Origin of the sequence: Herbaspirillum sp. SJZ099, assembly GCF_007828355.1 — a bacterium.
Taxonomy (GTDB): domain Bacteria; phylum Pseudomonadota; class Gammaproteobacteria; order Burkholderiales; family Burkholderiaceae_D; genus Herbaspirillum.
In genome coordinates this window covers 228,941-687,623 of the sequence record NZ_VIUO01000001.1, presented here as the reverse complement: position 1 = coordinate 687,623, position 458,683 = coordinate 228,941, and the positions used below count along the sequence as shown (strand labels likewise).

General features: G+C 63.6%; 403 protein-coding genes, 4 tRNA genes, 3 pseudogenes and 1 riboswitch (2 of these 411 cut by a window edge). Of the genes and pseudogenes, 165 read left to right on the top strand and 245 right to left on the bottom strand.

What is annotated here, in order from left to right; genetic code table 11:
- Positions 1-723 carry the 5' portion of an alpha/beta hydrolase gene (locus tag FB597_RS03005; protein WP_144767982.1) on the bottom strand. The gene continues 1,101 nt to the left of window position 1, outside the view, so only the first 723 of its 1,824 coding nucleotides appear in the window; its start codon is at positions 721-723; its stop codon lies off the left edge, out of view.
- A 56-nt stretch (positions 724-779) separates the two neighbouring features.
- On the opposite strand from FB597_RS03005, the gene FB597_RS03000 reads away from it, so the two are divergent.
- Entirely contained in the window at positions 780-1,049 is a 270-nt protein-coding gene (locus tag FB597_RS03000; protein ID WP_144767980.1) for a hypothetical protein, read from the top strand.
- A 104-nt stretch (positions 1,050-1,153) separates the two neighbouring features.
- Here FB597_RS03000 and FB597_RS02995 read toward each other — a convergent pair whose 3' ends face one another.
- Positions 1,154-1,411: a hypothetical protein gene (locus tag FB597_RS02995; protein WP_255517061.1), complete on the bottom strand. Its 258-nt coding sequence runs from the start codon at positions 1,409-1,411 to the stop codon at positions 1,154-1,156.
- Between the two features lie 21 nt (positions 1,412-1,432).
- Complete coding sequence (locus tag FB597_RS02990) at positions 1,433-2,200, bottom strand: sulfite exporter TauE/SafE family protein (protein WP_144767976.1); 768 nt, start codon at positions 2,198-2,200, stop codon at positions 1,433-1,435.
- A 135-nt stretch (positions 2,201-2,335) separates the two neighbouring features.
- Here FB597_RS02990 and FB597_RS02985 point away from each other — a divergent pair, with 135 nt between their 5' ends.
- Entirely contained in the window at positions 2,336-3,286 is a 951-nt protein-coding gene (locus FB597_RS02985) for a LysR substrate-binding domain-containing protein (protein WP_144767974.1), read from the top strand.
- A gap of 295 nt (positions 3,287-3,581) precedes the next feature.
- Here FB597_RS02985 and pgeF read toward each other — a convergent pair whose 3' ends face one another.
- Together pgeF and FB597_RS02975 are read right to left on the bottom strand one after the other, a co-directional pair.
- Complete coding sequence (pgeF, locus tag FB597_RS02980; protein ID WP_141916200.1) at positions 3,582-4,328, bottom strand: peptidoglycan editing factor PgeF; 747 nt, start codon at positions 4,326-4,328, stop codon at positions 3,582-3,584.
- A 10-nt stretch (positions 4,329-4,338) separates the two neighbouring features.
- Positions 4,339-5,460 carry an RluA family pseudouridine synthase gene (locus FB597_RS02975; protein WP_144767972.1) on the bottom strand — a complete coding sequence of 374 codons (1,122 nt, stop codon included), beginning with the start codon at positions 5,458-5,460 and terminating at the stop codon, positions 4,339-4,341.
- Between the two features lie 117 nt (positions 5,461-5,577).
- Here FB597_RS02975 and FB597_RS02970 point away from each other — a divergent pair, with 117 nt between their 5' ends.
- Positions 5,578-6,378, top strand: coding sequence for an outer membrane protein assembly factor BamD (locus FB597_RS02970; protein ID WP_141916196.1), 801 nt, complete (start codon positions 5,578-5,580; stop codon positions 6,376-6,378).
- Between the two features lie 112 nt (positions 6,379-6,490).
- Here the strand turns inward: FB597_RS02970 and yaaA are convergent, their stop codons facing one another.
- Positions 6,491-7,267: a peroxide stress protein YaaA gene (gene yaaA, locus FB597_RS02965; protein WP_144767970.1), complete on the bottom strand. Its 777-nt coding sequence runs from the start codon at positions 7,265-7,267 to the stop codon at positions 6,491-6,493.
- 259 nt (positions 7,268-7,526) lie between these two features.
- Between yaaA and FB597_RS02960 the strand changes: the two genes are divergently transcribed.
- The 5 genes from FB597_RS02960 (at position 7,527) to FB597_RS02940 (ending at position 12,614) form a co-directional block, all read left to right on the top strand.
- Positions 7,527-9,311: a methyl-accepting chemotaxis protein gene (locus tag FB597_RS02960; protein ID WP_144767968.1), complete on the top strand. Its 1,785-nt coding sequence runs from the start codon at positions 7,527-7,529 to the stop codon at positions 9,309-9,311.
- A gap of 297 nt (positions 9,312-9,608) precedes the next feature.
- Entirely contained in the window at positions 9,609-9,896 is a 288-nt protein-coding gene (locus tag FB597_RS02955; protein ID WP_144767966.1) for a hypothetical protein, read from the top strand.
- A gap of 12 nt (positions 9,897-9,908) precedes the next feature.
- Positions 9,909-10,469 carry a putative toxin-antitoxin system toxin component, PIN family gene (locus tag FB597_RS02950; protein WP_144767964.1) on the top strand — a complete coding sequence of 187 codons (561 nt, stop codon included), beginning with the start codon at positions 9,909-9,911 and terminating at the stop codon, positions 10,467-10,469.
- A 104-nt stretch (positions 10,470-10,573) separates the two neighbouring features.
- Positions 10,574-11,734 (top strand): pyridoxal phosphate-dependent aminotransferase, encoded by a 1,161-nt coding sequence (locus FB597_RS02945; protein ID WP_144767962.1) that lies wholly within the window; start codon positions 10,574-10,576, stop codon positions 11,732-11,734.
- 187 nt (positions 11,735-11,921) lie between these two features.
- Positions 11,922-12,614, top strand: a complete 693-nt coding sequence (locus FB597_RS02940) for a glutathione binding-like protein (RefSeq protein WP_144767960.1) — start codon at positions 11,922-11,924, stop codon at positions 12,612-12,614.
- 13 nt (positions 12,615-12,627) lie between these two features.
- Here the strand turns inward: FB597_RS02940 and FB597_RS02935 are convergent, their stop codons facing one another.
- The 4 genes from FB597_RS02935 to mfd all read right to left on the bottom strand — a co-directional run bounded on the left by FB597_RS02935 (position 12,628) and on the right by mfd (position 17,982).
- A complete protein-coding gene (locus FB597_RS02935; protein ID WP_141916180.1) occupies positions 12,628-13,083 on the bottom strand; it encodes a MaoC family dehydratase in 456 nt (151 codons plus the stop codon).
- A 67-nt stretch (positions 13,084-13,150) separates the two neighbouring features.
- Positions 13,151-13,513, bottom strand: a complete 363-nt coding sequence (locus tag FB597_RS02930; RefSeq protein ID WP_141916177.1) for a hypothetical protein — start codon at positions 13,511-13,513, stop codon at positions 13,151-13,153.
- A gap of 61 nt (positions 13,514-13,574) precedes the next feature.
- A complete protein-coding gene (gene serB / locus FB597_RS02925; protein ID WP_141916175.1) occupies positions 13,575-14,432 on the bottom strand; it encodes a phosphoserine phosphatase SerB in 858 nt (285 codons plus the stop codon).
- 106 nt (positions 14,433-14,538) lie between these two features.
- Complete coding sequence (gene mfd, locus FB597_RS02920) at positions 14,539-17,982, bottom strand: transcription-repair coupling factor (RefSeq protein WP_144767958.1); 3,444 nt, start codon at positions 17,980-17,982, stop codon at positions 14,539-14,541.
- A gap of 159 nt (positions 17,983-18,141) precedes the next feature.
- On the opposite strand from mfd, the gene ispD reads away from it, so the two are divergent.
- From ispD to FB597_RS02905, 3 genes are all read left to right on the top strand, one after another.
- Positions 18,142-18,876, top strand: a complete 735-nt coding sequence (ispD, locus tag FB597_RS02915; protein WP_144767956.1) for a 2-C-methyl-D-erythritol 4-phosphate cytidylyltransferase — start codon at positions 18,142-18,144, stop codon at positions 18,874-18,876.
- A gap of 5 nt (positions 18,877-18,881) precedes the next feature.
- Entirely contained in the window at positions 18,882-19,388 is a 507-nt protein-coding gene (gene ispF / locus FB597_RS02910) for a 2-C-methyl-D-erythritol 2,4-cyclodiphosphate synthase (RefSeq protein ID WP_144767954.1), read from the top strand.
- Positions 19,389-19,694: 306 nt separating this feature from the next.
- Positions 19,695-19,901 carry a cold-shock protein gene (locus tag FB597_RS02905; protein WP_050468323.1) on the top strand — a complete coding sequence of 69 codons (207 nt, stop codon included), beginning with the start codon at positions 19,695-19,697 and terminating at the stop codon, positions 19,899-19,901.
- Positions 19,902-20,018: 117 nt separating this feature from the next.
- On the opposite strand, the gene FB597_RS02900 is transcribed toward FB597_RS02905, so the two are convergent.
- The 7 genes from FB597_RS02900 to FB597_RS02870 all read right to left on the bottom strand — a co-directional run bounded on the left by FB597_RS02900 (position 20,019) and on the right by FB597_RS02870 (position 25,687).
- Entirely contained in the window at positions 20,019-20,612 is a 594-nt protein-coding gene (locus FB597_RS02900; protein ID WP_186442728.1) for a TMEM175 family protein, read from the bottom strand.
- A 14-nt stretch (positions 20,613-20,626) separates the two neighbouring features.
- A complete protein-coding gene (locus tag FB597_RS02895; RefSeq protein WP_141916162.1) occupies positions 20,627-21,340 on the bottom strand; it encodes a YoaK family protein in 714 nt (237 codons plus the stop codon).
- Positions 21,337-21,774, bottom strand: a complete 438-nt coding sequence (locus FB597_RS02890; protein WP_144768381.1) for a DoxX family protein — start codon at positions 21,772-21,774, stop codon at positions 21,337-21,339. The genes FB597_RS02895 and FB597_RS02890 overlap by 4 nt, the downstream gene beginning before the upstream one ends.
- A 27-nt stretch (positions 21,775-21,801) precedes the next feature.
- Positions 21,802-23,697 (bottom strand): amidohydrolase, encoded by a 1,896-nt coding sequence (locus FB597_RS02885; protein ID WP_144767950.1) that lies wholly within the window; start codon positions 23,695-23,697, stop codon positions 21,802-21,804.
- 105 nt (positions 23,698-23,802) lie between these two features.
- On the bottom strand, positions 23,803-24,075 hold the full coding sequence (locus tag FB597_RS02880) for a XapX domain-containing protein (RefSeq protein WP_141916158.1): 273 nt from the start codon (positions 24,073-24,075) through the stop codon (positions 23,803-23,805).
- A gap of 70 nt (positions 24,076-24,145) precedes the next feature.
- Positions 24,146-24,838: a hydrolase gene (locus FB597_RS02875; protein WP_144767948.1), complete on the bottom strand. Its 693-nt coding sequence runs from the start codon at positions 24,836-24,838 to the stop codon at positions 24,146-24,148.
- A gap of 138 nt (positions 24,839-24,976) precedes the next feature.
- The gene (locus FB597_RS02870; protein WP_141916152.1) at positions 24,977-25,687 is read right to left on the bottom strand and encodes a pirin family protein; all 711 of its coding nucleotides are present in this window, start codon (positions 25,685-25,687) and stop codon (positions 24,977-24,979) included.
- A 164-nt stretch (positions 25,688-25,851) separates the two neighbouring features.
- Between FB597_RS02870 and FB597_RS02865 the strand changes: the two genes are divergently transcribed.
- Positions 25,852-26,787 carry a LysR family transcriptional regulator gene (locus FB597_RS02865; protein WP_144767946.1) on the top strand — a complete coding sequence of 312 codons (936 nt, stop codon included), beginning with the start codon at positions 25,852-25,854 and terminating at the stop codon, positions 26,785-26,787.
- Positions 26,788-26,977: 190 nt separating this feature from the next.
- Here the strand turns inward: FB597_RS02865 and aceB are convergent, their stop codons facing one another.
- Positions 26,978-28,564: a malate synthase A gene (aceB, locus tag FB597_RS02860; RefSeq protein ID WP_141916146.1), complete on the bottom strand. Its 1,587-nt coding sequence runs from the start codon at positions 28,562-28,564 to the stop codon at positions 26,978-26,980.
- A 207-nt stretch (positions 28,565-28,771) separates the two neighbouring features.
- Here aceB and FB597_RS02855 point away from each other — a divergent pair, with 207 nt between their 5' ends.
- From FB597_RS02855 to FB597_RS02835, 5 genes are all read left to right on the top strand, one after another.
- Complete coding sequence (locus FB597_RS02855) at positions 28,772-29,680, top strand: LysR family transcriptional regulator (protein WP_144767944.1); 909 nt, start codon at positions 28,772-28,774, stop codon at positions 29,678-29,680.
- Between the two features lie 110 nt (positions 29,681-29,790).
- The gene (locus tag FB597_RS02850) at positions 29,791-30,594 is read left to right on the top strand and encodes a MipA/OmpV family protein (RefSeq protein WP_255517059.1); all 804 of its coding nucleotides are present in this window, start codon (positions 29,791-29,793) and stop codon (positions 30,592-30,594) included.
- A 4-nt stretch (positions 30,595-30,598) separates the two neighbouring features.
- Positions 30,599-31,285, top strand: coding sequence for a response regulator transcription factor (locus FB597_RS02845; RefSeq protein ID WP_141917019.1), 687 nt, complete (start codon positions 30,599-30,601; stop codon positions 31,283-31,285).
- A complete protein-coding gene (locus FB597_RS02840; protein WP_144767942.1) occupies positions 31,272-32,765 on the top strand; it encodes an ATP-binding protein in 1,494 nt (497 codons plus the stop codon). The genes FB597_RS02845 and FB597_RS02840 overlap by 14 nt, the downstream gene beginning before the upstream one ends.
- A 385-nt stretch (positions 32,766-33,150) precedes the next feature.
- Positions 33,151-34,428, top strand: a complete 1,278-nt coding sequence (locus FB597_RS02835) for a serine hydrolase (protein WP_255517058.1) — start codon at positions 33,151-33,153, stop codon at positions 34,426-34,428.
- Positions 34,429-34,491: 63 nt separating this feature from the next.
- On the opposite strand, the gene FB597_RS02830 is transcribed toward FB597_RS02835, so the two are convergent.
- Together FB597_RS02830 and FB597_RS02825 are read right to left on the bottom strand one after the other, a co-directional pair.
- Positions 34,492-36,108 carry a methyl-accepting chemotaxis protein gene (locus FB597_RS02830; RefSeq protein ID WP_144767940.1) on the bottom strand — a complete coding sequence of 539 codons (1,617 nt, stop codon included), beginning with the start codon at positions 36,106-36,108 and terminating at the stop codon, positions 34,492-34,494.
- Positions 36,109-36,320: 212 nt separating this feature from the next.
- On the bottom strand, positions 36,321-37,763 hold the full coding sequence (locus FB597_RS02825) for a PLP-dependent aminotransferase family protein (protein ID WP_144767938.1): 1,443 nt from the start codon (positions 37,761-37,763) through the stop codon (positions 36,321-36,323).
- A 177-nt stretch (positions 37,764-37,940) separates the two neighbouring features.
- Here FB597_RS02825 and FB597_RS02820 point away from each other — a divergent pair, with 177 nt between their 5' ends.
- The 3 genes from FB597_RS02820 (at position 37,941) to FB597_RS02810 (ending at position 42,218) form a co-directional block, all read left to right on the top strand.
- The gene (locus FB597_RS02820) at positions 37,941-39,233 is read left to right on the top strand and encodes a hydroxymethylglutaryl-CoA reductase, degradative (RefSeq protein WP_144767936.1); all 1,293 of its coding nucleotides are present in this window, start codon (positions 37,941-37,943) and stop codon (positions 39,231-39,233) included.
- A 96-nt stretch (positions 39,234-39,329) separates the two neighbouring features.
- On the top strand, positions 39,330-40,553 hold the full coding sequence (locus FB597_RS02815; RefSeq protein ID WP_144767934.1) for an ABC transporter substrate-binding protein: 1,224 nt from the start codon (positions 39,330-39,332) through the stop codon (positions 40,551-40,553).
- A 399-nt stretch (positions 40,554-40,952) separates the two neighbouring features.
- Entirely contained in the window at positions 40,953-42,218 is a 1,266-nt protein-coding gene (locus FB597_RS02810) for an MFS transporter (protein WP_144767932.1), read from the top strand.
- Between the two features lie 60 nt (positions 42,219-42,278).
- On the opposite strand, the gene FB597_RS02805 is transcribed toward FB597_RS02810, so the two are convergent.
- The 6 genes from FB597_RS02805 to FB597_RS02780 all read right to left on the bottom strand — a co-directional run bounded on the left by FB597_RS02805 (position 42,279) and on the right by FB597_RS02780 (position 48,960).
- Positions 42,279-43,136 carry an alpha/beta fold hydrolase gene (locus FB597_RS02805; RefSeq protein ID WP_144767930.1) on the bottom strand — a complete coding sequence of 286 codons (858 nt, stop codon included), beginning with the start codon at positions 43,134-43,136 and terminating at the stop codon, positions 42,279-42,281.
- A gap of 269 nt (positions 43,137-43,405) precedes the next feature.
- The gene (locus FB597_RS02800; protein WP_144767928.1) at positions 43,406-44,134 is read right to left on the bottom strand and encodes an ABC transporter ATP-binding protein; all 729 of its coding nucleotides are present in this window, start codon (positions 44,132-44,134) and stop codon (positions 43,406-43,408) included.
- 2 nt (positions 44,135-44,136) lie between these two features.
- Complete coding sequence (locus FB597_RS02795) at positions 44,137-46,113, bottom strand: ATP-binding cassette domain-containing protein (RefSeq protein ID WP_141916121.1); 1,977 nt, start codon at positions 46,111-46,113, stop codon at positions 44,137-44,139.
- A gap of 4 nt (positions 46,114-46,117) precedes the next feature.
- Positions 46,118-47,008 carry a branched-chain amino acid ABC transporter permease gene (locus FB597_RS02790; protein WP_141916118.1) on the bottom strand — a complete coding sequence of 297 codons (891 nt, stop codon included), beginning with the start codon at positions 47,006-47,008 and terminating at the stop codon, positions 46,118-46,120.
- 215 nt (positions 47,009-47,223) lie between these two features.
- Entirely contained in the window at positions 47,224-48,375 is a 1,152-nt protein-coding gene (locus tag FB597_RS02785) for an ABC transporter substrate-binding protein (protein WP_141916116.1), read from the bottom strand.
- Between the two features lie 141 nt (positions 48,376-48,516).
- Complete coding sequence (locus tag FB597_RS02780) at positions 48,517-48,960, bottom strand: thioesterase family protein (protein ID WP_141916113.1); 444 nt, start codon at positions 48,958-48,960, stop codon at positions 48,517-48,519.
- A 403-nt stretch (positions 48,961-49,363) separates the two neighbouring features.
- Here FB597_RS02780 and FB597_RS02775 point away from each other — a divergent pair, with 403 nt between their 5' ends.
- Complete coding sequence (locus FB597_RS02775) at positions 49,364-51,040, top strand: electron transfer flavoprotein-ubiquinone oxidoreductase (RefSeq protein ID WP_144767926.1); 1,677 nt, start codon at positions 49,364-49,366, stop codon at positions 51,038-51,040.
- 49 nt (positions 51,041-51,089) lie between these two features.
- Here the strand turns inward: FB597_RS02775 and FB597_RS02770 are convergent, their stop codons facing one another.
- The 25 genes from FB597_RS02770 to FB597_RS02650 all read right to left on the bottom strand — a co-directional run bounded on the left by FB597_RS02770 (position 51,090) and on the right by FB597_RS02650 (position 75,075).
- A complete protein-coding gene (locus FB597_RS02770; RefSeq protein ID WP_144767924.1) occupies positions 51,090-52,895 on the bottom strand; it encodes a reverse transcriptase domain-containing protein in 1,806 nt (601 codons plus the stop codon).
- Between the two features lie 212 nt (positions 52,896-53,107).
- A complete protein-coding gene (locus tag FB597_RS02765; RefSeq protein ID WP_141913298.1) occupies positions 53,108-53,479 on the bottom strand; it encodes a hypothetical protein in 372 nt (123 codons plus the stop codon).
- 319 nt (positions 53,480-53,798) lie between these two features.
- Complete coding sequence (locus FB597_RS02760) at positions 53,799-54,218, bottom strand: YjcQ family protein (protein WP_141913297.1); 420 nt, start codon at positions 54,216-54,218, stop codon at positions 53,799-53,801.
- Between the two features lie 79 nt (positions 54,219-54,297).
- The gene (locus FB597_RS02755; protein ID WP_141913296.1) at positions 54,298-55,365 is read right to left on the bottom strand and encodes a hypothetical protein; all 1,068 of its coding nucleotides are present in this window, start codon (positions 55,363-55,365) and stop codon (positions 54,298-54,300) included.
- Between the two features lie 329 nt (positions 55,366-55,694).
- Positions 55,695-56,273, bottom strand: coding sequence for an NUDIX domain-containing protein (locus FB597_RS02750; protein WP_141913295.1), 579 nt, complete (start codon positions 56,271-56,273; stop codon positions 55,695-55,697).
- A gap of 142 nt (positions 56,274-56,415) precedes the next feature.
- A complete protein-coding gene (locus FB597_RS02745; RefSeq protein WP_141913294.1) occupies positions 56,416-56,730 on the bottom strand; it encodes a DUF2818 family protein in 315 nt (104 codons plus the stop codon).
- A 12-nt stretch (positions 56,731-56,742) separates the two neighbouring features.
- Positions 56,743-58,251, bottom strand: coding sequence for an NADH-quinone oxidoreductase subunit NuoN (nuoN, locus tag FB597_RS02740; protein ID WP_141913293.1), 1,509 nt, complete (start codon positions 58,249-58,251; stop codon positions 56,743-56,745).
- Between the two features lie 221 nt (positions 58,252-58,472).
- A complete protein-coding gene (locus tag FB597_RS02735) occupies positions 58,473-59,963 on the bottom strand; it encodes an NADH-quinone oxidoreductase subunit M (RefSeq protein WP_141913292.1) in 1,491 nt (496 codons plus the stop codon).
- 20 nt (positions 59,964-59,983) lie between these two features.
- The gene (gene nuoL, locus FB597_RS02730; protein WP_141913291.1) at positions 59,984-62,086 is read right to left on the bottom strand and encodes an NADH-quinone oxidoreductase subunit L; all 2,103 of its coding nucleotides are present in this window, start codon (positions 62,084-62,086) and stop codon (positions 59,984-59,986) included.
- A gap of 105 nt (positions 62,087-62,191) precedes the next feature.
- Positions 62,192-62,500 carry an NADH-quinone oxidoreductase subunit NuoK gene (gene nuoK, locus FB597_RS02725; protein WP_141913290.1) on the bottom strand — a complete coding sequence of 103 codons (309 nt, stop codon included), beginning with the start codon at positions 62,498-62,500 and terminating at the stop codon, positions 62,192-62,194.
- An 18-nt stretch (positions 62,501-62,518) separates the two neighbouring features.
- Positions 62,519-63,175, bottom strand: a complete 657-nt coding sequence (locus tag FB597_RS02720; protein ID WP_141913289.1) for an NADH-quinone oxidoreductase subunit J — start codon at positions 63,173-63,175, stop codon at positions 62,519-62,521.
- A 170-nt stretch (positions 63,176-63,345) separates the two neighbouring features.
- A complete protein-coding gene (gene nuoI / locus FB597_RS02715) occupies positions 63,346-63,834 on the bottom strand; it encodes an NADH-quinone oxidoreductase subunit NuoI (RefSeq protein ID WP_050468350.1) in 489 nt (162 codons plus the stop codon).
- A gap of 21 nt (positions 63,835-63,855) precedes the next feature.
- Complete coding sequence (nuoH, locus tag FB597_RS02710; protein WP_141913288.1) at positions 63,856-64,926, bottom strand: NADH-quinone oxidoreductase subunit NuoH; 1,071 nt, start codon at positions 64,924-64,926, stop codon at positions 63,856-63,858.
- Positions 64,926-67,253, bottom strand: a complete 2,328-nt coding sequence (gene nuoG / locus FB597_RS02705) for an NADH-quinone oxidoreductase subunit NuoG (RefSeq protein ID WP_141913287.1) — start codon at positions 67,251-67,253, stop codon at positions 64,926-64,928. The genes nuoH and nuoG overlap by 1 nt, the downstream gene beginning before the upstream one ends.
- A 76-nt stretch (positions 67,254-67,329) precedes the next feature.
- Positions 67,330-68,625: an NADH-quinone oxidoreductase subunit NuoF gene (nuoF, locus tag FB597_RS02700; protein WP_141913286.1), complete on the bottom strand. Its 1,296-nt coding sequence runs from the start codon at positions 68,623-68,625 to the stop codon at positions 67,330-67,332.
- The gene (nuoE, locus tag FB597_RS02695) at positions 68,622-69,113 is read right to left on the bottom strand and encodes an NADH-quinone oxidoreductase subunit NuoE (RefSeq protein WP_141913285.1); all 492 of its coding nucleotides are present in this window, start codon (positions 69,111-69,113) and stop codon (positions 68,622-68,624) included. The genes nuoF and nuoE overlap by 4 nt, the downstream gene beginning before the upstream one ends.
- Before the next feature lie 82 nt (positions 69,114-69,195).
- Positions 69,196-70,449, bottom strand: a complete 1,254-nt coding sequence (locus tag FB597_RS02690) for an NADH-quinone oxidoreductase subunit D (RefSeq protein WP_141913284.1) — start codon at positions 70,447-70,449, stop codon at positions 69,196-69,198.
- Positions 70,449-71,045, bottom strand: coding sequence for an NADH-quinone oxidoreductase subunit C (locus tag FB597_RS02685; RefSeq protein ID WP_141913283.1), 597 nt, complete (start codon positions 71,043-71,045; stop codon positions 70,449-70,451). Before FB597_RS02685 ends, FB597_RS02690 begins: the two co-directional genes overlap by 1 nt.
- A gap of 9 nt (positions 71,046-71,054) precedes the next feature.
- Entirely contained in the window at positions 71,055-71,531 is a 477-nt protein-coding gene (locus FB597_RS02680; protein WP_006712940.1) for an NADH-quinone oxidoreductase subunit B family protein, read from the bottom strand.
- A 3-nt stretch (positions 71,532-71,534) separates the two neighbouring features.
- Positions 71,535-71,894, bottom strand: coding sequence for an NADH-quinone oxidoreductase subunit A (locus FB597_RS02675; protein ID WP_141913282.1), 360 nt, complete (start codon positions 71,892-71,894; stop codon positions 71,535-71,537).
- Positions 71,895-72,013: 119 nt separating this feature from the next.
- Positions 72,014-72,098: transfer RNA gene (locus FB597_RS02670), tRNA-Leu, on the bottom strand.
- Between the two features lie 109 nt (positions 72,099-72,207).
- Complete coding sequence (gene secG / locus FB597_RS02665) at positions 72,208-72,585, bottom strand: preprotein translocase subunit SecG (protein WP_141913281.1); 378 nt, start codon at positions 72,583-72,585, stop codon at positions 72,208-72,210.
- An 80-nt stretch (positions 72,586-72,665) separates the two neighbouring features.
- Complete coding sequence (gene tpiA, locus FB597_RS02660) at positions 72,666-73,415, bottom strand: triose-phosphate isomerase (RefSeq protein ID WP_141913280.1); 750 nt, start codon at positions 73,413-73,415, stop codon at positions 72,666-72,668.
- 91 nt (positions 73,416-73,506) lie between these two features.
- On the bottom strand, positions 73,507-74,484 hold the full coding sequence (locus tag FB597_RS02655) for an NAD(P)H-quinone oxidoreductase (protein ID WP_141913279.1): 978 nt from the start codon (positions 74,482-74,484) through the stop codon (positions 73,507-73,509).
- A gap of 27 nt (positions 74,485-74,511) precedes the next feature.
- Entirely contained in the window at positions 74,512-75,075 is a 564-nt protein-coding gene (locus tag FB597_RS02650; protein ID WP_255463978.1) for a winged helix DNA-binding protein, read from the bottom strand.
- Between the two features lie 169 nt (positions 75,076-75,244).
- On the opposite strand from FB597_RS02650, the gene pxpB reads away from it, so the two are divergent.
- The 7 genes from pxpB to FB597_RS02615 all read left to right on the top strand — a co-directional run bounded on the left by pxpB (position 75,245) and on the right by FB597_RS02615 (position 81,926).
- On the top strand, positions 75,245-75,898 hold the full coding sequence (gene pxpB, locus FB597_RS02645; RefSeq protein ID WP_141913278.1) for a 5-oxoprolinase subunit PxpB: 654 nt from the start codon (positions 75,245-75,247) through the stop codon (positions 75,896-75,898).
- Entirely contained in the window at positions 75,895-76,929 is a 1,035-nt protein-coding gene (locus FB597_RS02640; protein ID WP_141913277.1) for a biotin-dependent carboxyltransferase family protein, read from the top strand. Before pxpB ends, FB597_RS02640 begins: the two co-directional genes overlap by 4 nt.
- Before the next feature lie 9 nt (positions 76,930-76,938).
- Positions 76,939-77,679, top strand: a complete 741-nt coding sequence (pxpA, locus tag FB597_RS02635; protein ID WP_141913276.1) for a 5-oxoprolinase subunit PxpA — start codon at positions 76,939-76,941, stop codon at positions 77,677-77,679.
- A 216-nt stretch (positions 77,680-77,895) separates the two neighbouring features.
- Positions 77,896-78,624 carry a DUF969 domain-containing protein gene (locus tag FB597_RS02630; RefSeq protein ID WP_141913275.1) on the top strand — a complete coding sequence of 243 codons (729 nt, stop codon included), beginning with the start codon at positions 77,896-77,898 and terminating at the stop codon, positions 78,622-78,624.
- Positions 78,621-79,607, top strand: a complete 987-nt coding sequence (locus FB597_RS02625; RefSeq protein ID WP_141913274.1) for a DUF979 domain-containing protein — start codon at positions 78,621-78,623, stop codon at positions 79,605-79,607. The genes FB597_RS02630 and FB597_RS02625 overlap by 4 nt, the downstream gene beginning before the upstream one ends.
- Before the next feature lie 73 nt (positions 79,608-79,680).
- Positions 79,681-80,685 carry a DUF2891 domain-containing protein gene (locus tag FB597_RS02620; RefSeq protein ID WP_141913273.1) on the top strand — a complete coding sequence of 335 codons (1,005 nt, stop codon included), beginning with the start codon at positions 79,681-79,683 and terminating at the stop codon, positions 80,683-80,685.
- Between the two features lie 293 nt (positions 80,686-80,978).
- Entirely contained in the window at positions 80,979-81,926 is a 948-nt protein-coding gene (locus FB597_RS02615) for an EAL domain-containing protein (RefSeq protein ID WP_144767922.1), read from the top strand.
- A gap of 137 nt (positions 81,927-82,063) precedes the next feature.
- Here the strand turns inward: FB597_RS02615 and FB597_RS02610 are convergent, their stop codons facing one another.
- The 3 genes from FB597_RS02610 to rpsO all read right to left on the bottom strand — a co-directional run bounded on the left by FB597_RS02610 (position 82,064) and on the right by rpsO (position 86,657).
- Entirely contained in the window at positions 82,064-83,353 is a 1,290-nt protein-coding gene (locus FB597_RS02610) for an NAD(P)/FAD-dependent oxidoreductase (RefSeq protein WP_144767920.1), read from the bottom strand.
- A 557-nt stretch (positions 83,354-83,910) separates the two neighbouring features.
- Positions 83,911-86,049 (bottom strand): polyribonucleotide nucleotidyltransferase, encoded by a 2,139-nt coding sequence (gene pnp, locus FB597_RS02605; protein WP_141913270.1) that lies wholly within the window; start codon positions 86,047-86,049, stop codon positions 83,911-83,913.
- Between the two features lie 338 nt (positions 86,050-86,387).
- Positions 86,388-86,657 carry a 30S ribosomal protein S15 gene (rpsO, locus tag FB597_RS02600; RefSeq protein ID WP_141913269.1) on the bottom strand — a complete coding sequence of 90 codons (270 nt, stop codon included), beginning with the start codon at positions 86,655-86,657 and terminating at the stop codon, positions 86,388-86,390.
- A 269-nt stretch (positions 86,658-86,926) separates the two neighbouring features.
- Here rpsO and FB597_RS02595 point away from each other — a divergent pair, with 269 nt between their 5' ends.
- Positions 86,927-87,451, top strand: a complete 525-nt coding sequence (locus FB597_RS02595) for a hypothetical protein (RefSeq protein WP_141913268.1) — start codon at positions 86,927-86,929, stop codon at positions 87,449-87,451.
- 114 nt (positions 87,452-87,565) lie between these two features.
- Here FB597_RS02595 and FB597_RS02590 read toward each other — a convergent pair whose 3' ends face one another.
- From FB597_RS02590 to FB597_RS02575, 4 genes are all read right to left on the bottom strand, one after another.
- Positions 87,566-88,918, bottom strand: a complete 1,353-nt coding sequence (locus FB597_RS02590; protein ID WP_141913267.1) for a GntP family permease — start codon at positions 88,916-88,918, stop codon at positions 87,566-87,568.
- 134 nt (positions 88,919-89,052) lie between these two features.
- Entirely contained in the window at positions 89,053-89,436 is a 384-nt protein-coding gene (locus FB597_RS02585; protein WP_050468372.1) for a RidA family protein, read from the bottom strand.
- A 95-nt stretch (positions 89,437-89,531) separates the two neighbouring features.
- Positions 89,532-91,067, bottom strand: a complete 1,536-nt coding sequence (locus FB597_RS02580) for an amidohydrolase family protein (protein WP_141913266.1) — start codon at positions 91,065-91,067, stop codon at positions 89,532-89,534.
- A gap of 1 nt (position 91,068) precedes the next feature.
- Positions 91,069-91,953, bottom strand: coding sequence for a MurR/RpiR family transcriptional regulator (locus FB597_RS02575; RefSeq protein ID WP_141913265.1), 885 nt, complete (start codon positions 91,951-91,953; stop codon positions 91,069-91,071).
- Positions 91,954-92,137: 184 nt separating this feature from the next.
- On the opposite strand from FB597_RS02575, the gene FB597_RS02570 reads away from it, so the two are divergent.
- Both FB597_RS02570 and FB597_RS02565 read left to right on the top strand, forming a co-directional pair.
- Complete coding sequence (locus FB597_RS02570; protein ID WP_141913264.1) at positions 92,138-93,430, top strand: amino acid deaminase; 1,293 nt, start codon at positions 92,138-92,140, stop codon at positions 93,428-93,430.
- A gap of 28 nt (positions 93,431-93,458) precedes the next feature.
- Complete coding sequence (locus FB597_RS02565) at positions 93,459-94,379, top strand: sugar kinase (RefSeq protein ID WP_144767918.1); 921 nt, start codon at positions 93,459-93,461, stop codon at positions 94,377-94,379.
- A gap of 53 nt (positions 94,380-94,432) precedes the next feature.
- Here FB597_RS02565 and FB597_RS02560 read toward each other — a convergent pair whose 3' ends face one another.
- Positions 94,433-95,770 carry a tetratricopeptide repeat protein gene (locus FB597_RS02560; RefSeq protein ID WP_141913262.1) on the bottom strand — a complete coding sequence of 446 codons (1,338 nt, stop codon included), beginning with the start codon at positions 95,768-95,770 and terminating at the stop codon, positions 94,433-94,435.
- A gap of 171 nt (positions 95,771-95,941) precedes the next feature.
- Positions 95,942-97,468 (bottom strand): PLP-dependent aminotransferase family protein, encoded by a 1,527-nt coding sequence (locus FB597_RS02555; RefSeq protein ID WP_370454626.1) that lies wholly within the window; start codon positions 97,466-97,468, stop codon positions 95,942-95,944.
- Between the two features lie 225 nt (positions 97,469-97,693).
- Between FB597_RS02555 and FB597_RS02550 the strand changes: the two genes are divergently transcribed.
- The 3 genes from FB597_RS02550 to FB597_RS02540 all read left to right on the top strand — a co-directional run bounded on the left by FB597_RS02550 (position 97,694) and on the right by FB597_RS02540 (position 100,508).
- Positions 97,694-98,062, top strand: a complete 369-nt coding sequence (locus FB597_RS02550; RefSeq protein ID WP_141913261.1) for a hypothetical protein — start codon at positions 97,694-97,696, stop codon at positions 98,060-98,062.
- 211 nt (positions 98,063-98,273) lie between these two features.
- Complete coding sequence (locus FB597_RS02545; protein ID WP_141913260.1) at positions 98,274-99,779, top strand: sensor domain-containing diguanylate cyclase; 1,506 nt, start codon at positions 98,274-98,276, stop codon at positions 99,777-99,779.
- A gap of 3 nt (positions 99,780-99,782) precedes the next feature.
- On the top strand, positions 99,783-100,508 hold the full coding sequence (locus FB597_RS02540) for an alpha/beta fold hydrolase (RefSeq protein ID WP_141913259.1): 726 nt from the start codon (positions 99,783-99,785) through the stop codon (positions 100,506-100,508).
- A gap of 85 nt (positions 100,509-100,593) precedes the next feature.
- On the opposite strand, the gene pssA is transcribed toward FB597_RS02540, so the two are convergent.
- The 7 genes from pssA to FB597_RS02505 form a co-directional block, all read right to left on the bottom strand.
- A complete protein-coding gene (gene pssA / locus FB597_RS02535) occupies positions 100,594-101,460 on the bottom strand; it encodes a CDP-diacylglycerol--serine O-phosphatidyltransferase (RefSeq protein ID WP_141913258.1) in 867 nt (288 codons plus the stop codon).
- A 74-nt stretch (positions 101,461-101,534) separates the two neighbouring features.
- Positions 101,535-102,179 carry a phosphatidylserine decarboxylase gene (locus tag FB597_RS02530; RefSeq protein ID WP_141913257.1) on the bottom strand — a complete coding sequence of 215 codons (645 nt, stop codon included), beginning with the start codon at positions 102,177-102,179 and terminating at the stop codon, positions 101,535-101,537.
- A 215-nt stretch (positions 102,180-102,394) separates the two neighbouring features.
- The gene (locus FB597_RS02525; protein ID WP_141913256.1) at positions 102,395-102,922 is read right to left on the bottom strand and encodes a vesicle formation protein; all 528 of its coding nucleotides are present in this window, start codon (positions 102,920-102,922) and stop codon (positions 102,395-102,397) included.
- A 115-nt stretch (positions 102,923-103,037) separates the two neighbouring features.
- Positions 103,038-103,811 carry an SIMPL domain-containing protein gene (locus FB597_RS02520; protein ID WP_141913255.1) on the bottom strand — a complete coding sequence of 258 codons (774 nt, stop codon included), beginning with the start codon at positions 103,809-103,811 and terminating at the stop codon, positions 103,038-103,040.
- 801 nt (positions 103,812-104,612) lie between these two features.
- Positions 104,613-105,629 carry a ketol-acid reductoisomerase gene (gene ilvC, locus FB597_RS02515; protein WP_141911472.1) on the bottom strand — a complete coding sequence of 339 codons (1,017 nt, stop codon included), beginning with the start codon at positions 105,627-105,629 and terminating at the stop codon, positions 104,613-104,615.
- A 77-nt stretch (positions 105,630-105,706) separates the two neighbouring features.
- Positions 105,707-106,198, bottom strand: a complete 492-nt coding sequence (gene ilvN, locus FB597_RS02510) for an acetolactate synthase small subunit (RefSeq protein WP_079214366.1) — start codon at positions 106,196-106,198, stop codon at positions 105,707-105,709.
- A 2-nt stretch (positions 106,199-106,200) separates the two neighbouring features.
- The gene (locus FB597_RS02505; protein ID WP_141913254.1) at positions 106,201-107,919 is read right to left on the bottom strand and encodes an acetolactate synthase 3 catalytic subunit; all 1,719 of its coding nucleotides are present in this window, start codon (positions 107,917-107,919) and stop codon (positions 106,201-106,203) included.
- 550 nt (positions 107,920-108,469) lie between these two features.
- Between FB597_RS02505 and FB597_RS02500 the strand changes: the two genes are divergently transcribed.
- The 5 genes from FB597_RS02500 (at position 108,470) to FB597_RS02480 (ending at position 112,081) form a co-directional block, all read left to right on the top strand.
- Positions 108,470-109,039: an RNA polymerase sigma factor gene (locus tag FB597_RS02500; RefSeq protein WP_141913253.1), complete on the top strand. Its 570-nt coding sequence runs from the start codon at positions 108,470-108,472 to the stop codon at positions 109,037-109,039.
- Positions 109,036-109,446: a DUF3619 family protein gene (locus tag FB597_RS02495; RefSeq protein ID WP_141913252.1), complete on the top strand. Its 411-nt coding sequence runs from the start codon at positions 109,036-109,038 to the stop codon at positions 109,444-109,446. The genes FB597_RS02500 and FB597_RS02495 overlap by 4 nt, the downstream gene beginning before the upstream one ends.
- Entirely contained in the window at positions 109,443-110,276 is an 834-nt protein-coding gene (locus tag FB597_RS02490; RefSeq protein ID WP_370454624.1) for a DUF3106 domain-containing protein, read from the top strand. The genes FB597_RS02495 and FB597_RS02490 overlap by 4 nt, the downstream gene beginning before the upstream one ends.
- Before the next feature lie 218 nt (positions 110,277-110,494).
- Positions 110,495-111,028 carry an RDD family protein gene (locus tag FB597_RS02485; RefSeq protein ID WP_141913251.1) on the top strand — a complete coding sequence of 178 codons (534 nt, stop codon included), beginning with the start codon at positions 110,495-110,497 and terminating at the stop codon, positions 111,026-111,028.
- Positions 111,029-111,151: 123 nt separating this feature from the next.
- Complete coding sequence (locus FB597_RS02480; RefSeq protein WP_144767916.1) at positions 111,152-112,081, top strand: alpha/beta fold hydrolase; 930 nt, start codon at positions 111,152-111,154, stop codon at positions 112,079-112,081.
- An 84-nt stretch (positions 112,082-112,165) separates the two neighbouring features.
- Here FB597_RS02480 and FB597_RS02475 read toward each other — a convergent pair whose 3' ends face one another.
- Positions 112,166-112,513, bottom strand: a complete 348-nt coding sequence (locus FB597_RS02475) for a hypothetical protein (RefSeq protein ID WP_141913249.1) — start codon at positions 112,511-112,513, stop codon at positions 112,166-112,168.
- A 149-nt stretch (positions 112,514-112,662) separates the two neighbouring features.
- Positions 112,663-113,508, bottom strand: coding sequence for a ferritin-like domain-containing protein (locus FB597_RS02470; RefSeq protein WP_141913248.1), 846 nt, complete (start codon positions 113,506-113,508; stop codon positions 112,663-112,665).
- A gap of 135 nt (positions 113,509-113,643) precedes the next feature.
- Between FB597_RS02470 and FB597_RS02465 the strand changes: the two genes are divergently transcribed.
- Positions 113,644-114,168: a gamma carbonic anhydrase family protein gene (locus FB597_RS02465; protein WP_141913247.1), complete on the top strand. Its 525-nt coding sequence runs from the start codon at positions 113,644-113,646 to the stop codon at positions 114,166-114,168.
- A 61-nt stretch (positions 114,169-114,229) separates the two neighbouring features.
- On the top strand, positions 114,230-115,159 hold the full coding sequence (gene hslO / locus FB597_RS02460) for an Hsp33 family molecular chaperone HslO (protein ID WP_141913246.1): 930 nt from the start codon (positions 114,230-114,232) through the stop codon (positions 115,157-115,159).
- 114 nt (positions 115,160-115,273) lie between these two features.
- Here hslO and FB597_RS02455 read toward each other — a convergent pair whose 3' ends face one another.
- Together FB597_RS02455 and FB597_RS02450 are read right to left on the bottom strand one after the other, a co-directional pair.
- Entirely contained in the window at positions 115,274-115,990 is a 717-nt protein-coding gene (locus FB597_RS02455) for a pseudouridine synthase (RefSeq protein ID WP_141913245.1), read from the bottom strand.
- The gene (locus FB597_RS02450) at positions 115,983-116,819 is read right to left on the bottom strand and encodes an RNA methyltransferase (protein ID WP_141913244.1); all 837 of its coding nucleotides are present in this window, start codon (positions 116,817-116,819) and stop codon (positions 115,983-115,985) included. Before FB597_RS02450 ends, FB597_RS02455 begins: the two co-directional genes overlap by 8 nt.
- A gap of 277 nt (positions 116,820-117,096) precedes the next feature.
- On the opposite strand from FB597_RS02450, the gene FB597_RS02445 reads away from it, so the two are divergent.
- The 5 genes from FB597_RS02445 to FB597_RS02425 all read left to right on the top strand — a co-directional run bounded on the left by FB597_RS02445 (position 117,097) and on the right by FB597_RS02425 (position 121,536).
- Entirely contained in the window at positions 117,097-117,894 is a 798-nt protein-coding gene (locus FB597_RS02445; protein ID WP_141913243.1) for an inositol monophosphatase family protein, read from the top strand.
- 74 nt (positions 117,895-117,968) lie between these two features.
- Positions 117,969-118,514: a VOC family protein gene (locus tag FB597_RS02440; RefSeq protein ID WP_141913242.1), complete on the top strand. Its 546-nt coding sequence runs from the start codon at positions 117,969-117,971 to the stop codon at positions 118,512-118,514.
- 9 nt (positions 118,515-118,523) lie between these two features.
- The gene (locus tag FB597_RS02435; protein ID WP_141913241.1) at positions 118,524-119,279 is read left to right on the top strand and encodes an alpha/beta fold hydrolase; all 756 of its coding nucleotides are present in this window, start codon (positions 118,524-118,526) and stop codon (positions 119,277-119,279) included.
- Positions 119,280-119,502: 223 nt separating this feature from the next.
- The gene (locus tag FB597_RS02430) at positions 119,503-121,023 is read left to right on the top strand and encodes a DEAD/DEAH box helicase (RefSeq protein WP_141913240.1); all 1,521 of its coding nucleotides are present in this window, start codon (positions 119,503-119,505) and stop codon (positions 121,021-121,023) included.
- 27 nt (positions 121,024-121,050) lie between these two features.
- Positions 121,051-121,536: a GNAT family N-acetyltransferase gene (locus tag FB597_RS02425; RefSeq protein ID WP_141913239.1), complete on the top strand. Its 486-nt coding sequence runs from the start codon at positions 121,051-121,053 to the stop codon at positions 121,534-121,536.
- Here the strand turns inward: FB597_RS02425 and FB597_RS02420 are convergent.
- The 8 genes from FB597_RS02420 to FB597_RS02385 all read right to left on the bottom strand — a co-directional run bounded on the left by FB597_RS02420 (position 121,533) and on the right by FB597_RS02385 (position 129,850).
- Complete coding sequence (locus FB597_RS02420; RefSeq protein ID WP_222428634.1) at positions 121,533-122,486, bottom strand: fimbrial protein; 954 nt, start codon at positions 122,484-122,486, stop codon at positions 121,533-121,535. The two genes, FB597_RS02425 and FB597_RS02420, sit on opposite strands and share 4 nt — an antisense overlap.
- A 245-nt stretch (positions 122,487-122,731) precedes the next feature.
- Positions 122,732-123,865, bottom strand: coding sequence for an ABC transporter ATP-binding protein (locus tag FB597_RS02415; protein WP_141913237.1), 1,134 nt, complete (start codon positions 123,863-123,865; stop codon positions 122,732-122,734).
- Positions 123,862-124,512, bottom strand: a complete 651-nt coding sequence (locus FB597_RS02410; RefSeq protein WP_141913236.1) for an ABC transporter permease — start codon at positions 124,510-124,512, stop codon at positions 123,862-123,864. Before FB597_RS02410 ends, FB597_RS02415 begins: the two co-directional genes overlap by 4 nt.
- 12 nt (positions 124,513-124,524) lie before the next feature.
- Complete coding sequence (locus FB597_RS02405) at positions 124,525-125,430, bottom strand: glycine betaine ABC transporter substrate-binding protein (protein ID WP_141913235.1); 906 nt, start codon at positions 125,428-125,430, stop codon at positions 124,525-124,527.
- A 15-nt stretch (positions 125,431-125,445) separates the two neighbouring features.
- The gene (locus tag FB597_RS02400; protein WP_141913234.1) at positions 125,446-126,159 is read right to left on the bottom strand and encodes an ABC transporter permease; all 714 of its coding nucleotides are present in this window, start codon (positions 126,157-126,159) and stop codon (positions 125,446-125,448) included.
- A 573-nt stretch (positions 126,160-126,732) separates the two neighbouring features.
- A complete protein-coding gene (locus tag FB597_RS02395) occupies positions 126,733-127,431 on the bottom strand; it encodes a DUF4197 domain-containing protein (protein WP_141913233.1) in 699 nt (232 codons plus the stop codon).
- Between the two features lie 103 nt (positions 127,432-127,534).
- Entirely contained in the window at positions 127,535-128,869 is a 1,335-nt protein-coding gene (locus tag FB597_RS02390) for an MFS transporter (RefSeq protein WP_141913232.1), read from the bottom strand.
- A 192-nt stretch (positions 128,870-129,061) separates the two neighbouring features.
- Positions 129,062-129,850: a helix-turn-helix transcriptional regulator gene (locus tag FB597_RS02385; protein ID WP_141913231.1), complete on the bottom strand. Its 789-nt coding sequence runs from the start codon at positions 129,848-129,850 to the stop codon at positions 129,062-129,064.
- Between the two features lie 148 nt (positions 129,851-129,998).
- Here FB597_RS02385 and FB597_RS02380 point away from each other — a divergent pair, with 148 nt between their 5' ends.
- Both FB597_RS02380 and FB597_RS02375 read left to right on the top strand, forming a co-directional pair.
- Positions 129,999-130,913, top strand: coding sequence for a DMT family transporter (locus FB597_RS02380; RefSeq protein ID WP_141913230.1), 915 nt, complete (start codon positions 129,999-130,001; stop codon positions 130,911-130,913).
- Positions 130,914-131,079: 166 nt separating this feature from the next.
- Entirely contained in the window at positions 131,080-131,484 is a 405-nt protein-coding gene (locus FB597_RS02375; protein ID WP_141913229.1) for a TM2 domain-containing protein, read from the top strand.
- A gap of 246 nt (positions 131,485-131,730) precedes the next feature.
- On the opposite strand, the gene FB597_RS02370 is transcribed toward FB597_RS02375, so the two are convergent.
- The 9 genes from FB597_RS02370 to FB597_RS02330 all read right to left on the bottom strand — a co-directional run bounded on the left by FB597_RS02370 (position 131,731) and on the right by FB597_RS02330 (position 142,440).
- Positions 131,731-132,600 (bottom strand): DNA ligase, encoded by an 870-nt coding sequence (locus tag FB597_RS02370; RefSeq protein WP_141913362.1) that lies wholly within the window; start codon positions 132,598-132,600, stop codon positions 131,731-131,733.
- Between the two features lie 179 nt (positions 132,601-132,779).
- Entirely contained in the window at positions 132,780-134,117 is a 1,338-nt protein-coding gene (locus tag FB597_RS02365) for a hemolysin family protein (RefSeq protein ID WP_141913228.1), read from the bottom strand.
- Between the two features lie 157 nt (positions 134,118-134,274).
- The gene (locus FB597_RS02360) at positions 134,275-135,810 is read right to left on the bottom strand and encodes a sulfite reductase flavoprotein subunit alpha (protein ID WP_144768375.1); all 1,536 of its coding nucleotides are present in this window, start codon (positions 135,808-135,810) and stop codon (positions 134,275-134,277) included.
- 97 nt (positions 135,811-135,907) lie between these two features.
- Entirely contained in the window at positions 135,908-136,921 is a 1,014-nt protein-coding gene (locus tag FB597_RS02355; RefSeq protein WP_141913227.1) for an FAD:protein FMN transferase, read from the bottom strand.
- A 114-nt stretch (positions 136,922-137,035) separates the two neighbouring features.
- Entirely contained in the window at positions 137,036-137,866 is an 831-nt protein-coding gene (locus FB597_RS02350) for a DUF4198 domain-containing protein (protein WP_141913226.1), read from the bottom strand.
- Between the two features lie 78 nt (positions 137,867-137,944).
- Positions 137,945-138,505 (bottom strand): DUF2271 domain-containing protein, encoded by a 561-nt coding sequence (locus tag FB597_RS02345; protein ID WP_141913225.1) that lies wholly within the window; start codon positions 138,503-138,505, stop codon positions 137,945-137,947.
- 78 nt (positions 138,506-138,583) lie between these two features.
- Positions 138,584-139,258: a PepSY-associated TM helix domain-containing protein gene (locus tag FB597_RS02340; RefSeq protein ID WP_141913224.1), complete on the bottom strand. Its 675-nt coding sequence runs from the start codon at positions 139,256-139,258 to the stop codon at positions 138,584-138,586.
- 123 nt (positions 139,259-139,381) lie between these two features.
- Complete coding sequence (locus tag FB597_RS02335) at positions 139,382-140,362, bottom strand: alpha/beta hydrolase (RefSeq protein WP_141913223.1); 981 nt, start codon at positions 140,360-140,362, stop codon at positions 139,382-139,384.
- The gene (locus FB597_RS02330; protein ID WP_186442727.1) at positions 140,362-142,440 is read right to left on the bottom strand and encodes a TonB-dependent receptor domain-containing protein; all 2,079 of its coding nucleotides are present in this window, start codon (positions 142,438-142,440) and stop codon (positions 140,362-140,364) included. Before FB597_RS02330 ends, FB597_RS02335 begins: the two co-directional genes overlap by 1 nt.
- Before the next feature lie 238 nt (positions 142,441-142,678).
- On the opposite strand from FB597_RS02330, the gene FB597_RS02325 reads away from it, so the two are divergent.
- From FB597_RS02325 to FB597_RS02315, 3 genes are all read left to right on the top strand, one after another.
- On the top strand, positions 142,679-143,431 hold the full coding sequence (locus tag FB597_RS02325; RefSeq protein WP_141913222.1) for a response regulator: 753 nt from the start codon (positions 142,679-142,681) through the stop codon (positions 143,429-143,431).
- Complete coding sequence (locus tag FB597_RS02320) at positions 143,428-144,762, top strand: ATP-binding protein (RefSeq protein ID WP_255463977.1); 1,335 nt, start codon at positions 143,428-143,430, stop codon at positions 144,760-144,762. Before FB597_RS02325 ends, FB597_RS02320 begins: the two co-directional genes overlap by 4 nt.
- A gap of 120 nt (positions 144,763-144,882) precedes the next feature.
- Positions 144,883-146,325: a PLP-dependent aminotransferase family protein gene (locus tag FB597_RS02315; protein ID WP_144767914.1), complete on the top strand. Its 1,443-nt coding sequence runs from the start codon at positions 144,883-144,885 to the stop codon at positions 146,323-146,325.
- Between the two features lie 140 nt (positions 146,326-146,465).
- On the opposite strand, the gene FB597_RS02310 is transcribed toward FB597_RS02315, so the two are convergent.
- The 3 genes from FB597_RS02310 to FB597_RS02300 form a co-directional block, all read right to left on the bottom strand.
- Complete coding sequence (locus tag FB597_RS02310; RefSeq protein ID WP_141913220.1) at positions 146,466-146,702, bottom strand: helix-turn-helix domain-containing protein; 237 nt, start codon at positions 146,700-146,702, stop codon at positions 146,466-146,468.
- Between the two features lie 5 nt (positions 146,703-146,707).
- Complete coding sequence (locus FB597_RS02305) at positions 146,708-149,032, bottom strand: FdhF/YdeP family oxidoreductase (RefSeq protein WP_183405816.1); 2,325 nt, start codon at positions 149,030-149,032, stop codon at positions 146,708-146,710.
- A gap of 185 nt (positions 149,033-149,217) precedes the next feature.
- Positions 149,218-149,706 (bottom strand): Lrp/AsnC ligand binding domain-containing protein, encoded by a 489-nt coding sequence (locus tag FB597_RS02300; RefSeq protein WP_141913218.1) that lies wholly within the window; start codon positions 149,704-149,706, stop codon positions 149,218-149,220.
- Positions 149,707-149,814: 108 nt separating this feature from the next.
- On the opposite strand from FB597_RS02300, the gene FB597_RS02295 reads away from it, so the two are divergent.
- On the top strand, positions 149,815-151,170 hold the full coding sequence (locus FB597_RS02295) for a D-amino acid dehydrogenase (RefSeq protein ID WP_370454639.1): 1,356 nt from the start codon (positions 149,815-149,817) through the stop codon (positions 151,168-151,170).
- A 170-nt stretch (positions 151,171-151,340) separates the two neighbouring features.
- Here FB597_RS02295 and FB597_RS02290 read toward each other — a convergent pair whose 3' ends face one another.
- From FB597_RS02290 to FB597_RS02275, 4 genes are all read right to left on the bottom strand, one after another.
- A complete protein-coding gene (locus tag FB597_RS02290) occupies positions 151,341-152,600 on the bottom strand; it encodes an MFS transporter (protein ID WP_370454638.1) in 1,260 nt (419 codons plus the stop codon).
- A gap of 137 nt (positions 152,601-152,737) precedes the next feature.
- Positions 152,738-153,388, bottom strand: coding sequence for a DNA oxidative demethylase AlkB (gene alkB / locus FB597_RS02285; protein ID WP_144767912.1), 651 nt, complete (start codon positions 153,386-153,388; stop codon positions 152,738-152,740).
- A 234-nt stretch (positions 153,389-153,622) separates the two neighbouring features.
- Positions 153,623-154,747 (bottom strand): bifunctional DNA-binding transcriptional regulator/O6-methylguanine-DNA methyltransferase Ada, encoded by a 1,125-nt coding sequence (ada, locus tag FB597_RS02280; RefSeq protein ID WP_141913215.1) that lies wholly within the window; start codon positions 154,745-154,747, stop codon positions 153,623-153,625.
- Positions 154,748-154,857: 110 nt separating this feature from the next.
- The gene (locus tag FB597_RS02275) at positions 154,858-155,376 is read right to left on the bottom strand and encodes an Lrp/AsnC family transcriptional regulator (RefSeq protein ID WP_141913214.1); all 519 of its coding nucleotides are present in this window, start codon (positions 155,374-155,376) and stop codon (positions 154,858-154,860) included.
- 246 nt (positions 155,377-155,622) lie between these two features.
- On the opposite strand from FB597_RS02275, the gene hppD reads away from it, so the two are divergent.
- From hppD to FB597_RS02225, 10 genes are all read left to right on the top strand, one after another.
- Positions 155,623-156,729, top strand: coding sequence for a 4-hydroxyphenylpyruvate dioxygenase (gene hppD / locus FB597_RS02270; protein WP_141913213.1), 1,107 nt, complete (start codon positions 155,623-155,625; stop codon positions 156,727-156,729).
- A 304-nt stretch (positions 156,730-157,033) separates the two neighbouring features.
- On the top strand, positions 157,034-158,026 hold the full coding sequence (locus FB597_RS02265) for a sugar-binding transcriptional regulator (RefSeq protein WP_141913212.1): 993 nt from the start codon (positions 157,034-157,036) through the stop codon (positions 158,024-158,026).
- Complete coding sequence (gene glpD / locus FB597_RS02260) at positions 158,023-159,600, top strand: glycerol-3-phosphate dehydrogenase (RefSeq protein WP_141913211.1); 1,578 nt, start codon at positions 158,023-158,025, stop codon at positions 159,598-159,600. Before FB597_RS02265 ends, glpD begins: the two co-directional genes overlap by 4 nt.
- Positions 159,601-159,749: 149 nt before the next feature.
- Positions 159,750-160,802, top strand: coding sequence for an ABC transporter ATP-binding protein (locus FB597_RS02255; RefSeq protein WP_141913210.1), 1,053 nt, complete (start codon positions 159,750-159,752; stop codon positions 160,800-160,802).
- A gap of 116 nt (positions 160,803-160,918) precedes the next feature.
- Positions 160,919-162,214, top strand: a complete 1,296-nt coding sequence (locus tag FB597_RS02250; protein ID WP_141913209.1) for an ABC transporter substrate-binding protein — start codon at positions 160,919-160,921, stop codon at positions 162,212-162,214.
- Between the two features lie 148 nt (positions 162,215-162,362).
- Positions 162,363-163,238 carry a carbohydrate ABC transporter permease gene (locus FB597_RS02245; RefSeq protein WP_144767910.1) on the top strand — a complete coding sequence of 292 codons (876 nt, stop codon included), beginning with the start codon at positions 162,363-162,365 and terminating at the stop codon, positions 163,236-163,238.
- Complete coding sequence (locus tag FB597_RS02240) at positions 163,235-164,068, top strand: carbohydrate ABC transporter permease (RefSeq protein ID WP_141913207.1); 834 nt, start codon at positions 163,235-163,237, stop codon at positions 164,066-164,068. The genes FB597_RS02245 and FB597_RS02240 overlap by 4 nt, the downstream gene beginning before the upstream one ends.
- Positions 164,069-164,203: 135 nt before the next feature.
- Positions 164,204-165,079: an endonuclease/exonuclease/phosphatase family protein gene (locus FB597_RS02235; protein ID WP_186442726.1), complete on the top strand. Its 876-nt coding sequence runs from the start codon at positions 164,204-164,206 to the stop codon at positions 165,077-165,079.
- Positions 165,076-165,867 carry an HAD-IIB family hydrolase gene (locus tag FB597_RS02230; protein WP_144767906.1) on the top strand — a complete coding sequence of 264 codons (792 nt, stop codon included), beginning with the start codon at positions 165,076-165,078 and terminating at the stop codon, positions 165,865-165,867. Before FB597_RS02235 ends, FB597_RS02230 begins: the two co-directional genes overlap by 4 nt.
- On the top strand, positions 165,864-167,567 hold the full coding sequence (locus tag FB597_RS02225) for a Na/Pi cotransporter family protein (RefSeq protein WP_144767904.1): 1,704 nt from the start codon (positions 165,864-165,866) through the stop codon (positions 167,565-167,567). Before FB597_RS02230 ends, FB597_RS02225 begins: the two co-directional genes overlap by 4 nt.
- A 157-nt stretch (positions 167,568-167,724) precedes the next feature.
- Here the strand turns inward: FB597_RS02225 and bamE are convergent, their stop codons facing one another.
- Positions 167,725-168,252, bottom strand: coding sequence for an outer membrane protein assembly factor BamE (bamE, locus tag FB597_RS02220; protein WP_144767901.1), 528 nt, complete (start codon positions 168,250-168,252; stop codon positions 167,725-167,727).
- An 80-nt stretch (positions 168,253-168,332) separates the two neighbouring features.
- Here bamE and FB597_RS02215 point away from each other — a divergent pair, with 80 nt between their 5' ends.
- From FB597_RS02215 to FB597_RS02200, 4 genes are all read left to right on the top strand, one after another.
- Positions 168,333-168,536, top strand: a complete 204-nt coding sequence (locus tag FB597_RS02215) for a DUF3460 family protein (RefSeq protein WP_141913202.1) — start codon at positions 168,333-168,335, stop codon at positions 168,534-168,536.
- 10 nt (positions 168,537-168,546) lie between these two features.
- Complete coding sequence (locus FB597_RS02210; protein WP_141913201.1) at positions 168,547-169,446, top strand: ScpA family protein; 900 nt, start codon at positions 168,547-168,549, stop codon at positions 169,444-169,446.
- 68 nt (positions 169,447-169,514) lie between these two features.
- Positions 169,515-170,354 carry a pantoate--beta-alanine ligase gene (panC, locus tag FB597_RS02205; RefSeq protein ID WP_141913200.1) on the top strand — a complete coding sequence of 280 codons (840 nt, stop codon included), beginning with the start codon at positions 169,515-169,517 and terminating at the stop codon, positions 170,352-170,354.
- Between the two features lie 2 nt (positions 170,355-170,356).
- Positions 170,357-171,238 (top strand): cobalamin-binding protein, encoded by an 882-nt coding sequence (locus FB597_RS02200; RefSeq protein WP_144767899.1) that lies wholly within the window; start codon positions 170,357-170,359, stop codon positions 171,236-171,238.
- Between the two features lie 144 nt (positions 171,239-171,382).
- On the opposite strand, the gene FB597_RS02195 is transcribed toward FB597_RS02200, so the two are convergent.
- From FB597_RS02195 to FB597_RS02185, 3 genes are read right to left on the bottom strand one after another with little or no spacing between them, the layout of a single operon-like run.
- A complete protein-coding gene (locus tag FB597_RS02195; protein WP_144767898.1) occupies positions 171,383-172,156 on the bottom strand; it encodes an ABC transporter ATP-binding protein in 774 nt (257 codons plus the stop codon).
- Entirely contained in the window at positions 172,153-173,136 is a 984-nt protein-coding gene (locus FB597_RS02190) for an iron ABC transporter permease (protein ID WP_141913196.1), read from the bottom strand. Before FB597_RS02190 ends, FB597_RS02195 begins: the two co-directional genes overlap by 4 nt.
- Positions 173,137-173,162: 26 nt before the next feature.
- Positions 173,163-175,157 carry a TonB-dependent receptor gene (locus FB597_RS02185; RefSeq protein WP_255517056.1) on the bottom strand — a complete coding sequence of 665 codons (1,995 nt, stop codon included), beginning with the start codon at positions 175,155-175,157 and terminating at the stop codon, positions 173,163-173,165.
- A 67-nt stretch (positions 175,158-175,224) separates the two neighbouring features.
- Positions 175,225-175,507, bottom strand: a riboswitch (cobalamin riboswitch).
- Positions 175,508-175,981: 474 nt separating this feature from the next.
- On the opposite strand from FB597_RS02185, the gene FB597_RS02180 reads away from it, so the two are divergent.
- Both FB597_RS02180 and FB597_RS02175 read left to right on the top strand, forming a co-directional pair.
- A complete protein-coding gene (locus tag FB597_RS02180) occupies positions 175,982-176,713 on the top strand; it encodes a protein phosphatase CheZ (RefSeq protein WP_141913195.1) in 732 nt (243 codons plus the stop codon).
- On the top strand, positions 176,713-178,548 hold the full coding sequence (locus tag FB597_RS02175) for a chemotaxis protein CheA (protein ID WP_144767896.1): 1,836 nt from the start codon (positions 176,713-176,715) through the stop codon (positions 178,546-178,548). The genes FB597_RS02180 and FB597_RS02175 overlap by 1 nt, the downstream gene beginning before the upstream one ends.
- Positions 178,549-178,648: 100 nt before the next feature.
- Here the strand turns inward: FB597_RS02175 and FB597_RS02170 are convergent, their stop codons facing one another.
- Positions 178,649-180,397 (bottom strand): chloride channel protein, encoded by a 1,749-nt coding sequence (locus FB597_RS02170; RefSeq protein ID WP_144767893.1) that lies wholly within the window; start codon positions 180,395-180,397, stop codon positions 178,649-178,651.
- A gap of 91 nt (positions 180,398-180,488) precedes the next feature.
- Positions 180,489-181,430, bottom strand: a complete 942-nt coding sequence (locus FB597_RS02165; RefSeq protein WP_141913192.1) for a CysB family HTH-type transcriptional regulator — start codon at positions 181,428-181,430, stop codon at positions 180,489-180,491.
- Between the two features lie 176 nt (positions 181,431-181,606).
- On the opposite strand from FB597_RS02165, the gene FB597_RS02160 reads away from it, so the two are divergent.
- From FB597_RS02160 to FB597_RS02125, 8 genes are all read left to right on the top strand, one after another.
- Positions 181,607-182,380, top strand: coding sequence for a sulfite exporter TauE/SafE family protein (locus FB597_RS02160; RefSeq protein WP_141913191.1), 774 nt, complete (start codon positions 181,607-181,609; stop codon positions 182,378-182,380).
- A 76-nt stretch (positions 182,381-182,456) separates the two neighbouring features.
- On the top strand, positions 182,457-184,157 hold the full coding sequence (locus FB597_RS02155; protein WP_144767891.1) for a nitrite/sulfite reductase: 1,701 nt from the start codon (positions 182,457-182,459) through the stop codon (positions 184,155-184,157).
- Positions 184,150-184,677, top strand: a complete 528-nt coding sequence (locus FB597_RS02150; RefSeq protein WP_141913189.1) for a DUF934 domain-containing protein — start codon at positions 184,150-184,152, stop codon at positions 184,675-184,677. The genes FB597_RS02155 and FB597_RS02150 overlap by 8 nt, the downstream gene beginning before the upstream one ends.
- Before the next feature lie 51 nt (positions 184,678-184,728).
- On the top strand, positions 184,729-185,460 hold the full coding sequence (locus FB597_RS02145) for a phosphoadenylyl-sulfate reductase (RefSeq protein ID WP_144767889.1): 732 nt from the start codon (positions 184,729-184,731) through the stop codon (positions 185,458-185,460).
- Between the two features lie 69 nt (positions 185,461-185,529).
- Positions 185,530-186,465, top strand: coding sequence for a sulfate adenylyltransferase subunit CysD (gene cysD, locus FB597_RS02140; protein WP_141913187.1), 936 nt, complete (start codon positions 185,530-185,532; stop codon positions 186,463-186,465).
- On the top strand, positions 186,465-187,799 hold the full coding sequence (locus FB597_RS02135) for a sulfate adenylyltransferase subunit 1 (protein WP_144767887.1): 1,335 nt from the start codon (positions 186,465-186,467) through the stop codon (positions 187,797-187,799). The genes cysD and FB597_RS02135 overlap by 1 nt, the downstream gene beginning before the upstream one ends.
- Positions 187,800-187,848: 49 nt before the next feature.
- Positions 187,849-188,610, top strand: coding sequence for a uroporphyrinogen-III C-methyltransferase (gene cobA, locus FB597_RS02130; RefSeq protein WP_144767885.1), 762 nt, complete (start codon positions 187,849-187,851; stop codon positions 188,608-188,610).
- 108 nt (positions 188,611-188,718) lie between these two features.
- Positions 188,719-189,090, top strand: coding sequence for a tRNA-binding protein (locus FB597_RS02125; protein ID WP_141913184.1), 372 nt, complete (start codon positions 188,719-188,721; stop codon positions 189,088-189,090).
- A 736-nt stretch (positions 189,091-189,826) separates the two neighbouring features.
- Here the strand turns inward: FB597_RS02125 and FB597_RS02120 are convergent.
- The 3 genes from FB597_RS02120 to lptF are packed head-to-tail and all read right to left on the bottom strand — an operon-like array spanning position 189,827 to position 192,483.
- On the bottom strand, positions 189,827-190,213 hold the full coding sequence (locus FB597_RS02120; RefSeq protein ID WP_144767883.1) for a sirohydrochlorin chelatase: 387 nt from the start codon (positions 190,211-190,213) through the stop codon (positions 189,827-189,829).
- Positions 190,214-190,217: 4 nt separating this feature from the next.
- Complete coding sequence (gene lptG / locus FB597_RS02115; RefSeq protein ID WP_141913182.1) at positions 190,218-191,351, bottom strand: LPS export ABC transporter permease LptG; 1,134 nt, start codon at positions 191,349-191,351, stop codon at positions 190,218-190,220.
- 1 nt (position 191,352) lies between these two features.
- The gene (gene lptF / locus FB597_RS02110) at positions 191,353-192,483 is read right to left on the bottom strand and encodes an LPS export ABC transporter permease LptF (protein WP_141913181.1); all 1,131 of its coding nucleotides are present in this window, start codon (positions 192,481-192,483) and stop codon (positions 191,353-191,355) included.
- A gap of 129 nt (positions 192,484-192,612) precedes the next feature.
- Between lptF and FB597_RS02105 the strand changes: the two genes are divergently transcribed.
- From FB597_RS02105 to xth, 3 genes are all read left to right on the top strand, one after another.
- Complete coding sequence (locus FB597_RS02105; protein WP_141913180.1) at positions 192,613-194,133, top strand: leucyl aminopeptidase; 1,521 nt, start codon at positions 192,613-192,615, stop codon at positions 194,131-194,133.
- 496 nt (positions 194,134-194,629) lie between these two features.
- Positions 194,630-195,391: a MipA/OmpV family protein gene (locus FB597_RS02100; protein WP_144767881.1), complete on the top strand. Its 762-nt coding sequence runs from the start codon at positions 194,630-194,632 to the stop codon at positions 195,389-195,391.
- A 77-nt stretch (positions 195,392-195,468) separates the two neighbouring features.
- The gene (xth, locus tag FB597_RS02095) at positions 195,469-196,236 is read left to right on the top strand and encodes an exodeoxyribonuclease III (protein ID WP_144767879.1); all 768 of its coding nucleotides are present in this window, start codon (positions 195,469-195,471) and stop codon (positions 196,234-196,236) included.
- A 48-nt stretch (positions 196,237-196,284) separates the two neighbouring features.
- On the opposite strand, the gene FB597_RS02090 is transcribed toward xth, so the two are convergent.
- The 7 genes from FB597_RS02090 to prpB all read right to left on the bottom strand — a co-directional run bounded on the left by FB597_RS02090 (position 196,285) and on the right by prpB (position 203,301).
- The gene (locus tag FB597_RS02090; protein ID WP_144767877.1) at positions 196,285-196,554 is read right to left on the bottom strand and encodes a hypothetical protein; all 270 of its coding nucleotides are present in this window, start codon (positions 196,552-196,554) and stop codon (positions 196,285-196,287) included.
- Positions 196,551-197,057: an arsinothricin resistance N-acetyltransferase ArsN1 family B gene (locus tag FB597_RS02085; RefSeq protein ID WP_144767875.1), complete on the bottom strand. Its 507-nt coding sequence runs from the start codon at positions 197,055-197,057 to the stop codon at positions 196,551-196,553. The genes FB597_RS02090 and FB597_RS02085 overlap by 4 nt, the downstream gene beginning before the upstream one ends.
- A gap of 85 nt (positions 197,058-197,142) precedes the next feature.
- Positions 197,143-198,168, bottom strand: coding sequence for a porin (locus tag FB597_RS02080; protein ID WP_255517075.1), 1,026 nt, complete (start codon positions 198,166-198,168; stop codon positions 197,143-197,145).
- A gap of 206 nt (positions 198,169-198,374) precedes the next feature.
- Positions 198,375-200,261 carry a propionate--CoA ligase gene (locus tag FB597_RS02075; RefSeq protein ID WP_144767871.1) on the bottom strand — a complete coding sequence of 629 codons (1,887 nt, stop codon included), beginning with the start codon at positions 200,259-200,261 and terminating at the stop codon, positions 198,375-198,377.
- A gap of 290 nt (positions 200,262-200,551) precedes the next feature.
- Positions 200,552-200,980 (bottom strand): hypothetical protein, encoded by a 429-nt coding sequence (locus FB597_RS02070; RefSeq protein WP_141913173.1) that lies wholly within the window; start codon positions 200,978-200,980, stop codon positions 200,552-200,554.
- A gap of 177 nt (positions 200,981-201,157) precedes the next feature.
- Positions 201,158-202,324 (bottom strand): 2-methylcitrate synthase, encoded by a 1,167-nt coding sequence (gene prpC, locus FB597_RS02065; RefSeq protein ID WP_144767869.1) that lies wholly within the window; start codon positions 202,322-202,324, stop codon positions 201,158-201,160.
- 86 nt (positions 202,325-202,410) lie between these two features.
- Entirely contained in the window at positions 202,411-203,301 is an 891-nt protein-coding gene (gene prpB, locus FB597_RS02060) for a methylisocitrate lyase (RefSeq protein WP_141913171.1), read from the bottom strand.
- Positions 203,302-203,614: 313 nt separating this feature from the next.
- Between prpB and prpR the strand changes: the two genes are divergently transcribed.
- Positions 203,615-205,273 carry a propionate catabolism operon regulatory protein PrpR gene (gene prpR / locus FB597_RS02055; protein ID WP_144767867.1) on the top strand — a complete coding sequence of 553 codons (1,659 nt, stop codon included), beginning with the start codon at positions 203,615-203,617 and terminating at the stop codon, positions 205,271-205,273.
- A gap of 290 nt (positions 205,274-205,563) precedes the next feature.
- Entirely contained in the window at positions 205,564-206,847 is a 1,284-nt protein-coding gene (locus FB597_RS02050) for an MFS transporter (protein WP_144767865.1), read from the top strand.
- A gap of 174 nt (positions 206,848-207,021) precedes the next feature.
- Here FB597_RS02050 and ntrC read toward each other — a convergent pair whose 3' ends face one another.
- The 4 genes from ntrC to glnA form a co-directional block, all read right to left on the bottom strand.
- Positions 207,022-208,512: a nitrogen regulation protein NR(I) gene (gene ntrC, locus FB597_RS02045; protein WP_144767863.1), complete on the bottom strand. Its 1,491-nt coding sequence runs from the start codon at positions 208,510-208,512 to the stop codon at positions 207,022-207,024.
- 132 nt (positions 208,513-208,644) lie between these two features.
- A complete protein-coding gene (glnL, locus tag FB597_RS02040) occupies positions 208,645-209,718 on the bottom strand; it encodes a nitrogen regulation protein NR(II) (RefSeq protein ID WP_144767861.1) in 1,074 nt (357 codons plus the stop codon).
- A gap of 164 nt (positions 209,719-209,882) precedes the next feature.
- Positions 209,883-210,317: a DUF4124 domain-containing protein gene (locus FB597_RS02035; RefSeq protein WP_144767859.1), complete on the bottom strand. Its 435-nt coding sequence runs from the start codon at positions 210,315-210,317 to the stop codon at positions 209,883-209,885.
- 112 nt (positions 210,318-210,429) lie between these two features.
- Entirely contained in the window at positions 210,430-211,845 is a 1,416-nt protein-coding gene (glnA, locus tag FB597_RS02030; protein WP_141913165.1) for a type I glutamate--ammonia ligase, read from the bottom strand.
- 416 nt (positions 211,846-212,261) lie between these two features.
- Between glnA and FB597_RS02020 the strand changes: the two genes are divergently transcribed.
- The gene (locus tag FB597_RS02020; RefSeq protein ID WP_144767855.1) at positions 212,262-212,723 is read left to right on the top strand and encodes a rhodanese-like domain-containing protein; all 462 of its coding nucleotides are present in this window, start codon (positions 212,262-212,264) and stop codon (positions 212,721-212,723) included.
- Between the two features lie 95 nt (positions 212,724-212,818).
- On the opposite strand, the gene FB597_RS02015 is transcribed toward FB597_RS02020, so the two are convergent.
- The 3 genes from FB597_RS02015 to FB597_RS02005 all read right to left on the bottom strand — a co-directional run bounded on the left by FB597_RS02015 (position 212,819) and on the right by FB597_RS02005 (position 215,667).
- Positions 212,819-213,502, bottom strand: coding sequence for a response regulator (locus FB597_RS02015; RefSeq protein WP_144767853.1), 684 nt, complete (start codon positions 213,500-213,502; stop codon positions 212,819-212,821).
- 33 nt (positions 213,503-213,535) lie between these two features.
- Positions 213,536-214,228: a response regulator transcription factor gene (locus tag FB597_RS02010; protein WP_144767850.1), complete on the bottom strand. Its 693-nt coding sequence runs from the start codon at positions 214,226-214,228 to the stop codon at positions 213,536-213,538.
- A 179-nt stretch (positions 214,229-214,407) separates the two neighbouring features.
- Positions 214,408-215,667 carry an EAL domain-containing protein gene (locus FB597_RS02005; protein ID WP_144767848.1) on the bottom strand — a complete coding sequence of 420 codons (1,260 nt, stop codon included), beginning with the start codon at positions 215,665-215,667 and terminating at the stop codon, positions 214,408-214,410.
- Positions 215,668-215,896: 229 nt separating this feature from the next.
- On the opposite strand from FB597_RS02005, the gene FB597_RS02000 reads away from it, so the two are divergent.
- From FB597_RS02000 to FB597_RS01970, 7 genes are all read left to right on the top strand, one after another.
- Entirely contained in the window at positions 215,897-216,556 is a 660-nt protein-coding gene (locus FB597_RS02000; RefSeq protein WP_141913159.1) for a DUF1120 domain-containing protein, read from the top strand.
- Positions 216,557-216,600: 44 nt separating this feature from the next.
- Positions 216,601-217,284, top strand: coding sequence for a DUF1120 domain-containing protein (locus FB597_RS01995; RefSeq protein ID WP_141913158.1), 684 nt, complete (start codon positions 216,601-216,603; stop codon positions 217,282-217,284).
- Between the two features lie 150 nt (positions 217,285-217,434).
- Positions 217,435-218,166: a fimbria/pilus chaperone family protein gene (locus FB597_RS01990; RefSeq protein WP_221292363.1), complete on the top strand. Its 732-nt coding sequence runs from the start codon at positions 217,435-217,437 to the stop codon at positions 218,164-218,166.
- A 10-nt stretch (positions 218,167-218,176) separates the two neighbouring features.
- The gene (locus tag FB597_RS01985; protein ID WP_255517055.1) at positions 218,177-220,750 is read left to right on the top strand and encodes a fimbria/pilus outer membrane usher protein; all 2,574 of its coding nucleotides are present in this window, start codon (positions 218,177-218,179) and stop codon (positions 220,748-220,750) included.
- A complete protein-coding gene (locus FB597_RS01980; RefSeq protein ID WP_144767846.1) occupies positions 220,737-221,309 on the top strand; it encodes a hypothetical protein in 573 nt (190 codons plus the stop codon). The genes FB597_RS01985 and FB597_RS01980 overlap by 14 nt, the downstream gene beginning before the upstream one ends.
- A 274-nt stretch (positions 221,310-221,583) precedes the next feature.
- The gene (locus FB597_RS01975; RefSeq protein WP_186442724.1) at positions 221,584-223,086 is read left to right on the top strand and encodes a DUF1800 domain-containing protein; all 1,503 of its coding nucleotides are present in this window, start codon (positions 221,584-221,586) and stop codon (positions 223,084-223,086) included.
- A 7-nt stretch (positions 223,087-223,093) separates the two neighbouring features.
- Positions 223,094-224,407, top strand: coding sequence for a DUF1501 domain-containing protein (locus FB597_RS01970; protein WP_144767842.1), 1,314 nt, complete (start codon positions 223,094-223,096; stop codon positions 224,405-224,407).
- An 86-nt stretch (positions 224,408-224,493) separates the two neighbouring features.
- Here the strand turns inward: FB597_RS01970 and iscX are convergent, their stop codons facing one another.
- From iscX to iscR, 9 genes are all read right to left on the bottom strand, one after another.
- Complete coding sequence (gene iscX / locus FB597_RS01965; RefSeq protein WP_141913153.1) at positions 224,494-224,688, bottom strand: Fe-S cluster assembly protein IscX; 195 nt, start codon at positions 224,686-224,688, stop codon at positions 224,494-224,496.
- Positions 224,689-224,704: 16 nt separating this feature from the next.
- Positions 224,705-225,043, bottom strand: coding sequence for an ISC system 2Fe-2S type ferredoxin (gene fdx / locus FB597_RS01960; protein ID WP_141913152.1), 339 nt, complete (start codon positions 225,041-225,043; stop codon positions 224,705-224,707).
- Between the two features lie 34 nt (positions 225,044-225,077).
- Entirely contained in the window at positions 225,078-226,943 is a 1,866-nt protein-coding gene (gene hscA, locus FB597_RS01955; RefSeq protein ID WP_141913151.1) for a Fe-S protein assembly chaperone HscA, read from the bottom strand.
- An 18-nt stretch (positions 226,944-226,961) separates the two neighbouring features.
- Positions 226,962-227,585, bottom strand: a complete 624-nt coding sequence (locus FB597_RS01950; protein ID WP_144767840.1) for a LysE family translocator — start codon at positions 227,583-227,585, stop codon at positions 226,962-226,964.
- Positions 227,586-227,605: 20 nt separating this feature from the next.
- Positions 227,606-228,121, bottom strand: a complete 516-nt coding sequence (gene hscB, locus FB597_RS01945) for a Fe-S protein assembly co-chaperone HscB (protein ID WP_144767838.1) — start codon at positions 228,119-228,121, stop codon at positions 227,606-227,608.
- Between the two features lie 86 nt (positions 228,122-228,207).
- A complete protein-coding gene (gene iscA, locus FB597_RS01940) occupies positions 228,208-228,531 on the bottom strand; it encodes an iron-sulfur cluster assembly protein IscA (protein WP_141913148.1) in 324 nt (107 codons plus the stop codon).
- A 67-nt stretch (positions 228,532-228,598) separates the two neighbouring features.
- Entirely contained in the window at positions 228,599-229,000 is a 402-nt protein-coding gene (gene iscU / locus FB597_RS01935) for a Fe-S cluster assembly scaffold IscU (protein WP_141913147.1), read from the bottom strand.
- Between the two features lie 82 nt (positions 229,001-229,082).
- The gene (locus FB597_RS01930; RefSeq protein WP_144767836.1) at positions 229,083-230,336 is read right to left on the bottom strand and encodes an IscS subfamily cysteine desulfurase; all 1,254 of its coding nucleotides are present in this window, start codon (positions 230,334-230,336) and stop codon (positions 229,083-229,085) included.
- A 16-nt stretch (positions 230,337-230,352) separates the two neighbouring features.
- Positions 230,353-230,847, bottom strand: coding sequence for a Fe-S cluster assembly transcriptional regulator IscR (gene iscR / locus FB597_RS01925; protein ID WP_141913145.1), 495 nt, complete (start codon positions 230,845-230,847; stop codon positions 230,353-230,355).
- A 316-nt stretch (positions 230,848-231,163) separates the two neighbouring features.
- On the opposite strand from iscR, the gene FB597_RS01920 reads away from it, so the two are divergent.
- From FB597_RS01920 to FB597_RS01905, 4 genes are all read left to right on the top strand, one after another.
- The gene (locus FB597_RS01920; protein WP_141913144.1) at positions 231,164-231,937 is read left to right on the top strand and encodes a FadR/GntR family transcriptional regulator; all 774 of its coding nucleotides are present in this window, start codon (positions 231,164-231,166) and stop codon (positions 231,935-231,937) included.
- A 179-nt stretch (positions 231,938-232,116) separates the two neighbouring features.
- Positions 232,117-233,031, top strand: coding sequence for a 5-dehydro-4-deoxyglucarate dehydratase (kdgD, locus tag FB597_RS01915; protein WP_141913143.1), 915 nt, complete (start codon positions 232,117-232,119; stop codon positions 233,029-233,031).
- A 76-nt stretch (positions 233,032-233,107) separates the two neighbouring features.
- Positions 233,108-234,211, top strand: coding sequence for a mandelate racemase/muconate lactonizing enzyme family protein (locus tag FB597_RS01910; RefSeq protein WP_144767834.1), 1,104 nt, complete (start codon positions 233,108-233,110; stop codon positions 234,209-234,211).
- 80 nt (positions 234,212-234,291) lie between these two features.
- Positions 234,292-235,569, top strand: coding sequence for an MFS transporter (locus FB597_RS01905; protein WP_144767832.1), 1,278 nt, complete (start codon positions 234,292-234,294; stop codon positions 235,567-235,569).
- A 105-nt stretch (positions 235,570-235,674) separates the two neighbouring features.
- Here FB597_RS01905 and FB597_RS01900 read toward each other — a convergent pair whose 3' ends face one another.
- The 7 genes and pseudogenes from FB597_RS01900 to FB597_RS01870 form a co-directional block, all read right to left on the bottom strand.
- Entirely contained in the window at positions 235,675-237,444 is a 1,770-nt protein-coding gene (locus FB597_RS01900) for a methyl-accepting chemotaxis protein (protein ID WP_144767830.1), read from the bottom strand.
- Positions 237,445-237,695: 251 nt separating this feature from the next.
- A pseudogene (locus tag FB597_RS01895) lies at positions 237,696-238,807 on the bottom strand (lactonase family protein).
- Positions 238,808-238,946: 139 nt separating this feature from the next.
- Positions 238,947-240,512 (bottom strand): galactarate dehydratase, encoded by a 1,566-nt coding sequence (garD, locus tag FB597_RS01890; protein ID WP_141913138.1) that lies wholly within the window; start codon positions 240,510-240,512, stop codon positions 238,947-238,949.
- A gap of 61 nt (positions 240,513-240,573) precedes the next feature.
- Complete coding sequence (locus tag FB597_RS01885; RefSeq protein WP_144767828.1) at positions 240,574-241,917, bottom strand: MFS transporter; 1,344 nt, start codon at positions 241,915-241,917, stop codon at positions 240,574-240,576.
- Positions 241,918-242,478: 561 nt separating this feature from the next.
- Positions 242,479-243,786 (bottom strand): MFS transporter, encoded by a 1,308-nt coding sequence (locus FB597_RS01880; protein WP_255517054.1) that lies wholly within the window; start codon positions 243,784-243,786, stop codon positions 242,479-242,481.
- A 91-nt stretch (positions 243,787-243,877) separates the two neighbouring features.
- Complete coding sequence (locus FB597_RS01875) at positions 243,878-244,906, bottom strand: 4-hydroxythreonine-4-phosphate dehydrogenase PdxA (RefSeq protein WP_144767826.1); 1,029 nt, start codon at positions 244,904-244,906, stop codon at positions 243,878-243,880.
- Positions 244,907-245,026: 120 nt separating this feature from the next.
- Positions 245,027-246,037 carry a LysR family transcriptional regulator gene (locus FB597_RS01870; RefSeq protein ID WP_144767824.1) on the bottom strand — a complete coding sequence of 337 codons (1,011 nt, stop codon included), beginning with the start codon at positions 246,035-246,037 and terminating at the stop codon, positions 245,027-245,029.
- Between the two features lie 118 nt (positions 246,038-246,155).
- On the opposite strand from FB597_RS01870, the gene FB597_RS01865 reads away from it, so the two are divergent.
- Complete coding sequence (locus FB597_RS01865; RefSeq protein WP_144767822.1) at positions 246,156-247,217, top strand: permease; 1,062 nt, start codon at positions 246,156-246,158, stop codon at positions 247,215-247,217.
- A 15-nt stretch (positions 247,218-247,232) separates the two neighbouring features.
- On the opposite strand, the gene mnmH is transcribed toward FB597_RS01865, so the two are convergent.
- The 5 genes from mnmH to FB597_RS01840 all read right to left on the bottom strand — a co-directional run bounded on the left by mnmH (position 247,233) and on the right by FB597_RS01840 (position 251,262).
- On the bottom strand, positions 247,233-248,324 hold the full coding sequence (mnmH, locus tag FB597_RS01860) for a tRNA 2-selenouridine(34) synthase MnmH (protein ID WP_141913135.1): 1,092 nt from the start codon (positions 248,322-248,324) through the stop codon (positions 247,233-247,235).
- Positions 248,324-249,358 carry a selenide, water dikinase SelD gene (gene selD, locus FB597_RS01855; RefSeq protein ID WP_144767820.1) on the bottom strand — a complete coding sequence of 345 codons (1,035 nt, stop codon included), beginning with the start codon at positions 249,356-249,358 and terminating at the stop codon, positions 248,324-248,326. Before selD ends, mnmH begins: the two co-directional genes overlap by 1 nt.
- A gap of 186 nt (positions 249,359-249,544) precedes the next feature.
- A tRNA-Asn gene (locus tag FB597_RS01850) sits at positions 249,545-249,620 on the bottom strand.
- 212 nt (positions 249,621-249,832) lie between these two features.
- Positions 249,833-249,908 (bottom strand) — tRNA-Asn (locus FB597_RS01845).
- A gap of 136 nt (positions 249,909-250,044) precedes the next feature.
- Entirely contained in the window at positions 250,045-251,262 is a 1,218-nt protein-coding gene (locus tag FB597_RS01840) for an amino acid aminotransferase (RefSeq protein ID WP_141913133.1), read from the bottom strand.
- A gap of 332 nt (positions 251,263-251,594) precedes the next feature.
- On the opposite strand from FB597_RS01840, the gene uvrB reads away from it, so the two are divergent.
- Both uvrB and FB597_RS01830 read left to right on the top strand, forming a co-directional pair.
- Complete coding sequence (gene uvrB, locus FB597_RS01835) at positions 251,595-253,676, top strand: excinuclease ABC subunit UvrB (protein ID WP_144767817.1); 2,082 nt, start codon at positions 251,595-251,597, stop codon at positions 253,674-253,676.
- Between the two features lie 195 nt (positions 253,677-253,871).
- Positions 253,872-254,672 (top strand): uracil-DNA glycosylase, encoded by an 801-nt coding sequence (locus tag FB597_RS01830; protein ID WP_144767815.1) that lies wholly within the window; start codon positions 253,872-253,874, stop codon positions 254,670-254,672.
- A 26-nt stretch (positions 254,673-254,698) separates the two neighbouring features.
- On the opposite strand, the gene FB597_RS01825 is transcribed toward FB597_RS01830, so the two are convergent.
- The 3 genes from FB597_RS01825 to FB597_RS01815 form a co-directional block, all read right to left on the bottom strand.
- Positions 254,699-256,567 carry a methyl-accepting chemotaxis protein gene (locus FB597_RS01825; protein ID WP_144767812.1) on the bottom strand — a complete coding sequence of 623 codons (1,869 nt, stop codon included), beginning with the start codon at positions 256,565-256,567 and terminating at the stop codon, positions 254,699-254,701.
- 176 nt (positions 256,568-256,743) lie between these two features.
- Positions 256,744-258,738: a methyl-accepting chemotaxis protein gene (locus FB597_RS01820; RefSeq protein ID WP_144767810.1), complete on the bottom strand. Its 1,995-nt coding sequence runs from the start codon at positions 258,736-258,738 to the stop codon at positions 256,744-256,746.
- 550 nt (positions 258,739-259,288) lie between these two features.
- Positions 259,289-259,543, bottom strand: coding sequence for a hypothetical protein (locus FB597_RS01815; RefSeq protein WP_144767808.1), 255 nt, complete (start codon positions 259,541-259,543; stop codon positions 259,289-259,291).
- Positions 259,544-259,646: 103 nt separating this feature from the next.
- Here FB597_RS01815 and FB597_RS01810 point away from each other — a divergent pair, with 103 nt between their 5' ends.
- The gene (locus FB597_RS01810) at positions 259,647-260,585 is read left to right on the top strand and encodes a LysR substrate-binding domain-containing protein (protein WP_141913127.1); all 939 of its coding nucleotides are present in this window, start codon (positions 259,647-259,649) and stop codon (positions 260,583-260,585) included.
- A 54-nt stretch (positions 260,586-260,639) separates the two neighbouring features.
- On the opposite strand, the gene FB597_RS01805 is transcribed toward FB597_RS01810, so the two are convergent.
- The 4 genes from FB597_RS01805 to FB597_RS01790 all read right to left on the bottom strand — a co-directional run bounded on the left by FB597_RS01805 (position 260,640) and on the right by FB597_RS01790 (position 263,785).
- A complete protein-coding gene (locus tag FB597_RS01805) occupies positions 260,640-260,957 on the bottom strand; it encodes a putative quinol monooxygenase (RefSeq protein ID WP_144767806.1) in 318 nt (105 codons plus the stop codon).
- 120 nt (positions 260,958-261,077) lie between these two features.
- Positions 261,078-262,019 (bottom strand): metal ABC transporter substrate-binding protein, encoded by a 942-nt coding sequence (locus FB597_RS01800; RefSeq protein ID WP_144767804.1) that lies wholly within the window; start codon positions 262,017-262,019, stop codon positions 261,078-261,080.
- Positions 262,020-262,049: 30 nt separating this feature from the next.
- Positions 262,050-262,940 carry a metal ABC transporter permease gene (locus FB597_RS01795; protein WP_141913124.1) on the bottom strand — a complete coding sequence of 297 codons (891 nt, stop codon included), beginning with the start codon at positions 262,938-262,940 and terminating at the stop codon, positions 262,050-262,052.
- Positions 262,937-263,785 carry a metal ABC transporter ATP-binding protein gene (locus FB597_RS01790; protein ID WP_144767802.1) on the bottom strand — a complete coding sequence of 283 codons (849 nt, stop codon included), beginning with the start codon at positions 263,783-263,785 and terminating at the stop codon, positions 262,937-262,939. Before FB597_RS01790 ends, FB597_RS01795 begins: the two co-directional genes overlap by 4 nt.
- A gap of 355 nt (positions 263,786-264,140) precedes the next feature.
- On the opposite strand from FB597_RS01790, the gene FB597_RS01785 reads away from it, so the two are divergent.
- The 4 genes from FB597_RS01785 to FB597_RS01770 all read left to right on the top strand — a co-directional run bounded on the left by FB597_RS01785 (position 264,141) and on the right by FB597_RS01770 (position 267,651).
- Positions 264,141-264,761: a DUF2796 domain-containing protein gene (locus tag FB597_RS01785; RefSeq protein WP_144767800.1), complete on the top strand. Its 621-nt coding sequence runs from the start codon at positions 264,141-264,143 to the stop codon at positions 264,759-264,761.
- A gap of 112 nt (positions 264,762-264,873) precedes the next feature.
- Complete coding sequence (locus FB597_RS01780; RefSeq protein ID WP_144767798.1) at positions 264,874-265,602, top strand: ABC transporter ATP-binding protein; 729 nt, start codon at positions 264,874-264,876, stop codon at positions 265,600-265,602.
- Positions 265,599-266,867 carry an FtsX-like permease family protein gene (locus FB597_RS01775; protein ID WP_144767796.1) on the top strand — a complete coding sequence of 423 codons (1,269 nt, stop codon included), beginning with the start codon at positions 265,599-265,601 and terminating at the stop codon, positions 266,865-266,867. The genes FB597_RS01780 and FB597_RS01775 overlap by 4 nt, the downstream gene beginning before the upstream one ends.
- 13 nt (positions 266,868-266,880) lie before the next feature.
- Complete coding sequence (locus FB597_RS01770) at positions 266,881-267,651, top strand: DUF3299 domain-containing protein (protein WP_144767794.1); 771 nt, start codon at positions 266,881-266,883, stop codon at positions 267,649-267,651.
- 315 nt (positions 267,652-267,966) lie between these two features.
- Here FB597_RS01770 and FB597_RS20370 read toward each other — a convergent pair whose 3' ends face one another.
- From FB597_RS20370 to FB597_RS01725, 9 genes are all read right to left on the bottom strand, one after another.
- Complete coding sequence (locus FB597_RS20370) at positions 267,967-268,176, bottom strand: hypothetical protein (protein ID WP_144767792.1); 210 nt, start codon at positions 268,174-268,176, stop codon at positions 267,967-267,969.
- Positions 268,177-269,130: 954 nt separating this feature from the next.
- Positions 269,131-269,799, bottom strand: a complete 669-nt coding sequence (locus FB597_RS01760) for a DUF2026 family protein (protein WP_144767790.1) — start codon at positions 269,797-269,799, stop codon at positions 269,131-269,133.
- A gap of 266 nt (positions 269,800-270,065) precedes the next feature.
- A complete protein-coding gene (locus FB597_RS01755; RefSeq protein ID WP_186442723.1) occupies positions 270,066-271,277 on the bottom strand; it encodes a M20 aminoacylase family protein in 1,212 nt (403 codons plus the stop codon).
- Positions 271,278-271,307: 30 nt separating this feature from the next.
- Positions 271,308-272,717 (bottom strand): M20 family metallopeptidase, encoded by a 1,410-nt coding sequence (locus FB597_RS01750; protein ID WP_141913116.1) that lies wholly within the window; start codon positions 272,715-272,717, stop codon positions 271,308-271,310.
- A gap of 126 nt (positions 272,718-272,843) precedes the next feature.
- Positions 272,844-273,710 (bottom strand): ATP-binding cassette domain-containing protein, encoded by an 867-nt coding sequence (locus FB597_RS01745; RefSeq protein ID WP_144767788.1) that lies wholly within the window; start codon positions 273,708-273,710, stop codon positions 272,844-272,846.
- Positions 273,707-274,717: an ABC transporter ATP-binding protein gene (locus tag FB597_RS01740; protein WP_144767786.1), complete on the bottom strand. Its 1,011-nt coding sequence runs from the start codon at positions 274,715-274,717 to the stop codon at positions 273,707-273,709. The genes FB597_RS01745 and FB597_RS01740 overlap by 4 nt, the downstream gene beginning before the upstream one ends.
- A 30-nt stretch (positions 274,718-274,747) precedes the next feature.
- Positions 274,748-275,665 carry an ABC transporter permease gene (locus tag FB597_RS01735; RefSeq protein ID WP_141913113.1) on the bottom strand — a complete coding sequence of 306 codons (918 nt, stop codon included), beginning with the start codon at positions 275,663-275,665 and terminating at the stop codon, positions 274,748-274,750.
- 28 nt (positions 275,666-275,693) lie between these two features.
- Entirely contained in the window at positions 275,694-276,611 is a 918-nt protein-coding gene (locus FB597_RS01730) for an ABC transporter permease (protein ID WP_141913112.1), read from the bottom strand.
- A 107-nt stretch (positions 276,612-276,718) separates the two neighbouring features.
- A complete protein-coding gene (locus FB597_RS01725; RefSeq protein ID WP_141913111.1) occupies positions 276,719-278,257 on the bottom strand; it encodes an ABC transporter substrate-binding protein in 1,539 nt (512 codons plus the stop codon).
- Positions 278,258-278,583: 326 nt separating this feature from the next.
- On the opposite strand from FB597_RS01725, the gene FB597_RS01720 reads away from it, so the two are divergent.
- Positions 278,584-279,495 carry a LysR family transcriptional regulator gene (locus FB597_RS01720; RefSeq protein ID WP_144767784.1) on the top strand — a complete coding sequence of 304 codons (912 nt, stop codon included), beginning with the start codon at positions 278,584-278,586 and terminating at the stop codon, positions 279,493-279,495.
- A gap of 797 nt (positions 279,496-280,292) precedes the next feature.
- Here the strand turns inward: FB597_RS01720 and pip are convergent.
- Positions 280,293-281,279, bottom strand: a complete 987-nt coding sequence (pip, locus tag FB597_RS01710) for a prolyl aminopeptidase (RefSeq protein ID WP_144767780.1) — start codon at positions 281,277-281,279, stop codon at positions 280,293-280,295.
- Positions 281,280-281,338: 59 nt separating this feature from the next.
- Positions 281,339-281,800, bottom strand: a complete 462-nt coding sequence (locus FB597_RS01705) for an Lrp/AsnC family transcriptional regulator (protein WP_141913108.1) — start codon at positions 281,798-281,800, stop codon at positions 281,339-281,341.
- Between the two features lie 189 nt (positions 281,801-281,989).
- Here FB597_RS01705 and FB597_RS01700 point away from each other — a divergent pair, with 189 nt between their 5' ends.
- The 4 genes from FB597_RS01700 to fnr all read left to right on the top strand — a co-directional run bounded on the left by FB597_RS01700 (position 281,990) and on the right by fnr (position 286,171).
- Positions 281,990-283,057: a 1-aminocyclopropane-1-carboxylate deaminase gene (locus FB597_RS01700; RefSeq protein WP_141913107.1), complete on the top strand. Its 1,068-nt coding sequence runs from the start codon at positions 281,990-281,992 to the stop codon at positions 283,055-283,057.
- Positions 283,058-283,276: 219 nt separating this feature from the next.
- A complete protein-coding gene (locus FB597_RS01695; RefSeq protein WP_144767778.1) occupies positions 283,277-283,906 on the top strand; it encodes an OmpW family protein in 630 nt (209 codons plus the stop codon).
- 90 nt (positions 283,907-283,996) lie between these two features.
- Entirely contained in the window at positions 283,997-285,076 is a 1,080-nt protein-coding gene (locus FB597_RS01690) for a fatty acid desaturase (RefSeq protein ID WP_144768362.1), read from the top strand.
- A gap of 309 nt (positions 285,077-285,385) precedes the next feature.
- Positions 285,386-286,171 (top strand): fumarate/nitrate reduction transcriptional regulator Fnr, encoded by a 786-nt coding sequence (fnr, locus tag FB597_RS01685; RefSeq protein WP_141913105.1) that lies wholly within the window; start codon positions 285,386-285,388, stop codon positions 286,169-286,171.
- Positions 286,172-286,218: 47 nt separating this feature from the next.
- Here the strand turns inward: fnr and hemN are convergent, their stop codons facing one another.
- A complete protein-coding gene (hemN, locus tag FB597_RS01680) occupies positions 286,219-287,652 on the bottom strand; it encodes an oxygen-independent coproporphyrinogen III oxidase (protein ID WP_144767776.1) in 1,434 nt (477 codons plus the stop codon).
- A gap of 254 nt (positions 287,653-287,906) precedes the next feature.
- On the opposite strand from hemN, the gene FB597_RS01675 reads away from it, so the two are divergent.
- The 3 genes from FB597_RS01675 to FB597_RS01665 all read left to right on the top strand — a co-directional run bounded on the left by FB597_RS01675 (position 287,907) and on the right by FB597_RS01665 (position 290,926).
- Positions 287,907-288,863, top strand: a complete 957-nt coding sequence (locus FB597_RS01675; RefSeq protein WP_144767774.1) for an SMP-30/gluconolactonase/LRE family protein — start codon at positions 287,907-287,909, stop codon at positions 288,861-288,863.
- A gap of 119 nt (positions 288,864-288,982) precedes the next feature.
- Positions 288,983-289,639 carry a 7-cyano-7-deazaguanine/7-aminomethyl-7-deazaguanine transporter gene (locus FB597_RS01670; RefSeq protein WP_144767772.1) on the top strand — a complete coding sequence of 219 codons (657 nt, stop codon included), beginning with the start codon at positions 288,983-288,985 and terminating at the stop codon, positions 289,637-289,639.
- A gap of 123 nt (positions 289,640-289,762) precedes the next feature.
- Positions 289,763-290,926: an MFS transporter gene (locus FB597_RS01665; protein ID WP_144767770.1), complete on the top strand. Its 1,164-nt coding sequence runs from the start codon at positions 289,763-289,765 to the stop codon at positions 290,924-290,926.
- Positions 290,927-291,001: 75 nt separating this feature from the next.
- Here the strand turns inward: FB597_RS01665 and argE are convergent, their stop codons facing one another.
- Complete coding sequence (gene argE / locus FB597_RS01660) at positions 291,002-292,210, bottom strand: acetylornithine deacetylase (protein ID WP_144767767.1); 1,209 nt, start codon at positions 292,208-292,210, stop codon at positions 291,002-291,004.
- Positions 292,211-292,647: 437 nt separating this feature from the next.
- Between argE and FB597_RS01655 the strand changes: the two genes are divergently transcribed.
- Positions 292,648-293,583, top strand: coding sequence for an acyltransferase family protein (locus FB597_RS01655; protein ID WP_186442722.1), 936 nt, complete (start codon positions 292,648-292,650; stop codon positions 293,581-293,583).
- 109 nt (positions 293,584-293,692) lie between these two features.
- Here the strand turns inward: FB597_RS01655 and FB597_RS01650 are convergent, their stop codons facing one another.
- The 3 genes from FB597_RS01650 to FB597_RS01640 form a co-directional block, all read right to left on the bottom strand.
- Positions 293,693-293,932 (bottom strand): hypothetical protein, encoded by a 240-nt coding sequence (locus FB597_RS01650; protein WP_141913098.1) that lies wholly within the window; start codon positions 293,930-293,932, stop codon positions 293,693-293,695.
- Between the two features lie 79 nt (positions 293,933-294,011).
- Entirely contained in the window at positions 294,012-295,058 is a 1,047-nt protein-coding gene (locus FB597_RS01645; protein ID WP_144767763.1) for a glycosyltransferase family 8 protein, read from the bottom strand.
- A 377-nt stretch (positions 295,059-295,435) separates the two neighbouring features.
- Positions 295,436-295,512: transfer RNA gene (locus FB597_RS01640), tRNA-Met, on the bottom strand.
- A gap of 193 nt (positions 295,513-295,705) precedes the next feature.
- Between FB597_RS01640 and FB597_RS01635 the strand changes: the two genes are divergently transcribed.
- The 4 genes from FB597_RS01635 (at position 295,706) to FB597_RS01620 (ending at position 299,055) form a co-directional block, all read left to right on the top strand.
- Positions 295,706-296,272: an NUDIX hydrolase gene (locus tag FB597_RS01635; protein ID WP_141913097.1), complete on the top strand. Its 567-nt coding sequence runs from the start codon at positions 295,706-295,708 to the stop codon at positions 296,270-296,272.
- A gap of 18 nt (positions 296,273-296,290) precedes the next feature.
- Positions 296,291-297,034 (top strand): leucyl/phenylalanyl-tRNA--protein transferase, encoded by a 744-nt coding sequence (gene aat, locus FB597_RS01630; protein ID WP_144767761.1) that lies wholly within the window; start codon positions 296,291-296,293, stop codon positions 297,032-297,034.
- A gap of 129 nt (positions 297,035-297,163) precedes the next feature.
- Positions 297,164-297,892: an arginyltransferase gene (locus tag FB597_RS01625; protein ID WP_141913095.1), complete on the top strand. Its 729-nt coding sequence runs from the start codon at positions 297,164-297,166 to the stop codon at positions 297,890-297,892.
- A gap of 98 nt (positions 297,893-297,990) precedes the next feature.
- Positions 297,991-299,055: a quinone-dependent dihydroorotate dehydrogenase gene (locus FB597_RS01620; protein WP_144767759.1), complete on the top strand. Its 1,065-nt coding sequence runs from the start codon at positions 297,991-297,993 to the stop codon at positions 299,053-299,055.
- Between the two features lie 78 nt (positions 299,056-299,133).
- On the opposite strand, the gene FB597_RS20095 is transcribed toward FB597_RS01620, so the two are convergent.
- Both FB597_RS20095 and FB597_RS01615 read right to left on the bottom strand, forming a co-directional pair.
- Entirely contained in the window at positions 299,134-299,277 is a 144-nt protein-coding gene (locus FB597_RS20095; protein WP_183405810.1) for a hypothetical protein, read from the bottom strand.
- Between the two features lie 175 nt (positions 299,278-299,452).
- A complete protein-coding gene (locus tag FB597_RS01615) occupies positions 299,453-301,081 on the bottom strand; it encodes a methyl-accepting chemotaxis protein (protein ID WP_144767757.1) in 1,629 nt (542 codons plus the stop codon).
- Positions 301,082-301,475: 394 nt separating this feature from the next.
- Between FB597_RS01615 and FB597_RS01610 the strand changes: the two genes are divergently transcribed.
- The 3 genes from FB597_RS01610 (at position 301,476) to FB597_RS20410 (ending at position 303,397) form a co-directional block, all read left to right on the top strand.
- Complete coding sequence (locus FB597_RS01610) at positions 301,476-302,084, top strand: gamma-glutamylcyclotransferase (RefSeq protein WP_144767755.1); 609 nt, start codon at positions 301,476-301,478, stop codon at positions 302,082-302,084.
- Between the two features lie 57 nt (positions 302,085-302,141).
- Entirely contained in the window at positions 302,142-302,561 is a 420-nt protein-coding gene (locus tag FB597_RS01605) for an NAD-GH domain containing protein (RefSeq protein WP_186442721.1), read from the top strand.
- Positions 302,562-303,265: 704 nt separating this feature from the next.
- Complete coding sequence (locus FB597_RS20410) at positions 303,266-303,397, top strand: hypothetical protein (protein WP_255517051.1); 132 nt, start codon at positions 303,266-303,268, stop codon at positions 303,395-303,397.
- A gap of 86 nt (positions 303,398-303,483) precedes the next feature.
- Here FB597_RS20410 and FB597_RS01600 read toward each other — a convergent pair whose 3' ends face one another.
- A complete protein-coding gene (locus tag FB597_RS01600; protein ID WP_144768360.1) occupies positions 303,484-304,338 on the bottom strand; it encodes an alpha/beta hydrolase in 855 nt (284 codons plus the stop codon).
- A gap of 57 nt (positions 304,339-304,395) precedes the next feature.
- Positions 304,396-305,877, bottom strand: coding sequence for an HdeD family acid-resistance protein (locus FB597_RS01595; protein WP_222428633.1), 1,482 nt, complete (start codon positions 305,875-305,877; stop codon positions 304,396-304,398).
- A 164-nt stretch (positions 305,878-306,041) separates the two neighbouring features.
- On the opposite strand from FB597_RS01595, the gene FB597_RS01590 reads away from it, so the two are divergent.
- From FB597_RS01590 to FB597_RS01575, 4 genes are all read left to right on the top strand, one after another.
- Positions 306,042-306,797 carry a YdcF family protein gene (locus FB597_RS01590; RefSeq protein WP_144767749.1) on the top strand — a complete coding sequence of 252 codons (756 nt, stop codon included), beginning with the start codon at positions 306,042-306,044 and terminating at the stop codon, positions 306,795-306,797.
- A gap of 221 nt (positions 306,798-307,018) precedes the next feature.
- Complete coding sequence (locus tag FB597_RS01585; protein WP_144767747.1) at positions 307,019-308,809, top strand: methyl-accepting chemotaxis protein; 1,791 nt, start codon at positions 307,019-307,021, stop codon at positions 308,807-308,809.
- A gap of 205 nt (positions 308,810-309,014) precedes the next feature.
- Positions 309,015-309,668, top strand: coding sequence for a DUF1120 domain-containing protein (locus tag FB597_RS01580; RefSeq protein ID WP_144767745.1), 654 nt, complete (start codon positions 309,015-309,017; stop codon positions 309,666-309,668).
- 288 nt (positions 309,669-309,956) lie between these two features.
- Complete coding sequence (locus FB597_RS01575) at positions 309,957-310,145, top strand: hypothetical protein (RefSeq protein ID WP_141913086.1); 189 nt, start codon at positions 309,957-309,959, stop codon at positions 310,143-310,145.
- A 53-nt stretch (positions 310,146-310,198) separates the two neighbouring features.
- On the opposite strand, the gene FB597_RS01570 is transcribed toward FB597_RS01575, so the two are convergent.
- Positions 310,199-311,104, bottom strand: coding sequence for a LysR family transcriptional regulator (locus tag FB597_RS01570; RefSeq protein ID WP_141913085.1), 906 nt, complete (start codon positions 311,102-311,104; stop codon positions 310,199-310,201).
- Positions 311,105-311,279: 175 nt separating this feature from the next.
- Between FB597_RS01570 and FB597_RS01565 the strand changes: the two genes are divergently transcribed.
- Complete coding sequence (locus FB597_RS01565; protein WP_183405807.1) at positions 311,280-312,662, top strand: NAD(P)H-dependent oxidoreductase; 1,383 nt, start codon at positions 311,280-311,282, stop codon at positions 312,660-312,662.
- Positions 312,663-312,692: 30 nt separating this feature from the next.
- On the opposite strand, the gene FB597_RS01560 is transcribed toward FB597_RS01565, so the two are convergent.
- The 6 genes from FB597_RS01560 to FB597_RS01535 all read right to left on the bottom strand — a co-directional run bounded on the left by FB597_RS01560 (position 312,693) and on the right by FB597_RS01535 (position 317,823).
- Positions 312,693-313,043 carry a DUF3325 domain-containing protein gene (locus FB597_RS01560; RefSeq protein ID WP_141913084.1) on the bottom strand — a complete coding sequence of 117 codons (351 nt, stop codon included), beginning with the start codon at positions 313,041-313,043 and terminating at the stop codon, positions 312,693-312,695.
- Positions 313,040-314,680, bottom strand: a complete 1,641-nt coding sequence (locus FB597_RS01555) for a PepSY domain-containing protein (protein WP_141913083.1) — start codon at positions 314,678-314,680, stop codon at positions 313,040-313,042. Before FB597_RS01555 ends, FB597_RS01560 begins: the two co-directional genes overlap by 4 nt.
- The gene (locus tag FB597_RS01550; RefSeq protein WP_141913082.1) at positions 314,677-314,979 is read right to left on the bottom strand and encodes a DUF3649 domain-containing protein; all 303 of its coding nucleotides are present in this window, start codon (positions 314,977-314,979) and stop codon (positions 314,677-314,679) included. Before FB597_RS01550 ends, FB597_RS01555 begins: the two co-directional genes overlap by 4 nt.
- A 46-nt stretch (positions 314,980-315,025) precedes the next feature.
- Positions 315,026-315,748: a DUF4198 domain-containing protein gene (locus FB597_RS01545; protein WP_141913081.1), complete on the bottom strand. Its 723-nt coding sequence runs from the start codon at positions 315,746-315,748 to the stop codon at positions 315,026-315,028.
- A gap of 585 nt (positions 315,749-316,333) precedes the next feature.
- Positions 316,334-317,032, bottom strand: a complete 699-nt coding sequence (locus FB597_RS01540; protein ID WP_221292361.1) for a Crp/Fnr family transcriptional regulator — start codon at positions 317,030-317,032, stop codon at positions 316,334-316,336.
- 65 nt (positions 317,033-317,097) lie between these two features.
- Entirely contained in the window at positions 317,098-317,823 is a 726-nt protein-coding gene (locus tag FB597_RS01535; protein WP_183405806.1) for a Crp/Fnr family transcriptional regulator, read from the bottom strand.
- A 223-nt stretch (positions 317,824-318,046) separates the two neighbouring features.
- Between FB597_RS01535 and FB597_RS01530 the strand changes: the two genes are divergently transcribed.
- Complete coding sequence (locus FB597_RS01530) at positions 318,047-318,697, top strand: BON domain-containing protein (RefSeq protein ID WP_141913080.1); 651 nt, start codon at positions 318,047-318,049, stop codon at positions 318,695-318,697.
- A gap of 170 nt (positions 318,698-318,867) precedes the next feature.
- On the top strand, positions 318,868-319,098 hold the full coding sequence (locus FB597_RS01525) for a hypothetical protein (RefSeq protein WP_141913079.1): 231 nt from the start codon (positions 318,868-318,870) through the stop codon (positions 319,096-319,098).
- A gap of 51 nt (positions 319,099-319,149) precedes the next feature.
- On the opposite strand, the gene FB597_RS01520 is transcribed toward FB597_RS01525, so the two are convergent.
- The 3 genes from FB597_RS01520 to FB597_RS01510 all read right to left on the bottom strand — a co-directional run bounded on the left by FB597_RS01520 (position 319,150) and on the right by FB597_RS01510 (position 328,787).
- Positions 319,150-327,954: a GH36-type glycosyl hydrolase domain-containing protein gene (locus tag FB597_RS01520; protein WP_255517050.1), complete on the bottom strand. Its 8,805-nt coding sequence runs from the start codon at positions 327,952-327,954 to the stop codon at positions 319,150-319,152.
- 255 nt (positions 327,955-328,209) lie between these two features.
- A complete protein-coding gene (locus tag FB597_RS01515) occupies positions 328,210-328,452 on the bottom strand; it encodes a hypothetical protein (RefSeq protein ID WP_141913078.1) in 243 nt (80 codons plus the stop codon).
- Between the two features lie 107 nt (positions 328,453-328,559).
- Positions 328,560-328,787 (bottom strand): hypothetical protein, encoded by a 228-nt coding sequence (locus tag FB597_RS01510; protein WP_255463966.1) that lies wholly within the window; start codon positions 328,785-328,787, stop codon positions 328,560-328,562.
- A gap of 395 nt (positions 328,788-329,182) precedes the next feature.
- Between FB597_RS01510 and FB597_RS01505 the strand changes: the two genes are divergently transcribed.
- Positions 329,183-329,743 carry a carbonate dehydratase gene (locus FB597_RS01505; RefSeq protein ID WP_141913077.1) on the top strand — a complete coding sequence of 187 codons (561 nt, stop codon included), beginning with the start codon at positions 329,183-329,185 and terminating at the stop codon, positions 329,741-329,743.
- Between the two features lie 74 nt (positions 329,744-329,817).
- Here FB597_RS01505 and uraH read toward each other — a convergent pair whose 3' ends face one another.
- Positions 329,818-330,171 (bottom strand): hydroxyisourate hydrolase, encoded by a 354-nt coding sequence (uraH, locus tag FB597_RS01500; protein ID WP_141913076.1) that lies wholly within the window; start codon positions 330,169-330,171, stop codon positions 329,818-329,820.
- Between the two features lie 224 nt (positions 330,172-330,395).
- Here uraH and puuE point away from each other — a divergent pair, with 224 nt between their 5' ends.
- Positions 330,396-331,355: an allantoinase PuuE gene (gene puuE, locus FB597_RS01495; protein ID WP_144767743.1), complete on the top strand. Its 960-nt coding sequence runs from the start codon at positions 330,396-330,398 to the stop codon at positions 331,353-331,355.
- Between the two features lie 189 nt (positions 331,356-331,544).
- A complete protein-coding gene (locus FB597_RS01490; protein WP_144767741.1) occupies positions 331,545-332,363 on the top strand; it encodes an outer envelope protein in 819 nt (272 codons plus the stop codon).
- Positions 332,364-332,712: 349 nt separating this feature from the next.
- Here FB597_RS01490 and hutH read toward each other — a convergent pair whose 3' ends face one another.
- Positions 332,713-334,341 (bottom strand): histidine ammonia-lyase, encoded by a 1,629-nt coding sequence (gene hutH / locus FB597_RS01485; protein ID WP_144767739.1) that lies wholly within the window; start codon positions 334,339-334,341, stop codon positions 332,713-332,715.
- A gap of 22 nt (positions 334,342-334,363) precedes the next feature.
- Entirely contained in the window at positions 334,364-335,632 is a 1,269-nt protein-coding gene (locus FB597_RS01480; RefSeq protein ID WP_144767737.1) for a urate hydroxylase PuuD, read from the bottom strand.
- A 752-nt stretch (positions 335,633-336,384) separates the two neighbouring features.
- On the opposite strand from FB597_RS01480, the gene FB597_RS01475 reads away from it, so the two are divergent.
- The 5 genes from FB597_RS01475 (at position 336,385) to FB597_RS01455 (ending at position 345,144) form a co-directional block, all read left to right on the top strand.
- Positions 336,385-337,332, top strand: a complete 948-nt coding sequence (locus tag FB597_RS01475) for a LysR substrate-binding domain-containing protein (protein WP_141913067.1) — start codon at positions 336,385-336,387, stop codon at positions 337,330-337,332.
- 288 nt (positions 337,333-337,620) lie between these two features.
- The gene (locus FB597_RS01470; RefSeq protein WP_141913064.1) at positions 337,621-339,015 is read left to right on the top strand and encodes a nucleobase:cation symporter-2 family protein; all 1,395 of its coding nucleotides are present in this window, start codon (positions 337,621-337,623) and stop codon (positions 339,013-339,015) included.
- 322 nt (positions 339,016-339,337) lie between these two features.
- On the top strand, positions 339,338-341,101 hold the full coding sequence (locus FB597_RS01465) for an allantoate amidohydrolase (protein WP_144767735.1): 1,764 nt from the start codon (positions 339,338-339,340) through the stop codon (positions 341,099-341,101).
- A gap of 582 nt (positions 341,102-341,683) precedes the next feature.
- Positions 341,684-343,057 (top strand): 8-oxoguanine deaminase, encoded by a 1,374-nt coding sequence (locus FB597_RS01460; protein ID WP_141913059.1) that lies wholly within the window; start codon positions 341,684-341,686, stop codon positions 343,055-343,057.
- Positions 343,058-343,428: 371 nt separating this feature from the next.
- Positions 343,429-345,144 carry a methyl-accepting chemotaxis protein gene (locus FB597_RS01455; RefSeq protein ID WP_144767733.1) on the top strand — a complete coding sequence of 572 codons (1,716 nt, stop codon included), beginning with the start codon at positions 343,429-343,431 and terminating at the stop codon, positions 345,142-345,144.
- Positions 345,145-345,446: 302 nt separating this feature from the next.
- Here the strand turns inward: FB597_RS01455 and pyk are convergent, their stop codons facing one another.
- The 4 genes from pyk to gcl form a co-directional block, all read right to left on the bottom strand.
- Complete coding sequence (pyk, locus tag FB597_RS01450) at positions 345,447-346,865, bottom strand: pyruvate kinase (protein WP_144767730.1); 1,419 nt, start codon at positions 346,863-346,865, stop codon at positions 345,447-345,449.
- 259 nt (positions 346,866-347,124) lie between these two features.
- The gene (gene glxR / locus FB597_RS01445; RefSeq protein WP_144767728.1) at positions 347,125-348,012 is read right to left on the bottom strand and encodes a 2-hydroxy-3-oxopropionate reductase; all 888 of its coding nucleotides are present in this window, start codon (positions 348,010-348,012) and stop codon (positions 347,125-347,127) included.
- A 39-nt stretch (positions 348,013-348,051) separates the two neighbouring features.
- Positions 348,052-348,831, bottom strand: coding sequence for a hydroxypyruvate isomerase (gene hyi / locus FB597_RS01440; protein ID WP_144767725.1), 780 nt, complete (start codon positions 348,829-348,831; stop codon positions 348,052-348,054).
- A gap of 216 nt (positions 348,832-349,047) precedes the next feature.
- The gene (gene gcl / locus FB597_RS01435; RefSeq protein WP_144767722.1) at positions 349,048-350,823 is read right to left on the bottom strand and encodes a glyoxylate carboligase; all 1,776 of its coding nucleotides are present in this window, start codon (positions 350,821-350,823) and stop codon (positions 349,048-349,050) included.
- A 183-nt stretch (positions 350,824-351,006) separates the two neighbouring features.
- On the opposite strand from gcl, the gene FB597_RS01430 reads away from it, so the two are divergent.
- From FB597_RS01430 to guaD, 6 genes are all read left to right on the top strand, one after another.
- Complete coding sequence (locus FB597_RS01430; protein ID WP_141913044.1) at positions 351,007-351,927, top strand: LysR family transcriptional regulator; 921 nt, start codon at positions 351,007-351,009, stop codon at positions 351,925-351,927.
- Between the two features lie 269 nt (positions 351,928-352,196).
- A complete protein-coding gene (locus tag FB597_RS01425) occupies positions 352,197-353,495 on the top strand; it encodes an NCS2 family permease (protein ID WP_141913042.1) in 1,299 nt (432 codons plus the stop codon).
- Positions 353,496-353,823: 328 nt separating this feature from the next.
- Positions 353,824-355,332, top strand: a complete 1,509-nt coding sequence (gene xdhA, locus FB597_RS01420) for a xanthine dehydrogenase small subunit (RefSeq protein ID WP_144767720.1) — start codon at positions 353,824-353,826, stop codon at positions 355,330-355,332.
- Between the two features lie 31 nt (positions 355,333-355,363).
- On the top strand, positions 355,364-357,733 hold the full coding sequence (gene xdhB, locus FB597_RS01415; protein WP_144767717.1) for a xanthine dehydrogenase molybdopterin binding subunit: 2,370 nt from the start codon (positions 355,364-355,366) through the stop codon (positions 357,731-357,733).
- A gap of 10 nt (positions 357,734-357,743) precedes the next feature.
- Positions 357,744-358,823 carry a xanthine dehydrogenase accessory protein XdhC gene (xdhC, locus tag FB597_RS01410; protein WP_144767714.1) on the top strand — a complete coding sequence of 360 codons (1,080 nt, stop codon included), beginning with the start codon at positions 357,744-357,746 and terminating at the stop codon, positions 358,821-358,823.
- Positions 358,824-359,028: 205 nt separating this feature from the next.
- Entirely contained in the window at positions 359,029-360,327 is a 1,299-nt protein-coding gene (gene guaD / locus FB597_RS01405) for a guanine deaminase (RefSeq protein ID WP_144767711.1), read from the top strand.
- A gap of 77 nt (positions 360,328-360,404) precedes the next feature.
- Here guaD and FB597_RS01400 read toward each other — a convergent pair whose 3' ends face one another.
- Positions 360,405-361,007 (bottom strand): TetR/AcrR family transcriptional regulator, encoded by a 603-nt coding sequence (locus FB597_RS01400; protein ID WP_141913031.1) that lies wholly within the window; start codon positions 361,005-361,007, stop codon positions 360,405-360,407.
- Between the two features lie 253 nt (positions 361,008-361,260).
- Here FB597_RS01400 and FB597_RS01395 point away from each other — a divergent pair, with 253 nt between their 5' ends.
- Genes FB597_RS01395 through FB597_RS01385 form a run of 3 tightly spaced genes read left to right on the top strand, consistent with a single transcriptional unit; the run spans position 361,261 to position 365,662 of the window.
- On the top strand, positions 361,261-362,799 hold the full coding sequence (locus FB597_RS01395; protein WP_144767708.1) for an efflux transporter outer membrane subunit: 1,539 nt from the start codon (positions 361,261-361,263) through the stop codon (positions 362,797-362,799).
- Positions 362,800-362,804: 5 nt separating this feature from the next.
- The gene (locus FB597_RS01390; protein ID WP_144767704.1) at positions 362,805-364,046 is read left to right on the top strand and encodes an HlyD family secretion protein; all 1,242 of its coding nucleotides are present in this window, start codon (positions 362,805-362,807) and stop codon (positions 364,044-364,046) included.
- Between the two features lie 32 nt (positions 364,047-364,078).
- A complete protein-coding gene (locus FB597_RS01385; protein ID WP_186442720.1) occupies positions 364,079-365,662 on the top strand; it encodes a DHA2 family efflux MFS transporter permease subunit in 1,584 nt (527 codons plus the stop codon).
- A 119-nt stretch (positions 365,663-365,781) separates the two neighbouring features.
- Here the strand turns inward: FB597_RS01385 and FB597_RS01380 are convergent, their stop codons facing one another.
- On the bottom strand, positions 365,782-366,102 hold the full coding sequence (locus FB597_RS01380) for a helix-turn-helix domain-containing protein (RefSeq protein ID WP_144768354.1): 321 nt from the start codon (positions 366,100-366,102) through the stop codon (positions 365,782-365,784).
- Positions 366,102-366,464 carry a type II toxin-antitoxin system RelE/ParE family toxin gene (locus FB597_RS01375; RefSeq protein ID WP_144768352.1) on the bottom strand — a complete coding sequence of 121 codons (363 nt, stop codon included), beginning with the start codon at positions 366,462-366,464 and terminating at the stop codon, positions 366,102-366,104. The genes FB597_RS01380 and FB597_RS01375 overlap by 1 nt, the downstream gene beginning before the upstream one ends.
- Before the next feature lie 491 nt (positions 366,465-366,955).
- Between FB597_RS01375 and mutS the strand changes: the two genes are divergently transcribed.
- Together mutS and FB597_RS01365 are read left to right on the top strand one after the other, a co-directional pair.
- Positions 366,956-369,661 carry a DNA mismatch repair protein MutS gene (gene mutS, locus FB597_RS01370; protein WP_144767702.1) on the top strand — a complete coding sequence of 902 codons (2,706 nt, stop codon included), beginning with the start codon at positions 366,956-366,958 and terminating at the stop codon, positions 369,659-369,661.
- A gap of 29 nt (positions 369,662-369,690) precedes the next feature.
- Positions 369,691-370,641 carry a hypothetical protein gene (locus FB597_RS01365; protein WP_370454621.1) on the top strand — a complete coding sequence of 317 codons (951 nt, stop codon included), beginning with the start codon at positions 369,691-369,693 and terminating at the stop codon, positions 370,639-370,641.
- Between the two features lie 101 nt (positions 370,642-370,742).
- On the opposite strand, the gene FB597_RS01360 is transcribed toward FB597_RS01365, so the two are convergent.
- Entirely contained in the window at positions 370,743-371,282 is a 540-nt protein-coding gene (locus FB597_RS01360; RefSeq protein WP_141913021.1) for a peptidylprolyl isomerase, read from the bottom strand.
- Between the two features lie 233 nt (positions 371,283-371,515).
- Between FB597_RS01360 and FB597_RS01355 the strand changes: the two genes are divergently transcribed.
- The gene (locus tag FB597_RS01355; RefSeq protein WP_141913019.1) at positions 371,516-372,637 is read left to right on the top strand and encodes a cupin domain-containing protein; all 1,122 of its coding nucleotides are present in this window, start codon (positions 371,516-371,518) and stop codon (positions 372,635-372,637) included.
- 327 nt (positions 372,638-372,964) lie between these two features.
- The gene (locus FB597_RS20405; protein WP_141913017.1) at positions 372,965-373,216 is read left to right on the top strand and encodes a hypothetical protein; all 252 of its coding nucleotides are present in this window, start codon (positions 372,965-372,967) and stop codon (positions 373,214-373,216) included.
- A 457-nt stretch (positions 373,217-373,673) separates the two neighbouring features.
- Here the strand turns inward: FB597_RS20405 and FB597_RS01345 are convergent, their stop codons facing one another.
- The 10 genes from FB597_RS01345 to FB597_RS01300 form a co-directional block, all read right to left on the bottom strand.
- Positions 373,674-374,459: an MBL fold metallo-hydrolase gene (locus tag FB597_RS01345; RefSeq protein WP_141913015.1), complete on the bottom strand. Its 786-nt coding sequence runs from the start codon at positions 374,457-374,459 to the stop codon at positions 373,674-373,676.
- 35 nt (positions 374,460-374,494) lie between these two features.
- A complete protein-coding gene (bamC, locus tag FB597_RS01340) occupies positions 374,495-375,679 on the bottom strand; it encodes an outer membrane protein assembly factor BamC (RefSeq protein WP_141913012.1) in 1,185 nt (394 codons plus the stop codon).
- 68 nt (positions 375,680-375,747) lie between these two features.
- A complete protein-coding gene (gene dapA, locus FB597_RS01335) occupies positions 375,748-376,626 on the bottom strand; it encodes a 4-hydroxy-tetrahydrodipicolinate synthase (RefSeq protein ID WP_141913009.1) in 879 nt (292 codons plus the stop codon).
- A gap of 172 nt (positions 376,627-376,798) precedes the next feature.
- Entirely contained in the window at positions 376,799-377,998 is a 1,200-nt protein-coding gene (locus FB597_RS01330) for a tryptophan--tRNA ligase (protein WP_141913006.1), read from the bottom strand.
- Positions 377,999-378,028: 30 nt separating this feature from the next.
- Entirely contained in the window at positions 378,029-378,691 is a 663-nt protein-coding gene (locus FB597_RS01325; RefSeq protein WP_141913003.1) for a site-2 protease family protein, read from the bottom strand.
- 90 nt (positions 378,692-378,781) lie between these two features.
- Positions 378,782-379,417, bottom strand: coding sequence for an L-threonylcarbamoyladenylate synthase (locus FB597_RS01320; RefSeq protein WP_141913000.1), 636 nt, complete (start codon positions 379,415-379,417; stop codon positions 378,782-378,784).
- Positions 379,418-379,518: 101 nt separating this feature from the next.
- Positions 379,519-380,394, bottom strand: coding sequence for a protease HtpX (gene htpX, locus FB597_RS01315; RefSeq protein WP_141912998.1), 876 nt, complete (start codon positions 380,392-380,394; stop codon positions 379,519-379,521).
- A gap of 63 nt (positions 380,395-380,457) precedes the next feature.
- Positions 380,458-381,300, bottom strand: a complete 843-nt coding sequence (locus FB597_RS01310) for a 3',5'-nucleoside bisphosphate phosphatase (protein ID WP_141912996.1) — start codon at positions 381,298-381,300, stop codon at positions 380,458-380,460.
- A gap of 125 nt (positions 381,301-381,425) precedes the next feature.
- Entirely contained in the window at positions 381,426-382,340 is a 915-nt protein-coding gene (locus tag FB597_RS01305; protein WP_141912994.1) for an alpha/beta fold hydrolase, read from the bottom strand.
- 92 nt (positions 382,341-382,432) lie between these two features.
- Positions 382,433-383,449 (bottom strand): patatin-like phospholipase family protein, encoded by a 1,017-nt coding sequence (locus tag FB597_RS01300; protein ID WP_141912991.1) that lies wholly within the window; start codon positions 383,447-383,449, stop codon positions 382,433-382,435.
- 196 nt (positions 383,450-383,645) lie between these two features.
- Here FB597_RS01300 and FB597_RS01295 point away from each other — a divergent pair, with 196 nt between their 5' ends.
- A complete protein-coding gene (locus tag FB597_RS01295) occupies positions 383,646-384,242 on the top strand; it encodes a TIGR00730 family Rossman fold protein (protein WP_141912989.1) in 597 nt (198 codons plus the stop codon).
- A gap of 128 nt (positions 384,243-384,370) precedes the next feature.
- On the opposite strand, the gene FB597_RS01290 is transcribed toward FB597_RS01295, so the two are convergent.
- From FB597_RS01290 to FB597_RS01195, 20 genes are all read right to left on the bottom strand, one after another.
- On the bottom strand, positions 384,371-385,612 hold the full coding sequence (locus FB597_RS01290; RefSeq protein ID WP_144767700.1) for a cystathionine gamma-synthase family protein: 1,242 nt from the start codon (positions 385,610-385,612) through the stop codon (positions 384,371-384,373).
- Positions 385,613-385,782: 170 nt separating this feature from the next.
- On the bottom strand, positions 385,783-387,300 hold the full coding sequence (purF, locus tag FB597_RS01285) for an amidophosphoribosyltransferase (RefSeq protein WP_141912983.1): 1,518 nt from the start codon (positions 387,298-387,300) through the stop codon (positions 385,783-385,785).
- Positions 387,301-387,369: 69 nt separating this feature from the next.
- On the bottom strand, positions 387,370-387,870 hold the full coding sequence (locus FB597_RS01280) for a CvpA family protein (RefSeq protein WP_141912981.1): 501 nt from the start codon (positions 387,868-387,870) through the stop codon (positions 387,370-387,372).
- A 31-nt stretch (positions 387,871-387,901) separates the two neighbouring features.
- On the bottom strand, positions 387,902-388,837 hold the full coding sequence (locus FB597_RS01275; protein WP_141912979.1) for an SPOR domain-containing protein: 936 nt from the start codon (positions 388,835-388,837) through the stop codon (positions 387,902-387,904).
- A gap of 154 nt (positions 388,838-388,991) precedes the next feature.
- Positions 388,992-390,314, bottom strand: a complete 1,323-nt coding sequence (gene folC / locus FB597_RS01270) for a bifunctional tetrahydrofolate synthase/dihydrofolate synthase (RefSeq protein WP_141912977.1) — start codon at positions 390,312-390,314, stop codon at positions 388,992-388,994.
- An 87-nt stretch (positions 390,315-390,401) separates the two neighbouring features.
- Positions 390,402-391,271 (bottom strand): acetyl-CoA carboxylase, carboxyltransferase subunit beta, encoded by an 870-nt coding sequence (accD, locus tag FB597_RS01265; RefSeq protein WP_141912975.1) that lies wholly within the window; start codon positions 391,269-391,271, stop codon positions 390,402-390,404.
- 183 nt (positions 391,272-391,454) lie between these two features.
- Positions 391,455-392,252, bottom strand: coding sequence for a tryptophan synthase subunit alpha (trpA, locus tag FB597_RS01260; RefSeq protein WP_141912972.1), 798 nt, complete (start codon positions 392,250-392,252; stop codon positions 391,455-391,457).
- Positions 392,253-392,335: 83 nt separating this feature from the next.
- Positions 392,336-393,595, bottom strand: a complete 1,260-nt coding sequence (gene trpB, locus FB597_RS01255; protein ID WP_141912970.1) for a tryptophan synthase subunit beta — start codon at positions 393,593-393,595, stop codon at positions 392,336-392,338.
- Positions 393,596-393,620: 25 nt separating this feature from the next.
- Positions 393,621-394,289, bottom strand: a complete 669-nt coding sequence (locus FB597_RS01250) for a phosphoribosylanthranilate isomerase (RefSeq protein ID WP_141912968.1) — start codon at positions 394,287-394,289, stop codon at positions 393,621-393,623.
- Positions 394,290-394,341: 52 nt separating this feature from the next.
- A complete protein-coding gene (locus tag FB597_RS01245) occupies positions 394,342-395,259 on the bottom strand; it encodes a tRNA pseudouridine(38-40) synthase TruA (protein WP_141912965.1) in 918 nt (305 codons plus the stop codon).
- Positions 395,260-395,398: 139 nt separating this feature from the next.
- Positions 395,399-397,972, bottom strand: a complete 2,574-nt coding sequence (locus tag FB597_RS01240) for a FimV/HubP family polar landmark protein (protein ID WP_144767697.1) — start codon at positions 397,970-397,972, stop codon at positions 395,399-395,401.
- 518 nt (positions 397,973-398,490) lie between these two features.
- The gene (asd, locus tag FB597_RS01235) at positions 398,491-399,603 is read right to left on the bottom strand and encodes an aspartate-semialdehyde dehydrogenase (RefSeq protein ID WP_141913342.1); all 1,113 of its coding nucleotides are present in this window, start codon (positions 399,601-399,603) and stop codon (positions 398,491-398,493) included.
- A 107-nt stretch (positions 399,604-399,710) separates the two neighbouring features.
- Positions 399,711-400,781: a 3-isopropylmalate dehydrogenase gene (gene leuB, locus FB597_RS01230; RefSeq protein ID WP_141912960.1), complete on the bottom strand. Its 1,071-nt coding sequence runs from the start codon at positions 400,779-400,781 to the stop codon at positions 399,711-399,713.
- An 89-nt stretch (positions 400,782-400,870) separates the two neighbouring features.
- The gene (leuD, locus tag FB597_RS01225) at positions 400,871-401,518 is read right to left on the bottom strand and encodes a 3-isopropylmalate dehydratase small subunit (RefSeq protein ID WP_141912958.1); all 648 of its coding nucleotides are present in this window, start codon (positions 401,516-401,518) and stop codon (positions 400,871-400,873) included.
- 102 nt (positions 401,519-401,620) lie between these two features.
- Entirely contained in the window at positions 401,621-401,752 is a 132-nt protein-coding gene (locus FB597_RS01220) for an entericidin A/B family lipoprotein (protein ID WP_141912956.1), read from the bottom strand.
- A gap of 20 nt (positions 401,753-401,772) precedes the next feature.
- Positions 401,773-403,173: a 3-isopropylmalate dehydratase large subunit gene (gene leuC / locus FB597_RS01215; RefSeq protein ID WP_141912954.1), complete on the bottom strand. Its 1,401-nt coding sequence runs from the start codon at positions 403,171-403,173 to the stop codon at positions 401,773-401,775.
- A gap of 217 nt (positions 403,174-403,390) precedes the next feature.
- Entirely contained in the window at positions 403,391-404,185 is a 795-nt protein-coding gene (locus FB597_RS01210; RefSeq protein ID WP_183405820.1) for a M48 family metallopeptidase, read from the bottom strand.
- A gap of 229 nt (positions 404,186-404,414) precedes the next feature.
- Positions 404,415-405,503, bottom strand: coding sequence for a chorismate synthase (aroC, locus tag FB597_RS01205; protein WP_141912949.1), 1,089 nt, complete (start codon positions 405,501-405,503; stop codon positions 404,415-404,417).
- 114 nt (positions 405,504-405,617) lie between these two features.
- Entirely contained in the window at positions 405,618-407,507 is a 1,890-nt protein-coding gene (locus tag FB597_RS01200; protein WP_141912946.1) for an MFS transporter, read from the bottom strand.
- Between the two features lie 238 nt (positions 407,508-407,745).
- Complete coding sequence (locus tag FB597_RS01195; protein WP_141912943.1) at positions 407,746-408,201, bottom strand: CBS domain-containing protein; 456 nt, start codon at positions 408,199-408,201, stop codon at positions 407,746-407,748.
- 231 nt (positions 408,202-408,432) lie between these two features.
- On the opposite strand from FB597_RS01195, the gene FB597_RS01190 reads away from it, so the two are divergent.
- Positions 408,433-408,753, top strand: coding sequence for a DUF962 domain-containing protein (locus FB597_RS01190; RefSeq protein ID WP_141912940.1), 321 nt, complete (start codon positions 408,433-408,435; stop codon positions 408,751-408,753).
- Between the two features lie 35 nt (positions 408,754-408,788).
- Here the strand turns inward: FB597_RS01190 and FB597_RS01185 are convergent, their stop codons facing one another.
- The gene (locus tag FB597_RS01185; RefSeq protein WP_255463965.1) at positions 408,789-410,147 is read right to left on the bottom strand and encodes a YihY family inner membrane protein; all 1,359 of its coding nucleotides are present in this window, start codon (positions 410,145-410,147) and stop codon (positions 408,789-408,791) included.
- Between the two features lie 382 nt (positions 410,148-410,529).
- On the opposite strand from FB597_RS01185, the gene wrbA reads away from it, so the two are divergent.
- From wrbA to FB597_RS01170, 3 genes are all read left to right on the top strand, one after another.
- The gene (gene wrbA / locus FB597_RS01180; RefSeq protein ID WP_141912935.1) at positions 410,530-411,168 is read left to right on the top strand and encodes an NAD(P)H:quinone oxidoreductase; all 639 of its coding nucleotides are present in this window, start codon (positions 410,530-410,532) and stop codon (positions 411,166-411,168) included.
- A complete protein-coding gene (locus tag FB597_RS01175) occupies positions 411,165-411,569 on the top strand; it encodes a DUF2069 domain-containing protein (RefSeq protein ID WP_141912932.1) in 405 nt (134 codons plus the stop codon). The genes wrbA and FB597_RS01175 overlap by 4 nt, the downstream gene beginning before the upstream one ends.
- A 95-nt stretch (positions 411,570-411,664) precedes the next feature.
- Positions 411,665-413,071, top strand: coding sequence for an FAD-binding oxidoreductase (locus FB597_RS01170; RefSeq protein WP_141912930.1), 1,407 nt, complete (start codon positions 411,665-411,667; stop codon positions 413,069-413,071).
- Between the two features lie 93 nt (positions 413,072-413,164).
- On the opposite strand, the gene FB597_RS01165 is transcribed toward FB597_RS01170, so the two are convergent.
- A complete protein-coding gene (locus FB597_RS01165) occupies positions 413,165-415,258 on the bottom strand; it encodes a bifunctional diguanylate cyclase/phosphodiesterase (RefSeq protein WP_141912927.1) in 2,094 nt (697 codons plus the stop codon).
- A 539-nt stretch (positions 415,259-415,797) separates the two neighbouring features.
- Between FB597_RS01165 and FB597_RS01160 the strand changes: the two genes are divergently transcribed.
- On the top strand, positions 415,798-416,961 hold the full coding sequence (locus FB597_RS01160) for a phospholipase A (protein ID WP_370454620.1): 1,164 nt from the start codon (positions 415,798-415,800) through the stop codon (positions 416,959-416,961).
- A 99-nt stretch (positions 416,962-417,060) separates the two neighbouring features.
- On the opposite strand, the gene gorA is transcribed toward FB597_RS01160, so the two are convergent.
- Positions 417,061-418,437 (bottom strand): glutathione-disulfide reductase, encoded by a 1,377-nt coding sequence (gorA, locus tag FB597_RS01155; RefSeq protein ID WP_141912923.1) that lies wholly within the window; start codon positions 418,435-418,437, stop codon positions 417,061-417,063.
- A gap of 101 nt (positions 418,438-418,538) precedes the next feature.
- Complete coding sequence (locus FB597_RS01150; protein ID WP_141912920.1) at positions 418,539-420,185, bottom strand: iron ABC transporter permease; 1,647 nt, start codon at positions 420,183-420,185, stop codon at positions 418,539-418,541.
- A gap of 144 nt (positions 420,186-420,329) precedes the next feature.
- Here FB597_RS01150 and FB597_RS01145 point away from each other — a divergent pair, with 144 nt between their 5' ends.
- The gene (locus tag FB597_RS01145; RefSeq protein WP_141912917.1) at positions 420,330-421,487 is read left to right on the top strand and encodes an ABC transporter ATP-binding protein; all 1,158 of its coding nucleotides are present in this window, start codon (positions 420,330-420,332) and stop codon (positions 421,485-421,487) included.
- A gap of 110 nt (positions 421,488-421,597) precedes the next feature.
- Here the strand turns inward: FB597_RS01145 and FB597_RS01140 are convergent, their stop codons facing one another.
- From FB597_RS01140 to FB597_RS01090, 11 genes and pseudogenes are all read right to left on the bottom strand, one after another.
- A complete protein-coding gene (locus FB597_RS01140; RefSeq protein ID WP_141912915.1) occupies positions 421,598-421,828 on the bottom strand; it encodes a hypothetical protein in 231 nt (76 codons plus the stop codon).
- A gap of 155 nt (positions 421,829-421,983) precedes the next feature.
- Complete coding sequence (locus tag FB597_RS01135) at positions 421,984-423,375, bottom strand: TAXI family TRAP transporter solute-binding subunit (protein ID WP_141912913.1); 1,392 nt, start codon at positions 423,373-423,375, stop codon at positions 421,984-421,986.
- A gap of 70 nt (positions 423,376-423,445) precedes the next feature.
- Positions 423,446-423,889, bottom strand: coding sequence for a cyanase (cynS, locus tag FB597_RS01130; RefSeq protein WP_141912911.1), 444 nt, complete (start codon positions 423,887-423,889; stop codon positions 423,446-423,448).
- A 75-nt stretch (positions 423,890-423,964) separates the two neighbouring features.
- Positions 423,965-424,849, bottom strand: coding sequence for an ABC transporter ATP-binding protein (locus tag FB597_RS01125; RefSeq protein WP_141912909.1), 885 nt, complete (start codon positions 424,847-424,849; stop codon positions 423,965-423,967).
- Positions 424,850-424,862: 13 nt separating this feature from the next.
- Positions 424,863-425,711, bottom strand: a complete 849-nt coding sequence (gene ntrB, locus FB597_RS01120) for a nitrate ABC transporter permease (RefSeq protein WP_141912906.1) — start codon at positions 425,709-425,711, stop codon at positions 424,863-424,865.
- Complete coding sequence (locus FB597_RS01115) at positions 425,711-427,108, bottom strand: CmpA/NrtA family ABC transporter substrate-binding protein (RefSeq protein ID WP_141912903.1); 1,398 nt, start codon at positions 427,106-427,108, stop codon at positions 425,711-425,713. The genes ntrB and FB597_RS01115 overlap by 1 nt, the downstream gene beginning before the upstream one ends.
- A gap of 173 nt (positions 427,109-427,281) precedes the next feature.
- Positions 427,282-427,935, bottom strand: coding sequence for a response regulator (locus FB597_RS01110; RefSeq protein WP_370454637.1), 654 nt, complete (start codon positions 427,933-427,935; stop codon positions 427,282-427,284).
- A gap of 36 nt (positions 427,936-427,971) precedes the next feature.
- Positions 427,972-429,150 carry a PAS domain S-box protein gene (locus FB597_RS01105; protein WP_144767691.1) on the bottom strand — a complete coding sequence of 393 codons (1,179 nt, stop codon included), beginning with the start codon at positions 429,148-429,150 and terminating at the stop codon, positions 427,972-427,974.
- Positions 429,151-429,487: 337 nt separating this feature from the next.
- A complete protein-coding gene (locus FB597_RS01100; RefSeq protein WP_141912895.1) occupies positions 429,488-430,249 on the bottom strand; it encodes an SDR family NAD(P)-dependent oxidoreductase in 762 nt (253 codons plus the stop codon).
- A 187-nt stretch (positions 430,250-430,436) separates the two neighbouring features.
- On the bottom strand, positions 430,437-431,156 hold the full coding sequence (locus tag FB597_RS01095; protein ID WP_141912893.1) for a FadR/GntR family transcriptional regulator: 720 nt from the start codon (positions 431,154-431,156) through the stop codon (positions 430,437-430,439).
- Between the two features lie 313 nt (positions 431,157-431,469).
- Positions 431,470-431,838 (bottom strand): annotated as a pseudogene (locus tag FB597_RS01090) (MFS transporter); the annotation flags it as partial.
- Between FB597_RS01090 and FB597_RS20365 the strand changes: the two are divergent.
- Positions 431,828-431,986: pseudogene (locus tag FB597_RS20365) on the top strand (LysR family transcriptional regulator); the annotation flags it as partial. The pseudogenes FB597_RS01090 and FB597_RS20365 sit on opposite strands and share 11 nt — an antisense overlap.
- Before the next feature lie 43 nt (positions 431,987-432,029).
- Here FB597_RS20365 and FB597_RS01080 read toward each other — a convergent pair.
- A complete protein-coding gene (locus tag FB597_RS01080) occupies positions 432,030-432,983 on the bottom strand; it encodes an aldo/keto reductase (RefSeq protein ID WP_144767688.1) in 954 nt (317 codons plus the stop codon).
- 209 nt (positions 432,984-433,192) lie between these two features.
- On the opposite strand from FB597_RS01080, the gene FB597_RS01075 reads away from it, so the two are divergent.
- The gene (locus FB597_RS01075) at positions 433,193-434,866 is read left to right on the top strand and encodes a Na+/H+ antiporter (RefSeq protein WP_144767685.1); all 1,674 of its coding nucleotides are present in this window, start codon (positions 433,193-433,195) and stop codon (positions 434,864-434,866) included.
- A 93-nt stretch (positions 434,867-434,959) separates the two neighbouring features.
- Here FB597_RS01075 and FB597_RS01070 read toward each other — a convergent pair whose 3' ends face one another.
- Positions 434,960-435,220, bottom strand: a complete 261-nt coding sequence (locus FB597_RS01070; protein ID WP_141912875.1) for a hypothetical protein — start codon at positions 435,218-435,220, stop codon at positions 434,960-434,962.
- 83 nt (positions 435,221-435,303) lie between these two features.
- On the opposite strand from FB597_RS01070, the gene FB597_RS20085 reads away from it, so the two are divergent.
- Complete coding sequence (locus FB597_RS20085; RefSeq protein ID WP_186442719.1) at positions 435,304-435,453, top strand: hypothetical protein; 150 nt, start codon at positions 435,304-435,306, stop codon at positions 435,451-435,453.
- Between the two features lie 2 nt (positions 435,454-435,455).
- On the opposite strand, the gene FB597_RS01065 is transcribed toward FB597_RS20085, so the two are convergent.
- The 5 genes from FB597_RS01065 to FB597_RS01045 form a co-directional block, all read right to left on the bottom strand.
- A complete protein-coding gene (locus FB597_RS01065; RefSeq protein ID WP_144767682.1) occupies positions 435,456-436,223 on the bottom strand; it encodes a transporter substrate-binding domain-containing protein in 768 nt (255 codons plus the stop codon).
- Between the two features lie 10 nt (positions 436,224-436,233).
- Positions 436,234-437,007, bottom strand: a complete 774-nt coding sequence (locus tag FB597_RS01060) for an ABC transporter permease (protein WP_141912870.1) — start codon at positions 437,005-437,007, stop codon at positions 436,234-436,236.
- A gap of 225 nt (positions 437,008-437,232) precedes the next feature.
- Complete coding sequence (locus FB597_RS01055; protein WP_144767680.1) at positions 437,233-438,237, bottom strand: ABC transporter substrate-binding protein; 1,005 nt, start codon at positions 438,235-438,237, stop codon at positions 437,233-437,235.
- Positions 438,234-439,007 (bottom strand): ABC transporter ATP-binding protein, encoded by a 774-nt coding sequence (locus tag FB597_RS01050; protein WP_144767677.1) that lies wholly within the window; start codon positions 439,005-439,007, stop codon positions 438,234-438,236. Before FB597_RS01050 ends, FB597_RS01055 begins: the two co-directional genes overlap by 4 nt.
- Before the next feature lie 271 nt (positions 439,008-439,278).
- Positions 439,279-440,160 (bottom strand): NAD-dependent epimerase/dehydratase family protein, encoded by an 882-nt coding sequence (locus FB597_RS01045; protein WP_144767675.1) that lies wholly within the window; start codon positions 440,158-440,160, stop codon positions 439,279-439,281.
- 42 nt (positions 440,161-440,202) lie between these two features.
- Here FB597_RS01045 and FB597_RS01040 point away from each other — a divergent pair, with 42 nt between their 5' ends.
- The 3 genes from FB597_RS01040 (at position 440,203) to FB597_RS01030 (ending at position 443,453) form a co-directional block, all read left to right on the top strand.
- Complete coding sequence (locus FB597_RS01040) at positions 440,203-441,246, top strand: CDP-6-deoxy-delta-3,4-glucoseen reductase (protein ID WP_144767672.1); 1,044 nt, start codon at positions 440,203-440,205, stop codon at positions 441,244-441,246.
- A 419-nt stretch (positions 441,247-441,665) separates the two neighbouring features.
- Positions 441,666-442,868, top strand: a complete 1,203-nt coding sequence (locus FB597_RS01035; protein ID WP_141912857.1) for an acetylornithine transaminase — start codon at positions 441,666-441,668, stop codon at positions 442,866-442,868.
- Between the two features lie 99 nt (positions 442,869-442,967).
- Entirely contained in the window at positions 442,968-443,453 is a 486-nt protein-coding gene (locus FB597_RS01030) for a C40 family peptidase (protein ID WP_183405801.1), read from the top strand.
- Positions 443,454-443,474: 21 nt separating this feature from the next.
- On the opposite strand, the gene FB597_RS01025 is transcribed toward FB597_RS01030, so the two are convergent.
- The 5 genes from FB597_RS01025 to FB597_RS01005 all read right to left on the bottom strand — a co-directional run bounded on the left by FB597_RS01025 (position 443,475) and on the right by FB597_RS01005 (position 448,897).
- Positions 443,475-444,299 (bottom strand): FadR/GntR family transcriptional regulator, encoded by an 825-nt coding sequence (locus FB597_RS01025; protein ID WP_144767669.1) that lies wholly within the window; start codon positions 444,297-444,299, stop codon positions 443,475-443,477.
- Between the two features lie 148 nt (positions 444,300-444,447).
- Positions 444,448-445,509: an Ldh family oxidoreductase gene (locus FB597_RS01020; RefSeq protein WP_186442718.1), complete on the bottom strand. Its 1,062-nt coding sequence runs from the start codon at positions 445,507-445,509 to the stop codon at positions 444,448-444,450.
- A 221-nt stretch (positions 445,510-445,730) separates the two neighbouring features.
- Positions 445,731-447,227, bottom strand: a complete 1,497-nt coding sequence (locus tag FB597_RS01015; protein WP_144767663.1) for a tripartite tricarboxylate transporter permease — start codon at positions 447,225-447,227, stop codon at positions 445,731-445,733.
- A gap of 10 nt (positions 447,228-447,237) precedes the next feature.
- A complete protein-coding gene (locus tag FB597_RS01010) occupies positions 447,238-447,762 on the bottom strand; it encodes a tripartite tricarboxylate transporter TctB family protein (RefSeq protein WP_141912844.1) in 525 nt (174 codons plus the stop codon).
- A gap of 139 nt (positions 447,763-447,901) precedes the next feature.
- On the bottom strand, positions 447,902-448,897 hold the full coding sequence (locus FB597_RS01005) for a tripartite tricarboxylate transporter substrate binding protein (protein WP_141912841.1): 996 nt from the start codon (positions 448,895-448,897) through the stop codon (positions 447,902-447,904).
- Between the two features lie 619 nt (positions 448,898-449,516).
- Here FB597_RS01005 and FB597_RS01000 point away from each other — a divergent pair.
- From FB597_RS01000 to FB597_RS00970, 7 genes are all read left to right on the top strand, one after another.
- Positions 449,517-449,702: a hypothetical protein gene (locus FB597_RS01000; protein ID WP_144767661.1), complete on the top strand. Its 186-nt coding sequence runs from the start codon at positions 449,517-449,519 to the stop codon at positions 449,700-449,702.
- Positions 449,703-449,841: 139 nt separating this feature from the next.
- Complete coding sequence (locus FB597_RS00995) at positions 449,842-451,572, top strand: IlvD/Edd family dehydratase (RefSeq protein WP_141912838.1); 1,731 nt, start codon at positions 449,842-449,844, stop codon at positions 451,570-451,572.
- A 249-nt stretch (positions 451,573-451,821) separates the two neighbouring features.
- Complete coding sequence (locus tag FB597_RS00990) at positions 451,822-452,790, top strand: C-terminal binding protein (RefSeq protein WP_144767659.1); 969 nt, start codon at positions 451,822-451,824, stop codon at positions 452,788-452,790.
- Between the two features lie 261 nt (positions 452,791-453,051).
- Complete coding sequence (locus FB597_RS00985) at positions 453,052-454,137, top strand: ABC transporter ATP-binding protein (RefSeq protein ID WP_141912834.1); 1,086 nt, start codon at positions 453,052-453,054, stop codon at positions 454,135-454,137.
- A 174-nt stretch (positions 454,138-454,311) separates the two neighbouring features.
- Complete coding sequence (locus tag FB597_RS00980; RefSeq protein WP_144767657.1) at positions 454,312-455,643, top strand: ABC transporter substrate-binding protein; 1,332 nt, start codon at positions 454,312-454,314, stop codon at positions 455,641-455,643.
- Between the two features lie 189 nt (positions 455,644-455,832).
- The gene (locus FB597_RS00975) at positions 455,833-456,732 is read left to right on the top strand and encodes a carbohydrate ABC transporter permease (RefSeq protein ID WP_141912830.1); all 900 of its coding nucleotides are present in this window, start codon (positions 455,833-455,835) and stop codon (positions 456,730-456,732) included.
- Positions 456,732-457,613, top strand: a complete 882-nt coding sequence (locus tag FB597_RS00970) for a carbohydrate ABC transporter permease (RefSeq protein ID WP_050468896.1) — start codon at positions 456,732-456,734, stop codon at positions 457,611-457,613. Before FB597_RS00975 ends, FB597_RS00970 begins: the two co-directional genes overlap by 1 nt.
- Positions 457,614-457,906: 293 nt before the next feature.
- Here FB597_RS00970 and FB597_RS00965 read toward each other — a convergent pair whose 3' ends face one another.
- Positions 457,907-458,683: the 3' portion of a cytochrome c gene (locus FB597_RS00965; protein WP_183405799.1), read on the bottom strand. Its footprint extends 534 nt past the window's final position; only the last 777 of its 1,311 coding nucleotides appear in the window; the start codon falls outside the window, past its right edge; it ends in the stop codon at positions 457,907-457,909.

The following is a 458,683-nucleotide window of genomic DNA, read 5'->3' as shown; positions in this document are numbered from 1 at the left end:
GATCAGCTGGAACAGCTCATTCTCGTAAATGACCGAACCTTCGCTGGCGCCGACATCCTTGCCGACTTCGAAGGCCGTCTCATCGGTCTGCGAGATATGGCCCTTCTGCAAGTCCGCCAGCAACTGCGCAATGCCCTTGGTCAGGCTTTCGCCACGGGTCTCGATAATCTTTTGCTGGGCAACCGGATTGGTCGCCAGGAAATTGGCCGGCGACATCGCATCGATCATTTGCCGCACCGCAAAACGCAGTTTGTGGCGCACCTTGTCGGGGCCCTTGACCGCATCGGCCAAGGCCAGCAGAAAGCGCGAATTAAGCTCGTAGGCGGCGGCCTGAAATGCGAAGTACGGGCTCTCTTGCCAGGCTGGCGCGCTAAGGCGGCGGTCGGTGATGGCAGGCGTTTTGGCTGACGCCGCCGATTGCCAGAGTTCGGCAAACTGCTGCGCATAATCCTGCTGCAGGCGGAGCATGTCGGCCGCATCCAGCGAGGCGCCCAGTTCGCCCAGCTGCTTCATCAGCGAAGACGGGTCGAACTGCCCTGCCCCCGCCGCTCCGAAGGGGAAACCCGTATTGGGAAAAGGCGGCAATGGAGGCTGGAGTTGCTGTAAATGCTGAAATTGCGATTGGAATTGAGATGGCAGGGAAGCCCAGAATTTCGGGTCGGACATCTGCGCCAGCCATGCGGATACATCAGGAGAGGGTTGCTGCGGATTCTGCTTGTTCATGCTCGGATCTGCAATTTTCGCGTATCTTTACGGTTTATCCTGAAGCTCCAGTCACCATGTATATCGTTGCTATCGCATGGCTCTATGTCGTCTTCATGATGTCGATCACCGAACTGAGTGCGGTCGCCGGAGTGACCACCTTCCTGCTGTACGGCGTATTTCCCTTGTCCGTTGTTTTATACCTGATGGGTACACCGCAACGCAAGCGGAATCGACAAAAGAGGGAGAAAATGAAAGCTGCGCGCAAGGAAGAGTCGGCAAATGACGAGCATGCCGAATGCGAGCCGAAAAGAACGGAAGACAACGCCAACCATCCGGCCGGATGAATAACGGCTTTGGCTCCTTTTGCCCGTGCCGGGACATCAAGAAAGATCCGAGGATGCGACACGATCCCGGCGCCACCCGCACGAGGCGCCGCTTGCGCATCGCGTCATTTCCCCATCGCACCATGGCGCCGCGGGCGCGACACGGCCACCCGCCGGTAATGCCTCCTCAGCGCGGCCAGCATATCGCGCAGCACCGCACTCCCGCGCCAGGGCGGCGACACGTAGGCCATGCGCAACTGCACGCCGCCTCCATATAACCGGCAATCGAGCATGCCGATCATCCGGCCGCCAAGATAAGCATAGACATGCACCTCGTCTTGCGGGCGCATGCGCGGCCCTTCGATCTTCCAGTTGCAAGACATGCCGTTAGCCGCCATCGTCGTTCACTGCGCCACATGCGAGGCCAGATGCAGGCCCAGCAGCAACAGGCCGGCGAAAAAACAGCGCCGGAACGTCTGCGCCTTCACCTTGCCGCGCACCCAGGTGCCGATGCCCATGCCCAGCAGCGCCGGCAGCAATACCACCGCCGATGCGCCGGCCACGCTGCCGCCAAAGGCTCCGCCCTGCCCCAGATTGATCGCCAGCGCGACCGTGGAGACGGTAAACGACAAACCCAGCGCCTGGATCAATTGGTCGCGCTCCAGGTCGAGCGCCTGCAAGTACGGCACAGCCGGGATCACGAATACGCCGGTCGCCGCAGTGATCAGGCCGGTCGCCAGGCCGATGATCGGCGACCACCATTTCTCCGCGCCCGCCGACACCGAAAACCTGAACGATGCCAGGCCCGCTATCGCATACAGCGCCAGCGCCACGCCCAGCGCGACAATGGTGCGGCGACCGCCGTCGGCGTCCATGAAACCGCTGCCGGCCAAGGTGCCGAGCACGATCCCGGCCAGCATGGCCCACAGCCGCCGGGCCAGCGCCATGAAGGCGCCGCCGGCCAGCAGTTGCCAGACATTGGTCACCATCGAAGGCACAATCAGCAGCGCCGCGGCCTGCACCGGCGGCATCGCAAGACTCAGCAGCCCGACCGCGACGGTCGGCAACCCCAGGCCGATCACGCCCTTGATGAAGCCGGCCAACAGGAACACGCCCAGGCAAGCCGCCAGCACAGTGGAATTCATACCCATGAAGGAAAGCAGCGATTGCATGATGCGGACCAGGAAGATGATGGAAAAAGAAGTCAGGCAAGGCGCAGTCTGCCAGCCCTCGCGCCATCTGGAAATGTGGAATACACTTAGCCAGCCTTCGCCATGGACGAAGGCAGACCAACACCCCTCCTGCCGATGAGCAACCGATTCGACCTCTCCGACCTGCGCCTTTTCCTGCACATCGTGGAAAGCGGTAGCATCACCGCCGGCGCGGCCCGTGCGCACATGGCGCTGGCCTCGGCCAGCGCGCGCATCCGCAACATGGAGGATGCGCTCGGCGCCGCGCTGCTGGAACGCGGGCGACGCGGTGTCCGGACGACCGATGCCGGCCGCGCGCTGGCGCACCATGCGCGCATGATAGGCCGGCAAATGGAACAGCTGCGCGACGAACTGGGCCAGTACGCGCAAGGCTTGAAAGGCCACATCCGGCTGCTGTGCAATACCTCTGCCATGACCGAGTTCCTGCCGGAAGTCCTGGCCACTTTCCTGGCGCGCCATCCGCACACCGATATCGAACTGGAAGAAAAGCTGAGTTATGAAGTGGTGCAGGCCGTGGTAGACGGCGTGGCCGACGTGGGCATCATCGCCGACTCGACCGACAGCGGCCCCTTGCAAACCTTCCCCTTCCGCCAGGATCACCTGGTCGCCGTGCTGGCCAGGAAACATCCGCTGGCCAGGCGAAAATCGGTGGCCTTCGGCGAACTGCTGGGCGAGGATTTCGTCGGCTTGTCCGGCGACAGCGCCTTGCAACAGCATCTGGCCGGCCATGCCGCGCGCGCCGGCAAACGCCTGCAATACCGGGTGCGGCTGCGCAGTTTCGACGGCATCTGCCGCATGGTCGAGCAACAGGTCGGGGTGGCGGTCATCCCTGAAACCGCAGCCCACGCCTGCGCCGACCATATGGATATCCGCGTGCTGCCCCTGGCCGATGCCTGGGCCAGGCGACAATTGCTGATCTGCGTGCGCGGCCTCGACGGCCTGCCCGGCCATACGCGCGAATTGATCCAGGCCCTGCAGGCGCATTCGCATCGGCCGCCCAAGGGGCCGCCTCAGCCTTCTTCCAGCAACAACGGCAAACGCCAATAAAAAATAAAAATGGCAGCCCTCGCGGACTAATGCCGTTCAGTTAAGCACTGAACGGCATTTGTGTTTGCGGAGGTTTATGGAGACCAGACTCCGTTCGCCCTGAGTAGCTGCGCAGCAGCGTATCGAAGGGCAGGCAAGAGCGCTAACGCTGATACGCTGGCTTCGATACGGCCCTGGCGGGCCTACTCAGCCCGAACGGGCCAGGTGATGAATGCTTCAGAATTAGCCTTGACTGAACGGTATTAGCCCTCGCGGGCTGTCATTTCCAGGCGGTGATCCGATCGGCTATTGCAGGCTATTTAAGCCAGATCAGCGAAGCCATGCGGCCAGTGGTTTTATCGCGCCGGTAAGAATAAAAACGGGTATCGCTGACCGTGCACAGCCCGCCGCCGGCAATATCGGCCACCCCGGCCGCCTGCAAGCGCAAGCGCGCCAGCTGGTAGATGTCGGCCAGATATTTGCCCGGCTTGCCTGCACAACTGCGAAAGGCGGCATCGGCCGCGGCGTCATGCTGCATGAAGGCCTGGCGCACTTCGGCGCCGACTTCGAACTGCGCCGGACCGATCGCCGGCCCCAGCCAGGCCATCAGGTCTTGTCCGCCGCGCGCACGCATCGCCGCCACGGTATTTTCCAATACGCCGGCCGCCAGCCCACGCCAGCCGGCATGGGCTGCGCCCACCACCGTCCCGGCGCGGTCGCACAACAGGACCGGCAGGCAATCGGCCGTCATCATCACGCACACGGCACCGGCCACGGCGCTGACGCAGCCATCGGCCTGGACGGCGGGCGACGCGCTGGCGGCATCCACCACCGTGGTGCCGTGCACCTGCGACAGCCAGGCCGGCTCCTGCGGCAGCAGGCGGCGCAACAAGGCGCGATTTTTCGCCACCAGCGCGGAATCGTCTTCGACATGGGCGCCCAGGTTCAATCCCAAGCCGCCCTTGCCGTCGCCATACGGATGCGCGCTATAGCCGCCGGCGCGCAAAGTGGCCAGTGCGCCGATATTGGCGGGGGCATCCCATTCCGGGATCAGCAACTCCATGCAGGCTTCCTCAATAATCGTCGTCGTCCGGATCGCCCATCACCGGGTCCGGTTCGCTCGACATTTCCGGGATCGTCGCCAGCGCCGGATCGATGCCGGCCCGCACCAGCAGCTCGACCATGTCCTGCGGCAGCGGCGCCGCCCATTGCCTGAACTTGCCGGAAGTCGGATGCGTCAGGCCCAGGCGGGCTGCCTGCAGCGCCTGGCGCGGGAACACCGAAGCCAGGTGCTGCTTGCCGTACAGCGTATCGCCCACCAGCGGGAACCCCAGCGACTGCAGGTGCACCCGGATCTGGTGCGTGCGCCCGGTCTCCAGCCGGCAGTGCACCAGGCTGACCGGCTTGCTGTCGATCAGGCCGGTGGCCAGGCGACGATAGTGCGTCACCGCCGGCTTGGCCGTCATGCTTTGCGACACCGCCATCTTGATGCGGTCGCGCGGATGACGCGCCATCGGCGCATCGACGGTGCCGGACAGTTGCGGCAATCCCCATACCAGCGCCAGATACTGGCGCTTCATGCTGCGCGCCTGCAACTGGCGTACCAGGTCGGTCTGCGCCGACAGCGTCTTGGCCACCACCATCAGGCCGCTGGTTTCCTTGTCCAGGCGGTGCACGATCCCCGCGCGCGGCACGTTGGCCAGCCCCGGGCAATGGTGCAGCAGGCCGTTGAGCAAGGTACCGCTCCAGTTGCCGGCGGCAGGGTGCACCACCAGCCCGGCCGGCTTGTCGAGCACGATGATGGACTTGTCCTCGTGCAGGATATCCAGCGCCATCGGCTCCGGGCCGTAGGCATGGTCCTGCGGCGACGATTGCGGCGCCACTTCCACCTGCTCGTCGCCCAGCATGGTCATCTTGCCCTTGGCCGGGACGCCGTCGACGGTCACGTAACCGTCTTCGATCCACTGCTGGATACGGCTGCGCGAGAATTCCGGGATCAGGCCGGAGAGCACCTTATCCAGGCGCTGGCCGATGGCATCGTCGGTCAGGCGCAGGGAAATGGGCGCAAGTTCGGATAACTGCGCGGACGACGATGCATCGGAGGCATCGTCGCCTTCGTCGAATTCATCGTCGGGAAGGTCGATCTTTACAGGCTGTTCGCCATTTGTAATCTGAGGGGGTTTCTTACGTGACATCAGCTATAATCGCCGGATCGGGTGGATTGTATTTGGGTTAACCATGCAGCCGACTCGGCAAGGCGTTCGCGCCTGACATGCAAAAACGGTAAGCATTCAGACAAGCACACAAGAGTCATGCACAAAATCTTATTGAAGTTAATCACCGTCGGCTTTGCCCTGTCTCTCACGGCTTGCGGTCTGTTGCCTGAGCAAAAGGACGAAACTACCGGCTGGTCTGCCTCGAAATTATACTCGGAAGCCAAGGACGAACTGAACGCCGGCGGTTACGACAAGGCAATCAAGTATTTCGAGAAGCTGGAATCGCGCTATCCGTTCGGCACTTATGCCCAGCAGGCACAGATGGATATCGCCTACGCCTATTACCGCCAGAATGACCAGGCGCAAGGCCTGGCGGCTGTGGATCGCTTCATCAAGCTGCATCCGAACCATCCCAACGTCGACTACATGTACTACCTGCGCGGCCTGATCAACTTCAACGACCGCACCAGCATCTTCGACACCTTCACCGACCAGGACAACACCGAGCGCGACCCCAAGGCGATGCGCGACGCGTTCGACTCGTTCAAGCTGCTGGCCGAACGTTTTCCCGACAGCAAGTACACGCCGGATGCCGTCGCCCGCATGAAGTACCTGGTCAACGCCATGTCGCAATACGACGTGCACGTAGCCAACTACTACTACCGCCGCGGCGCCTATATTTCAGCCGCCAACCGCGCCCAGGCCGCGATCAAGCAATACCCCGACGCGCCGGCCAACGAAGAGGCGCTGTTCATCCTGATGCGCTCCTACGATGCGCTGGGCCAGACCAAGCTGCGCGACGATACCGAACGCGTCATCAAGGCCAACTATCCGAACAGCCCCTACTACACCGGCGGCCCGAAGAAGGCGACCAAGCCCTGGTGGAAGATCTGGTAACGATATATCCGGCCCCGGCCTGAGCCGCCCAACAAAAAGCCTCGCAATGCAGTTCGCATTGCGAGGCTTTTTCATGTCCAGCAGGCACGGCGCGCATCGCCGCCGTTGCGCCTCACGCCTCCAGCTTGCGGCGGAACACCCAGCTGCTGTCGGTCGATGCCTCTTCGGCAAACGCATATCCCTCCAGGTCGAAACCCTTGAGCTTTTCCGGCTGGCTGATGTTCTTGAGCGCCGCATAGCGCGCCATCAGGCCGCGTGCGCGCTTGGCATAGAACGAGATGATCTTGTACTTGCCGCCCTTCCAGTCCTCGAACACCGGCGCAATCACCTTGGCCTTGAGCAGCTTGGGCTTGACCGCCTTGAAATACTCTTCCGACGCCAGGTTCACCAGCACCGGCGCCTTCTGCGTCGCCAGTTCGCCGTTGAGGGCCTCGGTGATCTCGCTGCCCCAGAATGCGTACAAGTCCTTGCCATGCGGATTGGCCAGCTTGGTGCCCATTTCCAGGCGGTAAGGCTGCATCAGGTCCAGCGGGCGCAGCATGCCGTACAAGCCGGACAAGATGCGCACATGGTTCTGCACATAATCGAGTTGCCGGGCATTGAGCGAATTCGCATCCAGGCCTTCATACACATCGCCGTTGAAGGCCAGCACCGCTTGCTTGGAATTCTTGGCGGTGAACTTGCGCGACCACGAGGCATACCGGTTCGCGTTGAGCACCGCCAATTGGTCGGAGATGCCCATGAGGCTGCCGACCTGGGCCGGAGAAAGCTGCTTGAGCACCTCGATCAGTACGGCCGAGCGTGCGATGAAAGCAGGCGTGGTATGGACGTCGGTAACAGGGGGCGTATCGTAATCAAGCGACTTGGCGGGCGACAAAACAATCAGCATGGGATTTCATCCAATCAACAGGTTGGCGCAATGATACCCAAAGCGCGTCCGTTGCGCGCGTCGCCATCATCCGCCATGCGCCCCAGCGGACAAGAGTCCGCCGCGATACGCGAATTTGCCGCGCAAATACAGCGCTTTTAAGGCTTTTGCACGGTAATCTGCTCTTTACACTGCACAGTAGGACTATCCATGCAAAACAGGGGGCGCGCCTGCCCACTTCGCGTTTTGCGACAAAATATCCAACAGGGGGGAAACGACCATGACCTGGTTCTATGATCTGCGCATCGCGCGCAAGCTGCTCATCACTTTTTCTGTGATCCTGGTGTTGACCGCCATCCAGGGCGTGTTTTCCATCGTGCAACTCTCCAAAGTCAACCAGGCCTCGACCGATATCGCCCTCAACTCGCTGCCCAGCGTGCGCCATCCGCTGGAAGCCAAGGTCGCATTGGCACGCATACGCACGATCCAGCTCCAGCATTTGCCGCCCGGCAATGAAAACAACGTCGAGAACAACGAGAAACTGATCACTGGCCTGTTCAGCGCGTTGAACACGGCACTGGAAAAATACGCGGCAGTGGTCGACTCCGAGGCGGAGGAACGCAGCTTCGCCGCCATCAAGACCGATATGGCAACCTTTGCCGGCATCCACCAGACCCTCGCCGGGGACGTCAGGGAACACAAGCTAGACGAAGCGCGCGATGTCCTGCTCAACCAGCTCACGCCGGTTTACCTGCGCCTGTTCGACACGCTGGACAAGTTGGTGAACCTGAATGTCGAGACCGCCGCCGCCACCGACAACGAGGCCTTGCTCCGCTACAACAGCGCGCGCACGATGATCGCCATCCTGCTGGCCTGCTGCATCGGCCTGGGCCTGCTGCTGGCAACCTGGGTGGCGCGCATCGTGTCGCGCCCGCTGCAAGACGCCATGCATGTCGCCGAGCGCGTCGCCGAAGGCGACCTGACCGTCGACATACAACCCGCCAGCCGCGACGAAACCGGCCGCCTGATGCAATCGCTCAAGGCCATGAACGACAGCCTGCTGCGCATCGTCGGCCAGGTACGCCAGGGCACCGATACCATCAGCACCGCCTCGCGCGAAATCGCCAGCGGCAACCTCGACCTGTCCTCGCGCACCGAACAGCAGGCCGGTTCGCTGGAAGAGACCGCCTCGGCCATGGAAGAACTGACCTCCACCGTCAAGCAAAACGCCGACAACGCGCGCCAGGCCAACCAGTTGGCCAATTCGGCCTCCGACGTAGCGGTCCAGGGCGGCAGCGTGGTCGGCCAGGTGGTGCAGACCATGGAAGGCATCACCGAGAGTTCGCGCAAGATCGCCGACATCATCAGCGTGATCGACGGCATCGCCTTCCAGACCAACATCCTGGCATTGAATGCGGCGGTGGAAGCGGCGCGCGCCGGCGAGCAGGGCCGCGGCTTCGCGGTGGTGGCGTCCGAAGTGCGCTCGCTGGCGCAACGTTCGGCATCGGCGGCCAAGGAGATCAAGACCCTCATCGACGACTCGGTGGCCAAGGTCGATACCGGCAGCAAGCTGGTCGAACAAGCCGGCACCACCATGACCGAGGTAGTGGCCAGCGTCAGGCGCGTGACCGACATCGTCGGCGAGATCAGCGCGGCCAGCCAGGAACAGAGCGATGGCATCCAACAGGTCAACCTCGCCATCACCCAGATGGACGAAGTCACCCAGCAAAACGCCGCACTGGTCGAGCAAGCCGCTGCGGCCGCCGGCTCCCTGCAGGATCAGGCCGGAAAACTCGCGGAACTGGTCAGCGTATTCAAGCTGGATCGTTTGCACACCATCGCAGACACCGCACCGGCGGCAGAATCGACTGCCAAACCGATGCCCCAAACAACCGCTGCCAGACCTGCCCTCAAACCGACCATCAAACCGACCATCAAACCGGCTATCAAGCCGGCGGCGGCGCCCGCCCTCCAATCTCCTGCGGACAAGCCGGCGCTGCCCGCCAAGAAAGCCGAACCCAAATTCACCCCTCCCGCCGATGACGGAGCATGGGAACAGTTTTGAAGACAGGCCGCGCCCGGCATTGCCGGGGCGGCCCATAACCGTCAACCTCGCAGGCAACGCCGCCTGGCGAAGTTGTTTTCGCCGGCACGGCACTCAAATCCGCCACGCACATTGCCGTTAACCAATGCATCGGATCCGATGCAAACCGCCGGCAAGCCCGACAGGCACTTGCGCCCGCTTTTGCGGTCAATATACGGAACGGCTACATTGAAGTGATTACATTGCATTGAAGTGCGCGCCGGCAAAAGCACAATCATCCCGATTGCGGCAGCCATGCCAAGCGGCAAGGAGCAAACCATGAAACGCGACAAGGCCCTGATGGGCGACATCCTCAAGACCCTGGCTTCCTTCGGCACCACCTACGGCGACGTGGAAAAGATCCAGGGGGAACTGTCGGTCAAGCACCTGGCGCCGGAACTGATCCTGCACCATCTGCGCCTGCTGCACGACCGCGGCTTGGTGGCGGTGGACATGCACAATTTCTGGCGCGTCACCGACCAGGGGTATGATGTGCTCGAAGCCGGCGGCAACCTGCTCCAAGCGCATGGCATGCCGCCGGAAGCCAACCACGGCATCGACAACTAGATTGATGATTGAATGAGCACTCCGGCAATCCCCCTCGCTACCGCCCCCACCGTACCTATCGCCCCCACCGCATCCGCCACGCCTGCCGCTTCCCCCGTCATCGGATCCGCGCCGGCCGTCGGCGAACGCCAGCGGCTGGTGCTCGACACCAACGTCTGCCTGGACTTGTTCGTCTTTCGCGATCCGCGCTGGCATGCCCTGCTGCAAGCCTTGCAGGACGGCAGCGTACAAGCCTATACCCGCGAAGACTGCCGCAACGAATGGCTGGCCGTGCTGGACTACCCGCACCTGCCGCTCACGCCCGCCGACAAGCCGGCCATCTGCGCCGAATTCGACCGCCTGCTGCACTGCCTGCCGCTGGCTGAGGTCAACACCTTCGGCCTGCCGCTATGCACCGACAAGGATGACCAGAAATTCCTGGAACTGGCCCTGCAATGCCGGGCGCATGTCCTGGTCAGCAAAGACAAGGCCGTGTTGAAGCTGGCCAGGAAGACCTTGCGCAAAGGCATGTTTTCCATCGTCCCGCCGCAGCACTGGCGGCTCGACGCCTTTCCTCCGCCCGCCCAGGATTGACTCCTGATGCAGCGCAATCCTGATGCAGCGCAAAAATGCCGGGCAAGAATTCCGGCTAAAATAGCCGGCTTGTAAAAAACACTTCAGGATCAGGCCCCGCAGCAATGAGCACGCCAGCCAATATCGTCACCAAACTGCCCAACGTCGGCACCACCATTTTCACCGTCATGTCCGCGCTCGCCAGCGAAAAGGGCGCGGTCAACCTGGGCCAGGGCTTCCCCGATTTCAATTGCGACCCGGCGCTGGTGCAGGCTGTCGCCAGCGCCATGCAGGACGGCCTGAACCAATACCCGCCGATGGCCGGCGTGCAGCTCCTGCGCGAAGCCATCGCCGACAAGGTCGAGCAGCTCCATGGCCGCCGCTACGATCCGGTCGGCGAAATCACCGTCACCGCCGGCGCCACCCAGGGCATCCTGACCTCGGTGCTGTGCGCGGTGCATGCCGGCGACGAAGTGATCGTCATCGAGCCGGCGTACGACTGCTACGTGCCCGCCATCGAACTGGCCGGCGGCATCCCGGTCTTCGTGCAAATGAACGTGGACGAGCGCGGCTACAGCATCCCCTGGGACAAAGTAGCGGCCGCCGTCACGCCCAAGACCCGCATGATCATGGTCAACACGCCGCACAACCCGACCGGCAGCATCATGAAGGCGGCCGACGTGCAGGCGCTGGCCGACATCGTGCGCGGCACCGATATCCTGATCCTCTCCGACGAAGTGTACGAACACATGGTCTACGACTGCAGCCAGCACGAATCGCTGGCGCGCCATCCGGAACTGTCGCAGCGCACCTTCATCAATTCCAGCTTCGGCAAGACTTATCACGTCACCGGCTGGAAGGTCGGCTTCGTGGCCGCGCCGGCCGCCATGACCGCGGAATTCCGCAAGGTGCACCAGTTCAACGTATTCACCGTCAATACCCCGGTACAGTACGGCCTGGCTGCCTACATGAAGGATCCGGCGCCCTACCTCGAGCTGCCGGCCTTCTACCAGAAGAAACGCGACCTGTTCCGCGATGGCCTCAAGAACACCCGCTTCGAACTGCTGCCCTCCGAAGGCACCTACTTCCAATGCGTGAAGTACGGCGCCATCTCCGATCTCTCCGAAGCCGAATTCTGCAAATGGCTGACCACCGAAATCGGCGTGGCGGCCATTCCCGTCTCGGCCTTCTATAACACGCCGAAGGAATCGGGCATCGTGCGTTTTTGCTTCGCCAAGAAGGATGAAACGCTGCGCCTGGCGCTGGACCGGCTGGCCAAGTTATAACTCCATCGCTGCAGCACGGCCCCGCCCGCCATCCCCCGGTCGGGGTTCCTCCTCCGCCTTCCTTCCCGCACCGCTCCCGGCTCCTGCAGCCGCATCCGCCTTCCGCTACACTAATGCACCGCGCCCCTGACGACAGTCATCGCCGGTGCGCCACCATCGGATCAACCGGATAACGACAAGGACACCCATGATCGACGTCTATAGCTGGGCTACGCCCAACGGCCACAAGGTTCACATCATGCTGGAAGAATGCGGCCTGCCCTACACCGCGCACGCCATCGATATCGGCGCCGGCGACCAGTTCGCGCCGGACTTCCTGAAGATTTCCCCGAACAACAAGATCCCCGCCATCACCGATCCGGACGGCCCGGACGGCAAGCCCATCTCGCTGTTCGAATCAGGCGCGATCCTGATTTACCTGGCGGGCAAGACCGGCCGCTTCCTCGGCAAGACCGACCGCGAGAAATATGAAGTGCTGCAATGGGTGATGTTCCAGATGGGCGGCCTGGGGCCGATGCTGGGCCAGGCGCACCACTTCCGCCTGTATGCCCCGGAGCAGATCGAATACGCGATCAACCGCTACAGCAACGAAGCCAAGCGCCTGTACCAGGTGATGGACAAGCAGCTCGCCAAGCACGCCTACCTGGCCGGCGACGAGTACACCATTGCCGATATCGCCAGTTTCCCCTGGACCCGTTCGCACAAGAACCAGGGCATCGACCTGGCCGACTATCCCAACGTCAAGCGCTGGTTCGACGCCATCAGCGCGCGCCCGGCCGTGCAGCGCGGCGTGGCCGTGCTGGCCGACCAGCGCAAGCCCTTGACCGATGACAAGGCCAGGGATCTGCTGTTCGGCAAAGGCCAGTACCAGAAACGCTGAACCGCGGCCGGCATCAATAGCGGCGCACCAGGAATTGCGCCACGCAGACCGGCTTGTCCGAACCCTCGCATTCGACGGTGATCTCCCAGGTCAGCTGGGCGCCGCCGGGGACGTCCTCGACCGACTCCAGCACGATGATGCCGCGCACCCTCCGTCCCACCGGCAAGGGAGCCGGAAAACGCACGCGGTTCAGGCCGTAGTTGAGCAGCATCCTGACGTCCGGTCCCAGGCTGATCGCATTGCCGAGCATCTGCGGCAACAACGCCAGGGTAAGGAAACCGTGCGCCACGGTGCCGCCGAACGGCAGTTCGCGCGCCGCGCGCTCGACATCGACGTGTATCCATTGGTGGTCGCCGGTGGCATCGGCGAACCGGTTCACCTGTTCCTGCGTCACGTCGATCCAGTCGCTGGTCGCCACTTCCTGGCCGGCCAGCGATTTCAATTCTTCCAGTGTGGCGATTTCACGCATCTTGCTGTCGCATCCTTTTTTTCGTCTTGGGGCATGTCGCTTTTGCGGCGCCACATTGGCGGCGCGATCAAACAGGCATGGGCTTGTTGTCGTTGAGGTCGAGGAATCCCTTGATCAGCCGGTAGGCTTTCCAGATCCACGCCAGCGTCCAGATCAGGATCGCCAGGGGAATGCCCACCACCGTGATCCATACCAGGCCGCCCGCGAACATCCAGAACAGATACCACCAGAATGAGCGGATCTGCCAGCGGTGGTGGCTGTAGACGAAAGTATCGAGCGTATCCTCGCGCTTGACGTAGTTGGCGATCAGCGGCAGCCACGACAGCATGCCCAGCGAAAACGCCAGGCACAGGCCGTGGAAGATATACAGCCACCAGGCCAGGCTCTTGGCCGATTGGGTCTTGTTGTCGAACACCAGTTCCTGCGTCATCGGGTCTCCCATTTGCGATGGTTGCGGCAAAAAGCCGATTATCCGCGCCGGCGCGCAGCGCTCAGCCAAGCAGGTTCAAGATGCCATCCAGGCCGACAAAATTCAAGCCCACATCCGCCTGCGCGCGCACCACCGGCTTGGCGCGGAACGCCACCGACAGGCCGGCGATGCCCATCATCTTCAAATCGTTGGCGCCATCGCCCATGACGATGGCCTGCGACGGGTCGGCGCCGATCTCGCGGCACACGCGCTCCACCGTCAGCCGCTTCTCGTCGGCATTGACGATGCCGCCGACCACCTTGCCGGTCAGCTTGCCGTCCGCCACTTCCAGCGTGTTCGAATGGGTGTAGTCCAGGCCCAGGCGGGTCTTCATGCGGTCGGTAAAGAAGGTGAAGCCGCCGGAGACCAGCAGCGTCTTCAGACCTGCCGCCTGGATCGCCTTCAACATATTGTCCGCGCCCGGCGACAGTTGCAGGCGCTCGTCGTAGACGCGCTGCAGGGCGGCGGCATCCAGCCCCTTGAGCAACGCCACGCGGCGCGTCAGGCTTTCATTGAACTCGATCTCGCCGCGCATGGCGGCTTCGGTGATTTCCGCCACTTGCGGTTTCAGGCCCTGCATGTCGGCGATCTCATCGATGCATTCGATGGTGATCAGGGTCGAATCCATATCCATCGCCACCAGCCGGAAGTCGGCCAGCCTGAGCGCCGGGTCGACGAAGGCATAGTCCACTTGCGCCGCCAGGCAGGCGGCATCGACCGCGGCCCTGGTCTGATCGGCACGGTCCACCTCGACGCAGCGCCAGGCCTGCACCCCGGGCACGCGCCCGTCGACAGGCTCGACGCGCTGCGCCCTGGCCAGCGCCGCGATGACGTTGATATCGGTGGCATTGCTCTTGAATGCTTGCAGGATCAGGTTCATGTCTGGTTATTGGTCTGGTTATTGGTCTGGTTATTGGTCTGGTTATTGGTTCAGTAGGTCAAATAAAGGATTCATTGGATTGCGGGGCAGGTTCCGCCCTGCCCGCTCACCCGGCCAGCGCCTTCATGGTCGCCTTGACCTGCTGCACGCGCGCATTGAGGTCCGGCATGGCGGCGGCAATGCGCAGCTTGTCCTGGCCGTTGAGCTTGACCTGGCGGTTCTTCTGCACCAGTTCGATGATGCGCATGGCGTCGATCGGCGGATTGGGCATGAACTGCAGCAGCGCGGCCTCGGAATGGGCGTCGATCTTGACGATGCCCAGCGGCTTGGCGGCGATGCGCAGGCGGTGCGTTTCCACCAGCGCGCGCGCCGGCTCGGGCAGCTTGCCGAAGCGGTCGATCAGTTCTTCCTGCAGGTCGTCGATGGCGTCCTGCTTCACGCAATTGGCGAAACGCTTGTACAGCGACAGGCGCTCGTGCACGTCGCCGCAATAATCGTTGGGCAGCAAGGCCGGCACATGCAGGTTGATTTCGGTGGTGGATGACAGCGGCGCGGCCAGGTCGGGTTCCTTGCCGTTCTTCAGCGAGCGCACCGCTTCGTTGAGCATGTCGGAATACATCTGGAAACCGATCTCGTGGATCTCGCCCGACTGGTTGTCGCCCAGCACCTCGCCGGCGCCGCGGATTTCGAGGTCATGCATGGCCAGGTAGAAGCCGCTGCCCAGTTCCTCCATCTGCTGGATCGCCTCCAGCCGGCGCTGCGCCTGCTTGGTCAGGCCATGCACATCCTGCACCAGCAGGTAGGCATAGGCCTGGTGGTGCGAGCGGCCGACGCGGCCGCGCAACTGGTGCAGCTGAGCCAGGCCGAACTTGTCGGCGCGGTGCATGATGATGGTGTTGGCGGTCGGCACGTCGATGCCGGTTTCGATGATGGTGGTACACAGCAGGATGTTGAAGCGCTGGGCCACGAAATCGCGCATCACCTTTTCCAGGTCGCGCTCGTGCATCTGGCCATGGGCCACGCCGATGCGCGCTTCCGGCAGCAGGGCTTCGAGCATGGCGCGGCGGTTGCCGATGGTTTCCACCTCGTTGTGCAGGAAGTACACCTGGCCGCCGCGCTTTAGTTCGCGCAGGCAGGCTTCGCGGATGGTCGATTCGCCCTCCCCGCGCACGAAGGTCTTGATGGCCAGCCGCTTTTGCGGCGCGGTGGCGATCACCGAAAAGTCGCGCAGCCCTTCCAGCGCCATGCCCAGCGTGCGCGGGATCGGCGTGGCCGTCAGCGTGAGCACGTCGACCTCGGCGCGCAGCGACTTGAGCGCCTCCTTCTGACGCACGCCGAAGCGGTGCTCCTCGTCGATGATGACCAGGCCCAGGCGCGAGAACTTCACCTCCTCCGACAGCAGCTTGTGGGTGCCGATGACGATGTCGATGGTGCCGTCGGCCAGTCCCTTGATCGCCTGCGTGACTTCCTTGCCGGTACGGAAACGCGACAGCTCGGCGATGCGCACCGGCCAGTTGGCGAAACGGTCGGCGAAGGTTTGCGCATGCTGCTCGGCCAACAGCGTGGTGGGCGCAAGAATGGCCACCTGCTTGCCGCCCATCACGGCGACGAACGCCGCGCGCAGGGCCACCTCGGTCTTGCCGAAACCGACATCGCCGCAGATCAGGCGGTCCATTGGCTTGCCGCCGGTCATGTCCTTGATCACGGCGTCGATGGCGGCGGCCTGGTCGGCGGTCTCTTCAAACCCGAAGCTGTCGGCGAAGGCTTCGTAATCGTGCGCGGAATATTCGAAGGCATGGCCCTGGCGCAGCGCGCGGCGCGCGTACAGGTTGAGCAGCTCAGCGGCGGTGTCGCGCACCTGTTGCGCTGCACGGCGCTTGGCCTTTTCCCACTGGCCGGAACCCAGCGCGTGCAATGGCGCGTCTTCCGGCGAGGCGCCGGAATAGCGCGAAATCACGTGCAGTTGCGATACCGGCACGTAGAGCTTGGTTTCCTTGGCGTATTCAAGATGCAGGAACTCGGTCTCGCCCTCGCCCAGGTCCATGCTGATCAGACCCATGTAGCGGCCGATGCCGTGATTAGAGTGCACTACCGGATCGCCGACCTTGAGCTCCGACAGGTCGCGCACCATGTGCTCGACTTCGGTGGCGGCCTGCTGCTTGCGGCGGCCGGCGCGGCGACCGCTGCCGGCGTACAGTTCGGCTTCGGTGACAAAGGCCAGCGCCTCATCCTGCAAGGCGAAGCCGGCATACAGCGGCGCCACGCCCAGCATCAGCCTTTCGTCGCTGCCAAGGAAACCCTGCCAGTCGTCGCACAGCGCGGGATGCAAATCGTATTCGGCGAAATATTGCTGCAGCGTCTCGCGGCGGCCGTTGCTGTCGGCGCAGATCAGCACGCGCTTGTCGCTCTGCAGCAGGAAAGAACGCAGATTGGTCAGCGGATCGTCGACGCGACGATTGACGGCAATGTTGGGCAGCGGCGCCGACAGCTCGGAAGGCGCGTCATCGGTCTTGACGATCCAGCGCGCATGGGGTTTCAACAGCGTGAAGAAATCCTCGTCATCGAGGTAGATCGCTTTCGGCTCCAGCACCGGACGTTCGCGGTCGGCGTGCAGGAACTGCCAGCGCGAGCGGGTATCGCTCCAGAAGCGCTTGATGGCCTGTTCGATGTCGCCCACCGTGGCGAACATGGCATCGGCCGGCAGGTATTGGAACAGTGTTGCGGTCTGCTCGAAAAACAGCGGCAGGTAGTACTCGATGCCGGCCGAGGCGATGCCGTTGCCGATGTCCTTGTAGATGGCCGAACGCGACGGGTCGCCCTCGAACACCTCGCGCCAGCGGTTGCGGAAGGCCAGGCGCGCGGCTTCATCCATCGGGAATTCGCGGCCGGGCAACAGGCGCACTTCCGGCACCGGGTACAGCGAGCGCTGGGTATCGGCATCGAAGGTGCGGATGGTGTCCACCGTGTCGCCGAACAGGTCGAGGCGGTACGGCAGCACCGAACCCATCGGGAAGATGTCGATCAGGCCGCCGCGCACCGAATATTCGCCCGGCGACATCACCTGGCCGACATGGCTGTAGCCGGCCAGCGTCAGTTGCGACTTGAGCCTGGCCTCATCCAGCTTCTCGCCCTGCTTGAAGAAGAAGGTATAGGCCGCCAGGAACTCGGGCGGCGCCATGCGCAGCAAGGCGGTGGTCGCCGGCACGATCAGCAGGTCGCACTGGCCCGACTGCACTTCATACAGCGTCGCCAGGCGCTCGGACACCAGGTCCTGGTGCGGCGAGAAGGCATCGTAGGGCAGGGTTTCCCAGTCCGGCAGCAGGTGGCAGCGCAGCTTGTCGGCCGCGCCGGCCGGCTGGAACCAGGGGATCTCGGCCAGGAGGCGCTGGGCGTCGGTGGCGCCGGCCACCACCACGGCCAGCATGCGGCCCTCGGCCTTCAGCGCCAGCGCCGCTTGCGCCAGCAGGTAGGCGTCGGCGGAACCATGCGCTGCGGGCGGGACAAAACGTACGCCGGGCTTGGGAAGGTTTTTTTTCAGGTCGAAAGGCATCGGCGGGTTCGGGAGCAGCAGATTCGGCGGATTCAACGGTTTGAGGCGATCAAAATGCCGGCCGCTTGCGAAGGATTAGCATTAAAATTCAGCCTCCGATTATAAACGATGGTCCTTGCCGCAGGCTGCCGCGCGGCCCGTCCAGGCACCCCGCATCACATGAACCGACCGGCCTCCCCCACCGCCTCCTTGGCGCAACCGCAACATTTCGCGCTGATCCCTGCCGCCGGCGTCGGCGCCCGCATGGGCGCGGATATCCCCAAGCAATACATGGCGCTGGCCGGCAAGCCGATGCTGCGCCATGCGCTGGATACCTTCGCCGCGCATGCGCGCATCGCCCATACCTTCGTAGTGGTCAGCGCCGCCGATGGCTGGATTGACGATCTGCTCCCTCCCGAACTGGCGCCGCGCGCCACGGTGCTGCGCGTGGGCGGCGCCACCCGGCAGGAAAGCGTGTTCAATGGCTTGAACGAAATGCGCAACGTGGCCGGCGAGGCCGACTGGGTGCTGGTGCACGACGCCGCGCGCCCGGGTCTGGACGCCGGGCTGATCGACCGCCTGCTCGACGCGCTGTCCAACGATGAGGTGGGCGGCCTGCTGGCGCTGCCGGTGGTCGACACCCTCAAGCGCGAGGACGCCGGCGGCCGTTCGCAGCAAACCGTCCCGCGCGCCGGCCTGTGGGCCGCGCAAACCCCGCAGATGTTCCGCTACGCGCTGCTGCGGCGGGCCTTGCGGCAAGCCGCCGAACAGGGCCGTATCGGTGCCATCACCGACGACGCCAGCGCCATCGAGATGCTGGGCCTGCGCCCACGCCTGGTGGAGGGCAGTCCCCGCAACCTCAAGGTCACGCTGGCGCAGGACGCCGCGCTGGCCGAATTCTTTTTGAAAGGCTGACCGCCATGAGCGCCACCGCATTGCCATTCCCGTTTCGTATCGGCCAGGGCTACGATTGCCATGCCCTGGTCGAAGGCCGCCCGCTAATCCTGGGCGGCGTCAATATCCCCCACCAGAAAGGCCTGCTCGGCCACTCCGACGCCGACGCCCTGCTGCATGCCATCACCGATGCCCTGTTCGGCGCCGCCGCGCTGGGCGACATCGGCCGCCATTTCCCCGACACCAATGCCCGATTCAAGGGCGCCGACTCGCGCGCCCTGCTGCGCGAAGCCGCCAAACGCCTGGACGAGGCCGGTTATACGATCGGCAACCTGGACGCCACCATCATCGCCCAGGCGCCGAAGATGGCGCCGCATATCCCCGCCATGGTGAAAAACCTTGCCGACGACCTGGGAATTTCTGTCCAGCAAATCAATATCAAGGCAAAAACCAACGAAAAATTGGGTTATTTAGGCCGTGAAGAAGGAATCGCAGCCGAAGCTGTTGTGCTGATCCATCAGAAAAATGATTGAATTGTGCGAATCCGGAAATTCGCGTAGGACAATGACGGACACGCCAAAAGCCGCACCAGGAAAGGGATTCCGGGCGATTTCCCGCACCGTTTTTCGGCATGAATAGAAAACTAAAGTACAAGCAAAAATAATTAAATATTTAAATTGAACTTTGCTACCGAAAATAGCTTGCATTCCCTATTTAATGAGTATAATCAGCGCGTCGTTAGGATTCGAGCTGGTAGTGCGGTCTTCGCTGTCATTCCTCCCGAGTAACGATAAAGAGCCGGGCATAGCAGCCCCAATCAATTAATTTAGGAGTCCGTAATGGCAACTGGTACCGTCAAGTGGTTCAATGATGCAAAAGGTTTTGGTTTTATCACCCCCGATGAAGGCGGTGAAGATTTGTTCGCGCACTTCTCGGCTATTCAGTCGAATGGTTTCAAGTCGCTGAAGGAAAACCAACGCGTTTCCTTCGAAGTGACCACTGGCCCGAAGGGCAAGCAAGCTTCGAACATCCAGCCTGTTGCTTAAGCTTCAGCTGAGATAAAAAATCCCCGACTTGTCGGGGATTTTTTTCGTCTGTACTACTCGTCTGCACCACTTGCAACGCAGCAAACCGCTCTCGGCAGTTCATTGCCTTCATTGCCCTCATTTCCTTTGATCGGCCTGCTCCCGTAAATATCGTTCGATCCGCGCATCAGGAACGAACCACAGCGCCGCCATCGCCGTCAGGATGACAAACGCCGCGATGCTGCTGCAGAAGCTGACGCCGACGGCCAGCGCGTAGACCGGGAGGGACAACTTTCCTTTCAAATCCCGGCCGAGGGTATGGGCCAGCGCGGAACCGTTCCCCTCCTGCGCAATGATGGTGCGCCCCAACGCCCAATAAGAAGCCGCGCACATGAACAGCACCAACGCATACAAGGCAGTCGGCAAGGCCAGCAGGTCCGACTTCCCGGCCCATGTGGTGGCGATCGGGATCATCGTCAGCCAGAACAGCAGGTTCAGGTTGGCCCACATGATCTTGCCGTTGATGCCGCCGACCACCTGGAACAGGTGGTGGTGATTGTTCCAGTAGATGCCGACGTAGATGAAGCTGAGCACATAGCCCAGGAAATGAGGGGCCTCCATCCGCAACCCGTGCCAGGTGAATTCGGCCGGGAGCTGGATCTGGTAGAGCATCAGCGTCAGGCTCACTGAAATGACGCCATCGCTAAAGGATTCGAGCCTGCCCTTGTTCATTGCAATCGACCCCGTCAGATGAACAGCTTGCGAAAGGAAAGACTCGCCAGGTACAAGACGGCCAGCAAGAAAGGCAGCACGCTCCAGAACCCCATGTGCACGTAAAGCACCGCGCCCAGCAATGCCCCCAGGATGAAACCTGCCACGATGCTGCCGCTTTTCAGCAAGGCCAGCCCGTTCTCGCGGCTGGGCATCCGGACATAGTGGGAAAGGTCGATGCCGAACTGGGTGGTATTGCCGGTCATCATGGTGCTGGGACTGATGTGCTTGATCAGCGTCTTGCTTGCCGTATTGCGGATGGCCAGGGCGATCAGGCCCAAGCCGCCGGTCACCGCCAGCGCTATGCCATCGGGATCGGAAAACGGTTCAAAGTACAGGCCCGCCAGCATGAACCCCGCCAGGAAGAGCGCCTCCCCCACCAGCAGCCAGCCCAAGGTGGCGCCGGATTGGCTGCAACGGTCGATCCATATCTTGGTCAACATGACCGCGACGATGAACAGCGGGATGGCCCCGAGCTTGATCCATACGCCCGCCCCACCCTTGGCGAATACCGCGCCGGCCACCACCAGGTTGCCGGTCACGTGGGCTGTGAAAAAACCCAGCAAGGCAACGAAGCCGATGGTATCGATGGCGCCGGCGACGATCGTCAGGATCATGGGCGCCCGGCATTGCTCCCAAAAACCTTGCGGGCGCGCCACTGCCGGTTGCGCGTTGTCGATGGCGCTCATGCGGCCTCCTTCGCCTGGAGATCGAACCAGGCCAGCAGCAGGAAACCGCCGGCCAAACCCAGGTGCTCGAAAAAGGAATTGGCCGCCATGAAGCGCTCCTGGCCCGCCGGCAGCATCCAGAAACGCAGCGCAATGAACGTGGCCAGCAAGGTGAAGCCGCCCAGCGCCAGCGCCCCCAGCCAGCGCAGCCGCCCGACCAGGATCAGCGCCGATGCGCCCAGCTCCAGCACAATCACCAGCACCGCGAACACGGGTGGAGGCGCAAGGCCGAAATGATGCATCTCGCCGATGGCCCCGGAAAAGTCGGTCAGCTTGGCCAGCCCGCCCTGCAAATAGGCCGCGCACAAGCCGAGACAGGCCAGCCATTGCAGCGCGCGGCTGCCGAAAACCGGCCGTGCCAGCGCCGCGAGGTGGCCTTCGATACCGGCATGCATAGTGTTGTTCATCTCGGTTCCCCTGTCTCAAGCCATCCAGCACGAACAGCCCAATGCACCGAAAAATCCCTGCAGATCGGAAGCGGGAACGCTCGACGCCCAGGCCTTGGCGTGGCCGTGCCCATGCAGGCCGCAACTGGTGCCGCAGCCGCAAGCGCTGATGTTGCGATGATGCGCAGGTTGCAGCGAGTTCCGGCCCACGCCATCGGGTTCGCCCCAGGCCGCATACCCCTTGAAAGTGCGGGCAGGCGACCAGTCCGGCATGGCCGGCGGCAGCGGGTTGTCGTCCAACGGGCCGAACTCGCCCGCCCCGTACACCACGCGCCCGCCCACCACCGTAAGATCGGAAGTGAGGAAAGCGATCTCATCCTCGGGAACGCTGAAGTAGTCCTGGCTGGGCACGATGAAATCCGCCAACTGGCCGGCTTCGATGCGCCCGCGGCTGCCTTCTTCGTTGGAAAACCAGGCCACGTTTTCGGTCCACATGCGCAGCGCGGTTTCGCGGTCGAGCAGATTGCGCTGCGGGTACAGGCTCATGCCGCCCACGGTTTTTCCGGTGACCATCCACGACAGCGAGACCCACGGGTTGTACGAGGCAACGCGCGTGGCATCGGTGCCGGCCGAGACCTTGACCCCGCGCTCCAGCATGCGCTTGATGGGCGGCGTGGCTTCGGCCGCCCGCACCCCGTAGCGTTCGACGAAGTATTCGCCCTGGTAAGCCATCCGGTGCTGCACGGCGATGCCGCCGCCCAGCGCGGCGATGCGGTCGATGGATTGATCGGAAATGGTCTCGGCATGGTCGAAGAACCAGTTCAGGCCCGTCAGCGGCGTGTCGCGGTGGACCTTCTCGAACACGTCGAGTGCGCGCGAAATGGTTTCATCGTAGGTGGCATGCAAACGCCACGGCCACCGGTTCTGCGCCAGGATGCGTACCACCTCTTCCAGCTCGCCTTCCATCTCGGGCGGCATCTCCGGACGCGGCTGGCGGAAGTCCTCGAAGTCGGCCGCCGAGAACACCAGCATCTCGCCGGCGCCGTTATGGCGGAAATAATCGTTGCCCTGCTTGTATTTCACGCTTGAGGTCCAGTTGAGGAAATCCTGCTTTTCCTCCTTCGGTTTTTGCGTGAACAGGTTGTAGGCCAGGCGCACGGTCATCTGGCCCGCATCGGCCAGTTGCTGGATCACCTGATAGTCTTGCGGATAATTCTGGAAGCCGCCGCCCGCGTCGATCACGCCGGTCACGCCCAGGCGGTTGAGTTCGCGCATGAAGTGGCGCGTGGAATTGACCTGGTACTCCAGCGGCAGCTTGGGGCCCTTGGCCAGCGTCGCGTAGAGGATCGATGCATTGGGCTTGGCCAGCAGCAGGCCGGTGGGGTTGCCCGACGCATCCCGCATGATCTCGCCGCCGGGCGGCGCGGCCGTGTCCTTGGTGTAGCCCACGGCGCGCAGCGCGGCGCCGTTGAGCAATGCGCGGTCATACAGGTGCAGCAGGAACACCGGCGTATCGGGCGCGATGGCATTGATCTCTTCCAGCGTGGGCAGGCGCTTTTCGACGAACTGGTGCTCGGTGAAGCCGCCCACCACGCGCACCCATTGCGGCGCCGGGGTGACGGCCACTTGCCGGCGCAGCATCTCCATCGCGTCGGCCAAAGAGCGCACGCCGTCCCAGCGCAGCTCCATGTTGTAGTTCAGGCCGCCGCGCACCACGTGGGTATGGTTGTCGAACAGACCCGGCAGCACGTGCCGCCGCTTCAGGTTGACGACCCGGGTACCGGCGCCGGCCAGCGTCAGCACTTCCTCGTCGGAGCCCACGGCCGTGAAGCGGCCGGCCTGGATGGCCAGCGCCGTGGCGACGGGCCGGCTGCGGTCCAGCGTGGTAATCCGGGCATTGTGAAAAATGATATCGGGTTGGGATTGGGACATGGCGAATCCTTCTGCGCAATACCCGCCATGCCCTGCATGGACTGGGGGTATCACGGCGGTTGGTGATTGATCTGGGGCTGGCTCAACGTCTGAAACCATTTCCGCTCACGCGGATTCTTTCCCGTCGCCGGGCGGCTGCTCCTTGCGCCCGGGCAGCTGGCCCAGCACATGCTCGGTGGCCTTGGTCTGTGCGCAGGCGGTATCGAAGGCCGTGCCGCGCAGCAGTTGCTTGCCGACCGGGATGACCTGCTCGCCCAGCAAGATCCCCAACAGGCCGACCAGCGCCACCAGCGGCGGCGCCGGAGAACGCACGTTGAGCAGGCTGTAGACGATGCCGACCAACAGGCCGGCGCCGAGTGACATCGCGTAGAGTTTCATGGCGGCTCTTTCTGTTCCGAGGTGATGGCGCCCGTGGCCGGCCATATGCACGGCAAGCCACGGGCCAACATTATTTGGCCGGGTTGGGGCCGATGCGCTGGCCGTGCTGCACGCGTTCCTCCGCCTTGTGCACCATGGTGTAAGCATAGTCCACGCCCATGCCATAGGCGCCGGAATGTTCGCGCACGATGTTCATCACCGCGTCGTAGGTGCCGCGGCGTGCCCAGTCGCGCTGCCACTCCAGCAGCACCTGCTGCCAGGTCACGGGCACGGTGCCAGCCTGCACCATGCGATCCATCGCATAGTTGTGCGCATCCAGCGAGGTGCCGCCCGAGGCATCGGCCACCATATAGATCTCGTAGTCGGTGTCATGCATTGCCGACAGCGCAAACGTGGTGTTGCATACCTCCGTCCACAGGCCCGAGACGATGATCTTCTTGCGACCCTGGGCGGCATTCGCGGCCAGCGAATCGCGCACGTTCTGGTCGTCCCAGGAATTCATCGAGGTACGTTCGAGGATCTTGTGTTCCGGGAACACGGCCAGCAGTTCCGGATAGGTGTGTCCCGAGAAGCTCTCGGTCTCGACCGTGGTGATCGTGGTCGGGATATTGAATGCCTTGGCCGCCTTGGCCAGGCCCACTACATTGTTTTTCAGCACCTGGCGGTCGATGGACTGCACGCCAAAGGCCATCTGCGGCTGCTGGTCGATGAAGATGATCTGGCTGTTCTGCGGTGTCAGAACTTCGAGGTATTTGCTGGACATGGTCTCTTCCTTTACTGGATGAAGGGGATAAAACGGGATAAAAGCGGCGGGCATGCGTTGGGCAAGGGGCTGCCGCATAAAGCCCCCGCCTTCGATCGGGTGAAGCGTTGAAAATCGGTTAAATCCGTTGCCGGCCGGTCATGCCAGTCCGGCGGCATCGACCAGCACCAGCTCGGCATCCTCGCTGGCGGTGACGGCAATCTCCGGCTCGCCGTGGATGGCCGCGCCATCCTGGGCTTCCAGCGGCACGCCGTTGATGTCGGCGCGCCCCTTGGCCAGCACCAGATAACCGTAGCGGCCGGTATCGGCAAAGCGGTATGACACGGTTTCGCCGGCCTTGACCACGGTGCCCAGCACCCGGGCATCGGCGCGGATCGGCAAGGCATCCTCGTCGTCATTGGCGCCGCTGGCCAGCGGCACGAAGCGGCACACGCGCTCATCCTTGGGAAACGGCTTGGTTCCCCACGACGGCAACGCGCCTTGCTGGCTGGGCAGAATCCAGATCTGGAAGATGCGCGCGGCCCCAGGCTCCAGGTTGTATTCGGAATGGCTGATGCCCCTGCCCGCGCTCATCACCTGCACATCGCCGGCCGCCGTGCGGCCCATGTTGCCCAGGCTGTCCTTGTGGGTGATGGCGCCTTCGTGCACATAGGTGATGATTTCCATGTCGGCCTGCGACTGGGGGAGGAAACCGGAACCGGACGCAATCGTGTCGTCGTTCCAGGCCCGCAGCACGCCCCAGTGCATGCGCCGGGGATCGTGGTGCCGGGCGAAGGAAAAGTGCCGCTTCGACTCAAGCCAGTCATGGCGGGCGGTACCCAGGCTGCCGAAGGGGCGACGTTCGATCATGGTTTGCTCCGCTGCTTGGTGAGTAACGATGGACGCAGTGTAGGAGCCGGCGACCACGCTGAGAAGATAAGAAATGGAATTCCATTCTTTCCTTTTTTGACGTACATTCGCGGCTGGCTACCTGCCCCGACGTCCCCTGCAATGGTGTTTTCCCAAAGGCCGATATGAACAAACTGCCAGACCTTGAAGCATGGGCAATCTTTGCCAAGGTCGCTGAAACCGGCTCGTTTGCGCGCACTGCGGATGAATTTTCGCTGTCCCAGGCCACCGTGTCCAAAGCCATTTCACGGCTGGAAGCGCGCATGAAGACCACGCTGTTCCACCGCACTTCGCGCCGCATCTCGTTGACTGCGAACGGCTATGCCGCGCTGGAGCACGCCACGCGCATCCTCGAAGAAGGCCTGGCCGTGGAAGCCGAGGTGGCCGAGCAATCCACCAGCCTGCGCGGAGTAATACGGCTATCCGCCCCGATGTCGTTCGGCATCGCCAGGCTGGCGCCGGCACTGCCCGGCTTTTTGCAAGCCCACCCCGACGTGGAGCTGGACGTGCAGTTCAACGACAAACAGGTGGATCTGGTGGGGGACCGTTTCGATCTGGCCTTGCGGATCGCCAACCTGGTCGACTCCAGCCTGTTGGCCCGCCAGCTGTGCAAGGTGCGCATTCTGCTCGTCGGTTCGCCGGCCTACTTCGAACGCCACGGCCGGCCCCATCATCCGCGCGACCTTGCCCAACACAAGGCGCTGCAATACAGCTATGCGCGCAACGGCACGCATTGGCGTTTCAAGCATCCGCGACATGGCGAATTCACCCAGTCAATGGCCGTGCAGATGCAAGCCAACAATGCCGAAGCCTTGACGCCCGCGTTGCTGGCCGGCCTGGGCGTGGCGCTGCAGCCGGCCTTCCTGGTCTGGCAGGAGCTGCAGTCGAAACAATTGGAAGTGGTAATGGAAGATTGGCAGGTGGAACCGATCGCGCTGCATATCGTGACGCCGCCGGGACGCAACCGCCCCGCGCGCGTGCAGGCGCTGATTGAACACTTGATGGAATCGTTTTCCAACGAGCCCTGGGCTGGCGTGGCGGAACTGATCGACCGTCCCTGATCGAGCGCCCCTGACCGGCTACGCAGGAGATGGCTTTCAGCTTGCCATGCGCCAAACGAAAAGGGCTGGACCCTGTGCAATACAGGATCCAGCCCAACCGGCATCACATAACGTGTTCTCCGGGAGTTTTCCTTCAAATGCGGCAACCGGCCGCAGCCGGCACCGCATCACAACGCTCAGATTTCCGCGCTTAGATTTCCTCGTACAGCGGCAGCGTCAGGAATTCGGCGAAGGTCGCCGAGGTCGACATCTCTTCGAAGATCTTGGCGGCGCGATCGTAGGTCGGGCCGTTGCCGGCGACTTCCTTCACCTTGGCCAGTTCTTCCGGGATCATCGCGCGCACCATGTCGGCGGTGACCTTGCGGCCGTCTTCCAGGTTGCCCTTGGCGCTGCGAATCCACTGCCACACCTGCGCGCGGCTGATTTCTGCGGTGGCCGCGTCTTCCATCAGGTTGTGGATCGGCACGCAGCCGTTTCCGGCCAGCCAGGCGCCCAGGTAGTGGATGCCGACGTTGATGTTGTAGCGCAGGCCGGCTTCGGTGATCGGGGTCTCCGGCTGGAAGTTCAGCAGGTCGGCCGCCTTGACGTCGACGTCCGGACGCTGCTTCTCGAACTGGTTGGGCTTGTCGCCCAGCACCGCCACGAACTCCTTCATCGAGGCTTCGACCAGGCCCGGGTGCGCCACCCAGCCGCCGTCGTAGCCGTCGGTGGCGTCGCGGCGCTTGTCGTTGATGATGCCCTGCATGGCGATGGCGTTCTTTTCCGGATCGTTCTTGATCGGGATCAGCGCGCTCATGCCGCCGATGGCCGGAGCGCCGCGCTTGTGGCAGGTCTTCAGCAGCAGCAGCGCATAGGCGCGCATGAACGGCGAGGTCATGGTGACCTTGGCGCGATCGGCCAGGCAAAAGTCCTTGTCGTTCTTGAACTTCTTGATGCAGGAGAAGATATAGTCCCAGCGGCCGGCGTTGAGGCCCGCGCTGTGCTCGCGCAGTTCGTACAGGATCTCGTCCATCTCGAAGGCGGCGGTGATGGTCTCGATCAGCACGGTGGCCTTGATGGTGCCTTGCGGCAGGCCGATCTCGTTTTGCGCCATCACGAAGATGTCGTTCCACAGGCGCGCTTCCAGGTGCGACTCCATCTTCGGCAGGTAGAAGTACGGGCCGGCGCCGCGCGCCAGCTGTTCCTTGGCGTTGTGGAACAGGAACAGCGCGAAGTCGAAGATGCCGCCGGAGATGCGCTTGCCGTCGATGGTGACGTGCTTCTCGTCCAGGTGCCAGCCGCGCGGACGCACCACCAGCGTGGCGATCTTGTCGTTGAGTTTGTAGCTCTTGCCGTTGGACTCCAGCGAGATGGTGCGGCGGATGGCGTCGAACAGGTTGATCTGGCCGCTGATCTGGTTGTCCCACACCGGCGAGTTGGAATCCTCGAAGTCGGTCATGTAGCTGTCGGCGCCCGAGTTGAAGGCGTTGATGACCATCTTGCGCTCGACCGGGCCGGTGATTTCCACGCGGCGGCACTTCAGCGCTTCGGGAATCGGGGCGATCTTCCAGTCGCCGTTGCGGACGGATTCGGTTTCCTTCAGGAAGTCCGGACGCTCGCCGGCGTCCAGGCGCTTGACGCGCTCCACGCGCGCGGCCAGCAGCTCCTGGCGGCGGCCTTCGAAGGCGCGCGACAGCTTGGCGACCAGCGACAGGGCTTCGAAGGTCAGGATGTTCTCGTAACCCGGCTTGATTGCACCGGAAATTTCCATGCCGGCGGGCAGCTTCAATTGCGTCATGCTGGACTCCTCAAAAAGAAAAGAAAAACGTTCAAATCGTGTTTGATTGTGCCTGATGGGCAGCCCTTTAGCTGCATTGCATCAGGAATATTATGTACGCAGTATATTTAAACCAAATCGATATGAGTGGAACGTTTTATCAATTTATCTTTGCGTTTTAGTCACAAGTGAACCGATAATCGCGGTACCCCGTTTTGAGGCCCCGCCATGGACCAGTTCAAGCAGATCTCCACCTTCGTCGACGTCATCGCCAAGGGCAGCCTGTCGGCGGCGGCCCGCGCCGAAGGCATCGCCCCCGCCATGATCGGCCGCCGGCTCGACGCGCTGGAAGAACGGCTGGGCGTCAAGCTGCTGCAACGCACGACGCGCAAGATCGTGCTGACCAACGAAGGCGCCGCCTTCCTGGAAGATTGCCAGCGCATCCTGGCCGACCTGGAAGACGCCGAATCGGCGGTCTCCGAACGCAGCGCGCGCGCCAGCGGCGACCTGCTGATCTCGGCCCCGGCCGGCTTCGGCCGCCAGCACGTGGCGCCGCTGGTGCCGTCCTTCCTGGCCGAGCACCGCGATGTCACGCTCACCTTGAACCTCAACGACCGCATTGCCGACGTCATCGGCGAAGGCATCGACGTGGCCATCCGCATCGCCACCCTGACCGACTCCAACCTGGTCAGCGTCAAGCTGGCCGACAACCATCGCGTGATCGTCGCCGCCCCTTCCTACCTGCGCCGCCACGGCACGCCGCAAACGCCGGACGAGCTGGCGCGCCACAATTGCCTGGCCATCAGCAGCGAAGGCAGCCAGCGCGGCTGGACGCTCAAGCAATCCGGCAAGGTCAGCGTGTTCAAGGTAGGCGGCAACATGGTCTGCAACGACGGCGAGGTCCTGCACAACTGGGCGCTCAACGGCAAAGGCCTGGCCTGGCGCTCGATGTGGGAAGTCGGCGCCGCCATCGAGGCCGGCGAACTGGTCACGGTGCTCGACAAGTTTGCCGCCCCCGCCCCGTCCATCTACGCCGTGTTCGCCCAGCGCCGCCACCTGCCGCTGCGCATCCGCGCCTTTGTCGACTTTTTGCGGCATGCCTATGCGCAGCCGGACTACTGGAAACGGGCCGGCTGACAAGGCCGGGCGGCCATGCCGCCAATGCTGCAATGCAAGTAAGTATCCGGTAAGACTCCCTGGAACATGATCCGCTGTCATTTCCCCCATTCCGAAACGGAGTCTTCACCATGCCAGCCCTGCCTTTCCGCCTTTCCCTGCTGAGCGGCGTCGTCGCCGCCCTGATGCTGCAAGCCGCCCATGCCCAGGAAAGCGCCCCTTCGCCCGCCCCGTCACCCGCTTCATCGCAGCAAGATCCGCAAGCCACCCAGTGGGCGCTGGGCGCGGCCGTCGGCACCGAGCAAAGCCCTTATCGCGGCTACGGCAACAAGACGCGGGCGCTGCCCCTGGTTATGTACAATAGCCGCTATTTCCAGTTCATCGGCACCACCGCCGACTTCAAGCTGGGTGCGCTCGGGCCGGTCGGTTTCGCCTTGCGCGCCAAGTACGCCGACGATGGCTATGACGGCAGCGACGCGCCCATCCTCAACGGCATGGAAAAGCGCAAGGGCAGCTTCTGGCTCGGCGCCCATGCGGCCTGGCGCAACCCGTACGCCGATCTCTCGCTGGAATGGCTGGCCGACGCCTCCGGCAACAGCGGCGGCCAAACCCTCAAACTGCGTGCCGAACACCAATTCAAGGCCGGCAGCTTCACGCTGGCACCCTATCTCGGGATCAACTGGATGAGCAGCGACTACGTGGACTATTACTTCGGCGTGCGGCAAAACGAGGCCACCGCCCAGCGCGCGGCCTACCAGGGCAGCTCGACCGCCAACCTGGTGGGCGGCCTGCGCACCGGCTACAGCCTGACGCCGTCGCAGTCGCTGTTCCTCGACGTGCATGTGACCCGCTACGGCAGCGGCATCACCGACAGCCCGCTGGTCGATCGCTCCAGCGCGGCCGGCGTGCGCGCCGGCTACCTGTACCGTTTCTGACATGATGAACCGCATCGCCTTGCTGGAAGACCACGAGCGCATGGCTGCGCTGGTGGTCAAGGCGCTTGCGGCGGCAGGCATCGAGACCGACGTCTACGCGTCGATCTCGCAAGCCTCGCTGGGGCTCTCGCACATCAGCTACCCGGCGCTGGTGGTGGACCGCAACCTGCCCGACGGCGACGGCCTGGAACTGGTGCGTCGCCTGCGCGCGCGCCAGGTCGACACACCCTGCCTGATGCTGACCGCGCGCGATGCCCTGCACGACCGTATCGCCGGACTGGAGGCCGGCGCCGACGACTACCTGCCCAAACCCTTTTCGATGGAAGAACTGGTAGCGCGCGTGCGCGCCCTGATGCGCCGCCCGCCGCGCCAGCAAGCCCTGGCGCCCGCACATGGCGATATACGCCTCGATCCGGTGGAAAGCCGCATGGCCTGCGGCGAAGAATCGATCTCGCTATCGGGGGCCGAACTGCAACTGATGCTCATGCTGGTGCGCGCGGCCGGCGCCACGGTAAGGCGCACGGCGCTGGAAGCGGCCGCCTGGGGCATCGCCGAACCGGTCACGCCCAATGCGCTCGATGTGGCGCTGCACCGCCTGCGGCGCAAGCTCAACGGCATCGACTCGCAGTTGCAGATCGCCAACCAGCGCGGGTTGGGCTACGCCTTGAAGCACACCCATGGCAGCGCCTGAAGCCCGTTGCGCCTGCCTGCCGCGCGCGCGCAGCCTGTCGCTGCGCCTGCTGGGCGTGACCGCCATCGTGCTGGCGCTGGCCGGCGCCGCCGTGGTCGGCACCATTGCCGCCGTGCTGCGCTGGGGCCCTGAACTGGTGATGAACCGCGCCCTGGAAACCAACGTCAAGCGCGTCATCGACGGCCTGCGTTTCGATGCCGACGGCCGGCCCTACAAGGTCATCCTCGGCAACCGAATGGAAACCGCCTACGAAGTGCTGCGGAAGGATTGCGTCTATCGCGTGCTGGACGAGCACGGCGCGGTGCTGCTGGCGTCCGACGGCGCCCCATCGGCCTATACGCTGCCGGGCGGCGTCTTCGAGCCCGGGCGCCAGCGCCTGAACCTGGCGCAGGACGGCGAGAAGCTGCAGGTCATGCCCCAGGCCTTCGAACACCAGGGCCGCCCGATGTATGTGCAGGTCATGCGCAGCGAGCGGCTGCAGCGCATCGCGCTGGACAACAACACCCAGCGCGTGCGCTCGCTCACCGTCATTGCCGCCATCGTCGGCATGGTGCTGTTCTCGCTGGTCGTGGTGATCACCCTGCACTACCTACTCAAGCCGCTGCGCCAAGCCGCCGCGGCTGCCGCCGACATCCATCCCGACAACCTCTCGACCCGGCTGTCGCTGGAAGGCGTGCCGCGCGAACTGGCGCCGCTGTTCGGCGCCTTCAACCTGGCGCTGGACCGGGTCGAAGAAGGCTACTGCCGCCAGCGCGAATTCCTCGCCACCGCCGCCCACGAACTGAAGACGCCGCTGGCGCTGATGCGCGGCCAGATCGAGCTGGGCGACCTGGGCGACCGCCGCATGCTGCTGCAGGACATCGACCAGATGGCGCGCCATGTGCATCAGCTGCTGCACCTGGCCGAAGCCTGCGAACCGCACAACTATGCGATGGTCGACACCCATCCCGCCGACGTGCTGGCGCAAGCCTGCGCGCAACTGGCAAGGCTGGCGCAGCAACGGCAGGTACGCATCGTCTCCGCCGCGGCCGGCTCCGGCGAGCCCATCCGCGCCGATGCCGGCGCCTTGTCGGTGCTGGTGAAGAACCTGCTGGAAAACGCGATCTGCCACTCCGCGCCCGGCGGCATCGTCAGCGTCCATGCCGACCGTTCCAGCCTCTCGGTGCGCGACGAAGGCCCCGGGATTGCGCCCGAAGCCATGCCGCACCTGTTCGAACGTTTCTGGCGCGGGCCGCACCGACGCGACGAAGGCGCCGGCCTGGGCCTGTCGATCTGCGCCGAAATCGCCAAGACGCATGGCTGGCGCCTGGAAGCCGGCAATGCCCATCCGGGCGCAATATTCGAATTGCGCTTCCAGCCGGAGGCGACAATGACGGCGACAATAACGGCCACAATGCCATCCGCAGCGCCATCCATGAGCGATGCCGGCGCCGCGCCGCATCCGGCCCTTGGCCGCACAGGGGGTCCCCTGCCGCCCTGAAGCAAGCCGAGTCGATGACATCGCCTGGCATTTTCAGGCAAGAAAAAATGGCGCCCGCAGCGGGTAATGCCGTTCAGTTAAGCGCTGAACGGCATTTTTGTTTGTGCAGCCCTGACCCCGTTCGCCCTGAGTAGCTGCGCAGCAGCGTATCGAAGGGCAGGCAAGACCGCTGACGCTGGCACGCTGATACGCTGGCTTCGATACGGCCCTGGCGGGCCTACTCAGCCCGAACGGGCCAGGTGATGAGTGCTTCAGAATTAGCCTTAACTGAACCGCATCAGCCCGCAGCGGGCGCCATTTTTACATCCGACGCCAATGTCAGACGTTTGTCAGCCGGCCTTGCCATTATCTGCAATCAGCCAATCATAAAAAGAAGGGGGCATTGTTGAACGGGAAGAAAAGCAAACAGACCCGGCGCAGGATTGTGCTGCTGGGATACGTCCTGCCTGCGCTATTGGCAGCGGCTGCCGCCAGCGCCGCGCCGGATGAAGAGGCGCTGGGCCGCGATGCCGGCTATCCGGTCGGCGCCAACCTGGCGCAGGCTTATCAGCAACGTTACATGGTCGGCTCCTTCAGCGGGATGGACAGTATCGGCCCCTCATGCGAGCAGGCGCCGTCGGATAACCCGCTGCCATTGGAAACGGCCGCGAACCAGACCAAGTTCTATTACCGTTTCCGCGGCGGCTTTTACACGCTGGACGATTACATGCAGCACCAGCGCGCCACGGCTGTGGTCGTGATCAAGGATGGACGCATCGTCGCCGAACGCTACAACTACGGACGCACCGCGCAAATGCGCATGCTCTCCAATTCCATGGCCAAGACCATCGTTGCGCTGGGCATCATGAAAGCGCTGGAAGAGGGGCGCATCCGTTCGCTCGACGACCGTGCGCAGGATTACGTGCCGGCGTTGGCCGGCACGCTGTATGGCGGCACACGCATCGTCAACCTGATGCGGATGGCTTCCGGCGCGCGCTTCGTGGAGGACTATTCCGGTCATGACGACCAGGCGCGCTTCGGCGCGGTGATGCGCAAGCAGGGCACGCTGCAGGCGGCGCAAGGCATCACCGAGCGCGCCTATCCCGAGGGTGAGCATTTCAACTACGAAGGGGCGCAGACCGCGGTGCTGGGCCTGGTGCTGGAGGCCGCGACCGGGCAAACGCTGTGCGCCTGGATCGGCGACAAGATATGGAAACCGATCGGCGCGCAGGCGGCATCGTCCTGGTTGCTCAATCCCGTCGATTCGGTCGCGCGCGCCGCCGGCGGCTTCAATGCGACGGTCCATGACTACGCCCGCCTGGGCATGATGCTGGCCGCCGACGGCATGGTGCGCGGACAGGCGGTGCTCAGCCGCGAGCACCTGCTGGACATGACCGACGCGTCGCGCCAGCCGCAGGCTTTCCGCCCCGGCTACATGGCCGACAGCCATGGCAGCACCTACTTCGGCTACGGCCTGCAAACCTGGATCATGCCGGGCAGCCATCGCCGTTTCGCCTTGCTGGGCATTTACGGCCAGGCCATCTTCGTCGATCCCGACCTGAAGCTGGTGGTGGTGCATACCGGCGTCGGCAAGGATGCCTCCGGCGATGCCAGCGGCAATCACTTCGGTTTGGAGCGCGATGCCTTGCTGCGTGGAATCGTGGGGACTTATGGCAATTGGTGACGCCGGGGCCTGCGCACCATAACGCCCGCCCTTATTACGCCAGGCCAGCCTGGCTGGCCTGGCTCAATGCCGGGCCTCCAGTTGCGTCGCCGTCGGCGTGATATCGATCTCGCGCCGCGCCGGCTGTTCGCCCGGATGCAGCGTAAACACGCTGACCAGCCGCGCCAGCGTATCGGCCTGGTTCTGCATCGAAGCCGCCGCCGCCGCGGCCTGTTCCACCAGCGCCGCGTTCTGTTGCGTGACCTGGTCCATCTGCGTGATGGCGTGGTTGACCTGCTCGATGCCGTTGGTCTGCTCGGCGCTGGCGGCGCTGATCTCGGACACGATATCGGTCACCCGCCGCACGCTGTTGACGACCTCGTGCATGGTGGCGCCGGCCTGCTCGACCAGGCGGCTGCCGTTGCCGACCTTTTCTACCGAGTCGTTGATCAGTTCCTTGATTTCCTTGGCCGCGGCGGCCGAACGTTGCGCCAGCGAACGCACTTCCGACGCCACCACTGCGAAGCCACGCCCCTGCTCGCCAGCGCGCGCCGCCTCCACCGCCGCATTCAACGCCAGGATGTTGGTCTGGAAGGCGATGCCATCGATCACGCCGATGATGTCGACGATCTTCTTCGAGGATTCGTTGATCGCGCCCATGGTATCGACCACCTGGCTCACCACGCCGCCGCCCTGCTCCGCCACGGCCGAGGCGGACACTGCCAACTGGCTGGCCTGGCGCGCATTGTCGGCATTCTGGCGCACGGTGGAGATCAGTTCCTCCATGGCCGAGGCGGTTTCTTCCAGCGAGCTGGCCTGCTCTTCGGTGCGCGAGGACAGGTCGAGATTGCCCGCCGCTATTTCGGCCGACGCGGTGGTGATCGTATCGGTGCCGCTGCGCACGTTGCTGACGATACCGCGCAGGCTGTGGTTCATGTCCTTGAGCGACTGCAGCAGCTGGCCGGTTTCGTCCCTGGACTGCACCGAGACGTCGCCGGAGAGGTCGCCTTCGGCCACGCGGCGCGAGATGTTGACGGCCGTATTCAGCGGACGGGTGATGCCCAGCGTCAGGAAACGGGCGCAGATGATGCCCAGCAGCAGGATCAGGCCTTCCAGCGCCATGATCAGGATACGGCTCTTGTCGGCAATGGCATCGATCTCCTTGGCGCTATCGTCGATTGCCTGGCGCTGCAATTCCACCAACTGGCGCATGGTGTCCTGGTAGGCCGTCGAGGCCGGCACGAACACCTTGTCGAGGATGCGCGTCGCCTCATCCACGTCGCCGGCGGCCTTGGCCTTGTTGATCTCGTCGCGCGATGACAGGTACTCCTTGCGGTATTGGCCGATCTTCCGGAACAGTTCCTGTTCCTGGGGCGAACTGAGCAGCGCCTCGACCTTCTTCTGGTACTCGCCCGAACTCTTGGACGATGCCGCCGCCTCCTCGGCGAAATACGGCCCCAGGGCGGGATCGTTGCTCTTGGCGATGGCGATGGTGCGGCGGATGCCGCTGGCGAGGTTGGCATACCAGTCGGCGATCATCCGCTCCTTCATCAGCGGCACGTTCATCATCTCGCGCGTGGCGGCCGATACGTTCTGGAGACGCCAGATGCCGATGCCGGCGATGACGATGGAGAAAACGAGGATAAGGGAAAAACCTGCCATGAGGCGCTTCCCGATTTTCATGTTACCGAGGATATTCATGTCTTCCGTCCCACATGCCGGCGCTGATGCCTGCGTTATTTTCAGTTATCTGGATGCTGTTGTTTTTTCTATTGTTTGCCGCAGGCAAAGATCCTTGCGGCAACGTTGCACTATGGCATGCCGCCTGCGCAGGAACAAGAAGGCTAAGCGAAGAACAAGCGCGGATTGCACCGCCACTTCGCAAACAGGTCGCCCCGGCGGCAACAATATGTTCATGCGGCGGGATTGATTGAAATTTTGCCAAGTTCCCGGCCTTCGTATTGGCCCAGCAATTCAGGCATCGCGCGCAGGAAGCGCTCATCCCCGAGCAAGCCCACATTAAAGCGCGACCAGGCCACCGTTTCCTCGGTATCGAGACGGAAGATACTGCCCGGCGCCAGCACGATATTGCGCGCCATGAGTCCTTGCGCCAACTGCTTGGCATCGTCGAACTGCGCAAAGCGCGCCCACAGGTACATCGATTGCTGCGGCGTGCAGAACAGTTCCGCGCCGAACTGTTGCAGCAGATGGATGGCATGCTCGGTGGCCTGCGTGAGACGGTCGCGCAGGCGCGCGGTGTGGCGGCTGAAGTGGCCGTCGGAGAGGATCACATCCAGCGTGCGCTCGCAGTATTCGGAACTGGAAACATGCACCAGCATCTTGATGTCGGCCAGGTCGCTGGCGAGATCGCGGTGGCAGGCGATGAAGCCCACCCGCAACGCCGCCGATACCGATTTGGAGAAGCTGCCGATATAGATCGTGCGGCGCAACTGGTCCAGCGTCGAGATGCGTGCGGCAGTGGCCGGCTTGAAGTCGGCGAAGGCATCGTTTTCGACGATGATGGCGTTGTAGCGGTCGGCCAGTTGCAGGATCGTGTGCGCCTTGTGCGGCGAGGTGTCGGAGGCGGTCGGATTGTGCGCCAGCGATTGCGTGAAGAACAGCGGCGGCTTGCCCGGCTGCTTCAGTTCGCGCGCCAGCGCCTCCACATCCGGCCCATCGGCCAGGCGCGGAATGCCGACGATACGCGCGCCGGACAATTTCAGTTTGCCGTACAACATGTAGTAACCCGGCTCATCGACCAGCACGCGGTCGCCGGGACGGATGAAATTTCGGATCACGATATCCAGCGCCTGGTTGGCGCCGTGGGTCAGCACGATCTGCCCGGCGGCAGCCTCGATGCCATGCTGCGCCAGCTTGTGCGACAGGTGCTGGCGCAGCGGCAGGTAGCCGAAGCGGCTGCCGTAGCCGAACAGCGCGCCGATGCCGGTGCGCACCACTTTCTGGTGGAACTTGTCCAGGCGCACATCGTTCAGCCAATCCACCGGCGGGAACCCGTCGCCCAGGCGCAGGTGGCCTGGATCGCTCTTCAGCTGCTCGCGCATGAGCCACACCACATCCATCGCCCGGCTCAGCGAACCCTCGTCATCCTCCTTGACCGGCGGCGGCGCCGCGCAAACAAAGAAGCCGGAACCGCGGCGCGGTTCGGCCACGCCCAGCGCGGTAAGTTCGTCGAAGACATTGACGATGGTGTTCTTGGCGCAGTCGTGCCGTGCCGCCATCTCGCGGATCGACGGCAGGCGGCTGCCGGGCGGATAGATGCCCTCCACGATCTGCTGGCGGATCAGGTGCACCAGCTTGCCGGTCAAGGTGCGGGCGCTGCGGTTTTCTGTGACCATGGTCTGTTCCGGTGGTTTTTCTTGTTGCGTCGCAAAGCGATTGTCCTGGGTACAGTTGCAACACTGTTGGCCCTGACTGTACCCATAAAAATTGGTACACACTGGTATTCTGCTCCAAATCCGGCCGCCCCGCGACCTTCCCGCTCCACCGAAAAACATCAAGAGAGACGCACATCCATGAGTACCGCCACCGATTCCCGCCTGCCCGGCTTCCGTTCCCTTGCGCCTGAACAGCGGCTGGCCGAAGTAGCCCGCCTGGCCGGCCTCGACGCCGCCGACCAGGCGCTGCTGTCCGACGCCGGCGCGCTGCCGCTGGCCACCGCCGACGGCATGATCGAGAACGTGGTCGGCACCTTCCAGCTGCCGCTGGGCGTGGCCGGTTATTTCCAGTTGAACGGGCGCGACGTGCTGGTGCCGATGGCGGTGGAAGAGCCTTCGGTGGTGGCTGCCGCCTCCTTCATGGCCAAGCTGATCCGCGAATGCGGCGGCTTCCAGACCTCCAGCAGCGCGCCGCTGATGCGCGCCCAGATCCAGCTGATCGGCATCAGCGATCCGCACGGCGCGCGCCTGGCCATCCTCAAGGAACGCCAGGCCATCATCGACATCGCCAACAGCCGCGACCAGTTGCTGAACAAGCTCGGCGGCGGCTGCCGCGACATCGAGGTGCATGTCTTCCCGAACACCCGGCGCGGCGCCATGGTGGTCACCCACCTGATCGTCGACGTGCGCGACGCGATGGGCGCCAATACCGTCAACACCATGGCCGAGGCGGTGGCCCCGCATATCGAGAAGGTCACCGGCGGCAAGGTGCGCCTGCGCATCCTCTCCAACCTGGCCGACCTGCGCCTGGCGCGGGCGCGCGTGAAAGTCTCGGCCAAGGTGCTGGGCACGGAACGGTACAGCGGCGAGGAAGTGATCAACGGCATCGTCGACGCCTATGAGTTCGCCGCCGTCGATCCCTACCGCGCGGCCACGCACAACAAGGGCATCATGAACGGCATCGATCCGGTGATCGTCGCCACCGGCAACGACTGGCGCGCGGTGGAAGCCGGCGCCCATGCCTACGCCAGCCGCAACGGCCACTACACGTCGCTGACGCACTGGGAAATCGCCGCCGACGGCGACCTGGTCGGCACGCTGGAAATCCCGATGCCGGTGGGCCTGGTGGGCGGCGCCACCAAGACCCATCCGGCCGCGCGCGCGGCGCTGAAGATCCTCAAGGTGCAAAGCGCGCAAGAGCTGGCCGAGGTGGCCGTGGCCGTGGGCCTGGCGCAGAACATGGCGGCGCTGCGCGCGCTGGCCACCGAAGGCATCCAGCGCGGCCACATGGCGCTGCATGCGCGCAATATCGCGCTGGCGGCCGGCGCCAGGCCGGAAGAGATGGATTGGCTGGCACAGCAGATGGTGGCCAGGCACGATGTGCGCGTCGACTATGCGGCGCAACTGCTGGCGCAAAAGCGCGGGCAATAAGCCTGCCAATGAAGCCAGCCAACCAGGCAAGCCAACACGAGGCATCACCCACGAGCCGCCCCAAGGCGGCCGATAAAAACCCAAGGAGACAGCACCATGAACCAGTCCATCCCACGCGCCAAATCGCTGCGCCTGCTGGCTTGCACGCTCGCCGTGGCCGCGGCCTGTAGCGCCGCTCAGGCGCAGGTATCCAACGATGCGGTGCGCATCGGCTTCATCACAGACATGTCCGGCCCCTATGCCGACACCGACGGCGCCGGCGGCCTGGAAGCGATCCGCATGGCGGTCGCCGACTACGGCGGCAAGGTGCTGGGCAAGCCGATCGAAATCATGTCGGCCGACCACCAGAACAAGGCCGATATCGCCGCCACCCGCGCGCGCGAATGGGCCGACGAGCGCGGCCTGGACATGCTGGTCGGCGGCGTCAACTCGGCCACCGCGCTGTCGATGAACAAGGTGATGGCGGAGAAAAAGCGCGTCTACATCAACATCGGCGCCGGCACCGCGCGCCTGACCAACGAAGAATGCACGCCCTACACCGTGCACTACGAATACGACACCGTGGCGCTGGCCAAGGGCACCGGCCAGGCCGTGATCAAGCAAGGCGGCAAGAGCTGGTTCTTCCTGGTGGCCGACTACGCCTTCGGCCACTCGCTGGCCAACGACACCAGCGCCGTGGTCAAGGCCAACGGCGGCACGGTGGTGGGTTCGGTCAAGCATCCGCCGTTCTCCTCCGACCTGTCGTCCTTCATGTTGCAGGCCCAGGCTTCCAAGGCGCAGATCCTGGGACTGGCCAACGCCGGCGAAGACACCGTCAACTCGATCAAGGCCGCCAAGGAATTCGGCGTCACCAAGAACATGAAACTGGTCGGCCTGCTGATGGTGATCAACGACATCCACGCGCTGGGCCTGGCCAATGCCGAAGGCCTGATGATGACCGACAGCTGGTACTGGGACAAGGACGAGCCCTCGCGCAAGTTCGCCGAGCGCTTCTACCAGAAGATGAAGAAGATGCCGAGCACGCACCAGGCCGCGGCCTATTCTGCGACCACCACCTACCTGAAGGCCGTGGCCGCCACCGGCACCGACGACTCGACCAAGGTCATGGCCGAGCTCAAGAAAATGAAGATCGACGATTTCTACAACAAGGGCTACATCCGCGCCGACGGCCGCAACATCCACGATATGTACCTGTACCAGGTGAAGTCGCCGTCCGAATCGAAAAAGCCGTGGGATTACCTGAAGCTGCTGGAAACCATCCCCGGCGAACAGGCATTCACCAGCGCGGCGGAGTCGAAGTGCAGTTTGCTCAAGCAGTAAGCCGAACCTGAACCGGCGTTCTTCGGCGCACGAGGAACGCCTCCGCGTCCCGGCCTGCGCCGGGACGGCCGCATCTTGCGAACGCCCCCTCCCCCGGCGCGTACACAGGTCTCCACACGTCAGCCTGTCGTCAGCTTCGCTTCATCTTCTCTTCAGCATCTGGAGCTTGCGCAACGCGCCACTTAGGCATAATCTTGCTGTCCGCCGCACCGCTGCCGCTCGTCCGCCGTCCCTCCAACGACCCCGGCACAATATTCCCGGCCCTGCTTCGTCTTCATTGCTGCCGCCTCCGGCATGCAAACGCGCACGCAATATCCTTGCCGCCCACGCCATCCGCATGGGCGCGCACGCGCGGCCATCGCCAATAGCCAATAGCCAATAAAAAGCCAAGGAACTGATTTGCATAACAAAGACAACCCCAGCGCCGTCGCATCCACGCCCGGCAAATTCACGCCTTACCAGAAAATCGTAGTCGGCCTGCTGGCCTTCCTGCAGTTCGCCGTGATCCTCGACTTCATGCTGATGTCGCCGCTGGGCGCGATGATCATGCCCGACATGAAGATCAGCGCCCAGCAGTTCGGCCTGGTGGTATCGGCCTATGCCTTTTCGGCCGGCATCTCCGGCTTGCTGACGGCCGGTTTCGCCGACCGCTTCGACCGCAAGCGCCTGCTGCTGTTCTTCTACGCCGGCTTCGTGCTCGGCACGCTGTGGTGCGGGCTGGCGCAAAGCTTCGAAAGCCTGTTGGCCGCGCGCATCGTCACCGGCCTGTTCGGCGGCGTGATCGGCTCCATCGTGCTGGCCATCGCCACCGACCTGTTCCCGCTACAGCTGCGCGGCCGCGTGATGGGCCTGATCCAGACCGCCTTCGCCGCCAGCCAGGTGCTGGGCATCCCGATCGGCCTGTATCTGTCCAACAGCTGGAACTGGCATGTGCCCTTCATCGCCATGGCGGCGCTGGGCCTGCTCGGCGGCATCGCCGTGATGTGGAAGATGCAGCCGGTGGCCGAGCACCTGAAGCTCAAGCAGGAACACAGCGCCTCGATGCACCTGTTCCACACCGTGACAGAACCGCGCTACCTGGTCGCCTTCGCCACCACTGCGCTGCTGATGACCGGCGGCTTCATGCTGATGCCATTCTCCAGCGCCTACCTGGTCGGCAACCTTGGCATCGACCTGCACCACCTGCCGACGGTGTACATGGTCACTGGCATCTGCACCATCGGCTTCGGCCCGCTGATCGGCCGCGCCGCCGACCGCGTCGGCAAGTTCCGCGTGTTCCTGTTCGGCTCCAGCCTGTCGATCGTCATGGTGCTGGTCTATACCCACCTCGGCCCGGTCACAGTGCCGGTGATCATCGTGGTCAACGCGGTGCTGTTCCTGGGGATCTTCTCGCGCATGATCCCCTTCCAGGCGCTGGTGTCGACGGTACCCACGCCCAACCAGCGCGGCTCGTTCAACGCCATCAGCGCGTCGATCCAGCAACTGTCGGGCGGCATCGCCTCGATCGTGGCCGGCCACATCGTCACGCTCGGCCCCGACGGCCGCCTGGCCAACTTCGATGTGGTGGGTTATGTGATCGTCGGCACCACGCTGGCGGCGTCGGCGCTGGTGTGGCGGCTGAACCGGGAGGTGCAGGCGCGCGCTGCTGCTGCGAGCAAGGCCTGAGCCTCTCCATCGCCAACGAAAAAGGCGGGCATGATGCCCGCCTTTTTCGTTGCGCCTGTTTCATTTTTCTGGAAAATGCCGACTCAGGAAATCCATGACGGTTTGAAGCACCAGTTCCGGCTTCTCCCGATGCGGCACATGTCCGCAGCCTTCGAACATCACGTATTCGCCCTGCCCCGCGAACGCCGACGGCAGGCCTGCGATCATCTTCGGGTGCCGCTCGGAACCGAACTCGTCCAGGTCGCCGTGCATGGCCAGCACCGGGCACTGCAGCTGGCGCAAATCCTCTTCCAATGACCAGCCGGCGAACGCCGGCGCCAGCCAGGTTTCGATCCAGGCATCGAGCACCCACTGGGCTTTCTTCAAATCGTTGCCGTGGTACTTTGCCAGCCGCGCCAGTTGCGCCGGATCGGCAAAGCTCTTCTTGGCGGCGCGGATGCCATCCAGCGTGCGCTCTTCGACGAAGGCCTGGGCCGATTCGGTGATCACCGCGGCGATGCACTCGGGGAATTGCGCGGCGGCGGCGATGGCCATCCCGCCACCGACACTGTGGCCGAAGAGGATGGCTTTCTCTGCGCCCAGATGCGCCATCAACGGCAGCAGCGCCGCACCGGCTTCATCGCGAATGAAGCCGTGGCCGAGCGTGCCCGGGTTCGGAGCGGAGCGGCCGAATCCAAGCCGGTCGTAAGCCATGGCGGAATGCCCCGCATGCGCGGCCAGCTGTGCCGGGAAATCGCGCCACAGATCGATTGCGCCAAGAGAGTCGTGGAAAAAGACGATGGGGATGCCGCCCTTGCCGGCCGCGTCGCCCCAGGTCGAGACTGCGATCCGATGACCGCCGATAACGACATGCCGATCGTGCCTCGACGGGATGGTTGCGCCCGACCGGTTTGCCTCCGCCCTGCCTTGAATTGCCATTTGCGGCTCCTGCGCATGATGTGAATCCGGATTGTGCCCTTGAACGCGCTTCGTCGCTGTCATTGCAACGACAACGCCATCCGGTCATCGGGCCGGGAGTCGAATCGAGGCGGGCGCGCAAAGAAAAGGCGCACCCGAAGGTGCGCCTTAATCAGCATTCAAGAGGTATGTCTCCCCCTTAATATACCCGACACGCTATCCGCTTAAGCGACGTGCGAGCCGGCGTATCCTGAAAAGCGCATCGGCCGATGCTCAATGGCATTGAGCCGTCAGTGATGCGCGCCGCCGCCCAGGTAGGCGGCTTGCACCGCCGGGTCGTTCTGCAGCTTGTCGGCGGGCCCGTGTACGGAGATCTTGCCATTCTCCAATACATAGCCGTAATCCGCAACATTGAGCGCCGCAGCGGCGAATTGCTCGACCAGCAACATGGTCACGCCCTCTTCCTTCAGGCGCGAGATGATGCGGAAGACTTCTTCCACCAGGATCGGCGCCAGGCCCATCGACGGTTCATCGAGCAAAATCACTTCGGGGTTGAGCATCACCGCGCGCGCCATGGCCAGCATCTGCTGCTCGCCGCCGGAGAGCGTGCCGGCCAGTTGCGTCTGGCGTTCCTTGAGACGCGGGAACAGTTCCAGCGCGCGCTCCAGGTCGCGGGCGATGTCGCCCTTGGGACGCGCGCGGGTGAAGCGCGGGAAGGCGCCCAACAGCAGGTTGTCGGTCACGCTCATGGTGGCGAACACGCGCCGGCCTTCGGGCGAGTGCGCCAGGCCGAAGCGGGCGATCTTGTGCGAGTCCAGGCCGGTGATGTTCTTGCCGCCGAGCGTGACTTCGCCGTCCTTCGGTTTGATCATGCCGGAAATGGCGCGCATGGTGGTGGTCTTGCCGGCGCCGTTGGAACCGATCAGGGTCACCACCTTGCCCTTGGGAACGTCGAGCGAAATGCCGTGCAGCACTTCGACCTTGCCGTAGGCGGCGTGCAGGTTGGAAATGGTCAGCATGTTCAGGCTCCTGCGGGTGTCGGTTTGTGGTCGGGACCGTCGGACGCATCGCCCGCGCCGCCGCCGAGATAGGCTTCGATCACCTTCGGGTCGGCCTGCACTTGCGCCGGCTTGCCTTCGGCGATCTTCTGGCCGAAGTCGAGCACGGTGACGATGTCGCAAATCGACATGACCACATCCATATGGTGTTCGATCAGGATGATGGTGATGCCGGCTTCGCGGATCTTGCGGATGATGGCGATCAGGTCCTTGATGTCGGGCGCGGTCAGGCCGGCGGCCGGTTCGTCCAGCAGCAAGAGACTGGGGTTGAGCCCCAGCGCGCGACCGATTTCCAGCAGGCGCTGCTTGCCGTAAGGCAGGTTGCGCGCTTCCTCGTTGGCGAGGTCGGCCAGGCCGACGAACTCCAGGATGGCGGCGGCGCGTTCGCGCGCCTGGCGTTCCTCGCGCGCATAGCGCGGGGTGTTGACCATGACGTCGACCACGTTGCTGTTGAAGGTGTGGTGCAGGCCCACCAGCACGTTTTCGGTGGCGGTCATTTCACCGAACAGCTGCACGTTCTGGAAGGTGCGCGCCACGCCGCCCAGGGCGATGGTCGAGGGCGTGTTGCCGGAGATCTGGCGGCCGTCGTATTCGACGCCGCCATCGGTGGGGCGATAGATGCCGGTGAGCACGTTCATCATGGTGCTCTTGCCGGAACCGTTGGGGCCGATCAGGCCGTGCACGGTGCCCTTCTTCACATCCAGGTCGACCCGGTTGAGAGCCTTCAGGCCGCCGAACTGCATCAGGATCTGGTTGACCTTCAACAGCGTGGCGCCGTCGTCCTTGACCGAGTCGGTGGTGATGACGGCATGTTCCTTGTCGCCGCTGATCTGCTGCGCCAGCGGCACGCTCTTGGTCAGCATGCGGCCGAACAGGCTGCGGCAGAAGCCGACGATGCCGTCTTGCAGGTAGTAGACGACGAACAGCGTCATCAGGCCGAAGATGGTCAGGCGCCAGTCGGTGATGTTCTCCAGCTTGTAGGAAAAGGCGGCCATGATCACCGTGGCGATGACCGGCACGGACACCGCGCGCAGCGACTTGACCTTCTTCGCGACCGACGCGGCCGAGCCGACCGCCACCACCACGGCCAGTACCGTGGCGATCTTGCGGAACAGCTCGATGTCCGACAGCAGGCTGGGCAGCATGACCACGATCAGCGCGCCGATGAGCGAACCGATGCGCGACTTGCGCCCGCCCATGATGACCGCCAGCAGGAACAGGATGGTCAGCTCGAAGTTGTAGGTATTGGGCGAGATGTACTCTTCCGAATACGCGTACAGCGCCCCCGACAGGCCGGCCAGCGCGGCGCTGATGATGAAGGCATAGACCTTGTAGCGGTACACCGACACGCCCATGCAGTCCGATGCGATGGGACTGTCGCGCAGCGCCTGGAAGGCGCGCCCGAGGTTGGACTTGAGGATGCGGTGCACCACGCCCATGGCGATGACGGTGAGGATGGCGACCAGGTAGAAGAATTGCACTTCGCTCATCTTCTCGCCGCCGATGAAGGGCTTGGCGACCTTGATACCGAGCGGGCCTTCGGTGAGGAAGGTCATCTCATTGATCAGGATCTGGATGATGGTGCCGAACGCCAGCGTGACCATCGCCAGGTACGGCCCCGTCACGCGCAGCGCGGGCAGCGCGAGGATGGCGCCGAACACGGCGGTGACCGCGATGGCGGCCGGAACCGTCAGCACGATCGGCAGGCCGAGCTTGAAGAACAGCACGCCGGCGGTGTACGAGCCGATGCCGAACAGGCCGGCGTGGCCCAGCGAGACCTGGCCGGTGTAGCCGACCACGATGTCCAGCCCGAACAGCAGGATGGCGTAGATAAGGATGGTTTCGATCAGGTGCAGGTAATACGGGTTGTGCACCACCAGGGGAATGCCGGCGAGGGCGACGATACCGAGTATCGAGAGCAGCAGGATTTTCTTGTTCATCGCTTCAGACCTTCTTGATCGCAGTTTTGCCGAACAGGCCTGCAGGTTTGACGGCCAGCACCAGGAGCAGCAGCAGCAGCCCCGGCACTTCCTTGTAGCCGGTGGAGATGTAGAAACCGGTGACGGTCTCGGCGATGCCCAGGATCAGGCCGCCGACGATGGCGCCCATGCCTGAGGTCAGGCCGCCGATGATGGCCACCGCAAAGGCCTTCAGCCCCAGCGCCGCGCCCATGGTGGCGCCGGTGAGCGTGAGCGGCGCCACCAGCACGCCGGCAAATGCCGCCGTGGCCGACGACAGCGCGTACGAGAAGGTGATCACCATGCGGGTGTTGATGCCCATGAGGCCGGCGGCGTCGCGGTCGTTGGAGGTGGCGACCACGGCCTTGCCGTAGATGGACTTGCGGTTGAACAGTTCGACCGCGGCCATGATCAGCAGCGCGCCGATCACCACCAGCACTTGCATCGGCTGCACATTGGCGCCGAACACCTGGAACGGCGTGCCGGAAATCGGCGACGGGAACGGCAGGTCGTCCTTGCCCCAGATGTTTTCGGCAACGTTCTTGAAGATGATGGCCAGCGCGATGGTGGACATGATCCAGCCGAATTCGGACTTGATCTTGATGGCCGGGCGCACCCCTATCCATTCGACGAACATGCCTTGCAGGGCGCCGAAGATGAGGACGATGGGGATCATCATCCAGTAGTTGAGGTAAGGCCCGCCGTGGATGTTGCCGACCACGGAGAGGCCGACCAGCGCGCCCAGCATCAGGGCTTCGCCCTGGCCGAAGTTAAGCGTGCCGGAGGTGGCGAAGGTCAGTTGGTAACCGAATGCGATCACCGCGTAGATCATGCCTAATGCGATGCCGGAAAAAACCAGCTGTAGCAGGATATCCATTGTGTTTCCCAAGAAGCGGCTGCCGCCGGATGGCGGCGTTGAACTGCGTGGATCGTGCGGGTAGCGCTGACGGTGCGGCCGGCACGGCTGGAATGGCGCGTGCGCCGCCGCACTATTGCCAATCCACTGGCAGATCGTGTGAAAAAGGCCAGTCCCCGGATCGCAAGGACTGGCCCTCAAACTTAAAACGCTGCAGGCAAAACGTCAGTCGCGTCTTATTTGCCGAGGACGACGCGGCCGTTCTTGACCTCGCCCATCACGACGGTAGCCGGCTTGATGGCTTCGTGGTCGTCATGGGTGAACGGCTTGTCATAGGTGGTGACCACGCCTTCAACCTTGGTGTTGAGGTTTTCCAGCGCGGCGCGAACCTTCTCGCCGTCGGTGCTGTTGGCTTGCTTGATGGCGGCGGCCAGCAGCAGGATGGAGTCGTAACCCTGGGCAGCCGACACGGCCGAAGGCATGCGGTCAACCTTGTAGGCCTTTTGGTAAGCCTCGATGAACGCCTTGCGCTTGGGCGTGTTGCCGTCCTGGATGAAGGTCTGCGGCATGCGCGCGCCGTTGCCGTTCTTGCCGGAGTTGTCGATGAAGTTGCCCATCGACAGCGGCCAGCTGCCGATGATAGGCACGTGCCAGTTCAGCTTTTCCATGCCGTTGGCGATCTGCGCCAGTTCCGGACCGATGCCGTAGGTCAGCACGACTTGCGCGCCGCCCTGCTTCGACTTCAGCAGCTGGGCGGTCATGTCGACGTCCTTGATGTTGTACTTCTCGACGGCCACCGGGGTGATCTTCTTGGCAGCCAGCACCTTTTCCAGGTCTTCGCGGCCGAGCTGGCCGTAGTTGGTGGAGTCGGCCAGGATCGCGACCTTGGTGTACTTCTGCTTGTCGACCGCTTCATCGGCGATCATCTTGGCCTGGATCTGGTCGGAGGCCGAGGTGCGGAAGACGTAGTTGTCCTTGTCCTTCTCGAACTGCTTGGTGATCACGCTGCCGGTGGCGACGTTGTTGATGACGGGGATCTTGGCTTCCTGGTAGAAGCGCTGCGACGCCAGCGCCACGCCGGTGTTGATGAAGCCGACGGTGGCGACCACCTTTTCCTTGTTGATCAGTTCCTGCGCGATCTGCACGCCGCGTTCGTTCTTGGCTTCATCGTCGCGCTCGACCAGTTGCACCTGGCGTCCCAACAGGCCGCCCTGAGCGTTGATTTCGGCCACGGCCAGCTTGACGCCGTCGCGCATGGAAGCGCCCATGGGGGCGGAACCGCCGGTGTACGGACCGGATACGCCGATCTTGATGGGATCGGCGGCCTGCGACGACATTGCCAATGTCATCAATGCGGCAGCTACCAAGGCTTGAGTCTTGTATGTCATGTCTTCCTCCAGGTATTTAATTGTCGGCTAGCACATCTTTTGGCGGGCTAAGCGCTTTGGAACCTCACCACTCCCCCGCTCTTCTGGCGGCTCGCTCGGGAGTGTCCGGGCCGATTCTGTCGCAGTTTCCTTTCTCGAAGCTTACAACCCTGTCAGGAGCTGTCGCAGCGCGTCGGGAAGCGCAGTTGATTTTTCTTTTCCGAAATCGACCCAAACTATTTTTGCAGCGCCATCAGCATAAATGATCTCGGGCTTGCCGGCGTCGCGGATGACATACGTAGTTTCCACACTCGTGCGCCCCATCTGCCCTGCATGCATCTCCACCGCGATGCTGGCCGGGTATTTCATCTGGCGCCGGAAGTTGCAGTGCGCATTGACGATCACCGGCCCCTGGCCGGCGACCGTCATGGCGCCGCAGACCGCATCCAGCCACTCGATGCGGCACTGCTCCATGAAGCGGAAATAGACGGTGTTGTTGACGTGGCCAAGGGCATCCATGTCGCCCCAGCGGATGTCCTGTTTCGAGGTATACAACAGCTTTCCGGATTCCTGTCCGGCCGAAGCGGGGGTGGCGTGACTGCTCATGCATGGTCCTTTCTGTTATTCGATTCATCGATCAGTGAAATTCTTTTCATCCTGCGCATGCCATCCTGCGCATGCCGGACAGGGCGCGACATTGCATTGCGGCATCATTGCGAACCATCTTGCGGATCACTCATGCCGCCGCTGTTTCGCGCACGGACGGCATTGCATAACATTCTGTTATCAACTCACGCCATATCTGTATGAGTGACGGATACAAAATCCAATAAAATACGCGGCATTGCCGAAAAACACATCCGGCGCAGCTTCCGAAGCCGCTGCCGACGCCAGGAATTTCATTCGCGGAACGCATAAAACCCCAGTTACCACTAGCGTTCCGGCGAAAAATACTTAACAATAGCACGATCGTTCGAAAATAAGCGGTTCATAAAACTACGGGACACTCATGACTTCATCTCAAGACTTGCTTGAACAATACGGCCCACGCGAAGCGATGGAATACGACGTGGTGATCGTCGGCGGCGGTCCGGCCGGGCTGTCGGCGGCGATCCGCCTGAAACAGCTGGCCACGCAACAGGGCCGCGAGGTGTCGGTGTGCGTGCTGGAAAAAGGCAGCGAGGTCGGCGCCCATATCCTGTCCGGCGCGGTGATGGATCCGCGCGCATTGACCGAGCTGATCCCCGACTGGAAAGAGCAAGGCGCGCCGCTCAATACCCCGGTCACCGAAGACCGTTTCCTTTTCCTCTCCGCCAGCAAAGCCTACAAGACACCGTCCTGGCTGCTGCCAGCCTGTTTCCAGAACCACGGCAACTACGTCGTCTCGCTGTCCAACGTCACCCGCTGGCTGGGCCAGCAGGCCGAAGCCCTGGGGGTGGAAGTGTTCGCCGGCTTCCCGGCAGCCGAAGTGCTCTACCACGAGGACGGCTCGGTCAAGGGCGTGGCCACCGGCAACCTGGGCATCAACAAGGAAGGCGAACCGACCGCCGAATTCCAGCTGGGCATGGAACTGCATGCGAAGTACACCTTCTTCGCCGAAGGCGCGCGCGGCCACCTGGGCAAGCAGCTGATTGCCAAGTACCGGCTCGATGCCGGCCGCGATCCGCAAACCTATGCCATCGGCATCAAGGAACTGTGGGAGATCAAGCCCGAGCTGCACCAGCCGGGCTTGGTGGTGCACACCGCCGGCTGGCCGCTGGCCAACGATACCTATGGCGGCTCCTTCCTGTACCACCTGGAAAACAACCAGGTGGCGGTGGGCTATGTGGTGGGCCTGGCGTACCAGAACCCGTACCTGTCGCCGTTCGAGGAATTCCAGCGCTATAAAACCCATCCGGAAATCCGCAAGTTCTTCGAAGGCGGCAAGCGCATCTCGTATGGCGCGCGCGCCATCACGGCCGGCGGCCTCCAGTCGCTGCCCAAGCTGGTGTTCCCGGGCGGCGCCCTGATCGGCTGCGAGGCCGGTTTCCTCAACGCCTCGCGCATCAAGGGCAGCCATGCCGCGATCAAGAGCGGCATGCTGGCGGCCGAGGCCGCGTTCAATGCCCTCAACGAAAATCGCCAGGGCGACGAGCTGGCCGCCTATCCGGCCGCCTTCGAGCAATCGTGGCTGAAGGAGGAATTGCACAAAGCGCGCAACTTCAAGCCGTCAATGAGCAAGGGATTGGTGACCGGAACGCTGCTGGTGGGCATCGACCAGGTGCTGTTCGGCGGCAAGGCGCCATGGACCATGCATCATGCGCATGCCGACCACGAATGCCTGAAACCGGCCGCCAACTACGCCCCGATCGCCTATCCGAAACCGGACGGCAAGCTGACCTTCGACCGCCTGTCGTCGGTGTTCATTTCCAACACCAACCACGGCGAAGACCAGCCGGCGCATTTGACCTTGAAGGACAAGAACGTGCCGGTGCAGATCAACCTGGCGCAGTATGCCGGCCCCGAGTCGCGCTATTGCCCGGCCGGGGTGTACGAGTTCGTGAAGAATGAGGACAACAGCGACCGCCTGCAGATCAATGCGCAGAACTGCGTGCACTGCAAGACCTGCGATATCAAGGACCCGACCCAGAACATCGTGTGGGTGACGCCGGAGGGCGGCGGCGGGCCGAATTATTCGGGAATGTAATCGGTCGCTTCCACACGGACAAAAACCGTACCTCCGATGTTAATGCCGTTCAGTTAAGCGTGGTGGAAGCCTTCCATTTCTGTAGATGCTTATCGATGATTTCAAAGCATAAACATGCGTCATGCCCCCGGCCCTCATACGAGCCACGTTGTGCCATGCCAGCGACTCGATATTCGAGGTCCGTAAAGGGGCCACCACTATTTCCTGGTCTGATAGAGCCAGCACCGGTAATGGTGAAGCTGCTCATACCGGCCGCTGGTAGGAATCGGTTAAGAACCGATTGTCGATTGAAATCCGGAAGATTCCATTGTTTATATGCTGGGTAGCCCATCAAAATACCATTTGTATTCCGCGTGATAGGAGCGGACATTGGATTGAAGTATTTGTGTGGAGGTGGCTCACCCTCGAAGCACAGTATGGCGATATCGTCGTAAGCATTCCGATAGAGAATCCTCACAGGCCACGTTTTTTTGGGGATGTCAGGAAGAATAGCGAAGAGCGCTAAATTCTTTATCTCCGGAGCATTAATGTCTGCGGGGTAGGATTTATCTTTGATAGTGGCAGTTGCTTCAAATAGATGATCGCAAGTTATCAAAAGATTGGATTCGCGGTAAGCGAATGCGGTACCCTGACCTGAAACTACATCTGCAGCGGTCGCGCTAAGCTCGAAATCGCCAAACCACTCCACAACAAATACTGCTTTGCGTGCACCACGCTCATCCCGAACAACGGGGTCAACTGGAAGCCTGGGGGCGACGAATGTGCCTAGGCTTTTCTCTATTTCTACAACTGCGTTGTACCGCTCCGCCAGATGGTTGTATAACGGGTCAGTCCCACCGCGAACCATCTTTAGATATAGTAATTTCCCCCAAATGGAGTTCCGAAGTTGCGGCGTGCTGCCTGTTCTTGTTTGTCGCTTCCAGATTTTATTTTCATGAGGAGCGAGTATGGATTTCGCAACTTTGGCTTGCCATACACTCTGCGCGGCGTTGTACCCATGCGTCTCCCACGCGCGCAATGCGCCGCGAATTCTGTCAATGAATATGCGTCGAACGTTTGGATTTTCATTAATGGTCAAGCCTGTCACTTCCATTCGGCGAGCACGATTGGATAGCCGAGTTTTATCGGCGTTAATCGCGAAGCTGTGCTTAACGGTAATGAGGTCGTTTAATTCTGCGCCAATGACTACGCGACCGTCGGGCGCTTCCATGCAGATGTTCTTAGGAAGACTTAAGGAATTACGAGTAGTGAACGAAAATGTAATGTCATCTGCGTAACGGGTGTACGCGGCCTTATGTCGTCTTGCCAAATCTTGTAGGTCGCGGTCCATCGACCGGCAAACTAGATTTGAAAAGAACGGTGATGTCGGGGCTCCTTGGGAAAGTGAGCCGTCAAAGGTGCAAATATGTGCGACAACTGATGCAACTGCATGAGAGAAATTAAAGGGGCGCTTTTGCAGAACCCCTCTAATTCGGTAAAACGAAATGCTCGGAAAGAAATCCTGCAGGTCGATATTTAATACATGTTGCGTCCGCGGAGAGCAGTGCGCGTTCGCATTAGTCAAAATACTTCTATGAGGAACGAAGCCGTGAACGGACGGCTTAAATGGGCTACTTTTCTTCGTTAAATACTCTAGTATCAGAAGCTGAAATGCTTTGATATTGGCGAAGGGCTCCGCAATGCTTCTGAGTTTCCCATTGCGCTTTGTAAGCGTGAATACTCGGTAATTGGGCTGCGGATAAATCAGCTTTTGCAGCTGAGAATAGGGCAAACCGAGAATGCGCCGCGAAAATTGCGCAACATCATTTCGTATCAAGCTATCCGTTAGAGCTGGGAAAAGAAATGGATTGGGCATGTTGCCAACAGTAGGTGCCGCCCCGGTTGTCTTTCTCCTATATCAGTTGCGACCACATACACTGTTCGCAACCAGAAGACAACGGGGATACTATGCGAATAGCCTGCGTTAACGCGGGCCTGGTTAAGCTCCAACCGAAGCGGCTTTGCGATTCTAAATCAGGGCACAGCCGGTCGACAATAATATTTGTGACCAGCGTGAACTCGAATGTCTCACTGTGTCCGCTCTGCGCGGCTGTGATGGATGTACAAATAAAGCAGGCCGATTGGAGCGATGACTGGAGAGAGGAACCAGCATAGGCCCATCATGAATAGCTTCACTACCAACATCAGAATTGCGTTCACGTAGAAGACATTGTCCCCCATGATGAATGACACGATGCTTTCGTAGACGAAGCGCGCGTACGGATATAGCAATGTGCAGACAATGAATAGCGGAATGAGCTTCAACTGGAATGCATGGTTGCCGCTTGTCGACGCGAAGTACATCATTACGGGGAAAATTAGGCCAAATACAAATTGCCTGAAGTAGTAACGACTATTCAGCCCCCCGAATGTCTTGCTAAGCACCGGACGTAATTGCACGAACTTCCCCTTTCGATTTTTAATTAATTATTACCCCATGGGAATGGTATCACTAAAATTCGGTTTGGAATTTTGACCTCTCCAACTTTGAATGACTTGCGCGCTACGAAAAAAGAAGGCAATCGCTACTATTTCCTCCATTCGCCAGTCTTTGCTGACCAGCCTCAGCGTGTATTGAGTGAGCGCTCTAAACGACCTCTGCAAATTCCCGAGAAAACGATGGTTATCGTCGAAGGCTGCATCTCAACGAAGAAGGACGCTTATTCCAGCAAATAGGTCGACCAGCTTCTCTGATTGAGAAAATCGAGCGGGCCTAAATCTAGGAGCCAACCACCTGCTTAAGCGCCAAGCCTGTAAGTTGCTTGATGACCTCGAACGTGAGGTCGATGCCTTTCTTTTTTGCGATGTCTTTGACCGCGGTCCACACTGAGTTGGAGCGCATGGTGTCGAGCAGGTCGTGGCCCGTCATGGTCAGCCTCGGCGTGGTAATCGCCCAGTGGCATTCCCCAGTCGAATCGCGAATTATCTTAATACCTTCGATATAGCCGGCCTCCGCCAAGAGTTCTACATGCCCGCATATCCGATTCGAAGTAGCAAAGTATTCGCGAATCTTTTCCTGGTACTGTGCCTCGGTTTCTCCATCCAACCATCGAGGAGATTTCGGAATATCGACGAAGACGTCGCGGTCTTCTTCAATATCCGTCAGTTGCTGGCGGATTAAATCCCAGTCTCGCTTCATGAATTTCTCCTGGCCACGTTTTGGGGGAGGCGCTGCCGGCTGGCAGCTCCTTTGCATTTCTCGAATAGTACGTGGAATATCAACTCACGGTGCTTTGCTCATCCCGCCATTGCTGGAACAAGCGCTGGAAGGCTTTTGCCATTGAGTCATCCCATGGGTAGTATAGTTTTGGTGAGAACTCTTTGAAGTAGGACTCACGCAGCTCTTCCCAGGTCTGAACGTGCAGCGGCAAGTGGGGGCAATCTATCGCATCCTTGATGACAAGCCTCTTGTCGCCGCGAGCTGACTTGAGGAGTCGCGTTTTGTTATCGAGCAGCCATTTCTTAAAGGATGTATTCCACATCCGCAGCGTTTCATGATGAGGCGTTGTGCGCTGGAATAGCTGCAAATTTGTTTTCCCAACCGCATACCAACCGGATTCGTCGTGCTCGGAATACTTCCAGCCGACTTCGCGCGCGTACTCCTGGCCGCTCGGCCCTGGTTCGTTATGACGGAAAGAATCTCTGTAAGGCATTGAGACAAGCGCGAAGCTGTACTCGATGAACTTACCATTTGCGAGCGGCAGTCGTTGATAAAAACGGTAGCGATGGTCAGTCTTGGGAAATTCGAGTTGCGGGTGCCGGGTGTTGACCAAGTCACCCCATCCTTCAGCTGCCGCTGCGTGATCGATACCATGCATGAATCGCATCGATATCTCGGTGGGTAAATCTGTCGTGTACGCAGACCCTGGATAGCCTAAACCGTGCATTTTGGCGAACAGGGCAACAGCCCGGCGCCGCAGTAGGTTAATTTGGTCGTAGTTTTTGACATCGTCAATCTCCAACACCCTAATTCGCTCAAGCACATTGAGGAATTCCGCCTTGTTGTCTTCGCGGACGATGATATCCACAAGGTGGAAAAGGGGAATATCCTGATAGCCCAACGCCTCGAGCCGCGCGAAGAATGGCTGGTCTTGTAGCAAATCTAGCGATGGCGCCACGTCATCCGTGATTGCCTTGTTCAGCGCGATATTGCTCTGGAAGCCAAGTGCCGAGGCAATTGCTTCGCTGAGGTGCGACGATGAAACTTTGGTGAGGCGGTCTTTGAGGGATTGCTTCAGCTTACGAGCGGCATCAGCAGAAAATGCGGGCGCGCAAGTAGCGGCCATGGAGACACTCCAATCATTTAATTGGTCAGCATCTCCCGATTACGTACCGACCCAATGAATGGAATGCGGAAGTAGTGTTGCATTTCATGTCTGCTTTAACCCGGGAGCAGGTCCGGCCCAGACGCCTTGAGCCTAATCCTATCATCGGATTTGTTGAGTTTGCAACCGCAAATTGCCAGATTCGACGGCCGGCAGGCGGATAGAAAGGAGAATTGCGTTTCAGCATTACACTGATGAGCGCTGCAGAATTATCCTTGACGAAACGGCATTCGCATCTCCGATGCGGCTTTTTCATTGGCGCTCACGAACGAGGCTGTCTCAACGTTCCATCACGCGGCAGGAGACGAAGACGCCGATGGCGTCCATTGGCCGTTGACGATCTTTTCCAGCCAGAAGGTGCCGATCACGGTTTTGACGTCGGTAATCTGGCCGCTGCGCACCTGTTCCAGCAGCTCGGACAAGGGCGCCTTGTAGATATCGAGGAACTCGCCCTCATCCAGCTTGCGCTCCCCTTCCTGCAAGCCGCGCGCGACATACAGTTCGAGCCGCTCGTCGGCATAGGCGATGGCATTGTGGATGGTGCAGATGTGCTGCCAGTCGGTGGCGGTATAGCCGGTCTCTTCCAGCAATTCGCGCTTGGCGCAAGCCAGCTCATCCTCGCCCGGATCGATCTTCCCGGCCGGGAATTCGATGAAGACGCGGTTCAACGGATAGCGGAACTGTTTTTCCATCAGCACGGTGCCGTCGTCGAACAGCGGCAGGATGGTCACCGCGCCGGGGTGCTTGATGTATTCGCGCACGGCTTCCTTGCCGTCGGGCAAAGTCACCGTATCGCACTGCACCTTCAGGAAGTGGCCGTCATAGACCTGTTGGCTGTCTTTTTTCGTTTCTCTCAGGTGTGCATCCATCGTAGGCTCGCGAGATCGAAGGTGAGTGGAAAACGGCGCGGCTCTCTCCGGCCCGTGGCGGCCGGAAGAACCGGGTGGCGGGATAGCGCGGCGGCCCGTCGCAACGGATGGCCGCGCATGCCTGAGTCAGCCGGGCTCGAAGTCAGCCGTGCTTCTTGCGCAGGTAGCGCAGCACGTAGCCGGGATAGGCAAGCACCAGGAACAGACAGCCGGTGACCGCATAAAATTCCCAGCCCTGGGAAAAGACGTTGCCGATGCCGGCTTCGAGGAAGTGGGCGACGATGCCCACGGCAAAGTAAAGCGCCAGCAGTTCGAGCAGGCGCACCCAGATCGGCTTGATCCAGCCGTCGTCCTTGCGTAGCGGCACCAGGGCGAACAGTTGCTGGTTGAAGAAAGGCAAATTGGCCGCGAAAGCGGCCAACAGGATCACCAACCAACTGAAGAGGGAAACGTTCACGTCTCCCGCCCCTTACGCGACGACCTTGCTGAGGAAGGTCGCCAGCGTGGTGACGATGGCATTGGTGCAGGCATCCATCAAGTGGCCCGGCCACAGGCCGATGGCCAGTGCGGCGATGCCGTTGAGGCTCAGCACCAGGCGCATGTCGGGAGTGGCGACGATCTTGGCGTTGTCGACCGGATCGTCGAAGTACATGACCTTGACCACGCGGATGTAGTAGAACGCGCCGACCAGCGAGAACAGCACGGCCAGCACGGCCAGCCAGATCTGGCCGGTGCCCAGCACGGCCTGCAGCACCGACAGCTTGGCATAGAAGCCGACCAGCGGCGGAATGCCCGCCAGCGAGAACATCAGGATCATCATGACTGCGGCGAACCACGGGCTGCGCTGGTTCAGGCCCTTGAAGTCTTCGATCGTGTCGGCTTCGAAGCCGGCGCGCGAGAGCAGGATGATGACGCCGAAGGTACCCAGCGTGGTAAGCACATAGGTGACCGCGTAGAACATCGAGGAGCTGTAGGCGTTGACGGCCGAGAACAGGTTGCCGTCCACCACGCCCGACATCATGCCCAGCAGCATGAAGCCCATGTGCGAGATGGTCGAATAGGCCAGCATGCGCTTGATGTTGCTTTGCGCGATCGCGGTGACGTTGCCCAGGATGATCGACAGCACGGCCATGACCATCAGCATCTGTTGCCAGTCCACCGCCAGCGGCAGCATGCCTTCGACCAGCAGGCGGAACGTGATCGCGAACGTGGCCAGCTTGGGCGCGGCGCCCAGCAGCAGCGTGACCGGGGTCGGCGAACCTTGATAGACGTCCGGCACCCACATGTGGAATGGCACGGTGCCCAGCTTGAAGGCCAGGCCGGCCACCAGGAACACGATGCCGAACACCAGCACGGTGCGGTCGACGGTGCCCGAGACGATGGCGCGGAACACTTCATTCAATTCCAGCGAACCGCCGGTGGCGCCGTACAGCATCGACATGCCATACAGCAGGAAGCCCGACGCCAGCGCGCCCAGGACGAAATACTTCATGGCGGCTTCGGTAGATGCGGCGTTGTCGCGACGCAGGGCGACCAGCGCATACAGCGACAGCGACATCAGTTCCAGGCCCAGGTAGATCGACAGGAAGCTGTTGCCGGAAATCATGATCATCTGGCCCAGCAGGGCGAACAGCGCCAGGGCGTAGTATTCGCCGCCCAGGTGGCCGCCGGTGATGCCGCGCACGCTGTTGTATTGGCGCGAGTAGACCAGGGTGACGCCGACGCCCAGGTAGGTAAACAGCTTGAGCAGGTTCGACAGCGGGTCGGAGACGAACATGTTGTTGAAGGTGTAGACCGTCGCGCCACCGTTGAGGTCGCCGGTGGTCAGCACCGCGCAAACCACCAGCGCCGCCAGCGACAGCAGGTAGGTGATGATGCGCTTGGCTTCCGGCAGGAACATATCGATCAGCAGGATCACCGAAGTGGCGATCAGCAGAAATATTTCCGGATAGACAGGGATCAGATTAATGTTGTTCATTTAGTTACCGCTTGTGTTCGTCCGCTCGTTTCGTCGGCGTACCGGTCCGCTAGTTACGGTGCTGCCCTCGCCTGTCGCCTTTGGCTTCCTTCGAGGTTCCTGCTCACCGTGAAACGCAGCCGGACTATCGCTTCGCTTGGCCGGCATGCTGCGCCGGCTTGCCTCTTACCTACTTCAACCGGTGGAGCCCTGACCGGCGCTCCACCTTCCAACCGTCAAGATCAGTTGATCTTGGATACCGCAACGTGCTGCAACAGGTCGGTCACCGAGGTCTGGATGCTGTCGGTGATGATCGCCGGATACAGGCCCATGACCATGGTGGCGATCGCCAGCAGGCCAAGGATGAGGAATTCGCGCGGGTTGACGTCGACCAGCGCTTCCACATGGTGATTGGCGACGGCGCCGAAGATCACGCGCTTGGCCAGCCACAGCGAGTAGGCCGCGCCCAGGATCAGTGCGGTGGCGGCCAAGAGGCCGATCCAGAAATTGAACTTGACCGCGCCCAGGATCACCATGAATTCGCCGACGAAACCGGAAGTGGCCGGCAGGCCGCAGTTGGCCAGCGAGAACAGGATGAAGAAGAAGGCGAAGCGCGGCATCTTGTTGACCACGCCGCCGTACTGGGCGATTTCGCGGGTATGCATCTGGTCGTACAGCACGCCGATGCACATGAACATCGCGCCGGAGACGAAGCCGTGCGAGATCATCTGCACGATGCCGCCCTGCACCGCCAGGTCGTTGAACATGAAGAAGCCCAGGGTGACGAAGCCCATGTGGGCGATCGACGAGTACGCGACCAGTTTCTTCATGTCCTGCTGCACCAGCGCCACCAGGCCGATGTAGATCACCGCCACCAGCGACAGGAAGATCATGAAGCCCGACAGCGCATGGCTGGCGTCAGGCAGGATCGGCAGCGAGAAACGCAGGAAACCGTAGGCGCCCAGCTTCAGCATGATCGCGGCCAGCACGATGGAGCCGCCGGTCGGCGCCTGCACGTGGGCGTCCGGCAACCAGGTGTGCACCGGCCACATCGGCACCTTCACCGCGAAGGCGGCCAGGAAGGCGAAGAACAGGATCTTCTGCTCCAGCATCGACAACGGCAACTGGTGCCAGGTCGGGATGTCGAAGCTGCCGCCCGAGACGAAGTACAGGTAGATCAGCGCGACCAGCATCAAGAGCGAGCCCAGCAGCGTGTACAGGAACAGCTTGAAGGCCGCGTACACGCGGTTGTCGCCGCCCCATACGCCGACGATGATGAACATCGGGATCAGGGTCGCTTCGAAGAAGACATAGAACAGCATCGCGTCCAGCGACGAGAACACGCCGATCATGATGCCCGAGAGGATCAGGAAGGCGCCCATGTACTGGCCGACGCGCTTTTCGATCACCTTCCAGCCGGCCAGCACCACGATCACCGTGATGAAGGCGGTCAGCGGCACGAACCACAGCGAGATGCCGTCCAGGCCGAGGAAGTAGGAGATGTTGAAGCGGTCGATCCAGGGGGTCTTCTCGACGAACTGGTAACCGTGGGCGGCCGCGTCGAAATGCTGGATCAGGGGGAAAGTAACGACCAGTCCGACCAGCGAGCCGAACAGCGCCAGCCAGCGGGCCAGGCCCGGATTACTGTCGCGGCCGACGGCCAGAACGAGGATGCCGAATGCGATCGGTACCCAGATCGCAAGGCTCAGGATGGGAAAAGTTGACTGCATCATGGTTGTTATCTTCTTACAGCTTATTTGCCAAACGGGAACGGCATGAACCACACCAGGAAGCCCAGCACGCCGATGATCATCACGAACGCATAGTGATAGATGTAGCCGGACTGCCAGAGACGCGTGAATTTCGAGAACCAGCCGACCACCTTGGCGCTGCCGTTGACGAACAGGCCGTCGATGATGCCGCGGTCGCCCACGGTCGACAGGCCGCCGCCCAGCAGGCGCGCGCCGCCGGCGAACACGACGTCGTTGAACTTGTCCATGTAGTACTTGTTGTCCAGGATCGTGTAGATCAGGCTGAACTTTTGCTTGAACCAGGCCGGCACGCGCGGGTTGACCATGTAGCAGTAGTAGGCCACGACCACGCCGGCGATCGCCAGCCACAGCGGCGCGCTGGTGAAGGCATGGGTCACCATGGCGACCGGGCCGTGGAACTCATGCGCCAGTTCTTCCATGACCTTGTGGTTTTCGCCGAAGAAGATCACGCCCTTGAAGAAATCGCCATACAGCATCGGCGAGATCGCGAAGAAGCCGACGATGACCGAGGGGATGGCCAGCAGGATCAGCGGCAGGGTCACCACCAGCGGCGACTCGTGCGGCTTCTGGCCCGGGGCCAGTCCATGGTGGTGTTCGTCGTGGTCGTGGCCGTGGTCATCATGCGCATGGTCGTCATGGCCATGGTCGTCGTGAGCGGCATGGGCCGCGGTCGGAGCGTGGTGGTCGTCATGGCCGTGCGCCTTGCCGAAACGCTCCTCGCCATGGAACACCATGAAGTACATGCGGAACGAGTAGAACGCGGTCACGAACACGCTGGCCAGCACGGCGAAGTAGGCGAAACCGGAGCCTGCCAGGTGCGACTCGGCGGCGGCTTCGATGATCGAATCCTTGGAATAGAAGCCGGAGAAGAACGGCGTGCCGATCAGCGCCAGCGAACCCAGGAGCGAGGTGATCCAGGTAATGGGCATGTACTTGCGCAGGCCGCCCATGTTGCGCATGTCCTGGTCGTGGTGCATGCCGATGATGACCGAGCCGGCGCCGAGGAACAGCAGCGCCTTGAAGAAGGCGTGGGTCATCAGGTGGAATACCGCCACCGAGTAGGCCGAGGCGCCCAGCGCGACGGTCATGTAACCCAACTGCGACAGCGTCGAGTACGCCACCACGCGCTTGATGTCGTTTTGCATGGTGCCGAGGAAACCCATGAACAGCGCGGTAATGGCGCCGATCACCAGGATCACCGACAGCGCGGTGTCGGACAGTTCGAACAGCGGCGACATGCGGGTCACCATGAAGATGCCGGCGGTCACCATGGTCGCGGCGTGGATCAGTGCCGAGATCGGGGTCGGGCCTTCCATCGAGTCAGGCAGCCAGACGTGCAGCGGGAACTGGGCCGATTTGCCCATGGCGCCGACGAACAGGCAGATACATGCCACCGTCAGCAGCATCCAGTCGGTGCCCGGCAGGGTCAGCTGGGCCAGCTCGGCGCGCTTGTCGAACACTTCGGTGTAGTTCATCGAACCGGCGTAGGCCAGCAGCAGGCCGATGCCCAGGATGAAGCCGAAGTCGCCGACGCGGTTGACCAGGAAGGCCTTCATGTTGGCCTTGATCGCGGTCGGACGGGTATACCAGAAACCAATCAGCAGGTAGGACACCAGGCCCACCGCTTCCCAGCCGAAGAACAGCTGCAGGAAGTTGTTGCTCATGACCAGCATGAGCATCGAGAAGGTGAACAGGGAGATGTAGGAGAAGAAGCGGTTGTAGCCGTCGTCGTCCTTCATGTAGCCGATGGTATAGACGTGGACCATCAGCGAGACGAAGGTGACCACGCACATCATCATGGCGGTCAGGCTGTCGACCATGAAACCGACTTCCAGCTTCAGGCCGGCCACCGTCATCCAGTTGTACAGCGTACCGTTGTAGGTGGCGCCGTCCAGCACCGCCAGCAGCGTCTGGAACGAGATGATGGCCGCGATCAGCACGCCCAGGATGGTCGCGCTATGCGACACCTTACGGCCGACCACGTTGCCGAAGAATTTGGTGCCCATGAAACCCGCGATGGCGGATCCCGCCAACGGCGCCAGGGGTACGGCAAGAAGAAGATGTGGGTTAAGTTGCCCCGCCATGATGAACCTTATCGCTTATTGGCTGCCCCGCTCTGTTGCCGCGGGGCCTCCCATCTTTAAATGAAATTTAAATCGAGCCTCGGACTGCGACCCGCGCCCGGTCCGTCAGCCCTTGAGGCTGTCCAGATCTTCGACGTTGATGGTATCCAGGTTACGGAACAGCACCACCAGAATCGCCAGACCGATCGCGGACTCGGCCGCCGCCACGGTCAGGATGAAGAACACGAAAACCTGTCCGGCCGCATCGCCGAGGTAATGCGAGAAAGCAATGAAGTTCATGTTGACCGCAAGCAGCATCAGTTCGATGGCCATCAGCAGCACGATGACGTTCTTGCGGTTCAGGAAAATACCGACGATCGAAATCGCGAACAGGATCGCGCCGAGGATCAGGTAATGAGAGAGCGTAATTGCCATGTTGTCTTCCCGCCCTTCTTAAGATTGTTGTCCGGAAGCCGGGGTGCCGTCGCCGGCGCCGTCCTGGGCGCCGTTGTTGCGGGTCGACTCGGCCTTCATGCTGACCAGGCGCACGCGGTCCGAGGCCTTGACCTTGACGGCCTTGGCCGGGTCGAAGTACTTGGTGTCCTTGCGCTTGCGCAGGGTCAGGGCGACGGCGGCGACGATGGCCACCAGCAGGATCACGGCCGCGATTTCAAACGCGTACACATATTCGGTGTAGATCAGCATGCCCAGCGGCTTAGTCTGGCCGATGGTGTCGGAGACGGCCGGCACCTGCGAATCGGAAGTCCAGAAGCTGCGCAGCAGCACGGCGGCCATTTCCAGCACGATGATCACGCCGATGGTGGCGGCCAGCGGGAAATAGCCCCAGAAGCCTTCCCGCATCTTGTCCAGGTTGATGTCCAGCATCATCACCACGAACAGGAACAGCACCATCACCGCCCCGACGTAGACCAGCACCAGCACGATGGCCAGGAACTCGGCCTTGAGCAGCATCCAGATGCCGGCTGCCGAGAAGAACGACAGCACTAGGAACAGGGCCGCATGCACCGGATTGCGGGCCGTGATGACGCGCACTGCGGCGATCACGAGGATCACCGAGAACACGTAGAACAAGACAGTTTTAAATTCCATAATCAACCAGAAGTTGGTTCAGTCAGCACGGCACCACGGCTGGGCCGGGTTCCATCGCAATACATCTGTTACCGATGCACGCATTCGGTTCTTGCCGCATCGGCCCCGTTTCCGGAGGCCTTTGCCGCCCTTCCCCGTCGTTCGGCCAACGCCGGCGGCGGGAATGCGGATCAGCGGTACGCTGCGTCCGCGGTGCGGGCTGCGGCGATTTCGTTTTCGTAACGGTCGCCCACTGCCAGCAGCATTTCCTTGGTGTAGTACAGGTCGCCCCGCTTTTCACCGTGGTATTCCAGGATGTGCGTCTCGACGATCGAATCGACCGGGCAGGACTCTTCGCAGAAACCGCAGAAGATGCACTTGGTCAGGTCGATGTCGTAACGGGTAGTGCGGCGCGAACCGTCGGCGCGCTGCTCCGATTCGATGGTGATGGCCATCGCCGGGCACACCGCTTCGCACAGCTTGCAGGCGATGCAGCGCTCTTCGCCGTTCGGATAGCGGCGCAGCGCGTGCAGGCCGCGAAAACGCGGCGACTGCGGCGTCTTTTCCTCAGGGAACTGCACCGTGATCTTGCGCTTGAACAGGTAGCGCCCGGTCAGGGCCAGGCCCTTGAACAGCTCCCGAAGCATCAGGCTGCCGAAAAAATCCTTAATCGCTTCCATTTTTAGCCTCAGCCTTCAATCTTATTTCCAGATATTCCACGGCGTCTGCATCCAGACGGCCACCACGACCAGCCAGACCAGCGTCAGCGGAATGAATACCTTCCAGCCCAGGCGCATGATCTGGTCATAGCGGTAGCGCGGGAACGAAGCGCGCACCCAGACGTACACCGAGAGGAAGAAGAATGTCTTGATGCCCAGCCAGATCCAGCCCGGGATGAAGTCCAGCGCGGAGATCGGCGACGACCAGCCGCCGAAGAACAACAAGGCGGTCAGGATCGAGATCAGGATCATGCTGGCGTATTCGGCCAGGAAGAACATCGCGAACGACATGCCCGAGTATTCGATCATGTGGCCGGCCACGATTTCGGATTCGCCTTCCACCACGTCGAACGGGTGGCGGTTGGTTTCGGCGATGCCCGACACCAGGTAGATCACGAAGATCGGCAGCAGCGGCAACCAGTTCCACGACAGGAAGTTCAGGCCCATGTCGGCGAAGTGGCCGCGGGTCTGGCCCAGCACGATCTCGGTCATGTTCAGGCTGCCCGACACCATCAGCACCACCACCAGGCAGAAGCCCATGCAGATTTCATAGGACACCATCTGCGCCGAGGCGCGCATGGCGCCCAAGAACGCGTACTTCGAGTTGGAGGCCCAGCCGGCGATGATGACGCCGTAGACTTCCATCGAGGTGATCGCCATCAGGTACAGCAGGCCGGCGTTGACGTTGGCCAGCACGTGCTCGGGCGAGAACGGCACCACCGCCCAGGCGGCCAGCGCCGGCATGATGGTCATCACCGGCGCCAGGTAGAACAGCACCTTGTTGGCCTTGGCCGGGGTCGAGATTTCCTTGAAGATCAGCTTGACGGCGTCGGCGATCGGCTGCAGCAGGCCAGCCGGGCCCACGCGGTTGGGGCCCAGGCGCACGTGCATCCAGCCGATCAGCTTGCGCTCCCAGTAGGTCATGTACGCCACGCAGATCAGCAGGGGCACCATCACCACCAGGATCTTGACCAGCGTCCACACGAAGGTGAACAGGTACGGCCCCAGCAAGGCCGGACCGGCGGTATTGATTTGGGCGATCAGGTGATCCATTACGCTTTCTCCACGACGATTGCGCCGAACATGCCGCCCAAGGCAGAGGTCGAGGCATGGCTTGCTGCGACGCGCACCACGTTTTCCGGCAGTTTCTTATCGACGGCCGCGGTCAGCACGGCGCTGCCCTGGCCTTGTTTTACGTTGACACGGTCGCCGGCGGCGATGCCCAGCTTGGCGGCCAGCGCGGCCGACAGCCATGCCTTGGGCGCCTGGCCGTCAGTGGTCTCCAGCAGCGGCTGCGAACGGCGGGCGATCGCATCGGCGAAGTAGATCGGCACGTCGGCCACGCGCTCCAGCGCACAGGCCGCGGCGGCAGCGGCTTGCGGTTGCAGCGAAGCGCTGTTGTTCAGGCGCGCCGACAGGTCGGTTTCCTTGCCCAGCAGTTCGTCGCGGATGGCTTCGGCGGTGTCGTATTCGAAGTTTTCCAGTTCCAGCAGGTTGCCCAGCACGCGCAGGACCTTCCAGCCCGGACGCGCATCGCCGGCCGGCTTGACGGTGCCGTTGAAGCTTTGTGCGCGGCCTTCGGCGTTGACGAAGGTGCCGGCGGTTTCGGTGAACGGCGCGATTGGTAGCAGCACGTCGGCGTAGTCGGCGCCATGCTTGTAGGCCGACATCACCACGACCATCTCGGCCTGGTTCAGCGCGGCGCGCGCGGCTTGCGGGTTGTAGCTGTCCAGTTCCGGCTCGGCGTTGAGCAGCAGGTAGGCCTTGCGCGGCTGTGCGAATGCGGCCAGCGCGTTGGCTCCCTTGCCCGCGACCGGCACGGCATTGGCCAGGTAGCCGCCGACGGCGTTGCCGCCTTCGGTCAGCACGCCCAGCTTGGCGCCGGTCTGTTCGGCGATCCATTGCGCGGCGGCATGCAGTTGCGACGCTTGCGGATGCTGCACGGCGGCGTTGCCCAGGAACACGCCCTTGGCCTCGCCCGACAGCAGGCTGGCGGCGGTTGCCTTGGCGGCGTCCGATGCAGTCACGCCGGCGAATGCGGCGGGAGCGGCGACGCCCTTGGCCTCGGCCACGGCGACGGCGACTTCACCCAGCGCGGCCAGCCACGCGGACGGCGCTGCCACGATCTTGTTGGCGACCGGCATCAGCAGGTCGTCGTCAGTGGCGTGCAGCACATTGATCTTGGCGCCGCTCTTGGCCGACTGGCGCAGGCGCGCGGCCAAGAGCGGATGATCCTTGCGCAGGAAGGAGCCGATCACGAACACGCGGTTGAGCTCCGAGAATTCGACGATGGACATGCCCAGCCACGGCTTGATCTGGCCGTCCAGCGCGAAGTCCGACTGGCGCAGGCGGAAGTCGACGTTGTCCGAGCCGATGCCGCGCACCAGCTTTTGCAGCAGCGACAGTTCTTCCAGCGTGGTGTACGGGGTAGCCAGCGCGGCGATGCTATCCGCGCCGTGTTCGTGGCGGATGTTGCGCAGGCCGTGCGCGACATATTCCAGCGCGGTCTGCCAGTCCACTTCCTGCCACTTGCCGTCTTGCTTCAACATCGGCTTGGTCAGGCGATCTTCGCTGTCCAGCGCTTCATAGGCGAAGCGGTCCTTGTCGGAGATCCAGCATTCGTTGACTTCTTCGTTCTCCAACGGCAGCACGCGCATGACCTTGCCGCCCTTGACCTGGACGATCAGGTTGGCGCCGACGCTGTCGTGCGGGCTCACCGACTTGCGGCGCGACAGTTCCCAGGTACGTGCGCTGTAGCGGAACGGCTTGGAGGTCAGCGCGCCGACCGGGCACAGGTCGATCATGTTGCCCGACAGTTCGGAGTCGACGGTCTTGCCGACGAAGGTGGTGATCTCGGAATGCTCGCCGCGGCCCAGCATGCCCAGCTCCATCACGCCGGCCACTTCCTGGCCGAAGCGCACGCAGCGGGTGCAGTGGATGCAGCGGTTCATTTCCTTCATGGAAATCAGCGGGCCGACATCCTTCGGTTCCACCACGCGCTTTTCTTCTTCGTAGCGCGAGGTCGAACTGCCGTAGCCGACCGCCAGATCCTGCAGCTGGCACTCGCCACCCTGATCGCAGATCGGGCAATCCAGCGGGTGGTTGATCAGCAGGAATTCCATCACGCCCTTCTGGGCCTTGACCGCCTTTTCGCTGGCGCTGCGCACGATCATGCCGGCGGTCACCGGCGTGGCGCAGGCAGGCAGCGGCTTCGGGGCCTTCTCGACCTCGACCAGGCACATGCGGCAGTTGGCCGCGATGGACAGTTTCTTGTGATAGCAAAAGTGAGGAATGTAAGTGCCAAGCTTGTTGGCAGCATCCATGACCATGCTGCCTTCTTGCACTTCAACTTTTTTGCCGTCTATTTCGATTTCAACCATGGCTGTTTGCCCAAGCTAAATATTCTTTGCTAATGACACCCGGCGGCTTGTTCCGCAGCCGGGCATCCCCTGCCCGTCAGATGTATGCCGGAACCAGGCAGTGTTTGTGCTCGATGTGGTATTCGAACTCTTCGCGGAAATTCTTGATGAATGCGCGTACCGGCATCGCCGCCGCGTCACCCAGCGCGCAGATGGTGCGCCCCTGGATGTTGTCGGCCACCGAATTGAGCACGTCCAGGTCTTCCAGCTTGCCGTGGCCGTTTTCGATACGCTCGACCATGCGGTACATCCAGCCGGTGCCTTCGCGGCACGGGGTGCACTGGCCGCACGATTCTTCGTAGTAGAAGTACGACAGGCGCAGCAGCGACTTGACCATGCAACGAGTCTCATCCATCACGATGACCGCGCCCGAGCCCAGCATCGAGCCGGCCTTGGCGATGGCGTCGTAGTCCATCGTGGTGTCCATCATCACGTCGCCGCGGATCACCGGAGCGGACGAGCCGCCGGGAATGACCGCCTTGATCTTCTTGCCGCCGCGCATGCCGCCGGCCAGTTCCAGCAGGGTCGAGAACGGCGTGCCCAGCGGAATTTCGTAGTTGCCCGGACGCTCGACGTCGCCCGAGATCGAGAAGATCTTGGTGCCGCCGTTGTTCGGCTTGCCCATCTCGGCGTAGGCCTGCGGGCCGACCTGGAAGATGAACGGCACGGCCGCGAACGTTTCGGTGTTGTTGATGGTGGTCGGCTTGCCGTACAGGCCGAAGCTGGCCGGGAATGGCGGCTTGAAGCGCGGCTGGCCCTTCTTGCCTTCCAGCGACTCCAGCAGCGCGGTTTCCTCGCCGCAGATGTAGGCGCCATAGCCGTGGTGCGCATGCAACTGGAAGTTGACGCCCGAACCCAGGATGTTGTCGCCCAGGAAGCCGGCAGTGCGCGCCTCTTCCAGCGCCTCTTCAAAACGCTCGTAGGCGGAGAAGATTTCGCCGTGGATGTAGTTGTAGCCGACCGTGATGCCCATCGCGTAGCCGCCGATGATCATGCCTTCGATCAGCGCGTGCGGGTTGTAGCGGATGATATCGCGGTCCTTGAAGGTGCCCGGTTCGCCTTCGTCGGTGTTGCAGACGAGGTATTTCTGGCCCGGGAACTGGCGCGGCATGAAGCTCCACTTCAGGCCGGTCGGGAAACCCGCGCCGCCGCGGCCGCGCAGGCCGGATGCCTTGAGGTCGGCGATGACCTGTTCGGGAGCGATCTTTTCGGTGAGGATGCGCTTCAACGACTCGTAGCCGCCGCGCTTGACGTAGTCTTCGAGGTGCCAGTTCTCGCCGTTCAGGCCGGCGAGGATCAGCGGTTTGATGTGGCGGTCGTGCAGGCAAGTCATTTCTTCAGTTCCTCCAGCAGCGCGTCGATCTTTTCGTCCGACATCCAGCTGCACATGCGGTGGTTATCGACCAGCATGACAGGCGCGTCGCCACAGGCGCCCATGCATTCGCCTTCCATCAGGGTGAACTGGCCATCCGCAGTCGTTTCCTTGTAATCCACGCCCAGCTTCTGCTTCAGGTGGTGCGCAGCGCGCTCGCCGCCCGACAGCAGGCACGGCAGGTTGGTGCACACGGTGATCTTGTGCTTGCCTACCGGGCTGGTATTGAACATGTTGTAGAAGGTGGCCACTTCCTGCACCGCAACCGCAGGCATGCCGATGTAATCGGCGATTTCCTGCTGCAGCTCGGCGGGCAGCCAGCCGTGTTCAACCTGGGCGATGCGCAGCGCGGACATGACCGCGGACTGGCGCTGGTCGGCCGGATACTTCGCGAGTTCGCGATCGATTTTCTTGAGAGCTTCTTGACTTAACAGCATAGCGTTGGCCATCCATGCGCATCACTGTGCGCGGTTTTATTGGATATTCCCCAAACTGGACGGGCTCTTACGGAAGCCCGCCTTTTATTCGACATCATCGGTCGATTTCACCAAACACGATGTCCTGCGTGCCGATGATCGTGACGGCATCGGCAATCATGTGGCCCTTGGCCATTTCGTTCAGGGCCTGCAGGTGGGCAAAACCCGGCGCGCGGATCTTCAGGCGGTAAGGCTTGTTGGCGCCGTCCGACACCAGGTAGATGCCGAATTCGCCCTTCGGATGCTCGACGGCGGCATAGGCCTCGCCCGCCGGCACGCGGAAACCTTCGGTAAACAACTTGAAGTGGTGGATCAGGTCTTCCATGTTGGACTTCATTTCAGTCCGCTTCGGAGGCGCAACCTTGTGGTTGTCGGTGATCACCGGGCCCGGGTTGTTGCGCAGCCACTCGACGCATTGCTTGATGATGCGGTTCGACTGGCGCATTTCCGCCACGCGCACCAGGTAGCGGTCGTAGCAGTCGCCGTTCTTGCCGACCGGGATATCGAAGTCCAGCAGGTCGTACACTTCGTACGGCTGCTTCTTGCGCAGATCCCATTCGATGCCCGAGCCGCGCAGCATCGGGCCGGAAAAGCCCATCTGCAGCGCGCGTTCCGGCGACACCACGCCGATGCCGACCAGGCGCTGCTTCCAGATGCGGTTGTCGGTCAGCAGGGTTTCGTATTCGTCGACATAGGTCGGGAAACGGTTGGTGAAGTCTTCGATGAAGTCCAGCAGCGAACCCTGGCGGTTTTCGTTCAGGGCGCGGATGGCCTTGTCATTGCGCACGATCGATGCCTTGTACTGCGGCATGGTGTCCGGCAGGTCGCGATAGACGCCGCCCGGACGGTAGTACGCCGCGTGCATGCGCGCGCCGGAGACGGCTTCGTAGCAGTCCATCAGGTCTTCGCGCTCGCGGAAGGCATACAGCAGCACACCCATCGCGCCCACGTCCAGCGCGTGCGCGCCGATCCACATCAGGTGGTTCAGCAGGCGGGTGATCTCGTCGAACATCACGCGGATGTACTGGGCGCGCAGCGGCACTTCCAGGCCCAGCAGGCGCTCGATGGCCATCACATAGCCGTGCTCGTTGCACATCATCGAGACGTAGTCCAGGCGATCCATGTAAGGCACGGACTGCAGGTAGGTCTTCTGCTCGGCCAGCTTTTCGGTCGCGCGGTGCAGCAGGCCGATGTGCGGGTCGGCGCGCTGGATGACTTCGCCGTCCAGCTCCAGCACCAGGCGCAGCACGCCGTGCGCTGCCGGGTGCTGCGGACCGAAGTTCAGCGTGTAGTTTTTAATCTCAGCCATTATTTGATCCCGTAGTTTTCTTCACGAATGATGCGCGGCGTGATTTCGCGCGGCTCAATCGTTACGGGTTGATAGATGACGCGCCGCTGCTCGGCGTCGTAGCGCATCTCGACATAGCCCGACACCGGGAAGTCCTTGCGGAACGGGTGGCCGATGAAGCCGTAGTCAGTCAGGATGCGGCGCAGGTCGTCATGCCCGTCGAACAGGATGCCGTAGAAGTCGAAAGCCTCGCGCTCGTACCAGCCGGCCGAATTCCAGATGCCGGAAACCGAGGCCACGATGGGCAGGTCGTCGTCCGGCGCGAACACGCGCACGCGCACGCGCCAGTTGTGCGCGATCGACATCAGGTGCGACACCGCGGCAAAGCGCGGGCCGTCCCAGGCGCCGTCGCCGTAGGTCGAATAGTCGACGCCGCACAGGTCGAGCAGTTGTTCGAAACGGGTATCGGCGTGATCGCGCAGGACGCGCATGGCCGAAAGATAGTCGGAGGCCTTGACCACCACGGTGACTTCACCGAGCGCCACCGTCAGGTTCTGAAGATACCCTCCAAGCGCGTTGCGCAGGGCTGCTTCGAGAGTTTCCAATTTTGTTGTCATACTGCCCTCTTAGCGCGCGATGGTGTTGGTGCGCTTGATCTTGTTTTGCAACTGGATCACGCCGTACAGCAGCGCTTCAGCAGTCGGCGGACAGCCCGGCACATAAACGTCGACCGGAACGATCCGGTCGCAGCCGCGCACCACCGAATAGGAATAGTGATAGTAGCCGCCGCCGTTGGCGCACGAGCCCATTGAAATCACCCAGCGCGGCTCCGGCATCTGGTCATAGACCTTGCGCAGCGCCGGCGCCATCTTGTTGCACAGCGTGCCGGCCACGATCATCAGGTCGGACTGGCGCGGCGACGGACGAAACACCGCGCCGAAGCGGTCGAGGTCGTAACGCGAAGCGCCGACGTGCATCATTTCAACTGCGCAGCAGGCCAGACCGAAGGTCATGGGCCACAGGGATCCGGTGCGGGTCCAGTTGATTACCTTATCCAGCGAGGTGGTAACAAACCCCTCATTCAATACGCCTTCAATAGACATGGCTTACTCCCAATCCAGGGCACCCTTTTTCCAGATGTACCAAAACCCGACGACAAATTCAGCGATGAAGACCATCATCGTGACGAAACCAGCCCAGCCCAACTCACGCACGGACACGCCCCACGGGAAGAAAAACGCAGTTTCCAGATCGAACAGGATGAAGAGGATGGCGATCAGGTAATAGCGCACGTCGAACTTCATGCGCGCGTCTTCAAACGCTTCGAAACCGCACTCGTAAGGAGATGTTTTTTGCACGTCAGGCTTGTGAGGACCAAGCAGACGCCCCAAGAGCTGGGGAGCGACACCGACACCGATGCCAACGAGGATAAACAGAAGGACTGGGAAGTAATTTTCGAGGTTCACGATTGGCCGCTTACGTTGGTTTTAATCGATGGGAATGATTCTCAATATCAATCAGAAACTTCCTCGACAAAAAGCCAGCTCAGGCGCACTGGCCTTCGCTGGCTTTTGATTCATTTCTATGGTGCCGACGACGAGACTCGAACTCGTACAGCTTTCGCCACTACCCCCTCAAGATAGCGTGTCTACCAATTTCACCACGTCGGCCTGAGACTGCTATTGTACCTGCATTTGTTACTCTTGTTCAATGCACAATCAGCTGAAAACAGCGATTCTTCCATGCTTATTTGCGCATTGTTTCAGAATCCGCAAAAGCTTATTTCGGAATCTGATTCGATGCGTCAGCCGGCTTGGCAGCATCGGCCGCCGGCGCGGCCGGCGCGGCTTGCGATGTCGCGGCAGGCGCGGCCGCCGGAACCGGCAGGTTGTCCATCACGCCGCCGCTTTGCGACACGCGATGGTTGCCGATGAAGGCCAGGCCCAGCGTCGCCACAAAGAAGATCGCAGCAGCCACGGCGGTCGACTTCGACAGGAAGTTCGACGAACCGGTCGCGCCGAACAGGCTGCCGGAGGCGCCTGAACCGAACGCCGCGCCCATGTCCGCGCCCTTGCCATGCTGCAGCAGCACCAGACCGATAATCGCCAGCGCCGCCAGCACCTGAACTACAACCACAACCAAAGACAAAGTATTCATTTCAGCCTATCCACTCTCACTCTTGATATTTCGCCCGCAGCCGGAAGTATCTCGCCTCCGGCTGACAAACCCTTTACAGCTCAGGCCGCAGCCTGAACGATTGCCAGAAAATCCACCGCTTTCAACGCCGCCCCGCCGATCAGGCCGCCATCGATATCGGCCATCGCCAGCAACTGCACCGCATTGTCCGGCTTCATGCTGCCGCCGTACAGGATGCGGACCTTGGCCGCAGCCTCGACACTCTTGGCCGCCAGCCGCGCGCGCAGCATGGCATGCACCTCCTGCGCCATTTCCGGCGTGGCCGTCTTGCCGGTGCCAATCGCCCACACCGGTTCGTAAGCCACCACGATGCGCGCGACATCCGCGGCATCCAGGGCTTCCAGCACCACATCCAGCTGGCCGCCCACCACTTCGTTGGTCTTGCCGGCCTCGCGCTGCGCCAGCGTTTCGCCGACGCACACCACCGGGGTCAAACCCGACTTGAGCGCAGCAACCGTCTTGGCCGCCACGGCGGCGTCGGACTCGCCATGATAGGCGCGACGCTCGGAGTGACCGATAATCACGTATTGGCAACCGAACTCGTTGAGCATGGCCGCCGAGACTTCGCCGGTATAGGCGCCCGAAGCATGCGCGGAAACATCCTGCGCGCCCAGTGCAACCGCCGAACCGGCAAGCGCCGCCTGCACTTGCGCCAGGTACGGCGCGGGAACGCAAACGGCCACGTCGCATGCCTGCGCGGGCAGGCCTTCCTTGATGCCGGCAACCAGGGCCGCGTTGGCAGCCAGGCTGCCGTTCATTTTCCAGTTACCCGCTACGAGTTTGCGCCGCATAGTGTTCTGACGAGATTGGTATTCAATTTGGATAACCTCGTATTGTAGCCGGTTGGCGTAAAGACGGTCAAACCGCGCCCATCGGCCGGGCTTACAGCTGCAGCATGATCTTGCCGATGTGCGCGCTGCTTTCCATCATGGCGTGCGCCTGCGCCGCCTGCTCCAGCGGGAAGACATGGTGGATCACCGGCTTGATCCGGCCCGCCTCGATCAGCGGCCAGACGCGCTCGCGCAGGCTGGCGGCAATGGCCGCCTTGAAGCTCACCGGGCGCGGCCGCAGCGTCGACCCCGTGATGGTCAGGCGGCGGCGCATCACCTGCCCCATGTCCAGTTGCCCCTTGCTGCCGCCGAGCTGGGCGATGAAGACCAGCCGGCCATCGTCGGCCAGCGCCTTGATTTCTCGCGGCAGGTAGTCGCCGCCGACCATATCCAAAATGACATTGACGCCCATGCCGCCGGTCGCTTCCTTGACCACCGCTTCGAAATCCTCGGTCTTGTAATTGATCGCGCGCTCGGCGCCAAGCTCCTCGCAGGCGCGGCATTTCTCGGCGCTGCCGGCGGTAGCGAACACGCGATGCCCGAGCGCCTTCGCGATCTGGATCGCGGTCACGCCGATGCCGGAAGAGCCGCCCTGCACCAGCAAGGTTTCGCCTGCCACCAGGGCGCCGCGGTCGAACACGTTGCTCCAGACGGTGAAATAGTTTTCCGGCAAGGCCGCCGCCTCCAGCGCACTCAATCCTTTAGGCACCGGCAGGCACTGTGCCAGCGGCGCGGCGCAATACTCGGCATAGCCGCCGCCCTGCACCAGCGCGCACACCAGGTCGCCCTTCCTGAAACCGCTGCCGGCCAGGTCGCCCTCGACGATCTCGCCCGCCACTTCCAGTCCCGGCAAGTCCGAGGCGCCCGGCGGCACCGGATAATTCCCCGTGCGCTGGAACACATCCGGACGGTTGACCCCGGCCGCATGCACCTTGATCAGCACTTCTCCCGGCTTGAGCGCCGGCAGCGCACGCTCGCACAGTTGCAATACCTCGGGGCCGCCATATTCCTTAATTTCTATCGCTCGCATGTTCTATCCTTTTCTATAGTGATCGGCTCACAGCGATGCCGCCGCGCGCGCCGCCGTGTCATACAGGCCGGAGGCATTGCGCAGCAGTTGCGCGGCCTCGCCGATGGCCTGGTTGGGAATGCCGCTCTCGGCCTGTACCTCGATCAGGCAACGCTCGCGCACCTCGCGGTACTTCATGCACAGCGCCTGCCCCGCCGGGGTAGCCGAAAACAGCAGCTCCTTGCCGGCCTTCTCGCTGCACACGTAACCGGCCTTCACCAGCTTCTTCAATGCATAGGTGACCACATGGGTGTCTTCGACGTTCAGTACAAAACAGATATCGGCCAGCTTCTTCTTGCGCTCGCGGTGGTTGACGTGATGCAGCAGGGAAACCTCGATGGCAGTCATATCCTTGGCCCCGGCCGCGGCCATGCAGCGCACCATCCAGCGGTTGAACGCGTTGCTGGCCATGATCAGCGCATACTCAAGCTCGGACAGCTCGGCGCTGCGCTCCGAAACCAGGTGCTGGGAAGATACGATCTTGGTCGCCTTTGGCTGCGCGGAAGTTTCCCCCGCAGCATGCTGGCCGAGTCTTTGCGTCTCGTTATTCATGGCTGTTGTCCTACCTGAGCGTCGAAATGGCAACACTATATCGCAAGGACAAATAAATAATTTATCGACATATTGTTTATATTTTGTTCGGAATGTAATATCCACAAAAAAAAAGCAGGTAATACGCAATTCCCCGTACCTCTCAAAACAAACAGACGAGGCGAGACACATGCAAGCACCTCAGATTCATCCGTTGGGCGACAGCGCGCTGCTCTGCAGCCTGCCCGCGCCGGCGACGCTTTCGCAACAGCAACGCATCTGGGCTCTGGCCGAACTGGCCGCCGCCTGGGATGAGGTCGACGAAGTCGTGCCCGGCATGAACAACCTGACGCTGATCCTCAAACGCCCCGCCATCGGAGTCGATGCGCTCGCCAAACGCATCGGCCAGCTCTGGCCCAAGCTCGGCGCCGCCGGCGCGCAAGGCCGCACCGTCGAGATCCCGGTGGTCTACGGCGGTGCGGATGGCCCCGACCTGGCCGCGGTAGCGCGCCACACCGGCCTGTCCGTCAACGAAGTCGTCAAGCGCCACAGCGGCGGCGACTACGTGGTCTATTTCATCGGTTTCCTGCCCGGCTTTGCCTACCTGGGCGGGCTGGCGCCGGAGCTGGCCACCCCGCGCCATACCGAACCGCGCGTCTCGATCCCGGCCGGCTCGGTCGGCATCGGCGGCGAGCAGACCGGCATCTACCCCATGGCCTCGCCGGGCGGCTGGCAACTGCTGGGCCGCACCGCCCTCCCCCTGTTCGATCCCGCGCAAGATCCGCCGACGCTGCTGCGCCCCGGCGACCATGTGCGCTTTACCGTGGAGCGCGTGGAACCATGATAGAAATCCTCCAACCCGGCATGCTGGCCTCCGTACAAGACCTCGGCCGCCATGGCCACCGCCGGCTCGGCATCCATCCGGGCGGCGCGCTCAATACGCTGGCGCTGTCGACGGCCAACCTGCTGGTGGGCAATCCCAGCGGCGCGGCCGGCATCGAAATCACCATGGGCACATGCGAGATCCGCTTCGCCGCCGATACCCGCATCGCCCTGGGCGGCGACGACATCGGCGCCACATTGGACGGCAAACCGGTCGCGGCCTGCTGGAGCATTCCGGTGCGCGCCGGCAGCACACTCAAACTGGCGCCGATGCCTCCGGAGAGTCCCGGGCAAGCGCCGCGCCACAGCATGCGCACCTACCTGGCCGTGGCCGGCGGCATCGACGTCCCGCTGGTGCTGGGTTCCCGCAGCACCGACCTCAAGGCCGGCTTCGGCGGCCACCTGGGGCGCGCCCTGCGCAAAGGCGACCAGCTCGCCATCGGCCATGCCGGGCCAGCCAATGCCGCCGTCGGCGGCCCCGCCTTCGGCATGCGCTCGCCGCGCTGGAGCGGGCTGGCCTTGCACGAAGACGAAAACAGCCGGCACGTGACGCTGCGCGTCCTGCCCGGCCCCGAATTCGAACAATTCACCCAGGCCTCCAGAACTGCGCTGTGGACTCATGCATGGCGCATCACGCCCAACAGCAACCGCATGGGCTGCCGCCTCGAAGGCGCGCCGCTCAAGCGCAAGCACAGCCGCGACATGCTCTCGCACGGCGTGGTGCCCGGCGTGATCCAGGTGCCGCCGTCGGGCCAGCCCATCATCCTGCTGGGCGATGCGCAAACCACCGGCGGCTATCCGAAAATCGGCGTGGTGATCGACGCCGATTTGTGGAAGCTGGCGCAAGCGCCGCTCAACGCCACCCTGCGCCTGGAACCTTGCGACATGCAAGGCGCGCTGGCGGCCCGTCAAGAGCAACAACGCTATCTGGATTCCATCGGCGACACGATGGCCGCGCTGGACTGGTCGCGCGCGACGCTGTATCGAAAATAAGGAGACGCCATGCATATCGACCTCAATGCCGACCTCGGCGAAGGCTGCGACACCGACGAGCAATTGCTGACCCTGGTCAGCTCCGCCAACATCGCCTGCGGCTGGCATGCCGGCGATGCGGCCACCATGCGCCGCAGCGTGCGCTGGGCGATGCAAAACCATGTCGCCATCGGCGCCCATCCCAGCTTCCCCGACCGCGAAAATTTCGGCCGCAGCGCCATGCACCTGCCGCCCGAGGACATCTTCAGCGGCATGCTGTACCAGCTCGGCGCGCTGGACGCCATCGTGCGCGCCGAAGGCGGCCGCATGACGCACGTCAAGCCGCATGGCGCGCTGTACAACCAGGCCGCCAAGGACGCGGTGCTGGCCAACGCCATCTGCGCCGCCGTCCGCACCTTCAACCCTGAACTGAGCCTGGTCGGCCTGGCCGGCAGCGAACTCATCGCCGCCGCCCGCCATGCCGACCTGGCCGCGGTCGAAGAGGTCTTCGCCGACCGCGCCTATGAAGCCGACGGCAGCCTGGTCAGCCGCGGCAAGCCCGGCGCCATGATCGACAACGATGAAGCGGCGATCGCGCAGACGCTGTCGCTGGTCAAGGACAAGCAGGTCAAGGCCATCGACGGCAGCATCGTCAGCGTCAACGCGCAGACCGTATGCCTGCACGGCGATGGGCCGCATGCGCTGGAGTTTGCGCGCCAGATTCGTGCACGCCTGCACAGCGAACGCATCGCCGTGCGAGCGGCCGTGTAAATACGCCTGATTGCACACCGGCTTTCGCTGGCTGTCCCGCTTGTTGTCCCATTTGCTGTTCCGCTTGTCATTTCGTTTCCAGCAGTCGCAACCGCAGTCCCAGCAGTAAAAGAGCGAGGCCTTGGAAGTGCCACCGGCGATGTCCGGCTGGCGGCATTGGCACAGGCCTTGCAATCGCCATTACGTTTCTCATCTTTCAACACAAGGGAGTTTTTCATGGAGAGCACGACTCTGCTGCCGCTGATCGGGATACCGATTGTCGTGGCCGGCTTTGCCTTACGTTTCAATCCGCTGCTGGTGGTGACCGTAGCCGGTCTGTCCACCGGGCTTGCGGTGGGCATGGACTTCGGCATGCTGCTGGAGACCTTCGGCGAGAAGTTCGTCAACAGCCGCTCGCTGGCGACTTTCCTGCTGATCCTGCCGATCATCGGCCTGCTCGAACATTACGGCCTGAAGGAGCGTGCGCAGGCGTGGATCGCCGGCATCGCCAGCGCCACCTCGGCGCGCATCCTGATGCTGTACTTCGTGGTGCGCGAAGGCACCGCGGCGCTGGGCCTGATCTACCTCGGCGGCCAGGCGCAGACCGTGCGCCCGCTGCTGGCGCCGATGGCCGAAGGCGCCGCCGTCAACGCCTACGGCGAAGACCTGCCGCAACACATCCGCGACAAGATCAAGGCCCACTCGGCGGCCTGCGACAATATCGCCGTGTTCTTCGGCGAAGACATCTTCATCGCCTTCGGCGCCGTGCTGCTGATGGATGCCTTCCTCAAGGAAAACGGCATCGCCAACATCGAGCCGCTGCATATCGGACTGTGGGCCATCCCCACCGCGCTGTCGGCGCTGGTGATCCACCTGTTCCGCCTGACCCGCCTCGACGCCTCCATCCGCCGCGACGTCGACGCCTGGAAAGCCACCCAATCCAACCCATCCAAGGTGCCGGCATGACCACGCTCATTACCATCAACCGCATCTATTACCTGATCGGTTTCATCGTCATGCTGCTGGTCGGCATGACCCTGCGCGACAAGGGCAACCCCAAGCGCTACACCACCGCCCTGTTCTGGTTCCTGTTCGGCGCCGTGTTCCTGTTCGGCGACCTGCTGGTCGAGAACCTCGGCAAATCCATGGCGTATCGCATCATCGGCGCCACCGTGATCATCATTTCGCTCATCGCCGGCACCGGCCTGCTGTCCATGGGAACCTATGCCAGCACCACGCATGAAGAGCGCGTGGCCTCCGCCAAGCGCCTGGGCAACTGGCTGTTCTTCCCCGCGGTGCTGATCCCGGTGATCACGGTGGCCTGTACCGTGCTGCTCAAGGGCGTCTCGGTCGGCGAGGTGTTCCTGCTCGACCAAAAGCAGCTCACGCTGGCGGCGCTGTGCGTGGCCTGCATCTGCGCCTTGCTCGCAGGCTGGGCATTGACCGGCGGCACGCCGCTGCAAGCGGTGCGCCAGTCGCGCCGGCTGGTGGACTCGATCGGCTGGGCCGCGATCCTGCCGCTGATGCTGGCCATGCTGGGCGGCGTGTTCGTCGCCGCCAAGACCGGCAACTCGGTGCAACAGGTGGTGAGCCTGTTCGTCAACCCGGACAACCGCTTCCTGGTGGTGGTGATCTACTGCGTCGGCATGGCGCTGTTTACCATGGTGATGGGCAACGCCTTCGCCGCCTTCCCGGTCATGAGCGCGGGCATCGCCCTGCCCTTCCTGATCCTGGGGCACCATGCCGACCCGGCGCCGCTGGTGGCCATCGGCATGTACTCCGGCTACTGCGGCACGCTGATGACGCCGATGGCGGCCAACTACAACATCGTGCCGGCGGCGCTGCTTGAACTGAAGAACAAGTACCAGGTGATCAAGGTGCAGATCCCGACCGCGCTGACACTGCTCACGGTCAATGTGTTCCTGATGTACTTCCTCGCTTTCCGCTGATCCCGGTCATCCCGGCAGCGTCCCTCACCGTGGCCGCCCTGCGGCGGTCACGGTCGTTTCAAGGAGTCCCTTCATGCAACTGAACATCCAACAAGCCGAAGCCTTCGCCCGCATGCCGCTGGCCTACCTGCGCCAGGAATATCCCAACCACATCATGCACGTGCTCAACGGCGAGCATGACGTGCTGTCGCCGCGCGCCATGCATCCGGTGTTCTACGGCTGCTACGACTGGCATTCTGCGGTGCACGGCTACTGGCTGCTGCTGCGCTGCGCGCGCCTGTATCCGGAACTGCCGGCCAGGGCCGACATCGTCGCCATCTTCGACGAGCACTTCACGCCCGAGTCGATGGAGCGCGAGACCGAATATTTCCGCGCGGGCGGCCGCGCATCCTTTGAACGCCCCTACGGCTTCGGCTGGATCCTGGCGCTGGACCAGGAACTGGCGCAATCGGCCCTGCCGCACGCAGCCGCATGGCGGCAAGCGATGCGGCCGCTGACCGCCGAAATCCGTCGCCGCTTGCTGGACTACCTGTCCAAGCTGACCTATCCGATCCGCGTCGGCACCCACTACAACACCGCATTCGCGCTGGCCCTGTCACTGGACCAGGCCCGCCATATTCAGGACGCCGAACTCGAAACCGCCATCATCGATGCCGCCAGGCGTTATTACGCCAACGACACCGACTACCCCGCGCACTATGAGCCGGGCGGCGACGAATACATCTCCGGCGCACTGACCGAAGCGCTGCTGATGACCAAGGCGCTGCCGGACGGTGGCTTCCAGCCCTGGTTCGACAACTACCTGCCGCGCATCGCCGACATCGCTCAACTCATGCAGCCGGCCACGGTGAGCGACCGCACCGATCCCAAGATCGCCCACCTCGACGGCCTGAACCTGTCGCGCGCCTGGTGCATGAAGCATATCCTGCGCAACCTGCACGCCGACCATCCGGCGCGCGCGGCCATCGGCGCCGCGGCCGAACGCCATATCGCGGCCTCGCTCGACCATGTGGTAGGCAGCCACTACAGCGGCGGCCACTGGCTGGCGAGCTTCGCCCTGCTGGCTCTGGAAGGCTGAAGCCGTGCGCGGCAACGGCGGCCCAGGATCGTTGCGCCTGGGCCGCCGCATCTCCCCCTCAGAATCCCCAATGCGCGCCCGTTTTACGCGGGTATGCGCTGCCAACGCTGCCTCCGGAAAGTCATTTAGTACTAGTCCGATAGGATTGAAAAGCTATTCATTCTTGTCAGATAGGGCAAATCCGCCTGGCCTCCTATACTGAATTTGCTGTGCCGCCAACCGGTTTCACAGCCACTCGAACGGCCCGCCTCAAGGGCCGGCAAGAGTTGAAACAAGAACAGGAGCCAGCAACCATGTGGAACAACATCAGCAACAACCTCGGCGATGCGCCCCGACACCTCGTGGCAGGCGTTTCCGAACAGGCCTTCCGGGAAGATGTGCTGTTGGCCAACAGCCTGCTGGACGATCTCCGCCTGAACAAGCTGGCGGTTGCCTTCCAGCCGGTCACCACGGACGGATCTTCCGAAGCCGGCTCCTCGATGTACTACGAATGCCTGCTGCGGCGCCTGGGCCCCAAAGCCGCGCATGGCGACTACAACGTGCCGGATGCGATCCAGGCGCTGGAACGCCTGGACCTGGTGGACCGCCTCGACCGCAGCATGCTGTGGACCACCCTGGGAGCATTGGCTGACAGCGAGGCGCTGAGCCTGGGTTGCAATGTCTCGGCCCGCTCCTTTGTGATTACAAGCTGGTGGAGCGAACTGATGGCGCATCTCGAGGATCGTCCCGACCTGGCGCAACGGCTGGTGATCGAAATCACGGAAACCAGCACCTTCCCCTCGGAGGCCGGCGCGCTGGCGCTGATTCAGCACCTGCAACTGCTGGGCGTTCGCATTGCGCTGGACGATATCGGCAAGGAGCCCGGTTCGCTGGCTATCCTGGACAAGGTGCACGCCGATATCGTCAAGTTCGACAAGTCCGTGCTGGAAGAGTCCGCCGATGGCGCGCTGCCGCTGCAACTGCTGCGCCAGATGGCGAGCGTGTGCAAGGCGCGCGGCGCGAGCGTGGTGGCGGAAGGCATCGATACGACCGCCAAGCTGGAGGCGGCGCTAGGCGCCGGCGCCGCCGGCGTGCAAGGCTATCTGATCGCGCGTCCATCCCTGCATTGGCACGGATTGTCCGGCCATGTGCTGCAGGTCAAGGCCAGCTTGCGCAGCAAGACCTCGTTGATACAGGGCACATACGCCAAGGACGCCGGCCGGCATGCCGCCTCCGATGGGAAAGCAAGGTTGTATGGGTAATACATGCCCTTGGGGGCTGGATGGAAAAACAAAACGGAAGCGCAAGGCAAAGGCCCTCGTGTTGCACATGCAAACACGAGGGCCTTTGCCTTTACCGCCGGATGCCGCACGCCACACACCAGACGCCGGGCAGGCGCCTACTCAAGCAGTGTCTTCTTGTCCGGCGTCTCCTGTTGCCCGTGCATGGTGCTGGAAATGACCCGCGCGCTGCGCTTGAAGGTCAGGTAGGCCCAGGCCCAGTCGCTCATCACCATCACGCGGTTGCGGAAACCGATCAGGAAGTACACGTGCACGAACAGCCAGAACAGCCACGCCGGAAAACCTGAGAACTTGAACTTGCCGACCATCGCAATGGCCGCCTTGCGGCCGATGGTGGCCAGCGAACCGTAGTCCTGGTACCTGAAGGCTTGCAGCGGCCGGTTGGCGATGCGGTTCTTGATGTTGCGCGCAGCCACCCGCCCCATCTGCTTGGCCGCCGGCGACACGCCGGGCACCGGCTTGCCATCCGACTGGGCGGCCGCCAGGTCGCCGATCACATAGACGTCGTCGCGCCCGGCGATGTTCAACTCGGGCGACACCGGCACGCGGCCGGCGCGGTCCAGCTCCACGCCCAGCGACTTGCCCAGCGGCGAAGCCGCCACGCCGGCCGACCAGATCACGGTACGCGAAGCCAGCGTCTGCTCGCCGTCGAAATTGGCATAGCGCACGCATTGCTCGTCGATATGCACCACCCGGCTGCCGGTGCGCACGTCCACGCCCAGTTTTTGCAGTTGCTCGCGCGCTTTCTCGGAGAGGTCGGGCGGATAGGCGCCGAGGATGCGGTCCGAGCCCTCGATCAGCACCACCCGCGCCGAATGCGGGTCGATGTTGCGGAATTCGCCGCGCAGCGTGTGGCGCGCGATCTCGACCAGGGTGCCGGCCATTTCCACGCCGGTGGCGCCGCCGCCGATGACGGTAAAGGTCAGCCACTCCTGGCGGCGGCGCATATCGGTTTCGCGCTCGGCATATTCGAAAGCCATCAGGATGCGGCGGCGGATGTCGAAGGCGTCTTCCAGCGTCTTCAGGCCCGGCGCCAGGCCGGCCCATTCATCGCGCCCGAAATAGCTGTGGGTGGAACCGGCAGCCACGATCAGGTGGTCGTAGCCGATGCGCGTGCCGTCTTCCAGGCAGACCGACTTGCCATCGACATCGATGGAGACGACATCGGCCATCAGCGTGGTGACATTGCGTTGCCCCGACAGGATGTTGCGGATGGGGGCGCTGATGGCCGGGGCCGACAGGCCTGCGGTGGCGACCTGGTACAGCAAGGGCTGGAACAGGTGGTGGTTGCTGCGATCTATCATGGTGATGCGCACATCCGCGCCGGCCAGTTCGCGGGCGGCGGCCAGTCCGCCGAAACCGCAGCCGATGATGACGATGTGGGGCATGGGCTTCCTTTCAAAAGTAAATTGTTTTTATGGCGACCCCGGCCTGTCGGCCGCGGCGGCGCTGTCCCCTACTCTCTATTCGGATCTGCTTGCGTTGCCCGGCCGCGCTTTCCCCATGACATTGCGGCCGCGAAGAAATTTGATCTTCCTCAATGCAGACGGACAGAATCTCACAAATTTGGTTCGAAAGCACTTGGCCACTTTGTCATACCCCAGCCGCCCTGGTAAGCGGTCCCAATCAGCGGCCCAATAAGCCCTAATGCCGTTCAGTTAAGCCGAAATTTCCCCGTCGTCCTGACGAAGGTCAGGGTCCAGCGTCGCGTCATTCGTCATTCAACGGCCATTGAGGCGCAACGAAAGACACTGGATCCCGGCCTTCGCCGGGATGACGAGTTGCAGATGGAAGGCTTGACTGAACAGCATTACCCAATAAGCCCCCCAATAAGCAACCCAAGCAAGCGGCCCACAAAAGAACATCCCCCGCAGCCTTGCGGCCACGGGGGATGTTCAAGCGTTGCTCATGTCCGGCGCCAGGGCCGGGCATTGGCAAGCAGGTCTTACTGGGCTTCGTTCGAAGCAGCCGCTTCCGGCGCCTCTTCAGCTTGCGCAGCCTTCATCGACAGCTTCAGGCGGCCGCGGTCGTCGGTCTCCAGGACCTTCACGCGCACTTGCTGGCCTTCCTTCAGGTAGTCGGCCACGGCGTTGACGCGCTCGTTGGCGATCTGGCTGATGTGCAGCAGCCCATCCTTGCCCGGCAGGACCTGGACGATCGCGCCGAAGTCCAGCAGCTTCAACACGGTGCCTTCGTAGACCTTGCCCACTTCGACCGAAGCGGTCAGCTCTTCGATGCGGCGCTTGGCTTCCTGGCCTGCCGACGCGTCGACGGAAGCGATGGTGACCACGCCTTCGTCGCTGATGTCGATCTGGGTGCCGGTTTCTTCGGTCAGCGCGCGGATCACGGCGCCGCCCTTGCCGATCACGTCACGGATCTTCTCGGGGTTGATCTTGATGGTGATCAGGCGCGGCGCGAAGTCGGACAGCTCGCCACGGCCGGCAGGCACGGCTTCCTGCATCTTGCCCAGGATGTGCTGGCGGCCTTCCTTGGCCTGCTCCAGCGCCACCTGCATGATTTCCTTGGTGATGCCCTGGATCTTGATGTCCATCTGCAGCGCGGTGATGCCTTCGGCAGTACCGGCCACCTTGAAGTCCATGTCGCCCAGGTGGTCTTCATCGCCCAGGATGTCGGTCAGCACGGCGAACTTGTTGCCTTCCTTGATCAGGCCCATGGCGATGCCGGCCACGTGCGCCTTCATCGGCACGCCGGCGTCCATCAGCGCCAGGCAGCCGCCGCAGACGGAAGCCATCGACGAGGAACCGTTGGATTCGGTGATTTCCGACACCAGGCGCACCGAGTAGCTGAACTCGTCGGCTGCCGGCAACGCAGCCAGCAGGGCGCGCTTGGCCAGGCGGCCGTGGCCGATTTCGCGGCGCTTCGGGGTGCCGACGCGGCCGGTTTCGCCGGTGGCGAACGGAGGCATGTTGTAGTGGAGCATGAAGCGGTCGGTGTACTCGCCCAGCAGGCCGTCGATCTTCTGCTCGTCGCGCGCGGTGCCCAGCGTGGCCACGACCAGCGCCTGGGTTTCACCGCGGGTGAACAGGGCCGAGCCGTGGGTACGCGGCAGCACGCCGGTACGGATCGAGATCGGACGCACGGTGCGGGTGTCGCGGCCGTCGATGCGGGGCTCGCCTTCCAGGATCTGCGAACGCACGATCTTGGCTTCCAGGTCGAACAGGATGGAACCGACTTCAGCGGCATCGGCAGCCACGGTGCCGTTGGCCACGGCTTCGGCCACCAGCGCTTCGTTGACTTGCGCCGATACGCTCTTGAGCTTTTCGGTACGGGCTTGCTTGTCCTTGGTCTGGTAGGCTTCGCGCAGCGGGCCTTCGGCCAGTTGCGACACGCGCGAGATCAGCGCTTCGTTCTTGGCCGGTGCGGTCCATTGGACTTCCGGCTTGCCGCCGTCGCGCACCAGTGCATGAATGGCTTCGATCACGGCCTTCGATTGCTCGTGGCCGAACACGACCGCGCCCAGCATCACTTCTTCGGACAGTTGCTCGGCTTCGGATTCCACCATCAGCACGGCGGTTTCGGTGCCGGCCACGACCAGGTCCAGCTGCGAGGACTTGAGCTGGCTGGTGGTCGGGTTCAGAACGTACTGGCCATCGATGTAACCCACGCGGGCCGCGCCCACCGGGCCGTTGAAGGGGATGCCGGCCAGCGACAGCGCGGCCGAGGAGCCGATCATCGCCGGGATGTCAGGATCGATTTCCGGGTTGACCGACAGCACGTGCACGATCACCTGGACTTCGTTGAGGTAGCCTTCCGGGAACAGCGGGCGGATCGGACGATCGATCAGGCGCGAAGTCAGGGTTTCCTTTTCGGAGGGCTTGCCTTCGCGCTTGAAGAAGCCGCCGGGGATACGGCCGGCCGCATAGGTCTTTTCGATGTAGTCGACGGTCAGCGGGAAGAAATCCTGGCCGGGCTTGGCTTCCTTGCGGGCCACCACGGTAGCCAGGATGACGGTGTCTTCAACCGACACCAGCACGGCGCCGGAGGCCTGGCGGGCGATTTCGCCGGTTTCCAGCGTGACTTGGTGCTGGCCATACTGGAAGGTCTTGGTAACTTTATTAAACACGGTATTTCCTTTCTTTTATGGAGCCGGCCCCGACTGTGTCCACGGTGCGCGGGTTCCTTTTGCCGACAGATTTTCAGGCGCTGTCGTTCACCTCACCACAGCCGCAACCTATCGGCATGCGGCTTACGACGAACGTGGCCATACTGCGCCACGATGAGACTGAAACGTTGATCCGGACCTGCCAACCGCACTCAAGCCGGGAAACTTCCGCCAATGCCGCAGGCGGAAACGATTCCGCATGCAGCCATGGAATCGTAAAAAAACAAAATGCCCGCGTCAGCTGGTGACGCAGGCATTCTGGCTATGACCCGTGAAACGGATGGAAACGCGGAGTCAAATTACTTACGCAGACCGAGTTTTTCGATCAGTGCGCGGTAACGGTCGGCATCCTTGCCCTTCAGGTAGGAGAGCAGGCTCTTGCGACGGTTAACCATCTTGATCAGGCCGCGGCGGGAGTGGTGATCCTTGCTGTGTTCCTTGAAGTGGCCGTTCAGGTCGTTGATGCGCGCGGTCAGCAGCGCAACTTGCACTTCAGGAGAACCGGTGTCGTTCGTGCCACGGGCGTTATCGGAGATAATGGCAGCCTTGGCTGCTTTTTCGATGGACATGCTGTTTTACCTTTCACAAGCGGTGTGCGGAGCGACCGATCCGGGCCCTGCATACCGTGAACAAAAAATTGAATTCCGGCCAAAATGGCCAGACGCGGAAGTATATAGCAAAAACCAGTTTATTCAAATACTTAGAGACAACCGGATAGAAGGCGTATCACTGCATGGAAGAGCCATCGCACGCCCGACAGGCTGGCAACAGCCCTATACACCACTTTCCCGGCGGCACTACAATGACGGAATTACAATAAACTTCAGGACGACAAGCAATGCATAGCCCATTCCCCCTGCCGCGCCGCCCGCGCATGATGCTGGCGGCCGTACTCGCCGCGACATCAATGCTGGCCGGATGCGCGTCGCTGTTCCAGCCGCCGGTGGCGCCCGGCGAGGCTGAAGAACAAGTCCTGGCCCGCCTGGGGCCGCCGACCAACGTTTATCAGGATGGCAATACCCGCCTGTTCGAATACGGCGCCGGCGCCTTCGGCCAATACCAGTATATGGCCCGCATCGGCCCCGACCGCCGGCTGGTTTCCTACCAGCAAGTCTGGACCATCGAAAACTTCCGCGCCATCCGGGTCGGCCAGGATACGAAAGAAGATGTGCTGCACCGGGTCGGCCGCCCGACCGAGATCACCCGCTACGCGCGCATCCCGTACGAAGCATGGAACTACGGCTTCAAGGAAAGCGGCGTATGGAATTCGCAGATGACAGTCTATTTCACCGACCAGGGCACCGTGCAGAAAGTGGAAAACGGCCCCGATCCGCGTTTTGACGATTCACGCTTTCCCTTCTGACCCCCGCATCGCCATTCCATCCGCCGCACCCAAGCAAAAGGCCGCAAATGCGGCCTTTTGCTTTTGTCATACTGCGCCAATCACGGCAACAGGATGGGATGATGCCATGCCAGATCAGACCACGGTCGCCAGCGCCAGCGTGAACAGCAGCGCCACCACGGAAACGAGGGTTTCCATCACGGTCCAGGTCTTGAAGGTTTGCGGCACGGTCATGTTGAAGTACTCCTTGACCAGCCAGAAACCGCCGTCGTTGACGTGCGACAGGATCAGCGAACCGGCGCCGGTGGCCAGTACCATCAGCTCGGGACGGGTACCCGGCACGCTGGCGACGATGGGCGCCACGATGCCGCAGGCGGTGGTCATCGCCACGGTGGCCGAACCGGTCGCCACACGGATCAGCGCGGCGACGAACCAGCCCAGCAGCAGCGGCGACAGGTGCGCGTCGGTGGCGATGCCGACGATGGCCTTGGACACGCCGCCATCCATCAGGATGCGGCCGAAACCGGCGCCGGCGCCCACCACCAGGGTGATGCTGGCGATCGGCGCCAGACACTCGTTGGTGAACTTGAGGATCTGGTCGGCGCCGAAACCGCGCGCACGACCGAAAGTCCAGAAGCTGACCAGCGTGGCGATCAGCAGCGCGATCACCGAATTGCCGATCAGGCGCAGGAAGTCGTTGGCGAAGGTCTTGGGCGCGAAGAACAGGTCGGCCCAGCTGCCGATCAGCATCAGCACCACCGGCAACAGGATGGTGAACAGCGTGATGCCGAAGCCCGGCAGTTGGCGATCCTTCTTGTGCTCTTCGACGAACTGTGCGACCAGCGGATTGTCCGGATTGGGGATGACCACCTTGGAAATCAGCTTGCCGAAGATCGGGCCGGCGATGATCGCGGTCGGGATGCCGACGATCAGCGCATACATGATGGTGTGGCCGATGTCGGCGCTATAGGCGGTCACCGCCAGCAGCGCCGCCGGGTGCGGCGGGATCAGGCCGTGCACCACGGACAGGCCCGCCACCATCGGAATGCCCACCAGCACCATGTTGGTGCCGGTGCGCTTGGCCACGTTGAAGGCGATCGGCACCAGCAGCACGAAACCGACTTCGAAGAACACCGGCAAGCCGACGATGAAGGCCACGACCATCATCGCCCAGTGCACATTCTTCTCGCCGAAGGCCTGGATCATCGTATTGGCGATGCGCTCGGCGCCGCCAGACTCCGCCATCATCTTGCCCAGCATCGTGCCCAGGCCCACCACCAGGGCGATGTGCCCCAGCGCCCCGCCGACCCCGGTTTCGAAGGCCTTGACGATATTGCCCATCGGCATGCCCACGGCCAGGCCCAGTACCAGCGAGACGACGATCAGGACGATGAACGGGTTCATCTTGAATTTTGCGATCAGCACGATCAGCGCGATCACCGCCACCAGTGCGTACACCAGCAGCGCGGTTCCTTGTACAGCCTCCATCTGGCTCTCCTCTTCAGAAGGTAAAAACACCTGCCGGCATACGGCTCCCCTGCCGGCTCTTTATTTAATTCGCCAACTCATCTGCATCTGCGGCGACGCATCTTGAACCCGCTGCGCCACCGGTGCGTCGCCGGTCAGCGCTTGAACGCCACGCAATCGACCTCGACCTTGCAGTCCACCACCATGCTCGACACCACGCAGGCGCGCGCCGGCGGGTTGGCGCCGAAGTATTCCTTGAACACCTTGTTGAAGGATTGGAAGTCGCGCGGATCGTCCAGCCAGACGCCGCAACGCACCACGTGTTCCGGACCGTAGCCGGCTTCCTTCAGGATCGCCAGCACGTTCTGGATGGCCTTGTGCGACTGCGCGACGATGCCGCCGTCGATCACTTCGCCATTTTCCATCGCCACCTGGCCGGACACATACAGCCAGCCGTCGGCCGCCACCGCGCGGGCAAACGGCAAATGCTGGCCGCCGGTACCGCTGCCGCCTTCCACACCGAATCGTTGAATGCTCATTACTGCTCCTTTGATAAAAATGAATGCGCCTGCGACAGGGCATCCGGTTTGCGATTGGCTTACGTTCTTGTTGTTCGGATTCCTGCTGGCACTGCTTAATCGTGCGCGAAGGCCTGCCCGGCCTCCGCCGTGCGCGGCGAGCGCGCCAGGAAGTGCCCGGCGCGCTCGCCGGTGGCCTTCTTGTCGCTGCCGCGATAGGCCAGCTTGCCGTTGACCCAGACCGCATCGATGCCGTGCGCCGGCTGCATCGGGTCGGTGAAACTGGCGGCGTCGCGCACGGTATCGGCATCGAACAGCACCAGGTCGGCCCAATAGCCTTGCCGCACGAAGCCGCGCTCGTGCAAGCCGAAACGCAGCGCCGACAGGCCGGTCATCTTGCGCACCGCCGCCGCCAGCGAGAACAGCTTCTGCTCGCGGCTGTAATAGCCGAGCACGCGCGGGAAAGCGCCCCACAGGCGCGGGTGCGGCAACGGGTCGTTGGGCAGGCCATCGGAACCGATCACCGTGGCCGGATGGGACAGGATGCGGTTGACGTCATCGTCGGCCATGCAGTGGTAGACGGCGCCGGCCGGCATCAGGCGCGCGGCCGCGGCATGCAGGTCAAGCTGCCATTCGGCGGCGACCTGCTTCAACATCTTGCCGCCCTGCTCCGGATGCGGCTCGGACCAGGTGACCTGGATATCGTAAGCGTCGGTCACCTGTTTCAGGTCCAGGGTCGACGAACTGGCGGTATAGGGATAACAGTCGCAACCGACGTGCTGATGCTTGCCGGCCAGCTCCAGCGCCTTGAGCACTTCGCCGCTGCGGCCCCAGTTCTCGACGCCGGCGCACTTCAGGTGCGAGATCACCACCGGCACGCGCGCATGCTTGCCGATGCGGAAGGCCTCGTCCATGGCCTCGAGGATGTCGGCGAATTCGCTGCGCAGGTGGGTGGCGTACATGGCGCCGAACTCGGCCAGCGGCTCGGCCAGCGCCAGCACTTCGGCGGTAGGCGCGTTGATGGCGTTGCCGTAGGCCAGGCCGGTGGACAGGCCCAGCGCGCCATGCTCCAGCGCCTCGCGCAATTGCGCGCGCATGCCGGCGATCTCCGGTTCACTGGCGGCGCGGTCGAGGCGGTCCATGTGGTTGTTGCGCAGCGCCGTGTGGCCGACCAGCGCGGCGACGTTGATCGACGGCTGCGCGGCATCGACCGCCGCCACATAACTGGCAAAGGTCGGGTAATGGAAGGCCTCGGACTTGCCCAGCAGGTTCATCGGATCGGGCGGATCGCCCTTGAGGCTCACCGGCGCGGCGCTGATGCCGCAGTTGCCGACCACCACGGTGGTCACCCCTTGCGACAGCTTGGGAAACATCTCGGGCGTGCGGATGACGTTGGTGTCGTCATGCGTATGCACGTCGATGAAGCCGGGCGAGAGCACGCGGCCGCTAGCGTCGATGGTGGCGTGCGCCTGCCAGCCCGACAGTTGGCCGATGGCGGCGATGCGGCCGGCCGTCACGGCGACGTCGGCGGCGACCGGATCGGCGCCGGTGCCGTCAATGACGAGGGCGTTGCGGATCAGCGTGTCGCAACGGCCGGCAGCCGCGGCGGTGGCGGTGGCGGTGGCATTGGAAGTGGAATTGGCAAAGCTCATGTCAGTCTCCCAGCGGCTGGTGGCGATCGCCTCCGCCGCGATGCGTATCGAGCACGTATTTCAGCCGGCGCAGGCGTTCCTGGCTGTTCTCTTTCTGCAGCAGGGCCAGCTCCAGCACCAGCATGTCGAGCGTGACCATCATCGCGTAGCGCGATGATGACGGTTTGAAAATCAGGTCGGTTTCCAGCGTCTTGATCGGCAGCAGCACGTCGACCATCTTCGCCAGCGGCGAACCGAGTGCGGTAATGGCGATCATCTTGACGCCGTATTCGCGCGCCACCTCGCAATTGGCCAGCAGTTCAGGCACATTGCCGGTGGTGGAAAACACCAGCAGCACGTCGTTCTTGTCCAGCGTGGCGGCCACCATCTTTTGCAGCATGGCGTCGTGATAGGTGGCCACCGGGCGCCCTAGGCGCACCAGGCGATAGCGCGCCTCGTCGGACATCATGGTGGAGCCGCCGCCCATGCCGAAACAGTAGATCATGCGGGCATCGCGCAACAGGCCGGCGGCGGCCATCAGCATGTCCGGATTGAGCATGGCGCGGTTGAGTTCCAGCACCGCATGGATATCGTTGTAGACCACATCGGCCAGTTCCGGCGGCTGCGCCGAAGGCGCGGCCTTGGCGCCGTCGAAGAAGCGCTGCCCCACGGCCACCGCCTGCGCCAGCAGGAACTTGAATTCACGCACATCGCGGCAACCCATGGCCTTGGCGAAACGCGTCACGCTGGCCACGGAGACGCCGGCCTTGGACGCCAATTCGCCGATGCTGGCGCTGGCGGCCGACGACAGGTCGCCCAGAATGGCTTCGGCCACTTTCTGTTCGGCCAGGCGCAAGGTGCTGCTGCGCTCGGTGATGCGGGAGACGATGTCGAAAGTGTGCGCCATGAAATCGGGTCGAAGATTAGGGATGCAGGTTGTGCGCCGGGTTGCCGCGCGTTACCTTGCAGCATGTGCAAAATGTGCCGCGGGCGTTTCTTTCAAATAATTTATGTTATTTACTAACACGATTAAAACATAGTAAATTCAAGGGTATTATTACGTCAATCCAATTTTTACAGGAATAATTGCGATGAATGATACAAACTACCAAATTGCTTATCAGAGCGGCATCATCGACCCTGTAAACAAGGGCCTGGGTCCCCTGGAGCAACCGCTGGCGCCGCAACAGGCGGGTGCGGTCAAATGGAACCTGCTCAACGAAGACATCAGCCTGCCGGCCGCCGTCCTTTATGAAGAAAAGCTTGCCCACAACCTGAAGTGGATGCAGGACTTCGTCGGCCAGTACCAGGTGAAGCTGGCGCCGCACGGCAAGACCACCATGGCGCCCAAGCTGTTCAAGCGCCAGCTCGACACCGGCGCCTGGGGCATCACCCTGGCCACCGCGCACCAGACCCTGGCCGGCTACCGCCACGGCGTGCGCCGCGTGATCATGGCCAACCAGCTGGTGGGCAAGCGCAACATGGCGATCATCTCGGAGCTGCTGGCCGATCCCGCTTTCGAATTCTTTTGCCTGGTCGACTCGGCCGATCTGGTCGACCAGCTCGGCCGTTTCTTCGCCGAGCGCCGCCAAACCCTGAATGTGCTGCTGGAACTGGGCCCGGCTGGCGGGCGCACCGGTGTACGCAATGATGAGCAACAAGCCGCCGTGCTGGCAGCCGTCAAGCGTTGGGACAGCATCGCACTGGCCGGCGTGGAAGTGTATGAAGGCGTACTCAAGGAAGAAACGGACATCCGCCAATTCCTGCAGCGCGCGGTGGCCTGCGCCAAGGAACTCGCGCAGCAAGGCCTGCTGGCCAGGCGCGTGGCGCGCGGCCCGGCGGTGCTGACCGGCGCCGGTTCGGCCTGGTACGACGTGGTGGCCGAAGAATTCGCCCAGGCCGACATCGGCGTGCCGCTCGACGTAGTGCTGCGCCCCGGCTGCTACCTGACGCACGATGTCGGCATCTACCGCGCCGCGCAGGCGCAGATCCAGGTGCGCAACCCGGTGGCGCACAGCATGCGCAGCCAATTGCAGCCGGCCTTGCAGTTGTGGGCCTACGTGCAGTCGATCCCCGAGGCCGACAAGGCCATCATCGCGCTGGGCAAGCGCGACGCCGCCTTCGATGCCGGCCTGCCGCTGCCGGTGGCGCGTTTCCGTCCGGGCAGCGACAGCCTGCCGTCGGCCACGCCCGCGCACTGGGAAGTGACCGGCATGATGGACCAGCACGCCTACCTGAGGATCGCCGCCGGCGACGACATCAAGGTCGGCGACATGCTCGCCTTCGATATCTCGCACCCCTGCCTGACCTTCGACAAGTGGCGTCACTTGCCGGTGGTGGACGGCAAGTTCGACGTGATCGACATCGTCCAGACCTTCTTCTGACCCATCCGCAGCCAGCACAGCCAAGAACATGAGCAACAAGATCCTCGCCTACGGCGAAGCCATGGTGGAATTCAACCAAAGCATTTCCCAGTCGCGCAATTACCTGGAAGGCTTCGGCGGCGACACCTCCAACTTCGCCATCGCCGCCGCCCGCCAGGGCGCCGATTGCGCCTACATCAGCGCGGTCGGCGACGACCACTTCGGCCGCAACCTGCTGGACCTGTGGCAGGCCGAAAAGGTCGGCACCGAGCATGTCGGCGTGATGCCGGGCGCCTCGACCGGCATCTACTTCGTCACCCATGACGACGCCGGCCACCACTTCCATTACCTGCGCGCCGGCTCGGCCGCCAGCCGCTACACGCCGCAGCAATTGCCGCTGGACGCCATCGCCGGCGCCCGCGTGCTGCACCTGTCCGGCATCAGCCTGGCCATCAGCGAAAGCGCCTGCGACAGCGGCCTGGCGGCAATGGCCCATGCGCGCAAGCACGGCGTGCTGACCTCGCTGGACACCAACCTGCGGCTGCGCCTGTGGCCGCTGGAACGCGCCCGCGAGAAGATGGTCGAGGCCTTCAAGCTGTGCGACATCTGCCTGCCAAGCTGGGAAGACGTTGCCATGCTGACCGGCCTGGAAGAGCGCGACGCCATCGTCGACCAATTGCTGTCGTATGGCATCAGGCTGGTGGCGTTCAAGCTGGGCAGCGAAGGCTGCTATGTCGCCACGCCCGACGAGCGCCGCATGGTGGCGCCTTATCCGGTGCAAGCCCTGGACGCCACCGGCGCCGGCGACTGCTTCGGCGGCGCCTTTGTGGCGGAGTTGGTGGCGGGCCGCGATCCCTTCAGCGCAGCGCGCTATGCCAATGTGGCGGCGGCGCTGTCGACCACCGGCTACGGCGCGGTCGAGCCGATTCCACACCGTCTGAAAGTCGAAGCGGCCCTGGGGGCCTGTTAACCATTGCGCTTTGGTCGGGTTGCCGGCGCGGCCGGCAACCCGACTTACCTGACTTACCCGAGGCGCTTAGCCACGAACAGCATGCCCGCCACCGACTGCCGGATCTCTTCGCGCAGGATCTGGTCGCTGTCGTGCACCACTTCCATGCCGCTGTTATTCAGATGCCGGCGCACATGGTCGCGGCTGTGCCGATAGCGTCCGCTGGCGTGCAGGCAAAAGCCTGACGGCGCGACGTCCTGCGGCGTGACCGCTTCCACCGTGAAGATGAAATACCCATCCTTGCGCAACGCGCCGGCGACATCGCCGAACACGGCGCCCAGGTCGCCGAAGTAGATCAGGGTGTCGGCTGCCGCCACCAGGTCGCAGGAGCGGGGATGGCGGCTCAGGTAATCGCCGATCTCGGCCTTTTCCAGGTTGGCATAATGCCCGCCGGCCCGCGCCTTCTCCAGCATCTTGCCGGCCAGGTCGACGCCGGTGATCGTATGCGCGAACGGCGCCAGGTAGGGGCCGCACAGGCCGGTGCCGCAGCCGATGTCGAGCGCCTCGAACTGGCGCGCGGGCGCTGCCGCCAGGGCCAGGCCCTGGCCGATCAGGCCGGGGCCGCGGTAACCGAGGCTCTCCAGCAGGTTGGATTCGAAGGTGTCGGCGTAGCGGTCGAAATGGAATTCGACATAGCTGTCCGAAGCGCGCGCGGGCACCGCCTGCTGCGAACATGCGGCCAGCATGTGGGCCGCGATCGGATTGTCCGGCTCCTCCTCCAGCCAGGCGCTGTAAGCCTGTGCGGCTTCCTGCAGGCGGCCGAGGAAATAAAAGGAAATCCCCAGCATCTGCCGGGACTTGCCTTCCAGCGGCGGCAGCACGTAGGCGCGGCATTGGTAATGGGAGGCCTGCATCTTGTCGCCGGCGGCGTCGTAGATATTGCCCAGATGCAGCAAGGCGGGGACGCATTCGGGATCGATCTCCAGCACGCGCAGGAAAGATTGCGTGGCCTCCTCCGGCTTGCCTTGCTGCAGTTGGGCGGCGCCGAGGTTGCTCCAGATCGTGTGATCCTCGGGCGCGATGGCCAGTGCATCGCCATAGGCCTGCTCGGCCTCATCGAAACGCCCGAGCGCGAACAGCACATTGCCGAGATCGTTGTGCCAGCCGGCATCCTCCGACTCCAGGGCGCAGGACAACATCAGCTTTTCGACGGCCTCGTCGTGCCGCCCGACCTGGTGCAGGTAAATGCCCAGATAATGCAGCGCGGCCGGGTGGATCGGATCCTGCTCCAGCACCGCCTCATAGATGGCGGCGGCCTCGTCCGCCTGCCCCGCCATGTGGGCATCGATGGCTTGCTGCAGCGAGACGGGCGGCGCCGGATGGTTGTCGGAAAGCGGCTCTGGCGATGGCATTGAAGATCCCTGGACAGTGGTGGCAATGTTGCTCCAGTGTACAACCTCTTTACGTTTTCTTTACGCATGTAAACGCCACATGCCATGCAAGCCCGGCGCCAGAGATGGCGGCAGGCGAAAAAAAGCCGCCCTCATCGAAAGCGGCCTGGGGGAAATGCAGGAGTAACGCGCTCAGGCTGCCAGGCTATGCCCGATCTGCCCCAACTGGCGCAGCGCCTGGTCCAATTCACGCGTGAAAGGATGGCCACAGCAGATGCGCAGGAAATGTCCGTAGCGGTTGGAATTGGAAAAGATCGCGCCAGGCGATACCCCGACGCCCTGTACCAGCGCCTGCTCGAACAGGCGCTGCGAGCACACCTGCGAGGGCAGTTCCACCCACATGCCGACGCCGCCGCTGGGCACGGTCATGCGCGTGCCTTCGGGGAAGTAGGCGGCGATCGATTCGGCCATGCGCTCGCGCTGCTCCTTGAGCAGTTCGCGCAGACGGCGCAGGTGGCGGTCGTAAGCCGGGCTGGCCAGGAAATCGGCGGCCGTGATCTGGGTCCACTCCTCGTTGGCGCGGGTATGGGTGAACTTGAGCATCATCACCCGCTCATGCCAACGGCCGCCGTTCATCCAGCCCAGGCGCATGCCCGGCGCCAGCACCTTGTTCAATGAAACGCAATAGATCACATTGCCGCTGCGGTCGCGGCTCTTGAGCGTCGAGGGCGCCACGTTGCCGTCGGCCAGCTCGGTGTAGGCGTCGTCCTCGATCAGCGGCAGGCGCAATTCTTCGCACAGGCGCACCAGCTTGTCCTTGTTGGCGTCGGGCATGATGCAACCGAGCGGGTTCTGCAGGTTCGGCACCACCACCACGGCCTTGATGTTGCCGTAGGTGCGCACCGCCAGTTCCAGCGCCTCGGACGAGATTCCCGTGAGCGGGCTGGTCGGGATCTCCAGCGCGCGCATGCCGAGGTTTTCCAGCGCCTGCAACAGGCCGAAGTAGGTCGGCGACTCCACCGCGATGGTGTCGCCCGGGCCGGCGACGGCGCGCAACGCCAGGTTGAGTGCCTCGATGCAGCCGTGCGTGACCACCACCTCGTCGGCATCGATGCGCATGCCGGCATTGAGCGCGCGGCGCGCCACTGCCTGCCGGAACCCCTGGTTGCCGTTGTGCGGCATGGCGCTGGTGAGCAGCTCGGGATGGTCGCGCAAGGCGCGCATGGCGGCCTGCTTCAAGGTATCGACGGCATAGAGCTCGGGCGCGCAGGTCATGCCGGACAGGTCGATGCGCGGTGCGCACTTCTGGCGCAGCGCGATGTACTTGGAGACCTTTTCGTGGATGCCGACGTATTGGGCCGGATCGATCGCCATCAGGCTCTTGGGCTCCTGCACCGGGCGGATCGCCGAGCGGCGCGGCTGGCGCACGAAGTAACCGGAACGGGGGCGCGCCTCCAGCCAGCCGCCCTCTTCCATATGGCGCAAGGTCTGCAAGGAGGTCGACAGGCTGACCTGGTGCTGGCGCATCAGGTCGCGCACCGATGGCATGCGGTCGCCTGCCACCAGGGTACCGGCCTGTATCGCGCCCTGGTAATGCTCGGCCAGCTTGCGGTACAGCGGCATGCGGGAAGCGGCGGCATCGGGAGGATCCGAAACCGTCGCATTGGCCAGTGGCGGCCGGGTATCTGTAGGGTCGGGAATAAGCAGGCTGGTATCCATAACAGCATCATCTTCTTGCGGCAAAAACCAGAACAGATACAGAGTATTCGAAAAAGAACGATAACAGATTCAAAATCCATCGCCTGTTACGGCACAGTCTGTTTTTTCCTGTGCCTGTTGCGCTTTTGCTGCCCTCCTTAGACTTCAATCACCTGTTCAACGCCTCGGCGAGATGTGGGCGCGATGTGGAACAGGCTCCCGGAACCCAACAGACAGAGGAACATCATGCAAAGCCCGTGGCAAGCCCCTACTCCCGCCGACTACCCGCTGGCCAGTCAAACGGTCAGGCTGGCGCGCGGCCAGACCATGCAAGTGTGGCTGCCCGCCGGCAGCCTGGTGGTGAACAACGCCCCGGCGGCACGGGTCACCCAGGCGCCGCAATGGCTGTTCGACCAACTGGTCGAACAACGCAGCGACCTGAGCGATGGGCAAGCCATGGCGATCGAACACGCCGGCTGGGTGGAAATCACGGCGCCGCAGGGGGGCGAAGTCCTGTGCCTGCGCCCGCAAGCGCAGTCATGGCGCCAGCGTCTGCAGTCGGCATGCAGGCGGCTGCTGAACTGGGGGCAGCGGACTGCGCCGGCCGGCCAGTGACGTTCTGGGCGGCGGGAAACATTTCCCGCCGTCAAATAAATTCCCGTCGCCAAGCCACTCGGCGTAGCGCGTTGGGACAGAATGCATTTCATCGACAGGCATGAAATGAGTTTTACATATTTGCGCAAATACTTTGCCCCAGGAACCGAAGTTACTGCAGAGATTTCCGCAAAACCATTACACTTCCGTCATCCCTCAAAGATGAAGTGTTATGCAGAACGACCATTCCTCCAGTGCCTCCCCGGCTTCCCGCAATCCTGCCCAGGCGTTGTCCGAGCAGGAAACTTTCGACCTGACCCCAGTCTCCCTCTGGAAAGAAGACTACAGCGGCATGAAGCGCCTGTTCGACGAATGGCGCGCGCAGGGCGTGACCGATCTGCAGGCCTACCTGAAAGAAGACATCACGCGCGCGCAAGCCTGCGCGCGCCAGATCCGCGTGGTCGACGTCAATCGCCGCACATTGGAGTGGTATGAGGCGCGCGACCTGGAACATCTGGTTGCCAACCTGGACAAGGTGTTTCGCGATGACATGATCGACACGTTCATCGATGAGCTGGCGCAGCTATGGGAAGGCAAGCTGAACTTCTCGAGCTACACGGTCAACTACACGCTGGGCGGCAAGCGCCTGGATATCCAGCTCTCCGGACGCATCATGCCCGGCAGCGAAGAAAGCTGGGATTACATCCTGCTCGCCATCGAGAATGTCACCGAACGTGAGACCGCGCGCAAGAAGCTCTCGCGCAGCGAAAACTATGCGCGCGGCCTGTTCGAGTATTCGCCGATCTCGCTGTGGGTGGAAGACTTCAGCCAGGTCAAGCGCCTGTTCGACGACCTGCACCGCATCGGCATCACCGATTTCCGCACCTTCACCGATGTGCATCCGGAATTCGTCGAGCGCTGCGCGCAGGAAATCCGCGTCATCGACGTCAACCTGCAAACGCTTTCCATGTTCGGCGCGCCGGACAAGGCGACGCTGCTGTCGCGCCTGTCGGATATCTTCCGCGACGACATGCATCATCATTTCAACGAACAGTTGCTCGAACTATGGAACGGCAACCTGTTCCATCAGCGCGAAGTGGTGAACTATTCGCTCAATGGAGACCAGTTGTACGTGCACCTGCAATTCTCGGTCTTCCCCGGCTACGAAGACAGCTGGGGACTGGTGCTGGTGGCGCTGACCGACATCACCGCGCGCAAGAAGGCCGAAGCCTACCTGGAGTTCCTCGGCAAGCATGACGAACTGACCAAGCTGTACAACCGCGCCTACATGGTCGAGGAGCTGAACCGGCTGGAGCGCAAGGGCCCCTTCCCGGTGAGCGTGATCGTGGCCGACCTGAACGGCCTGAAGCAAGTCAACGACGAGCTCGGGCACGCCGCCGGCGATGCCTTGCTGCGCCGCGTGGGCGAAGTGCTGGCCAAGGCGGTGGACCGCCCGGGCAGCGTGGCGCGCACCGGCGGCGACGAGTTCGCCATCTTGCTGCCGGCCACCGACGAACGCAACTGCGCCGCGCTGCTGGAACATATCCAGAAGCTGGTCGACCTCAACAACCAGTTCTATTCCGGCATCACATTGAGCCTGTCCATCGGCGCGGTCACTTCCATGCCGGGCGAACGCCTCGAACACGCGGTGCAACGCGCGGACGCGCTCATGTACGAGGCCAAGCGCCAATACTATGCCGGCACCCCGGGCCTGGAACGCCGCCAACAGCCGGACTGAGCCATGCATTCCATGCCGGCCGCAGGCGGCCATCGCATCATCAGGGAAGATGCCGCGTTGCAGGCTGGCGCGGAAACGCTGGCGTGCGATGTCATCTCCGCCGGTGGGTGCGGCGCCGTCCACACCCTGTTCCTGCATGGCGCCGGGCAAAGCACCCGGGAACGCCAGTGGCCGCTACGGGAAACACTCGCCCAGCGGGGATGCGCCAGCGCCGCCATCGATTTTTCCGGACATGGCCGCAGCACTGCGCTCACGCCCAATTCCCTGGCCAAACGCGTCGATGAAGCCCAGGCTGCGCTGGAGCGCTTCACCCAGGCGCCGCGTACGATCGTCGGCGTGAGCATGAGCGGAGAGATTGCCATGCGCCTGGCCTGCCGGCCGGAAAATCGGATCGCCCATCTGGTGACCATCGTCGGCGCCATCTATGATGGTGCCGCCTTCAATCTCCCTTTCGGCCCCGGCTTCAGCGCCGCGCTGCGGCGCCCGGATAGCTGGCGCGATGCCGACTCGCTGGCGCTGATCCGCAGCTATCGCGGCCGCATCACGCTCATCCGCGCCAGCCAAGACAAGGTCATCCCCAAGGAAATCGCAGAGCTGATCGCCGCCAATGCGCATGCGGCAAAGCAATGCCGCATCGTCGACCTGCCCGGCGTCGACCATCGCGTCAGCGAACATAGCGCCCAGGATGGGGATCTGCGCGCATTGCTGGCGACGCTGGTCGCGGACTAAGCGCCGCAAACAAAAACGCCCGGCAAAGCGGGCGTTCCTGGGAAAACCTGTCAGATTGCCGCGCGCCGCGGCCTAATGGCTGTGGCTAATGGCTGCCGTCCCCATGTTCATCCGTGGTCTGGACGATGCTGACCGGCTTGCCCTTGATGCGGCGCCAGACGTATACCCCATATCCCGACAAGCCGTACAGCACGAACAGGCCGAACAGCACCTTGGACGGATCGCTGGAAATCACCACCAGCAAGACCACCACCAGCAAAGCGGCGATGAACGGCACCGGCTTGCGGAAGTTGACGTCCTTGAAGCTGTAGAACGGCACATTGGTGACCATGGTGATGCCGGCGTAAAGGGTAATGACCCAGGCCGCCCAGCTGAGGTCGGTGCCGGCAAAGCGCAGGTCGTCCATCAGCCAGACGAAGCCGGCCACCAGCGCCGCGGCCGCCGGGCTGGGCAAGCCCTGGAAGTAGCGCTTGTCGACCACGGCGATGTTGGTGTTGAAGCGCGCCAGCCGCAATGCGCCGCCCACGCAGTACACGAAGGCGGCGAGCCAGCCGAGCTTGCCCATGCCGCGCAAGGACCATTCATAGACCACCAGCGCCGGCGCAGCGCCAAAAGACACCATGTCCGACAGGCTGTCGTATTGCGCGCCGAACTCGCTCTGGGTATTGGTCATGCGCGCCACGCGGCCGTCCAGGCTGTCCAGCACCATGGCGACGAAAATGGCAATGGAGGCATAGTCGAACTTCAGGTTCATCGCCATCACGATGGCGTAGAAACCGCAGAACAGCGCAGCAGTCGTAAACGCATTGGGCAACAGGTAGATGCCGCGCGACCGGCGGCGCACCACACCCGGCCCCGCCTCATCCAGCTGCGACGCATAGGCCTTGGGCCCGCGCAGGGATTTGGGGAAGGGGATGCCGCCTTTGGCTTTGCGTCGTCGGAAAGTTGCCATTGATGTTTATCGTTTGATATTGCAGGAAAGCGCGCGAAGAAAAAGCGGCTCCGCGCGGAGCGATCACCGGAAAGTCAGAGTTCGGCCAGAATGGTTTCGGTGGCCGAGACCTTTTCGCCGACGGTGACTTTGGGCGTGGCGCTAAGCGGCAAATATACATCCACGCGCGAACCGAAGCGGATGAAACCATAGCGCTGGCCGCGCGCCAGCACGTCGCCGGCCTTCACGTAGCACAGGATACGGCGCGCGATCAGGCCGGCGACCTGCACGCAGGTCACGCTGTGGCCGGCGGTGGTCGTAATGGCCAGCGCGTTGCGTTCGTTTTCCAGCGATGCCTTGTCGAGGTCGGCATTGACGAACTTGCCGGGGAAATACTGGACGGTCTCAATCTTGCCATCCACCGGCGCACGGTTGGAGTGGACGTTGAACACGTTCATGAACACGCTGATCTTCAGCGCTTCACGGTCGGTATAGGGATCATGGGCACGGGCCACTACCACGATACGGCCATCCGCCGGCGACAGCACGGCATTGGCCTGCTGCGGGATCACGCGCGGCGGGTCGCGGAAGAACTGCAATACGAACAGCGCGATGATCCACAAGGGCAGCGACCAGGCGCCGCAAAAGAAGGTCGTCAGCAGTGCCACCACGACGGCGATCGTCAGGAACGGCCAGCCTTCACGGGCGATAATGGGATGGGGATAGTGGTTATTGTTCAATGTTGCTCCAATGATCGCGGAAATTTCAAAAGTAAAAGCGTGCTTATTCTAGTCCAGCCCTTGCCAAATGCAACGAAATGCGGCTCCAACGGACGCAAAGAACGGGCTTTGCAGCCGGATTTACTATTGTTTGCGTGAGATCGGCCGGCATTTCGCGCGCGCCCCCGGCACGCACAATGCAGCACGTGCCCGGCTGCCTGCCGTAGCGATACGGATCAGGGACGCGCCGCAGCCCGCACGAAGGAGAACTTCAACTCATTGCGCGATACATTGGTGCCGGACTGGATACTGGTGACCTGCATCTGCCCCACCATCACGACCACCCCTGCATCGCCATAATCGAAACCGGTCACTTCCATGGCTCGCCGCAGATTGCCCTGGAGGCGCTCTTGAGGCTTGTCATTGATGATGCCCGGCGCTTGCTTCAACAAAGGCGGGCATGCCTTGATCCCGTCCACCATGCGCTGGTAGGCCTGGCCCAGTTCGGCCGGCGTGGCCAAACGCCAGATGCAGGAATAGCCGGCAGAGTCGCCGCTGATGGCGCAACTGCGCGCGCCGTCGAGCTGGAAGCTGGAACCGTATTCCTTCCTGGCGCCCTCCGTGCCTTCCGTGGCCTCCTTTTTCCAGCCATCGAAATGGGATTGCGACTGGCTGTAGATGGCGCCCATGTCCGCGCAGATGTCGGCATGCGCCAGCCCGGCCGACAACAGGCCGGTTGCCAGGAACGCGGAGAGATTCTTCATTACCCGCATGATGGGGGCCCTAAAAACGGAAAAGAGGCCGATTATAGCCTCCCTTCCTGTGGCGCCTGGCCAGCATGTCATGGCCGAGGCAATGGATTGTGGACGATGCGTCCGCTTACTTGAAGCGCACCTTGCCGACCAGGCGCATGCCGACCGTGGATTCACCCGGTTCGAAGCTGGGTTCGGCCACCGATGCCGCCTCCGGCGCCATGTCCGAGCGCATCATCATCGCTGCCTTGGGCGCCATCGGCCGGTCGTTGCCCGCGTAGTTGCCGGAACCTTCGAAATCCAGCGTCTCCAGCACCGCATCCGACGGCGTGCGATGCATGGAAGCGGCGATGAAGCCGATGCGCTCTTCCAGGTTCTTGTAGGTGGCATCAAACAGCGCTGCATCCAGCTTCTTGGTCGCAGCCGGGCTCAGTCCGAACTGCAGGCCGTTGAGGCTCAACAGGCTCTGTGCCGACGATACCGTCTTGGGCAGGCCGGCCAGGTTCTGCGTCACCACTTCCAGATACTGGCCGACGCGCCAGCCGACGATGGGGCGCGCCTTGGCGGCGGCGCGCGGCTGTGGCGGCGTCACCGGCTGCGGTTCGGCATAGATGGCATAGGTGTAATAGCCGTAGCTCTTGAGCGTAGCCTGCGGATCCTGGCGCTTGATGATGTCGATGCCCTGCTTCATCTTCTGGTTCACGCGCGAAGCGGCCGCCGTTTTGTCCTTGTCCTGCTCCTCGACCTGCAGCGTCACGCGCGCCTGGTCATTGGGCACGCTCAATTCGCCGGTGGCCGGCACCACCACCATGCTGCCGGTGGTCTGGATGGCCTGCGCCTGTACGGCCATGCATGCAGTCGCCAGTGCGGCGCCGAGCATCAGTTTGCGGGTAGTTGTCATGTTGTCCTCGCTTGGTGTTGTTGGTGGAGCGGGTTCCGCATGATGCGCATCGGCACCATCGACCCCGGCACTTCGACGATCTCGCTTCGCATTTAGTTCTTGCTTCGTATGCAACAAGGCGTAACGGCGGATACCAGGATGTTGTCGGGGCAGCCCCCTATTGCCCTGACGACATCTCCCCCGCCTTCGCATTTTGCCTCAAGACCTGCCGGGAGCACCATCATCCGATGATATGTTGATATATGTTGATATCAGGCCGATACCGCTTCAGCCGCACCTGAGAAAAAAAGGACGCCGAAGCGTCCTTTCCTTTTGTCCTGCGAGCAGACCAACGTTAGCTCTAGGTCTGGCCGACCAATTTCACGGCCCCCGTTCGGGCTGAGTAGGCCCGCCAGGGCCGTATCGAAGCCAGCGTGTCACCGTTGGCGCTCTTGCCTGCCCTTCGATACGCTGCTGCGCAGCTACTCAGGGCGAACGGAATCTGGACTCCACAAACAAAAATGCCGTTCAGCGCTTAACTGAACGGCATTAACGCAGAAGCGTCCTTTACTTTTTTTTGCGACTAAACCAGCTTGTTGGCCTTGATCCAATGCAGGACGCGCTTGCAAGCGCGTCCTGCCATGATGCTACCGGTCGCGACTAGAGCCGGTATTAGTTCTTGGTCTGGTCGACCAATTTGTTGGCTTTAATCCAAGGCAGGCTGGCCGGGGTTTCGCGAAGCACCGCTTCGCGCCGGCCTGCCCAGGACGCGCTTGCAAGCGCGTCCTGTCATGATGCCGCCGGTCGCGATTAGAGCCGGTATTAGTTCTTAGTCTGGTCAACCAGTTTGTTAGCCTTGATCCAGGGCATCATGGCGCGCAACTTCTCGCCCACAACTTCAATCTGGTGCTCGGCATTGATACGACGACGCGACAGCAGGGTCGGCGCACCCGCCTTGTTTTCCAGGATGAAGCTCTTGGCGTATTCGCCGGTCTGGATGTCGGTCAGCACTTGCTTCATGACCTTCTTGCTCTCTTCGTTGATGATGCGCGGGCCGGTCACGTATTCGCCGTACTCTGCATTGTTCGAGATCGAGTAGTTCATGTTGGCGATGCCGCCTTCGTAGATCAGGTCGACGATCAGCTTCAGTTCGTGCAGGCATTCGAAGTAAGCCATTTCCGGCGCGTAGCCGGCTTCCACCAGCGTTTCGAAACCGGCCTTGATCAGTTCCACGGTGCCGCCGCACAGTACGGCCTGTTCGCCGAACAGGTCGGTTTCGGTCTCTTCGCGGAAGTTGGTTTCGATGATGCCGGCGCGGCCGCCGCCGTTGGCGGTGGCATACGACAGGGCCACGTCACGCGCGGTGCCCGACTTGTCCTGGTACACCGCGATCAGGTGCGGCACGCCGCCGCCCTGGCTGTAGGTCGAACGCACGGTGTGGCCGGGGGCCTTGGGGGCGATCATGATCACGTCCAGGTCGGCGCGCGGCACGACCTGGCCGTAGTGGATGTTGAAGCCGTGCGCGAACGCCACGGTGGCGCCCTGCTTGGCGTACGGCGCGACGTTTTCGGCATAGACCTGGCCGATGTTCTCGTCCGGCAGCAGGATCATGATGACGTCGGCTTCCTTGACCGCGTCGTTGACTTCCGCCACCTTCAGGCCGGCCTTCTCGGCCTTGCTCCACGAGGCGCCGCCCTTGCGCAGGCCGACGGTGACCTTGCAGCCCGAATCCTTCAGGTTCAGCGCGTGCGCGTGGCCTTGCGAACCGTAACCGATGATGGTCACGTTCTTGTTCTTGATCAGGGACAGGTCTGCGTCTTTGTCGTAAAAAACTTTCATGATTTTTCCTATGTTCTTAGATAACTGAATAACTCAATGCTTGAATGAGGGTTCTTGCGTACTGGCGCTGCGGCCGCTCAGATCTTGAGGATCCGTTCGCCGCGGCCGATGCCGGAGCCGCCGGTACGGACCGTTTCCAGGATCGCGGTGCGGTCCATGGCGTCGATGAAGGCGTCCAGCTTGCTCTTGTTGCCGGTCAGCTCGATCGTGTAGGTCTTTTCGGTGACATCGATGATGCGGCCGCGGAAGATATCCGCCGTCCGTTTCATCTCTTCACGCTCCTTGCCCACTGCGCGCACCTTGATCAGCATCAGTTCGCGCTCGATGTGCGCGCCTTCCGTCAGATCGACGACCTTCACCACCTCGATCAGGCGGTTCAGGTGTTTGGTGATCTGTTCGATCACATCGTCCGAACCGGAGGTCACGATGGTCATGCGCGACAGGGTCGGGTCTTCGGTGGGTGCAACGGTGAGCGTTTCGATGTTGTAGCCGCGCGCGGAGAACAGGCCCACGACACGGGACAATGCGCCGGCTTCGTTTTCCAGCAGTACAGAAATGATATGGCGCATGATTAAAGATCCTCCGAACCCAACAGCATTTCAGTCAAGCCCTTGCCCGCCTTGACCATCGGCCAGACGTTTTCGGTTTGATCCGTAATGAAGTTCATGAAGACCAGCCTGTCTTTCATCGCGAAGGCTTCGCGCAGCGCGCCATCGACATCGCCCGGCTTCTCGATCTTCATGCCGACGTGGCCATACGACTCGACCAGCTTGTTGAAGTCGGGCAGCGAATCCATGTAGGACTCGGAATAACGGGAGCCGTAATCGATCTGCTGCCACTGGCGCACCATGCCCAGGAAGCGGTTGTTGAGCAGAATGATCTTGGGCGTGAGGTGGTATTGCTTGCAGGTCGCCAGTTCCTGGATGCACATCTGGATCGAGGCTTCGCCGGTGATGCAGGCGACGGTCGCGTCCGGGTTGGCCTTCTGCACGCCCATGGCGTACGGCAGGCCCACGCCCATGGTGCCCAGGCCGCCGGAGTTGATCCAGCGGCGCGGCTTGTCGAAACCGTAGTATTGCGCAGCCCACATCTGGTGCTGGCCGACGTCGGAAGTGATGAAGGCGTCGCCCTTGGTGACTTCCCAGACCTTCTGCACCACCGCTTGCGGCTTGATGAATTCATCCGAAGTGGCGAACTTCAGGCAGTCGCGCTCGCGCCACTTGTTGATCTGCTTCCACCAGTTGTCCAGCGCGGCGCCGTTGGGCTTGGTCTCCGTGGCATCCAGCTGGGCCAGCAGTTCCTGCAGCACGTCCTTGACGTTGCCGACGATGGGGATGTCGACCTTGACGCGCTTGGAGATCGACGAGGGATCGATGTCGATATGGATGATCTTGCGCGCGTTCGATGCAAAGTGCTTGGGGTTGCCGATCACGCGGTCGTCGAAGCGGGCACCGATGGCGATGAGCACGTCGCAGTGCTGCATGGCCATGTTGGCCTCGTACGTGCCGTGCATGCCGGGCATGCCGACGAACTTGTCGCTCGAGGCGCGGTAGGCGCCCAGCCCCATGAGCGTGTTGGTACAGGGGAAGCCCAGGCGATCGACCAGCTTGTTCAGTTCGGGAGCCGCGTTGGCCAGGATGATGCCGCCGCCGGTGTAGATCATCGGGCGCTCGGCCGACAGCAGCAGTTGCAGCGCCTTGCGGATCTGGCCCGAATGGCCCTTGTCGACCGGCTTGTACGAACGCATCTCGACGCTCTTCGGATATTCGAAGGCGCAGGTATGCATCGTGATGTCTTTGGGGATGTCCACCAGCACCGGACCCGGACGACCCGTGGTGGCGATGAAGAACGCCTTCTTGATCGTTTCCGCCAGGTCCTTCACATCCTTGACCAGGAAGTTGTGCTTGACGCAGGGACGGGTGATGCCGACGGTGTCGCACTCCTGGAAGGCGTCCTGGCCGATGGCAGTCGACGGCACCTGGCCGGAGATCACCACCATGGGAATCGAATCCATGTAGGCGGTCGCCAGGCCGGTCACCGCATTGGTGACGCCGGGGCCGGAGGTGACGATGCACACGCCCACCTTTTCCGAACTGCGCGAATACGCGTCGGCGGCATGCACCGCGGCCTGTTCATGGCGAACCAGGATGTGCTGGAATTTGTCTTGCTTGAAAATTGCGTCGTAGATGTAAAGGACGGCGCCACCGGGATAGCCGAACACGTGTTCGACGCCCTCTTCGGCCAGGCAACGGACGAGTATATCCGCGCCGGAAATCTGCTCAGAACTCATTACTGCTTCCTTTCAAGGTCCATTGGAAATTGATCGGATGTTCTCTCCTGACGGAATCGCAGTCGTCTGCCTGCCGTTGGCTTCCCTTTTTTGTGCGGTCACGCCATTTCTGCGCCCCAACCGTAGTGAGGTTCGAAATGCCGCTCAACGCGACTCGTTCAGCCTTGGTACAAGATGGACTTCTACTGATCCCTCGCGCTTGTGGCACGGGTTAGAACAAACAAGCTTTTTTTAATCAAAGCGCGTCTTTGAACCGGCACGACCTTATGTGAAGCACCGACAAAGAACATAAAACGCCCCAAGTGTGTGAGGCGGGAGACAAACAGTAATGCGTTGCATCATTTTGGTCAAGCAAAATCCTCTGAAAACTGCTCCAACACGCGCATTCCAGAGGCATTTGCAGAGAAACATCACGACAAATAGGGCCATTTTTGCTAGGATTCGGTCTGCTTTTTTGACAAATTTTTGCGTTCTCCCGCATTTCCCCGCCGGATGACGGTCTGTTTCCGATCGATCATTTCCGGCCGTCCGCCCTCGGCAACCGCACTGCATGGCAACTGACAAAGAACTCTCCGATTTTCTTGAAAATGTCGAACGCCGCGCCTTCAAACAGGCGGTGTATGCCGTACGCAAGGACGAAGCCGCGTTGGACATTGTTCAAGATGCAATGATCAAGCTCGCCGAGAAATACGGCGACAAGCCTGCGGACGAACTGCCGATGCTGTTCCAGCGCATCCTGCAGAACACCATCCACGACTTCTTCCGCCGCGAAAAAGTACGCAACACCTGGGTCAGCCTGTTTTCCAGCTTCGGCGGCGACAGCGAGGGACAGGAGGATTTCGACGTCCTCGAAAGCTTCGAAGCGCAGGACGGCTCGGAAGCCGCCGAGTCCAGCGCCGACAAGGTCGAGCGCGAGCAGACGCTGATGCTGATCGATGCCGAAATCCAAAAGCTGCCGACGCGTCAACGGGAAGCGTTCCTGATGCGTTACTGGCAGGACATGGACGTGGCCGAAACGGCCGCCGCCATGGGTTGCTCCGAAGGCAGCGTCAAAACCCATTGCTCTCGCGCAACCCATGCGCTGGCTCAAGCTCTGAGAGCCAAAGGAATCACACTATGAACAACAAGGAACTGCAATTCGCCTATAAGGTGAAGATGGCGCTCGACGCCAACCTGGACAACCTGTCCGACGATACCCTGCAAAGCCTGGCGGCGGCCCGCCGCGTGGCGCTCGCCCGCAAGAAAAAAGCCCCCTTCGCGGTGCGCGTGGAGCAACCTGTCTTTGCCGGCGCCCCGGGCATCGGCGGATCGGCGCCGTCCGGCCGCCCCTCCTGGCTCGGCCGCCTGGGCGTGGCCATACCGCTCCTGGCCGGCATCATCCTGTTCGCCGGCATCTACCAGCATGAGAATGCCAAGCGCGTGGCCGACCTGGCCGAGATCGACGCGGCCGTCCTGTCGGACGAACTGCCGCTGTCGGCCTACCTGGACCACGGCTTCAACGCCTATCTGGCGGAAAAAGGCCAATGACCATGCGCGACGCCATCGGCATCCTCGCCGCCGCACCTTGCCGCCGCTGGCGCATTGCGCTGGCGCTGGCGATGCTGGCCGGCGGATTGACCTGCTCTTGGACATCAGCGCAAAACGCTCCCGCTGCAACTCCTGCCATTCCGGCAACCGTGCCGACAGCGCCTGCAGCAACGCCCCAGGCAGAAGCGCCTGCGGCAACGCCTCCGAGCGCGCACTTGCCGCCGCCGGCCAAAGCCGGCGCCAAGTCGTCAGGCAAGAAACCCGACAACAGGCTCGCATGGGCTGCCCTGTCGGCGCCGCAGCAACAAGCCCTCGAACCGTTGTCCGGCGAATGGGTGAAGATGAGTGACCTCCAGAAGGAAAAATGGCTGGCGATCGGCAAAAAATTCACCAAGATGAAGCCGGAAGAACAGCAGCGCCTGCATGAGCGCATGCGCGACTGGGTCAAGCTGACCCCGGCACAACGCAGCGCGGCACGCACCAACTATGCCCGCGCCAAGAAGCTCGATGCCGAAGAAAAGAACGAGCAATGGAACAAATACCAGCAACTCTCCGCCGAGCAAAAGAAAAAACTGGCGCAAGCCAAGTTGCCCAAGCGAGTTGCCAAGCTGCCTTCCGCGCCAGGTAATGCAGCCCCCACCATCCAGTTGCCGGCAGAGGCGCTGGACCGTCCATTGCCGCCGGCCGCGGCCCCAGCGCTCGCCCCCGGTTCGCAGGCGCCGCCGCAACCTGGCGTGATGCTCCCCGCCCAGGCACAGGGGGCTGGCTTGCCGGCCGTGCCCCCGGGCGTCGTGGTGCCCGCCTCAACCACGGTTGCCGAGAGCAAGTAAGCCTCCCGTGCCGTTGGCTGTAGCCTGTTGGCCGCGGCATCCCCCTGCCAACGCCTGCCTCGCCGTGGCGTCCCCTGGCTTTCCAGCAATCCTGCCGGTAGGCAAGCCCCGCCGATTGCATTACCATCTGGCACACCATGGCAGCGGCAGGATCGCTATCGCCTGCCACGCCCATGTGCCGTAGAGGCCAATACAACAACTCCCAATACCGAGACACCATGCAGGACATGACCACGCCTTCGCTGCGCCGCCGCCTCAGCAGCATGCTGTACGAATCCATGCTGCTGTTCGGCGTCCTGTTCATGTCGGGCTGGTTGTTCTCGACCTTGTTGCAACAGCGCCACGCGCTCTATCTGCGCCATGCGCTTGAAGCCTGGCTGTTCTTGGTGCTGGCAGCCTATTTCATCTGGTTCTGGCTGCATGGCGGACAAACCCTGGCGATGAAGACCTGGCGTTTCAAGCTGGTGGATCTCTCGGGCCGGCCGGTCGGCATCTGGCGCGCTACCTTGCGCTTCCTGCTGGCCTGGCTGTGGGTGCTGCCCGGGCTGGCGCTGGCATCGACCATGCGCGACCAGCACTGGATGCTGGTGCTGATCCCGGCCGGCAATCTGCTGCTCTGGGCCTTGACGGTCTATCTCGATCCGCAGCGCCAGTTCCTGCATGACAGGATCGCCGGCACGCGGCTGGTCAACGCCACCCCGCCAACCCAATCCAGGGCCGCCGCCGGCGCCGCCGATGCGAAAAACACATAGGCGCACATAGGCGCTCCCGGCCGGCATAGCGTCATGGATCCGACACGGGGCTCTGCTATGCTCTGCGCAAACGCATTTTTCCTGTATGTCCGCTTTCCCTGACCGCATCGGACCCTGCCACGCATGATTTCCCGCATTTCCAGAACCCTGCTCCTGATCCAGCTTGGCATCGCGGTTCTGCTCTACTTCCTGTTGCGGCATTTCGACTGGCCCATTGCGCTGGCCGCACTCGGCGGCATCGGCATCGTGCTGCTGCTGCGCGCGCAGGTCACCGCCAACAGCTTCTTCCTGACCTGGCCCTATCGCGGCCGCACCTCGAACCCGATCGAAATCACCTGGCTGCAAATCGGCAAGCTGTTCCTGCGCGAATACCGCGCCACCATGCTCTGTTCCTCATGGGCGATGCCCTTCCTGCGCTTCGACCAGTTCACCTATCCCGACACCACCTCCCTGCCGGTATTGCTGATCCACGGCTACGGCTGCAACAGCGGCTACTGGCGCTGGATGAGCCTGGCCCTGCGCGAAGCCCACATCACCCATTACGCGCTGGACATGGAACCGGTGTTCGGCAGCATCGACGGCTATGCGCCGCTGGTCAACGCCGCCGTCAGGCGCGTGCAGGCCGAGACCGGGCAAAAGAAGATCGTCATCGTCGCCCACAGCATGGGCGGCCTGGCCGCGCGCGCCTACCTGCGCGACCACGGCACCACGCATATCGCCAAGGTGGTCACGCTGGGCACGCCGCACCATGGAACCGCCATTGCCAACTTCGGCATCGGCATCAACTGCGGCGAGATGAACTGGCTGGGACGCTACGAAGAAGGCCGCAGCAGCGAATGGCTGCAAAGACTGGCCGCCACCGAGGAGGCCGAGGCGCTGGGCGCCATCGTTTCCATCTATTCGCATCATGACAACATCATCTCGCCGCAAAGCTCGGCCCACCTGGCGGGCGCCCGCAATATCGCGGTGCCGGGCATCGGCCATGTCGCGCTGGCGCTGGAGCCGTCGATACAGCAGATGGTGATCGAAGAAATCCACAGCGCGCAGGATTAACGCCCCGACCCGGGAAATGAAAAAGCCTCCGGAGAACAATCGGGAGGCTTCTGGTTTTTACCGCCTTGCCGGCGCAAAGCAAGCTTACTTCTTGGACGCCTCCTGGATCTTCTGGCCGGCCTCCTCCATCTTCTCGCCAGCTTTTTGCGTCAGTTCCTTGGCGCCTTCCTTGGTCTTTTCATAGGCGGACTGGGCATCGGCCTTGGCCTGGTCCACCGCCTCGCCCAGCTTGCTGCCGGTATCCGCGGACTGCTCCTTGGCCTTGTCGGTCGCCTGCTCGACCTGCTTGCCGGCTTCCTGCACGGCGCTGTCGATCTGCTTGCCCAGCGCTTCGGCCGGGCCGGCTTCCTCCTTCTTCTGGCATGCGGCCAGCAGCGTAACGGCAGCGCCCGCGGCCGCCAGGCCGAACAACAGTTTGGACATGGTCTTCATAGTGTCACCCTTTCCTGAAATGAAATCCCTCGATGGGGCCGAACCCGGCAGTAATACCATGGCTGTTATCGCATTGCCGGCCGACGAAAACAAGCCCCGATACAAAAACATGCGATTTTCACAAAACATCCGACCCAATCCCGCCGCACTCAACCTCGCCCGTCCGCCATATCTTTGAACATCAGCAATTCCTCGTCCGAAAACCCCGCGGCCTTCCTCGCCTCCAGATTGAACGGCCCGCGCAACGGCGGCGCCTTGTAACGGGCCGACAATTCGGCAAAGGTAGGCACCGGATCCAGCCCGCGCTGCTCGCACAGCCAGGCGAACCAGCGATTGCCGGTCAGCACATGCCCTACCTCGTCGCGCAGGATGATGTCGAGGATTCCGGCCGCCGCCTGGTCGCCGGCCTGGGCCAGCTTGGCGCGCACCGGCGGCGCAGCATCCAGGCCCCGGGCTTCCAGCGTGCGCGGCACCAGGGCGATGCGGGCCAGCACGTCGAAGCGGGTCTTCTCGGCCATGTCCCATAGGCTGTTATGGGCCGTAAAATCGCCATAGGCATGGCCCAGCGTCTGCAAATGCGCCGCCAGCAGCGAGAAATGGTAAGCCTCTTCCGCCGCCACCTGCAGCCAGTCGGCATAGAACTGGCGCGGCATGCCGGCAAAACGCCAGACCGCATCCAGCGCCAGGTTGATGGCGTTGAATTCGATATGTGCCAATGCGTGGATCAACGCCGCGCGGCCCTCGGGCGTGCGCATCGAGCGCGACTTCACTTGCAGCGGCGGCACCAGCTCCGGCTTGTCCGGACGGCCCGGAATGCCGTCGCCGCAGTCGTCGGCGGCCAGGTCGTCCTGTTGTTCCAGCGCCAGGCCATCGTTATGCCAGGCCGCATGCAAGGCCTTGACCGCCGTGCATTTGGCCGCCGGCCGGGTTTCTTTGAGGCAAACCAGGGCGCCGGCGCGCAGGCCGGTGAATGAAAGGATTTCAAGTGAAGGCAAGGCGTGATCCAAGGATGCTTCTTTCAAGGGACGGTAAAATACGCGGTTGATGAGGCCGGCTTCGCCACCATATAGGCGCAAGCGGCAAACAAGCCGATTCAAAAGGCGGGTTCAACACGAGGAGACGATTTTATTATGGCAATCTACCAATTAGAGCAGGATATTCCCGACATCCACGAAACCGCCTTCGTGGCCGAATCGTCGACCGTGGTCGGCAAGGTGAAGCTGGAAGCGCATTCCAGCGTCTGGTTCAACGTCGCCATCCGCGGCGACAACGAACTGATCACCATCGGCGAAAACAGCAACGTGCAGGAAGGCGCGGTGCTGCATACCGACATCGGCTATCCGATGGTGATCGGCAAGAATGTCACCGTCGGCCACCAGGCCATGCTGCACGGCTGCACCATTGGCGAGGGCGCCCTGATCGGCATCCAGGCCGTGGTGCTCAACGGCGCCCAAATCGGCAAGAACTGCCTGGTCGGCGCCGGCGCGCTGGTGACCGAAGGCAAGCAATTCCCCGACAATTCGCTGATCATCGGCGTCCCGGCCAAGGCCGTGCGCCAGCTCTCCGAAGAAGATATCGCGCGCATGCACGCCGGCACCGACAGCTACGTCGAGCGCGCGCAACAGTTCAAGGCCAAGCTCAAGCGCATCGCCTGAGCGCATCGCGCCTGGACTGGCATTGACAAGGCAGCGCCGGCGCGCTGCCTGGAAAGAAAGAATGAAAGATACGCTGCAAAAATTCCTGGTCGACAACGCACCCGTACGCGGCGAGCTGGTCGAGATTTCCGACACCTGGCAACAGGTGCAGGCCCGCCGCGACTACCCGGCCGCGGTCAAGACGCTGCTGGGCGAAATGCTGGCGGCATCGGCCCTGCTGTCGGCCAACCTCAAGTTCAACGGCATGATCGTCATGCAGATCCACGGCGACGGCCCGATCAAGCTACTGGTGGTGGAGTGCGATTCCGAGCTGCAATTGCGCGCCACCGCCAAGCTGGCCGATGGCGCCGCCATCGCCGACGAAGCCACGCTGAGCGAACTGGTCAATGCGACCGGCCACGGCCGCTTCGTGATCACGCTCGACCCCAAGGACAAACTGCCCGGCCAGCAACCCTACCAGGGCATCGTGCCGCTGGACGGCGACAGCGTGGCCACCGTCATTGAAAACTACATGCTGCGCTCCGAGCAATTGGACACCAAGCTGTGGCTGGCGGCCGACGGCAAGGTATCGCGCGGCCTGCTGCTGCAAAAGCTGCCCAGCGAAGGCGGCATCAACGCGCCGACCACCAGGGCCGAAGGCAGCGAACTGGAGACCTGGAACCACTTCGTCATGCTGGGCAACACCCTGCGCCGCGAGGAACTGCTGTCCACCGACATCAGCACCCTGATGCACCGCCTGTTCTGGGAAGAGACCATCCGCGTGTTCGAGCCGGCGCATCCGCGCTTCCACTGCTCCTGTTCGCGCGAAAAGGTCGGCAACATGCTCAAGATGCTGGGCCGCGAGGAAGTCGAGGAAGCGCTGACGCAAATGGACAAGCTCGCCATTGACTGCGATTTCTGCGGCCAGCACTACGAGTTCGATGCGGTGGACTGCGCGCTGTTGTTTGCCGACACCTTGAGCAGCAGCGAGGCTGGGCAAGCGCGGCACTAATTTCGCCTTCGATACGCGGCGTTGCCGCTACTCAGTCCGAACGGTACTTTATTGGCTACCGTTCGGGCTGAGTAGCCGCATAGCGGCGTATCGAAGACATGAATACCGCTGCAATCAATCCGGCGCCAGCAGCGCCATCTGCTCCGCATCGAGGTAACACCACTCCCCCTCTTCCAACTCCAGCGCATCCAGCTGCAAGCCGCCGATGGCGGTGCGGCGCAAGGCGCTGCAATGGTTGCCGGCCGCGGCCAGCATGCGCTTGACCTGGTGGTACTTTCCCTGCTCCAGCACGATCTCCAGCAGATGCTCGCCCAGTTGGCGGCAGCGCGACGCCGCCAGCGGCGCCGGTTCGTCATGCAACTGCACGCCCGCCATCAGTTGCGCGATCAGCGCGTCTGTCACCGGTTCGGCCGTGGTGGCCGCATAGACCTTGGGCACGTGGCGCTTGGGCGAGGATTGCGCGTGGATGAAGCTGCCGTCGTCCGACATCAGCAGCATCCCGGTGGTGTCGTGGTCGAGCCGGCCGACCGGCTGCACGTCGCGCCAGGTGAACTGCTCCGGCAGGATGGTCAGCACGCCGGGATGGTGGCTGGGCTTGCGCGAGCATTCGAAATTGGGCGGCTTGTTGAGCACGATGTAGACGTGCTCGCGGTATTCCCACTCCTCGTCGAACAAGGTCAGCGTGAGATTGACGGTGTCGGGCGTGGCGCGGTAGTCGTCCACCACTTCGCCGTTGACCGCCACTTCGCCGTCCTCGATCAGTTCGCGGCAATACTTGCGCGAGCCGAAGCCCTGCGATTGCAGGATGCGGTCCAGGGTCAGCTTAGCCATGCTGCGTACCTCCGTCGTCCGGCTTGTCCGCCGCGCCGGCCTTGGCTTGCTTGGGCGCCAGGATCTGGCGCGCGATGCCGCGCAGGATGTTGACCTCTTCGGTTTCCAGTTGCGCGCGCGCGAACATGCGTTTGAGCCTCGGCATCAGTTTCTTGGGATTGTCGGGATTGAGGAAGTCGATCGCCACCAGCGCCTGCTCCAGATGCGCGAACATGCCCTCGATCTCGGCCACGCCGGCGCTGCTGCCCTGGAACCCGACCTCGCCCGGCGCGCGGGCGTCACCGCTGGTTTGCATCGGGCCGCCGCGCAGCTCCAGCTCGGTCATGCGGCATTCATAGGCCAGCACCTGTACCGCTTGTGACAGGTTCAGCGAGGAGTAATCGGGATTGGCCGGGATGTTGATCAGCGCCTGGCATGTCTGCACCACCTCGTTGGGCAGGCCGAAACGTTCGTTGCCGAACAGCAGCGCGGCGTCCAGGCCGATGTCTTGCGACAGTTGCCGGGCCAGCGCGCGCGGCGTCACCACCGGCGGCGAAAATTCGCGCAGGCGGGCGCTCACGGCGGCGGCAAAGTTGCAACCTTGCAACGCTTCCTCGACGCTGCCGACCACGCGCGCGTTCTGCAACACGTCCAGCGCGCCGCTGGCGAAAGCCACGGCTTCGGCTTCATGCACGGCGTCGGGAAAGCGCGGATTGACCAGCACCAGCTCGGAAAAGCCCATGGTTTTGATGGCCCGCGCGGCCGAGCCGATGTTGCCCGGACTGCTGGTATTGACCAGCACAAACCGCAGCCGGGTGAAAAGAGAGTGTTCGGATTCTTGCTTGTTCATTTAAAATAGCGGGATTCGCGCCTGAAATGCGGATGTTGGCAAAACGCCATCACACCGCAATTCGGCAAGTCCGCAAGCATACCGCCACGGACGGCGCATCGCTCATTAATTTCACTGTCGCCATTGTCGTTTCACTGCTGTACTTTCATTCGCAGGCGTGCCGTTTCCGTGATTTCCCGGATACCTCGGACACGCATTCGCGAAAAGAGAGACGGGGTCGACGGATACCAACGCGGTCATCAGCATCGATCATCGCAATTTTAACGGAACCATCGGAATGATCATCCCACCCATGCTCAACACGGCGATCAAGGCAGCCCGCCGCGCCGCAACCGTCATCAACCGGGCGTCGTTCGACGTCTCGCTGCTGAAAGTCACCCAGAAGGCGCACAACGACTTCGTCACCGAAGTCGACAAGGCCGCAGAAGACGCCATCATCGACGTGCTGAAGACCGCCTACCCCGACCACGCCATCCTGGCTGAAGAGTCGGGCGCTTCCGACAACCTGCACGACGAGAACGAAAACGTCTGGATCATCGATCCGCTGGACGGCACCACCAACTTCATCCACGGTTTCCCGCAATACTGCGTCTCGATCGCGCTGCAGCAGCGCGGCATCATCACGCAGGCCGTGGTCTACGACCCGACCCGCAACGACCTGTTCACCGCCTCCAAGGGCGCCGGCGCCTACCTGAACGAAAAGCGCATCCGCGTGGGCAAGCGCGACAAGATCGCCGACGCCCTGATCGGCACCGGTTTCCCCTTCCGCGACCTGGACGGCCTGAACGAATACGTCAAGATGTTCAAGGTCATGACCGAGCATAGCGCCGGCCTGCGCCGTCCGGGCGCCGCCGCGCTGGACCTGGCCTATGTCGCCGCCGGCCGCCTGGACGGCTTCTTCGAGAAGGGCCTGAAGCCCTGGGATATCGCCGCCGGTTCGCTGCTGGTGACCGAAGCGGGCGGCCTCGTCGGCACCTTCAAGGGCGACTCGGATTACCTCTACAAGGGCGACGTGATTGCCGGCAGCCCGAAAATCTTCTCGCAACAGGTCAACCTGCTGTCGGAATTCGCCTAATTTGCATACACTGCTCTCCTGAACCTCTCCCGCACACGGCGTCCGCCGCGGCGGGAGACGGCCGAGGAGACGACATGCCCATCCAGCCCATCCAGCCGGCCATCCCTGCCGGCGCCAGCCCAACCGCTCCCGCAACCTCTACCTCAAGCGCGCCCTACGCGCTGCCTCCCGGCTACCACAGCGTCACGCCTTATCTGATCGTCAATGGCACCGCCGCCGCCATCGACTTCTACCGCCGCGCTTTCGGCGCCACGGAAATCATGCGCCTGAACGGCCCCGGCGGAAAAATCTGGCATGCCGAAATCCAGATCGGCAACGCGCGCGTGATGCTGGCCGACGAATATCCGGAACTGGGTTTCGTCAGCCCGCAAACCCTGGGCGGGGCCGGCGTCAGCCTGCTGGTCTACGTTTGCGACGTCGACGCCGTCTTCGGCCAGGCCATCGCGGCCGGCGCGGCGCAGTTGCGCGCGGTGCAGGACCAGTTCTACGGCGACCGATCCGGCATGCTGCGCGATCCCTACGGCCACGTCTGGTCGATCGCCACTCATATCGAAGACCTCAGCACCGCAGAGATTTGCGCCCGCTCGCAAGCGTTGCTGGCCAAGCGCTGCAATAAATAAGGAAAAAACATGCCATTCGCCTTGAGCGACGGACGCCAGATCCACTATCAGGTCGAGGGCCAAGGCGCGCCACTGTTGCTGCACCACGGCTTCACCAGCAGCCTGGAAGCCTGGCGCTTCTTCGGTTTCACCGCCGCGCTGCGCGAACGCTACCGCGTCATCATGTTCGACGCGCTGGGCCACGGCCAGAGCGACAAACCGCACGAAACCAGCGCCTACAGCCAGCCCCAGCGCTGCCGCGACGCGCTCGCCGTGCTGGATGCGCTGGGCATCGAACGTGCACATTTCTTCGGTTATTCGCTGGGCGGCTGGGTCGGCTACGGCCTGGCGCGGCATGCGCCCGAACGCCTGTCCAGCCTGATCCTGGGCGCCGCCCATCCGGATGAAGACTTGAGTTGGAATGCCTTCCACGGCATCGATGGCCGCGATCCGGAAGCCTTCATCGCCGCCTTCGAGACGCTGCTCGACGAACGCATCTCGCCCCAGGTGAAGATGCTCATCCGCGCCAACGACCTGCAGGCCCTGGCCGCGGCAGCCCAGCAGCCGCGCCCCTCGCAGCAGGATGTGCTGGCGCGCATGGACATGCCCTGCCTGCTGTTTTGCGGCGACGCCGATGCGCGCCACGGCGCCGTGCAGCGCACCGCCGCACGGCTGGCACGGGGCGAGTTCGCCACCCTGCCCGGCGTGACGCATTTCGGCGGCCTGATGCAAAGCGCCCTGGTGCTGCCGCCGGTGCTGGATTTTCTGGCGCGCCAATCCGGCTGAGCTTGTCGCCTCGATGCGCCATATCGCGCGCCGGGGGACGGGCCTGGCAACAACAAAAGTCACGCGCAGAAAATAATTCTCTTCCAGCGCAAGCTGCGGCTGTTATACTGCGGCCAGCGCGGCATCCCTCCAGTCAAGTCCGCTGCCCTCTCCGAGTTTCAACCCCGTCTGCCTGCGACTGGCGCCCACTGCGGCGACAGGCCGAACCCATTTTCAGAGTCTCATGTCATTTTCCGCGCTCGGCTTGTCCGACGAAATCGTTCGTGCCGTTTCCGAACAAGGCTATACCTCCCCCACCCCAATTCAAGCTCAGGCCGTCCCTGCCGTCCTTTCCGGCGGCGACCTGATGGCCGGCGCCCAGACCGGCACCGGCAAGACCGCCGGCTTCACCCTGCCGCTGCTGCAGCGCCTGGCATCGGCGCCGCGCAACAAGGTCAACGGCCAGATCCCGATCCGCGCCCTGATCCTGGCCCCGACCCGCGAGCTGGCGGCCCAGGTCGAAGAAAGCGTGCGCCTGTACGGCAAGTACCTGCCGCTGACCTCGGCCTGCATCTTCGGCGGCGTCGGCATCAATCCCCAGATCGCGCTGCTGAAGCGCGGCATCGATATCCTGGTGGCCACGCCCGGCCGCCTGCTCGACCACATGCAGCAAGGCACGGTCAACCTCCAGCACATCCAGATCCTGGTGCTGGACGAGGCCGACCGCATGCTGGACATGGGCTTCATCCGCGACATCCGCAAGGTGCTGGCGGCGCTGCCGCCCAAGCGCCAGAACCTGCTGTTCTCGGCCACCTTCGCCGACGAGATCAAGAAGCTGGCCGACAGCCTGTTGACCAACCCGGCCCTGATCGAAGTGGCGCGCCGCAATTCCACCGTGGAAGTGATCTCGCAAAAGATCCACCCGGTCGACCGCGACAAGAAGCACCCGATGCTGGCGCACCTGATCAAGGCTCATCAATGGAAACAGGTGCTGGTCTTCACCCGCACCAAGCACGGCGCCAACAAGCTGGTCGAACAACTGGCGCGCGACGACATCAGCGCCATGGCGATCCACGGCAACAAGAGCCAGTCTGCGCGCACCAAGGCGCTGGCCGAATTCAAGGACGGCAAGCTGACCGCGCTGATCGCCACCGATATCGCCGCGCGCGGCATCGACATCGACCAGTTGCCGCACGTGGTCAACTATGACCTGCCCAACGTGCCCGAAGACTACGTGCACCGCATCGGCCGCACCGGCCGCGCCGGCGCCACCGGCGAAGCCGTGTCGCTGGTCTGCATCGACGAGCGCGACCTGCTGCATGACATCGAACGCTTCATCAAGCGCGAGATCCCGGTGGAAGTCATCCCCGGGTTCGAACCCGACCCGACCGCCAAGCCGCAGCCGATCCAGCTGCGCAGCGGCGGCGGCCGCCACCAGAACCAGGGCGGCGGACGCGGCCAGCGCAATGCGCCGCCGCGCAAGGCTGGCGGCAATGCTCCGGCCGGCGCCAAGCCGGCCCAGGGGCAAGGCCAGGGCCAACGCGGCAATGGCAATGCCAACCAGGCGGCCAAGCCGCGCAATCCCGCCAATGGCGCGCCGAATGCCGGCGCCGGACCGCGCAAACCGGCGCGTCCGCAAGGCGCCCACGGCGGCAATGCCGGCAACGGCGGCGGCCATCAGGGTCAGCCGCGCAGCCAGGGCCAGCGCAATGCCGGCGGCGGCAAGCCATCGGCGCTGACGCATGGCGGCACACGAGGCAAATAAGCACGCTTACCTTCGCTGCCAGAGCCCATGCAAATCGACATCATCAAGGCCGATCTGGACCTGCCGGCCCACGCCGCCGCCCTGTTCGAGGTATTGAATGCCTATGCATCCGATGCCATGGGCGGCGGCAAGTCGTTGCCGGATTTCGTCCGCGACAACCTCGCCATCGAATTGAAGAAACGCCCCACCGCGCACGTCTTCCTGGCGTTCGACGGCGAACGGGCGGCTGGCCTGGCGACCTGCATCGAAGGGTTTTCCACCTTCGCCTGCAAGCCGCTGCTCAATATCCACGACCTTGCCGTCATGCCCTCATACCGGGGACAAGGCATCGCCCGCCGCCTGATCGCACGGGTCGAAGATGAGGCGCGTGCGTTGGGCTGCTGCAAGGTCACGCTGGAAGTCCTCGAAGGCAATGCCGTGGCGCGTGCGCTCTACCGCAGCAGCGGCTTCGCCGGCTATGAACTGGATCCGGCCACGGGCAAGGCCATGTTCATGCACAAGCTGCTGGATTAATAGAAGGTGAAATTGACCCTGGCGCCGGCAGTGACCCGGCCAGGCGTCACCGTAGCCCCCGGCGCCGCACTCATGCGCGCCCTGAAAGCATAGCGAGCCATCGCCGGCTGGGCGCCAAAATCAATATCCGTATTCAGTGGAATGGGTTCACCGGCCGCGCTGAGCAACTGCACGTTGACACCGGCGGCAGCCTCTGTTGCGGCGGCAGTGTTGCTCAGCGTGCCCTCCATTCCCCTGACCGCCATCGAGCCTGCCGCTGGCGTGAAACGGATTTTCACCATCGCATTGTTCTGGCAGTTCATCTCCAGATTGAAGTTCTCCTGTGCCGAATGACGGTCGGCCTGCATGGTTGCGGCCGTAACCCTCCCCAGCCGAACCACGGAAGGCATGCTGAATGTGCAGGGATTGACCACCACCGTACCGCCGGCGAGTTGATAACCGATCGTCGCGTAATTGTCGACCCGTGTGGTGAATACTGTTTCTCTCGCCAGGCTGGCGCTGGCCAATGCATCGGAGGTTTTGACAAAAACCAGTTTGAGTACGGAATTTCCCGACGAAAAACCTACGGGCACGCCATTGTAAATTGCATAAGCATTGCAACGAAGCTCATCCCTTGCCCCCAAGGCGTAGATACCACCGCCCCCTGTGCAGACACTATTGCTCCCTCTGACGTAACTCCCTGTAGGAACGAAACGCACTCCCAATCCCGGAATCAGCCTGCCATTGCTCCCCATCACGGGCATGATGCCATTTGTAAGGCCTTCCAGCGGCCGAACCGTTGCGCTCGTCCGTACATTATTGGGCGTACTGCAACTAATTTCGTAACTGTTGGGTTGACTGCTCACCTCGCCTAGCACCGCCCCTACCGGCACATCGCGCGTTATGGTCAGGTTCGGCGCCGGAATGATGACTGGAGCGGTCGACCCTCGTTCCGTGCATGGCGCAGCCATACTGTTTGCGTGCAATAGATACGCCACGAAGAACGGCGCGGATCGCCAGCAGGTTCGGCATAATTCGGAAACGAATCGCATCATTTCTCTCCACACAAATGGAATCAGGATCGCGATAGTCTATTGAGCACTCCCTTGGGTTTCTTTAAGAAAAATCTGGAAATAGCCCTAACCCGGCATTTCTTTGGGCAGGCATAAAAAAAGCGGCGCATATGCGCCGCTCTTGCCACTGGCCCAACACCTGCTTATGCCGCCATCGCCATGCCGCGCGAACGGCCTGAGCTCAGGTAACTGGCGATGGAATCCTGGGTGACTTCACCGACATAGCTGCCGTCGCTGTCGATCACCGGCATCCAGCTGGTGCTGTGCTTGTACATCTTCGAGAGCACCACGCGCAGGTTCTCGTCCGGCGCCGCGTTCATGGTGAACGGGCGCACCTTCCCGGCCGCATCGCCCGCATTGCCGCGCACGTCGCGGCGGGTCAGGTAGCCGATGGCGCGATTGTCGCTGTCGGTGATGGTCAGGTAACGGGCATCCTCGTCGTCCATCAATGACAGCGCCTGGTCGCAGGACACATCCGGGCGGGCGGTCTGGGGCGTGGTGGCGGCCTCGCCGGCGCGCACCAGCAACAGGCGTTTCAAGGTATGGTCCTGGCCGACGAAGGCGCCGACGAACTCATCTTTCGGACGCGCCAGCAAGGCATCGGGATGGTCGAACTGCACCAGCTTGCCGGCGCGGAAGATCGCCACCTTGTCGCCCAGCTTGATCGCCTCGTCGATATCGTGGCTGACCATGATCACGGTCTTCTTCAGTTGGCGCTGCATCTGGAAGAACTCGTTCTGGATCGTCTCGCGGTTGATCGGATCGACCGCGCCGAACGGTTCGTCCATCAGCAGTACCGGGGCGTCGGCCGCCAGTGCGCGGATCACGCCAATGCGCTGCTGCTGGCCGCCGGACAGTTCGCGCGGATAGCGCTTGAGGAATTTCACCGGATCCAGGGCCACCATCGCCATCAGTTCGGCGGCGCGCTCGCGGCAGCGCTTCTTGTCCCAACCCAGCAGGCGCGGGACGATGGTGATGTTTTCTTCGATGGTCATGTTGGGAAACAGGCCGATCTGCTGGATCACATAGCCGATATGGCGGCGCAATTCGACTTCATCGATGCCGGTGGTGTCTTCCCCGTTCAACAAGACCCGGCCCGAGGTCGGGCGGATCAGGCGGTTGATCATCTTCAGGGTGGTGGTCTTGCCGCAGCCGGACGGGCCGAGGAAGACGCAGATCTCGCCTTCGGCGACCTTGAGGCTGACGGTGTCGACCGCCTTGACCTGGATGCCGTCTTTCTGGGTGTAGGTTTTGCTCAGTTGGTCCAGTTCGATCATTTTTGCAGTCCTTTCGGAGTCAAGATTGTCTGCAGGCGTTGCAGCAGGAAGTCGGCGATGATGGCCAGCACGCTGATCATCACGGCGCCGACGACGAGTTTTTGCATATTGCTTTGGCTGATGGCGTGCAGGATCAGCACTCCCAGGCCGCCGGCACCGATGACGGCAGCGATGGCCATCACGCCGATGTTCATCACCACGGCGGTGCGCACGCCGCCCAGGATCACCGGCACCGCCAGCGGCAGTTCCACCATGCGCAGCCGTTGCCAGAAGGTCATGCCGATGCCGATGCCGGCTTCCTTGATGCCGGCTTCGATGTTATCCAGCGCCAGGTAGGTATTGCGCACGATCGGCAGCAGCGAATACAGGAACACCGCGGTGATCGCCGGCAACGGGCCGATGCCGGCGCCGAACTGCGAAAACACCGGGATCATCAGGCCGAACAGCGCGATTGACGGTATCGTCAGCACCACGGTCGCCAGGCTCAGCAAAGGGCTGGCCAGCCAGCGCACGCGCACCACCAAGATCCCCAGCGGCACGCCGATGAGGATCGCCAGGCTGACCGCGATGCCCACCAGCTTGAGATGCTGCAGCGTCAAATTGAAGATGTTGTGCCAGTCGGACTGGAGGTATTGGAAGATATCCATGCTCATCCCTCCTCAGATCAGGCCGGCTTGCTTGAGGAAATCCGCCGCGACCTTGCTGACGGGTTCCTGGTCGATGTCCACGCGCTTGTTGAGCTCGGTCATCTTTTCGGTGTCGATGCTGGCGGCCAGCGCATTGAGCTGTTCGGCCAGTTGCGGGTTACGGTCCAGGATCTCCTGGCGCACCACCGGCGTGGCCTTGTAGGCGGCGAAGTAGCCCTTGTCGTCATCCAGCAGCTTCAGGTCGAACCCCTTGATACGGCCATCTGATGCATAGGTCAGGCCCACGAACAGTTGCTCGTTCTTGAGCGCCGTGTAGACCAGGCCGGGATCCATCTGCTTGACAGCGCCGCGCTCCAGCTTGAAACCGTACAGTTCCTGCATCGGGCCCAGGCCGTCCGGGCGCGATGCGAATTCGTAGTCCACCCCCATCAGGCGCAGATTCTTGGCGCCGTCCTGCGCATCGGCATTGATGCGGTCGGCCAAGTCTTGCAGCGAATTGATGCCGTATTCGTCGGCGATCTTTTGCGGCATGGCGAAAGCGTAGGTGTTGTTCAGTTCCGACTCGTTCAGCCATGCCAGGCCGCGCGGCACGTCCAGTTCCTTGACCTTTTCGTAGATCTGTTCGGGTTCGAGTTTCTCTTCGATGTGGTTGTAGACGATCAGCGCGGTGCCGGTGTAATCCCAGACGATGTCGAGCTGGCCGCTCTCCAGTGCCGAACGCATCAGCGTGGTGCCCAGGCCGTTCTTGAGATCGGCGCCATACCCCTTGGCGCGCAGGTATTGCGCGGTCATGTTCGACAGGATCAGCTGCTCAGTGAAATTCTTGCCGCCGACGACCAGGTTCTGCGCCTGTGCCCTGGCGGTGCCGAACATGGCCAGTGCCATGATCAGCGCGCATGCGATGTATTTTGTTTTCATGATGGTCCTCCCTGATTAAGCGCGCAAGCCGCGGCGGGAAAGATAGATGCCCGACAGCGTGGTGACCAGCGCATCGAGCGCCAGCGCCAGCACCGCGGTGGCGGCCGCACCCAGCAGCAGCTGGCCCTGGTTGTTGAGATAGATGCCGGGGAAAATCAGCCCGCCCAGGCTTTCGCCGCCGATCAGCATCGACAGCGGCGCCGTGCCGACATTGATCGCCAGCGCGGTGCGCACGCCGCCGACGATGATGGGCAAGGCATTGGGCAGTTCGACCCGGAACAGGATCTGGTACGGCTTCATGCCGATGCCGCGCGCCGCTTCCTTCAGGGAAGCCGGCACGTTCTTCAAGCCTTCATAGGTGTTGCGCACGATGGGCAGCAGCGAAGCCAGCCACAATGCCAGGATGGTCGGCCAGTTGCCGATGCCGAAGAATGCCAGCGCCAGCGCCAGCACCGCGATCGACGGGATGGTATTGCCGATGTTGAAGATCTGGATGAACGCCTCGGCGAAACGTTGCGCCGAAGGCCGGGACAGCGCGATGCCGGCCGGGATGCCGGCGGCCAGCGCCAGCGCCATGGAACAGAACACCAGTTCCAGGTGCTTGCCGGTATAGTAGATCAGGTCGCCCCGGTACTTGTGGATGACATCGGGGCCGATCCACCAGACCAGGCCCGCGATGACCAGCGCAAATGTGGCTGCGCCAGTAAAGACGTGACGAAGACGCGTCATGTTACCCCCTTGGTATAGCTGACGCGACATGACGCCGCGGCAACGGGTTTTAAGAATCGATTGTGCGTGGTTCGTTGCCCGGTGGAGGGCGAATCATTTGGATACGAACCGAAAGCTGCAGGGCAGCGATGAAACCGAAGAAAGCTTCGGCGATGATGCTTACCGGACAAGAAGGATGGCCGAAGAGGCGATCCGCACTGCATGCCGGAAAATTTGACTACCCGCGAACGGGCCAGGAATTGCTAAGGGTCGTTGTTGAACAAATTATGTCACCAGGACAACCGATAGTATAAAGCAATCTCTTAATGAAGTCCAGAAATGTAGGAATTGAAAGTCATAACCCCGGGATCTTAAGCGGCCAAAATAGTTCCCAATGCGGGGCAATAAGATAAAAAACCCACACAAAATGCAGGGATAAAATTGCCGTCCCGCCCTTTCCCGGCCGCGCTTCCTGCCCATCCCGGGACGCGCCTGCCACGGTAAAAAAATCGCCTGCCCCGAACATCGAAGCAAGCGATTTTCATGCATCTCGCCGCCGATCCGTACAGCGCCGGCGGTCATGCCATCACGGCCTCACTTGAGCGCACCGAACACCTTGCCAATGATCGCGCTGCCGCTGCCGACCGGATCCTTGCGGATGGCTTTTTCTTCCTCGCTAATCATCAGGAACAGGCCATCCAGCGCACGCTGCGTCACATAGCCCTCGACCGTGCTCTGGTCGCCCGATACCAAGCCGGTCTTGGCGACCTGGCCCATGGTGGCGTTATACCTGGACGAAAGGCCATTCTTGTCGGTGATTTTCTTGACAATAGGCAGGAATTTGGTGGCCAGCTCGCCCGAGGTCTTCTGGCGGAAGAAATCCGTCACCGAAGTATCGCCGCCGGACAGGATGTTCTTGGCGTCCGACACCGACATCGACTTCACGGCATTGACCAGCAGCGGCTTGGCCAGCGGCACCGCAGCCTCGGCGGCGTGGTTCATGTCCACCACCAGGTCATCCACCTTCTGTCCCTGGCCGGTCATGCGAATGAGCGGCATGGCCTGTTCCAATGCGCTGGGCAGCTTGATCTTGACCTTGTCGTTGTTGAGAAAACCGTTTTGCTGGCCCAGCTTGGAGACGGCCACATTGGCGCCCTTCTCCAGCGCCGCCTTCAAGCCGCTGGTCGCATCCTGATTGCTGATGTCGGACAGCGAAAAGGCGAACGCGGCGGTGGCCGACAACAGCGACACGCCCAGGACGGCACGGCGCAGGGAAAAAGAAATCAGGGACATGGAGAACTCCGGTAAGTGACGGGACGATGCCCGCGTGTCGATGGCATCTTCGCGATCATACCGGCCTTGGGCCGGTCAAGCCAAGAACGGCTTGACCGGCGCCTTACTTGCCGCGGGACAGTTCCAGCCCGGCATTGCGCGGCAACTTGCCGGTGATGGGCACCGAAGCGATCGAGAACAGGCCGATCACCAGGAAAGCCGGCCAGAAGTCCGATTCCACGATGGTGGCATGGCCCTGTACGTAGTTCGACAGTTGCAGCACGATGCCGGCGATGGTCACGCCCATGCCCAGCGAAAGCTGCTGGATCACGCTGGCCAGGCTGGTGACGCGGCCGGCGTCGCGGCTGTCGATGTCGGCATAGGCGATCGAATTCAGGCAAGTGAATTGCAGCGCCGGGAAGATGCCGCCCATGAGCACGATCAGCGCGATCAGCAGGTACGGCGTGTGGATGCTGAAAATGCCGTAAGCGGCCAGCGCGATGCCGGCGAACACCGCATTGACCATCAGCGTCGTGCGAAAACCGTAGCGACGCAGCACGGAAGACGCAATCAGGCGCATGAACAGCGAACCGAATGCCGAGGCGCAGGTAATGGTGCCGGCCTGGAAGGCCGTCATGCCCAAGCCTTCCTGCAGCGCCAGCGGCAGCAGGAACGGCACCGCCCCCAGGCCGATGCGAAACAGCGAACCGCCCACCACGCTGGCATGCAGCGTCGGAATGCGCAGCAAGCGGAAGTCCAGCAGCGGATAGTCGATCTGGGTCGAATGGCGGTAATACATGACCAGCGCGATAGCGCCGATGGCGCACATGGCGATCGGCGTGGCGCCGTCAACCAGATGGGTGCCGAACAGCGACAGGCCCAGCATGATCAACGCGGCGCCCACCGAGGTCAGCACGAAGCCCTTCACATCCAGCGGCGCCGGGTCGTCTTCGACGAAATTTTCGATATAGCGTCCGGCCAGGTAAAGGCCGAGGAAACAGATCGGGATGTTGATCAGGAACACCCAGCGCCAGTGGAAATAGGTGGTGATGAAACCGCCCAGCACCGGCCCGACCACCGGCCCCAGGAGCGCCGGCAACGTCAGGTAACTGACCGCCTTGACCAGCTCCGCCTTGCTCACCGAACGCGCGATGATGACGCGCCCCACCGGCACCATCATGGCGCCGCCGATGCCCTGCAGGAAACGCGCCGCCACGAACGTGACCAGCGAACCCGATACCGCGCACAGGATGGAGCCGACCATGAACACCACCATGGCCGAGCGGAACACCTTGCGCGCGCCCAGCTTGTCGGCCATCCAGCCCGAAATCGGGATGAACACGCCAAGCGCGGCGACGTAGGCCGTCATCGCCAGCTTGAGGGTGATCGAATCCTGGTTGAGGTCGCGCGCGAGCGCAGGAAGCGAAGTGGCCAGAACCGTGGCGTCCATGTTTTCCATGAACAGGGCACAGCCGACAATAAGAGGGACAAGCAACGAAGGTCGCACGGTTGCAACGGATGGCTGGTGAATGAAGCGGAAGCCTTCGCTCCCGACAGCGCATCAGTTTACACCAGTTGACGTTTCCCTGCGGGAAGCCCTGCCGTGCGTGGCATTTAGAACTCACTTCATCAATGGGCGTGAGATGCGTTCTTACGCATCGCCCGCGCCATTGCGGAAGAACCGGCTGGGCACGCAGCCGAAATGCTTGCGGAACATGGCGGCGAAGGCGCTCTGGCTGGTGTAGCCATGCGCCAGCGCCACATCGATCACCTTGTCGCCGCGCGCCAGTTGTTCCAGCGCGAGCAACAGCCGCGCCTGCTGGCGCCAGTGGCCGAAGCGCATGCCGGTGTCGGCCAGAAAGCGCCGATGGAAAGTGCGGGTGGCGATCGACAGCCGTTGGGCCAGTTGCGCCACCGATATCGCCTGCTCCGGCTCGGCCATCAGCGCCTGGCAGATACTGCGCAGTCCCGGCTCCGCCGGCAACGGCAGATACAGCGGCAACACCGGCACCGAGCGCAGTTCCAGCACCAGCAAACGCAACAAGTGCCATGCCCGCGAATCCGGCAGCAGTTCGGCCCCCAGTCCGAGGCCGACCGCGGACACGATCAGCTCCCGCAACAGCGGCGGAATGTCCAGCACGCAGCTTTGCTGCGGCAGGTTAGGCAATTCCGGGGGATTGATGAGGACGGTGCGCATCTTGACGTCGCCGCGCATGCGCACCAGATGCTCCACCTCCGGCTGCAGCCAGACACCGCGTGTAGGCGGCACCACCCAACGGCCATCGGCGGTTTCCACGCACAGCACGCCTTCGATCGCATACAGCAACTGGGCATGCGGGTGGCGATGCGGCGCAATGACGTGGCCGTGCGGGTAATCGATGGCCAATGCGCCACAAGGCGCATTGGCCGCGATCAGATCTTGGTAATGGGTAGGATCCACGAGCGCGAAATACGACCAAGTGTCACTTTTGAGATAAGAAAAGGCATTTTAGCACGCGAACGACTACGCAAATCCGGGCAGGATGGCATGGCGCTGGAGGACAGTCTCCAGCCGCCCGACCTTCCATCCACCCATCAGCGTTCATGCCATGCCACTGACCTCCTATCTTTATCCCTTCCTCGCCATCGTGCTCTGGGCCGGTAACGTCATCGTCTCCAAGCTGGCCGCCTCGGCCATTTCGCCGGTGGCGATCACCTTTTACCGGCTGGTCCTGCTGCTGGCCCTGATGAGTCCCTTCGTCCTCCGGCCGTTGTGGAACAACCGCGCGCTGATCCGCCGGCATTGGTGGCAGCTGGCCCTGTCCGGCCTGCTGGCCATGGCCGTTTTCCAGAGCCTGTCCTACCGCGCGGCCGAAAGCACCACGGCCACCAACATGGCCATCGTGACGGCGCTGATCCCGCTCCTGACGGCCCTGCTCTCGGTCGTGGTACTGGGCGAGGCGGTCACGCTGGGCATGGCCGGCGGCGGGGCGCTGTCCTTCCTCGGCCTGCTTTACTTGGTCGGCCACGGCGACATCTCGGCGGCGCTGCGCGGCGGCGTGCATCTGGGCGATGCGCTGATGCTGCTGGCGGCGCTGTCTTACGCCTTGTACGGCGTTCTGCTCAAACGCTGGAAGATGAACGTGCCGGCCTGGCAGGCGATCTACATGCAAGCCATCGCCGCGCTGCTGTTCATGCTGCCGCAATTCCTGATGCTGGCGCCAGGCGCCGCCGCGCTCGATGCGCGCACGCTGCCGCTGATCGCCTACTCCGGCATCGGCTCGTCGATCCTGCTGTCCTTCCTGTGGATAGAAGGCGTCAAAAAGCTCGGCCCCAGCCGCTGCAGCATCTTCATCAACCTCCTGCCGGTGCTGACCGCGCTGTTCGCCATCGCCTGGCTCGATGAAAGCATGCACGCCTACCATGCCATCGGCGGCGGCGTCAGCCTGATCGGCGTGCTGCTGACGCAAATCGTGCAAAGGCCGCTGCTGGGCGCGCGCAGGCTGCCGGCCAACCGTATCTGAACCGTATCTGAAGGCTCGCCGACCAGCAGAAAGCCAAAGGAAAAACTTGGAGGGACCTTGAACAGGTTCTAAGATGGGGCTCCGGGAGGGTCGACTACAATATAATCGCCCTCCCCAAAAACCGAGGCATCGCACACCTCACACATTTTTAATATACGGAGCCCGGATGACCAACGACACCCATAGCAAAACCCTCGGCTACCTGCTCTGGATCTTCGGATTCACAGGCGCGCACCGCTTCTACTACGGCAAGCCGGTGACCGGCACGATCTGGTTCTTCACCCTCGGCCTGCTCGGCATCGGCTGGATCATCGACCTGTTCCTGATCCCCTCGATGGACCGCGAAGCCGATACCCGCTTCGTCGGCGGCGACAACAATTATTCGCTGGCCTGGCTGCTGCTGACCTTCCTCGGCATCTTCGGCGTGCACCGCATGTATATCGGCAAATGGCTGACCGGCATCCTCTACCTGCTCACCGGCGGCGTGTTCCTGCTGGGCGTGCTGTACGATTTCTGGACCCTCAACGCGCAAATCTCCGAACGCAACTTCCGCAGCAAGGCGCCGGCCTGAACCGCATGCAGCCGGAGAACCGCCCCAGGCTGCAGATGATCCGCGCATAAAAAAGGCCCGCATCCTTTCGGATGCGGGCTCCCCACTCCATAACGACATTACTTCCGCCACCTGCTCCCCCACGAGCACAACCAATTCATGAGCAGGTGACAGTTCCAGTATCGTCAGCGCGATCTGGCTTGAATATAAGAAAATTCTCAAAAAAATCGGATAAATATTGCATCAAAAGCAACCGTCATCCTTGCCTCAATCGCTGCGTTCCCGCAGCAGCACGGCAAAACGCGGCTTGCCGCTGGCATGCCGGCCCCGAAAGCGATAGGTGATGGTGCTGCCCAGCGGCGGCGGCGTGCGACGTTGCGCATCGGTGAGGCCGCTGCCGATATTGAAACGCACCCCATCCGCAGTCTCCACCGACAACGCGCCGACCATGCCCTGGTACTTGCCCTTGCCGGGCAGATAAGCGACTACCCTGGCTTCGGCATCTTCCATCGATTTGAACTTGAGCAGGTCGTCAGTGCGCCCGGCCAGGTAGAGCGAGGCGCCGCGATGCAGCATCAGGCCTTCGCCGCCCTGCTTTTCCACCTCATCCAGCCATGCCTGCAAGGCCCGGTGGCTGGCCACCTTGCGCTGGCGCACCGCCACCACCCAGTCTTGCGAAATCGCGCCCGCCAGCGCCGGCAAGGCGGCCAGCCGCCGATCGAAGTTTCCCGGTTCCTGCGGCAGATCGAACACCATGAAACTGATGCCGCGCCACGCCTGCTCATCCGGCACTTGCCGGCGCACCGTGGAGACAGTCTGCTCGAACCGCCCGCGTCCGCCCCATAACTCGCCATCCATCGCGCGCTGCGGCCAGCCGCGCGTAAACCATGCCGGCGCCTGGATCGTCTCGCCGCCGCGCGTGAGCAGGCTGCGGCCATCCCAATAGGCGCGGATGCCGTCGTATTTCTCGCTCACCCAGAAATCGGCCAGCGGCACGCCCTCGCGGTACACATTGGCCAGCATCAGGGGCGGCTTGCCCGCGGCCTGCGCCGGCGCTGCCAACCATCCTGCCGGCAGCGCCAATGCCGGCAGCAAGCGCAATGCCGCGCGCCGGTTCGGCCTGTGCCGCGGCCCCATGCCAGGCGACAGCCGGGAATACGTCTTGGCGATCCGGCTCGCAACGGCGGCAAAAAGAATCGAATGAAGAGAGAGGATGCGACGGCGGATAGGCATGCGGGTTCCTGTTCTTTCCCGCCCGCCGGCGCGCCGCTGCGATGCGGCACGCGCGCCCCGTCATGTTGGTGTCGACCGGATGGTCAGAGGTTGCCGGCAGCTTCCTTGCTGGTCTGCGGTTCGCTCTTTTCTTGTTTGAAGCGAGTGACCAGCAACTGGTTGATTTTGTTTCCCTCGATATCGACCGCCTCGAACTTGAAACCCGAAAAGAGCACAAAGTCGGTTTTTTTCGGGATCTTGCGCAGCATGTACATGATGAAACCGGCCAGCGTCTCGTAGCCGACCGGGTTCGGATACTCTTCGATGTCCAACTCGTTCATCACGTCATTCAAGGGCGTCAAGCCATCCATCAGCCATGAGTTCTCGTCGCGCCGCACGATTTGCTGCTCCTCCTCCGGCATGGACAGCAAGTTCCCCATCAGCACGTTAGTGACATCGGTGATGCTGATGATGCCCACCACCAGCGCATATTCGTTGACCACGATGGCCAGGTCCTCGTCCATCGCCTTCATCCGCTCCAGCACCTCCCACAGGTTCAGGCTGTCGGGAATCGACAAGGGGCTATGCACCAGGCCCTTGTCCGCCAGAGAAAAACGTTCGCCCTTGAGCAGGCGCTTCAAGACATCCTTGCTGTCGATGTAGCCCAGCACGACGTCGATGTTGCCGTCGCACACCAGGAAACGCGAATGCGGGTGGTCGATGATCTTTTGCTGGATGGTTTCCTCGCTGTCGTTCAACAGGAAGTAGACGATATTCTCGCGCTGCGTCATGGCCGACGGCACGTAACGGCTCTCCAGCTCGAATACGTTTTCGATCAGGTGATGCTCCTGCGTGAGCAGCACGCCGGCCTGGGCGCCGGCATCGACCATCGCATGGATCTCATTGGGCGTGATCACCTCCTGGCGCACCTGCGGCAAGCCGAACAGCGTGAAGATCCATTTTGACAGGCTGTTGAAAAACCAGACCAGCGGCCTGAACAGGGTTTCCAGCAGCAGCATCGGCTTGACCAGCGCGACGGCCGCGCGTTCCGGCGCCACCATCGCCAGCCGCTTGGGCATCAGGTCGGCGAACAGGATGAAGAAGGCCGTCACCGCCAGGAAGGACATGGCGAAGCTGATGCTCTCCAGCCAGGGGCCTTGATAGAACGTTTCGACAATCAGGCGCATGTGCGGCGTCAATGCCGGCTCGCCGACCACGCCGCCGAGGATGGCGACGGCATTGAGCCCGATCTGCACCACCGTGAAAAAATTGCCCGGCTGCGCCTGCAGCGCCAGCACGCGGTCGGCATTGGCATCGCCCTCCTTGGACATCATCTCCAGGCGGATCTTGCGGGAAGCGGCAATGGAAATCTCGGCGCAGGAGAGGAAGGCGCTGATCACCACCAGGAGAAGGATCAGCAAAAAGCTGGCGAATATGCTCATTTTGTTCTTCTCTCTTTGATTTGACGCCCCATTTTCTCGCGCAACGGGCAGAAAACGCAAATCATCGAAAAAGAATATCCCGCTACGCCGGCCCAAGGATCGGGAAAACCGCATACAGGATGCGCCGGCAGCCGGCCTCAAGATCGTGCACAGGTTCTCAGTACACGTCGCGCCGGTAGCGCCCTTGCTCGGCCAGCGCGATCAGCGCCTCTGCGCCGAGGATATCCTGCAAGGCGGCCGCGACGCCCGCCGCCATCCCCTGCAGGCTGCCGCACACATAGATGTACGCGCCTTGCCCGACCCACTGGCGCAAGGCATCGGCCGACTGGCGCAGCCGATCCTGCACATAGACGCGCCCGGCCTGGTCGCGCGAGAACGCCAGGTCCAGGCGCTCCAGCATTCCCTGCGCCTGCCAGGCTTCGATCTCGTCGCGGTGGAAGAAATCGGTAGCGCGCGAACGCTCGCCGAACACCAGCCAGTTGCGCCGGTGCCCGGCCGCCGCCCGCGCGCGCAAGTGGGCGCGCAAACCGGCCAGCCCGGTGCCGTTGCCGACCAGGATCAGCGGACTGGCGTCGGGCGGCGCGTGGAAACCGCTGTTGCTGCGCACGCGCAGCGCCAGCTCCTGCCCTTCCCGCGCATGCAGGGTCAGCCAGCCGGAACCGATGCCGGGACGGCCATCGGCCTGCGCCATGCGGCGCACCAGCAGGTCGAGCGTGCCGTCCTGCGGCAAGGAGGCGATGGAATATTCCCGATGCGGCAAGGGCGGCAATTGCGCCAGCATCTGCGCCGGCGCCAGGCCGCGCAAGGCATCGATGGCCGCTGCTTCCTGCGGCAGCATCCGGCTCGCCAGCTCCCGCGCCAGCGGCTCGCCTGCCAACGACAGCGTCTGCATGAAACGATGCACCTCCTCATCGCCGTTGCGCGGGCCGATCTCGGCGATATCGCCGGCCTGCCATTGCGGCGCCGGCAAGTCCAGCGGCGTCAGCGACAAGTGAAACGCCGGTCCGCCCGCACTGCCCGGGTTCAACAGGCGACGCTGCGCCAGGCGCCAGCGGCCGTAGCTTGGCGCGCTCCAGTCGGCATCGTCGGTATGGCCGGACAGCACGCCAAGCTGGTGCTGCCAATGGCGCAAGGCCCCTTCTTCGCCATTGTCGACTTCGACCGTATCGAACAACGGCTGGGCGCGACGGCGGCGCAGCCAGGCCGCCAGCGCATGGCCGAAAGCGCAGTAGCGCGCATAGCTGCGGTCGCCCAATGCCAGCACACCGAACTGCAGGCCCGCCAGCGAGGCATCTCCCATCGCGTCAGCCATGCGGCGCGCGAAACCCGCGGCGCCGTCAGGCGCGTCGCCCTCGCCGGTAGTGCTGGCGATAAACAGCGCCTGGCGCGCCGCCTGCAAATCCTGTTCCGTGAGCCGGCCCAGCGGCAGCACACGCACCGCCATGCCGCCCTTGCGCAGGCTTTGCGCAGACTGCAACGCCAGTTGCTCGGCAAAACCGGTCTGGCTGGCGAAGACGACCAATACCGTCCCGTCGGCGGCGCACGGATCGGTATGGCTAGCATCGGCCGCCCACAATTTTTCCTGCTCGCGCTGGGCGCGCCTGTACTTCAATACGGTCACTGTGCAAAACACCAGATACGCCAGCGCGATCAACGCCGCCAGCAACCAGCGGCCCTGCATGCTGTCGGCCATGTGCGTGCGCCAGGCGCCCCAGCCGGCCAGCACGGCCGCGGCGCAGGTAGCGACCAGTTGCGTGGAAGTCGATGCCGTCAGCTTGCCCATCGCGCCTTCAATCCAGCATGGCGGCCAAAGCCGGCGTCATGCTTTCGCTGAAACCGGACGCGCCGCCGCCGATGAACAGCGCCGCGATATTGCGCTCGCGGGCGAAGGCCATGCCCTCTTCCACGCCCAGCACGGTCAGCGCGGTGGCCAATGCATCGGCCACCATGCATTGCGGATGCAGCACCGTGACCGAGGCCAGGTCATGCCGCACCGGACGGCCGCTGCGCGGATCGATGGTGTGCGCATAGCGCCGGCCGTCGCGTTCGAAATAGCGCCGGTAGTCGCCCGAGGTGGCGATCGCCAGCCCGTGCAGCGCCACCAGCAGGCCTTGCGCCGCCGTATCCTGCGGCGGCCGTTCCAGCGCCACCCACCAGGGCTGTCCATCCGCCTTCACCCCGAAGCCGGAAAGCTCGCCTCCCACTTCGGCCAACCAGCTCACGCAACCGGCTGCGCGCAACGCCTGCGCCACCAGGTCGACCGCATAGCCCTTGGCGATGCCGGAGAAATCCAGGTAGGCCCCGCCCGGCTGCAGCGCGCTGCGCGCGGAACGGTCCAGCGCGATGCGTTGCCAGCCGCAGCACGCGCGGGCCGCCTGCAACGCAGCTTCGTCCGGCACTTCGCGAAACGGCACAGCACGCTCGCTCTGCGGCCCGAACCCCCACACATTCACCAGCGGCCCGATGGTCGGGTCGAAAGCGCCGCCGCTGTCGGCCGCCATCGTCAACGCGGCATCAAGCACGGTATGGAAAGCCTCCGGCAAACTGTGCCAACTGCCGGCCGGCGCGCGGTTGAAGCGCGACAGGCTGGAATCTTCCTCCCAGGTGCTCATCTCGCGGATCACCCGCTCCAGCTGCGCCTGCACGGCAGCCGCAATCGATGCGCGCGCCACGCCCTTGGGCGCCAGCGCCTGCACATTCCAGGAAGTCCCCATGGCGGCGCCGGACAGGCGATACTCGACGACGCCCGGCGGCAATACCGGCGGCTCGTCCAGGTCAAGCGGAATCAATACACGGTTGGACATCGGCTGACAAACCCAATGCAAGGGGGAGCGCTTGCCGCGCTCCCCGGAAACAAAAACGGCACCCGCAATGCGGGTGCCTGGAACGATCGGCGCCTCAAGGATTCAAGGCCGGCCTCAGGGCAGCACTTCCACGGTCGCGATGTAGCTGGCGCGGCGCTGCGCGGCCTGCGGCAGCGTGGTTTTCTGGTCGGACACGCTGGCTTGCATCCAGTACATGCCCGGGCCGCCCCACTTCACGCTGAACTTGCCATCGCCATCGGTCGTGACCTTGGTATCTTGCAGCTTGTCGCGGTAACGAATGCCGCCCGGCACCACTTCCACTTCGATGCCCGAAGCCGGCTTGCCATCCAGCAGCAACTGGAAGCTGGCCGTGTCGCCCGCCACCAGGTCGGTCGGATGGGTGACCGGCTGCAATTCGAGGCCGGCGCCGGTGATCGCCAGCGCGGTCCTGGTCGGCTTGCCCGCCGTCACGAAGGTTTCCACGCGGCCGTTGACCTGGGTCACTTTCAGTTCCTGCGCATTGGCCGGAATTTCCTTGGCCAGGGCGTCGGCGCTACCGCGCCAGCGCTTCTGCTGGCCGTCCACCTTGTAGCTGGCAAACACGCCGTTGTTGACCACGGCGATCTTGTAGGTGCCCGGCTGGCTCAACTGCACATCGAACGTGCTGCGATATTTGCCGGTGGCGGCGTTGACCGCCTGCACCGGCTTGCCCTCAGGGCCGGTCACCACCAGGCCATCCAGGCGCAGCGGGAAATGTTCAAAATAGAACAGGTCGTTGGAAACGGCGGCATCCACCGTCACCCAGGCTGCATTGCCCGACAGCACGGTGGACGACGGCAGCAGCCACTGGCGATGCGCATGGGCCGACAGCGGCAGGCTGATCGCCAGCGCCAGGGCGGCAACCTTCATCGAGGCGCGTACGGTGCGTTTGAGGGAAAAATTCATGTTGGCTCCTTGGTCTGGATTCTTTGATGATGGAAATGAAAAACTGGACTCGATTCAGGACTTGAATCGGCGCCGCAATCAGGGTTTCAGTTCGAGCGAGACGGCCCCAAGTTCGCTGCTGCCTTGCGCCCTGGCGGTCTGGAGCGACTTCGGCGGCCACTGGAACGGCAGCTTCACCAGCTCGCGGCCGCCGACTTCGCGCGCGGCTTCCACCAGCAGCACATAGTCGCCCGGCGCCAGGCTGGCCAACGGGCCCTTACCGGAACCGAAGTTCAGTTTCTGTTCGCCGGCCGGACGCGTCGCGCCGCTGACGCCATCTACCGGCATCTGCAGTTCGCGGCCGCTGCGGCGCCACCACTGGCGGATATCCTTGAGCCACTTTTCGCCCTCCTTGTCCTTCTTCTTGAGGTCGTACCAGACCGCCAGGTTGGCGGCCACGCTCTGGTCGGCACGCTCGATCCAGGCCGCCAGGTAAGGACGGTGGTACTCGGCCACATTGAGCGTGGGGATCTCGATCTTCAGGTTCATGTCGGCCGCGCCGGCCGGAGCCGCCGCCGCGAACAGGGCCGCCATGGCCAATGCCAGGACGGTGGGCTTGAGCAGTGCGGATTGTCTTGCCGGATCTTGCTGGTGTTTCATAAGACGGGCCTCGCTAACGGATTCGGATGAAAACGACAGATAAAAAACAAGTGAAACCAGCCCGGCTGCACGCCGGACTCAATGAATAAACAGGATCGCCAGCAACAGCGGCGCCACCAGTCCAAGCACAACCAGCGGCCAGGTGGCAGGACGCTTGCCCGCATGCATCTGCAGCAAGAACAGGCCGGTGATGCAAAACACCAGGCAGGCCATGGCGAAGATATCGATGAACCAGCTCCACGCCGTGCCGGTATTGCGTCCCTTGTGCAAATCGTTGAAGTAGGAAATCCAGCCGCGATCGGTTTTTTCGTATTCGACCTGGCCGTCCTCCAGCGCCACCCTCAGCCAGGCATCGCCACCCGGGCGCGGCAGCGAGACATACACCTCGTCGGCCGACCATTCCGCCGCCTGCGCGCCCACCGTCACCGACAACTGTTGCGCGATCCAGTCGCGCACCGGCGCCGGCAATTCGTCCTTCGCGCCGCCGCCCTTGCTATCGGCAGCTTCAGCCTGCCGCCGCAAAGGCGCCAGCAGCGCCGCGGGCAATTGCGCCTTGCGCTGGCTGACCTGCGGCTTGGCCTCGATCTGCGCCGCATGGTTCAACGTCAACCCGGTCACCGCGAAGGCCAGCATCGCCACCAGGCAGATGCCGGAACTGATCCAGTGCCATTGGTGCAAGTGCTTGAGCCAGAAGGCGCGGCGTTTCTGGTCCGGTAGTTGCTCGGCTGGCTTGGCTGCGTTGGCTTCCTTCATGGCGCGCGATGGCTCCCCGCCACCTCTTTCAAATAATAATGATTCTCAATTGAAACGAAAACACCCGCGCATGGCACGGCCGCGGCCGCTCTTTTACTTTGCGATACATAACGGTACAAACCCCTATTCCCCCGGATAAGGCGGCAACCCGGCGGCAATGCGCAAGGCCGGCTCCAGCGACGCAGGCAGCATCGGCCCATGCGCCATGCCGGGGAAACTGCGCAAGGAAACCTCCAGGCCGCTTTTCCCCTGGAGGCGAGCAATCATGTCCGGCAAGGCCTGGGCCGGCATTGCGCCGCGCGACGCCAGCATGGACTGCGCGCGGGCGTCGGCCTGGGCATCGCCTTGCGAAACAGCCTTGCGCTGGCGCCCCTCCGCTTCCCCCACCATCACCCACAGGCGGACGCCTGGCGCAGCCTTGGCATGCACGAAGTTCTTTTCCTCATCCAGGATCACCCCGCGCTGCCACCATAGCGATGGGCTGGCGGCGATGTAGTTGCGGAACAATTGCCCGCGTGAAAACAGCGTATGCAGCACGAACAATCCTCCGTAGGAGTGCCCCCACAAGGCCAGCCGGCCATCGTCGAGCGGCGCCCTGGCGCGCACGCGCGGCATGACCTGCCGCTCAAGCAGATCGAGGAATACGTCCGCCCCGCCGCCTTTGCGACCGCGCGCGGCTTCCTCATCGACCTGCCCCTGCGGGAATGGCGGGGTGTAGTCGTAGGCGCGCGCCGTGACGTCGAAACGCAGCTCGGTGTCGTAGCCGATGGCCACGATCACCGGCGGCTGCGCGGCATCCAGCGCCTGCAACTGGCGTTCGTCGATGGCGGCCATCGCAGCATTGCCGTCGAGCAGGAAGATCGCCGGATAGCCCGCCGCCGGCGCGGCGCGGCGGGGAATGCCGAGCATCACGCGGTAGCTGCGCCCGCCATCGTCCGAACGCAGATCGAAGCGCTCGAAACGATAGAAGGCCGAGCCGCTGTCGGCGATGGTCGGGCCAAGCTTTTTCGACAAGTCCGGCTGGGCCCGTACCAGGCCGGGAAGCAAGGCGCACAATGAGGCGGCCGCCAGCAGGCGGCGGCGCCAATGCAGGATATCGTTCATCAGAAACGTTGGGTCAGGCTTACCCACAGGCGGCGGCCATCGCCGACGGTGTTGAAGCTTTGCTCGTCCAGGCGCTTGTCGGTGATGTTGTAGATCGCCGCCGCGATGCTGGTGAGCTTGCCGATGTCATAGGTGGTGCCGATGTCGGCCAGCGCATAAGCCTTGTACTCCTTCACGCCGGACGACGAGATGGTGGTGCCGGCGGTCCCCACGCGTGCCGCGGCATTGACTTCCTTGCCGTGGTAATTGAACGCGGCCCACAGCCGCCAGGCATCCGATTGCGTCCAGTCGGCGCGGAGGTTGAACATGTGCCTGGGCGTGCGCGCCAGCGCATAGCCGTCATAGCTGCCGCCCTTCTGGCGCGAGTCGGTGTAGGTGTAGTTGGACTTCAACGCCAGGCGGCTGGTGGCTTGCCAGCGGCCGGTCAATTCCACTCCCTTGATGGTGGCGCGATCGACGTTGTAGCTGTACCAGAGGCGGTAGTTGGGATCCTGCGACCAGCGCGCGATGGAGCCGTCGGCGTTATAGACCAGGGCGTTGCTGACCTTGTCCTTGAAGTCGGTATAGAACAGCGTGGCGCCGCCGGACAAGCCGGCCTTGTTGTCCCACAGCGCGCCCAGCTCGTAGCTGGTGCTGGTTTCCGGCTTCAGGTCGGGGTCGCCGATAATCACGCCGCAGGTGCCGGTGGGGCCATAGGTGCATCCGGCGCCGCCGGTGGTGTAGGCATAGCCCGGCGCGATGGTGCGGATATCCGGCGCGCGGAAGCCGCGCGAGACGCCGCCCTTGACGGTGAGGTTGGCGGTGGTATGCCACACGCTGTAGAGGCGCGGGCTCCAATGGTTGCCGTAGACCTCGTGGTTGTCCAGCCGCAGGCCGCCGGTGAGCGACCAGGCCTCGGCCAGCTTCCATTCGTCCTCGACGAACAGGGCTTTTTGCGTGATGCGGAAACTCTGGTCGATCCCGGTGCGCAGCCCCGGATTCTGGTCGGTCAGCTTGCCTTCGTTCCATTGCCCCCCCAGCACCAGCCAGTGCGATCCCAGCGGCATGCTTAATTTCCCGTCCAGCACGGCATTCTCGATCTTGGGCGCGCGCGCGGCCTGGGCATAGCGATCGCTGCCGGCCGGGCTCTCGGTGTAGCTCTTGCGCTGCGCCTTCTCGTACGAGAATGTCACATCCGATGTCGCCCAGCCATAGCGGCCGGTATGCGACAACGAGAAATGGTCGCGCGGGTTTTCGGTATAGCTGTCGGCAGTCGTCGCGGTGGCCGCCAGCGTATGGTAGGAAGAGGCGTCGCGACGCACCCGGGTGGTGCCGGCTTCCAGCAGGATGTCGTGATCCTTGTTGGGCCTGAGCGCCAGGCGCGCGGTAAAGTCGGTATCGAGCGCCTTGGTGTTGCCGTTGAGGATGCGGTCTTCCTGGCGCTTGTAGACCTTGCCCCACAATTGCAGGCCCAGCACGTCGGCGGCGATCGGCCCGTTCAGGTAGAACTGGCCCTGGTAGGAATCGCCGGAGTCGCCATGCTGTTGCAGCGTGGTGTCGAACGTCACCGCGCCGCCCCACTTGCTGGCGATCTTCTTGGTGATGATGTTGATCACGCCGCCCATGGCGTCGGAACCATACAGGGAAGACATCGGGCCGCGTACGACCTCGATGCGCTCGATGGCTTCCAGCGGCGGGATGTAGGACTGCTCGAAACCGGAGTTGCCGTTGGTGCGCGCGTCGCGCGTGCTCTGGCGCTTGCCGTCCACCAGGATCAGCGTATAGGCGCCGGGCAGGCCGCGGATGAAAATATCCTTCTCGGTCGCGGTGCCGGTGACGGTCACGCCTTCCACATCGGAAAGCGCATCGGTCAGGTCGCGGAATTGCTTCTTCTTCAATTGCTCCTGCGTGATCACGGTGATGCTGGCCGGCGCGTCGACCACTTCCTGCTCGAAGCCGGTGGCGGTCACCACCACTTCCTTGAGCCCCGACGCCGCCGACGCCGACTGCGCCTGGGCCGCGCCCCCTGTCATCGCCAGCGCCGCGGCCACAGCCAGGGCCGCACGGGTCGGCATGAATTCCTGTTTCGATTGTTGCATGGTGCTGTTCCCCCATCGTGTTGGTTGCCCACCCCTCGCAATACGCAGGCGCAAGCGATCCCCTGCGAGGAAAGTCCCCGCAAAGCCGCACCGGCGCCGGATTGTGGTCGGGTTGGAGTTTTATTGCATTTGCAAATGAGAATTATATTCATTTAAAATCAGGAAAAGTTTGTCAATATGTGGCAACTTCCTGCGCCCCTGCGCCAGGCCTCCCGATGCAATACAAGAAGGGCAATACGTGGAATACCCACCCGATGCCGACCGCCACATCCTGGTGGTCGACGATCATCTCGACATCTGCGAACCGCTGGCTGCCTACCTGCGCCGCCAGGGCATGCTGGTGAGCATGGCGTTCAACGCCGCCCAGGCGCGCCGCCTGCTGCAGCGGCAAGCGTTCGACCTGGCGCTGCTGGACGTGATGATGCCGGGCGAAGACGGCCTTTCGCTGTGCCGCCACATCGGCGAGCGATACGGCACCCCGGTGATCCTGCTGACGGCGATGTCGTCCAGCGCGGACAAGGTCAATGGTCTTGAAACCGGCGCCGACGACTACATCGTCAAGCCCTTCGAACCGCAGGAACTGGTGGCGCGCATCAAGACCGTGCTGCGCCGGATCGCGCGCAGCCTGCCGGCCGCGACAAATCCCGGCCATAGCGCCATCCACCGCTACCGCTTCGGCCAATGGACGCTCGACCTCGAACGCCGCGAACTGCGCGGCCGCGACGGCACGGCCACGCCCCTTTCCAGCGTCGAATACCGCCTGCTGTGCGCCCTGGTGGCCCATCCCAATACCGTACTCTCGCGCGACAAGCTGCTGGACCTGACCGCCGGCGCCGATGCGCAGGCATTCGACCGCAGCATCGACAGCCAGGTCAGCCGCCTGCGCAAGAAGCTCGAAGCCGATCCGCGCCACCCCAGCCTGCTCAAGACCGTATGGGGCAACGGCTACCTGTTCGCCGCGCAGGTCCGCGCCGAACCGCACCTCCCATGAGACTGTGGCCGCGCACCATGGCCGGCCAGTTGATCGGCCTGCTGCTGCTCGGACTGGTGGCCGCGCACGCCATCGGCCTGTCGATGGTGCTCACCAATGGGGCAACCATCCACGCCATCTCGCGCGACCAGATGGTCGAGCATGCCGCCGCCGCATGGCGGCTGGGCGCCTTGCCGCAGGCGCAGGCGCGCCGGGCGCTGGAGGCCATACGCGACGACCATTCGGATTACGCGCTGGACAAGGCGGCCGCCATCGACGAAGGCAGCCAGCAAGGCTACGACCAGGATGTCATCAGGGAAAAACTGCAAACCCGGCTGGGCCTGCAAGCGAGCGACATACGCGTGAGCCTGGTGCGCCACAGCGCGCGCCAGGGCGACCTGCGCATCGCCATGCGCGTGCCGGACGGACAATGGATCAACACCTTGCAGCATCCCGTGATGTCGCAGGCATGGATGCGGCCGCTGCGCTTCTCGGTGCCGGTCAGCACGCTGCCGGTGCTGGTGATCGTGTTCCTGTTCGTGCGCCGCATCCTGCGTCCCATCAAGGCGCTGGCGCATGCCGCCGAACGCGTCAGCCGCGGCGAGCAGCTCGGCCCGCTGCCGGTCAGCGGACCATCGGAAGCGCGCGAAGTCACCGCCGCCTTCAATCTCATGCAGGAGCGCCTGACGCGCTTCGTCGAAGACCGTACCCGCCTGCTGGCCGCCATCAGCCACGACCTGCGCACGCCGATCACCTCGCTGCGCCTGCGCGCGGAGATGGTGGAAGATGCGCAGCTGCGCGCAGCCATGATCCGTACCCTGGAAGAGATGCGCGTGATGGTGGAAGAAACCGTGCGCTTCGCGCGCGACGATGCCCGCAATGAAGACACCCGCGAAGTCGACCTGCACGCGCTGCTGCGCGACGTGGCGCAAGAGCAACTGGCCCAGGGACACGACGTGCACTTGCGCAGCGATGCCCCGGGCGCGCTGCCCTACCGCTGCCGCCCGGTGGGCCTCAAGCGCGCCATCGGCAACCTGGTGGACAATGCGGTGCGCTACGGCCAGCGCGCCCGGCTGGCCGTGTTCCCGGCAGCCGGCGGTTCCCTGCTGATCCATGTGGACGACGACGGCCCCGGCATTGCCGCCGACCAGTTGCCGGAAGTCTTCAAGCCCTTCGTCCGCCTGGATGCCGCGCGCCATCGCGGCACGGGCAAGGATGGCGGCAGCGTCGGCTTGGGACTGGCGATTGCGCGCTCATGCATCGAAGCCCACGGCGGACGGCTGGAACTGGAAAATCGCGACGGCGCGGACCGGCCATCCGGCCTGCGCGCGGTGATCAGCCTGCCGGCCTGAGGCGGTATCCGGCCCGTGACGCCACTTGTCACCGGCCGCCATCGTCGCCATGGCCCGCGCCTTGTAAAATACGGGCCGACAGCTCCTGACACTTAACCTCGGTCCCAAGCCCGCCCTGCCATGGCCGCCATCCCCCTGTACCAGCAATTCGCCGACCAGTTGGCGGCTTCCATCCATGACGGCGTGCTGCGCCCGGGCGAGCGCATCGCCTCGGTACGCATCGCCAGCCAGCAGCACAAGGTCAGCGTAACCACCGTGGTGCGCGCCTACGAATTGCTGGAAAGCCGCGGCATCATCGAAAGCCATCCGCAATCCGGCTACTTCGTGCGCGAGCAGGCGCAGACGGGCGACAAGCCGGCCGCCAGGCGCAGCGCGCGCCAGGACAATCCGGCCTACCAGCAATCCACCGAGGTCGACGTCAGCCGGCTGGTGCTGGCCACCTTGAAGACCATCCAGCAAGACGGCACCGTACCGCTGGGTTCGCCCTACCCCAATCCGGCGCTGTTTCCCTCGCAACGGGTGACCCAGTACGCCGGCAGGATCACGCGCAGCGCCAGCCACTCCAGCGTGTTCGACGACCTGCCGCCAGGCCACCCCGACCTGCTGCGGCAGATCGCGCGACGCTACCTGGAAAACGGCCTGAAGGTCAATCCCGAGGAAATCGTGGTGACGGTCGGCGCCACCGAAGCCATCAACCTGTGCCTGCAGGCGGTGGCGCGTCCGGGCGACACCGTCGCGGTGGAGACGCCGACCTTCTACGCCATGCTGCACGCGATCGAGCGCCTGGGCATGCGAGCCCTGGAGATCCCGACCGATCCCCGGCGCGGCATCGATGTCGATGCGCTGGAGCGGATCATGGCAACGCAGCCGGTGGCGGCCTGCATGGTCATGCCCAATTTCCAGAACCCGCTCGGCTTCCAGATGCCCGACGGCGAGAAGGAAAGGCTGGTGCGGCTGGCCGAACGGCGCCAGATGCCGCTGATCGAAAACGCCGTCTACAGCGAGCTGTACTACGGCAATGCCCACCCCTCGTCGCTGAAGAACTACGACCGCACGGGCCTGGTGCTGCACTGCTCCTCGTTTTCCAAAAGCCTGACGTCGGCCTACCGTATCGGCTGGGCCATGCCCGGCCGATACCGCGAGCAGGTGGAAAAACTCAAGTTCCTCAACACCCTGACCACGCCCACCGTCCCGCAACGGGCCATCGCGCAATACCTGACCCAGGGCGGCTATGAGCGCCACCTGCGCCGGGTGCGCCGCGCCTTCGCCCAGCAACGCGACCTGATGCGCCATTTCGTGCTGCGCTTCTTCCCCGCCGGCACGCAAGTGTCGGAACCGGAAGGCGGCTATGTGCTATGGGTGGAATTGCCGGCCGGGGCGGATGCGATGGAACTGTACCGGCGCTGCCTGGCGCTGGGCATTACGGTGGCGCCGGGGCGCATCTTCGCGGCGACCAACCGCTACAGCCATTTCATCCGGCTCAACTACAGCTATCCGTGGTCGCGCGAAATCGAGCAGGCTTTGAAACTGGTGGGGAAACTGGTGGAGGAACTGGCCGCCTGAGAAAGCCTGAGAAATATGGAGCGCCTTCGATACGGCGCTGACGCGCCTACTCAGTCCGAACGGCTATTCTTATCTTCAGTACGATATCGACCGTTCGGGCTGAGTAGGCGCATCGCGCCGTATCGAAGACGCGCCGACAATCAGGCGCCGGGCAGCAACAATTGCACGCTGCCGGTGCCGTCCTCATTCAACTCCACCTTGACCACGCCCGCCTCTTCCAGGGCCGAGAGAAAACGCCGCAGCGTGCTCATGCGCAGCTGCGTGCGCTTGGACAGCCGCGCCAGCGACAACGGCGCGCCGCCGCTGCGCTCATGGTCGGCTTGCAGCTCGCCGAGGATGGCCAGCACTTCCGGCGGCAAGGCCTCTTCGGCGTCCATGGCGATCAGGCCGTGGCCGGCTGCGCCGCCGAGCGCGACAACAGCACCGGAATGGATTTGGAAGTCGGCGTGCGGGCGCGGTCGGCGAAACTTTCCAGCGGCACCAGCGGGTTGGTTTCCGGGTAGTAGCTGCCGATGCAGCCGCGCGGGATGTCGTATTCGACCAGCAGGAAGCCGTCGGCACGGCGTTCCACGCCATCGTCCCATACGCTCACCATGTCGACCCACTCGCCGTTCTTCAGGCCCAGCATCTTCAGATCCTCGGGATGGATGAACACCACCCGGCGCTGGCCGAACACGCCGCGGTAGCGGTCATCCATGCCGTAGATGGTGGTGTTGTACTGGTCGTGCGAACGCGTGGTCATCAGCGTCATCAGCTTGTCGCCATGGATCTTGCGGGCGCGGTGGATCGGCGTGTCCTTGGGAATCGCATGGACGATGAAGTTGGCGCGGCCGGTATCGGTCTTCCAGACGCGCTCGCGCGAGGCCACGCCCAGGTGGAAGCCGCCCGGGCGGGCGATGCGCTCGTTGTAGCCCTTGAAGGCGTCGTACACCTTTTCGATGGCGTCGCGGATGCGCGAATAATCCTCGGCGTACCACAGCCAGTCGATCTTCTTGCCGTTGTGGCGCGACTTCATGGTGGCTTCGGCCATGTGGGCCACGATCGCGGTCTCCGACATCAGGTCGGGCGAAGCCGGCTTGTTGATGCCGTAGGAGACGTGCACCATGCTCATCGAGTCTTCCACCGTCACGCCTTGCGGGCCGGACTTCTGCACGTCGATCTCGGTGCGGCCCATGGTCGGCAGGATCAGGGCATCCTTGCCGTGCACCAAGTGGCTGCGGTTGAGCTTGGTGGTGATGTGCACGGTCAGGTTGCACGAACGCATCGCCTCGAAGGTGCGATAGGTATCGGGCGTGGCCATGGCGAAGTTGCCGCCCAGGCCGATGAAGACCTTGGTGCGGCCTTCCAGCATGGCCATCACCGAACCCACGGTGTCGTTGCCGTGATGGCGCGGCGCCTTGAATTCAAAGACCTGCTCCAGGCGGTCGAGGAAAGCCTCAGTCGGCTTTTCGTCGATGCCCACGGTGCGGTCGCCCTGCACGTTGGAATGGCCGCGCACCGGGCACAGGCCGGCGCCGGGACGGCCGATATTCCCGCGCAGCATCATCATGTTCGACAGCAGCTGGATCGCGCCCACCGCATGCTTGTGCTGGGTCAGGCCCATGCCCCAGGTGGCGATCACGGCCTTGCCCTTCACATACACCTGCGACAGCTTTTCGATGTCTTCGCGCGAGACGCCGGACTCTGCCACGATCTCGCTCCAGCTTTCGGCACGCGCGTCGGCGGCGAACGCCTCAAAGCCAAAGGTATGTTCTTCGATGAACTTGACGTCCAGCACGCGCTCGCGGCCGGCGGCAACGGCTTCGTCGTCCAGTTCGATGGTGCGCTTGATGACGCCCTTGATCAGCGCCAGGTCGCCGCCCAGTTTGGGATGGATGAACATGGAACTGATCCGGGTGCTGCCCAGCGTGAGCATCTCGACCTTGCTTTGCGGATCGGCAAAGCGCTCCAGGCCGCGTTCCTTCAAGGGGTTGATGGCGACGATGGCGGCGCCGCGCTTGGATGCGTGGCGCAGCTCGCCCATCATGCGCGGGTGGTTGGTGGCCGGGTTCTGGCCGAACAGCAGCAGCGTGTCGCACAGGTCGAAGTCGTCCAGCAGCACCGTGCCCTTGCCGATGCCGACCGTGCCCGGCAGGCCGACGCTGGTCGGCTCGTGGCACATGTTGGAACAGTCGGGGAAATTGTTGGTACCGTACTGGCGCACGAACAGCTGGAACAGGAACGCCGCCTCGTTGCTGGCGCGGCCGGAGACGTAGAAATCGGCCATGTCCGGATCGGGCAAGGCATTGAGGTGCTTGCCGATCAGATCGAACGCGCCCTGCCAGTCGATCTTGCGGTATTTGTCGGTGGCGGCGTCGTACACCATCGGATGGGTCAGGCGGCCGTGTTCTTCCAGCTCGTAGTCGGACTGCTGCATCAGTTCGGCGACGGTGTGCTGCTCGAAGAACTCGGGCGTGACGCGCTTCTTGGTGGCTTCGGCCGCCACCGCCTTGACGCCGTTCTCGCAGAATTCGAAGGTGGACGTGTGTTCGCGGTCCGGCCAGGCGCAACCGGGGCAGTCGAAACCGTCGGGCTGGTTCTGCGACAACAGGGTGCGGAGGCCCTTGCCGTCGGCCACGTGTTCCTTGACCAGGTTCAGCGCCACATACTTCAGCGCGCCCCAGCCGCCAGCGGGTTGGTTGTACTGCTCGATTCTCGGTTTAGCCATGATCTCGGTGCGAACGGATTGATTCCAGGATTCATCAGTCTAGGACAGGCGCCCGCGCGGCTGCATGTACAGTCGCGACAGCAGGGACAGAGTACAGTGCGGCCGAACCTGGCGGATCAACTGTCCTTGCCATTGAGCGTATTCTTCCACGCCATTTCTCCATTTCGCCATTCCCTTTCTTGCGCTCACTCGTCGACCGGCAGCGCCAGGGTTTCCTTGATTTCTTCCATCACCACATAGCTCTTTGACTGCGCCGCGCCCGGCAGCTGCAGCAGGATATCGCCCAGCAGCTTGCGGTATTCGGCCATGCCGCGGATGCGCGCCTTGATCAGGTAATCGAAATCGCCCGACACCAGGTGGCATTCCTGCACCTCGGGAATGCGCAGCACTTCGCGCCGGAACTGCTCGAACATGTTGCCCGACTTGTGGTTCAGCGTGATTTCGACAAACACCAGCAAGGTCGCCCCCAGCGACTCGGGATTGACGCGCGCGTAGTAGCCGGTGATCACGCCGTCGCGTTCCATGCGGCGCACCCGCTCGATGCAGGGCGTGACCGACAGGCCAACCAGCTCGCCCAGCTCTTTCATGGAAATACGGCCGTCTTTCTGGAGCGCGGCGAGGATGCGGTGGTCAAGCTTGTCGAGGGTGCGGATCGATTGCTGCTGGGTTCTCATGGGCTTTCTCGCTGGCTTTCTCGTTAATGGTTATTTTTCACTATTTATTCCCGAATTTACAAATAAATATAGAAACAACCACTACATATTCATCAATATCATAGCGGAATACTCTACTCAACAAGCTGTTCTTCAGCACATACACATTCAGCGGGGGTTGCCATGCGTGTCGTCATTCTCGGAAGCGGTGTCATCGGCGTCACCAGCGCCTGGTACCTGGCCCGCGCCGGCCACGAAGTCACCGTGCTGGAGCGCCAGGACGGCCCGGCGCTGGAAACCTCGTTCGGCAACGCCGGCCAGATTTCCCCCGGCTACGCCTCGCCCTGGGCCGCGCCCGGCATTCCGCTCAAGGCCATCAAGTGGATGTTCCAGGAACACGCCCCGCTGGCCATCCGTCCGGACGGCACGCTGCGTCAACTGCGCTGGATGTGGCAGATGCTGCGCAACTGCAATGCCGCCAGCTACGCGGTCAACAAGGAACGCATGGTACGCCTGGCCGAATACAGCCGCGACTGCTTCCGCGACCTGCGCGCCGCTACCGGCATCCCTTATGAAGGCCGCCAGCAAGGCACGCTGCAACTGTTTCGCACGCAGGAGCAACTGGACGGCGCCGCCAGGGACATCGCCGTGCTGGAAGAAGCCGGCGTGCCGTATGAACTGCTCTCTTCCGACCAGCTCGAGCGCGCCGAACCGGCGCTGGCCAAGGTGCGCGGCAAGCTGGCCGGCGGCCTGCGCCTGCCCAATGACGAAACCGGCGACTGCCAGCTGTTCACCACCCGCCTGGCGGCGATGGCGCAAGAACTGGGGGTGAAGTTCCGCTACGGCGTTGCCATCGACGCGCTGGCCATGGCCGGCGGCAAGATCGCCGGCGTGGTATGCGGCAAGGAACTGGTGCAGGCCGATACCTATGTGGTGGCGCTCGGCTCCTACTCGCCGCAACTGCTGCGCGACGTGCCGGCCTTGCCCGAGATCCCGGTCTACCCGCTCAAGGGCTACTCGATCACGGTGCCGATCGTGGATGCCGCCGCCGCGCCGGTGTCGACCATCCTGGACGAAACCTACAAGATCGCCGTCACCCGTTTCGACGACCGCATCCGCGTGGGCGGCATGGCGGAGATCGTGGGCTACGACAAGACCCTGCGCGCCAAGCGCCGCGCCACGCTGGAACTGGTGGTCAACGACCTGTTCCCGGGCGCCGGCGACACCGCCCGGGCCAGCTTCTGGACCGGCCTACGCCCGATGACGCCGGACGGCACGCCGATCGTCGGCGCCACGCCGGTATCGAACCTGTACATCAACACCGGCCATGGCACGCTCGGCTGGACCATGTCGTGCGGCTCCGGCCAACTGCTGTCGGACCTGATGTCGGGCCGCCGCCCGGCCATCGCGTCGGCGGATCTCTCGGTGGCGCGCTACATGGATGGCGCAAGCCACCGCCACACGCCGCGCCTGGCCGGCGCCTGAGGCGCGCCGCGGCAAGGTTTCATCTCTTCTGCTTCCCTCGCAGAACGGTTGGCCGGAGTGCTATGCGCTCCGGCCTTTTTTCTTGCGCGCCGCCCCAAAACAACACGGCCGGGGCAAGGAAGCATCATGCTTCCCCGCACCCGGCCGTGCCGTGCGTACAGGCTTAAACGTCAGGCTGCGGCGGGCGCCGCCTCCACCTTTTGCATCTTCGGCAGGAACGCCGCCAGCAAGCCGATCAGCGGCAGGAAGGCGCATACCTGGTAGACGAAGTAGATGTCGGTCAGGTCGGCCAGCTTGCCCAGCAAGGCCGCGCCGATGCCGCCCATGCCGAACGCGAAGCCGAAGAACAGCCCCGAGACCGTGCCGATCTTGCCCGGCATCAGTTCTTGCGCGAACACCAGGATGGCCGAGAATGCCGAAGCCAGGATCAGGCCGATGATCACCGACAGCACGCCGGTCCAGAACAGGTTGGCATACGGCAGCATCAAGGTAAACGGCGCCACGCCCAGGATCGAGGTCCAGATCACCGCCTTGCGGCCGATGCGGTCGCCGATGGGGCCGCCGGCCACGGTGCCCACCGCCACCGCGAACAGGAAGGCGAACAGGTGGATCTGCGCATCCTGCACCGACAGCTGGAATTTGCTGATCAGGTAGAAGGTGAAGTAGCTCGACAGGCTGGCCATGTAGAAGTACTTGGAAAAGATCAGCAGCAACAGGATGCCGACCGCCTGCATGACCTTGTTTTTAGGCAGCGGCACATAGGCCGGCCCCTTCTTCTTCGCCTTGCCCTTGGCGGCGCTTTGCTGGCGCGCATACCAATGGCCGATCTGGCGCAGCACGACGATCGCCACCAGCGCCGCGATCGAAAACCAGGCGATGCTGGCCTGGCCGCCGGGAATGATGATCCACGCCGCCAGCAACGGCCCCATGGCGCTGCCGGCATTGCCGCCGACCTGGAACAGCGACTGCGCCAGGCCATGCCGTCCGCCGGACGCCATGCGCGCCACGCGCGAGGCTTCCGGATGGAACACCGAAGAGCCGGTACCCACCAGCGCCGCCGCCACCAGCAGCACGCCGAAGTTGGGCGCCACCGACAACAGCAGCAGGCCGCACAGCGTGGAGCCCATGCCGATGGCCAGCGAATACGGCTTCGGATGCTTGTCGGTGTACAGGCCGACCAGCGGCTGCAGCAGCGAGGCGGTGACCTGGAAGGTCAGCGTGATCAGGCCGATCTGGGCGAAGCTGAGATGGAAATTGCCCTTCAACAGCGGATAGATCGCCAGCAGCAGCGACTGGATCATGTCGTTGAGGAAGTGCGAGAAACTGATCGCGCCGAGTACCCGGAACCCGGTCTTCTCGGCCGGCTGCGGAGCCGATGCGGGCGGCATGGCCGGCGGATTGTCCGGCACGTTGTCGAGTGCTGTCTCCATAGTCATTATTTATTTTCCTGCAAGATGGAATGGATGACTCCGTCGCCGGCGACTTGGGCCTTGGATCGGAGGAAAACCGCAATTTTATGCCTGTCGGCGCGACTTGTCTTTTGAGGTCGACATTTGCGCCCGATGCCTCAGCGCGCGCGCCGGAACGTGAGGTTGTAGCGGCAGCGTCCGGTCAACGGATGCTCGCCCTCGGCCAGCGGATCGACGCCATGGAACAGCAGCCGCGCCGGGCCGCCCCACACCACCACATCGCCGCTGTCCAGCCGCATGCGGCGCGGCCGCTCGGAACGCTCCATGCCGCCGAACAGGAAGGTGGCCGGCAAGCCGAGCGACAGCGAGACGATCGGCTGCGCCATATCGAGTTCGTTCTTGTCCTGGTGCAGCGACATGCGCGCGCCGGGTTCGTAGCGATTGACCAGGCAGGCGTCCGGTGCGAAGTCGGCGAAGCCGGCTTCCTGCGCCGCGCTCGCGGCCAGTTGCGCAAACGCCGGCGGCATCGCGGGCCAGGCTTGTCCCGAGAGCGGATCCTCATGCTGGTAACGGTAGCCGCGGCGATCCGTCACCCAGCCGTATTGGCCGCAATTGCTCATCGCCACCGACATGCGAAAGCCGCCCGGCGTCTGCATGTGGCGCAATGGCGACTGCGCGATGACCAGCTCAATGGCTTGCAACAGTTCCCTCGCTTGCGCTGCCGCGAATGCGCGCAGCAGTACCGCCCCTTCCGTGATCGGCTCGCGAGAAGGCTGGGCGGGCAGGTCGGCGAACAGGTCGAAGGTCATCCTAGATCCGGCAGTTGAATGCGTTCGCCGGTGCCGTGATCGGCGTGCCAGGCAAGGCGCGACGACGCGGCGCACCGCTGTGCGCAAGGAGGAGCAACGCCGCATGGTGCGGCGAGCGCGGTGCCGGCGAATGCATAGCGCTCTCTCCATCAAGAGGAACGGTATTGATACGGACAATGCTTGTGTTCATACGGCTCTCCAGGGATAGCAAGCGGTCAACTGCCGGATCTAGGATCACGGCTTGGCGACGCGCTCCTTCTCCAGCAGCGCCTGCTTGCGCTCCACGCCCCAGCGGTAACCGGAGAGCGAGCCGTCCAGCCGCACGATGCGGTGGCAAGGAATCAGCAAGGCGATCTCGTTATTGGCGCAGGCGCTGGCCACGGCGCGCACCGCGGCCGGGCTGCCGATGCGCTCGGCCAGCGCCGAATAACTCAGGGTAACGCCGGGCGGGATGCTGCGCAGCGCTTGCCACACGCGCTGCTGGAACGCCGTGCCGCGCACATCCAGCGGCAAATCCAGCCCGCGCTCGGGCGCCTCGATGAAACCCAGCACCTGCGCCAGCATCCGCTCGAATTGGGCATCGCCGCCCACCAGTTCGGCCTTGGGGAAACGATCTTGCAGTTCCTGCACCAGCACCTCCGGATCGTCGCCCAGCGCGACGGCACAAATGCCCTTGGCGGTAGCCGCCACCAGCAACGCGCCCAGCCAGCATTGCGCCACCGCGAAACAAATGCGTTCGCCGCTGCCGCCCTGGCGATAGGCGCTGGGTTTCATGCCCAGCCGCTCGCCGCTCTGTTCGTAGAAACGGCCGCTGGAATTGAAGCCGGCGTCGTACATCGCTTCGGTCACGCTGGCGCTGCCCGGCAGGCGGCTGCGCATGCGCTCGGCGCGCTGGCCGTCGGCGTAGGCACGGGGCGTGACGCCGGTGTGCGCCTTGAACAGGCGATGGAAGTGGTAGCGGCTCAGGCCCACCGCGTCGGCCAGCGTTTCCAGCGCAAGCGGCGCCTCGGCCTGCTCGATCAGGCGGCAGGCTTGCGCCACCGCCTGCGCCTGGCGTTCTTCCAATCTAGGCTGGTTCGGCTTGCAGCGCTTGCAGGCGCGAAACCCCGCCGCCTCGGCGGCCGCGCAACTGTCATGGAAAGCCACATTCTTGCGCAAGGCCAAACGCGCCGCGCACGAGGGCTTGCAATAGACGCCGGTGCTGCGCACCGAATAATAGAATTGGCCGTCGGCCGCCTTGTCGCGGCGCTGCACGGCTTGCCAGCGCAGCTCATCATCGGCGCAGGCAGGCGCCGCCGCCGGCATTGGCGGGACGGCTGGGGCGTTGCGGCGGGAATGTCGGGTAGCCATGGTATGCATGATGCGCTCCTTTGATCGCGACTGGTGATGCATGCAGTCTATGGATCGCCGGAGCATGCCGCACTCCGGCGCTTGCTTTCAAATTCGCGCCGGGGAAGCGACAATAAAGCTTACTGCGAAAACCGGATGCGCTGGCGCGACTTCACCGGCTGCATCACATGTTCCAGCGGCAGTTCGTGCGATTGCTTGACCTTCTTCAGGGTGATGTTGGACTTCACGTTGGTCACCCCCGGCAAGCGCAGCAACTGGGTCATCATGAATTCGGAAAAGCTCGCCAGGTCGGGCGCCACGATGCGCAGGATATAATCGGCTTCGCCAGTGATGGAAAAACATTCGGTCACTTCCGGCATGCCTTCCACCGACTTTTCGAACAGTTCGCCGCGGGTTTCGCCCTGGCGGTCCAATGTGACGGTGGTAAAGGCGGTCACCCCCAGGCCGACCACGGCGGCATCGAGCACGGCGGTGTAGCGCTCGATCACGTGGGCCTCTTCCAGCCGCTGCACGCGGCGGCTGATCTGCGATGTGGACAGGTGCACCTTCTGCCCCAGGGCGCTGTTGGTGATGTGTCCGTCGCGTTGCAGCTCGGTCAGCAAGGCGAGGTCATAGCGGTCGACATTGATGATGCTCATTTATCTCTCCAATCTCTGAATTTAAGAATTATTTGTGCGTATTATCGGTGTTATTGCGCAAAAAACAATCACATATTGCATCAACGGCACAATAAACTCCCCCCATGGGCTGGCAATATCGCAGCTCTCCCTTTAAAACACAGGGAATCGGCCTGCCGCCACCGCCTATCCATGCCAAAACGGCAATCATGGCGCCCCGCGATCCGGGAAGCGGCTACCCGATTCCCCACCACAAGGAGACAACTCATGGGCCACGCAGACAGCAATCTCATCCCCGCCGCCAAGCCGCAGGACCTGTTCGACAATCCCATGGGCACCGACGGTTTCGAGTTCGTCGAATACGCCGCTGCCGACACCAGCGCCATCTCTTCCGTGCTGGAACTGATGGGCTTCGTTGCCGTGGCGCGCCACCGCTCCAAGAACGTCACCCTGTATCGCCAGGGCCAGATCAACTTCATCCTCAACGGCGAACCCGACAGCAACGCCGCCGCTTTCGCGCAGGTGCATGGCGCCTCGGTCAACGCCATGGCGTTTCGCGTCAAGGATGCGGCCTTCGTCTACAAGCGCGCACTGGAGCTGGGCGCCGAAGGCGTGGAGGCCAAGCTGGGGCCGATGGAACTGAACATCCCGGCCATCCGCGGCATCGGCGGCTCGCTGCTGTACCTAGTGGACCGCTATGGCGATAACGGCAATAGCGGCTCGATCTATGACATCGACTTCCAGTTCCTGCCCGGCGTCGACCGCAATCCCAAGGGCGTGGGCCTGACCTATATCGACCACCTCACCCATAACGTGATGCGCGGCGCCATGGACACCTGGTCGTCGTTCTACACCCGCCTGTTCAATTTCCGCGAGATCAAGTACTTCGATATCGAAGGCAAGATGACCGGCCTGAAGTCGCGCGCCATGACCAGCCCCTGCGGCAAGATCCGCATTCCCATCAACGAGAGCGCCGACGACAAGTCGCAGATCGAGGAATTCATCAAGCAGTACAACGGCGAAGGCATCCAGCACATCGCGCTGGGCACCGACGACATCTACCAGACCGTGCGCAAGCTGCGCGGCCGCGGCGTGCCGCTGCAGGACACCATCGATACCTATTACGACCTGGTCGAGCGCCGCATCCCCGGCCACGGCGAAGACCTGGATGCGCTGCGCGAACTGAAGATCCTGATCGACGGCGCCCCCACCGCCGGCCAGGGCCTGCTGTTGCAGATATTTACCCAGAACGTGATCGGCCCGGTGTTCTATGAAATCATCCAGCGCAAGGGTAACGACGGTTTCGGCGAAGGCAACTTCAAGGCCTTGTTCGAATCGATCGAACTCGACCAGATGCGCCGCGGCGTGATCTGATCCCCGCCCCCCAAGGCGGCGCGAACCCCGAGCGAGGCAAACCGCCTCGCTTTTTTTTCATCGGCTGCGCCGCTTGCGACTTACCCTCAGGAAATTCCAGTACATGGCCACCTGCGGCAAGGCCCGTCCTGCACTGGGATGGATGCCACACTCTGCCCGGAACATCCGTTCATCAAGCCGTAACAAAAGCTCATTACTATCCCCGACTGCTGCACAGCCACATCGATAAGCCTTTACTTATCGCGTCAATTTCATTATTGTTACAAACGTTCAATATTGATGATCATACGTTCAAACGAGAAAAATGGCTAACGGGGACCGCCAGGAAACAGCGTACATGGCCGTGCGCGTCGCGCGCCTGTACTACTTCCAGAACATGACCACCGCCGCGATCGCCGAGGAAATCGGCACGTCGCGCGCCACGGTATCACGCCTGCTGTCCTATGCCCTGGACCGCGGCCTGGTGGAAATCCGCGTGCACGATCCGCAGGAAGTCTCCGGCAACCTCGAAACCGCCATCGCCGAACGCTACAGGCTGCGCTCGATCCAGGTAGTGCCGGTGTCGGCCGCCGCCACCGAGAAGGAAACCCTGCAGCGCGTGGCCGGCCATGCCGCAGCCTACGTCAGTTCGCTGGTGGCGCCGTCCACCGTGATCGGCCTGGCCTGGGGCACCACCGTGGCCGAGATCGCCGACAGGCTGCTGCCCAAGCAGGTGCATGACGTCGACGTGGTGCAGTTGAACGGCTCGGGCACCGGCATCAACTTCGTCAATACCATCGGCGAATCCATCGTCTCGCGCTTTGCGCAGAACTACGGCGCGCGCGCCCATCACTTCCCGGTGCCGGCGTTTTTCGACTACGCCGACACCCGCACCGCGCTGTGGCGCGAAAGAAGCATCAAGTCCATCCGCGCGCTGCAGGACAGCGCCTCCATCCTGCTGTTTTCCATCGGCGCCGAAGCCACCGGCAGCCACGTCCACACCGGCGGCTATTTGTCCGACGAAGAGCGCAAGCAGATCCGGGAAGAAGGCCTGGTCGGCGATATCGCCACCGTGTTCTTCCGCGAAGACGGCAGTTGGCGCGACGTCGCGCTCAACGCGCGCAGCAGCGGCCCCGACATGGATTGCTTCCAGCGGGCCGCGCATTCGATCTGCGTGGTATCGGGCAAGGGCAAGATCCCCGGCCTGCGCGCGGCGCTGCAAGGCGGCTTCATCAATGAACTGGTGATCGACGAGCCGAGCGCGCGCCTGCTGGTGGAGCAGATCCGCGCAGCCGACGGCAAGGAAAGCGCAGCATGAATACCAACACCCCCTACGACATCCTGGTCATCGGCGGCGGCATCAATGGCGCCGGCGTGGCGCGCGACGCCGCCGGACGCGGCCTGTCGGTGGCCCTGTGCGAACAGGGCGACTTCGCCGGCGCGACCTCCTCGGCCAGCACCAAGCTGATCCACGGCGGCCTGCGCTATCTCGAATACTACGAATTCCGGCTGGTGGCCGAAGCGCTGTCCGAGCGCGAACACCTGCTCGACATCGCGCCGCACATCGCCTGGCCGCTGCGCTTCGTCATGCCGCACGTGGCCGGCCTGCGGCCGCGCTGGATGATCCGCCTGGGCCTGTGGCTGTACGACCATATCGGCGGGCGCATCAGCCTGCCCAAATCGCAGGGCGTGCAACTGGACCGCATGGCGCATCCCAGCGGCCTGAAAAAGAGCATCACGCGCGGCTTCGCCTATTCCGACGCCTGGGTCGATGACGCCCGGCTGGTCATCTTCAACCTGCTCTCCGCGCAGGAACACGGCGCCGAGATCATGGCGCGCACCCGCCTGGTCGAGGCGCAGCGCCATGAATCCCAGGACGGCGGCGACAATCATTGGCTCTGCACGCTGGAAAACACCCGCAGCGGCGAACGCCGCACCGTGCAGGCGCGGGCCATCGTCAATACGGCCGGCCCCTGGGTGGCAAAGATGGACCACCTGCTCAATGCCGGCGCCGGCGGCAACGCCAAGCATGCCGCCGTCAAGCTGGTGCGCGGCAGCCATATCGTGGTGCCGCGCCTGTTCGACGGCGAGCACGCCTACATCCTGCAAAACGACGACAAGCGCATCGTCTTCATGATTCCTTATGAAGAGCGCTACACCCTGATCGGCACCACCGACGTCCCGCAGGAAAACATGGACCACGGCGCGCAGATCAGCGCCGAGGAAGAAGCCTACCTGCTGCGCGCGGTCAACCAATACCTGGAACAGCCGATCGGCGCACAAGACATCGCCTGGCGCTACGCCGGCGTGCGTCCGCTGTTCGACGACGAATCCGACAACCCCTCGGCCGTCACCCGCGACTACACGCTGGTGCTGCAGGCCGAACGCGAACTGCCTTGCGTCTCGGTCTACGGCGGCAAGATCACCACCTATCGCCGCCTGGCCGAGTCGGTCATGGACAAGCTGGCGCCGTGGATGCAAAGCCGCGCCCGCCGCGCCTCCTGGACCGCGACCGAAGCCCTGCCCGGCGCAAAATTCAAGCGCGCCGACCGCGCCGATGAAGTGGCGCGGCTGCAAAAGAAATATGCGCAGCTCGATGCCGGCTACCTGGCGCGCCTGTTCTCCCGCCACGGCTTGAAGAGTCACAACATCCTGCGCGAAGCGCAAACCCCGGCCGAACTGGGGCGCGATTTCGGCGGCGGGCTGCGGCAGCGCGAAGTGGAATACCTGGCCATGCATGAATGGGCCTGCGAAGCCGACGATGTGCTGTGGCGCCGCACCAAGTGCGGCCTGCACATGAGCGAGCAGCAGCGGCAGGCGTTCAAGGCCTGGTTTGCCGAGTTCAGCGCCAATCGCTTTTGCCCGAGCCGCATGCAGGCCAGGAACGAATGAGCAGGATTTCACGCCGCGCGTGAAAACGATTACAGCCGTTCAGCGCAGCCCTGCTGCAATGAACGGATCAGCACCAACAGACCCAGGCGGACGCCAGCCAACGGCCGGCCATCCGCTTATTGAGACAGAGATAGCAAGGGGAACGCGGGATGGCAGCAATTTCGTTGCAAGGCATTACCAAGAGCTGGGGCGAAGCCCAGGCCGTCAAAGGCATCGACTTCGAAGTGAAGTCGGGCGATTTCACCGTCCTGCTGGGGCCGTCCGGCTGCGGCAAGTCGACCACCCTGCGCCTGATCGCCGGGCTGGACATCCCCACCACCGGCATCATCCGCATCGGCGAGCGCGACGTCACCAACCTGCCGCCGGCGCAGCGCAAGATCGCCATGGTGTTCCAGTCATACGCACTGTTCCCGCACCTGAACGTGCGCGACAACATCCTGTTCGGCGTGCGCGTGCGCAAGGAACCCAAGCAGGAGTTTGAACCGCGCCTGAAACGCGTGGCCGACATCCTCGGCCTGTCGCACCTGCTGGATCGCCGCCCCGGCCAACTGTCCGGCGGCCAGCAGCAGCGCGTAGCGCTGGGCCGGGCGATCATCGCCGACGCCCCGGTATGCCTGATGGACGAGCCGCTGTCCAACCTCGACGCCCAGTTGCGGCAAGAGATGCGGCGCGAGATCCGCGCCCTGCAGCAGCAACTGAACATGACCATGATCTACGTCACCCACGACCAGACCGAGGCGATGAGCATGGCCGACCAGGTGATCCTGCTGCGCGACGGCAAGATCGAACAGAACGCGCCGCCGGCCGAACTGTATGCGCAGCCGGCCACGGTCTTCGCCGCGCGCTTCATCGGTACGCCGCCGATGAACATCCTGCCGCTGGCGCAGGGCGCGGGCGGCCTGGTCATCGCCGGCAGCGATGGCCCGGCGGTAACGGCCGGCAGCGGCGGCGAGCAATGGCAGTTGGGCCTGCGCCCGGAACACATCGTCCTGGCCGAGACCGGCGTGGCGGCGGTCGTGGAGACGGTGGAATATTTCGGCGCCGACACCATTATCGGCGCCCGGGTCGGCGAGGCCGCCTTGCTGGTGCGCGTACCCGGCCAGTTGTCGCTGCGCGCGAGCGACCGCGTCCGGCTCAACTGGGACGCAAAGGATCAGTATTTCTTCGACAGGCAGACCGGGATGCGACGTCATCCCAATTAAGAACCCGTTTCATTGTGAAACGAGTTCTTTACCGGCCCACGCCGGCAGAGTGAGACCCAACAATAGCAACCGCCAAGTTGCAGCCAACTTTTCAACCTTATGGGAGAGACGCAATCATGCGTAGAGCAATTCTGAAATCCGCGGCCGCCCTGGCCGTCAGTGCCGCTATCGGCGCCTGCTTCAGCACCAGCGCCTTCGCCGCCAACCCGGTCGAAATCAGCTTCTACTACCCGGTCGCCGTCGGCGGCGCCGTCACCAAGACCATCGACAGCATGGTGGCCGACTTCGAAAAGGCCAACCCGGACATCAAGGTCAAGGCGGTCTATGCCGGCACCTACCAGGAAAGCATCGTCAAGGCGCTGACCGCATTCAAGAGCGGCACCCCGCCGACGCTGGCGGTGCTGCTGTCGACCGACCTGTTCACCCTGATCGACGAAAACGCCATCGTGCCCATCGACGGCCTGGCCAACGACAAGGCCTGGATCGACGGCTTCTACAAGGGTTTCATGGAGAACAGCCAGACCGGCGGCAAGACCTGGGGCGTGCCGTTCCAGCGCTCGACCATCGTCATGTACTACAACAAGAACCTGTTCAAGGAAGCCGGCCTGAACCCGGACAAGGCGCCCGCCACCTGGACCGAAATGGTGGAAGCCGCCAAGAAGCTGACCAAGCGCGACGCTGCCGGCAACGTCAGCCAGTGGGGCGTGAAGATCCCCTCGACCGGGTTCGGCTACTGGATGTTCCAGGCCATGACCGCCTCCAACGACACCATCCTGATGAACAACGCCGGCACCAAGACCTACTTCGACAAGCCGGGCGCGGTCCAGGCGCTGCAGCACTGGGTCGACCTGGCCGCCAAGGACAAGGTGATGCCGTCCGGCACGATCGAATGGGGCACCACGCCCAAGGATTTCCTGGAACAGAAGGCCGCCATGGTGTGGACCACCACCGGCAACCTGACCAATATCCGCAGCAACGCGAGCTTCCCGTTCGGCGTGGCCATGCTGCCGGGCAACAAGCACCCGGGCAGCCCGACCGGCGGCGGCAACTTCTACGTCTTCAACAAGACCTCGCCGGAGCAGCAAAAGGCGGCGATGAAGTTCATCCGCTTCGCCACCGAACCGGCGCGCGCGGCGCAATGGTCGATCGCCACCGGCTATGTGGCCCCGCGCCAGGACGCCTGGGATACGCCGGAAATGAAGAAGTACCTGCAGGAAGTGCCGGCCGCCGATGTGGCGCGCGAACAGATGAAGTACGGCGTGGCCGAGTTGTCGACGCATGACAACCAGCGTGTGACCAAGGCGCTCAACGACAACCTGCAAGCCGCCCTGTCCGGCACCAAGACGCCGGAAGCGGCGTTGAAGGATGCCCAGCGCGAGTCGGACCGCATCCTGCGTTCCTACGGCCGTTAAGCCTGTGCCGCACCTGCCGTAAAACCGGCCTGCCGCAGTCCCCGGCCCTTGCGACCGGGACTGCCTGGCGGGCCGGGGTTTCAAACTTTGAATGTTCCGGCGCACGCCGCTGCGCCCTTGCCGTCCGGACAAGGCATAAAGGTCACCGATGAACCGTACCCATTCTTCCGTCACACCCTGGCTGCTGCTGTTGCCGGCCATGGTGCTGCTGGTCGCCTTCACCCACTACCCGGCCGTGGCCACCATCTGGCACAGCTTCTTCTCCACGCCCAAGGGCGCCAACCCGTCGGTGTTCGTCGGCCTGGAGAACTATGCGCTGATGGCCGACGACCCGGTATTCTGGCGCGCCTTCTTCAACAACCTGTGGTTCGCGCTGGGCACCATCCCGGTCTCGATCGCGCTGGCCATCATGATGGCGCTGTGGGTCAACGACCGCCTGTTCGGCCGCGGCCTGCTGCGCCTGGCCTATTTCACGCCGACCGTGCTGCCGATGATCGCGGTGGCCAACATCTGGCTGTTCTTCTACACGCCGCAATACGGCCTGCTGGAACAGATCACCGCCGCGCTCGGCCTGCCCTCGCATAACTGGCTGGGCAATCCCAACACCGTGCTGGGCGCCATGATGGTGGTGGCGATCTGGAAGGAAGCCGGCTTCTTCATGATTTTCTACCTGGCCGCGCTGCAACAGATCTCGCCGGTGCTGGCCGAGGCCGCCGGCCTGGAAGGCGCAAGCCGCTGGCAGTATTTCTGGAAGGTGCAGTTCCCGCTCCTGATGCCGACCACGCTGTTCGTGCTGATCAACGCGCTGATCAACTCCTTCCGCCTGGTCGACCATATCGTGGTGATGACCAAGGGCGGGCCGGACAACGCCAGCTCGCTGCTGCTGTACTACATCTATGAAGTCGGCTTCGCCTTCTGGGACTCGTCCTATGCCGCCGCGCTGACCGTGGTGGTGCTGGCCATGCTGGGCATCATCGCCTTCGTCAAATTCCGTATCCTCGACCGCAGGACCCATTACCAATGATCTCGCAGACCTCCAATCCCTTCGGCGAGCGCAACCGGGCGCTGGAAACGATTTCGGCCTGGGTGCTGGGCTTCCTGTGGCTGCTGCCGCTGCTGTATGCGGTGTGGACCGCCTTCCACCCGTCCGAATTCGCCACGCGCTTTTCGCTCTCGGCCCCGCTGACGCTGCAGAACTTCGCCAACGCCTGGGACGCCGCGCCGTTCCCGCGCTACTTCCTCAATACCTTCCTGCTGGTGACCATGATCCTGGCGGCGCAGATGCTGCTGGCCACGCTGGCGGCCTATGCCTTCGCCCGTTTCGAGTTCCGCGGCAGCAATGTGATGTTCATGCTGGTGCTGCTGCAGCTGATGGTGATGCCCGACATCCTGATCGTCGAGAACTACAACACCATGAACCTGCTCGGCCTGCGCGACACCATCCTGTCGATCGGCCTGCCCTACTTCGCCTCGGCCTTCGGCATTTTCCTGCTGCGCCAGACCTTCAAGACCGTGCCGCGCGAGCTGGACGAGGCCGCCACGGTGGAAGGCGCCTCGGCGCTGCAGGTGCTCATGCAGGTCTACGTGCCGCTGGCCAAGCCAATCTACATCGCCTTCGGGCTGGTTTCGATCAGCACCCACTGGAACAACTTCCTGTGGCCGCTGATCGTCACCAACTCGGTCGAATCGCGCCCGCTCACCGTCGGCCTGCAGGTGTTCTCCTCGACCGACCAGGGCGTCGACTGGTCCATCATCACCGCCGCCACCCTGATGACCTCGGCGCCGCTGCTGCTGGCTTTCCTGCTGTTCCAGCGCCAGTTCGTGCAGTCCTTCATGCGCGCCGGCATCCGTTGAGAAAAAATGTTATAAACAATATACATACAAACAATGACGGGCCCGCAGAGGCCCGCTTCGCAAGACCATAAAACGGCATCGCCTGCATCGCGCGACATCGCAACATCGCAGTCGGCAACAGAGCAAGGAAGACCAATGAAACTCATCAGCTGGAACATCCAGTGGGCCCGCGGCATCGACGGCCGCGTGGATCCGGCCCGCATCGTGCGCGACGCGCGCGCCATGGGCGACTTCGACGTGTTGTGCCTGCAGGAAGTGGGCGCCAACTATCCGGCCCCGGGCCTGGCCGGCAGCGCCGGCGAAAACCAGTTCGAACAGTTCGCGCAATTGCTGCCGGATTTCACCCCCGTGCCCATCGCCGGCGTCGACGTGATCGCCGCCGACGGTTCGCGCCGCTGCTTCGGCAACATGGTGCTGTCGCGCTATCCGGTGCAGCGCGTGCTGCGCCACCAGTTGCCGTGGCCGGTCGACCCGAACGTGATCAGCATGCCGCGCACGCTGCTGGAAGTGACGCTGGACACGCCGCTGGGCCCGCTGCGGGTGATGAACACGCACCTCGAATATTATTCCGCGATGCAGCGCAAGGCACAGGTCGAAGCGATCCGCCGCTGCCACGAAGAGACCTGCGGCCGCGCCGCCGGCGAAATGGCCGCGGATCGCCGCGGATCGCCCTATCACGCCTTCCCGCACGCCACCCGGACCATCCTCGCCGGCGATTTCAACTTCCGCCCGGAAGACCCGCTGCATGCGCGCCTGCAGGAACCGTTCGCCGGCCGCGACGGCAATGCGTCGCAACATGTGCCGCGCCTGGTCGACGCCTGGCAGCACCTGCACGGGAACCAGACACATCCGATCAATGTCGGTCAATATGACCGCGAGCAATGGCCCGAGGCGTTCACCTGCGACTTCATCTTCGCCAGCGAAGACCTGCTGCCGCATCTGCGCGCCTTCGAAGTCGACGGCCATACGCAGTCCTCCGACCACCAGCCGCAATTGCTGGAGCTGCGATGAGACCGCTGGATCAGATGCCGCAGGCGCAGGTCGCCACCGTGTTCACCGATATCGACGATACGCTGACCACCGACGGAAAACTGAGCGCCCTGGCGTATGAAGCCCTGGAGGAATTGCAGCAGGCGGGGCTGCGGGTGATCCCCGTGACCGGGCGTCCGGCCGGATGGTGCGACCAGATCGCACGCCTGTGGCCGGTGGACGGTATCATCGGGGAAAACGGGGCGCTTTATATGTGGCACGACGCGCACACCGGCAAGCTGCGCACCCGCCATCTTCTTGATGAAGAAAGCCGCGCCGGCAATGCCGCGCGCCTGGCGGCGGTATGCCAGCGCATCCTGCGCGAAGTGCCCGGATGCGCGGTGGCGTCCGACCAGTTCTGCCGCCAGTACGACCTGGCGATCGATTTCTGCGAGGACGTGCCGCCGCTGCCGCGCGCTGCGGTCGACCGCATCGTGCAAATCATGGAGGAATCGGGCATGACCGCGAAAATCAGTTCCATCCACGTCAATGGCTGGTTCGGCGATTACGACAAGCTGAGCATGGCGCGCCTGATGATGCGCGAGCGCTATGGCATCGACCTGGCCGACAAGGCCGAGCGCGACCGCTGCGTGTTCGCCGGCGACTCGCCCAACGACGCGCCGATGTTCGCCTACTTCCCGCTGTCGGTGGGCGTGGCCAATGTGCTCGAATTCGCCGACCGCCTGGCGCACGCGCCGCACTTCATCACCCGCCAGCCCTGCGGCGCAGGTTTCGCGGAACTGACCCGGCATCTGCTGGCCCGCCCGTGATTACCCTACTGCACCTGATGTCGGCGCTGGCCCTGCTGGTGTGGGGCACGCACATCGTGCGCACGGATGTCCTGCGGGTCTATGGCGCGCAACTGCGCCGCATCCTCTCCACCAGCATCACCCGCCGCTGGATGGCCTTCGCCGCCGGCGTGGGCGTGACCAGCCTGGTCCAGAGCAGCAATGCCACCGCCGTCATCGTGTGCTCCTTCGTGGCCCAGGGCCTGGTGGGCCTGACGCCGGCGCTGGCCATCATGCTGGGGGCAGACGTGGGCACCGCGCTGATGACGGGCGTGCTCAGCTTCGACCTCTCGTGGGTGTCGCCGCTGCTGATCTTCGGCGGCGTGGTGGTCTACCTGTCGCGCCGCCATACCTCGGTCGGCCGCCTGGGCCGCGCGGTGATCGGCCTCGGCCTGATCCTGCTGGCCCTGGAACTGATCGGCGCGGCCACGCAGCCGATGATGCACGCGGCCGGCATCAAGGTGCTGTTCTCTTCGCTGACCGGAGACGTGCTGCTCGATGCGCTGATCGGCGCGCTGTTCGCCATGCTGACCTATTCCAGCCTGGCCGCGGTGCTGCTGTCGGCCACGCTGGCCACGTCCGGCATCATCTCGCTGAAGGTGGCGCTGTGCCTAGTAATCGGCGCCAACCTGGGCAGCGGCGTCACCGCCCTGCTCTCTGCGGCCAGCCAGAACGTGGCCGGGCGCCGCGTGGCGCTGGGCAGCATGCTGTTCCGCCTGTCGGGCGCCATCGTGGTGCTGCCCTTCATCAACCAGCTTGAGCTGGTGATCGCGCAGTTCAGCCACGACCTGCGCTTCGGCGTGGTGGCATTCCATGTGATCTACAACAGCGTGCGCTGCGGCCTGCTATTGCCCCTGGTGGAACCGATGGCGCGCCTGTGCGTGCGCCTGCTGCCCGAGAATCCGCTGGATGACGATGCCATCCATTCGCGCCACCTCGACCCGGGCGCCATCGATACGCCCACCCTGGCGCTGGCCAATGCCTCGCGCGAAGTGCTGCGCATCGGGGATTTGATCGAAAAGATGCTGCACTGCCTGTTGCCGGTCATTCGTGAAAACGATACCATCCGCGCCCAGCAGATTCGCCGGATCGACGATGACGTCGACAAGCTCTATACCGAGGTGAAGATGTACATGGCGCGCGTCTCGCGCGAAGAGCTGTCGGCCCGCGAAGTGCGGCGCTGGACCGATGTCATCACGCTGACCATCAACCTGGAACAGGCCGGCGATATCATCGTGCGCATCGTCAAGGGCCTGGAGAGCAAGAAGATCGCGCCGCAGCGCACCTTCTCCGAGGCCGGCATGCAAGAGGTCTGCGAGATGCATGCGCGCCTGCTGGCCAGCCTGCAACTGGGGCTGTCGGTGTTCCTCGAAGGCGACTTGCGCAGCGCCCAGAAACTGCTGGCCGAAAAGGAATCCTTCCGCGACCTCGAACGCGCCTACGCCCAAAGCCACCTGGTCCGCCTGGCCGGCCAGACCCAGCAAAGCATCGAGACCAGTTCGCTGCACCTGGACCTGATCAGCGACATGAAGCGCATGCACTCGCTGTTCTGCTCGACCGCCTATTCGGTACTGGACGAGGCCGGGCTGCTGCGCCGCAGCCGCATGGAAAACAAGCAGGAAGCCGGGGAACGGCACCGCATGATGGAAAACCAGGACGGCGACTATTCGCATCCGCCCTGACAGCGGCGGCAGAAACAGCGCGCAACAGACAAGGCCGGCATCCGATGCCGGCCTTTTTCATGTTTTTTTATGCTTTTTTATGCTTTTTTATGCTTTTTTATGCTTTTTTATGCTTTTTCGTGCCTGTTCACCTCTGCGCACCAACAGGCATTGCATCTCAATGCCCGGAAATCTCGGAGAATGAGGTGCGCACCACCTGCTTCGTGCCGATATCGAAATGCACGTTGAAGAGGCGGTCTTCATGCACATAGCGGTACTTCCAGTCCCACACCTCTTCGTTCTTGCGGACGAACTGCACCACGCTGCGCGGCCGGCCCAGCATGCGCCGCACTTCATCGGCCGACATGCCGGGGCGGATCGTGTCGAAGTTCTCCTGGGTCAGGACTTGCCTGTAGTCAACCAGCGTGCCGGAGGCGCCGATGGCGAACATCCAGGTACGGATGCCTTCCGGCCCCTTGGGATATTCCAGGGTGCGGGCGCCGTTGCCGTCGTCCCAGACGGTGTCGGGCTGGCCCATCACGCCGCGCACGTCGGCCTCGGTGGAAATGCCTTTTTGCAGCTTGTCCAAGCCAAACTCCTCGATAGGATTGCCGTTGCGGTCACAGCCGAACATTGCCACGGCGGCAACAAGGGCGCCCACGGTCGCGGCGCAACGGCGGGTAAATTCGAAAAATCGCATACTCATTCCTGGCGCATCCTTTTGATTATCCCTGATCAAGAAAGGGTAAAATAAGCCCTCTGTGTTTCATTTGGCTTGAAAATATCATGCTCTTCGGAAAAAAGACCACCTACGTATCTGAAATCACCCAGTTCATCGACGAACTGAAGCAGAAGAATCCGAAGCTGGAAGAGTCGCAGCGCGCCGGCCGCGCCCTGCTGTGGGACAAGGAACCCATCGACCTGGACAAGACCGCCCGCGACAAGGCTTCGCGCGTGGCCCAGCAGCCCTACGTCTACCAGTCGCACTGATCAGGGCGGCATGACGGCACACGCAGGCGGCGGCGATCCGTCCGGCAGCGCCGGCGAGCAACAGCGCAACGCCGACGCCCTGGAAATTACCCCCGCAGGACAACCTGACACCACGCCCGATGTGATCGACGGCGTGGCATTGGCGCGCCTGTACGGCGAGCCGCTGTTCCAGCTGCCCAACGACCTGTACATCCCGCCGGACGCGCTGGAAGTCTTCCTCGATGCCTTCCAGGGCCCGCTGGACCTGCTGCTCTACCTGATCCGCAAGCAGAACTTCAACATCCTGGACATCCCGATGGCCCAGGTCACCCGCCAGTACCTGGAATACGTCGAGCAGATCCGCAAGCAGAACCTGGAACTGGCGGCCGAATACCTGCTGATGGCGGCCATGCTCATCGAGATCAAGTCGCGCATGCTGCTGCCGGCCAAGAAGGCCGACACCGGCGAGGAACCGGAAGATCCGCGCGCCGAGCTGGTGCGGCGCCTGCTGGAATACGAACAGATCAAGCTGGCCGCGCAGGAGCTGGACGCGCTGCCGCAGGTCGGCCGCGACTATGTGCGCACCCAGGTCTATATCGAGCAGACCGTGGTCACGCGCTGGCCTGAGGTCGACATGAACGACCTCAAGGCGGCCTGGGCCGACGTGCTCAAGCGCGCCAAGCTGACCGCGCACCACCACATCAGCCGCGAAGAACTGTCGGTGCGCGAACACATGACCGGCATCCTGCGCCGGCTGCAATCGGCCCGCTTCGTCGAGTTCTCCGACCTGTTCGATCCCTCGCGCGGGGTGCCGGTGGTGGTGGTCAACTTCATCGCCTTGCTGGAGCTGGCCAAGGAGACCCTGATCGAAATCACCCAGGCCGAGGCCTTCGCCCCCATCTATGTCAGACTGTCGTACTCGCCGAGCTGAGCGCGACGAGTGCGATTCCCCGCGCTGATACCGGCGGCGCTGCGCCGCCTTCCAACCCGAGAACCCGCATGAAAATCATTTCCTCCATCGAAGAACTCCGCGACCACCTGCGCGGCCAGTTGCGCACCGCCTTCGTCGCCACCATGGGCAACCTGCACGAAGGGCACCTTTCGCTGATGCGCCTGGCGCGCACCCATGGCGACCCGGTGGTGGCCTCGATCTTCGTCAACCGCCTGCAGTTCGGCCCGAACGAGGACTTCGACAAATACCCGCGCACCTTCCAGAACGACGTCGAGAAACTGGAAAAGGAAGGCGTCTACGTGCTGTTCGCGCCGACCGAAAAGGACATGTACCCCGAGCCGCAGGAATACCGCGTGCAGCCGCCCAACGACCTGGGCAACATCCTGGAGGGCGAATTCCGCCCCGGCTTCTTCACCGGCGTATCGACCGTGGTGATGAAGCTGTTCTCCTGTGTGCAGCCGCGCGTGGCGGTGTTCGGCAAGAAGGATTACCAGCAGCTGATGATCGTGCGCAACATGGCGCGCCAGTTCGCGCTGCCCACCGAAATCATCGGCGCCGAAACCTACCGCGCCGAAGACGGCCTGGCGCTGTCTTCGCGCAACGGCTACCTGTCGGCCGACGAACGGGCCGAGGCGCCGCTGCTGTACCGCGTGCTCAACGATGTGGCCGAGGAAGTCCGCGGCGGCCAGTTGAACACCTCGGAAGTCGAACGGAAAGCCATGTCGATCCTGACCGCGCGCGGCTGGACGCCGGACTACGTGTCCGTGCGCAAACGCATCGACCTGCAGCCGCCCTCGGCCGGCGACATGGCGCAAGGCGCGCCGCTGGTGGTGCTGGCCGCCGCCAGGCTGGGCACCACCCGCCTGATCGACAACCTGGAAATCTGACAATGCGCCCTGCGGCGCTTGCCCTGCTGCTCGGCGCCACGCTCGCATCGGCCGCCTGCGCCGCCGTCACCGTCAAGGACGATCTCGGCAACGAGGTCACGCTGGCGCAGCCGGCCCGGCGCATCATCAGCCTGGCGCCGCACGTCACCGAACTGCTGTATGCCGCCGGCGCCGGCGACAAGCTGGTCGGCGCCAGCAACTTCAGCGACTTCCCTGCCGCCGCCACCAGGCTGCCTTCGGTCGGCAGTTTCGCCACCCTCGACCTGGAACGCGTGCTCAACCTCAAGCCTGATCTCATCGTCGCCTGGCACAGCGGCAACAAACCCTCGCAACTGGCGCGCCTGCGCGGCTTCGGCATCCCCATCTACGAAAGCCAGCCGGCGGATTTCGGCACGATCGCCGATTCGCTGGAAAAACTGGCGCGCCTGGCCGGCAGCGAAAGCGTCGGCACTACTGCCGCACAGGATTTCCGCGCGCGCTGGCAAGCGCTGCAAACCCGATATGGCAACCGCCCCGAAGTCAGCGTGTTCTACCAGATCTGGAGCCAGCCGCTGATGACGCTCAACGGCCGCCACATGGTGTCGTCGGTGCTGAAGCTATGCGGCGGCCGCAACATCTTCGCCGACCTGCCGCAACTGGCGCCCACCGTCACCATGGAAGCGGTGTTGACCGCCGATCCCCAAGTCATCCTCGCCCCCGGCGATGCCACAGACCAGCCGCTGGAACGCTGGCGCCAGTTTGGACGCCTGCAGGCAGTGCGCAAGAACCACCTGTACCAGGTCAACGCCGATTGGCTCAACCGCGCCGGGCCGCGCATCCTGGAGGCGGCAAGTGAAGTATGCGAACGGCTGGATGCGGCGCGGGTACCGCATCAGCAGCGCTAGAACGAAAAATCCCTCCACGCGGGAGGGATCTCTCTTGCGTCGGGACGGCTCCGAACCGATATTCCTGACTGGTACCCAGCACGTTGGCATTCACTCGGTAGCACCGCCCTCGTCCTGATAGCAGGCGTAGCTGGCAACGGCACGTCATCCCGCTTCGGACACGAACAACTCACTGCCGCCGGCATCCACGCTGCGGAAACGGCAACCGAAGGCCTCTCCCAGCATATCGACGCGCATGACCTCGGCGACCTTGCCCTGGCTGGCCTGCTGTCCCAGCAACAGCACATGGCTGGCGAATCGGCGCGCAAGGTTGATGTCGTGGCAACTGGCAACCACCGCCTTGCCTTCACCGGCAAGGGAACGCAGCAACGCCATCATCTCCAGCTGGGCGGCAATGTCCTGGTGCGAGGTCGGCTCGTCCAGCAGGTAAAGCTGCGGCGCCTGCACCAGCAAGGTGGCCAGGCCCACGCGCTGGCGTTCGCCGCCGGACAGTTTGAGCAGGTCGGCCTGCGACAGATGCGCCAGCCCGACGCGCGCCAGCGCCTGCAGCGCAGCGCCGCGCGTGTCTTCCTCATCGGCCCAGCCGCCGCCACTGGGAAAACGCCCCGCCATCACGGCGTCGACCACCGGCATCGAAAACGCGTCATGCTGCTGTTGCAGCAACAGGCCGCGATGCTGCGCCATTTGCAGGGCAGACAGCGAAGACAACGGCGAACCGCACAGGAGCATATCGCCCTGCGCCGGCCGCAGCAAACCTGCCGCAACATGCAGCAGGCTGCTCTTGCCAATGCCGTTGCGGCCCAGAACGCACCAGAATTCGCCCGCGCGCACCTGCCAGTCGAAATCCTCCAGCAAGCTGCGTCCCGGTACGCGCAAGGCCAGTTGCCGCGCTTGCAGCACGATGTCGCCGGCACTCACATCCGGCTCCGCGCCAACAGCCACAAGAACACCGGCACTCCGACCAGCGCCGTGATGACGCCCACCGGCAGTTGCGTCGGGGCGACCACGGTACGTGCGGCCAGGTCGGCCAGCGTCAACGCCGCGCCGCCGGCCAGCACCGATGCCGGCAGCAGCAGGCGCTGGTCGTTGCCGACCAGCAGGCGCAACGTATGGGGCACTACCAGGCCGACAAAGCCGACGGTGCCGGCCATGGCGACGGCCGCGGCAGTCGCCGCCGACGCCGCGCACAGCGTCATCACGCGCAGGCGCAAGACCGGCACGCCCAGCAGTTGGGCGAAACTGTCCCCGCGCGCCAGCAGGTTCAATGCCGGCGCATGGCGCACGGCCCACAGCAGCGCCAGCAGCAAGACCGTCGCCGCCAGCGGCAGCAGGCGCGCATCGTCCAGATCGCCGATCAGCCAGAACACCATGCCGCGCAACTGCGAATCGGGGGCGATCGACAAGGCCAGGGAAATGATGGCGCCGAAGCCGGCAGCCAGCATCACGCCCGTCAGCAACAGGCGCTGGCTCGACAGCAGCGGCGACAAGGCCAGATGCCGCAGCGACTGGCGCACCAGCCCGAACAGCAGCAGCACCGCCAGCGCGGCGCCCAGCAACGCGCCCGGCGCGGTGACCAGGCGCGGCGGCAAGCCGAACTGCAGCGCCGCCAGCATCGCCAGCAAGGCGCCCGCGGCCGATCCGCCCGACAAGCCCAGCACATACGGGTCGGCCAGCGGATTACGCAACAGCACCTGCATCAGTGCGCCGGCCAGGGCCAGCAGCGCGCCCACCGCGAAAGCGGTCAATGCGCGCGGCACCCGCAGCGACAACATCAGGGAAACCGCATCGGCCGACGCCGATGGACGCAGGCAGCCGCTGCTGCCGCACAGGGCTGCAGCCGCCAGTGCGGACACGGACAGCAGCAGCAAGGCGGATAACGGCCAGAGGTAACGTCGCATCGGCGATAGCGGTCAGGAGTGCATCATCAGAAATCGTAACGGGCGGTGAATTTTACCGCCCGGCCGTTTTCTGGATAAATGCTGCCTTGGCAGGAGAAAGCCTGCGAGTAGTAATCGCGGCCGGCCAGGTTGGTGCCGGTCAGTGCGAACTCCCAGGCATTCACCCGGATTGCATAACGCGCGTCCAAGGTAGTGTAGGACGGTATGCGCGCCGCGCAAGTATTGGAAAAGTCGCTGCCGTAGCGCTGGCTGTCGACCCAGCGCAAGCCAGCGTCGGCGCTCTGGCTTCCAGACTTCCAGTTGACCCGCGTGGACAGCATGTTGCGTGGCACCAGCGCCAATTCCTTGCCGGCATTCACGCCTTCAGTGAACTTGGCTTCGACGTGCTGGTAAGTGGCACTGACGGTGACGGCCTCGGTCACGCGCAACTTGCCCTCAAGTTCCACGCCTTGATGCTTGGTGGGATCGAGGTTGGAATTGGCCCCAAAGCCGAAGGCGCCGCCGGTCGGGTCGTAATAGATCTCGTCACGCACGCGGTGGCGGAACCACTTGGCGGTCAGTTGCCGATCCACCGAGCCCCAGGTCGCACCGATCTCCAGGTCATGCGACACCTGCGGCTTGAGGATCTGGCCAGTCGGCAGGCCGTTGAATCCGTTCTCATCGGCCGTCGCCAGGCGGTAACTCTGCCCGGTCTTGGCGAAGGCGCGCAGCGATGGCACCAATGCATAGCTGGCCTGCAAGTCCCAGGCGTTGACGCCGCTATTCATCCCGTAGACGCCCGATACGCTGCTTTGCGTGAAAATCTCGCGGCGCACCCCTGCGGCGATGCGGGCATTCTTGTCGAATTCGATCTCGTCGCGCAGGTAAAACGCCTTGGAGCGCTGGGCGGCATCGCTATTGCCATAAGAAGCGACGGTATTGAGGTTCCACTCGGCAAGATCGATCCCGGCAATCAGTTCGTTCTTGATCGGCCCGGCTTCCAGCACGTGGCGGATGCGCGGCGAAAATTGCGTGTTGCGCACATTCGTCTGCAACGTGGTGGCCGTACTGACGTAATTGGCGCGCGCGATCTTCTCGCGGTGCGACAGTTCAGCGGCGACATCGAAGGCGCCGAAACGGCGCTCCAGGAAAGCGGTAATGCTGTCGTTGTCATACGAACCGTAATCGAACGGCGTTTTCGCCTGGCGCGGGTTGGCGTTGAACTGCGCCAGCGAGAGCCCGCCAGCCAGGCCGTAATCGGCACGCGCAATATTGGCGCGCAAGCCGAAACGCCAATCGCTGGCGAACCATTGCACCGTGGTGCTGAAATTCTCCTGGTTGGACTTGGTGTTGTCGCGCCAGCCATCGTTATGCGCCTTGGCGTAGCTGGCGTCGATCGACATGTTGTCCCAGCCGCGTGCAACAAAGGCGCGCCCGGCGCGCTGGCCGTCGGTGCCGACTTCGGCGACGACGGAGCCGTGTCCGGCATTGGCCTGCGGGCGCTTGGTGATGATCTGGATGGTGCCGCCGGTGGCGCCGCTGCCGTACAGCACGCTGCTGCCGCCGCGCACGATTTCGATGCGTTCGATGGTTTCAATCGGAATCGAGGACAGCAGCGGCGTCGTCAATTCATTCTCGGAAATACGCACACCATCCACCAGCACCACCATGTTCTGGTCGCCATTGGTGCCGAAGCCGCGCAAGTCCAACGGAAAATCGTTGGGGCTGGCCAGACTCTGTCGACCATAGACGCCACCCAGCTTGCGGATCGCCTCATTGGCATTGTCGATGCCGGCTTCGCGGATCTGCTCGGCGGTGATGACGGTGGCGGCCACCGGCGGAAATGCCGGATCGTTCGGGAAACGCGAGGCCGACACGACCACCGGCGCCAATGCGCCGTCGGCGGCGGCATTGGCGCTGGCCTGGGCATGCGCCGGGGTGTAGCTCCATGCGGCCAACGCGGACAGGGTGAATGAAACGGCGGCGCGCATGGCGGCCGGTTGGCCGGCCGTGCGGCGCGGATTGGATTGGTATCGCTTCATGAAGGGTATCTGAATAAGAATTCTCCAGCCTACCTCCCCGCAAGCCGGATTCCATGGAAGCCGCTGGGCGGTCTCCCCCTGTCTTGGCCGGTATCCGGGCTTCAGGCTGCGCCATCGTGCCTTCCCATGCAGCAGCTCGCGCCGCAAGCACAGTGGCTTGGAGATGGATGGCCGGCCCTGTTGCCTGATGCATCAACATCCGGGAGCCGGCGCCTGATTACCGTTGCGGGGGCAGCACACGTTATATTTTCGACAACACGGATGCGGGCATCCGATATGCGTCCATTCGTGTTTCCCGTTTAACTGCCGGCGCGGACGCGCCAGCGGGCACCAAAACCGCGCAATTGTAAGCGCGATACCCACTGGCAACAAGGTCGGGCACGATCCATGATAAAAATCACGGCAAAGATTGCTTTTAAGAAAAAGCTCGTTAAAATCTGACGCGACGTCGCAAAAGAATGGAAAAATATCGCTGACTGAGCCGGGTCGAGGGGCCCCGGAGCGCCGGAGAAACGGGAACAAATGGGGGATTTCACTCGCTGTTTAGCCGATGACCCGGCTGGCGCGCGTCCTATACTCAACCATCTGCTAACGTGGGATCGGTCCGGCGACAGCCTGTGCCGCCCGACGATGCTGCCGAATCGCTGTCGTGGCCTGCGCGGCCTTCAGACTCCGATGGCTGGTGCCGATAAGCATTGGATACCCTGTCCCCAAACCGGGCCGGGCGGTTCAGGCATGCGGCTCGGCTTCAAGGGACGACCCGCTCGATCTGCCGGAGCGGGCAACATGGAAGTGCACCAAATTTGTAGGGGGAACCAGAAATCATGAGCGACGACGTTGATTTGGAAGCATTGTTCGACGAAATTTCCGCCCAGGCGCTGCCCGCGACGGTTGCCGGCGCGGCCCCTGCCGCTGCCGCAAGCGATGCGCAACCGGCCGCGGCGGAAGACCAGTCCGACAAGCCGATGTACGAGCGCCTGGGCGGCATTGTGCGCCTGCTGCACGACTCCATGCGCGAATTGGGCTACGACCGCTCGCTCACCGATGTGGCTACCCAGATCGGCGATGCGCAAAGCCGCCTTGAACATGTCGCCACCCTGACCGAACAGGCAGCCAACAAGGTGCTCAACGCCCTGGACTCGGGCATGCCGGCGCAAGACCGCCTGCAGGAGCACGCCAAGGACATCAACGACCGCTGGGCCAAGCTGTATGCGGGCCAGATGAGCATCGACGAATTCAAGCAACTGGCCGGCGATTCGCAGAAATTCTCCGCCGCCGTGCTGGAATCGACCGAAGCCGAAAAAGCCCGCATGCTGGAAATCATGATGGCCCAGGACTTCCAGGACATCACCGGCCAGTTGATCAAGAAGATTGTCGGCATCACCACCACCGCCGAACATGAACTGGCGCAGTTGCTGCGCGACAATGCGCCGCCTGAAGTGCGCGCGCAGATCGAAGCGGAAAAACCGGTTTCCCTGCTCAATGGCCCCGCCGCTCCCGGCGCCGCCATGGGCCAGAACGACGTGGACGATTTACTCGATAGCCTGGGGTTCTAATGGATGACGAAATGCTCAAGGACTTTGTCGTTGAAGCGTTGGAGCTCGCCTCCAACGTGGAAGAGCATCTGCTGACGCTCGAACGGCATCCTGACGATCTGGAAATCCTCAACGCGGTTTTCCGCGCATTCCATACCATCAAAGGCGGGGCCGGGTTCGTCAACCTGCCCGCCATGGTATCGGCCTGCCACCTCACGGAAAACCTGTTCGACGCGCTGCGCACCGGCAAGGCGCCGGTCACGCCGCTGGCGATCGAAGCCGCGCTGCAAGCCAGCGGCTTCGTGGCCGACCAGTTGAACGAACTGTCCAACGGCGCCGCACCCGACAGCCTGGCATCGATGCCGTCGGACCTCGAAGGCATCCTGACCCAAGCCATCGAAGGCAAGGGCAGCGCCCCTGTCGCCGCTGCCGCCGCGCCCGTCACACCCCCTGCGCCTGCATCGGCCTCCACCGGCGGCGCCGGGGCCAGCGTCATGAAAGACGGCCAGCTGGATTGGGAATCGATGTACCAGGCCGTGACCGGCGCCCCTGGCGGCACGCCGGCCGGCAACTCCCCGGCCGCAGCGCCGGCAGCCGGAGCCGGCGACGAGCCCCGGACTGCCGCGGCGGCGCCGGCCCAACAACCCAACCGCCGCGCCTCGGACAACGCCAAGGAAGAAAGCATCCGTATCGATGCCGGCAAGCTGGATGCGCTGCTGGAAGTGGCGGGCGAATCGGTGCAGGCGGCCAACCAGGCCGCCGTGCTGCTGGAAAAGCTGCAGCAATTCAAGTTCGAAGGCACCGCCGCCGCCTTGATGTCGACGCTGGCCGAGACGCTGGGCCGCGCCTCGCGCTACTCCAGCGAGCTGCAGCGCGCCACGCTGTCGACCCGCATGCAGCCGGTCGGCCGCCTGTTCCAGAAATTCCCGCGCCTGGTGCGCGAACTGGCCAAGGACCTCGGCAAGGATGTCGACCTGGTCATTACCGGCGCCGAAACCGAAGTCGACCGCGTGGTGGTGGACAGCCTCTACGACCCGCTGGTGCACATGCTGCGCAATTCGCTGGACCACGGCATCGAAGTCGACCGCGCCGCCGCCGGCAAGCCGAGCAAGTCGACCATCTCGCTGCACGCCTGGCAGGCCGGCAGCAGCGTCATGATCGAAGTGTTCGACGACGGCAAGGGCATGGATCCCGAAATGCTGCGCAACAAGGCGCTGGCCAAGGGCCTGATCACCGAGCACCAGGCGCTGACCACCGACGAGGCGCTGCAACTGGTGTTCCTGCCCGGCTTCTCAACCAAGGAAGTGGCGTCCAGCGTGTCCGGCCGCGGGGTCGGCATGGACGTGGTCAAGACCGCGGTGGAAAAGCACCGCGGCACCATCCGCATCGACTCCACCATCGGCAAGGGCACCAAGTTCTCGATCCGCCTGCCGATCGAACTGTCGATCATCCCGACCATGCTGGTGCGCTGCGCCGGCGCGCCGCTGGCGCTGCCGATGGCGGTGGTGGAACGCGTGGTCGAGTTGCCGGAAACCTTCGACGAAGTCGGCGGCGCGCCGGTCATGCGCGACCAGGGCCGCCCGCTGCCGGTGCATTCGCTGGCCGGCGTGCTGGGCTACGAACCGGGCAACGAGCGCGTGGGCGTGGTCATGGCGGTGCCCCATCCTTACATTCTCAGCGTGCAATCGGTGGAAGGCACGGCCGACCTGGTGATCAAGCCGCTGACGGCGATCCACACCAGCGGCATCACCGGCACGGCCCGCTCGGCCGAGGGCGAACTGGTGCTGGTGGTGGGCCTGTCCTTCCTGCTGGACGGCTGCAACGACACCGAGCGTTCGGCGGTGGCGCAGGTCTGACGGCCGATCACGCCTTGGCGGCGCCAAACAAAACGGCCGGGTCTGTACAGACCCGGCCGTTTTTCATTGGGCGGCTGGTGGCTGGCTGCCGCCGCTCCCGTCACATCTCGTCGAACAGGTCGCCCTGGCGATAGACCTTCCTGGATGGCCTGGGCGACGGCGGGCTGGCCTCCTCCGGGGGCGCGACGTGCGCATCGGCAGCGCGGGCCGACGGCGCTGCCGGCACAACCGCCGCGGATGGTTGCTCTGTTTTTGCCTCCTGCCGCTTGCGCTTTTGCGTCGGCTTGCCGGGCGCGACTTTTTTATCGGCGCTTGAGGATGGCTCAGAAGCACTGGCAACCGGCGTTTGCGATGGGATTTGCGCTTGCGGTTCGGCCTGCGCTGCCGCTGCCCCTGCCGCGGCCAATTGCACGTCCGGTTCTTCGCTTTGCAGTACAACGGACACGGGACCTGCAGCCTGCTGCGCAGGTACTTCCGCTTCCGGCACAACCGCCGGGGCAGATACCGGCTCGGCTGCCGGCGCTGGCGCCGGCACAACATTGTGGGGCTTATGGGAGTAACGCTCCGACAGCGCCTCATACAGCGGCGGCGCGAAGAAGCGCGATACGCGGCTGGCCAGCAAGGCGGTGGCCATCAGGGAGATCACCAGCGCGTGGCCGTTGATCATTTCCATCACGATCACAAAGGAAGTGATCGGCGACTGCGTCACCGCCGCCAGGTAGCCGACCATGGCCAGCGCGATCAGCACCGGCAAGGAAATGTCGCCGAACAGCATGTGCAGCAAATTGCCGAACCCGGCGCCGATGGACAGCGATGGCGCGAAAATGCCGCCGGGGGTGCCCGGCAGGTAGGAGCCGACCATCGACGCCATCTTGGCCAGCGGATAAATGCCCGACAGTTCCTGCTGCCCGGTGAGCAGGCCCTTGGCTTCGACATAGCCGCTGCCGAAAGTAGCGCCGCCCGCGGCCACGCCGATGACCGCCACCAGCAGGCCGCACAGCGCGCCGAAAACCACCGGGCGCTGCGTGCGCAGGTGCAGCAGCGGCGCCGGAATCCATTTCGGCGTATTGAGCAGCAGCCAGCAGAAGCAACCGCCGGCCCCGCCCATGAGCAGTCCGCACAGGATCACCGCCACGATCACCTCGCGCGCGCTGTCGACGCCGGTGGTGATGGTGCCGAAATAGGTGTAGTTGCCGGTCAGGCCCAGGGCCACCACGCCGGCAAAGATGATGGTGGTGATCACCACGCCGCTGGCGCGCTGCTCGAAGCTGCGCGAGAGTTCCTCGATGGCGAACACGATGCCTGCCAGCGGGGTATTGAAGGCGGCCGCCAAGCCCGCTGCGGCGCCGGCCAGGATCAGGCGCTTTTCCAGGATGGCGCTCGGGCGCGGGTAGAAGCGGCGCATGTTGTACATCAGCGCCGCCCCCACCTGCACCGTCGGGCCTTCGCGGCCGATGGTGAAACCGGAGAGGATGCCGAGGAAAGAAATGCCGATCTTGCCCAGAACGATGCGCACGGTCAGCAGTTTTTGCGCCAGCTTGGACGTGTGCTCGCCCTGCTCGGCCAGGGAGGCGATCACCTGCGGGATGCCGCTGCCTTCCGAGCCCGGGAAATACTTGCGCGTGAGCCAGACGCACAGCGCGCCCATGGCCGGCGTCAGCAGCAGCGGCAGCCAGTGGTGGCGGCTTTGCATGCCCTGGAACAGTTCGAAGCCGAGATCGATCAGGCGCGCATACATCACCGCCACCAGGCCGGTGACCACCGCCCCCGTCCACAGGATCCCGTATTGCAGCCACAGGCGGCGCAAATGGCGCTGCGGCCGTGATGCGGCCGCCCATACTTTCCTCATTGGTCGATTTTCCCTGTTCTTGCCGCCGCCGTGCCCGCGGGCACGGCGGCTTACCACGCTGCCTCAGCGGATGGCCGGCGGCCTTCCGCGATTACAGCTCGTACATGTCCTTCTCGCCTTCCATCACCTGCGAGATCAGCTTGCGGTTCAGGGTGGGCGTGAGCAATTCGATGAAAGTGTAGACGTAGCCGCGCAGGTAAGCCCCCTGCTTCAGGGCCACGCGAGAGACGTTGGTGCCGAACAGATGGCCGACCGGGATCGAACGCAAGCCGCGGTCGCGTTCGGCATCGAAGGCGATGCCGGCGATGATGCCCACGCCCATGCCCAGCTCGACATAGGTCTTGATGACGTCGGCGTCGATCGCCTCCAGCACCACGTCCGGCTTGAGGTGGCGCAGCGAAAAGGCATGGTCGATCTTGCTGCGGCCGCTGAAGGCCGAATCGTAGGTGATCAGCGGATAGGCCGCGATCTCTTCCAGCGTCAGGCTCTTGGATTGCAGCAGCGGATGCTCGGGCGGCACCACCACCACGTGCTCCCACTGGTAGCACGGCAGCGAGACCAATCCCTCGCCCGAGGCCAGCGTTTCGGTGGCGATGGCGATGTCGGCCTGGTCGTTGCGAACCATCTCGGTGATCTGCTTGGGGTTTCCCTGCAGCAAGGACAGGTGCACCTTGGGGTATTTCTGGGTAAAGGCCTGCACCACCTTGGGCAGCGCATAGCGCGCCTGGGTGTGGGTGGTGGCGATGGTGAAGCTGCCGCTGTCGTGGGCGGCGAACTCCTTGCCGATGCGTTTGAGGCCATCGACTTCCTGCATGATCAGTTCCACCGAACGCAGCACGGCGCGGCCAGGCTCGGTCAGGCCGCGGATGCGCTTGCCGTGGCGGGTGAAGATATCCACGCCCAGCTCCTCTTCCAGCTCGATGATGGCCTTGGAGACGCCCGGTTGCGAGGTATACAAGGCCTTGGCCGCCTCGGTCAGGTTGAAATTCTGGCGCACCGCCTCGCGCACGAAACGGAATTGATGAAGATTCATGGAAAGCCCTCGCTGACTACCAGGCGGCCATCGCCGCTTATTTGCCGGGCGAGCGCATTCATACGGTCAGCCGCCTCATTTGCATATGCCAAAGGCGTATATAAGCAAATAAATACTATGTAGTTTGGTTTGAAACATAAGTTTATTACGATTCGCAGACTAATGGGCGAGGTGTTATGACTGTTTCTTATGTAGTAAGCGGATTTGCCGTGGGACTGCTGGTCGGACTGACCGGCGTCGGCGGCGGCTCGCTCATGACCCCGCTCCTGACCTTGCTGTTCGGCATCCACCCCAGCGTCGCGGTCGGCACCGACCTGGCGTTCGCCTCGGCCACCAAGACCGCCGGCACCCTGGCCCACCGCTTCAAGGGCACGGTGCGCTGGGACATCGTGCGCCGCCTGTCCTACGGCGCCCTGCCCGCCGCGCTGGCGACCACCTTGCTGCTCAAGCACTTCGGCGCCGTCAGCGACGGCATCAGCCAGGTCATCCGTTATTCGATCGCCATCTCGGTCCTGCTCACCGTGATCGCGCTGCTGTTCAGGGGTAAACTGCAAGGGTGGCTCAATGCCCATCCGGAGCGCCAGTTGCAAGGCGCCGACCTGCGCCATGCGACCATCATCGCCGGCGCCGTGCTCGGTACGCTGGTGACGATCTCCTCGATCGGCGCCGGTGCGGTCGGCGCGACCCTGCTGGTATTGCTCTACCCCCGCCTGTCGCCGGCGGAAGTCGCGGGCACCGACATCGCCTACGCGGTGCCGCTGACCGCGATCGCCGCCCTAGGCCATTGGTGGCTGGGCTCGATCAACTGGGAACTGCTGGCGACACTACTCCTGGGTTCGCTCCCGGGCATCACACTCGGTTCGCTCGCAGCGCGCGCGGTGCCGGAGAAATTCTTGCGTGGCCTGCTGGCGATTACGCTGACGAGCGTCGCCGTGAAGCTGATTTGGTAGGCTGGTTTTTCAATGCGGGGCGGCGCCGGACGTGAAGGCGCGGCCTCAATAAGACGTTAACAGGGACTTATATAAGATGTACCGCTATGACCAATACGATCACCAGATCGTCAAAGAGCGAGTTGCACAATATCGAGACCAGGTGCGCCGGCGCCTGTCGGACGAGCTGGTAGAAGACGAGTTCCGCATCCTGCGCCTGCAGAACGGACTCTACCTGCAACGCCATGCCTACATGCTGCGCATCGCCATTCCCTACGGCATGCTGGCTTCCAACCAGTTGCGCAAGTTCGCCGAGATCGCCGTCAAGAACGACCGCGGCTACGGCCACTTCACCACCCGCCAGAACATCCAGTTCAACTGGATCAAGCTGGAAGAATCCCCTGACATCCTGGCCGAACTGGCCAGCGTCGAGATGCATGCCATCCAGACCTCCGGCAACTGCATCCGCAACACCACCTCCGACGAGCTGGCCGGCGTGGCCGCCGACGAGATCGTCGATCCGCGCCCGTACGCCGAACTGATCCGCGAGTGGAGCACCTTCCACCCCGAGTTCGCCTACCTGCCGCGCAAGTTCAAGATCGCCATCAGCGGCGCCCGGGAAGACCGCGCCGCCACCGCCGTGCACGACATCGGCCTGCACGTGGTCAAGGACGAAGCCGGCGAAGTGGGTTTCCGCGTGCTGGTGGGCGGCGGCATGGGCCGCACCCCCATCCTGGGCAGCGTGATCCGCGAGTTCCTGCCCTGGCGCCACGCGATGTCCTACCTGGAAGCAATCCTGCGCGTGTACAACCAATACGGCCGCCGCGACAACATCTACAAGGCCCGCATCAAGATCCTGGTCAAGGCCATCGGCCCGGAAGAGTTCGCGCGCCAGGTGGAAGAGGAATGGGCCCAGATCAAGGACGGCCCCTCGACCCTGACCGAGGAAGAACTGCAGCGCGTGGCGCAATACTTCGTGCCGCCCGCCTATGAGACCCTGCCGGCGGTGGACGCCGAGTTCGAACGCCTGAAGGCGCAAGACCGCGGCTTCGCCAACTGGCTGCAGCGCAACGTCAAGCAGCACAAGGTGCCCGGCTACGCCGCCGTAATCCTGTCGCTGAAGAAGCCGGGCGTGCCGCCGGGCGACATCACCGCCGACCAGATGAATTTCGTGGCCGACCTGGCCGACCAGTACAGCTTCGGCGAGTTGCGCGTGACGCACGAGCAGAACCTGGTGCTGGCCGACGTCAAGCAGTCCGAGCTGTACACGCTGTGGAAACTGGCCAAGTCGCACGGCCTGGCCACGCCCAACATCGGCCTGCTGACCGACATCATCTGCTGCCCCGGCGGCGACTTCTGCTCGCTGGCCAACGCCAAGTCGATCCCGATCGCCCAGGCGATTGCCGAGAAGTTCGAAGACATCGACTACCAGCACGACATCGGCGACATCGAACTCAACATCTCGGGTTGCATCAACGCCTGCGGCCACCACCACGTCGGCAACATCGGCATCCTGGGCGTCGACAAGGACGGCTCCGAGTGGTACCAGGTCTCGCTGGGCGGCGCGCAGGGCAACACCTCGTCGATCGGCAAGATCATCGGCCCTTCGTTCTCGGCGCAGCAGATGCCCACCGTGATCGACCGACTGCTGCAGGTGTACGTCAAGCAGCGCACCGAAGATGAACGCTTCATCGATACCGTGCGCCGCATCGGCGTCGCCCCTTTCAAAGAATTCGTTTATGCCACGCCGATCGCAACGTCGGCCGACTATCTCGCAGGAGAAGACGCCAATGCCTGACATCATCAAGAACAAGACCGTCGTCGCCGACGACTGGAGCGTCCTGCGCCTGGCCGAAGGCGAGAGCGCGGAAACCGTGACCGTCCCGGAAGGGAAAGTCATCGTCCCGCTCAAGACCTGGCAGGCGCAGCGCGACACGCTCAAGAACCGCCCCGATATCGGCGTCTGGCTGGCCAGCGACGAACGCGCCGAAGAACTCAAGGGCGAACTGGCCCAGTTCAAGGTGGTGGCGGTGGACTTCCCCAAGTTCGCCGACGGCCGCGGCTACTCGATCGCCTACAACCTGCGCGCGCGCCTGGGCTACACCGGCGAACTGCGCGCGGTCGGCGACGTGCTGCGCGACCAGTTGTTCTACATGCAGCGCGTGGGCTTTGACGCCTTCGCGGTGCGCGCCGACAAGAACATCCACGACGCCGTCAAGGGCCTGACCGACTTCTCCGAGAAGTACCAGACCTCGTGGGACGAGAAGAACCCGCTGTTCCGCCGCGTCAAGCGCGAGACGGTGCAGGCCGCGGACTGAAGCAAACCGCCGGCGGCCAGCCGCCGCCGGCAAAATGAAGAAAGCAACATCATGTCGAATCAGGCTTTGCAGGATCTCATCGCAAAAACCCAGGCGACGCTGGAACGCATCGCGGCCGAACACGCCCCCGCCGCACTGGCTTCCAGCCTGGCGGCCGAAGACATGGTGCTGACCGACCTGATCCTGCGCGGCAAGCTGCAGGACAACATTTCCATCTTCACGCTGGAAACCGGCCGCCTGCACAAGGAAACCGTGGACATGCTGGAGCGCATCCGCGCGACCTACGATTACGACGTCACGCCGTATCGCCCGCAGCCCGAAGCGATCGAGGCCTATGTGAAGAACCACGGCCTCAACGCCTTCTACGACAGCGTCGAGCTGCGCAAGGAATGCTGCCGCATCCGCAAGATGGAGCCGCTCAACCGCGCCCTGGCCGGCAAGACCTCGTGGGTCACCGGCCAGCGCCGCGCGCAGTCGGTCACCCGCGCCGAACTGCATGTGCAGGAGCGCGACGAAGCGCACGGCATGGAAAAATTCAACCCGCTGGCCGACTGGTCCGAGCAAGACGTGTGGGACTACATCCGCGCCAACGACGTGCCTTACAACCCGCTGCACGACCAGGGCTACCCGTCGATCGGCTGCGAACCGTGCACCCGCGCCATCCAGCCCGGCGAGGACATCCGCGCCGGCCGCTGGTGGTGGGAAAACCCGGACTCCAAGGAATGCGGCCTGCACGTGGTGGACGGCAAGCTGGTGCGCATCAAGGCGCACGCGCCGGCCTGACGCCGGCGCCTCATCGGCACACAAGACAACCAAGCAACACAACAATACGCAAGCATCGGAAGGCCCGGCATGAACACTGCGGTAGACAAACTCTTTTTGGACAACGCCAGCAACCGCCACCTGGACTGGCTGGAATCGGAAGCGATCCACATCATGCGCGAGGTCGCGGCCGAGTGCGGCAACCCGGCCCTGCTGTTTTCCGGCGGCAAGGATTCGGTGGTGCTGCTGCGCATTGCCGAAAAGGCCTTCCGTCCCGGAAAATTCCCGTTCCCGCTGGTGCATATCGACACCGGCCACAACTTCCCTGAAGTGATCGAATTCCGCGACCGCCGCGCCGCCGAACTGGGCGAGCGCCTGGTGGTGCGTTCGGTGGAGGACTCGATCAAGCGCGGCACCGTGCGCCTGCGGAACCCGCAGACCGACTCGCGCAACGCCGCGCAGGCGGTGACGCTGCTGGAAACCATCGAGGAGTTCAAGTTCGACGCCTGTATCGGCGGCGCCCGGCGCGATGAAGAGAAAGCCCGCGCCAAGGAACGCATTTTCTCCTTCCGCGACGAGTTCGGCCAATGGAACCCCAAGGCCCAGCGCCCCGAACTGTGGGACCTGTATAACACCCGCGTGCATCCGGGCGAGAACATGCGCGTGTTCCCGATTTCCAACTGGACCGAACTGGACGTATGGCAGTACATCGCCCGCGAGAAGCTGGCGCTGCCGCCGATCTACTTCGCGCATGAGCGCGAAGTGATTCCGCGCAACGGCCTGCTGGTGCCGCTGACCGACCTGACCCCGGCGCGCGAAGGCGAGACCGTGGAAAGCCGCGTGGTGCGCTTCCGCACCGTGGGCGACATCTCCTGCACCTGCCCGGTGGCGTCCGACGCCGCCACGGTAGAAGCCATCATCGCCGAAACGGCGGTGACCCAGATTACCGAGCGCGGCGCCACCCGCATGGACGACCAGACGTCCGAAGCCTCGATGGAAAAACGCAAGAAAGAAGGATATTTCTGATGAACGCCGCCGCCACACAAGAACAATTGAGCAACGCCGCCAATGCGCAGCCGCATGAGCGCGGCCTGCTACGCTTCATCACCGCCGGTTCGGTGGACGACGGCAAGAGCACGCTGATCGGCCGCCTGCTGTTCGACAGCAAGGGCATCTTCGCCGACCAGCTGGACGCCATCTCGCGCGCCAAGCACAAGCGCACCGTGGGCGACACGGTCGACCTGTCGCTGCTGACCGACGGCCTGGAAGCCGAGCGCGAGCAAGGCATCACCATCGACGTGGCCTACCGCTACTTCGCCACGCCCAAGCGCAAGTTCATCATCGCCGACACCCCCGGCCACGAGCAGTACACCCGCAACATGGTGACCGGCGCCTCGACCGCCGACGCCGTGATCATCCTGGTGGACGTGTCCAAGGTGAAGCTGGGCGACGATGGCTCGGTGGAGCTGCTGACCCAGACCAAGCGCCACTCGACCATCGCCCACCTGCTGCAGATCGAGCACGTGGTCGTGGCGATCAACAAGATGGACCTGGTGGACTACGACCAGACCGTGTACCAGCGCATCGTCGACGCCTACCAGCAATTCGCGCTGCAACTGGGCCTGAAGGACGTGCACGCCATCCCGCTGTCGGCGCTGGCCGGCGACAACGTGGTAACCGCCAGCGACCGGATGCCGTGGTACCAGGGCCCGACGCTGATCGAGCTGCTGGAGTCGCTGTCGGTGTACGAAGACGCGCATGCCGAGCCGTTCCGCTTCCCGGTGCAGCTGGTGGCGCGCCACAACGGCCACGAAGCCAACGACTTCCGCGGCTACATGGGCCGCATCGAAGCCGGCCGCGTTGCCAAGGGCGACAAGCTGGTGGTGCTGCCCGGCGGCCAAAGCGCCACCGTCAAGGACATCCAGACGCTGGACGGCTCGCTGGAATCGGCTTCGGCCGGCCAGTCGGTCACCATCCTGCTGGACGAATACCTGGACATCTCGCGCGGCGACCTGCTGGCCGCGGCCGACCAGGCGCCGGTGGCGCTGAAGTCGGTCACCGCCGACGTCTGCTGGCTGTCCGAAGATCCGCTGGACCTGCGCCGCAAGTACTGGCTCAAGCACACCACCAAGCAGGTGGCGGCACGCGTGGCCAAGGTCGACACCTTGCTCGACATCAATACCCAGGAACGCCGCCCGGCCGATACGCTCAAGCTCAACGACATCGCCCGCGTGACGGTGAACGTGCAGCAACCCATCGCCGCTGACAGCTACGAAGCCATCCGCGCCACCGGCGCCTTCATCCTGATCGATGAAGTGACGCACCAGACGGTTGCCGCTGGTATGATCCGGATCGACTAAGGGCCCAACGCACGCCCTTCCCATCGATCCGACTCAAGTACAGCAGGCCATGGCCACCGATCCGGCAGCATCCCCTTCCCTTCCTGACGCCACCCAGCCCGGCCCGGACAATCCGGGCCAGGTGTGGCTGATCGGCGCCGGCCCCGGCGCGGCCGACCTTCTCACCGTACGTGGCGCGCGCATCCTGGCCGAAGCCGATGCCGTATTGCACGACGCGCTGGTGACGGAAGAAATCCTTGCACTGTGCCCGCAGGCGGTGAAGATCCCGGTCGGCAAGCGCAGCGGCCAGCGCTCGACCGCGCAGGTGGAGATCAACGAGAAGCTGGTGGCGGCGGCACAGCAGTACCGCCGCGTGGTGCGCTTGAAAGGAGGCGACCCCATGCTGTTCGGTCGTGCCGACGAGGAAATGCGCGCGCTGGAAGCGCACCGCATCCCCTACGAAGTCGTGCCCGGCATCACCGCCGCCCTGGCCGCCGCGGCTTCGGCCAAACGTCCGCTGACCCGGCGCGGCATCGCCCGCAGCGTTTCGCTGTTCACCTCCAGCACCGCTCCCGACCAGCCCAACGAAGTGATCATGCCCAACGGCGACACGCTGGTGCAGTACATGGGCGGACGCGAAGCCACCGCCACCGCGCGCCGGCTGCTGGCGCTGGGCTATGCGCCGGATACGCCGGTGGTGGTGGTGGAAAACTGCAGCCGCCCGGACGAGCACATCTACAACCTGCAATTGGCCGGACTGGAAGCCGGGCTGCAGGCCTGCAGCGGGCCGGTGCTGGTGATGATCGGGCCGGCGCTGGCCGACCGCGACTGAGCCGGCTTGGCGTAACCCGCTTCCCCCACTTCCTCCACCTCCCCCGCACTTGCCCGGCCGGCGGCAATGATTGCTATCATCGCGGCTTCACTGTCTTGAGGCCTCGCCATGCACCTGCTGCACGACACCAACGCCCCCGCCGCCGATCCCATCGATTTCGATGCCTTTCTCAAGGTCGACATCCGCATCGGCACCATCGTCTCGGCCGAAGCCTTTCCCGAAGCGCGCAAGCCTGCCTACAAACTGAAGATCGATTTCGGCTCGGGCATTGGCGTGCGCCAGAGCAGCGCGCAGATCACGGCGCATTATCGGCTGGAAGACTTGGTGGGGCGCCAGGTGGCGGCGGTGGTGAACTTCCCGCCGCGCCAGATCGGCAAGTTCATGTCGGAAGTGTTGACGCTGGGGTTTCCCGATGATGCCGGTGAAGTTGTGCTGTTCAGGCCTGATCAGGTTGTGCCTGACGGTGCTCGGCTGTTCTAAGTAAGAATCTATTTTTGGAGTAGTCTGGTCTTGCTGTTTTTTTGGGTAGTCTGCTCTTGCTTCATGCAGATGTACTGGCTTAATGCTTATCTTTCTCCGGTCGGAAGTGAGCGCCGGGGGCGGCCCGGCAGCCGCTCACTTTTCTTGTCTCGCCAAGAAAAGTAAGCAAAAGAAGGCGACGCAACTACCCAGCCCCTTCGGGGTCCCCGACGGATCGAACAAAAAAATGGGAAAAGCAGAGTCGCTTCGCTCCGACTGCTTTTCTGATCCATTTTTTTGCCCGATCCGCCGGCTGGTTAGATGCGAACGTCTTGTCCGGCTCGCCTTCGGCATCGCCAAGCTTGCGACTGACTTGGTTCAGAAAATGGAGCCAACGCGCAACTCCCCTCCCAAGCCCGATGCCGAAGGCGAGGCGGTCAGGTTTGCCTCCCCTTGTGGGCCAGCCGTTGGAGTATCATGAAAAATGGATCAGCAAGGCAGTCGGAGCGCAGCGACTCTGCCTCGCCCATTTTTCATGACACTCCAACGGGTACCCCGAAGGGGCTGGCACTTAGGGGTCGCCTTTCTTTGCTTACTTTCTTTGGCGAAGCAAAGAAAGTGAGCGGCTGCCGGGCCGCACCCGGCGCTCCGCTTAGACCGGAGAAAGATAAGCATTAAGCCAGTACATCTGCACGAAACAAGAGCAGACTACCTAAAAAAACATCAAGCCAATACACCGACAAACGGCGAGACCAGACTACCCAACAACAACAGCCCTAACACAATAAGCAGAAATAGCCCGCAACACAGCATCATCCTCACCAGCAGCCGGTACATCATCGATCTGCACTTGCGGATAAGCCTGCCGCAGTTGCGCCAGCAATTGCGGCAAGTCCCGCCGCACATGCCCCCCCTGCCCCAAAAAGACCGGCACGACGGTAATACGCTGCGCGCCGCCAGCCACGGCCTGCGCGGCGGCGGCAGGCAAATCCGGCTGCATCAGTTCCAGAAACGCCAGCTGCACATCCACGTCAGGCGCGGCGGCCTGCACCAGCGCGCGCAAACGTTCGAACGGCGCCGCCCAGGCCGGGTCGCGCGCGCCGTGGGCAAACAGGATCAGGCTTTGGGCAATGGAGGCAGGCATGATGTCAGGTACGTTCGACCCACCACAACGCGCCGATGGCCAGCGCCATGAACAGCAGGCTGGGCAGCGCCGCCGTCACGAAGGCCGGCCAGGTGTTGAGCAGGCCGAGGTGCGAGAACAGGCTGTTAATGAGCTGGAAGCACACGCCGATCATGATCCCGGTGAAGATCTTCAGGCTCACGCCGCCGGCGCGGAAATGCAGGTAGGCGAACGGCAGCGCCAGCGCCATCATCACGAAGATGGACAAGGGATAGACGATCTTCTTCCAGAAGGCAATTTCGTAACGGTCGGTGCGCTGGTTGTTGGCTTCCAGGTGCCTGGTGTAAGCGAGCAGGTCGTAGGCCGACATGTGATCCGGATCGGCAAACAGCACCGACAGGATTTCCGGCGTCACCTCCGACACCAACCGCATGCTGTCCAGCCTGGTGGTCTTGATCGGCTCGGTGATCTTGCGGTCCTTGTTGCCGTCGGCGAAATCCGATTGCAGCACGCCGGAGAGTTTCCAGACATGGTCGCCCTGATAGTCGCCGGAGGTTGCCGTGATCATGCGCGCCATGTGGAAATCCGTATCCAGCTCGTACAGCTTGACGCCTTCGATGCGGCCGTCCGGCTGGATCGACTGGATGTTGATGAAGCGGCTGCCGGTGACATTGCCGTCCAGGCCGTTGTCCTTGATCACATCCTTGGCCCACATGCCGGAACGGAACTGCGACGACAGCGAAGCCCCCTGGGCCTGCAGCTTGAGTTTCTCCCCCCATTCGGAAGCCTTGGGGGCGATGATTTCACCGAACACGATGGTCAGCACCACGAAGCCGATGCCGATGCGCGCCAGTACGCGCGCGGCCATGCCGGTGGACATACTGGACACGCGCATGATGGTGAACTCGGAACGCGCCGCCAGTTGCGACAGCGTGTAGATGGTGCCGATCAGCACCGCCGTGGGCATCAGTTCATACACGTTGCCCGGCAGCCCCATGACTACATAGAGCACCGCCTGCTGCAGCTGGTAGCCGTTGCGGCCGACCTGCTCCAGCTGGCCCATCATCTCGAAGAAGGCGAACAGCGCCAGGAAGGCCGCCAGGGCGAACAGCACCGAGCGGGTGATTTCTGTTCTGAAATAACGTTGGATGACGCGCATGTCAGGCCTCGCGCTTGAAGATCAGGGCACGGCGCATGGCCGACCAGATGACCGCCGGATGGCAGCGGCTGTTGATATTGAGCCGCAGCGCGAACATGCCCACGATCAGCAGCGCCACTATCGCATGCACCGGCCACCAGCCCAGCATGAAGGACATGCGCCCCTGCGCCACCGAGGCCTGGAAGACGCTGACCGTATTGCTGTAGACCACGAACAGCAGCAACGCCACCAGCAGGCCCAGCGAACGGCCCGCGCGCGGGTTGACGAAGGACAACGGAATCGCCAGCAGCATCAGGGACAGCCCCATCAGCGGCAGCGCGATGCGCCACAGCAATTCGCCGCGCGCGAAACCGTCGTTCTTGACCAGCAGCTCGTTCATCTGCATCGCCCGCGCCGAGCGGTCGCCGGCGGCGGCCTGCGACTGGTTGCCGATCAGCAGGCCGTAACGCTCGAAATCGACGATCTGGAAATCCGGCAGGCCGGGGGCCCCGTCATAGCGGCGGCCCTTGCTCATGACCACGAACTTCTCGCCGTCCTTGTCGACCACGGTCTCGCCTTCCTTGGCCACCACCACGCTGTTCTTGCCGTCGGCGCCGATGGTGTTGACGAACACATTGCGCACCTTGGAAGCGTCGCCGGAAATGCCTTCGACGAAGAAGATGCGGTTGGCGCTGGCCGACTCCTGGAACTTGCCGGGCGAAACCCGCGCGATATCCTCGCGCTTTTCAAAGCGTTCGCGGTATTCGCTGCTCTGCTGGTTGGCCCAGGGAGTGACGACGAAGGAAAGCACCGCCACCAGCAACACGATGGGCCAGCCGAACAGCAGCACCGGCTTGACCCAGCGCGTCAGGGAAAGCCCGGAGGAGAACCAGACCACGATTTCGGAATCCTGGTAGCTGCGGGTCATCACCAGCAACACTGAAATGAAACCGGTCAGCACCAGGATCACCGGCATGTAGTTGAGCGACTGGAAACCGATCAGGGCGATCACGTCCTGCGACGCGACCTGGCCGCCAGCGGCCTGGCCGAGGATCTTGATCAGCATCACGGTGAGCGTAATGGTGAAGAGCGTGGTGAAGACGGCGCCTGCGGTGCTCGTCAATTCGCGTCGAAGTGCGCGCTGGAAAATCATGCGAAGCCGGGAACTTGTGTAATGGGTGGGCGTAAGGGTCCTGTCCGGCCCGGCAAGCAACGCATCGGCACGCACGTGGCGGCGAAATGGGCTCTATAATCGCCGGGTAAATCAAACAAAGGACGAACGATGGACTTTAGCACAAAAACATTGGACGCAAAAAACGCTGTAACCGCTGTCAAGACTGGCGCATTGGTGGTCGGCATCCATGAAAACCGCAAGCTGACCAAGGCCGCCGCCGCGCTGGACAAGCTGGGCGCCATCAGCGCCGCGCTGAAGTCCGGCGACATCTCCGGCAAACCCGGCTCGACCCTGCTGCTGCGCGGCGTCACCGGCATCGCCGCCGAACGCATCGTGCTGCTGGGCCTGGGCGCCGAAGAAGAGATTTCCGACAAGAGCTTCGCCGCCGCCGCCCAGGCGCTGGTGCGCACCCTGGCCACGCTGGGCTGCGACAACGCGGCGCTGGCGCTGCCGTTTGCCGGCGTCAAGGGCCGCGACCTGGCCTGGGCCGTGCGCAACGTGGTGCTGGCCGGGCGCGATTCGGTCTACCGTTCCGACACCCTCAAGAGCAAGAAGGACCCCGCCCCCACCGGCGTGAAGAAAATTGCCTTCCTGACATCGGCGGCCGAGGCGCCGGCGGCCAAGGCCGCCGTGGCCGAAGCCGTGGCGCTGGCCAACGGCATGGCGCTGACCAAGGAACTGGGCAACCTGCCCGGCAACGTCTGCACCCCGACCTATCTGGCCAACACCGCCAAGAAACTGGCCAAGGAATTCAAGCTGGGCGTGGAAGTGCTGGACCGCAAGCAGCTCGAAGCGCTGAAGATGGGCAGCTTCCTGTCGGTCACCAACGGCAGCGACCAGCCGCCCAAGTTCATCGTCCTGAAGCACATGGGCGGCAAAGCCAAGGATGCGCCGATCGTGCTGGTCGGCAAGGGCATCACCTTCGACACCGGCGGCATTTCGTTGAAGCCCGGCCTGAACATGGATGAAATGAAGTACGACATGTGCGGCGCCGCCTCCGTGCTGGGCACCTTCCGCGCCATCGCCGAACTGGGCCTGAAACTGAACGTGGTCGGCGTCATCCCGACCTGCGAGAACATGCCTTCCGGCCGCGCCACCAAGCCGGGCGACATCGTCACCTCGATGTCGGGCCAGACCATCGAAGTGCTCAATACCGATGCCGAAGGCCGCCTGATCCTGTGCGACGCGCTGACCTACGTCGAACGCTTCAAGCCGGCCGCCGTGATCGACATCGCCACCCTGACCGGCGCCTGCATCGTGGCCCTGGGCCACCACAACTCCGGCTTGTTCACGCGCGAAGACGAGGCCCACGACCAACTGGCCAACGACCTGCTGGCGGCCGGCCGCGCCACCGGCGACACCGCCTGGCGCATGCCGGTGCAGGACGCCTACCAGGAGCAGTTGAAGTCCAACTTCGCCGACATCGCCAACATCGGCGGCCAGCCCGGCGGCAGCGTCACCGCCGCCTGCTTCCTGGAGCGCTTCACCCGCAAGTACACCTGGGCCCACCTGGATATCGCCGGCACCGCATGGAAGAGCGGCGCCGCCAAGGGCGCCAGCGGCCGGCCGGTGCCGCTGCTGACCACGTACCTGCTGAACCAGGCGCGCGGCAAGTCGTCGCGCGCCTGATGCACGGCGGCGCGCCTCGCATGCGCAATGTCCCGCACCTTGCATGCGATGGCGCCGCCTGAGAAACGGCAGCGTCAACGGCAGCACCGCAAGCCACCGCATCGCCAGTAATGCCGTTCAGTTAAACGCTGAACGGCATTTGTGTTTGTGGAGGCTTGTGGAGGTTTGTGGAGTCCAGACGCCGTTCGTCCTGAGTAGCTGCGCAGCAGCGTATCGAAGGGCAGGCAAGACCGCTAACAATGATACGCTGACACGCTGGCTTCGATACGGCCCTGGCGAGCCTACTCAGCCCGAACGGGCCAGGTGATGAGTGCTTCAGAATTAGCCTTCACTGAACGGCATTACCGCACCGCCGGTGGTTTTTTTCTTGCCTTTCCGGCGGCGCCGGCGCTACTGCCACCGGAATCCCCTGCCAACCCGGCGGGTTCGATCCGGATACAATGGCGCGCTATACAGCCATGTTCCAGACTCATGCAGTCCTTCAACCGGAAATAAAATGAAGACGTCTATCGTGTTCACCCTGTCCTTGTTGTGCGCCGCACCCGCCATGGCGCAACAAGCCGCCCCCGACAGCATCGGCAGCGCCGCGCTGCCGGATCGCATCGTCGGCGACCTGGGCGCCGGCGTCTATCACCTCGAACGCAATGTGCTGGACAAGAGCGCCCACAACACCCTGCTGCCTTATGCCTATTTCGATTACGGGCGCTTCTTCGCCCGTCTCGATACGTTCGGCATCAAGACCGCCAGGATCGGCGCCGGCTACCTGGAGCTGGCCGCACGCGTCAGCTTCGATGGCTTCGATGCCGAACGCGGCTTGCAGCATCGTTCCAATCCGATCCCCCTGGGCATCGGCACCTTCCAGGAGACGCCTTACGGCGCGTTCTTCCTGAATGCCTTCTACGACTTCAACCAATCGCACGGCACCCTGGCCGAAGCGATCTATGCGGCCCAGGTCGATGTCGGGCCGGTCAGCATCTATCCCCAGGTCGGCGTGGAGCGCCGCAGCGCCAACTACAACAATTACTTCCTGGGCGTGAGCGCGGCCGAATCGGCCGCCAGCGGCTATCGTCAATACCATGCCGGCGCTTCCAACAACGCCATTGTCGGCCTGAGCGCCGATATTCCCGTCAATGCCGACTGGCGGCTCAACGTCACCTGGCGCCGCAAATGGCTTGGCAGCGGCGCCGCCGACAGCCCGATCCTCAATCACAAGATCGAAGACATGGGACTGGTCGCGCTGAACTACCACTTCAAGTAAGCGCGGGCGAATACGGTAAGATGGCGGACTTCGCCCGCACGGGCGGAACTGTCCGTTCATCACCTGCCATCCCTACCATGAAAATCGCCACCTGGAACGTCAACTCCCTCAAGGTCCGCCTGCCGCAAGTGCTCAAATGGCTGGAAGAAAACCCGGTCGATGTGCTGTGCCTGCAGGAAACCAAGCTGACGGACGACAAGTTCCCCGCGGCGGAGATCGCGGCGGCCGGTTACATGGTCGAATTCAGCGGACAGAAAACCTATAACGGCGTGGCCATCCTGTCGCGCCATCCGATGAACGACATCGTCAAGAACAACCCGCTGTTCCCGGATGAGCAGCAGCGCATCATCGCCGCCACCATCGAAGGCGTGCGCTATGTGTGCGCCTACATCCCCAACGGCCAGTCGCTGGAGTCGGAAAAGTATCCGTACAAGCTAAGCTGGCTGGCGGCGCTGCAAGAGTGGCTGCAGCAGGAGCTGGCAACGCACCCGCGCCTGGCGCTGCTGGGCGACTACAACATCGCGCCGGAAGACCGCGACGTGCACGATCCGGTGGCCTGGCAAGGGCAGGTGCTGGTGTCGGAACCGGAGCGCGAAGCCTTCCGCAAGCTGCAGGCGATGGGCCTGACAGATGCGTTCCGGTTGTTCGAGCAACCTGAAAAAATATACAGCTGGTGGGATTATCGCCAGATGGGTTTCCGCCTCAATCGCGGCTTGCGCATCGACCATATCCTGCTCACGCAGGCATTGAAAGAACGCTGCACCGCCTGCGTGGTCGACAAGGTTCCGCGCAAATGGGAACAGCCGTCCGACCATGCGCCGGTCGTCGCCACGCTGGCGGACTGAGCCTTGAGAACCCGTTTCACAATGAAACGGGTTCTTAAAAACAGGTTCTTAAGAAGCGTCTTCTTTCTTGTTGCGCATGTTTTTCTCGAACTGCACGTCCAGCTTGCTGACCCGCCTGGGCGTCTGCGGCCCATAGGCGTTGACGAAGGCGACAAAGTCATCCAGCTCCAGCGCCTCGCTCAATTTCTCCATCGGCTTGCCCGCCACGCGCTGGATCAATTGGAAACGTTCGTCCGAGGTGCGCAGCATCGAATACTGCTTGGTCTCGGCACGCCTGTTGAGGCGTTCGATGGCGCTGGCCGCGCGGGTCGATCTCATTGTCCCTGCTCCTCCAGGTTGAGCTGCCAGTAAGCGACATCCAGCCAGCGGTCGAATTTGCGGCCGACCTGGCTGAAATGCGCGCATTTGACGAAGCCCATGCGCTCATGCAAGGCCACGCTGGCGGCGTTGGGCTGGGTAATGCCGCCGATCACCAGGTGTACGCCCTGCGCTTTCAACATCTCGAACAGGCGCGCATACAGGCGCTTGCCGGCGCCGCGCCCGGCCGCATCCCGATGCAGGTAGACCGAGGCTTCGACGGAATGGCGATAGGCCGCGCGCGGCTTCCACTTGCTGGCATAGGCATAGCCCAGCACGACGCCGTCCTCCTCGTACACCAGCCAGGGGAACTGCGCCTGCACCTCGGCCATGCGCGCCTGCATGGTCTCCACGCCGACCGACTCGGTCTCGAAGCTGATGGTGGTGTGTTCCACGTAGTAGTTGTAGATATCGCAGATGGCTGCGGCATCGGAGGCCAGGGCGTGGCGGATGGGATCGGGCATGATGGTCGGGCGAGCGTGGCGGCAAAGCAGGTAGTTTAACCAAAAGCCGCCGCCTGCGCCTGCCGCGCGAGCTGCCCGGCGGCAATCAGAAACGATGCAGCATGCCGATATTGAGGCCGGCCTGCTTGCCGTTCTCGGCATACAGCCGGGGCGAATTTCCGATCCCGATCGCATCGCCGCTGGGGATCCAGGCATAGGCCGCCGTCGCATACAGTTCGGTACGCGCGGACATCGTGTGCGTCAGGCGCATGGCCAGCAGGTTGGGATCGCCGCTGCGGCCCCTGGCCGCATTCCTCACATCGACGTGGTAATAACCGAACGACAAGGTATTGCGCCCATCCAACGGCAGCGCCAGCCCCAGCCAGACAAAGTCGCTGCGCCGGTCGGGACGATCGCCGATGCCATGCTTGACGTGGCGGCGATAACCCGCATAGGTCTTCACCTTGCCAACCGGGAGCACGCCGGACAGCGACACGTTTCCGGCGCGGCTGTAGCCCTGCTCCAGGGTATCGCTGTTTTCCCGGTCGTAGGTCAGCGTCCAGCCGAAGCCATCGTTGCGGTAATCCAGCGCCGCCGCGTATTTGGCCCTGGCGGAAGCCTGTCCGGCCACCTCGCCCAGGCCATAGCTGGCGCCGAACTTGTAGCGGCCGGCGTTCCCCTCGTACTTGACCAGATTGGATATGCGCCCCAACGTACCGTCGCGCCGGCCGCCGCGCAGATGGGTGCTTACGCCCGACCACGAGTAATTGTTGGCGAGCGCGTCGTTGAGCATGAAGTCGCCGGTGGTGCTGTCGCTGCGCCCCACCAGCAGGCGCCCGTATGCGCCCTGGATACCGACATTGGCCTGGCGGTTAAAAATCGAATGCGGATCCGCCATGCCTCCGGTATCGGGACGAAAACCGCTTTCCAGCTGCACGAAGGCCTTGTTGCCGCCGCCCAGGTCTTCCTCGGCGCGCAGGCCGATGCGCGAAGTGGAAGTGCCGCTCGGGGACATGCGCAAGATGGCGCCGCCGTCCGGCCCCGCATTGTTGATGTATTCGACGCCGAGGTCGATCCGGCCGTACAGCATCACGCCCTGGGGGCTGGCTGCGGCCGCGGGCGCAGCCGGCATTGACAAGAAAACGGCACATGGCAGGGCCAGCCCGGAAAAGAAAACATTTCGCATCGGATTCGTCCATTGATTAAGGAAACGTCCGGCGCTGCAAACGCAGGGCCGGACGCGAATCGATGCTAGGAAGGCTATATGACCACCCGGTTACCGCCCGGGCCGTCAACGGCAATCTTTATATAACTCTCAAATCTTTTTCAAAGCCTGTACTACCCGCGCCACACCTGCTTCACCTGCTCCAGGGCGGCGGGATCTTCAATGGTCGGCAGGTCGCCCGGATCGCGTCCTTCGCAGATGGCCTGGATGGCCCGGCGCAGCAGCTTGCCCGAGCGCGTCTTGGGCAGCAGGCCGACGAACAGCACGCGGGAAGGCCGCCCGACGGCGCCGATCTGCTTGTCCACCACGCCCATGATCTCGCTCTCCAACGCCAGCTTCTGCTGCGGCGTGGCGGCGGCATCGGCATTCTTGAGGATGACGAAGGCGTAGGCCGCCTGCCCCTTGAGTTTGTCTTCCACGCCGACCACCGCCACTTCCGAGACATTCGGATGGCTGGAAATGCTCTCCTCGATTTCGCGCGTGCCCAAGCGGTGGCCGGCTACGTTGATGACGTCGTCGGTGCGACCGAGGATGAAGTAGTAGCCGTCCGCATCGCGGATACCCCAGTCGAACGTGGAGTAGGTCTCGCGCGCGAAGTTGCGCCAGTAGGTATTGACGAAGCGCTGGTCGTCGCCGTACACGGTTTGCATGCAGCCCGGCGGCAAGGGGCCGTCGATCACCACCACGCCCTTTTCGTTGGCGCCGCATGCCTGGCCGGTGGCCTCGTTGATGATGGCCATCTTGTAGCCGGGCATCGGCACGCCCGGGCTGCCCAGGCGCGTGGGCTTGTCGTCCACGCCGCGGGCGATGGAGATGATCGGCCAGCCGCTCTCGGTCTGCCAATAATTGTCGATTACCGGCACGCCCAGCTCGCCGGCGATCCAACTGGAAGTGGTTTCGTCCAGCGGCTCGCCGGCCAGGTACAGCGCCTTGAGCGAGGAAGTGTCGTGCTTCTTCATGCATTCCGGCGGCTGCTTTTTCAGCACGCGGATGGCGGTCGGCGCCGAGAACATGCGCGTGACCTTGTATTTTTCGACGATGCTCCACCAGATGCCGGCATCGGGCCGGATCGGCAAGCCTTCATAGAGCACCGTCGCCATGCCCTGGATCAGCGGGCCGTAGACGATGTAGGAATGCCCGACCACCCAGCCGATGTCGGAGGTGCAGAAGTAAGTCTCGCCGGGATTGCCGCAGAAGATATGCTGCATCGACGACGCCAGCGCCACCGCATAACCGCCGACATCGCGCTGCACGCCCTTGGGCTTGCCGGTGGTGCCCGAGGTGTAGAGGATGTAGCTGGTCTCGTTCGATTCCAGCCAGGTCACCGGCACCTGCGTTCCCAGATATCGCTCGCGCAGCGGCGCGTAATCGACGTCGCGCTCAAGCGTGCGCGGCATTTCCGCCAGGCCGCGGTCGGCCAGCAACACGTGCGCCGGCTTGTGCGCCGCCATCCGGATGGCCTCGTCGAGCAGGCCTTTGTACGGGATCACCTTGCCGCCGCGCGAACCGGCATCGGCCGAGACGATCAGGCGCGGCCTGGCATCGTCGATGCGCGAAGCCAGGCTGTTGGAGGCGAAACCGCCGAACACCACCGAATGCACGGCGCCGATGCGCGCGCAAGCCAGCATGGCGAACGCCGCTTCGGCAATCATCGGCATGTAGATCAGCACCCGGTCGCCGCGCGCCACGCCCAGCGACTGCATGGCGGCGGCCATGGCCATGACCTCCTGCTGCAGTTCTGCGTAGGTATAGGTGCGCTCGCTGCCGGTCTCGCTGGAAATGGCGATCAGCGCGGGCTGCTGCGCCCGCTGCGGGAGATGGCGGTCGACCGCGTTGTAGCAGAGATTGGTCCGCCCGCCAATGAACCAGCGCGCGAACGGCGGCTGCGAATAATCCAGCGTCTGGGAAAACGGTTGCTCCCAGTGGATGCGTTCGGCCTCCCTGGCCCAGAAGAGCTCAGGCTGCTCGATGGACTGCCGATAGAATTCCTCGTATTGCATGACGTCTCCTCATGTCTTCGAATTGGAATCTGGAATCTGTTATGTGCCCGCTGTTGTTGGTTGGTGTTGCGGGTATCGCGACGATGGCCTCAGTGTGGCATCCCAAACTTACTTGCTGCTGAATTGCGTGCGTCCGAACCGGACAGCGTCTCGCGCGGCGCCCGCATCCGATACCCGCAAACAGGCATCGGGGGCATCAGGCATCGGGCATGGCGATCGGGCGGCGAACGCCGCCCGGGAAGGAAAGGCGCGCATCCGTTACCCGCCGAATGCGCCAACCGGAGCCGGACTTACCTGGCCTTGCAGTCGTTGGCCAGCTGCTGCCCGATTTTTGAATTGAGCAACATCGACTTGGACGGAATCTGGATCCACACCAGCCCTTCGCTCTTGTTCTCCAGGCGTACGGCGCCGGTCGACGTGCCGACCGGGTTCATCAGGTACGAATTGCCCTTCCACACCAGCGTGACGCCGTCGGTGACGCGGCCGTCCATGCGCAGCTCCACCTTGTTGCCCAGCTCGCAGTTGAAGTTGCCGGTGACCAGTTGCGTGGCCCAGGTGGGCTGGCTGGCGGCCGGCGCCTTGATGATCTGGGGCAGCACCGGCTTGGTGTCGGTGACCGGCATTTTCTCCGAAGCGCAGGAGGCCAGCACGGCGACGACGGCAAATACGGAGCAAGACTTGAAGACGAAGGAGAGGCGCGAAGCGTTCAATACGGTCATCGGGATATCCAGGAGTGATGTCGGATCCGGATTCCGCAATGCAGCGAACCGGATCGGGAATGGCAAAACTGATCCGCCCGCATCTTAGCAATTAATTGCAATTCGCTCGACTTCTTCGCATGCTTGTTACAAATATCCACATCGGCCGACGACGCATGGGCCGCCGGCCGGCGCTCCTCATTTGCGCTTGGAGATGGGCACGAACTTCAGGTCTTCCGGGCCGACATAGTTGGCCGACGGGCGGATGATCTTGTTGTCGACGCGCTGTTCGACGATGTGCGCGGCCCAGCCCGAGGTGCGCGCAATCACGAACAGCGGGGTGAACATCGCGGTCGGCACGCCCATCATGTGGTAGGAAACGGCCGAGAACCAGTCCAGGTTGGGGAACATCTTCTTGATGTCCCACATCACCGTTTCCAGGCGTTCGGCGATATCGAACATCTTGGTCGAACCGGCGTCCTTGGACAGCTTGCGCGCCACTTCCTTGATCACCTTGTTGCGCGGGTCGGAAATGGTGTAGACCGGATGGCCGAAGCCGATCACCACTTCCTTGTTCTCGACGCGGCGGCGGATGTCGGCTTCGGCCTCGTCCGGATTGTCGTAGCGCTTCTGGATCTCGAACGCCACCTCGTTGGCGCCGCCATGCTTGGGGCCGCGCAGCGCGCCGATGGCGCCGGTGATGGCCGAGTACATGTCGGAACCGGTGCCGGCGATGACGCGGCCGGTGAAGGTGGAGGCGTTGAATTCATGCTCGGCGTACAGGATCAGCGAGGTGTGCATCGCCTTTTCCCATTGCGCGGACGGCTTCTCGCCGTGCAGCAGGTGCAGGAAGTGGGCGCCGATCGACTCGTCGTCGGTCTCGACTTCGATGCGCTTGCCGTTGTAGCTGTAGTGGTACCAGTACAGCAGCATGGAACCCAGCGACGCCATCAGGCGGTCGGCGATGTCGCGCGCGCCCGGGATATTGTGGTCGTCCTTCTCCGGCAGCACACAGCCCAGCGCGGAGACGCCGGTGCGCATCACGTCCATCGGGTGCGAGGCGGCCGGCAGCCATTCCAGCGCCGCCTTCACATTGGCCGGCAGGCCGCGCAGCGCCTTCAACTTGGCCTTGTAGGCGCGCAGTTCGGCCGCGGTGGGCAACTTGCCGTGCACCAGCAGGTGGGCGATCTCTTCGAATTCGCAGCTGTCGGCCACGTCCAGGATGTCGTAGCCGCGGTAATGCAGGTCGTTGCCGGTCTTGCCGACGGTGCACAGCGCGGTGTTGCCGGCCGTCACGCCGGACAGCGCCACGGATTTCTTGGGCTTGAAGCCGCCTGCTGCCGGGGTTGTCTGCTGCTCGCTCATCGTGTTCTCCTCAGGGGTATCGGTTATGTATTGCTTATGCGTTGATGGCGCCCGGCTCGCCGCGCGCCATGTGATGACGTTTTCTCTTATTTGTTCTTCTGCTGCGCGAACAGCGCATCGAGCTTCTGCTCGTAGGTGTGGTAGTCGATGCGGTCGTACAGCTCCATGCGCGTTTGCATGGTGTCGACCACGTTCTTCTGCGTGCCGTCGCGGCGAATCGCGTTGTAGACGTTCTCGGCCGCCTTGTTCATGGCGCGGAAAGCCGACAGCGGATACAGCACCAGGCCGACGTCGGCACCCTTGAGTTCATCCACGGTAAACAGCGGGGTCGAGCCGAACTCGGTGATGTTAGCCAGGATCGGCACCTTTACCGCATTGGCGAATTTCTTGTACATCGCCAGGTCGGTGATGGCTTCCGGGAAGATCATGTCGGCGCCGGCTTCGACGCAGGCCACCGCGCGCTCGATGGCCGCCTCCAGGCCTTCGACGGCCAGGGCATCGGTGCGCGCCATGATCACGAAATCATCGTCGGTACGGGCATCGACGGCGGCCTTGATGCGATCCACCATTTCCTGCTTGCTGACGATCTCCTTGCCGGGGCGGTGGCCGCAGCGCTTGGCGCCGACCTGGTCTTCGATGTGGATGGCGGCGGCGCCGAACTTGATCATCGACTTGACGGTGCGCGCGACGTTGAAGGCCGAGGCGCCAAAGCCGGTATCGACATCCACCAGCAGCGGCAGGTCGCACACGTCGGTGATGCGGCGCACGTCGGTCAGCACATCGTCGAGGTTGGAGATACCCAGGTCGGGCAAGCCCAGCGAGCCGGCCGCCACGCCGCCGCCGGACAGGTAGATCGCGCGAAAGCCGGCGCGCTTGGCCAGCAATGCGTGGTTGGCGTTGATCGCGCCGATGACCTGCAGCGGGGATTCTTCCTGGACGGCCTTGCGGAATGCTGCGCCTGCGGAGTGGAGAGCCATGGTGACACCTTCTGGATGGGTTGCTGGATACGCTGAAGCGGGCGCCAGGCAATGGCGGCGACGTTTCAGCGGACAAACTGGCAGACTGCATTGCAACGCCCGTGCCATCCCCCGGCCCGAAAAGCGAACCTTGCTGGCCGCCGCCTCCGCTCCGGACATAAAACACAGCAAAATCAATGACTTAGCCCACTCCTCGCCCTGCCCGCAACGCGACACAGGCGTGTTCCCCCGTGCCTCTGCCAGGCAGCAAAAGTGTTTCACATGTGTTACATTTTTGTTCCATGAGACACTAAATGAAACACACCTCCTTTCAATGAAACGCCCCGCCTATCGCGATGCCGACCGCCCGGCCGACAAACCGGTCATCTGGACGGTATCGGTTTCCCGCCTGTCCGAGCTCTTTCGCGACATCACGCTGGAGTTCGACGAGCTGGCCGACATCGAACCCATCCACCTCGGTTTCGACGAGGCGGTGCGCCACATCCGCGAACGGCTGGCGACCGAGCGCTGCGACGCGGTCATCTCGGCCGGCTCCAACGGCGCTTATCTCAAGAGCCGCCTGCCGGTGCCGGTGATCGTGGCCCGCGCCAGCGGCTTCGACGTGATGCAGGCGCTGGCCCGCGCGCGCAAGCTCACGCCGCGCATCGGCCTGATCACCTATCAGGAAACCATGCCGGCACTGGCCGAATTCCAGCAGATGTTCGGCCTGGACATCGTGCAGCGCACCTACGCCACCGAGGAAGATGCGCGCGCCCAGGTCAACGACCTCAAGGCCGCCGGCATCAAGGCCATCGTCGGCGCCGGCCTGATCACCGACCTGGCAGAAGAAGCCGGCCTGCAAGGCGTCTTCATCTATTCCTCGGCCTCGGTGCGCCAGGCGTTCGAAGACGCGCTGGAACTGGCGCGCCTGACCCAACTGGAATCCGGCCGCTGGCGCAGCCTGCCGGTGGCCGATACGCTGCGCGCGCGCCATCACATCAACGACCTGCGCGGCGAGTCGCCGGCGATGGAGGCGGTGCGCCAGTCGATCACGCTGTTCGCGCGCTCGCCAGCCACCGTGCTGATCCAGGGCGAGACCGGCACCGGCAAGGAACTGGCAGCGCAGGCGATCCACCGCGCCCATCCGCTGATGCAGGGCAAGGTACAGGCGGCGCATCCCTTCGTGGCGGTCAATTGCGGCGCGCTGGCCGAGTCGCTGCTGGAGTCCGAGCTGTTCGGCTACGAGGAAGGCGCCTTCACCGGCTCGCGCCGCGGCGGGCGCGCCGGCCTGTTCGAAGCGGCCAACCGCGGCACGCTGCTGCTCGACGAGATCGGCGAAATGCCGCTGCCCTTGCAGACGCGCTTGCTGCGCGTGCTGGAAGAACGCGAGGTGGTGCGGGTAGGCGGCACCCGCCCCATCCCGGTGGATGTGCGCATCATCAGCGCCACCCACTGCGACCTCGATGCGCGCGTGCGGGAAGGCCGTTTCCGCGCCGACCTGTATTACCGGCTGGGCGTGCTGCGCCTGCAACTGCCGCCGCTGCGCGAGCGCCGCGAAGACATCGCGGCGCTCGCCGAATGGCACCTCAAGCACGCGCTGGCGGCGCTGGATGTGCGCCCGCACGCCAACCTGCACGCCGAGATCGCGCATTGCGCGCCGCTGCTGGCCGCCTACGCATGGCCGGGCAATGTGCGCGAGCTGCGCAACATGATGGAAAGGCTGGCGCTGTTTCTCGCCGCCGAACCGCTGCAGGCATTGACCCCGGCGCTGATCCAGGCCGTCGCGCCTGAAATCGCCGCGGCCGGCATCCGGCAAGCGATGCCGGCATCGTCGTCATCGCCCGTGGCGTTGCAAGAACCGGCGCTGCCCGATATCCGTACCGTCCTGCAGCGCTGCGGCGGCAACCGGGCGGCGGCGGCGCGCCAACTCGGGATCAGCCGCACGACGTTGTGGCGCAAGTTGAAAGAGGCCGGCGAACCCGAGCTGCCATGACGACATGGCAACGGCGCCCCGCCGGCAAATTCATCAACCGGCTCGCCCTCGCCTTGCCGTAAATTATTTACGCCGCATGGAATTTCAAACACCTTCCCAGCGCCTGATAATCGGGAGAACTCGCTTCTTGACAGCGAGTTCTCCCGCCGCCTATGCTCGGCCGCTGTAGCGGCATATGCCATACCCGGAGCAAGCAGACACATACCCAAGCGGCCGCTGTTCGCCCATTCCGGTGAGGCCATCGAGCTCCGCGCTTTCATCCACAAGCGTCATTCAAAAAGGGAAAACCCATGACCAGCACAACCGTTTCGCCGACGGCCGAACATACGCATCCGCAGGCCAGGCGCGCCATCATTTCCTCGTCCATCGGCAATGCGCTCGAATGGTTCGATATCCTGATCTACGGCGCCTTCGCAGTCGTCATCGCCAAGCAGTTCTTCCCGACCGGGAACGACACCGTCTCGCTGCTGCTGACCTTCGGCACCTTCGGCGTCTCGTTCTTCATGCGTCCGCTGGGCGCGGTGGTGCTCGGCGCCTACTCCGACCGCGTCGGCCGCAAGTCGGCGCTGATGCTGTCGATCATGCTCATGACCATCGGCACCGCGCTGATCGCGTTCATGCCCAACTATGAAAGCATCGGCCTCCTGGCCCCGGCCGGCATCGCGCTGGGCAAGATGATCCAGGGCTTTTCCGCCGGCGGCGAATTCGGCAGCTCGACCGCCTTCCTGGTGGAACACGCGCCGCACCGCCGCGGCTTCTTCTCCAGCTGGCAAGTCGCCAGCCAGGGCGTGAGCCTGCTGCTGGCAGCCCTCTTCGGCGCCGTGCTCAACAACATGCTGACCGCCGACCAGCTGGCCTCGTGGGGCTGGCGCGTGCCGTTCGTGTTCGGCCTGCTGATCGCGCCGGCCGGCATCTACATCCGCCGCCACCTGGATGAGTCGCCCGAGTTCAAGGATTCCGACGAGAAGACCGACGCCCCGCTGCGCGACACCTTCTCCAGCCAGAAGCTGCGCCTGCTGATCGGTTCGGGCAGCGTGATCATGGCCACCGTCTCGGTCTACCTGTCGCTGTACATCCCGACTTACGCGGTCAAGCAGCTCGGCCTGCCGGCCTGGTCCTCGTTCGCCGCCATGTCGGTGGCCGGCATCATCATGGCGCTGGGTTCGCCGCTGGTAGGCGCCTGGTCCGACAAGATCGGCCGCACCCCGTTCATGATCGCCAGCAGCGCGCTGTACATCGTGCTGACCTATCCGATGTTCGTGTTCCTGACCAATTCGCCGGGCTTCCTGCAACTGCTGTTGCTGCAGACCGTGATCGGCGTGCTGATGACCATGTACTTCGCCGCGATGCCTGCCTTGCTGGCCGACATCTTCCCGGTCGCCACGCGCGGCACCGGCATGTCGCTGGCCTATAACATCGCCGTGACCATCTTCGGCGGCTTCGCCGGCCTGATCATCACCTGGCTGATCGACTTCACCGGCGACAAGCTGTCGGTGAGCTACTTCGTCATCTTCGGCGCCGTACTGAGCCTGTTGGCCAGCCTGTCGGCGCGCCTGGTGCTGCACCTGCGCTGACGGCTTCGCCGGGCCGGCCTGCGAATGGCTGGCCCGGCGCACCGATGGCGCCCCGGCAGCGCCAATGAAAATGGCCCGCATGCAACGATGCGGGCCATTTCTCTTTTTCTTTCCGTTCTGCTGTTTCCTCCCTCCCGGCAACGCCGCGCAGCAGCCCGCGCGTCGCCGTCCCCTTCAATCGTCTTCGGCGCCGCCGATGCCCAGCTCCTGGATCTTGCGGGTGATGGTATTGCGTCCGATCCCCAGGCGCACCGCCGCGTCGTTCTTGCGGCCATGCGTGTGCTTGAGCGCGATCTTGATCAGCGCCGCCTCGAACTGGCGGCCCAGGATGTCCATCACTTCCGGCTGTTCCTGCGCCAGCATGTGCGCGGCTTCGGCTTCCAGCAGGGAAATCCAGCTGGCGTGACTGGCTTCGGCAGGCGCTGGGTAGCCGCCCTCGCCGCCCGCCGGCTGCGACATGGCCGCCGAGGCCGGGGCCGAGACCGTCTGCGTCGGCTGCGGCGCATGCACGCGCTCTTCCACCAGATCCTGCGGCAGGTCCTTGATCTCCACCGTCTGGCCGGGCGCCATCACGGTGATCCAGTTGCACAGGTTTTCCAGCTGGCGTACATTGCCGGCGAACTCCAGTTGCGACAGGAACTGCATCGCCTGCGGCGACAGGCGCTTGGCCTCCACGCCCAGCTGGCGCGCGCTCTGCGAGAGGAAGTGGCGCGCCAGGATCGGGATGTCTTCGCTGCGCTCGCGCAGGCTGGGCAAGCGCAGGCGGATCACGTTCAGGCGATGGTACAAGTCTTCCCGGAACAGGCCTTCGCGCACGCGTTGTTCCAGGTTCTGGTGCGTGGCCGCGATCACCCGTACATTGGCCTTCAAGGACTGATGGCCGCCGACGCGGTAGAAGTGGCCGTCCGACAGCACGCGCAACAGGCGCGTCTGCAAATCCAGCGGCATGTCGCCGATTTCATCGAGGAACAGCGTGCCGCCCTCGGCCTGCTCGAAGCGGCCGCGGCGCATCGCTTGTGCGCCGGTAAAGGCGCCGCGCTCATGGCCGAACAGTTCGGATTCCAGCAGGTCCTTGGGGATCGCCGCGGTGTTCAAGGCGACGAAGGGCTGGCTGGCGCGCGGGCTGTGCTTGTGCAATGCGCGCGCCACCAGTTCCTTGCCGGAGCCGGATTCGCCGGTGATCAGTACCGTCACGTTCGATTGTGACAGGCGGCCGATGGCGCGGAACACGTCTTGCATGGCCGGCGCCTGGCCGAGGATTTCGGGGGTCTGCGCAGCCGACTGTTCGACATCGATTTCGCGCAGGCTTTCGTCGAGCGCGCGGCGGATCAGTTCGACCGCCTTGTCGACGTCGAAAGGCTTGGCCAGGTATTCGAAGGCGCCGCCCTGGAACGCCGAGACGGCCGAATCCAGGTCGGAGAATGCGGTGATGATGATGACGGGGATGCCGGGATGCTTGGCCTTGACGGTCTGCAGCAGCTCCAGCCCGGACGCGCCCGGCATGCGGATGTCGGAAACCAGGACCTGCGGCGTGCCGCTTTGCAGGGCTTGTATGGCGTCGCGCGCGCTGGAAAAGCTTTGCGTGGCGAGATTTTCTCGGGCCAGGGCCTTTTCGAGAACCCAGCGTATCGATTCGTCGTCGTCAACAATCCAGATTGGCTTCATAAATAACTGTTCCTGCGTTGGTCATGCTGTTAATGCTTCTGTAGTGCAGCGTGGCGGCACACCGCAACGACAGCCCCCGATGACGAAATGCTTCCATCACACTGGTTTGGCGCGCCGCCTGCGGCCATCGGCTCACGGCAGCGGTATTAGTATTCTGAAATCGGTGCATCCCGGCCGGCTCTCGCATTCGATCACGCCCATGTGCTGGTGAACGAAAGTCTGCGCCAGCGTCAATCCGAGCCCGCTGCCTCCCTCGCGTCCCGATACCAGCGGATAGAAAATCCTTTCCTGGATGTCGGGGGGGATGCCCGGGCCGTTGTCGATGATATGCAAGTCTAGTGCCAGCCGGTATCGCACCTTGGATAGCGTCACTTGCCGGCTCACGCGGGTGCGCAAAATCAGTTCGCCGTCGCCGGCGCGGATGCGTTCGGCCAGGGCTTGCGCCGCGTTGTGGACGATGTTGAGCAGCGCCTGGATAAGCTGCTCCTTGTCGCCGCGGAATTCGGGAATGGAAAGGTCGTAGTCGCGCTTGATGGTCAGGCCTTGCGGGAACTCGGCCACGATCAGGCTGCGCACCCGTTCGCACACTTCATGGATATTGACGTCGCCCACGATGTGCGGATGGCGGTGCGGCGCCAGCAGGCGGTCGACCAGCGTCTGCAGCCGGTCGGCTTCCTTGATGATGACCTGGGTGTATTCGCGCAATTCCTTCAGGTGGCGTTCGGGCAGCTCCAGCTCCAGCAATTGCGCCGCGCCGCGGATGCCGCCCAGCGGGTTCTTGATCTCGTGCGCCAGGTTGCGGATCAGTTCCTTGTTGGCCTGGCTCTGGTCGAACATGCGCTCTTCGCGGTCCAGCTTGAGTTGCTGCACGTTTTCGCGCAGCTCGAGCAGCACCGGCATGTCCGGGTTGTCCAGCGGCGTGACGATGGTGTGCACCTGCAAGGGCTCGCGGTTGGCGCGCTCCAGCACCAGGTCCAGGCGCTTGTCGGCGAACTGGTGTTCGATGGCCTGGGAGAACAGCGCCGACAGTTCCGTGCCGTTGAGGAAGAGCTCCGACAGCTTCTGCTGCGACAAGACCTTGAACGAGCTCTCCAGCAGGTTCTCGGCCGCGGCGTTGGCGTACACGATGCCGCCCCGGGCATCCAGAATGATCACCGCCGAAGCCAGCAGGTCGAGGCCGTCAAGCGAGGGAAAATTTGTCTTCATTCGGATAATCGTTGACCCTGAAATCGTTGGTGGCGCTGGCGGCCATTGCGCCAGCGCGCTTACTCATCGCAAAGGCGGGGGCCTTGCGCCCTGCATTTGCCACTCATGCCCTAGCAAGTTTCGAGCGAGCCCGCATGCCGCTGCCTGCCACCGCATTTCGCGCCTCAATCCCTGAGCGCCTGCTCAAGCGCGGCGACTGCCGCCGCGCTTTGCCCGATCGCCGCCTGCAAGGCGGCGCTGCGCGCCTGGTAGCGGGCGTAATTGCGCTCGTCGCCGCGTCGCTCGGGTTCACCGCCGTTATATTCGCGCCTGAGCGCATCGAGCCTGTTGCGCTCCGCGGCCAGACGTTCGCGCAGCGCGATGCGGGAGCGCTCTTCATCGGCCGGCGCCGCCGGCGGCAAATCCTTCCGCTCCGTGGCAATGCCATTGCCGCTGACCGCGCCCAGCGGCGCCAGCACGCTCTTGCGGCAATGCGCCGCGCGCGCGTCATCGCGGTATTCGACGCCGCCGCTGCCGACGCACACATAGATGTCGGCAGCTTGCCCGGCGGCACAAGCCAGCAGTGCCGCCGCCCATCCCAAACCATGCCTGCGCCTCATCGCGTCCTCCGGAAAACCTCCACCGCCTTATGACAAGGCGAGGGGTATTCCGGCTGCGCGCAAACAAAAAAGGGGAAGCAAGCTTCCCCTTTTTTTGAAGACCCGTCTTCGATTACAGCGAGTAGTACATATCGAATTCGATCGGGTGAGTGGTCATGCGGAAGCGTTGGACTTCCTGACCCTTCAGTTCCAGATAGGCATCGATCATGCTGTCGGTGAAGACGCCGCCGCGGGTCAGGAACTCGCGGTCCTTGTCCAGGTGGTCCAGCGCTTCTTCCAGCGAGGCGCAGACGGTCGGGATCAGCTTGTCTTCTTCCGGCGGCAGGTGGTACAGGTCCTTGGTCGCGGCTTCGCCCGGGTGGATCTTGTTCTGCACGCCGTCCAGGCCAGCCATCAGCAACGCGGCGAAGCACAGGTACGGATTGGCCAGCGGATCCGGGAAACGAGTCTCGATGCGGCGGCCCTTCGGGTTGGCCACGTGCGGGATACGGATCGATGCCGAACGGTTGCGGGCCGAGTAGGCCAGCTTGACCGGGGCTTCGAAGCCGGGAACCAGGCGCTTGTACGAGTTGGTGCCGGGGTTGGTGATCGCGTTGAGCGCCTTGGCGTGCTTGATGATGCCGCCGATGTAATACAGCGCGAATTCCGACAGGCCGGCGTAGCCGTCGCCTGCGAACAGGTTCTTGCCGTCCTTCCATACGGACTGGTGCACGTGCATGCCCGAACCGTTATCGCCGACCAGCGGCTTGGGCATGAAGGTTGCGGTCTTGCCGTAGGTATGGGCGACGTTCCAGATCACGTACTTCAGGGTCTGGGTCCAGTCGGCGCGCTCGACCAGGGTCGAGAACTTGGTGCCCAGCTCGTTCTGGCCGGCGCCGGCCACTTCGTGGTGGTGCACTTCGACGGGGATGCCCAGCGATTCCAGGATCAGGGACATTTCCGAACGCATGTCCTGGAAGCTGTCGACCGGCGGAACCGGGAAGTAGCCGCCCTTGACGGTCGGACGGTGGCCGGAGTTGCCGCCTTCGATCTTGGCGCCGGTGCTCCAGGAAGCTTCTTCGGAATCGATCTTGACGAAGGAACCGGACATGTCCGCGCCCCAGCGCACGCCGTCGAAGATGAAGAATTCGGGTTCCGGGCCGAAGTAGGCGGTGTCGCCCAGGCCGGAGGACTTCAGGTAGGCTTCAGCGCGCTTGGCGATGGAACGCGGGTCGCGGTCGTAGCCCTTGCCGTCGGACGGCTCGATCACGTCACACTGCATGAACAGCGTGGTTTCTTCCATGAACGGGTCGATGTTGGCGGTGTTCGGATCAGGGATCAACAGCATGTCGGAGGCTTCGATACCCTTCCAGCCTGCGATCGACGAACCGTCGAAAGCGTGACCGGATTCGAACTTGTCGATGTCGAAATGCGAAACAGGCACGGAAACGTGCTGTTCCTTGCCGCGGGTGTCCGCGAAACGGAAGTCAACAAATTTGACTTCGTTGTCCTTCACCATCTTCAAAACCTCTGCGGCCGTCCTTGCCATGCGAATCTCCTAAAACGAGGAAGTAGTATAAATTTGGGGGTTGAGCCGTTTTCTGCGACTGGATCTTTGCAATTGATACAACGGTCTTGCGCCGGAACTCAGACGCGGATGATAGCAGATTCCATGCCACCGCCCTTTCAGGGGCGGCAATTATGGAATATTTTAGGGAGCAGAGGCTGGACGGCCGTTCCCTTCAGTGCATGCGGGCTGAATTTGTGCATTATTTTAGTGCATTTTACCCATATTGCACCAACATTGAACATATTGGTGCATATGGCGACTGATGCGCACTTATTTGGTGCTTTTATGCCGATAAGCGATCCAGAGCGATACATCCGCTGCGCCAAAAGAATTAATCTTTTAATTTATTTATAATTTTTAGCCATTTCCACCCCAGATAACCCAGCGAGGCGCCGATGACCCAAGAACAGATCCTCACCATTGCCGGCCAGCGCGCCCAGGACGGCCAGCTCCCCTACCGCGGGGCCGTCACGCCGCAGGAAGCCTTCGCCCTGATTCAGGGCAACCCCGCCATCAAGCTGGTGGACGTGCGGACCAAGGCTGAGCGCGACTGGGTCGGGATGGTGCAAATCCCGGCCGGGCAACACCTGTTCGTGCAATGGAATTTGTATCCGGAAGGCAAGCCCAATCCGCAATTCCTCGAGCAGTTGCAGCAAGCCGCCGGCCCCGACGAGATACTGCTGTTCCTGTGCCGCTCTGGGGTTCGTTCCAAGCATGCCGTCAAACTGGCGAGCGAAAACGGCTATCGCAATTGCTTCGACATCGTCGAAGGCTTTGAAGGCAACAAGGATGCGGCCGGGCACCGCAAGACAGTGGAAGGATGGTGCAAGGCCGGCCTGCCCTGGGTAGGCGCCTGAAGCGCCTCTCGGCAACCGGCGTCGGCGGCATTATCGCGGCCCGGCCATTGTTCTTGTCTGCAAGACTCCCCGCCGCGGGGCAGCCGGATTGCCGCTCAGGCCCCCAGGGGGACCTCCAGTTGCGCCATCAATCCAACGATGGCGGCAAAGCCGGCGGCGCCATTGCGCGTGGCATCTTCGATGCGCTCCAGCGTCGTGACGATCTCCCCCCGCTGCATCGTCAGCGCCGCGCCTTTCATCCGGTGCGCCAGGCGCTGGACGGCTGCGACATCGGATGCGGCATGGGCCGTGCGCATGGCCGCCAGGTCCTGCAACGAGGTCGTGCGGAACAAGGCGTCCAGATCCACCGATTGCACATCCACCGGAGCGCTGGCGACCGGTTCGTCCACATCGTAATCGCACCATAGCGACAGCATTTTCTTGAACTCCCCGATCGGCAGCGGCTTGCCCAGGATGCCGTCCATGCCGCTGTCCAGGCACAGCTGCACATGGGCCGCGTCAGCCTCGGCCGAGATGCCGATGAGCGGGGTGTAGCCCGCATCCGGGTCGCCCTCTTCGGCCTCGCGTACGCGCCGCGCCACTTCGTAACCGTTCATGTCCGGCATGTAACAGTCGAGCAGCACCAGGCCGTAGCGTTGCGCCTGGATGGCAGCCAGGGCCGACCTGCCATCTTCGGCGCCGGTCACGCGGCAGCCGAACTTGCGCAACTGCTTTTCGATCACCATGCGGCTGGTCGCCGAATCGTCGACCACCAGAATCCAGGGTCCTTTTTCGCTCATTGGTCGCTCCGTCCTTATCTCGGTCTCTTGGTCTCAGAGGTCTTCCAGCTGATGCTGGATCTTGAACAGCTCGCTGTCGTTGCGGACGCCAAGCTTGCGAAATGCAGACTGCTTCTGGCCGCTGATGGTCTTGACGCTGCGCGCGAACTTTTCCGCTATCTGGGTCACCGTCATGCCATCCAGGCAGCAGCGCAGCACCTCGCGCTCACGCGGCGACAGCTCCGAGTTTTCGGAAAGGGAATCCGATACCGCGTCCCCTTCCCGGCCGCCCGTCCCCGGTTCGGCCGACAGCATCGACGACAATTCGGCTGCCATGTTGTTGTTGAGGTGGACACGGCCAAGGGAGACGGTGCGTATCGCCTGTATCAGTTCCGAGAGCTCCTGCGACTTGCCGACAAAACCGCGGGCGCCGGCCTTCATGGCCAAGGCTACCGTGGCGGGGTTGTAATGGGAGGAAGAAACCAGGATCTTGCTGTCCGGAAAACGCACCTTCAAGGCGCGGATCAGGTTCAGGCCGTCGATATCGTTGACCCCCAGGGCATAATCGATCACCAGCAGATCGGCCGGCGTGGTGCGCAAGGCGGCCATCATCTCCTTGCTGGTCGCAAACGAGCCCACGACCTGAAAGTCCGGCTCTTCGGACAGGCGGCCCGCCAGCCCGTAGCGGACCACTGCGTGGTCGTCCAGCAAGGCGATGCGAACCGTCGATACAGATGACCATGTCATCATGGATTCCTTTTTTGGCTGATGGCCCCGGCAGCCGCGGCGTCCCGGCTCCGCCCCTTCCCCCAGCAGCGAATGCCGTCCCATGCGCCGCGCGCCGGATGGCCGCGGTTGATCCCGCTCCAAGTGTACCAATAGCGCTTCGCGTCAAACGGGCGAATAAGGCCATGATTTCCCCGGCTTCAGGCAGGTGCCGGCCTGGCATCGCAAGATGGCGCGTGCATGCCGCCGCGTATGGCGCGCAGGAAGTCGGACGCCTTCATCGGCGGCGCGACATCGCCCTGCATCATGCGGCATCCCATTTTGCGCAAGGCTTCGGATGTTTCCGGGTCGTCCACACCGCAGGCGACGACTCCCAGCCCCAGGCGCCTTCCGATGTCGAAGATGCTGTCGACCATGCTGCGCGAAAGCTCATGGCGCAGCAGTTGCCCGATCAGGCCGCCATCGATATGGATGCCGGTGAACGGCGCCTCGGCAAGCATGCTGATATTGGCGCTGCCCGCCCCAAAGCCGTTGAGCGACAGGCCGAATCCCTTGATGCGCAAGCGGTTGAGCGAGGCCGACAATGGCACCGGCAGTACCGGCGCGCCGACTTCCGTCAGGACGATGGAGACCTGTTCCGGGCTCAACTGATGCTGCCTCACCCGGTCGGCGAGATAGTCCACGATTTCCGGCGTCTGCAGCGTCTGGGCGGAAGCCTTGATGCTCAACGGCAGGCAGTGGCCGGCAGCCTTCAGTTTTTGCTGCACCCGCAGCACATGGTTGACGGTGCGGTAAAACAACACCAGTCCCAGTCCCTGCTGCTCGATCAAGGCCGTGAATTGCTCCGAGCGCAGTTTGCGGAATCTGGGATGGTTCCAGCGCACTTCGGCCGCGGCCGCGCCCATGCGCAAACTCTCCGGCGAGATCTGCGGGCAATACCACACATCGAATTCGTCGACATCGCAGATGGCCCTGAGCAGATCGTCGTCGCTGATATTGCGCAATGCATCTTCGGCGCCGGCGCGGCGCTGGCGGCGCGGCTTGCCCAAGGCAATCGCCAGCTCGACCACATAGCACAGGGCGATATTGGACAGCGGCTTGGGCAAGGCCTCCACGGCCGCAAAACCGGCGTTCCTGGCCAACCTGATATGCGAATCCAGCATGCCCGCGCCCAGCACGCTCACCCACACCAGCATCGGGAACTGCCGCGGCGGCCCAGGCCGGTTGCGCGCCTGCTCCACATGGCGGACGATGAACTGCGGGCCGTCCATGTTGGGCATGCCGATGTCGCAGAAAATCAGGTCGACCCCATGCTCCTCCATGAGCCGGATCGCCTCCCGGCCATCGGCGGCTTCCAATACCTTTTGCGCCCCCATGCGCTTGAGATTGCCCGCCAGAACCGCCCTTTGCAGCGGCTCATCCTCCACCACCAGGATGGATAAATCCGAGATCGATTTCATGATGTTTCAGGTTGTTTCAGCGCCGTTACCGGTCATGCCCCAACCTGCGATTCTGTGCCTGCGGCACATCGCCTCAAATAAGAATCGTCTGGAATGCCTCCCGAAGAATTATCAAAATACGATGCAATCCGGTTTCGCCACGGCCATGCAAACGATGGCGATATTCCCCACCGTCGCCGACGGACTGCATTAGAATCGAACAGACCAATCTCCCATCCCCCCATCGATCATGAAAAGATGGATTTTCTGCATATTCTGGGCACTCGCCGTCCCTGCCGCGGTTCTCGCCGGGACGACGGCGCAATTGCGCGTCACCGGCCGCATCGTGCCCAATGCCTGTGTGCCCAATTTCATCGGCGGCGGCGTGATCGACTACGGCGCCATCCCTTCCGGCGCGCTCTCGCCGCACGCGCCGACTTTGCTGCCTGCCAGGTCGGTCGGCCTGCAAGTGTCTTGCGGCATTCCCGCCAGCGTGGCGCTGCGCCTGGTAGATAACCGCCCGCTGACGGCAACCGAGGGCATGGTCAAGACCTCGGCCCGCCCCAGCATGCTGCGCGACGGGCGTTATTTCGGACTGAAAAACGAACAAGGCCTGCGCGTCGGCGGCTATGTGCTGCGTTTCGAGCCGCGCGGCGATGCCGCCTCTCCCAACCTGCAAATGAGTGCGCCGGGCAACGCCGCAAGCGGCGCCTGGACGGCGCGCACCGACGGCATGCTGCTGCAGGACACGCTCTACACCTGGGCCGCAGGTCAACGGAACATCCCGGCAAAGATGCAGCAAATGGACGCCACGCTGAGCATCCAGCCCGTCATCGACGCCCGCAATGGCGGCCTGGCAGACGAAATCCCCCTGGACGGGTCGGCCACTTTCGAGCTGGTCTACCTCTGAAATCGAACCGTCCCTGCCACCGCTGTTCCGTCCTCGATACCACCATGCCAACCTTCCCCTTGCGTTCCCGTCCGCTGCTGCGCCTGATGCTGCTTTGCGCGGGATTGGCCCATGCCGGCGGCAGCGGCGCAGCCAGCATGGCGCCGCTGGAAGTCATGGTCACGCTGACGCCGGCCGCCTGCACGCCGACGCTGTCCAACGGCGGCGTGGCCGACTATGGCGCCATGAATGCCAATATCCTGCGCCAGGGCCAGGTCACGGCGCTGCCGGTCATAAGCATGACCTTTTCCATCAACTGCGACGCCGCCGCCAAATTCAGCATCAGGGCCATCGACAACCGCAGCGCCTCGCTGGTATCCGGCATCGTTGCCGCCGGCTCGGGCGACGGCGCGCTGGGCGACGACTACAACTTCGGCCTGGGCAAGGTCGCCGGCCGCAACATCGGCGGCTATTCCATCCGCCTCATGCCCAATACCTATACCGGCGACTACCGGCCGGTGAAGCTGATGTCCTCATCCGATGGCAATATCTGGAACGATGCCGGCAACGGGGCCGTCTCCAAACGGCTGCGTTTCTCATGGGGAGCCGACAACGGCGCGGTCGACGCCTACAAGGCGATATCGGGCCGGCTGTCCGTGCATCCCTATGTCAACAAAGCGGAAAACCTGCCGCTGGGCCAGGACATCCCGCTCGACGGTTCGGCCACGCTGGAGCTGCATTACCTGTAGCGCCGGCTGGCCGGGCACGGCAAAAAAACCGGAGCGGCGCGAAACGGCTAAAACAGCCATAAACCGCCTGTTGTTCGATCGCTTGCCGCCGGACGTGATCGGCGATGATAAAAAGACAGACAGTTTCGTTATCGGGGGAGGGGAAACGGGATGTACGCTTTAACTTTAACCATGCAGCAAAAACACATGCGCGGGCTGGCATGCCTGGCGCTTCTGGCAGCGGCCTGCGCTGCCGCGCCCGGCGCCCGCGCCAGCGGCATGCTGCCGGAAACATCGGTGGTCATCGTCAACGAAGCCGACGGCGAAGCCAGCATGAACGTCAAGAATACCGACGCCGCCGCCACCCTGCTCTACACCTCCATCCAGAACCTGCCGGAAGACCAGGAGTCGCTGCTGGTGGTTTCCCCGCCGGTGGCCCGGGTGGAAGCGGAGCAGACGCAACTGGTGCGCTTCATCCTGCAACTGAAGGAACCGCTCAAGACGCAGCGCCTCAAGCGCGTCATTTTCGAGGGCATCCCGCAGAAAGGTCCCGATGGCGGCGTCAAGGTGACCATGAACGTGCGCCAGAACCTGCCGCTGATCATCCATCCCAAGAACCTGCCCCTGAACCGCGAACCCTGGAAGCTGCTGAGCTGGTCCATCAGCGGCGATTCGCTGGTGATGCGCAACGACAGCGCCTATGTGGTGCGCTTCGCCCAGGCGGTGGCGCTGCTGCCGTCCATGACCGAAGTCGACATGAGCCGCACCTATATCTTGCCGGGAGAAAAACTGAGCGGCCAGATCAAGGGCAACGCGGCGGGCACGACGGCGGTGCGCCTGTCGCCGGCGACGGTGTACGGCTTCTCCGTCGACACTTTCGACGCGCCGCTGGCCAAACCCTGAGCCCTCACGGGTGGCGACCGCGGACAACGGCCTGTCTTCTTCCGGTACGCGGCAACGGCATACCGGAGGGACAGTCGCGCCGCGCCTGTCGCCATGCTGCCTCCGTCTCCTGCTCGCGCTCGGCGGCCTGGCCGCGGCGCTCCCGGCATGGGCGCAACTGCCGGCCGGGTTCGACCTGGACATGCTGCGCGAGCGCGGCATCGACCCGCAAATCGCCGAATACTTCAAGGACGCCGCCCGCTTCCGCCCCGGCATCAACATCGTCACGCTGTTCGTCAACGGACAGCCGCGCGGGCGCATCGATGCGCGCTTCGACGACAAGGGCGAACTCTGCTTCGACCGCAACCTGCTCAACAAGGGTGGCCTGAAGACGCCGGAAAACACCCTGCCGGTTCCCGCGGCGGCAACCGGGCCATGCTACGACTTCATGGCCGCCTATCCGCAGACCGGGATCGAACTCAGGCCGGGCAAGGAAGAAGTCGCGCTGGTGGTGCCGACCGATGCGATACGGCCCAATGAAAGCGATTTTTCCGGCTTCGCCACCGGCGGCAGCGCCGCCCTGCTCAACTATGACATCGTGAGCTCGCGCAGCCAGTTCGGCAGCAGCTCCAGCCAGTTCCTCAGCGCCAACCTGGAATACGGCTTCAACGCGCGCGACTGGATCGTGCGTGGGCGCACCATGTATGCGCGGCAAGACCAGTCCTCGCAGCGCCAGCACTTGTACGCCTATGCGCAGCACACGCTGGTGGACTACAAAGCCATCTTCCAGGGCGGCCAGGTCAACATCCTCAATACCGCTTTCGCCGCCGGCCCCATCACCGGGCTGCAGATCGTGCCGGAGACCGCGTTGTCGTCCGGCTCGATCAACAACGTGATGGTCGAAGGCATCGCGCAGACCCAGGCGCGGATCGAGGTGCGCCAGAACAACGCATTGATCTACTCGACGGTGGTGCCCAGCGGCCCCTTCGCGCTGGCCGACCTGCCGCTGCTCAACGGCACCAGCGACCTGGAGGTCACCCTAACCGAAGCCAACGGCGCGCAACGCCGCTTCACGGTGCCGGCGGCCTCGCTGCACGGCGGCAACCTGGGCATGCAGCGCGGCTATTCCTTCGCGCTCGGCAAGCTGCGCTCGCTGGGCAACTCTACCGGCCGGCAACCCTGGGTCGCCACCGCCGCAGGCGGCTGGCCGCTGGGGCGCAACAGCACGCTCAGCGCCGGCCTGATGGGCGCCACCGGCTACCAGGCCGCAAGCTGGGGCGCCGACACCCGCATCGGCGACAATAACCTGAGCATTCAGCACAAGCTCTCGCGCGCGCCCCGCGAGGGCGAACGCGGCACCCAGTTCACCCTCGCCAGCAGCAGCATCCTGGCGCAAAACACCTCGCTGGGCCTGTCCACCACGCAACAGACCCTGGGCTATCGCGACCTCAGCGACACCACCATCGACCAGCAAAAGGAGCTGGCCGAGCAATTGCTGCTCACGCCGGACCAGACGCCCACCACGCAATACGCGCGCTACCGCGCCCAGTACACGGCCTCGCTCAGCTGGAGCAATACGCTCCTGGGCGGCTTCAATGTCTCCTACTCCCGGTCGACCCAGTTCTACGGGCAAAACACCCAGCGCGTCATGGCCTCGTGGGGACGCAACTTCGATACCGTCAGCGTCAACCTGAACATCGAGCACCAGATGGGCGGCACCGGCGCGCTGGGAGGCAACGCCAACGCTTTCTACCTCACCGTCAGCATCCCGCTGGGCAGGCGCAACGTGCGCACCTACGTCAACAACAGCAGCGGCTACCAGCGCCTGGGCGCGTCGTATAACGAGCAGTTCAACGACTACGTCAACTACACCGTCGCCGCCGAACGCAACCAGGAGACCAAGAACCACGACCTGTCGACCCAGGTCTCGATGCTGCCGCGCTATGCCCAGGTCAACCTCGGCTACGCGCGCTACGGATCGGGCAGCACCGCCTACAATGGCGGGCTGCGCGGCGCGATGGTGCTGCACCAGGGCGGCTTGACGCTGTCGCCCTACGCGGTGCAGGACACCTTCGGCATCCTGCGGGTAGGCGATGTCGCCGGCGTCAAGATCAGCACGCCCTACGGCCCCGTCTGGACCGACTGGAAAGGCCAGGCCGTGGTTTCGCAGTTGCCGCCCTACGCCAGCACCCGGCTGGAAATCGCCACCAAGAGCCTGCCCCGCAACGTCGACATCAGGAATGGACTCAAGCTGCTCGACCCGGGCCGGGGCTCGGTCAGCCATATCGACTTCGATGTGCTCAAGGTCAGGCGCATCCTGCTCAACGCCAGGTCGCCCGATGGCCAACCCTTGCCCAAGGGCGCTTTCGTGCTCGATGCCGATAACCAGTTCGTGACCACCGTGGTCGACGATGGCCAGGTGTTCCTGCTCAACGGCACGCCAAGCGGGCCGCTGCGCGTTACCCTGCCGGACGAGAAGAGTTGCGTGCTCCAATACAGCTTGCCATCGGCCGCCGATCCCAATATGTTCTACGAGACGGCCGATGCGATATGCCGGCCCGACTTACACGCGCAACCGAAAGGACTTCCCTATGCGCCGGTCTGATCTTGTCTCTGCGCTGGCCACGCTGGCGGCCATCCTGCTGGCCGCGCCCGCGGCCCATGCCAGCGGCGCCGACAACTGCCAGATGCTGATCAGCAACCCCAGCGTGGACTATGGCGCCACCACGCGCGCGGAGCTATTGAAAAGACAAGTCTCGCCGCTGATGATGAGCCTGGGGCGGCAAAGCGTGACGCTCACCGCCACCTGCAGGGTGCCGACGCTGATGACGCTGTTCTTCCGCGGCAGCGCCGCCGACGCCCACGCCTACCGGCTCGGCAATGGCGGCGCGTTCACCCTGCGCGTGCTCAATGCCCGGCTGGACGGCCGTGCGGTCGGGCTGGGCAGCGTCCTGGTGCCGGGCCAGCCGCCCGAGACCCAGGCCGATAGCCTGGTGCTGTCGCCCAACACCGGCGCGGTGCCCATCATCAACGACGTGCCGGTCCGGGGCAGCTCGCTGCAACTGCAAATCGACATCGATGCCGGCATCTCGACCACCGCCAGCCGCATCAACGACCGCACGGTATTGCGCGGCGATGGCAGTTTCGAGCTGGTCGAGCATTGACGTCATTGCCCCCATCCTTCCTCTCCTCCCCCCATTCCTGACAACTGCATCAGCTTTGTAACGCCGTGTAACGCTGCCGGATTCTGCCAACCTTAATCGGGCACGCGGCGTTATGGAACGAGTCATGCGCCATTTCAGTCCGTCGGGACGAGGCATCTCCGTTGAGAGTTTCCGACAGGCCAACATCCATTATCGAGGCCGATTTATGCGTCCATTGATGCAACCATTCATGCGTCCATTCATGCGCCCGTTTCGCCAAGCCCTCCGCCTAGCCATGTCGCCGGCTCCCCTGCGCCAACGCTGCCTGCTGGTATTGCTCGCATGCTGTGCCGCCTCGGCGACCGGCGCCGAGCTGTCGCCGCGGGAGCAGGCCTTGCATGTGCTCGACCGCCTGGCCTACGGGCCGCGTCCGGGCGAGCTGGAACAGGTCGAGAAAATGGGCGCCAGGCGCTACATCGAATTGCAACTGCATCCCGAGCGCATCCCGCTGCCGCCAGACCTGCAGGCCCGGCTGGCCGCGCTGCCGGCCCTGCAGATGACGCCGGCGCAATTGTTCGTCGACTATGGCCCGCCCTCGTTCGACAAGAACGCATCGAAAGAAGAAAAACAAGCCGCCCGCCAGCGCGCCGCGCGCGAACTGACGCCGCAATTCCACCTGGCGCGCCTGCTGCAAGCCACCGAAAGCCCGCGCCAGCTGGAAGAGGTGATGACCGAATTCTGGGCCAATCACTTCAACGTCTTCGAAGGCAAGGAATGGGTGCGCTACTGGGTCGGCGACTATGAAAAAAACGCCATCCGCCCTTATGCACTGGGCAATTTCCGCGATCTGCTGGGCGCCGTGGCGCATCATCCGGCGATGCTGTACTACCTCGACAACTGGCTCTCCAGCGGCGTCGGCACGCCGGGCGCGCGCGGCCGCTTCAAGGGGCTCAATGAAAACTACGCGCGCGAGCTGATGGAGCTGCATACGCTGGGCGTGGACGGCGGCTACCGGCAGGCCGACGTCATCACGCTGGCGCGCATCCTGTCGGGCTGGACCATCGACGTCAACGCCATGCAAGGCCGCGCCGCGCCCTTTTCCTTCAACTCCGCCCGCCACGATGCCGCCCCCAAGGTGTTCCTCGGCAAGCCGCTCGCGGCCCGCGGCTACCAGGAGGGCGAGGCCGCACTCGACATCCTCGCCAGCCATCCGTCGACGGCACGCTTCATCGCCACCCAGCTGGCGCAGTATTTCGTCGCCGACCAGCCCGATCCGGCACTGGTGCAAAAACTGTCGCAGACCTTCCTGGCCACGCACGGCGATATCCGCGCGGTACTGCAAACCCTGTTCGACAGCCCGCAGTTCTGGTCGCGCGCCAATTACCAGACGCAATTCAAGACGCCCTACCAGTTCGTGGTCTCGGCCCTGCGCGCCAGCGCCACGCCGGTGATCAACCCCAGGCCGGTCAACGGCGCGCTGGGCCAGTTCGGCATGCCGCTGTACGGCTGGCTCACGCCCGAGGGCTACAAGTATTCCCAAGCGGCCTGGCTCAATCCCGACGCGCTGCTGCGCCGGATCAATTTCGCCGGCGGCCTGGTGAACGGCAAATCGCCCATCGCCCGCGCCGAAGGTGCGCCGCCGCCCGCCAATGCCGACGCCCGCCCGACCGACCCGCAACAATTGCTGGCCACACTGGGGCCGGCCATCGCACCGGACAGCGTCCAGAAGATCAACGCCGCATCGCCCAACCTGCAGGCCGGACTGATTCTGGGCAGTCCCGACTTCATGAAACGCTAGGACCGATATGAACCGCCGCGACTTCATCCGCTATCTCGGCGCCGCAAGCGGCGGCGCCATCCTGCTGCCGGTCGGCCTGTCCGGTTGCGCCGTGGCGCCCATCGGCGACCACAGCATCAGCCGGGCCGGGCCGGCCAAGCTCGCCTACGGTTCGCCCAGGCCGCGTGCGCACGCCGCTGGCGATGGCGCGCCGCGCATGGTGGTGGTGTTCCTGCGCGGCGCCGTCGACGGCTTGAATGTGGTGGTGCCGCATGGCGATCCCGAGTATTACCGGGCCCGTCCGACCATCGCCGTGGCGCGCCCCGGCCAGGCCAACGGCGCCATCGACCTGGGCGGCTACTTCGGCCTGCACCCGGCGCTGCAGCCGCTGATGCCTTACTGGGAAAGCGGCCAACTGGCCTTCGTCCACGCCTCCGGCTCGCCGGATGCATCGCGTTCGCACTTCGAGGCGCAGGACTACATGGAAACCGGCACGCCCGGCCAGCACAATACGCGCGACGGCTGGATGAACCGCCTGATGGGCTACCTGCCGCCGTCGGAATCGCCACTGCAGGCGCTGGCGATGGGCGACGCCACGCCGCGCATCATGAGCGGCAGCAACGTCGTGGCCAACCTGCAGACCGGCCGCGCCGCCGCCCGCCCCAGCCTGATCGACCAGCCGCGCATGATGCAGGCCTTCGCGCCGCTGTATGCCGGCGACGACCCGATCGCCCGCGCCTACCGCGACGGCATCGCGGCGCGCCGCGAACTGATGGCCGACATCAACAGCCAGGAACAGCAGATGGCCAACAACGGCGCGCCGCTGCCCGACGGCCTGTCGCTCGATACCGCGCGCCTGGGCCGCCTGATGCGCAACGACCCGCGCATCCGCCTGTCCTTCCTGGCCGTGGGCGGCTGGGACACGCACATCAACCAGGGCAACGGCGCCGGCCAACTGGCGGGGCGGCTGGCGCCGCTGGCCGCCGGCCTGGCGACGCTGGCGCGCGAACTGGGGCCGGCGTTCAACGATACGGTGGTCGTGGTGCTGTCCGAATTCGGCCGCACCTTCCGCGAGAACGGCAACGGCGGCACCGACCACGGGCATGGCAACGCCATGTGGCTGCTGGGCGGCAATGTGCGGGGCGGCAAAATCCACGGGCAATGGCCGGGGCTGAACCAGGCCGCCCTCAACGAAGGCCGCGACCTGGCCATTACCACCGATTTCCGCGCGGTGCTGTCGTCGGTGGCGGAGCGCCATATGCGCATCAGGGATCAGGAGCTGGAAAAGATCTTTCCGCAATATGCCGCCGGCGGGCATGGGGCGTCGGATCTGTTGATATGACGATGGGAGGATGGCCCTCTCCCCGCCCATAAAAAATGCCGTTCAGGTTTGCACCGAACGGCATTTTTGCTGCCACTGCCAGAGACTTATTCCGCCTCTTCGATCCACGCCGCCTGGATCGCCTCCAGGATGCGCTCGCCCGAGCGGTTCGGGTCGTCGTCGAAACCGTCCAGCTCCATCACCCAGCGATGCAGGTCGGTGAAGCGGATGGTCTTGGGGTCGATGTCGGGAAACTTGTCGTACAGTTCCTCGGCGATCAGCTGGGTGTCAGTCCATTTCATGTGCGGTTCCCCCGGATCAGTGGTTTTCGGAAGCGTGGTTGATCGTGTACTTGGGGATTTCGACGGTCAGGTCATCCTCGCCCAGCACCACTTGGCACGACAGGCGGGAAGTCGCTTCCAGGCCCCAGGCCATGTCCAGCAGATCCTCTTCCTTGTCGGAAGGGTCGTTGAGGGTGTCGAAGCCCTCGCGGATCACCACGTGGCAAGTGGTACAGGCGCAGGATTTTTCGCAGGCGTGCTCGATGTCGATGTCGCTGTCGAGCAGCGCGTCGCACAGGGTCTTGCCGGCCGGGGCGTCGATCACCGAGCCTTGGGGGCACAGTACCGGATGGGGGAGGATGACGATCTGAGGCATGGGATGACTTTCGGGTATGCGGTATTCGGTTAAATTACGCGACTTCGTCGAGCTTCTTGCCGGCCAGCGCGGCATGCACGCTGCGGTCCATGCGGCGCGCCGCGAACTCTTCGGTGCCGTGCGCCAGCGCGTCGACCGCCGCCTTGATGGCGAGGTGGTCGCTGCCTTGCGCGGCGGCGGTCACGGCCGCCAGCTGCTGCTCGATGGCGGCGCGCTCCTGCTCGCTCAGCAAGGCGCTGTCGACATTGAGCGCCGACTGTGTCGCCAGCACAATGCGTTCGGCCTCGACCTGCTCTTCGCGCAGCGCGCGGCGCTGCATGTCCTCGTCGGCCGAGCTGAAGGATTCCTGCAGCATGCGCGCGATCTCGTCGTCGGCCAGGCCGTAGGACGGCTTGACGCTGATCGACGCTTCCACGCCCGAGGTGATTTCGCGCGCCGACACCGCCAGCAAGCCGTCGGCATCGACCTGGTAGGTCACGCGGATGCGCGCCGCGCCGGCCGCCATCGGCGGGATGCCGCGCAGCTCGAAGCGCGCCAGCGAACGGCAGTCGGCCACCAGTTCGCGCTCGCCCTGCACCACATGGATCGCCATCGCGGTCTGGCCATCCTTGAAGGTGGTGAACTCCTGCGCGCGCGCGCAGGGGATGGTGGAGTTGCGCGGAATGACCTTCTCGGCCAGGCCGCCCATGGTCTCGATGCCCAGCGACAGCGGGATCACGTCCAGCAGCAGCCAGTCGTCGCCCGGCGCGCGGTTGCCGGCCAACAGGTTGGCCTGCACCGCCGCGCCCAGCGCCACCACCTTGTCGGGGTCGATGTTGGACAGCGGGTTGGTCTTGAAGAACTCGCCCACCGCGCGGCGGATGGTCGGCATGCGGGTGGCGCCGCCGACCAGCACCACGCCGTCGACGTCTTCCACGCTCAGGCCGGCGTCGCGCAATGCCTTGCGCATCGGCGTGATGGTCTTGGCCACCAGATGCTGGGTCATCTCCGCGAATTGATCGGCGGTGATCGACAGGTGCACCTGCTCGCCCGACTTCAGCGCGGCGTCGATATGCACTTCGGCCTTGGTCGAGAGCAGTTCCTTGACTTCCCGCGCCTTGACCATCAGCAGCCGCGTATCTTCATCCGACAGCGGCTGCAGTTGCGCCTCCTGGCTGATCCAGCAGAACAGGCGATGGTCGAAGTCGTCGCCGCCCAGGGCCGAGTCGCCGCCGGTGGCCAGCACTTCGAACACGCCGCGGGTCAGCTTGAGGATGGAGATGTCGAAGGTGCCGCCGCCCAGGTCGTAGACGGCGAAGATGCCTTCGGAATTGTTGTCCAGGCCGTAGGCGATGGCGGCGGCGGTCGGCTCGTTCAACAGGCGCAGCACGTTGATGCCGGCCAGTTGCGCGGCGTCCTTGGTGGCCTGGCGCTGGGCGTCGTCGAAATACGCCGGCACGGTAATGACGGCGCCGACCAGGTCGTCGCCGAGCGCGTCTTCGGCGGTCTGGCGCAGCGTCGCCAGGATCTGCGCCGAGATTTCCACCGGGCTCTTCACGCCGGCCACGGTCTTGATCTGCACCATGCCCGGCGCATCCTGGAAGTCGTAGGGCATGTTCTCGGCGTGGGCGATGTCTTTCAGGCCGCGGCCCATGAAACGCTTGACCGAGACGATGGTGTTGCGCGGATCGGTGGTCTGCGCGGCTTGCGCCTTGTAACCGATGTTGGCGTGGCCGTTGGGCAGGTAGCGCACCACCGAGGGCAGCAGCACGCGGCCTTCGTCGTCGGCCAGCACTTCGGGAATGCTGTTGCGCACGGTAGCCACCAGCGAATTGGTGGTGCCCAGGTCGATGCCCACCGCCAGGCGTCGCTGGTGCGGCGCGGTGGACATGCCCGGTTCTGAAATCTGGAGTAAGGCCATAAGGGTTGGATCGGTTCGTTATTCAGGTAAAGCCATCCGGATGCCGAGGCCGATGAAGGCGCAGCCTGCGAGGCGGTTCAGATGGACGGAAGCGGAAGCGCGGCGGCGGAAGTAAGCGCCCACTGCGCCGGAAAACAGCGCAATGGCGCTGAAGATGACAAAGGCCTGGGCGATGAACAGCAGCGCCAGCAGCAGCATCTGCAGCGGCACGCGGCCGGCTTCGGCATGCACGAACTGCGGCAGGAAGGCGATGAAGAACAGCGTGACCTTGGGGTTGAGCATGTTGGCCAGCACGCTTTGCCAGTAGATGCGCTTGAGCGGCACGCCCGGCGCGCCCTCTTCCGAGGCCAGCGCGATGCCGGCCGAGGCCGAGCGCAGCGTGCGGTAACCGAGGTAGGCCAGGTAGGCCGCGCCCGCGTATTGCAGCGCGTGGTAGGCCGGCGGATACGCCTTGATCACGGCGGCGAAACCCAGCACCGCCAGCAAGGTATGGAAAATCAGTCCGGAAGAGAACCCGGCCGCGGCCACCAGCCCGGCCTTCTTTCCTTGCGCGATGCCGCGCGTGAGCACGTAGATGTTGTCCGGCCCAGGCGCCAGGGTCAGCGTCATGGCGGCCAGCAGGAACAGGAAGATATCGGGCATGTCGTCTCCGCTCTTTGGCCTCAGCCTTCGATCAGGGCGAATGCATCGCCAATCTCGCCGCCGAACCTGTCGAGGAACATCAACTGGCGCACCAGTTGCGCGGCCTGGGTGTAGTCGCCTGCATCCAGCAGCTTTTCGATGCGCGCCACCTCGGCCTTCTTTTCGGCCGTCAGCTCGCTGTTGAGCCGCTCCAGCGCGTCGATGTCCTTGCCGGCCTTGGCATCGTCCAGGGTCTCGCGCCATTCCATCTGCTGCATCAGGAAGGCCGGCGCCATCGAGGTGTTGGATTCGGTCTGTAAATCCACGCCGTTGAGTTCGCACAGGTAGCGCGCGCGGCGCAGCGGGCTTTTCAAGGTCTGGTAGGCCTCGTTGGCGCGGGTGGCCCATTGCATCGCCACGCGCTTCTCGGCGTCGCTGGCGTGCGCGAACTTGTCCGGATGCGCCCGGCCCTGCACCTGGTGGTACGCCTGCTCCAGCGCCTTGATGTCGACGGCGAAGCGCTGCGGTAACTGGAACAGGTCGAAATGGTTTTGCATGGCTGAAAAATAAAAAGCCTGTCGGACTTCAACAGGCTTGGCTCATCAACGACTGCGAGGAATGCCGCCCGACGCGAAGACGGGTATCAGATGCGGAAGCTTTCGCCGCAGCCGCATTCGTCCTTCACGTTCGGGTTCTGGAATTTGAAGCCTTCGTTCAAACCTTCGCGGGCGAAGTCCAGCTCGGTGCCGTCAATGTAGGGCAGGCTCTTGGGATCGACGAAAACGCGGATGCCGTGCGATTCGAACACGGCGTCTTCCGCCACCTGCTCGTCCACATATTCCAGCTTGTACGCCAAACCGGAACAGCCGGTGGTGCGCACGCCCAGGCGCAGGCCGATGCCTTTGCCGCGGCGCTCCATGTACCGGCTGATGTGTTTTGCTGCCTTCTCTGTCAATGTGATTGCCATGATGCCTGCCTTGCTGCTGTCAAAGATGCTCCCAATGCCCAAGACCCCGTCCTGAGCAAGTCCTGCCTCAGGCCGCGGCTTTCTGTTCGACGCCGTGCTTGGCCTTGTAGTCCTGCACGGCGGCCTTGATCGCGTCTTCGGCCAGGATCGAGCAGTGGATCTTCACCGGCGGCAATGCCAGCTCTTCGGCGATCTGGGTATTCTTGATCGACAGCGCCTGGTCCAGCGTCTTGCCCTTGACCCATTCGGTCACCAGCGACGACGAAGCGATCGCCGAGCCGCAGCCGTAGGTCTTGAACTTGGCGTCCTGGATCACGCCGTCGGCGCCCACCTTGATCTGCAGCTTCATCACGTCGCCGCAGGCCGGCGCGCCAACCATGCCGGTGCCAACCGTTTCGTCGCCCTTTTCAAAGGCGCCGACGTTGCGCGGGTTCTCGTAGTGGTCGAGTACTTTTTCGGAATAAGACATGTTGTTGCTCCTTGAAGATGTTTCCACCGCAACCAGTTTCCAACTCCTGATGCATGCTGGCGGCGGCTGGCAGAATCCTGGTTTAGTGGGCCGCCCACTGGATCGTGGAGAGGTCGATGCCATCCTTGTACATGTCCCACAGCGGGGACAGTTCACGCAGCTTGCCGACCTTGCTCTTGATCAGGTTGACGGTGAAATCGATATCTTCCTCGGTGGTGAAACGGCCGATGGTGAAACGGATGGAGCTGTGCGCCAGTTCGTCGCTGCGGCCCAGTGCGCGCAGCACGTATGACGGCTCCAGGCTGGCCGAGGTGCAGGCCGAACCGGACGACACCGCAATATCCTTGATCGCCATGATCAGCGATTCGCCTTCGACGTAGTTGAAGCTCACGTTCAGGTTGTGCGGCACGCGGTGTTCCATGTCGCCATTGATATAGGTTTCCTCGATCTCCTGCAGGCCGCGGGCCAGGCGGTCGCGCAGCGTGCGGATGCGTTGCAGCTCGCTGTCCATCTCTTCGCGGGCGATGCGGAAGGCTTCGCCCATGCCGACGATCTGGTGCGTGGCCAGCGTGCCCGAGCGCAGGCCGCGCTCATGGCCGCCGCCGTGGATCTGCGCTTCGATGCGCACGCGCGGCTTGCGGCGTACGTACAGCGCGCCGATGCCCTTGGGGCCGTAGGTCTTGTGGGCCGAGAAGCTCATCAGGTCGACCTTCCAGTTTTCCAGGTCGATCTTGACCTTGCCGGTCGCCTGCGCGGCGTCGCAATGGAAGATGATGCCCTTGGAGCGGCAGAATTCGCCGATTTCCGGAACCGGCTGGATCACGCCGATCTCGTTGTTGACCAGCATGACCGAGACCAGGATGGTGTCGGGCCGCACGGCGGCGGCGATCTGCTCGACCGTCACCAGGCCGTTGTCCTGCGGCTGCAGGTAGGTCGCCTCGAAGCCCTGGCGCTCCAGCTCGCGGAAGGTATCCAGCACGGCCTTGTGCTCGGTCTTGATGGTGATGAGGTGCTTGCCCTTGGTTTTGTAGAACTGCGCCGCGCCCTTGATCGCCAGGTTGTTGCTCTCGGTGGCGCCGGAGGTCCAGATGATTTCGCGCGAGTCGGCATTGACCAGTTTGGCCACTTCCTCACGCGCCTCTTCCACCGCTTTTTCGGCCGACCAGCCGTACATGTGGCTGCGCGAAGCCGGATTGCCGAACTGCTCGCGCAGGTAGGGAATCATCTTGTCGGCCACGCGCGGATCGACCGGCGTGGTCGCCGAGTAGTCCATGTAGATCGGGAAGTGGGGAGCCTTGATGGTCTCCAACAGGCTCTTTTCCAAAGGTGCGTTCATGAGTTAAAGCTCCAAATCAGGCTGCGGCTTGCGGGCGGTGCATCACCACCACGCTTTGCTTTTCGGCGGAGCGGGGCTCCGCCAACTTGTGTTCCTTCTGCTGGTCGACCAGGTCCTGCAAGGACACCGAGTCCAGGTATTCGACCATCTTCTCGTTCAGGGTCGACCACAGGTCGTGCGTCATGCAGCGCGGGCCGCCCGGATGGGTGGCGCTGTGGCAATTTTCCTTGCCGCCGCACTGCGTCGCATCCAGGGGCTCGTCCACCGCGATGATGATGTCGGCGACCGACACCTCGGCGGCCTTGCGGGCCAGGTTGTAGCCGCCGCCGGGGCCGCGCACCGACTCCACGATCTGGTGGCGGCGCAACTTGCCGAACAGCTGCTCCAGATATGATAAGGAAATTTCCTGTCGCTCGCTGATGGCGGACAACGTGACCGGGCCGTTGCCCTGGCGCAAGGCCAGGTCAATCATCGCGGTCACGGCAAAACGGCCTTTGGTGGTCAGACGCATGAAATTCCTGCTCCAGAAACGAATTGAATCCCGGTTCCCTGAATTCCCGAATATTTGAGTCAAGTATATCAAACCCGAGTAATCCTGTCAGGTACTAATTGCTGCCGGGAAGCCGGTTGGCAAGGGCGGGAAAAGCCCCAAACATGCGAATGCCCGCCAAGTTCAGGCTTCCGGCCGGCATTCTCCCGTTATCGGGCATTAACGATCTGGTAAGATGTCCCAACTCTTTTTTTCATCTGGCGCCAGCAGAACTGGCAAGCCTGCAACAACGGCCCAGCCAGACATCCCCCACCACCGGCATTTCAACGATAACGACATGGATGCAAGCGATACCCCCAACCCGCTGCTGCGCCCGCGCCGCAAGACCCAGAGCCTGTCGCAGGAAGTGGTCGCCGCGCTCTCGCAGATGATGGAAAACGGCAGCCTCAAGCCGGGAGACAAGCTGCCCACCGAATCCGAAATCATGCAAAGCCAGGGCGTATCGCGCACCGTGGTGCGCGAAGCCATCTCGCGCCTGCAGGCCGCCGGCGCGGTCGAGACCCGCCACGGCATCGGCACCTTCGTGCTGGAACCCAGGAAGGGTTCCAACATCAATATCGACCCGGCCACCATCACCACCATGCGCGACCTGCTGGCGCTGCTGGAGCTGCGCATCAGCCTGGAAACCGAAACCGCCGGCCTGGCGGCGGCGCGCCGCAACGACGAACAACTGCGCGAGATCCGCGCGGCGCTGGACGCCTTCCGCGCCAACCAGCTGTCCGGCGGCGACACCGTCGATCCCGACTTCCGCTTCCACTTCGCCATCGCCAACGCCACCGGCAACCGTTACTTCATCGAGATCATCAGCCACCTCGGCATGGGCGTGATCCCGCGCAAGCGCATCAACACCGCCGAACTGGCGCACGACCAGCAAGCCAGCTATCTCGACCGGGTGCAACGCGAACACGAAGACATCTACGAAGCGATCGCCCGCGGCGATACCGAAGCGGCGCGCGCAGCCATGCGCAACCACCTGACCAACAGTCGCGAGCGCCTGCGCCGCGCGCAAATGGAAGCCGAATCCGGCGCCGCCGGCTCCCCCGCCGCCTGACCGCCCCGGCCGCATGGCCGTTTCCTCCACGGCAACACCCGAAAGCCAGCACCTAAAAAATGCTGGCTTTCTTAAAATCCATGTTGTACGATGACTGATATCCTATTTGGATACGTACCGACAACCAGAACAAGCAACACCTCCATCCAATTCTTCATGCTTAACGGCGTAGCGAAATCATGTACACACCCCAAGACCTGAAAACGATCCTCTCCTCCGGCCTGCTGTCGTTCCCGCTGACCGACTTCGACGAACAAGGCGACTTCCGTCCGAAGACCTACATCGAGCGCCTGGAATGGCTGGCCCCCTACGGCGCCAGCGCCCTGTTCGCCGCCGGCGGCACCGGCGAATTCTTCTCGCTGGTGCCGGGCGAGTACAGCGACATCATCCGCACCGCGGTCGAGACCTGCCGCGGCAAGGTGCCCATCATCGCCGGCGCCGGCGGCTCCACCCGCGCCGCCATCGCCTACGCCCAGGAAGCCGAACGCCTGGGCGCGCACGGCATCCTGCTGATGCCGCATTACCTGACCGAAGCCAGCCAGGACGGCATCGCCGCCCACGTCGAAGCGGTCTGCAAATCGGTCAAGTTCGGCGTCATCATCTACAACCGCGCGGTCTGCAAGCTCAACGCCGAGACCCTGCAAAAGCTGGCCGACCGCTGCCCCAACCTGATCGGCTTCAAGGACGGCGTCGGCGAGATCGAACCGATGGTGGCGATCCGCCGCAAGCTGGGCGACCGCTTCACCTACCTGGGCGGGCTGCCGACCGCGGAAGTCTATGCCGCCGCCTACAAGGCGCTGGGCGTGCCGGTGTACTCGTCGGCGGTGTTCAACTTCATCCCCAAGACCGCCGTGGAGTTCTATCAGGCCATCGCCAGGGACGACCACGCCACCGTCGGCCGCCTGATCGACGAGTTCTTCCTGCCCTACCTGGCGATCCGCAACCGCAAGGCCGGCTACGCCGTCTCCATCGTCAAGGCCGGCGCCCGCATCGCAGGCCACGATGCCGGCCCGGTGCGCACCCCGCTGACCGACTGCACGCCGGAAGAACACGAAGAACTGGCCGCGCTGATCAAGAAGCTCGGCCCGCAATAAACCAGCTATCGCAACACCAGCCCGCCAGGCCCGGAGACAGGGCCTGGCGGCGCTGTTCCATTTGGACAAGAAGATCATGCATATCCGCCAAATCGAAGGCATGCGCGTCGCCATCGCATGCGACACCGGCAAAGACCCGTCGGCCCCCGGCAACCCCTGGAGCCGCATGGAAACCTTGCTGGTCAAGGTCACCACCGACGACGGCATGGTCGGCTGGGGCGAAGCCTTCGGCCACAAGCTCAATCCCGTCACCATGACGGCGCTGTCGCAACTGGTCGCGCCGGCGCTGATCGGCAAACCGGCCGATGCCGCCGCCACCTTGCTGCAAGCCCAGCAGGACTTGCACGGCTTCGGACGCACCGGCCCGGTACTCTACGCCCTCTCCGCCATCGACATCGCCCTGTGGGATATCGCCGCCCAGCGCGCCGGCCAGCCTCTGCGCGCCTTGATGGGCAACCACCGCAATGTGATCGAACGCTACGCCAGCCTGGTCAGCTACGACAACCACCCGGCCGAAGTAGCGCGCCACGCGTGCCGCGTCCACGCCATGGGCTACCGCAAGATCAAGCTGCACGAAACCACCCTGCCCGCCTTCCTCGCCGCGCGCGAAGCCTTGCCGCCGGAGGTGGACCTGATGCTGGATGTGAACTGCCCCTGGTCGCTGGCCGAAGCCGGCGAGGTGGCGCGCCAGCTCAAGGGCAGAAACATCGCCTGGCTGGAAGAGCCGATCTGGCCGCCCGAGGACGTCGACTCGCTGGCGCGCGTGCGGGCGCTAGGCGACGTTCCCATCGCGGCCGGTGAAAACGTGATGGGCGTGGAAGGTTTCCGGCGCCTGTTCGAAGCCGGCGCCATCGATTACGCCCAGCCCAGCGTCACCAAGATCGGCGGCATCACGGCCATGCGGGAAGTCATCGCGCTGTCGCGGCAGTTCCCGGTCAAGGTGATGCCGCACTGCTTCTACTACGGCCCCGGGCTGATGGCTACCGCACAGATCGTCGCCACCCTGCCGGCAGACATCCACCTCGAAGTGCCGTTCGTGCATTTCGAACAGCGCTTGCATCCGTATCTCGACTTCAGCACACCCGAGATGCGTCTGCCCGACATCCCGGGCCTGGGCTTCGCGCCCGACCTGGCGCTGCTGGCGACCAACACGGTCGACAGCTTCCGGCTCGGCCAATAACGTCCGGGCAGCCCCGTGCGCCCTAGCGCACGGCAGTAACTTCATTAAAAAAACAACATCGCACCTTGGAGAAGACCACCATGAAATACCCCTATCGCTGGAACGTCGCCGCGCTGCTGTTCTTCGCCGGCATGCTCAACTATCTCGACCGCGCCGCCCTGGCCGTGGCCGCGCCGCTGCTCAAGACCGAACTGCAGCTAGATGCCGCCCAGATGGGCATCCTCTTCAGCAGCTTTTTCGTCGGCTATGCCGGCTTTTGCTTCATCGGCGGCTATGCCTCCGACCGCTTCGGTCCCAAACGCGTCTTCACCTTCGCCGCCGGTTTCTGGTCGCTGTTTTGCGGCGCCACCGCGGTAGTCACCAGCTTTGCCCAGCTGATCGTCTTCCGCATCTTCTTCGGCATCGGCGAAGGCCCGATGGGGTCGACCACCAACAAGACCATCAACAACTGGTTCCCGCGCAAGGAAGCCGGCACCGTGGTCGGCATCACCAATGCCGGCCAGCCGCTCGGCGGCGCCCTGGCGGCGCCCGTGGTCGGGCTGATCTCGCTGGCCTTCGGCTGGCGCGTATCCTTCGTGGTGATTGCGCTACTGGGCCTGGCGTGGCTGCTGGCCTGGCAACTAATCTTCCGCGACGACCCGCTGCAACACCCCAAGGTCGGCGCCAGTGAACGCGAAGTCATCGCCGAGAGCCGAAAGTTCGTCGCCACCACCAGCGACACCAACGACCGCGGCATGCTGCATTACATCAAGTCGCCCCAGGTGCTGGCCATCGCGATGGCTTTCTTCTGCTACAACTACGTCCTGTATTTCTTCCTGTCGTGGTTCCCCAGCTATCTCACCGATTACCAGCACCTGCCGGTCAAGGAAATGAGCATCATCGGCATCATCCCCTGGCTGGGCGGCGCCATCGGCATGATCCTCGGCGGCGTGATCTCAGACCGCATCTTCCGCCGCACCAAAAATGGCCTGTTCGCCCGCAAGAGCGTCCTGATCGCGGCGCTGGGCATCGCCGCGCTGTGCGTGGTGCTCTCGACCCAGACCACCTCGATGGCGGCGGCCGTGGCCCTGATCGCAGTGGCCAACCTGTTCTTGCTGATGGCGCCCCAGGCTTGCTGGGTGCTGATCCAGGAAATCGTGCCGCCCTCGCGGGTGGGCGGCACCGGCGGCTTCGTGCACTTGCTGGCGAACCTGTCGGGCATCGTCGGCCCGGCGCTGACCGGATTCATCATCCAGTACGGCGGCGGCTACCATGCGGCCTTTTTGCTGGCCGGCGGCATTGCCGCGCTGGGCATGCTGGTGGTGATCGTCGTCATCCGCAACCGCGCCACGCCGGCCCCGGCGGTACTCACGGCCTGAGCGATTGCCGGCGCAAGCGGTAACCGATTACCGCTTGCCAAAACAAAAAAACCTTCGTCTCGCAACGAAGGTTTTTTTATGGGCATACCCGCCATCCCGGCCGGATCAGAACTCTTCCCAATCCTGGCTATCGTCCCTGGCGCGGCTGCTGCCGCCTGCCGGCTGCGGTGCGGCCCCGGACAGCTTGGGGGCGCTGGTCGGCGCCGCTTTTCCTGGCGCCGGGGCCGATGGCGCAGCCGGCGTTGCTGCTGGCGCCGCCGCCGGGATGCTCTTGGCTGCGACCTTGGCCGCAGGCGCCGGGCGCACCGGCACGGCCTGGTGGTTGGCATCGATCTTGAAGATGCTCACCGCCCCCACCAGGTTGGTCGCCTGCGACTGCAGCGATTGCGCGGCGGCGGCGGCCTGCTCCACCAGCGCGGCATTCTGCTGGGTCACCTCGTCCATCTGCGCAATGGCCTGGTTGACCTGCTCGATGCCGGTACTTTGCTCACGGCTGGCCTCGGCGATCTCGCCGACGATGTCGGTCACGCGCCGCACGCTGTCGACCACATCGCTCATGGTCATGCCGGCCTGCTCCACCAGTTGGCTGCCGGCGTCCACCTTGGACACCGAATTGTCGATCAGGGTCTTGATCTCCTTGGCCGCCGCTGCCGAGCGCTGCGCCAGCGAACGCACTTCCGAGGCCACCACCGCGAAGCCGCGCCCCTGCTCGCCGGCGCGGGCCGCTTCCACCGCCGCGTTCAACGCCAGGATATTGGTCTGGAATGCGATGCCGTCGATCACGCTGATGATGTCGACGATCTTGCGCGAAGATGCATTGATGGCCTGCATGGTATCGACCACCTGCGCCACCACTTCGCCGCCGCGGCTGGCGGTGGTCGAAGCCGAATGCGCCATCTGGTTGGCCTGCATGGCGTTCTCGGCATTCTGGCGCACGGTGCCGGTGAGTTGCTCCATCGATGCGGCAGTTTCTTCCAGCGAGCTGGCCTGCTGTTCGGTGCGCGAAGACAAATCCAGATTGCCGGCCGCGATTTCCCTGGCGCTGGTATCGATGCTCTCCGAACTGCTGCGCACGCGCGAGACGGTATTGAGCAGGCTTTGCTGCATGCTGCGGATCGCCGAGAACAGGCGGCCGATCTCATTGCTGCTATGGACATCCACCCTGGCGGTAAGGTCGCCGTTGGCAACCTGGTCGAGCAGGTGCACTGCGCGATTGAGCGGCGTGAGCACGATATTGCGCAACATGAAATGCACCGCCAGCACCAGCGCCAGCGCGCCGGCCAGCCCCACCGCCACCAGCCACAGCACCAGTTTGTATTCCTTGTCGCGCTGGTCGGCGGTCTGGTCGTTCAATTGCATCGCCAGCGCCTGGTACTTCTCCAGCGCCGCCGAGAAGCGGCCGCCGCCCGGATTGATCTGCTTGTCGTTGAGTTCGAAATAGCCGGCGGCGTCATCCGCCTTGAGCAAGTCGCCGGCCTTCTTCAACAGATCCGACAAGGCCTTGGCCGAGTCGATCAGTTCCGCCTTGAGCGCCGGATCCTGGCCCGGCAGGTCAGGCAACCTGGCAAAGTCATCCATGGTCTTCAAGCCGCGTTCATACGTGGTCTGCGCACTCTTGAAAGCCGACTCCCTGACGCTGGCCTCGTTCTTTTCCTTCAGGTTGGCATAGGCGCGCGTCAACGCCGAACGCGTGCGCGTGGTGTCCTTATAGGCATCGTTGACGAGCAAGGTGCGCTCGGCAATCAGATGCACGAACTCGGTCGCCTGGTTGGCCCGGCCCAAGGCAAAGATGCCGACGCCGGCGCCCACTACGATCATGCATGAAAATAACGCCAGCGCGCCCATCAGGCTGAAGCGAACCGTTACATTCCGCATTCCCACTCTCCACTTAATTTTTTGGCAACAAGATTGATCAAGGACCTGGCAGCAGAAGATATCGCAAGCCCCCGTCCACCAATATCACGGTCAACTGGCGAAAACGCCCTTGTTTCCCCATTAGGCGCGTTATGCCGCGGGCGAACGTCCCCCGCATCGATTTTGCAATGCGGATTCGCGCCCCGACCTGTCCTGGATCAAAGCGCATGCAGATAGCCCGCAAAGAGTTGCAACCGTAACCGGAGGATGGCTCAGGGCAGGTCGATGATTTCGACCCAGTTCGGATTGCGCCCCAGCGTATAGCGGAACAAGGGCGTCAGCGCGCCGCTGGCGCGGTCGATGGCGTAGCTGGTCAGCGCGTTGGACTTCTGCCCCACCGCCAGCAGGAAGCGCCCTTGCGGGTCGATGTTGAAACCGCGCGGCTGGGTTTCGGTCGGGAGGTTGGCCAGGCGCGTCAGTTTGCCGCTGGCGGCATCGACGCCATAGCTGGTCAGCGTGCTGGAGGTGCGTTCGCTGGCGTAGAGGAAACGGCCGTCGGGCGTGAGGTGGAGGTCGGCCGTGGCCAGTTGCTCGCTGCTCTTGAAACCGTCGGGCAAGGCCGAGTCGGTCGCCGCCAGCTTGAGCGTGCCGGCCTTGGCATCGTAGGCGTAAGTGTTGACGGTGCCGTCCAGCTCGTTGGTGGAATAGACGAAACGCTTGTCGTTGGCGAACACGAAATGGCGCGGGCCGGCGCCGGCTTTGGTGGCCACCGCTGGCGGGTCGTTCGGCGCCACCTTGCCGGTGGCGGCATCGAAGCGGAACTGCAGGATCACATCGCTGCCGAGATTGGAGGCGAACAGGAACCGGTTGTCGGGATCGACCTGGGCCGAATGCGCATTCTTGCCGGTCGGGATCACCGCCAGCGCCGGCGCCTGCACCGCGCCATCGGCGCCGATGGCGTTGACCGAGATCTTGTGGCCGGTGTACGAAGCCGCGAACAGGAACCTGCCGCTCCTGTCGGTGGCGATATTGGCCATGTTGTCGGCCAGCGGCGCCGTGGCCAGCGCCTTGAGCTTGCCGCTGGCCTGGTCGATCGCATAGCTGGTCACCGAATACGGCTGCCCGCGCAACGAAGCGTACAGGAAGCGATGGTCCGGGCTGATCGCCAGCGGCATCACGGTGCTGCCAGTGGCGACCTTGTCGACCAGGTTGAGGCTGCCGTCGGCGTTGAGCTGCAGCACGTAGATGTCCTGGCTGTGGCGTTGGCAACGTAGGCGATGGTGGCCGCGCCGGCCTGGGCGGCCGCCAGCGTCAGGGCCGACGCCGCAAGGGCGGCGGCAAGGCGGCGGGATGTGCTGGATGTGGATGAGGCGTGCTTGGACATGGCGTCTCCTTCAAGGATGCTTGTTGTTGGCGTACGCAAACCTCTGCGCACAATGGCCGCGCATGGCTTGCTGCTTTCTTCTCTGCTGCTGGAACGGATAATACAAAAGGATCCGCAAGCGGATCCTTTTTCTGGCACATCAAGTCACCGGCGCCGGGTTGAACAGGGTCAGCGCATTGTGCAGCTTCCATTGTTCGGCCCAGGTCTTCTTGCCGCTGGCCACGTCCAGCATCAGCTGGAACAGCTCCCAGCCGACGTCTTCGATGCTGGCCTCGCCGCTGGCGATGCGGCCGGCATTGACATCCATCAGGTCATGCCAGCGGCGCGCCAGGTCGTTACGGGTGGCGACCTTGATCACCGGCACCGCAGCCAGGCCGTAAGGCGTGCCGCGGCCGGTGGTGAAGATGTGCAGGTTCATGCCGGCGGCCAGCTGCAGCGTGCCGCAGATGAAGTCCGAGGCCGGCGTGGCGGCGTAGATCAGGCCCTTCTGGCGCAACTTGTCGCCCGGCGCCAGCACGCCCGAGATCGGGCTGCTGCCGGACTTGACGATCGACCCCATGGCCTTCTCGACGATGTTGGCCAGGCCGCCCTTCTTGTTGCCGGGCGTGGTGTTGGCGCTGCGGTCGACGCCGCCTTGCTTCAGGTAATTGTCGTACCAGTCCATCTCGCGGATCATGGCCTGCGCCACTTCCTCGTTGACGGCGCGCGAGGTCAGCTGGTCGATGCCGTCGCGCACTTCGGTCACTTCCGAGAACATCACCGCGGCGCCGGCGCGCACCAGCAGGTCGGTGGCGAAACCCACGGCCGGGTTGGCAGTCACGCCGGAGAAGGCATCGCTGCCGCCGCACTGCACGCCGACCACCAGGTCGGAGGCCGGACAGGTTTCGCGGCGGCGCTTGTCCAGCTCGGCCAGGCGCGCCTCGGCCATGCGCATGATGGAATCGATCATGGAGTGGAAGCCGACGTGTTCCGCATCCTGCAGGCAGACCACGTAGGGTTCGCCCTCCTTGTGGATCGGGATCATGTTTTCCGGCAGCAGGCGGTTGGGCTGCAGCTTTTCGCAACCGAGGCTGACCACCATGGCCTGGCCGCCGAAGTTGGGGTTAAGGCTGATGTTGCGCAGCGTGCGGATCGGAATGCCGGCATTGGGCGCGTCGATGGCCACGCCGCAGCCGTAGGTATGCTCCAGCGCCACCACGTCTTCCACGTTCGGATACTTGGGCAGCAGTTCGGCTCGGATGCGCTTGACCGCATGCTCGACCACGCCGGCCACGCACTGCACGGTGGTGGTGATGGCCAGCAGGTTGCGCGTGCCGACCGAACCGTCGGCGTTGCGGTAGCCCTCGAAGGTATAGCCTTCCAACGGCGGCTGCGGCGCCGGCTTTCTGGTGGCGATGGGCAGGTTGTCCAGCTCGCGCGCCGGCGGCATGCGCACCAGCGATTCCTCGATCCAGCTGCCTTTGGGGATGTCGCGCACGGCGTAGCCGATGGCCACGTCGTAGCGCACGATGGGCTCGCCCTGCTTCAAGTCGCGCAGCGCGATCTTGTGGCCTTGCGGCACGCGGTCGACCAGGGTCAGGCCGTCGGGAAACACGGTGCCGGCCGGCAGGCCGCCGTCGTTGACGACGATGGCGACATTGTCGGTGTCGTTCATCATGATGTAACGCGGGCTGGCGGCGGCGCTGGCGATGGTATCGGTGCTCATGCTGTTTTCCATTAAAACGAAAAAGGCGGCCCGGCTTTGCAGGGGCCGCCGATACTGCGGATCAGGCGTCTTTCAGTTCAACGCGCTTGATTTCCTTGACGATGACAAGGTAGCTGATCACGGTGATCAGGGCATTGACGCCGACGAACACCAGCGCGCCTGCAAAGGAACCGGTTTCCTTGACGATGTAGCCGATCACGATCGGGGTGGTGATGCCGGCCACGTTGCCGAACATGTTGAACAGGCCGCCCGACAGGCCGACGATCTGCTTGGGCGCGGTGTCGGCCACCACGGCCCAGCCCAGCGCGCCCACGCCCTTGCCGAAGAAGGCCAGCGCCATGATGCCCACCACCATCCACTGCGCATCCACGTAGTTGCACAGGATCATGGTCATCGACAGCAGCATGCCGCCGACGATGGGAATCTTGCGCGCCCAGGTCACCGAGAAGCCGCGCTTGATCAGGCGGTCCGAGATGAGGCCGCCGACCACGCCGCCGATGAAACCGCACACCGCCGGGATCGATGCCACGAAACCGGCCTTGAGGATCGACATGCCGCGTTCCTGCACCAGGTACACCGGGAACCAGGTCAGGAAGAAATAGGTGATCACGTTGATGCAGTACTGTCCGATATATACGCCCAGCAGCATGCGGTTCGACAGCAGTTGCTTGATGTACCCACGGCCTTTGGTCGAGGGCGCCGCCACCTTCCGGTTATCCATGTCGACCAGGCCGCCGCCCTGCTCGATATGCGCGAGCTCGGCCTGGTTGATCATCGGGTGATCCTTGGGGCTGTAGATGATCCGGCTCCAGATCCCCGCCAGCACCAGGCCGAAAATGCCCATCACGGTAAACACATGGTGCCAGCTGAACGCATGGACGATCCACGCCATCAGCGGCGTAAACAGCACCGCCGCAAAGTACTGCGCGGAATTGAAGATGGCCGAAGCGGTGCCGCGCTCATTGGTCGGAAACCAGGCGGCGACGATGCGGCCGTTGGCCGGGAACGACGGCGACTCCGCCAGCCCCACCATGAAGCGCAGCAGGAACAGCGACACCACGGCCGCGGCCGTACCCATCCAGGTCACCCCCGCCTGCAGGATGGTGAAGACCGACCACAGGGCGATGCTCCACATGTAGATCTTCTTGGAACCGAAGCGGTCCAGCAGCCACCCGCCCGGCAATTGCGCCAGCACGTAAGCCCAGCTGAAGGCTGAAAAGATGTAGCCCATGGTCACCGGGTCCAGGCTCAGCTCGCTCTTCATCGCCGAACCGGCGATCGACAACGTGGCGCGGTCGGCATAGTTGACCGTGGTCACGATGAACAGCATGAACAGAATCAGATAACGGACATGGCTGGCCTTGACCGCTCCCGCGGCAGCCGCCGTGATATTGCTTTGCGCCACTTTTTTCTCCAGATCTCGTCTCGCCTTCAAGGATTCGCTGCCCAGGCTCCGCGGCTGTCCCATGCATGCGGCGCCGGATCATGCCGGACAACCATGGCTGGGAAAACGGACGAGGATGGGCGGGCGTCTCTCTTTAGCGTTTTGTTTTAATGAAGGGATATTAATTGTTATAAGACATCGTACAACAATTGGAGCGAGTATATCAGGAGTCCATGCTTTGGCAATAGGCTTGTCGGGACACCCTCGAAAAATGATCGAATGGCCCGATTCGCTTGCTGGAAAGGCTCTACAGCGCCCCTCACCCCTCTCATTCCCAAGGGCATTGAAGCGCCAGGATGCATGCGTGGCAAACCGTGTAGCCCGGCCGTAAAACAACGCTTGGCCAGGTATTCGCCCGAAGTTGTATGACAAGATCTATACATAGCCATCCTCATCTCCAGCTGGCGACATGCGCACTGCGCAATACCCCGGCAGGCAATAAAAAAGGGAAAGGCAAACGCCCTTCCCCAACCAAACGTTGCAGCCACCAGGGCCGCAACCAGTTTTCTCGCTGCCTGCGCTTCAGCCGTGCGCGTATGCCTTCTTGGGCAGACCCGCATCAAGGTGGTCGATATCGCGATCCGGGCGCATGGCCAGCGTGGACACCGCCCCGATCAGCAGGAACACGCCCGAACCGACGAAAGGCAGACTCCAGTTGCCGGTCATGTCGACCACCGCGCCGAACACCAGCGGCGAGAGGATGGTCGCCAGCGCGGCGCCGGTATTGAGCATGCCGCTGGCGGTGCCGGCGAATTTCGGCGCCACATCCATCGGTACTGCCCAGATCGGCCCGATGGTCAGTTCCAGCATGAAGAATGCGCCCGACAGGCACCATACGACCACGTTCACGTCATGGCTCATCATCACCGGGATCAGGAAACCGAAGGTGCCCAGCAGGCTCACCGCGATCACGCCCTGGCGGGCCAGGCGCAGGTTGCCGTATTTCTTCAGCACGCGGTCGCTGATCAGGCCGCCGGTGACATCGCCCACCACGCCGGCGAAGAACACGCCGGAAGCGAAGATGGCGGATTTCTTCAGGTCCAGGTGATAAGCGTTCATGAAGAAGATCGGCACCCAGCTGAAGAACAGCGTGTTGGTCCACACCTGGCAGAAGTAGACGAAGATGGTCGGCGACATGCGGCGCAGGATCTTCTTCCACGGCGTCGCCTCGCCGTTGGCGGCGGCGGTACTGGTGTGCTCCGGCAGCTTGGCCAGTTCGGCCTCATTGATGGATCGGTGCTCGCGCGGGTTGTCCTTGTAATAAAAGGCCCAGATGAAGATCCACACCGCGGTCAGCACGCCGACGATGACGAAGGCGGCGCGCCACGAATGCAGCGCGATCAGCACCGCCACGATCGGCGGCGCCACCGCATTGCCCAGGCGCGAGAATGAGTGCGTGATGCCCTGCACGAAACCGCGGTCCTTGCGCGTGAACCAGTTGGCGATGGCGCGCGCCTGGGCCGGCAGCGCCGCGCCCTCGCCGATGCCCAGCAGCAGGCGCGCCAGCACCAGCGAAACCAAGCCGCTGACGAAGCCGGTGGCGACCGTCGCCACCACCCAGATCGAACCGCAGAAGATCAGCGTCTTCTTGGCACCCAGCTTGTCGGCAAACCAGCCGCCGATGATCTGGAAGATCGCATAGGTATAACCGAAGGCCGAAAACGCCAGCCCCAGCGTGGTATTCGACAGGCCCAGCTCGTCCTTGATCGGCCCGGCGGCGGCGGCCAGGTTGACGCGGTCGAGATACAGGATGAATGACATGGCGCAGAAGATCGCCAGCATGATCTTCTGTACGTGGGTCGCCTGCCCGTGGTTGATGTTGGTTTGCATGGTCTCCTCGCCTCTGTGGACGTTGTTGCAGCGCCGGCCCGTTGACCGGTGCTCGGCGCCAGTTGTTGGTGGTAGTAGCTTCAGACTCGGTTCAGACGCGCTCTGCGGCGCGCGTGCTGCCCATCCGGCAAGCCAGCGCGAAGGCATTGGCCATGGCCGTCGGCTTGGCGATGCCCTGCCCCACGATGTCGTAGGCGGTGCCGTGCGCCGGGGTGGTGATGGGAATCGGCAAGCCGCCTTCCACCGTCACGCCGACGTCGAAGCCCAGCAGCTTGGTCGCGATCTGGCCCTGGTCGTGGTACATGGTGACGATGCCGTCCAGCTTGCCGGCCCTGGCGCGCAGGAAGATGGTGTCGGCCGGGTACGGGCCTTCCGACGGGCAACCGGTGTCGGCCGCCAGCTTGATGCCGGGTTCGATGACATCAATCTCTTCGCGGCCGTAGTTGCCGTTGTCGCCGTTGTGCGGGTTGAAGCCGCACACGCCGATGCGCGGGTTCGGGTTGCCGGCGGCGCGGAAGGATTCGGTCAGCATGCGGATGGCGGCAGCCACGCCTTCGGGCGTGAGGTGCGAGGACACATCCTTCAGGGGCATGTGCGAGGTCACGCGGCCGGTCCACAGGTCATCCAGGATATTCAACTCTCCGCACAGGCCGTTGTAGTCGAGCAGCTTGGCGAACCAGCGCATCTCGTCTTCCTCGTGCATGCCGCCACGGCGCATGGCGCCCTTGTTCAGCGGCGCGAAGCACAGCGCGTCGGCGCGCCCTTCGGCCACCATGCGCGCGCCCAGCGTGAGCGACTCGAGGATGAACTGGCCGTTGGCTTCGGCGGCAACGGCCGGCGCGTACTGCGTGCCCTGCTGCGCCCAGTCGACGATCTGCAGCCAATCCGATGCTGGCGGCAGCGGCAGGCCGGTCGCCTGGGCCGCGCGCGCCAGCGCCGGCGTGTTGCCGATCAGGCTGATGTCGGCGCGGGCGGCCGTGGCCGGATCGGCCAGCAGGCGCAACACCAGCTCGGGGCCGATGCCGGCCGGGTCGCCGACGGTCAGTGCAATGCGCGGCTTATGTTGCTTGTGCGGCTTGCTCGGCGCGGATGCGGAAGATGGGGATGCTGCGATGGACATGCCTGCTCCTGGGTCTCGTGGTTCTCGTGTCTGTTCGGGCCGCCCGCTGCGTGAGCGCATGGCGCACTCTTGCGGGACGTTGGCCGAACTATACGAGCGGCAGGCGCCGCGATTCCATCGCTATTTCGCTGAAGCTGGTTTCGCGTTTTGCGAAACCGGACGGGAAACCTTGCCAGGCTTGGCTGCCCTGACAGCAGAGGCGGCCAGCATGGCGGCCACCGCCATGCCCGAACCCGACATCGCATGCACCGGCTGATGGCACAGCACGAAACGGCGCGTGGCCCACTCCCCTTCCACCGGCACGGTCTTGAAACGGTTTGCGCCGACCAGCAGGTCGGCCACCTTGTCCGGCATCAGGCCGATGCCGATGCCCTGCGCGATCATCGCCGCCATGCTGTGGAAGCTGCGCACCATGATGCGCATGTGCAGCACCTGGCTGCTCTGTGCCGCCAGGCGTCCCAGCGACAGCGACAAGGCGGCGCCTTCGGACAGGCCGATCACCTCGTGCGGCAGGATGTCTTCGAGCGCGGCGCGCCGCTTCTTCGCCAGCGGATGGCCGTGCGGCACCGCCAGCACCAGGCGATCTTCGCGGTAAGCCTGGGTCGGCAGCATGGTGCCGCCCAGGGTACTTTCATAAATGCCGATATCGGCCACGCCGCGCGTGACCGCCTCCAGCACGCCCTGGCTATTGGCTTCCAGCAGGTCGATCTTGATGCCCGGATATTGCTCCTGGCACAGCCGGATATCCTGCGCCAGGAATTGCAGCACGGCCGAGGTGCATGCCGCCAGCCGCACCACGCCCATGTTGCCCTGGCGGAAAGCGGTAGCGTCATCCTGCATGCGCGCCACCGAATGCATCATGCTGCGCACATGCGCCAGCAGCGCGCGCCCGGCGTCGGTCAGCGCCATGCCATGCGGCAGGCGTTCGAACAACGCAATGCCGAACTGCGCCTCGAATTCCTGGATGCGCCGCGAGGCCGCCGCCGGCGCCAGGAAGATGCGCTCGGCAGCCTTGGTCACCGCGCCCAGCTCGGCGGTGGCCTCGAACAGGCGCAGCGTGGTCAGGTCGAAATGGAGGCGGTCGAGGGTGGCGGCAATGGCCGTGGCGACGGATTCTGGACTGGCGGGCATGGCTGCGGGCGATGGCGGTCAATGGCTGGAGATTGCCGCTATTCTACGCGCCGCCGCCAGCCGCACGCCGGGCTGGTATCATGCGCGCATTCTTATATCCGCCAAACCGCAACACGACATGAACAGCTCTCCTTCCCTGCAGCCGCCCGCAGCGCGCGGCGCTTCCGCCTGGCTCAAACCCGCCCTGTTCCTGCTGGTGGCAGCAGTCGGCCTGTACTACGTCAAGTGGTCGCCTTACTACCTGAAGTCCTTCATCGCCGCCGACAAGCACAGCATCGGCAGCTCCATCCTGGCCAATGCGCCGACGTCGCCGTGGGCGGCGGCGCTGGAATATGCCGGCGTGTATTTCCTGGCGATCTGGAAGGCGGCCGTGCTGGGCGTGTTGCTGGGGTCGCTGGTGCAGGTGCTGGTTCCGCGCGACTGGCTGTTGCGCATGTTCGGCCGCGCCGGCCTGGGCTCGGTCCTGCGCGGCGGCCTGTTCGCGCTGCCGGGCATGATGTGCAGCTGCTGCGCCGCGCCGGTGGTGGCCGGCATGCGCCGCCAGCAAGTGTCGGTGGGCGCCGCGCTGGCGTTCTGGATCGCCAACCCGGTGTTGAATCCGGCCACGCTGGTGTTCATGGGCTTCGTGCTGGGCTGGGATTTCGCCGCGCTGCGGCTGGTCGCCGGGCTGCTGCTGGTGGTGGGGGTATCGCTGGTCGCGCAACGCATTTCGCAACCGGAAGCGTTGCCGCAGGCAGCGCTGGAAGCGGTAGCGCAGGCAGAGGCATCCGAACCGCGCGGCTTCCTGGCGCGCTGGGCGCAAAAGCTGTGGCAGCTGTTCTGGAGCACCGTGCCGGTCTACATCGTCGCCGTGCTGGCGTTGGGCGCGGCGCGCGTCTGGCTGTTTCCGCAGGTGGACGCGGCGATGGGCAACAGCCTGCTGTGGATTGTCGCGCTGGCGGTGATCGGCACGCTGTTCGTGATCCCTACCGCGGCCGAGATTCCCATCGTGCAATCGATGCTGGCGCTGGGCCTGGGCGTCGGCCCGGCGGTGGCGCTGCTGCTGACGCTGCCCAGCATCAGCCTGCCTTCGCTGCTGATGCTGCGCAAGTCGTTCACGCCCAAGGTATTGGTGACGGTGGCGCTGCTGACTATGCTGGTCGGCGTGGCCAGCGGCCTGGTCGGAATGCTCGTCCTTTAAATCCCTTACATCCTTTTAAGGACGGTAGCGGCGCAGGAAATCCACCACTTCGGACTGGTTTCCTGCGAACAGCAGGCGCGAGCGCCTGGACTCCCGCTGGTAGTCGTACATCGGATCGTAGTACTCGCTCAGCAGGCTGCCGATCCAGGCGCGGTGCAGGTCGATCGCGCCATCCTTCTCCTGGCGCGCAAGCGCGTCCTCCATCAGTTGCCGCAAGCGCCGGTAGCGCTCGTCGCCGAGCCGCCTGGACAGCTTGCCCAGCGCCGTCAACAGATGCTCGCGGTAGCGCGCAAAACCGTTCTCCGCATCCAGCCCCGCATATTCCGCGCTCAGTCCGCTGACATAGTCGCGCAGAATGCGCTCGATACGCCCCTCGCGGCTGTCTTCCAGCCACACCAGGGGGAATTTCTGCATGCCCTGGTGCAGCGACAGCGGCAAGGCGCAGGTGCCGATCAGGCGGCTCTCGTCTTCCAGCGCGAACCAGGCGTGGCCGCGCGCCTGCTGCTTGATCAGCGCAATCGCCAGGCGATGCTCGAAGTCGATCGGCGACGGCTGGGCGGTGGCATGCTTGCCGAAGCTGGAACCGCGATGATTGGCGTAGGCTTCCAGGTCCAGCGCGTTGTCCAGCTGGGCCAGCACGTCGGTCTTGCCGCAGCCGGTCATGCCGCCGACCACCACGAAACCGGCGCTGGCTACCGCCTGCTCTACCGCCTCCATCAGGAAATGGCGCATCGCCTTGTAGCCGCCGGCCACGCGCGGATAGGCGATGCCGGCCTCGGACTTCAGCCATTGCTGGGTGATGCCCGAACGCAGGCCGCCACGAAAGCAATACAGGCAGCCCTCGGGATGGGCGCGCGCGAAGTCGGCCCAGGCCTGGATACGCGCTTCCTTGACGGCGCCGCTGACCAGCTCGTGCCCCAGCTTGATGGCGGCCTCCTGGCCCTGCTCCTTGTAGCAGATGCCGACCGCCTGGCGTTCGTCGTCGTTCATCAGCGGCAGGTTGGCCGCCGTCGGAAAGGCGCCCTTGCCGAACTCGACCGGGGCCCGCGCGTCCAGCATCGGCGTGTCGCCGGTGAACAGGGCGCGGCTGGGCTGGATATCTTCCATCAGACGACCTCGACCGCGTAACGCTGTCGTTCCACCAGCTCGCCGATGGGCGCCAGCTCCAGGCCCAGCGCCGCGGCGGCGGCCAGGAATTCGGGATTGGCGTCGAGCTTGACCGCCACCAGCAAACCGCCGCTGGTCTGCGGATCGCACAGGAGGTTCTTCTGGGTTTCGCCGATGGGGCCGATCTTGGCGCCATAGCTGTCGTAGTTGCGGCCGGTGCCGCCCGGCACGCAGCCTTCGGCCAGGTAATGGGCCACGCCCGGCAAGCTTGGCACGCGCGCGTAGCTGATGCGGGCCGACACGCCGCTGCCCTCGCACATCTCGACCAGGTGGCCGAGCAGGCCGAAGCCGGTGACGTCGGTCATCGCCGCCACCCCGGGCAACTTGCCGAAGCGGCTGCCTGCCTTGTTCAGCACGCACATCCAGTCGCGCGCCGCGCCCACGTCTTCGGCGCGCAGCTTGCCCTTCTTCTCTGCGGTGGTGAGGATGCCGATGCCCAACGGCTTGGTCAGGTACAGCAGGCAGCCGGCGCTGGCGGTGTCGTTGCGTTTCATGTGGCGCTTGTCGACCACGCCGGTCACGGCCAGCCCGAAGATCGGCTCGGGCGCATCGATGGAATGGCCGCCCGCCAGCGGGATGCCGGCGGCGTCGCAGGCGGCGCGGCCGCCGCGCACCACTTCGCGCGCCACTTCCGGGGCCAACACATTGACCGGCCAGCCGAGGATGGCGATGGCCATCAGCGGGTCGCCGCCCATGGCGTAGATGTCGCTGATGGCATTGGTGGCGGCGATGCGCCCGAAGTCGAACGGATCGTCGACGATGGGCATGAAGAAATCGGTGGTGGAGACCACGCCGCGTTCGTCGTCCAGCGCATAGACGGCCGCGTCGTCGCGCGAGGCGTTGCCGACCCACAGCTTGGGATCGAGATTCTGCGCGCCGCTGCCGGCGAGGATGACTTCCAGCACCTGCGGCGAGATCTTGCAGCCGCATCCGGCGCCGTGGCTGTACTGAGTGAGGCGGATGGGGTCACCCATGGCAATGTCCTGAAAGGTCGGGGGGATGCCGATTCTAGCAGCGTTTACGGGTGCGGGCAGGCGCCGCGCACGGATGCGAACCAGGCCCCAAGCGCGCGCCAGCTGCGGAATCATTGGGTATCGTCCCGTCGGGACGAAAAACAGAAAGCCCCGCAAGACGATGGTCTTGCGGGGCTTCGAATTTCGTGGCTCCCCGACCTGGACTCGAACCAGGGACCTGCGGATTAACAGTCCGTCGCTCTACCGACTGAGCTATCAGGGAACAGCTGAGGGCGCGATTATGAACGAATTTTTCTTGCGCCGCCAGAGTGCGCGGAAGAAATTTTTTACATCATTCGACAATCGCCGCTGCGCTGAAGCCGGAGGCTTCCCCCATGCGCAACCGATGGCTTCATCCCGCCCGGAAACCTCGTGCCCCGGATGGCGGATGAATTGAAAAAGCCCCGCAGAAGACTGCGAGGCTTTTGAATTTTTTGGCTCCCCGACCTGGACTCGAACCAGGGACCTGCGGATTAACAGTCCGTCGCTCTACCGACTGAGCTATCAGGGAACAGCTGAGAAAAAGATTATGACCGGTTTTTCACTTCCTGTCAAAAACTTTTTTCAGCCGGGCCGCTTTTCCCCTATGAAACCGGGGGCAGCGGCGCCGGCTATCCCTTGTCTCAAGCCCTTGTCTGCCAGACGGCTTAGAGCACCTTGGCGATGGCGTCAGCCACCGCGTCGATGTTCTTGGTGTTGAGCGCGGCCACGCAGATGCGGCCGGTGTCGACGGCGTAGATCGAGAACTCGTTGCGCAGGCGGTCCACTTGCGCCTTGGTCAGGCCCGAGTACGAGAACATGCCGCGTTGCTTGATGACGAAGTCGAAGTCATGGGCCGGGGCCTTTTCCTTCAGCTTGGCCACCAGCAGCTGACGCATTTCACGGATACGCACGCGCATTTCGGACAGTTCGTCTTCCCACAGCTTGCGCAGTTCGGGCGAGGCCAGCGCGGTGGCCACGACCTGGCCGCCGTGGATCGGCGGGTTGGAGTAGTTGGTGCGCACCACGCGCTTCAATTGCGACAGCACGCGGGCCGCCTCTTCGGCGCTGGCCGCGGCGATCGACAGCGCGCCAACGCGCTCGCCGTACAACGAGAACGACTTCGAGAACGAGTTGGAGACGAACAGCGGGCCGCCGGCTTCGGCGAAGCGGCGCACCACCTTGCCGTCTTCTTCGATGCCGTCGCCGAAGCCCTGGTAGGCCATGTCCAGGAACGGCACCAGGCCGCGCGAAGTCACGACTTCGATGACCTGGGTCCACTGGTCGGCGGTCAGGTCGGCGCCGGTCGGGTTGTGGCAGCAGGCGTGCAGCAGCACGACCGAGCCGGACTTCATGGTCTTGAGGGCATCCAGCATGCCGGCGAAGTTCACGCCGCGGGTGGCGGCGTCATAGTAAGGATAGGCATTGACCTTGAAGCCGGCCATTTCGAACAGCGCGCGGTGGTTTTCCCAGCTCGGGTCGCTGATCCAGATTTCGGTGCCGGCCGGCGAGAAATGCTTCAGGAAGTCGGCGCCCAGCTTCAGCGCGCCGGTGCCGCCCAGGGCTTGCACGGTGATCGCACGCTTTTCCGTCACCACGGCGCTGCCGGCGCCGAACACCAGTTCCTGCACGGCGCGGTCATACGTCGCCAGGCCGTCGATCGGCAGGTAGGTACGCGGGGCCAGCTTGGCCGCCAGTTCCGCTTCCGCCTTCTTCACGCATTCCAGCAGCGGCACCTTGCCGTTGTCGTCGTAGTAGACGCCCACGCCCAGGTTGGTCTTGGCCGGGTTCTTGTCGGCGTTGTAGGCTTCGGTGACGCCCAGGATGGGGTCGCGCGGCGCCATTTCGATGGCGGAAAACAGGGAGGCGGAGACAGGTGCGTTCATCGTGATAACATGAAAAGTTAGCTGCAACGGAGCGCTGCAGGAGTGGATGGGTGCATGGCCGAGCTTGCCAGCCCTGCACCGTTTTGCAACATCGCATTCTAGCAAATCCCGATGCCTAATCACAGATACAGGCAGGTGTAAAACCAGGCTGAATCTGCATGCTTTCATGCAGAAATGACATATCCGCCGCCATTGCGCCTTGAAGACGGCGCCGCCGCCTGCATCTGTGACGCATTCACGCGTCCGGTATTTCCGGCCTGCAACGCCCTCTTTTCAGGCATGCGGCCGCACCGGAGCAGGCAAACCTCAACCGAAGCGGGTTACCGACCACCATGGCTGAACTGACAACGATTACCCCCGAACTCGACGACAGCAAGTTCGTCACCTTCCCCGATTCGCCCTACAAGCTCTACCAGGTGTTCCCGCCGGCCGGCGACCAGCCCGCCGCGATCGAAAAGCTGGTCGAAGGCGTCAACGACGGCCTGTTCTTCCAGACCCTGCTGGGCGTGACCGGCTCCGGCAAGACCTACACCATGGCCAACACCATCGCCCGCCTGGGCCGGCCGGCCATCGTGTTCGCCCCCAACAAGACGCTGGCCGCGCAGCTCTACAGCGAGTTCCGCGAGTTCTTCCCGCATAACGCGGTGGAATACTTCGTCAGCTACTACGATTACTACCAGCCGGAAGCCTACGTGCCGCAGCGCGACCTGTTCATCGAGAAGGATTCCTCGATCAACGAGCACATCGAGCAGATGCGCCTGTCCTGCACCAAGTCGCTGATGGAGCGGCGCGACGTGGTGATCGTGGCGACCGTGTCGGCCATCTACGGTATCGGCAATCCCAACGAATACCACCAGATGATCCTGACCCTGCGCGCCAGGGACAAGGTGGCCCAGCGCGACGTCATCGCGCGCCTGATCCAGATGCAGTACAAGCGCAACGAGACCGACTTCGGCCGCGGCACCTTCCGCGTGCGCGGCGACACCATCGACGTGTTCCCGGCCGAGCACGCCGAGCTGGCGGTGCGCATCGAGATGTTCGACGACGAGATCGACAGCCTGCAACTGTTCGACCCGCTCACCGGCCGCGTACGCCAGAAGATCCCGCGCTTCACCATCTATCCCGGCTCGCACTACGTGACGCCGCGCTCGACCGTGCTGCGCGCCATCGAGACCATCAAGGACGAGCTGCGCGAGCGGCTGGAATTCTTCCGCAAGGAAAACAAGCTGATCGAGGAGCAGCGGCTGGAGCAGCGCACCCGCTTCGACCTCGAAATGATGACCGAGATCGGCTTCACCAAGGGCATCGAGAACTACTCGCGCCACCTCTCCGGCGGCAAGCCGGGCGACCCGCCGCCGACGCTGGTGGACTACCTGCCGCCGGACGCGCTGATGTTCCTGGACGAGTCGCACGTGCTCATCGGCCAGTTGAACGGGATGTACAACGGCGACCGCGCGCGCAAGGTCAACCTGGTGGACTATGGTTTCCGCCTGCCTTCGGCGCTGGATAACCGGCCGCTGAAGTTCGACGAGTTCGAAAAGAAGATGCGCCAGACGATATTCGTCTCCGCCACCCCGGCCGATTACGAAAACAGCCGCGCCGACCAGGTGGTCGAGCAGGTGGTGCGCCCGACCGGCCTGGTCGACCCGATTATCTCCGTGCGCCCCGCCACCACGCAGGTGGACGACCTGATGCAGGAAATCACCGACCGCGTGGCCAAGGACGAGCGCGTGCTGGTGACCACGCTGACCAAGCGCATGGCCGAGCAGTTGACCGAGTTCCTGTCCGACAACGGCATCAAGGTGCGCTACCTGCACAGCGACATCGACACGGTGGAGCGCGTGGAAATCATCCGCGACCTGCGCCTGGGCACCTTCGATGTGCTGGTCGGCATCAACCTGCTGCGCGAAGGCCTGGACATTCCGGAAGTCTCGCTGGTGGCGATCCTGGATGCCGACAAAGAAGGCTTCCTGCGCTCCGAGCGCAGCCTGATCCAGACCATCGGCCGCGCCGCCCGCAACCTCAACGGCATGGCCATCCTGTACGGCGACAAGGTCACCGACTCGATGCACAAGGCGATCGGCGAAACCGAACGCCGCCGCGCCAGGCAGGTGGCCTTCAACGAGGCCCACGGCATCACGCCGACCGGCATCAAGAAGGAAATCCGCGAACTGATCGACGGCGTGTTCAACCCGTCCGAGGCGCGCGCCGAGCTGATGGTGGCGCAGGAGCAGAAGAACTACGAAGCCATGAGCGAGAAGCAGATCAGCAAGGAAATCAAGCGCCTGGAAAAGCAGATGCAGGAGCACGCCAAGAACCTCGAGTTCGAAAAGGCGGCAGCCGCGCGCGACCAGTTGCACCTGCTCAAGCAGCAATTGTTCGGCGCGCCGGGGAGTGATACGGCGGTGGCTTGACGCCACGGCCAGCGAACCTTCGATACGCGCCTGCGGCGCTACTCAGGACGAACGGTAGCCAATCCTGCAAGCCTCGCATTCCAAATGCCGTTCGGACTGAGTAGCCCGAAGGGCGTATCGAAGGCGCGCCACCGAAGGCGGTATAAAATGCCGCCACTCTCCCGAACCGGCCGCCTACATCAACACAAAAGATCCATGACCACGCCCTCCCCCGCCCTCCCCGCCGACCTGCTGGGCCTGATCCAGACCGCCGATCCCTCCTGGCACGCCACGCTGCGCGAGGGGCTGGAGGCGATCGCCCAGGCCGACCCGGCCTACCTCGGCGTACTGGCGCAAGACCGCTACCTGCCCACCGAAGGCCGCATCTTCGCCGCCTTCAGGCAGCCCATGGATAAAGTGAACTATGTGCTGGTAGGCGAAGGCCCCTATCCGCGCGCGGCCAGCGCCACCGGGGTGTGCTTCATGGATGGCGCGGTGGGTTCGCTCTGGTCGGACAAGGGCTTGTCCAAGCAGGTCAACCGCGCCACGTCATTGCGCAATTTCATGAAGATGCTGCTGGTGGCCGACGGCGCGCTGCAGGCCGGCAATACCAGCGGCGACGCGCTGGCCGGCATTGCCGCCCGGGCCCAGGCCGACCCGCAAGGCACGATCCAGACCCTGGCCGACCTGCAATCCAACCTGGAGGCGCAGGGCTTCCTGCTGCTCAACGCCAGCCTGGTGTTTCGCGAACACGTGGCGCCCGCCAAGGATGCCCGCGCCTGGAAACCCTTCTTCGAGACCGTGCTGCGCAGCCTCGCCCAACACGCCGCGGCGCGCGGCGCGGCGCTGCCGACGCTGGTGTTGTGGGGCAAGATCGCCGAGCAGTTGCACAGCCTGCCGCTGGTCCAAGCCTTCCCGCGCGCGGTGGCCGAACATCCCTACAACCTGAGCTTCATCGAACACAGCGGCATGCAACGATTGTTTGGCGACATGCGCCTGCTGGCCCGGCGCGCCTGAGCGCGCTGGCAACCAGCCCGACGCGTTCAGCCCTGCAGCGATGGCGCCGCTGCGCCCGGCTCCGCACCCGGCGCGGCCCGGAAGAACTGCACCAGTTCCAGCAAGCCATAGGCCTGCTCCCGCATCTGCTGCGCGCTGGCAGACAAGCGGTTCGATGTGTCGGCGTTGTATTGCAGCGAACCGGAAAACTGCTCGACGGCGATATTGATCTGCGCCAGGTCGCGCGCCTGCTGCTGCGATGTGCTGCTGATGCGCGCCACCAGTTCGGCCGTATGGCGGATCGACGGCACCAGCTGGTTCAATAATTCGCCGGCCTGTTCCGCCGTCTGCAGGCTGTTTCCCGTGAGTGCCGACACATCCTGCGCGGCCCCCTGCGAATGTTCGGCCAGCTTGCGCACCTCCGCGGCGATCACCGCGAATCCCTTTCCTTCTACCCCGGCGCGCCCGGCCTCGATACCCGCATTCAAGGCCAGCAGATTGGTGCGATAGGCGATATCGTCGATATAGCGCACCGATGCCGCGACGTCGCGCATGGCCGCCACCGTGGACGATACCGCATGGCATCCTTGCTGCGCCTCGGCGCTGGATTTCTCGGCGATCCTGGCGGTTTGCGCCGAATGCTCATTGTTCTGGTAGATCGCCTCGCTGACGGTGCGCATGGCGGTGGAGGTTTCCTCGATGCTGGCCGCCTGTTCCTGGGTGGCATTGGCGATCGCCAGGGAAGCGTCGTGCAATTGCCCGGCAACCGTGCTCAAGGCACCGGCCCGTGCCTGCAATTGGCCAACGACATGCGACAGCGTGCCGGACATGTGATGCATGGCCGCCAGGATGCTGCTGCAGTCGCCCTTGCGCACGCTGCCGGCCGGCGCCAGTTCCCCGCGCGCCACCCGCTTGGCGATCTCGGCCACCTGGTCGAGGTCGCCGCCGACCCGGCGCAGGATGCGCAGGCTGATGGCCAGCAGCAGCCCCGCCGTCAGCAGCATGGCTCCAAGCGCGCCCGCCGCCAGCATCCACATCGTGCGTTCGGCCTGCCGCAGCAGCGCCCCGGCCTGCGCGCCGATCGCCTCGAGCTGGGCCGCCTGCAGCTGTTGCAGGGCATCGATGTGGCGGCTGGCCACATCGAACCACGCTTGCGCATCGAGGCCATCGAACTGGCCGCGCAATGCGGCCTCCCGCAATTGCTGCAAGCGGCGCGCCGGCGGCGCATCCTGCACCGCCTGGTAGCGGTCGCGCATCTCGGGCGCGGCGAACATCAACAGTTGCCGTGCATCCCTGGCCTGGTTGCTGCCGGCGGCGAGGACCCGGTCGCGCTGGCCATCGGCATAGGCGCCGGCACTGATGGCGCCATTGAGCAGCCCGCGCTCGCGCGCCGCTTCCTCGGTCAGGCTGGTCAAGGCTTGCGATGCCAGCACCATGTCTGTCAGCTCGGGCACCCGCATGCCGCGCATCAGGTTGCCGGCACGCCCCATGACATCCTGGATCAGGCCGCTGTAGCGCTCGAACAGCGCTCCCGCCGCCAACGCGCGCCCATCGATATCGCTTCGCAGTTGCTGCAGCTTTTGCCGCAGCTGCGAGGTTTCGTCCACCCCGGCCTGGTTCAGGACCCGCCCGGTCTGCTGGCGGGCAACAGCCACCGCGCGCTGCGCCTCGTCGGCCGCGGCGCCGCCGTCCTGGGCCGTGCCCAACCAGCCATTGCTGCGGCCGCGTTCGACTTGCAAGACCCCGATCAGGGCATCATACGAACCGATCTGCCGCACCTCGGCCTCGACCACCTGCATATGCCCGACGGTCTTGGCGGCCTCATGCACGGCATGCGCGCACAGCAACAGGAATCCCAGCATCGGCACTGCGGCCAGCGCCAGCAACTGTGTCTGCAGCCTGAGCTTGAACACCATGACTTCCCCCTCTTATAAAAATCGCCGCCCTCCGGCAATGCCTGCATCAAGCCTGCAAAAGCCGTTCCACCGCCTTCGCCGGGGCGCCAGCTTCAATCATATTGCCCACGAAGAATCCCCGCCAATAAAATGAAACCCGGCGCCAGGCCGGGTTATGTGCTTGCGGCGCCCGGGCGTCAGAATTCTTCCCAGTTGTCGCCTTCGTCCGACTTCGGCTTGGCCGGCGCCGCTGCGGCCCGGGGCGCGGCGGCCTTGACCGCAGGCAACGCCGCCGCCGTCGCCGGCTTGGCAATGGCCGGCTTCTGCGGCCCCGCCACCGCAGCCGGGGTCGTGACCGGACGCGCCGGCGCCGCCGGACGCTGCAACGGGATGGCCTGCAGGTGGCTTTCGTCCAGCTTGAATCCGGCCACCACACCGGCCAGATGCGCCGCCTGCTCCTGCAGCGACTGGGCGGCGGCCGCAGCCTGCTCCACCAGCGCCGCATTCTGCTGGGTAGCCTCGTCCATCTGCGTGACGGCGCGGCCTATCTCGGCGATCCCCGAACTCTGTTCCTGGCTGGCGGCGCTGATCTCGCCGACGATATCGGTCACCCGGCGCACGCTGGCCACCACTTCGGTCATGGTGTTGCCGGCCTGGTGCACCAGGGCGCTGCCGACTTCGACCTTGTGCACGGAATCGTCGATCAGCCCCTTGATTTCCTTGGCGGCGGTGGCGCTGCGCTGGGCCAGTGAACGCACCTCCGACGCCACCACCGCGAAGCCCCTGCCCTGTTCGCCGGCGCGCGCCGCTTCCACCGCGGCATTCAACGCCAGGATATTGGTCTGGAATGCGATGCCGTCGATCACGCTGATAATGTCGACGATCTTGCGCGAAGAATCGTTGATCGAGCTCATGGTGTCGACCACTTTCCCCACCACTTCCCCGCCCTGCACCGCCACTTCCGAGGCCGACACCGCCAGCTGGTTGGCCTGGCGGGCGTTATCGGCGTTCTGCTTGACGGTGGAGGTCAGTTGCTCCATGGCCGAGGCGGTCTCCTCCAGCGAACCGGCCTGCTGCTCGGTGCGCCCGGAAAGATCGAGGTTGCCGGAGGCGATCTCGCCGGACGATGTTTTCACCGATTCGCTGGCGCGGCGGATTTCCAGCAGGGTCGTCGAAATCTTGTCGGCAAAGCGATTGAAGGCGCCCGAGATCTGCGACAGCTCGTCGCGCCCCTGGGTATCCAGGCGGCGCGTCAGGTCGCCCTCGCCGGAGGCGATATCTTCCATCACATCGCGCACCACGCCCAGCCGGCGCAACATGCCGGTGATGGTCAGCGTCAGCAGCGCCGCCGCCGCCGCAATGGCCAGTACCGCCAGCACGAGCGACATGGTCATCAGCGCGCGGATCGACTGGGTGGCCTCGACGTAGTCGAGCGCCACGGCCAGCGACCAGTCGGTCCCCTCGATGGGCCGCACGAACAGCAGGTAGCGGGCGCCGCCGATGCTGGCCTCGCCGCCTTGGCCGGTGGACGCCAGCGATTGCGCGCTCAGGTTCTGGTCGAGCGCGGATACCGGCTTCAGCGCCAGCTCTTTGTTGGGATGGGTGACGATCGTGCCGTCCTTGCCGACGATGAAGGCGAAGCTGCCCGGCGTAGGCTTGATGCCGGCGACGTTGCGCACCACGTTGTCGAGCTGCACATCGGAGCCGACCACTGCCTGCAGGTTGTCCTTGCCGCCCACGGCTTCGGCAAAGGTCACCACCAGCTTGCCGGTGGTCGCATCCACATACGGCGCGGTCAGCACCGGCTTGCCGGCGTTCACCGCCTGCTGGTACCAGGGCCGCGAGGTCGGGTCGTAGCCGGGCGGCATGGGATGCAGCGCCAGCATGCGCTTGTCGGGATAGCCGATGTAGGCGTCGTCGAAGGCGCCCGCTTCCATCGCCGCGGCGACGATGGGCAGCACGTCCTCCTGCTTGAGCGCCTGTTTCATGGAAGCGGTGATGGTGCGCTTGCTGCGCACCCATTCGGCGATGTTGGCGGCGTGACTGTCGGTCAGTTGGGCGGTCTGGGCCTGCAATGCCGCCAGGGTATCGCGCCGCACGGTAAAGATATTGGCGGCGGAAAGGACGATCATGGCGACCGCCACGATCAGGACACAGATCACGATCAAACGTGCGCGTAACGACGACAGCATGGCTTTCCCCTTGGATGACGATGCAAGACAATGGAACATCTGATGTTGTAGTCGACGCCTGCACGCGGCTGCCGCCGGCATGACCGGCGCTCCGCGCGGCAATGTTGCGCGATTCCCCTCGGCAACATCGGCCCACACGGCGATCCTTCCTGCGAACCAATATAGCAGCGGCTTATTTCAATGTCATTGCGAACCGAGGCTGCATCGCAACAATGGCGATGCAGCAATACGGTCATACGACACGATACGGGAGGAGGAAAACAACAAACCCCGCGTCAGCGGGGTTATGGCGGGATACCGATAGGGGATGCGGCGTCAAGGGCTGCTTGCGCCTGCTGGCATCTGCGGGTTCGGACGGGATATCGATCCGGTTCGTCCGCGGCTCCATCCATCGGAAGATAGGGAGCCGCTCTCTTCTCTATGGCGTCGCGGCTGGCGGGTCCGACAGCTTGCAGCATGTAATTTCATGCCTGGCTTGCGGCTTCATGCCTGGCTTGCCGGCCTCGATAGCGCGGCGGCACTCCGGTACATCCTGTCCTGCGGACTTGCCTCAGATCTGCGATTGCAGCTTCCATACGGCTTGCAGGTGGCCGTTTTCCAGTTGGCGCAGGCGGTTTTCCAGCTCGACATGGTCTTCCACGCCGTCGAAATAGGCTGCGTCGTGCAGTTCGGAGGCATCGTTGCGCACCGGTTGCAGTGCGTGGGCGGCGATGATGCGCTGGACGGCGAACTTGGCCAGTTCGACCAGGGCGCGCAAATTGTTAGAAAAACCGGCATCTTTTACAAATATACTAACGGTAGACATGGTCTTCACTCACTGTTAAACGTTTCGATAGTTGAAGAGTAGGGTCGCTCCCGTCTTTTGCAAAGCAACATTTTCCGACACCAATATAAGTTTTTCTAACATCATGCCTTCCTCCCTGCCCCCGCTGAAAACCCTCAAAGTATTCGAAGCGGCAGTCCGGACGCGGAGCCTGACGCTGGCGGCCCAGGAGCTTTTCATCACCCACAGCGCGGTCAGCCAGCAGATCAAGACCCTGGAGGAATACTTCGGCCAACCGTTGTTTTTGCGCCAGTCGCGTGGCGTGGAGCCAACAGAGGCGGCGCTGGCCTTCTATGGCGAGGTCAAGGCCAGCCTGGATCGCATCGCGCTGGCGGCCGAACAGCTGACGCTGGCCGGCAAGAGCCGCGTGGTACGCCTCATCGCTGCGCCCTCAGTGGCGATGCGCTGGCTGATCCCGCGCCTGTCGCAGTTCCAGATCGACAACCCGCGCATCGAAGTACGCGTGACCACCACCATGTCGGAGCACTTCGAGGATGTGAAGGACCCGTTCGACGTGATCCTGTGGCGCAGCCCGCTGGAGCGCAGCGGCTATGAATGCGTGCGTTTCCTGGACGACGTCTCGGCCCCGCTGGCCTCGCCGCATTTCCTGGAACTGCACCCGGTCAAGACGCCGCGCGACCTGGTGGAAGTGTCGCTGATCCACCTTTCCAGCCGCTCGCTGGCCTGGTCGCAATGGCTGAGCAAGGCCGGCGTGGCGGTCCGCAGGAAAATGCCGGGCACCGTCTACGAACACTTCTTCCTCAGCCTGCAGGCCGCCGCCACCGACCTTGGCGTGGCCATGGGCACGCTGGCCCTGGTCGACGACGATCTGGCGCACGGGCGCCTGGTGCAACTGTTTCCGGAAGTGGTGCTGCATGGGGAGGGGTTCCACATGATGTACCGCAGCGCCGCCGATGCCAACCCGGCGCTCAAGACGTTCATCACATGGCTGATGCAGATGGGGCAGGCTAGCGCGTTCGACCCGCTGCGCACGCATCCGGCGGATTTCCCCGGCGAGCATTGAGACAAGCCGAGGCCCCGGCCCCGACTTGCACCAGGGCCGCGGGTGCGGCATCGATCAGTCGGCCGATTTCAGCACATGCACCGCGCGCTCGGCGATCAGGTCCTTGGCCTTGTCACGGTAGTCGAGCATGTGCGGCAACGTAAAGTGCAGGCGCAGCGCATCTTCGCTGGCCCACTTCTCGATGAAGGCGAACGTGTCAGGGCCCATCGGCGCCTGGTTGGGGCCGAAGCCATCCACGTCGACCGTCAGGCCGTATTCGATGCAACCGGCTTCGGCGCGCACGGCGGCGAGGTTGGCGCGAGCGATCTTCAGCAGCTCTTCGCGCTTGCCGGGCTTGGCGGTGATGATGGCCACGACGGTGATGGTGCTCATGCTTGTCTTCTCCTGATTGGATTCAAATTGGGACGACAAGCATACGCGATTTAGCGCCGGTTAACATTCAGCCGGCGAGACGCCTTGCCCCCGGAAGGGGTGGCGGCAAGGCGCCCGCGCTCAGTTCAGCCGGATCTTGTCCAGCAATTGACCGATGTTGTAACGCATCAGCGCCAGATAATCCGGTGCCGGCCCACCAGGCCTGGACAAGGCGTCGGCATACAGCTTGCCGCCGGGCGTGACGCCCGCTTCGCGCGCGATCTGCTGCAGCAGTTTCGGATTGCTCATGTTTTCGAAGAACAAGGCCTTGATCTTCTGGGTGCGGATCTGTCGGATCAGCGCCGCCACTTCCTTCGCACTGGGCTCGCTGTCGGTGGACACACCCTGCGCGGCCAGAAAACGCACCTTGTAATGCGCGCCGAAATATTCGAAGGCATCGTGCGAGGTGATCACGCGGCGCTTGGCGTCGGGAATCTGCGCAAACTGCTGGATGGCCCAGCGGTCCAGCTCCTGCAGCTTGCCGACATAGGCCTCGCCGTTCTTGCGGTAAGTGTCGGCGCCGGCCGGGTCCAGCCTGGCCAGCGCGGCGGCGATGTTGCGCGTGTAGACGATCACGTTCTGCGGGTCCTGCCAGGCGTGCGGGTCGTCCTTGCCATGGTGGCTATGTGCGTCGTGGTCATGGTGGTCATGCTCATCGTGGTCATCGTCGCCCGCCCGCTCGCGCGCGCTGATGCCGGCCGAGGCGGTAACAATGGCGCCGCGATAATTGGCCGACTGCGCCAGGCGCTCGATCCAGCCCTCGAAGCCCAGGCCGTTGACCACCACCAGCCTGGCGCGCGACACCGCCTTGATGTCGTCCGGGGCCGGCTGGAACACGTGGGCGTCCTCATCCGGGCCGACCAGGGTGGTGACGGCGATACGGTCGCCGCCGACATTGGCGACGATATCGCCCAGGATGCTGAAACTGGCCACCACGGGAATACGTTCGGCGGCGCTTGCCGGCAGGCTCGCCGTCAACGCCAGCGCGGCCAGCAACACAGAAAAAGGACGAAGAAAGTTCATGCGGACTCCGGGAACAAGCGAAGGAAAGATTCAGCCCCGCAGGTGCGGGCGTTTCAGCAAGCGCGGCAACCAGCCGCGCGGCGCAAACAACAGCGAGAGCGCGTACAGGACGCCGGCGCAGACGATGATCACCGGGCCGGACGGCACCGAGGCGTAATACGAAATCAGCAGCCCCGCATAGCCGGCCACGGCGGCCTGCAGCACGCTGTTGCACAGCTGGGCCGGCAAGGTGTCGTGCCACAGCCGCGCCGACACCGCCGGCAGCATCATCAGGCCGACCGCCATCAGCGTGCCCAGGGTCTGGAACGAGGCCACCAGGTTCAACACCACCAGCATCAGGAACGCCTGCTGGTACACCTCCCCGCCGCGGCCGTTGCCACGCCCGACCGACATGAAGCCGGGGTCGAAACTCTCCAGCAGCAGGCCGCGGTAGAGCGCTGCGATCAGCAGCACGCTGGCGCTGGCGACGCCGGCGATCAGCAGCAGGCCTTCGCTATCCACGCCCAGCACATTGCCGAACAGGATATGCAGCAGGTCGAGCTGGGTGCCGTGGCGCGAGATCAGGATCACGCCCAGCGCCAGCGCCACCACGTAGATGGCGGCCAGGCTGGCGTCTTCCTTGATCTCGGTATGGCGGCTGATCCAGCCGGCCACCGCCACCACCAGCACGCCGGCGGCAAAACCGCCGATCGACAGCGCCGGCAGCGACAGGCCGAAGAAGATGAAGCCTACCGCCACGCCCGGCAACACCGCGTGGCTCAGCGCCTCGCCGAACAGGCTCATGCGGCGCAGCGTCAGCAGCACGCCCAGCGGCGCGCTGCCCAGCGCCAGCGCGAATGCCGCCACCAGCGCGCGGCGCATGAAGGAGAATTCCTGGAAAGGCTCGATGGCGAATTGATGGAAAGCCGACCACAACGTCATTGCAGGCCGCCCTTCCCGGCCGCGCCATGCTCATGCTGATGGCCCGGATGGCCGCCGGGCCCATGCACATGCGCGCGCGAAGAAGACAAGGACAGGGCCAGCAGGTCGTCCTCCCTGACTTCGCACACCGGCGCGTGCTCATCCACCGCCTCGGCCATGGCGCGGGCGCGCATCAGGTTGTCGTCGCACAGCACCTCGGCGGTGTCGCCCCAGGCCACCACGTTGCGCGCCAGCAGCAGCGTCTGCGGGAAGGAGCGCCGCACCTGGTCGTAGTCGTGCAGCACCGCGATCACCGTGCGCTGCTCCGCATGCCAGGCGGCAATGATGCGCAGCAAATCGCTGGTGGTGCGGGTGTCGATGGCGTTGAACGGTTCATCCAGCAGGATCACCTCGGCATCCTGCAGCAGGATGCGGGCGAACAGCACGCGCTGGAATTGCCCGACCGACAGGCTGGAGACGGCGCGGGAGGCAAAACCGTCCAGCCCCACCGCCGACAGCGCCTGGGTCGCGCGCGCCGCCATGCCGGCGTCGATGCCGCGCCAGTTGCCCCGGCCCGGCCAATAGCCCAGCAACACGCAATCCAGCACCGAAATCGGAAAGCTGCGATCGATCTCGGCCTGCTGCGGCAGGTAGGCGATGCGGCGCGTGTCCACATGCGTGACCACCCGGCCGCCGTTGCAACGGACCAGGCCCAGCATGCTTTTGAGCAAGGTGCTCTTGCCGGCGCCGTTGGGGCCCACCACCGCGGTCAGCGAACCGCGCGCGAAAGCGCCGCTGACGTGGTGCAAGGCCGGATGCCGCCGGTAGCTGACGGTCAGGTTTTCAAGGGAAATGACGGCAGACATGTCACCCCTCCCCCAGCGCCCACAGCACGCCCAGCCACAGCAGCAGGCAGATGGGCAGCACCGCCAGCACGCGCTGCCACCAAGGGCTGGCGAGCACGCCTTGCTTCATCAACAAACGAGAAAGAACCGACACGACAGATAACCTGACTAAGAAGGATGCAAACGGCGGCATCGCCGGAAGACGTGGGAAGCGCGGAAAACGCGGCGTCCCGGGCCGGGTTGCAAAGAATGGGAAAGCACGAATTATAATGCAACCCTGTTGCAGAATGTAACAAGACTGAATTTTTCCGCCAGGCGGGCCCAAAATGCTGGGCGCAAGCAACGCCCTGGCGTCCACACCAACGAAAGCCGATCCATGTCCCGACTGCCCCTCGCCTTTTCCGCTATCGCAACCGCGCTGATCGCGGCTTCACTGCTGAGCTTGCCGTCCTTCGCGGCCAACAGCGCCAACAGCACCGACAGCGCCGGCCATCATGGCAACCATCCTGCCCACGAGCATGGCGTGGGCAAGCTGGATGTGGCGCTGGAAGGCAATACCCTGACGCTGCACCTGGATACGCCGCTGGTCAACCTGGTCGGCTTCGAACACGCCGCCACCTCCGCCCGCGACAAGGAAACCGTGCAGGCGATGGCCAAGGCGCTGCGCGACGCCGGCCGCATGTTCGCCACCGACGCCGCCGCGCAATGCAAACCGGCCGAGATCCAGCTTCAATCCGCCGTACTGCCGCCGGCCCTGCTGGGCGAAAAAACGGCATCGGGCGCCGCCCAGGCCGCTGCGCCCAATGACGGCCATGCCGACCTCGATGGCGACTTCACGCTGGTCTGCGCCAGCCCCGGCGCGCTCAACACGGTGGATGCCAGCGGCCTGTTGCGCGCCTTCCCCGGCTTCCAGCGCATCGACGTCCAGCTGGCCACGCCCAAGAAACAGGCCGCTTTCCAGCTAACGCCGGGCAACGCCGCCATCCCCCTCAATTGATCCCGGACACCGGGGCCAGTCAGGCCGTTGACAGCAGGCGGGGGTATCATCGCCCCAGCCGCCGCGGTCTCCTGCCCCTCATTGCGTCCCGTTTCCCCGATACACCGCTGACATGAACCCGCCGCAACCCGCCCCGCCCGCCATCCATTTGCGCGACCTCAGCTTCACCTGGCCCGGCCAGCCGCATCCCGCGCTGGCGCTGGATGAATTGCGGGTGGAGGCGCGCGAGCACATCTTCGTCAGCGGCCCCAGCGGCAGCGGCAAAAGCACATTGCTGGCCACCATCGGCGGCATCATCGCGCCGCAGGCGGGCAGCGTGGAAGTGCTGGGCCAGGCCTTGCAAGGCCTGGCTGCCGCACGGCGCGACCGTTTCCGGGTGGACCATATCGGCTTCATCTTCCAGCAATTCAACCTGCTGCCTTATCTGTCCGTCACCGACAACGTGCTGCTGCCCTGCCGGTTCTCGACCTACCGCAAGGGCCGCGCCTTGCTGCAAGGCGGCAGCTTGCGGGAAGCGGCGCACTCGCTGCTGGCATCGCTGGACCTGGCGCCCGCCTTGTGGGCGCGCCCGGTCACCCAGTTGTCGATCGGCCAGCAGCAGCGCGTGGCGGCGGCGCGCGCGCTGATCGGCCGGCCCGAGATCATCGTCGCCGACGAACCGACCTCGGCGCTGGACAGCGACCGCCAGCAAGCCTTCCTCGACCTGCTGCAGCGCGAATGCGCCCACGGCGGCGCGGCGCTGGTGTTCGTCAGCCACGACCAGCGCCTGGCCGAACGCTTCCACCGGCGCATCGCGCTGGAGCAGATCAACCGCGCCGCCAGCATCGAGGAGTCGGCATGAAGACGCTGCTGCGCCTGGCCGCGAAGAGCGCGTGGAACCGCCGTTTCACGCTGGGCCTGATGCTGCTGGCCATCGCCCTTTCCACCACCATGCTGCTGGGCATCGAACGCGTGCGCCATGACGTGCGCGCCGGATTCTCGCAATCGGTGTCCGGCACCGATCTGGTGGTCGGCGCACGCACCAGCCCCATCCAGCTGATGCTGTATGCGATCTTCCGCATCGGCGGCGCCACCAACAACATGGGCTGGGACAGCGCCCAGGCGCTGGCGCGCAACCCGGCCGTGGCCTGGACCATCCCGATTTCGCTGGGCGACTCGCATCGCGGTTTCCCGGTGCTGGCCACCAATGGCGACTACTTCCGGCACTTCCATTACGGCGACGGAAAAGCGCTGCAACTGGCGCAGGGCCGGCCTTTCGCCGACGTGTTCGAGACCGTGCTCGGCGCCGAAGTCGCCGACCGGCTGCATTACAAACCTGGCGACCGCATCGTGCTGGCGCACGGGATCGGCAGCGCCCACCTGGCCCCGCACGCCGACAAACCCTTCGTGGTCACCGGCATCCTGGCGCGCACCGGCACGCCGGTGGACCGTACGGTGCACATCGGCCTGGACGCGATGGAAGCCATCCATCTCGACTGGGAAGGCGGCGCCCCGCTGCCCGGCCTGCACATCGCGCCGGCGCTGGTCAAGAAATTCGACCTCACCCCCAAGAGCATCACCGCCGTGCTGGTCGGCCTGAAAAGCCGTGCGCGCGTGTTCGCCGTGCAGCGCGACATCGCCGACGGCGAAGGCTTCAGGGAGCCGCTGATGGCCGTGCTGCCCGGCGTCGCGCTGGACCAGTTGTGGGACGTGGTCGGCATCGGCGAAAACGCGCTGCTGGTGGTGTCGGGCATGGTGGTGGTGGTCGGGCTGGCCGGGCTGGTGGCCGCCATCCTGGCCAGCCTGGGCGAGCGCCGCCGCGAGCTGGCCATCCTGCGTTCGGTCGGCGCGCGCCCCTGGGACGTCTTTATCCTGCTGTCCATCGAAGGCCTGGGCGTGATGCTGGCCGGGGTAGTATCGGGCGTATTGCTGCTCACCATCCTGCTGCTGGCGCTGGGGCCGACGCTGGCGGCGCAGTTCGGCATCGCGCTGCAGCCTGCATGGCCTTCCGCAGGCGAATTACAATTGCTGCTCTGGACGGTTATCGCCGGTTTCGCAGCCAGCCTGCTGCCGGGACTGCGCGCCTACAGGCTGAGCCTGTCCGACGGCCTGACGCCCAGAATCTGAACCTGCCATCGACATGAAAACTCTCTATTGGATAGGCGGCATCGCCGCCGCCGGCCTGCTGATCGGCACCGGGGTACGCCTGGCCGCGCATTCCGGCAACGCCTCCCCGGCCCCGCTGGCCGCCGCCACGACAATACCGCCAACCGCAGGCGCGCCGTTGGCCGGCGCGGTACCCGCCGTCACCGCACGCGCCGACGCCGGCAGTACGGTCGCCGGCGTCGGCGCCGCATCCGGTGGCCAGTACCAGGTCGGCGACCACCTCAAGCAAAGCGCCAGCGTCACCGACCAGCCCTACCAGGCTTCCGGCAAGGTGGTCGGCGGCTACCGCGAGATCGCCTGGGAAAGCCTGATCCCCAAGGACTGGGATGCCATGGCGCCGTTCAAGGGCCTCAAGCTGGACCAGCTGGACGACAACGACCCGCGCGCCGCCGCCGCGCTGTGGAAAGCCAAAAAGTACTGGAAGGATGCGCCGGTCGACCCGTCGATGGAAGGCGCGGCGGTGCGCCTGCCGGGCTTCGTCGTCTCGCTCGACCGCGAAGGGGAGGCGCTCAAGGAATTCCTGCTGGTGCCCTACTTCGGCGCCTGCATCCACGTGCCGCCGCCGCCGGCCAACCAGATCATCCACGTCAAGAGCAACAAGGCCGTCAAGAACGTGCGCACCATGGATGCAGTGTGGATCAGCGGCGTGGTCAAGGTCGAGCGCTCCGACTCGTCCATGGGCGCCGCCGGCTACAGCATGACGGCCGTCAAGGTCGAGCCTTATACCGCGCCCGATAACGGCTGAGCCGGCACTTCCCCGCTCCGCCCTAATGCCGTTCAGTTAAACGCTGAACGGCATTTTTGTTTGTGGAGTCCAGACGCCGTTCGCCCTGAGTAGCTGCGCAGCAGCGTATCGAAGGGCAGGCGAGGCCGCTGATACTGGCGCGCTGGCTTCGATACGGCCCTGGCGGGCCTACTCAGCCCGAACGGACTCTGTGAATTGGCCTTAACTGAACGGCATTACCCGCTCCGCCTACCTTTCATTGCCACTTAGCGCCGCTAACAAAACGCCGCTGGCAAGGCGCAACGCAGCCAGCGGTATTTTGTGAGCGGCGCTTATTCACAGATTTTGGGTACAAGCCTGTGGATATGCTTTTGAAAAGCCGCCCAAGTCATTGAAATAAAAGGAAATCCCGGCATCGTCGCATTGTGGAGCATTCATGCACCGCAGCGCTGCCGGACCGCTGCGCCGCAGATTTCCTGCATTGGCCGCAATCGCATACCGGGCAAGGGCTGGAGCTGGCCGATGGCGGCTGGCGACAATTGCCATCGCCCGCCAAACATCATCGTTGCCACATGACTTATCCCCACTGCCTGAGCAATGCGGGGCGCTTGTGCACAAGCCCCCCCCTGCTTATCCACACATTTTGGTGGCAAGCCTGTGGAAAACCCTTGAGCAAGCAGATTAAGCCATTGATTGAAAAGGGATTTCCATTTCCGTAGCAAAGTGCGGCAAAACGGCGGCCATCGCATCCATCCGTGCAAGACCCGGGCAAAATGGTATCCCCCATCCGCTGCAAGGCAAAGATATCCACACTTTTTGGGAGTAAGCCTGTGGAAAAGATTTTGACAAGTAGCCCAAGCCATTGAAAAGAAAAGAGATTCCATTTTCCGCGCAATGTTGGGCAGGAACCGGCAATACGGAACAGGGGAGAAAAAGGGCGGGAGAAATACTGCAGAGCGTCACCCGTTCACGACCCACGACAAGATCGTGAACAGGTGGGGACGCACCCCGCGCCGCGTGACCGGATCAGGCTTTCACCTGCCGGGAAGGGAGGATCGCAGCTTCCAACACGTGTGCGTACTGCCGGGTTACGACGCCACTTCCGGCGTTGGCGTGAAGCTCTGCAGCAAAAATCGGATTCGATGACGGGCGCAAGACCCGTGGAAAAAAATAGCCTGCGATGCGCTCGCATCGCAGGCGAAACATCTGCAACAGGTACAGAGGAGACAGGGAGGATAATAACGACGGCGTATGACGCCGGAATGACATCGCGCCACGAAGCAGCGGATCGGATTATTTTTTATCGCCGTGCCGGCATGTCATCCTGCCGTCACACAGCGCGGCTATCCTGCTGGTTCTAGTGCGGTACATGCAACCGATATGCATGATCGCACGGTGTGTTGGACACTCGTCCAGCACACCCTCCCTCCGGAGGCCGGCCTTCCGTCTTCTGTCTTCAGCACTTCCCTCTCTCCTCCTGCAAGCGCCCTCAGGCAATGCCTACCAGACGCCCTCGACCGCCACGGGATTGAGCCGGATGCGCGCAACCTCGCCATCGCCGCCTTGCAGCGCGAGATCGTCCGGCATTGCCTTGGGCGGCTTGCGGTACCAGTCCACGCACACTTGCGACAGGTTGGTCAGCGCTTTCTTGGCCATGAACTGCTGCAGCAACTCGCGCGTCAGCGCCAGATCGGGATGCAGGAAAAAGTCGCCCGGCGCCGCCAACGCCGTGGCCGACGCGCTCATGCGCCCGAGATCCTTCTGGAACATGCGGCGCGGCACCGGTAGCGCATGACCCGCCGCAGCGAGCAGCTCCTGAAATACCGGCGCCATGAAATCGATCGCGTAACCGTCGCATTGGACCCAGGCATGGAATGCGTCATGGTTGCTGGAGACGGACCGCGCATCCTCGCCCAGCACGCCGAAGGAGAGCGCGCCGCCGCTCTCCTGGTTGATCAGGTAGAACGCTGCGCCCGCCACGGGAAACGCATTGCGCTTGTAAAACTTCTTCAGCATCTGCGCCGCGGTGACGCTGAAGAAAAAACTTGCGGCGGGAATGTCCGCCTCGACGCTTTGAAGTACCGAATGCACGACGCGGAAGATACGCTGATAGTCGGCCAACGGGATCAGCGGGCGCAGGTTCTGCGCAGATGGAGATGAATTTTGCATGCCGCCATTTTCTCATGGAAAAGAACGGGCAAGCCCCGGCGGCTTCCACGGGCCCCGCGGCACAGCGGGAAAACCTGGAAACCGGACGCGCCAAAAGAAAACCCGCCAGGCTAGCGCGTGGCGGGTTCAAACTCAATGTCCAAGTCCAAGAGGTTATTGAGGAGACGGATTCACTATATCGAAACCGCTTCCAATCCGAAACAAAGCATTCGTCATGCGCTTATGCGCCGGCGGCATAAGCGGCGCCGGCGCGGCTTCCCTGCCGTTCAGCCCGGCTGGCCCGCCAGCCAGCGCTCCACCAGCCGGGTCCAATAGGCGGCGCCGACCGGGATGTTCTCGTCGTTGAAGTCATAGTGGGCGTTATGCAGCATCGGCCGGCCCTGGCCGTTCCCTACCCGTAGGAAACAACCGGGGCGCTGCTGCAGGAAATAGGCGAAATCCTCGCTGCCGGCGATCGGGCCGAACGGCGCGATCACGTTCTCTTCACCCACCAGTTCCAACGCCACGTTGCGCGCGAACTCGGTCTCGGCATCGCTGTTGACCAACACCGGATAGCCGCGCAGGTAATCGATCTCGGCGTGCGCGCCGTAGCTGGCGGCATGCGTCTCGACCAGCGCCCGGATGCGCGTTTCCAGCAGCTCGCGCACTTCAGGCTTGAAGGAGCGCACGCTGAGCTCCAGGGTCGCGTACTCCGGGATCACGTTGGACGCATTCCCGGCATGCAGCGAGCCGACGGTGACCACCGCCGTTTCCATCGGGTCGACATTGCGCGAGACCACCGTCTGCAACGCCATCACCAGGCTGGCCGCCGTCACCACCGGATCGACCGACAAGTGCGGGCGCGCGGCGTGGCTCCCTTTCCCGACGAGCTTGATCTTGACCGTATCGCACGCCGCCATGAACGGCCCGCTGCGGAACATGAAGGTGCCGGCCGCCACGCCCGGATGGTTGTGGATGCCGAACACGGCGTCGCAGGGGAAACGTTCGAACAGGCGGTCTTCCAGCATCTTCTGGGCGCCGCTGTCGAAACCCGCCTCCTCGGCCGGCTGGAAGATCAGGTGCAGCGTGCCGTCGAAATTGCGCGTGCGCGCCAGCTGGCGCGCCGCCCCCAGCAGCATGGCGGTATGTCCGTCATGGCCGCAGGCATGCATGGCGCCATGGTTGCGGCTGGCATACGCCAGCCCCGTCTGCTCGGTAATGGGCAAGGCATCCATGTCGGCCCGCAAGCCGATGCTGCGCGGGCTGCCGCCGACGCGCAACGTGCCCACCAGGCCGTTGCCGCCGATGTTGCGCGTGACCGCGTACCCCCACTCTTCCAGCCGTGCGGCCACCAGCGCCGCGGTATCCGCCTCCTGGAAGGAAAGCTCGGGATGCTGGTGGATATGGCGGCGGATGCCGACGATGTCTTCCCGGATGTCGTCCAGGTCGTCGATCCGGCAATAGGCCTTGGCGGCCTGGGTGGCATTGGCGTCAGTCAATCTCGTTCTCCGATGGATGCTGGAACTCTGTCATGCAACCGCGCGGCGCGCCATGACTTGCCTGCCTTGCTCTGCCAGGTCCCAGAACAGGCCTGCCATCACCTGCAGCGACTCGCGCGAAACGCTGGCCAGTATATGCTCGTTGGGTGCGTGCTGCGAGCAGGCCGGATACGAGTGCGGCACCCACAGCGTCGGCAGCCCCAGCGTTTCGGAAAACACATCGTTGGGCAGCGAACCGCCCAGGTTGGGCAGCAGCGTGGGCTTCTTGCCGCTGGTCTCCTGCATCGAAGCCAGCCCCCAGCGCACCCATTCGTCGTCCGGATCGAGGCGGGTGGCGGCGAACTGCACGCCCGACAATGTCACCGCCACGTCGTCGTAGCCATGCGCGTCGAGATGGGCGCGAATGTTGGCGATGAAGTTGCGGTCGTCGCTGCCGACCACGAAACGGATCTGGCAATGCGCGCTGGCGCGGCCGGGAATGGCGTTGACCGGCGCTTCCGGATTGCCGGTCTTGAAGGCCAGCACCTCCAGCGTGTTCCAGCCGAATACGCGCTCGGCCGGCGTCATGCCGGGCTCGCCCCATTCGGCATCGACCTCGGGATCGCTAGGGCCGCCGCCGACCTTGACCTCGGCCAGCGCGTTGCGCACGCTTTGCGGCAACGATTCCGGCAGCAGGCTGGGAACGCGGATGCGGCCGCGGCCATCGACCAGGCAAGCGATGGCATTGGCCAGGCGCACGCCCGGATTGCGCAGCAAGCCGCCCCAATTGCCGGAATGGTGGCCGCCGTCGCGCAGGTTGACCGTGAGGTCGAAGTTGCAGCCGCCGCGCGAGCCGAGGAACATGGTCGGCGTAGGCGCGTTCACGCGCGGCCCGTCGGAGGCGATGAAGACATCCGCCTTGAGGCGCCCGGCATATGCCTGGCACACGGCGTTCAGGCCGGGCGAGCCGGTTTCCTCGCCCATCTCCAGGATCACCTTGACGTTGTAGCCCAGCTTGCCGCCGCGCGCCTTGATGACCTCTTCCAGCGCGGCCAGGTTGATCGTGTGCTGCGCCTTGTTGTCGGCGGTGCCGCGGCCATACCAGCGGTCGCCGTCGACCACGATTTCCCAGGGCGACAGGCCGGCGCGCCATTGCTGGTCGTAGCCGCGCACGACATCGCCATGGCCGTAGGTCAGCAGCGTGAACGCCGCCGCTTCCTCCAGGCGTTCGGCGATGAGGAACGGGCTGCCGCCAGGCAGCGGGTTCTCCACCACCTCGCAGGTAAAGCCCAGGCCCTGCAGGTAAGGCGCCATCTCCTGGTTGAGATAGTCGTACAGGATGGGACGGCTGGCCGGCTCCTGGCTCTCGGTGCGGATGGCCACGCGCTTTTGCATCGTTTCCATGAAACGGCCGTCATCGAAATACGCCTCCACGCCGGCGATGGCTTGTGCTCTGCTCATGCTGCTTCTCCTCTAAGCTAAGTCTGGTTCTGGGTCTGGGTCTGGTTCAATTCATTCATCCGCGGCGGCGGCAGGCGGCCTGCCCGCTTCGGCGTCGTGCATTCCGTTCGGTTGCGATGGCGTCGTTCAGGCCGCCGCGGCCAGCTCGGGGATGCCGCGGCCCGGCTCGGGGGTAAGCGCCGACGCCAGCAGCATGCGCGTATAGGGATGCTGGGCATCGCTGAAAATCTTCTCGCGCGTCTGCAGTTCGACGATGCAGCCCTGGTTCATCACCGCCACCCGGTCCACCAGGTGCTCCACTACACCCAGGTCATGGCTGATGAACAGATAGGTGAGCCCGAACTCGGCCTTCAGGTCCAGCAGCAGGTTCAGGATCTGCGCCTGTACCGACACATCCAGTGCCGAGGTCGGCTCGTCGCAGATCAGGATGTCGGGCCGCAGGATCAGCGCGCGCGCGATCGCCACGCGCTGGCGCTGGCCGCCGGACAGCTGGTTCGGATACTGCCCGTAGGTGCGCTCGGGCATGCCCACCAGGTCGAGGATCCGGCGCACCGCCTTCTCCTGCCCGGCGGCGTCGCCGATGCCATGCAGCTTCAGCGGCAGGCCGACGATCTGCGCCACGGTCTTGCGCGGGTTGAGCGACGAATACGGGTCCTGGAAGATCGGCTGGATATGGCGCGCATTGTCTCGGCGCCTGGTCGGGTCTACCTCCTGGCCGTTGACCAGCACATTGCCCGAGGTCGGCTCCAGCAGGCCCAGCAGCATCTTGGCCAGGGTGCTCTTGCCGCAGCCGGACTCGCCCACCAGCCCCAGCGTCTCGCCGCGGTACAGGCGCAGCGACACGTCGTTGACCGCCTTCAACGCCACCGGCGCCTTGAACATGCCGCGCTTCAATTGGTACACCCTCGACAGCGCGCACAATTCCAGCGCGATGTCGCCGCCGGGAGCCGGCGCTTCGTCCGGCAACAGTTTTCCCAGATCGCCCATGTTCATGCCAGCACCTCCATCGGTTCGGTTTGCGTCAGCGCATCCGGCTTGTGGCAGCGCGCGGAGTGCGGATGGCCGTCGCTGCCGCGCGCCGCCATCGGCGGCTCGGCCTCGCAGCCGGCGTCGGCCAGCGTACAGCGGTTGCGGAAGGCGCAGCCGGTGACGTTGCCGACCAGGCTGGGCACCACACCGGGAATGGCCTGCAGGCGGCTGCCCGGCAGCGTCTTGCCGCGCACCGGAATGCAATTGAGCAGGCCGCGCGTGTACGGGTGGCGCGGGTTCTCGAACAATTGGCCGACATCGGCAGTCTCCACCACCTGCCCCGCATACATCACCGCCACGCGGTCGGCGATGCGCGAAACCACGCCGAGGTCGTGCGTAATGAAGACCACCGCCGTGCCGAACTCTTGCTGCAGCTCACGGATCATGCGCAGGATCTGCGCCTGGATGGTCACGTCCAGCGCGGTGGTCGGTTCGTCGGCGATGATCAGGTCGGGGCCGCACATGAGCGACATGGCGATCATCACGCGCTGGCGCAGGCCGCCGGACAATTGGTGCGGATACTGGCGCAACCGGTCTTCGGCATTGGCGATGCCGGTGCGATGCAACAGGTAGATCGCCCGCTCGCGCGCCTCGGCGCGGGTGACGCGCGGCTGTTGCAGCATCGCTTCGCACAGCTGGTTGCCCAGCGTATAGGCTGGATTGAGCGAGGTCATCGGCTCCTGGAAGATCATCGCCATGCGCTTGCCGCGCAGCTGCATTCGTTGCTGCTCGGGCATGCCGTTCAAGTCGGCGCCGTCGAACAGGATATGGTCGGCGCTGCACTGCGCGCGGCGCGGCAACAAGCCCATCAGCGCCAGCGAAGTCATCGACTTGCCGCAGCCCGATTCGCCGACCAGGCACAGCATCTCGCCGCGCCGCACCTGGAAGTCGATGCCGCGCACCGCATGCAGCGTGCCGTTTTCGGTGGGCAGGTCGACCTTCAGGTTTTTCACATCCAGCAATATGCTCATGGCTTTCTCCTTGACTGCGATCGGTACGGCTCAGTTGCGGCCATCGGGCGCATTGATGTCGCGGATGCCGTCGCCCACCAGGTTGATGGCCAGCACCAGCACCGCCAGCGCCAGGCCGGGAATGACGATCACCCAGGGCTTGAAGAACATGTAGGACTTGCCTTCCGCGACCATCAGGCCCCACGACGGGGTAGGCGGTTGCACGCCCAGGCCGAGGAAGGAAAGAGTCGCTTCCAGCAGGATCGCGTGGGCCATCTCCAGCGTCGCCACCACGATCAACACGCCCATGATGTTGGGCAGGATTTCGCGCGCCAGGATATAGGGCGTGGAAGCGCCGATGGACTTGGCCGCGGCGATGAATTCGGCGTCGCGGATCTGCTGCGTGGCCGAGCGCGTGACCACCGCGAAACGGTCCCACAGCAACAGGCCCAGCAGGATGATCACCACCTTGAGCGAACCGCCCACCAGCGACGCCATCGCCAGCGCCACCAGCACCACCGGCATGGCCAGGCGGGTGGTGATCAGGTAGCTGATGACGGCGTCGGTGCGGCCGCCGAAGTAACCGGCCAGCACCCCCAGCGTGGTGCCGATCAGGCCCGAGATGAGCGCGGCGGCGATGCCGATCGTCAGCGACACGCGGGCGCCGTAGATCAGCCGCGACAGATAATCGCGACCCAGCTTGTCGGTGCCGAGGATGTGCTCCCAACTGCCCTGTGCGTTCCACACCGGCGGGATCAGCCGCGCCGAGACATCCTGGTTGAACGGGTCATGCGGCGCCAGGAGCGGTGCGCAGATCGCCGCCAGCACGATCAGGAGCAGCACCACCGCGCCCAGCGTCAGGCCGCGATGGCCGAGGAAGCGGTTGAGCTTGCGGCGCCAGGCCGGCGCCGGTTTCAATGCGCCCTGCAGCAACGCGCCCGGCGCCAGGGTGGAGGATGTGGTCGTCATGTCGGCTCCTTGAGCGGAATCAGCAAGTTCAGCGGGTGCGGATGCGCGGATCGAGCAGCGCATTGATGATGTCGGCCAGGAAGGTCAGGCCGATGTAGAACATGGCGATGATCAGCACCACCGCCTGCACCACCGGATAGTCGTTGCGCGAGATGGCGTCCCAGGCCAGCTGGCCCAGGCCCTGCATCGAGTAGACCGATTCGATCACCACCGAGCCGCCCAGCATGAAGCCCAGTTCCACCGCCGCCAGCGCCACCACCGGGATGACCGCGTTGCGCAGCGCATGCTTGAATACCACCCGGGATTTGGACAGGCCCTTGGCGCGGGCGGTGCGGATGTAGTCCGAGCCCAGCACTTCCAGCATGCCGGAGCGGGTCAGGCGCATCATCGCCGGCATGGCGTAGTAGCCCAATGCCACCGCCGGCAGGATGAAGTGCTGCCAGCTTTCATTGCCCGCCACCGGCAGCCAGTGCAGCGTGACGGCAAACACCAGGATCAGCGTCAGGCCGAACCAGAAACTGGGCATGGCCTGCCCCACCACCGCCACCAGCAGCGCCGCGCGATCCAGCCAGGTGTCGCGGTAGATGGCCGCCAGCACGCCCAGCGGAATGGCCACCAGGATCGCCAGCAGCAAGGCACTGCCGCCCAGCTTGAAGGTGATCGGCAGGCGTTCGGCGATCATCTCCATCACCGGGCCGTTGAAATAGAAGGAGTTGCCGAAGTCCAGCCGCACCGCCTTGGCCAGCCAGTCCACGTACTGCGTGGCCATCGGCCGGTCCAGCCCGAACTGCACGCGGATCTGCTCGACCTGGGCGGCGCTGGATTCGGGCCCGGCAATGGCGGTGGCCAGGTCGCCCGACATGTGCAGCAGCGAGAAACTGACGATGGATACCGTCAGCGCCACGCACAGGGCGATGGCCAGACGGCGCAGGATGAATATCAACATGGCGGCGTTCCCTTCATCAGGAAGATCGTGGCTGCGCGGCAGGCGTCGCGCGCCGGACAGTGCTTGCAAGTTGCGCGCCTGCCCGGCGCTTGCGGCTTGCCCTATGCTTATTTCCAGCTGGCCTCGTAGAACCGTGGCAGTTCATCCGGATAGCCCTGGAACTTCAGTTGCGCGTTGTACGCATAGAACGTCGAATACGAGAACATCGGCGCCACATAGGCTTGCCTGGAAATCAACTCCTGCGCCTTGGTGTAGTTGGCCTTGCGCACCGCCGGGTCGATCGAGGAGTCGGCGACCTGCAGGTATTGCTGCAGTTGCGGGTCCTTGGTGATGTCGTCGGCGCTGCCCTTGAAGTACACGCCGGCGAAGGCCGAGGTGTCGTTCATCGAGAACGAGCCCCAGGAATAGAAGCTCATCGGGGTCTTGCCGCTGCGGTATTCGTTTTGCAGGGCCGCGAACTTCATGTAGTGCAGGCGCGCACGGATGCCGACCTTGTGCAGGTCGCCGATGATGGCTTCGGCCACCTCGCGTTCGCGGTAGGCGTAGATGTCGGTGTCGAAGCCGTTGGGATAGCCGGCTTCGGCCAGCAACTGCTTGGCCTTGGCCGGGTTGTAGTCGAACTTGATGGCGGCGTTGCTATCGCAGCCGAACTGGGTACGGAAACAGGCGGTATAGACCGGCTGGCTGCCGCCGCGCATCAGGTTGTCGGCGTAGCCCTTGCGGTTGACCGCATGGTTGACCGCCTGGCGTACGCGCAAGTCCTTGAACGGCGAATTGGGCGAAGACGAACCGGTGGTATCGAGCGTGATGAAACCGATGCGCATGGTTTCGCCGCTTTGCACCGTCAGCTTGGGATTGGTCTTGAGCGAATCGGCCTGGTCGGGCGGCACGCGCCAGATCCAGTCGATGGCGCCGGTCATCAGTTGCGCCGCGCGGGTTTCCGGATCGGGGATCACCACGAACTTGATGTTGCCGATGCTGGGCTGGCCCTGCGGGCTGTCCTTGAAGTAGTTGGCGTTCTTCACCAGGGTCACGCCCTGCCCCGGCGTCACGCTGGTGACCTTGTAGGGCCCGGTGCCGATCGGCGCCTTGGCGAAACCGTCCAGGCCGACCTTCTTGAAGTAAGCCGCCGGATAGACCGGCAGCGGGCCGGCCAGGTATTCCAGCGCCGCCGGGAACGGCGCCTTCAGGTTGATGCGCACCTTGTAGTCGCCCAGCTTGTCGGCGCTCTTGATCCAGTCGGTGTTCTGGCGCGTGACCGCCTTGGACTCGGGCGACACCACATAGTTGAAGGTAAACACCACGTCGTCGGCGCTGAACTTGTCGCCGTTCTGGAATTGCACGCCCTGGCGCAGATCCAGCACCAGCGCGGTGGGCGACTCCCATTTCCAGGCGGTGGCCAGCTGCGGCTTGTACTCGTTGGTCTTGGGATCGCGGTAGATCAGGGTGTCCCAGATCAGGTGGGCCAGGATCACGCCTTCGCGCAGGTTGTTGTGGTACTGGCTGATGTTTTCGACTTCGCTGTCGGACGCATACACCAGTGTGTCATTGGCCTTGTTGGCCATCGCGGAAAACGATGCGGCGGCGCCTGCCGCCAGCAATGCACATCGCGACCAGGCCAATAAAGATGTCTTCATTGCGTTCATTTCAACCCCTTCGTGAAAGAGAAATGTTTGAAAAAACAGCGACGTCGAGGGCATACTAGGCCGGTCTTTATCGATGCCGCAATAAGCAAATTTCTATGCCTCCGTTGCCGAAAAGAGATGGATAGGTTTGTGCACCACAATGTATTGGCGCCTCGAAAACCCGTATCGCAGCAGGATCATGGCTTGCCGCGCAGATGCAGCATTTTCGGCGCCGGCGTTCTGTCCGGCGGCGCACCAAAGCCGTGAAGAACGCACCAAATAAACCATGAAAATCTTTTGCGCCTGCCTGGGCGCGCTTCGCCAACCGGCGTGAAAAGAGGTCAACGATGAAATCACAGCACCTGCAAGACACCGCCCTGCGTTATTTCCTGGAAGTCGTGCGTTGCGGCTCGATCAGCGAGGCGTCGCAACGGCTCAATGTGGCCAGCTCGGCCATCAGCCGCCAGATCAGCAGCCTGGAAGATGCCCTCGATACCGTGCTGTTCGAACGCCGGCCGCGCGGCATGGTGCTCTCGGCCGGCGGGGAAATGCTGGCCGCGCACGCGCGCAAGGTGGCGCTGGAGGCCGATCGCGTGGTGGCCGACCTGCAGGCCTTGAAGGGATTGCGCAGCGGCCGCGTGAGGCTGTCGTCGTCGGAGGGTTTCGCCATCGATTTCCTGCCGCGCCTGATCAACGCTTTCCAGAAGAAATATCCCGGCTTCGTGTTCCAGCTCTTCGTCGGCGCCCCGGCCGTGGTCTCGCGCCAGGTGCGCGAGGGCAACGCCGACATCGGCCTGACGTTCGCGCGCCTGCCGGAGCCGGAAATCAAGGTGGTGCACCGCCAGCCGGGGCCGATCTCGCTGGTGATGCGGCACGACCATCCGCTGGCGCGCTTCCGCCAGATTTCGGTGTCGCAGATCCGCGCCTATCCGATGGCCCTGCCCGATCCCACCACCACGCTGCGCCAGTTGTTCGACATTGCCTGCAGCCGCCAGCATGTGGCGATCGAACCGGTGATGACCAGCAACTACATCCAGTCGCTGCACAATTACCTGCTCGACAACGATGCGCTGTCCATCACCGGCGAAGTGACGGTGCGCTACCGCATCGCCAGCGGCGAACTGACCATCCGCCCGATCCGCGACTGCCCCAACGACGGCCGTTTCGTCGAAGTGCAGACGCTGGCCGGGCGCACCCTGCCGCGTAGCGTGGAAATCTTTCTTGATTATCTGGTGGCGGATCTTGCCAAGGATCTGTAAGGGCTGATGATGCGCTCACCTATGTGAGTGTGCTGATATGTGGGCGTGCTGAGTTGCTTTGTGTTGGTGGGGGTATTAGTTTGATGTTTTTTTGGAAGGGTAGTCTGCTCTTGCTTCGTGCAGATGTACTGGCTCTATGCTTTTCTTTCTTCGGTCGGAGCGGAGCGCCGGGTGCGGCCCGGCAGCCGCTCACTTTCTTTGCTTCGCCAAAGAAAGTAAGCAAAGAAAGGCGCCCCCTAAGTGCCAGCCCCTTCGGGGTACCCGTTGGAGCGCCATGAAAAATGGGCGAGGCAGAGTCGCTTCGCTCCGACTGCCTCGCTGATCCATTTTTCATGGCACTCCAACGGCTGGCCCACAAGGGGAGAAAACCTGAACGCCTCGCCTACGGCATCGGGATTGGGAGGGGAGTTGCGCATTGGCGCCATTCCTTGAACCAAGCCAGTCGCAAGCACCGCGATGCCGAAGGCGAGCCGGATAAGACGTCGCATCTAACCAGCCGGCGGATCGGGCAAAAAAATGGATCAGCAAGGCAGTCGGAGCGAAGCGACTCTGCCTTGCCCATTTTTTTGCCCGATCCGTCGGGAACCCCGAAGGGGCTGGGTAGTTGCCTTGTTGGAGCAGTGCTCCAACCCTTCTTTTGCTTACTTTTCTTGGCGAGACAAGAAAAGTGAGCGGCTGCCGGGCCGCCCCCGGCGCTCCGTTCCGACCGAAGAAAGAAAAGTATAAAGCCAGTACATCTGCACGCAACAAGACCAGACTACTAAATTGCTACCCCCAAAACAAAATCCCCCACCATCTCACCGATCCGCAAACGCATCGGTAGCCCGGATCAGCTTATCCAGTATCCCCGGTTCGCTGTAGGCATGGCCTGCGCTGTCAATCATGTGCAGTTGCGCATCCGGCCAGGCCTTGGCCAGGTCCCATGCCGAACGGGCCGGCGTCGCCAGGTCATAGCGTCCCTGCACGATCACGCCCGGAATACCCTTCAGGCGCGATGCATTGGCCAGCAACTGCCCTTCTTCCATGAAGCCGCGGTTGACGAAGTAATGGTTCTCGATGCGCGCAAAGGCCAGCGCGAACAAGGCGTCGTTGAAGGAATCGATCATCTGCTCGTCGGGCACCAGCGTGATGGTGCTGGCCTCCCAACGGCTCCAGGCGCGCGCCGCCTCCAGCTTGGCGGCCTCGTCGTCGCCGGTCAGGCGCTTGCGGTAGGCGCTCATCAGGTCGCCGCGCTCGGCCTCGGGAATGGGTGCGAGGAACTCATCCCAGCGGTCCGGCGCCATCCATGACGCGCCTTCCTGGTAATACCAGTCCAGCTCCGCCTTGCGCAGCAGGAAAATGCCGCGCAACACCAGCTCCGTGACGCGTTCGGGATGGGTCTGGGAATAGGCCAGCGCCAGCGTGCTGCCCCAGGAGCCGCCGAATACCTGCCATTTCTCGATCTTGAGCATCTCGCGCAGGCGCTCGATATCGGCCACCAGATCCCAGGTGGTATTGGCTTCCAGGTTGGCATGCGGCAGCGAGCGGCCGCAACCGCGCTGGTCGAACAGCACGATGCGGTATTTCTCCGGGTTGAACAGGCGCCGGTGCGACGGGCTGATGCCGCCGCCAGGGCCGCCATGCAGCAACACCACCGGCTTGCCGCGCGGATTGCCGCACACCTCCCAATACACGCGATGGCCGTCGCCCACATCCAGCAAGCCCTGGTCGTAAGGTTCGATGGGCGGGTAGAACGTGCGCAGTTGCGATTCGGATGATGGGGCAGAGGCAGCGGCAGATGTCATTAGTAAAATCCTCGTGAATGGAATACAAGGAAATAGTATAGAGCCTGTCCGCGAATCGTTCACTCGACCACGAGTTCGTAGCTGTTCTTGACTTCGTTGAGCACGAAGAAGGAACGCAACTGGCGCACGCCCGGCAGGCGCAGCAGCGTGTTGGCATGCAAACGGTTGAAGGCCTGCAGGTCTTTGACGCGCAGCTTGATCCAGTAATCGAATTCGCCGGCCAGCAACAGGCACTCCTGCACGGCCGCGATATCGCGCACCGCCTTCTCGAACTCGGCGAAGCTTTCCGGCGTCGAGCGGTCCAGCACCACGCCCACCGTCACCAATACCGGCAAGCCCAGCTTTTCCGGATCGAGGATGGCGCGCACATCCTTCACGTAACCCTCGTCCATCAGGCGCTTGGTGTGGTTCCAGCAGGCGGTGGCGCTCATGCCGACCTTCTTGGCCAGTTCGGCGTTGGCGATGCGGCCGTCCTTCTGCAGCGCCTTGAGGATGCGCTTGTCCATGCGGTCGAGTGACATGATGAAAATTCCCTGAAAGACGTTTTTTATGGATGTTTATTTCGACATATAAAAATCTGTCGCTTCAACAATCCGAATAATGGCATAAATTCGGAAACACCATTTAAAACCGCAGGCGTAAAGTTGATCCCGTCGATTCAACGTGAATCGCACCGATTTCCCACCGACCTGAACCTGACGGAGCACCCTATGCTGGCACTCGACAAACTGTTCCCGCGCAAGACGCTGGGCTTCTTTCCTTCCCCCATCCACAAACTGGAGCGCCTGTCCGCGATGCTCGGCACCGAGATCTGGGCCAAGCGCGACGATGTCTCCTCCGGCCTGGCCTTCGGCGGCAACAAGATCCGCAAGCTGGAATGGCTGGTGGCCGATGCGCTGGCCAAGGGCTGCGACACGCTGGTCTCGATCGGCAACATCCAGTCCAACCACACGCGCCAGGTGTGCGCAGCCGCGGCCGCGGTCGGCATGAAGTCCTACACCGTGCAGGAAACCTGGCTGGAATGGGACGACCCGGTCTACGACAAGGTCGGCAACATCCTCCTGACCCGCATCATGGGCGGTAACCCGATCATGGGCGGCTACGGTTACTCGACCACCGAAAAAGACACCTGGACCCGCGCACTGGAAGAAGTGCGCGCCAAGGGCGGCAAGCCCTACCCGATCCCGGCCGGCGCTTCGGACCACCCGCTGGGCGGCCTGGGCTACGCCAACTTCGCCGATGAAGTGGCGATGCAGGAACAGCAACTGGGCATCTTCTTCGACAACATCGTGGTGGCGACCTGTACCGGCTCCACCCAAGCCGGCATGGTGGTCGGCTTCGCCGCGCAGGACAAGCGCCGCCGCGTGATCGGCATCGACACCGCCGACGACGAGGCGATGACCCGCCGCGCGGTCACCAAGATCGCCAACGACACCTGCGAACTGATCGCCTCCAAGGGCGGCAAGAAGGTGGTGTTGAAAGACGCCGACATCGAAATCATTCCCGACTACAGCGGCCCGGCCTACGGCCTGCCGAGCGAACAGACCATCGCCGCCATCCGCACCGCCGCCGAAATGGAAGCGATGCTGACCGACCCGGTATATGAAGGCAAATCCATCGACGGCCTGATCGACATGGCCAAGAAGGGCCACTTCAAGGGCCAGCGCGTGCTGTACGCCCACCTGGGCGGCGCCCCGGCGCTCAACGCCTATTACAAGGCCTTCGAAGATCCGGAGAATCTGACCAAGCTGGCGCGCGAAGCGCGTTACAAAGAATAAGCGGCGAACAGTAGTACCGACGAAACAGAAGCGGCCCGCAATCTTGCGGGCCGTTTTTTTACATTCGCCTGCATACCATCCTGCAGAAAAACACCACATCCATACCGATTCCCCTCACATTTCCAGCAAGTTCGAATTCCTGCCGCTTGATCAGCATCAAAGCCGCTGCCTCGCTTCACGCGTACCTTTCGGGCATCGTCAACCGTCAGGTAAAAGCCCGTGAAAAAACTCGTGACCATCGCCGCCGCAGCCGCGGCCTTCGCTACCTCCTTCGCCGCTCCCGCCGCCTTTGCGCAGGAAGCGCAAAGCCCCTGGCTGGTGCGCCTGCGCGCCGTCAATATCAGCCCCGACAACAAATCCGATCCAGTCGCCGGCGTGACCACCCAGGCGGACCAGTTGACCGTGAGCTCCAAGACCATCCCCGAAATCGACATCAGCTACTTCTTCACCCCGCACATCGCGGCCGAGCTGATCCTGACCTATCCGCAGAAGCACGACGTGCGCCTTTCCGGCCGGAACATCGGCAGCTTCAAGCAATTGCCGCCGACCCTGCTGCTGCAATACCACTTCACGCCGGAGTCGCGCTTTTCGCCTTATGTCGGCGCCGGCCTCAACTACACCCGCGTTTCCAACGTCAACGTGCTGGGCGGCGCGGCCGAACTGGACAACCACAGCATCGGCGGCGCCCTGCAGGCCGGCCTGGACATCAAGATCGACCGGCACTGGCTGATCAACTTCGATCTCAAGAAAGTCCAGATCCGCAGCGACGTGAAGGTCGGCGGCGCCAAGGTCAGCACCGTCAGGATCGATCCTTGGCTGTTCGGCGTCGGCGTCGGCTATCGCTTCTGACCCGCTCCGCCGTCCGTCCCTTAAGCAAGAAGAGGTTCCATCACGATGCCGACAACTTCGCATACCACGCCGGTGGCGCCCGGCGCACCGATGCCGCACCGCAAGGTCATCCGTTCCTGGGTGATCCCGATCAGCCAGCGCAGCACCGCCATTGCGCTCTGGCTGTCAGCCATCGATTACTGCCTGTTCGGCCTGGGACTGGCAGCCATCGTCTGGATGCCGTGGCTGATCGGCAAGATCCTGCTGGGCATGGCGACCGGTTTCGTCATCGGCCGCCTGTTCATCCTCGGCCACGATGCCTGCCACCAGAGCTTCACCCCCAACCGCAAACTCAATACCTGGCTGGGCCGTATCCTGTTCATGCCCTCGCTGACGCCTTACAGCCTGTGGGCGATCGGCCACAACGTGGTGCATCACGGCTATACCAACCTGAAGGGTTTCGACTTCGTCTGGCAACCGCGCACCATCGAGGAATTCCGCGCCCTGCCGCGCTGGCGCCGGCAACTGGAGCGCCTCTACCGCAGCGGCTGGGCGCCCGGCCTGTACTACCTGGTGGATATGTGGTGGAAGCGCATGTACTTCCCCTCGAAGAAGCAGATGCCCACCCGCCGCGCCGAGTTCATGTGGGACGGCGTGCTGGTCAGCCTGGCGGCGGCGGCGTGGATCGCCGGACTGGCCTGGGCGGCGCAGGCGACCGGCCAGTCGTTCTGGAGCCTGTTCATTGCCGGCTTCGCCCTCCCCATCCTGTTCTGGAAGGCGATGATCGGCTTCGTGGTCTATGTGCACCACACGCATACCTCGGTGGCGTGGTACCAGGACAAGACCACCTGGGCTGCGGCCCAGCCCTTCGTCTCCACCACCGTGCACCTGACCTTCGGCCGCCACTGGGGCGCGCTGCTGCACCACATCATGGAACACACCGCGCACCATGTGGACATGAGCGTGCCGCTGTACCGCCTGAAGCAGGCGCAGAAGAAACTGGAAACCATGCTGCCCGGCCGCATCGTGATCCAGAAGTTTTCGTGGCGCTGGTATTTCGACACCGCGCGCCGCTGCAAGCTGTACGACTTCAACCGCCTGTGCTGGACCGATTTCCGCGGCCGTCCCACCAGCAAGCCGCTGCCGCTGCCTGAAATGCCCGTGGCAGTCACTGCGGCAAGCCCGGCCTGAGCAATACCTGCAGCACCTGCAGTTTGACGTTCAACAACAAGACGGTCACATGGAAGGGCAGTCGCGGATCCCCGGTAACTCCGCGATACCGCCCAATCCCCCCATCAAGACCGCCCCTCTCCCTTCCCCTCTTCCTTTTATCGCGCGCCGCCTTGCCTACCTGCCGGCAACTTTTCCCGATTACTTGCCGCTTGTTTGATCTGGCGCAAGAAATGCCGCCTGATTCCGCCATGGCGCCGCTTCGCGCCTGTCGCGCAGACTTAAAATGAGGGCCATCGAATATCGCAACATGTCTGCCGGGAACATCGTATGAACCAGTCTTGCCACTCTCCCCTGACCGCCGCGCGCGAAGCCGCCAGCAGCTCGGCCCTGCGCAGCTGCACCGCTTGCGGCATGCACCAGTTGTGCCTGCCGATGGGCCTGGACGAGTCCGACATGAAGCGCCTGGACAAGATCATCGGCCGCCGCAAAGTGGCGCGCGACGACTTCCTGTACCGCATCGGCGACCGCTTCACGTCGCTGTACGCGGTGCGCGTGGGCCATTTCAAGACTTATCAGGAAAACCTCGACGGCGACCGCCAGATCACCGGCTTCCAGATGCCCGGAGAACTGCTGGGCATGGATGCCATCAGCACCGAACGCCACCAGTGCGACGCCGTGGCCTTGCAAGACAGCGAAGTATGCGAGATCCCGTTTGCGCGCCTGGAACAGCTGTTCGGCCAGATCCCGCACCTGCTGCGCCATTTCCACCGCATCATGAGCCATGAAATCACCAGCGAGCAAAACGTCATCATGCTGCTGGGGAACATGCGCGCCGAACAGCGCTTCGCGGCCTTCCTGGTCAACCTGTCTTCACGCTACGCGGCGCGCGGCTATTCGCCGACCCGCTTCCAGTTGCGCATGACGCGCCAGGACGTGGGCAACTATCTTGGCCTGACCATCGAAAGCATCAGCCGCCTGATCTCCAGGTTCCGCAAGCAGGGCTTGCTGGCGGTGGAACAACGCGATGTGGAAGTGGTGGACCTGGCGGCGCTGAAGAAGCTGGCCGCCGGCGTGGACGCCTGCCTGCCGCCCGGCGCGCGCGCGCTGGCCTGAATCTCCCCCGCCTTGCCGCCGATCGTCACGCCGGATGGCGCGGCGGCTCAGAGCGTCTGCGAATAACGCTGCGGCGCGGCTTGCTCGCGGTCCTGCGCCAGGTAGCGGTCGAACACCATGCAGATGTTGCGGATCAGCAGGCGGCCCTTGGGCTCGACCGTGATCCATTCCGGCTCGATCCGGAGCAGGCCGTCCGCCTCCAGCGCCTGCAGCTTTTCCATCTCGGCCGCGAAGTATTCGCGGAAGACGATCGGATAGGCGATCTCCAGCGAGCTGATCGACAGCTCGAAGTTGCACATCAGGCGCTGGATGATCAGGCGCCGCAGCACGTCGTCCATGCCGAGCCGGATGCCGCGGGCAATCGGCAGCGTGGCGTTTTCCAGGCGCGCGTAGTAATCGTCCAGGGTCTTCTCGTTCTGGCTGTAGCTGCCGCCCACGGCGCTGATGGCCGACACGCCGCAAGCCACCAGGTCGCTTTCCGAATGGGTTGAGTAGCCCTGGAAATTGCGGTGCAGGCGGCCCTGGCGCTGGGCCACCGCAAGATCGTCGGCGGGCTTGGCGAAATGGTCCATGCCGATGTAGACGTAACCGGCCGCGCTCAGCTGGCGGATGCACAGCGACAGCATGTCGAGCTTGCTGTCGGCACCGGGCAGGTCGTCTTCATTGATCTGCCGTTGCGTCTTGAACAACTGCGGCATGTGGGCGTAGTTGTAGACGGCAATGCGGTCGGGGCTGGCCGCGACCACCTTGGCCAGCGTGCGCGACATCGACATCACATTCTGCTTCGGCAAGCCGTAGATCAGGTCGATGCTGACCGAGCGGAAACCGGCCGCGCGCGCGGCGCGGATGATTTCCAGCGTCTGCTCCTCGGACTGCACCCGGTTGACGGCGCGCTGCACCTCGGGATCGAAATCCTGCACGCCCAGGCTGATGCGGTTGAAGCCCTGCGCGCGCAGCGACTGCACGCGTTCGACCGACACGGTGCGCGGGTCGATCTCGATGGAGTATTCGCCCACATTGTCCGGCGCCAGCGTGAAGCTCTTGCGGATGTGCGCCATCAGGTCGCCCATCTGCCCATCCGACAGGTAGGTCGGCGTGCCGCCGCCGAAATGCAGTTGTTCGACCTGGTTCATGCCGGAGAACAGCGAGCCCTGCATGCTGATCTCGCGCTTGAGGTAACTCAGGTAGAGCGCGGCCTTGGCGCGGTTCCTGGTGACGATCTTGTTGCAGGCGCAGTAGTAGCAGATGGTGTCGCAGAACGGGATGTGCAGGTACAGCGACAGCGCGCGCCAGGCCCCCATGCTGCGGCGGTCGGAGACGGCGTGCAGGTAGTCGGCGACAGCGAAATCGCCGGAGAAGCGGTCGGCGGTCGGATAGGACGTGTAACGCGGGCCGCGCTGGTCCATCTTGCGCAGCACGCTCTTGCTCATGCCTGCCAGGCTGGCGGAATCGGGCGTCAATGACGGATGGGCGACTTGCATGGGATGCTCCTGGCCAGCCGCCCGGGCGCATGGCCGGCAGGATGCGCGACAGGCGCAATGCACCGCGAGCCGCTGCGTCGGGCGAACAGGGATTGATTGGAGACTGCAGGATAGGCGCGGCGGCAAATGGGCGCCTTGATATGCATCAACCTGACCGCTGGCCGCACGCTCATTGCGTGAGCGGCAAGAATTTCCGCGCGGCCGGCCGTCCGGCGACACGCAGGTTATCATCACGGCAAAAACCAGGAGACTCCATGACCGTTCCCGTCGCACCCGCCATTGCCGCCCCCGCCGTTTCGCCCTACCTGCATATCGATGCCCGCTTTCGCCGCCTGGTGATCGGCACGGCCCGGCTCGATTGCCTGCATACCGGCAGCCGCTGGACCGAAGGCCCGGTGTGGCTGCCGGCCACGCAGGAGCTGGTGTGGAGCGACATCCCCAACAACCGCCTGCTGCGCTGGTCCGAAGGCGCGGGGGCCGGCGTGTTCCGCCAGCCGTCCGATTTCAACAACGGCAATACGCTGGACCGGGAAGGCCGCATCGTCGGCTGCCTGCATGGCGCGCGCGCAGTGGTGCGCACCGAGCACGACGGCAGCATCACTACGCTGGCTTCGCACTGGCAGGGCAAGCGCCTGAATTCGCCCAATGACGTGGTGGTGAAGTCGGATGGCTCGATCTGGTTCACCGATCCCGACTACGGCATCAACAGCGACTACGAAGGCTACCGGGCGGACACCGAAATCGGCGCCTGCAACGTCTACCGCATCGACGGCGCCAGCGGCGAACTCGCCCTCGTCGTCGGCGACATGGAGCGCCCCAACGGACTGGCCTTCTCGCCGGACGAATCGAAGCTGTACATCGCCGACACCGGCCAGACCCACCGCGAGGACGGCCCGCACCATATCCGCGAGTTCGATGTGACGGATGGCCAACGGCTTACCGGCGGCCGGGTGTTCGCCACCATCGATCCCGGCCTGGCTGATGGCTTCCGCCTGGACGAACGCGGCAATATCTGGACTTCGGCCGGCGATGGCGTGCATTGCTATGCGCCCGACGGCGCCTTGCTGGGCAAGATCCTGATGCCGGAAGTGGTATCCAACGTGACGTTCGGCGGGCCGCGCGGCAATCGCCTGTTCATCACCGCGACGACCTCGCTGTATGCGGTCTACCTGGCGGTCAATGGCGCCCGCCGCCCGGCATCGCCCGGGTGAACGCGCCTGCAACGCGTGAGCCTGGGCGCGGTATGGTAAAGTAGCGCCCTTCACATCCCGCGCTGCGTGCGGGATTTTCGTCCATGGGTTCCCTAACCCCATTCATCAAAAAGGTCCATATGACAACTATCGATCTGCGCCGGCACACGGCCGTGCTGGCCTGGCTTTCGCTATTCCACCTGCTGGTGATCATCTCCAGCAATTATCTGGTGCAGTTGCCGGTGTCGATCTTCGGCTTCCATACCACCTGGGGTGCGTTCAGCTTTCCGTTCATCTTCCTGGCGACCGACCTGACGGTGCGCTTCTTCGGCGCGCCGCTGGCCCGGCGCATCATCCTGGCGGTGATGCTGCCGGCGTTGTTTGTTTCCTATGTGGTGTCGGCGCTGTTCTACATGGGCCAGTGGCAAGGCTTCGGGGCGCTGGCGCATTTCAACCTGTTCGTGGCGCGCATCGCGCTGGCCAGTTTCATGGCCTATGCATTGGGCCAGATCCTTGACGTGCAGGTGTTCAATCGCCTGCGCGCCAGCCGGCGCTGGTGGCTGGCGCCCTCGGTGTCCATGCTGTTCGGCAACGCCAGCGACACGCTGGCCTTCTTCTCGATCGCCTTCTGGCGTAGCAACGACGCCTTCATGGCCGCGCATTGGGTGGAAATCGCGGTGGTCGACTACTGCTTCAAGATCGCCATCAGCCTGCTCTTCTTCCTGCCGGCGTATGGCGCGCTGCTGTCCATGCTCAGGAACTGGATGGCGCGGCCGCTGGCGGCCGGTCCGGCCTGACCCGTTCCTGTTGCCAAATGACGGCAGGCTTGCTTCCCGGCCTGCAATATTTCCAGCCAGACGGTAAACTTGCGGCTTCGCGCGGCGATTCCCGCTGCGCTTTCCTTCCTCCCTGGAATCCGCATGAACTGGCCCTTGTTCGCCCTCGCCATCGCCGCCTTCGGCATCGGCACCACTGAATTCGTCATCATGGGCCTGCTGCCCGACGTCGCGCGCGACCTTGGCGTCTCGGCGCCGGCGGCCGGCATGCTGGTTTCCGGCTATGCGCTGGGGGTGGCCGCCGGCGCCCCGATCCTGGCCATCGTGACGGCCAAGTGGCCGCGCAAGCAGGCGCTGGTCGGGCTGATGAGCTTGTTCATCCTTGGCAATATCCTGTGCGCGATCGCGCCCAGCTACGCTTTCCTGATGGTGGCGCGGGTCGTCACGGCGTTCTGCCACGCGGCGTTCTTCGGCATCGGCTCGGTGGTGGCGGCCGAACTGGTCGCGCCCGATAAGCGCGCCCAGGCGGTGGCGCTGATGTTCACCGGGCTGACGGTGGCCAATATCCTCGGCGTCCCCCTGGGTACGGCGTTCGGCCACGCGGCCGGCTGGCGCTCCACCTTCGGCGCGGTGACCGGCATCGGCGTGCTGGCGGCGATCCTGCTATGGACGCTGCTGCCGAAAAAGATCGCCATGCAAGGCGGCAACATCTTCCAGGAATTCCGTTCCATCATGGCCACGCAGGTGCAGCTCTCGCTGCTGACCTCGACGCTGGCCTCGATCAGCATGTTCAGCGTGATCACCTATATCGCCTACATCCTGCTGGACGTGACCGGCTTCACCGTGCAACAGGAAAGCTGGGTGCTGCTGCTGTTCGGCGCCGGCATCACGGTCGGCGGCCTGGTCGGCGGCAAGCTGGCGGACTGGAAACTGATGCCGGTGATGTGCGCGATCTTCCTGTGCATCGCCATCGTGCTGGGCTTGTTCTCCTGGACCAGCCACTACAAATGGCCGACCCTGGTGACCATGTTCGCCTGGGGCGCATTCGCTTTCGCGGTGGTGCCGGCGGCGCAGGTGCGGGTGCTCGATACCGCGCGCGGCGCCCCCAATCTGGCCTCGACCCTGAACCAGGGCGCGTTCAACCTCGGCAATGCCACCGGCGCCTGGCTGGGCGGTGTGGCGATTTCCATCGGCTTGCCGTTGACCGACTTGCCGCTGATCGGCTCGGCCGTGGCCTTGCTGGGCCTGGCCACCGTGGCGTTGTCGGCCTCGCTGGATAAACGGAAACGTCCCAGGCTGGCCGCCTGACACTGGCCAAGCGGAATGAAAAAGGCGCTTGCCCTTGAGGGGCAAGCGCCTTTGCTTTTGGGGCCTTGATAAAACTCAGGCCGCGTCCAGGTTGGCCGAGGCCAAGTAGTTGTCGAAGAAGCTTTCGCAACGCGCCAACTGCTCCAGCGTGACGAATTCATTGGGCTTGTGGGCCTGGACGATGTCGCCCGGGCCGCAGATCACGGCCGGCATGCCGGCTTCGCCGAACAGGCCGCCTTCGGTGCCGAAGCCGACCTTGCGCGCGCGTTCGCTGCCAAGGATGCGCAGCGCGGCGGCGACGATCGGATCGTCGGCCGCGGTGCTCATGCAGGGATATGCGGTCAGGGTCTCGAACTCGATGCGGCCCTGGGCGCCGTCGATGGCCATCTGCGGCACGATTTCCTTTTGCGCATACGACTTCACTTCCTCGAACACCTGCTGCGGGTCGACACCCGGCAAGAAGCGATGTTCGAACACGAACTCGGCCTTGTCGGGAATGATGTTGGGCGCGTTGCCGCCATTGGACATGGTGGTGACGATGGAGGAATACGGCACATCGAAGTCGTAATCCCGGGCTTCCGAATCGCGCACGCGCATGGCGATCTCGCGGATTTTCAGCTGCATCATCGCGGCGAAATCGATGCTGTTGATGCCCAGGTGCGGGCATGAGGAATGCGCCGCATGGCCATGCACCGAGCAGCGGTAGGAGCGCTTGCCCTTGTGCGCGATCACGGCCTGCATCGAGGTCGGCTCGCCGATGATGACGCCGGTGGGCCGGATGTCGTTGCGCTGCAAGTCGGCCAGCAATTCGCGTACGCCCAGGCAACCGACTTCCTCATCGTACGAGAACGAGAAATGCAGCGGCGTGTGCAAGCGCCCCTGGTCGAGCGCCGGCAAGCGCGCCAGGCAGACGGCGATGAAGCCCTTCATGTCGCAGGCGCCGCGGCCGAACAGCTTGCCGTCGGCGACGTGGGCGACGAAGGGATCGGTGTCCCAGTTCTGCCCCTTGACCGGCACCACGTCGGTATGGCCGGAAAACACGGTGCCGAATGCGGACTTGCCTTCCGCCGCACCCGTAATGGTTGCAAACAGGTTGGCTTTGCGCCTTTCGGCATCGTAGGTCAGGCGCGTCCTGGCGCCGTGGCGTTCGAGGTAATCGCGAACCCATTCGATCAATCCAAGGTTGGATTCGCGGCTGATGGTGTTGAAACCGATGAGGGTCTTGAGGATATCCAGCGTTTGCTTCGTCGGTTCCGACGTTGCCGTTTTGAGATGTGCGTTCATGATGATGTTTGCCTGTTCAATTCCGGAATCTTCGCCGCCTGTGGCGACGACAGATCCCGCCAGCTCAGCAGCAAGCGCCGTGCCACCACACGGCCGGCGCGGCGCCTGGGCTGGCCGGATAGGATTTCCCCGGTGGCCGCTGATCGACGGCCGGGACCTGCGTCGGCCGTTTACGCTATAGGAAGCGCGATCAGCACGCGCGGTATGCACGCTTGACGCAACACAAGCGACATTACACCTCATTTCCCGCGGCCACGCTCGCCCCCTCCGAAAAAAGCCGGGCAGGCAAGCTCGACAATGGCGCCTCCGATTAACCCAAACACACGCCAATTGACGCACTGCGAAATTATGTAAGGATTTCCAGAACGAATCCGGTTGGCATCCGGTCAATGCTCATGGCACGCGCCATCCACCATGCGAGCAGAGAGGAACCGACCGTGAGAAACGCATCCATCGACGTGCTGAAAATATCGCTGGCGCTGATGGTGGTGGCGCTGCACTGCAACATCTTCCGCGAGATCAGCCAGGCCGGCTCCTACTATCTCTACAATGGCTTCCTGCGCGTGGCGGTGCCGATGTTCTTCATCCTCAACGGCTATTTCATGCCCAAGACCGGGGCGTTGAAGGACAACGCGCAGTGGTTCAGGCGCGTGCTCCTGCTCTACCTGTTCTGGATGGCGCTCTATTCGCCGCTCTATGTGCCGCAGGCGGGCGGCTATGCCTTCCCGCTCAACCTGGCCTATCTCGCCGGCGAGATCGTGTTCGGCCACTGGCACCTGTGGTACCTGTCGGCGTTGATCATGGCGGGCGCGATCGTCATCGGCATCCGCGAGCGCGGCAGCCGGTTCGCCCTGGGACTGGCGCTGGCCCTGTATGCCGTGGGTTGCACGATCCAGTATGTCGCCCACTATGCATACAACGGCGCCCTGTCCTACGCGCTGTACCGCAATGTGCTGTTCTTCGGGCTGCCTTTCGTCATCATCGGCTACCACTACGATGCCATCGCCGGCTACCTGGAGCGCCACGCCAACGCCATCCTGGCGCTGGGGCTGGGACTGATGTTCATCGAAATATCCTTGGCCTGGTTCCACGCCGAGAACCGCCGCGGTTTCGACATGTACGCCGGCCTGCTGCTGGTGTGCCCGGCCTTCTTCGCCAAGGTCAGGCAAGCCCGGCCATTCCAGAGCGCGTGGCCGCTCGGCAAGATCTCCTCGGCGCTGTACCTGCTGCATCCGGGTTGCATGGTAATCGGCAGCAAACTGGGCATCCCGGACGGCACGCGCATGTTCATCTTCGCCGTAACGCTGAGCCTGGCGCTGACCTTGCCGTTCCTTTACCTGTCGCGCAGCAAGCGTTTTGGATTTGTCCTGTAGCGGCCATTGCCCGGGCCAAAAACAAAGGCGGGGTTCCGTGCAAACCGGAACCCCGCCTTCCTGATCCATATCGCCGCGCCGACGCCTTGGCGCCGACGGGCATGGGCATTCACTTCTCGCGCGAATTGATGTGCAAATCGAATTCCCGCTGCGCCGCTTCCAGATTCTTCAGCGCAGTCTGCCAGGGCTCGTAATCGGCCATGGTCAGCCAGGGCCCGGCTGGATTCTGCTTCCATTGCTCCAGCTTGGCGACCATCTGTTCATACTCGTTGAGCTGGGTTTCCAGCAAAACCTCGATGTGCGCCTTGAGTTCATCGGCGCGTTCAATCCACGGATCCGGTGTTTCCATTGATGCCTCCTTAAAGATGCGGGGATGCTAACACGGCATCGGTCGTTTCCACGAGAGCGCCTCCGGCCGGAGTGGACATTCAGCCGAGGCCTGGCGCCAGGCCCACCCAGCATGCGCCACCGGCGAGGCTCTCCGGAAGGCACACGGCCGCCAGCAAGGCCGCTGCAGCCGCCCCCTGCAGCATGAAAGACAACTTCTTGCGCAGGTAGGCGCCGTACCAGATCATCGCCTGGACATATTTGCCGTGCCCGCGATGGAAGGTGGCGCATTGATGCATCTGCTTGTAGGTTCTCGGCGCATCCAACGAAACATCTGCCCAGCCCGAACCCTTTTGGTAACGCAGGAACATGTCTTGCGCGCAGCCGTGCGACCAGTTGTGCCAGGGTTTTAGTGGCCCGCCAAAATGCAGCATCACGGCGTCATCTGAAATGCGCAATTTCTGGCGGCATGCGCGCAGGCTACCCAACAGCGAGAACATCACGTTCCATTTAGGATGCAACCTCATCACACGATGTTCGGCGACTTTGTTCAGGGCATCCTGGTCGGGATAATCGAGCGCGTATTCGCCGCTGCCGATCAGCTCGATGGCGCGTTCGGTGATGCGCGCCCGGTTCCAATTGGCGACATCGATCAGCAGCAGGCCTGAATTGAAATAGAAATCCCCTTCCAACCCCATCGCGCCGATGCGCCGCTGGGCAATGGTATGGACATCGGCCGCCGCCGCGGCGACGCTTTCGCCGAGATCCTGCGTCACCAACTCGGCCAGACTGCCCCGGCACAGGATGTCGGCGTCGACATACAAGACCCGGTCGGTGGTTCCGCTGAGCACACCCGGCATCAGGATGCGGGTGAATATCGCGTTGGAATAGCTTCCGCGAGGATTATGCCGATAACGTGCGAAGACGCCTTCGTCGAGCAAATGCACATGCATGGGAACGCCGCGCGCCTGCGACATGCGCGCTAGGCGCTCGCGGCTCTGCTCACTGCAACCGAAAGTGAAAACGTGGAAGACCAGATCGAGGTCTGGATTATTGTCGAGAATGGAAGCGATGCAGACTCCGGCCCCCCGGAAGAAATTCTCATCCACCCCAAATGCGACATGCAATGTCGGGCGTTCACCGTTCATGATGGCCTCTTTTATTTATCTTATGGTTATCTATTATCTGTACAGCGCCCCACGGGCTGCCCCTCCCAATGGGACTGTCGAATCTTACCCTCTCGAGGTGACCCGACTGTGACTGTACAGAAAAAACTCGCTTATTTTAAGCGCTGCAGTTTCTGCAAAGCAGACCATTACGACATGAATCGGGAAAAAGGACTTGTATTTGAAAAAGCTACGATACCTGAGCGAAAGATTAACGCCCCGGTCTGCGCCCTACTTTCAAGAGGAAGAAAAAGAGAGAAATGCCGGGCGCAAGCCCAAGCTTGGCGGATCGCCGGGGAAACAGAAGCCAAAAACGCAAAAGCCGTTGAATGCTTGAACATTCAACGGCTTTTTCGATCTGGTTGCGGGGGCAGGATTTGAACCTACGACCTTCGGGTTATGAGCCCGACGAGCTGCCAGACTGCTCCACCCCGCGTCTGAAGAAAAAGATTATATGACACTTCCAAATGGAATGCAAACATTCTCTGCCATCTTTTTACAGTGATACACTGCTACCCGCACATGCCACTGCCTGCGCGCAACGATGTCAGTGCCGCGGCGCCGGCCGATGGAGTGAGACGCGCATGCATGCCGATAACAACCAAATCAAGCCACGACGATCCTCTTCTATGAAATTCTGCTCCGAATGCGGTCAGCCCGTGTCGCTGCAAATTCCCCAGGACGACACGCGCCAGCGTTTCGTCTGCGGCAGCTGCGGCACGATCCATTACCAGAATCCCAAGATGGTGGTGGGTTCGCTGCCCGTATGGGAACAAGACGGCCAGCTCAAGGTATTGCTCTGCAAGCGCGCCATCGAGCCGCGCCTGGGTTACTGGACGCTGCCGGCGGGCTTCATGGAGAACGACGAGACCACCGAGGATGCGGCCGTACGCGAAACCGAGGAGGAAGCCGGCGCGCGCATCAGGCTGCATGAGCTGTTCTCGCTGGTCAATGTGCCGCATGTGCACCAGGTGCACCTGTTCTACCGCGCCACCCTGCTCGACCTGGACTACCAGGCCGGCATCGAGAGCCTGGAAGTCGCACTGTATACAGAGGAGCAGATTCCCTGGAAGGATATCGCCTTCCCGACGGTGGAATTCACGCTGCGCGCTTTCTTCGCGGATCTGAAGAAGCTGCGCACCGGTGACGGCGGCTTCACGCTGCACACCGATGACATCCGGCGCCGCATGATCTGATCCGCAGAGAGTTCGCGGATGATCGCCTGGCTCAACATCGACACTCCCTTCCCCGACGTCTCGCGCGCGCTCAAAGATCCCGCCGGACTGCTCGCGGCGGGCGCCGACCTGTCGCCGCCGCGCCTGCTGGAGGCCTACCGCCAGGGCATCTTCCCCTGGTTCTCGGACGGCCAGCCGATTCTCTGGTGGAGCACCGACCCGCGCATGGTCCTGCGCACGTCGCAATTCGTGATTTCGGACAGCCTCAGGAAGACCCTGCGCCGCATCGAACGCAGCCGCCATGGCGATGGCTTGTGGCAAATCACGTTCGATACGGCCTTCGAAGAAGTCATGCGCGGCTGCGCCGAGCCGCGCCGGCATGAGCAAGGCACCTGGATTTCGCCGGAAATCATCGAAGGCTATACCGGCCTGCATCGGGCCGGCTATGCCCATTCGTCGGAAGTGCGGCTCAATGGCGAACTGGTCGGCGGCGCTTATGGCGTGTCGATCGGGAAGATGTTTTACGGCGAATCGATGTTCGCCCGCGTCAACGACGCTTCCAAGGTGGCGCTGGCGCATCTGGTGCTGTTCCTGCGCAGCCATGGCGTGGACATGATCGACTGCCAGCAGGAAACCTCGCACCTGGCCTCGCTCGGGGCCCGTCCCATCGCGCGCGACGATTTCCTGCGCCACTTGCGCGCGGCCATCCGCGAACCGCAAATTACCCGCTGGCAGCCGCTGAACCTGCTGGAAACCGGCATTCCGCCCGCAGAGCGTCCCTGAGGCCGCTTCCTGGATCGGCTCCGCGCCACCAAGACATCATCCAAATGGTGTAAATTAACGCCATGGCTCACTGCCCGGCGGCCGTCACTCTCCTGCCGCCGGGTTTCCGCATCACAGGACAGGACGCACATGACGCATCTCAAAGACTTGCCGTTCTCCACGCTGCAGTTCTATGCGACCGCGCCCTATCCGTGCAGCTATCTCGACCACCAGCAAGCCCGTTCGCAAGTGGCCACGCCCTCCCACCTGATCAATGCGGATGTGTATTCCGAGCTGGTCAAGACCGGCTTTCGCCGCAGCGGCATCTTCACCTACCGCCCTTATTGCGACGGCTGCAACGCCTGCACCCCGGTGCGCATCCGCGCCGCAGAGTTCGTGCGCAACCGCAGCCAGCGCCGCGCCTGGGAACGCAACCGGCACCTGGTGGCGCTGGTGACGAACCTGACCTACGCGCATGAGCACTACGAGCTGTACTTGCGTTACCAGTCGGTGCGCCACGCCGGCGGCGGCATGGACCAGGACAGCCGCGACCAGTACGCGCAGTTCCTGCTGCAAAGCAAGGTCAACACGCGCCTGGTCGAGTTCCGCGAGCCCGACGGCGTGCTGCGCATGGTCAGCATCATCGACGTACTCAACGACGGCCTGTCGTCGGTCTACACCTTCTTCGATCCGGACATGCCGGGCGCTTCCTTCGGCACCTACAACATCCTGTGGCAGATCGAACAGGCGCGCCAGCTGGACATGCCTTACGTCTATCTCGGCTACTGGATCAAGGAAAGCCCGAAAATGGCCTACAAGACCAATTTCCAGCCGCTGGAGGCGCTGCACAAGGGCGAATGGGCGCCGCTGGAAAGCTGACGGCAATACCACATCCAGCGCCGCCAAATGGCGGAAATCCTGTTCCGGCAAGTTAAAATAGCGGCACTTTTTTCACCGCCATCCGCCATTTCCACATCGTGCCCGACAAATTCCTCTACGCGCTCGCGCGGCCGCTGCTGTTTTCCCTTGAACCCGAGACCGCCCACCACCTGACGCTGCCGGCGCTGCGCTGCGCCGCGCATTACAGCCTGACCGACATCATCGCCAAGCCGGCCCGCGACCCGCGCACCGTGATGGGCATTGAATTCCCCAATCCGGTCGGCATGGCCGCCGGGCTGGACAAGGACGGCGCCTACATCGACGGCCTGGCCGCGCTGGGATTCGGCTTCATCGAGGTCGGCACGGTCACGCCGCGCGCCCAGCCGGGCAACCCGCTGCCGCGCATGTTCCGCCTGCCGGCGGCCGGCGCGGTGATCAACCGCATGGGTTTCAACAACGGCGGCGTCGACGCCTTCGTGGCCAACGTCCAGGCCTCGCGCTTCTACCAGGAAAAACAGGGCGTGCTCGGCCTGAACATCGGCAAGAATGCCGACACCCCGATCGAGCGCGCCGCCGAGGACTACGTGCATTGCCTGGAAAAGGTCTATCCCTACGCCAGTTATGTGACGGTCAACATCTCTTCCCCCAATACGAAGAACCTGCGCCAGTTGCAGGGCGCTTCCGAGCTGGATGCGCTGTTGTCGCAACTGAAGTCGGCCCAGCGCCGCCTGGCCGACCGCCACGGCCGTTATGTGCCGGTGGCCCTGAAGATCGCGCCGGACATGGATGCCGAACAGGTCAAGAACGTAGCCGACGCGCTGCTGCGGCACCGGATCGACGGCGTCATCGGCACCAACACCACCATCACGCGCGATGCCGTCAACGGCATGCCGCACGGCGATGAAGCCGGCGGCCTGTCGGGCAAGCCGGTGTTCGCCTTGTCCAACAATGTGATCCGCGGCCTGAAGGCCGAACTGGGCGACGCCCTGCCGATCATCGGCGTAGGCGGCATTTTCAGTGGCGACGATGCGCGCGCCAAGATCGATGCCGGCGCCTCGCTGGTACAGCTCTATACCGGCCTGATCTACCGGGGCCCGGCGCTGGTGCGCGAATGCGCCGAGGCGTTGCGCGCGCCGGTTGCCACGGCGGCAGCGCATCACTGAGCCGCTCCCGACTTTTCCGGCACGAAAAAAAAACAGCAGGCGCACGCCTGCTGTTTTGCATTCCGGGAGGCGACGATATCAGTCCTTGGACGCCTCGCGCTTGAGATTCAAAATCCGCCGCGCATTCGCGTCGGATTCGGATTTCTTCTCAAAATCGGTTTTCTCGCAACCGGCCAGCACCACACCGACCGCCAGCGTCAACAACATGGCAACGACACGCATGATATTCCCCTGAAAATTCGGATGAAGCACTCTCGAATAGCTGCCGGGAACCACGCAAACTCCGCGCATCGCGCCCCGGCAGGCGCCATTTTATGCTCAAACGGGATGCCGCGACGCCAAGTGCAAGGAAGATTTTGACGCGGCGGCGGACGCCATTGCCATCCGACCGCTCAACTCAACCCTCCAGCCTGGGGCTGGGCGGCGTCATCTCGATCGTGCGCCCGTCATCGGCGCCGCGTGCGCCATATCCCAGGCTGCCCTCCAAGCGGAACACGCTCACCAGCGATGCCAGATCCGCAGCCTGGTCCTGCATCGAACGCGCAGCGGCAGCGGCCTGTTCCACCAGGGCGGCATTTTGCTGCGTGCTCTCGTCCATCAGGGTAATGGCACGATTGATCTCTTCAATGCCGCTGCTCTGTTCCTGGCTGGCGGCAGTGATCTCGGCCACCACGTCGGTCACGCGCCTGACGCTTTCGACCACCTCGGCCATGGTTTGCCCCGCCTGTTCTACCAGGCGGCTGCCGGCGCCGACCTTGTCGACCGAGTCGTCGATCAGCGCCTTGATCTCTTTGGCCGCCGCCGCGGAACGCTGCGCCAGCGAACGCACTTCCGACGCCACCACCGCGAAACCGCGGCCCTGCTCGCCGGCACGGGCCGCTTCCACCGCGGCATTCAATGCCAGGATATTGGTCTGGAACGCGATGCCGTCGATCACGCTGATGATGTCGACGATCTTGCGCGAGGAGTCGTTGATCGAGCTCATGGTCTGCACCACCTGCCCCACCACGCTGCCGCCCTGCACCGCCACGGCCGAAGCCGAATTGGCCAGTTGGTTGGCCTGGCGCGCGTTGTCGGCGTTTTGCTTGACGGTGGAGGTCAGCTCCTCCATCGCCGAGGCGGTCTCCTCCAGCGAACCGGCCTGCTGCTCGGTGCGCGCCGACAGGTCGAGGTTGCCGCTGGCGATCTCGCCGGAGGCATTGGCAATGGTGTCGGTGCCGGTGCGTACCTGGCTGACAATATTGCGCAGGCTGTCATTCATGTCTTTCAAGGCCGCCAGCAACTGTCCGGTTTCGTCCCGGCTTTCGGCCTTGAATTGCGCGCTCAGGTCGCCTTGCGCCACCCGGCGCGAGACGTCGACCGCGGTGCGCAACGGCCTGATGATACTGACCGTGAGCCACCACGAGCACAATATGCCGAAGGCCAGGACCAATATTTCCAGCCCCAGCATCAGCATCTTGCTGCGGGCGGCGATGTCATCGATATCCTGCGCCATGCGGTCGATAGCGTCGCGCTGGATCTGCTGCAGCTTCTGCATCGCATCCAGATAGCGGTTGGCGGCCGGCACGAACACCTGGTCCAGCACGCGGTTGCTCTCGGCCAGGTCGCCAGTGTCCTTGACCTTGTTGATCTCATCGCGGCCGGCGAGATACGCCTTGCGCTCCACCGCAATCTGGGCGAAAGCCGCCCGCTCCTCCTCGCTCTCGATCAAGGGTTCGATCTTGCCCTGGGTCTCGGCCGAGTTCTTGGAAGACGTCGCCGCATCCTGCGCGAAGTATTCGGTCAGCGAAGGATCGGCGCTCTTGGCGATGGCCAAGGTGCGGCGAATCCCCCCGTACAGGTTGGCATACCAGTCCGAAATCAGGCGCTCCTTGGCCAGCGGCTGGCGCATCATTTCATGGGTTGCCTCGGACAACGCCTGCAAGCGCCAGAAGCCGATGCTGGTGATGACGATCGATAGCGCAAGGATCAGGCCGAAACCCAATGCCAAGCGTTTGCCTATCGACATATTGCTGATGATTTTCATGTTCTCTTCCTGGATTTCTTGATGTTGTTCGTATGGTCTCGCTTGCGGTCCGCCAGAGGCCGGCCGCATCATTTATTTATTGCCGATCGGAAAATCCTCACGGGCGATATTAAAAGCCAAAATTGATTGGTCTGACCAGTGAAAAAATTACATACTGGAAAATCTGTGTGCGCCCAAGTCACGTCCGGCAAGGGAATGCCATCCTGAAAACGGGAGAAAAAGCTATTTCCCGGCCGGTTCCGAGGCGACTGGACGCGGGCGGCATTGACATGGCGTTGCGTCGATGAAACGCTTGCCGTACCGACAACTCCCTCTCTGGAGATCCAACGCAACGCTATCGCGGTTTTATAATGGATGGCTTGGGATGGCCGTGCCATCCGCCTGCCGCGAAACCATGTCCGCCAACACAATTTCCATCAACCAGCAGATGGCCCACTTCGAAGGCCGCGACAGCGTCTGGCTGTTCGGCTACGGATCCATCATCTTCAAGGCCGATTTCCCCTTCATCGAACGGCGTCCCGCCCACATCCTCGGCTGGGCGCGCCGCTTCTGGCAGGGTTCGCACGACCATCGCGGCACCGCCGAGGCGCCGGGCCGGGTGGTGACGCTGGTGCCGCAAGCCGATGCGGTCTGCTCCGGCATGGCCTACCTGATCACCCCGGGTGTCTTCGCCCATCTCGACCACCGCGAAAAGAACGGCTACCTGCGTCTGGTAACTGACATCCACTTCGGCGACTCGGAAAAAGCCGAAGGCCTGATCTACATCGCCTCGGAAGAAAACGCCGCCTTCGCCGGCCCCGCCAGCGAAAAGGAAATCGCGCGCCAGATCTTCCGCGCAGCCGGCCCCAGCGGGCGCAACAGCGAATACCTGCTGCTGCTGGCGCAGGCGCTGCGCGAGCTGGGCAGCGACGACGCGCATGTCTTCGAGATAGAAAAACACCTGCTGCAACTGGAACGGGAAGCGGCGGCGGCGCATCAGTGCGCGGACGGCACCCGGGCCTGACGTGCTATCGTTGCCGGCTCCAGCAGAAACACCATCAAAAACACAAGGATGAGGAACATGATCAAAGCGCTCGCAGCATGTGCAACCGTGATCGCCCTGGCGGGGTGCGCGTCTCCGGTCGAACGGACCGCCAGCGGGGACATTCCGCCGTCGCGCGTCTATATCAAGAGCATGACGCAACAGGAAAGCGGGCTGAACCGGATCGAGTTCACCCGCGACAGCGGCATGCTCAACAATGAAATGATGGAATTGGCCATCAACGACGTGGTGCTGGCGCAGATCACCGGCGGCGAACGACTGGCGATCTGGCTCAAGCCGGGCAGTTACGTCTTCAGCGTCAAACCGGTCCATACCCTCAATTCGCCCGGCTATACCGACCAGCACAAGATCACGCTGGATGTGAAGAACGGCGCCGCCTACAGGATCCGCATCGCTTCCGATCTGCGCGGCCTGAAAATGAGCCTGGCCGGGCAATAATCCCCTGCTGCGCCGCCAACGTTGGCATGTCGCGCGGATGAAACACCGCGCGGCGATGTCTTTTCCGCGGCACATCGCTCCACAGGCTCTTTTTCCCTGCAACGACTTGGCTGCAAGCCATTGATATCAAAGGGTTTTCAGATACCCGGGCATGATGCGCACAGGGCTTCGTCCAGTTATTCAAGAAATCGATAACTGATATTGGGATTCAAAATTGGCCGCTTTTCGATGAAACACATATATTGCAACGCAACAGATCAACTTTTTTGCGGAGCTCATTATGAACATCGTTACCGACTTTCTGCCCTACACCCTGCTGATCGGCGCAATGGTCGCCCGCTACCTGATTTCGATCAAGTAATCAGCTTCCCCGGTTGGCCGGATCTCCTTGTCCCAAGGAGATGGGGAATAAAAACGGCAACTCTGAAAAAGCGGTAATTGTCGCATTGCAATGCAGACAATCCGCTTTTTTCTTTTTCATCCCCCCACTCCGCTACCTCTCTATCTTGCCTTCTTATCATTGATATTGATAACAAGGTTTCTTTTCCGTCAGGCAATCTTGCTTGCCGTACCGGCAAGACCGGCGTCGACAGGAAATGACAAGATGGCGTGCCGCCAGGCGCGCGCCCCTTCCCCCTGCATCTTGCAAAAGCCTGACGGGCCATTACACTCGCAGGTTTGCAAACCGGAACGAAAGAATACGCATGATGCGTCTTGCCTCCACTGTCGCTGCCATCACGCTGCTGCTGGCGCTGGGCGGCTGCGCCTGCGCGCCGGGCTTCGTCGGATTCGACAGCCGTTGCGCCTTCAGCAATGTCCCCAGCGGACAGCCCTGAGGCCGATGCAGGGGCGCGAAAGCGCCCGAAACCATCTTTACATGGGTAATTTCCGGTTAATTTCCGAACCCGAGTCTTTAGTCGCTTCAGGCATCCGTTGGCAATTGCGCCAGCCATTGGCGCAGATCGTTTCTGGCCAGCTCCCGGATTTCCGGCGCTTCATTGAATATCTCGTGGTAGGCCGTGCCATACCAATGCATGGTCTTGCGGCCGGCCGGCAAGGCATCGAAAAAGTCGCGGCTGCCGCGCGGGGCGACAAACGCATCGTCGCCCGCTACCTGCATCAGCACCGGCTGCTGGAACCGGCCGGCCGCGCGCACGGCCTGCTGCATCGCATCCAGCATGAAATTGAGCATGCGCGGCGCGATCTTGCCGTGATTGAGCGGGTCGCGCCGATAGACCGCGATTTGTTCGGGATCGTGCGAAATGCGGCTGGCCGGCAATGCGGTGGGCAACGAATAACCCGGCGCCACCCGGCTCGATAGCGCCAGCAACCACTTTTGCCAAGCCTGCATATCCAGCGCCAATGCCGGCGATGACAACGCCAGCGCGCGCACCGGGCTGAATCCGCCGGTGGCGAAACGCGCCGCCACCAGGCCGCCCATGCTGTGGCCGAACAGGATCGGCACGCACTGCGTGCGGCGCGCGAAGTCGTCGAAGCTGAGCTTGAGGTCTTGCAACAGATCGTCGGAACGCGCCAGGCTGCCCTGGCGTCCTCCGGAATTGCCGTGGCCGCGATGGTCGCACACGCGCACCGACATGCCGGATTCATTGAACAAGCGCGCAAGTTCCACATAACGCCCGCCATGCTCCCCCAGCCCATGCACCATTTGCACCGCCGCCGTCGCGCCGGGCAACAGCCAGTCACGGCAAAACAGACGGGTGCCGTCGGCGGCCTGCAACCAATGTTCCTGAGGCGCCAACGGCGCCGCCTGCGGCATGCTCATGCTTCTCTCCGTTTCCCGGCCCGCCACGGCGCCGTCATGCATCGTCAAAGCTCAGGGTTCGCGCCGCTCGTCGTAACTGCGGCGCGCCCGCCATATTTCCCGAAGCCGCCGGCTCTGGCGCAAGGCCAACTGGAGCGATGTCGTCCATGACAAGGGACGCGGATGCACCACCGCCCGCAGCGCGCGCGAGTAATCCAGCACCAGTCCCGGCGTCCAGGCCATGGTCTGCGCACGCTTGTGGATCTGGCTGGCCACCCAGATCTCCGGCGTGAACATCATCCTGATCGCATTGAACCAGTGCCGGTCGCGCGCACCGATGACGCCTTCCAGCGCGGCCTCCAATGCCTGCGCCACGGTACTGGAACAATTGCGATAGGTCAGGTTGTAGATTTCCTTCTGGCGATAGCGGCGCCAGAAGCGTTCGAGGCGCTGGCGGCTGTAGTCGCGAAACACGATCTTCTCGGTCGACTCGCACCATGCCGCGGCTTCGCTCGGGTAGTCGCTCAGGTAACGTCCCTTGACGTCGTTATCGGCGGTGGCGCGCAACAGGCGGGCGAACTGGTCGGGCGAGCGATCGATCTCTTCGGCCGGATACAGGCTGATGTACAGGTCGGGCGACGCTTCCAGCGCGGCATGGCCGGTGGAGATCACGCCATTGGTATCGACCGCGGCAATGTAGCGGTCGATCACCGGCTGGCGCCGCGCCGGACCCTTGGCGCTGCCGGTGGGCGTCCACACGTGCACCGTCATGGCAGGCTGATCGCCATCTTGCTCTTGCGGCGAATTTTCCCCTGCGCCGCCCTGCCGGCCGGGGCTTGTTTCCATGGCTGCCGCCGGCGCTTTCCATCCCTTCCCCAGCACGCCGCCATCGGCTTGCAGCAGCATCGGCTTCATCGCTTCGTCGCCGCGATACAGGCCGGCATCGAACGGACGGCTGTCGGCGCTATTGCGCCGCGCCAGCATGTCGACCGAAACGCGCTGCGGCAGCATGCGCGTGCGCAACGCCAGCCAGATCATGCTCCAGCCGCCGAAGATCAGGCCCAGTGCCAGGCAGAACGGCACCGTGCCCTTATAGTGGGTCGGATACGGCTGGACAAAGATGATGGCGAGAACGATCTGCACGCCGCCGCCGGCGACCGCCGCGCGCCAGCGCGGGAAACGCACCACCAGCGCCGACGTAATCTGCAGCCCGCCGCCGATGGCAAAGGCGGCGCCGAACAGCATGGCCAGCAGCATGTTGTTGGCATGGAATGGCGTAATGATCAACAGCGCGATCAGCAGGAAAATCCCGCCCTTGACGTAGCGCAGGGTTTTCTGCGCGCCGATGCCGCTGTTGGCCACCCAGAGCGTCGCCAGGCTTTCCAGCAACAGCAGGTAGCCGAACAGGGACAACGGGAAATTGAGCACCCCATCCAGGGCATCGATCATCAGCGAAACGCCGATGGCGCCCCAGGCCAGGCCGACGATCGCCAGCACATGCCAATTACGGCGGATGAAATCCGCCCCCAGCAACAACAAGACAAGACGTATCACTCTGTTCCCCGGGGCGTCCGCCCTTCCATTTTTAATGACGCGATTCTGCTGTGTTCAGTACGGCAAGGCAACCCGCCGCCCTTTTCTTCTCCGCGGCAATGGTAGATCAAAACAGCGGGATGGCCGACAATGAAATCATTTTCGCTGCCCGACTGCCGCCACCGATGCCTTTTTCCGTCCTGCTTTCCGCCATCGCCAGCGCCCTGCTGCTTCCGCCCGTCAACTCGCTCCTACTTTGCGCGGCGGGCTTCTTGCTGCGCCGGCGCATGCGCAAAGCCGGCAATCTGCTGATCTTGCTGGGCGTGGCCATGTTGCTGGTGCTGAGCACGCGCCCCGGCGCCATGCTGCTGGTGCGGCCGCTGGAGAACCAGTATCCGCCGCTGGCGGCGGCAGGCGATGCGCAAGCCATCGTCATCCTGGGCGCCGGGCGCCTGGATAACGCGCCGGAATACGGGAATACCGACGAAGCCAGCCTGATCGGCATGAAACGCCTGCAATACGGCGCCTACCTGCACCGGAAGACCGGGCTGCCGATCCTGGTCACCGGCGGCAATCCCGACGGCTCGCCCGAAAGCGAAGCCGCGCTCATGGCGCGCACCCTGCGCCGCGATCTCGGCGCCGAGGCGCGCTGGCAAGAGCAGCGCTCCAACACCACCTACGACAATGCGGCCATGTCGGCCGCGCTGCTCCAGGCCGCCGGCATCGAACGCATCTTGCTGGTCACCGACGCCATCCACATGCCGCGCTCGGTGCGCGCCTTTGCCGGCGCCGGATTCAAGGTCACGCCGGCCCCCACGGTCTTCACCAGCGCGGCAAGGCCGCTGATCACCGATTATTTCCCTTCCGCATCGAACCTGCAGCTGTCCAGCTACGCCATGCGCGAATGGATCGGACAAGCCTGGTACCAGATCCGCCATTGAGCTTGCCCCGTTTTTCCGGATCCGGCCGGATGCCGCGTCTCATTGCGGCGTTGTTTCCCGGCCCCCAAATTCCTTCCTGTGAAAATAAAGTTCCCTGGATACCGTGCCGATAACAGTGTTACGCTCATCCGTGTTCACCCAGCCCGAACAAGTGAAGCGCAATGGAATTTCTACGGTGCAAAGACGCCGACACAACATCATCAAACCAGGGAGACGTCACCATGAGCCAGCTGTCATTCAATAAAAAACTTTGGCTGCCGCTTGTCCTGAGCCTGGCCGCATTGCTTGCCATCTCGATATTCAGTGCGGTGACCATGCGCAATATCCGGCTGGAGGAACGCAAAAACGACCTCACCAACATCGGCCAGAGCGCTCTCTCGCTGGTCAAAAGCTATGGCGCGCAAGCCGACAGCGGCGCACTGAGCAAGGAAGAGGCCCAGAAACGCGCCATCGCCGCCGTCAAGAGCATCCGCTACGGCGCCGATGGTTACTTCTCGATCTCGACCTCCAAACAGATCGTCGTGATGCACCCGATCAAACCCGAGCTTGACGGCAAGGACCTGTCCACACTCAAGGATCCGGCCGGAACCTTCCTGTTCGTGGAAATCTCGAAAGCCGGCGCCGCCCCCGAAGGCGGTTTCGTCAACTACCTGTGGCCCAAGGTAGGCGCAGCCGATCCGGTGCCCAAGACCTCCTTCGTCATCGCCTACAAGCCCTGGGACTGGAACATGACCACCGGCGCCTACACCGATGACATCCATGCCGCCTTCATGCGTACGCTATGGCAGATAGCCGCGCTGTTTGCCTTGGTCGCGTTGCCGCTGGTGGCGCTGGTGGTCTTCATCAACCGCGGCATCATGCGCACCATCGGCGGCGATCCGGCGCGTGCGGCCGATGTCGCCAACCGCATCGCGCAAGGCGACCTCACGCCCGACATCGAGACCAGGCCGGGCGACACCAGCAGCCTGCTGTTCTCGGTGCGCAGCATGCGCGATTCGCTGCTGTCGACCATCTCCAACATCAAGCTCTCGGCGGACACCATCGCTACCGCCTCCGGCGAAATCGCCAGCGGCAACCTCGACCTGTCCTCGCGCACCGAACAGCAGGCCGGCTCGCTGGAAGAGACCGCCTCGGCGATGGAAGAACTGACCTCCACCGTCAAGCAAAACGCCGACAACGCGCGCCAGGCGAATCAACTGGCAGAGTCGGCCTCGGAAGTGGCGATCCAGGGCGGCAGCGTGGTCGGCCAGGTGGTGCAGACCATGGAGGGCATCACCGAGAGTTCGCGCAAGATCGCCGACATCATCGGCGTGATCGACGGCATCGCCTTCCAGACCAACATCCTGGCGTTGAACGCGGCGGTGGAAGCCGCGCGCGCCGGCGAGCAGGGCCGCGGTTTCGCGGTGGTGGCGTCGGAGGTGCGCTCGCTGGCGCAGCGTTCGGCATCGGCAGCCAAGGAGATCAAGGCGCTGATCGACGACTCGGTGGCCAAGGTCGATACCGGCAGCAAACTGGTCGAGCAGGCCGGCGCGACCATGACCGAGGTAGTGGCCAGCGTCAGGCGCGTGACCGACATCGTCGGCGAGATCAGTTCAGCCAGCCAGGAACAAAGCGCCGGTATCGCCGAAGTGGGCAGCGCCATCTCGCAAATGGATGAAAGCACGCAGCAAAATGCCGCGCTGGTCGAACAGGCTGCCGCCGCGGCGCAGTCGCTGCAGGATCAGGCCTCCACGCTGGCGGGGCTGGTCAACAGCTTCCGCATCGATGCCGCGCAAGCGCACGGCGTCCAGGCCGCACCGGCGCCGGCGGCAGCGCCGCGTCCCAAAGCGCACGCCCCTGCCGCCATCAAAAAGCCCGCGGCGGCAACCCGGCCGGCCCCGGCAAAGCCCATTGCAGCTGCGGCCGCCAAAACGAACACAGCCGCAGCAGCAAAGCCGGCCACCCAACCCGCCGCGAAATCGCCTTCGCGCCTGCCGGCCGGCGACAATGAAGGCGATTGGGAAACGTTCTGACCGCCTCTTATTGCCAGATCGATATCGCCCGATCTGGCCCCGACAACCTCAGGCCCGCCCAGTGCGGGCTTTTTCATGGAGAAAGCGCTGTCGGGGAACCTGGATTTCAGAAGGTTTTTGAGATTTTTCCCATATAAATGGGAGACCCGGATCGGGAGAATGGCTTCATCGCGCAACCCATTGCGCTTACCGACAAGCCGAACCAATGATGAAACGCCTCCTGAACATGCTGCCCTTGGTTGCCGCTGCAAGCGCAGCAAGCCTGTCGCATGCGGCGCCGTCGGTGGAGCTGAAGGTCACCGGCGTGATCCGTCCGGCGGCCTGCACTCCTATCCTGGCCGCCGATGGCGTGGTCGACTATGGCAGCATCTCGGCCGGCGCCTTGCGCCACGGCCAGACCACCGCCCTGCCGGCCCGCCAGATCGCCCTGACCGTGAGCTGCAACGCCGCCGCCAAGATCGCCCTGACCGTCATCGACAACCGCGCTTCCTCGCGCGTGGCCGGCATTACCGACAGCATCCAGGCCGGCAACGCGTACAACTTCGGACTGGGCGCCGTGGCCGGCAAGAAGGTCGGCGGCTACGTGCTCTCTTTCCAGGATGGCGCCACCGCGGACGGCCGCAGCGTCACCAGCATCGTCTCCACCGACAACGGCAGCAACTGGAATGCCGGCAGCGGCTACATCCAGCACCAAGGCCAGTATTTCTCCTTCGCCGGCAACGGCACGCAACCGGTCGCGCAAAAGGTGCTGTCGACCCTGATCACGGTGAACCCGGTGCTCAACAAGGCCGAAGAACTGCCGCTGGACCAGGACGTGCCGCTGGACGGCTCGGCCACCATCGAAGTGAAATACCTGTAAGAACCCGTTCCCGCTACCGCCGGGCTTGCCATGGCACAACGGCAAGTCCGGCTTTCATGGATTGCCGGCTGCGCAAGGCAATGGCGCGCATGATTGCCATATGCCAAACAATTTCCCTTCTTCTTGCATTTTTTCCCGCACCTTTGAGACGCCCAACAGTCCAAGGGATATTCGTCATAGAATAATCGGGAACGTGCAACGCAATCGGTTTGTACCTACTTTGCTGGCGCCGCACTGAATCTCCGGACATGCCAACAGGGGGGATCGCACTCTGAAAAGGACGCAGCCATGGACCAACCGCCGAAGAACATCTCCGCCTTGATGTGTGAACTCAGCGTGGCCCTGGCCGAGCTGTCGGAAAAGATGAGCAACCTGGCCGTCACGCTGGAAAACCATTACCTGGAATCCAACGCCCCCGAGCCCGCCGCCATGATGGAAGCTGCGCGCGAAACCATCGAGAAAGCGCGCAGCAGCTGAACGCCGGTGCTTTATCGACGCTGCTTTATTCCCCTCTTCCCGCTACCCGCCGGCTACGCCGTATCCCTCCAGAAATCCCCGCCGCGCGCAGCCAGGCGGCTGAAAATGAAATCCGCCACCGCCTGCACCCGCACCAGGTCGCGCGCATCGGCATGCGTGAGCAGCCAGTAGGAGCGCGTGAGTCGGATCTCATCGGGCAAGACCCTGACCAGCTCCGGCTCCCGTCGCGCCAGAAAACACGGCAGCACCCCCAGGCCGACGCCCGCGGCCACCGCCTGCACCTGGCTGATCACATTGGAAATCCGGATGTGCGGCGCCAGCGAGGCCGAAATTTCCCCCAGATAATCCAGCTCGGAAGACCACATCAGGTCTTCGATATAGCCGACCCAGCGGTGCTGCGTCAGTTGGCTGCGGCCGGCGACCTCGCCGTGTTCGGCCAGATAGCTGCGCGCGGCATAGATGCCTAGTTCGTAGTCGTTCAGGCGGCGCGCGATCAGCCGGCCCTGTTCCGGCCGCGTCATGCTCACTGCGATGTCGGCCTCCCGCTTGGAAAGGCTGAACATGCGCGGATTGGCCACCAGCTCCACTTCCAGCTCGGGATGCAGGCGCGCCAGTTCCTTCAGTTCAGGCGCCAGGAAATAGGTGCCCCATGCTTCCGGCGTGCCGATGCGCACCGACCCGGTCAGCCCCTGGGCCGCATCGTCCTGGCGCGAACGGATACAGATTGCCAGGTTTTCCATCGCCTCGGCATCCGGCACCAGGCGCTCGCCTTCGGCGGTCAACGCATAACCGGCCGCGCGGCGGTCGAACAGCGTGGCCCCGATCGCCTGCTCCAGCCCGGCAATGCGCCGGCTCAGCGTGGAATGGTCCACCCCCAGCTTGCGCGCGGCCACCGTCAGGCGTCCGGTGCGCACCACCGCGAGGAAGGCTTGCAGGTCATCCCAGTCGAATTTCCTCATCGTTGAGCCCTGTTGGATATGCGATTTATTGCACGACAAATGTGCAAATTTCGACATTTACGCGTGAAAACCCCAATGCTACTCTTTTCGCTACAACGATGGCCGGATAGCGACAAACGGATAACGGCAAACGCACCGGCCCCGCGGGTTTTACACATCAACGCGAGGAGACGGCATGGCAACGATGTTCAATCAACTCAAGGCGCTGGCCGAACAAGGCAAGCCGGTGCGGGTGGGCCTGATCGGGGCCGGCAAGTTCGGATCGATGTTCCTGTCGCAGGTGCCGCGCACGCCGGGCGTGCACCTGCTGGGCATTGCCGACCTGTCGCCGCAGCGCGCGCAGCAATCGCTGCAGCGGGTCGGCTGGAAAGCCGAGCAATATGCCGCGCGTTCGTGGGACGAGGCGCTGCGGCACGGCAGCACCTTCGTACAGGACGACGCCGAGGCGCTGATTGCGCGGCCCGAGCTGGACATCGTGATCGACGCCACCGGCAGCCCGGCCGCCGGCATCCGCCACACGCTGCTGTGCTGCCAGCACAAGAAGCACATCATCATGGTCAACGTCGAGGCCGATGCGCTGGCCGGCCCGCTGCTGGCGCGGCGTGCGGCCGAAGCCGGCATCATCTACTCGATGGCCTACGGCGACCAGCCGGCGCTGATCGCCGAGATGGTGGACTGGGCGCGCACCTCCGGTTTCGAGGTGGTCTGCGCCGGCAAGGGCACCAAGTACCTGCCGGTCTATCACCAGTCCACCCCGGACACGGTATGGGGCCACTACGGCTTCAGCGAAGCACAGGTGGCCGGCGGCGACTTCAACCCGCAGATGTTCAACTCCTTCCTCGACGGCACCAAATCGGCGCTGGAGATGGCCGCCGTCTCCAACGCCTGCGGCCTGCGCCCGGCCGACGCCGGCCTGGCCTTCCCGCCCTGCGGCGTGGACGACCTGCCGACCATCCTGCGTCCGCAAGCGGCCGGCGGCATCCTGCCGCACTCGGGCACGGTGGAAGTGGTGTCCTCGCTGGAACGCGACGGCCGTCCGGTGTTCCGCGACCTGCGCTGGGGCGTCTACGTTACCTTCGAAGCGCCCACCGACTACGTGCGCGACTGTTTCGCCCAATACGGCCTGAAGACCGACGCCAGCGGCCGCTTCGCCTCGATGTACAAACCCTATCATCTGATCGGCCTGGAACTGGGCTACTCGGTCGCCAGCATCGCGGTGCGCGGCCAGCCGACCGGCGACACGCGGGGATTCGCAGGCGACACGGTGGCCGTCGCCAAGCGCGACCTCAAGCCGGGCGAAAAACTCGATGGCGAAGGCGGCTACATGGTCTACGGCAAGCTGATGCCGGCCGCCGCCTCGCTCAACCACGAGGCGCTGCCCATCGGGCTGGCGCATGGCATCGTGCTGCAGCGGCCGGTGGCCGCCGGCCAGACGGTGAGCTGGGCGGACGTGGCCATCGACGCTTCGCGCGAGGCGATCAGGGTGCGGCGCGAGATGGAAGATATCTTCCGCAAGGAAATGGGCTTGCGCGAACCGCGCAAGGAAAAGGCGGCCTGATTCCTCAGCAAACGCCCGATGCGCACAGGATCACAACAACCACAGCCCCGCCAGCACCGGCGCCGCATACGCCAGCCAGCGCGAAAACACCGGAACGCGCGCCGGCGCATACGTCAGCGACAGCACCTGCAGCACACCCGCCATGCTCAGGAAACCGATGCAACCGACCGGCCCGATGGTCCAGCCCAGCATCGCCACCGCCACCGCGCAAGTCAAGGCGATGCCCAGTGCCCCCAACCAGCGCAGGCGCCTGCGCTGCGCGACGCCGGGTTCGGCGCCGCGGCCGTGGATATCCGCGTAATGGCGATCCATCGCCATGGACAAGGCGCTCCAGGCGCAATAACCGAGCGCCATCGCCAGCGCTACACCGAAGGGATTCATGCCGCCTCCTTGAGCTTGCCCGGCTCGGTCCTGGCGCCGGCCGCAGCGGCCTTGTCCTGTTTCTTTTCGCGCTTGCCGAGCGCGCGCACCGCCAGCGCCAGCGCGCTGCCCAGCAGCAGCACAGTGATGTCGAAGCCGGCTACCGGCCACGGGCCGCGCCCCAGCAACAACGTCACGCCCAGATGGGAGTGCGTGGTGAAGACGTTGAGGATGGGGATGCCGATGAACATCGCCGCCGCCACCGACAACTGGAAGCGCCACATGCCCATCGTCGGGCGGATCTGCGCCAGCACGGCAGCGGCGGCCCAGGCCGCGAAGAAGCAGGCGATCTCCATCTGCGGCCGCTGCGGCAAGCCGACCGGCAGCAGGCGGTTGGCCCAGAAATAGGCGGCGAAGGCGATCGGCAAACCGGCGATGGCGCCGATGTTGAGGGCATCGACCAGGCGCAGCCCGAACGTGCGGCGCGCACCCTGCGCCAGGGCCTTGGCCTGCTTCTGGCGCGTCTTGACCGCCCACAGCAGCGCGCCGCTGGCGACCATCACGCAGCCGGCCAAGCCGCACAGGAAGAACAGCACGCGCAGCCACGGGTCGGCGAAATGCCCCATATGCAGTCCGTACAGCGCGCCGCGCGTGACTGCCGCGGCGCTGGGGTCGTCGCCCATGGCCGAGACCTGCGCACCGGAGACGCCGTTGAACAGCATGCCCGGCTGCAGGTAAGACAGGGTGCGCGTTTTCTGGCGGGTGACGACGATGGTGGCGTTGGCGTCGCCCGGATTGTTGACCACGATAGTGGCCGGCGGCGCACCATTCCAATGCCGGCTGGCCTGTTCGAGGATCGGCGCCATCGCTGCCAGCGGCGCCGCCACGCCAGCCGGCTTGGCGCGCCCGGCGCCGACCGGGAAGACCTCTTCGAAGAAAGCGGATTCGCCTCCCTTGTCCCGATAAGCGGCCTGGACACCCCACGGCATGATCATGAACATCAGCGTGACCAGCCCGGTATAGGTGATCATCAGGTGGAACGGCAAGGCCAGCACGGCGGTGGCATTGTGCGCGTCCAGCCAGGAACGTTGTCCCTTGCCCGGACGGAAGGTGAAGAAATCCTTGAAGATGCGCTTGTGCGTGATGACGCCGCTGATGATCGCCACCAGCATGAACATCGCGCAGACGCTGACGATCCAGCGCGCCCAGATGGCAGGCATGTAGTGCAGGTCGAAATGCAGGCGGTAGAGGAACTCGCCGCCACGGGTCTCGCGCACGGCGGCCATCTTCTGGCCGCTGGCGGGATCGAGGAGTTCGCTCCTGAAGCGGCTGCGCGGCGTGTCCTTGGCGCCATTGCCGGACGGCGGACCGATCCAGCCTGCCCGTATGGCGCTGCTGCGTTCGGACGGCAGGCTGATGAACCAGCGCTCGGCGTGCGGCGCCTGTTTCTCCAGATACGCTACCGCATGCTGCAAGGCCACCGCCGGCGCCACCGGATCACGTGCGCCGGCATGCAGTTCCGGCTTCATCCAGAACGTGATCTCGTCCTTGAAATAACTGGCGGCGCCGCCGGCGAACACCAGCAGCAATACCCAGCACACCAACAAGCCGCTCCAGGTATGCAACCATGCCATCGACTGGCGAAAACCTTCCCTCATGACGCGCCCCGGCCCAGCCAGTATGCCGCCGCCAGCGCCAGCGTCGGCCAGCCCAGGCCGATCCAGGCGCGCCAGGCGTCGCGCGCGGCGAACACCCAGATCACGGCGCAGGCATGGATGGAAAATGACAGCATGGTAGCCGTCATCACGGCATCGGCCCGCGCCATCGGCAGCCACGCGGCCAGCAATGCTGTGCACAGGCCGGCCAGCGCATAACCGCCGCCAATGGCGGCGGCTATGCGCGAAAGAACGGCCAGGCGGTACCGCATCGTCGGGCCGGATTGCGTCGTTGATTTCATGATGTTCGCTTGCTTGCTGCGATTGCTTGATTACTTGATTGCCTGATTACTTGTTGGGCTTGGCCGCGGGGCCTGCCGGCAGCGCCTTGATGCCCTTGGGCTGCACCAGCGACAGCGTGGTCACGAAGCTGGCCGTATCGAAGGCCTTGCCGTCGCGCTCGCCGCTCACCTTGTCGGTGTGGTGCACCTCGGCCACGTAGGCGCCTTGCCACGGCATGTCGAAATGCACCAGCCCCTGTTCGTTCGAATAGGCTTCCTTCATCCAGCCCGATTGCACCACCAGGCCGACCTTGGCCTTGGGCAGCGGCGCGTTCTTGTAGGTCACCTTGAATTCGCCCGGCTTGCCGGTGGGCAGCAGGTCCAGCGTCAGGCGCGGCTCCTGCGCCGCATTGGACGTTACCAGGCGCGCCGCCGGGGTCCAGGCAGTGAGGGTCGGCGTGCCGCCGCCATGCTTGTTTTCGAACACCGGGTAATGCGCTTCTTCCGCCACGATGGACTCGCCGCTGCCGGCCTTGGCCGACAAATCGAAGGCATTGGACTGCTTGCTCAACGCCAGCGTACGGTCGCCGTTGGGGCTGATCAGCACGGCGCTCGGGCTCACGAACTTGTCGAGCAGGCCGGGCGAGGCTTCACGCAGGTTTTCGCCGAACTCGCCGAAATAGAGCCGCGCGCCCTTGGCGTCCTGCTGCAGCCAGATCTGGTGCGCGGCGGCCGGCACTGCCAGCACGAGGGTGGAAAACAGGCTCGATACGATTGCCAGACGCTTCATGAACTTATTCCTTTCGAAGTTTTCGATGTTAGTTTTCTGGTCACACGCTGGATGAGGTTCAGCCAGGGAAACGGCACACGCATGCGACGGACATGAATGTCCGTACGTACGGATGCCGTTTCGTTTGGCGCGAATCGGATTGCCCCAGGAGGCGCTTCTGCTGGAAGGGATGTTCTGTGCGGGCCAGGCTGCCGATGCATTGACGGCGGCCATGACTGGCGATGCAGCGAGGGCGGATGGATGCGGCAAGCGCCTTGCATCGGCCTTGAATCGCATCCGGTTGATATGCCGGGCCCTCGCCTGCACGGTTGTCGAACTGCCGACCGTTTCCCGATGGCTGGCGTTCCTGCACCGCTGGCGGCACTCACCGATGGCCGGGCGGAACGCTCTGTTTTTCACTCTATTAATCACTCTCTCATTTTGAGAATGATTATCATTATATTACCTGAGTGCGCTTCGGACAAGGAAAACGGCAAGCACGCTCTGGACGCCCTGCAGCGAGGTTCGCAGCATGAGCTTACGTCCGGTGCCTGCCGAAGGAGAAAAGACCAGGCGTTGATCAGTTTCCGATGCAATTCGACATAGTCAGTGCTGAATTAAGAAATTGGCATATTTCTGTTTGTCAGACGCATAGCAACTACAGGCTTCTGCTTCAAGCCCCTTGCGGTCAAGCACCATCAGATGCCCGCGGCGATACTCGATGAGCCCCTCTCTTTGCATCGTGGCTGCCGCAGTGGTGATGCCGACGCGACGTACCCCCAGCATAAAAGCAAGAAATTCATGGGTGACATGCAAATGGTCCGAACGTACCCGGTCCTGGGTCATGAGCAGCCAACGCGCCAGACGCTGACTTAGCACATGAAAACGCAGGCAGGCGGCCGACACCACCAATTGCGCCATCAGCACATACAGGTAAGCGTGCATGCCGCGGCGCAATGCAGGGCTACGCTCCAGCTCATGCTGGAACAAGACTATCTCTGTACGCCATGCATTGCCGGCGCCTTGCACAAGTGAATACAGCGGGGCAGTATTGATGCCCAGCACTGCCTGCACCCCGAGCATCCCCTCCTGCCCTACCATGCCGACCTCCACGCCCGGGCTGCCATCGATCATGGCCACCAGGGAGATGAACCCATCGGTAGGGAAATAAACATGGCGCGTCGCCCCGCCCGGTTCGCTGAGGATAGCCGACGGCTCCAATGCAATGGAGTCGCTCATCGCCAGAAGATGATGGCGCTCCTTGCGCGGCAGTCTTTCGATCAGATGATTCTCGTGGGGGGACAAGCGGGTTCTCCTTTGCTGTTTTCCATCTGCGCGCCGCCAATAGGAGCCATCAACGGACCGGCCTGTCATGACGCCTGCTTTGAAGGCAATAGCCTCTCATATTCTTTCTTGACGACAGCGTAGCATTCGCACGTACGCTGCTCCAGCCCCGCCCTGTCCAATACCGTAATGTGGCCCCTTGCGTATCGGATCAGCCCGGCGCGCTGCAATTTCAATGCGCCCTCGGTGACGCCTTCACGCCGCACCCCCAGCATGTTCGCAATGAGCTCCTGCGTCATGATCAATTCATTATTATCGAGACGATCCAGGCTCAACAATAGCCAGCGGCATAGCTGCTGGTCCAATGAGTGGTGGCGGTTACATACCGCGGTCTGGGACATCTGGGTAATCAATGCCTGGGTATAGCGCAAAAGCAGGTGCAATACCGGCCCGGAGCGGTCGAACTCTTCCTTCATTACCTGCCCGCGCAGCCTGAAGCCCTTTCCCGCGCTTTGGACCACAGCCCGGCTTAAAGTCGATTCGCCGCCCATGAAAAGCGATATGCCGACAATGCCCTCATTTCCGACCACCGCAATCTCCGCGGAAGAGCCGTCTTCCAGCACATAGAGCAACGACACGATGGAAGAGATCGGGAAGTAAACATAATGCAGGTTATCTCCGGATTCGTGCAGCACCTGCCCTAATGGCATATCCACCAATTCAAGCTGCGTCAGCCATCGCCGTAGTTCTGCCTCCGGCAATGCCGCCAGCAGGCCATTTTTTGCAATGCCGGTGTCAGTGATTGAAATCATCGCGCCATTTCCCCTACAGTCATTGATCTGCCTACTGTTTCCCTATGCATGAGGTAGTTTTTCAGTATAGGACTCCGGAAGAGAAAGTTATGTTCGGTATCGAACATATCGCATCACCCGACATGGCGACTCCTCCTCTGCGTTGCTTGGGTGCTCCAGCGAACAGACCCAGGCGCAGGACTTCTTCATAGTGGAATCCTTGTCACCGGATTGAAAGCTTGAGATGAAAACAGATCTCCAATTACAGCAGGATGTCATGGCCGAACTGCAGTCGGAACCCGCCCTCACCCCTGCGCAAATCGGCGTCGACGTCAAAGATGGCGTCGTTACCCTGACCGGCCAGGTCGATAGTTTTACCGCAAAATGGGGGGCTGAAAGCGCAGCCAAACGCGTCGCCGGAATGATGGCCCTGGCGGTGGAGATGGAGGTCAGGTTGCCTGGCACGATCCAGCGTGCCGACAGGGACATCGCCCGCTCCGTCTGCAATGTCCTTTCATGGATGCCCCACTTCCCGCAGGATGCCATCGGTGTGACCTGCGAAAAGGGCTGGGTCACGCTTTCAGGCGAGGTTCAATGGAAATACCAACGCGAATCGGCCCATGCCGCCGTCAGGCAATTAATGGGAGTGCTCGGCACCAGCAACCAAATCCTGATCAAGCCGGCAAGCGCTGCAAGCTTGGCAAAGGACGAGATCGAAGCGGCGCTGAATGACCAGGCGCACGTCGATGCGAAGGATATTCTGGTCTCGATTCATGGCGCCGAGGTGACCTTGTCCGGCAATGTGCATAGCATTGCGGAACGTTACCAGGCCAAGAACTCCGTCTGGCGCAGCCCCGGCGTCAACAACGTCATTGACCATCTGACGGTTTCCTGACGCCAAATTGGAAAAGACGCTTCCCAATGCAGATCAACTGCAGATCAACAACACGCCGGCGGCATTCAGGCCTTTTGCATCCTCTGCATTGGAGAAGCCTTGCCGCAGGCTCGTGGCAGTGTAGCACGCAGAGCATTCCCTCCTTAACCACCAACATGATGGAACACGGTATGAACACAAAGAAACACTTTCCGGATAATGCCGAAGAAGTCTCCCATGCACAGCATCGCCATCCGCATGATGAGCGCGCCTCCCACGAAAATCCCGGCGATCCCCGCAATGAAGGAAAAGAGGATCGTTATCGCCAGGCGCATGCAAAAGACCATGGCGCGGGAAAGAATCATCAGTCGGAGAAGATGGCGCAGCAGATCCCGGCGAAATACCGCAACCGGGGACGCTGACAAGGAAACCAGCCGTCTCTGCCCGCGCATGGCACCGGCGGCAGAGACGGCCTATGTCTTCCGGTACAGCGTCACCTCCACCGCGTGCTCCAGTCCATCGTCCGTCAGCGTCAAGCCGGTGTCTCCCTGGACGGCTCCATCCAGCATGTATCGGCTGTCGGCATATCCATCCCCCTGCGGCCATTGCTGCCTGATCGTGATGCGATACCGGGTGCCGCGGTAGCGGTAATCCAGGCAATAACTCTCCCAGTCCTGCGGCAAGCAAGGGGTAATCTTCAGCCGGTCTCCCTCGATGCATAGTCCCAGCAGCGACTCCGTCAACAGGCGGTACATCCAGCCTGCCGATCCGGTATACCAGGTCCATCCGCCGCGCCCGGTATGCGGCGCCACGGCATACACGTCGGCCGCCATCACATAGGGTTCGACCTTGTAAATGCCGACCTCCCGCATCGTTCGCGTGTGGTTCAGCGGATTGATCATGCGAAAAAGCTCCCACGCCGATTGGGCGTCGCCCATGCGTGCAAACGCCATCACCGCCCAAATGGCCGCGTGGGTATATTGCCCGCCGTTCTCCCTGACGCCCGGAACATAGCCGCGTATGTAGCCCGGGTTCTGGCCTGCATGGTCAAAGGGCGGATCGAGCAGTTGAATCAGCCCCGCCTCCTCGCGCACCAGATGCTGCTTGACAGCGGCCATTGCCTGCTCGCAACGGCGTGGCTCGCCGGCGCCTGACAACACGGCCCAGCTTTGGGAAATGGAATCGATCCGGCATTCGGCATTGCCGGCGGAGCCGAGCGGACTTCCGTCATCGAAGTAGGCGCGCAAATACCAGTTGCCATCCCATCCGTTTTGATTGATGTTGCGGCCTAGCTGCGCGGCCTGGTCCCGGTAGTTTTCTGCAAACGCCTGGTCTCCCCGCCCGGCCGCTACCTGCGCAAATTGCATGAGCACTTCATGGAGGAAGAAGCTGAGCCAGATGCTCTCTCCCTTGCCTTGATCGCCCACCTTGTCCATACCGTCGTTCCAGTCGCAGGAACCGATCAGCGACAGGCCATGCGCACCGAATCGCAGGCCATGCCGGATGGCCTCGACGCAATGCTGGTACAGCGAAGCGGAGTGCGCCGATCGGGATGGCAGATCGTAATAGGAGTCCTCATCCGGCCCTAGCGGGCGGCCTTCGATAAAAGCCACGCTCTCGTCCAGCACGCCGGTATCGCCGGTCACGCTGACATAGCGCCATACTGCCAGCGGCAACCACAGGTAATCATCCGAACAACGCGTCCTTACGCCGCGCCCCGCAGGAGGGTGCCACCAGTGCTGGACATCGCCTTCGACGAACTGGCGCGAGGCACACAGCAGCAGATGGGATCGGGCCAGTCCCGGTTCGCTATGCACTACCGCCATGGCATCTTGCAACTGGTCGCGGAAACCGAATGCGCCGCCGGACTGGTAAAACCCGCTGCGTCCCCATAGGCGGCATGCCAATGTCTGATAGAGCAGCCAGCCATTGGCCAGTATGTCGATGGCCGGCTCGGGAGTGGCGATGCGCAGGGTGCCCAGCGTCTTTTCCCAATAGCGATGGATGGCATGCAAGGCCTCGTGCGCGGCACTGCCGGAGCGATGGCGCATGATCATCCCCGCCGGCTCGGCCTCGCGGGCATCGGTGACGCCCAGCACAAAAACCAGCTCCCGCTCCTGGCCCGGGCCGAGATCGAAGGCGACTTGCATGGCCGCGCACGGGTCGAACCCGGCGCCGCTCTTTCCGGACAGGCGCCGGCGCTCCATGGCGATCGGGTTGCCCAGCGAGCGGTTGCGGCCGATGAATTCGCGGCGGTCGCTGCTGACGGTTTTGACGGCATCGACATCGAAAAAGGCCACCCGTTGCGGAAACTCCGTGTTGTAGTGATTGCGGGCCAACCATGCTCCCGTGCGCGGTTCAATCTCGCTGGTAATGTGCATGGCGGTCTTGGCGCGCAAATCTCCCAATACCCATTCGACATACCCTGTCGCCGACATCTGGCGTTGCCTGCCCGATTCGTTACGGATACGCAGAACGGAATATTTCACGGCGGCATCCAGGGCGACATAGACCGTCAACTCCGAAACAATCCCATCTTCGCGATGTTCGAACACGCTATAGCCGAAGCCGTGCCGCGTCAGGTAAGTACCGTTGCCGCGGCGCGGCAAGGGCGTCGGCGACCAATACGTTCCGGTTTCCTCATCGCGCAGGTAAAACGCTTCGCCGCTGCCGTCGCTGACCGGGTCGTTTTCCCATGGCGTCAGCCTGAATTCATGCGCATTCTCGCCCCAGCTATAGGATTGCCCGCTCTCGGAGACGACCGTGCCGAACATCGGGTTGGCCAGGACGTTGCACCATGGCGCCGGGGTAAAGCGCTCGCCGCCGGTGATGATCCGGTATTCCCTGCCGTCCGCACTGAAGCCGCCGATGCCATTCTGGAACAACGGAGCCGGCGCATCATCCGCTTCATCATCCGCTGCATGGGCCGGCAGCGGTTCCGCGTCGCCTCGCTCCCGCTCCCGCTCCGTCGCTGGCGCATCGGGCACGAGCAAGGGCATCCTGAGTTCGGGCGGATCGCGGCGGTTGACCTGTTCGGCCAGGGTGCCCTTGCGGTCGCTCAGGATGACGCGCGCCACCGACAGGAACAGGATCCGGTCCTCATCGGAAACCTGGTCGACCAGGCGCACGAAAATGCCGCCGGGCCGGTCAATCGCATGCGCGCCCGTCACCGAGGAAATCAACCCCAGGATCTGGTCTTGCAAGACCTGCCGGTAACCGGCATGGTCTTCATTCCATATCACAAGGTCAACCGCCAGTCCTTTGGAGCGCCAGTAGGCATGTGCCTGTACCATCTGGCGCACCAATTCAAGATGGGCCATGTCGTGGATCTGCACCAATACGATAGGCAAGTCGCCGGAGATCGAGTAGCTCCACAAGGCCGACTGGCCGCGTTCGTTGCGCGCCAAAATACTGCCTTCGGCGCGTAGCAGCGGGTTGGCATAGATCACCGAATTGGCCAGCCGGCCGTACAGCTGCGCATCGGCTTCGCTGGCGTTGAGCTGGCGCAGCACCACCTGATTGTGCGTCCATGCCAGTTCAATGACGCGGCTGGCCAGATGGCGGTCCTGGTACTTGCCGATCAGCCCCAGGCAATGTTCCCGCGTCTGCGCCGCTCCAATGACCATGTCGCAAATGACGGACTGTTCCGGCTCCAGCGTGATGCGATGCCGGATGGCCATGATCGGGTCCAGCACCGAACCGGTGCTGCCGGACAACGCCCCTTGAACCCGCATGGCCTTCGGATGGGAAGGCGTATTGCCGCGCCCGATGAATTCCATGCGATCCGTCTCATACGATGTTGCGCTCGATACCGCGCCGTGCACCGACATCAGATGGAACATCCACGGCACGCTTTCATCGTTCGACCTGGGCCGGCGGGTGCACAGGATCGCGCCGCGCTGCCGGTCGATTTCGGTTTGCACGAATAAATTGCCGAAAGCCTGATGCATCGCATCTGCAACCGCCGGCGCCAGCACCACTTCGGCATAGCTGGTCAGTTCGATCGTACGGGTGCGCTGGGAGCGGTTGACGATTTTGGTGCGACGCAATTCGATATCGTCTTCCGGCGATACGACGATCTCCGTATGCATGTCGAATTCGCGGTCACGGCGACGGAACTCGGCCCGGCCTTCGGAAAAGATGACCTCGTAATGCGATGGTACGGTTTGCGCCGGCTGGTAAGCCGTCGACCAGAATGCGCTGTCCTCCATATCCTGGACATAACAGAATGTTCCCCACTGGTCGCGCGTGCCGTCTTCGCGCCAGCGCGTCAGCGCCAGATCGCCCCAGCGGCTGTAGCTCCCGCCGGCACTGGTCAGCATGACATGGTAGCGGCCGTTGGAAAGCAGCTGCACCTCCGGCACCGGCGGATCGTGCCGGTGGCTGATGCGAACGTGCAGGTTCGGATCGTCCTGGGCCGCACGTGCGTCGGCAAGGTCGGGCGTCATGGAATAGTTGATGCCGGCTTTGGGGACACGCTCATGCAGCAAGGACATGGTGGCCTGGAACAGCGGGACAGAGGCAAAGCGCTTCTGCATCGGCCGATCCAGCAGCAAGTAAGCCAATGACAGCAGGCCCATTCCCTGGTGGTGGGCCATGAACGAGCGCACCACCGCATGGCTTTGTCCGCGCAGCAGGCGGGATGGGGTGTAGTCGATGGCTTCGTAAAGGCCGTATCTTCCCTCCAGAGCGGCCGCGCTCATTTCCTGAAGATTGCGGCAGGCCATTTGCGGCGACACCATCAGCGCCATCATGGCGGCGTAAGGCGCCACCACAAGATCGTCCGACAGCCCGCGCTTGAAGCCAAGCCCCGGGATGCCGAAGGTCCGGTATTGATAGTTCAACCCCGCATCGAATGCGTTGTAGCCGGATTCCGACATGCCCCAGTACACGCCGCGTTGCGCGCCATAGGCAATCTGCCGTTCAACCACGGCGTGGTACGTCTGATTGAGCAAGGTGCCGCGGAAGGTCGGCATGACCAGCAACGGCATCAGGTATTCGAACATCGAGCCGCTCCAGGAAAGCAGTATCGGCTTGCCATCGGCCAGGGTAAGCTGCCGTCCCAGTGCAAACCAGCTTTCTTGCGGCAATTGCCCCTGGGCGATGCCGACAAACGTCGCCAGGCGCGCTTCCGACGCCAGCAAATCGTAGAACCCGGCATCACGGCGGTGTTCACTGACGTTGTAGCCGATTGCCAGAAGGTGGGTCGACGGATCGTATAAAAAACCATATTCCATGCGGGCAAACTCATTGGCCTGCATGGCCAGCGTCCCGATCTGCCGGATACGGTCGGCGGCAAGCGCGCTGGCGGCCTGGATCTGCCGCTGAAGATGGCTGATGTCCGCAGGCCGCTGGCTCGCGCCTTCGCGCAAGGCAGTATCGAAACCGGCATGCGCCAGGGCGCCTAGCTGCGCGATGTGCCCCAGCGTGAGCGGGACGTTCAGCAAGGAAAAAATAGCCGGAAATTCCGTATCCCATCCCGGCGCAGCAACCGTCTGGAGCCACGGCGCTAACGCCTCCAGTTCCGCCAGCGCGTCATGGCACTGGCTTGCCAGCGCATTCGACCATTGGCGGATCAGCGATTGCGCCGCTGCCCCTTCATTCCTTGATGTTGAAGAACCGGAAGCCGGCGCACCGGCTCCGGCGTCATTGCCCGCCAATTGCCATTGCGCATGAAAATCCTGCGCCTGCCGGCTGAGCCGCTGCAGTGCCTGCAACCTGCCGGCGCCATCCGATGGCCCCAGCCCGCATGCGGCATCCAGCGTCATGTTGAACGGCGCCGGCAACGGCAGGGCCGTATCTGCCGTCATCTCTTCCAGGATGCGGCTCGTCTCCCGGATTCCGGAGAACAGCCGTGGATGCAACAGCGGCGCATCGATGAGTTCCACGAGCGCGGGAGCCAGCGTCAGGAGGTGTCCCGACAGGTTCCCGCTGTCCACCGTAGACACATAGGCAGGCGCCAACGGCCGCAGGGATTGGGTGTCATACCAATTGTAGAAATGGCCCTGGTAGCGCTCCAGCCCCCCGAGGGTCTGGAAAGTCTGCCGGGTACGCTCAATGAGCTTTCCTTCCGGGATGTAGCCGAAATCGAAGGCGCTCAGGTTGGCCAGGAGGGACAAGCCGATATTGGTCGGCGAGGTACGCCTGGCCAGCACTTCGGCCGGGTGCTCCTGGAAATTGTCGGGCGGCAGCCAGTTGTCGGCCGGGCCGACATAGGTTTCGAAGAACAGCCATATTTTCCTTGATAAAGCCCCCAGATAGCGCGTTTGCTCATCGCTCAGGGCGGCCTGGCGCCGCGCTATCGGTTGGCTGAGACGAAAAACGATATACGGCGCGGCCCACCATAGCAAAAGGATCGGCGACGCCGCCGCCAAGACGAGCGGATGCATGACGGCCAGATAACCCGCCAGGGCCAGGGCCAGGATCGGCGGCTGCCATATGGTCTGGCAACAGGAACGCAGGTGGTTGCTTGTTTGCAGGCCGATTTCGTTCGAACTGCGCCACTCCAGCATCTTCCGATGCGACAGATGCAACCGCCATTGCGTACGCACGATGGCATCGATGCGGTACCACGCCTCATAGGGAAGCAAGCTGACATCCAGGACGCCATGCAGGAGATGGACCAATGTATCCCGCGCAGACACCGCCGCATGCTGCGATAGCGAAGCATCCTCCGGCACCCTGGCCAGGTTCAGCAACAAAGAGAGTACGGTCGGAATGAACACCATGGCCAGCAAACAAAGTGTCCACAGCCAGCCATCGGCAAGGAACAGCCATCCGATGAGCGGTATCGCGATGAGCGCCGGCAGCGCCAGGCTGCGGCGCAGATTGTCGAATAGCTTCCAGCGCGACAGCGGCGATAAAGGATTCGTCTCCCGCTGCAGGCGCCCCGTCGCGGCATCACGGCGCACCGGTACGGTGGGCATTATCCAGGCGGCGATCTGCCAGTCACCCCGTATCCAGCGATGTTGCCGGCTCGCGTCCACGCTGTAGCGCGATGGATAATGCTCGTTGAGCTGCACATCGCTGAGCAGCCCGCAACGGGCGTAGCATCCCTCCAGAAGATCGTGGCTGAGGATACGGTTCTCCGGCATCCGGTTCCGCATGACCTGTTCGAAAGCATCGACCTCATAGATCCCCTTGCCCGTAAAGGAACCCTCGCCAAACAGGTCCTGATAGATGTCCGAAACGGCGCGCGTATAGGGATCGATGCCGACATCGCCGCCATACAGCAACTCAAATTGCGAAGCATTGGGGCGGGGAGTGCCCACGGCGATGCGGGGCTGGAGAATGCCGTAGCCATCGACGACGATGTTCCTGTTCCGATCGAAAACAGGACGATTCAGCGGATGGGCCATGGTGGCCACGAGTTTGCGCGCCGCGTCGCGGGGCAGCTCGGTGTCGGTGTCGAGGGTAATCACGTAACGGATATTGCCCAGACCTTCGATATTGCCGAGGATGACGGCAAACGCATCCTGGTCGGCATCCTTCAACAAGGCATTGAGCGCGCCGAGTTTCCCCCGTTTGCGCTCATACCCCATCCATACGCCCTCAGTGGCGTTCCATTGGCGGTCGCGATGCAGCAGCAGGAAGTAGTCGCCGCCGTTGCGCGGGTATTTCCGGTTGAGCCTGTCGATATGCCGCCTGGCAGTCTCCACCAGCACCCGATCGCCGGCGGCATGCTCGGTGTGCGCATCGCCATAATCCGTGAGCAGGCAAAACCGCAAGTGCCGGTCCTGGTTGGCCAGGAAACGCACTTCCAATGCATCGATCAGTTCTTCCACGCCCGCTGCCGTATGGAGCAAGGAAGGAACCGCCACCAAGGTGCCGGACTCAGGCGCAATGCCCCCCGACAAATCCATGCGGGGAAGCAGTGACGGCGTGACCCACAATGGAACAAGCCAGTTGACGATCGCTTGCGCCACCTGGCTGGAAGGAAGCAAAACCAGGATCCCGAACAGCATGAACCAGGCCGGATGCCAACGGTGAGCGCCGGCATGCAGCGCCGCCAGCAACACCGGCGACCAAATCAGCAAGGTAGCCAACAGCATGCCGCCGAGATACATCGTTAGCGGCCGTTTGGCGCAAGCCCGCCGCAGCCATGTCCCCCAGGATCCTGCGATGCCCGACGCGTCTTCCAGAGACTGGCGGCCTGCCCCGATCAGGTAGTAGCCCACATGTGAACGGCGATCGGCCGCCCCCGCCTGTTCCCATGCCCGCCGGGCCAAATCAACGGCTTTGCCGGCCACATCGTTCTCTTGCAGCCGCCCATGGCGCGCGATCTTCTCGACGGCATGGCGATAGCGGTCCCGCGTGGAAAAATCCATACGGGCGTAAACATCCATGGGATCTTTACGCAAGGTATGTTCGACCGCGCTCATGGTCTCGACAAACTCGCGCCAATCCATGCTGCCCAGAAAACGCAACGAACCGATGCTATTGCTGATGGAAACCTGGTCGGCCGCCTGGCGCTGCCCTTCCCGCTGGATCAGGTCTTCCACGCTATCGCCGGATGCCGCCAAGCGCTGCGACAGCCAGGTCAGCGGCAACGCCAATGTCGGCCCTTGCCCTTGCAGGCGCCGCACCATCTCCGCAACAAAGGAGCTTTCCAGGGCCGGTTCGGAGCGCGCCATGTCAGCCACCAGCAGAATCAGCTCCGTCTGTTTCTTTTCCGCCACCTCCAGCATGGCATCCGCCCAATAGTGGGCCAGGTTGCGATGCTGGCGGGTTATCGCCAGGCGCGCGGCGACGCGGCGCAGGTTTTCAATCAGCGCCAACCGCAACATGATGGGAATGGCCCAGAGTTCCCCCAGATCGAGCGCGGTGACCTGCTGGTATGAGGCGACAAAACGGCTCAGTATCTCGGGATCGACGCGGCCATCGCCATGCGCGATCGTCTCCAGGGCAATATCATAGACGCGCGGATTCCCTTCAGCGCGGCTGTTCTCCAGCCGGGGAAGCGCCTTGCTGTAGTTTTTGGGAAGATGGTGTTTGGCGATGCGGATTTGTTCATCGACCAGATAATAGTTATCCAGCAGCCATTCCGCGGCTGGGGTAACTTGCCGACCAGCCTTGATGGCCTCGGTCAGCAATGCGCAAGTAGAAGCGATCAATTGCTGATTATCGGCCAACCGCGGCAACAGCATGTCGGGGCCGACGGCGATGCTGAGCCGATGCGCCCTGGCAAGGATGCGGCCGTGTTGCTCCATTTGCTGCGCACTGAACAGCTCGGCACGAAGTGGCGGCTCTTCTTCCAACGAAGATATCTCTGGCTTCACGATGTACGTCTTTCATCCTATGCTGCTCGACGACGGAAGCTGAGAGCGGGGATCGCATCAGACCTTGCCAAGAGAAGACCGGGATCAACATCGAAAGTCAGCAGTTCAGCCGCATATGCATGTTCTTATGAGTCGTTCTCTGCATACGGACGATGACAGTACCTGTCGGCGGCAGTTTCTTGCGGCGCCAAAGTGGAAACTCTATCTCCTTCCAACGATTCCCTCTGTTCGCCAGCGCACATAGAGGCAGCCGGCTTATGCCGCCACGACTCCCGATTCTTTCTGCAACTGCTGTATGAATATCTCGCACCAACCTATGCCATGGGCTACTGCAAGCGCTTCTATTGGATAGATGCCGTCGATCTTTTGCATCGGCATGATCGGCTGGCTGAATTTCAGGATCTGGATACCATCCAGCGCCCAGCCTGCGGAACCTTGGGAATACCATAGCTGATAAGTAAAGTTGCTGTCGCTGCCGCTGGTTTCGTAATTTGGCATTGCGTTCTCCCTGTGTATCCATCTCGATCTTGTTTGGCGGGCCAACGCGGAAAATCCGCTTTTTCAGCCATCGTCCCCGCGATACACCTGGCAATGTTCGCCCGCGTTCATTTCAGTACCCAATGGATATCTTCCCGGCGTTGCTTGGCCGCATCCCTGAAGTCCTCGACCAGGCGCCGGGCCTTGACCCTTCCGCGCGTGATCGAGGCATACACCTCCGGATGGATCGGCGCCACCGTCATTAAATCTTTTAGTGTGGCAGTATTCTCTTCGTAGGGCTGACGCATCGTTCCTCTTTCTGCTTCCTTGTTACAGGCAGCATAATTCAATTTCATTTCCGACGATCCTTCAACAGATAGTCCTTGCCACCTACTTCGTGAGAAGGCGTTTTTCCACCGGCCATTTCTTGTATCAGCTTTTTGAGTATGTGTAAGTGCAGCAGTGCACATAAGCGACTGTTTTTTTAGAACTCATTTCATAAATAGGAGTGAGTGCGAGCTTCCCCCGTTTGGAATGAAGTGCAAGGCGCGCGACGCGTCGTGTGGCGGTGCCACACGCAAGGAGCGCAACGCGGCCAGCGCCCTTTCTAAGCAGAACGCATCTCACTCCTATTTATGAAATGAGTTCTAGAAATACACGGTATGATCGCTACCCAGCTTGCCCAACTGAACGAGAGTCGCTTGGCGCAAACCACAACCTGCCCATTCCAGACCAAGGAGAGCGCTTCCCCATGCTTCGCCGCAACCCATCCGGCCACCGGCCCCAAGTCCACGAATCCGCCTACGTCGACCAGACCGCCATCCTGTGCGGCAAGGTGATCGTCCATGAGAACGTCTTCATCGGCCCCTATGCCGTGATCCGCGCCGACGAGGTCGACGCCAACGGCGAGATGGAACCCATCGTCATCGGCGCCCACTCCAATATCCAGGACGGCGTGGTGATCCACTCCAAGTCCGGCGCCGCAGTCACCATCGGCGAGCGCACCTCCATCGCCCACCGCGCCATCGTGCACGGCCCCTGCACCGTCGGCGATGAAGCCTTCATCGGTTTCAACAGCGTGCTGTTCAACTGCAGCATCGGCAAGGGCTGCGTGGTGCGCCACAACGCCGTGGTCGACGGCTGCGACCTGCCGCCGGGCTTTTACGTCCCGTCGACCGAACGCATCGGCCCCAAGACCGATCTCTCGACCATCGCCCGCGTCTCGGTGGCGGCCTCCGAATTCTCGGAAGACGTGGCCCGTACCAACAATGAGCTGGTGCAAGGGTACAAGAAACTGCAGAACGAGTTCTGATCCCTGGCGTTGCTCCAAACGAAACGGCCGCTCCCGGATTCCGGAAGCGGCCGTTTTCGTCAGCGCGGCGAAAGTCAGCTGCCGCGATACGTCGAATACGCCCAGGGCGACACCACCAGCGGCACGTGGTAGTTCTGCGCCGGATCGGCAATGCCGAAGGCGATCACCACCTCGTCGACAAACCGCGGCGACGGCACATCCACACCCTGCGCGGCGAAATAATCGCCGGCGGCGAACACCAGTTCGTACTTGCCGGCGCGCACCTCGTCGCCGGCCAGCAGCGGCTCGTCGCAACGGCCATCGCTATTGGTGACGGCATTCTTGAGCAGGCGCTTGTTGCCGCCTTCGACCGCGTACAACGCCAGCTTCACGCCGACGCCCGGCTTGCCTTTGGTGATGTCCAGCACGTGCGTGCTCAGTTTGCCCATGGTGTTTCCTTTCCCTTGTCCGTTTGATGGCGATTGCGCGATTCGCTGCCGATGGCATGCGATGACGGCAAATGATATACCGCCGTCTTTCAAGTCCATATACGAGCCGCCTTATACCACCCATCCATTGGGCGGACATAATGCCTTACCCGTGCCATCCGCCCCAAACAAGTGCACGCGCAATCGCCGCAAATACAGCAGAAAACCAAGACGAGGCTGGAGACATGAAAGACCCCAACTATCCCCGCGACCTGGCCGGCTACGGTCGCCACGTGCCGCATGCGCGCTGGCCGGGCGGCGCGCGCATCGCCGTGCAGTTCGTGCTGAACTATGAAGAAGGCGCGGAAAACTGCGTGCTCGACGGCGATCCCGGCTCCGAGACCTTCCTCTCCGAGATCATCGGCGCGCAAAGCTTCGCGGCGCGCCACATGAGCATGGAATCGATCTACGAATACGGTTCGCGCGCGGGGCTATGGCGCCTGCTGCGCCTGTTCGAGGAGCGCCGCCTGCCGCTGACCGTGTTCGGCGTGGCGCGCGCCCTGCAGCGCAACCGCGAGGCCACCGCCGCCTTCCTCGAACTGGGCCATGAGATCGCCTGCCACGGCCTGCGCTGGATCAGCTACCAGCACGTCGACGAATCCACCGAGCGCCGCCATCTCGCCGAAGCGGTGCAGATCATCCGCGAGCTGACCGGCGCGCCGCCGCTGGGCTGGTACACCGGACGCGACTCGCCCAACACGCGCCGCCTGGTGGCCGAGCACGGCGGCTTCGCCTACGACGCCGACAGTTATGCCGACGACCTGCCTTACTGGGAAGACGTCACCCTTTCCGATGGATCGGGCGCGCCGCAACTGATCGTGCCCTATACGCTGGACACCAACGACATGCGCTTCGCCGCGCCGCAGGGCTTCAACTCCGGCACCCAGTTCTTCGATTACCTGAAGGACGCCTTCGACACGCTGTACCGCGAAGGCGACCCGAACGGGCTGGATCGCCCAAAGATGCTGTCGATCGGCCTGCATTGCCGGCTGGCCGGACGTCCGGCACGCGCCGCATCGCTGGCGCGCTTCCTCGACTACATTGGCGGCCATGACAAGGTCTGGGTCACGCGCCGCATCGATATCGCCCGACACTGGCGCCAGACCCACCCATACGCCCCTGCCGCTTCCAACCGAAGCCGATGAGCGGACATTGGCGCCGGCCTACCCCACGCCGGCCATCCACCGCATCCCGCCTGCACCGTTTGTGTGCCGGTACGGGATACGAGCATTCCTCACATCCGTTTCTTTGCCTGACCGCCGTGGCGGAACCACGGAACTGCGCATTCAAACAATAACGCGCAGCCATCACCAAACAACAATGGAGGAGACACCATGCAACAAACATCCCGGCGTATTCACGGCGCCATTGCCGCCGGCCTGCTGGCGGCATCCGGCGCGGCAGCCGCGGCCGACTGGGCGGATAACTCGATCGGTTACCGCTACGGCACGCGCTTTGCCGAGCCTTACAACACGCAGGACATCACCAAGAACATCGTCAACTTCACCCACGCCAGCGGCTACAAATACGGCACCAACTTCCTCAACGTCGACCTGTTGATGTCCGACAGCAAGGATGACAACGCGCAGGAAGCCTACATCACCTACCGCCATACGCTGGACATCGGCAAGATCGCGGGACGCGACCTGTCCTTCGGCCCGGCGCGCGGCGTCGGCTTCACGCTGGGCTTCGACTGGAACACCAAGAACGACAACAGCTACGCCTCCAAGAAACGCATGTGGGTGGTCGGCCCCACGCTGATGATGGACGTGCCGGGCTTTCTCAACATCAGCATCCTGGCGCTGTTCGAGAGCAACCAGCCCAAGGGCGTCTCCAGCCGCTACAGCTATGACACGCACCCGATGCTGAATCTGGCCTGGGGCATTCCCTTCGGTACGTCGGGCTTCGCCTTCGAAGGCTACATGAACTACATCGCGGCCAAGGGCAAGAACGAATTCGGCGGCCCCACTTCGCCCGAGCTGAACTTCGATGGCCAGATCATGTACGACATCGGCAATACCATCGGCATGGGCAAGAACACCTTCCGCGTCGGCCTGGAATACCAGTACTGGCGCAACAAGTTCGGCAACCCGTCCAACGTGCCGGGCTCGCTGGCCAAGACGCCGATGGTGCGCGCCGAATACCACTTCTGAACTGCGCCGCCCCTCGCTGGCTGGCATGTCCCTGAGGGATGCCGTTCCTTCGGAAAAAAGCGCCGCTCCGGATGACTTCGGAGCGGCGCTTTTTGTGTGCCGCGACGGCGCAACAATGGCAGGTCCTGTTGGCAGGCCCGGCGGAAGAGCTGGCGCACTGGCTGCAAGCCGCCGCCGCATTGGAAGACCCGCAAGCGCAAGCCATGCTCGGACAACTACTGCTGGATGGCCGCGGCATCGCGCTGACGCCGGCCGCATGCTCCGAACGCAAAAATGCCCGGATCAATCCGGGCATTTTTCATCGCAGCGAAATAATCACAGCTAAACAATCACATCTGAATACAGCACCTCACACGAACTGCCCGATGGCCGCCGCCACCGCGTCGCGTACCGAGCCGCTGACCACAAAGCCATGCGCTGCCTGGATGTCATTGTGGAACCAGCGATCCCCTTCCAGGCAGGCCGGGATCTGGCGGCGAATCTCGTCGTATGCCGCCTGCGTGCCCTGCCCCAGCGTGAAGCCCTTGAGCAGGTCTTCGGTCATGGTCAGCGCCTGCGCCGCCAGCAACATTTCCACGCCGACGATGTATTGCGTGTTCTGCACCACCGTCAGCGCCTTGCGCGCGCACCAGGTCGAGTTGGAGATGTGGTCTTCGCTGTTGCCCTTGGACGGGATGCTGTCCACGCTGCCCGGCATCGACAGCGTGCGATTTTCCATCACCAGCGAACTGAGCGAGCACTGCACCACCGGATAACCGGTATTCACGCCGCGCACGCCGCTCATCAGGTTGCGCGGCAAGCCCCACGACAGCGTCGGGTCGATCAGGCGCGCCACCCGGCGTTCGCAGATGCTGCCCAGGTCGGTAATGGCCATGGCCAGCAAGTCCATCGCTTGCGCCAGGTACTGGCCGTGGAAGTTGCCGCCGGAGATGATCTCGAAGCCTTCGCCATCTTCCTTGCTGAAGATCAGCGGGTTGTCGGTGGCCGAGTTGGTTTCCTTCTCGATGATGGTGTCGATGTAGTCCAATGCGTCGAACACCGGGCCGTAGACCTGCGGCGCACAGCGCAGCGAGTACACGTCCTGGATGCGGGCGGTGTAGGGAATGTCGGTGCGGCGCAATTCGTCCGGCAACTGCACCGCGCGCGCTTCGTGGGTAGTGCGGGTCGAGCCCTTCAACAGCGTGCGCACCACCTGGGCGGTCTTGATCTGGCCGGCATGCGGGCGCGCCTGCTGGATGCGCGGATCGAAGGCCGCCATCTCGGCGCGCATCGCCTCCAGCGTCAGCCCCAGCGACAGGCAGGCATCGGTCAGCAGGTGGCGGGCGTCGTGCGCGGCCAGGATCGCTACCGCCAGCGAGGCGGTGCAGCCGTTGATCAGGGCCGAGGCATCCTTGGCCTTGAGGTCGAATTGGACCGGGCCGATGTCGGCCTTGGTGATCGCTTCCGGCGCGCGCATGCGCTGGCCCCGGTACATCACTTCGGCCTCGTCGAAGCCGGCAATGGCCGCGGCCAGGTAGGACAGCGGCGCCAGGTCGCCGGAGGCGCCCACCGAGCCCTTCTGCGGCATGACCGGGTGGATGCCGGCATTGATGAAGGCCAGCAGGCGATCCACCACTTCCACCCGCGGGGCCGAGTAGTTGGAGGCGAACGCGTTGGCGCGCAGCAGCATGGTGGCGCGGCTGACTTCCTCGGAAAACGGCTCGCCGATGCCGGCGCTGTGGGCGCGGATCAGCTGGGTCTGGAACAGTTCGATGTGCTCGACCTTGATGCGGGTGTCCTTCAGCAGGCCCACGCCGGTGTTGAAGCTGTACATCATCGGCGCCTCGTCGTGCATCCAGGTGCTTTCGATGTAGTCGCGGCTTTGCTTCAAGGCCGCGCGCGACGAGTCCGCCAGCGCTACCTTCAGGTGCGGCGCGCGCGCCACGCGGATGACTTGCTCGGCGCTCAGGGTAAAGCCGTCGATGGTGATGGTGTTCATGGGGTTTCCTTGTTTTCTTGGCTTACTTGGCGCCGGCCTGGAACCAGGCGGCGATTTCGGAGCGTTCCTCGTCGGTCATCTGCGTCATGTTGGCCAGCGGCATGTCCTTGGTCTGCACCGCGCGCTGGAACACCTTGGCAGCGTGCTGGCGGATCAGCTCGGGCGTCTGCAGCATCATGCCGGCCGGCGCAGTGGCAAAACCGGCCTGGGTCGGCTTGTCGGAATGGCAGCTCGCGCAGCGCTGGGTGATGATAGCCTGGATCTTGGCGAAATCGGGCGCTGCCGGCGCCGCTGCCGCCACTGCGGCAACCGATCCATCGGCGGCAGGCACGGCAGACGCAGCGGCTACCGGCACTATCGGCGCCACCGGACGCGGTGCGATCGCCACCGCCACGGCCAGCAGCAGGGCCACGCCGGCAATCGGGTAAGCGATCGATACCCGGCCCTTGTGGCGCAGGTTGAAGAAGTGGCGGATCAGCACGCCGGCCGCCATGATGGCCGCCAGCACGAGCCAGCTATACGCGTGCGTATAGGTCATCGCGTAGTGGTTGCTGATCATGATGAACAGGATCGGCAGCGTGAAGTAGTTGTTGTGCACGCTGCGCTGCTTGCCGCGGCGGCCGTGGATCGGGTCGGGCGATTTGCCTTCCTTCATCGCTTCCACCAGCTTGCGCTGGCCGGGGATGATCACCATCAGCACGTTGCCCACCATGATGGTGCCGATCATGGCGCCGACGTGGATGTAGGCGGCACGGCCCGACAGCAGGTGCGTAAGCATGTAGGCCACGGCCACGATGAAGACGAACATTACCAGCCCCAGCAAGCCTTCTTTCTTGCCCAGCGGCGACTTGCACAACAGGTCGTAGACGATCCAGCCCGCCACCAGGGTGCCGATGCCCACCCCCACGGCCTCCAGGCCCGAGAGGTTGGCGACCGACTTGTCGACCATCATCGCCGAGGCGTTGAAGTAGTAGACGATGAACAGCATGGCGATGCCGGTGATCCAGGTGGCATATGCCTCCCACTTGAACCAGTGCAGTTCTTGCGGCAGTTCGGCCGGTGCCACCAGGTATTTCTGCGGGTTGTAGAAGCCGCCGCCGTGCACCGCCCACAGTTCGCCGGACACGCCTTTCTTCTCCAGCTCGCTGCCCGGCTTGGGCGGACGGATGGAGTTGTCCAGCCAGACGAAATAAAATGAGGCGCCGATCCAGGCGATGCCGGTGATCAGGTGCAGCCAGCGCACCAGCAGGTTGGCCCATTCGATGCCGTACGATACCAATAATGCTTCCATGTCTTCCCCAACTCAGGATTCCCGTCCGCCACCGCAGGCACTCCGGACAGGCGAGGCATTGCCTCAGTAAAGGGCCGTCATGAAAACCCGTCCGCCCGGCTGCAGGATGGCTGGCGCAACGGCAACAGTGCCGCGCGGCAATGCGATTCTGAGTGGATGAGGAGCTTCCTGCGAGGCGGGAATATCTGGCGCGGCGGCTTGCGGCCCCGTACCGGTCTCCTGCCGTCGCTGCCGCTACGACCCGATGGCTTCATGTCGCGCCATCTGTTCTTGGATTACTTCCCGTCCCCCGCTTCGTACCATCGCGCCCTTGCGGGTCGAGGATTTCCGTGGCATGGGACGGTTGCACAGAAGATAAACGCCGCCAGGCTCTCCAGACATCGCTCGCAACGTATATTTGACATACGCATGTCCATATACAAAAATGACTCGTAAATGTGGGACGCTTGCGGTCGTGCGCAATTTACTTCATTAACCAAACGCTTGCCGCCCTCCCTTCGGCTGGACGGCAGGCAAAAAAGGCCGCAGAGACCGGCCGGCGCATGAAAGCGAATCCAATTGGCCATGGCACGGCGGTTGCTTCCCGTCCGGCGCGTTTCGCACCGCCGCCGCGAACCGGAAACAGCATGTGACGCAATAAACCAGCACGCCCGCGATCCCGATCGCGGGCGTCGACAGAGTGAACGAAAAACCGTCACCTACCCTTTTGCGCGATCACCACGCGCTTGAACGAAGAACCCGGAGACATCCACATGTCCAGGCTGCCAGACCATCTCGACATCCACCTCATCCGCATCCTTTACCTGCTGTTGTGCGAGAAGAACGTTTCACGCGTGGCCCTGAAACTGAACCAGCCGCAGCCGTCGATCTCGGCCTCGCTACGCAAGCTGCGCGAACTGACCGGCGACCCGCTGCTGGTGCGCGGCGCGCGCGGCATGGTGCCGACCCAGCACGGCGAAAGCCTGCTGAAGCCGGCCAAGCGCATCCTGGACGAGACCGAACGCCTGTTCGTGCCCAAGAGCGCCTTCGTGCCGCAGGACGAGGAACGCACCTTCCACATCGCCGCGCCGGACTACATGAACACGCCCTTCTTCACCGAAGTGATCGCGCGGCTGCGGCGCGAGTCGCCCAGGAGCCGCATCGTGATCCACGCGCTCGGCCCCGAGACCGATTACGTGCGCCTGCTGTCGGACGGCGAACTGGACCTGGTGATCGCCAACTGGGACGAGCCGCCGCCGCACCTGCACCTGTCGAAACTGTTCGACGATCCCATCGTCTGCCTGATGCGCGCCGACTGCGCCTACGCCAAGCGCACCGCGCGCGACGCCATGAGCATCGAGGATTACCTCTCGCTGCCGCATGCCGCGCCCTCGCAGATCTTGCCGGGTTACCACGGCACCATCGATACTTTCCTGGAAAAGCAGAATTTGCGCCGCAATGTGGTGGTGGAATCGGCGCATTTCCGTATGCTTCCGTATATGGTGGCGCAAACCGATCTGGTGCTGACCGCCGGCCAGCAGTTCGCCAGCTTCTACGAGAAGCTGCTGTCCCTCAAAAGCTATGCGGTGCCGGTGAAGTTCCCGCCGCTGCGCTTCTATCAGTTGTGGCATGAACGCGTGCACCAGGCCACCGAGCACAAATGGCTGCGCGCCCAGGTCAGCGCCGCGGCCAAGATGATGGGAGGAGCGGCCGATCGCTGAAAGGCGGTCTGCGGCAGGCCGGCTCTGCGTCCATGCCGCATAAATTTCCTGTAATTGCCTGTAATTGCCTATAGCAGCATATATCGAAGGCCTGCCAGGCAGTATGCCGCACCTTATATATCGGGCCTGTGGGATTGCATTAGTATCCGGAGCACCAGGCCTGTATCCGAACACAGAAACGGGACAAGGAACTGACCGCGGAACCGCATTTTTCAACCGACAAGGCACGCCCTGGCAGGCGCGGCCACATGTCAGGTTCCGATACAAAAATCAAACCAGGAGACAGCCATGCAAACCCCTAGCCATCCGGTGGATGAACGCCTACCCGTATTCAAGCTGTTCGCACTGGGCATGCAGCACGTGCTGGTGATGTACGCCGGCGCCATCGCCGTGCCGCTGATCATCGGCGGCGCCTTGAACCTTCCCAAATCCGAAATCGCCTTCCTGATCAGCGCCGACCTGTTCTGCTGCGGGCTGGTCACCATCATCCAGAGCGCCGGCATCTGGAAATTCGGCATCAGGATGCCGGTCATGATGGGCGTGACCTTCGCCGCCGTCGGCCCGATGGTGGCAATGGCCAACAATCCCTCGCTGACTATCCTGCACATCTACGGCGCGGTCATAGCCTCCGGCCTCTTCTGTATCCTGGCTGCGCCCTACATGAGCAAGCTGATGCGCTACTTCCCGCCGGTGGTGACCGGCACCGTGATCACCGTGATCGGCATCTCGCTCATGGGCGTGGGCATCAACTGGGCCGCCGGCGGCCAGCCGGTGATCGGCCAGCTGGTGGACGGCGTGTTCGTGAAGGTCCCCAACCCCGACTACGGCTCGCCGCTGTCGCTGTCGATCGCGGCCATCGTGCTGGTGTCGATCCTGCTGATCACCAAATACACCAAGGGCTTCATTTCCAACATCTCGGTGCTGATGGGCATGGTGATAGGCTTCGCGATCGCCTTCGCGCTGGGCAAGATCAGCTTCGCCGGACTGGACGAAACCGACTGGTTCGCCTTCATCAGGCCCTTCCACTACGGCATGCCGCAGTTCGACATCGCCTCCATCGTCAGCATGTGCCTGGTGATGATCGTGACCATGATCGAATCGACCGGCATGTTCATGGCGCTGGGCGACATCGTCGGCAAGAAGGTCGACGACAAGACGCTGGCGCGCGGCCTGCGCGTGGACGGCCTGGGCACCGTCATCGGCGGCTTGTTCAACACTTTCCCCTACACCTCGTTCTCGCAGAACGTCGGCTTGGTGGGCGTGACCGGCGTGCGCAGCCGCTTCGTCTGCGTAGCCGCCGGCGTGATCCTGATCGCCTTCGGCCTGTTCCCCAAGATGGCCCACGTGGCCGCCTCGATCCCGCAGTTCGTGCTGGGCGGCGCCGGCATCGTGATGTTCGGCATGGTGGCGGCAACCGGCATCAAGATCCTGTCCAAGGTCGATTTCCACGCCAACCGCAACAACCTGTTCATCGTCGCCATCAGCATCGGCGTGGGCATGATCCCCATCGTCGCCCCGACCTTCTTCGACAAGATGCCGCACGTCCTGGGCACCATCTTCCACAGCGGCATCCTGCTGGCCTCGGCCATGGCGGTGCTGCTGAACCTGTTCTTCAACGGCCGCGGCTCGCAGGAAGACGTGGCGCGCTATGCGGTCGCCGCGGCGCAAAGCTCGGACCATTGAGAAAACGCGGATGAAATGGCAATGCCGTTCAGTTAAGTGCTGAACGGCATTCGTGTTTGCGGGGTTCAGGCGCCGTCCGGCGGAAAATGGGAGGTTATATCCGCCGCGTGATAAGCGAAATCGCATACGGCCCAGATGAAACCGTTGATGCCATCCGAGCCAAGATGTTTTAAAGTCTAGGCTACCGCCCAAAACCGCCCGCATGGCGGCTTTGGACGACATACAGGCGCAACAATCGCGGCCGACAATCGCAAAAAACAGATACCGGCGACCGCAACACCGAACAACCGAAGAGACCGGGGCCAATCCGCCCGGCAAACACATGACGACCACACTGGAACAACTCAACAACGCCGAAGCCTCCGCCTTCATCGCCGCCCTGCACGGCATCTACGAGCATTCGCCCTGGATCCCCGAGCGCGCGGCCGCGCAGCGCCCGTTCCGCAACCTCACCGCCCTGAAGCTGGCGCTGCAGAAGGTGGTCGCCGACGCCAGCCGCGCCGAGCAACTGGGCCTGATCCGCGCCCACCCGGAACTGGCCGGCAAAGCCGCCATCGCCGGCGAACTGACCGCCGAATCGACCGGCGAACAAGCCAGGGCCGGCCTCAACATGTGTTCGCCGGAAGAATTCGCCACGCTGCAAAAGCTCAACGCCGACTACAACGCCAGGTTCGGCTTCCCCTTCATCCTGGCGGTCAAGGGCCCGACCGGCGCCGGCCTGACGCGCCAGCAGATCATCGCCACCTTCACCCGCCGCCTGCGCAACCAGCCGGAAGACGAACTGCGCGAGGCGCTGCGCCAGATCGGCCGCATCGCCGAGATGCGCCTCAACGACCTGACCGGCCACAAGCCGGCGCTGGGCGCCACCGTAATGCAATGGGCCGAGGAAATCGGCGCCATGTCGGAAGACGAAGGGGCGCTGACCTGCACCTACCTGACCGACACCCACCGCCGCACCGCCGACCAGATCGCGCACTGGATGCGCGAAGCCGGCATGCACGTACACATCGACGCGGTCGGCAACGTGGTCGGCCGCTACCTCTCCACCGACCCGCAGGCCAAGACCCTGCTGACCGGCTCGCACTACGACACCGTGCGCAACGGCGGCAAGTACGACGGCCGCGAAGGCATCCTGCTGGCCATCGCCGCCGTCAAGCACATGAACGAACGCGGCGAGACCCTGCCCTTCCACTTCGAAGTGATCGGCTTCTCGGAAGAAGAAGGCGTGCGCTTCAAGAGCACCTTCCTCGGCAGCAACGCCGTCACCGGCCAGTTCGACCTGAACCTGCTGGACCTGCAGGACCGCGACGGCATCACCATGCGCGACGCCATCACCCAGGCCGGCCACGACGTCGCCGCCATCCCCAAGATCGCGCGCGACCCGTCCGACATCCTGGGCTACGTGGAAGTCCACATCGAACAAGGCCCGGTGCTGCTCAACCGCGACCTGCCGGTCGGCATCGTCACCTCCATCGCCGGCAGCTCGCGCTACCTGGTCGACCTCAAGGGCGTGGCCAGTCACGCCGGCACCACCCCGATGAACATGCGCAAGGACGCCGGCGCCGCCGCCGCCGAGATCATCCTCTACGTGGAACAGCGCTGCTCGCAAGACCAGCACGCCTCGCTGGTCGGCACGGTCGGCCAGTTGCAAGTGCCGCGCGGCTCGACCAACGTCATCCCCGGCGCCTGCCAGCTCTCGCTCGACATCCGCGCCGCCCGCGACGACGTGCGCCTGGCCGCGGTCGCCGACATCCTGGCCAAGATCAACGAAATCTGCGAACGCCGCAGCGTCGACGCCAAGATCGAAGAAACCGTCTCCGCCCCCGCCGCCCCCTGCGCGCCGTGGCTGATGCAACAACTCGCCGCCGCCACCGAACGCGCCGGCATCCCGCCGTTCGAACTGGCCTCCGGCGCCGGGCACGACGCCATGGCAATCGCCAGGATGACCGATGTCTGCATGCTGTTTACCCGCTGCGGCAACGGCGGCATCAGCCACAACCCGCTGGAAACCATGACGGCGGACGATGCGGAAGTGTCCGGGCAGATCCTGTTGGATTTCCTGCGTAGTTTCAAGGCGAAGGCTTGAATGCAGGAGAAGGCTTCGATACGCCGCTACGCGGCTACTCAGCCCGAACGGAGTAGGTGAATCATTAACGACACTGCGTCCTGACGAAAGTCAGGACGACGCGTAGAAGCGATAGCGATCAAAAACACCGAAGCCGCAGGCGAGCAGCAAGCAAAGCGAGGCCGAAGGCGAGCCGGCTACGCATTCCCCTTGTGGGCCAGCCGCCGGAGCGCGGAGAAAAATGGATCAGCAAGGCAGTCGGAGCGTAGCGACTCTGCCTTGCCCATTTTTCTCCGCGCTCCGGCGGGAACCCCGAAGGGGCTGGCACTTAGGGGCCGCCTTTCTTTGCTTACTTTCTTTGGCGGGCCAAAGAAAGTGAGCGGCTGCCGGGCCGCCCCCGGCACTCCCCTCCGATCGAAGAAAGAAAAGCATTAAGCCAGTACATCGACCAGCAGCAAGACCAGACTACCCAACAACAGCAACAGAAACAGAAAAAAAACCCTCCGACGCAGCGTTAATAGGGACAAAAAAGGGACTCCACTGTCACCTGCGCCGACAAAGCACCAACACCAACCCATAAGGAACAAAAAAGGAGTCCCTCCCATGCAACAAGCAAAAGACCAAACCCTGCTGATCAAGAACGCCAAAGTCGTCGTCACCATGAACGACGCCAGGGAAGAAATCAAAGACGGCGCCATCTTCATCCGCAACAACGTCATCGAACAAGTCGGCCCCAGCGCCGAGCTGCCGCAACAAGCCGACGAAATCATCGACGCAAGACACCACGTCGCCATCCCCGGCCTGGTCAACACCCACCACCACATGTACCAGAGCCTCACGCGCGTGATCCCCGCCGCGCAAAACGGCGAACTGTTCAACTGGCTGACCAACCTCTATCCGATCTGGGCCGGCCTCACGCCCGAGATGATCAAGGTCTCCACGCTGACCGCGATGGCCGAACTGATCCTCTCCGGCTGCACCACCAGCAGCGACCACCTCTACATCTACCCCAACCAGACCCGCCTGGATGACAGCCTGGAAGCCGCCGCCGAAATCGGCATGCGCTTCCACGGCGCGCGCGGCGCCATGAGCGTGGGCCAGTCCAAGGGCGGCTTGCCGCCGGACCGCGTGGTGGAAGACGAGGAAGCCATCCTGAAAGACACGCGCCGCCTGATCGAGACCTACCACGATGCAAGCCGCCACGCCATGCAGCGCATCGTGGTGGCGCCCTGTTCGCCGTTCTCGGTCTCGCGCGACCTGATGCGCGAAGCGGCCAACCTGGCGCGCCACTACCAGGTCTCGCTGCATACCCACCTGGCCGAAAACGTCAACGACATCGCCTATAGCCGCGAGAAATTCAACATGACCCCGGCCGAATACGCCGAAGACTGCGGCTGGGTCGGCCACGACGTCTGGCACGCCCACTGCGTGCAGCTGGACGACCACGGCATCGACCTGTTCGCCCGCACCGGCACCGGCGTGGCGCACTGCCCCTGCTCCAACATGCGGCTGGCCTCCGGCATCGCCCCCATCCGCAAGATGGTCGATGCCGGCGTGTCGGTCGGCCTGGGCGTGGACGGCAGCGCCTCCAACGACTGCGCCCACATGATGGGCGAAGTGCGCCAGGCCATGCTGCTGCAGCGTGTCGGCTTCGGCCCGGACGCCATGACCGCGCGCCAGGCGCTGGAAATCGCCACGCTGGGCGGCGCCAAGGTCTTGAACCGCGACGACATCGGCGCATTGAAGCCCGGCATGTCGGCCGACGTGGTGCTGTTCGACACGCGCCAGATCGGCTTCGCCGGCGGCCTGCACGATCCGGTAGCGGCACTGGTGTTCTGTACCCCGGCCAATGCCGCCTGGAGCATCATCAACGGCCGCGTGGTGGTGCGCGAAGGACAGCTCGCCACCATCGACCTCGGCACGGTGATGGAGCGCCACAACGCGCTGTCGCTGGAACTGGCCGAAGCGGCGCGCTGAGGATCGCGCCCCAATCAGTCCTTCCGCCAACCGGGCATCGTCACAGATGCCCCAGGCGTCGCATAGCGGATCGGAACAGCCTTCATCCGGGGCTGTTCCGACGGCGCCGCAACACTACAAGAGCAAGGGCAGCCGACCGGCTTGCCAGCTTGCCGCCGCAGAACAATAAAAAATTCGCCTGATTTTTTGGCACAAGACTTGCAATCAGGGTGACGGGGAATCGTTCGCTGCATCGCTCAACGCTCACAACAGCTTCACCAGTGCATCCGGCCTGACGCCGGTTGCGCGCGTGCGCATGGATGCCTGCGGGAAACGATGTTTCTTCGTTACATCACTTTTTTCCCGAACAACGCTCGCGCCAAAGGTCCACCATGAACATTGCCAACATGAAAATCGGCACCCGCCTCGCCATCGGCTTCGGCGTCGTGATTGCGCTCCTGATCGCCATTGCCGTCCTCGGCAATGCCCAGCTCGCCCGGCTGACGGACGGCATCAACCTGATCGTCAAGGACCGCTATCCCAAGACCGTGATGGCCAACACCATCCAGATCCAGGTCAACAAGATCGCGCTCGACATCCGCGACATCCTGCTGAGCGCCGACGCCGAGCGCATCAAGGCGCTGGCGGCCGATGCGGCGGCGGCGGACAAGAAGATGAACGAAGGCCTGATGAAAATGCGCGCGGTCGCCCGCACCGACGAGGACAAGCACTACATCGAAGCCGCCATCGCCGCGCGCGACGCCTACCTCCCGGCGCGCGACAAACTGATGGCGCTGGCCCAGGCCGGCCAGGTCGACGAAGCCAAGGCCTTCCTGCCCCAGCAATTCATGCCGGTGCAGGTCAAGTACTTCATCGCGCTCGACGCCATGTTCGACTACCAGGGCGGGCTGATGGACGCGGCAGGCGAAGCCGCCGGACACGATTCCTCCAGCGCCCGCACCATCATCAACAGCCTCGCCGTGGCGGCCTTGCTGCTGGCCGCGGTGGTAGCGCTGCTGGTGTCGCGCAGCATCACGCGTCCGCTGCTCAACGCGGTCAATGTTGCCCGGCGCGTGGCCGACGGCGACCTCAGCACGCGCGTCGAAGTGAAGTCAAAGGATGAAACCGGCGAACTGATGGCGGCCCTGAAACTGATGAACGAAAACCTCGGCGCCATCGTCAGCCGCGTGCGCAGCGGCACCGATACCATCAACCATGCCTCCGGTGAAATCGCCAGCGGCAACATGGACTTGTCCTCGCGCACCGAGCAGCAAGCCGGTTCGCTGGAAGAGACCGCCTCGGCCATGGAAGAACTGACCTCCACCGTCAAGCAAAATGCCGACAACGCGCGCCAGGCCAAGCAGTTGGCGAGCTCCGCCTCGGGCGTGGCGGTCGAAGGCGGCGCCGTGGTCAGCCAGGTGGTCGACACCATGGCCTCGATCAACGAATCCTCGAAGAAGATCGTGGACATCATCGGCGTCATCGACGGCATTGCCTTCCAGACCAACATCCTGGCCCTGAACGCCGCCGTCGAAGCCGCCCGCGCCGGCGAGCAAGGCCGCGGCTTTGCGGTGGTGGCCTCAGAAGTGCGCTCCCTGGCCCAGCGCAGCGCCACCGCCGCCAAGGAAATCAAGGCCCTGATCGAGGATTCGGTGACCAAGGTCGACACCGGCAGCAAGCTGGTGGCGCAAGCCGGCTCCACCATGACCGAGGTAGTCTCCAGCGTCAGGCGCGTGACCGACATCGTCGCCGAGATCAGCGCCGCCAGCCAGGAGCAAAGCACCGGCATCGAAGAGATCAACCGCGCCATCACGCTGATGGATGAATCGACACAGCAGAACGCGGCGCTGGTGGAAGAAGCTGCCGCCGCCGCGCAGGCGATGCAGGAACAGGCGGCGCAGTTGATGGAGGCGGTCAGCGTGTTCAAGCTGGAACAAGGCGCGATGCCGGCCACTGCCGCCAGGCCGGCGACGAACGTCAAACAAGCGGCGCCAGCAGTAAAGATGAAGGCACTGCCCCGGAAGCCGGCAGCCGCCGCGAACAAATCGTCCGATGCGCCTGCGGTGGCTTCCGCCAAGGTGGTGGACGGCGACTGGGAACAGTTCTGAACGGATCGGATTTCCCGCACCAAAAACGACAAAGGCGCCCGAGGGCGTCATGCCGTTCAGTTAAGGCGAACCCTTAATCACACTCATCACAGACCCCGTTCGGGCTGAGTAGGCCCGCCAGGGCCGTATCGAAGCCAGCGTGTCACCGTTAGCGGTCTTGCCTGCCCTTCGATACGCTGCTGCGCAGCTACTCAGGGCGAACGGAGTCTGGACTGCACAAACGCAAATGCCGTTCAGCGTTTAACTGAACGGCATTACACCTTGAGCACCTTTGTCGTTGGAGCCAGGCTTTCTTCAATACCTCACCCCCACACCTCCGCCAACCGCAACAGATTGGTGCTCCCCGGCTGCCCGAACGGCATACCGGCGGTGATCGCGATCTGGTCGCCCTTCCTGGCGAAGCCTTCCTTCAATGCTGTCTGGCAGGCGGCACTGACCATGTCGCTTTCGTTGTGGATCTGGTCGCTGATGGTGGAATGCACGCCCCATACCAGCGCCAGGCGGCGCGCCGTCGCCAGTTGCGGGGTAATGCTGAGAATCGGCGCCATCGGCCGTTCGCGGGCCGCGCGCAGGCTGGTGTGGCCGGAGCTGGTGTAGGTCACGGTGGCAGTGGCGCCGACGATGCCGGCCACGTCGCGCAGGGCCGAGCAGATGGCGTCCGAGCGGTTAGGCTGCGGCGTCTCGTGCTGGGCGTCGAGCATGTTGCGGTACAGCGGGTCGCGCTCCACTTCGGCGATCACGCGATCCATCATCGAGACCGCCTGCAGCGGGTAGGCGCCGTTGGCCGACTCGGCCGACAGCATCACGGCGTCGGAGCCGTCATAGATGGCGCTGGCCACGTCCGAGACTTCGGCGCGGGTGGGCACCGGGGCGGTGATCATCGATTCCAGCATCTGGGTGGCGATCACGATCGGCTTGCCGTGCTGGCGGCACACGCGCAGGATGCGCTTCTGGGTGCCCGGCACGCGCTCGGGCGGCAGTTCCACGCCGAGGTCGCCGCGCGCCACCATGATGGCGTCCGAGGCGCGCACGATCTCGTCCAGGCGGTCCAGCGCGGCGGGCTTTTCCAGTTTCGACAGCACCGCGGCGCGGCCGCCGATCAGGTTGCGCGCTTCTTCCACATCTTCCGGACGCTGCACGAAGGACAGCGCGATCCAGTCGGCGCCCATGTCCAGCGCGAATGCCAGGTCGCGCCGGTCCTTCTCGGTGAGCGCCGGGATCGGCAGCACGGCATCGGGGACGTTGACGCCCTTGCGGTCGGACAGCGCACCGCCGTTGACCACGCGGGTGCGGATAGTCGCGCCGTCGCTGTATTCCACCTGCAGGCGCAGCTTGCCATCATCCAGCAGCAACGACTGGCCGGCGGCGATGGCTTCGAACAATTCAGGATGCGGCAGGCAGACGCGGCTGGCATCGCCGGGTTGCGCATCGCGGTCGAGCGTGAACGCCTGCCCTTGCTGCAATGTCACCTTGCCCTCGGCGAACTGGCCGATGCGCAGCTTGGGGCCTTGCAGGTCGGCCAGCACCGCGATCGGGCGCCCGACCTCGTGTTCGACTTCGCGCACGATCTGGTAGCGCGCCTGGTGGTCGGCGTGGGTGCCGTGGCTGAAGTTGAAACGGAAGACGTCGGCGCCGGCTTCGAACAGCGCCTGGATCATTTCGCGGGAAGCGCTGGCGGGGCCGAGGGTGGCGACGATTTTAGCCTGGCGTTGGCGGCGCATGGTGGGGGGCTCCAGTGGTGGGATTATTTGAGTAGTCTGGTCTTGCTACTTATCGATGTACTGACTTAATGCCTATCTTTCTCCGGACGAAGCGGAGCGCCGGGAGCGGCCCGGCAGCCGCTCACTTTCTTTGGCGGGCCAAAGAAAGTAAGCAAAGAAAAGCGGCCCTAAGTGCCAGCCCTCCTTCGGAGGGCTGGCACAGGGAGAAAGCGTTACCGGCTCGCCTTCGGCATCGCCCGGTTAGTACAAATCAATCGCTTCAGGCCTTGGCGATCTCGTGGTTGGACAGGATCTCCACCGCGCGGCACAGCGCCGAATGGTCCAGGCCGCTCATGCCGTTGGCGGCGCAGGCGTTCATCAGTTCCTGCGCGGCCGCGGTGTTGGGCAGGCTGATGCTGAGTTGCTTGGCGCCTTGCAAGGCCAGGTTCAGGTCCTTCTGGTGCAACTCGATGCGAAAGCCGGGATTGAAGGTGCGCTTGACCATGCGCTCGCCGTGCACTTCCAGGATGCGCGAGGAAGCGAAGCCGCCCATCAGCGCCTGGCGCACGCGCGCCGGATCGGCGCCAGCCTTGGAGGCGAACAGCAGCGCTTCGGCCACGGCCTGGATGTTGAGCGCCACGATGATCTGGTTGGCGACCTTGGTGGTCTGGCCGTCGCCGTTGCCGCCAACCAGGGTGATGTTCTTGCCCATCAGTTCGAACAGCGGCTTCACATCGTTGAAGGCGGACTCCGAACCTCCCACCATGATGGTCAGCGAAGCGGCCTTGGCGCCGACTTCGCCGCCCGAGACCGGGGCGTCCAGGTACTGGCAGCCCAGCGCGTTGACCTTTTGCGCGAAGCCCTTGGTGGCGATCGGCGAGATCGAGCTCATGTCGACCACGATCTTGCCGGCCGACAGGCCTTCGGCCACGCCCTTGTCGCCGAACAGCACGGCTTCCACGTGCGGGGTGTCCGGCACCATGACGATGACGATGTCGGCGCGCTTGGCGACTTCGGCGCCCGAGGTGCAGACGGTGGCGCCGCCTTCCAGCAATGCCGCCGGCGGGTTTTTCTGGTCGTGCAGGTAGAGCTTGTGGCCGCCCTTTTGCAGGTTTTCCGCCATGGGTGCACCCATGATGCCCAGGCCAATGAATCCGACTTTTGCCATGCTGTTTCTCCTTGATGATTGATGTTATGTCGATAAAGCTTAAAGGTCGTGTTCCTTGATCCAGCCCAGTCCCTCTTTCGTTCCGGCCTTGGGCTTGTACTCGCAGCCGATCCAGCCTTGGTAGCCGATCTCGTCGAGGAAGCGGAACAGGTAGCGGTAATTGATCTCGCCGGTGCCGGGTTCGAAGCGGCCGGGATTGTCGGCCAGTTGCACGTGGGCGATCAGCGAAAGGTTGGCCTTGATGGTGTTGGCCAGTTCGCCTTCCATGCGCTGCATGTGGTAGATGTCGTACTGCACGAACAGGTTGTCCGAACCGGTGGACAGGATCAGTTCCAGCGCCTGTTTGGTAGTGTTGAGGAAGAAGCCCGGGATGTCGAAGCTGTTGATCGGCTCGATCAAGAGGCGGATGCCATGCTCCTTCAGCTTGCCGGCGGCGTACTTCAGGTTGCCGACCAGGACTTCGCGCGCGGCTTCGCGCGAGACGCCAGGCGGCAGGATGCCGACCAGGCAGTTCAATTGCTGCACGCCCAACGCGCGGCCGTAGCGGATGGCGTCGTCCACGCCGGCGCGGAATTCGGCCACGCGATCCGGATGGCAGGCGATGCCGCGCTCGCCGCCGTCCCAGTTGCCGGCCGGCAGGTTGTGCAGCACCAGTTGCAGCTTGGCCGCGCGCAGGCGGTCGGCGATCTGCTCGGGATCGAAGGCGTAGGGGAACAGGAATTCGACGGCCTTGAAACCGGCGTCGGCGGCCGCCTGGAAGCGGTCGAGGAAAGGCTGTTCGGTGAACAGCATGGTGAGGTTGGCAGCAAGTTTGGTCATGGGTGCTCCTATCGTTTTTCTATTTCCCCGTTCGGGCTGAGTAGCCGCACAGCGGCGTATCGAAGCATCGCCGTCATCCGCGCCTTCGATACGCACCTTCGGCGCTACTCAGTCCGAACGGATACATATCCTTCCGGCCAAAAGGTGGCGTCGCTCTTGCCGGCGACTTTTGTCTCCTCTTCGGATCGGTGCAATGCAGCGACTCAATTCAGCCGCTCAGTCGAGCATGCTGATGGCAGTCGGCGCGTGTTCCGGCTTGGTGGCCAGTTCCTCGAATTCATTGATGGCGTCGATCTCGGTGCCCATGGCGATGTTGGTGACGCGCTCCAGGATGATTTCCACCACCACCGGCACGCGGAACTCTTCCATCAGGCGCCTGGCTTGCGCGAAGGCGTCCTGGATGCCGTTGGGATCGGTCACGCGAATCGCCTTGCAGCCCAGGCCTTCGACCACGGCCACGTGGTCCACGCCGTAGCCGTTGAGTTCCGGCGCGTTGACGTTCTCGAACGCCAGCTGCACGCAATAATCCATGTCGAAGCCGCGCTGCGCCTGGCGGATCAGGCCGAGATAGGAGTTGTTCACCAGCACGTGCAGGTAAGGCAGGTTGAACTGCGCGCCCACGGCCAGTTCTTCGATCATGAACTGGAAGTCGTAGTCGCCCGAGATTGCCACCACCTTGCGCTTGGGATCGGCGGCGACCACGCCCAGCGCGGCGGGGATGGTCCAGCCCAGCGGGCCGGCCTGGCCGCAGTTGATCCAGTGGCGATCCTTGTAGACATGCAGGAACTGCGCGGCGGCGATCTGCGACAGACCGATGGTGGCCACGTAGCAGGTCTCGCGGCCGAAGGCGCGGTTCATCTCTTCATACACGCGCTGCGGCTTGACCGGCGTTTCATTGAAGTTGGTCCGGCGCAGCATGCTCTTCTTGCGCTGCTGGCATTCGTCCAGCCAGGCCGAGCGGTCGGGCAGCTTGCCGGCGGCCTTCATTTCCTTCGCCACGTCGACGAACAGCTTCAAGGCGGCGCCGGCGTCGCTGACGATGCCGTAGTCGGGGCCGAACACGCGGCCGATCTGGGTCGGTTCGATATCGACATGGACGAACTTGCGGCCCTTGGTGAAGACGTCGATGGAACCGGTGTGGCGGTTGGCCCAGCGGTTGCCGATGCCCAGCACGAAATCCGACGCCAGCATGGTGGCGTTGCCGTAGCGGTGGCTGGTCTGCAGGCCGACCATGCCGGCCATCTGCGGGTGGTCGTCGGGGATCGCGCCCCAGGCCATCAGCGTGGGGATGACCGGCACGCCGGTCAGTTCGGCGAACTCCACCGCCAGCGCGGCCGCATCGGCATTGACCACGCCGCCGCCGATGGTCAGCAGCGGGCGCTCCGATTCGTTGAGCATGGCCAGCGCCTTTTCGATCTGGGCGCGGGTGGCCGCGGGGCGATAGACCGGTAGCGGCTCGTAGGTATCGGGGTCGAACTCGATCTCGGCCATCTGCACGTCGAACGGCAGGTCGATCAGCACCGGGCCGGGGCGGCCCGAACGCATCAGGTGGAAGGCCTGCTGGAACACGCGCGGCACCAGCGCCGGCTCGCGCACGGTGACGGCCCACTTGGTGACCGGCTTGGCGATGGATTCGATATCGACCGCCTGGAAGTCTTCCTTGTACAAACGGGCGCGCGGCGCCTGGCCGGTAATGCACAGGATGGGGATGGAGTCGGCCTGGGCCGAGTACAGGCCGGTGATCATGTCGGTGCCGGCCGGGCCCGAGGTGCCGATGCACAGGCCGATGTTGCCGGCCTTGGCGCGGGTGTAGCCTTCCGCCATGTGCGAAGCACCCTCGACGTGGCGCGCCAGCACGTGCTTGATGCCGCCATGGCGCTTCAGCGCCGAGTAAAACGGGTTGATCGCCGCGCCCGGCACGCCGAAGGCTTGCAGGCAGCCTTCCTTTTCCAGCACATAAACCGCCGCGTCGACTGCTCTCATCTTTGCCATGTTGTTCTCCAGGATTGCTGATTGCGATAAGGTGATGGCCGCCCTTGGCGGGCATACCGTTTTCCGATTCATTCTGGAGCCCATCCTAATCGCTACAATTTCGATTGATAAGAACAATAAAAATCTGTTTATTACTTATCAAAAGTATGGAAATATAGAAAAAGTATTGAATTGGATCGGAGAATGGACAAACTCAAACAGATTGAAGCTTTTGTCTTGGTGGTCGATAAAGGCAGCCTGGCGGCGGCCGCGCTGGAAGAGAAAGTGACGCCGGTGATGATGGGACGGCGCATCGACGCCCTGGAAAAACGCCTGGGCACCAAGCTGATGCACCGGACCACGCGCCACCTGACGCTGACCGAGCAAGGCAGCGTGTTCCTCGACCATTGCCGCAAGCTGCTGGAGCAGATGGAGACGGCCGAGAAAAGCATCGCCGAAGGCCGCCACAAGGCCACCGGCCACCTGGTGGTTTCCACCCCCGCCGCCTACGGCCGCCTGCACGTGGCGCCGCATGCCCCGGCTTTCCTGGCGGCGCACCCGGAGGTGCAGATCTCGTTCAACCTGACCGACCGCGTGGTCGACCTGGTGCGTGAAGGCTACGACCTGGGCATCCGCATCGGCGGCGCGATCGAGCCCAGCTTCGTGGCCGTGCGCCTGGCCAGCAACCGCCGCGTGGTGTGCGCCTCGCCCGAATACCTGCACAGGAACGGCATGCCCAAGACGCTGGATGACCTGTCCGGCCACAATTGCCTGGCCTTCAACCTGCAGGGCGGCCAGCAGCGCGGCTGGTATTTCCAGCAAAATGGCAAGCCGGTGATCGTCAAGGTGCAGGGCAACCTCGATTGCAACGACGGCGAACTGCTGCACCGCTGGGCCGGCGAAGGCCTGGGCCTGGCCTGGCGCTCGACCTGGGAAATCCAGGCGCAACTGGCCTCGGGAGAACTGGTGACGGTGCTGGACGACTATGCCCTGCCCCACTACGACATCATGGCGGTGTATCCGCAGCAGCGGCACCTGCCGGCCAAGACGCGGTTTTTCATCGATTACCTGAAGGAGATTTATGCGCAGCCGGATTATTGGAACCGGGCGGCGGCGAAGCCATGAACGATATCGGCATCAACGGGATTCCATACCCGTGCATCCGCAATGCGCCGCGCCAGCCCTCTTGCCACCAACCTTTTTTAAGCGCCTCATATACATATAACCATATGTTTATAGTGGCTATTTCCCGCGACTTACGTCCTCACCATGAAATTCAACGACATTACGTACGCTGCAACCAATACGCATACAGCAACGCCCATTTTTTGCCAGCAAGTGAAGCAGGCAAGTTTTCCGGCGTATAAAAAAGGACCAAACGGAGACAACCAATAATGAACGCGCTAGACAACTACTTCAAACTCAGCGAGAACGGCACCACCGTCCGCACCGAACTGCTGGCAGGCCTGACCACCTTCCTGACGATGGCCTACATCATCTTCGTCAACCCTTCCATCCTGGGCGATGCCGGCATGCCCAAGGATTCGGTGTTCGTCGCCACCTGCCTGGCCGCCGCCATCGGCACCCTGATCATGGGCCTGTACGCCAACTACCCCATCGGCCTGGCGCCCGGCATGGGCCTCAACGCCTACTTCGCCTACGCGGTGGTCAAGGGCATGGGCTTCCCCTGGCAAGCTGCGCTGGGCGCGGTGCTGATCTCGGGTTGCCTGTTCCTGGTGGTCAGCCTGCTGCGCGTCCGCGAACTGATCATCAAGAGCATCCCCAAGTCGCTGAGGACGGCCATTCCGGCCGGCATCGGGCTGTTTTTGGCGATCATCTCGCTCAAGAGCGCCGGCATCATCGCTGCCAACCCGGCCACTTTCGTCACCATGGGCGACCTGCACCAGCCGGCGGCGGTGATGGCCATCATCGGCTTCCTGGTGATCGTGGCGCTGGACAAGATGAAAGTGCGCGGCGCGCTGCTGATCGGCATCCTGCTGGTGACGGTGCTGAGCTTCTTGTTCGGCGGCAACCACTTCAGCGGCGTGTTCGCGCCGCCGCCGTCGCTGGCGCCGACTTTCCTGCAGCTGGATGTGAAGGGTGCGCTGTCGATCGGCTTGCTCAACGTGGTGCTGGTGTTCTTCCTGGTCGAGCTGTTCGACGCCACCGGCACGTTGATGGGCGTGGCCCAGCGCGCCGGGCTGATGAAGGAAGGCAAGATGGATCGCCTCAACAAGGCGTTGATGGCGGACAGCACCGCCATCGTCGCCGGCTCCCTGCTTGGCACCTCCAGCACCACTGCCTATATTGAAAGTGCGGCCGGGGTGCAGGCAGGCGGCCGCACCGGCCTGACCGCCGTGGCGATTGCCGTGCTGTTCCTGCTGTGCCTGTTCATCGCGCCGCTGGCGGGCGTGGTGCCGGCTTATGCGACTGCACCGGCGCTGTTCTTCGTGGCTTGCCTGATGGTGCGCGAACTGGTGCACATCGATTGGGACGACACCACCGAATGCGTGCCGGCCGTGATCACCGCGCTGGTCATGCCCTTCACCTACTCGATCGCCAACGGCCTGGCGCTGGGCTTCATCAGCTATGCCGGCCTGAAGCTGCTGACCGGGCGCGTGAAGGACGTGTCGGTGGTAATCTGGATCATTGCCGCGATCTTCCTGTTCAAGCTGATCTACCTCGGCGAATAAGGCAGCGGCAAGCAAAGGCAGTAACCAACGGCAGTAACGGGATGCGCCGCGCAAGGCAGTGCATCCCGGGATTGTCAAACGATGGAATTGGACAATCGTTCCCGACAGAACGAGATGGACAATCAGTTCCATCCTTTGAGAACCCCGGCACGTTTCTTGAATGCATGTCAACGCAAGAAACGGCAGTGCAGGAAGCAGAAAAAGATCCGCCCATGCGCGGAACAAGCGCTTCCCGCTCGCTCGAACAATAAGAGTGCGCCCCACGATCCGCCCTGGAGCGCGCCGCAAAGCAGCAACTGTTTTGTAGACAATTACATAGAGCCAACACATGTCAGAACCGATTCGCCCCATCCAACGCCCTGTCCAGCGCCCTGTCCAGTTCTATTACCGTGGAGAGATCCGCCAGGCCCAGGGCCTGCCCAATACCCGCACCGTGTTGCAGCACCTGCGCGAGGACCTGCATTGCACCGGCACCAAGGAAGGCTGCGCCGAGGGCGACTGCGGCGCCTGCACGGTGGTGCTCGGCGAGCTGCACGACGGCAGGCTGGAATTGAAGACCGTCAATTCCTGCATCCAGTTTTTACCGACGCTGGACGGCCGCGCGCTGTTCACCGTGGAAGACCTCAAGCAATCCGACGGCTGCCTGCATCCGGTGCAGCAAGCCATGGTGGAATGCCACGGTTCGCAATGCGGCTTCTGCACGCCTGGCTTCGTGATGTCGCTGTGGGGCCTGTACCTCAAGCATGACCAGGACGGCATCGCGCCGAGCAAACGCGAGATCGACGATGCGCTGTCGGGCAACCTGTGCCGCTGCACCGGCTATCGCCCCATCATCGACGCCGCGCGCCGCATGGGCCAGTTGCCGTCGGTAGAGTTCGACCGCGAACAGGTGGCGCAGGCCTTGCGCGGCATCCAGCGCGAAGAACCGCTGGCGGTCACCCACAACGGCCAGACTTTCCATGCGCCGCGCACGCTGGCGCAACTGGCGCAATTGCGCAGCGACCTCCCCCAGGCGCGCATCCTGGCCGGCTCGACCGACGTCGGCCTGTGGGTCACCAAGCACATGCGCGATTTGGGCGACATCATCTACATCGGCCAGGTGGAAGAACTGCGCCGGATGCAAGAGCGGGACGGCTTCCTGGAAATCGGCGCCGGCATTTCGCTGGAGCAGGCCTACGGCGAACTCAACAAGCATTACCCGCAAGAACTCTCCGAGATGTGGCAGCGCTTCGCCTCGATGCCGGTGCGCAATGCCGGCACCCTGGGCGGCAATGTCGCCAACGGCTCGCCCATCGGCGACTCGATGCCGTGGCTGATCGCGCTCGGTGCGCAGATCGTCCTGTTCAGTGTGGATGGCCGGCGCACGATGCCGCTGGAAGACTTCTATATCGCTTACCAGAAGTCGGCGCTGCAGCCCAACGAAATCGTGCAGGCGGTGCGCGTGCCGCTGCCGCGCGCCGGGGTGCAGTTCCGCGTCTACAAGCTGTCCAAGCGTTTCGACCAGGATATCTCGGCCGTGTGCGCCGCCTTCGCCTTCACGCTGGACGGCGGGCGGGTGAAGGAAGCGCGCATGTGCTACGGCGGGATGGCCGCCACGCCCAAGCGCGCGACGCAAGCCGAAGCCGTCCTGAACGGGAAGGACTGGAGCGAAGAACAGGTGCGCGCCGCCATGGCGGCCATGGCGCAGGACTACGCGCCGCTGTCGGACATGCGCGCCACCTCGGCCTACCGCCTGCGCACCGCGCAAAACCTGCTGTACCGCTACTGGCTGGAGACCCGCGCCGAGGCGCCGCTGGCGGCCGACGCGGTACGCGCCTTCGCCGTCGCGGCGGCGTGAGCGTGACAGACAGAATGAGCTGGAGAGAACGATGAACAAGCAAACTGAAGAATTCATGTCCAGGCTGGCGCTGCCGCCCAAGGGCTGGGCCGAGGTCGGCAAGCCGCATCCGCACGAGTCGGCGCAGCTGCACGTGACCGGCGAAGCCACCTATACCGACGACATCGTCGAGCTGCAAGGCACGCTGCATGCGGCGCTGGGCCTGTCGCAAAAGGCCCACGCGAAGATCCGCGACATCGACCTGTCCAAGGTCAAGGCCTCGCCCGGCGTGGTGGCGGTGTTGACCGCGGCCGACATCCCCGGCGAGAACCAGTGCGGCGCCATCATCAAGGACGACCCGGTGCTGGCCGACGGCCTGGTGCAGTACGTGGGCCAGCCGATCTTCATCGTGGTGGCCGACAGCCATGACAACGCACGCCGCGGCGCACGCTGCGCGGTGATCGACTATGAGGAACTGGAACCCATCCTGACCCCGCGCGCGGCGCATGCGGCGCAGTCCTACGTGCTGCCGCCGATGCACCTGACGCGCGGCGCGCCGGCCGCAGCCCTGGCCCAGGCGCCGCACAAGCTCAAGGGCCAGTTCGACGTCGGCGGCCAGGAGCAGTTTTATCTCGAAGGGCAGATTTCCTACGCTATCCCCAAGGAAGGCCGCGGCATGCATGTGTATTGCTCGACCCAGCACCCCAGCGAGATGCAACACCACATCGCGCACGTGCTGCATGTGGCCTCGCATGACGTGCTGGTGGAATGCCGGCGCATGGGCGGCGGCTTCGGCGGCAAGGAATCGCAGTCGGCGCTGTGGGCCTGCGCGGCCGCGGTGGCGGCGGTGCGCCTGCGCCGTCCGGTCAAGCTGCGCGCCGACCGCGACGACGACATGATCGTCACCGGCAAGCGCCACTGCTTCGCCTACGACTACGAGATCGGCTATGACGACAACGGCCGCATCGTCGCGGCCAGGGTCGACATGGTCTCGCGCGCCGGCTTCTCGGCCGACCTGTCCGGCCCGGTGGCGACCCGCGCGGTGTGCCACTTCGACAATGCCTACTACCTGTCGGACGTGGAGATCCACGCCATGTGCGGCAAGACCAACACCCAGTCCAACACCGCCTTCCGCGGCTTCGGCGGCCCGCAGGGCGCCATCGCGATCGAATACATCATCGACGAGATCGCCCGCAATCTCGGCAAGGATGCACTGGAAGTGCGCCGCGCCAACTTCTACGGCAAGAGCGACGCCGATGGCCCCGATGCCCGCAACACCACCCACTACGGCCAGAAGGTGGAAGACAATGTGATCCACGCGCTGGTTGACGAACTGGAGCGCACCAGCGACTACCAGGCGCGGCGCCAGGCCATCGCCGCGTTCAACGCCGGCAACGAAGTGCTGAAGAAGGGCCTGGCGCTGACGCCGGTGAAGTTCGGCATCTCCTTCAACGTGCCGCACCTGAACCAGGCCGGATCGCTGGTGCATGTCTACACCGACGGCTCGGTGCTGGTGAACCACGGCGGCACCGAAATGGGCCAGGGCTTGAACACCAAGGTGGCGCAGGTAGTCGCCAATGCGCTGGGCCTGCCGCTGGAGCGCGTGCGCTGCACCGCCACCGACACCAGCAAGATCGCCAACACCTCGGCCACCGCCGCTTCCACCGGCAGCGACCTCAACGGCAAGGCGGCGCAGGACGCGGCGTTGCAGATCCGCGCGCGGCTGGCGCAAGTGGCGGCCAAGCGCTTCAATGTCGAGGTTGCCGACGTGCGCTTCGCCGACGGCCTGGCGATTGCCGGCGAACAGTCGCTGGCCTTCCCCGACCTGGTGATGCAGGCCTATCTGCAGCGCGTGCAACTGTGGTCGGACGGTTTCTACTCGACCCCGCGCGTGCACTGGGATTCCAAGACCATGAACGGCCACCCGTTCTTCTATTACGCCTATGGCGCGGCAGTGGCCGAAGTGGTGATCGACACCCTGACCGGCGAATGGAAACTGCTGCAGGCCGACCTGCTGTACGACGCCGGCGAAAGCCTGAACCCGGCCATCGACATCGGCCAGGTGGAAGGCGGCTTCATCCAGGGCATGGGCTGGCTGACCACCGAGGAACTGTGGTGGAACAAGGACGGCAAGCTGATGACGCACGCGCCCTCGACCTACAAGATCCCGGCGATCTCGGACTGCCCGGCGCAACTGCGCACGGCGCTGTTCAAGAACAGCAACGTGTCCGACACCATCCACCGCTCCAAGGCCACCGGCGAGCCGCCGCTGCTGCTGCCGTTCTCGGTGTTCCTGGCCATCCGCGATGCGGTCTCGGCGGTGGGCGGCCATCGCGTCAACCCGCCGCTGCGCGCGCCGGCCACGTCCGAGGCCATCCTCGACGCGGTGGATGCGGTGCGCGCGGCCGCGGCGACCCAGTAAAGGAGCATTCATGACGACATGGCTTGCCGCGTTGAGGGAATTGCAGGATGCCGCCACCCCGGCCGTGCTGGTGACAGTGGCCGGGATCCAGGGATCGACGCCGCGCGAGGCCGGTGCGCGCATGGTCTATACCGCCGACCGGCAGTACGACACCATCGGCGGCGGCCACCTGGAATGGCGCGCGGCGCAGATCGCGCGCGCCATGCTGGCAGGCGACCCCGGCCAGTTGCCGGCCCAGCGCCGGCTGGAGCGTATCGCGCTCGGCCCGAGCCTGGGCCAGTGCTGCGGCGGGGTGGTGTTCCTCAGTTTCGAACGGGTCGAGCCGGCCGCCGCGGTCGTGTGGAAGGCGTTGGAGGCGCACTGGCGCAATGGCGTCGATATCTGGCGCGCCTTGCCGCTGGACAATGCCGATCCGTTGCAATTGGTGGAAACCGACGGCGAAGCCTGCGACCTCAACGGGTCGGACAACGGCCTGCACGCCATGCTGACTGGCGACGTGCGCCAGACCTGCGTCACGCGCGATGCCCATGGCCGCCGCTGGCTGCTCGACCTGTGCCGCGCGCACCAGCCGCAAGTGGTGCTGTTCGGCGCCGGCCATGTCGGCACGGCCATCGTCAAGGTACTGTCCAACCTGCCCTGCCGCGTACTGTGGGTGGATGAACGCGAAGACATGTTCCCCGCCGGCCTGCCGCCGCAGGTCACGGTGGAAGCCACCGATGTGCCCAATGCCGCAGTCGACATGGCCGAGCCGGGTGCGTATTATCTCGTCATGACCCACAGCCACGCCCTCGACCAGCAACTGACCGAACGCATCCTGAAAAGGGACGACATCGGCTGGTTCGGCCTGATCGGCTCCCATACCAAGCGCAAGCAGTTCGAACACCGCCTGGCCGAGCGCGGCATCACGCAAGAGCAGTTGAACCGCATGACCTGCCCCATCGGCATTCCCGGCATCTACGGCAAGGAACCGGCCAGCATCGCCATCGCGGTGACGGCCCAGTTGATGCAATTGTGGGAGCTGCGCTTTACGCAGGCCCGCAACAAATTCCCTCCGGCATTGGCCACACACGCGCTGGACGGCAGAGGCTGAGGAACACCCTGCCGTCACCCTGAGGCTCCCTCCGGACAAGACGATCGCACCATGCCGGCCCCCTGCCGGAGCCTCGCTACGATTCCGCTTTAACCCATCAGGAAGGCGTTGCTGCGTCTGCGCCATCCAGTATGATGACCATTGAATCGATGCCGCCGGCGCGCTTTCCTTCCCCGCGCGCGGCGGCCAGTATTGAGGACACGCCATGAGCACATCCATGCAAGCCTACCGCGCCAGCCTGCTGCACTTCACCAACGATCCCGCCTTTGACGAACGCGCCACCCAGTGGCATGCCGACGGCCTGCTGCTGGTGGAAGACGGCAAGGTCAAGGCGGCCGGCGACTACGCCCGGCTGATCGCATCGGTCCCCGCTGGCGTACCGGTGCAGGACCACCGCGGCAAGATCATCTGCCCCGGCTTCATCGACACCCACATCCACTATCCGCAAACCGACATCATCGGCTCGCCGGCGCCGGGCCTGCTGCCCTGGCTGGACAATTACACCTTCCCGGCCGAGCGCCGCTTCGAGGACGGCGAGCATGCCGCCGAGGTGGCCGACTTCTTCCTGGCCGAGCTGCTGCGCAACGGCACCACCAGCGCGGCGGTGTATTGCACCGTGCATCCGCAGTCGGTGGACGCTTTCTTCGAAGCCAGCCACGCGCGCAACCTGCGCATGGTGGCCGGCAAGTGCCTGATGGATCGCAACGCGCCCGACTTCCTGCGCGACACCGCGCAAACCGGCGTGCGCGAGAGCGAAGAGCTGATCAAGCGCTGGCACAACAAGGGGCGCCAGCACTACGCCATCACGGTGCGCTTCGCTCCGACCTCGACGCACGAGCAGATGAAACTGGCCGGCGAGCTGGCGGCGCAGTATCCGGATGCCTACATCCAGACCCATGTGGCGGAAAATACCGATGAAGTGAAATGGGTAAAGGAGCTGTATCCCGACGCCCGCAGCTATCTGGACGTGTACGACCAGTACGGCCTGATGCGCCGGCGCGCGCTGTATGCGCACTGCATCTGGCTGGACGACCAGGACCGCGCGCGCATGGCGGCCACGCAATCGGCCGCCACGGTGTGCCCGACCTCCAACCTGTTCCTGGGCAGCGGCCTGTTCGACTTCGTGAAGGCAGACAAGGCGCGCGTGCCGCTGTCGCTGGCCACCGATGTGGGCGGCGGCACCAGCTTCTCGATGCTGCAGACCATGAACGAACTGTACAAGGTCGGCCGCATGGGCGGCACCTACCTGCCGGCGCAGCGCATGTTCTACCTGGCCACGCTGGGCGGCGCCCGCGCATTGCAGCTGGAAGGCACCATCGGCCACTTCGCGCCCGGTTGCGATGCCGATTTCATCCTGCTCGATCCGCGTGCCACGCCTTTGCTGGCGCGCCGCAGCGCCAACACCGACAGCCTGGAAGAGCAACTGTTCGCGCTGGCCATCCTGGGCGACGACCGCGCCATCGCCGCGACCTACTCGGCGGGCCGGCTGGCGCACCAGCGTTAAGTTTGATGCCGCAAAAAGCAAGCCCGGCATCTCGACGATGCCGGGCTTGTTCTGTGATGCCTTGAAGGCATGACCGCTCAGCGCGGCTGGTACAGATACACGAAGGCCTCCACCGCGCGCTCAGCCGAAGCCTGCAACTGGTCGGCCGGCAGCTCGGTCACGACATTGAGCATGCGCACATCCATCCATTCGGACTCCACCAGCGAGCGAAACTGCAGGGCCGCGATCCAGGCATCGCCCTGGTGCAGCTTGCCTTCGTCCATCTTCCGCTTGAGGAATTCCGCAATGCGCGTCCAGCCGCGCTTGGGGCCGCGCTCGTAGAGCATGGGACCGAGGTCGGACTTGCCGGCGTAATACATGGCCAGGCGCTTGACCGCGATCACCTCCGGCTTGAGCACGATATCGAGGTAGTGCCGCGCCAGGCGCAGCAAGCCCTGGCGCACGTCGTCCTCGTCGTTCAAGGCGCTGAAGGCTTGCTCGAACTGGCAGCCAACCTGCTTGAGCATCACCTCGACGAAGATCTCTTCCTTCGAGCTGAAGTAGTTGTACAGCGTGGCCTTGGAGCCGCCGATGCGGGCCGAGATCTCCGCCATCGAGGCGCCCTCGAAACCGATCTCGTTGAACACTTGCGCGGCGACATCGATCATCGCCTGGCGGCGTTCTTCACTTTTCTTGCGCATGCCTTTTCCTGGGTTGCGTAGTTGCCGCCGGCTTGCCCACCTTCTGGCAAGCTTTCAATTCTTTACACTTTTCGTGCCAAGCCGGAATTATAGGCGCAGATGGACGACAAAGACGCCGAATTCAACGACAAAAACCGGGCGTAGCAAAAACATCATAGATGCGAGCAATTTTTCGCAATTCCTCTTGACGCATCTGAAATTCAAATACTATACTGAACTGTACAGTTTAAAAACATCGTTGTCATCCACATCCATGAACACTTCAGACACCCCCGCCCTTGGCGCGGCGACGCCAGGCTTTGCTGTCGCCGCGCCGGCCGGACGCCGCCTGCGCCGCACCGCGCTGGCTTCGGCCGCCGCCCTGCTGGCGCTGACGCTGGCCGGTTGCGCTTCCTTCACCGACCTTGGCCCGCGCGCCGAACCCAAGGCCATCGACAGTTACCAAAGCGGCCAGATGCTGGCCAGCGCCACGCCGCAGGCGGCGTGGCCGGCCGACCAATGGTGGCGCGCCTATGGCGACGACCAGTTGGATGCGCTGATCGGCGAGGCACTGCAAGGCGCTCCCTCGATGGCGGTAGCCAAGGCGCGCCTGCTCAAGGCCGAAGGCTCGGCGCAGCAACAAGGCGCGGCCCTGTATCCGGACATCAGCGCCAACGCCTCGCTGGATCACATGAAGCAGTCCTACAACAATGGCGTCCCGCCCGCCTTCGTGCCCAAGGACTACAACAACGAAACCAAAGCCACGCTGGACTTCAGCTACGAGATCGACTTCTGGGGCAAGAACCGCGCCGCGCTGGCGGCCGCCACCTCCGAGCTGGAAGCGGCCCGCGCCGACGCCGCCCAGGCCCGCATCACGCTGGGCACCTCGATCGCCTCGGCCTATGCCGAGCTGGAGCACCTCTATGCCCAGCGCGACACCAACGAAGCGGCCCTGAAGGTGCGCGTCGAATCGCTCGACCTGTTCAACCAGCGCTACGCCAACGGCCTGGAAACGCTGGGCTCGGTCAAGCAGATGGAAGCGCGCCGCGCCATGGCCGAAGCCGACCTCAGGGCCACCGACGAATCGATCGCGCTCCAGCGCAACAAGCTGGCCGCGCTGGCCGGCGCCGGCCCCGACCGCGGCCTGCTGCTGGTGCGCCCGAAGGTGGACCTGAGCAAGCCGTTCCAATTGCCGGACCAGATCCCCCTCAACCTGCTGGGCCGCCGTCCCGACATCGTGGCCGCGCGCCTGCGCGCCGAAGCCGCCGGCAAGCAGATCAAGGTGGCGCGCGCCGCCTTCTACCCCAACGTCAACCTGAAGGCCTACTTCGGCTTCCAGTCGCTGGGCATCGACATGCTGACCAGCCGCGGCTCCGACATCGGCAGCATCGGCCCGGCCATCTCGCTGCCGATCTTCAACGGCGGCCGCCTGCGCGGCCAGTTCCGCTCGACCAGCGCCAGCTATGACGAAGCCGTGGCCAATTACGACCAGGCCGTCACACAAGCGCTGCAAGACGTGGCCGATGCCACCGTCAGCGAAAAAGCGCTGGCCGGACGGCTCGAAAAAGTCCAGCTCGCCGCCGATGCCGCCGAACAGGCCTACCGCATCGTCAGCAACCGCTACAACGGCGGCCTGGCCAATTACCTGGATGTGCTCAACGCACAGGACACGCTGATCACCAACCTGCGCGAACTCTCCAACCTGCGCTCGCGCATGTTCAGCCTCGACGTTGCGCTGGTGCGCGCGCTGGGCGGCGGCTACAGCGGCGACAGCGGCACATCCCACACGACAGACACGCAAGCGAAAGGTTAATCATCATGTCCCACAGCGACTCCCAGGCAACCCAAACCATGGCGGCCGATGACGCCGCCAAGCAACGCGCCGATGCTGCCGCCACAGCCGCGGCAGCGCAAAAGCGCAAGAAACTCTTTTCCATCTTCGGCGGCGTGATTGCCATCGCCGGCATCGGTTACGGCGCCTACTGGTACCTGATCGGCTCGCGCTACGTCGAGACCGACAACGCCTACACCGCCACCGAGATCTCGGTGCTCACGCCGGCCATCAACGGCATCGTGGCCGACGTCAAGGTGGTCGACACGCAAACCGTCAAGAAGGGCGATGTGCTGGTCGCCATCGACGACGCCGACGCCAGGCTGGCGCTGGCCCAGGCCGAAGCGGATCTGGACCGCACCGAACGCCGCGTCAAGGGCTTCTTCGCCAACGATGCCGGCCTGGCCGCGCAGGTGCTGGCGCGCGAAGCCGAACAAAAGCGCGCCGCCGCCCAACTGCTGTCGGCGCAGGCCGACATGAAGCGCGCCGAAATCGACCTGCAACGCCGCGAAGCGCTGGCCAAGTCGGGTTCGGTGTCCGGCGAGGAACTCTCCAACGCGCGCACCGCGCTGTTGAACGCCCAGGCCAGCCTGAAGGCGGCCGAAGCCAGTGAAGTGCAGTCGCGCGCCAACACCCGGGCGACCCTCGGCGCGCAACAGGCCAGCACCGTGCTGACCGCCGACACCACCGTCGACAACAACCCCGAAGTGCTGCTGGCGCGCGCCAAGCGCGACCAGGCCCGGCTGGACCTGGAGCGCACCGTATTGCGCGCCCCGGTGGACGGGGTAGTGGCGCGCCGCCAGGTGCAGGTCGGCCAGCGCGTGCAGACCGGCGCCAACCTGCTGTCGGTGGTGCCGCTGCAGCAGATGCACGTGGACGCCAACTTCAAGGAAGGCCAGTTGACCAAGGTCAAGATCGGCCAGCCGGTCACCATGAAGGCGGACATCTACGGCGGCTCGGTCGAATACCACGGCGTGGTGACCGGCCTGTCCGGCGGCACCGGTTCGGCCTTCGCGGTGATCCCGGCGCAGAACGCCACCGGCAACTGGATCAAGGTGGTGCAGCGCCTGCCGGTGCGCATCTCGATCGATCCCAAGGAGCTGGCGCAGCGTCCGCTGTCGGTAGGCCTGTCGATGGTGGTCGAGATCGACACCCGCGGCCAGATCCAGGCCGGCGATGCCGCCCCCAAGACCGCGCAGAACGCGAACGGCCGGGCCGCCGCGCTGTAAGCGGCGCGTGACAAGACAAGAAGAGGTTTTCCATGTCATCCACTGTTAGCGCAGATGCGGCGTCGCTGCCTGCGCCCAGGCCGACGCCAGTGCCGGGCCTGTTCGAAGCGCCGCTGACCGGCGGCAGGCTGGTCGGCGCCGGCATCCTGCTGGCGGCGGCCAATTTCATCGCGGTGCTCGACACCACCATCGCCAACGTCTCGGTCTCCACCATTTCCGGCGCGCTAGGCGCCTCCACCAGCCAGGGCACCTACGTCATCACCTCGTACGCGGTGGCCGAGGCCATCACGGTGCCCTTGACCGGCTGGCTGGCCAACCGCTTCGGCACGGTGCGCGTATTCATCCTGTCGATGGTGATGTTCGGCCTGTTCTCGGCGCTGTGCGGGATGGCCAATTCGCTGGGCATGCTGATCGCCTTCCGCGTGCTGCAAGGCCTGGCCGGCGGCCCGCTGATGCCGCTTTCGCAAACCCTGCTGCTGCGCATCTTCCCCAAGGAAAAGGCGCCCGCCGCCATCGGGCTGTGGGCCATGACCACGCTGGTGGCGCCGATCGCCGGCCCGATCCTGGGCGGCGTGCTGTGCGACCAGTACAGCTGGCCCTACATCTTCTGGATCAACGTGCCGGTGGCGCTGGTATGCGGCTATATCGGCTGGCGCATGCTCAAGCGCTATGAAACCACCACCGCCAAGCTGCCGATCGACCGCATCGGCCTGGTCCTGATGGTGGTGTGGGTCGCCGCGTTGCAGCTGATGCTGGACGAAGGCAAGGAAAAGGACTGGTTCGCCTCCACCGAGATCGTGCTGCTGGCGGTGGTGGCGGTGGTGTTCTTCATCGCCTTCCTGATCTGGGAATTGACCGAAAGGAACCCCATCGTCGACCTGCGGGTATTCCGCCACCGCGGCTTCACCGCCAGCGTGACCACCATCTGCCTGGCCTTCGGCGCCTTCTTCGGCTCGGTGGTGCTCACGCCCCTGTGGCTGCAGGGCTACATGGGCTACACGGCGACCTGGTCGGGCTGCGTCTCGGCGCTGACCGGCATCCTGGCGGTGATGACCGCGCCCCTGGTGGCCAAGATGTCGACCACCGTGGACGCCCGCAAGCTGGTCTGCATCGGCGTGGTATGGCTGGGGCTGATGACCTTCGTGCGGGCCTTCAACACCACCGACATGTCGATGTTCCAGATCGGCTGGCCGCTGTTCCTGCAAGGCATCGGGCTGCCGCTGTTCTTCGTGCCGCTGACCGGCCTGGCGCTGTCCTCGGTCAACCCGGAGGAAACCGCCTCGGCGGCCGGCCTGATGAGCTTCTGCCGCACAATGGCCGGCGCCATCGCCACCTCCATCGTCAATACCAGCTGGGAGAACGACGCCACTTACTTCCACGCCGAGCTGTCCGGCCTGGTGGACCGGATGGGCGATGCCGTCAATACGATGGCCGCCTCCGGCATGTCGGCCGAACAGGCGACCGCCTCGCTGGCGCAGACGGTGCAGAACCAGGCCATCATGCTGGCCACCAACCACATCTTCATGATGGCCGCGATCTCGTTCTCGCTGGCCGCCATGGCGGTCTGGCTGGCGCCCAGGCCGACCCGCGTGGCCGATACCTCGTCGGCGCACTGATTTTTACCGGTCCCCTACAGCCCGGGGTCTCTCCCCTTCTCCGGGCTGGGCAGGCGGTTGCGCAAGCGGCCGCCTGTTTTTTTGCCTCATTGCCTCGCCGCCTTCACTTACTGGATCGATCAAACTGCGACGATGATGCCGGGAACCTTGGCACGGCGCGCAGGCTGCACCACGATCTCGACACGTTGATCCAACGACACCAGCGCCTGCATCAGCCGCTCCAGTGAAATGTTCTGGAGCTTGTAGCGACGTATCTGCGACACCTTGGGCTGAGTCATGCCAGTGATCGCCGCCGCCTCCATCTGGCTCAGCCGGCGCTGTTCGATCAACTGATTAAATTTAAGGGCAAGCGCGGCCTTCGCCGACAGTTCTTCGGCATCCTCGAAACCAAGATCCTGCAACACGTTGTCGGTGCCTTTTGGATTGTCTTCATGTGTCATCATGCTCTCCCGCTCACCCTGTAACGTGCGAGCACTGCCTTCAGCCGTTTTTCGATCAGTTCCACATCCGGCTGCGGCGTAGCAATTCCGGATTTGGATTTCTTCTGGAACGCATGCAACACATGCACTGCGTCTCCTACCCGCACGGTATAGACCGCGCGAAAAGTGTCGCCCCGATAGTCCTCCACCAGTTCGTACACCCCCGAACCCAGCCCCTTCCAAGGCTTGGCCGACTCCGGCGTGCCGCCCGATTGAACGATGAACAAGGCCACACCCATGTCTTTTTGTACATCAATCGGAAATGCCTTGAAATCCTTTTTCGATGCCCCTTCCCAGTATAGGAGCTTGCGTTGTTGCGACATCATAATATATCCGTTCAAGTATATTTTGCAAACTTGAGAATGAGGAAAACATCCTTGTCACCGACTGACAGCAACACTATTTCCCATAGACGACCTCCCGGATTCGAATCCGCCCATTTTTCAAGTCTTTACAAAATACTTTCGCCTGATGTCGTATCACTACCAGGCATAGCAATGAACTCGGGAAACTCTCCGGATATTCGGAGCAGCCCTACCCATTTGATCCCTTTTCACGTCCTTTCCCCATCGGCGCTGAATTCGCCCCACGCCCGGCTTGGCTACCCCGCCCCATTACGCGTACAATCCCCTCTCATGCATGCGGACCCAGGTCCGCATTTTTGATTTATGGCATGCCCGGCACGAGCCATCCGCCAGCGCCCGGCCAGCCTTTCCTGTCGCCGGCCGTGGACTTTTCCTGCGCCACGGCGCGTGCGGCAGACGCAATTCCTGACACGCAATACCCGAGCTTCGGGTTCTGAACCAATCGCCTGATGACCAAAGACCTCGCCGCCCATACGCCGATGATGCAGCAATACCTGCGCATCAAGGCCGACCATCCGCAGACCCTGCTGTTCTACCGGATGGGCGACTTCTATGAACTGTTTTTCGACGACGCCGAGAAAGCCTCGCGCCTGATGGGCGTGACGCTGACCCAGCGCGGCTCGTCCAACGGCACGCCGATCAAGATGGCCGGCGTGCCCTTCCACTCCGTCGAGCAATACCTGGCGCGCCTGATCAAACTGGGCGAGTCGGTGGCGATCTGCGAGCAGATCGGCGACCCGGCCACTAGCAAGGGACCGGTCGAGCGCAAGGTGGTGCGGGTAGTCACCCCCGGCACGCTGACCGACTCCGACCTGTTGCCGGAAAAGGCCGAACGCTGCCTGCTGGCGATGCAGATCGCCGCCGGCCGGCCGCGCAAGCAAGTGCAGGTCGGCCTGTCGTGGCTGTCGATGGCCAGCGGCGCATTGAAGCTGATGGAGTTCACGGTCGATGCCAATGTGCTCGAAACCCGCATCAAGCAGGAACTGGAACGCATCTCCCCGGCCGAGATCCTGATTGCCGACAGCCAGCTGGAACAATGCGAACCGCTGTTGCCCAATCGCGCCGTGACGGTGCCCGACTGGCATTTCGACCAGCCCAGCAGCGAAAAGGCCTTGCTGGAGCAATTGTCGGTGGCGACGCTGGACGGCTTCGGCGCGCAAGGCCTGAGCACGGCCATCGGCGCGGCCGGCGCGCTGCTGCGTTACGCGCAGTCGACGCAAGGCCGCGGCCTGCAGCATGTGCGCGCGCTCACGGTCGAATCGGAAAACGAATTCATCGGACTGGATGCGGCCACCCGCCGCAACCTCGAACTGACCGAGACCATCCGCGCCCAGGATGCCAATGCGCTGGCGCCGACGCTGTTCTCCACGCTCGACCATTGCCGCACCGCGATGGGTTCGCGCCTGTTGCGCCATTGGCTGCACCATGCGCTGCGCGACCAGGACGTGGCGCGCGCGCGCCACGCCGCCATCAATGCGCTGATGCGCACCGATGCCTGCTCGGGCCTGTCGGCCACGCTGGCGGCGGTGCCCGATATCGAACGCATCACTACCCGCATCGCCCTGCTGTCGGCGCGCCCGCGCGACTTGGCGGGCTTGCGCGCCGGCCTGCAGCAGCTTGGCTCGCTGCGCGCCTATGTCGACATGTGCGCGCGCGACGCCGATGCGCCGCTGCTCAGGCAACTGCATGAAGCGCTGGCCACGCCGGTGGAATGCCTGGATCTGCTGGAACGCGCCATCATGCTGGAACCGGCCGCGCTGGTGCGCGACGGCGGCGTGATCGCGCGCGGCTTTGATGCCGAGCTGGACGAGTTGCGCGGCCTGTCGGAAAACGCCGGCCAGTACCTGCTGGACCTGGAAGCGCGCGAACGCGCACGCACCGGCATCGCCAACCTGCGCGTGGAATACAACAAGGTGCACGGCTTCTACATCGAGGTCACCAACGGCCAGAGCGACAAGGTGCCGGACGATTACCGCCGCCGCCAGACGCTCAAGAACGCCGAGCGCTACATCATCCCCGAGCTCAAGGCCTTCGAGGACAAGGCGCTGTCGGCGCAGGAACGCTCGCTGTCGCGCGAGAAATTCCTGTACGAAAAATTGCTGAACGACATGGCGCCGCATATCGTCACGCTGCAGGCCATCGCCCACGCGCTGGCCCAGCTCGACACGCTGGTGGCGCTGGCCGACCACGCCGCGCGCAACAACTGGTGCGCGCCGCAACTGGTGGCCGAACCCTGCATCCAGATCGAACAGGGCCGCCATCCGGTGGTGGAAAACCAGATCGAGCGCTTCATCGCCAACGATTGCCAGCTGGCGGCCGAACGCAAGCTGCTCTTGATCACCGGCCCCAACATGGGCGGTAAATCCACCTTCATGCGCCAGGTGGCGCTGATCACGCTGCTGGCCTACGTGGGCAGCTTCGTGCCGGCAACCAGCGCCGCCATCGGCCCGATCGACCGTATCTTCACCCGCATCGGCGCGGCCGACGACCTGGCCGGCGGCCGCTCGACCTTCATGGTGGAAATGACCGAATCGGCCGCCATCCTCAACAACGCCAGCGAGCATTCGCTGGTGCTGATGGATGAAGTCGGGCGCGGCACCTCGACCTTCGACGGCCTGGCGCTGGCCTGGGCCATCGCCAGGCACCTGATCGACGTGACCCGCAGCTTCACGCTGTTCGCCACCCACTATTTCGAGCTGACGCAGTTGCCTGAAATCCACCCGAGCGCCGCCAACGTGCACTTGTCGGCGGTGGAACACAAGGACAGCATCGTGTTCCTGCATGCGGTGCAAAGCGGCCCGGCTTCGCAGAGCTACGGCTTGCAGGTGGCGCAACTGGCCGGCGTGCCGGCGCCGGTGATCCGCGCCGCGCGCAAGCACCTCTCGGCGCTGGAAAGCCAGTCGGTGCAGCCGACGCCGCAATTCGACCTGTTCAGTACCCAGCAATTCATCGAACGCGACGAAGAACCGCTGCATGCTGCCGCGCTGGAGACGGATGGCGCCAGCGCCGAACCAGCGCCGCCCGTCGCAGTCGAACCGGATCCGCAGGCGCAAGCCGTACTCCAGTCGCTGGAGCAAATCGACCCCGATACGCTGACCCCGCGCCAGGCGCTCGATGCGCTATACGAGCTGAAGGAACTGAGCCGGAACAACTGACCTCGTGGCTTGACCGCAGGCCGCAACCGATGCTGACCGATGCCGAACCGACCATGACACGCCTGCTGCTGACCGCCCTGCTCGCCGTTGCCGCCGCCATGCCGGCACGGCCGGTATCGGCGGCGCCGCAAGACTTCGCCTTCGGCATGATCAGCCATGCGTTTGCCGGCGGCGGCGGAGAAGAGGCGCTGCGCCAGGCCATCGCCGAAACCGATGCCGACAACCTGGCGTTCGTCGTGGTCAACGGCATCAAGTCCTCCGCCGAGCCCTGCGACGATGCCCTGTATGGCCAACGACGCGACATTCTTTCGCATGCGCAAAATGGCGTGATCGTGTCGCTGGCCGCCAGCGACTGGATTGCCTGCCGCGACCGTGCGCAACGCTCCGACGCCATCGAGCGCCTGGCGCGCGTGCGCGAGCAGTTCTATTCCGGGGAGTTCTCTTTCGGCGCCAGCAAGCTGCCGCTGCTGCGCCAGTCGCTCACGGCCAAGTTCCGCAGCTATGCCGAGAATTCGCGCTGGGAAGTCGGCAATGTCCTGTTCGCCACCGTCAACCTCCCGGCCGGCAACAACCATTTCCTGCTCGACGGCGGGCGCAACAACGAGTTCGAAGACCGCCTGATCGCCAACCGCAACTGGCTGCAGCACCTGTTCGCCTTCGCGGCCCTGAAAAAATCGGCCGCCATCGTGTTCTTTACCGATGGCAATCCTTTCGGCTCGCCGCCGAAGCGTTCCTTTTTCCGCACCCAGCGCGACGGTTTCGCCGAGATGCGCCGCACTTTCTCCGACCTGGCCGGCAAGTACCGGGGGCGGGTGCTGGTCGTGCATGGCGAAGCCGCCAAGGGCAAGGGGCCGCCGCATATCCTGTGGAGCGGCAACCTGGGCAGCGTAGGCGCGGGCGAGCGCTGGCTGAAGATCGTGGTGGACGACCATCTTCCGCAATTGTTTGCGGTGGCCGATGCCGATGGCGAGCGGCGCTGAATTCGCCTCTTGCCGGCAGGTTGCCGGGCCCTGAAAGCAAAACGCCCGCAGCCAATGCTGCGGGCGTTTCCATTTGAATCCGAAGCAGGCCGGCGGCCGGATCAGTTCAGCGGGTGGCTGCGGAAATGGTCGCCGTCTTCGGCCGCATCGTCGCCGTGATGGTGATGATGGCCGTGCGGTCCGTGCACGTGGCCGTGGGCGATTTCCTCGTCGGAGGCGGCGCGCACTTCGGTCACGGACAGTTCAAAGCGCAGCGCGATGCCGGCCAGCGGATGGTTGCCGTCCAGCACGGCCTTGCCGTCGGCCACTTCGGTGACGGTGAAGATGACCGATTCTTCGCTGTCGTCATCCGGCGAACCTTCGAACTGCATGCCGACTTCGGTCGGTTGCGGCAGGCGCGACAGCGGCTCGATCTTGACCAGGTTGGAGTCGTACTCGCCGAAGGCATCTTCCGGCTCGACCTGGATGGTGGTCTTGAAACCGGCTTCCTTGCCGTCCAGCGCTTCTTCGATCTTGGGCAGCGTGTTCTGGTAGCCGCCGTGCAGGTAAACCATCGGCTCGCGGCTTTCCTCGATCAGGTTGTTTTGCGCGTCCGACAATTTATAGTTCACGGAAACTACGGAGTTCTTTGCGATCTTCATCGTGTGGGGTCCTTTGCTAACGGTATTGGGTGCGGGAGCGGCCTGCCATGCTTTCAATGCCGCTTTCCGCGGCGCTTGCCGTTCATGGCCGGGCACAGTGGGGCCAAAGAGCGTTCCCCCTTGCCATTCCCGCGCGGCAAGGACTCTTCTTTAATCAAAGCGCGATTATACCCGCATCAAACTTCGTCGCCTTGGCGGCGTTTCAACGCGGCGCGCGCGCCTATAATGTTGCGATGAAAAAACTCGCCCTGCTCGGCGGCCTCACGCCCGCCCAATTCCTGCGTGACTACTGGCACAAGAAACCGTTGCTGATCCGCCAGGCCATTCCCGGCTTTGAGGCGCCGCTGCCGCGCGCCGAACTGTTCGACCTGGCCAGGCGCGACGACGTCGAATCGCGTCTGATCACGCACCGCGCCGCAGGCTGGGACATGCAGCACGGCCCCATCGACAAGCTGCCGGCGCTCAAGCAAAAGGCCTGGACGCTGCTGGTGCAAGGCGTCAACCTGCACCATGCGGCGGCCGATGCGCTGCTGCGCCAGTTCCGCTTCATCCCCGACGCGCGCCTGGACGACCTGATGATCAGCTACGCCAGCGACGGCGGCGGCGTCGGCCCGCACTTCGATTCCTACGACGTGTTCCTGTTGCAGGCGCATGGCCGGCGCCGCTGGCGCATCAGCGCACAGGACGACCTGTCGCTGGAGGACGGGGTGCCGCTGAAAATACTGAGCAACTTCCAGCCGGAAGAAGAGTTCGTGCTGGAACCGGGCGACATGCTTTACCTGCCGCCGCATTACGCGCACGACGGCACGGCCGTCGGCGAATGCATGACATATTCCATCGGCTTTCGCGCGCCGGCCTACCAGGAACTGGGCGAGTCCTTCCTCGACTTCATGATGGACACCATCGACCTGCCCGGCCGCTATGCCGATCCGGATCTCAAGCCCAGCGCCAATCCGGCCGAACTGCCGGCCGACATGCTCGGCCGCATCCGCGACGAATTGAACAAGATCCGTTTCACCGACGATGACATCGCCATCTTCCTCGGCCAGCATTTGTCGGAGCCCAAACCCAGCGTGTTCTTCGATGCGCCGGCCGAGCAATTGTCCTTTGCTCGCTTTTACCAGGGCGCCAAAAAGCGCGGATTGGCATTGCACCGCAAATCGCAGATGCTCTATCGCGGCTCGAACGTGTTCATCAACGGCGAGTCGTTCCAGGTCGGGCGGGCCGACAAAGTCATTCTCGCCAAGCTGGCCAATCATCGCCGGCTGGAAAAATCGGAATTCGAAAACGCCTCGGAAGACCTGCTCGAAGCCTTGCATCAATGGCATGAAAGCGGGTGGCTGGAATTTTCTTGATTTGCTTCAAAATATCCCAAAAACACACGGGCCTGCCATTCGACGATCGGCGGAAAGCGGCCTGGATAAAGGCCTTCCGGCCACATGGATTCAATTGTAAGAACTTACAAATTCTTACGAAAAAGAATGATTTCGGTGTGATATCGAAAAAAAATAGCTATAATGACGGGCTGGAAAGTTTTCGTTGTCCGAGCAAGTTTCGGCAGTAAAAAGAAGCAAGAACCGAAACGAAACCGCGAGGTTTCCAAGTACGGCGAGAGCCTCCTGTAGAGCGATAATTACCGGTAATTATTCATCGCACAATTTTTAAATACTGAAGGAATATTCATGAAAAAGACTCTGTTGATCGCTTCGTTGTTGGCTGTTGCCCTGGCTGCTTGCGGCAAGAAGGAAGAAGCTCCTGCACCAGCACCTGCTGCTGAAGCTCCTGCTGCCGCTCCTGCCGCTGCTGAAGCTCCTGCTGCTGCACCTGCTGCTCCGGCCGCTGACGCTGCTGCTCCTGCTGCTGACGCCGCCAAGCCGGCTGACGCTGCTCCTGCTGCCGACGCTGCCAAGCCAGCTGAAGCCCCGGCAAAATAATCATCAGATTATTTTCAAAAAACCGGTCTCACGACCGGTTTTTTTTCGCCCGCGCCTCTCCCCCGCATCCCCTCTCCAACCTTCCTGCTGTTACGCGCACATCCCCATCGCGAACCGGGCGATATGCGAAAGCCCCCTGCGCCTCAATAGAACGGCCCTGGCGCGTTGACGGTCGGGCGGACACCCTTTTCACCACCGCTCCTGACAAAGCCCTTACAGACGCACCCAGGGCTGCCAATGCCCCTGCATTTTCTGCCGGCGCCAGTCCTTGCCCTTCCCTGGCCCATTTGATTTTTTACCTTCAGTACCTGCATGGACATTCCGGTCTTGCGCGCGGAGATGGAAAAGACATTGGATAGGCCCCGCGCGCAGGCGCAGAGGGCATCGAAATCGCAACAGAATGTTTCAGGGGCATGCCCGGCAAAGCTGACGGGAGGCTGACCTGCTCGCTTTTTCTTTACACGTCGCGCCAGCCGAAACCCTCGTCCTGGCAAGCGATGTCGATACCGCCGAAGCTGCCGCCAAGCACGCTCTCCAAGGCTGCGCGCGCCAGTGCAGGCGTGTTGTTCTGGCGGCTCAAGTGAGCGCCGACCACCTGTTTGAGGCGGCTCTTGTCGAGCAACTGCAGGATCTCGGCGCTGGTTTCATTGGCCAGGTGCCCGTACGCCCCGCCGATGCGGCGCTTGAGGAAAGCCGGGTAAGGGGAATTCTCCAGCATGGCGCGGTCGTGATTGCATTCGAGCAGAAGCGAATCGCAGGCGCCCAATGCCTGGATCATGTGGGACGTGGACTGCCCGGCGTCAGTCAATACGCCCAGGCGCCGGTCGCCGTCGCTTGCGATGTACTGGATCGGTTCGCGGGCGTCGTGCGGTACGGTGTAGGGGGTGAGTTCAAGGTCGCCGATGGCGACCTTCTGGCCATCGGCGCACAATTGGATGTCGACATCGGCGGCGTGATCCGCGATCGCCTGGTAGGTGCCGTAACTGAGCCAGACCGGAATGCGGTAGCGGCGCGCGAACTTGAAGACGCCGCTGACATGGTCGGAATGTTCGTGGGTCACCACGATGGCGGCAACATCCGAGGGATCGATGCCGATGCGCAGCATGCGCCTTTCGGTTTCGCGCAAAGCAAAGCCGCAGTCCAGCATCACGGTCGTCCCCGCATTGGGGCGATGTGAGCCGGCTGCGGCCGAAATCAGCAGCGCATTGCCTTCGCTGCCGCTACCGAGGCTCGCGAACTTCATGCGCGGCCCCGATAACCCATTGCCATTGCAGCGACTTACTTCAGCTGCTCGTTCAGCAGGCCGAGGATCTTGTCGGCAGTATCGGAGACCTCCGGCTTGCCTTCGCCGTTCTGAACCACGATGTTGCTGCTGTCGCCGCTGCCCTTGACCACGATACGGTACTTGGCGGCGGTCTTTTCCTTGTCCTTGGAGCTGGAGAAGATGCGCGAGAAGAAGCCCTGGTCCTTCTTGTCCTTGGCGTCCTGGTTCTGGTCGACATAGCGCACGAAATAGGTGCCCTGGGTGCGGTCGCGGTCTTCCACGGTGAAACCGACGCGGTCCAGCGCCAGGCCCACGCGGCGCCATGCGCGGTCGAAGCTTTCATCGACCTGGACGCTGGAACCGGCGGCGCTCTTCAACAGCCTGGAACGGGCCTGCAGCGACGGAGCATTGGCCACGGCGGCCTTGGCCTTGGTTTCTTCGGCGCCCAGGCGCACCATCAGGCGCGCCAGGAATTCAGCTTCCAGGCCCGGATCGGACGGACGCGCGGTCCATACCGAGGTTTCCTTGGCCGAGCCGGTCAGCACTTCCTCGGCGCCGCGGTGGCTGATGAAGATCTCGGTGGTGCCGTTGGGGCCGCGCTCCAGGCGGGTGCGGAACTTGTCGCGTTCGCCGGTCGAGTACAGCGAGTCGAATACCTTGCCCAGCGTGTTGCGCACGAAATCCTGCGGGATCTTGGCGCGGTTCTCGGCCCAGTCGGTTTCCATCACGCCGGTATCCGGCGATTCGATGTTGATCAGGAAGCCGCTGTCCTGCCAGAAGTCCTTGATCTGCGGCCACAGGACTTCGGGGGACTGCTTGACCACCAGCCAGCGCTGGGTGCCGTCGCGTTCGATGCGGATGTCGCTGCCGTTGGCCTGCGGCGCCACCGAGGCGACTTCAGCCGTTGGCTTGGTCTGTTGCTCCAGGGTATAGCCGGAAGCGGTAGCCACGCCCTTGTTGGCCTCGGGGATCGCATAGCGGTTGTCGCGCTGCAGCTGGGTCAGGTCGGGCGGGATTTCCAGACGCGGGCCGCGGGCCTTTTCCGCGCTCTTGTAATCGATACGATCGCCTTCGAGTATGCTGCCGACCGACGAGCATCCTGCGAGTGCCGCGAGAGCCAGTGCGACGACGATACTGCGTTGGGTAAGAGTGCTGTACGCGGTGCGGACTACAGGACGAACGTTCTTGCGATTAGTCATATCGTTACTATTGAAAGCGGGATCGTTTTTCGGAAGACGGCCAGAAAGGGCAGAAACAGCCAAGTCCGTTATTTTAATACACCCGACTCGCGCAAAGCCGCGCGCACGGTATCGTGGAAGCCGGCGCCCAGCGGCGCCAGCGGCAAGCGCATGCCGGAACCGATCAAACCCATCTCCTGCATGGCCCACTTCAGCGGCACCGGATTGGGTTCGACAAACAGCTTGTTATGCAGCGGCAGCAGCTTGTTGTTCAGTTCGACCGCGCGCGCGACGTTGCCGCCCATGGCGGCAACGCACAGTTCATGCATGTCGCGCGGCGCGATGTTGGCGGTGACCGAGATGTTGCCGGCGCCGCCGTACAGCATGAGCGCGATCGCAGTCGGGTCGTCGCCGGAATAGACGGCGAACGATTTCGGCGCCAGGCGGATCAGGTCGGTGCCGCGCCCGATATTGCCGGTGGCGTCCTTGACGCCGACGATACCCTTCACTTGCGCCAGGCGCAGGATGGTCTCGTTGCTCATATCGGCCACGGTGCGGCCGGGCACGTTGTACAGGATCACCGGCAGGTCGACCGATTCGGCGATCTTCTTGAAGTGAAGATACATGCCTTCCTGGGTCGGACGGTTGTAATAGGGAACGACCTGCAGCGAGGCATCGGCGCCGACCTTCTTGGCGAACTCGGTCAGCTCGATGGCCTCGGCCGTCGAGTTGCCGCCGGTGCCGGCGATGATGGGAATGCGTTTGGCAGTATGCTCCACCGCGACCTTGATCAGTTCGCAGTGTTCTTCCATCGAGACAGTGGGCGATTCGCCGGTAGTGCCGACGATGACGATGCTGTCGGTTCCCTCGGCGATGTGCCAGTCGATCAGTTTGCGCAGGCCGTCGAAATCGAGGCTGCCGTCCGGATGCATGGGAGTGACGATTGCAACAATGCTACCCTTGATCATGATGTGCGTACTTTTGAAGTATGGTCAGAAATAAAAGACCGATTGTAGCGGATAGAGGCCGGAATCGGTCAATTCGCGGGGCTGATAGATGAAAGCGGAAGTAAAAAAGCCTGATTCTCGGCAAGCTTTCCGGCATCCGGACAAAAGCTGCGCAGCCCCTGCCGCCGCGGCCTCAATACCCCAGCCCCATCGACTCGCGCACGTCGCGCATGGTGTCTTGCGCCAGTTTGCGCGCCTTTTCGCAGCCATCGGCCACGATCGCCCGCACCAGGGACGGGTCGTCCAGGTAAGGCTGCGCCCGTTCCAGCATCGGTTGCTGCTCTTGCAAGATGGCATCGATCACCGGCTGCTTGCATTCCAGGCAACCGATCCCGGCTGAACGGCACCCCTTGGCCGCCCATTCCTGCACCTCAGGCGCAGAATACACCATGTGGAATTGCCATACCGGGCATTTGTCCGGATCGCCGGCGTCGCTGCGGCGCACGCGTTGCGGGTCGGTCGGCATGGTGCGCACCTTTTTCGTGACCGATTCCTTGTCTTCGCGCAGGGCGATGGCATTGCCATAGCTCTTGGACATCTTGGCGCCGTCCAGCCCCGGCAGGCGCGACGCTTCCGTCAGCAGCGCCTGCGGCTCGGTCAGGATCAGCTTGCGGCTGCCTTCGAGGTAGCCGAACAGGCGCTCACGGTCGATCATCGACAGGTTCTGGGCATCGTCCAGCATCGCCTTGGCCTGCTCCAGCGCTTCCTCATCGCCCTTTTCCTGGAATTGCGTGCGCAGTTCCAGGTACAGCTTGGAGCGCTTGCCGCCCAGTTTCTTGACGGCTGCGCGAGCCTTCTCTTCGAAGCCCTTTTCCTTGCCGTACAGGTGGTTAAAGCGGCGCGCGATCTCGCGCATGATCTCGATATGCGGCACCTGGTCCTCGCCGACCGGCACCTGGCTGGCGCGGTAGATCAGCACATCGGCGGCCTGCAGCAATGGATAGCCGAGGAAGCCGTAGGTCGCCAGGTCGCGGTCGGACAGCTTTTCCTGCTGGTCCTTGTAGGTCGGCACGCGTTCCAGCCAGCCCAGCGGCGTGGCCATCGACAGCAGCAGGTGCAGCTCGGCATGCTCGGGCACGCGCGACTGGATGAACAGGGTCGACTGCGCGGGATCGACGCCGGCAGCGAGCCAGTCGATCACCATTTCCCAGGTGCTGGTTTCGATGACGGACGGATCGTCGTAGTGGGTGGTCAATGCATGCCAGTCCGCGACGAAGAACAGGCAAGGCAATTCGGATTGCAACCTCACCCAGTTCTTCAGGGCGCCGTGGTAGTGGCCCAGGTGCAGCGCGCCCGTGGGGCGCATGCCGGAGACAACGCGGTCAGGATACATGGCGGTGGCTGTGTTCTTGGCGGTGGCGGTTCAATGGAACAGGAAAGTGATCGGGTACGTGATCAGTTGCAGCAACAGGCTTGCGGCATACATGACCGGCGCCATCCACCAAGTGTAGATCACCTTGAGCAGCACCAGCGCCATCACGATGAAAAAGCCGTAGGGTTCGATCTGCGCGAACTTATACGCATATTTGTTCGGCAACAAGCTGGTCAGCACACGACCGCCGTCCAGCGGCGGGATCGGGAACAGGTTGAAGGCAAACATGACCAGGTTGGTCAGCACCCCGGCCTTGGCCATGAGCATGAAGAACTCTTCCTGCACGCCGCCCAGCGCCAGCCCGTAGATCACCAGCGTCCACAGCAGCGCCATCAGGAAATTGGCGCCCGGCCCGGCCAACGCGACCCATGCCATGTCGCGCTTGGGACGGCGCAAATGGCCGAAATTGATCGGTACCGGTTTGGCGTAGCCGAACAGGAAGGCGCCGCTGGTGGCGAAATACAGCAGTACCGGGATCAGGATGGTGCCGAAGGGGTCGATGTGCTTGAGCGGATTGAGGCTCATGCGCCCCATCGAATAAGCCGTGTTGTCGCCGAAAAACCTTGCCGCGTAGGCGTGCGCTGCCTCGTGCAGTGTAATGGCGAACAAAACGGGAAGCGCATACACCGCGACAGTCTGGATGAGATCGTTCATGGGCGGGGATTTTATCAGAGAGGCAAGAGCGGGCCGGGGAAATTCCAAAACTTCGGAACCCTGCCCTGGCGGAGCATTACAGACAGATGTTCAGGCAGCCTGCAAGCCGAAGATGCCGGCATCGCCCCGGCCCTGGCGCACCAGCACCACTTCGTTGTCGTCGGTCAGGTCGATCACCGTGGTGGGCTCCAGGCTGCAGGCGCCGCTGTCGATCACCAGTTCGATCTGCTTTTCCAGCCGGGCGCGGATGTCGTCGGCGTTGGTCAGCGGCAATTCGTCGTCCGGCAGGTTCAGGGTGGTGCCCAGCAGCGGCTGGCCCAGTTCTTCCAGCAGCATGTGGGCGATGCGGTTCTGCGGCACGCGCAGGCCGATGGTCTTGCGCGAAGGGTGGGACAGGCGGCGCGGCACTTCCTTGGTGGCTTCCAGGATGAAGGTGTAGGCGCCCGGCGTGGCCGCCTTGAGCAGGCGGTACTGGCGGTTGTCGACCTTGGCGTACTGGGAGATTTCAGACAAGTCGCGACACAGGAGCGTCAGGTGGTGCTTGTCGTCCACGCCGCGGATGCGGCGCACGCGTTCGACCGCGTCCTTGTTGTCCAGCTGGCAGACCAGCGCGTAGCAGGAATCGGTCGGCAAGGCGACCAGGCCTCCCTGATGGATGATCTGCGCCGCTTGCTTGATCAGGCGCAGTTGCGGATTGTCGGGATGGATTTCGAAAAACTGACTCATGACATCACTTCCAGTATCACTTCCAATGCATAGGCCATCGGCCATCGTCAAAAAATGCAAAACGGCGGTGTCGCCACCGCCGTTCCTGTCGTTCCGTTATGTTAACGCTGGCCGCGCAGGGCTGCGATACGCTGCTCCAGCGGCGGGTGCGTCGAAAACAGCTCCATGATACCCGGCTTGTCGCTGATGCCCATGGCCGCCATCGATTGCGGCAGGCCGTCGGGCGTGAAACCGCCCAGCCGCGCCAGTGCCTGGATCATCGGCTGCGGGCTGCCCAGGAGGCGCGCCGAGCCGGCATCGGCACGGAATTCGCGGTGGCGCGAAAACCAGGCCACGATGATCGAGGCGCCGATGCCGAACACGACCTGGCACACCATCACGGTCACCATATAGCCGATGCCGGGGCCGGAACTATCATTATTGCGGCGCAGGGCCGAGTCGACAAAATAGCCGACCACGCGCGAGAGGAAGACCACGAAGGTGTTCACCACGCCCTGGATCAGCGTCATGGTCACCATGTCGCCGTTGGCGATGTGGGCGACTTCGTGGCCCAGCACCGCCTCCACTTCATCCTTGGTCATGCCTTGCAAGAGCCCGGTGGACACCGCCACCAATGCCGAGTCGCGGAAGGCGCCGGTGGCAAAGGCATTGGGTTCGCCCTCGTATACCGCTACCTCGGGCATGCCGATGCCGGCGCGCTGGGCCAGCGTGCCAACGGTCTGCACCAGCCACACCTCGGTGCCGTTGGCCGGCGTTTCGATCACGCGCGCGCCGGTCGACCACTTGGCCATGGTCTTGCTCATCAACAGGGAAATGATCGACCCGGTAAAGCCGACCACCAGCGAAAACACCAGCAGCATCGGCAAGTTCAGGCCGGCCTGCGTGAGGAAACGGTCCACGCCCAGCAACGACAAGATGACGCTCATCACAACCAGCACGGCAATGTTGGTCGCAACAAACAGCAAGATTCGTTTCATTGGGAAAACTCCTATCTGGAAAGTGGTTATTAGATAGGATTCTAATACCGGAAATTCAAGAGCTTACAAATCCCAGTCATGCCATACCGGGGTCAACCCCTTGGGCAGCGGCGGCAACGCCCCCAAATCGACCCGCGATTCGCCCGGCCCGTGGAAATCGGAACCCATCGAGGCCAGGAAACCGTAACTGCGCGCTACCTGCGCATATTCCTCGTATTGCTCCGGGGTATGGCTGCCGGTATTGACTTCGATGGCGGCGCCGCCCAACTGCTTGAATTCGTCGAACAGCGCGCAGAATTGCGTCTGCGTGTACTGGTAGCGCCCCGGATGGGCGATCACCGCCACGCCGCCGGCGCCGCGGATCCAGTCCACCGATTCCTTCAGCGTGGCCCAGCGGTGCGGCACGTAGCCAGGCTTGCCTTCGGTGAGGTAATTGGCGAATACCTCCCGGGTATCGCCGCAGTGCCCGGCCTCGACCATGTAGCGCGCGAAGTGCGTGCGCGAGATCAGGTCGGGATTGCCGACGTGCCTGAGCGCGCCTTCGAAGGCGCCGCAAATGCCGACCTTTTCCAGCCCGCTTGCAATCTCGCGCGCACGGCGTTCACGGCCGTTGCGCGTGGCGTACAAGCCCTCGATCAGCGTCCGGTTGGTTTCATCGACCCGCAATCCCACGATATGCACCGTCTGGCCGGCCCAGGTGACCGAGATTTCCACGCCGGGGATGTAGCGCATGCCCAGCGCCTCGGCCGCCGCGCGCGCGCGCGCCACGCCGCCCAGTTCGTCATGGTCGGTCAGCGCCCAGACATCGACGCCGTTGGCTTTGGCGCGCGCCGCCACCTGTTCCGGCGACAGCAGGCCGTCGGAGACGTTGGAATGGCAATGCAGGTCGAACTTGAGTTGGGACATAAGCAATGAAGCGCGCTGAAATCCGGACGGGCCGCTTGTGGCGGCAGCCGGTCAGGCTGGCTGCAAAAACGGGATGTAAACGTTGTCCATTGTACTCCCCATCCGCCTCCCGCGCCGCCGCCGGCTCAGGCCGGCCGGGCCAGGAAGCGCTCGACCAGCGCCGCCAGCAGCTCGGGCTGGTCGTGGTGCAGCATATGGCCGGCGTCGCCGATCATCTCTACCTGCACCTTGGGAATGAAACCGATGCGGCGATCGATCTCGTCGCGCATCAGCGCATGCTGGCCGAAGAAGCGCCAGATATCGCTCTCCTTGGCCTCGACCCACAGCACCGGCGCCGTGATCTGGCTCCAGCAGGCCATCATTTCGTCGACACGGTACAGGATGGGGCTGACCTGCTTATGCGCCGGATCACCCAGGATCTGCCACAGGCCGGCCGCATCCTGCGCCGCCCAATGCGGCGCCAGAAAGGCGGCGCGCTCGTCGGACAGCCGCACATTGTTCTTTTGCAGCCGTGCGGCCACCTCTTGCAGCGAATCGTAGCCGCGCATGAGCGGCCGGTTGCGCACCTCGTCCATCCATTGCGCGAAGCGGCCCGGCGCCTGCTCTGCCCTGGCCGAAGGCAGGCCCAGGCCTTCCAGGTTGATCAGCCGGCGGATGCGTTGCGGCCGCACGCCGGCATACAGGGTGGCGACGTTGCCGCCCATGCTGTGGCCCAGCAGGTCGACGGCCTCTTCGGCCTCTGCGCCGGCATAGTGCGCCAGGATGGCATCGAGATCGGCCAGGTAATCGGGAAACCAGTAGGAGTCGGCATGGGTGCGCTCGGACAGGCCGAAGCCGCGCCAGTCGGGAGCGATCACATGCCAGTCGCCCTGCAGCGCATCGACCATGAACTGGAACGAGGCCGACACATCCATCCAGCCATGCAGCATGAAGAGCTTCGGCGCACCGGGGTCGCCCCAGTGGCGCACGTGGTAGCGCAGGCCGCGCACCTGCAGGAATTCCGATCGGGATGGCTTATCGTGGGCGCCGGGCTGGGTCATGGTCGTCTTTGTCGTGCTGCATGGATGAAGCAGCAGAGTATAGACAAATTAGAACGATCGTGCGCGAAGCATCACAACAATGCCGAAGCGGTTCATTGCAGGAAGCGTCCCAGGTCGAAGGTGGACTCCTTCCCGATACGGGCGAAGTTCTGCTCCAGCCATTCCGACGCCCGCTCGCGCCCCTGCTGGTGCAGGCTGCGGATGAAGCTGGCTTGCGTATTGAGCTTGGAGAGGTTGCTCAACTGCTCCATCAGTTCATTGGCATCGATCATGTGCATGTTGAGCTGGCGCAGGCGCCGCTCCAGCGAACCGAAGGCCACCGCGGAATTCTCGGCCTCGCGCTTGGCCAGCGCCAACCCGCCCAGCTCGGTGAAGAAGGCCGAACTGAAGCTGATCTCCGACAGCCGCTGGCCGATATCGTGGCTGGAGGTTGGCGTTCCCCCGCGCCGGCTGGGATGCAGCAGCACCACCATCACATCGCGCGCGGAACAGGCATGCAGCAGCGGGAAGATCGGCGGATTGGCGGTCAGGCCACCATCCCAGTAGGCCTCGCCGTCGATCTCGATGGGCCGGTGCAATGAAGGCAGGCAGGCCGAGGCCAGCAACACGTCCACCGACAGCTCGCGGTTGCGGAAAATCTTCAGGATGCCGGTGCTGACCTGGGTGGCGGCGATGAACAGCTTGACATCGCGCTGCTCGCGCAGGCGTTCGAAATCGACCTGCTCGGTGAGGATGTCGCGCAGGGGATTGATGTCCAGCGGGTTCAACTGCGCGGGAGAGAAAAAGCGCGTCATCGCCAGCAAGGTCCGCATGCCCGGCATGGGCGCGGGATTGGGCACGGCCGCGGCAAAGTCCGGCTGGATGAAATCGAAGGGTTCGCGCGTGGAGAGGCTGGTCCAGAAGCGTTCCAGCGCGGCGCGCGCGCCTTCGCGTCCATCCTGCACATAGCCTTGCGTCATCACCACCGCGTTCATGGCGCCGGCAGAAGCGCCGCTGATGCCCTCGAACTCAAGCCGGCCATCCTCCAGCAGGCGATCCAGCACGCCCCAGGTAAAGGCGCCGTGCGAACCGCCGCCCTGCAAGGCCAGACTGACGATCTTGTTTTGCATGATGTCCTTTCGAGACCTCCCACCGGATACACCGCCATCCTGCCGCTATGTCATCCTTCTGTCATCGGGCAAGTTTATGCTGCACCGCACTAAGAGCATGGTATAACATGTTCTGAGATTAAATGGAGTGTTTGCTTTCCGGCAAAGAAACACAACAGCCATTTGCCATTGTATTGACGGACATTGCAGAGGACACATGAAATCGATTTGCGTATATTGCGGTTCTTCCCCCGGCGCTACCCCGGCGTATGCCGACGCGGCGCGCAAGCTGGCCCAGGAAATGGTCAAGAACAACATTGCGCTGGTGTATGGCGGCGGCAACGTCGGCCTGATGGGCATCATCGCCACTGAAATCATGAAGCTGGGCGGCGAAGCCACCGGCGTCATCCCCAAGGCGCTGCTGGACAAGGAACTCGGCCACAACGGCCTGACCCGCCTGCACATCGTCAAGGACATGCACGAACGCAAGGCCATGATGGCCGAACTGTCGGACGGCTTCGTCGCCATGCCCGGCGGCATGGGCACGCTGGAAGAGCTGTTCGAGGTGCTGACCTGGGCGCAACTGGGCTTCCACTACAAGCCGATCTGCCTGTACAACGTGGAAGGCTTCTACAACAACCTGATCGCCTTCGTCGACCATCTGGTGTCGCAGCGCTTTGTCAGCGCCGACCAGTCCAAGCTGATGATGCATGAGGCCGATCCGGCGGTGCTGATCGAACGTTTCCAGACCTTCAAGCCCAGCTATATCACCAAGTGGGCCGACCGCGAAGCGGTGGCCAATCTGGTGCCGTAACCGGCAACGTTGCCAAGGCATCGACGCCTGCTCAACATGACTGTCTCCCGGCGTTGGCCGGGACGACTGCAACAAAAATGCCCGCCTCTTTCGAGCGCGGGCATTTTTTATTTCAGCCTCGGCGGCGCTCAGGCATCCAGCGCCTGGCGGAAATCCCCGACCAGGTCGTCGGTGTCTTCCAGTCCCACCGACACGCGGATCAGCGATTCGGCGATTCCCATGCCGGCGCGGCGCTCGGCGCCCATCTCGTAGAAAATGGTATGCGCCACCGGGATCACCAGCGTACGGGTGTCGCCCAGGTTGCTGGACGGCACCGCCAGTTGCAAACGGTTCAGGTAGTCGAAGCAGTCGATGCCGTCCTTCAGTTCGAACGACAGCAGGCTGCCGTAGGAGCGGAACAATTGCTTCGACAGCGCATGCTGGGGATGCGACGCCAGGCCGGGGTAGTACACCGCCGCCACGCGATCGTCGGCGTCCAGCATCTGCGCCAGCGCCAGCGCGTTCTTGCATTCGCGCTCCAGGCGCAGCGCCATGGTTTCGGCGCCGACCGCGATGTGGTGCGCCGCTTCCGGGCCCAGCGACGCGCCGAAGTCGCGCAAGGCCTTGGCGCGGATCTGCGCCATGCCCCACTGCGGCGCCGGGTTCTTCTTGTAGCTGTCGGCGATATGCGGATAACGGGTCCAGTCGTATTCGCCGGTATCGGTCAGCGCGCCGCCCAGCGCATTGCCGTGGCCGGCGATCGACTTGGTCAGCGAGTTGACCACCAGGCCCGCCCCCACCGCCTTGGGCTGGAACAGGTAAGGCGAGGTCATGGTGTTGTCCACCACGTAGAGGATGCCGCGCTGGCGGCACAGCTCGCCGATGCGCTGCAGCTCCGCCACCTGGGTGCGCGGGTTGGCGATGGTCTCGACGAACACCAGGCGCGTTTGCGGGGTGATCGCGGCTTCCACGTTCTTCACATCGGTGGCATCCACCATCGACACCTTGGCGCCCTGCGCGTCCACCGTCATCCACAGGCTGTTGGTATTGCCGAACAGGAAGGCCGACGACACCACATGATCGCCCTCGCGCAACAGGCCCTGGACGATGGCGCCGATGGCGGCCATGCCGGTGGCGAAGCAGATGGTGGACTTGCCGCCTTCCATCTTGTTGATCTTGTCTTCCAGCGCGGCGACCGTCGGGTTGCCTTGGCGGCCGTAGCGGTAGCCGGGCTGCTTGCCCTGGAACACTTCGGCCAGTTGGCGCGCATCCTTGTAGCCGAAGGCCACCGAGGTGTGGATGGGCTTGTGCAGCGAACCGTGCTCGATGTCTTTTTGCCGGTCGCTGTGCAGGATGGTGGTGGTGAAGCCGTAGGTCTTTTTATCGTTCATCGCGGAATCGGGAAATGCAGGGGTTGGGCAGGAGTTGGGCCAGCGGCACGCAACCGGTGACGGGAATCCGAAATGATAAGCCAGTTTGGCGGCATCCGCTCCAATGAAAAACGCCGGCGCCGCGTGAGCGGCAACCGGCGTCGTTTCCTGGCGGCGCGAGGGGTATCGGATCAGTCCACGCGCGCCAGGTTCAGGTTCAGCTGCGAGCGCACCACATCTTCCAGCGCCGGCTTCGGGTTCTTGCGGGCGTACTCGATGCGGTCGAGGTATTCCTGCGTGATGTCGCCGGTGATGTAATTGCCGTCGAAGCAGGAAGCCTCGAAGTTCTTGAGCGCCGGATTGCATTCCGAGATGGCGCGTTTCATCGCTTCCACGTCCTGGTACACCAGCGAGTCGGCGGTGATCTCGCGGCATACTTCTTCCTCGGTGCGGCCGTAGGCGATCAGTTCGTCGCGCGTAGGCATGTCGATGCCGTAGACGTTGGGGAACTTCACCGGCGGCGCGGCCGAAGCGAAGATCACGTTCTTGGCGCCGGACTCGCGCGCCATTTGCACGATCTCGCGGCTGGTGGTGCCGCGCACGATGGAGTCGTCCACCAGCAGCACGTTCTTGCCCTTGAATTCGCTGCCGATGGCGTTCAGTTTCTGGCGCACCGATTTGCGGCGCAGCGCCTGGCCCGGCATGATGAAGGTGCGGCCGATATAGCGATTCTTGATGAACCCTTCGCGGTATTCGATGCCCAGCTTCAGGGCCAGCTCCATAGCGGCCGGACGCGAGGAATCGGGGATCGGCATGACCACGTCGATCTCGCCGTGCTTGAACTCGCGGCGGATCTTGTCGGCCAGGAACTCGCCCATCTTCAGGCGGGTGCCATAGACCGAGGCGCCATCGATGATCGAGTCCGGACGGGCCAGGTAGACGTATTCGAAGGCACAGGGGTTCAGCGTCGGGTTCTCGGCGCATTGCTGGTTGTACAGCTTGCCGTCGTTGTCGATGAAGATCGCCTCGCCCGGCATGACGTCGCGCAGGAAGCGGAAGCCCATGCCTTCCAGCGCCACCGACTCGCTGGCCATCATGTATTCGATGCCCTTGTCGCTCTCGTTGAAGCCCAGGCACATCGGACGGATGCCGTACGGGTCGCGGAAGCCCAGCAAGCCGTGGCCGGCGATCTGCGCCACCACCGCGTAGGAGCCGCGTACGCGCTTGTGCACCATGGCCACCGCCTTGAACAGCGCCGCCGGATCCAGCGAGTAGCCGGTGGTGGCCAGTTGCAGTTCGTGCGCCAGCACGTTCAGCAGGACTTCGGTGTCGGAATCGGTGTTGAGGTGGCGGCGATCGTTCTTGAACATCTCGATCTTCAACTGGTCCGCATTGGTCAGGTTGCCGTTATGCGCCAGGATGATGCCGAACGGCGCGTTGACATAGAACGGCTGCGCCTCTTCTTCGCTGGACGAACCGGCGGTCGGGTAACGCACCTGGCCGATGCCGGTGTTGCCGGGCAGCGAGCGCATGTTGCGGGTGCGGAACACGTCGCGCACAAGGCCGTTGGCCTTGTGCATCGAGAAACCCTGGTGATGGTTGGTGGCGATGCCCGCCGCATCCTGGCCGCGGTGCTGCAGCAGCAGCAGCGCGTCGTACAGCATTTGGTTGACGGGGCTATGAGAGACGATACCGACGATGCCACACATGGTGGACTCCTAACGAAAAACGAAAACGAAAATGAACCGCTACTGCAAACCGCGACCGATGCCGTGGCATCAGACAGGGACGGAAAAACTCACATGCTCGGCAAACTTGCCCGGGAGGAACGGCATCACCGACAGCGCCGCCTCTTCCACCCACGGGCTCAATACCGCATCTTTCCAGAATGGCTGCTGCGGGATCGAGGTGGTGCCGCACAACAACGCCACCGCCACCACGATCAGCACACCGCGCGCCACACCGAAGATGCTGCCAAATCCCCTGTCGACCAGCGTCAGTCCGCTGGCCTTGATCAATTCGCTCAAGGTTCTCGATACCAGCGCCATCAACAGCCGGGTACCGATGAACAAGGCGATGAATGCCACAATCAGTCGTGTCGATTCGCCGGGCACCGCTTCCGGCAGCATGGCCGCCAGCGCTTCGCCATAGGCATTGGCCACCACCAGCGCCACGATCCAGCTCGCCAGCGACAGCACTTCGCGCACCAAGCCTCGCAAGGTGCCGATGATGACCGAACAGGCCATCACCAGCAGCACCAGGTAGTCAAAGATCGTCACGATGACAATATGGCGCTATCGGCGCTCAAATTCAAGCCGGAATGATGGTCGCATTCAGGCCCAGCTTCTTGATGCGGGCGCCCATCTTCTCGGCCTCGTCGCGGCTGGCAAACGGGCCGACGCGGATGCGCGTGCGGTCGCCCGACTGGGTCGCGATCTTCTGCGTGAAGGAATGGATGCCGGCGCCACTGAGCTTGTTGCGCAATTCATTGACCTTGTCCTGGGTCGCCAGCGCGGCGACCTGGATCACGAACTTGCCGCCGGCCGCCGCCGGTTTCTTGTCGGCGCCGGAGGCCGACTTGCCTTCCAGGATCGCCAGTGCGCGCGCATCGTCGCCCTGCTCGGCCGCCTTGGGCTTGGGTGTTTCCTTCTTCGGCGCTTCCTTCTTCGCTTCTTCCTTGCGCTCGGCCGCGGCCGGTTTCTTTTCTTCCGGCTTGGCGGCGGGTTTCTCCGCCGGCCTGGATGGGGCCGCCGGGGCTGCCTGCGCCGCCGCGGCAGGCGCCGGGTTGACGCTGGTCGGCTCGACGATTTCTTCCTTCTGGTCCAGGGCCGACGCCGCCGACGCCAGCTTCTCGCCGCCAGGTTGCGCGCCCTGGTCGGACTGCGCGCCGCCAGCGATGGCATTGGCGGCCGGCTGGTCCTTGGATGGAATCTGGATGGCGATGTCTTCGTTCAGGGACTTCGGCTCGGAATCGAGGATCATCGGCAGCACGATGACTACCGCCAGCGCCAGCGCCACGGCCCCGATCAGGCGGCGGCGGGCGCGTTTCTTTTCCGGCAGCAGCGGGTCGGCTGCGGCTTCCTTGCCGGCCTTGCCGCGTCCGCCCGGGGCACGGCCCGGCGTATTGGATGCGCGGTTGCTGCGGCTGCGCAGAACCGATGTTTCCTCCGCGGAACGCGAACGGAATTCGCCCTGGTCTGAAGCAGATTCCTGCTTGTTTTTACGGAAAAACGAGAACAAGCCCATGCGGAGTCGAATTGAATTGATCTGAATGTCTGAAAAAACTGCCCGGCACATCAGGCCCTGGCGCGGCTGGGAGGGTATTCACCCGTCTGTCTGGCATGCGCGCCTTGCTTGCGGATGCGGCGCGCGTATGCCGGCCTCTGGATCCGTTCCGGAATCAGTGCAAACCGGGACGGCGCACTTGCATCACGCCCGCCACGGTAAGGAAGGATCCGAAAACCACAATTCTATCATTCTCCCCTGCTCTGCTCAGGGCATTTGCGTACGCGGCAGCGGGCGTGTCGAAGGTCTCGATGCTGCGCGCCGCATCGGGCTTGAATTCCGGCTCCACGCCGGCTTCCAGCAGGGCATCCTTGAGTTGTTGCGCCGTAGCAGCGCGCGGCAGCGGCAAATCGGTCACGCACCAGTGATCGATCTTGTCCTTGAGGTGGCCGATGACGCCTTCGATATCCTTGTCCAGCATGGAACCGAACACCGCATAGGTGTAGGGATGAAAGCCCATGTTGTCGAGGTTTTGCGCCAGCGTGGCGGCCGCGTGCGGGTTGTGCGCCACGTCCAGGATCACCAGCGGCTGGCCCGGCAGCACCTGGAAGCGCGCCGGCAGTTCGACCGTGGCCAGGCCCGTGCGCACGTCCTGCGCGCCCACCGGCAATACCTCGCGCAGCGCTTCCAGCGCGGCCAGCGCGGCCGATGCGTTCAATATCTGGTTGGCCCCGCGCAAGCTCGGGTAAGCCAGCGAATTGCGGCGCATGCCGCGTCCGCCGTAGGCCCATTGCTGCTTGTCACCCTGGTAATTGAAGTCGCGCCCCAACAGCCACAGGTCGGCGCCGATCTTCTCGGCATGGGCAATGAGCGACTTGGGTGGCACCGGATCGCCGCAGACGGCGGCCTTGCCGGGACGGAAGATGCCGGCCTTCTCGAAGCCGATCTCCTCGCGCGTGTTGCCCAGGTATTCGGTGTGGTCGATGTCGATGCTGGTGACGATGGACACATCCGCATCCACTACGTTGACCGCATCCAGCCGGCCGCCCAGGCCGACTTCCAGGATCGCCACGTCCAGCCTGGCGTCGGCCAGCAGCTTCATGATGGCCAGCGTGGTGAATTCGAAATAGGTCAGCGAGACGTCGCCGCTTTCAATGCGTCCCGCTTCCACGGCGTTGAAGGCGGCGATCAGTTGGGCGTCGCTGGCCATGTCGCCGTCGATGCGGGCGCGCTCGTTGAAGTGCAGGAAATGCGGCTTGATGTAGAGGCCCACGCGGTAGCCGGCGCGCCTCAGGATCGATTCCAGCATGGCGCAGGTCGAGCCCTTGCCGTTGGTGCCGGCCACCATGATGACCGGGCAGTCGAACCGGATATCGAGCTTCTGCTTGACCTGCATGACGCGATCCAGCCCCATGTCGATCTGCTTGAAGTGGCGCTGCTCCAGCAGGGCCAGCCATTCGTTGAGGCTGCTAGGGGTTGGGGATGCTTGCGATGTCATGGCGCCGCTCGATGGAAAAAACAAATCTGCAAAAAACAAAGCCCGGATTTGCTGTCCAGCAAATCCGGGCCTGAAGTATACCGCGTATCAGGAAATGGTTTCGGCCGCCTGGTTTTGCAGCAGGGCCAGCAAATGGGCGATTTCCTCGCGCATCTGGCGGCGGTCGACGATCATGTCGATGGCGCCCTTGGTCACCAGGAATTCGGCGCGCTGGAAGCCTTCCGGCAGTTTCTCGCGCACCGTGTTCTCGATCACGCGCGGGCCGGCAAAGCCGATCAGCGCACGGGGCTCGGCCATCACCACGTCGCCCATGAAGGCGAACGAGGCCGACACGCCGCCCATGGTGGGGTCGGTCAGCACGCTGATGAACGGCAGTTTCTTTTCCGACAACTTGGTCAGCATGGCAGTGGTCTTGGCCATCTGCATCAGCGACAGCAGGCCTTCCTGCATGCGCGCGCCGCCGGTGGCGGTGATGCAGATGAACGGCACTTTCTGCTCCAGCGCCGCCTGGGCGCCGCGGGTGAAGCGCTCGCCGACCACCGAGCCCATGGAGCCGCCCATGAATTCGAATTCGAAGCACGCCACCACAACCGGCAGGGTCATGATCGCGCCGCCCATGACCACCATGGCATCGGTTTCGCCGGTGGATTCCATGGCGTCCTTGAGACGGTCGGGGTACTTCTTGCTGTCCTTGAACTTGAGGGTGTCGACCGGCAGCGCCTCCTGGCCGATCTCATAGCGGCCGCCTTCGTCGAGCAGGGCATCGAGACGAGCGCGGGCGCGGATGCGCATATGGTGGCTGCACTTGGGGCAGACGTGGAGATTGGACTCCAGGTCGGTACGGTAAAGCACTGCTTCGCAGGAGGGGCACTTGACCCACAGGCCTTCCGGGATAGCCTTGCGGCTGGTGGAGCCGCGTTGAATCTGGGGTGGCAATAACTTCTCGAGCCAGCTCATAGAGTCCTCTTTCAAATTTCCGGTGGCGCATTGTACCAGAGGCCGCCAACGACGCACGTAAAGCCAGGCAAGGCTGGCCGGAGGGCCTTTCCGGGGCATCCGGCCCGGCAGGGTTGCCAAAAAAGAAAGCCTCCGGAGGCAAACCGGAGGCGTTTTTCATGCCGCACGGCAATGCCGGCCGTCTCAGCTGTCCAGCGCCCGGCGGATATCGGCCACGAAGGCCTGCACCGCTTCGCATGCCTTGTTGGGCGGCGTGTTTTCCAGTTCCGAGATGATGCGGCTGCCGATCACCACCGCGTCCGCCGCCGCGCCCACCGCTTTCGCGGTAGCGCCGTCGCGGATGCCAAAGCCCACGCCGATCGGCAGCTTGACGTGCTGGCGGATGGCGGCGATGCGTTCGGCCACTTCGGCCGTGTCGATATGGCCGGCGCCGGTCACGCCCTTGAGCGACACGTAGTATGAAAAGCCGCTGCTGACCTTGGCCACCTGGCGGATGCGCTCCTCGGTCGAGGTCGGCGCCAGCAGGAAGATCGGATCCATGCCGTTGGCCTGCATCTTCTGCGCAAACTCTTCGCACTCTTCCGGCGGATAGTCGACCACGATGGTGCCGTCCACGCCCGCCTCCCTGGCGGCCGCGATGAAGGCATCGATGCCAAAGCGCTCGATCGGGTTGGCGTAGCCCATCAGCACCACCGGGGTATGGCTGTTGGTCTGGCGGAATTGGCGCACATAGCCGAGCACGTCGCGGGTGCTGACGTTGAACTTCAGGGCGCGCTCGCAGGCGCGCTGGATCACCGGGCCCTCGGCCATCGGGTCGGAGAACGGCACGCCCAGTTCGAGGATGTCGACGCCGCCGGCCACCAGCGCGTGCATCAGCGGCACGGTCAGTTCCGGCGCCGGGTCGCCGGCGGTGATGAAGGTAATCAGGGCCTTGCGCTTCTGCTCGGCCAGCTTGGAGAAAGTCGGTTGGATTCTGGACATGGTCTTTGCGTGTTCCGTGGTTGTTCAGGCTGCATGCCCGGACGGCAGGGCCGGCCGGGCCACGTGAGGCATCCGGCCGGGGCTTAGCCCTGGCGCTGCTGCACGGTATGCATATCCTTGTCCCCCCGGCCGGACAGGTTGGCCAACACGATCTTGTCCTTGGGCAGCGTGGCCGCCAGCTTGGCCGCGTAGGCCAGCGCGTGGCTGGACTCCAGCGCCGGAATGATGCCCTCGATGCGGCAGCAGGTGTTGAACGCCTCCAGCGCCTCTTCGTCGGTGATGCATTCGTAGCTGGCGCGGCCGCTGTCCTTCAACCATGCGTGTTCCGGGCCCACGCCCGGATAGTCGAGGCCGGCCGAGACCGAATGGGTCTCGATGATCTGGCCGTTCTCGTCCTGCAGCAGGTAAGTGCGGTTGCCGTGCAGCACGCCCGGCGAGCCCAGCGTTAGCGAGGCCGAATGGCGGCCGGTATCCAGGCCGTCGCCGGCGGCTTCGACGCCCACCAGCTTGACGTCCTGGTAGTCGATGTAAGGGTAGAAGATGCCCATGGCGTTGGAGCCGCCGCCCACCGCCGCCACCACGTAGTCGGGCTGGCGCGCGGCGATCTCGGGCATCTGCACGATGCACTCGTTGCCGATCACCGACTGGAAGTCGCGCACCATCATCGGGTAGGGATGCGGGCCGGCCACGGTGCCGATGATGTAGAAGGTCGACTCGACGTTGGTGACCCAGTCGCGCATGGCTTCGTTCAAGGCATCCTTGAGCGTCTTGGAGCCGGACTCCACCGGCACCACCTTGGCGCCCAGCAGGTTCATGCGGTAGACGTTCTGCAGCTGGCGCTTGACGTCCTCGCTGCCCATGTAGACGATGCACTCCATGCCGAAGCGCGCGCAGATGGTGGCGGTCGCCACGCCATGCTGGCCGGCGCCGGTCTCGGCGATGATGCGCTTCTTGCCCATGCGCTTGGCCAACAGGGCTTGGCCGATCACGTTGTTGATCTTGTGGGCGCCGGTGTGGTTCAGGTCTTCGCGCTTGAAGTAGATCTGCGCGCCGCCGGCCAGTTCGGACCAGCGCCTGGCGTGGTAGATCGGGCTCGGGCGGCCGACGAAGTGCTTCAGCTCGGTGTGGAACTCGGCCAGGAACTGCTCGTCATGCTGGTAGTGGGCGTAGGCTTCGCGCAGCTCGGTCAGGGCCAGCGTCAAGGTCTCGGCCGCGAAGCTGCCGCCGTAGGGGCCGAAGTGGCCGCGCGCGTCGGGCATGTTGTAAGGCGCCGACTGGTGCAAGGCGGCGGGTGCAATGGCTTGGCGCTCGGCGAAGTTGCCGAGCGGATTGAGTTCTTTCATGGAAATCCTCTGTACAGGTTGCGCGCTACGCTTGCGTAGCATCCGCCAGGCGAACCGCTTGTATGAAGGCGGCAATCCTGGCGGCATCCTTGATGCCCTTGGCGGCTTCGACACCGCTGCTGATGTCGACCGCATAGGGACGAACGCCAGCCACCGCCTCAGTGGCGTTGTGCACGCTCAAGCCACCACTTAAAACGGCCCGAGGCGCGAGTTCTTTTGGAATGACTGACCAATCGAAGACCTTTCCGCTGCCGCCATATTGCTCGACCAGGGTGTCGAGCAGCAAGCCGTTGAAGAACGGGCTGGCAGAGCGATATTGAAGCTCGTATTCTAGCAAATCAGCAGGCTGCGTAGCGCTTCCGATGCGCGCGGCGCGCATGAAGGGGCGCACCACGGCGGCGGCGATAGCCGCGCATTGCTGCGGCGTCTCGTCGCCGTGGAATTGCAACAGCGTCAACGGCACCTGCGCCAGCACTGCCCTCACCTCTTCGACGCTCGGGTTGACGAACAGCCCGACCGTGCTGACGAACGGCGGCACGCCGGCGGCCAGTTCGGCGGCCTGCTGCGCGGTCACATAACGCGGACTCTTGGGGTAGAACACGAAACCGACGGCATCGGCCCCGCTGGCCACGGCGGCGGCGACGTCTTCCTTGCGGGTCAGGCCGCAGATCTTGATTCGGGTACGGTGGGTCATGGCAATGGCACCTGCGATAGTTATCGGTTGTTCATGGGCTGGGGTGTCGCCGCTACAACCAGGGCCAGGCGCGCGCTTCCTGCGGCAGGGCCCAGGTGTCGGGATAGTCGACGCGCGCCAGATACAAGCCGTCCGGCATGAAGGTCGGCGCGGCGCGGCTGCGGTCGCGCTGGGCCAGCACCTGGGCGATCCATTCCGGCGGCTGATTGCCGTTGCCCACGAAGATCAGCGAACCGACGATGTTGCGCACCATGTGGTGCAGGAAGGCATTGGCCTTCAAGGTGAATACGATCATATCGCCGTGGCGGCGCACGGTGATGCTTTCCATCTGCCGCACCGGCGACTTGGCCTGGCATTCGACCGCGCGAAAACTGGTGAAGTCGTGCTCGCCGATCAGGTGCTGCGCGGCCCGGTGCATGCGTTCGGCATCCAGCGGACGGAAGGTCCAGCCGGCCTTGCCGGCCAGCAGCGGCGAGCGCACCGGATGGTTGTACAGCACATAGTGATACGTGCGCGCCACCGCGGAAAAGCGTGCGTGGAAACCGAATTGCGCCGGCATGGCGGTGCGGCCGGCGCCGTGCGCCTCTTCCGTCTGCGCGGCCAAGGCGGCAATGGCGGCATCGTCCACATAAGGCAGTTCGCAAGCCCAGCGCACGGCAATGCTCGGCGGCAAGAAGGCATTGGTGCCGCGTACCCATGAGAACAGGTCGCGCGCGATGGCCGTGTCGAAATGCACCACCTGCTCCAGCGCATGCACGCCCGAGTCGGTACGGCCGGCGCAGGTAGTGGCGATGCGCTGCAGGGTGAAACGCTCCAGGGCGGCTTCCAGCTGGTCCTGCACCGTCTGGCGGTGCGGCTGGGTCTGCCAGCCCTGCCATTGCGAGCCGTCGTATTGCACGCCCAGCGCCACGCGGCGCAGGCCTGCGCCCTGTTCTGCCGCCGCGCCCGATTGTCCTGATGTATCTGTCATTGCCTTGGTGTGTATTGCACGTATTACATGTATTGCATGTATTGCACGCATGCGGCCCCGCTATGCGGGACCACAAAAACAAACGGGCACCTCATGCGAGGCGCCCGCGAGATGGAGCTATTGTAATCGCTCGATGCGTTCAGGCCAGTTTCGACAGCATGTCCTTGGCCCGCGCCACCTGGGCGTCGTTGCCGCCGCGCGTGACTTCTTCGAGCAATTCGCGCGCGCCTTCCTTGTCGCCGATCTCCTGGTACGCAGCGGCCAGATCCAGCTTGGTGGTCATTTCCGCCTCGAAAGCCGATTCTTCATCCTCTTCCAGCAGGTTGGCCGACGGCGACGGCGCCGGGGGCTCGGCCGGCAAATCCAGGTCGAGGTCGGCCAGGCTCATGGCCGGCTTGGCATCATCGCCGCTGTCGAGCAAGGATGAGGCGGAAGTCGATGCGGGCAGGATCGGTTCGTTGTCGTCCGGCTTGGCGCCATTCTCCAAGTCCAGATCGAAATCGATATCCTTGCCCAGGTCGACCGCCGGCATGGCCGCGGATGGCTGGATCTCGGCGCCCTTGAAGTCGCTCAGGTCGAACTCCATGCCCGGCTCTTCCGGCTCGGGCGCTGCCGGCGCTTCGGGCGTGCCGCCGTACAGGGGATTGGTCGGATCGAGCACGATGCCCAGGCTGGCGGCCTTGACCCATGCCTCATTCAGGCCGCCGCTCAGTTGATGCAGGTCGAGGGCGACCTTGTTGAAACTGTCCACGTCCTGGCGCTTGGCGTAGATTTCCAGCAGCTTGGAATGCAGCGCCTGGCGTTCGGGTTGGGTCTGCAAGGCCAGCTTGAGGATATCCTCGGCCTGTTCGTCGCGGCCGTAAGCGATGTACATGTCAGCCTCGGCGATCGGATCGACCGGGCCTTCCTCCTCGGCCGGCGCCGCTTCCGCCGCCGGTTCTTCTGCCGCGGCTGGCGGCACGGGCTCGGCATCGACAGCAGCATCGGCCTCAGCTACGGCCGCAGTTGCCGCCGCCGGGGGGGCAGACGCAGGCTCAGGCTCCGCGGCGTCTTCCGCCGCGGGCTCTTCCGCCTTTTTCTTGCGGCGGCGCAGGCCAACCACGCCCAATGCCGCGACCAGCAGCGCGGCAGCGCCGCCGACACCCGCGAGGATGTACGGGTTCTCCCGCACGCTGTCGATGAAGCCGGACTTGGACTCCGGCTTGGCAGGCGCCGGGACGGCTGGCGTTGCCGGCGCAGGGGCGGCCGGAGCCGGCGCCGCCTCGGGCTCGGCCGGTTTCTCGCCAGGCTTGGCGGCATCCGGTGCCGGCGCGGCCTGGGCGGCATCGGCCGGCTTCTGCTGCTCGCTCAGGTCGGCGATGGCCTTGTTCTTCATTTCCAGCAGCTTCTGGAGATCGCTGACGTTCTTCTCAAGCTCCTTGACGCGGTCATTGGCCTCGGACAGCGCGCGCTCGGCCGCCGCCTTCTCTTCGGCCGAACCGGCATTGCCGGTATTGCCCTTGCCGCCGTTGGCGCGCGACAGTTCCAGCCGGTCTTTGGCGGACGCTGTGCCGGAACGCTCCTCCACCCGGGTAGTGATCTTGCCGCCTGCGCTGCGGCGGTCGGCGCCAGGCTTGCCGGCGGGTGCGTTGGCGACCTGCGCGGCCAGCTTGTTGCGGTAGGCGTTGAAATCCTGCGCTTGCGCCACCACCATGCCATGCGCTTCATCCTGGTCGACTGCCGACGCCGTCGGCTGGTCGGGGAGCGCCAGGATGTGGCCGGCCCGCAGGCGGTTGATGTTATTGCCCATGAATGCGTCAGGGTTGGCGCGGTACAGCGCGATCAGCATCTGATCCAGCGAGACGTTGGCCTGCTTGTTGCGCAAGGCGATGCCGGCCAGGGTGTCGCCCTGCTTGACACGGTACTCCGCTGCCTTGCCCGCCGCAGGCCGCGCCACTTCGCCCGACGCCGCCTGCCCTGCCGCCACCGGCACGGCCCCGGGGCTGGCAGACTCAGGCGTAGCGGCCGGGGATGCTTGCTGGCGACGGATCAATTCTTCGGCCAATGCCGATGGGGCCGGACGCTGGACAATCGTGGTCGCGGGCTCTTCGCCGCTGGCCGGAATCTGCGCGCGCGCCGCTGGCGCCGGCGTTGCCTCGGCAGCCACTGTCGTCGGCGCCGGCCGGGCAGGCACTACCTGCTGCAACGCCGGGGACGGCGCCTCGGATGCAGCCGCTGGCGTCGATTCAGCCTTGGCGGCCGTCGCGCCCGGCGTCAACGGCGCGACCTGGGCATTGCGCGGCGTCTTGCTGTCGGCGGGGTCGAGCAGGAAGGTGTATTCGCGCACCAGTTTCGAATTGCCGGCCGACAGTTCCAGCAACAGGTCGACAAACGGCTCGCTGACCGGCTGCGACGAGCTGATGCGAATGAAATGGCGTCCCTGGCGCTGTTCGACAGCGAAACTCAGCGACGACAGGATGGGGTTGTAATCGACGTTGGCGCGGCTGAATGCCTCGGCCGACGCCAGCTTGGCCGAAAGCTTGTCCGCCTCGTCGGCGCCCACCGAGGTGACTTCGATCTCGGCGCGCAGCGGCTGGCCCAGGGAAGACAGCACGGTCAGCTTGCCCAGGCCGGCGGCATGCGCGCCCAGCGGGATGGCCAGCGCCAATGCCAGCGCGGCGCTGAGTTTCTTGATCTGTGACAGGGGGAGCGTCTTGTTTGTATTCAGAGGCATGTTTTATATGGCGTAGAGAAACGTTCCGCTAAGAACCCGTCACGCTCTTGTTCAATCAAATGGAAGCGGTGATTGGTGCATGTTGACGCCCGGATCCCGGATGTTGCGCCGGTTCCGGCTCTGCTCTGTACCCATCGGCAGCCCCACCGGGGAGCATGCCTCTCGCAGGGGGCGAAGAGTCAGGCTTCAGACCCATTTCATCAACTCCAGCAAATTCAGCCTGTTGGCTTGCCCGCATCAGCAATGGCGCCAGCGATCTTTACTGGGCCATCCCGCCGGCATGCCAGCCACATTTTGTTGGCTTTCATGAAATGAATTTAGATTTTCAACTTATCATCAAGAACTTACACCCGCAAGTGTAACCAAGTTCTCAAGACGAGAAAAACCCGCCAGTCACCACTTGCATGGTCACTGGCGGGCTATTGTTGCAGACTGACAACGATGTAGGCAAGCCCCAGGGCCTGTTACCAGGCCCTAAACGCATCAAACCCGCCTATCCGGCCGACTGCCGGGCAAACCTAGTTCAGGTTGCCCAGGATGATGCGCAACATGCGGCGCAGCGGTTCGGCCGCGCCCCACAGCAGTTGGTCGCCGATCACGAAGGCCGAGATGTATTCCGGCCCCTGGTTGAGCTTGCGCACGCGGCCCACGCCGATTTCCAGGCCGCCGGTGATGGCCGCCGGAGTCAGTTCCTTGACCGTGACCGGACGCTCGTTCGGCACCCATTTCACCCACTGGTTGCCGGCGCGGATGATCGATTCGATTTCCGACAGCGGCAGGTCGCGCTTCAGCTTGATGGTCAGCGCCAGGCTGTGGCAACGCATCGCGCCGATACGCACGCACAGGCCGTCGACCGGGATGATCTTCTCGTTGCCGAGGATCTTGTTGACTTCGGCCTGGCCCTTCCACTCTTCCTTGGACTGGCCGTTTTCCAGCTGCGCGTCGATCCAGGGGATCAGGCCGCCGGCCAGCGGCGCGCCGAAAAACTCGGTCGGCACGTCTTCGCGGATGGTCTTGGCGACCTTGCGGTCGATGTCCAGGATCGCCGACGACGGCGTGGCCAGTTCATCGGCCACTGCCGCGTTGATCACGCCCATGCCCTTCAACAGCTCGCGCATATGGTTGGCACCGCCGCCGGAAGCGGCCTGGTAGGTCATGGAACTGACCCACTCGACCAAACCTTCCTTGAACAGGCCGCCCACGCCCATCAGCAGGATGGAGTTGGTGCAGTTGCCGCCGATGTAATTCTTGACGCCCTTGGCCAGCGCGTCCTTGATCACATTGTTGTTGACCGGATCCAGCACGATCACCGCATCATCCTTCATGCGCAGGGTCGACGCCGCATCGATCCAATAACCGTCCCAGCCGGCCGCGCGCAGCTTGGGGAAGATCTCGGTGGTGTAGTCGCCGCCCTGCGCGGTAATAATGATGTCGCATTTTTTCAGCTCTTCAATGCTGTTGGCGTCTTTCAGCGTCGTTGCCGTTTTGGCGAACGACGGCGCTTTGCCGCCTGCATTCGAGGTCGAGAAAAATACCGGTTCGATGTGATCGAAATCACCCTCGTCCTGCATGCGTTGCATCAGGACCGAACCCACCATTCCACGCCAGCCAACCAAACCAACCAGTTTCATCATCTTTCCCTATTAGTAAATCCTAGAACTTCCATGGTTATCAACGTCGATTGAACACATTTGCCGGACCATCCGGCGAGCAACCCGCCTTGCGGCGGGATTGTCCTTTAGCCAAGCGCCTTGACCACGGCCTCGCCCATCTGCTGGGTATTGACCTTGGTGGTGCCTGCTTCATAAATATCGGCGGTGCGCAGGCCTTGCGCAAGCACTTTCTTCACCGCGTTCTCGATACGGTCGGCCTGTTGGGCCTTGTTCAGCGAGAAACGCAACATCATCGCCGCCGACAGGATGGTCGCCAGCGGATTGGCGATGCCCTTGCCCGCGATGTCCGGCGCCGAACCGTGCGACGGTTCGTACAGGCCCTTGTTGTTGGCGTCCAGCGAGGCCGAGGGCAGCATGCCGATCGAGCCGGTCAGCATGGCCGCGGCGTCGGACAGGATGTCGCCGAACATGTTGCCGGTCACGATCACGTCGAAGTTCTTCGGCGCCTTGACCAGTTGCATCGCGGCATTGTCAACGTACATGTGCGACAGCTCGACCTCCGGATACTCCTTGCCGACCTCGGTCACGATGTCCTTCCAGAACTGGAAGGTTTCCAGCACGTTGGCCTTGTCCACGCTGCACAGGCGCTTGCCGCGCTTGGCCGCAGCCTGGAAAGCGACGTGCGCGATGCGGCGGATTTCCGGTTCGGAATAGCGCATTGTATCGAATCCTTCGCGCGCGCCCTTGAACGGGCCGTCCGGCGCTTCGCGCATGCCGCGCGGCTGGCCGAAATAGATGTCGCCGTTGAGTTCGCGCACGATCAGGATATCGAGGTTCGCCACCAGCTCGGGCTTGAGCGAAGAGGCGCCGGTCAGTTCCGGATAGCAGATCGCCGGACGGAAGTTGGCGAACAGCTGCAGGTGCTTGCGCAGGCCCAGGATGGCCTGCTCCGGGCGCAGCGCGCGCTCGAGCTTGTCGTACTTCCAGTCGCCCACCGCGCCGAACAGGATGGCGTCGGCTTCCTTGGCCAGCTTGAGGGTGCCGTCCGGCAGCGGATGTCCATGCGCCTCGTAGCCGGCGCCGCCGACCGGTGCGGTTTCCATCTCGAACTTTTCGCCCAGCGAATTCAGGACGCGCACGGCCTGGTCGACGATTTCGGGACCGATGCCGTCACCCGGCAGGATTGCAATCTTCATGGCACTCTCTTTTCTCAAGATGGTTCAAAGGTTATGAATGACAAGGGCGGTCATCTGACCGCCCTGCTTTGCTGTACCGCCTACGACCCTCAGATCGTGTTGCTCAGCCAGGGCTGTTCGTGCAGGTGTTTCTCTTCGTAAGCACGAATGATGTCCGATTTGCGTAGGGTCAGGCCGATGTCGTCGAAACCGTTGATCAGGCAGTACTTGCGGAACTCGCTGATCTCGAACGGGAAAGCCTGGCTGCCGTTGGCGGTGGTGACGACCTGCTTTTCCAGGTCGATGACCAGACGATAGCCCGGGAAGGCCTTCACTTCGTTGAACAGGTGGTCGATCTGCTGCTCCGGCAACACGATCGGCAGCAGGCCGTTCTTGAAGCAGTTGTTGAAGAAGATGTCCGCGAAGCTGGGCGCGATCACGGCGCGAAAGCCGTACTGGTCCAGCGCCCACGGCGCATGTTCGCGCGAGGAGCCGCAGCCGAAGTTCTTGCGCGCCAACAGGATCGAGGCGCCCTGGTAGCGCTCCTGGTTGAGCACGAAGTCGGGATTGAGCGGGCGCCTGGAATTGTCCATGCCCGGCTCGCCGTGGTCGAGGTAACGCCATTCGTCGAACAGGTTGGGGCCGAAGCCGCTGCGCTTGATCGACTTCAGGAACTGCTTCGGGATGATCGCATCGGTATCGACGTTGGCGCGATCCAGCGGTGCAACCAGGCCGTCATGGACGATAAATTTATTCATGGCACTGAGTCGGCGCGACATGCACAAACGGCAAGCGCGCCCTTCCTATTTGCTGTTCAACTGTTGGCCGCTCCGCCATGGCGTGCGGAGCGGTCTTTCCTGTTACTTCTTGCTGGCGTCCTGCATCTTTTCGCCGACGGTCTGCACATCCTTGCCGAAACCATCGACGGTATTGCAACCGGCCAGCGAACCGAGCGCGGCAAACAACAGGAACAGGGCGGAGATTTTTCTCATGGTTTTCTCTCTATTACAGGTTACAGGGAACGGACATCCACGAAATGCCCCGCGATTCCTGCGGCAGCAGCCATCGCCGGACTCACAAGGTGGGTGCGGCCGCCGGCGCCCTGGCGGCCTTCGAAGTTGCGGTTCGAGGTCGAGGCGCAACGCTCGCCCGGTTCCAGGCGGTCGGCGTTCATGGCCAGGCACATCGAGCAGCCCGGCTCGCGCCATTCGAAACCCGCATCCTTGAAAATCTTGTCCAGGCCTTCACGCTCGGCCTGTTCCTTGACCAGGCCGGAGCCCGGCACCACCATCGCCAATTTGACGTTGGAAGCGCGGAATTTTCCGCGCACCACCGATGCCGCTTCGCGCAGGTCTTCGATGCGCGAGTTGGTGCAGGAGCCGATGAATACCTTGTCGATGCGGATGTCCTCGATCGGGGTATTGGGCTTCAAGGCCATGTAGGCCAGCGCCTTTTCCATGCCGTCGCGCTTGGTCGGGTCCTTTTCCTTGTCGGGGTCCGGCACGCGCGCATCGACCGACACCACCATCTCGGGCGAGGTGCCCCAGGTGACCTGCGGCTTGATGTCGGCGGCGTTGAGCGTGACCACCATGTCGAACTTGGCGCCCGGATCGGAATGCAGCGAACGCCAGTAGCTGACGGCGCGTTCCCAGTGCGGGCCCGAGGGCGAATACGGACGGCCTTTCAGGTAATGCATCGTGGTGTCGTCGAAGGCCACCATGCCGGCGCGCGCGCCCGCTTCGATGGCCATGTTGCACACCGTCATGCGGCCTTCCATCGACAGCGAGCGGATGGTCGAGCCGGCGAATTCGATCGCGTAGCCGGTGCCGCCGGCGGTGCCGATCTTGCCGATCACGGCCAGCACGATGTCCTTGGCGGTGACGCCGGCCGGCAGCGCGCCGTCGACCTGCACCAGCATGGACTTGGACTTGCGCGCCAAGAGCGTCTGCGTAGCCAGCACGTGCTCGACCTCGGAAGTGCCGATGCCATGCGCCAGCGCGGCGAAGGCGCCGTGGGTGGACGTGTGCGAGTCGCCGCACACCACCGTCATGCCCGGCAGCGTGGCGCCCTGCTCAGGGCCGATCACGTGCACGATGCCCTGGCGCTTGTCGTTCATGCCGAAATACGTCAGGTTGTATTCCTTGGCATTGTCGTCCAGGGTCTCGACCTGCAGGCGGGAGATGGGATCGGCGATGCCGTGCGCCCGGTCGGTGGTGGGGACGTTGTGGTCCGCCACCATCAGGTTGGCCGAATTACGCCAGGGTTGACGTCCGGCCAGCTTCAAGCCTTCGAAGGCTTGCGGGCTGGTCACCTCGTGGAGCAGATGGCGGTCGATATACAGGATGGCGGTACCGTCATCTTCCGTATGAACGACGTGCGACTCCCAGAGTTTGTCGTAAAGCGTCTTGAGCATGTTGCAGTCCTGCAAAGGGCACTGAGCGTTGAAAATAGCATTCGATTATGCCATAAAGCGACAGGTCTTACCCTTCCCGGCGCGTTTTCCGGCGCGCGGCAACAACAGCCAATAATGCTGCGAAGCAGCAATAAAAACGCAGAAGAAGCGGCGCATCGAAAAAGGACGGCATTTCCGGCAATGGATTCGGCTTGAGCGACTAAAGCCTTCGCATCGCTCAGCGCGTCTTGCGGGATTGCCGGTACAAGGGCTCGACGCGTTGCGCATACACCGTGAGGTCGGCGATGCGATCCGCGCTGGAAGGATGGGTCGACAGGAACTTCATCGGCTCCTCGCCGCCCAGCTTCGCCATCTTCTGCCACAGGGTCACCGCCGCCTTGGGATCGTAGCCGGCGCGCGCCGCCAGCTCGACGCCGATGCGGTCGGCCTCGGTTTCATTGGCGCGCGAATTGGGCAGCCCCATCAATCCCATGTAGGCATATTGGGCGCTTTGCTGGCCGACATCGCCGAGGCCCAGCAAGGCCGCGCCGAGGGAAATGGCCGAATTGGCCACCGCCTGCTGCGAAGCGCGCTCGCGCGCATGCTCGCGCAATGCGTGGGCGATCTCATGGCCCATGACCGCGGCCAGTTCGTCATCGCTGATATTGAGCTTGTCGATCAGGCCGCTGTAGACCGCGATCTTCCCGCCGGGCATGCACCAGGCGTTGGCTTCGTCCGAGGCCAGCACGTTGACTTCCCATTTCCATTGCAGCGCATCCTGGCGAAACACCCCGGTCTGCGGGATCAGGCGGTTGGCAACCGCCCTCACGCGCTGCGTCTGCGCGGCGCTGCGGTTCAACTGGCCCTTGTCCCTGGCCTGCGCCAGCACTTGCGCGTATTCCTTGCTGGAAGCCGCCTCCATCTCCTGCGACGACACCAGCATCTGCTGCTTGCGGTCGATGCCGACGGCGCCGCCCTGGGTGGTTTGCACCGTTTCGCAAGCGACCAATCCTGCCAGCGCCACGGCCAGCATGCTGTTTTTCAATATGGGGTTGATGAGCGCCACGCCCGCCTCCGTTAGATTTGATATTTGATGTCGGGAAGGAATGCCTGACAGCGATGATACCGCCTTGGCCGCCATTTCTCACTCCCCGCCTGTCGATTTCAGGCGAGCGATTCGACCATGGCTTGCGCAGACGGTTCGCCAAAAACAAAGCCGGCGATCGTTGGACGACGGCCGGCCTGGTTTCGGGAAAAATCGATCAGCGCAACTGCGGCGTATCGACCTTGACGTCGCCGCATTGCGCGCGATGGCGCAATGCGTGATCCATCAGCACCAGCGCCAGCATAGCCTCGGCGATGGGGGTGGCGCGGATGCCCACGCAGGGATCGTGGCGGCCGAAGGTTTCGACCGCGATCGGGTTGCCGGCCTTGTCGATGGACGGGCGCGGGGTGCGAATGCTGGAAGTCGGCTTGATGGCGATCGAGGCCGTGATGTCCTGCCCGGTGGAAATGCCGCCCAGCACGCCGCCGGCGTTGTTGCCGACGAAGCCTTGCGGCGTGAGCGCGTCGCCATGCTCGGAGCCCTTCTGCGCCACCGAGCGGAAACCGGCGCCGATCTCCACGCCCTTGACCGCGTTGATGCCCATCAGCGCATAGGCGATCTCGGCGTCGAGCTTGTCGTACAGCGGCTCGCCCAGGCCGACCGGCACGTTCTGCGCGACCACGTCGATGCGCGCGCCGATGGAATCGCCCTCCTTGCGCAAGGCATCCATGTACGCTTCCAGCTGCGGCACGATGCCGGCATTGGCGGCGAAGAATGCATTGTTGGACACATGCTCCCAGGATTCGAACGGGATCTCAATCTCGCCCAGCTGGCTCATGCAGCCCTTGAAGGTGGTGCCGTATTTTTCGAACAGCCACTTCTTGGCGATCGCGGCCGCGCCCACCACCGGCGCCGTCAGGCGCGCCGACGAGCGGCCGCCGCCGCGCGGATCGCGGATGCCGTACTTGTGCCAGTAGGCATAGTCGGCATGGCCGGGGCGGAAGGTGTCGAGGATGTTGCCGTAATCCTTGCTGCGCTGGTCCTGGTTGCGGATCAGCAGCGCGATCGGCGTGCCGGTGGTCTTGCCCTCGAATACGCCTGACAGGATCTCGACCGTATCCGGCTCCTGGCGCTGCGTCACATGGCGCGAGGTGCCGGGACGGCGGCGGTCCAGCTCGGGCTGGATATCGCCCTCGGACAGCGCCATTCCCGGCGGACAGCCGTCAATCACGCAGCCGATGGCCGGGCCGTGGGATTCGCCGAAAGTGGTAACCGTGAAGAGGGTGCCAAAGGTATTGCCGGACATGATTCTTGATCGCAGTGGATGCGCAGTGGACGGAGTAAGGGATCGATTCTACCAGCGTCGGGGCCGGGCGGCGAGCGGCTGGCTTGCCGGCGCTGCCCCCACGGCATGCGCCGCTTACTTCCACTGCCCGCGCAATGCCGCCACTTTCTGTTGCAGCAACTCCGGCGTCGCCTGCTCCGGCGGCACCGCCTCCCCCACCACCAGCTCCAGCCGCGAAAACAGCCCGCGCTTGAAGGAGCGTGCGAAGGGATTGCTGCTGTCGCGCGACAGCAGGCTGCCCCACAGGCCGCGCAAGGCCATCGGCAATACCGGCACCGGCGTGCGGGCGAGAATCTTCTGCACGCCGCCGCGGAAAGGATTGATCTCGCCGTCGCGGGTCAGCTTGCCTTCCGGGAAAATGCAAACCAGTTCGCCCTCATGCAATGCCTGGGCGATGTCGACGAAGGCTTTCTCGGTCAGCCACGGGTCTTCCTTGAGCGGCGCAATCGGTATCGCGCGGGCGGTGCGAAACACCCAGGACAAGAGCGGGATCTTGAAGATCTTGTGGTCCATCACGAAACGGATCGGACGCGGGCTGGCCGCCATGATGACGATGGCATCCACATAGCTGACGTGGTTGCACACGATCACACCGGCGCCCTGCTCGGTGATGGCGTGGCCGTTGGCGATGCGCACCCGGTAGAAGGTGTGGATCAGCAGCCAGGCCAGGAAACGCATCAGGAATTCCGGCACCAGCGAGAAGATATAGCTCGCCACCAGCGCATTGAGGATCGCGGTCACCAGGAAGATTTCGGGAATGGTCAGGCCGGCCTTCAACAGCACCATCGCCACCAGTGCCGCCACCACCATGAACAGCGCGTTCATGATGTTCATGCCGGCGATGGTGCGCGAGACGTGGGCCGGGTCGCAGCGCGTCTGGATCAACGCGAACAGCGGCACGATGTAGAGCCCGCCGAACACGCCGATGCCCAGGCAATCGGCCAGGATGCGCCAGCTGCCGCCCTGCGCCAGGAAACCGGCGATATCGACCGCCGCGCCCGGCGTCGCATAGCCGCGGCTGGCCAGGTAGAGTTCCACGCCGAACACCGACAAGCCGATGGAGCCGAACGGCACCAGGCCGATTTCCACCTTGTGGCCGGACAGGCGTTCGCACAGCAGCGAACCGGCGCCGATGCCGACCGAGAACACCGCCAGCAGCAGCACGAACACGCTATGGTCGCCATGCAGGTAATTCTTCGCATAAAGCGGAAACTGCGCCAGCATGATGGCGCCGTAAAACCAGAACCATGAATTGCCCAGCAGCGCCAGGAACACCGGACGGTTGCGGCGCGAAAAGCCGATGTTGCGCACGGTCTCGGTGAACGGGTTCCAGTTGACCTTCAACTCGGGCACGGGCGCCGGCGAGTGCGGGATGCCCAGGCTGGCCAGCCAGCCCAGCACGGCGATGCCCAGCGTCACGCCAGCCACCAGCTCCAGCCCCCAGGGCTTATGCACCACCAGCACCGCGCCCAGGATTTCGCCCAGCAGGATGCCGACGAACGTCCCCATCTCGATCACGCCGTTGCCGCCGATCAGTTCCTCGCGCTTCAGCTGCTGCGGCAGGTAGGCGTATTTCACCGGCCCGAAGATGGTCGAGTGGATGCCCATGCCGACCACCGCCGCCACCAGCAGCCAGAGATGATGGGTCATCCAGCCATACGCGGCCACGGCCATGATGGCGATTTCCAGCAGCTTGACGAAGCGCGCCACGCGCCCCTTCTCCAGCTTGTCGGCCAACTGGCCGGCGGTGGCGGAGAACAAGAAGAACGGCAGGATGAACAGGCCGGGAATGAGGTTGTTGAGCAGCCCGGTATCCAGGTCGGTCCACGACAGCGCGTCGTAGGTCAGGATGGTCAGCAGCGCGGTCTTGAAGACGTTGTCGTTGAGCGCGCCGAGGAACTGGGTCCAGAAGAAAGGGGCGAAACGTCGCTGGGCCAACAAGGCGAACTGGTTATTCTTTTGCATGGAGAAGTCGGTGGCTGTAATCGGGTGGGCGGCAAAACTTCAAACAATAACGAAACGCAACGGACAATAAAAAACCGCTCCCCGGGGAACGGTCTTGATATATGGCCTGACTATATGGCCTGACGAGGCCGGGCCGGCAACATATGCCGGCCGGATTCCGCCGCCTCCATCGTCCCTGCCGCCAGGCCGGCCCAGTATAACGGCGCCGCCATCCAGGCCGGGCTGTGCCGGACCTGGCTCAGGTGTTGTTCTCTTCGTGCTCGGCCGGCCAGTCGCGGATGTAGGCCTTGAGCATCTTGTTCTCGAAGCCTTGCGCATCCAGCACCGCCTTGGCCACGTCGTAGAAGGACATCACGCCCAGCACGGTGCGCGCCTCCATCACCGGCACGTAGCGCGCGTGCTTTTCCAGCATGATGCGGCGCACTTCGTTGAGGTCGGTGTCGGGGGTGACGGTAATGGGCGCATCGTTCATGTGCTTGCGCACGGTCGACGAACCCAGCGCGCCGCCGCTCTTGTGCAGCGTCATCAATACCTCGCGGAAGGTCAACATGCCGACCAGGTCGCCGTACTCCATCACCACCAGGGAACCGATGTCTTTCTCCGCCATCGCGGCGACCGCCTCCTGAATCGGGGTTTCGGGCGTGACGGTGAACAGAATGTTGCCTTTGACCTTGAGGATTTCAGAGACTTTCATGATGTCATCCTAAATTTATATTGTGCTGTTTTGACTGTAGCCGATGGTGCCTGAAAAATCCAATTCACGCAGGCAACATGCGCATGGACATGCGCCCCTTCGGCGCAAGCACCATGGTACGGGCAAGGGCGCGGTTTCGGCAACCGGCAATCACGCTGCTTTGCAACTATTTCATTGAATATCCGACACGCGCTGGCTAAGCTGAAAGCATCAGGACTCTGGGAGATCGATGTGTCCACCGCGCTGCCCGACCGGGAATATGCCAGCTTCAACGACTTCTATCCGACATACCTGAGCGAACACTCGCATCGGGTCAATCGCCAACTGCACTTCCTCGGCTCGACGCTGGCCTTGCTGAGCCTGATGCTGTTGCTGATCACCCACCAATGGTGGTGGCTGCCGGTCGCCGTCGCCTGCGGCTACGGCTTTGCCTGGATCGGCCATTTCATGGTCGAGAAAAACCAGCCGGCCACTTTTCGCCATCCGTTGTACTCGTTCCTCGGCGACTGGACCATGTACTGGCAAATGCTGACCGGACAGGTTTCCTTCTGAGAACCTCTTCTGAGCACCGCGGCGCCGGCCCGGCGCTAGCGTTCCCACATCTTGCGCCGCTCTTCCAGCGGCACCGTGGCATAAGGGGCCGGCGCGGCGCTGGCGACGGCCGTGTCCATGACCTTTTGCTGCGCCGTTTCCGGCGCACTGCAATATTCGTCCAGCGACTGCGCGAGCTCGGCTTCGATCGCCGTTTCCACGCGCGCGGCCAATGCGCCTTCCTCATCCGCCTGGATCAGCACCGAGGCGTCGAATACGAACAGGCGATAGACCTGCGCCAGCGTCAGCGTGCACGGATTGGCGACCAGGGCCCAGCGGTCCATGCCATCGACGATGCGCTTGTTCCATGATGCCTTGCGGGAGGTGTCCGGCCGGATCGAGGCGACCCAGCCGGCTTCCTCCATCTTGCGCAGCAGGTCGTGCAATTCGCCCAGGCCAAGCCTGGTGACGCGCCTGACCTCCCCCATGTCGACCACCGCGGTCTCTTCGCCTGCGCGCGCGGCGTGCAGGAACTTGAGGATCCTGACCGCATCGATGAACTCCGCCCCCGGCGACGACACATGCCACCAGCGTTCGTAGCGCACCACCGGCAACGCCGCCGTCAGCAGCGCGCCCAGCAGCGTGATCATCCACATCATGTAGATCCACAGCAGGAAAATCGGCAGCACGGCCACCGCGCCGTACACCATCGTATAGGTCGGGAACTTGAGGATATAGACCGCGAACAGCCGCTTGGCGATTTCCACCCCGACCGCCGCCAGCAAGCCGCCGGCCAGCGCATCGCGCCAGTCCACGGTCCGGTTGGGCACCGTGCTGTAGAGCAGGGTATACGCTACGGTCGAGAGCATCAGCGACACCAGCGTGTAGAAGCTTGCGCCCAGCCAGGGCAGGCTCTTGACCGCGCCGCCGGTGGCCGTGGACAGAAACGAGGTCACGCTGATCGACACCCCGATCAGCAACGGCCCCAATGTGATGATGGCCCAGTACACCAGCACGCGCTGCACCAGCGGGCGCGATTTCTTGACGCGCCAGATCTGGTTGAACACGCTCTCGATGGTCGACATGGTCATCACCGACGTCAGGATCAGCGCCACCGCGCCCAAGGCCGACAGGCGCGCCGACTTCGAGGCGAACTGGTTGAGGTAGCCCAGGATGGTGTTGGCCACGCCCTTGGGCATCAGGTTCTCGACGAAATACGCCTCCAGCGAAGCGCGGAAGGTGGAGAACAGCGGAAAGGCGGTAAACAGCGCCAATGCGATCGTCAGCATCGGCACCAGCGAGAGGATGGTGGTGAAGGTCAGGCTGCCTGCCACTTGCGGCAAGCGATCCTCGCCCAGCCGGCTCGCGGCGAAGCGGAACAGATCGCGCAACTGCTGACGGGTCAGACCACGCATATGTGACAGGGAAAAACGAAAAGAAGACATCGGATCGGTTCACTTCAAATGCAAGGAGCGCAAGGAGACCTCCGCGCATGCCCACTGGTTCCTCCCGGCCGGAGCGCCATCGATTCTCATCGGCCATGCCTGGCGCCGCATCGGGGACGCCCGAACCGGGCCCGGCGGAACTGAAAACTGGATTATCCCCAATATTTCTTCATTCCCCGCGCTTTTGGAGAAAAGTTTTCACCAAAAGGCTCATCCATCGACCGATCGCCAGCCAAACCATCGGCAATGAGGGTTGCCGCGGACAATCGACGCAAAATAGACGCTCGCGCACCGCAACATCACTCACTCTTTACGGATGGCAAGCGAAAAAAACGGAAATATAATAAGTTGCATGAACACCGCCCATTCCCCTTCCCCCTCCGCCAACGTCAACGCCACCATCCTGGTGCTGTACTACTCGCGCCATGGCGCCACCCGCAAACTGGCCGAACTGATCGCCCAGGGCGTGGAAAGCGTACCGGGCTGCGATGCCCGCCTGCGCACGGTGCCGGCGGTATCGACGGTGGCCGAAGCGGTGGAACCGGATGTGCCCGCCAGCGGCGCCCCTTATGTAGAAGTCGCCGACCTGGAACAATGCGACGGCCTGGCGCTGGGTTCGCCCACGCGCTTTGGCAACATGGCCGCGGCGATGAAATATTTCTGGGACGGCACCGCGCCGCAGTGGCTCTCCGGCGCGCTGTCGGGCAAGCCGGCCGGCGTGTTCACCTCCACCGGCAGCATGCACGGCGGCCAAGAGTCCACCCTGCTGTCGATGATGATTCCCTTGCTGCACCATGGCATGCTGATCGTCGGCCTGCCCTATACGCATCCTGAACTGATGAATACCAACAGCGGCGGCACCCCTTACGGCGCCAGCCACTGGGCGGGCGTCAACGGCAACCAGCCGCTGTCGGACGACTCGCGCGCCCTGGCAATCGCATTGGGCAAACGGCTGGCAGAAACCGCCAAACAATTACGGAGACCATCATGAGCAGCTCTCAGGCACACTACGCACGCTATTTCCATGCTGGCGCCATCGTCAGCCTGATTTCCCTGATCCTGTTGTGCGTGGCGTGGGAGCTGGTGCTGGCGCCGCTGCGTCCGGGCGGCTCCTGGATGGTGCTCAAGGTGATCCCCTTGCTGCTGCCGCTGCGCGGCGTATTGAAACGCGACGTCTACACCATGCAATGGTCGTCGATGCTGATCCTGGCCTACCTGGCCGAAGGCCTGGTGCGCGCCACCAGCGATGCCTCGCACACGTCGGTGCTGCTGGGCTGGGCCGAAGTCGCGCTGTCCTGCGTCTACTTCCTGTGCGCCCTGCTCTACCTGCATCCGTTCAAGAAAGCCGCCCGGGAAATCGCCCGCCAGGCGATCCAGAAGGCTTCGCAATAAGCGCCCTCTTAGCCGCCTCTTCACACCATGCCCGCCAGCGCCAAGCCACGGCGCTGGCGTCATCCATACAGGCGGGCATGCGCCCGCATCGCGCCATGAATGCATTCCTGCAAGCCTGCCGCGCCGCCATCGGCACGGCGCATGTCCTCACCGAACCCCACGACACCGCCGGCTACCTGACCGACCAGCGCGGCCGCTTCACCGGCCGTGCAGTGGCGGTGCTGCGCCCGGCAGACACCGCCGAGGTGGCCGCCATCGTCAAGCTGTGCGACCGGCATCGGGTACCGCTGGTGCCGCAAGGCGGCAACACCGGCCTGGTGCTGGGCAGCGTGCCCGACCGGCAAGGCAACGCCGCCGTGCTCTCGACCAGACGCCTGAACCGCGTGCGCGCCGTCGATCCGGCCAACAACACCATGACGGTCGAAGCCGGCTGCATCCTGCAGCACATCCAGCAGGAAGCGGCCGCCGCCGGACGGCTGTTCCCGCTGTCGCTGGCCGCCGAAGGCAGCTGCACCATCGGCGGCAACCTCTCCACCAATGCCGGCGGCACCGGCGTGCTGCGCTATGGCAATACCCGCGAGCTGTGCCTCGGGCTGGAAGTGGTCACGGCGCAAGGCGAGGTGATGAGCAGCCTGCGCGGCCTGCGCAAGGACAATACCGGCTACGACCTGCGCGACCTGTTCATCGGCGCCGAGGGCACCTTGGGCGTGATCACGGCCGCGGTGCTCAAGCTGTTCCCGCAGCCGCGCGCGCAAGTCACCGCGCTGGCCGCGCTGAAGACGCCGGCGCAGGCGCTGCGATTGCTGGACCTGGCGCAATCGCGTTGCGGCCCGGCGCTGACCGGCTTCGAGCTGATGTCGGACTTTTGCCTGCAGCTGGTGTGCAAGCACTTCCCCGAACAGCGCCTGCCCTTCGCACAGCGCCACGCCCAATACGTGCTGCTGGAATTGTCGGACAGCGAATCGGAAGAACATGCCCGCGCCATGTTCGAGGCAGTCATCGGCGATGCGCTGGAACAGGAATTGATCGACGACGCCGTCATTGCCTCGTCGATCACGCAATCGAAAGCGCTATGGCAACTGCGCGAGAATATTTCGATGGCCCAGGCCCATGAAGGCAAGAACATCAAGCACGACATCTCGGTGCCGATCTCGCGCATCGCCGAGTTCATCGAAGTCACCGACCAGCTGGTGCAGCAGGTCTCGCCCGCTTGCCGCATGGTGACCTTCGGCCATCTCGGCGACGGCAACCTGCACTACAACGTCTCGCCGCCGCCCGGCGTGGCCGATACCGACTTCATCGGCCAGCAGCAGGCCATCAACCTGGCGGTGCATGACAGCGTCGAGCGTTTCGGCGGCTCCATCTCGGCCGAACACGGGCTGGGCGCGCTCAAGCGCGAAGAGATCAGGCGCTACAAGTCGCCGGTCGAACTGAAACTGATGCGCGCCATCAAAACCGCGCTGGATCCGCATCACCTGATGAATCCGGGCAAGGTCATCTGACGGGTTTTATGCCGCCGCGGGCCGGGCACGATGTGCGGCAAGCGCGGAGCAGGCGTTGTTGGCAGATATGATGGAATGCGCCTGGGAGCGCCGTCAGGCCTGGCGCATGCCCGTCTGTTGCGGCTCGATTGCCTGCAGGAACTGTTCCGGCGGCACCGGACGTCCCATCAGGTAGCCCTGCAGCGCATCGCAGCCGACCGAGGCAAGAAACGCCTGCTGCACTTCGGTTTCCACCCCTTCGGCCACGATGCGCAAGTTGAGCGTGCGCCCCAATGCCACGATGGCCGAGACGATGGCCGCATCCTCGGTGCCGGCCGACAGGTCGCGGACGAAACCGCGGTCGATCTTGAGTTCATTGGCCGGCAAGCGCTTGAGGTACAACAGGCTGGAATAGCCGGTGCCGAAATCGTCGATGGAAATATCCACGCCCAGGTCGGCGATCTTCTGCAGCGTCTGCATGCTGGATGCGGTGTCATGCATGGCCGTCGATTCGGTCACTTCGAGCGTGAGGCAATGCGGCGGCAGCCGGTGCTTGTCCAGCATCGCCTGCACCACGTCGAGCAACTGCGGATCGTTGAATTGCAGCGCCGACAGGTTGACCGCGATCTTCCAGTCCCGGTAACCCAGCGTGCGCCATTCGCGCATCTGGCGACAGGCCTCGTCGAGCACCCAGGCGCCGATCGGAATGATCAGGCCGGAGCGTTCGGCCAGCGCGATGAAGTCGTCCGGGCCAACCATGCCATGCACCGGATGCTGCCAGCGCAAGAGCGCCTCGGCGCCGATCACGGGGCCGGCGGGCGACCTGAACTTGGGCTGGTACACCAGGCGGAACTGCTTGCGCTCCAGCGCCACACGCAAGTCCTGCAGCCATTGCAACTGGTTGTGCGCGTTGGCGTTCATCGACGGCTCGAAGAAGTTGTAGCCGTTGCGGCCGCTGCGCTTGGTGTGGTACATGGCGGCATCGGCATTGATCACCAGGTCATGGCGCGTGTCGCCGTCGTCCGGATAGATGGCGATGCCGATACTGGCCGAGACGCGTAGCTCGTGCTTTTCCACGGTAAAGGGCTGGTTGACGACCTCGACCAGCTTCTCCGCGACCGGCATGGCATCGTCCGGCTGATTCAGTTCCACCAGGATCACGAACTCGTCGCCGCCCAAGCGCGCCACCGTGTCGTGCGCGCGCATGGCGTTGTTCAGGCGCTGCGCCACCTCGACCAGCAAGCGGTCGCCGATATGGTGGCCGAGCGAGTCGTTGATGGTCTTGAAGCCATCCAGGTCCATGAACATCAGCGCAAAGTGGCCCTGGCTGCGCGAAGCCTTGTTGATGGCCTGGGTCAGGCGATCTTCCAGCAGCGTGCGGTTGGGCAACTTGGTCAGGTGGTCGTGCAGCACCATCTGGGTCAGTTCCTCGTTGGCTTCGGCCAGTGAGCTGGCCAGCTTGGCGGTGCGCGACTCAAGGCGGGCATCCAGCACCGACGTCAGCAATGCGATGGTCAACACGGCCAGCGTGACCACGATGATCAGGATCGCCAGCCAGCCGGGGCTGACGCCTTCGCGGGCAGCCATGCAGATCGAACCCTCAGGAAAATTGGCGGCCGCCATGCCGGTGTAATGCATGCCGACGATGGCAATGCCCATCACGACCGAGGCGGCAGCGCGGGCGGCTTTCACATGCGGATTATTGCGGCGCAGGCGAAAGGCGATCCACAACGCTGCGGCCGACGCCGCGATTGCGATAGCCACGGATGCGGCAAACAAGAGCGGGTCGTATTCGATGCCGGGACTCATGCGCATGGCCGCCATGCCGGTGTAATGCATGCCGGCGATGCCGATGCCCATCAACAGCGCGCTGCTGAACAGCCGGCGCCACGGCAGCTGCGGCCGCGTGGCGATCCACAGCGCATAGCCGGACACGGCAATGGCGATCGCCAGCGACAGCATGGTGATCCAGAGATCGTAGCCCAGCAGGATCGGCAAGCGGAAAGCCAGCATGCCGATAAAATGCATCGACCAGATGCCGATGCCCATCGCCACGGCGCCGCCGGCCAGCCACATGCGCGCGGCCATGGCATGCTGGTTGTTGGTGGTATTGATGCGTTCGGCCATATCCAGCGCCGTATAGGAGGCGAGGATGGCAACGAACAACGAAACGGCAACCAAAAGGCTGTCGTAGGATGCGCTTAACATGGCAGTAGGCGATGCGTATCAGAACGTCTGGTTTTCGGGATAACGACGTCACCGCTGGCGGATCTTCCGCAGCAGTTGGCGTTCAGCTTTCCCATCCCGACGGGGAAAAACCGCCTGCATCAAAACAAATCCGGACAAGTACGACGGGGGAGCTTATAAGGCGCGTCATTCTGCCACAATCAGGAAATACCCCTCGTCAAATTGCTATTTTAGCAATTTCCACAATCCGGACCTTGCCAACAAGGCGTTTTTTGTGCAAATGCGACAACTTTATTGTGTATGGTCGATCAGTCGACGACCAACAGGGTCTTTACAAGGATCAAGGATCTCATCGATTCTTCAGCCTCGGCGGGACTCCCGCGAGCTTTCCTCTTTTTTTAACGGCCGGCATCGAGATAAACTTTACCAAGGACAACATGCTTCGTCCCCTTCCGTTCAGACAACCGCCCCGATTCACGCTTCCGTTTTCCTTCGCCTGGCTATTGTGCGCCTGCCCACTGCCGGCTTTTCTTCCCGGCACGGCACACGCCGGCATTGCCATGGTGCAGCCGCCCAAACAGGTGGACGCCAGCAAGCCGCTGGAGTTGACGCTGCTGGTCAGCCAGGACGATGAGGACGAACACACCTATCAGGTGCCGGGAACCATCATGGTGTCGGCCTCGGCGGACATGATTGCACCGATGCAGATCCCGTTGGCACGTGAGGCCAGCAATAACAGTAATGACAGCAGCGCCGGACAGACCAGTCTCACGCTCAAGAAAGGGGAGTTCCGCAAGATCCGTTATCGCGGCATGCTGCCGGAACGTTTGCGGGGCATGGTGCGCATCGAACCCATCGGCATCGATGCCTCGCCGGCGCTGGTCATGGTGATCCGCCCCGCGCCCGGACAGCCCCCGCTGGCGCCCGTCCCGGCGCTGGCCGATGCCGCGCCAATGCCGGGCGCCGATAACCCGGCCGGCGCGCCGGCGGCCCTGGACCTCCTGAACAGTACCCGCCTGTCGTTCAACGAACCGATCTATTTCGTGGCCGGCAACAGCGGCGACAACGCCAGCGCCAAGTTCCAATTGAGCTTCAAGTTCCGCCTGTTCATGCCGGAGGACCCGCGCTCGCGCGGCCTGCTCGACAATCTCTATTTCGGCTACACGCAATTCTCGCTGTGGGATCTGTCCGCGCCGTCGGCGCCATTTCGCGACACCAACTATCGCCCCAGCCTGTTCTACTACCTGCCCGACACCGGCCTTGGCAACGGCTTCGTCAGCCGCGTCGCCCTGGCCACAGGCCTGGAACACGAATCCAACGGCCGCGACGGCGTGGAGTCGCGCAGCGTGAACACCTACTTCATCCAGCCCACCTTCAGCTTCGGGAACCTCAACGACTACCATCTGACGGTTTCCCCCAAGGCCTACGCCAGCCTCGGCCCGACCAGCGACAATCCCGACCTCGGCGACTATCGCGGCCATGTCGACCTGAAGCTGGCCTACGGCAAGCCGGACGGCTGGAAATTCGCCACCACCCTGCGCAAGGGACAGCGCGGCAACCATGGCAGCGCCGATACCCAGATCTCCTATCCCTTGTCGCGCCTGATCCCGGGTACCGCCGGCTTCCTGGTGGCGAGCTATTTCTACGGCTACGGGGAAAGCCTGCTGACCTATAACCAGAAGGAGCATCCGCAATTCCGCATCGGTTACGCGCTATGGCGCTGACGCCCCATAGGCCCTCTGCCTGAACGCTGCAACGAACGACGGGGATGACATCGTCATCCCCGTCGTGCATGGCGCCGCGCAACCGGCTTTATCCAGCGCCTATGCGACCGGCGTACGCATGGTCACGAATTCCTCCGCAGACGTCGGATGAATGCCGATCGTCATGTCGAACTGCGCCTTGGTGGCGCCGCATTGCAAGGCCACGGCAAACCCCTGGACGATCTCGCCGGCTTCGCCGCCGACCATGTGCACGCCCAGTACGCGGTCGCTGCCGGCATCCACCACCAGTTTCATGAAGGTACGTTCGGTATTGCGCGAGAGGGTATGTTTCAGCGGCTTGAACTCGGTCTTGAAGATCTTCACTTCGCCCACTTCCTTGCGCGCCTGTTCCTCGCTCAAGCCGACGGTGCCGATATTGGGATGGCTGAACACCGCGGTCGGGATGTTCTGGTAGGACATCATCCGCTCGCCATTGCCGAACAGACGCGACACCACCGCCATCGCCTCGGCCAGCGCCACCGGCGTCAGCGCCACGCGGTCGATCACGTCGCCCACGGCGAGGATCGAGGGCACGCTGCTTTCAAAATTCCCGTTGACCTTGATGGCGCCATTCTTTTCCAGCGCCACGCCGGCCTTCTCCAGGCCCAGCCTCGATGTGGTGGGCCTGCGGCCGGTGGCGAACAAGACGCACTCGGCCTGCAGCGCCTCGCCATTGGACAGGCGCACGGTCTTGGCCGCATGCTCGCCGGCCTGCGCTGCATCGACCGCCTCCACCGCCTCGATATTGGCCTTGAACACCAGCCGGATGCCCTTCTTGGCCATCTCGTCGGCCAGGAATGCGCCGAGGTCGGCATCCATCGTTCGCAACAGGCGCTCGCCGCGGTAGACCAGCGTAACCTCGCTGCCCAGGCCGTTGAGGATGGAGGCCAACTCCACCGCGATGTAACCGCCGCCCAGCACCACTGCCCGCTTGGGCAAGGCCGTCAGATGGAAGAAATCGTCGGAGGTGATGCCAAGCTCCTTGCCCGGGATATCCGGACGTTCGGGATGGCCGCCGGTGGCCACCAGGATATGCCTGGCGGTGAAACGCCGGCCATCGACGCTGACCGTGTGCGCATCCTCGACGGTGGCGAAGCCGCGGTGCAGCGCCACGTTGGCGCCGTCCAGCAGGCGCTTGTAGATATCGTTCAGGTGCGCGATCTCGCGGTCCTTGTTGGCGATCAGCGTATTCCAGTCGAAGCCGGGCTGCGCATCCAGGCGCCAGCCATAGCCGGCCGCATCGCTGAAATCGCTGTGGTAATGCGCGCTATAGGACATCAGCTTCTTGGGGATGCAGCCGACATTGACGCAGGTGCCGCCCAGGTCGCCGCTCTCGGCCAGGCCTACCCTGGCCCCCGCTTGCCCGGCGAAGCGCGCGGCGCGCACGCCGCCGGAACCGCCGCCGATGGTAAACAGGTCGTAATCGTATTGGCTCATCGTTTCTCCATTCGCATGGCTTGCTAGTTGTATTGGCTGCCTGTGATGATGCGGGCGGCGCGCCACGGGGACTTGTTCAGCGTAGCCTTAAGTGCAAGGGATCAGTTCCGGCGCGCATCCAGCGCGCGCATCACCACCAGCACCGGCACCAGCCCGACCGCCACGATGGACAATGCCGGCAGCGCCGCTTCGCCCAGCCGCTCATCGCGCGCCAGGTTGTGGGCGATGACGGCCAGGGTATCGGTATCGAAAGGCCGCAGCAACAAGGTCGCCGGCAACTCCTTGACCACATCGACGAACACCATCAGCCCCGCCGTCGCCAGCGAGCGCCACAACAGCGGCGCGTGCAGGCGCCAGGCGATGGCGCCGCGGCCGCTGCCCAAGGTGCGCGCCGCCTCATCCACGCTGGCCGGGATGCGCGTGTAGCCGGCTTCCACCGACTGCACCGCGACCGCAGTGAAGCGTACCAGATATGCGTAGATCACACCCAGCGAGGTGGCCGTGAGCAAAACGCCCAGGCCGGCCGCCGGCCACACCACCTGCAACCAGGCCACCGGCAGCAGGATGCCCACCGCGATCACCGAGCCTGGAATCGCATAACCCATCGATGCCAGCCGCGCCACCCCGCGCAACAGCCATCCCGACACGCGCGACAGGCCGCCGGCGCGCAGCGCGAAGCACAGCGACAGCGCCAGCACGATGGCCACCAGCGCCGCCACGCCGCCGAAGCGGAAGCTGTTCCACACCCAGCCGGCATAGCGCGAAAAACTGAACAGCGATGCCGAACCGCCCTCGAAGCCGGTCTGCGCCGTGTGCCCGAGTTCGCCCCACCACAATCGCAGCAGGATCAGCACCGGCAGCACGAACCCGAGCAACACCGGCAAGCCGCACACCAGCCAAGCCAGCAGCGCCCTGCCGCCGCCCAGCACCGGCAAGCGCGCTTCGGCGCCGCCATCATGGCCGCGATGGCCGCGTACGCTCGCAAAACGCATGCGCTGCTGCTCGCGCCGCTCCAGCCACAACAAGATCGCCACGAACAGCAGCAGCGCCGACGCGTACTGGGCGGCGGCGATGCGGTCGTCCAGCACCATCCAGGCCTTGTAGATGCCGGTGGTAAACGTCGTCAGGCCGAAGTAGGCGGAGACGCCGTAATCGGCCAGCGTCTCCATCAGCGCCAGCGCGGCGCCGGCCATCAGCGCCGGGCGCGCCAGCGGCAGCGCCACGCGCACGATGCGTTCGCGCAGCGGCGTGCCCAGCATGCGCGCGGCCTCCATCAGATGCGTGCCGCGTTCGGACAAGGCATTGCGGGCCAGCAGGTAGGCATAGGGATAGAGCGTGAAAACGAACAGGAAAATGGCGCCGGGCAAACCGCGCACATCGAAGCGAAAGCCCGGGAACCAGCCGCGCAGCGTGCTTTGCACCACGCCCGCGTATTGCAGGAAATCGGTATAGGCATAGGCGCAGACATACGCCGGCATGGCCATCGGCAACAGCAGCGCCCAGGAGAAGAAACGCTTGCCGCGGAATTCGAACAGGCTGATCGCCACGGCAGCCGCCCCGCCCACCAGCGCCACGCCCAGCGTCACCGTCAGCGCCAGCCATCCCGAAGTGACCAGGTAGCCGGGCAGCACGGTCTGCAGTTGCCGGCGCAAGCTGTCGACCCCGGCCGCATCCAGGCCGAGCCAGGCGCCGAGGATACCGAGGATGGGCAAAGCGATCAGGACTGCGAGCAAACCGATGATGGGCATGGACTAAAAAGAATCAGAAGGACGACAACAACAAAATGGAAATACCGCAAACGATGCATTGCGGCATGGCGCGGGAGGATTTTGCTCCGGCGCATACGCTACACTGCAACAAATGCGAATTGTAACCATTTAAGCGAGTACCCCATGTTTCTCGAAGTCGATCAGGTCAGCATCCGTTATCCGCGCACCCCGACGCCGGCGGTCGACGCCGTCTCGCTGCAGCTGCAGCCGGGCCAGCTGGGCGTGCTGCTCGGCCCCTCCGGCAGCGGCAAGACCAGCCTGCTGCGCGCCATCGCAGGCCTGGAACAGGCGCAATCGGGCAGCATCCTGCTGGACGGTCGCCTACTCGACGGCCACGGCGCGCGCGTACCGGCCGAGGAGCGCCGCATCGGCATGGTATTCCAGGACTTCGCCCTGTTCCCGCACCTGGACATCGCCGCCAACGTCGGCTTCGGCCTGCGCGGCATGGCGCGCGCGCAGCGCGCCGAGGTCGTCGACCAGATGCTGATGCTGGTCGGCCTGCCGGACGCCCACAGCAAATTCCCGCACCAGCTCTCCGGCGGCCAGCAGCAGCGCATCGCCCTGGCCCGTGCGCTGGCGCCGCAACCGCGCCTGCTGTTGCTGGACGAACCCTTCTCCAGCCTGGATGTGGAATTGCGGGAAAGGCTGGCGCATGACGTGCGCGACATCCTCAAGCGCACGCACACCACCGCCCTGATGGTCACGCATGACCAGATGGAAGCCTTCGCCGTGGGCGACGTAGTCGGCGTCATGAACCAGGCCCGCCTGGAGCAATGGAACACGCCCTATTCGCTCTACCACCGCCCCGCGACGCGCTTCGTGGCCGACTTCATCGGCCACGGCGTGCTGATGCAAGGCCGCCTGCAGCGACCGCGGGAAGATGGCGTTTTCGAAGTGGAAACCGCAGCCGGACGGCTGCGTTCAATGACGATGAGCGGAGAGGCCCTGGATGACCACGGTGATCCGGAGTACCTGGATCACCAGCCGCGGCAATCTCGCCAGGATGAGGTAGCGCCAACCCCGCCCGGCGCGAGCCCGGCAGTGGTCGACGTACTGCTGCGCGCCGACGATGTGATGCACGACGACGCCTCGCCCTTCAAGGCAAAGGTATTGCGCAAATCGTTTCGCGGCGCGGAGTTTCTCTACACGCTGGAACTGGAGAACGGCCAGCAGCTACTGTCGCTGGTTCCCTCGCACCATGATCATGACATCGGCGAATGGATCGGCATCCGGCTGGATGTCAGGCACCTGGTCACGTTTGCGGCCGACACCAGCGCCTGAACGGCTGGCTGCCTGGCCGACAGCGGCATTGACAGTAATGGCGGCGATGGCGGCAGCAGTCACAGCATGGCCGCCGCCGTCCATCACCAGCCAGTCGAGCGCGCGACGCATCAGCCGCGCGCCTTGGACAGCACCAGCAACCAGCGGCGGAACAACAGGATTTCAACGTGGCCGGGCTCGATGCCGGCGCTGCATTCGATGACGGGGTTGACGCGGTAGCGTCGTACGTAAGTGTCGCGGCAGGCGAAGATTTCGCGGCGACCGAGACGCAGGGTAAACGACGAGGGAGTGGAAGAAGCGACGGCGAAGCGTGCGTCTGAAGCAAGATCGAAGTGTGTCATGGCAGTGATTCCCCTTCTTGTCTGTCTGTAAGAGGCTTCACTGTAGCACAAGTACTGTACAAATACACAGTATTTTTCATACAGTGGTTTTGCCGCGACGGCCCACTATACAACAAAGCCGCCAGTCGACGGCTTTTCCCCCTGCGGCGCGGCGTTCAGGCCATCCCGTGCTCCAGCCGCGCACGGACGAAACCGATATGCTCGCGCAGCACATAGAACTGGTCGGCAAAGGCCAGCGGCATCTTCATGCGGTTGACTGCCGCTTCGATCTCATCCAGGCGCTTGAGTATCTCCGCCTGCTGTTCCGGCGCCTCGCGGGAAATGCCGCGCTCCAGCGAAATCAGTTCGCCGTACCAGCGGTAGATGCGCGAACGGATGCGCCAGCCGTACAGCATCGGCACCAGGCGGATGCCGGGAATGAGCAGCAAAATCACCGGCAGCAGGATCACGACGGCGCGGTCGACCAGGCTGGCCAGCCAGAACGGCAGCGTGCGATAGAAGAAAGTCTTGCCCGACTTGTAATAACGCGCGGCGTCGTCGCTGATGGGATATTCATGCTCCAGCGGCGCCGGGAACTCCCCCGCCTTTTGCATCACGTTGGCCTTGCCGTGCACTTCATGCGCGGCCTCGATCAGCAGGTCGGACAAGGCCGGATGCAAATCGTCGCGCGCCACCAGTTCCGCCGTCGGCGCCACCAGTTGGGTATCGCGCGAAGGCAGGTTGCGCGCCAGGTCGAACACGCCCATCGGCATCTTCAGGATATTCAGGTAACGGAAGCGCCGCACATAGGCATCGGCCTGCGAGAAATCCAGCAGCCGGATGCCGGGCGTACGCAGCAGCTTGCCCATGGTCGCCACCGAAACCGAATCGCCCATCAGGAAAGCGGCATCGATCTTGCCGCTGGTGAGCGCCTGGGCCGCGTCGTCGCCGCCGATGTTCAACAGCTCGGTGCTGCCGCCCTGCTCCACGCCATTGGCCTTGAGCAGCGTCAAGGCCAGCATGCTGGAGCCGCTGCCGGCGCCGCCGATGGCGATGCGCTTGCCCGCCAGTTCCGACAGCTGGCGCAACGGCGGCGCGGGCTTGCCGTCCTCGCGCGGCGGCGGGTTGCGGTAATAAATGGAAACCGGCACATAAGAGATGCTGCCCAAGGACACCAGCGGCGCCAGCGCATCGGCCGTGACCGCGCTGGCCAGACCGCCCTGGACGAAACCCACGTCGACGTCCTGCGCCGGATCGGCCAGCCGCTTGAGGTTATCCAGCGAGCCGCCGGTCTCGACGATATTGAGCTTGATGCCGTCGCGCGCCAGGATAGTACGGTAGCGTTCGGCCACGCGCCAGAAATTGCTGTCCTTGGGACCGGCCGCGATGCTGATGCTGGACGGCGGCGCCGGCCTGATCAGCCAGATCACCAGCCAGGCGCCGATCAGGATCAGCAGGATGAAGGGCCCGAAACTGACTGCTAGGTCGCGCCAGGAGATGGCGACGAAGCGCGCCTTGATGCGGTTGGCCGAGGGCTTGTAGGCGGAAAGGTTTTTATCTTTGAGCATGCGCCCTATTTTAGAGCGTGTTGCGCCGGAATTGCGAGCCCGCTGCGGGCCGCAACTCCGGAACGTCGGCTCAATAGGTCTTGTACGGCAAAAACTTACCTGAAAGCACCACGTTAACGCGATCGCCATTCGGATCGGCCTGGCGCTGGATATCCATCTTGAAGTCGATGGCGCTCATGATGCCGTCGCCGAATTCCTCGTGGATCAGTTCCTTGATGGTGCTGCCGTAGACGCTGACGATCTCGTACCAGCGGTAGATCAGCGGGTCGGTCGGCACCGGCGTGGGCAGCGAACCCTTGTAGGGCACGATCTGCAGCCACAGGGTTTCCTCGTCGGTCAGCGCGAACAGCTCCTGGGCGACGGCGGCCTGCCTGGCCGTCAGCGTCATCTGGCCGAGCATGGCGGCGGTCGTCCATTCCTTGCTCTGGCCGATGCGCTCGGCGATCTGGGCCCAGGTCATCTTGTTGCTGACCTTGGCGGCGATGATCTTCTGGGTGACTTGGTTGCGGTCCATGCTGCTCTCCTTGAATGAGACGTGATGTGAATGAAATGTGGATGAAAAAACGTGGACGAAAAATATTGATCAGATTCAGGCCAGCGCCTGCGAAAAACCGGCATCCGGCGCCGCTGCCGCCTCCAGCCCCGGCGTGACCACGCGGGTGACGGGAGCTGCGCCGCCGGCCGCCTGCGCCGCCTGGATCTGCCGGGAACGGTGCACCAGGAAATCGACCAGGTGGTTGCGGATGCGATAGAACTGCGGATCGTGGTGCATCGATTCGCGCGTGCGCGCCTTGGGCATGGTGTTGACCACCACCTCGGCGATGCAGGCCTGCGGGCCGTTGGACATCAGGAAGATCTTGTCGGCCAGCAGGATCGCCTCGTCGACATCGTGCGTGATCATGAACACGGTCTGGCGCGTGGCGGCGCAGATCTTCAGCAGCTCGTCCTGCACCACGCCGCGCGTCAGGGCATCGAGCGCGCCGAAGGGCTCATCCATCAGCAGCATCTTGGGTTCGATGGAAAACGCCCGGGCAATGCCCACGCGCTGCTTCATGCCGCCCGACAATTCCGACGGTTTCTTGTGCTCGGCTCCCTTCAGGCCCACCATCCCGATGAAGCGGCGCGCATGCTCCTCGGCCTTGGCGCGCGGCCAGTCGGGCCAGCGCGAACGCACCGCGAACACCACATTGCCCAGCACGCTGAACCACGGCATCAGCGCATGGCTCTGGAATACTACGCCGCGGTCCAGGCTGGGGCCCTTCACCTCGCGCTGGTCCATGATCACCACGCCGCCGCTGGCCGCTTCCAGTCCGGCCAGCACGTTCAGGATGGTAGTCTTGCCGCAACCCGAATGGCCGATGACACAGACGAACTCGCCGCGCTCGATGCCGAACGACACCTGCTCGAACACCGGCGGACCGTCGGCGGCGTAGCGCTTGCTCAAACCCTCGACGTTGAGGAATGCCTTTTCCATGTAGCTTCGCCCTTCATTCGACATAAGTGACCAGCTTCTGCAAGCGCGCGAAAAACAGGTCGAGCACCATGCCGGTCGCGCCGATGACCAGGATCGCGAAGATCACGCTGGTCAGCGACAGGTTGTTCCATTCGTTCCAGACGAAGTAGCCGATGCCGGTGCCGCCCACCAGCATTTCGGCCGCCACGATCACCAGCCAGGCGATGCCCATGGAGATGCGCATGCCGGTCAGGATGGTGGGCGCCGCCGCCGGCAGGATCACCATGAACGCGCGGCGCAGGGGCTTCACTTCCAATGTCTTGGCCACGTTGAGCCAGTCGCGCCGCACCGACGCCACGCCGAAGGCCGTGTTCATCAGCATCGGCCACACCGAGCAGATGAAGATCACGAACACGCCCGACACCGAGGAATCCTTGATCGTGTACAAGGCCAGCGGCATCCACGCCAGCGGCGAAATCGGCTTGAGGATCTGGATGAAGGGATTGAGCGCGCGCTGCATCAGCGGCGACATCCCCAGCAAGAAGCCGAGCGGGATCGCCACCACCGCCGCTATCGCAAATCCCAGCCCGACACGTCCCAGCGAATAACCCAGCTGGATCCCGATGCCCTTGTCGTTGGGGCCGTTGTCGTAGAACGGGTTGGAGAGTTCGCGGCGGATGGTCTCCCCCATCTGCGCCAGCCCCGGAAAGCCGTCGCTCTTGGCCGCCCCGCCGCTCTTTCCCATCAACCTGGCGTACTCATCCTGGGCCGAGCCGGCGGCGCTTTCCTTGGGCAAGGTGGCCACATGCCATACCAGCAGCAGGCAGCCCAGCAACAGCAGCGAGATCAGCGCCGCGCGCCAGCCGGTCTTTCCCGCGTCCATCACGCCGTCCTCTTGATGGCGAAGCTGTTGGCATAGGCTTCGGCCTTGGCCGGGTCGAATTCCTTGCCCATGATGGCGTACTTGCGGTACGCGCCGTCCGGCACCGGCTGGCCCAGTTCCTTCATGTGCTTCTTGGCCTCGGTCAGCAGCAGCACCTTTTCCGCGATCGCCTTGTAATCGACATCGCCCTTGATGTAGCCCCAGCGTTTCATCTGCGTGAGGATCCACACGCCCATCGAATCCCAGGGCACCGGATCGAAGTCGGCGCGGCCCGGCACGTTCTTCACATTGCCCAGGCCGTCGGCGAAACGGCCGGTCAGCACCTGCTCGACCACCGTCTCCGGCTGGTTCAGATAGGCCGCCGGCGAGATCACCTTGGCCACCAGCGAGCGGTTGGCCGGATCGCGCGCCATGGCGGCGGCGGTCAGCACCGAACGGAACAACGCCGCAAAGGTGTTGGGGTTCTGCCTGACGAACTCTTCCGAGGCGCCGAAGGCGCAGCATGGGTGGCCGTCCCAGATTTCCTTGGAGAGGATGTGGATGAAGCCGACTTCGTCATACACCGCGCGCTGGTTGAACGGATCGGGGCCGAGGAAGCCGTCGATATTGCCGGCGCGCAGGTTGGCCACCATTTCCGGCGGCGGCGTGACGCGGATCTGCACGTCGCGATCCGGATCGAGGCCGTGCTCGGCCAGGTAATAGCGCAGCAGGAAGTTGTGCATCGAATACTCGAACGGCACCGCGAACTTGAAGCCCTTCCATTGCCTGGGGTCGCGCTTGTCCTTGTGCTTCACATGCAGCGTGATGGCCTGGCCGTTGATGTTCTGGATGGTGGCCACGCGCATCTGCACCGCATTGCTGCCCACGCCCATGGACATGGCGATGGGCATCGGCGACAGGAAATGCGAGGCGTCGTGCTCCTTGTTGATCATCTTGTCGCGGATCAGCGCCCAGCCGGCGGTCTTGTTCAGCGACACGTTCAGGCCCTGCTTGCGGTAGAAGCCCAAGGGATCGGCCATGATCAGCGGCGCCGCGCAGGTGATGGCGATGAAGCCGATCTTGAGGTCTTTCTTTTCCAGCGCGCCGTTCTTCTCCTGCGCCATCGCCTGCAGCGCGCCCAACGGCAGCACGCTGGCGATCGCCGCGCGCGCGGTGTTCTTGCCGACCGCGCGCAGGAAGTCGCGGCGCCGGGCCATGTGCGGGAACAAGGCGCGCATGATCGACTCTTCCACCACGTCTTCCGTCAGCGTCTCCACGTCCTGCGCCCTGGTCTGGCGCAATACCTCCTGCTCGGTATCGTGCTGCCGCTGGCTGCCGTGGCGGCCGCACGAGCAGCCCTGCCCGGCGCGCTCGGCGTCGTAGGTATGGAAGATATTGTGTTCCGGTGCTTTCGGCATGATTCCCCCGTTTGGTGAGTTTGAGGCGGCTTGCTGCGATGGCCTCAAGCGCGTGCAAGGGATTTGCCAGCGGGGGAAATGGCGTCATCGTGTGACGACGCCTTGTAGTGGTTCAACTACAAATGCAGGTGAAATGCAGGCGCATGGCGTATGGCGTATGGCGGGAACTCGTCCTACACAGGCATCAACTGATGCCGCACCGCATACATCGCAATGCCGACATCGTTGGATGCCCCGGTCTTCTCCAGGATGCGGCTGCGGTAGGTGCTCACCGTATTGGGGCTCAGCTCCAGCCGGTCGGCGATCTCCTTGACGCTGCGCCCGGCCGCGATCATCTGGAACACCTGGTATTCGCGGTGCGACAAGCTCTCATGCGCGGCCCGATCATGCGAGGAAGCGCGCGCGCTCAGCCCCGAGGCCAGCGTCTCGGCCATCTGCGGGCTGACATACACGCCGCCGGCGGCCGCCTTGCGGATCGCCGCCGCCAGTTGCTCCGGATCGGTGCTCTTGTTCAGGTAACCGGCCGCGCCCAGCTTGTAGCAGCGCGCCGCATACTGCTTCTCAGGATAGGTGGACAGCATCAGCACCGGCAGCCGCGGCATCTCCTGCTTGATCTGGCGCAGCACGTCCAGCCCGTCCTGCTGCGCAATGGCGATATCCAGCAACACCAGGTCGATCGCCTCCACCCGCGCCTTGTGCATCACTTCCGGCCCGCTGGCGCATTCGGCGGCGACCTCGATATCGGGCGTGTCGGCCAGGATCTGCTTCAACCCCTCGCGCACGATGCGATGGTCGTCGCACAGCAGGATGCGGATCGAATCGGTCATTGCTGTCATGGTCTCCATTACCCTTTGGTTCTTGTATCAATCTCGGCCGGCCAACGGCAACCGCAGGCACACCAGCGTGCCGGGCATGTCATCGGCTGGTGCAAAACGCGCACCAGCAATGGTCAGTGCGCCACCGAAGTGCAAGGCGCGCTCGCGCATGCCCATCACACCGTAGGAAGTCGACGCCTCCAGCGCATCGCGCGCCGCCCCCACGCCGTTGTCCTCCACCTCCATGGCCAGCTCGGCGGGCGTGAGCCGCACCGCGATGCGCACCTGCGTGGCCCTGGCATGCCGCGCCACGTTGGACAGCATTTCCTGGAAGATACGAAACGCCGCCGTGGCCTTGGCGCCGTCCGGCGCGAAAGCCTCCGGCGCGATATCGAACTCCACCTCGCACGGCAGCTCGGTGGCCTCCGAAAACTCCTGCACCTGCCACTCCAGCGCCGCAATCAGGCCCTGATGGTCGAGGATGCTGGGCCGCAGGTCGGTGATGATGCGCCCGACGTTGTCCACCGCCGCCTCGATCAGCCGGTCCATCGCCTCGCACTTGCGCGCCACCGGCTCGCGATCGGCCACGCGCTTGGCCATCCAGTTCACATCCAGCTTCAGCGCCACCAGCAGGCTGCCCAGCTCGTCGTGGATCTCGCGCGCGATACGGGTGCGTTCGTCCTCGCGCACCGAGTGCGCATGGGCCGACAGTTGCCGCACCTGCCTGAGCGCGGCCGACAATTCGCGGGTGCGCTCGGCCACGCGCAGTTCCAGCTCCGCCTTGGCGCGCTGCAGCTGCTCCTCGGCCTGGCGCCGCTTGGAAATGTCGCTGAACGTAACCACCGCCCCGCGTACCCGGCCGTCGTCGACGATCTGGTAGGAAGAATATTCGGCGGGAAAGAAAGTGCCGTCGGCGCGCCAGAACACCTCCTGGTCCACCCGGCACGATTCGCCCTTGCGAAACGCCTTCAGGATCGGGCACTCCTCCTCCGGATAGTGGCCGCCGTCCTCATGGCTGTGATGCACCAGGTCGTGCATGTTCTTGCCCAGCACCTGCTCCACCCGGTAACCCAGCATGTCGGCCCCGGCGCGGTTGATGAAGGTGCAGCGGCCATCGAGGTCGATACCGTAGATGCCTTCGCCGGTGGAGTCGAGGAGAAGGGTCAGCTTGTCGCGCAGCAAATCGCTATCGCTGCCGGTATGGACATCGGAAAGAAGCGGCATCATGGGAGCACAACGAGCAAAGGACATGCCAAGCTGAAGTGGCGAAGGAAGCGTATCTTCAGACAAGAACAAAGCCGCCCAATGACAAATGCCGTTCAGTTAAGCGCTGAACGGCATTTGTGTTTGTGGAGGTTTGTGCAGTCCAGACTCCGTTCGCCCTGAGTAGCTGCGCAGCAGCGTATCGAAGGGCAGGCAAGAGCGCCAACGGTGATGCGCTGGCTTCGATACGGCCCCGGCGGGCCTACTCAGCCCGAACGGGCTCTGTAATGAGTGCCTCAGATTAGCCTTGACTGAACGGCTTACGCCCAATGGCGGCTTCTCTGCCTGCGGGCCTTCCCGGTCAAGGCATGTACTGCCCTCCGTTCACCTCGATGATCTGCCCCGTCACATACCCCGACATCTGCTCCGAGGCCAGGTAGAGGAAAGCCCCACTGCATTCGTCCGGATCGCCGATGCGGCCCATCGGGATGGTCTTGCGGAATGCTTCGAGCTGTTCCGGCGTGGTGAAGCGTTCCTGGAACGGAGTCATGATCACGCCCGGCGCCACCGCGTTGACGCGGATCTTGTCGGCCAGCAGTTCCTTGGCCATGCCGCGCGTGATGGTGCTGACGAACCCTTTCGACGCCGCGTAGATCAGCGCGCCCGGGCCGCCGCCGTGGCGCGCCGCGACCGAGGTGACGTTGATGATGTTGCCGCCGCCCTGGCGCCGCATGACCGGGATCACGGCGCGCGTGAAGGCCACGACCGAGCGGGCGTTGATGTGGACGATGTCGTCGAACAGTTCGTCGGTGACCTTTTCCAGCGGCTCGCGCTTGACCAGGCTACCGGCGTTGTTGATCAGCACGTCGATGCGGCCGAGCTGCTCGACCGCGCTGGCGACGGCCCGGTTGATGGCGTTGCTGTCGCGCACGTCGGCGCCGATGGCGATGGCCTTGCTGCCGGTTTCGCGCACGTCGGCGGCGACCAGTTCGGCCTCCTTGGCCGAGCTGTTGTAGTGGACCACGACGTGGGCGCCGCGAGCGCCGAAGGCGCGGGCCGCGGCGGCGCCGATGCCGGTGCTCGCGCCGCTGATGAAGACGACTTTTCCAGCCAGATCTAGCATGCTGTTCTCCTGTGAAAATATGATGGTGATTGATCGTTCATGCTCCGGCTCATGGGGTTGGACGGCCCTGCGTCCTGCCGGTATCGCTTGTTCTGTATCGGGCATCGCGGGCATGGCGCCGCGACGGTACTGCCAGCGCCGCCGTTGTGGAGAGCCGCATGGAAACGGCAACGGCGGCGCTTCATGCTTAATCGTGTACCGATTCGTCCTTGTTGCGGGCCGCGCCGCGGTAGGCGTCGCGCACGTGGATCAGATGGCGGCGCATGGCGTCGGCGGCCTTTTGCGGATCGCGCGTCTTGAGCGCATCGAGGATCTCGCGGTGGTCCTGCAGGCTTCGCTCCAGCGTGGCCGGGATGCGCGAAGTGATGGAACGGCTCTTCTTGCCCAGCATGTAGAGGCTGCCGGCGATGCTTTGCAGGAAGGGGTTGTCGCAGGCTTCGATGATGGCCTCGTGGAACTCGACGTCGGCGGCGGCAAAGGCGGCCGGGTCGGACAACAGCCGCGCTTCGTCTTCCACGTTGCGCACCAGGTGCGCCAGTTCGGCCTCGCCGATATGGGTGGCGGCCAGTGCGGCCACGCCGGTTTCGATGATCAGGCGCGCGTCGAACAGCGCTTCCAGCGTGCCGGCGTTGAGGTCGATGATCATTTCCAGCGGTTCCAGCAGCTCGCGCGTTTCCAGCGAACTGACGAAGGTGCCCTCGCCCTGGCGGATGCGCAACAGCCCCAATAGCGCCAGGCCGCGGATCGCCTCGCGCACCGCCGGGCGGCCCACGCCCAGCATGGCGGCCAGCTCGCGCTCGGGCGGCAGTTGCTGGTCGGGTTTGAGCAGGCCGCTGCGGATCATGGTCAGCAAGCGCTGGGCGACTTGCTCGGAAATGGACTTCTGGACGATGGGATCAAAAGACATACTGTCGGGGTGAGCGCCTAAGGGTCGAATGAATCATTGCCATGCAGGCAATGCCTTGCTGGCCGCCGGCGATTGCCGGGAAAGGTAAGACCAATGGCTGTGGAGGATAGGTACCTGGCGATGAAGTGTCAAGCCATGAGAATTTATGCTGCACCGCAGAACAAACCCAAACGAAACGGGCCCGCAGGCCCGCTTCAGACGACGCATCGCCCCAGCGATCAAAAGGATCAGAACAGCAAACCGCTGTGCGCTTGCGCGACGCGCTCAAGATAGCCGCGCAAGCACTGTAGGAATTTGTCCATGCGCGCCCCCTTCAACCGCCGTGGCTGGGCTTGGCCACGCCGGCATGCAAACGCGTCTGGCGGCTCAGCATCAGCGTCACGACCGCCGAGAGCGCCAGCGTGCCTGCCACCACGTACAGGCCGGCGCTGTAGCCGCCCGTGACGCTCTTCAACCAGCCGATCGCACACGGGCCGACGAAGCCGCCCAGGTTGCCCAACGAATTGATCATCGCGATGCCTGCCGCCGCGCCGGCGCCGGAGAGGAAGGTGCTTGGCATGGCCCATAGCGGCGCCTTGGCCGAGCTGATGCCCACGTTCACCACCACCAGCGACAGCACCACGAACAGCGCGGTGGTGGCGTTGCCGGCCAGCAGGAAGCCGACGCAGGCCCTGGAAGACGGCCGGCTGGTACAGGTGCTGCCGGGCTGGCAAACGCCCAACGCCGACATCTTCGCGATGTATTCGCAGCGGCACCAGATGTCCAACCGCATCCGCAGCTTTGTCGATTTCATTGCGCGGGAGCTGTCCGATATTTCGCACCCGGGCTGACAAACCCACGCTCACATTCCGTCGTCCCAGCGAAGACTGGGAATCAGTACGTACTGGCTTGATCCAGCAGTGCAATATCCTCAGCCGACAACTTCAATTGTGTCGCCTTCACCAGCGCATCCAGCTGCTGCAGCGAGGTTGCGCTGGCAATCGGCGCCGTCACGCTGGGACGGGCGATCAGCCACGCCAGTGCGACCGATGCCGGCGTGCTGGACTGGCGCTGCGCCACCGTGTCCAGCGCATCGAGGATCTTGAGGCCGCGCTCATTGAGATATCCCTTCACGCGGCCGCCGCGCGCGGCGCTCTTGCCAAGGTCGGCTTCGGAACGGTACTTGCCGCTCAGAAAACCGCTGGCCAGAGAATAGAAACCGATCACGCCCACGCCATGCCTGAGGCAATACGGTTCCAGCTCCTTCTCGAACGCGGCGCGTTCGATGAGGCTGTATTCCGGCTGCAGCGTCTGGTACAGCGGCAGCCCCAGCCGCTCCCCCGCTTCGCGCGCCTCGGCCAGCCGTTTGGCATCGTAGTTGGAAGCACCGATGATGCGCACCTTGCCCGCTTTGACCAGCGTGCCGTAGGCATCCAGGGTCTCTTCGAAAGGCGTGGACCGGTCGTCGTCATGCGACTGGTAAAGGTCGATGTAATCGGTCTGCAGGCGGCGCAGAGAATCTTCCACCGCGCGCAAGATGTAGCCCTTCTTCAAGCCGACACGGCCATCGCCCATGTCCTTGCCGACCTTGGTGGCGATCACCACCTTGTCGCGCCGGCCGCCTTGGGCCAGCCACTTGCCGATGATGGCCTCGGATTCGCCGCCCTTGTTGCCCGGCACCCAGCGCGAGTAGACGTCGGCGGTGTCGATCAGGTTCAGGCCCGACTCAACGAACTTGTCGAGGATGGAAAAGGACGCCTTCTCGTCGATGCTCCAGCCGAAGACGTTGCCGCCGAAGGCCAGCGGCGCGACGGCAATGTCGGATTTACCTAACTTGCGATGCTGCATGAAGCTCTCCTTGTGTGCGTGTGGCACGTTTTTCCCATCAAGGCGCCACCGGTGGATGAAAGGAAAAACGATCTTGCGATTTTATTCCTCACCTGAAATATCTGCTCAGGCCGCACGTCTTCTATACTTGCAACCTAGCAGTGAAGGAATCGGCTGGCCGCCATGCCGCCGATGAAACACGCCAATAACACCGACCCCCACCCGCAACAATGGAAATCGTCTTCACCGTCCTGATCCTGCTGCTGGCCGTCGCCGCCTCCGGCGTGGCCGCGCGCCTGGTCCCCTTCAAACTGCCGCTGCCGTTGTTCCAGATCGGCCTGGGCGCGGTGCTGGCGCTGCCGCTGTTCGGACTGAAGATCAGTTTCGACCCGGAGCTGTTCCTGCTGCTGTTCATCCCGCCGCTGCTGTTTACCGACGGCTGGCGCATGCCCAAGCGCGAATTCTTCCGCCTGGCGCAACCGATCCTGGCGCTGGCCCTGGGGCTGGTGCTGTTTACCGTGGTCGGCGTGGGCTATTTCATCCACTGGATGATCCCGGTGATTTCCCTGCCCTCTGCCTTCGCGCTGGCTGCGGTGCTCTCGCCCACCGACGCGGTGGCGGTATCGTCCATCATCGGCAAGGGCCGCTTGCCGGCCTCGATGCAGCACGTGCTGGAAGGCGAGGCGCTGATGAACGACGCGTCCGGCCTGGTGGCCTTCAAGTTCGCCATCGCCGCGGTGGTGACCGGCACCTTCTCGCTGCTCGACGCCAGCCTGAGTTTCGTCCTGATCTCGGTGGGCGGCATTGCCGTCGGCCTGATCGTGGCCTGGGGGTTCGGCCTGGTGCGCCGCAAGATCATCGAATGGGCCGGCGACGAACCGGGCATCCAGGTGGTGCTGCTGATACTGATCCCCTTCACGGCCTATATCTTCGCCGAACACTTCGGCCTGTCCGGCATCCTGGCGGCGGTCGCGGCGGGCATGCTGATGCCCTACATCGAAACCGCCGGCGGCGAGTCGGCCGCGACCCGCATGCAGGGCCGCAGCATCATGACCATGATGGAGTTCGTGTTCAACGGCATGTCGTTCCTGTTGCTGGGCCTGCAGTTGCCGGGCATCGTCAGCCTCGCCCATGCCGACGCCAGGACCGCCGGCAACGTGCCGGTGTGGTACCTGTTCGCCTACATCCTCGCCATCACGGTGGCGCTGATCGTGCTGCGCTTCATCTGGGTGTGGATCAACCTGCGCATGCGCCGTTTCGCCAACGCGGTGCGCGGCCAGAGCGGGCGCAACCGCAAGTTCGACCTGCGCCTGATCGGCATTACCGCGCTGTCGGGCGTGCGCGGGGCGATCACGCTGGCCGGCGTGATGTCGATCCCGCTGCTGCTCAAGGAACACACGCCCTTCCCGGCGCGCGACCTGCTGATCTTCCTGGCCACCGGGGTGATCGTCTGCTCGCTGCTGTTCGGCAGTTTCCTGCTGCCGTGGATGCTGAAGGACCTGCAACTGGATGCCGAAGCCAAACGCCGCCGCACGGAAGAGATGAACGCCCGCATGCGCCTGTCGGAAGCGGCGGTGCGCCGTATCGAAGAAGCCCAGGAACGCATCAGCCACGGCCTGGACGAGTCCGACCTGGCCTTGCTGACCGAGGTCAGCGGCAGCCTGCTGGCGACCTATCGCATGCGCATGAATGCCGAGAGCGATTCGGAAGAGACCCATCGCGCCGCCAACCGCTTCAAGCAGTTCGAACGCGAGCTGCGGCTGGAGGCAATCCGCGCCGAACGCATGGAAATCCACTACCTGCGCGCCGAGCAACGCATCAACGACGAAACCTTCCTGATGCTGATCAACCAGATCGACATGGCCGAGACCTGGCTCCTCGGTTCGCTCAACGCCTCGGATTGAGGCCCCCGCACGGGAACCGGGAGCGGAAAAGCAAAAGCCCGCAACGGCATGGCCGTGCGGGCTTTGTTCATGGCGGGTACGCCGCGGATATTGTCAGGCTACCGTGTTCACTGTGGTGCCGATGACCTCGCCATTGGAATTGCGGGAAATCTGTTCGCGGCGGTTGCGCTGTTCGAGTTCAGCCTCGGCGCGCTTCTGGTCGGCCTGGATCTGTTCCTGGCGCTGTTGCTCGGCCTTTTGCGCCATGCGCGCTTCATCGGCCCGGCGCACCGCCTCCGGATCGGTGACCGATGAGGTAGTGGATGTAGATGCGGTGGTGCTGGAACTGGGTACGATTGCGAGATCGACGGGCATGCTGGCCTCCTGTTGCTATCGCTGATGTTCGATACAGGCCACTATGGTACGCCCATTGCCGGACTCTGCAATGCGGCAACAGCATGCATCCGCAAAAAAACGGCGGCATCGACACAGCCTGTTATCCGGGAAGCAAGCAAACCGTGGAAAAAGATGCCAAAAGGCAAAAACAAATTGCCACGATGGCAAATCTGGCGGAACCGGAAACTCAGTGGACTCAGTGGACTCAGTAGCCTCAGTGGCAATCCGGCACGTTCTGGTCCAGGTAAACCTCGAAGGCCACGTTGTTGGCCCACTTCTTCCTGACGCCGGCCCAGAAGGCCTCGCTCCAGCGGCCGGCCGCCTGCCTGAGCGCGGCCAGATCGGCGGCGTCGGCGCCGCGCACCTTCAGCACCAGGGCCTGGCGGCTGGCGGGCGCCAGGCGGGCGGAGAATTTCTTCCACTCGGGCAGCTTCAGCAATTCCTTCATCAGGCTGTCGTCATGCACGGCCGCGTCGCATTGCCCGGTGCGCACCGCCAGCAGCGAATCGGCCGGCGCGCGCATCACCTTCTCGATGGCGCCATAGCGCGAGGCCAGCGTGCCGACGTAGGACGAACCTTCCGAAACGCACACGCTGCGGCCCTTCAGGTCGTCCCATTTCCTGATGCTGGTGTCGGTACGCATGATGGCCATGCCGCCGGCGCGATAGCCGGTGGGGATGATGACGGTATCGGCATCGCCGGCCTCGCCCTCGGGCGCCAGCGTCAGCGCCACATCGGCGCGGATGCCGGATGCGTTTTTCAGGTAAGCGGATGTGAGCTTGAACTGCGCGGCCAGATCGTCGGCCAGCACGCTATCGACGCTCTCGGGCGTGCGGAATTTCATGCCGCCCTTGTAGGCCGGCGGCACGTAATCCAGCCCCACACGCAGGATGCCGGCCTGCCTGGCGGCATCGAGCACGCCCGCCTGCACGCTGCCGCAAAGCAGCAGCAAGAGCGGGAAGAGCAGGCGTGCGGGCTGCATGGCGGGAGACTCAGACGTATTGGTAGCGCAGCAGGCGGTGCTTCAGCTTTTCCAGGATCACCTGGTCGATCAGCGCGGCGAGAATGGCGATGGTCAGGATATTGGCCATCACCCCCACCATGTCGGCGGTTTCGCCGGAATACGCCAATGTGCGGCCCAGCCCCTTGCCGAAGCCGACCAGCATCTCGGCCGAGATCAGCGCGCGCCAGGCGTTGCCGAAGGCCAGTTGGGCGCCGGTGATCAGTTCCGGCATCACTGCCGGCAGGTAGACCCGGCGCAACAAGCCCACGCGCGAGGCGCCCATCACGCGCGCGGCCGACACATGCACCTGCTGCACGCTTTCGGTCGCGTTCATCACCGACAGCGCGGCCGGGAAGAAGGCGGCGATGGCCACCACCACCACCATCGGCAGGTTGCCGAACCCCATCAGGATCAGGAACAGCGGCACCCAGGCGATCGACGGGATCGATTGCAGGATCACGATGGCCGACTTCAGCACCTCGCGGAAGAAGAACAGCACCGCGCCGACCAGCCCGAAACCGATCCCCAGCAGCAGCGCCGAGCCGTAACCCAACCCCAGCCGGTACAGGCTGCCATACAGCGCCAGGCGGAAATTATTGGACTGCACTTCCTCCCACAGCCGCACCACCACCGACGGCACGCCCGGCATCAGGAACGACGGCAGCGACCACGCGGCGATCTGCCACATCAACAGGATGAAAGCGATCGCCAGCACCATGGCGAGTTTCTTGCGGAGACCGGTAACGCGACGTTGAGAGCTCATAACGCTTGACGCTTATAAATGACGATGGCCGGAAACCTCCGGCCGGTGAAAAACTTCAACGATACGCAGCGAGCGAAGCAAAGCTGCGAACCAAAAAATAAATCAGCTCTGTGCTGTGAGTGGGGAGCGTAGCGAGCAGCCCGAGGTCGCTTCGAGAAGCGCAGCCGTACGAGATGTACGGCGAGCATCACAGGAGCGAGATCGGGCTGCGCAGTAGCTTCCCGCTTACAGCTTACGCGCAGTTTGCCAGGACAGGTCGGTGATCGAGTTGACGTCGAACGGCTTGCCGTCGCGCGTCTTCAAGGAGCCTTGCTCTTGCAGGATGTTGGAGATTTCCTGCATGCGGTCCTGGTCCTTCTTGGAAATCTTGGGCGTGAAGGTCTGGCTCTTGATGGCGTCGCGGATCACGTCTTCGCGCAGCATCTCGCCGTGCTTGAGCGTCTTCAGGGTCGGCTCGGCGATGAAATAGCCGGCGATCAGCTTGGACGCTTCGGCCGGCTTCTTCTGCAGCAGCATGATGGCGTCGCGCTGGGCATCGAGCGACTTCCACACGGCGTCGCGGCGCTTCTTCAACGTGTCGCCCGAGGTGATCACCACCATGCAGGGGAAGGGCCAGACTTCACCGATTTCATAGATCTGCTTGACCGGCGCGATCAGCTGCGCGATGCGCGCCTGCGGCTCGAACAGGAAGGCGGCGTCGACACGCTTGCCCACCAGCGACTGCACCGCCACCTGCGGCGACACGCCCATCACGTTGACGTCGTCCGGCTTGATGCCGGCATCCTTGAGCACCACGCCCTTCAGCACGGTGTCGGCGGTGCTGCCTTCGGCTTGCGAGGCCAGGGTCTTGCCCTTGAGGTCGGCCACCTTGTTGATGCCGGAGTCTTCCCGCGCCACCAGCGCGTGGTAACCCAGCTGCGCGCCGCCCACCACCTTCAGGTCGGCGCCCTTGGAGGCCCAGGCCACGGCATTGGAGAATCCGAACACGCCGCTATCGAGCTGGCCGCCGACAATCGCCTTGACCAGGTCGGTGCCGGACTTGAATTCGATCAACTCCACATCCAGCCCGTACTTCTTGTACAGGCCGGCTTCATAGGCGGCCATGGCTTGCGCGTCGTCCATCACGCGCAGGTAGCCGATCTTGAATTTCTCCAGCGCCAGGGCGTTGTTGGTGAATGCCAATGCGGCCAGGGCGGCCAGCGCAGGTACCAGGATGCGTGCGAGTTTCATACTCCAACCCCTTCCAGTGTTTTTGAAAAATCGTCCTGTTCGGCATGGATGCCGAGCAGGCAAAGGATCTCGCGGCGGATGGCCGCGAATTCGGACAGGTCGTGCGTCTTTTCGTGATGCACGAGATTGAATTCCTTGAGCACCTTGGCCGGACGCGGGCTGAACACGAAGATGCGGTCGGCCAGGAACAGCGCCTCGTCGACATCGTGCGTGACCAGCAGCACGGTCGGGCCTTGCTGGCGGATCAGGTCGCGCAGCGCGTCCTGCAGCGTCATGCGGGTGAGCGCGTCGAGCGCGCCGAAAGGCTCGTCCAGCAGCAGCGCCTTCGGCTGCGAAATGAAAGCGCGCGCCAGGGCCGCGCGCTGGCGCATGCCGCCCGAGACCTGGTGCGGGTAATACGCTTCGAAACCCTTGAGCTTGACGTTCTCCAGCCACACGCGCGCCTGTTGCGCCGCCTTGTGCTTCTCGACCTGCTGGAATTCCAGCGCCAGCGCCACGTTCTGCTCCAGCGTGAGCCAGGGATACAGGGCGTTTTCCTGGAACATCAATGTCCGTTCCGGATGCGGCGCCTTGATTTCCTGGCCGTCGCCGGTGACCGAGCCCGAGCTGACCTTTTCCAGGCCGGCGGCAATGTGCAGCAGGGTCGACTTGCCGCAGCCGGAAGGGCCGACCAGCGCGACCAGTTCGCCCGATTCGATATCGCGGCTGAATTCGTCGATCACATGCAGGCCGCCGAAATGCTTGGCGACGTTCTTGAAAGATAGCTTCATGTCGTCCTGCGGCGCGTGGGCAGCCGCTGCAGTGGATAGGATTGGTTGGGAAGGAGGATGACTGGCGGTGTCTTGCGCGGCGCCGATGCCCCGCGGCCTGTGGCCGTCTCGTCTGGCATGCGGACAAAATCCCCATTTATTTCACGTTAGCGCTGGACTTTACTGTTGCTGCCAATGCAAGACAACTACTTTAAATTCTTATGCTTATTCGAAATCCGAATAAGGAAGACTCAAAAATTGCATAAAGAGAAAAGGATTCGCCAATGCGCCATCAAGCCGGCTCGCTCCCCCGCTTCGCCAGGAGCGACTGCACGCTGGGGTAATCCAGCCGCACACCCAGCTCCTGCTTGAGACGCCGGTTATCCAGCCGGCGCGATTCCGACATGAACGACAGCATCATCGGCGATACGCTGCGTTCCAGCTCGCTGCGGGGCAAGCGGGGCGGACGCGGGAGCCCGACGGCATCGGCCACGGCGTCGAAGTAGTCGGCCATCTTCAGCTCGGTGTCGTCCACCGCATGGTAGATGCGGTTGGGCGAACCGCGGCGCATGGCCGCCAGCGCCGCGCGCGCCAGGTCGTCGGCATGGATATGGCTGGTATAGACATCGTCGGCGGCAAGCAGCGCGGGCGTGCCCTTTTGCAGGCGCTCGACGGGCAGCCGGTCGGCCGCGTAGATGCCGGGCACGCGCAGGATGGACACGCGCGCGCCGCAGCGCCTGGCCCAGGCGCGCAGCACGTTTTCGGCATCCACGCGGCGCACCGCGCGCGCATTCTGCGGCCGCACCGGATGGGTTTCATCGAAACGCTGGCCGCCGCAATCGCCGTAGACGCCGGTGGTGCTGATATAAACCAGGCGCGTGCCCTCGGGTAAAATGGCGGCCAAATTGCGGGTGCGGCGGTCATGCCGGCCGGCCGACTGCGGCGGCGCCAGGTGCACCACGGTCGGCGCCAGGCGCGCCAGCCGGTCCAGCGTATGCGGCCGGTCGAGGTCGGCCACGATGGGAACGGCGCCGGCCGCACGCAGTTCGGCGCAGCGTTGCGGGTTGCTGGTGACGGCCAGCACGCGGCAGCGCGGCAGCAACAACGGCAGCAGGCGCAGGCCGACATCGCCGCAACCGAGTATCAGAACACGTGGCAAGCCCAGTTTTTTCACAGTTTTATTAACCTATTTTCCTTAGTCCAGAAGCGCAATTGTATGAGTTTCCAAGTCACAGTCCAGCCAAGCGGCCGCCAATTCACCTGCGATGAAGGCGAAACCATCCTCAATGCGGCCATCCGCGCAGGCGTGGGCCTGCCCTATGGCTGCAAAAACGGCGCCTGCAGCTCGTGCAAGGGCAAACTGGTTTCCGGCCAGGTCGAGCACGGCCCGCACCAGGAGCGCGCGCTGTCGGCCAACGACGAGAAGCTGGGGTTTTCGCTGTTCTGCTGCGCCAGGCCGCAGTCGGATGTGACCATCGAAGCGCGCGAAGTGGCGGGCGTGGGCGAATTCCCGATCCGCAAGCTGCCGGTGCGCGTGGCCGCGCTGGACAAGAAGGCCGACGATGTCATCGTGCTCTCGCTGCAATTGCCGGCCAACGACCGCCTTCAATACAAGGCCGGGCAATACGTCGAGTTCCTGCTGCGCGACGGCAAGCGCCGCAGCTACAGCATGGCCAACGCGCCGCACAAGGATGAGCACATGAGCCTGCACATCCGCCACCTGCCCGGCGGCCTGTTCACCGACCAGGTGTTTTCCACGATGAAGGAACGCGACATCCTGCGCATCGAAGGCCCGTTGGGCACCTTCTTCCTGCGCGAGGATTCGGACAAGCCGATCGTGCTGCTGGCCTCGGGCACCGGCTTCGCGCCGATCAAGGCGATCGTCGAGCAGCTCGAGCATGCCGGCTCGCAGCGCCCGGTCACGCTGTACTGGGGCGGCCGCCGCCCGCAAGACCTGTACATGAACGAGTTGTGCGAAACATGGGCGCGCACCCTGCCCGCCTTCGCCTATGTGCCGGTGGTATCCAACGCGCAGCCGGAAGACAACTGGAACGGCCGCACCGGCTTCGTCCACCAGGCGGTCATGGCCGACTTCCCGGACCTGTCCGGCCATCAGGTGTATGCCTGCGGCGCCCCCATCGTGGTGGAGTCGGCGCAGCGTGACTTCGTGGCCCAGTGCAAGTTGCCCGAAGACGAGTTCTACGCCGACTCCTTCACCTCGGAAGCCGACCTGGCAAGCGGCGCACCGGCTGCCAACTGAGGCGGCGCGAGCCCCGGCCAAAGCGGCGCGTGTCATGCCGCCGTCATGCGCGTTTGCGATCATGGCGCAAGTCGGTGCCGCCTCCCGGAAAAAGGCGTGGCGCGGCGGCAGGCGACGCAAATGCAACGCTTGCCGGATTCAGGCAGAATGACGGTCAATTCTTTTTGACGCTGTGCGCAAAACGTCCTAATATTGACCGCATGATCGCCAACGCCACATTTTTACGACGTCGCAGCCAACCTCTGGGAGGTTTGCTGCTGTGCGCGTGAAATGAAACGAATCGCGAAGCCACAGGCAAACCCTGTGGCTTTTTTTTATCCGCCATTTCGGGTTGCCGTGCGCTTTCCACCGATCCTTTAAGTTTCAGGCCGGTCTGCCCCGCACCATCCCCATCCACCCATTCTTGCAGGAGCCTATCGATGGAATACAAAGATTTCGACAGCAACAAACTGATGTACGTCACCAACCGCCCCGAACTGGTGTTCACCGAGGGTGACGGCATGTGGCTGACCGACCACAAGGGCAAACGCTACCTGGATTACCTGCAAGGCTGGGCGGTCAACGCCTTGGGCCATTCGCCGCAATGCATCCAGGATGCGCTGGCGGCGCAATCGAAGAAACTGCTCAACCCCTCGCCCGCGTTCTACAACGCGCCGTCGATCGAGCTGGCCAACCTGCTGACCGCCAACTCGGTGTTCGACCGCGTGTTCTTCGCCAACAGCGGCGCCGAAGCCAACGAAGGCGCCATCAAGCTGGCGCGCAAATGGGGCAAGAAGAACCCGGCCACCAACGGCGACGCCCGCTTCGAGATCATCACCTTCAAGCACAGTTTCCACGGCCGCACCATCGCCACCATGTCGGCCAGCGGCAAGGACGGCTGGGACACCATGTTCGCGCCGCAGGTGCCGGGCTTCCCCAAGGCCACGCTGAACGACCTGGCCAGCGTCGAGAAGCAGATCACCAAGCACACCGTGGCCGTGATGCTGGAGCCGGTGCAAGGCGAAGGCGGCGTGATCCCCGCCACCCGCGAATTCATGCAAGGCCTGCGCCGCCTGACCAGGCAGGCCAACCTGCTGCTGATCGTCGATGAAGTGCAAAGCGGCATGGGCCGCACCGGCGAACTGTTCGGCTACCAGCTCTCGGGCATCGAGCCGGACATCATGACGCTGGGCAAGGGCATCGGCGGCGGCGTGCCGCTGGCGGCGCTGCTGGCGCGCGAAGACATCGCCTGCTTCGAAGCTGGCGAACAGGGCGGCACCTACAACGGCAACCCGCTGATGACGGCGGTGGGCGTGGCGGTGATCAAGGAACTGCTGAAGCCCGGCTTCATGGAAACCGTGCGCGAGCGCGGCCAGTACCTGCGCGAACGCTCGCTGGCGCTGTCGGAGAAGTACGGCTTCGAAGGCGAACGCGGCGAAGGCTTGCTGCGCGCGCTGCAACTGGGCCGCGACATCGGCCCGCAGATCGTCGAGGCCGCGCGCGACATGGAACCGGTGGGCTTGCTGCTCAATTCGCCGCGCCCCAACCTGCTGCGTTTCATGCCTTCGCTCAACGTCAGCCGCGACGAGATCGACCAGATGTTCTCCATGCTGGAAGACGTGCTGGCCAAGATCGGGCAATAAGCCATGCGGGTGCGTCATACGCTCCTGGGAATATCCGGTCCGGCGGCCTTGCCGCCGTCGTCCGCTGTCCTCCCGGCTGCGGCGCGCCCGGCCGGCGCCATGGCGGCATTGTGCCTGGCCCTGGCGCTGGCCGCCTGCAGTACCGTGCCCCCGGTTGAACGCCTGCCGGGCGCGCCGCAATCGAATACGCCGGCGCTGCCGGCATCCGACGCCGGCAACGAAGTCGCCATCTACGCCCTCTCGCTGATCGACACCGGCTACCGCTTCGGCGGCAAGAACCCCTCGGCCGGCCTGGATTGCAGCGGCATGGTCAGCTACATCTTCGGACAGGCCGCCAACTACAGGATCAGCGGCAGCGCCGCCGATATCGCCCGCCAGGGCCGCCAGATCGACCCCAGCCAATTGCGCGCCGGCGACCTGGTGTTCTTCAACACCATGAACAAGCCGTTCTCGCACGTGGGCATCTACCTCGGCGACGGCCGTTTCGTGCATGCGCCATCGACCAACGGCCGCGTGCACATCACGCGCATGGACAATCCCTACTTCGCCAAACGCTTCGAGATGGCGCGCAGCTATTTCAACTGAACCGGAAAAGCGCCCCGCCGGTCACTTGCGCGCGGCGCGCGGCTTGGCGGCGACGCCCGCCTTGGCCTGCGTCCGCGTTCGCCTGGGCGCAGCGCCCGCGGCCCTGGCATCGCCGGCCGCAGCGGCCTCGCGCTTCTGGCGGCTGCCGTATTGCAGGATCAGGTTGGCGCTGTAGCGCGTGAAGGAAATGTCCATGTGCCGGCGCATGGCCGCGCGCGCCTTGTCCGGATTGCGCTCGCGCAGCGCCTGCATCACCAGCGCATGCTCATCGACCGCCTCGTACCACACCACCTTGCTGTCGAAATGGCTATGCAGCCGCTTGAACAGCGGCCCCAGCCGCGCATCGAACAATTGCGTCACCAGCCCCACCAGCACGCTGTTGCCGGTGGCTTCGGCCACCCGGATGTGGAACAGGCGGTCCGCTTCCAGCGGATTGATGCCGGCATCGGTATGCGCGATCATCAGCTGGAATGCCTCATCGACCGCATCGATCTGGGCATCGGTGGCATTTCTGGCGGCGGCGTAGGCCACCTCGCCTTCGATCATCTCGCGCGCACGGATCAGTTCCAGCGGCCCCGCTTCGCTGGACAGGTCGATCAGCCCTTCGTGCGGCGCCGGCGGGCAGACATAGATGCCCGAGCCCATGCGCACTTCGATATAGCCTTCGACCTCCAGCGCGATGAGCGCCTCGCGCAACGAAGGCCGGCTCACGCCGAGCTGCACCGCCAGGTCGCGTTCCGACGGCAACCGCGAACCGACCGGGAATTCGCCGTCGACGATCAGCTTGCGCAACTGGTCGCCGATCTGCCGGTATAACCGCTGCGGCTCAATCGCTTCTATGGGCATGGATGAATCCGATCAAGTTTTTATCTGCCTGGAAACCGCATGCGGCAGCCATGTGGATTCCCACACGGCTTCCCATTCAGCTTCCTTTTATGACGCCGGATTGTATCTCAGGCCCGGCCGGTCTCCACCACACCGGGCCGTTCTTCCATCAGGCCAACGCCGCTGGGAACGCCAGGCCATAAGGCCCGGCCGCATCGCGCAACATGGGTGCGATGGTCGGGTGCAGCGCCACGCCCTCTTGCAGTTGCCGCGCGCGCCGCTGCATGCCGCGGTCGCCCGGCATGCGCACCTGTTCCACGCCGGGGCGCGGCGGGTTGCTGCGGCAGGACTCGGCGACAAAATCCATCTGCCGCAGGAAAGCATCCTGGCCGCCGAACGCCGACGGGTCGTACAGCGATATGAACACGGTCGCGCCCCAGCCCGCCGGCGGATCGGCGCGGCCGAAACCGGACAGCCCGCCGGTCAGCGCCTCGATCAGTACCGCCAGGCCGAAGCCCTTGTGGCCTGCCGACAAACCGCCCAGCGGCAGGATGGTGCCCGGCGGATCTTCGGCCAGCACGGCCGGATCGCGCGAAGGATTGCCGTGGCCGTCGATCAGCCACTCTTCCTCGAACTGGCGGCCGGCCTTGTGCAGGCGGTTGCTCATGCCGTTGGTGGTGACCGAGGCCGAGATGTCGATCAGGAACGGCGTGCCCGAAGTCGGGATGCCGGCGGCGATCGGGTTGGGTGTGAACACCGCGCGCGTACCGCCGAACGGCGCCACGCTTTGCACCGCCGGGTCGGAGCTGGCCAGGATCATCATGAAGCCCTCCTGGGTGGCGCGCAGCAGGTAGGCCGCCAGGCAGGCGATGTGGTGGCTGTGGTGGATGGTCAGCGAGGCGCTGCCGTAGTCGCGCGCCTTGGGGATCAGCGCATCGATGCCCTGGTGCACCAGCCACGGCCCCGGCAACCGGCGGCCGTCCCAGGCCAGCGCGGCGGCGCGTTCGGACAGCACTTCCGGCTGGCCGCTCTTGGCCATCGCCCCTTTTTCCAGCTCCTTCACATACGGCGCCAGCAGCGCCAGGCCGTGGGTATCGTGGCCCAGCAAGTCGCCGTCGACCAGCGTCGCGGCGACGCTGTCGGCCTTGGGCGCTTCCAGTCCCGCCTTTTGCAACAGGGCGCTGGCGAAGCGCGTCAGTTCGGCAGCGGAAAAACGTTCGGGTGAAGCCATTGAAACAACCATCCTTTCATTGGGTGAAATAAAAACAACCGTCAAGCCGGTAATGCTGTTCAGTTAAGCCTTCCATCTGCAAATCGTCATCCCGGCGAAGGCCGGGATCCAGTGTCTTTCGTTGTGCCTCGATGGCCGTTGAATGACGAATGACGCGACGCTGGACCCTGACCTTCGTCAGGGCGACGGAGAAATTTCGGCTTAACTGAACGGCATTACCGTCAAGCCGGCCCCATCGTCCTCTTGCGCAGCATCTTCAGCGCGAACGGCAGCAGCCACATGACGATGGTGATCACGCCCAGCGTGCCGGCGATGGGCCTGCTGAAGAATGCCAGGAACTCGCCGTCGGCCTTGATCATCGAGGTCACGAAATGCTCTTCCAGCATGCCGCCCAGCACCACGCCCAGCACCGCGGGGGCGACCGGGAAGCCGTTCTCCTCCATGAAGTAAGCCAGCATGCCGAACACCAGCATGATGCCCACATCGGTCACGCTGTTGTTGGTGGCATAGGAGCCAACGATGCAAAACAGCAGGATCAGCGGCATCAGGATGCCGCGCGGAATGGTCAGGATGCGCTTGGCCATCTTGATGCACAAGAAACCCAGCGGCAGCATCAGCAGGTTGGCCAGGATGAAGACGATGAAGATCGCGTACATCGACACCGGATTCTCGACGAAGATCATCGGCCCCGGGTTGAGGTTCTTCATGTACAGCACGCCGATCACGATGGCGGTGATGGAGTCGCCCGGGATGCCGAACACCAGCGCCGGGATCCACGCCCCGGCCAGCGCCGAGTTGTTGGCCGCGCCGGATTCGACGATGCCTTCCGGATGGCCGGTGCCGAACTTCTCCGGCTCCTTGGACAGCTTCTTGCTCATCGCGTACGACATCCAGGCCGCGATATCGGCGCCGGCGCCCGGCAAGGCTCCCACCAGCGTGCCCAGCACGCTGCCGCGCCAGACCGAGCGCGGGTACTTCAGCAGCAGCCTCCACATGCCCTTGAACACATTGCCGACGCGGCCGTCGGCGATCTTCATCGTGAAATCCTTCGACACCGCGAAACGCAGCACCTCGGACATGGCGAACATGCCCACCATCAGCGGCACCAGCGATACCCCGCCCAGCAGGTCCGGCTGGTCGAAGGTGAAGCGCGGCACGCCGGCCGGGTTGCCCATGCCGACCGAGGCGATGAACATGCCCAGGAACAGCGAGACGAAGCCCTTCAGGGGATTTTCGGAAGCGATGAAAATGGCGCAGGTCAGCCCCAGCAGCACCAGCCAGAAGTACTCGAACGAAGAGAACTTCAGCGCCAGCTCGGCCAGCATGGGAGCGGCCAGGATCAGCACCACGGTGCCGAACAGGCCGCCGATGACCGAGAACACCAGGCTGGCACCGAGCGCGATCTCGCCCTGCCCCTTCATGGTCATGGCATAGGCTTCGTCGGTATAGGCCGCCGACGACGGCGTACCGGGAATGCGCAACAGGCAGCCCGGAATGTCGCCGGAAAAGATCGCCATCGCGGTGGCCGACACCATGGCGGCGATGGCCGGCACCGGCGGCATGAAAAAGGTCACCGGCACCAGCAGGGCCACCGCCATGGTGGCCGACAGGCCCGGCACCGCGCCCATGAACAGGCCGAACATCGACGCGCCAAGGATCACCGCCAGCACATAAGGGTCGAATACGATCCCGAACGCCGCATAGATATTTGCAAGCATGCTGTGCTCCTTACCAGGCGATCGGTTTCAAGACGCCCCAAGGCAAGGGCACCTTGAGCAGCTTGTAGAAAACGTAGTGGATGCCCAGCGCGCTGGCCAGCGCCACCGGAATCGCCACCGCAATGCGCGTGCGGAAGGTCAGGAACAGCACCATCAGCAGCACGAACGCGGTCGGCAGGAAACCCAGCGGCTCGGAGACCCAGATGTAGAACAGCAGCGCTGCCGGCACCAGCAGGAAGGCGAACACTGCGCGGCGGCTGCGCACCCATTCGGGCACGGTGAACCAGTGCGCGTCCTGGTCGTCGCTGCCGACGGCGGCGATGAGCGAGGCGTGGGAGGCGGCGGTCTTTTTCAAGCCGCGCAGCCCGCGGATGATCAGCAGCACGGCGCAGATCATGAAGCCGCCGGCCAGCGCCTGCGGGAAGACATTGGGGCCGATGTCCTGCCCCATGGCGGGCAGCGCCGCGGAAGAAACGTAGATGGCGACCGCAAAAAACGCGACCAGCAATCCGGAGAGAGCGTCGTTGATTTTCATGATGGAATCAATCGTAAGGAGTTTGGCGAAGTCGTTGTCATGGTGACGCCATGTATGGCGGTGCGATGCATGAGCGCCGCCCGTTCCGCGCCGCCGGATACGCGATCCGGCGGCGCAAAAACAGGCGGCAACACCTGCATCAGCGCGCCATGCCCAGCGTTTTCAGGATCGCGCCCATGTCGGCATCGCTCTTGTCCATGAATTTGCCGAACTCGGCGGAGTCGGCATACATCACGCCGAAACCGCGTCCGCTCATGAAGTCCTTGTACTCCTTGCTGTCATAGATCTTCTTCAGGCTGGCCGACAACTTGGTCGAAATATCGGCCGGCAACCCCTTGGGCGCGACGATGCCGCGCCAGGCGCCATTGGTCCAGCCGCTGCCGGTCAGGCTCTTGAGCGTGGGCACCTTGGGATACAGCGCCGCCGGCTCGTTGGCCATGATCACCAGCGGCGTCGCCTTGCCGGCATCGATCAGCGAACGCGCCTCCGGCAGCGATGCCGCCACGATGTCCACACCGCCGGCAGCCAGGTCGACCATGGCCGGCGCCGCGCCGTTGGAAGGCACGAAGCGCACCGCCGTCGGCGCCAGTTTCAGGTCGTTGAGCATGCCGGCCAGGCCCAGGTGCCAGATGCCGCCCTGGCCGGTGCCGGAAGCCTTGAGCTTGCCCGGATTGGCCTTGATCGCCTTCATCAGGTCATCGAAGGTCTTGTAGGGGGAGTCGTGGCTCACGGTCAGCGCCGCCGGGTCGAAGTTCATCAGCGCCAGCGGCGTGAAATCGCGCGGCGTCAGCTTGGTCAGCCCCTGGTGGTGCATCATCGAAATTTCGACGGTGGCAATGCCGATGGTGTAGCCGTCGGGCGCGGCGCCGGCGATCGACTGGTGGCCCACCACGCCGTTGCCGCCGGTGCGGTTGACCACGTTGACCGGCTGGCCGATATCCTTCTCCAGCAAGGCGCCGATGATGCGCGCGGTGGCGTCGGTGCCGCCGCCTGCCCCCCAGGGCACCACCAGCGTGACCGGCCGCTCGGGCCAGGCGGCCAACGCCGGCTGGGCGCCCAGCAAAGCACAGGCCGCTGTCGCGGCCGCGGCTGTCTTGATCAGGGTTCTGCGGGTAATTCTGCGTGTAAAGTTCATGTCTCCTCCGGTGTCTGGGAGCAGGAACGTTTTGGCGTAGGACTTTCCGTTCCTGCATGCTTTACCTGCATGAGAATTCTGGTTGCTTCTCTTATGCGCAGGTGCCGGTGCCTTGCTGCTTTTTATATTGTCTGTCTGGTTATTTCTTGTCATCGCACTTTGCTGTACGATGATTCAGGACTGATAGGTAATGTGGTCAGACCAGTCGGGTTAGAATTTCATATCCGATAGCGAGTGTCAAGGATGAATCCTACGCATCAAAACAATTCATCCATCTCGCGCCGCAACAAATTCCCGGCCCGGTCTTCGCCTCGCAAAGCCTTGCCCAGCATGGCTTCTGCGGCTACAGGGCCAAGCCTGCGATGCTGCACCGTCACAGCGCCGGATGCGAGCTCCGCCCCGACTCCAAAATTGCCGTTCCAATTTGGTATTACCACTTGACCAAACAAAGAATGCTGCAATAGACTCGCTGCCAATCGAATAAGTCACGTCGCATGCTGCGGCCATTTGCAACGTCGGGGAGACGAGCGCAAGGCAACAGGTGCAGGAACGGGCAACCCCAGGACCCAGCCGCCGCGGTATCCAATACCGCAGGCAGCATCAGGCAACGGAGACACTCTTGGCATACGCAGCAATGAGCGCGAACGGCAACTCACACGGCAGCTGGACCCATGCCGCCGTGGCCGCATTGCCATCCACCACCTGCGCCCGGCGCGCGCTGCGCCGCGCCTCCTCCTTCGGTTCCCTGCTGGCCTTCCTGCTGATCGACTTTTCCCGCTATTTCTTTGACCAGGGCGATAGTTAAGCCCGCAGGACGGCGCGTGCACGCTGGCGCCGGCACCACGAAACAGCACCGTAGCGCCGATGCGCGCACGGCATTTTGATGTTGTACGGACAGTGCCCGGCCTGACAGGCCGCCCTGCCCGCCATCGAGGGAATCCCACATGACTGACGATACCAAGAAACTCACCCGCCGCAGCCAAGCCTGGTTCGGCCGCCAGGACCGCGACGGTTTCATCTACCGCTCCTGGGTCAAGAACCGCGGCATCCCGCACGACCAGTTCGACGGCCGTCCGGTGATCGGCATCTGCAACACCTACTCTGAACTGACGCCCTGCAACTCGCACTTCCGCGCCCTGGCCGAACAGGTCAAGATCGGCATCTGGGAAGCCGGCGGCTTCCCGCTGGAGTTCCCGGTGATGTCGCTGGGCGAGACCCTGCTGCGCCCGACCGCCATGCTGTACCGCAACCTGGCGTCGATGGACGTGGAAGAGTCGATCCGCGCCAATCCGCTGGACGGCGTGGTGCTGCTGATGGGCTGCGACAAGACCACCCCCGCCCTGCTGATGGGCGCGGCGTCGGTCGACGTGCCGACCATCGGCGTGTCGGGCGGCCCGATGCTGTCCGGCAAATACCGCGGCCGTGAAATCGGTTCCGGCACCGGCGTGTGGCAGATGTCGGAAGATGTCCGCGGCGGCAAGATGACACAGGAAGAATTCTTCGAAGCCGAGAGCTGCATGCACCGCTCGCACGGCCACTGCATGACCATGGGCACGGCTTCCACCATGGCCAGCATGGTCGAGGCGCTGGGCGTGGGCCTGCCGCACAACGCCGCCATCCCGGCCGTGGATGCGCGCCGCAACGTGCTGGCGCGCAATGCCGGCCGCCGCATCGTCGAGATGGTCAAGGAAGACCTGGTGCTGTCCAAGATCCTGACCCGCGCCGCCTTCGAAAACGCGATCCGCGTCAACGCCGCCATCGGCGGCTCCACCAACGCGGTGATCCACCTGCTGGCGATCGCCGGCCGGATCGGCATCAAGCTGGACCTGAAGGACTGGGACGACATCGGCCAGAAGCTGCCGTGCCTGCTGGACCTGCAGCCGTCGGGCAAATTCCTGATGGAAGACTTCTACTACGCCGGCGGCCTGCCGGCAGTGATCCGCCAGCTGGAAAGCGTGATCGACAAGTCGGCGCTGACCGCCAACGGCAGCACCCTGTGGGACAACTGCAAGGACGCGCCGAACTGGAACGAGGAAGTGATCCGTTCCTTCGACAAGCCGTTCAAGGAAGCCGCCGGCATCGCCATCCTCAAGGGCAACCTGGCCCCGGACGGCGCCGTGATCAAGCCGTCGGCCGCCACCCCGGCGCTGTTGAAGCACCGCGGCCGCGCCGTGGTGTTCGAGAACAGCGACGACCTGCACAAGCGCATCGACGACGAGAACCTGGACGTGGACGAAACCTGCGTGCTGGTGCTGAAGAACTGCGGCCCCAAGGGTTACCCGGGCATGGCCGAAGCCGGCAATATGCCGCTGCCGCCGAAGGTGCTGCGCAAAGGCATCACCGACATGGTGCGCGTGTCCGACGCCCGCATGAGCGGCACCGCCTATGGCACCGTGGTGCTGCACGTCACGCCCGAAGCCGCCGCCGGCGGCCCGCTGGCGCTGGTGCAGAACGGCGACTTCATCGAACTGGACGTGGAAGCGCGCAAGCTGCACCTGGACATCACCGACGAAGAAATGGAACGCCGCCGCGCCGCCTGGCAAAAGCCGGAGTCGCCGGCCACGCGTGGCTGGATCAAGCTCTATGTGGACCATGTGCAGCAGGCCAACCTCGGCGCCGACCTCGACTTCCTGGTCGGCAAGAGCGGCGCCTACGTGCCCAAGGATAATCACTAAGTCACCAAGTCACTAAGCAACACCGCGGGCGCCAAGGCAGGCGACGCCAGAAGCGCCACCCAGCGCCCGCGTAGAGATACATCAAACACCTTTTGGATAAACGGTTGGATCGGAAACGCCTGAAATAGAAACAGAAATACATCCAAGCGGTTGCGGACAGAGCCACAGGCCGACGCAACCGGCGAGGAAACAGCGACAGACGTAATTGCATCAAGGTGGGACCGAGACAACCATCATGGAGACGAAGCAATGAAAGTACTGATCACCGACTATGACTTCCCCGACGTCGACCTGGAGCTGGCGCTGTACAAGGCTGCCGGCGTCGAGGTGGTGACGGCGCAATGCCGCACCGAGGAGGAAGTCATCGCCGCATCCGCAGGATGCCAGGGCCTCCTGGTGCAATACGCGCCGGTCAACGCCAAGGTGTTCGCGGCGCGCCCTGAAATCCGCATCGCCAGCCGCTACGGCGCCGGCTTCGACACCATCAACACCGAAGACGCCGCCAAATACGGCGTGTGGGTCGGCAACTCGCCCGACTACGGCGTGGGCGAAGTCGCCACGCATGCGCTGGCCATGGCGCTGGACCTGATCCGCAACATCACCGTCTACGACCGTGCCGTGAAGGCCGGCGAATGGCACTACACCACTGCCGGCATCATCCCGCGCGCCTCCGAGATGACGCTGGGCATCATCGGCCTGGGCCGCATCGGCAAGCGCATGGCGCACATCAGCCGCAACGTGTTCAAGCGCGTCATCGCTTACGACCCGCATATCATCGACGGCGACTTCCCCGCCTACGTGGAACGCGTGGGCCGCGAAGAGCTGTTCAGGCAGGCCGATGTGGTCTCGCTGCACACTCCGCTCAACGACGAGACGCGCGGCATGATCGACGCCTCGGTGCTGAACCTGCTCAAGCCCAACAGCTACCTGGTCAACTCCGCGCGCGGCGGCCTGGTCAATATCGACGACCTGCTGGCGGCGCTGGATTCGAACCGGCTCAAGGGCGCGGCGCTGGACGTGCTGCCGGTGGAACCGCCGGCGACGGCATCGGCTATCGTGCAACACAAGCGTGTGCTATTGTCGCCGCACGCGGCGTTCTACTCCGACGTCGCCGCGCGCGAACTGCGCCGCAAGGCAGCCCAGAACCTGATCGACTGGGACCGCACCGGACGCCCATCCTACGTGGTCGTCGAAGGCAAGAAAGACAACAAAAAATAGCAAGAGACAATTCCCGCGCGCCAGGGCGCACGGGAGTCGCCAGACACGCCGGCGGCCGCAAGCTGTCCGGCAGCTGCAGCACCGGGGGCAATCCAGCGCCGCCGGTGAAAGTGTAAAGGGGACGTCTCAGATCCCCGCATGCCGCCACAGGCAAGATGGCATAACGGCCGGCATCCCTGCAAATAGAAGAAAGTCGTCGCAGGCGCTCCCACAAGGACGCCCGCAGCGCCGAAAACGAGGATATACACGAGGAGCAATTGCATGGCATCAGTACAGATTCGCGCTGTCAAGAAACAGTTCGGCAGCACCCAGATCATCCGTGGCGTCGACATCGACATTGAAGACGGCCAGTTCGCCGTCCTGGTCGGCCCGTCCGGCTGCGGCAAGTCCACCCTGCTGCGCATGCTCGCGGGGCTGGAAGAAATCAGCGGCGGCGAAATCCTCATCGGCGGCACGGTGGTGAACAACGTGCAGCCCAAGGATCGCGACATCGCCATGGTGTTCCAGAACTACGCGCTCTACCCGCACATGTCGGTCAGGGACAACATGGCGTTCTCGCTGACGCTGGCCAAGAAGGACAAGTCCTTCATCGAGGAGCGCGTCAAGAAAGCCGCCGACATCCTCGGCCTGAACCAGCTGCTGGAACGCTATCCGCGCCAGCTCTCCGGCGGCCAGCGCCAGCGCGTGGCGATGGGCCGCGCCATCGTGCGCGATCCGCAGGTGTTCCTGTTCGACGAACCGCTGTCCAACCTCGACGCCAAGCTGCGCGTGCAGATGCGCACCGAGATCAAGGAACTGCACCAGCGCCTCAAGACCACTTCGGTCTACGTCACCCACGACCAGATCGAGGCGATGACCATGGCCGACCAGATCGTGGTCATGCGCGACGGCCTGGTGGAACAGCGCGGCCGTCCGCTGGAACTGTACGACCATCCGTCCAACCAGTTCGTGGCCGGCTTCATCGGTTCGCCGGCGATGAACTTCATCCCCGGCACGCTGCGCCTGTCGGCCGACCGCGCCGAAGTTGAATTCTCCGACGGCACCCGCCTGCCGGCGCCCTATGGCCGCCAGCTGCAAGGCAGCGATGGCCAGCGCGTGGTCTACGGCGTGCGGCCCGAACACCTGGCCATCGGCGCGGCCGGCGACGGCATCGCCACCAAGGTCATCGTGGTCGAGCCGACCGGCGCCGACACCGAGGTCTACAGCCGCTTCTGCGACACCAGCCTGACCTCGATCTTCCGCGAACGCCACAACTTCGGATCCGGCGACACCATCCATCTGGCGCCCGACCATACGCGCACGCACCTGTTCGACGCCGAATCGGGCCAGACGCTGGCGCGTCGCTGACACCATTTCCATGCCGGCCAGATCGCGGCCGGCATGGTCTGGGCATTACCGCAGCAACCAAGCAAAGCAGCACACCCGCATCATCTTTAGCAATCAGTCATCGGCAAGGCAGCATCAGAACAACAATCCGCACCATAGCGGTCCGTTCCACTTTCAACCGAAGGAGTAGGAGACATGAGCAAGCTGACAAGACGCGATTTCCTGGTAAGCAGCGCCGCCGCCGCGGCCGCATCGAGCGTGGGCATGAACGCTTTCGCCGCACCCGCGGGAGCAGCCGCGGCCGACAGCATCAAGTACCCGATCGAGCAAGGCGCGACCCTGCGCATACTGCGCTGGAAGCGCTTCGTGCAGGGCGACGAAGACCTGTGGAACGCCAACGTCAAGAAATTCACCGAACTGACCGGCGTGGCCGTGCGTACCGACAGCGAAGGCTGGGAAGACGTCCGTCCCAAGGCCGCCGTTGCCGCCAACGTGGGCAGCGGCCCCGACATCGTGCTGGGCTGGTTCGACGACCCGCAGCAATACCCGACCAAGCTGCTCGACATGACCGACCTGGCCGATTCGCTGGGCAAGCGCTACGGCGGCTGGTACGACGTCTGCCGCAAGTACGGCACCAAGGACGGCAAGTGGATCGCCCTGCCCCTGGGCGTGATCGGCAACGCCCTGGTCTATCGCGAAAGCCAGATCAAGGCCGCCGGCTTTGACGCCATCCCCAAGGACACCGCCGGCTTCCTGAAGCTGTGCCAGGCCCTGAAGGCCAAGAACACCCCGGTCGGCTTCGCGCTGGGCAAGGCGGTGGGCGACGCCAACAACTGGGCGCACTGGCTGCTGTGGTCGCACGGCGGCAAGCTGGTCGACAAGAAGGGCGCGGTCGCCATCAACTCCCCCGAAACCAAAGCCGCGCTGGAATACGCCAAGCAGCTGTACGCGACCTTCGTCCCGGGCACGCTGTCGTGGCAGGATCCGTCCAACAACAAGGCTTATCTGGACGGCCAGATCAGCATGACCGCCAACGGCATCTCGGTGTACTACGCGGCCAAGAATTCGACCGATCCGAAGATGCAGGAGATCGGCAAGGATACCCAGCACGCGCACTTCCCCATCGGCCCCGCCGGCAAACCGACCGAGCTGATGCAGATCACCCAGATGATGATCTTCAAGCACACCAAGTATCCGAACGCGGCCAAGGCTTTCGTCCAGTTCATGTTCGAGCCGGACCAGTACAACCCATGGATGAAGGCATCCATCGGCTACGTCAGCCAGCCGCTCAAGGCCTACGAGAAGAACCCGATCTGGACCGAAGACCCGAAGGCCACCGTGTACCGCGACTCGGCATCGCTGATGCTGGACCACGGTCACGAAGGCCCGCTGGGCCAGGCGTCGGCGGCTTGCATGGCCGACTATGTGGTGGTGGATATGGTGGCCGAAGCGGCCAGCGGTTCCAAGACCATCCAGCAGGCCATCGACCGCGCGGCCGATCGCGCCAAGCGCTTCTACAAGGCTTGATGTTTTGCGGCCGGACCGCCGCCGCCGGCCCTGGCCGGCGCGCATCGGTCCGGCGGCATCGGCGCCGGGTCAGATTGGCGAGTTGTCAGGGCTCGCCGGCACGGCGCCGATGTCGGCTATCGCATCGAAATGAAAACAGGCATTTTCCGCCCGGAGCGATCCGGCGCGGCGACTCAACCGAGGCTTATTATGCTATCCCGTTTCCTGAATAATCGTAACGTACTGGGCATGTTGTTCATGGCCCCGGCCGTGATCCTGCTGGTGGTGTTCCTGACCTACCCGCTGGGGCTGGGCGTCTGGCTCGGCTTCACCGACACCAAGATCGGCGGCGAAGGCAGCTTCATCGGACTGGACAACTACACCTACCTGTTCGGCGACTCCCTGGCGCAACTATCGCTGTTCAACACGCTGTTCTACACCATCAGCGCCAGCATCCTGAAGTTCGGGCTGGGCTTGTGGCTGGCGGTCCTGCTCAACAAGAACGTGCCGCTCAAGACCTTCTTCCGTGCCGTGGTGCTGCTGCCCTGGATCGTGCCCACCGCCCTCTCGGCGCTGGCCTTCTGGTGGCTGTATGACGCCCAGTTCTCCGTCATCAGCTGGGCCTTGATGAAGATGGGCCTGATCGACCACTACATCGACTTCCTCGGCGACCCGTGGAACGCGCGCTGGTCGACGGTGGCCGCCAACGTCTGGCGCGGCATCCCGTTCGTGGCGATCTCGCTCTTGGCCGGCCTGCAGACCATCTCGCCCTCGCTGTACGAGGCGGCGGCCATCGACGGCGCCAAGCCGTGGCAGCAGTTCCGCTACATCACCCTGCCCCTGCTGACTCCGATCATCGCGGTAGTGATGACCTTCTCGGTGCTGTTCACCTTCACCGACTTCCAGTTGATCTACGTGCTGACCCGAGGCGGTCCGCTCAATGCAACCCACCTGATGGCCACGCTCTCGTTCCAGCGTGCGATCCCGGGCGGCGCGCTGGGCGAAGGCGCTGCGCTGGCAACCTACATGATCCCGTTCCTGCTGGCGGCCATCATGTTCTCGTATTTCGGCCTGCAACGCCGCGGCTGGCAACAAGGAGGTGACAAATAATGGCCAAGAAAAAAGACGACCAAATGGAAACCCAGGGCATGGATTTCCTCCAATCCACGCCGCGCCGCTGGGTAACCATCTACCTGCCGCTGATCATCTTCCTGTTCGTGCTGCTGTTCCCGTTCTACTGGATGGTGATCACCGCCTTCAAGCCGGATGCGGAGCTGCTGTCGCAAAGCGGCAATCCGTTCTGGGTGATCGCGCCGACGCTGGCGCACTTCAAGAAGCTGCTGTTCGATACCCAGTACCCGGCCTGGCTGCTCAACACCGTGATCGTGTCGGTGGTATCGACCTTCGCCTCGCTGGCGGCCAGCGTGTTCGCCGCCTACGCGATCGAACGCCTGCGCTTCCAGGGCTCCAAGCAGGTCGGCCTGGGCATCTTCCTGGCCTACCTGATCCCGCCGTCGATCCTGTTCATCCCGCTGGCGGCGATCGTGTTCAAGCTGGGCCTGTTCGACACCCGCTGGGCGCTGATCCTGACCTACCCGACCTTCCTGATCCCGTTCTGCACCTGGCTGCTGATGGGCTACTTCCGCTCGATCCCGTATGAGCTGGAAGAGTGCGCGCTGATCGACGGCGCCACCCGCTGGGAGATCCTGGTCAAGATCATCCTGCCGCTGGCGGTGCCGGGCCTGATCTCGGCCGGCATTTTCGCCTTCACGCTGTCGTGGAACGAGTTCATCTACGCGCTGACCTTCATCTCCTCCTCGGAAGTGAAGACGGTGCCGGTCGGCATCGTCACCGAACTGGTCGATGGCGACGTCTACCACTGGGGCGCGCTGATGGCGGGCGCGCTGCTGGGCTCGCTGCCGGTGGCGGTGGTCTACTCGTTCTTTGTCGAGTACTACGTGTCGGGCATGACGGGGGCGGTGAAGGAGTAGCATTCCCTTTCCTCTCTTCGCTCGAAGAAAACCCCCACGTCCGAAAGGGCGTGGGGTTTGTTTTTGGAGCCCATTTTTTGCGACGAAAGACACTGGGTCCCGGCCTTCGCCGGGACGACGGTATGATGCGAGACGAGGCTTAGTTATCGCCCCGTCGTCCTGGCGAAAGTCAGGACCCGGCGTCGTTCAGCGCCTCTTATTCCGGCCCATGAAAAATGCGGCCTCCCCTTTCGGAAAGGCCGCATTCTCTTCGCACTCCCGCAGGCGACATAGCGCCTGCAGGAAAACACGCCTTACTGCTTGGCGACAGTCGCCGGACCCGCCTCCATCGCTTGCTTCGGCAGCTCCTTGCGCACCTTGGCGACATCGCTGGCGCTCACGGCGCCGGCGCTGTTGCCCCAGCTGTTGCGGATGAAGGTGACGATTTCCGCCACTTCCTGATCCGACAGACGGCTGCCGAAGGCCGGCATGGCGAACTGCGTGGGCGCCTTGTGGGTCCACGGCATCTCGCCGCCGGCCAGCACGATCTTGATCAGCGAAGCCGGGTTATCGGCATTCACAGTCGCGCTTTGCGCCAGGGTCGGGAAGGTTTCCGTCCAGCCCTTGCCGCTGCTGCGGTGGCAAGCGGCGCAGTTGTTGAGGAAACCCATCGCGCCCGGACTCTGGTCGGAACCCTTGCGCAACGCCTGGTGCGTCTTGTCGTCATACGCCAGCGGCGCCACGCCTTCCTTGACCGGCTTCAACGACTTGAGGTACTTGGCGATCGCCGTCAGGTCTTCGTCGGTCATGTACTGCGTGCTGTTGGCGACCACATCGGCCATGCCGCCGAACGCTGCGGAGTGGCTGTTGCGGCCGGTCTTCAGGAAGACGGCGATGTCTTCCTCGCTCCAGTTGCCCAGGCCGTCGCGCGCGTCGCCGCGCAGGTTGTTGGCCAGATAGCCTTCAACCACGCCGCCCGACAGGAACTGCGTACTGTCGTCGGTCAGCGCCTTCTCCTGCATCCCGATGCCGCGCGGGGTGTGGCAAGCGCCGCAGTGTCCCAGGCCTTCGACCAGGTACTTGCCGCGCAT

What these genes read in the sequence shown, in the direction of transcription:
- FB597_RS02395 (WP_141913233.1), bottom strand. Translation starts at nt 127,431, where the DNA reads ATGTCCCTGATTTCTTTTTCCCTGCGCCGTGCCGTCCTGGGCGTGTCG.
- cysD (WP_141913187.1), top strand. Translation starts at nt 185,530, where the DNA reads ATGAACACTGCGGTAGACAAACTCTTTTTGGACAACGCCAGCAACCGC.
- hppD (WP_141913213.1), top strand. Translation starts at nt 155,623, where the DNA reads ATGGGCCACGCAGACAGCAATCTCATCCCCGCCGCCAAGCCGCAGGAC.
- FB597_RS01810 (WP_141913127.1), top strand. Translation starts at nt 259,647, where the DNA reads ATGCCTTCCTCCCTGCCCCCGCTGAAAACCCTCAAAGTATTCGAAGCG.
- FB597_RS01990 (WP_221292363.1), top strand. Translation starts at nt 217,435, where the DNA reads ATGTACGCTTTAACTTTAACCATGCAGCAAAAACACATGCGCGGGCTG.
- kdgD (WP_141913143.1), top strand. Translation starts at nt 232,117, where the DNA reads ATGTACACACCCCAAGACCTGAAAACGATCCTCTCCTCCGGCCTGCTG.
- FB597_RS02720 (WP_141913289.1), bottom strand. Translation starts at nt 63,175, where the DNA reads ATGGAATTTAAAACTGTCTTGTTCTACGTGTTCTCGGTGATCCTCGTG.
- hscB (WP_144767838.1), bottom strand. Translation starts at nt 228,121, where the DNA reads ATGCAAAACCATTTCGACCTGTTCCAGTTACCGCAGCGCTTCGCCGTC.
- iscX (WP_141913153.1), bottom strand. Translation starts at nt 224,688, where the DNA reads ATGAAATGGACTGACACCCAGCTGATCGCCGAGGAACTGTACGACAAG.
- FB597_RS01345 (WP_141913015.1), bottom strand. Translation starts at nt 374,459, where the DNA reads ATGAAGTTCGCGAGCCTCGGTAGCGGCAGCGAAGGCAATGCGCTGCTG.
- FB597_RS02945 (WP_144767962.1), top strand. Translation starts at nt 10,574, where the DNA reads ATGAGCACGCCAGCCAATATCGTCACCAAACTGCCCAACGTCGGCACC.
- FB597_RS02550 (WP_141913261.1), top strand. Translation starts at nt 97,694, where the DNA reads ATGCAAAGCCCGTGGCAAGCCCCTACTCCCGCCGACTACCCGCTGGCC.
- uraH (WP_141913076.1), bottom strand. Translation starts at nt 330,171, where the DNA reads ATGGGCAAACTGAGCACGCACGTGCTGGACATCACCAAAGGCAAGCCG.
- FB597_RS02400 (WP_141913234.1), bottom strand. Translation starts at nt 126,159, where the DNA reads ATGACGCGTCTTCGTCACGTCTTTACTGGCGCAGCCACATTTGCGCTG.
- pssA (WP_141913258.1), bottom strand. Translation starts at nt 101,460, where the DNA reads ATGGCAACTTTCCGACGACGCAAAGCCAAAGGCGGCATCCCCTTCCCC.
- FB597_RS01020 (WP_186442718.1), bottom strand. Translation starts at nt 445,509, where the DNA reads ATGGCTTCACCCGAACGTTTTTCCGCTGCCGAACTGACGCGCTTCGCC.
- htpX (WP_141912998.1), bottom strand. Translation starts at nt 380,394, where the DNA reads ATGAAACGAATCTTGCTGTTTGTTGCGACCAACATTGCCGTGCTGGTT.
- FB597_RS00985 (WP_141912834.1), top strand. Translation starts at nt 453,052, where the DNA reads ATGGCATCAGTACAGATTCGCGCTGTCAAGAAACAGTTCGGCAGCACC.
- mnmH (WP_141913135.1), bottom strand. Translation starts at nt 248,324, where the DNA reads ATGGAAGATATCCAGCCCAGCCGCGCCCTGTTCACCGGCGACACGCCG.
- FB597_RS01585 (WP_144767747.1), top strand. Translation starts at nt 307,019, where the DNA reads ATGAGCCAGCTGTCATTCAATAAAAAACTTTGGCTGCCGCTTGTCCTG.
- FB597_RS02770 (WP_144767924.1), bottom strand. Translation starts at nt 52,895, where the DNA reads ATGCCCAATCCATTTCTTTTCCCAGCTCTAACGGATAGCTTGATACGA.
- lptG (WP_141913182.1), bottom strand. Translation starts at nt 191,351, where the DNA reads ATGCGCGTCATCCAACGTTATTTCAGAACAGAAATCACCCGCTCGGTG.
- FB597_RS02215 (WP_141913202.1), top strand. Translation starts at nt 168,333, where the DNA reads ATGCTCTTCGGAAAAAAGACCACCTACGTATCTGAAATCACCCAGTTC.
- FB597_RS01395 (WP_144767708.1), top strand. Translation starts at nt 361,261, where the DNA reads ATGAACACTTCAGACACCCCCGCCCTTGGCGCGGCGACGCCAGGCTTT.
- FB597_RS02565 (WP_144767918.1), top strand. Translation starts at nt 93,459, where the DNA reads ATGAGCAACAAGATCCTCGCCTACGGCGAAGCCATGGTGGAATTCAAC.
- FB597_RS01115 (WP_141912903.1), bottom strand. Translation starts at nt 427,108, where the DNA reads ATGCCGAAAGCACCGGAACACAATATCTTCCATACCTACGACGCCGAG.
- FB597_RS01300 (WP_141912991.1), bottom strand. Translation starts at nt 383,449, where the DNA reads ATGCAAAACAAGATCGTCAGTCTGGCCTTGCAGGGCGGCGGTTCGCAC.
- trpA (WP_141912972.1), bottom strand. Translation starts at nt 392,252, where the DNA reads ATGTCCAGAATCCAACCGACTTTCTCCAAGCTGGCCGAGCAGAAGCGC.
- FB597_RS02035 (WP_144767859.1), bottom strand. Translation starts at nt 210,317, where the DNA reads ATGAGGCGCAGGCATGGTTTGGGATGGGCGGCGGCACTGCTGGCTTGT.
- FB597_RS02935 (WP_141916180.1), bottom strand. Translation starts at nt 13,083, where the DNA reads ATGCGTGAAATCGCCACACTGGAAGAATTGAAATCGCTGGCCGGCCAG.
- hscA (WP_141913151.1), bottom strand. Translation starts at nt 226,943, where the DNA reads ATGGCCTTACTCCAGATTTCAGAACCGGGCATGTCCACCGCGCCGCAC.
- FB597_RS01150 (WP_141912920.1), bottom strand. Translation starts at nt 420,185, where the DNA reads ATGCCCATCATCGGTTTGCTCGCAGTCCTGATCGCTTTGCCCATCCTC.
- FB597_RS01725 (WP_141913111.1), bottom strand. Translation starts at nt 278,257, where the DNA reads ATGAACGCAATGAAGACATCTTTATTGGCCTGGTCGCGATGTGCATTG.
- FB597_RS01050 (WP_144767677.1), bottom strand. Translation starts at nt 439,007, where the DNA reads ATGAAGCTATCTTTCAAGAACGTCGCCAAGCATTTCGGCGGCCTGCAT.
- FB597_RS02370 (WP_141913362.1), bottom strand. Translation starts at nt 132,600, where the DNA reads ATGGGGCCGCGGCACAGGCCGAACCGGCGCGCGGCATTGCGCTTGCTG.
- FB597_RS02420 (WP_222428634.1), bottom strand. Translation starts at nt 122,486, where the DNA reads ATGGCTGCGCCATGCACGGAACGAGGGTCGACCGCTCCAGTCATCATT.
- FB597_RS02620 (WP_141913273.1), top strand. Translation starts at nt 79,681, where the DNA reads ATGCAACTGAACATCCAACAAGCCGAAGCCTTCGCCCGCATGCCGCTG.
- secG (WP_141913281.1), bottom strand. Translation starts at nt 72,585, where the DNA reads ATGAATACTTTGTCTTTGGTTGTGGTTGTAGTTCAGGTGCTGGCGGCG.
- FB597_RS02760 (WP_141913297.1), bottom strand. Translation starts at nt 54,218, where the DNA reads ATGAAGCGAGACTGGGATTTAATCCGCCAGCAACTGACGGATATTGAA.
- FB597_RS01590 (WP_144767749.1), top strand. Translation starts at nt 306,042, where the DNA reads ATGCCTTTTTCCGTCCTGCTTTCCGCCATCGCCAGCGCCCTGCTGCTT.
- purF (WP_141912983.1), bottom strand. Translation starts at nt 387,300, where the DNA reads ATGTGTGGCATCGTCGGTATCGTCTCTCATAGCCCCGTCAACCAAATG.
- FB597_RS00990 (WP_144767659.1), top strand. Translation starts at nt 451,822, where the DNA reads ATGAAAGTACTGATCACCGACTATGACTTCCCCGACGTCGACCTGGAG.
- FB597_RS01480 (WP_144767737.1), bottom strand. Translation starts at nt 335,632, where the DNA reads ATGGAAGCATTATTGGTATCGTACGGCATCGAATGGGCCAACCTGCTG.
- FB597_RS02320 (WP_255463977.1), top strand. Translation starts at nt 143,428, where the DNA reads ATGAGACTGTGGCCGCGCACCATGGCCGGCCAGTTGATCGGCCTGCTG.
- FB597_RS02475 (WP_141913249.1), bottom strand. Translation starts at nt 112,513, where the DNA reads ATGAAGACCATGTCCAAACTGTTGTTCGGCCTGGCGGCCGCGGGCGCT.
- aceB (WP_141916146.1), bottom strand. Translation starts at nt 28,564, where the DNA reads ATGACGCAATTGAAGCTGCCCGCCGGCATGGAAATTTCCGGTGCAATC.
- FB597_RS02085 (WP_144767875.1), bottom strand. Translation starts at nt 197,057, where the DNA reads ATGCCCGATCCCATCCGCCACGCCCTGGCCTCCGATGCCGCAGCCATC.
- FB597_RS01650 (WP_141913098.1), bottom strand. Translation starts at nt 293,932, where the DNA reads ATGGAAACACCGGATCCGTGGATTGAACGCGCCGATGAACTCAAGGCG.
- FB597_RS01390 (WP_144767704.1), top strand. Translation starts at nt 362,805, where the DNA reads ATGTCCCACAGCGACTCCCAGGCAACCCAAACCATGGCGGCCGATGAC.
- iscA (WP_141913148.1), bottom strand. Translation starts at nt 228,531, where the DNA reads ATGGCAATCACATTGACAGAGAAGGCAGCAAAACACATCAGCCGGTAC.
- FB597_RS02940 (WP_144767960.1), top strand. Translation starts at nt 11,922, where the DNA reads ATGATCGACGTCTATAGCTGGGCTACGCCCAACGGCCACAAGGTTCAC.
- FB597_RS01740 (WP_144767786.1), bottom strand. Translation starts at nt 274,717, where the DNA reads ATGAGCATATTGCTGGATGTGAAAAACCTGAAGGTCGACCTGCCCACC.
- FB597_RS01275 (WP_141912979.1), bottom strand. Translation starts at nt 388,837, where the DNA reads ATGGGCTTGTTCTCGTTTTTCCGTAAAAACAAGCAGGAATCTGCTTCA.
- nuoI (WP_050468350.1), bottom strand. Translation starts at nt 63,834, where the DNA reads ATGGAAGCGATTAAGGATTTTTTCGGCAGCCTGATGCTTCGGGAGCTG.
- FB597_RS01170 (WP_141912930.1), top strand. Translation starts at nt 411,665, where the DNA reads ATGAATGCATTCCTGCAAGCCTGCCGCGCCGCCATCGGCACGGCGCAT.
- FB597_RS02165 (WP_141913192.1), bottom strand. Translation starts at nt 181,430, where the DNA reads ATGAATCTTCATCAATTCCGTTTCGTGCGCGAGGCGGTGCGCCAGAAT.
- FB597_RS02275 (WP_141913214.1), bottom strand. Translation starts at nt 155,376, where the DNA reads ATGAGCATCATCAATGTCGACCGCTATGACCTCGCCTTGCTGACCGAG.
- FB597_RS01070 (WP_141912875.1), bottom strand. Translation starts at nt 435,220, where the DNA reads ATGCCCGTCGATCTCGCAATCGTACCCAGTTCCAGCACCACCGCATCT.
- FB597_RS02825 (WP_144767938.1), bottom strand. Translation starts at nt 37,763, where the DNA reads ATGGTCACAGAAAACCGCAGCGCCCGCACCTTGACCGGCAAGCTGGTG.
- FB597_RS02345 (WP_141913225.1), bottom strand. Translation starts at nt 138,505, where the DNA reads ATGAAACACCAGCAAGATCCGGCAAGACAATCCGCACTGCTCAAGCCC.
- serB (WP_141916175.1), bottom strand. Translation starts at nt 14,432, where the DNA reads ATGAACCTGATCCTGCAAGCATTCAAGAGCAATGCCACCGATATCAAC.
- FB597_RS20410 (WP_255517051.1), top strand. Translation starts at nt 303,266, where the DNA reads ATGATGCGTCTTGCCTCCACTGTCGCTGCCATCACGCTGCTGCTGGCG.
- FB597_RS01545 (WP_141913081.1), bottom strand. Translation starts at nt 315,748, where the DNA reads ATGAAGCGTCTGGCAATCGTATCGAGCCTGTTTTCCACCCTCGTGCTG.
- FB597_RS02410 (WP_141913236.1), bottom strand. Translation starts at nt 124,512, where the DNA reads ATGGATATCTTCCAATACCTCCAGTCCGACTGGCACAACATCTTCAAT.
- FB597_RS02235 (WP_186442726.1), top strand. Translation starts at nt 164,204, where the DNA reads ATGAAACTCATCAGCTGGAACATCCAGTGGGCCCGCGGCATCGACGGC.
- pgeF (WP_141916200.1), bottom strand. Translation starts at nt 4,328, where the DNA reads ATGGAGTTGCTGATCCCGGAATGGGATGCCCCCGCCAATATCGGCGCA.
- FB597_RS02590 (WP_141913267.1), bottom strand. Translation starts at nt 88,918, where the DNA reads ATGGAGGCTGTACAAGGAACCGCGCTGCTGGTGTACGCACTGGTGGCG.
- FB597_RS01920 (WP_141913144.1), top strand. Translation starts at nt 231,164, where the DNA reads ATGGATGCAAGCGATACCCCCAACCCGCTGCTGCGCCCGCGCCGCAAG.
- FB597_RS02105 (WP_141913180.1), top strand. Translation starts at nt 192,613, where the DNA reads ATGGACTTTAGCACAAAAACATTGGACGCAAAAAACGCTGTAACCGCT.
- bamC (WP_141913012.1), bottom strand. Translation starts at nt 375,679, where the DNA reads ATGACTAATCGCAAGAACGTTCGTCCTGTAGTCCGCACCGCGTACAGC.
- FB597_RS02495 (WP_141913252.1), top strand. Translation starts at nt 109,036, where the DNA reads ATGAACAACAAGGAACTGCAATTCGCCTATAAGGTGAAGATGGCGCTC.
- FB597_RS02595 (WP_141913268.1), top strand. Translation starts at nt 86,927, where the DNA reads ATGCATAGCCCATTCCCCCTGCCGCGCCGCCCGCGCATGATGCTGGCG.
- wrbA (WP_141912935.1), top strand. Translation starts at nt 410,530, where the DNA reads ATGAACACCGCCCATTCCCCTTCCCCCTCCGCCAACGTCAACGCCACC.
- FB597_RS01310 (WP_141912996.1), bottom strand. Translation starts at nt 381,300, where the DNA reads ATGTCCCAACTCAAGTTCGACCTGCATTGCCATTCCAACGTCTCCGAC.
- glnA (WP_141913165.1), bottom strand. Translation starts at nt 211,845, where the DNA reads ATGGCAAGGACGGCCGCAGAGGTTTTGAAGATGGTGAAGGACAACGAA.
- FB597_RS02750 (WP_141913295.1), bottom strand. Translation starts at nt 56,273, where the DNA reads ATGGATGCACACCTGAGAGAAACGAAAAAAGACAGCCAACAGGTCTAT.
- FB597_RS02690 (WP_141913284.1), bottom strand. Translation starts at nt 70,449, where the DNA reads ATGGCTGAGATTAAAAACTACACGCTGAACTTCGGTCCGCAGCACCCG.
- nuoK (WP_141913290.1), bottom strand. Translation starts at nt 62,500, where the DNA reads ATGGCAATTACGCTCTCTCATTACCTGATCCTCGGCGCGATCCTGTTC.
- prpB (WP_141913171.1), bottom strand. Translation starts at nt 203,301, where the DNA reads ATGGCTCTCCACTCCGCAGGCGCAGCATTCCGCAAGGCCGTCCAGGAA.
- glnL (WP_144767861.1), bottom strand. Translation starts at nt 209,718, where the DNA reads ATGAAGACAAATTTTCCCTCGCTTGACGGCCTCGACCTGCTGGCTTCG.
- FB597_RS02995 (WP_255517061.1), bottom strand. Translation starts at nt 1,411, where the DNA reads ATGTCTTGCAACTGGAAGATCGAAGGGCCGCGCATGCGCCCGCAAGAC.
- FB597_RS01675 (WP_144767774.1), top strand. Translation starts at nt 287,907, where the DNA reads ATGACCGTTCCCGTCGCACCCGCCATTGCCGCCCCCGCCGTTTCGCCC.
- FB597_RS02350 (WP_141913226.1), bottom strand. Translation starts at nt 137,866, where the DNA reads ATGAATTTTTCCCTCAAACGCACCGTACGCGCCTCGATGAAGGTTGCC.
- ntrB (WP_141912906.1), bottom strand. Translation starts at nt 425,711, where the DNA reads ATGGACGCGGGAAAGACCGGCTGGCGCGCGGCGCTGATCTCGCTGCTG.
- FB597_RS01785 (WP_144767800.1), top strand. Translation starts at nt 264,141, where the DNA reads ATGTCCCGACTGCCCCTCGCCTTTTCCGCTATCGCAACCGCGCTGATC.
- FB597_RS01240 (WP_144767697.1), bottom strand. Translation starts at nt 397,972, where the DNA reads ATGCCTCTGAATACAAACAAGACGCTCCCCCTGTCACAGATCAAGAAA.
- FB597_RS02100 (WP_144767881.1), top strand. Translation starts at nt 194,630, where the DNA reads ATGAAGACGTCTATCGTGTTCACCCTGTCCTTGTTGTGCGCCGCACCC.
- FB597_RS01430 (WP_141913044.1), top strand. Translation starts at nt 351,007, where the DNA reads ATGGACAAACTCAAACAGATTGAAGCTTTTGTCTTGGTGGTCGATAAA.
- FB597_RS02435 (WP_141913241.1), top strand. Translation starts at nt 118,524, where the DNA reads ATGCCATTCGCCTTGAGCGACGGACGCCAGATCCACTATCAGGTCGAG.
- FB597_RS01865 (WP_144767822.1), top strand. Translation starts at nt 246,156, where the DNA reads ATGAACAGCTCTCCTTCCCTGCAGCCGCCCGCAGCGCGCGGCGCTTCC.
- FB597_RS01220 (WP_141912956.1), bottom strand. Translation starts at nt 401,752, where the DNA reads ATGAGAAAAATCTCCGCCCTGTTCCTGTTGTTTGCCGCGCTCGGTTCG.
- FB597_RS02970 (WP_141916196.1), top strand. Translation starts at nt 5,578, where the DNA reads ATGCACAAAATCTTATTGAAGTTAATCACCGTCGGCTTTGCCCTGTCT.
- FB597_RS02315 (WP_144767914.1), top strand. Translation starts at nt 144,883, where the DNA reads ATGGCCGCCATCCCCCTGTACCAGCAATTCGCCGACCAGTTGGCGGCT.
- FB597_RS02575 (WP_141913265.1), bottom strand. Translation starts at nt 91,953, where the DNA reads ATGGCGCACACTTTCGACATCGTCTCCCGCATCACCGAGCGCAGCAGC.
- FB597_RS01010 (WP_141912844.1), bottom strand. Translation starts at nt 447,762, where the DNA reads ATGAAAATCAACGACGCTCTCTCCGGATTGCTGGTCGCGTTTTTTGCG.
- leuB (WP_141912960.1), bottom strand. Translation starts at nt 400,781, where the DNA reads ATGAAGATTGCAATCCTGCCGGGTGACGGCATCGGTCCCGAAATCGTC.
- FB597_RS01645 (WP_144767763.1), bottom strand. Translation starts at nt 295,058, where the DNA reads ATGAACGGTGAACGCCCGACATTGCATGTCGCATTTGGGGTGGATGAG.
- FB597_RS01565 (WP_183405807.1), top strand. Translation starts at nt 311,280, where the DNA reads ATGGCAACGATGTTCAATCAACTCAAGGCGCTGGCCGAACAAGGCAAG.
- yaaA (WP_144767970.1), bottom strand. Translation starts at nt 7,267, where the DNA reads ATGCTGATTGTTTTGTCGCCCGCCAAGTCGCTTGATTACGATACGCCC.
- FB597_RS01905 (WP_144767832.1), top strand. Translation starts at nt 234,292, where the DNA reads ATGAAATACCCCTATCGCTGGAACGTCGCCGCGCTGCTGTTCTTCGCC.
- FB597_RS02840 (WP_144767942.1), top strand. Translation starts at nt 31,272, where the DNA reads ATGGCAGCGCCTGAAGCCCGTTGCGCCTGCCTGCCGCGCGCGCGCAGC.
- FB597_RS02800 (WP_144767928.1), bottom strand. Translation starts at nt 44,134, where the DNA reads ATGCTGACCATTTCCAACCTGCACGCCGCCTACGGCAAGGTCGAAGTG.
- FB597_RS01635 (WP_141913097.1), top strand. Translation starts at nt 295,706, where the DNA reads ATGAAATTCTGCTCCGAATGCGGTCAGCCCGTGTCGCTGCAAATTCCC.
- cobA (WP_144767885.1), top strand. Translation starts at nt 187,849, where the DNA reads ATGGCCACCGATCCGGCAGCATCCCCTTCCCTTCCTGACGCCACCCAG.
- FB597_RS00970 (WP_050468896.1), top strand. Translation starts at nt 456,732, where the DNA reads ATGGCCAAGAAAAAAGACGACCAAATGGAAACCCAGGGCATGGATTTC.
- FB597_RS02555 (WP_370454626.1), bottom strand. Translation starts at nt 97,468, where the DNA reads ATGGATACCAGCCTGCTTATTCCCGACCCTACAGATACCCGGCCGCCA.
- FB597_RS02135 (WP_144767887.1), top strand. Translation starts at nt 186,465, where the DNA reads ATGAACGCCGCCGCCACACAAGAACAATTGAGCAACGCCGCCAATGCG.
- FB597_RS02335 (WP_141913223.1), bottom strand. Translation starts at nt 140,362, where the DNA reads ATGAACGATATCCTGCATTGGCGCCGCCGCCTGCTGGCGGCCGCCTCA.
- FB597_RS02355 (WP_141913227.1), bottom strand. Translation starts at nt 136,921, where the DNA reads ATGTCCAACCGTGTATTGATTCCGCTTGACCTGGACGAGCCGCCGGTA.
- FB597_RS20370 (WP_144767792.1), bottom strand. Translation starts at nt 268,176, where the DNA reads ATGGCAATTGTCGCCAGCCGCCATCGGCCAGCTCCAGCCCTTGCCCGG.
- xdhC (WP_144767714.1), top strand. Translation starts at nt 357,744, where the DNA reads ATGACGACATGGCTTGCCGCGTTGAGGGAATTGCAGGATGCCGCCACC.
- FB597_RS02255 (WP_141913210.1), top strand. Translation starts at nt 159,750, where the DNA reads ATGGCAGCAATTTCGTTGCAAGGCATTACCAAGAGCTGGGGCGAAGCC.
- FB597_RS02455 (WP_141913245.1), bottom strand. Translation starts at nt 115,990, where the DNA reads ATGGCTAAGCTGACCCTGGACCGCATCCTGCAATCGCAGGGCTTCGGC.
- FB597_RS02655 (WP_141913279.1), bottom strand. Translation starts at nt 74,484, where the DNA reads ATGCGAGCGATAGAAATTAAGGAATATGGCGGCCCCGAGGTATTGCAA.
- FB597_RS02180 (WP_141913195.1), top strand. Translation starts at nt 175,982, where the DNA reads ATGAGCGACGACGTTGATTTGGAAGCATTGTTCGACGAAATTTCCGCC.
- FB597_RS01970 (WP_144767842.1), top strand. Translation starts at nt 223,094, where the DNA reads ATGAACCGCCGCGACTTCATCCGCTATCTCGGCGCCGCAAGCGGCGGC.
- gcl (WP_144767722.1), bottom strand. Translation starts at nt 350,823, where the DNA reads ATGGCAAAGATGAGAGCAGTCGACGCGGCGGTTTATGTGCTGGAAAAG.
- FB597_RS01700 (WP_141913107.1), top strand. Translation starts at nt 281,990, where the DNA reads ATGCTGGCACTCGACAAACTGTTCCCGCGCAAGACGCTGGGCTTCTTT.
- guaD (WP_144767711.1), top strand. Translation starts at nt 359,029, where the DNA reads ATGAGCACATCCATGCAAGCCTACCGCGCCAGCCTGCTGCACTTCACC.
- FB597_RS01105 (WP_144767691.1), bottom strand. Translation starts at nt 429,150, where the DNA reads ATGATGCCGCTTCTTTCCGATGTCCATACCGGCAGCGATAGCGATTTG.
- FB597_RS02880 (WP_141916158.1), bottom strand. Translation starts at nt 24,075, where the DNA reads ATGAAACTCTACGCGATGTCACTCGGCGCCGGCCTGTTGGTCGGCATC.
- FB597_RS01175 (WP_141912932.1), top strand. Translation starts at nt 411,165, where the DNA reads ATGAGCAGCTCTCAGGCACACTACGCACGCTATTTCCATGCTGGCGCC.
- FB597_RS02875 (WP_144767948.1), bottom strand. Translation starts at nt 24,838, where the DNA reads ATGTCCAGCAAATACCTCGAAGTTCTGACACCGCAGAACAGCCAGATC.
- FB597_RS01210 (WP_183405820.1), bottom strand. Translation starts at nt 404,185, where the DNA reads ATGCTGGCCGTGGCGCTGGCAGGATTGGTCGCTTGCGAAACGGTGCAA.
- FB597_RS02870 (WP_141916152.1), bottom strand. Translation starts at nt 25,687, where the DNA reads ATGATCGAACGTCGCCCCTTCGGCAGCCTGGGTACCGCCCGCCATGAC.
- FB597_RS01470 (WP_141913064.1), top strand. Translation starts at nt 337,621, where the DNA reads ATGCAAACCCCTAGCCATCCGGTGGATGAACGCCTACCCGTATTCAAG.
- pxpB (WP_141913278.1), top strand. Translation starts at nt 75,245, where the DNA reads ATGCAAGCACCTCAGATTCATCCGTTGGGCGACAGCGCGCTGCTCTGC.
- FB597_RS02505 (WP_141913254.1), bottom strand. Translation starts at nt 107,919, where the DNA reads ATGAGTTCTGAGCAGATTTCCGGCGCGGATATACTCGTCCGTTGCCTG.
- FB597_RS20095 (WP_183405810.1), bottom strand. Translation starts at nt 299,277, where the DNA reads ATGCGTGTCGTTGCCATGTTGTTGACGCTGGCGGTCGGTGTGGTGCTG.
- FB597_RS02015 (WP_144767853.1), bottom strand. Translation starts at nt 213,502, where the DNA reads ATGAGCGAAAAAGGACCCTGGATTCTGGTGGTCGACGATTCGGCGACC.
- FB597_RS02405 (WP_141913235.1), bottom strand. Translation starts at nt 125,430, where the DNA reads ATGAAAACAAAATACATCGCATGCGCGCTGATCATGGCACTGGCCATG.
- FB597_RS01160 (WP_370454620.1), top strand. Translation starts at nt 415,798, where the DNA reads ATGGTGCAGCCGCCCAAACAGGTGGACGCCAGCAAGCCGCTGGAGTTG.
- FB597_RS01605 (WP_186442721.1), top strand. Translation starts at nt 302,142, where the DNA reads ATGATCAAAGCGCTCGCAGCATGTGCAACCGTGATCGCCCTGGCGGGG.
- FB597_RS02900 (WP_186442728.1), bottom strand. Translation starts at nt 20,612, where the DNA reads ATGAACAAGGGCAGGCTCGAATCCTTTAGCGATGGCGTCATTTCAGTG.
- FB597_RS01800 (WP_144767804.1), bottom strand. Translation starts at nt 262,019, where the DNA reads ATGAACTTTCTTCGTCCTTTTTCTGTGTTGCTGGCCGCGCTGGCGTTG.
- FB597_RS02240 (WP_141913207.1), top strand. Translation starts at nt 163,235, where the DNA reads ATGATCTCGCAGACCTCCAATCCCTTCGGCGAGCGCAACCGGGCGCTG.
- FB597_RS02500 (WP_141913253.1), top strand. Translation starts at nt 108,470, where the DNA reads ATGGCAACTGACAAAGAACTCTCCGATTTTCTTGAAAATGTCGAACGC.
- FB597_RS02790 (WP_141916118.1), bottom strand. Translation starts at nt 47,008, where the DNA reads ATGGATATCCTGCTACAGCTGGTTTTTTCCGGCATCGCATTAGGCATG.
- FB597_RS02520 (WP_141913255.1), bottom strand. Translation starts at nt 103,811, where the DNA reads ATGACAACTACCCGCAAACTGATGCTCGGCGCCGCACTGGCGACTGCA.
- FB597_RS02780 (WP_141916113.1), bottom strand. Translation starts at nt 48,960, where the DNA reads ATGAGCAGTCACGCCACCCCCGCTTCGGCCGGACAGGAATCCGGAAAG.
- FB597_RS01615 (WP_144767757.1), bottom strand. Translation starts at nt 301,081, where the DNA reads ATGAAAATCATCAGCAATATGTCGATAGGCAAACGCTTGGCATTGGGT.
- FB597_RS02380 (WP_141913230.1), top strand. Translation starts at nt 129,999, where the DNA reads ATGCCACTGACCTCCTATCTTTATCCCTTCCTCGCCATCGTGCTCTGG.
- ilvC (WP_141911472.1), bottom strand. Translation starts at nt 105,629, where the DNA reads ATGAAAGTTTTTTACGACAAAGACGCAGACCTGTCCCTGATCAAGAAC.
- FB597_RS02050 (WP_144767865.1), top strand. Translation starts at nt 205,564, where the DNA reads ATGACCAGCACAACCGTTTCGCCGACGGCCGAACATACGCATCCGCAG.
- FB597_RS02440 (WP_141913242.1), top strand. Translation starts at nt 117,969, where the DNA reads ATGCCCATCCAGCCCATCCAGCCGGCCATCCCTGCCGGCGCCAGCCCA.
- FB597_RS02245 (WP_144767910.1), top strand. Translation starts at nt 162,363, where the DNA reads ATGAACCGTACCCATTCTTCCGTCACACCCTGGCTGCTGCTGTTGCCG.
- FB597_RS03000 (WP_144767980.1), top strand. Translation starts at nt 780, where the DNA reads ATGTATATCGTTGCTATCGCATGGCTCTATGTCGTCTTCATGATGTCG.
- puuE (WP_144767743.1), top strand. Translation starts at nt 330,396, where the DNA reads ATGAAAGACCCCAACTATCCCCGCGACCTGGCCGGCTACGGTCGCCAC.
- FB597_RS02805 (WP_144767930.1), bottom strand. Translation starts at nt 43,136, where the DNA reads ATGGCAATTCAAGGCAGGGCGGAGGCAAACCGGTCGGGCGCAACCATC.
- FB597_RS02150 (WP_141913189.1), top strand. Translation starts at nt 184,150, where the DNA reads ATGCCTGACATCATCAAGAACAAGACCGTCGTCGCCGACGACTGGAGC.
- FB597_RS01140 (WP_141912915.1), bottom strand. Translation starts at nt 421,828, where the DNA reads ATGACACACTTCGATCTTGCTTCAGACGCACGCTTCGCCGTCGCTTCT.
- FB597_RS02885 (WP_144767950.1), bottom strand. Translation starts at nt 23,697, where the DNA reads ATGTCCCAATCCCAACCCGATATCATTTTTCACAATGCCCGGATTACC.
- FB597_RS01735 (WP_141913113.1), bottom strand. Translation starts at nt 275,665, where the DNA reads ATGACGACCACATCCTCCACCCTGGCGCCGGGCGCGTTGCTGCAGGGC.
- FB597_RS02630 (WP_141913275.1), top strand. Translation starts at nt 77,896, where the DNA reads ATGGAGAGCACGACTCTGCTGCCGCTGATCGGGATACCGATTGTCGTG.
- FB597_RS02570 (WP_141913264.1), top strand. Translation starts at nt 92,138, where the DNA reads ATGAATGATACAAACTACCAAATTGCTTATCAGAGCGGCATCATCGAC.
- FB597_RS01775 (WP_144767796.1), top strand. Translation starts at nt 265,599, where the DNA reads ATGAAGACGCTGCTGCGCCTGGCCGCGAAGAGCGCGTGGAACCGCCGT.
- FB597_RS01760 (WP_144767790.1), bottom strand. Translation starts at nt 269,799, where the DNA reads ATGCAAAATTCATCTCCATCTGCGCAGAACCTGCGCCCGCTGATCCCG.
- FB597_RS02365 (WP_141913228.1), bottom strand. Translation starts at nt 134,117, where the DNA reads ATGAGCATATTCGCCAGCTTTTTGCTGATCCTTCTCCTGGTGGTGATC.
- FB597_RS01290 (WP_144767700.1), bottom strand. Translation starts at nt 385,612, where the DNA reads ATGAACGATAAAAAGACCTACGGCTTCACCACCACCATCCTGCACAGC.
- FB597_RS02120 (WP_144767883.1), bottom strand. Translation starts at nt 190,213, where the DNA reads ATGCCTGCCTCCATTGCCCAAAGCCTGATCCTGTTTGCCCACGGCGCG.
- FB597_RS02950 (WP_144767964.1), top strand. Translation starts at nt 9,909, where the DNA reads ATGAGCACTCCGGCAATCCCCCTCGCTACCGCCCCCACCGTACCTATC.
- FB597_RS02000 (WP_141913159.1), top strand. Translation starts at nt 215,897, where the DNA reads ATGAAAAGATGGATTTTCTGCATATTCTGGGCACTCGCCGTCCCTGCC.
- FB597_RS01665 (WP_144767770.1), top strand. Translation starts at nt 289,763, where the DNA reads ATGAACTGGCCCTTGTTCGCCCTCGCCATCGCCGCCTTCGGCATCGGC.
- lptF (WP_141913181.1), bottom strand. Translation starts at nt 192,483, where the DNA reads ATGATTTTCCAGCGCGCACTTCGACGCGAATTGACGAGCACCGCAGGC.
- FB597_RS02360 (WP_144768375.1), bottom strand. Translation starts at nt 135,810, where the DNA reads ATGGCCGACAGCATGCAGGGCCGCTGGTTGCTGGCGGCGTTGATCGCG.
- FB597_RS01610 (WP_144767755.1), top strand. Translation starts at nt 301,476, where the DNA reads ATGTCCGCCAACACAATTTCCATCAACCAGCAGATGGCCCACTTCGAA.
- FB597_RS01575 (WP_141913086.1), top strand. Translation starts at nt 309,957, where the DNA reads ATGGACCAACCGCCGAAGAACATCTCCGCCTTGATGTGTGAACTCAGC.
- FB597_RS02450 (WP_141913244.1), bottom strand. Translation starts at nt 116,819, where the DNA reads ATGAACAAGCAAGAATCCGAACACTCTCTTTTCACCCGGCTGCGGTTT.
- FB597_RS02625 (WP_141913274.1), top strand. Translation starts at nt 78,621, where the DNA reads ATGACCACGCTCATTACCATCAACCGCATCTATTACCTGATCGGTTTC.
- FB597_RS02685 (WP_141913283.1), bottom strand. Translation starts at nt 71,045, where the DNA reads ATGACAACAAAATTGGAAACTCTCGAAGCAGCCCTGCGCAACGCGCTT.
- FB597_RS02845 (WP_141917019.1), top strand. Translation starts at nt 30,599, where the DNA reads ATGAACCGCATCGCCTTGCTGGAAGACCACGAGCGCATGGCTGCGCTG.
- FB597_RS01505 (WP_141913077.1), top strand. Translation starts at nt 329,183, where the DNA reads ATGCTTCGCCGCAACCCATCCGGCCACCGGCCCCAAGTCCACGAATCC.
- FB597_RS01820 (WP_144767810.1), bottom strand. Translation starts at nt 258,738, where the DNA reads ATGCTGTCGTCGTTACGCGCACGTTTGATCGTGATCTGTGTCCTGATC.
- FB597_RS01375 (WP_144768352.1), bottom strand. Translation starts at nt 366,464, where the DNA reads ATGTCGCAACAACGCAAGCTCCTATACTGGGAAGGGGCATCGAAAAAG.
- FB597_RS01425 (WP_141913042.1), top strand. Translation starts at nt 352,197, where the DNA reads ATGAACGCGCTAGACAACTACTTCAAACTCAGCGAGAACGGCACCACC.
- FB597_RS02855 (WP_144767944.1), top strand. Translation starts at nt 28,772, where the DNA reads ATGGACCAGTTCAAGCAGATCTCCACCTTCGTCGACGTCATCGCCAAG.
- FB597_RS02080 (WP_255517075.1), bottom strand. Translation starts at nt 198,168, where the DNA reads ATGCCGGCTGCGCCCGCGGCCGCAGCCAGCCCCCAGGGCGTGATGCTG.
- fnr (WP_141913105.1), top strand. Translation starts at nt 285,386, where the DNA reads ATGAACCAGTCTTGCCACTCTCCCCTGACCGCCGCGCGCGAAGCCGCC.
- FB597_RS02185 (WP_255517056.1), bottom strand. Translation starts at nt 175,157, where the DNA reads ATGAAGCGATACCAATCCAATCCGCGCCGCACGGCCGGCCAACCGGCC.
- FB597_RS01560 (WP_141913084.1), bottom strand. Translation starts at nt 313,043, where the DNA reads ATGAATCCCTTCGGTGTAGCGCTGGCGATGGCGCTCGGTTATTGCGCC.
- FB597_RS01580 (WP_144767745.1), top strand. Translation starts at nt 309,015, where the DNA reads ATGATGAAACGCCTCCTGAACATGCTGCCCTTGGTTGCCGCTGCAAGC.
- FB597_RS01030 (WP_183405801.1), top strand. Translation starts at nt 442,968, where the DNA reads ATGGCGGCATTGTGCCTGGCCCTGGCGCTGGCCGCCTGCAGTACCGTG.
- FB597_RS01530 (WP_141913080.1), top strand. Translation starts at nt 318,047, where the DNA reads ATGAAAACAGATCTCCAATTACAGCAGGATGTCATGGCCGAACTGCAG.
- ispD (WP_144767956.1), top strand. Translation starts at nt 18,142, where the DNA reads ATGAACCGACCGGCCTCCCCCACCGCCTCCTTGGCGCAACCGCAACAT.
- leuC (WP_141912954.1), bottom strand. Translation starts at nt 403,173, where the DNA reads ATGCTCAAGACGCTTTACGACAAACTCTGGGAGTCGCACGTCGTTCAT.
- prpR (WP_144767867.1), top strand. Translation starts at nt 203,615, where the DNA reads ATGAAACGCCCCGCCTATCGCGATGCCGACCGCCCGGCCGACAAACCG.
- FB597_RS01035 (WP_141912857.1), top strand. Translation starts at nt 441,666, where the DNA reads ATGGAATACAAAGATTTCGACAGCAACAAACTGATGTACGTCACCAAC.
- FB597_RS20085 (WP_186442719.1), top strand. Translation starts at nt 435,304, where the DNA reads ATGCATCCGCAAAAAAACGGCGGCATCGACACAGCCTGTTATCCGGGA.
- FB597_RS02585 (WP_050468372.1), bottom strand. Translation starts at nt 89,436, where the DNA reads ATGAGCATTCAACGATTCGGTGTGGAAGGCGGCAGCGGTACCGGCGGC.
- FB597_RS01550 (WP_141913082.1), bottom strand. Translation starts at nt 314,979, where the DNA reads ATGAAATCAACGACGCAATCCGGCCCGACGATGCGGTACCGCCTGGCC.
- FB597_RS02465 (WP_141913247.1), top strand. Translation starts at nt 113,644, where the DNA reads ATGGCAATCTACCAATTAGAGCAGGATATTCCCGACATCCACGAAACC.
- glpD (WP_141913211.1), top strand. Translation starts at nt 158,023, where the DNA reads ATGAATACCAACACCCCCTACGACATCCTGGTCATCGGCGGCGGCATC.
- FB597_RS02960 (WP_144767968.1), top strand. Translation starts at nt 7,527, where the DNA reads ATGACCTGGTTCTATGATCTGCGCATCGCGCGCAAGCTGCTCATCACT.
- FB597_RS01325 (WP_141913003.1), bottom strand. Translation starts at nt 378,691, where the DNA reads ATGAACGATCTCATCCAGACTGTCGCGGTGTATGCGCTTCCCGTTTTG.
- FB597_RS01125 (WP_141912909.1), bottom strand. Translation starts at nt 424,849, where the DNA reads ATGGAAAAGGCATTCCTCAACGTCGAGGGTTTGAGCAAGCGCTACGCC.
- FB597_RS01705 (WP_141913108.1), bottom strand. Translation starts at nt 281,800, where the DNA reads ATGTCACTCGACCGCATGGACAAGCGCATCCTCAAGGCGCTGCAGAAG.
- FB597_RS02430 (WP_141913240.1), top strand. Translation starts at nt 119,503, where the DNA reads ATGTCATTTTCCGCGCTCGGCTTGTCCGACGAAATCGTTCGTGCCGTT.
- FB597_RS01305 (WP_141912994.1), bottom strand. Translation starts at nt 382,340, where the DNA reads ATGACCCAGCCCGGCGCCCACGATAAGCCATCCCGATCGGAATTCCTG.
- nuoN (WP_141913293.1), bottom strand. Translation starts at nt 58,251, where the DNA reads ATGAACAACATTAATCTGATCCCTGTCTATCCGGAAATATTTCTGCTG.
- FB597_RS02755 (WP_141913296.1), bottom strand. Translation starts at nt 55,365, where the DNA reads ATGGCCGCTACTTGCGCGCCCGCATTTTCTGCTGATGCCGCTCGTAAG.
- FB597_RS01380 (WP_144768354.1), bottom strand. Translation starts at nt 366,102, where the DNA reads ATGACACATGAAGACAATCCAAAAGGCACCGACAACGTGTTGCAGGAT.
- FB597_RS01750 (WP_141913116.1), bottom strand. Translation starts at nt 272,717, where the DNA reads ATGAGCAGAGCACAAGCCATCGCCGGCGTGGAGGCGTATTTCGATGAC.
- nuoE (WP_141913285.1), bottom strand. Translation starts at nt 69,113, where the DNA reads ATGGCCAACGCTATGCTGTTAAGTCAAGAAGCTCTCAAGAAAATCGAT.
- hslO (WP_141913246.1), top strand. Translation starts at nt 114,230, where the DNA reads ATGAAAGATACGCTGCAAAAATTCCTGGTCGACAACGCACCCGTACGC.
- FB597_RS01005 (WP_141912841.1), bottom strand. Translation starts at nt 448,897, where the DNA reads ATGAACTTTACACGCAGAATTACCCGCAGAACCCTGATCAAGACAGCC.
- FB597_RS01830 (WP_144767815.1), top strand. Translation starts at nt 253,872, where the DNA reads ATGACCACGCCCTCCCCCGCCCTCCCCGCCGACCTGCTGGGCCTGATC.
- FB597_RS01040 (WP_144767672.1), top strand. Translation starts at nt 440,203, where the DNA reads ATGAGTTTCCAAGTCACAGTCCAGCCAAGCGGCCGCCAATTCACCTGC.
- FB597_RS01165 (WP_141912927.1), bottom strand. Translation starts at nt 415,258, where the DNA reads ATGTTAAGCGCATCCTACGACAGCCTTTTGGTTGCCGTTTCGTTGTTC.
- cynS (WP_141912911.1), bottom strand. Translation starts at nt 423,889, where the DNA reads ATGGACCGCAACCAAGTCACCCAGAAGATCATCGCCGCCAAGGTCAGC.
- FB597_RS02330 (WP_186442727.1), bottom strand. Translation starts at nt 142,440, where the DNA reads ATGCAACAATCGAAACAGGAATTCATGCCGACCCGTGCGGCCCTGGCT.
- pyk (WP_144767730.1), bottom strand. Translation starts at nt 346,865, where the DNA reads ATGCGCCGCCAACGCCAGGCTAAAATCGTCGCCACCCTCGGCCCCGCC.
- FB597_RS01535 (WP_183405806.1), bottom strand. Translation starts at nt 317,823, where the DNA reads ATGATTTCAATCACTGACACCGGCATTGCAAAAAATGGCCTGCTGGCG.
- accD (WP_141912975.1), bottom strand. Translation starts at nt 391,271, where the DNA reads ATGAGCTGGCTCGAGAAGTTATTGCCACCCCAGATTCAACGCGGCTCC.
- FB597_RS01460 (WP_141913059.1), top strand. Translation starts at nt 341,684, where the DNA reads ATGCAACAAGCAAAAGACCAAACCCTGCTGATCAAGAACGCCAAAGTC.
- trpB (WP_141912970.1), bottom strand. Translation starts at nt 393,595, where the DNA reads ATGAAAGAACTCAATCCGCTCGGCAACTTCGCCGAGCGCCAAGCCATT.
- FB597_RS01950 (WP_144767840.1), bottom strand. Translation starts at nt 227,585, where the DNA reads ATGCCCGATATCTTCCTGTTCCTGCTGGCCGCCATGACGCTGACCCTG.
- bamE (WP_144767901.1), bottom strand. Translation starts at nt 168,252, where the DNA reads ATGAGTATGCGATTTTTCGAATTTACCCGCCGTTGCGCCGCGACCGTG.
- FB597_RS02615 (WP_144767922.1), top strand. Translation starts at nt 80,979, where the DNA reads ATGTGGAACAACATCAGCAACAACCTCGGCGATGCGCCCCGACACCTC.
- selD (WP_144767820.1), bottom strand. Translation starts at nt 249,358, where the DNA reads ATGGGTGACCCCATCCGCCTCACTCAGTACAGCCACGGCGCCGGATGC.
- hemN (WP_144767776.1), bottom strand. Translation starts at nt 287,652, where the DNA reads ATGCAAGTCGCCCATCCGTCATTGACGCCCGATTCCGCCAGCCTGGCA.
- FB597_RS01360 (WP_141913021.1), bottom strand. Translation starts at nt 371,282, where the DNA reads ATGAAGATCGCAAAGAACTCCGTAGTTTCCGTGAACTATAAATTGTCG.
- FB597_RS02145 (WP_144767889.1), top strand. Translation starts at nt 184,729, where the DNA reads ATGTCGAATCAGGCTTTGCAGGATCTCATCGCAAAAACCCAGGCGACG.
- FB597_RS01475 (WP_141913067.1), top strand. Translation starts at nt 336,385, where the DNA reads ATGTCCAGGCTGCCAGACCATCTCGACATCCACCTCATCCGCATCCTT.
- FB597_RS01075 (WP_144767685.1), top strand. Translation starts at nt 433,193, where the DNA reads ATGGAAATCGTCTTCACCGTCCTGATCCTGCTGCTGGCCGTCGCCGCC.
- pxpA (WP_141913276.1), top strand. Translation starts at nt 76,939, where the DNA reads ATGCATATCGACCTCAATGCCGACCTCGGCGAAGGCTGCGACACCGAC.
- FB597_RS01510 (WP_255463966.1), bottom strand. Translation starts at nt 328,787, where the DNA reads ATGAAATTGAATTATGCTGCCTGTAACAAGGAAGCAGAAAGAGGAACG.
- FB597_RS01015 (WP_144767663.1), bottom strand. Translation starts at nt 447,227, where the DNA reads ATGCTTGCAAATATCTATGCGGCGTTCGGGATCGTATTCGACCCTTAT.
- FB597_RS02815 (WP_144767934.1), top strand. Translation starts at nt 39,330, where the DNA reads ATGAACCAGTCCATCCCACGCGCCAAATCGCTGCGCCTGCTGGCTTGC.
- FB597_RS02640 (WP_141913277.1), top strand. Translation starts at nt 75,895, where the DNA reads ATGATAGAAATCCTCCAACCCGGCATGCTGGCCTCCGTACAAGACCTC.
- FB597_RS01690 (WP_144768362.1), top strand. Translation starts at nt 283,997, where the DNA reads ATGCCGCACCGCAAGGTCATCCGTTCCTGGGTGATCCCGATCAGCCAG.
- FB597_RS01930 (WP_144767836.1), bottom strand. Translation starts at nt 230,336, where the DNA reads ATGAACGCACCTTTGGAAAAGAGCCTGTTGGAGACCATCAAGGCTCCC.
- FB597_RS02155 (WP_144767891.1), top strand. Translation starts at nt 182,457, where the DNA reads ATGTACCGCTATGACCAATACGATCACCAGATCGTCAAAGAGCGAGTT.
- FB597_RS01400 (WP_141913031.1), bottom strand. Translation starts at nt 361,007, where the DNA reads ATGCGCAAGAAAAGTGAAGAACGCCGCCAGGCGATGATCGATGTCGCC.
- mfd (WP_144767958.1), bottom strand. Translation starts at nt 17,982, where the DNA reads ATGCCTTTCGACCTGAAAAAAAACCTTCCCAAGCCCGGCGTACGTTTT.
- FB597_RS02895 (WP_141916162.1), bottom strand. Translation starts at nt 21,340, where the DNA reads ATGAGCGCCATCGACAACGCGCAACCGGCAGTGGCGCGCCCGCAAGGT.
- FB597_RS02305 (WP_183405816.1), bottom strand. Translation starts at nt 149,032, where the DNA reads ATGGCTAAACCGAGAATCGAGCAGTACAACCAACCCGCTGGCGGCTGG.
- FB597_RS01200 (WP_141912946.1), bottom strand. Translation starts at nt 407,507, where the DNA reads ATGCAAAAGAATAACCAGTTCGCCTTGTTGGCCCAGCGACGTTTCGCC.
- FB597_RS02865 (WP_144767946.1), top strand. Translation starts at nt 25,852, where the DNA reads ATGAACAAACTGCCAGACCTTGAAGCATGGGCAATCTTTGCCAAGGTC.
- FB597_RS01055 (WP_144767680.1), bottom strand. Translation starts at nt 438,237, where the DNA reads ATGAAACTCGCACGCATCCTGGTACCTGCGCTGGCCGCCCTGGCCGCA.
- FB597_RS01720 (WP_144767784.1), top strand. Translation starts at nt 278,584, where the DNA reads ATGAAATCACAGCACCTGCAAGACACCGCCCTGCGTTATTTCCTGGAA.
- FB597_RS01060 (WP_141912870.1), bottom strand. Translation starts at nt 437,007, where the DNA reads ATGAGCTCTCAACGTCGCGTTACCGGTCTCCGCAAGAAACTCGCCATG.
- aroC (WP_141912949.1), bottom strand. Translation starts at nt 405,503, where the DNA reads ATGTCCGGCAATACCTTTGGCACCCTCTTCACGGTTACCACTTTCGGC.
- FB597_RS02390 (WP_141913232.1), bottom strand. Translation starts at nt 128,869, where the DNA reads ATGGAAAACATGGACGCCACGGTTCTGGCCACTTCGCTTCCTGCGCTC.
- FB597_RS01795 (WP_141913124.1), bottom strand. Translation starts at nt 262,940, where the DNA reads ATGACGTTGTGGTCGGCTTTCCATCAATTCGCCATCGAGCCTTTCCAG.
- FB597_RS02265 (WP_141913212.1), top strand. Translation starts at nt 157,034, where the DNA reads ATGGCTAACGGGGACCGCCAGGAAACAGCGTACATGGCCGTGCGCGTC.
- xdhA (WP_144767720.1), top strand. Translation starts at nt 353,824, where the DNA reads ATGTCAGAACCGATTCGCCCCATCCAACGCCCTGTCCAGCGCCCTGTC.
- FB597_RS01780 (WP_144767798.1), top strand. Translation starts at nt 264,874, where the DNA reads ATGAACCCGCCGCAACCCGCCCCGCCCGCCATCCATTTGCGCGACCTC.
- FB597_RS01995 (WP_141913158.1), top strand. Translation starts at nt 216,601, where the DNA reads ATGCCAACCTTCCCCTTGCGTTCCCGTCCGCTGCTGCGCCTGATGCTG.
- FB597_RS02020 (WP_144767855.1), top strand. Translation starts at nt 212,262, where the DNA reads ATGACCCAAGAACAGATCCTCACCATTGCCGGCCAGCGCGCCCAGGAC.
- FB597_RS01975 (WP_186442724.1), top strand. Translation starts at nt 221,584, where the DNA reads ATGTCGCCGGCTCCCCTGCGCCAACGCTGCCTGCTGGTATTGCTCGCA.
- FB597_RS02375 (WP_141913229.1), top strand. Translation starts at nt 131,080, where the DNA reads ATGACCAACGACACCCATAGCAAAACCCTCGGCTACCTGCTCTGGATC.
- FB597_RS02985 (WP_144767974.1), top strand. Translation starts at nt 2,336, where the DNA reads ATGAGCAACCGATTCGACCTCTCCGACCTGCGCCTTTTCCTGCACATC.
- argE (WP_144767767.1), bottom strand. Translation starts at nt 292,210, where the DNA reads ATGAACGCACATCTCAAAACGGCAACGTCGGAACCGACGAAGCAAACG.
- FB597_RS02850 (WP_255517059.1), top strand. Translation starts at nt 29,791, where the DNA reads ATGCCAGCCCTGCCTTTCCGCCTTTCCCTGCTGAGCGGCGTCGTCGCC.
- FB597_RS02090 (WP_144767877.1), bottom strand. Translation starts at nt 196,554, where the DNA reads ATGAGATCGACCCGCGCGGCCAGCGCCATCGAACGCCTCAACAGGCGT.
- FB597_RS01745 (WP_144767788.1), bottom strand. Translation starts at nt 273,710, where the DNA reads ATGAACATGGGCGATCTGGGAAAACTGTTGCCGGACGAAGCGCCGGCT.
- ispF (WP_144767954.1), top strand. Translation starts at nt 18,882, where the DNA reads ATGAGCGCCACCGCATTGCCATTCCCGTTTCGTATCGGCCAGGGCTAC.
- ilvN (WP_079214366.1), bottom strand. Translation starts at nt 106,198, where the DNA reads ATGCGCCATATCATTTCTGTACTGCTGGAAAACGAAGCCGGCGCATTG.
- FB597_RS01555 (WP_141913083.1), bottom strand. Translation starts at nt 314,680, where the DNA reads ATGAGGGAAGGTTTTCGCCAGTCGATGGCATGGTTGCATACCTGGAGC.
- FB597_RS02785 (WP_141916116.1), bottom strand. Translation starts at nt 48,375, where the DNA reads ATGACATACAAGACTCAAGCCTTGGTAGCTGCCGCATTGATGACATTG.
- FB597_RS01145 (WP_141912917.1), top strand. Translation starts at nt 420,330, where the DNA reads ATGTTTCTCGAAGTCGATCAGGTCAGCATCCGTTATCCGCGCACCCCG.
- FB597_RS01065 (WP_144767682.1), bottom strand. Translation starts at nt 436,223, where the DNA reads ATGCAGCCCGCACGCCTGCTCTTCCCGCTCTTGCTGCTGCTTTGCGGC.
- FB597_RS01600 (WP_144768360.1), bottom strand. Translation starts at nt 304,338, where the DNA reads ATGCCGCAGGCGGCGCCGTTGGCGCCTCAGGAACATTGGTTGCAGGCC.
- FB597_RS01790 (WP_144767802.1), bottom strand. Translation starts at nt 263,785, where the DNA reads ATGTCTGCCGTCATTTCCCTTGAAAACCTGACCGTCAGCTACCGGCGG.
- FB597_RS01195 (WP_141912943.1), bottom strand. Translation starts at nt 408,201, where the DNA reads ATGAAAGTCTCTGAAATCCTCAAGGTCAAAGGCAACATTCTGTTCACC.
- uvrB (WP_144767817.1), top strand. Translation starts at nt 251,595, where the DNA reads ATGGCTGAACTGACAACGATTACCCCCGAACTCGACGACAGCAAGTTC.
- nuoG (WP_141913287.1), bottom strand. Translation starts at nt 67,253, where the DNA reads ATGGTTGAAATCGAAATAGACGGCAAAAAAGTTGAAGTGCAAGAAGGC.
- FB597_RS02010 (WP_144767850.1), bottom strand. Translation starts at nt 214,228, where the DNA reads ATGACATGGTCATCTGTATCGACGGTTCGCATCGCCTTGCTGGACGAC.
- FB597_RS01625 (WP_141913095.1), top strand. Translation starts at nt 297,164, where the DNA reads ATGACGCATCTCAAAGACTTGCCGTTCTCCACGCTGCAGTTCTATGCG.
- FB597_RS01770 (WP_144767794.1), top strand. Translation starts at nt 266,881, where the DNA reads ATGAAAACTCTCTATTGGATAGGCGGCATCGCCGCCGCCGGCCTGCTG.
- FB597_RS01245 (WP_141912965.1), bottom strand. Translation starts at nt 395,259, where the DNA reads ATGACAGATACATCAGGACAATCGGGCGCGGCGGCAGAACAGGGCGCA.
- aat (WP_144767761.1), top strand. Translation starts at nt 296,291, where the DNA reads ATGATCGCCTGGCTCAACATCGACACTCCCTTCCCCGACGTCTCGCGC.
- xdhB (WP_144767717.1), top strand. Translation starts at nt 355,364, where the DNA reads ATGAACAAGCAAACTGAAGAATTCATGTCCAGGCTGGCGCTGCCGCCC.
- FB597_RS02580 (WP_141913266.1), bottom strand. Translation starts at nt 91,067, where the DNA reads ATGAGCTTTGCCAATTCCACTTCCAATGCCACCGCCACCGCCACCGCC.
- FB597_RS20405 (WP_141913017.1), top strand. Translation starts at nt 372,965, where the DNA reads ATGAAAAAGACTCTGTTGATCGCTTCGTTGTTGGCTGTTGCCCTGGCT.
- FB597_RS01570 (WP_141913085.1), bottom strand. Translation starts at nt 311,104, where the DNA reads ATGAGGAAATTCGACTGGGATGACCTGCAAGCCTTCCTCGCGGTGGTG.
- FB597_RS02340 (WP_141913224.1), bottom strand. Translation starts at nt 139,258, where the DNA reads ATGAAGGAAGCCAACGCAGCCAAGCCAGCCGAGCAACTACCGGACCAG.
- FB597_RS02975 (WP_144767972.1), bottom strand. Translation starts at nt 5,460, where the DNA reads ATGTCACGTAAGAAACCCCCTCAGATTACAAATGGCGAACAGCCTGTA.
- FB597_RS02170 (WP_144767893.1), bottom strand. Translation starts at nt 180,397, where the DNA reads ATGAGGAAAGTATGGGCGGCCGCATCACGGCCGCAGCGCCATTTGCGC.
- FB597_RS02290 (WP_370454638.1), bottom strand. Translation starts at nt 152,600, where the DNA reads ATGGAGACAGCACTCGACAACGTGCCGGACAATCCGCCGGCCATGCCG.
- hutH (WP_144767739.1), bottom strand. Translation starts at nt 334,341, where the DNA reads ATGAACACCATCACCATCGACGGCTTTACCCTGAGCGCCGAGCAAGTC.
- FB597_RS02735 (WP_141913292.1), bottom strand. Translation starts at nt 59,963, where the DNA reads ATGATGCAGTCAACTTTTCCCATCCTGAGCCTTGCGATCTGGGTACCG.
- hyi (WP_144767725.1), bottom strand. Translation starts at nt 348,831, where the DNA reads ATGACCAAACTTGCTGCCAACCTCACCATGCTGTTCACCGAACAGCCT.
- FB597_RS01320 (WP_141913000.1), bottom strand. Translation starts at nt 379,417, where the DNA reads ATGAGTCAGTTTTTCGAAATCCATCCCGACAATCCGCAACTGCGCCTG.
- FB597_RS01250 (WP_141912968.1), bottom strand. Translation starts at nt 394,289, where the DNA reads ATGACCCACCGTACCCGAATCAAGATCTGCGGCCTGACCCGCAAGGAA.
- FB597_RS02540 (WP_141913259.1), top strand. Translation starts at nt 99,783, where the DNA reads ATGCATTCCATGCCGGCCGCAGGCGGCCATCGCATCATCAGGGAAGAT.
- FB597_RS01295 (WP_141912989.1), top strand. Translation starts at nt 383,646, where the DNA reads ATGAAATCGATTTGCGTATATTGCGGTTCTTCCCCCGGCGCTACCCCG.
- FB597_RS02425 (WP_141913239.1), top strand. Translation starts at nt 121,051, where the DNA reads ATGCAAATCGACATCATCAAGGCCGATCTGGACCTGCCGGCCCACGCC.
- ntrC (WP_144767863.1), bottom strand. Translation starts at nt 208,512, where the DNA reads ATGAAGCCAATCTGGATTGTTGACGACGACGAATCGATACGCTGGGTT.
- glxR (WP_144767728.1), bottom strand. Translation starts at nt 348,012, where the DNA reads ATGGCAAAAGTCGGATTCATTGGCCTGGGCATCATGGGTGCACCCATG.
- FB597_RS02310 (WP_141913220.1), bottom strand. Translation starts at nt 146,702, where the DNA reads ATGGACGCCGAAGAGGCCTTGCCGCCGGAAGTGCTGGCCATCCTCGGC.
- FB597_RS01110 (WP_370454637.1), bottom strand. Translation starts at nt 427,935, where the DNA reads ATGACCGATTCGATCCGCATCCTGCTGTGCGACGACCATCGCATCGTG.
- nuoH (WP_141913288.1), bottom strand. Translation starts at nt 64,926, where the DNA reads ATGGATCACCTGATCGCCCAAATCAATACCGCCGGTCCGGCCTTGCTG.
- FB597_RS02650 (WP_255463978.1), bottom strand. Translation starts at nt 75,075, where the DNA reads ATGAATAACGAGACGCAAAGACTCGGCCAGCATGCTGCGGGGGAAACT.
- FB597_RS01910 (WP_144767834.1), top strand. Translation starts at nt 233,108, where the DNA reads ATGCATATCCGCCAAATCGAAGGCATGCGCGTCGCCATCGCATGCGAC.
- FB597_RS02175 (WP_144767896.1), top strand. Translation starts at nt 176,713, where the DNA reads ATGGATGACGAAATGCTCAAGGACTTTGTCGTTGAAGCGTTGGAGCTC.
- FB597_RS01805 (WP_144767806.1), bottom strand. Translation starts at nt 260,957, where the DNA reads ATGAGCACCATCACCGTCGTGGCCATCATCACCGCCAAGCCCGGCAAG.
- FB597_RS02680 (WP_006712940.1), bottom strand. Translation starts at nt 71,531, where the DNA reads ATGTCTATTGAAGGCGTATTGAATGAGGGGTTTGTTACCACCTCGCTG.
- FB597_RS01875 (WP_144767826.1), bottom strand. Translation starts at nt 244,906, where the DNA reads ATGTCCATCGCAGCATCCCCATCTTCCGCATCCGCGCCGAGCAAGCCG.
- FB597_RS02545 (WP_141913260.1), top strand. Translation starts at nt 98,274, where the DNA reads ATGCAGAACGACCATTCCTCCAGTGCCTCCCCGGCTTCCCGCAATCCT.
- FB597_RS01730 (WP_141913112.1), bottom strand. Translation starts at nt 276,611, where the DNA reads ATGTTGATATTCATCCTGCGCCGTCTGGCCATCGCCCTGTGCGTGGCG.
- tpiA (WP_141913280.1), bottom strand. Translation starts at nt 73,415, where the DNA reads ATGCGGCGCAAACTCGTAGCGGGTAACTGGAAAATGAACGGCAGCCTG.
- FB597_RS02820 (WP_144767936.1), top strand. Translation starts at nt 37,941, where the DNA reads ATGAGTACCGCCACCGATTCCCGCCTGCCCGGCTTCCGTTCCCTTGCG.
- folC (WP_141912977.1), bottom strand. Translation starts at nt 390,314, where the DNA reads ATGACATCGCAAGCATCCCCAACCCCTAGCAGCCTCAACGAATGGCTG.
- FB597_RS01870 (WP_144767824.1), bottom strand. Translation starts at nt 246,037, where the DNA reads ATGCCCGCCAGTCCAGAATCCGTCGCCACGGCCATTGCCGCCACCCTC.
- FB597_RS00995 (WP_141912838.1), top strand. Translation starts at nt 449,842, where the DNA reads ATGACTGACGATACCAAGAAACTCACCCGCCGCAGCCAAGCCTGGTTC.
- garD (WP_141913138.1), bottom strand. Translation starts at nt 240,512, where the DNA reads ATGAGCACCGATACCATCGCCAGCGCCGCCGCCAGCCCGCGTTACATC.
- FB597_RS01825 (WP_144767812.1), bottom strand. Translation starts at nt 256,567, where the DNA reads ATGGTGTTCAAGCTCAGGCTGCAGACACAGTTGCTGGCGCTGGCCGCA.
- gorA (WP_141912923.1), bottom strand. Translation starts at nt 418,437, where the DNA reads ATGAGCCAATACGATTACGACCTGTTTACCATCGGCGGCGGTTCCGGC.
- FB597_RS02905 (WP_050468323.1), top strand. Translation starts at nt 19,695, where the DNA reads ATGGCAACTGGTACCGTCAAGTGGTTCAATGATGCAAAAGGTTTTGGT.
- FB597_RS02525 (WP_141913256.1), bottom strand. Translation starts at nt 102,922, where the DNA reads ATGAAGAATCTCTCCGCGTTCCTGGCAACCGGCCTGTTGTCGGCCGGG.
- ada (WP_141913215.1), bottom strand. Translation starts at nt 154,747, where the DNA reads ATGCATACCATGGCTACCCGACATTCCCGCCGCAACGCCCCAGCCGTC.
- FB597_RS02890 (WP_144768381.1), bottom strand. Translation starts at nt 21,774, where the DNA reads ATGCATGCCGGTATCGAAGGCCACCTCGCGGCGCTGGCACGGCCGGTT.
- FB597_RS01385 (WP_186442720.1), top strand. Translation starts at nt 364,079, where the DNA reads ATGTCATCCACTGTTAGCGCAGATGCGGCGTCGCTGCCTGCGCCCAGG.
- FB597_RS01880 (WP_255517054.1), bottom strand. Translation starts at nt 243,786, where the DNA reads ATGCAAACCAACATCAACCACGGGCAGGCGACCCACGTACAGAAGATC.
- FB597_RS02560 (WP_141913262.1), bottom strand. Translation starts at nt 95,770, where the DNA reads ATGCCATCGCCAGAGCCGCTTTCCGACAACCATCCGGCGCCGCCCGTC.
- nuoF (WP_141913286.1), bottom strand. Translation starts at nt 68,625, where the DNA reads ATGACTTGCCTGCACGACCGCCACATCAAACCGCTGATCCTCGCCGGC.
- FB597_RS01525 (WP_141913079.1), top strand. Translation starts at nt 318,868, where the DNA reads ATGAACACAAAGAAACACTTTCCGGATAATGCCGAAGAAGTCTCCCAT.
- FB597_RS02490 (WP_370454624.1), top strand. Translation starts at nt 109,443, where the DNA reads ATGACCATGCGCGACGCCATCGGCATCCTCGCCGCCGCACCTTGCCGC.
- FB597_RS00975 (WP_141912830.1), top strand. Translation starts at nt 455,833, where the DNA reads ATGCTATCCCGTTTCCTGAATAATCGTAACGTACTGGGCATGTTGTTC.
- FB597_RS01365 (WP_370454621.1), top strand. Translation starts at nt 369,691, where the DNA reads ATGCTGACCGATGCCGAACCGACCATGACACGCCTGCTGCTGACCGCC.
- alkB (WP_144767912.1), bottom strand. Translation starts at nt 153,388, where the DNA reads ATGACCTTCGACCTGTTCGCCGACCTGCCCGCCCAGCCTTCTCGCGAG.
- FB597_RS01100 (WP_141912895.1), bottom strand. Translation starts at nt 430,249, where the DNA reads ATGCTAGATCTGGCTGGAAAAGTCGTCTTCATCAGCGGCGCGAGCACC.
- nuoL (WP_141913291.1), bottom strand. Translation starts at nt 62,086, where the DNA reads ATGGCGGGGCAACTTAACCCACATCTTCTTCTTGCCGTACCCCTGGCG.
- xth (WP_144767879.1), top strand. Translation starts at nt 195,469, where the DNA reads ATGAAAATCGCCACCTGGAACGTCAACTCCCTCAAGGTCCGCCTGCCG.
- FB597_RS02930 (WP_141916177.1), bottom strand. Translation starts at nt 13,513, where the DNA reads ATGACGCAGGAACTGGTGTTCGACAACAAGACCCAATCGGCCAAGAGC.
- FB597_RS00980 (WP_144767657.1), top strand. Translation starts at nt 454,312, where the DNA reads ATGAGCAAGCTGACAAGACGCGATTTCCTGGTAAGCAGCGCCGCCGCC.
- FB597_RS01185 (WP_255463965.1), bottom strand. Translation starts at nt 410,147, where the DNA reads ATGCGTGGTCTGACCCGTCAGCAGTTGCGCGATCTGTTCCGCTTCGCC.
- FB597_RS01980 (WP_144767846.1), top strand. Translation starts at nt 220,737, where the DNA reads ATGCGCCGGTCTGATCTTGTCTCTGCGCTGGCCACGCTGGCGGCCATC.
- iscR (WP_141913145.1), bottom strand. Translation starts at nt 230,847, where the DNA reads ATGCGTCTGACCACCAAAGGCCGTTTTGCCGTGACCGCGATGATTGAC.
- FB597_RS02775 (WP_144767926.1), top strand. Translation starts at nt 49,364, where the DNA reads ATGACTTCATCTCAAGACTTGCTTGAACAATACGGCCCACGCGAAGCG.
- FB597_RS02610 (WP_144767920.1), bottom strand. Translation starts at nt 83,353, where the DNA reads ATGCCCCACATCGTCATCATCGGCTGCGGTTTCGGCGGACTGGCCGCC.
- FB597_RS01900 (WP_144767830.1), bottom strand. Translation starts at nt 237,444, where the DNA reads ATGCGGAATGTAACGGTTCGCTTCAGCCTGATGGGCGCGCTGGCGTTA.
- panC (WP_141913200.1), top strand. Translation starts at nt 169,515, where the DNA reads ATGAAAATCATTTCCTCCATCGAAGAACTCCGCGACCACCTGCGCGGC.
- FB597_RS02230 (WP_144767906.1), top strand. Translation starts at nt 165,076, where the DNA reads ATGAGACCGCTGGATCAGATGCCGCAGGCGCAGGTCGCCACCGTGTTC.
- FB597_RS01490 (WP_144767741.1), top strand. Translation starts at nt 331,545, where the DNA reads ATGCAACAAACATCCCGGCGTATTCACGGCGCCATTGCCGCCGGCCTG.
- FB597_RS02160 (WP_141913191.1), top strand. Translation starts at nt 181,607, where the DNA reads ATGACTGTTTCTTATGTAGTAAGCGGATTTGCCGTGGGACTGCTGGTC.
- FB597_RS01025 (WP_144767669.1), bottom strand. Translation starts at nt 444,299, where the DNA reads ATGCCCATAGAAGCGATTGAGCCGCAGCGGTTATACCGGCAGATCGGC.
- FB597_RS02445 (WP_141913243.1), top strand. Translation starts at nt 117,097, where the DNA reads ATGATCATCCCACCCATGCTCAACACGGCGATCAAGGCAGCCCGCCGC.
- FB597_RS01670 (WP_144767772.1), top strand. Translation starts at nt 288,983, where the DNA reads ATGACAACTATCGATCTGCGCCGGCACACGGCCGTGCTGGCCTGGCTT.
- FB597_RS02070 (WP_141913173.1), bottom strand. Translation starts at nt 200,980, where the DNA reads ATGACCGTATTGAACGCTTCGCGCCTCTCCTTCGTCTTCAAGTCTTGC.
- iscU (WP_141913147.1), bottom strand. Translation starts at nt 229,000, where the DNA reads ATGTCTTATTCCGAAAAAGTACTCGACCACTACGAGAACCCGCGCAAC.
- dapA (WP_141913009.1), bottom strand. Translation starts at nt 376,626, where the DNA reads ATGATCAAGGGTAGCATTGTTGCAATCGTCACTCCCATGCATCCGGAC.
- pip (WP_144767780.1), bottom strand. Translation starts at nt 281,279, where the DNA reads ATGACATCTGCCGCTGCCTCTGCCCCATCATCCGAATCGCAACTGCGC.
- FB597_RS01080 (WP_144767688.1), bottom strand. Translation starts at nt 432,983, where the DNA reads ATGCAGCATCGCAAGTTAGGTAAATCCGACATTGCCGTCGCGCCGCTG.
- FB597_RS02125 (WP_141913184.1), top strand. Translation starts at nt 188,719, where the DNA reads ATGCACCTGCTGCACGACACCAACGCCCCCGCCGCCGATCCCATCGAT.
- FB597_RS02300 (WP_141913218.1), bottom strand. Translation starts at nt 149,706, where the DNA reads ATGAGAACCCAGCAGCAATCGATCCGCACCCTCGACAAGCTTGACCAC.
- FB597_RS01330 (WP_141913006.1), bottom strand. Translation starts at nt 377,998, where the DNA reads ATGTATCCTGACCGCGTTGTCTCCGGCATGCGCCCCACGGGCGCGCTG.
- prpC (WP_144767869.1), bottom strand. Translation starts at nt 202,324, where the DNA reads ATGAGCGAGCAGCAGACAACCCCGGCAGCAGGCGGCTTCAAGCCCAAG.
- FB597_RS02990 (WP_144767976.1), bottom strand. Translation starts at nt 2,200, where the DNA reads ATGCAATCGCTGCTTTCCTTCATGGGTATGAATTCCACTGTGCTGGCG.
- fdx (WP_141913152.1), bottom strand. Translation starts at nt 225,043, where the DNA reads ATGCCTCAGATCGTCATCCTCCCCCATCCGGTACTGTGCCCCCAAGGC.
- FB597_RS01515 (WP_141913078.1), bottom strand. Translation starts at nt 328,452, where the DNA reads ATGCCAAATTACGAAACCAGCGGCAGCGACAGCAACTTTACTTATCAG.
- FB597_RS02485 (WP_141913251.1), top strand. Translation starts at nt 110,495, where the DNA reads ATGCAGGACATGACCACGCCTTCGCTGCGCCGCCGCCTCAGCAGCATG.
- asd (WP_141913342.1), bottom strand. Translation starts at nt 399,603, where the DNA reads ATGAAACTGGTTGGTTTGGTTGGCTGGCGTGGAATGGTGGGTTCGGTC.
- FB597_RS02955 (WP_144767966.1), top strand. Translation starts at nt 9,609, where the DNA reads ATGAAACGCGACAAGGCCCTGATGGGCGACATCCTCAAGACCCTGGCT.
- FB597_RS01815 (WP_144767808.1), bottom strand. Translation starts at nt 259,543, where the DNA reads ATGTCTACCGTTAGTATATTTGTAAAAGATGCCGGTTTTTCTAACAAT.
- FB597_RS02190 (WP_141913196.1), bottom strand. Translation starts at nt 173,136, where the DNA reads ATGCGACGTTACCTCTGGCCGTTATCCGCCTTGCTGCTGCTGTCCGTG.
- FB597_RS02415 (WP_141913237.1), bottom strand. Translation starts at nt 123,865, where the DNA reads ATGATCGAACTGGACCAACTGAGCAAAACCTACACCCAGAAAGACGGC.
- FB597_RS02250 (WP_141913209.1), top strand. Translation starts at nt 160,919, where the DNA reads ATGCGTAGAGCAATTCTGAAATCCGCGGCCGCCCTGGCCGTCAGTGCC.
- FB597_RS02200 (WP_144767899.1), top strand. Translation starts at nt 170,357, where the DNA reads ATGCGCCCTGCGGCGCTTGCCCTGCTGCTCGGCGCCACGCTCGCATCG.
- FB597_RS01465 (WP_144767735.1), top strand. Translation starts at nt 339,338, where the DNA reads ATGACGACCACACTGGAACAACTCAACAACGCCGAAGCCTCCGCCTTC.
- FB597_RS01840 (WP_141913133.1), bottom strand. Translation starts at nt 251,262, where the DNA reads ATGAACGCACCTGTCTCCGCCTCCCTGTTTTCCGCCATCGAAATGGCG.
- FB597_RS02480 (WP_144767916.1), top strand. Translation starts at nt 111,152, where the DNA reads ATGATTTCCCGCATTTCCAGAACCCTGCTCCTGATCCAGCTTGGCATC.
- FB597_RS02210 (WP_141913201.1), top strand. Translation starts at nt 168,547, where the DNA reads ATGACGGCACACGCAGGCGGCGGCGATCCGTCCGGCAGCGCCGGCGAG.
- rpsO (WP_141913269.1), bottom strand. Translation starts at nt 86,657, where the DNA reads ATGTCCATCGAAAAAGCAGCCAAGGCTGCCATTATCTCCGATAACGCC.
- leuD (WP_141912958.1), bottom strand. Translation starts at nt 401,518, where the DNA reads ATGAATAAATTTATCGTCCATGACGGCCTGGTTGCACCGCTGGATCGC.
- FB597_RS01355 (WP_141913019.1), top strand. Translation starts at nt 371,516, where the DNA reads ATGAAAAAACTCGCCCTGCTCGGCGGCCTCACGCCCGCCCAATTCCTG.
- mutS (WP_144767702.1), top strand. Translation starts at nt 366,956, where the DNA reads ATGACCAAAGACCTCGCCGCCCATACGCCGATGATGCAGCAATACCTG.
- FB597_RS02005 (WP_144767848.1), bottom strand. Translation starts at nt 215,667, where the DNA reads ATGAAATCGATCTCGGATTTATCCATCCTGGTGGTGGAGGATGAGCCG.
- FB597_RS02075 (WP_144767871.1), bottom strand. Translation starts at nt 200,261, where the DNA reads ATGCAATACGAGGAATTCTATCGGCAGTCCATCGAGCAGCCTGAGCTC.
- FB597_RS01455 (WP_144767733.1), top strand. Translation starts at nt 343,429, where the DNA reads ATGAACATTGCCAACATGAAAATCGGCACCCGCCTCGCCATCGGCTTC.
- FB597_RS01135 (WP_141912913.1), bottom strand. Translation starts at nt 423,375, where the DNA reads ATGCTCAAAGATAAAAACCTTTCCGCCTACAAGCCCTCGGCCAACCGC.
- FB597_RS02795 (WP_141916121.1), bottom strand. Translation starts at nt 46,113, where the DNA reads ATGAACAAGAAAATCCTGCTGCTCTCGATACTCGGTATCGTCGCCCTC.
- FB597_RS01095 (WP_141912893.1), bottom strand. Translation starts at nt 431,156, where the DNA reads ATGTCTTTTGATCCCATCGTCCAGAAGTCCATTTCCGAGCAAGTCGCC.
- FB597_RS02830 (WP_144767940.1), bottom strand. Translation starts at nt 36,108, where the DNA reads ATGAATATCCTCGGTAACATGAAAATCGGGAAGCGCCTCATGGCAGGT.